The 461,373-nt window shown below is 70.7% G+C and carries 418 protein-coding genes, 4 tRNA genes and 3 rRNA genes (2 of these 425 only partly in view); 195 read left to right on the top strand and 230 right to left on the bottom strand.

Going from position 1 to position 461,373, the window contains the following annotated elements; genetic code table 11:
• The 8 genes from ACEN9V_RS17130 to ACEN9V_RS17095 form a co-directional block, all read left to right on the top strand.
• A protein-coding gene (locus tag ACEN9V_RS17130) for an ABC transporter substrate-binding protein (protein WP_402729399.1) crosses the window boundary here: on the top strand, positions 1-1,238 show its 3' portion. Its footprint begins 88 nt before the window's first position; the window shows 1,238 of its 1,326 coding nt (coding positions 89-1,326); its start codon lies beyond the left edge, outside the window; it ends in the stop codon at positions 1,236-1,238.
• 79 nt (positions 1,239-1,317) lie between these two features.
• A complete protein-coding gene (locus ACEN9V_RS17125; RefSeq protein ID WP_413603080.1) occupies positions 1,318-2,172 on the top strand; it encodes a carbohydrate ABC transporter permease in 855 nt (284 codons plus the stop codon).
• Positions 2,169-3,032 carry a carbohydrate ABC transporter permease gene (locus tag ACEN9V_RS17120; protein ID WP_413601321.1) on the top strand — a complete coding sequence of 288 codons (864 nt, stop codon included), beginning with the start codon at positions 2,169-2,171 and terminating at the stop codon, positions 3,030-3,032. The genes ACEN9V_RS17125 and ACEN9V_RS17120 overlap by 4 nt, the downstream gene beginning before the upstream one ends.
• A 111-nt stretch (positions 3,033-3,143) precedes the next feature.
• Complete coding sequence (locus tag ACEN9V_RS17115) at positions 3,144-5,453, top strand: family 78 glycoside hydrolase catalytic domain (RefSeq protein ID WP_413601320.1); 2,310 nt, start codon at positions 3,144-3,146, stop codon at positions 5,451-5,453.
• A 181-nt stretch (positions 5,454-5,634) separates the two neighbouring features.
• A complete protein-coding gene (gene rhaI, locus ACEN9V_RS17110) occupies positions 5,635-6,804 on the top strand; it encodes an L-rhamnose isomerase (RefSeq protein ID WP_402729396.1) in 1,170 nt (389 codons plus the stop codon).
• Positions 6,805-6,808: 4 nt separating this feature from the next.
• The gene (locus tag ACEN9V_RS17105) at positions 6,809-8,893 is read left to right on the top strand and encodes a bifunctional aldolase/short-chain dehydrogenase (protein ID WP_413601319.1); all 2,085 of its coding nucleotides are present in this window, start codon (positions 6,809-6,811) and stop codon (positions 8,891-8,893) included.
• A gap of 6 nt (positions 8,894-8,899) precedes the next feature.
• On the top strand, positions 8,900-10,396 hold the full coding sequence (locus tag ACEN9V_RS17100) for a rhamnulokinase (RefSeq protein WP_413601318.1): 1,497 nt from the start codon (positions 8,900-8,902) through the stop codon (positions 10,394-10,396).
• Positions 10,397-10,482: 86 nt separating this feature from the next.
• Positions 10,483-11,718 (top strand): alpha-hydroxy-acid oxidizing protein, encoded by a 1,236-nt coding sequence (locus ACEN9V_RS17095; protein WP_413603079.1) that lies wholly within the window; start codon positions 10,483-10,485, stop codon positions 11,716-11,718.
• Here ACEN9V_RS17095 and ACEN9V_RS17090 read toward each other — a convergent pair.
• Positions 11,715-12,293, bottom strand: coding sequence for a hypothetical protein (locus tag ACEN9V_RS17090; protein WP_413601317.1), 579 nt, complete (start codon positions 12,291-12,293; stop codon positions 11,715-11,717). The genes ACEN9V_RS17095 and ACEN9V_RS17090 overlap by 4 nt on opposite strands.
• A gap of 106 nt (positions 12,294-12,399) precedes the next feature.
• On the opposite strand from ACEN9V_RS17090, the gene ACEN9V_RS17085 reads away from it, so the two are divergent.
• The 3 genes from ACEN9V_RS17085 to ACEN9V_RS17075 are packed head-to-tail and all read left to right on the top strand — an operon-like array spanning position 12,400 to position 15,030.
• On the top strand, positions 12,400-13,335 hold the full coding sequence (locus ACEN9V_RS17085) for an ABC transporter ATP-binding protein (RefSeq protein WP_413601316.1): 936 nt from the start codon (positions 12,400-12,402) through the stop codon (positions 13,333-13,335).
• On the top strand, positions 13,332-14,546 hold the full coding sequence (locus tag ACEN9V_RS17080) for an ABC transporter permease (protein WP_413601315.1): 1,215 nt from the start codon (positions 13,332-13,334) through the stop codon (positions 14,544-14,546). The genes ACEN9V_RS17085 and ACEN9V_RS17080 overlap by 4 nt, the downstream gene beginning before the upstream one ends.
• Positions 14,547-14,598: 52 nt before the next feature.
• Positions 14,599-15,030 (top strand): hypothetical protein, encoded by a 432-nt coding sequence (locus ACEN9V_RS17075; protein ID WP_413601314.1) that lies wholly within the window; start codon positions 14,599-14,601, stop codon positions 15,028-15,030.
• Here the strand turns inward: ACEN9V_RS17075 and ACEN9V_RS17070 are convergent.
• Positions 15,017-16,228 carry an ROK family protein gene (locus ACEN9V_RS17070; protein WP_413603078.1) on the bottom strand — a complete coding sequence of 404 codons (1,212 nt, stop codon included), beginning with the start codon at positions 16,226-16,228 and terminating at the stop codon, positions 15,017-15,019. The two genes, ACEN9V_RS17075 and ACEN9V_RS17070, sit on opposite strands and share 14 nt — an antisense overlap.
• 137 nt (positions 16,229-16,365) lie before the next feature.
• On the opposite strand from ACEN9V_RS17070, the gene ACEN9V_RS17065 reads away from it, so the two are divergent.
• The 4 genes from ACEN9V_RS17065 to ACEN9V_RS17050 are packed head-to-tail and all read left to right on the top strand — an operon-like array spanning position 16,366 to position 21,273.
• Positions 16,366-17,661, top strand: coding sequence for an extracellular solute-binding protein (locus tag ACEN9V_RS17065; RefSeq protein ID WP_413601313.1), 1,296 nt, complete (start codon positions 16,366-16,368; stop codon positions 17,659-17,661).
• Positions 17,662-17,690: 29 nt separating this feature from the next.
• Positions 17,691-18,674 (top strand): carbohydrate ABC transporter permease, encoded by a 984-nt coding sequence (locus tag ACEN9V_RS17060; RefSeq protein WP_413601312.1) that lies wholly within the window; start codon positions 17,691-17,693, stop codon positions 18,672-18,674.
• Positions 18,675-18,718: 44 nt separating this feature from the next.
• A complete protein-coding gene (locus ACEN9V_RS17055; protein WP_402729711.1) occupies positions 18,719-19,579 on the top strand; it encodes a carbohydrate ABC transporter permease in 861 nt (286 codons plus the stop codon).
• A 35-nt stretch (positions 19,580-19,614) separates the two neighbouring features.
• Positions 19,615-21,273 (top strand): glycoside hydrolase family 13 protein, encoded by a 1,659-nt coding sequence (locus tag ACEN9V_RS17050; RefSeq protein ID WP_413601311.1) that lies wholly within the window; start codon positions 19,615-19,617, stop codon positions 21,271-21,273.
• A 144-nt stretch (positions 21,274-21,417) separates the two neighbouring features.
• Here ACEN9V_RS17050 and ACEN9V_RS17045 read toward each other — a convergent pair whose 3' ends face one another.
• Genes ACEN9V_RS17045 through pnuC form a run of 3 tightly spaced genes read right to left on the bottom strand, consistent with a single transcriptional unit; the run spans position 21,418 to position 23,512 of the window.
• A complete protein-coding gene (locus tag ACEN9V_RS17045; protein ID WP_413601310.1) occupies positions 21,418-22,065 on the bottom strand; it encodes a TetR/AcrR family transcriptional regulator in 648 nt (215 codons plus the stop codon).
• 58 nt (positions 22,066-22,123) lie between these two features.
• Positions 22,124-22,813, bottom strand: a complete 690-nt coding sequence (locus tag ACEN9V_RS17040) for a hypothetical protein (protein WP_413601309.1) — start codon at positions 22,811-22,813, stop codon at positions 22,124-22,126.
• A 33-nt stretch (positions 22,814-22,846) separates the two neighbouring features.
• The gene (gene pnuC / locus ACEN9V_RS17035) at positions 22,847-23,512 is read right to left on the bottom strand and encodes a nicotinamide riboside transporter PnuC (RefSeq protein WP_402729385.1); all 666 of its coding nucleotides are present in this window, start codon (positions 23,510-23,512) and stop codon (positions 22,847-22,849) included.
• A gap of 373 nt (positions 23,513-23,885) precedes the next feature.
• Here pnuC and ACEN9V_RS17030 point away from each other — a divergent pair, with 373 nt between their 5' ends.
• From ACEN9V_RS17030 to ACEN9V_RS17005, 6 genes are all read left to right on the top strand, one after another.
• Positions 23,886-24,440, top strand: coding sequence for an alternate-type signal peptide domain-containing protein (locus ACEN9V_RS17030; protein WP_281265346.1), 555 nt, complete (start codon positions 23,886-23,888; stop codon positions 24,438-24,440).
• Between the two features lie 68 nt (positions 24,441-24,508).
• The gene (locus ACEN9V_RS17025) at positions 24,509-25,108 is read left to right on the top strand and encodes a TasA family protein (protein WP_413601308.1); all 600 of its coding nucleotides are present in this window, start codon (positions 24,509-24,511) and stop codon (positions 25,106-25,108) included.
• Entirely contained in the window at positions 25,105-25,998 is an 894-nt protein-coding gene (locus ACEN9V_RS17020) for a hypothetical protein (protein ID WP_413601307.1), read from the top strand. Before ACEN9V_RS17025 ends, ACEN9V_RS17020 begins: the two co-directional genes overlap by 4 nt.
• Positions 25,986-26,576 carry a signal peptidase I gene (locus ACEN9V_RS17015; RefSeq protein WP_413601306.1) on the top strand — a complete coding sequence of 197 codons (591 nt, stop codon included), beginning with the start codon at positions 25,986-25,988 and terminating at the stop codon, positions 26,574-26,576. Before ACEN9V_RS17020 ends, ACEN9V_RS17015 begins: the two co-directional genes overlap by 13 nt.
• Before the next feature lie 11 nt (positions 26,577-26,587).
• On the top strand, positions 26,588-27,115 hold the full coding sequence (locus ACEN9V_RS17010) for a hypothetical protein (RefSeq protein WP_413601305.1): 528 nt from the start codon (positions 26,588-26,590) through the stop codon (positions 27,113-27,115).
• Positions 27,116-27,151: 36 nt separating this feature from the next.
• A complete protein-coding gene (locus tag ACEN9V_RS17005) occupies positions 27,152-28,468 on the top strand; it encodes a GNAT family N-acetyltransferase (protein WP_413601304.1) in 1,317 nt (438 codons plus the stop codon).
• Positions 28,469-28,601: 133 nt separating this feature from the next.
• Here the strand turns inward: ACEN9V_RS17005 and ACEN9V_RS17000 are convergent, their stop codons facing one another.
• From ACEN9V_RS17000 to ACEN9V_RS16975, 6 genes are all read right to left on the bottom strand, one after another.
• A complete protein-coding gene (locus ACEN9V_RS17000; RefSeq protein ID WP_413601303.1) occupies positions 28,602-30,134 on the bottom strand; it encodes a C40 family peptidase in 1,533 nt (510 codons plus the stop codon).
• A gap of 143 nt (positions 30,135-30,277) precedes the next feature.
• Positions 30,278-31,276: an ABC transporter permease gene (locus ACEN9V_RS16995; RefSeq protein WP_413601302.1), complete on the bottom strand. Its 999-nt coding sequence runs from the start codon at positions 31,274-31,276 to the stop codon at positions 30,278-30,280.
• On the bottom strand, positions 31,273-32,211 hold the full coding sequence (locus ACEN9V_RS16990) for an ABC transporter permease (protein WP_413601301.1): 939 nt from the start codon (positions 32,209-32,211) through the stop codon (positions 31,273-31,275). The genes ACEN9V_RS16995 and ACEN9V_RS16990 overlap by 4 nt, the downstream gene beginning before the upstream one ends.
• A complete protein-coding gene (locus ACEN9V_RS16985) occupies positions 32,208-33,869 on the bottom strand; it encodes a dipeptide ABC transporter ATP-binding protein (RefSeq protein WP_413601300.1) in 1,662 nt (553 codons plus the stop codon). Before ACEN9V_RS16985 ends, ACEN9V_RS16990 begins: the two co-directional genes overlap by 4 nt.
• Positions 33,866-35,533 carry an ABC transporter substrate-binding protein gene (locus ACEN9V_RS16980; RefSeq protein WP_413601299.1) on the bottom strand — a complete coding sequence of 556 codons (1,668 nt, stop codon included), beginning with the start codon at positions 35,531-35,533 and terminating at the stop codon, positions 33,866-33,868. The genes ACEN9V_RS16985 and ACEN9V_RS16980 overlap by 4 nt, the downstream gene beginning before the upstream one ends.
• Before the next feature lie 454 nt (positions 35,534-35,987).
• Positions 35,988-37,268: an MFS transporter gene (locus tag ACEN9V_RS16975; protein WP_413601298.1), complete on the bottom strand. Its 1,281-nt coding sequence runs from the start codon at positions 37,266-37,268 to the stop codon at positions 35,988-35,990.
• Positions 37,269-37,323: 55 nt separating this feature from the next.
• Here ACEN9V_RS16975 and ACEN9V_RS16970 point away from each other — a divergent pair, with 55 nt between their 5' ends.
• The gene (locus ACEN9V_RS16970; protein ID WP_413601297.1) at positions 37,324-38,280 is read left to right on the top strand and encodes a helix-turn-helix domain-containing protein; all 957 of its coding nucleotides are present in this window, start codon (positions 37,324-37,326) and stop codon (positions 38,278-38,280) included.
• Between the two features lie 21 nt (positions 38,281-38,301).
• On the opposite strand, the gene ACEN9V_RS16965 is transcribed toward ACEN9V_RS16970, so the two are convergent.
• The 8 genes from ACEN9V_RS16965 to ACEN9V_RS16930 all read right to left on the bottom strand — a co-directional run bounded on the left by ACEN9V_RS16965 (position 38,302) and on the right by ACEN9V_RS16930 (position 45,616).
• Entirely contained in the window at positions 38,302-38,778 is a 477-nt protein-coding gene (locus ACEN9V_RS16965) for a DUF2510 domain-containing protein (RefSeq protein WP_413601296.1), read from the bottom strand.
• A gap of 144 nt (positions 38,779-38,922) precedes the next feature.
• Positions 38,923-39,618, bottom strand: a complete 696-nt coding sequence (locus tag ACEN9V_RS16960) for an SDR family oxidoreductase (protein WP_413601295.1) — start codon at positions 39,616-39,618, stop codon at positions 38,923-38,925.
• On the bottom strand, positions 39,615-40,823 hold the full coding sequence (gene solA, locus ACEN9V_RS16955; RefSeq protein WP_413601294.1) for an N-methyl-L-tryptophan oxidase: 1,209 nt from the start codon (positions 40,821-40,823) through the stop codon (positions 39,615-39,617). Before solA (ACEN9V_RS16955) ends, ACEN9V_RS16960 begins: the two co-directional genes overlap by 4 nt.
• A 26-nt stretch (positions 40,824-40,849) precedes the next feature.
• Positions 40,850-42,034: an N-methyl-L-tryptophan oxidase gene (gene solA, locus ACEN9V_RS16950; RefSeq protein ID WP_413601293.1), complete on the bottom strand. Its 1,185-nt coding sequence runs from the start codon at positions 42,032-42,034 to the stop codon at positions 40,850-40,852.
• Positions 42,031-43,176 carry an N-methyl-L-tryptophan oxidase gene (gene solA / locus ACEN9V_RS16945; protein ID WP_413601292.1) on the bottom strand — a complete coding sequence of 382 codons (1,146 nt, stop codon included), beginning with the start codon at positions 43,174-43,176 and terminating at the stop codon, positions 42,031-42,033. The genes solA (ACEN9V_RS16950) and solA (ACEN9V_RS16945) overlap by 4 nt, the downstream gene beginning before the upstream one ends.
• Positions 43,176-43,979: an amino acid ABC transporter ATP-binding protein gene (locus ACEN9V_RS16940; protein ID WP_413601291.1), complete on the bottom strand. Its 804-nt coding sequence runs from the start codon at positions 43,977-43,979 to the stop codon at positions 43,176-43,178. The genes solA (ACEN9V_RS16945) and ACEN9V_RS16940 overlap by 1 nt, the downstream gene beginning before the upstream one ends.
• On the bottom strand, positions 43,976-44,776 hold the full coding sequence (locus tag ACEN9V_RS16935) for an amino acid ABC transporter permease (RefSeq protein WP_281265365.1): 801 nt from the start codon (positions 44,774-44,776) through the stop codon (positions 43,976-43,978). Before ACEN9V_RS16935 ends, ACEN9V_RS16940 begins: the two co-directional genes overlap by 4 nt.
• 9 nt (positions 44,777-44,785) lie before the next feature.
• Entirely contained in the window at positions 44,786-45,616 is an 831-nt protein-coding gene (locus ACEN9V_RS16930) for an ABC transporter substrate-binding protein (protein ID WP_413601290.1), read from the bottom strand.
• A 150-nt stretch (positions 45,617-45,766) separates the two neighbouring features.
• Between ACEN9V_RS16930 and ACEN9V_RS16925 the strand changes: the two genes are divergently transcribed.
• Entirely contained in the window at positions 45,767-46,699 is a 933-nt protein-coding gene (locus ACEN9V_RS16925; protein WP_413601289.1) for a LysR family transcriptional regulator, read from the top strand.
• 64 nt (positions 46,700-46,763) lie between these two features.
• On the opposite strand, the gene ACEN9V_RS16920 is transcribed toward ACEN9V_RS16925, so the two are convergent.
• The 5 genes from ACEN9V_RS16920 to ACEN9V_RS16900 form a co-directional block, all read right to left on the bottom strand.
• Positions 46,764-48,023 (bottom strand): D-arabinono-1,4-lactone oxidase, encoded by a 1,260-nt coding sequence (locus ACEN9V_RS16920; RefSeq protein ID WP_413601288.1) that lies wholly within the window; start codon positions 48,021-48,023, stop codon positions 46,764-46,766.
• 17 nt (positions 48,024-48,040) lie between these two features.
• Positions 48,041-49,558: an L-arabinose isomerase gene (gene araA / locus ACEN9V_RS16915; protein WP_413601287.1), complete on the bottom strand. Its 1,518-nt coding sequence runs from the start codon at positions 49,556-49,558 to the stop codon at positions 48,041-48,043.
• Positions 49,555-50,271: an L-ribulose-5-phosphate 4-epimerase gene (locus ACEN9V_RS16910; protein WP_281265370.1), complete on the bottom strand. Its 717-nt coding sequence runs from the start codon at positions 50,269-50,271 to the stop codon at positions 49,555-49,557. Before ACEN9V_RS16910 ends, araA begins: the two co-directional genes overlap by 4 nt.
• The gene (locus ACEN9V_RS16905) at positions 50,268-51,926 is read right to left on the bottom strand and encodes a xylulokinase (protein WP_413601286.1); all 1,659 of its coding nucleotides are present in this window, start codon (positions 51,924-51,926) and stop codon (positions 50,268-50,270) included. Before ACEN9V_RS16905 ends, ACEN9V_RS16910 begins: the two co-directional genes overlap by 4 nt.
• Before the next feature lie 477 nt (positions 51,927-52,403).
• Positions 52,404-53,393 carry a LacI family DNA-binding transcriptional regulator gene (locus ACEN9V_RS16900; RefSeq protein WP_413601285.1) on the bottom strand — a complete coding sequence of 330 codons (990 nt, stop codon included), beginning with the start codon at positions 53,391-53,393 and terminating at the stop codon, positions 52,404-52,406.
• 147 nt (positions 53,394-53,540) lie between these two features.
• Here ACEN9V_RS16900 and ACEN9V_RS16895 point away from each other — a divergent pair, with 147 nt between their 5' ends.
• From ACEN9V_RS16895 to ACEN9V_RS16880, 4 genes are all read left to right on the top strand, one after another.
• Positions 53,541-55,565 carry a glycoside hydrolase family 127 protein gene (locus ACEN9V_RS16895; RefSeq protein WP_413601284.1) on the top strand — a complete coding sequence of 675 codons (2,025 nt, stop codon included), beginning with the start codon at positions 53,541-53,543 and terminating at the stop codon, positions 55,563-55,565.
• 4 nt (positions 55,566-55,569) lie between these two features.
• Positions 55,570-56,877, top strand: coding sequence for an ABC transporter substrate-binding protein (locus tag ACEN9V_RS16890; RefSeq protein ID WP_413601283.1), 1,308 nt, complete (start codon positions 55,570-55,572; stop codon positions 56,875-56,877).
• A 62-nt stretch (positions 56,878-56,939) separates the two neighbouring features.
• A complete protein-coding gene (locus ACEN9V_RS16885; RefSeq protein ID WP_413601282.1) occupies positions 56,940-57,881 on the top strand; it encodes a carbohydrate ABC transporter permease in 942 nt (313 codons plus the stop codon).
• Positions 57,882-57,885: 4 nt separating this feature from the next.
• Positions 57,886-58,836: a carbohydrate ABC transporter permease gene (locus tag ACEN9V_RS16880; RefSeq protein ID WP_402729360.1), complete on the top strand. Its 951-nt coding sequence runs from the start codon at positions 57,886-57,888 to the stop codon at positions 58,834-58,836.
• A 32-nt stretch (positions 58,837-58,868) separates the two neighbouring features.
• Here ACEN9V_RS16880 and ACEN9V_RS16875 read toward each other — a convergent pair whose 3' ends face one another.
• The gene (locus tag ACEN9V_RS16875) at positions 58,869-59,912 is read right to left on the bottom strand and encodes a substrate-binding domain-containing protein (protein ID WP_413601281.1); all 1,044 of its coding nucleotides are present in this window, start codon (positions 59,910-59,912) and stop codon (positions 58,869-58,871) included.
• Between the two features lie 181 nt (positions 59,913-60,093).
• On the opposite strand from ACEN9V_RS16875, the gene chvE reads away from it, so the two are divergent.
• From chvE to mmsB, 3 genes are all read left to right on the top strand, one after another.
• Positions 60,094-61,224, top strand: a complete 1,131-nt coding sequence (chvE, locus tag ACEN9V_RS16870) for a multiple monosaccharide ABC transporter substrate-binding protein (RefSeq protein WP_413601280.1) — start codon at positions 60,094-60,096, stop codon at positions 61,222-61,224.
• A gap of 123 nt (positions 61,225-61,347) precedes the next feature.
• Positions 61,348-62,877 (top strand): multiple monosaccharide ABC transporter ATP-binding protein, encoded by a 1,530-nt coding sequence (mmsA, locus tag ACEN9V_RS16865; RefSeq protein WP_402729710.1) that lies wholly within the window; start codon positions 61,348-61,350, stop codon positions 62,875-62,877.
• Positions 62,864-64,045: a multiple monosaccharide ABC transporter permease gene (mmsB, locus tag ACEN9V_RS16860; RefSeq protein ID WP_402729358.1), complete on the top strand. Its 1,182-nt coding sequence runs from the start codon at positions 62,864-62,866 to the stop codon at positions 64,043-64,045. The genes mmsA and mmsB overlap by 14 nt, the downstream gene beginning before the upstream one ends.
• A gap of 124 nt (positions 64,046-64,169) precedes the next feature.
• On the opposite strand, the gene ACEN9V_RS16855 is transcribed toward mmsB, so the two are convergent.
• The gene (locus tag ACEN9V_RS16855; RefSeq protein ID WP_413601279.1) at positions 64,170-65,516 is read right to left on the bottom strand and encodes an alpha-amylase family glycosyl hydrolase; all 1,347 of its coding nucleotides are present in this window, start codon (positions 65,514-65,516) and stop codon (positions 64,170-64,172) included.
• Between the two features lie 67 nt (positions 65,517-65,583).
• Here ACEN9V_RS16855 and ACEN9V_RS16850 point away from each other — a divergent pair, with 67 nt between their 5' ends.
• Both ACEN9V_RS16850 and ACEN9V_RS16845 read left to right on the top strand, forming a co-directional pair.
• Positions 65,584-65,982 (top strand): DUF3253 domain-containing protein, encoded by a 399-nt coding sequence (locus tag ACEN9V_RS16850; RefSeq protein WP_413601278.1) that lies wholly within the window; start codon positions 65,584-65,586, stop codon positions 65,980-65,982.
• Between the two features lie 37 nt (positions 65,983-66,019).
• On the top strand, positions 66,020-67,117 hold the full coding sequence (locus ACEN9V_RS16845) for an SDR family oxidoreductase (RefSeq protein ID WP_413601277.1): 1,098 nt from the start codon (positions 66,020-66,022) through the stop codon (positions 67,115-67,117).
• 25 nt (positions 67,118-67,142) lie between these two features.
• Here ACEN9V_RS16845 and ACEN9V_RS16840 read toward each other — a convergent pair whose 3' ends face one another.
• On the bottom strand, positions 67,143-68,216 hold the full coding sequence (locus tag ACEN9V_RS16840) for a spore photoproduct lyase family protein (protein WP_413601276.1): 1,074 nt from the start codon (positions 68,214-68,216) through the stop codon (positions 67,143-67,145).
• Between the two features lie 44 nt (positions 68,217-68,260).
• Here ACEN9V_RS16840 and ACEN9V_RS16835 point away from each other — a divergent pair, with 44 nt between their 5' ends.
• A complete protein-coding gene (locus ACEN9V_RS16835) occupies positions 68,261-68,560 on the top strand; it encodes a biopolymer transporter Tol (protein ID WP_413601275.1) in 300 nt (99 codons plus the stop codon).
• A 106-nt stretch (positions 68,561-68,666) separates the two neighbouring features.
• Here the strand turns inward: ACEN9V_RS16835 and ACEN9V_RS16830 are convergent, their stop codons facing one another.
• The 4 genes from ACEN9V_RS16830 to ACEN9V_RS16815 form a co-directional block, all read right to left on the bottom strand.
• The gene (locus ACEN9V_RS16830; RefSeq protein ID WP_413601274.1) at positions 68,667-70,478 is read right to left on the bottom strand and encodes a glycoside hydrolase family 35 protein; all 1,812 of its coding nucleotides are present in this window, start codon (positions 70,476-70,478) and stop codon (positions 68,667-68,669) included.
• A 71-nt stretch (positions 70,479-70,549) separates the two neighbouring features.
• Positions 70,550-71,884 carry an ABC transporter substrate-binding protein gene (locus tag ACEN9V_RS16825; RefSeq protein WP_413601273.1) on the bottom strand — a complete coding sequence of 445 codons (1,335 nt, stop codon included), beginning with the start codon at positions 71,882-71,884 and terminating at the stop codon, positions 70,550-70,552.
• Positions 71,885-71,939: 55 nt separating this feature from the next.
• Entirely contained in the window at positions 71,940-72,917 is a 978-nt protein-coding gene (locus tag ACEN9V_RS16820; protein ID WP_413601272.1) for a carbohydrate ABC transporter permease, read from the bottom strand.
• Positions 72,914-73,849, bottom strand: a complete 936-nt coding sequence (locus tag ACEN9V_RS16815; protein WP_413601271.1) for a carbohydrate ABC transporter permease — start codon at positions 73,847-73,849, stop codon at positions 72,914-72,916. Before ACEN9V_RS16815 ends, ACEN9V_RS16820 begins: the two co-directional genes overlap by 4 nt.
• 183 nt (positions 73,850-74,032) lie before the next feature.
• On the opposite strand from ACEN9V_RS16815, the gene ACEN9V_RS16810 reads away from it, so the two are divergent.
• On the top strand, positions 74,033-75,019 hold the full coding sequence (locus ACEN9V_RS16810) for a LacI family DNA-binding transcriptional regulator (protein WP_413603077.1): 987 nt from the start codon (positions 74,033-74,035) through the stop codon (positions 75,017-75,019).
• Positions 75,020-75,034: 15 nt separating this feature from the next.
• Here ACEN9V_RS16810 and ACEN9V_RS16805 read toward each other — a convergent pair whose 3' ends face one another.
• Entirely contained in the window at positions 75,035-75,562 is a 528-nt protein-coding gene (locus tag ACEN9V_RS16805; RefSeq protein ID WP_413601270.1) for a hypothetical protein, read from the bottom strand.
• A 208-nt stretch (positions 75,563-75,770) separates the two neighbouring features.
• Entirely contained in the window at positions 75,771-77,273 is a 1,503-nt protein-coding gene (locus ACEN9V_RS16800; RefSeq protein WP_413601269.1) for an alpha-N-arabinofuranosidase, read from the bottom strand.
• A gap of 199 nt (positions 77,274-77,472) precedes the next feature.
• Between ACEN9V_RS16800 and ACEN9V_RS16795 the strand changes: the two genes are divergently transcribed.
• The 3 genes from ACEN9V_RS16795 to ACEN9V_RS16785 are packed head-to-tail and all read left to right on the top strand — an operon-like array spanning position 77,473 to position 80,758.
• On the top strand, positions 77,473-78,840 hold the full coding sequence (locus ACEN9V_RS16795) for an extracellular solute-binding protein (protein WP_413601268.1): 1,368 nt from the start codon (positions 77,473-77,475) through the stop codon (positions 78,838-78,840).
• 36 nt (positions 78,841-78,876) lie between these two features.
• Positions 78,877-79,842: a carbohydrate ABC transporter permease gene (locus tag ACEN9V_RS16790; RefSeq protein WP_281265394.1), complete on the top strand. Its 966-nt coding sequence runs from the start codon at positions 78,877-78,879 to the stop codon at positions 79,840-79,842.
• Position 79,843: 1 nt separating this feature from the next.
• Positions 79,844-80,758 (top strand): carbohydrate ABC transporter permease, encoded by a 915-nt coding sequence (locus ACEN9V_RS16785; RefSeq protein ID WP_281265395.1) that lies wholly within the window; start codon positions 79,844-79,846, stop codon positions 80,756-80,758.
• A 187-nt stretch (positions 80,759-80,945) separates the two neighbouring features.
• On the opposite strand, the gene ACEN9V_RS16780 is transcribed toward ACEN9V_RS16785, so the two are convergent.
• Together ACEN9V_RS16780 and ACEN9V_RS16775 are read right to left on the bottom strand one after the other, a co-directional pair.
• Entirely contained in the window at positions 80,946-81,695 is a 750-nt protein-coding gene (locus tag ACEN9V_RS16780; protein WP_413601267.1) for a hypothetical protein, read from the bottom strand.
• Between the two features lie 28 nt (positions 81,696-81,723).
• Positions 81,724-82,560: a siderophore-interacting protein gene (locus tag ACEN9V_RS16775; protein ID WP_413601266.1), complete on the bottom strand. Its 837-nt coding sequence runs from the start codon at positions 82,558-82,560 to the stop codon at positions 81,724-81,726.
• A gap of 28 nt (positions 82,561-82,588) precedes the next feature.
• Here ACEN9V_RS16775 and ACEN9V_RS16770 point away from each other — a divergent pair, with 28 nt between their 5' ends.
• Genes ACEN9V_RS16770 through ACEN9V_RS16755 form a run of 4 tightly spaced genes read left to right on the top strand, consistent with a single transcriptional unit; the run spans position 82,589 to position 86,677 of the window.
• Complete coding sequence (locus ACEN9V_RS16770) at positions 82,589-83,668, top strand: FecCD family ABC transporter permease (protein WP_413601265.1); 1,080 nt, start codon at positions 82,589-82,591, stop codon at positions 83,666-83,668.
• The gene (locus ACEN9V_RS16765; protein WP_413601264.1) at positions 83,665-84,786 is read left to right on the top strand and encodes a FecCD family ABC transporter permease; all 1,122 of its coding nucleotides are present in this window, start codon (positions 83,665-83,667) and stop codon (positions 84,784-84,786) included. Before ACEN9V_RS16770 ends, ACEN9V_RS16765 begins: the two co-directional genes overlap by 4 nt.
• Positions 84,783-85,661: an ABC transporter ATP-binding protein gene (locus tag ACEN9V_RS16760; RefSeq protein ID WP_413601263.1), complete on the top strand. Its 879-nt coding sequence runs from the start codon at positions 84,783-84,785 to the stop codon at positions 85,659-85,661. The genes ACEN9V_RS16765 and ACEN9V_RS16760 overlap by 4 nt, the downstream gene beginning before the upstream one ends.
• Positions 85,662-85,672: 11 nt before the next feature.
• Entirely contained in the window at positions 85,673-86,677 is a 1,005-nt protein-coding gene (locus ACEN9V_RS16755) for an ABC transporter substrate-binding protein (RefSeq protein ID WP_413601262.1), read from the top strand.
• Positions 86,678-86,756: 79 nt separating this feature from the next.
• On the opposite strand, the gene ACEN9V_RS16750 is transcribed toward ACEN9V_RS16755, so the two are convergent.
• On the bottom strand, positions 86,757-87,020 hold the full coding sequence (locus tag ACEN9V_RS16750; protein ID WP_413601261.1) for a hypothetical protein: 264 nt from the start codon (positions 87,018-87,020) through the stop codon (positions 86,757-86,759).
• A gap of 136 nt (positions 87,021-87,156) precedes the next feature.
• Between ACEN9V_RS16750 and ACEN9V_RS16745 the strand changes: the two genes are divergently transcribed.
• Positions 87,157-87,960: a DNA-formamidopyrimidine glycosylase family protein gene (locus tag ACEN9V_RS16745; protein WP_413601260.1), complete on the top strand. Its 804-nt coding sequence runs from the start codon at positions 87,157-87,159 to the stop codon at positions 87,958-87,960.
• A gap of 59 nt (positions 87,961-88,019) precedes the next feature.
• A complete protein-coding gene (locus ACEN9V_RS16740) occupies positions 88,020-89,000 on the top strand; it encodes an alpha/beta hydrolase (RefSeq protein ID WP_413601259.1) in 981 nt (326 codons plus the stop codon).
• A gap of 31 nt (positions 89,001-89,031) precedes the next feature.
• Here the strand turns inward: ACEN9V_RS16740 and bla are convergent, their stop codons facing one another.
• On the bottom strand, positions 89,032-89,931 hold the full coding sequence (gene bla, locus ACEN9V_RS16735) for a class A beta-lactamase (protein ID WP_413601258.1): 900 nt from the start codon (positions 89,929-89,931) through the stop codon (positions 89,032-89,034).
• An 87-nt stretch (positions 89,932-90,018) separates the two neighbouring features.
• Between bla and ACEN9V_RS16730 the strand changes: the two genes are divergently transcribed.
• Both ACEN9V_RS16730 and ACEN9V_RS16725 read left to right on the top strand, forming a co-directional pair.
• Positions 90,019-90,906: a LysR family transcriptional regulator gene (locus ACEN9V_RS16730; RefSeq protein WP_413601257.1), complete on the top strand. Its 888-nt coding sequence runs from the start codon at positions 90,019-90,021 to the stop codon at positions 90,904-90,906.
• On the top strand, positions 90,896-91,798 hold the full coding sequence (locus tag ACEN9V_RS16725) for a serine hydrolase (RefSeq protein WP_413601256.1): 903 nt from the start codon (positions 90,896-90,898) through the stop codon (positions 91,796-91,798). The genes ACEN9V_RS16730 and ACEN9V_RS16725 overlap by 11 nt, the downstream gene beginning before the upstream one ends.
• 29 nt (positions 91,799-91,827) lie before the next feature.
• Here ACEN9V_RS16725 and ACEN9V_RS16720 read toward each other — a convergent pair whose 3' ends face one another.
• Positions 91,828-92,202 (bottom strand): VOC family protein, encoded by a 375-nt coding sequence (locus ACEN9V_RS16720; protein ID WP_413603076.1) that lies wholly within the window; start codon positions 92,200-92,202, stop codon positions 91,828-91,830.
• Between the two features lie 75 nt (positions 92,203-92,277).
• Positions 92,278-92,997, bottom strand: coding sequence for a helix-turn-helix transcriptional regulator (locus ACEN9V_RS16715; RefSeq protein ID WP_413601255.1), 720 nt, complete (start codon positions 92,995-92,997; stop codon positions 92,278-92,280).
• 39 nt (positions 92,998-93,036) lie between these two features.
• On the opposite strand from ACEN9V_RS16715, the gene ACEN9V_RS16710 reads away from it, so the two are divergent.
• Entirely contained in the window at positions 93,037-93,618 is a 582-nt protein-coding gene (locus tag ACEN9V_RS16710) for a hypothetical protein (protein ID WP_413601254.1), read from the top strand.
• Positions 93,619-93,744: 126 nt separating this feature from the next.
• Here the strand turns inward: ACEN9V_RS16710 and ACEN9V_RS16705 are convergent, their stop codons facing one another.
• Positions 93,745-95,226 carry a mannitol dehydrogenase family protein gene (locus ACEN9V_RS16705; RefSeq protein WP_413601253.1) on the bottom strand — a complete coding sequence of 494 codons (1,482 nt, stop codon included), beginning with the start codon at positions 95,224-95,226 and terminating at the stop codon, positions 93,745-93,747.
• 146 nt (positions 95,227-95,372) lie between these two features.
• On the opposite strand from ACEN9V_RS16705, the gene ACEN9V_RS16700 reads away from it, so the two are divergent.
• The 5 genes from ACEN9V_RS16700 (at position 95,373) to ACEN9V_RS16680 (ending at position 100,973) form a co-directional block, all read left to right on the top strand.
• On the top strand, positions 95,373-96,011 hold the full coding sequence (locus ACEN9V_RS16700; RefSeq protein WP_281265412.1) for a TetR/AcrR family transcriptional regulator: 639 nt from the start codon (positions 95,373-95,375) through the stop codon (positions 96,009-96,011).
• 74 nt (positions 96,012-96,085) lie between these two features.
• Positions 96,086-98,722: an MMPL family transporter gene (locus ACEN9V_RS16695; RefSeq protein ID WP_413601252.1), complete on the top strand. Its 2,637-nt coding sequence runs from the start codon at positions 96,086-96,088 to the stop codon at positions 98,720-98,722.
• A 348-nt stretch (positions 98,723-99,070) separates the two neighbouring features.
• On the top strand, positions 99,071-99,514 hold the full coding sequence (locus ACEN9V_RS16690; RefSeq protein ID WP_413601251.1) for a MarR family winged helix-turn-helix transcriptional regulator: 444 nt from the start codon (positions 99,071-99,073) through the stop codon (positions 99,512-99,514).
• Positions 99,515-99,564: 50 nt separating this feature from the next.
• Positions 99,565-99,777, top strand: coding sequence for a hypothetical protein (locus ACEN9V_RS16685; protein ID WP_402730100.1), 213 nt, complete (start codon positions 99,565-99,567; stop codon positions 99,775-99,777).
• A 98-nt stretch (positions 99,778-99,875) separates the two neighbouring features.
• Complete coding sequence (locus tag ACEN9V_RS16680) at positions 99,876-100,973, top strand: alkene reductase (RefSeq protein WP_413601250.1); 1,098 nt, start codon at positions 99,876-99,878, stop codon at positions 100,971-100,973.
• Positions 100,974-101,033: 60 nt separating this feature from the next.
• Here the strand turns inward: ACEN9V_RS16680 and ACEN9V_RS16675 are convergent, their stop codons facing one another.
• Entirely contained in the window at positions 101,034-101,609 is a 576-nt protein-coding gene (locus tag ACEN9V_RS16675; RefSeq protein WP_413601249.1) for a nucleotidyltransferase family protein, read from the bottom strand.
• A gap of 213 nt (positions 101,610-101,822) precedes the next feature.
• On the opposite strand from ACEN9V_RS16675, the gene ACEN9V_RS16670 reads away from it, so the two are divergent.
• From ACEN9V_RS16670 to ACEN9V_RS16655, 4 genes are read left to right on the top strand one after another with little or no spacing between them, the layout of a single operon-like run.
• Entirely contained in the window at positions 101,823-102,638 is an 816-nt protein-coding gene (locus tag ACEN9V_RS16670; RefSeq protein WP_413601248.1) for an FAD binding domain-containing protein, read from the top strand.
• Positions 102,635-105,421 (top strand): molybdopterin-dependent oxidoreductase, encoded by a 2,787-nt coding sequence (locus tag ACEN9V_RS16665; protein ID WP_413601247.1) that lies wholly within the window; start codon positions 102,635-102,637, stop codon positions 105,419-105,421. Before ACEN9V_RS16670 ends, ACEN9V_RS16665 begins: the two co-directional genes overlap by 4 nt.
• Positions 105,421-106,431 carry an XdhC family protein gene (locus ACEN9V_RS16660; RefSeq protein ID WP_413601246.1) on the top strand — a complete coding sequence of 337 codons (1,011 nt, stop codon included), beginning with the start codon at positions 105,421-105,423 and terminating at the stop codon, positions 106,429-106,431. The genes ACEN9V_RS16665 and ACEN9V_RS16660 overlap by 1 nt, the downstream gene beginning before the upstream one ends.
• A gap of 23 nt (positions 106,432-106,454) precedes the next feature.
• Complete coding sequence (locus ACEN9V_RS16655; RefSeq protein ID WP_413601245.1) at positions 106,455-107,852, top strand: amidohydrolase family protein; 1,398 nt, start codon at positions 106,455-106,457, stop codon at positions 107,850-107,852.
• Positions 107,853-107,931: 79 nt separating this feature from the next.
• Here the strand turns inward: ACEN9V_RS16655 and ACEN9V_RS16650 are convergent.
• The 3 genes from ACEN9V_RS16650 to ACEN9V_RS16640 all read right to left on the bottom strand — a co-directional run bounded on the left by ACEN9V_RS16650 (position 107,932) and on the right by ACEN9V_RS16640 (position 110,314).
• Positions 107,932-108,004 (bottom strand) — tRNA-Arg (locus ACEN9V_RS16650).
• Positions 108,005-108,098: 94 nt separating this feature from the next.
• Positions 108,099-108,884 carry a dienelactone hydrolase family protein gene (locus ACEN9V_RS16645; RefSeq protein WP_413601244.1) on the bottom strand — a complete coding sequence of 262 codons (786 nt, stop codon included), beginning with the start codon at positions 108,882-108,884 and terminating at the stop codon, positions 108,099-108,101.
• An 11-nt stretch (positions 108,885-108,895) separates the two neighbouring features.
• Complete coding sequence (locus tag ACEN9V_RS16640; RefSeq protein WP_413601243.1) at positions 108,896-110,314, bottom strand: glucose-6-phosphate dehydrogenase; 1,419 nt, start codon at positions 110,312-110,314, stop codon at positions 108,896-108,898.
• 79 nt (positions 110,315-110,393) lie between these two features.
• Here ACEN9V_RS16640 and ACEN9V_RS16635 point away from each other — a divergent pair, with 79 nt between their 5' ends.
• From ACEN9V_RS16635 to ACEN9V_RS16625, 3 genes are all read left to right on the top strand, one after another.
• Positions 110,394-111,551 (top strand): Gfo/Idh/MocA family protein, encoded by a 1,158-nt coding sequence (locus ACEN9V_RS16635; RefSeq protein ID WP_413601242.1) that lies wholly within the window; start codon positions 110,394-110,396, stop codon positions 111,549-111,551.
• Positions 111,548-112,474 carry a sugar phosphate isomerase/epimerase family protein gene (locus ACEN9V_RS16630; protein WP_413601241.1) on the top strand — a complete coding sequence of 309 codons (927 nt, stop codon included), beginning with the start codon at positions 111,548-111,550 and terminating at the stop codon, positions 112,472-112,474. The genes ACEN9V_RS16635 and ACEN9V_RS16630 overlap by 4 nt, the downstream gene beginning before the upstream one ends.
• Positions 112,475-112,583: 109 nt before the next feature.
• Positions 112,584-114,920, top strand: a complete 2,337-nt coding sequence (locus ACEN9V_RS16625) for a bifunctional metallophosphatase/5'-nucleotidase (RefSeq protein WP_413601240.1) — start codon at positions 112,584-112,586, stop codon at positions 114,918-114,920.
• 249 nt (positions 114,921-115,169) lie between these two features.
• Here ACEN9V_RS16625 and ACEN9V_RS16620 read toward each other — a convergent pair whose 3' ends face one another.
• From ACEN9V_RS16620 to efeU, 3 genes are read right to left on the bottom strand one after another with little or no spacing between them, the layout of a single operon-like run.
• Positions 115,170-116,471 carry a Dyp-type peroxidase gene (locus ACEN9V_RS16620; protein ID WP_413601239.1) on the bottom strand — a complete coding sequence of 434 codons (1,302 nt, stop codon included), beginning with the start codon at positions 116,469-116,471 and terminating at the stop codon, positions 115,170-115,172.
• Positions 116,468-117,694, bottom strand: coding sequence for an iron uptake system protein EfeO (gene efeO / locus ACEN9V_RS16615; RefSeq protein WP_413601238.1), 1,227 nt, complete (start codon positions 117,692-117,694; stop codon positions 116,468-116,470). Before efeO ends, ACEN9V_RS16620 begins: the two co-directional genes overlap by 4 nt.
• The gene (efeU, locus tag ACEN9V_RS16610; RefSeq protein ID WP_413601237.1) at positions 117,681-119,282 is read right to left on the bottom strand and encodes an iron uptake transporter permease EfeU; all 1,602 of its coding nucleotides are present in this window, start codon (positions 119,280-119,282) and stop codon (positions 117,681-117,683) included. Before efeU ends, efeO begins: the two co-directional genes overlap by 14 nt.
• Positions 119,283-119,351: 69 nt before the next feature.
• Here efeU and ACEN9V_RS16605 point away from each other — a divergent pair, with 69 nt between their 5' ends.
• Entirely contained in the window at positions 119,352-120,119 is a 768-nt protein-coding gene (locus ACEN9V_RS16605; protein ID WP_281265492.1) for a trimeric intracellular cation channel family protein, read from the top strand.
• Positions 120,120-120,382: 263 nt separating this feature from the next.
• A complete protein-coding gene (locus ACEN9V_RS16600; RefSeq protein WP_402730083.1) occupies positions 120,383-121,000 on the top strand; it encodes a TetR/AcrR family transcriptional regulator in 618 nt (205 codons plus the stop codon).
• Between the two features lie 34 nt (positions 121,001-121,034).
• On the opposite strand, the gene ACEN9V_RS16595 is transcribed toward ACEN9V_RS16600, so the two are convergent.
• The 5 genes from ACEN9V_RS16595 to ACEN9V_RS16575 form a co-directional block, all read right to left on the bottom strand.
• Positions 121,035-123,380 carry a transglutaminaseTgpA domain-containing protein gene (locus tag ACEN9V_RS16595; RefSeq protein WP_413601236.1) on the bottom strand — a complete coding sequence of 782 codons (2,346 nt, stop codon included), beginning with the start codon at positions 123,378-123,380 and terminating at the stop codon, positions 121,035-121,037.
• On the bottom strand, positions 123,377-124,699 hold the full coding sequence (locus ACEN9V_RS16590; RefSeq protein WP_413601235.1) for a DUF58 domain-containing protein: 1,323 nt from the start codon (positions 124,697-124,699) through the stop codon (positions 123,377-123,379). The genes ACEN9V_RS16595 and ACEN9V_RS16590 overlap by 4 nt, the downstream gene beginning before the upstream one ends.
• Positions 124,699-125,691: an AAA family ATPase gene (locus tag ACEN9V_RS16585; RefSeq protein WP_413601234.1), complete on the bottom strand. Its 993-nt coding sequence runs from the start codon at positions 125,689-125,691 to the stop codon at positions 124,699-124,701. Before ACEN9V_RS16585 ends, ACEN9V_RS16590 begins: the two co-directional genes overlap by 1 nt.
• 157 nt (positions 125,692-125,848) lie before the next feature.
• Positions 125,849-126,856, bottom strand: a complete 1,008-nt coding sequence (locus ACEN9V_RS16580; protein WP_413601233.1) for a sugar phosphate isomerase/epimerase family protein — start codon at positions 126,854-126,856, stop codon at positions 125,849-125,851.
• Positions 126,853-128,058, bottom strand: a complete 1,206-nt coding sequence (locus ACEN9V_RS16575) for a Gfo/Idh/MocA family protein (RefSeq protein ID WP_413601232.1) — start codon at positions 128,056-128,058, stop codon at positions 126,853-126,855. Before ACEN9V_RS16575 ends, ACEN9V_RS16580 begins: the two co-directional genes overlap by 4 nt.
• A gap of 127 nt (positions 128,059-128,185) precedes the next feature.
• On the opposite strand from ACEN9V_RS16575, the gene ACEN9V_RS16570 reads away from it, so the two are divergent.
• Positions 128,186-129,187 (top strand): LacI family DNA-binding transcriptional regulator, encoded by a 1,002-nt coding sequence (locus tag ACEN9V_RS16570; RefSeq protein ID WP_413601231.1) that lies wholly within the window; start codon positions 128,186-128,188, stop codon positions 129,185-129,187.
• A 102-nt stretch (positions 129,188-129,289) separates the two neighbouring features.
• Here ACEN9V_RS16570 and ACEN9V_RS16565 read toward each other — a convergent pair whose 3' ends face one another.
• The gene (locus ACEN9V_RS16565; RefSeq protein WP_413601230.1) at positions 129,290-130,270 is read right to left on the bottom strand and encodes a glycosyl hydrolase family 18 protein; all 981 of its coding nucleotides are present in this window, start codon (positions 130,268-130,270) and stop codon (positions 129,290-129,292) included.
• 17 nt (positions 130,271-130,287) lie between these two features.
• Complete coding sequence (locus ACEN9V_RS16560) at positions 130,288-130,737, bottom strand: MarR family winged helix-turn-helix transcriptional regulator (protein ID WP_281265500.1); 450 nt, start codon at positions 130,735-130,737, stop codon at positions 130,288-130,290.
• A 133-nt stretch (positions 130,738-130,870) separates the two neighbouring features.
• On the opposite strand from ACEN9V_RS16560, the gene ACEN9V_RS16555 reads away from it, so the two are divergent.
• Positions 130,871-132,061, top strand: coding sequence for an MFS transporter (locus ACEN9V_RS16555; protein ID WP_413601229.1), 1,191 nt, complete (start codon positions 130,871-130,873; stop codon positions 132,059-132,061).
• A gap of 236 nt (positions 132,062-132,297) precedes the next feature.
• Complete coding sequence (locus ACEN9V_RS16550) at positions 132,298-132,513, top strand: hypothetical protein (protein ID WP_413601228.1); 216 nt, start codon at positions 132,298-132,300, stop codon at positions 132,511-132,513.
• Between the two features lie 54 nt (positions 132,514-132,567).
• Here the strand turns inward: ACEN9V_RS16550 and ACEN9V_RS16545 are convergent.
• From ACEN9V_RS16545 to ACEN9V_RS16525, 5 genes are all read right to left on the bottom strand, one after another.
• A tRNA-Ser gene (locus ACEN9V_RS16545) sits at positions 132,568-132,657 on the bottom strand.
• 443 nt (positions 132,658-133,100) lie between these two features.
• Positions 133,101-134,420, bottom strand: a complete 1,320-nt coding sequence (locus tag ACEN9V_RS16540) for an LCP family protein (protein ID WP_413601227.1) — start codon at positions 134,418-134,420, stop codon at positions 133,101-133,103.
• A gap of 187 nt (positions 134,421-134,607) precedes the next feature.
• Positions 134,608-135,867 carry an LCP family protein gene (locus ACEN9V_RS16535; protein WP_413601226.1) on the bottom strand — a complete coding sequence of 420 codons (1,260 nt, stop codon included), beginning with the start codon at positions 135,865-135,867 and terminating at the stop codon, positions 134,608-134,610.
• 207 nt (positions 135,868-136,074) lie between these two features.
• Positions 136,075-136,764, bottom strand: a complete 690-nt coding sequence (locus tag ACEN9V_RS16530; RefSeq protein WP_413601225.1) for a GntR family transcriptional regulator — start codon at positions 136,762-136,764, stop codon at positions 136,075-136,077.
• A gap of 212 nt (positions 136,765-136,976) precedes the next feature.
• Positions 136,977-138,440 carry an MFS transporter gene (locus ACEN9V_RS16525; RefSeq protein ID WP_413601224.1) on the bottom strand — a complete coding sequence of 488 codons (1,464 nt, stop codon included), beginning with the start codon at positions 138,438-138,440 and terminating at the stop codon, positions 136,977-136,979.
• Between the two features lie 226 nt (positions 138,441-138,666).
• Between ACEN9V_RS16525 and ACEN9V_RS16520 the strand changes: the two genes are divergently transcribed.
• A complete protein-coding gene (locus ACEN9V_RS16520; RefSeq protein ID WP_413601223.1) occupies positions 138,667-140,055 on the top strand; it encodes a sigma 54-interacting transcriptional regulator in 1,389 nt (462 codons plus the stop codon).
• 5 nt (positions 140,056-140,060) lie between these two features.
• Complete coding sequence (locus ACEN9V_RS16515; protein ID WP_413601222.1) at positions 140,061-142,094, top strand: vWA domain-containing protein; 2,034 nt, start codon at positions 140,061-140,063, stop codon at positions 142,092-142,094.
• A gap of 70 nt (positions 142,095-142,164) precedes the next feature.
• Here ACEN9V_RS16515 and ACEN9V_RS16510 read toward each other — a convergent pair whose 3' ends face one another.
• From ACEN9V_RS16510 to ACEN9V_RS16500, 3 genes are read right to left on the bottom strand one after another with little or no spacing between them, the layout of a single operon-like run.
• A complete protein-coding gene (locus ACEN9V_RS16510; protein WP_413601221.1) occupies positions 142,165-142,932 on the bottom strand; it encodes an SCO1664 family protein in 768 nt (255 codons plus the stop codon).
• Positions 142,929-143,456, bottom strand: a complete 528-nt coding sequence (locus tag ACEN9V_RS16505) for a DUF3090 domain-containing protein (RefSeq protein ID WP_281265509.1) — start codon at positions 143,454-143,456, stop codon at positions 142,929-142,931. Before ACEN9V_RS16505 ends, ACEN9V_RS16510 begins: the two co-directional genes overlap by 4 nt.
• A gap of 33 nt (positions 143,457-143,489) precedes the next feature.
• Positions 143,490-144,206, bottom strand: a complete 717-nt coding sequence (locus tag ACEN9V_RS16500; protein ID WP_402730064.1) for a histidine phosphatase family protein — start codon at positions 144,204-144,206, stop codon at positions 143,490-143,492.
• 23 nt (positions 144,207-144,229) lie between these two features.
• Between ACEN9V_RS16500 and ACEN9V_RS16495 the strand changes: the two genes are divergently transcribed.
• On the top strand, positions 144,230-144,661 hold the full coding sequence (locus ACEN9V_RS16495; RefSeq protein ID WP_402730063.1) for a bleomycin resistance protein: 432 nt from the start codon (positions 144,230-144,232) through the stop codon (positions 144,659-144,661).
• A 17-nt stretch (positions 144,662-144,678) separates the two neighbouring features.
• Positions 144,679-145,107, top strand: a complete 429-nt coding sequence (locus ACEN9V_RS16490; protein WP_413601220.1) for a BLUF domain-containing protein — start codon at positions 144,679-144,681, stop codon at positions 145,105-145,107.
• A gap of 4 nt (positions 145,108-145,111) precedes the next feature.
• On the opposite strand, the gene ACEN9V_RS16485 is transcribed toward ACEN9V_RS16490, so the two are convergent.
• The 5 genes from ACEN9V_RS16485 to ACEN9V_RS16465 all read right to left on the bottom strand — a co-directional run bounded on the left by ACEN9V_RS16485 (position 145,112) and on the right by ACEN9V_RS16465 (position 154,434).
• Entirely contained in the window at positions 145,112-145,732 is a 621-nt protein-coding gene (locus tag ACEN9V_RS16485) for a TetR/AcrR family transcriptional regulator (RefSeq protein WP_281265513.1), read from the bottom strand.
• A gap of 38 nt (positions 145,733-145,770) precedes the next feature.
• The gene (locus ACEN9V_RS16480; RefSeq protein WP_413601219.1) at positions 145,771-146,421 is read right to left on the bottom strand and encodes an SDR family oxidoreductase; all 651 of its coding nucleotides are present in this window, start codon (positions 146,419-146,421) and stop codon (positions 145,771-145,773) included.
• A gap of 61 nt (positions 146,422-146,482) precedes the next feature.
• Positions 146,483-146,567 (bottom strand) — tRNA-Ser (locus ACEN9V_RS16475).
• 137 nt (positions 146,568-146,704) lie between these two features.
• Positions 146,705-151,153: a hypothetical protein gene (locus tag ACEN9V_RS16470; RefSeq protein ID WP_413601218.1), complete on the bottom strand. Its 4,449-nt coding sequence runs from the start codon at positions 151,151-151,153 to the stop codon at positions 146,705-146,707.
• Between the two features lie 338 nt (positions 151,154-151,491).
• On the bottom strand, positions 151,492-154,434 hold the full coding sequence (locus tag ACEN9V_RS16465; RefSeq protein WP_413601217.1) for a hypothetical protein: 2,943 nt from the start codon (positions 154,432-154,434) through the stop codon (positions 151,492-151,494).
• Here ACEN9V_RS16465 and ACEN9V_RS16460 point away from each other — a divergent pair.
• On the top strand, positions 154,415-154,837 hold the full coding sequence (locus ACEN9V_RS16460) for a hypothetical protein (RefSeq protein ID WP_413601216.1): 423 nt from the start codon (positions 154,415-154,417) through the stop codon (positions 154,835-154,837). The genes ACEN9V_RS16465 and ACEN9V_RS16460 overlap by 20 nt on opposite strands.
• Before the next feature lie 936 nt (positions 154,838-155,773).
• On the opposite strand, the gene ACEN9V_RS16455 is transcribed toward ACEN9V_RS16460, so the two are convergent.
• The 5 genes from ACEN9V_RS16455 to serS all read right to left on the bottom strand — a co-directional run bounded on the left by ACEN9V_RS16455 (position 155,774) and on the right by serS (position 161,596).
• Positions 155,774-157,180 carry a phytoene desaturase family protein gene (locus ACEN9V_RS16455; RefSeq protein ID WP_413601215.1) on the bottom strand — a complete coding sequence of 469 codons (1,407 nt, stop codon included), beginning with the start codon at positions 157,178-157,180 and terminating at the stop codon, positions 155,774-155,776.
• Between the two features lie 2 nt (positions 157,181-157,182).
• Entirely contained in the window at positions 157,183-158,538 is a 1,356-nt protein-coding gene (locus tag ACEN9V_RS16450; protein WP_413601214.1) for an HTTM domain-containing protein, read from the bottom strand.
• A 2-nt stretch (positions 158,539-158,540) separates the two neighbouring features.
• Positions 158,541-159,299: a DUF5819 family protein gene (locus tag ACEN9V_RS16445; protein ID WP_413601213.1), complete on the bottom strand. Its 759-nt coding sequence runs from the start codon at positions 159,297-159,299 to the stop codon at positions 158,541-158,543.
• A 189-nt stretch (positions 159,300-159,488) separates the two neighbouring features.
• Positions 159,489-160,331, bottom strand: coding sequence for an HAD family hydrolase (locus ACEN9V_RS16440; RefSeq protein ID WP_413601212.1), 843 nt, complete (start codon positions 160,329-160,331; stop codon positions 159,489-159,491).
• Positions 160,328-161,596, bottom strand: coding sequence for a serine--tRNA ligase (gene serS, locus ACEN9V_RS16435; protein WP_413601211.1), 1,269 nt, complete (start codon positions 161,594-161,596; stop codon positions 160,328-160,330). The genes ACEN9V_RS16440 and serS overlap by 4 nt, the downstream gene beginning before the upstream one ends.
• A gap of 200 nt (positions 161,597-161,796) precedes the next feature.
• On the opposite strand from serS, the gene ACEN9V_RS16430 reads away from it, so the two are divergent.
• Positions 161,797-162,870 (top strand): diacylglycerol/lipid kinase family protein, encoded by a 1,074-nt coding sequence (locus ACEN9V_RS16430; RefSeq protein WP_413601210.1) that lies wholly within the window; start codon positions 161,797-161,799, stop codon positions 162,868-162,870.
• On the opposite strand, the gene pheA is transcribed toward ACEN9V_RS16430, so the two are convergent.
• The 4 genes from pheA to ACEN9V_RS16410 are packed head-to-tail and all read right to left on the bottom strand — an operon-like array spanning position 162,867 to position 166,123.
• A complete protein-coding gene (pheA, locus tag ACEN9V_RS16425) occupies positions 162,867-163,823 on the bottom strand; it encodes a prephenate dehydratase (RefSeq protein ID WP_281265526.1) in 957 nt (318 codons plus the stop codon). The two genes, ACEN9V_RS16430 and pheA, sit on opposite strands and share 4 nt — an antisense overlap.
• Before the next feature lie 42 nt (positions 163,824-163,865).
• Positions 163,866-164,411 (bottom strand): MarR family winged helix-turn-helix transcriptional regulator, encoded by a 546-nt coding sequence (locus tag ACEN9V_RS16420; protein WP_413601209.1) that lies wholly within the window; start codon positions 164,409-164,411, stop codon positions 163,866-163,868.
• Positions 164,412-164,420: 9 nt separating this feature from the next.
• Positions 164,421-164,873 (bottom strand): hypothetical protein, encoded by a 453-nt coding sequence (locus ACEN9V_RS16415; RefSeq protein ID WP_413601208.1) that lies wholly within the window; start codon positions 164,871-164,873, stop codon positions 164,421-164,423.
• Positions 164,870-166,123, bottom strand: coding sequence for a molybdopterin-dependent oxidoreductase (locus ACEN9V_RS16410; RefSeq protein WP_413601207.1), 1,254 nt, complete (start codon positions 166,121-166,123; stop codon positions 164,870-164,872). Before ACEN9V_RS16410 ends, ACEN9V_RS16415 begins: the two co-directional genes overlap by 4 nt.
• 57 nt (positions 166,124-166,180) lie before the next feature.
• On the opposite strand from ACEN9V_RS16410, the gene ACEN9V_RS16405 reads away from it, so the two are divergent.
• Genes ACEN9V_RS16405 through ACEN9V_RS16395 form a run of 3 tightly spaced genes read left to right on the top strand, consistent with a single transcriptional unit; the run spans position 166,181 to position 168,943 of the window.
• The gene (locus ACEN9V_RS16405) at positions 166,181-167,626 is read left to right on the top strand and encodes a glycosyltransferase 87 family protein (protein WP_413601206.1); all 1,446 of its coding nucleotides are present in this window, start codon (positions 166,181-166,183) and stop codon (positions 167,624-167,626) included.
• Complete coding sequence (moaA, locus tag ACEN9V_RS16400; protein WP_413601205.1) at positions 167,623-168,702, top strand: GTP 3',8-cyclase MoaA; 1,080 nt, start codon at positions 167,623-167,625, stop codon at positions 168,700-168,702. Before ACEN9V_RS16405 ends, moaA begins: the two co-directional genes overlap by 4 nt.
• A 1-nt stretch (position 168,703) precedes the next feature.
• Entirely contained in the window at positions 168,704-168,943 is a 240-nt protein-coding gene (locus tag ACEN9V_RS16395) for a MoaD/ThiS family protein (protein ID WP_413601204.1), read from the top strand.
• A 73-nt stretch (positions 168,944-169,016) separates the two neighbouring features.
• Here ACEN9V_RS16395 and ACEN9V_RS16390 read toward each other — a convergent pair whose 3' ends face one another.
• The 5 genes from ACEN9V_RS16390 to ACEN9V_RS16370 all read right to left on the bottom strand — a co-directional run bounded on the left by ACEN9V_RS16390 (position 169,017) and on the right by ACEN9V_RS16370 (position 173,167).
• Positions 169,017-170,066, bottom strand: a complete 1,050-nt coding sequence (locus ACEN9V_RS16390; RefSeq protein ID WP_413601203.1) for an ABC transporter ATP-binding protein — start codon at positions 170,064-170,066, stop codon at positions 169,017-169,019.
• A complete protein-coding gene (locus ACEN9V_RS16385) occupies positions 170,063-170,863 on the bottom strand; it encodes an ABC transporter permease (protein WP_413601202.1) in 801 nt (266 codons plus the stop codon). The genes ACEN9V_RS16390 and ACEN9V_RS16385 overlap by 4 nt, the downstream gene beginning before the upstream one ends.
• Positions 170,860-171,672, bottom strand: coding sequence for a molybdate ABC transporter substrate-binding protein (gene modA / locus ACEN9V_RS16380; protein WP_413601201.1), 813 nt, complete (start codon positions 171,670-171,672; stop codon positions 170,860-170,862). The genes ACEN9V_RS16385 and modA overlap by 4 nt, the downstream gene beginning before the upstream one ends.
• A 63-nt stretch (positions 171,673-171,735) precedes the next feature.
• Positions 171,736-172,773, bottom strand: coding sequence for a ThiF family adenylyltransferase (locus ACEN9V_RS16375; RefSeq protein ID WP_413601200.1), 1,038 nt, complete (start codon positions 172,771-172,773; stop codon positions 171,736-171,738).
• The gene (locus ACEN9V_RS16370) at positions 172,760-173,167 is read right to left on the bottom strand and encodes a TOBE domain-containing protein (protein WP_413601199.1); all 408 of its coding nucleotides are present in this window, start codon (positions 173,165-173,167) and stop codon (positions 172,760-172,762) included. Before ACEN9V_RS16370 ends, ACEN9V_RS16375 begins: the two co-directional genes overlap by 14 nt.
• Before the next feature lie 129 nt (positions 173,168-173,296).
• Between ACEN9V_RS16370 and ACEN9V_RS16365 the strand changes: the two genes are divergently transcribed.
• Together ACEN9V_RS16365 and ACEN9V_RS16360 are read left to right on the top strand one after the other, a co-directional pair.
• Positions 173,297-174,958 (top strand): glycosyltransferase family 39 protein, encoded by a 1,662-nt coding sequence (locus ACEN9V_RS16365; protein ID WP_413601198.1) that lies wholly within the window; start codon positions 173,297-173,299, stop codon positions 174,956-174,958.
• A gap of 40 nt (positions 174,959-174,998) precedes the next feature.
• On the top strand, positions 174,999-175,514 hold the full coding sequence (locus ACEN9V_RS16360; protein ID WP_413601197.1) for a GNAT family N-acetyltransferase: 516 nt from the start codon (positions 174,999-175,001) through the stop codon (positions 175,512-175,514).
• 41 nt (positions 175,515-175,555) lie between these two features.
• Here the strand turns inward: ACEN9V_RS16360 and ACEN9V_RS16355 are convergent, their stop codons facing one another.
• From ACEN9V_RS16355 to ACEN9V_RS16335, 5 genes are all read right to left on the bottom strand, one after another.
• Positions 175,556-176,488, bottom strand: a complete 933-nt coding sequence (locus tag ACEN9V_RS16355) for a 4-(cytidine 5'-diphospho)-2-C-methyl-D-erythritol kinase (protein WP_281265541.1) — start codon at positions 176,486-176,488, stop codon at positions 175,556-175,558.
• Between the two features lie 9 nt (positions 176,489-176,497).
• The gene (locus tag ACEN9V_RS16350; RefSeq protein WP_413601196.1) at positions 176,498-177,802 is read right to left on the bottom strand and encodes an O-acetylhomoserine aminocarboxypropyltransferase/cysteine synthase family protein; all 1,305 of its coding nucleotides are present in this window, start codon (positions 177,800-177,802) and stop codon (positions 176,498-176,500) included.
• A complete protein-coding gene (locus ACEN9V_RS16345; RefSeq protein ID WP_413601195.1) occupies positions 177,802-178,836 on the bottom strand; it encodes an LLM class flavin-dependent oxidoreductase in 1,035 nt (344 codons plus the stop codon). Before ACEN9V_RS16345 ends, ACEN9V_RS16350 begins: the two co-directional genes overlap by 1 nt.
• Positions 178,837-178,925: 89 nt before the next feature.
• Positions 178,926-179,918, bottom strand: coding sequence for an ATP-grasp domain-containing protein (locus ACEN9V_RS16340; RefSeq protein WP_413601194.1), 993 nt, complete (start codon positions 179,916-179,918; stop codon positions 178,926-178,928).
• A gap of 71 nt (positions 179,919-179,989) precedes the next feature.
• Complete coding sequence (locus ACEN9V_RS16335) at positions 179,990-180,832, bottom strand: helix-turn-helix transcriptional regulator (protein ID WP_413601193.1); 843 nt, start codon at positions 180,830-180,832, stop codon at positions 179,990-179,992.
• Between the two features lie 103 nt (positions 180,833-180,935).
• Between ACEN9V_RS16335 and ACEN9V_RS16330 the strand changes: the two genes are divergently transcribed.
• Both ACEN9V_RS16330 and ACEN9V_RS16325 read left to right on the top strand, forming a co-directional pair.
• Positions 180,936-181,679 (top strand): SDR family oxidoreductase, encoded by a 744-nt coding sequence (locus tag ACEN9V_RS16330; protein WP_413601192.1) that lies wholly within the window; start codon positions 180,936-180,938, stop codon positions 181,677-181,679.
• A gap of 433 nt (positions 181,680-182,112) precedes the next feature.
• Entirely contained in the window at positions 182,113-182,583 is a 471-nt protein-coding gene (locus ACEN9V_RS16325; RefSeq protein WP_413601191.1) for a YbaK/EbsC family protein, read from the top strand.
• 20 nt (positions 182,584-182,603) lie between these two features.
• Here ACEN9V_RS16325 and ACEN9V_RS16320 read toward each other — a convergent pair whose 3' ends face one another.
• The 9 genes from ACEN9V_RS16320 to rsmI all read right to left on the bottom strand — a co-directional run bounded on the left by ACEN9V_RS16320 (position 182,604) and on the right by rsmI (position 192,813).
• Positions 182,604-183,146 (bottom strand): hypothetical protein, encoded by a 543-nt coding sequence (locus ACEN9V_RS16320; RefSeq protein ID WP_413601190.1) that lies wholly within the window; start codon positions 183,144-183,146, stop codon positions 182,604-182,606.
• Positions 183,143-184,492, bottom strand: coding sequence for a hypothetical protein (locus tag ACEN9V_RS16315; RefSeq protein WP_413601189.1), 1,350 nt, complete (start codon positions 184,490-184,492; stop codon positions 183,143-183,145). The genes ACEN9V_RS16320 and ACEN9V_RS16315 overlap by 4 nt, the downstream gene beginning before the upstream one ends.
• Complete coding sequence (locus tag ACEN9V_RS16310; protein WP_413601188.1) at positions 184,489-185,514, bottom strand: hypothetical protein; 1,026 nt, start codon at positions 185,512-185,514, stop codon at positions 184,489-184,491. The genes ACEN9V_RS16315 and ACEN9V_RS16310 overlap by 4 nt, the downstream gene beginning before the upstream one ends.
• Positions 185,511-186,599, bottom strand: a complete 1,089-nt coding sequence (locus tag ACEN9V_RS16305; protein WP_413601187.1) for a nitroreductase family protein — start codon at positions 186,597-186,599, stop codon at positions 185,511-185,513. Before ACEN9V_RS16305 ends, ACEN9V_RS16310 begins: the two co-directional genes overlap by 4 nt.
• Positions 186,600-186,849: 250 nt before the next feature.
• Complete coding sequence (locus ACEN9V_RS16300; protein WP_413601186.1) at positions 186,850-188,202, bottom strand: MATE family efflux transporter; 1,353 nt, start codon at positions 188,200-188,202, stop codon at positions 186,850-186,852.
• A gap of 335 nt (positions 188,203-188,537) precedes the next feature.
• Positions 188,538-189,389: a 16S rRNA (adenine(1518)-N(6)/adenine(1519)-N(6))-dimethyltransferase RsmA gene (rsmA, locus tag ACEN9V_RS16295; protein WP_413601185.1), complete on the bottom strand. Its 852-nt coding sequence runs from the start codon at positions 189,387-189,389 to the stop codon at positions 188,538-188,540.
• A complete protein-coding gene (locus ACEN9V_RS16290; protein ID WP_413601184.1) occupies positions 189,386-190,297 on the bottom strand; it encodes a TatD family hydrolase in 912 nt (303 codons plus the stop codon). The genes rsmA and ACEN9V_RS16290 overlap by 4 nt, the downstream gene beginning before the upstream one ends.
• The gene (gene metG / locus ACEN9V_RS16285) at positions 190,294-191,871 is read right to left on the bottom strand and encodes a methionine--tRNA ligase (protein ID WP_413601183.1); all 1,578 of its coding nucleotides are present in this window, start codon (positions 191,869-191,871) and stop codon (positions 190,294-190,296) included. Before metG ends, ACEN9V_RS16290 begins: the two co-directional genes overlap by 4 nt.
• A 120-nt stretch (positions 191,872-191,991) precedes the next feature.
• Positions 191,992-192,813, bottom strand: coding sequence for a 16S rRNA (cytidine(1402)-2'-O)-methyltransferase (rsmI, locus tag ACEN9V_RS16280; RefSeq protein ID WP_413601182.1), 822 nt, complete (start codon positions 192,811-192,813; stop codon positions 191,992-191,994).
• Positions 192,814-192,867: 54 nt separating this feature from the next.
• Between rsmI and ACEN9V_RS16275 the strand changes: the two genes are divergently transcribed.
• Complete coding sequence (locus tag ACEN9V_RS16275) at positions 192,868-194,499, top strand: dolichyl-phosphate-mannose--protein mannosyltransferase (protein WP_413601181.1); 1,632 nt, start codon at positions 192,868-192,870, stop codon at positions 194,497-194,499.
• Positions 194,500-194,705: 206 nt separating this feature from the next.
• Here ACEN9V_RS16275 and ACEN9V_RS16270 read toward each other — a convergent pair whose 3' ends face one another.
• Positions 194,706-195,368, bottom strand: coding sequence for a TetR/AcrR family transcriptional regulator (locus ACEN9V_RS16270; RefSeq protein ID WP_413601180.1), 663 nt, complete (start codon positions 195,366-195,368; stop codon positions 194,706-194,708).
• A gap of 166 nt (positions 195,369-195,534) precedes the next feature.
• Between ACEN9V_RS16270 and ACEN9V_RS16265 the strand changes: the two genes are divergently transcribed.
• The 9 genes from ACEN9V_RS16265 (at position 195,535) to ACEN9V_RS16225 (ending at position 207,456) form a co-directional block, all read left to right on the top strand.
• Positions 195,535-197,073, top strand: coding sequence for an MFS transporter (locus ACEN9V_RS16265; protein WP_413601179.1), 1,539 nt, complete (start codon positions 195,535-195,537; stop codon positions 197,071-197,073).
• Positions 197,074-197,341: 268 nt separating this feature from the next.
• Positions 197,342-198,202, top strand: coding sequence for a sulfurtransferase (locus ACEN9V_RS16260; RefSeq protein ID WP_413601178.1), 861 nt, complete (start codon positions 197,342-197,344; stop codon positions 198,200-198,202).
• A gap of 83 nt (positions 198,203-198,285) precedes the next feature.
• Positions 198,286-199,350 (top strand): NAD-dependent epimerase/dehydratase family protein, encoded by a 1,065-nt coding sequence (locus tag ACEN9V_RS16255; RefSeq protein WP_413601177.1) that lies wholly within the window; start codon positions 198,286-198,288, stop codon positions 199,348-199,350.
• A 3-nt stretch (positions 199,351-199,353) separates the two neighbouring features.
• Positions 199,354-199,884, top strand: coding sequence for an AAA family ATPase (locus ACEN9V_RS16250; protein WP_413601176.1), 531 nt, complete (start codon positions 199,354-199,356; stop codon positions 199,882-199,884).
• Positions 199,885-199,963: 79 nt separating this feature from the next.
• Positions 199,964-201,820: a thioredoxin domain-containing protein gene (locus tag ACEN9V_RS16245; protein ID WP_413601175.1), complete on the top strand. Its 1,857-nt coding sequence runs from the start codon at positions 199,964-199,966 to the stop codon at positions 201,818-201,820.
• A 25-nt stretch (positions 201,821-201,845) separates the two neighbouring features.
• Positions 201,846-205,694 (top strand): ATP-dependent RNA helicase HrpA, encoded by a 3,849-nt coding sequence (gene hrpA, locus ACEN9V_RS16240; protein ID WP_413601174.1) that lies wholly within the window; start codon positions 201,846-201,848, stop codon positions 205,692-205,694.
• A 35-nt stretch (positions 205,695-205,729) separates the two neighbouring features.
• On the top strand, positions 205,730-206,482 hold the full coding sequence (locus ACEN9V_RS16235; protein ID WP_413601173.1) for a CPBP family intramembrane glutamic endopeptidase: 753 nt from the start codon (positions 205,730-205,732) through the stop codon (positions 206,480-206,482).
• Entirely contained in the window at positions 206,479-206,847 is a 369-nt protein-coding gene (locus ACEN9V_RS16230; protein ID WP_413601172.1) for a VOC family protein, read from the top strand. Before ACEN9V_RS16235 ends, ACEN9V_RS16230 begins: the two co-directional genes overlap by 4 nt.
• On the top strand, positions 206,848-207,456 hold the full coding sequence (locus ACEN9V_RS16225) for an HAD family hydrolase (protein WP_413601171.1): 609 nt from the start codon (positions 206,848-206,850) through the stop codon (positions 207,454-207,456).
• On the opposite strand, the gene ACEN9V_RS16220 is transcribed toward ACEN9V_RS16225, so the two are convergent.
• Together ACEN9V_RS16220 and ACEN9V_RS16215 are read right to left on the bottom strand one after the other, a co-directional pair.
• A complete protein-coding gene (locus tag ACEN9V_RS16220) occupies positions 207,422-207,931 on the bottom strand; it encodes an AAA family ATPase (protein ID WP_413601170.1) in 510 nt (169 codons plus the stop codon). The two genes, ACEN9V_RS16225 and ACEN9V_RS16220, sit on opposite strands and share 35 nt — an antisense overlap.
• 2 nt (positions 207,932-207,933) lie before the next feature.
• Positions 207,934-208,479, bottom strand: coding sequence for a YbaK/EbsC family protein (locus ACEN9V_RS16215; RefSeq protein ID WP_413601169.1), 546 nt, complete (start codon positions 208,477-208,479; stop codon positions 207,934-207,936).
• Between the two features lie 35 nt (positions 208,480-208,514).
• Between ACEN9V_RS16215 and ACEN9V_RS16210 the strand changes: the two genes are divergently transcribed.
• Positions 208,515-209,183 (top strand): CatA-like O-acetyltransferase, encoded by a 669-nt coding sequence (locus ACEN9V_RS16210; RefSeq protein ID WP_413601168.1) that lies wholly within the window; start codon positions 208,515-208,517, stop codon positions 209,181-209,183.
• Positions 209,184-209,362: 179 nt separating this feature from the next.
• Here ACEN9V_RS16210 and ACEN9V_RS16205 read toward each other — a convergent pair whose 3' ends face one another.
• The 3 genes from ACEN9V_RS16205 to ACEN9V_RS16195 form a co-directional block, all read right to left on the bottom strand.
• On the bottom strand, positions 209,363-210,988 hold the full coding sequence (locus ACEN9V_RS16205) for a hypothetical protein (protein ID WP_413601167.1): 1,626 nt from the start codon (positions 210,986-210,988) through the stop codon (positions 209,363-209,365).
• 5 nt (positions 210,989-210,993) lie between these two features.
• Positions 210,994-211,836, bottom strand: coding sequence for a carbohydrate ABC transporter permease (locus ACEN9V_RS16200; protein ID WP_402729961.1), 843 nt, complete (start codon positions 211,834-211,836; stop codon positions 210,994-210,996).
• Positions 211,837-211,916: 80 nt separating this feature from the next.
• Complete coding sequence (locus ACEN9V_RS16195; RefSeq protein WP_413601166.1) at positions 211,917-212,915, bottom strand: ABC transporter permease; 999 nt, start codon at positions 212,913-212,915, stop codon at positions 211,917-211,919.
• A gap of 135 nt (positions 212,916-213,050) precedes the next feature.
• Here ACEN9V_RS16195 and ACEN9V_RS16190 point away from each other — a divergent pair, with 135 nt between their 5' ends.
• From ACEN9V_RS16190 to ACEN9V_RS16180, 3 genes are read left to right on the top strand one after another with little or no spacing between them, the layout of a single operon-like run.
• A complete protein-coding gene (locus ACEN9V_RS16190) occupies positions 213,051-213,782 on the top strand; it encodes a class I SAM-dependent methyltransferase (RefSeq protein ID WP_413601165.1) in 732 nt (243 codons plus the stop codon).
• Positions 213,783-213,818: 36 nt separating this feature from the next.
• Positions 213,819-214,841 carry a LacI family DNA-binding transcriptional regulator gene (locus ACEN9V_RS16185; protein ID WP_413601164.1) on the top strand — a complete coding sequence of 341 codons (1,023 nt, stop codon included), beginning with the start codon at positions 213,819-213,821 and terminating at the stop codon, positions 214,839-214,841.
• Positions 214,838-215,224 (top strand): VOC family protein, encoded by a 387-nt coding sequence (locus ACEN9V_RS16180; RefSeq protein WP_413601163.1) that lies wholly within the window; start codon positions 214,838-214,840, stop codon positions 215,222-215,224. Before ACEN9V_RS16185 ends, ACEN9V_RS16180 begins: the two co-directional genes overlap by 4 nt.
• Positions 215,225-215,252: 28 nt before the next feature.
• Here the strand turns inward: ACEN9V_RS16180 and ACEN9V_RS16175 are convergent, their stop codons facing one another.
• The gene (locus tag ACEN9V_RS16175) at positions 215,253-215,984 is read right to left on the bottom strand and encodes an esterase/lipase family protein (RefSeq protein WP_413601162.1); all 732 of its coding nucleotides are present in this window, start codon (positions 215,982-215,984) and stop codon (positions 215,253-215,255) included.
• A gap of 87 nt (positions 215,985-216,071) precedes the next feature.
• Here ACEN9V_RS16175 and ACEN9V_RS16170 point away from each other — a divergent pair, with 87 nt between their 5' ends.
• From ACEN9V_RS16170 to ACEN9V_RS16160, 3 genes are all read left to right on the top strand, one after another.
• Positions 216,072-216,476 (top strand): hypothetical protein, encoded by a 405-nt coding sequence (locus tag ACEN9V_RS16170; RefSeq protein ID WP_413601161.1) that lies wholly within the window; start codon positions 216,072-216,074, stop codon positions 216,474-216,476.
• Positions 216,477-216,492: 16 nt separating this feature from the next.
• Positions 216,493-217,041: a dihydrofolate reductase family protein gene (locus ACEN9V_RS16165; RefSeq protein WP_413601160.1), complete on the top strand. Its 549-nt coding sequence runs from the start codon at positions 216,493-216,495 to the stop codon at positions 217,039-217,041.
• A 101-nt stretch (positions 217,042-217,142) separates the two neighbouring features.
• A complete protein-coding gene (locus tag ACEN9V_RS16160) occupies positions 217,143-218,474 on the top strand; it encodes an NAD(P)/FAD-dependent oxidoreductase (RefSeq protein ID WP_281265578.1) in 1,332 nt (443 codons plus the stop codon).
• 170 nt (positions 218,475-218,644) lie between these two features.
• On the opposite strand, the gene ACEN9V_RS16155 is transcribed toward ACEN9V_RS16160, so the two are convergent.
• Positions 218,645-219,550, bottom strand: a complete 906-nt coding sequence (locus ACEN9V_RS16155) for an SDR family oxidoreductase (RefSeq protein WP_413601159.1) — start codon at positions 219,548-219,550, stop codon at positions 218,645-218,647.
• Positions 219,551-219,640: 90 nt separating this feature from the next.
• Here ACEN9V_RS16155 and ACEN9V_RS16150 point away from each other — a divergent pair, with 90 nt between their 5' ends.
• The 3 genes from ACEN9V_RS16150 (at position 219,641) to ACEN9V_RS16140 (ending at position 222,697) form a co-directional block, all read left to right on the top strand.
• On the top strand, positions 219,641-220,216 hold the full coding sequence (locus ACEN9V_RS16150; protein WP_413601158.1) for a TetR/AcrR family transcriptional regulator: 576 nt from the start codon (positions 219,641-219,643) through the stop codon (positions 220,214-220,216).
• 67 nt (positions 220,217-220,283) lie between these two features.
• Positions 220,284-221,471 (top strand): acyltransferase family protein, encoded by a 1,188-nt coding sequence (locus ACEN9V_RS16145; RefSeq protein WP_413601157.1) that lies wholly within the window; start codon positions 220,284-220,286, stop codon positions 221,469-221,471.
• Positions 221,472-221,506: 35 nt separating this feature from the next.
• Complete coding sequence (locus tag ACEN9V_RS16140) at positions 221,507-222,697, top strand: FAD-dependent oxidoreductase (RefSeq protein ID WP_413601156.1); 1,191 nt, start codon at positions 221,507-221,509, stop codon at positions 222,695-222,697.
• A 5-nt stretch (positions 222,698-222,702) separates the two neighbouring features.
• On the opposite strand, the gene ACEN9V_RS16135 is transcribed toward ACEN9V_RS16140, so the two are convergent.
• The 3 genes from ACEN9V_RS16135 to ACEN9V_RS16125 are packed head-to-tail and all read right to left on the bottom strand — an operon-like array spanning position 222,703 to position 225,156.
• The gene (locus tag ACEN9V_RS16135; RefSeq protein ID WP_413601155.1) at positions 222,703-223,557 is read right to left on the bottom strand and encodes a UbiA family prenyltransferase; all 855 of its coding nucleotides are present in this window, start codon (positions 223,555-223,557) and stop codon (positions 222,703-222,705) included.
• Between the two features lie 9 nt (positions 223,558-223,566).
• Positions 223,567-224,238, bottom strand: coding sequence for an NUDIX hydrolase (locus ACEN9V_RS16130; RefSeq protein WP_413601154.1), 672 nt, complete (start codon positions 224,236-224,238; stop codon positions 223,567-223,569).
• Positions 224,239-224,247: 9 nt separating this feature from the next.
• A complete protein-coding gene (locus ACEN9V_RS16125; protein ID WP_413601153.1) occupies positions 224,248-225,156 on the bottom strand; it encodes a DMT family transporter in 909 nt (302 codons plus the stop codon).
• Positions 225,157-225,226: 70 nt separating this feature from the next.
• On the opposite strand from ACEN9V_RS16125, the gene ACEN9V_RS16120 reads away from it, so the two are divergent.
• The 8 genes from ACEN9V_RS16120 (at position 225,227) to ACEN9V_RS16085 (ending at position 240,616) form a co-directional block, all read left to right on the top strand.
• Positions 225,227-226,075, top strand: a complete 849-nt coding sequence (locus ACEN9V_RS16120; RefSeq protein WP_413601152.1) for a LysR family transcriptional regulator — start codon at positions 225,227-225,229, stop codon at positions 226,073-226,075.
• Between the two features lie 48 nt (positions 226,076-226,123).
• The gene (locus tag ACEN9V_RS16115; RefSeq protein ID WP_413601151.1) at positions 226,124-226,936 is read left to right on the top strand and encodes a fructosamine kinase family protein; all 813 of its coding nucleotides are present in this window, start codon (positions 226,124-226,126) and stop codon (positions 226,934-226,936) included.
• Between the two features lie 485 nt (positions 226,937-227,421).
• Positions 227,422-229,530, top strand: coding sequence for an ArnT family glycosyltransferase (locus tag ACEN9V_RS16110; protein WP_413601150.1), 2,109 nt, complete (start codon positions 227,422-227,424; stop codon positions 229,528-229,530).
• 10 nt (positions 229,531-229,540) lie between these two features.
• Positions 229,541-230,251 carry a response regulator transcription factor gene (locus ACEN9V_RS16105; protein ID WP_413601149.1) on the top strand — a complete coding sequence of 237 codons (711 nt, stop codon included), beginning with the start codon at positions 229,541-229,543 and terminating at the stop codon, positions 230,249-230,251.
• Positions 230,248-231,726, top strand: a complete 1,479-nt coding sequence (locus ACEN9V_RS16100) for a sensor histidine kinase (RefSeq protein ID WP_413601148.1) — start codon at positions 230,248-230,250, stop codon at positions 231,724-231,726. Before ACEN9V_RS16105 ends, ACEN9V_RS16100 begins: the two co-directional genes overlap by 4 nt.
• Positions 231,727-231,818: 92 nt before the next feature.
• Positions 231,819-233,102, top strand: coding sequence for a glycosyltransferase (locus ACEN9V_RS16095; RefSeq protein WP_413601147.1), 1,284 nt, complete (start codon positions 231,819-231,821; stop codon positions 233,100-233,102).
• A 171-nt stretch (positions 233,103-233,273) separates the two neighbouring features.
• Entirely contained in the window at positions 233,274-238,823 is a 5,550-nt protein-coding gene (locus ACEN9V_RS16090; RefSeq protein WP_413601146.1) for a glutamate synthase-related protein, read from the top strand.
• Entirely contained in the window at positions 238,820-240,616 is a 1,797-nt protein-coding gene (locus ACEN9V_RS16085; protein WP_413601145.1) for a sulfite reductase subunit alpha, read from the top strand. The genes ACEN9V_RS16090 and ACEN9V_RS16085 overlap by 4 nt, the downstream gene beginning before the upstream one ends.
• Before the next feature lie 266 nt (positions 240,617-240,882).
• Here ACEN9V_RS16085 and ACEN9V_RS16080 read toward each other — a convergent pair whose 3' ends face one another.
• The 5 genes from ACEN9V_RS16080 to mvk are packed head-to-tail and all read right to left on the bottom strand — an operon-like array spanning position 240,883 to position 246,181.
• Complete coding sequence (locus ACEN9V_RS16080; protein WP_413601144.1) at positions 240,883-242,037, bottom strand: hydroxymethylglutaryl-CoA synthase; 1,155 nt, start codon at positions 242,035-242,037, stop codon at positions 240,883-240,885.
• A complete protein-coding gene (locus ACEN9V_RS16075) occupies positions 242,034-243,104 on the bottom strand; it encodes a hydroxymethylglutaryl-CoA reductase (RefSeq protein WP_413601143.1) in 1,071 nt (356 codons plus the stop codon). Before ACEN9V_RS16075 ends, ACEN9V_RS16080 begins: the two co-directional genes overlap by 4 nt.
• A gap of 10 nt (positions 243,105-243,114) precedes the next feature.
• Positions 243,115-244,209: a phosphomevalonate kinase gene (locus tag ACEN9V_RS16070; RefSeq protein WP_413601142.1), complete on the bottom strand. Its 1,095-nt coding sequence runs from the start codon at positions 244,207-244,209 to the stop codon at positions 243,115-243,117.
• A complete protein-coding gene (gene mvaD / locus ACEN9V_RS16065; protein ID WP_281265599.1) occupies positions 244,206-245,207 on the bottom strand; it encodes a diphosphomevalonate decarboxylase in 1,002 nt (333 codons plus the stop codon). The genes ACEN9V_RS16070 and mvaD overlap by 4 nt, the downstream gene beginning before the upstream one ends.
• The gene (gene mvk / locus ACEN9V_RS16060) at positions 245,204-246,181 is read right to left on the bottom strand and encodes a mevalonate kinase (RefSeq protein WP_413601141.1); all 978 of its coding nucleotides are present in this window, start codon (positions 246,179-246,181) and stop codon (positions 245,204-245,206) included. The genes mvaD and mvk overlap by 4 nt, the downstream gene beginning before the upstream one ends.
• Before the next feature lie 67 nt (positions 246,182-246,248).
• On the opposite strand from mvk, the gene ACEN9V_RS16055 reads away from it, so the two are divergent.
• The 4 genes from ACEN9V_RS16055 (at position 246,249) to ACEN9V_RS16040 (ending at position 248,973) form a co-directional block, all read left to right on the top strand.
• Positions 246,249-247,001, top strand: a complete 753-nt coding sequence (locus tag ACEN9V_RS16055; RefSeq protein WP_413601140.1) for an alpha/beta fold hydrolase — start codon at positions 246,249-246,251, stop codon at positions 246,999-247,001.
• Between the two features lie 75 nt (positions 247,002-247,076).
• Positions 247,077-247,535, top strand: coding sequence for a MarR family winged helix-turn-helix transcriptional regulator (locus ACEN9V_RS16050; RefSeq protein WP_413601139.1), 459 nt, complete (start codon positions 247,077-247,079; stop codon positions 247,533-247,535).
• Between the two features lie 22 nt (positions 247,536-247,557).
• Positions 247,558-247,980: an organic hydroperoxide resistance protein gene (locus ACEN9V_RS16045; protein WP_071300008.1), complete on the top strand. Its 423-nt coding sequence runs from the start codon at positions 247,558-247,560 to the stop codon at positions 247,978-247,980.
• An 18-nt stretch (positions 247,981-247,998) separates the two neighbouring features.
• The gene (locus tag ACEN9V_RS16040) at positions 247,999-248,973 is read left to right on the top strand and encodes a zinc-binding dehydrogenase (protein ID WP_413603075.1); all 975 of its coding nucleotides are present in this window, start codon (positions 247,999-248,001) and stop codon (positions 248,971-248,973) included.
• 139 nt (positions 248,974-249,112) lie between these two features.
• Here ACEN9V_RS16040 and ACEN9V_RS16035 read toward each other — a convergent pair whose 3' ends face one another.
• From ACEN9V_RS16035 to ACEN9V_RS16020, 4 genes are all read right to left on the bottom strand, one after another.
• Complete coding sequence (locus ACEN9V_RS16035; protein WP_413601138.1) at positions 249,113-250,897, bottom strand: chloride channel protein; 1,785 nt, start codon at positions 250,895-250,897, stop codon at positions 249,113-249,115.
• A gap of 84 nt (positions 250,898-250,981) precedes the next feature.
• Complete coding sequence (locus tag ACEN9V_RS16030) at positions 250,982-251,446, bottom strand: MarR family winged helix-turn-helix transcriptional regulator (protein WP_413601137.1); 465 nt, start codon at positions 251,444-251,446, stop codon at positions 250,982-250,984.
• Between the two features lie 99 nt (positions 251,447-251,545).
• A complete protein-coding gene (locus ACEN9V_RS16025) occupies positions 251,546-253,000 on the bottom strand; it encodes a sugar porter family MFS transporter (protein ID WP_413601136.1) in 1,455 nt (484 codons plus the stop codon).
• Between the two features lie 121 nt (positions 253,001-253,121).
• A complete protein-coding gene (locus ACEN9V_RS16020; RefSeq protein WP_402729805.1) occupies positions 253,122-253,619 on the bottom strand; it encodes a hypothetical protein in 498 nt (165 codons plus the stop codon).
• Between the two features lie 106 nt (positions 253,620-253,725).
• Between ACEN9V_RS16020 and ACEN9V_RS16015 the strand changes: the two genes are divergently transcribed.
• Entirely contained in the window at positions 253,726-253,860 is a 135-nt protein-coding gene (locus ACEN9V_RS16015) for a hypothetical protein (RefSeq protein WP_402729806.1), read from the top strand.
• On the opposite strand, the gene ACEN9V_RS16010 is transcribed toward ACEN9V_RS16015, so the two are convergent.
• The 4 genes from ACEN9V_RS16010 to ACEN9V_RS15995 are packed head-to-tail and all read right to left on the bottom strand — an operon-like array spanning position 253,846 to position 259,549.
• Positions 253,846-254,751, bottom strand: coding sequence for an NmrA family NAD(P)-binding protein (locus ACEN9V_RS16010; RefSeq protein WP_413601135.1), 906 nt, complete (start codon positions 254,749-254,751; stop codon positions 253,846-253,848). The genes ACEN9V_RS16015 and ACEN9V_RS16010 overlap by 15 nt on opposite strands.
• Positions 254,752-254,808: 57 nt before the next feature.
• Positions 254,809-255,789 (bottom strand): NAD-dependent epimerase/dehydratase family protein, encoded by a 981-nt coding sequence (locus tag ACEN9V_RS16005; RefSeq protein WP_413601134.1) that lies wholly within the window; start codon positions 255,787-255,789, stop codon positions 254,809-254,811.
• Entirely contained in the window at positions 255,786-258,479 is a 2,694-nt protein-coding gene (locus ACEN9V_RS16000; protein WP_413601133.1) for an alpha/beta fold hydrolase, read from the bottom strand. Before ACEN9V_RS16000 ends, ACEN9V_RS16005 begins: the two co-directional genes overlap by 4 nt.
• A complete protein-coding gene (locus ACEN9V_RS15995) occupies positions 258,476-259,549 on the bottom strand; it encodes a 3-oxoacyl-ACP synthase III (protein WP_413603074.1) in 1,074 nt (357 codons plus the stop codon). Before ACEN9V_RS15995 ends, ACEN9V_RS16000 begins: the two co-directional genes overlap by 4 nt.
• Before the next feature lie 160 nt (positions 259,550-259,709).
• Between ACEN9V_RS15995 and ACEN9V_RS15990 the strand changes: the two genes are divergently transcribed.
• Positions 259,710-260,627 (top strand): LysM peptidoglycan-binding domain-containing protein, encoded by a 918-nt coding sequence (locus ACEN9V_RS15990; protein ID WP_413601132.1) that lies wholly within the window; start codon positions 259,710-259,712, stop codon positions 260,625-260,627.
• A 266-nt stretch (positions 260,628-260,893) separates the two neighbouring features.
• On the opposite strand, the gene pgi is transcribed toward ACEN9V_RS15990, so the two are convergent.
• Together pgi and ACEN9V_RS15980 are read right to left on the bottom strand one after the other, a co-directional pair.
• A complete protein-coding gene (gene pgi, locus ACEN9V_RS15985; RefSeq protein WP_413601131.1) occupies positions 260,894-262,612 on the bottom strand; it encodes a glucose-6-phosphate isomerase in 1,719 nt (572 codons plus the stop codon).
• Positions 262,613-262,771: 159 nt separating this feature from the next.
• Positions 262,772-263,764: a nitronate monooxygenase gene (locus tag ACEN9V_RS15980; protein WP_413601130.1), complete on the bottom strand. Its 993-nt coding sequence runs from the start codon at positions 263,762-263,764 to the stop codon at positions 262,772-262,774.
• Positions 263,765-263,867: 103 nt separating this feature from the next.
• Here ACEN9V_RS15980 and ACEN9V_RS15975 point away from each other — a divergent pair, with 103 nt between their 5' ends.
• Both ACEN9V_RS15975 and ACEN9V_RS15970 read left to right on the top strand, forming a co-directional pair.
• The gene (locus tag ACEN9V_RS15975) at positions 263,868-264,407 is read left to right on the top strand and encodes an RNA polymerase sigma factor (protein WP_413601129.1); all 540 of its coding nucleotides are present in this window, start codon (positions 263,868-263,870) and stop codon (positions 264,405-264,407) included.
• Entirely contained in the window at positions 264,397-265,224 is an 828-nt protein-coding gene (locus ACEN9V_RS15970) for a hypothetical protein (protein ID WP_413601128.1), read from the top strand. Before ACEN9V_RS15975 ends, ACEN9V_RS15970 begins: the two co-directional genes overlap by 11 nt.
• Positions 265,225-265,285: 61 nt before the next feature.
• Here ACEN9V_RS15970 and rimK read toward each other — a convergent pair whose 3' ends face one another.
• Positions 265,286-266,476, bottom strand: coding sequence for a 30S ribosomal protein S6--L-glutamate ligase (gene rimK / locus ACEN9V_RS15965; RefSeq protein WP_281265616.1), 1,191 nt, complete (start codon positions 266,474-266,476; stop codon positions 265,286-265,288).
• A gap of 95 nt (positions 266,477-266,571) precedes the next feature.
• Between rimK and ACEN9V_RS15960 the strand changes: the two genes are divergently transcribed.
• From ACEN9V_RS15960 to ACEN9V_RS15950, 3 genes are all read left to right on the top strand, one after another.
• Positions 266,572-267,054, top strand: a complete 483-nt coding sequence (locus tag ACEN9V_RS15960) for an ATP-dependent zinc protease (RefSeq protein ID WP_413601127.1) — start codon at positions 266,572-266,574, stop codon at positions 267,052-267,054.
• Between the two features lie 87 nt (positions 267,055-267,141).
• Positions 267,142-267,681 (top strand): RNA polymerase sigma factor, encoded by a 540-nt coding sequence (locus ACEN9V_RS15955; RefSeq protein WP_413601126.1) that lies wholly within the window; start codon positions 267,142-267,144, stop codon positions 267,679-267,681.
• On the top strand, positions 267,671-268,411 hold the full coding sequence (locus ACEN9V_RS15950) for a hypothetical protein (RefSeq protein WP_413601125.1): 741 nt from the start codon (positions 267,671-267,673) through the stop codon (positions 268,409-268,411). The genes ACEN9V_RS15955 and ACEN9V_RS15950 overlap by 11 nt, the downstream gene beginning before the upstream one ends.
• Before the next feature lie 225 nt (positions 268,412-268,636).
• Here the strand turns inward: ACEN9V_RS15950 and ACEN9V_RS15945 are convergent, their stop codons facing one another.
• The 10 genes from ACEN9V_RS15945 to ACEN9V_RS15900 form a co-directional block, all read right to left on the bottom strand.
• Complete coding sequence (locus ACEN9V_RS15945; protein WP_413601124.1) at positions 268,637-269,398, bottom strand: ABC transporter permease; 762 nt, start codon at positions 269,396-269,398, stop codon at positions 268,637-268,639.
• A complete protein-coding gene (locus tag ACEN9V_RS15940; RefSeq protein WP_413601123.1) occupies positions 269,395-270,180 on the bottom strand; it encodes an ABC transporter ATP-binding protein in 786 nt (261 codons plus the stop codon). Before ACEN9V_RS15940 ends, ACEN9V_RS15945 begins: the two co-directional genes overlap by 4 nt.
• On the bottom strand, positions 270,177-270,533 hold the full coding sequence (locus ACEN9V_RS15935; RefSeq protein ID WP_413601122.1) for a DUF1048 domain-containing protein: 357 nt from the start codon (positions 270,531-270,533) through the stop codon (positions 270,177-270,179). Before ACEN9V_RS15935 ends, ACEN9V_RS15940 begins: the two co-directional genes overlap by 4 nt.
• A 1-nt stretch (position 270,534) precedes the next feature.
• Positions 270,535-270,873, bottom strand: a complete 339-nt coding sequence (locus ACEN9V_RS15930; RefSeq protein WP_413601121.1) for a PadR family transcriptional regulator — start codon at positions 270,871-270,873, stop codon at positions 270,535-270,537.
• A gap of 261 nt (positions 270,874-271,134) precedes the next feature.
• On the bottom strand, positions 271,135-271,470 hold the full coding sequence (locus ACEN9V_RS15925; RefSeq protein ID WP_413601120.1) for a hypothetical protein: 336 nt from the start codon (positions 271,468-271,470) through the stop codon (positions 271,135-271,137).
• 93 nt (positions 271,471-271,563) lie between these two features.
• Positions 271,564-272,082, bottom strand: a complete 519-nt coding sequence (locus ACEN9V_RS15920; protein WP_413601119.1) for a HutD family protein — start codon at positions 272,080-272,082, stop codon at positions 271,564-271,566.
• On the bottom strand, positions 272,079-273,422 hold the full coding sequence (locus tag ACEN9V_RS15915) for an MFS transporter (RefSeq protein WP_413601118.1): 1,344 nt from the start codon (positions 273,420-273,422) through the stop codon (positions 272,079-272,081). Before ACEN9V_RS15915 ends, ACEN9V_RS15920 begins: the two co-directional genes overlap by 4 nt.
• Positions 273,419-274,954, bottom strand: a complete 1,536-nt coding sequence (locus ACEN9V_RS15910; RefSeq protein WP_413601117.1) for an HAL/PAL/TAL family ammonia-lyase — start codon at positions 274,952-274,954, stop codon at positions 273,419-273,421. The genes ACEN9V_RS15915 and ACEN9V_RS15910 overlap by 4 nt, the downstream gene beginning before the upstream one ends.
• Before the next feature lie 33 nt (positions 274,955-274,987).
• Positions 274,988-275,650, bottom strand: coding sequence for an IclR family transcriptional regulator (locus ACEN9V_RS15905; protein ID WP_281265632.1), 663 nt, complete (start codon positions 275,648-275,650; stop codon positions 274,988-274,990).
• 70 nt (positions 275,651-275,720) lie between these two features.
• A complete protein-coding gene (locus tag ACEN9V_RS15900; RefSeq protein ID WP_413601116.1) occupies positions 275,721-276,494 on the bottom strand; it encodes an IclR family transcriptional regulator in 774 nt (257 codons plus the stop codon).
• Between the two features lie 172 nt (positions 276,495-276,666).
• Between ACEN9V_RS15900 and hutU the strand changes: the two genes are divergently transcribed.
• Genes hutU through hutI form a run of 4 tightly spaced genes read left to right on the top strand, consistent with a single transcriptional unit; the run spans position 276,667 to position 282,189 of the window.
• On the top strand, positions 276,667-278,352 hold the full coding sequence (gene hutU, locus ACEN9V_RS15895; protein ID WP_402729822.1) for a urocanate hydratase: 1,686 nt from the start codon (positions 276,667-276,669) through the stop codon (positions 278,350-278,352).
• A gap of 2 nt (positions 278,353-278,354) precedes the next feature.
• Positions 278,355-279,569, top strand: coding sequence for an allantoate amidohydrolase (locus ACEN9V_RS15890; protein ID WP_413601115.1), 1,215 nt, complete (start codon positions 278,355-278,357; stop codon positions 279,567-279,569).
• Positions 279,566-280,975, top strand: a complete 1,410-nt coding sequence (locus ACEN9V_RS15885) for a formimidoylglutamate deiminase (RefSeq protein ID WP_413601114.1) — start codon at positions 279,566-279,568, stop codon at positions 280,973-280,975. The genes ACEN9V_RS15890 and ACEN9V_RS15885 overlap by 4 nt, the downstream gene beginning before the upstream one ends.
• Positions 280,972-282,189, top strand: coding sequence for an imidazolonepropionase (gene hutI, locus ACEN9V_RS15880; protein ID WP_413601113.1), 1,218 nt, complete (start codon positions 280,972-280,974; stop codon positions 282,187-282,189). The genes ACEN9V_RS15885 and hutI overlap by 4 nt, the downstream gene beginning before the upstream one ends.
• A gap of 5 nt (positions 282,190-282,194) precedes the next feature.
• Here the strand turns inward: hutI and ACEN9V_RS15875 are convergent, their stop codons facing one another.
• From ACEN9V_RS15875 to ACEN9V_RS15865, 3 genes are read right to left on the bottom strand one after another with little or no spacing between them, the layout of a single operon-like run.
• Complete coding sequence (locus ACEN9V_RS15875; RefSeq protein WP_413601112.1) at positions 282,195-283,346, bottom strand: Gfo/Idh/MocA family protein; 1,152 nt, start codon at positions 283,344-283,346, stop codon at positions 282,195-282,197.
• On the bottom strand, positions 283,343-284,158 hold the full coding sequence (locus tag ACEN9V_RS15870; protein ID WP_413601111.1) for a sugar phosphate isomerase/epimerase family protein: 816 nt from the start codon (positions 284,156-284,158) through the stop codon (positions 283,343-283,345). Before ACEN9V_RS15870 ends, ACEN9V_RS15875 begins: the two co-directional genes overlap by 4 nt.
• 30 nt (positions 284,159-284,188) lie before the next feature.
• Positions 284,189-285,556, bottom strand: a complete 1,368-nt coding sequence (locus ACEN9V_RS15865) for an MFS transporter (RefSeq protein ID WP_413601110.1) — start codon at positions 285,554-285,556, stop codon at positions 284,189-284,191.
• Between the two features lie 178 nt (positions 285,557-285,734).
• Between ACEN9V_RS15865 and ACEN9V_RS15860 the strand changes: the two genes are divergently transcribed.
• Positions 285,735-286,319 carry a TetR/AcrR family transcriptional regulator gene (locus tag ACEN9V_RS15860; protein ID WP_413601109.1) on the top strand — a complete coding sequence of 195 codons (585 nt, stop codon included), beginning with the start codon at positions 285,735-285,737 and terminating at the stop codon, positions 286,317-286,319.
• A gap of 123 nt (positions 286,320-286,442) precedes the next feature.
• Here the strand turns inward: ACEN9V_RS15860 and ACEN9V_RS15855 are convergent, their stop codons facing one another.
• Complete coding sequence (locus ACEN9V_RS15855; RefSeq protein ID WP_413601108.1) at positions 286,443-287,078, bottom strand: MBL fold metallo-hydrolase; 636 nt, start codon at positions 287,076-287,078, stop codon at positions 286,443-286,445.
• Positions 287,079-287,114: 36 nt separating this feature from the next.
• On the opposite strand from ACEN9V_RS15855, the gene ACEN9V_RS15850 reads away from it, so the two are divergent.
• Positions 287,115-287,564, top strand: coding sequence for a MarR family winged helix-turn-helix transcriptional regulator (locus tag ACEN9V_RS15850; RefSeq protein ID WP_281265644.1), 450 nt, complete (start codon positions 287,115-287,117; stop codon positions 287,562-287,564).
• 48 nt (positions 287,565-287,612) lie between these two features.
• Here the strand turns inward: ACEN9V_RS15850 and ACEN9V_RS15845 are convergent, their stop codons facing one another.
• The 3 genes from ACEN9V_RS15845 to ACEN9V_RS15835 are packed head-to-tail and all read right to left on the bottom strand — an operon-like array spanning position 287,613 to position 290,105.
• The gene (locus ACEN9V_RS15845) at positions 287,613-287,912 is read right to left on the bottom strand and encodes a hypothetical protein (RefSeq protein ID WP_413601107.1); all 300 of its coding nucleotides are present in this window, start codon (positions 287,910-287,912) and stop codon (positions 287,613-287,615) included.
• Between the two features lie 20 nt (positions 287,913-287,932).
• On the bottom strand, positions 287,933-288,391 hold the full coding sequence (locus ACEN9V_RS15840; RefSeq protein ID WP_281265646.1) for a MarR family winged helix-turn-helix transcriptional regulator: 459 nt from the start codon (positions 288,389-288,391) through the stop codon (positions 287,933-287,935).
• A gap of 1 nt (position 288,392) precedes the next feature.
• Positions 288,393-290,105, bottom strand: coding sequence for an MDR family MFS transporter (locus ACEN9V_RS15835; protein WP_413601106.1), 1,713 nt, complete (start codon positions 290,103-290,105; stop codon positions 288,393-288,395).
• Between the two features lie 150 nt (positions 290,106-290,255).
• Between ACEN9V_RS15835 and ACEN9V_RS15830 the strand changes: the two genes are divergently transcribed.
• Genes ACEN9V_RS15830 through ACEN9V_RS15820 form a run of 3 tightly spaced genes read left to right on the top strand, consistent with a single transcriptional unit; the run spans position 290,256 to position 292,524 of the window.
• Positions 290,256-291,023, top strand: coding sequence for a LamB/YcsF family protein (locus ACEN9V_RS15830; RefSeq protein ID WP_413601105.1), 768 nt, complete (start codon positions 290,256-290,258; stop codon positions 291,021-291,023).
• Positions 291,020-291,643 carry a 5-oxoprolinase subunit B family protein gene (locus tag ACEN9V_RS15825; RefSeq protein WP_413601104.1) on the top strand — a complete coding sequence of 208 codons (624 nt, stop codon included), beginning with the start codon at positions 291,020-291,022 and terminating at the stop codon, positions 291,641-291,643. The genes ACEN9V_RS15830 and ACEN9V_RS15825 overlap by 4 nt, the downstream gene beginning before the upstream one ends.
• On the top strand, positions 291,640-292,524 hold the full coding sequence (locus ACEN9V_RS15820) for a biotin-dependent carboxyltransferase family protein (protein WP_413601103.1): 885 nt from the start codon (positions 291,640-291,642) through the stop codon (positions 292,522-292,524). Before ACEN9V_RS15825 ends, ACEN9V_RS15820 begins: the two co-directional genes overlap by 4 nt.
• On the opposite strand, the gene ACEN9V_RS15815 is transcribed toward ACEN9V_RS15820, so the two are convergent.
• Both ACEN9V_RS15815 and ACEN9V_RS15810 read right to left on the bottom strand, forming a co-directional pair.
• Complete coding sequence (locus ACEN9V_RS15815) at positions 292,514-293,086, bottom strand: TetR family transcriptional regulator (protein ID WP_413601102.1); 573 nt, start codon at positions 293,084-293,086, stop codon at positions 292,514-292,516. The genes ACEN9V_RS15820 and ACEN9V_RS15815 overlap by 11 nt on opposite strands.
• A 23-nt stretch (positions 293,087-293,109) precedes the next feature.
• Complete coding sequence (locus ACEN9V_RS15810; RefSeq protein WP_413601101.1) at positions 293,110-294,342, bottom strand: LCP family protein; 1,233 nt, start codon at positions 294,340-294,342, stop codon at positions 293,110-293,112.
• Positions 294,343-294,606: 264 nt separating this feature from the next.
• Here ACEN9V_RS15810 and ACEN9V_RS15805 point away from each other — a divergent pair, with 264 nt between their 5' ends.
• The 5 genes from ACEN9V_RS15805 (at position 294,607) to ACEN9V_RS15785 (ending at position 299,100) form a co-directional block, all read left to right on the top strand.
• Complete coding sequence (locus ACEN9V_RS15805) at positions 294,607-295,296, top strand: hypothetical protein (protein WP_413601100.1); 690 nt, start codon at positions 294,607-294,609, stop codon at positions 295,294-295,296.
• 2 nt (positions 295,297-295,298) lie between these two features.
• Positions 295,299-296,456 carry an amidoligase family protein gene (locus ACEN9V_RS15800; protein ID WP_413601099.1) on the top strand — a complete coding sequence of 386 codons (1,158 nt, stop codon included), beginning with the start codon at positions 295,299-295,301 and terminating at the stop codon, positions 296,454-296,456.
• Between the two features lie 5 nt (positions 296,457-296,461).
• A complete protein-coding gene (locus tag ACEN9V_RS15795; RefSeq protein WP_413601098.1) occupies positions 296,462-297,730 on the top strand; it encodes a sensor histidine kinase in 1,269 nt (422 codons plus the stop codon).
• Positions 297,727-298,416 (top strand): response regulator transcription factor, encoded by a 690-nt coding sequence (locus ACEN9V_RS15790; RefSeq protein WP_413601097.1) that lies wholly within the window; start codon positions 297,727-297,729, stop codon positions 298,414-298,416. Before ACEN9V_RS15795 ends, ACEN9V_RS15790 begins: the two co-directional genes overlap by 4 nt.
• A gap of 66 nt (positions 298,417-298,482) precedes the next feature.
• The gene (locus tag ACEN9V_RS15785; RefSeq protein WP_413601096.1) at positions 298,483-299,100 is read left to right on the top strand and encodes an LppP/LprE family lipoprotein; all 618 of its coding nucleotides are present in this window, start codon (positions 298,483-298,485) and stop codon (positions 299,098-299,100) included.
• A gap of 29 nt (positions 299,101-299,129) precedes the next feature.
• Here the strand turns inward: ACEN9V_RS15785 and ACEN9V_RS15780 are convergent, their stop codons facing one another.
• Genes ACEN9V_RS15780 through ACEN9V_RS15770 form a run of 3 tightly spaced genes read right to left on the bottom strand, consistent with a single transcriptional unit; the run spans position 299,130 to position 301,943 of the window.
• A complete protein-coding gene (locus tag ACEN9V_RS15780) occupies positions 299,130-300,158 on the bottom strand; it encodes a DUF2891 family protein (protein WP_413601095.1) in 1,029 nt (342 codons plus the stop codon).
• Entirely contained in the window at positions 300,145-301,233 is a 1,089-nt protein-coding gene (locus tag ACEN9V_RS15775) for a DUF979 domain-containing protein (RefSeq protein WP_413601094.1), read from the bottom strand. Before ACEN9V_RS15775 ends, ACEN9V_RS15780 begins: the two co-directional genes overlap by 14 nt.
• The gene (locus ACEN9V_RS15770; RefSeq protein WP_281265660.1) at positions 301,230-301,943 is read right to left on the bottom strand and encodes a DUF969 domain-containing protein; all 714 of its coding nucleotides are present in this window, start codon (positions 301,941-301,943) and stop codon (positions 301,230-301,232) included. The genes ACEN9V_RS15775 and ACEN9V_RS15770 overlap by 4 nt, the downstream gene beginning before the upstream one ends.
• Positions 301,944-302,051: 108 nt before the next feature.
• Between ACEN9V_RS15770 and ACEN9V_RS15765 the strand changes: the two genes are divergently transcribed.
• Positions 302,052-302,720, top strand: a complete 669-nt coding sequence (locus tag ACEN9V_RS15765) for a GntR family transcriptional regulator (protein ID WP_413601093.1) — start codon at positions 302,052-302,054, stop codon at positions 302,718-302,720.
• Here ACEN9V_RS15765 and ACEN9V_RS15760 read toward each other — a convergent pair.
• Positions 302,692-303,426: an SDR family oxidoreductase gene (locus ACEN9V_RS15760; RefSeq protein WP_413601092.1), complete on the bottom strand. Its 735-nt coding sequence runs from the start codon at positions 303,424-303,426 to the stop codon at positions 302,692-302,694. The genes ACEN9V_RS15765 and ACEN9V_RS15760 overlap by 29 nt on opposite strands.
• A 62-nt stretch (positions 303,427-303,488) precedes the next feature.
• Between ACEN9V_RS15760 and ACEN9V_RS15755 the strand changes: the two genes are divergently transcribed.
• The 9 genes from ACEN9V_RS15755 to ACEN9V_RS15715 all read left to right on the top strand — a co-directional run bounded on the left by ACEN9V_RS15755 (position 303,489) and on the right by ACEN9V_RS15715 (position 316,471).
• Positions 303,489-304,067, top strand: coding sequence for a TetR/AcrR family transcriptional regulator (locus tag ACEN9V_RS15755; RefSeq protein ID WP_413601091.1), 579 nt, complete (start codon positions 303,489-303,491; stop codon positions 304,065-304,067).
• 139 nt (positions 304,068-304,206) lie between these two features.
• Positions 304,207-306,684, top strand: a complete 2,478-nt coding sequence (locus tag ACEN9V_RS15750; protein WP_413601090.1) for a polysaccharide lyase 8 family protein — start codon at positions 304,207-304,209, stop codon at positions 306,682-306,684.
• A 117-nt stretch (positions 306,685-306,801) separates the two neighbouring features.
• Complete coding sequence (locus ACEN9V_RS15745; protein ID WP_413601089.1) at positions 306,802-307,854, top strand: LacI family DNA-binding transcriptional regulator; 1,053 nt, start codon at positions 306,802-306,804, stop codon at positions 307,852-307,854.
• A gap of 107 nt (positions 307,855-307,961) precedes the next feature.
• On the top strand, positions 307,962-309,635 hold the full coding sequence (locus ACEN9V_RS15740) for an FAD-dependent oxidoreductase (RefSeq protein ID WP_413601088.1): 1,674 nt from the start codon (positions 307,962-307,964) through the stop codon (positions 309,633-309,635).
• A 41-nt stretch (positions 309,636-309,676) separates the two neighbouring features.
• On the top strand, positions 309,677-311,818 hold the full coding sequence (locus ACEN9V_RS15735) for a hydantoinase/oxoprolinase family protein (RefSeq protein ID WP_413601087.1): 2,142 nt from the start codon (positions 309,677-309,679) through the stop codon (positions 311,816-311,818).
• Positions 311,815-312,471, top strand: a complete 657-nt coding sequence (locus ACEN9V_RS15730) for a hypothetical protein (protein ID WP_413601086.1) — start codon at positions 311,815-311,817, stop codon at positions 312,469-312,471. Before ACEN9V_RS15735 ends, ACEN9V_RS15730 begins: the two co-directional genes overlap by 4 nt.
• A gap of 3 nt (positions 312,472-312,474) precedes the next feature.
• The gene (locus ACEN9V_RS15725; RefSeq protein WP_413601085.1) at positions 312,475-313,767 is read left to right on the top strand and encodes a hypothetical protein; all 1,293 of its coding nucleotides are present in this window, start codon (positions 312,475-312,477) and stop codon (positions 313,765-313,767) included.
• Positions 313,768-313,964: 197 nt separating this feature from the next.
• Positions 313,965-315,542, top strand: coding sequence for a phospholipase D family protein (locus tag ACEN9V_RS15720; protein WP_413601084.1), 1,578 nt, complete (start codon positions 313,965-313,967; stop codon positions 315,540-315,542).
• Between the two features lie 83 nt (positions 315,543-315,625).
• Positions 315,626-316,471 (top strand): DUF3761 domain-containing protein, encoded by an 846-nt coding sequence (locus ACEN9V_RS15715; RefSeq protein WP_413601083.1) that lies wholly within the window; start codon positions 315,626-315,628, stop codon positions 316,469-316,471.
• A 9-nt stretch (positions 316,472-316,480) separates the two neighbouring features.
• On the opposite strand, the gene ACEN9V_RS15710 is transcribed toward ACEN9V_RS15715, so the two are convergent.
• Positions 316,481-316,870 carry a hypothetical protein gene (locus tag ACEN9V_RS15710; RefSeq protein WP_413601082.1) on the bottom strand — a complete coding sequence of 130 codons (390 nt, stop codon included), beginning with the start codon at positions 316,868-316,870 and terminating at the stop codon, positions 316,481-316,483.
• A gap of 176 nt (positions 316,871-317,046) precedes the next feature.
• On the opposite strand from ACEN9V_RS15710, the gene ACEN9V_RS15705 reads away from it, so the two are divergent.
• Complete coding sequence (locus tag ACEN9V_RS15705) at positions 317,047-319,107, top strand: ArnT family glycosyltransferase (protein ID WP_413601081.1); 2,061 nt, start codon at positions 317,047-317,049, stop codon at positions 319,105-319,107.
• Positions 319,108-319,123: 16 nt separating this feature from the next.
• On the opposite strand, the gene ACEN9V_RS15700 is transcribed toward ACEN9V_RS15705, so the two are convergent.
• Positions 319,124-320,686, bottom strand: a complete 1,563-nt coding sequence (locus ACEN9V_RS15700; RefSeq protein WP_413601080.1) for an MFS transporter — start codon at positions 320,684-320,686, stop codon at positions 319,124-319,126.
• 87 nt (positions 320,687-320,773) lie between these two features.
• Positions 320,774-321,370, bottom strand: a complete 597-nt coding sequence (locus tag ACEN9V_RS15695; protein ID WP_413601079.1) for a TetR/AcrR family transcriptional regulator — start codon at positions 321,368-321,370, stop codon at positions 320,774-320,776.
• A gap of 132 nt (positions 321,371-321,502) precedes the next feature.
• On the opposite strand from ACEN9V_RS15695, the gene ACEN9V_RS15690 reads away from it, so the two are divergent.
• Together ACEN9V_RS15690 and ACEN9V_RS15685 are read left to right on the top strand one after the other, a co-directional pair.
• Complete coding sequence (locus ACEN9V_RS15690; RefSeq protein ID WP_413601078.1) at positions 321,503-322,480, top strand: SDR family NAD(P)-dependent oxidoreductase; 978 nt, start codon at positions 321,503-321,505, stop codon at positions 322,478-322,480.
• 28 nt (positions 322,481-322,508) lie between these two features.
• Complete coding sequence (locus tag ACEN9V_RS15685) at positions 322,509-322,922, top strand: hypothetical protein (protein ID WP_413601077.1); 414 nt, start codon at positions 322,509-322,511, stop codon at positions 322,920-322,922.
• On the opposite strand, the gene ACEN9V_RS15680 is transcribed toward ACEN9V_RS15685, so the two are convergent.
• Entirely contained in the window at positions 322,827-323,567 is a 741-nt protein-coding gene (locus tag ACEN9V_RS15680; protein WP_413601076.1) for an HAD family hydrolase, read from the bottom strand. The two genes, ACEN9V_RS15685 and ACEN9V_RS15680, sit on opposite strands and share 96 nt — an antisense overlap.
• A 185-nt stretch (positions 323,568-323,752) precedes the next feature.
• Between ACEN9V_RS15680 and ACEN9V_RS15675 the strand changes: the two genes are divergently transcribed.
• The 3 genes from ACEN9V_RS15675 to ACEN9V_RS15665 are packed head-to-tail and all read left to right on the top strand — an operon-like array spanning position 323,753 to position 326,978.
• Positions 323,753-325,216 (top strand): DUF6421 family protein, encoded by a 1,464-nt coding sequence (locus ACEN9V_RS15675; RefSeq protein ID WP_413601075.1) that lies wholly within the window; start codon positions 323,753-323,755, stop codon positions 325,214-325,216.
• Positions 325,213-325,914 carry an SDR family NAD(P)-dependent oxidoreductase gene (locus tag ACEN9V_RS15670; RefSeq protein WP_413601074.1) on the top strand — a complete coding sequence of 234 codons (702 nt, stop codon included), beginning with the start codon at positions 325,213-325,215 and terminating at the stop codon, positions 325,912-325,914. Before ACEN9V_RS15675 ends, ACEN9V_RS15670 begins: the two co-directional genes overlap by 4 nt.
• Entirely contained in the window at positions 325,911-326,978 is a 1,068-nt protein-coding gene (locus ACEN9V_RS15665) for a threonine aldolase family protein (protein ID WP_413601073.1), read from the top strand. Before ACEN9V_RS15670 ends, ACEN9V_RS15665 begins: the two co-directional genes overlap by 4 nt.
• A 12-nt stretch (positions 326,979-326,990) precedes the next feature.
• Here the strand turns inward: ACEN9V_RS15665 and ACEN9V_RS15660 are convergent, their stop codons facing one another.
• Positions 326,991-327,728 carry an SDR family oxidoreductase gene (locus ACEN9V_RS15660; protein ID WP_413601072.1) on the bottom strand — a complete coding sequence of 246 codons (738 nt, stop codon included), beginning with the start codon at positions 327,726-327,728 and terminating at the stop codon, positions 326,991-326,993.
• A gap of 64 nt (positions 327,729-327,792) precedes the next feature.
• Between ACEN9V_RS15660 and ACEN9V_RS15655 the strand changes: the two genes are divergently transcribed.
• From ACEN9V_RS15655 to ACEN9V_RS15645, 3 genes are all read left to right on the top strand, one after another.
• Positions 327,793-328,356 carry a TetR/AcrR family transcriptional regulator gene (locus ACEN9V_RS15655; RefSeq protein WP_413601071.1) on the top strand — a complete coding sequence of 188 codons (564 nt, stop codon included), beginning with the start codon at positions 327,793-327,795 and terminating at the stop codon, positions 328,354-328,356.
• Between the two features lie 8 nt (positions 328,357-328,364).
• Entirely contained in the window at positions 328,365-329,831 is a 1,467-nt protein-coding gene (locus tag ACEN9V_RS15650; RefSeq protein WP_413601070.1) for an SDR family NAD(P)-dependent oxidoreductase, read from the top strand.
• Positions 329,832-329,962: 131 nt separating this feature from the next.
• On the top strand, positions 329,963-332,053 hold the full coding sequence (locus tag ACEN9V_RS15645) for an ArnT family glycosyltransferase (protein WP_413601069.1): 2,091 nt from the start codon (positions 329,963-329,965) through the stop codon (positions 332,051-332,053).
• A 62-nt stretch (positions 332,054-332,115) separates the two neighbouring features.
• On the opposite strand, the gene ACEN9V_RS15640 is transcribed toward ACEN9V_RS15645, so the two are convergent.
• The gene (locus ACEN9V_RS15640) at positions 332,116-334,008 is read right to left on the bottom strand and encodes an ABC transporter ATP-binding protein (RefSeq protein ID WP_413601068.1); all 1,893 of its coding nucleotides are present in this window, start codon (positions 334,006-334,008) and stop codon (positions 332,116-332,118) included.
• A gap of 143 nt (positions 334,009-334,151) precedes the next feature.
• Between ACEN9V_RS15640 and ACEN9V_RS15635 the strand changes: the two genes are divergently transcribed.
• Both ACEN9V_RS15635 and ACEN9V_RS15630 read left to right on the top strand, forming a co-directional pair.
• Positions 334,152-334,541 carry a tautomerase family protein gene (locus tag ACEN9V_RS15635; protein ID WP_413601067.1) on the top strand — a complete coding sequence of 130 codons (390 nt, stop codon included), beginning with the start codon at positions 334,152-334,154 and terminating at the stop codon, positions 334,539-334,541.
• A 30-nt stretch (positions 334,542-334,571) separates the two neighbouring features.
• Positions 334,572-335,045 (top strand): hypothetical protein, encoded by a 474-nt coding sequence (locus tag ACEN9V_RS15630; RefSeq protein WP_413601066.1) that lies wholly within the window; start codon positions 334,572-334,574, stop codon positions 335,043-335,045.
• Positions 335,046-335,078: 33 nt separating this feature from the next.
• On the opposite strand, the gene ACEN9V_RS15625 is transcribed toward ACEN9V_RS15630, so the two are convergent.
• On the bottom strand, positions 335,079-335,723 hold the full coding sequence (locus ACEN9V_RS15625) for a hypothetical protein (RefSeq protein ID WP_413601065.1): 645 nt from the start codon (positions 335,721-335,723) through the stop codon (positions 335,079-335,081).
• Between the two features lie 31 nt (positions 335,724-335,754).
• A complete protein-coding gene (locus ACEN9V_RS15620) occupies positions 335,755-336,300 on the bottom strand; it encodes a TetR/AcrR family transcriptional regulator (RefSeq protein ID WP_413601064.1) in 546 nt (181 codons plus the stop codon).
• Between the two features lie 63 nt (positions 336,301-336,363).
• Between ACEN9V_RS15620 and ACEN9V_RS15615 the strand changes: the two genes are divergently transcribed.
• A complete protein-coding gene (locus ACEN9V_RS15615; RefSeq protein ID WP_413601063.1) occupies positions 336,364-337,329 on the top strand; it encodes an SDR family NAD(P)-dependent oxidoreductase in 966 nt (321 codons plus the stop codon).
• Positions 337,330-337,365: 36 nt separating this feature from the next.
• Here the strand turns inward: ACEN9V_RS15615 and ACEN9V_RS15610 are convergent, their stop codons facing one another.
• The 3 genes from ACEN9V_RS15610 to ACEN9V_RS15600 all read right to left on the bottom strand — a co-directional run bounded on the left by ACEN9V_RS15610 (position 337,366) and on the right by ACEN9V_RS15600 (position 339,933).
• Positions 337,366-338,355: an NAD-dependent epimerase/dehydratase family protein gene (locus ACEN9V_RS15610; RefSeq protein ID WP_413601062.1), complete on the bottom strand. Its 990-nt coding sequence runs from the start codon at positions 338,353-338,355 to the stop codon at positions 337,366-337,368.
• Positions 338,356-338,535: 180 nt separating this feature from the next.
• Entirely contained in the window at positions 338,536-338,964 is a 429-nt protein-coding gene (locus ACEN9V_RS15605; RefSeq protein WP_413601061.1) for a hypothetical protein, read from the bottom strand.
• Positions 338,965-338,991: 27 nt separating this feature from the next.
• Positions 338,992-339,933, bottom strand: coding sequence for a LysR family transcriptional regulator (locus ACEN9V_RS15600; protein ID WP_413601060.1), 942 nt, complete (start codon positions 339,931-339,933; stop codon positions 338,992-338,994).
• Positions 339,934-340,052: 119 nt separating this feature from the next.
• Here ACEN9V_RS15600 and ACEN9V_RS15595 point away from each other — a divergent pair, with 119 nt between their 5' ends.
• Both ACEN9V_RS15595 and ACEN9V_RS15590 read left to right on the top strand, forming a co-directional pair.
• On the top strand, positions 340,053-341,033 hold the full coding sequence (locus tag ACEN9V_RS15595; RefSeq protein ID WP_413601059.1) for a putative oxygenase MesX: 981 nt from the start codon (positions 340,053-340,055) through the stop codon (positions 341,031-341,033).
• Between the two features lie 21 nt (positions 341,034-341,054).
• Positions 341,055-342,104: a methionine synthase gene (locus ACEN9V_RS15590; protein WP_413601058.1), complete on the top strand. Its 1,050-nt coding sequence runs from the start codon at positions 341,055-341,057 to the stop codon at positions 342,102-342,104.
• 46 nt (positions 342,105-342,150) lie between these two features.
• Here the strand turns inward: ACEN9V_RS15590 and ACEN9V_RS15585 are convergent, their stop codons facing one another.
• On the bottom strand, positions 342,151-342,972 hold the full coding sequence (locus tag ACEN9V_RS15585; protein WP_413601057.1) for an N-acyl homoserine lactonase family protein: 822 nt from the start codon (positions 342,970-342,972) through the stop codon (positions 342,151-342,153).
• A gap of 76 nt (positions 342,973-343,048) precedes the next feature.
• On the opposite strand from ACEN9V_RS15585, the gene ACEN9V_RS15580 reads away from it, so the two are divergent.
• Together ACEN9V_RS15580 and ACEN9V_RS15575 are read left to right on the top strand one after the other, a co-directional pair.
• The gene (locus ACEN9V_RS15580) at positions 343,049-343,699 is read left to right on the top strand and encodes a cyclase family protein (protein WP_413601056.1); all 651 of its coding nucleotides are present in this window, start codon (positions 343,049-343,051) and stop codon (positions 343,697-343,699) included.
• Positions 343,696-344,391 (top strand): alpha/beta fold hydrolase, encoded by a 696-nt coding sequence (locus ACEN9V_RS15575; protein ID WP_413601055.1) that lies wholly within the window; start codon positions 343,696-343,698, stop codon positions 344,389-344,391. Before ACEN9V_RS15580 ends, ACEN9V_RS15575 begins: the two co-directional genes overlap by 4 nt.
• A 23-nt stretch (positions 344,392-344,414) precedes the next feature.
• Here the strand turns inward: ACEN9V_RS15575 and ACEN9V_RS15570 are convergent, their stop codons facing one another.
• The 10 genes from ACEN9V_RS15570 to ACEN9V_RS15525 form a co-directional block, all read right to left on the bottom strand.
• Positions 344,415-345,674, bottom strand: coding sequence for an amidohydrolase family protein (locus tag ACEN9V_RS15570; protein ID WP_413601054.1), 1,260 nt, complete (start codon positions 345,672-345,674; stop codon positions 344,415-344,417).
• A 22-nt stretch (positions 345,675-345,696) separates the two neighbouring features.
• Entirely contained in the window at positions 345,697-346,515 is an 819-nt protein-coding gene (locus ACEN9V_RS15565; protein WP_413601053.1) for an ABC transporter ATP-binding protein, read from the bottom strand.
• Entirely contained in the window at positions 346,512-348,239 is a 1,728-nt protein-coding gene (locus tag ACEN9V_RS15560; RefSeq protein WP_413601052.1) for a dipeptide/oligopeptide/nickel ABC transporter permease/ATP-binding protein, read from the bottom strand. The genes ACEN9V_RS15565 and ACEN9V_RS15560 overlap by 4 nt, the downstream gene beginning before the upstream one ends.
• A complete protein-coding gene (locus tag ACEN9V_RS15555; RefSeq protein WP_413601051.1) occupies positions 348,232-349,275 on the bottom strand; it encodes an ABC transporter permease in 1,044 nt (347 codons plus the stop codon). The genes ACEN9V_RS15560 and ACEN9V_RS15555 overlap by 8 nt, the downstream gene beginning before the upstream one ends.
• A gap of 68 nt (positions 349,276-349,343) precedes the next feature.
• Positions 349,344-350,924, bottom strand: coding sequence for an ABC transporter substrate-binding protein (locus ACEN9V_RS15550; RefSeq protein ID WP_413601050.1), 1,581 nt, complete (start codon positions 350,922-350,924; stop codon positions 349,344-349,346).
• A 111-nt stretch (positions 350,925-351,035) separates the two neighbouring features.
• On the bottom strand, positions 351,036-352,406 hold the full coding sequence (locus tag ACEN9V_RS15545; RefSeq protein ID WP_413601049.1) for an amidohydrolase: 1,371 nt from the start codon (positions 352,404-352,406) through the stop codon (positions 351,036-351,038).
• Positions 352,399-353,004, bottom strand: a complete 606-nt coding sequence (locus ACEN9V_RS15540) for a cysteine hydrolase family protein (RefSeq protein ID WP_413601048.1) — start codon at positions 353,002-353,004, stop codon at positions 352,399-352,401. Before ACEN9V_RS15540 ends, ACEN9V_RS15545 begins: the two co-directional genes overlap by 8 nt.
• A 110-nt stretch (positions 353,005-353,114) precedes the next feature.
• Positions 353,115-353,594 (bottom strand): hypothetical protein, encoded by a 480-nt coding sequence (locus ACEN9V_RS15535; RefSeq protein WP_413601047.1) that lies wholly within the window; start codon positions 353,592-353,594, stop codon positions 353,115-353,117.
• The gene (locus ACEN9V_RS15530) at positions 353,591-354,352 is read right to left on the bottom strand and encodes an amidohydrolase family protein (RefSeq protein ID WP_413601046.1); all 762 of its coding nucleotides are present in this window, start codon (positions 354,350-354,352) and stop codon (positions 353,591-353,593) included. Before ACEN9V_RS15530 ends, ACEN9V_RS15535 begins: the two co-directional genes overlap by 4 nt.
• A 103-nt stretch (positions 354,353-354,455) precedes the next feature.
• A complete protein-coding gene (locus tag ACEN9V_RS15525; protein WP_413601045.1) occupies positions 354,456-354,980 on the bottom strand; it encodes a hypothetical protein in 525 nt (174 codons plus the stop codon).
• A 141-nt stretch (positions 354,981-355,121) separates the two neighbouring features.
• Between ACEN9V_RS15525 and ACEN9V_RS15520 the strand changes: the two genes are divergently transcribed.
• Complete coding sequence (locus ACEN9V_RS15520; protein WP_413601044.1) at positions 355,122-355,853, top strand: GntR family transcriptional regulator; 732 nt, start codon at positions 355,122-355,124, stop codon at positions 355,851-355,853.
• A gap of 30 nt (positions 355,854-355,883) precedes the next feature.
• Here ACEN9V_RS15520 and ACEN9V_RS15515 read toward each other — a convergent pair whose 3' ends face one another.
• The 5 genes from ACEN9V_RS15515 to ACEN9V_RS15495 are packed head-to-tail and all read right to left on the bottom strand — an operon-like array spanning position 355,884 to position 363,244.
• Positions 355,884-357,320, bottom strand: coding sequence for an amidase (locus ACEN9V_RS15515; protein ID WP_413601043.1), 1,437 nt, complete (start codon positions 357,318-357,320; stop codon positions 355,884-355,886).
• Positions 357,320-359,317 (bottom strand): primary-amine oxidase, encoded by a 1,998-nt coding sequence (locus ACEN9V_RS15510; RefSeq protein WP_413601042.1) that lies wholly within the window; start codon positions 359,315-359,317, stop codon positions 357,320-357,322. Before ACEN9V_RS15510 ends, ACEN9V_RS15515 begins: the two co-directional genes overlap by 1 nt.
• Positions 359,318-359,373: 56 nt before the next feature.
• Entirely contained in the window at positions 359,374-360,915 is a 1,542-nt protein-coding gene (locus tag ACEN9V_RS15505; protein ID WP_413601041.1) for a gamma-glutamyltransferase, read from the bottom strand.
• On the bottom strand, positions 360,912-362,006 hold the full coding sequence (locus ACEN9V_RS15500) for an FAD-dependent oxidoreductase (RefSeq protein WP_413601040.1): 1,095 nt from the start codon (positions 362,004-362,006) through the stop codon (positions 360,912-360,914). Before ACEN9V_RS15500 ends, ACEN9V_RS15505 begins: the two co-directional genes overlap by 4 nt.
• Entirely contained in the window at positions 362,003-363,244 is a 1,242-nt protein-coding gene (locus tag ACEN9V_RS15495) for an aminotransferase class V-fold PLP-dependent enzyme (RefSeq protein WP_413601039.1), read from the bottom strand. Before ACEN9V_RS15495 ends, ACEN9V_RS15500 begins: the two co-directional genes overlap by 4 nt.
• 99 nt (positions 363,245-363,343) lie before the next feature.
• Between ACEN9V_RS15495 and ACEN9V_RS15490 the strand changes: the two genes are divergently transcribed.
• Entirely contained in the window at positions 363,344-363,850 is a 507-nt protein-coding gene (locus tag ACEN9V_RS15490; RefSeq protein WP_413601038.1) for a RidA family protein, read from the top strand.
• Positions 363,847-365,052, top strand: coding sequence for an MFS transporter (locus ACEN9V_RS15485; protein ID WP_413601037.1), 1,206 nt, complete (start codon positions 363,847-363,849; stop codon positions 365,050-365,052). The genes ACEN9V_RS15490 and ACEN9V_RS15485 overlap by 4 nt, the downstream gene beginning before the upstream one ends.
• Here ACEN9V_RS15485 and ACEN9V_RS15480 read toward each other — a convergent pair.
• Together ACEN9V_RS15480 and ACEN9V_RS15475 are read right to left on the bottom strand one after the other, a co-directional pair.
• A complete protein-coding gene (locus ACEN9V_RS15480) occupies positions 365,039-366,493 on the bottom strand; it encodes an aldehyde dehydrogenase family protein (RefSeq protein ID WP_413601036.1) in 1,455 nt (484 codons plus the stop codon). The two genes, ACEN9V_RS15485 and ACEN9V_RS15480, sit on opposite strands and share 14 nt — an antisense overlap.
• A 29-nt stretch (positions 366,494-366,522) precedes the next feature.
• On the bottom strand, positions 366,523-367,542 hold the full coding sequence (locus tag ACEN9V_RS15475) for a hypothetical protein (protein WP_413601035.1): 1,020 nt from the start codon (positions 367,540-367,542) through the stop codon (positions 366,523-366,525).
• A gap of 223 nt (positions 367,543-367,765) precedes the next feature.
• Between ACEN9V_RS15475 and ACEN9V_RS15470 the strand changes: the two genes are divergently transcribed.
• The 8 genes from ACEN9V_RS15470 to ACEN9V_RS15435 all read left to right on the top strand — a co-directional run bounded on the left by ACEN9V_RS15470 (position 367,766) and on the right by ACEN9V_RS15435 (position 377,879).
• Complete coding sequence (locus ACEN9V_RS15470; RefSeq protein ID WP_413601034.1) at positions 367,766-369,352, top strand: amino acid permease; 1,587 nt, start codon at positions 367,766-367,768, stop codon at positions 369,350-369,352.
• A 45-nt stretch (positions 369,353-369,397) separates the two neighbouring features.
• On the top strand, positions 369,398-370,237 hold the full coding sequence (locus ACEN9V_RS15465) for an urea amidolyase associated protein UAAP1 (protein WP_413601033.1): 840 nt from the start codon (positions 369,398-369,400) through the stop codon (positions 370,235-370,237).
• On the top strand, positions 370,237-370,929 hold the full coding sequence (locus ACEN9V_RS15460; protein ID WP_413601032.1) for an urea amidolyase associated protein UAAP2: 693 nt from the start codon (positions 370,237-370,239) through the stop codon (positions 370,927-370,929). Before ACEN9V_RS15465 ends, ACEN9V_RS15460 begins: the two co-directional genes overlap by 1 nt.
• Entirely contained in the window at positions 370,926-374,594 is a 3,669-nt protein-coding gene (gene uca / locus ACEN9V_RS15455) for an urea carboxylase (protein WP_413601031.1), read from the top strand. The genes ACEN9V_RS15460 and uca overlap by 4 nt, the downstream gene beginning before the upstream one ends.
• Positions 374,591-376,315 (top strand): allophanate hydrolase, encoded by a 1,725-nt coding sequence (atzF, locus tag ACEN9V_RS15450; RefSeq protein WP_413601030.1) that lies wholly within the window; start codon positions 374,591-374,593, stop codon positions 376,313-376,315. The genes uca and atzF overlap by 4 nt, the downstream gene beginning before the upstream one ends.
• Before the next feature lie 23 nt (positions 376,316-376,338).
• Positions 376,339-377,031 carry a helix-turn-helix domain-containing protein gene (locus tag ACEN9V_RS15445; protein ID WP_413601029.1) on the top strand — a complete coding sequence of 231 codons (693 nt, stop codon included), beginning with the start codon at positions 376,339-376,341 and terminating at the stop codon, positions 377,029-377,031.
• Between the two features lie 185 nt (positions 377,032-377,216).
• Positions 377,217-377,384, top strand: a complete 168-nt coding sequence (locus tag ACEN9V_RS15440; RefSeq protein ID WP_413601028.1) for a hypothetical protein — start codon at positions 377,217-377,219, stop codon at positions 377,382-377,384.
• A 69-nt stretch (positions 377,385-377,453) separates the two neighbouring features.
• Positions 377,454-377,879 carry a PRC-barrel domain-containing protein gene (locus ACEN9V_RS15435; protein ID WP_413601027.1) on the top strand — a complete coding sequence of 142 codons (426 nt, stop codon included), beginning with the start codon at positions 377,454-377,456 and terminating at the stop codon, positions 377,877-377,879.
• Positions 377,880-377,963: 84 nt separating this feature from the next.
• On the opposite strand, the gene ACEN9V_RS15430 is transcribed toward ACEN9V_RS15435, so the two are convergent.
• Positions 377,964-378,806, bottom strand: coding sequence for a serine hydrolase domain-containing protein (locus ACEN9V_RS15430; RefSeq protein ID WP_413601026.1), 843 nt, complete (start codon positions 378,804-378,806; stop codon positions 377,964-377,966).
• Between the two features lie 25 nt (positions 378,807-378,831).
• Here ACEN9V_RS15430 and ACEN9V_RS15425 point away from each other — a divergent pair, with 25 nt between their 5' ends.
• From ACEN9V_RS15425 to ACEN9V_RS15410, 4 genes are all read left to right on the top strand, one after another.
• Entirely contained in the window at positions 378,832-379,218 is a 387-nt protein-coding gene (locus tag ACEN9V_RS15425) for an SdpI family protein (RefSeq protein ID WP_413601025.1), read from the top strand.
• Between the two features lie 74 nt (positions 379,219-379,292).
• Positions 379,293-379,721 carry a hypothetical protein gene (locus ACEN9V_RS15420; protein WP_413601024.1) on the top strand — a complete coding sequence of 143 codons (429 nt, stop codon included), beginning with the start codon at positions 379,293-379,295 and terminating at the stop codon, positions 379,719-379,721.
• A gap of 90 nt (positions 379,722-379,811) precedes the next feature.
• A complete protein-coding gene (locus tag ACEN9V_RS15415; protein ID WP_413601023.1) occupies positions 379,812-380,240 on the top strand; it encodes a hypothetical protein in 429 nt (142 codons plus the stop codon).
• A complete protein-coding gene (locus ACEN9V_RS15410; protein ID WP_413601022.1) occupies positions 380,237-380,494 on the top strand; it encodes a hypothetical protein in 258 nt (85 codons plus the stop codon). The genes ACEN9V_RS15415 and ACEN9V_RS15410 overlap by 4 nt, the downstream gene beginning before the upstream one ends.
• 325 nt (positions 380,495-380,819) lie before the next feature.
• On the opposite strand, the gene ACEN9V_RS15405 is transcribed toward ACEN9V_RS15410, so the two are convergent.
• Positions 380,820-381,365 (bottom strand): hypothetical protein, encoded by a 546-nt coding sequence (locus tag ACEN9V_RS15405; RefSeq protein ID WP_413601021.1) that lies wholly within the window; start codon positions 381,363-381,365, stop codon positions 380,820-380,822.
• Between the two features lie 135 nt (positions 381,366-381,500).
• On the opposite strand from ACEN9V_RS15405, the gene ACEN9V_RS15400 reads away from it, so the two are divergent.
• The 3 genes from ACEN9V_RS15400 (at position 381,501) to ACEN9V_RS15390 (ending at position 383,223) form a co-directional block, all read left to right on the top strand.
• Positions 381,501-381,863: an ArsR/SmtB family transcription factor gene (locus tag ACEN9V_RS15400; protein ID WP_413603073.1), complete on the top strand. Its 363-nt coding sequence runs from the start codon at positions 381,501-381,503 to the stop codon at positions 381,861-381,863.
• Between the two features lie 185 nt (positions 381,864-382,048).
• The gene (locus ACEN9V_RS15395) at positions 382,049-382,915 is read left to right on the top strand and encodes a cation diffusion facilitator family transporter (protein ID WP_413603072.1); all 867 of its coding nucleotides are present in this window, start codon (positions 382,049-382,051) and stop codon (positions 382,913-382,915) included.
• 20 nt (positions 382,916-382,935) lie between these two features.
• Positions 382,936-383,223, top strand: a complete 288-nt coding sequence (locus ACEN9V_RS15390) for an antibiotic biosynthesis monooxygenase family protein (RefSeq protein WP_413601020.1) — start codon at positions 382,936-382,938, stop codon at positions 383,221-383,223.
• Positions 383,224-383,291: 68 nt separating this feature from the next.
• Here the strand turns inward: ACEN9V_RS15390 and ACEN9V_RS15385 are convergent, their stop codons facing one another.
• The 6 genes from ACEN9V_RS15385 to nrdH all read right to left on the bottom strand — a co-directional run bounded on the left by ACEN9V_RS15385 (position 383,292) and on the right by nrdH (position 388,601).
• On the bottom strand, positions 383,292-383,777 hold the full coding sequence (locus ACEN9V_RS15385; protein ID WP_413601019.1) for a GNAT family N-acetyltransferase: 486 nt from the start codon (positions 383,775-383,777) through the stop codon (positions 383,292-383,294).
• Positions 383,778-383,837: 60 nt separating this feature from the next.
• Positions 383,838-384,122, bottom strand: coding sequence for a hypothetical protein (locus ACEN9V_RS15380; protein WP_413601018.1), 285 nt, complete (start codon positions 384,120-384,122; stop codon positions 383,838-383,840).
• Between the two features lie 502 nt (positions 384,123-384,624).
• Positions 384,625-385,626: a class 1b ribonucleoside-diphosphate reductase subunit beta gene (gene nrdF / locus ACEN9V_RS15375; protein WP_413601017.1), complete on the bottom strand. Its 1,002-nt coding sequence runs from the start codon at positions 385,624-385,626 to the stop codon at positions 384,625-384,627.
• Positions 385,627-385,726: 100 nt separating this feature from the next.
• A complete protein-coding gene (gene nrdE / locus ACEN9V_RS15370) occupies positions 385,727-387,832 on the bottom strand; it encodes a class 1b ribonucleoside-diphosphate reductase subunit alpha (RefSeq protein ID WP_281265711.1) in 2,106 nt (701 codons plus the stop codon).
• A 17-nt stretch (positions 387,833-387,849) separates the two neighbouring features.
• Entirely contained in the window at positions 387,850-388,266 is a 417-nt protein-coding gene (gene nrdI, locus ACEN9V_RS15365) for a class Ib ribonucleoside-diphosphate reductase assembly flavoprotein NrdI (RefSeq protein ID WP_413601016.1), read from the bottom strand.
• 101 nt (positions 388,267-388,367) lie between these two features.
• Entirely contained in the window at positions 388,368-388,601 is a 234-nt protein-coding gene (nrdH, locus tag ACEN9V_RS15360) for a glutaredoxin-like protein NrdH (RefSeq protein WP_022904483.1), read from the bottom strand.
• 388 nt (positions 388,602-388,989) lie between these two features.
• On the opposite strand from nrdH, the gene ACEN9V_RS15355 reads away from it, so the two are divergent.
• Positions 388,990-390,195: an MFS transporter gene (locus ACEN9V_RS15355; RefSeq protein ID WP_281265713.1), complete on the top strand. Its 1,206-nt coding sequence runs from the start codon at positions 388,990-388,992 to the stop codon at positions 390,193-390,195.
• Positions 390,196-390,397: 202 nt separating this feature from the next.
• A complete protein-coding gene (locus ACEN9V_RS15350; RefSeq protein WP_413601015.1) occupies positions 390,398-391,216 on the top strand; it encodes an aldo/keto reductase in 819 nt (272 codons plus the stop codon).
• Here ACEN9V_RS15350 and ACEN9V_RS15345 read toward each other — a convergent pair.
• From ACEN9V_RS15345 to ACEN9V_RS15335, 3 genes are read right to left on the bottom strand one after another with little or no spacing between them, the layout of a single operon-like run.
• Positions 391,213-391,434 carry a hypothetical protein gene (locus tag ACEN9V_RS15345; protein WP_413601014.1) on the bottom strand — a complete coding sequence of 74 codons (222 nt, stop codon included), beginning with the start codon at positions 391,432-391,434 and terminating at the stop codon, positions 391,213-391,215. The genes ACEN9V_RS15350 and ACEN9V_RS15345 overlap by 4 nt on opposite strands.
• 46 nt (positions 391,435-391,480) lie before the next feature.
• A complete protein-coding gene (locus ACEN9V_RS15340; protein WP_413601013.1) occupies positions 391,481-391,702 on the bottom strand; it encodes a hypothetical protein in 222 nt (73 codons plus the stop codon).
• Positions 391,699-391,935: a hypothetical protein gene (locus tag ACEN9V_RS15335; RefSeq protein WP_413601012.1), complete on the bottom strand. Its 237-nt coding sequence runs from the start codon at positions 391,933-391,935 to the stop codon at positions 391,699-391,701. The genes ACEN9V_RS15340 and ACEN9V_RS15335 overlap by 4 nt, the downstream gene beginning before the upstream one ends.
• Before the next feature lie 88 nt (positions 391,936-392,023).
• Here ACEN9V_RS15335 and ACEN9V_RS15330 point away from each other — a divergent pair, with 88 nt between their 5' ends.
• Genes ACEN9V_RS15330 through ACEN9V_RS15320 form a run of 3 tightly spaced genes read left to right on the top strand, consistent with a single transcriptional unit; the run spans position 392,024 to position 393,202 of the window.
• Positions 392,024-392,545 carry a ribonuclease H family protein gene (locus tag ACEN9V_RS15330; RefSeq protein WP_281265718.1) on the top strand — a complete coding sequence of 174 codons (522 nt, stop codon included), beginning with the start codon at positions 392,024-392,026 and terminating at the stop codon, positions 392,543-392,545.
• Positions 392,546-392,594: 49 nt separating this feature from the next.
• Entirely contained in the window at positions 392,595-392,795 is a 201-nt protein-coding gene (locus ACEN9V_RS15325; protein ID WP_402729938.1) for a type II toxin-antitoxin system VapB family antitoxin, read from the top strand.
• The gene (locus ACEN9V_RS15320) at positions 392,795-393,202 is read left to right on the top strand and encodes a PIN domain-containing protein (protein ID WP_413601011.1); all 408 of its coding nucleotides are present in this window, start codon (positions 392,795-392,797) and stop codon (positions 393,200-393,202) included. Before ACEN9V_RS15325 ends, ACEN9V_RS15320 begins: the two co-directional genes overlap by 1 nt.
• Here ACEN9V_RS15320 and ACEN9V_RS15315 read toward each other — a convergent pair whose 3' ends face one another.
• Complete coding sequence (locus ACEN9V_RS15315) at positions 393,203-394,039, bottom strand: helix-turn-helix domain-containing protein (RefSeq protein WP_413601010.1); 837 nt, start codon at positions 394,037-394,039, stop codon at positions 393,203-393,205.
• 103 nt (positions 394,040-394,142) lie between these two features.
• Here ACEN9V_RS15315 and ACEN9V_RS15310 point away from each other — a divergent pair, with 103 nt between their 5' ends.
• Positions 394,143-395,210 carry an NAD-dependent epimerase/dehydratase family protein gene (locus tag ACEN9V_RS15310; protein WP_413601009.1) on the top strand — a complete coding sequence of 356 codons (1,068 nt, stop codon included), beginning with the start codon at positions 394,143-394,145 and terminating at the stop codon, positions 395,208-395,210.
• Here ACEN9V_RS15310 and ACEN9V_RS15305 read toward each other — a convergent pair.
• Entirely contained in the window at positions 395,204-395,455 is a 252-nt protein-coding gene (locus ACEN9V_RS15305) for a DUF6458 family protein (RefSeq protein WP_413601008.1), read from the bottom strand. The genes ACEN9V_RS15310 and ACEN9V_RS15305 overlap by 7 nt on opposite strands.
• A gap of 88 nt (positions 395,456-395,543) precedes the next feature.
• Positions 395,544-398,099 carry a DEAD/DEAH box helicase gene (locus tag ACEN9V_RS15300; protein WP_413601007.1) on the bottom strand — a complete coding sequence of 852 codons (2,556 nt, stop codon included), beginning with the start codon at positions 398,097-398,099 and terminating at the stop codon, positions 395,544-395,546.
• A gap of 76 nt (positions 398,100-398,175) precedes the next feature.
• On the opposite strand from ACEN9V_RS15300, the gene ACEN9V_RS15295 reads away from it, so the two are divergent.
• A complete protein-coding gene (locus ACEN9V_RS15295; protein WP_413601006.1) occupies positions 398,176-399,186 on the top strand; it encodes an LLM class flavin-dependent oxidoreductase in 1,011 nt (336 codons plus the stop codon).
• Between the two features lie 433 nt (positions 399,187-399,619).
• Here ACEN9V_RS15295 and ACEN9V_RS15290 read toward each other — a convergent pair whose 3' ends face one another.
• Positions 399,620-402,079, bottom strand: a complete 2,460-nt coding sequence (locus tag ACEN9V_RS15290; protein WP_413601005.1) for a beta-glucosidase — start codon at positions 402,077-402,079, stop codon at positions 399,620-399,622.
• Between the two features lie 56 nt (positions 402,080-402,135).
• On the bottom strand, positions 402,136-403,404 hold the full coding sequence (locus tag ACEN9V_RS15285) for an MFS transporter (RefSeq protein ID WP_413601004.1): 1,269 nt from the start codon (positions 403,402-403,404) through the stop codon (positions 402,136-402,138).
• 131 nt (positions 403,405-403,535) lie between these two features.
• Here ACEN9V_RS15285 and ACEN9V_RS15280 point away from each other — a divergent pair, with 131 nt between their 5' ends.
• Together ACEN9V_RS15280 and ACEN9V_RS15275 are read left to right on the top strand one after the other, a co-directional pair.
• Positions 403,536-404,126 (top strand): TetR/AcrR family transcriptional regulator, encoded by a 591-nt coding sequence (locus ACEN9V_RS15280; RefSeq protein ID WP_413601003.1) that lies wholly within the window; start codon positions 403,536-403,538, stop codon positions 404,124-404,126.
• A 100-nt stretch (positions 404,127-404,226) separates the two neighbouring features.
• Positions 404,227-405,090 carry an NAD-dependent epimerase/dehydratase family protein gene (locus tag ACEN9V_RS15275; protein ID WP_281265727.1) on the top strand — a complete coding sequence of 288 codons (864 nt, stop codon included), beginning with the start codon at positions 404,227-404,229 and terminating at the stop codon, positions 405,088-405,090.
• A gap of 39 nt (positions 405,091-405,129) precedes the next feature.
• Here the strand turns inward: ACEN9V_RS15275 and ACEN9V_RS15270 are convergent, their stop codons facing one another.
• Entirely contained in the window at positions 405,130-406,680 is a 1,551-nt protein-coding gene (locus ACEN9V_RS15270) for a methyltransferase (RefSeq protein ID WP_413601002.1), read from the bottom strand.
• Positions 406,677-407,042 (bottom strand): ArsR/SmtB family transcription factor, encoded by a 366-nt coding sequence (locus ACEN9V_RS15265; RefSeq protein WP_402729948.1) that lies wholly within the window; start codon positions 407,040-407,042, stop codon positions 406,677-406,679. Before ACEN9V_RS15265 ends, ACEN9V_RS15270 begins: the two co-directional genes overlap by 4 nt.
• Before the next feature lie 100 nt (positions 407,043-407,142).
• Between ACEN9V_RS15265 and ACEN9V_RS15260 the strand changes: the two genes are divergently transcribed.
• Positions 407,143-408,402 carry an MFS transporter gene (locus ACEN9V_RS15260; protein ID WP_413601001.1) on the top strand — a complete coding sequence of 420 codons (1,260 nt, stop codon included), beginning with the start codon at positions 407,143-407,145 and terminating at the stop codon, positions 408,400-408,402.
• 12 nt (positions 408,403-408,414) lie between these two features.
• Here the strand turns inward: ACEN9V_RS15260 and ACEN9V_RS15255 are convergent, their stop codons facing one another.
• Both ACEN9V_RS15255 and ACEN9V_RS15250 read right to left on the bottom strand, forming a co-directional pair.
• Positions 408,415-408,846, bottom strand: coding sequence for a TIGR02611 family protein (locus tag ACEN9V_RS15255; protein WP_413601000.1), 432 nt, complete (start codon positions 408,844-408,846; stop codon positions 408,415-408,417).
• Positions 408,847-408,925: 79 nt separating this feature from the next.
• Positions 408,926-409,258 carry a TraR/DksA family transcriptional regulator gene (locus tag ACEN9V_RS15250; protein ID WP_402729951.1) on the bottom strand — a complete coding sequence of 111 codons (333 nt, stop codon included), beginning with the start codon at positions 409,256-409,258 and terminating at the stop codon, positions 408,926-408,928.
• 50 nt (positions 409,259-409,308) lie between these two features.
• Here ACEN9V_RS15250 and ACEN9V_RS15245 point away from each other — a divergent pair, with 50 nt between their 5' ends.
• Together ACEN9V_RS15245 and ACEN9V_RS15240 are read left to right on the top strand one after the other, a co-directional pair.
• Positions 409,309-410,346: an LLM class flavin-dependent oxidoreductase gene (locus tag ACEN9V_RS15245; protein WP_413600999.1), complete on the top strand. Its 1,038-nt coding sequence runs from the start codon at positions 409,309-409,311 to the stop codon at positions 410,344-410,346.
• A 98-nt stretch (positions 410,347-410,444) separates the two neighbouring features.
• Positions 410,445-410,894, top strand: a complete 450-nt coding sequence (locus ACEN9V_RS15240; protein ID WP_413600998.1) for a DUF2510 domain-containing protein — start codon at positions 410,445-410,447, stop codon at positions 410,892-410,894.
• A 173-nt stretch (positions 410,895-411,067) separates the two neighbouring features.
• Here the strand turns inward: ACEN9V_RS15240 and ACEN9V_RS15235 are convergent, their stop codons facing one another.
• From ACEN9V_RS15235 to infC, 27 genes are all read right to left on the bottom strand, one after another.
• Positions 411,068-412,042 (bottom strand): site-specific tyrosine recombinase XerD, encoded by a 975-nt coding sequence (locus ACEN9V_RS15235; protein ID WP_413600997.1) that lies wholly within the window; start codon positions 412,040-412,042, stop codon positions 411,068-411,070.
• 9 nt (positions 412,043-412,051) lie between these two features.
• On the bottom strand, positions 412,052-412,621 hold the full coding sequence (locus ACEN9V_RS15230) for an NUDIX domain-containing protein (protein WP_413600996.1): 570 nt from the start codon (positions 412,619-412,621) through the stop codon (positions 412,052-412,054).
• A gap of 184 nt (positions 412,622-412,805) precedes the next feature.
• Positions 412,806-414,470 (bottom strand): CTP synthase, encoded by a 1,665-nt coding sequence (locus ACEN9V_RS15225; RefSeq protein ID WP_413600995.1) that lies wholly within the window; start codon positions 414,468-414,470, stop codon positions 412,806-412,808.
• A 172-nt stretch (positions 414,471-414,642) separates the two neighbouring features.
• Positions 414,643-416,334: a DNA repair protein RecN gene (gene recN, locus ACEN9V_RS15220; RefSeq protein ID WP_413600994.1), complete on the bottom strand. Its 1,692-nt coding sequence runs from the start codon at positions 416,332-416,334 to the stop codon at positions 414,643-414,645.
• On the bottom strand, positions 416,331-417,257 hold the full coding sequence (locus tag ACEN9V_RS15215) for an NAD kinase (protein WP_281265739.1): 927 nt from the start codon (positions 417,255-417,257) through the stop codon (positions 416,331-416,333). The genes recN and ACEN9V_RS15215 overlap by 4 nt, the downstream gene beginning before the upstream one ends.
• Entirely contained in the window at positions 417,254-418,090 is an 837-nt protein-coding gene (locus ACEN9V_RS15210; protein WP_413600993.1) for a TlyA family RNA methyltransferase, read from the bottom strand. Before ACEN9V_RS15210 ends, ACEN9V_RS15215 begins: the two co-directional genes overlap by 4 nt.
• A complete protein-coding gene (locus ACEN9V_RS15205; RefSeq protein WP_413600992.1) occupies positions 418,083-418,262 on the bottom strand; it encodes a hypothetical protein in 180 nt (59 codons plus the stop codon). The genes ACEN9V_RS15210 and ACEN9V_RS15205 overlap by 8 nt, the downstream gene beginning before the upstream one ends.
• Before the next feature lie 10 nt (positions 418,263-418,272).
• Positions 418,273-419,247 carry an HAD-IIA family hydrolase gene (locus tag ACEN9V_RS15200; RefSeq protein WP_413603071.1) on the bottom strand — a complete coding sequence of 325 codons (975 nt, stop codon included), beginning with the start codon at positions 419,245-419,247 and terminating at the stop codon, positions 418,273-418,275.
• Between the two features lie 31 nt (positions 419,248-419,278).
• Positions 419,279-421,384, bottom strand: a complete 2,106-nt coding sequence (locus ACEN9V_RS15195) for a primosomal protein (protein WP_413600991.1) — start codon at positions 421,382-421,384, stop codon at positions 419,279-419,281.
• Between the two features lie 64 nt (positions 421,385-421,448).
• Positions 421,449-421,565 (bottom strand): 5S ribosomal RNA (gene rrf, locus ACEN9V_RS15190).
• A gap of 134 nt (positions 421,566-421,699) precedes the next feature.
• Positions 421,700-424,828: ribosomal RNA gene (locus tag ACEN9V_RS15185) — 23S ribosomal RNA — on the bottom strand.
• A 425-nt stretch (positions 424,829-425,253) separates the two neighbouring features.
• A 16S ribosomal RNA gene (locus ACEN9V_RS15180) occupies positions 425,254-426,775 on the bottom strand.
• The 16S, 23S and 5S rRNA genes sit together here, the layout of an rRNA operon.
• Positions 426,776-427,348: 573 nt before the next feature.
• A complete protein-coding gene (tyrS, locus tag ACEN9V_RS15175; protein ID WP_413600990.1) occupies positions 427,349-428,665 on the bottom strand; it encodes a tyrosine--tRNA ligase in 1,317 nt (438 codons plus the stop codon).
• A 61-nt stretch (positions 428,666-428,726) separates the two neighbouring features.
• The gene (locus tag ACEN9V_RS15170; protein WP_402727042.1) at positions 428,727-429,389 is read right to left on the bottom strand and encodes a DNA-3-methyladenine glycosylase; all 663 of its coding nucleotides are present in this window, start codon (positions 429,387-429,389) and stop codon (positions 428,727-428,729) included.
• Complete coding sequence (gene argH, locus ACEN9V_RS15165) at positions 429,386-430,831, bottom strand: argininosuccinate lyase (RefSeq protein ID WP_413600989.1); 1,446 nt, start codon at positions 430,829-430,831, stop codon at positions 429,386-429,388. The genes ACEN9V_RS15170 and argH overlap by 4 nt, the downstream gene beginning before the upstream one ends.
• A gap of 27 nt (positions 430,832-430,858) precedes the next feature.
• Complete coding sequence (locus ACEN9V_RS15160; protein ID WP_413600988.1) at positions 430,859-432,046, bottom strand: argininosuccinate synthase; 1,188 nt, start codon at positions 432,044-432,046, stop codon at positions 430,859-430,861.
• 8 nt (positions 432,047-432,054) lie between these two features.
• On the bottom strand, positions 432,055-432,987 hold the full coding sequence (gene argF / locus ACEN9V_RS15155; protein ID WP_281265748.1) for an ornithine carbamoyltransferase: 933 nt from the start codon (positions 432,985-432,987) through the stop codon (positions 432,055-432,057).
• Entirely contained in the window at positions 432,984-434,210 is a 1,227-nt protein-coding gene (locus tag ACEN9V_RS15150; protein ID WP_413600987.1) for an acetylornithine transaminase, read from the bottom strand. Before ACEN9V_RS15150 ends, argF begins: the two co-directional genes overlap by 4 nt.
• Positions 434,207-435,229 (bottom strand): acetylglutamate kinase, encoded by a 1,023-nt coding sequence (gene argB / locus ACEN9V_RS15145; RefSeq protein WP_413600986.1) that lies wholly within the window; start codon positions 435,227-435,229, stop codon positions 434,207-434,209. Before argB ends, ACEN9V_RS15150 begins: the two co-directional genes overlap by 4 nt.
• Complete coding sequence (gene argJ, locus ACEN9V_RS15140; RefSeq protein ID WP_413603070.1) at positions 435,229-436,389, bottom strand: bifunctional glutamate N-acetyltransferase/amino-acid acetyltransferase ArgJ; 1,161 nt, start codon at positions 436,387-436,389, stop codon at positions 435,229-435,231. The genes argB and argJ overlap by 1 nt, the downstream gene beginning before the upstream one ends.
• Before the next feature lie 53 nt (positions 436,390-436,442).
• On the bottom strand, positions 436,443-437,540 hold the full coding sequence (locus ACEN9V_RS15135; RefSeq protein WP_413600985.1) for an N-acetyl-gamma-glutamyl-phosphate reductase: 1,098 nt from the start codon (positions 437,538-437,540) through the stop codon (positions 436,443-436,445).
• A gap of 76 nt (positions 437,541-437,616) precedes the next feature.
• The gene (pheT, locus tag ACEN9V_RS15130; RefSeq protein WP_413600984.1) at positions 437,617-440,109 is read right to left on the bottom strand and encodes a phenylalanine--tRNA ligase subunit beta; all 2,493 of its coding nucleotides are present in this window, start codon (positions 440,107-440,109) and stop codon (positions 437,617-437,619) included.
• Positions 440,109-441,149 (bottom strand): phenylalanine--tRNA ligase subunit alpha, encoded by a 1,041-nt coding sequence (pheS, locus tag ACEN9V_RS15125; RefSeq protein WP_413600983.1) that lies wholly within the window; start codon positions 441,147-441,149, stop codon positions 440,109-440,111. The genes pheT and pheS overlap by 1 nt, the downstream gene beginning before the upstream one ends.
• A gap of 88 nt (positions 441,150-441,237) precedes the next feature.
• Positions 441,238-442,086, bottom strand: a complete 849-nt coding sequence (locus tag ACEN9V_RS15120; RefSeq protein ID WP_413600982.1) for a TrmH family RNA methyltransferase — start codon at positions 442,084-442,086, stop codon at positions 441,238-441,240.
• A gap of 74 nt (positions 442,087-442,160) precedes the next feature.
• Entirely contained in the window at positions 442,161-442,547 is a 387-nt protein-coding gene (gene rplT, locus ACEN9V_RS15115) for a 50S ribosomal protein L20 (RefSeq protein WP_144759956.1), read from the bottom strand.
• Positions 442,548-442,574: 27 nt separating this feature from the next.
• Positions 442,575-442,769 carry a 50S ribosomal protein L35 gene (rpmI, locus tag ACEN9V_RS15110; protein WP_065961871.1) on the bottom strand — a complete coding sequence of 65 codons (195 nt, stop codon included), beginning with the start codon at positions 442,767-442,769 and terminating at the stop codon, positions 442,575-442,577.
• 76 nt (positions 442,770-442,845) lie between these two features.
• Positions 442,846-443,517: a translation initiation factor IF-3 gene (gene infC / locus ACEN9V_RS15105; protein ID WP_402727052.1), complete on the bottom strand. Its 672-nt coding sequence runs from the start codon at positions 443,515-443,517 to the stop codon at positions 442,846-442,848.
• Positions 443,518-443,815: 298 nt separating this feature from the next.
• Between infC and ACEN9V_RS15100 the strand changes: the two genes are divergently transcribed.
• Positions 443,816-444,175: a DUF1844 domain-containing protein gene (locus tag ACEN9V_RS15100; protein ID WP_281265756.1), complete on the top strand. Its 360-nt coding sequence runs from the start codon at positions 443,816-443,818 to the stop codon at positions 444,173-444,175.
• Positions 444,176-444,241: 66 nt separating this feature from the next.
• Here ACEN9V_RS15100 and ACEN9V_RS15095 read toward each other — a convergent pair whose 3' ends face one another.
• Positions 444,242-445,576 carry a maltokinase N-terminal cap-like domain-containing protein gene (locus ACEN9V_RS15095; RefSeq protein ID WP_413600981.1) on the bottom strand — a complete coding sequence of 445 codons (1,335 nt, stop codon included), beginning with the start codon at positions 445,574-445,576 and terminating at the stop codon, positions 444,242-444,244.
• A gap of 129 nt (positions 445,577-445,705) precedes the next feature.
• Here ACEN9V_RS15095 and ACEN9V_RS15090 point away from each other — a divergent pair, with 129 nt between their 5' ends.
• From ACEN9V_RS15090 to ACEN9V_RS15075, 4 genes are all read left to right on the top strand, one after another.
• Positions 445,706-447,208, top strand: a complete 1,503-nt coding sequence (locus ACEN9V_RS15090; protein WP_413600980.1) for a CHAD domain-containing protein — start codon at positions 445,706-445,708, stop codon at positions 447,206-447,208.
• 35 nt (positions 447,209-447,243) lie between these two features.
• Positions 447,244-447,699 (top strand): MaoC/PaaZ C-terminal domain-containing protein, encoded by a 456-nt coding sequence (locus ACEN9V_RS15085; RefSeq protein WP_413600979.1) that lies wholly within the window; start codon positions 447,244-447,246, stop codon positions 447,697-447,699.
• 73 nt (positions 447,700-447,772) lie between these two features.
• On the top strand, positions 447,773-449,632 hold the full coding sequence (locus ACEN9V_RS15080) for a glycoside hydrolase family 2 protein (protein ID WP_413600978.1): 1,860 nt from the start codon (positions 447,773-447,775) through the stop codon (positions 449,630-449,632).
• Positions 449,633-449,698: 66 nt separating this feature from the next.
• Positions 449,699-450,919, top strand: coding sequence for a hypothetical protein (locus ACEN9V_RS15075; RefSeq protein ID WP_413600977.1), 1,221 nt, complete (start codon positions 449,699-449,701; stop codon positions 450,917-450,919).
• Positions 450,920-451,097: 178 nt separating this feature from the next.
• On the opposite strand, the gene ACEN9V_RS15070 is transcribed toward ACEN9V_RS15075, so the two are convergent.
• Positions 451,098-452,126: an amidase domain-containing protein gene (locus ACEN9V_RS15070; protein WP_413600976.1), complete on the bottom strand. Its 1,029-nt coding sequence runs from the start codon at positions 452,124-452,126 to the stop codon at positions 451,098-451,100.
• 43 nt (positions 452,127-452,169) lie between these two features.
• Positions 452,170-452,580: a VOC family protein gene (locus ACEN9V_RS15065; protein WP_413600975.1), complete on the bottom strand. Its 411-nt coding sequence runs from the start codon at positions 452,578-452,580 to the stop codon at positions 452,170-452,172.
• Positions 452,581-452,698: 118 nt separating this feature from the next.
• On the opposite strand from ACEN9V_RS15065, the gene ACEN9V_RS15060 reads away from it, so the two are divergent.
• Both ACEN9V_RS15060 and ACEN9V_RS15055 read left to right on the top strand, forming a co-directional pair.
• Positions 452,699-453,082 (top strand): hypothetical protein, encoded by a 384-nt coding sequence (locus tag ACEN9V_RS15060; RefSeq protein ID WP_413600974.1) that lies wholly within the window; start codon positions 452,699-452,701, stop codon positions 453,080-453,082.
• Between the two features lie 147 nt (positions 453,083-453,229).
• Entirely contained in the window at positions 453,230-453,748 is a 519-nt protein-coding gene (locus ACEN9V_RS15055) for a hypothetical protein (RefSeq protein ID WP_413600973.1), read from the top strand.
• A gap of 73 nt (positions 453,749-453,821) precedes the next feature.
• On the opposite strand, the gene ACEN9V_RS15050 is transcribed toward ACEN9V_RS15055, so the two are convergent.
• From ACEN9V_RS15050 to galU, 4 genes are all read right to left on the bottom strand, one after another.
• Positions 453,822-453,897, bottom strand: a tRNA-Ala gene (locus ACEN9V_RS15050).
• A gap of 73 nt (positions 453,898-453,970) precedes the next feature.
• On the bottom strand, positions 453,971-455,062 hold the full coding sequence (locus tag ACEN9V_RS15045; protein ID WP_413600972.1) for a hypothetical protein: 1,092 nt from the start codon (positions 455,060-455,062) through the stop codon (positions 453,971-453,973).
• A 125-nt stretch (positions 455,063-455,187) separates the two neighbouring features.
• Positions 455,188-455,847 carry a GNAT family N-acetyltransferase gene (locus ACEN9V_RS15040; RefSeq protein WP_413600971.1) on the bottom strand — a complete coding sequence of 220 codons (660 nt, stop codon included), beginning with the start codon at positions 455,845-455,847 and terminating at the stop codon, positions 455,188-455,190.
• Positions 455,848-455,938: 91 nt separating this feature from the next.
• Entirely contained in the window at positions 455,939-456,829 is an 891-nt protein-coding gene (gene galU, locus ACEN9V_RS15035) for a UTP--glucose-1-phosphate uridylyltransferase GalU (RefSeq protein WP_281265768.1), read from the bottom strand.
• Between the two features lie 113 nt (positions 456,830-456,942).
• Between galU and ACEN9V_RS15030 the strand changes: the two genes are divergently transcribed.
• The 3 genes from ACEN9V_RS15030 to mscL all read left to right on the top strand — a co-directional run bounded on the left by ACEN9V_RS15030 (position 456,943) and on the right by mscL (position 458,389).
• On the top strand, positions 456,943-457,527 hold the full coding sequence (locus ACEN9V_RS15030) for a 5-formyltetrahydrofolate cyclo-ligase (RefSeq protein ID WP_413600970.1): 585 nt from the start codon (positions 456,943-456,945) through the stop codon (positions 457,525-457,527).
• A 1-nt stretch (position 457,528) separates the two neighbouring features.
• A complete protein-coding gene (locus ACEN9V_RS15025) occupies positions 457,529-457,822 on the top strand; it encodes an FmdB family zinc ribbon protein (protein WP_413600969.1) in 294 nt (97 codons plus the stop codon).
• Between the two features lie 72 nt (positions 457,823-457,894).
• Entirely contained in the window at positions 457,895-458,389 is a 495-nt protein-coding gene (mscL, locus tag ACEN9V_RS15020; RefSeq protein ID WP_413600968.1) for a large conductance mechanosensitive channel protein MscL, read from the top strand.
• Positions 458,390-458,489: 100 nt separating this feature from the next.
• Here mscL and ACEN9V_RS15015 read toward each other — a convergent pair whose 3' ends face one another.
• Positions 458,490-459,074, bottom strand: coding sequence for a CDP-alcohol phosphatidyltransferase family protein (locus tag ACEN9V_RS15015; protein WP_413600967.1), 585 nt, complete (start codon positions 459,072-459,074; stop codon positions 458,490-458,492).
• A 372-nt stretch (positions 459,075-459,446) separates the two neighbouring features.
• Positions 459,447-461,373, bottom strand: partial view of an AAA family ATPase gene (locus ACEN9V_RS15010; RefSeq protein WP_413603069.1) — the 3' portion only. Its footprint extends 1,754 nt past the window's final position; the window shows 1,927 of its 3,681 coding nt (coding positions 1,755-3,681); the start codon falls outside the window, past its right edge — the gene reads right to left on this strand; its stop codon occupies positions 459,447-459,449.

Genomic DNA, 461,373 nt, shown 5'->3' with positions numbered 1-461,373 from the left:
GCTCCGCCGACACGGGCAGCGGCGGCGGCAAGGTCCAGATCAGCTACCTGGTCGACAACTCCACGGCCACCGCCGTCACGACGAAGGCACTCGTCGCGGCGTTCGAGAAGGCCAACCCCGACATCACGGTGAAGGTCGACACGAAGCCGCAGGGCACCGACGGCGACAACCTGGTCAAGACGCGGTTGTCCACCGGTGAGATGGACGACGTCTTCAACTACAACTCCGGGTCGCTCATGCAGGCGCTCAACCCGGACAACACGCTCGTCGACCTGTCCGACCAGAGCTGGGCGAAGGACGTCGACAAGCAGTTCACGAAGGTCGTCAGCACCGACAAGGGCATGTACGGCGCGCCCTTCGGCACGAGCTTCGGCGGCGGCGTCATGTACAACAAGAAGGTCTACGCCGACCTCGGCCTGAAGGTCCCCACCACCTGGGACGAGTTCATCAGCAACAGCGAGAAGATCAAGGACGCCGGCAAGGTCGCGCCGATCATCCAGACGTACGGCGACACCTGGACCAGCCAGCTCTTCGTACTCGGCGACTTCGCCAACATCACGGCGCAGCAGGCCGACTGGGCGACGAAGTACACCGCACACAAGGAGTCCTACGCGAAGGACCCGGCATTCGCCGGCTTCGAGCACCTCGCCGAGGTCAAGGACAAGGGCCTCCTGAACGAGGACTTCGCGTCGGCGACGCAGGCGAACGGCCTGAAGATGCTCGCCGACGGCACCGGAGCGCAGTACCCGATGCTCACGAACGCGATCTCGACCCTGCAGCAGGACAGCCCGGACGCGGTGAACGACATCGGTGCCTTCGCCCTGCCGGCACAGAACGCGGACGACACGAACCTGACGATCTGGGAGCCGAACGGCCTCTACATCCCGAAGACGACCACGGGCGACAAGCTCGCGGCGGCGAAGAAGTTCATCGCGTTCGCCAACTCGTCCGACGGCTGCAAGGTGCAGAACGACACCGGGACACCCGGCGGCCCGTACGTCATCTCGACGTGCAAGCTCCCGGACTCCGTGCCGACGATGCTCGGCGACCTGCAGAAGTACATCGACGACGGCAAGGCGACGCCGGCGCTCGAGTTCCTCTCCCCCATCAAGGGCCCGAACCTCGAGAAGATCTGCGTGCAGGTCGGCTCCGGGATCTCCACCGCAGCGGTCGGCGCCAAGCAGTACGACCAGGACGTCGTGCAGCAGGCCCAGCAGCTCGGCCTGAAGGGCTGGTGAGTCGGTGACCGCGACGCTCACGACGGCGGTCGCCCCGCCGCAGACCACGAAGGCCGGGCCGGGTCCTGCCCGCAAGCGGATGCGTTCGTTCTACCCCGCGTGGTTCTTCATCCCCGCGATCGCGCTCTACGTCGTGTTCTTCGCGGTCCCCACCTTCGCCGGGTTCTACTTCTCGCTCACCCGCTGGACGCTGTTCGACCAGACCTTCATCGGTTTCGACAACTTCGTCCGGTTCTTCCAGGACCCGCAGCTCGTCTCGGGCTTCATCCACACGTTCGAGTACGGGTTCGTGACGAGCGCGGCGAAGGTGGTCCTCGGACTCGCCCTCGCCCTGCTCCTCACGTCCCCCGTGCTCGGGCGCGGGTACCTCCGGGCGGTCGTGTTCTTCCCGGTGCTCGTGTCGACGATCGGCATCGGCATCACGTTCAAGGCGTTGCTGGATCCCTTCCACGGGATCATCAACTCCGTGTTGGGAGGACTCGGCCTCCCGACACCGGGGTGGCTGACCGACCCGGCCCTCGCGCTCTGGAGCGTGGCGGCGGTGGACATCTGGAAGGGCGTCGGCATCGCGACGCTCATCTTCATCGCCGGCATCGTGGCGATCCCGCAGGAGTACTTCGAGGCCGCCCGCGTCGACGGCGCGAGCGCCTGGACGATCTTCCGGAACATCACGCTGCCGCTGTCCCGCCCCGCGATGGGCACGGTCATCATCCTGTCGCTCATCGGCGGCCTGCGGTCGTTCGACCTGATCTGGGCGATGACCGGCGGTGGACCGGGGTTCACCAGCGACGTCATCGCGAGTGTGATCTACAAGCAGTACCAGGCGGGCTTCTACGGCCTGTCGACGGCCGGCAACGTCGTGTTGTTCGTCGTCGTCACGGCGATCATGGTCCCGGTCTCCTGGCTCATCAACCGGAAGGAGCCGGAACTGTGACCGCCATCAGCACGACCCCGCGCCGCCGCCACCCGGGCACCATCCGCAAGTGGATCATCGGCATCGTCGCCATCGTGGTGTCGTTCGTGGTCTTCCTCGTGCCGTTCGTCTTCGTCCTGCTCCAGGCGGCGAAGTCACCGGCCGAGGCGAACCAGCTCGGCTTCACCCTGCCCACCCAGTGGCAGCTGTGGCAGAACCTGCAGGCGGTGTTCCAGACCGGCGAGTCCGGCATCGTCCGGGCGTTCGTCAACAGCGCCGTGCTGACGGTGGGCAGCGTGGTCATCATGGTCGTGTTCTCCGCCATGGTCGGCTACGTCCTGCAGCGTCGACCCGGCCGGTGGAACGGGGTCATCAACTTCTTCGTCCTCGCCGGCCTGATCGTCCCGCCGGCGATCGTCCCGACGATCTGGGTGCTGCAGGGCCTCAACCTGTTCAAGACCATGGGCGGGATGATCCTCATCGAGGCCACCTTCGGCCTGTCGTTCTGCATCCTGCTGTTCCGGGCGTTCGTCGCGACGATCCCCAAGGAGCTGGACGAAGCCGCCGTGCTCGACGGTGCCGGGCCGATCCGCCTGTTCTTCGGGGTCGTCCTGCCGCTGCTGAAGCCCGTCATCATCACCGTCGTGCTCGTCCAGTCGGTCGCCGTGTTCAACGACTTCGCGAACCCGCTGTACTTCCTCCCCGGGTCCGAGAACGCCACAGTGCAGCAGACGCTGTACGCGTTCCAGAGCCAGTCCGTCAGCCAGCTCAACCTGCTGTTCACGGACGTCCTGCTCATCACGATCCCCCCGCTCATCCTCTACATCTTCTTCAACCGTCAGATCGTCGCCGGCATGACCAGCGGCGCCGTCAAGGGCTGACGCCCGACCCGGACTGGAGGCCCGACCCGCCACCGGCAGGTCGGCCTCCGACCGGTAGTCCCACCGACCAACGACGCGGCCGTCGACGACGACGGCCGCCGGAAGGACACCATGACCACCTGGACCGCATCGTTCATCGCGAGCGACACCGACCTCGGCAGCGCGCCGATCCTGCGCCGGGAGTTCACCATCGACGACGGCCACGGTGCCGTCCGCCGGGCCACCCTCGACGTCAGCGCCCTCGGCGTGGTCGAGGCGTGGCTCGGAGGCTCTCGAGTCTCGGACCACCTGCTCGAACCGGGCTGGACGAGCTACGAGTGGCGCATCCGCGTCGCGTCGCACGACGTCCTGTCGCACCTGAGCTCGACCGCTCCCGGGGACGCCGCCGTGCTCGCCCTGGTCATCGGCAACGCCTGGGCGGCCGGACGCCTGGCGTGGGGCGGCGGCGGCGGCTGGTACACGGACGAACGTGCCGGGTTCGCCGAGCTCCGCATCGAGTTCGAGGACGGCCACGTCCAGACCGTCGCCACCGACACCGACTGGCAGGCGTTGTCCAGTGCGATCACCGCCGACCAGCTCTACGACGGCGAGGACATCGACGCCCGGCTCCGCGACGGGTCGTTCCTGCAGCCGGGGACGCCGACGATCCCGAGTACCGACGGACACCCCGGTCGGTCGGTCGGCGTCCACACCGTCGACCTCGGCGACCGCGAGCTCGTCACCGACACCGTCCCGCCGGTCCGGCCGCTCGCCGAGATCGCCCCGGTCGACGTCTGGACGAGCCCGTCGGGCGCGACGCTGGTCGACTTCGGCGTGAACCTGGTCGGCTGGCTCCGCGTCGTCGCCTCCGGCCCGGCCGGCACGGTCCTGACGATCCGGCACGCCGAGGTGCTCGAGCACGACGAGCTCGGCACCCGTCCACTCCGGACCGCGAAGGCGACGGACCACTTCACCCTGAGCGGCGACGGCGCGGACACGTTCGAGCCGCGCTTCACCTTCCACGGCTTCCGGTACGCGGCCGTCGAGGGGTGGCCCGGCACGCTCGACGAACTCAGGGCGGCGCTGACCGCGGTGCAGGTCGGCAGCGACCTGACCCGCACGGGCACGTTCGAGTCGAGCCACGAGCTGCTCAACACCTTCCACGACAACGTGGTCCGGGGCATGCAGGGCAACTTCCTCAGCGTCCCGACGGACTGCCCGCAGCGCGACGAGCGACTCGGGTGGACGGGCGACATCGCGGCGTTCGCCCCGACGGCCTCGTACCTGTTCGACACCAAGGCGTTCCTCGGCGACTGGCTCCGCGACGTGTGGCTCGAGCAGCAGCACGCCGACGGGGTCATCCCGTTCGTGGTGCCCGACGTGCTGAAGTACTCCCCCGCCGAGGACTTCGGGAAGCCCGACGCCACCGCGATCTGGTCGGACGCCGGGGTCTGGGTGCCGTGGACGCTCTACCAGGCCTACGGCGACAGCGCGGTGCTCGAGGAACAACTGCCGTCGATGGTCGCGCACCTCCGTCGGATCCGCGACCACCTGTCGCCCCAGGGCCTCTGGGACACGGTGTTCCAGTTCGGCGACTGGCTCGACCCGGATGCCCCGCCGGAGGACGCCGCGAAGGCGAAGGCCGACCCGGGCGTCGTCGCCACGGCGTGCGCCTACCGGTCGGCGACGCTCGTCGCCGAGGCGGCGCGCTTGACCGGCCATGCGGCGCAGGCGAGCGAAGCCGAGGAACTGGCCACGAGCCTCCAAACCGCGTTCCGGGAGCACTACGTGACGGACGGACGGATCCGCAGCGACTGCACCACCGTCTACGCGCTCGCCATCGTGTTCGGGATCCTGTCCGACGAGGACACCGCGAAGGCCGGCGACCGGCTCGCCGAGCTCGCTGCCGAGTCCGGCTACCGGATCTCGACGGGCTTCGCCGGCACGCCCTTCATCACGGACGCGCTGACGCAGACGGGCCACCTCGACGACGCGTACCGGCTGCTGCTGCAGACGGAGTGCCCGTCGTGGCTGTACCCGGTGACGATGGGGGCGACGACGGTCTGGGAGCGCTGGGACTCGATGCTGCCGGACGGCACCATCAACCCGGGCGAGATGACCTCGTTCAACCACTACGCGCTCGGTGCCGTGGCGGACTGGATGCACCGGGTCGTGGGTGGTCTCGCGCCGCTGACGCCCGGGTACGAGTCCGTGCTCATCGCACCGCAGCCCGGCGGAGGCCTGACGTGGGCGTCCACCTCGCTCGACACCGTGCACGGGCACGTCGCCGTGCGGTGGGAGCTCGTCGACGGGGAGCTGCTCGTCCGGGCGACCGTGCCGGACGGGGTCAGCGCGGTGGTGCGCCTGCCGGGCCTCCCGGAGCAGCGCGTCGCTGCCGGCACGCACGAGCTGCGCGCGCCGGCCGCGGTGCCCGCGGTGTAGCCGCGCCGCCGCACAACCGAAAGCAAAGCGCACCACGGGATCGCGTGGCACGAATTGCTTTCGGTTGTGCGGGAGCGATCCGCACCGGCTGTGCGGCAGTGAGCCGGGAACACCGGTTGCGCGACGCGTCGCCGCGGACTAGCCTATGAAACGATTCAATCGACCACGAGGAAGTGACACGATGACATCAGCAAGCTTCAGTTCGATCGGCGACCAGCTGGCACGGCAGGCGATCGAGCTCCCGTCCTGGGCGTTCGGCAACTCCGGCACCCGCTTCAAGGTGTTCAGCACCCCGGGAACGCCCCGAGACCCGTACGAGAAGATCGCCGACGCGGCCCAGGTCAACAAGTACACGGGGCTGGCCCCCACGGTGGCACTCCACATCCCGTGGGACCTCGTCGACGACTTCGCCGACCTCCGCCGCCACGCCGAGGAGCACGGCGTCCGCCTGGGCACCGTGAACTCGAACACGTTCCAGGACGACGACTACAAGTTCGGTGCGCTGACCCACGTCGACGAGACGATCCGGCAGAAGGCGATCGACCACCACCTGCGCTGCATCGACGTCATGGACGCCACCGGCAGTCGCGACCTGAAGATCTGGCTCGCCGAGGGCTCGAACTACCCGGGGCAGGAGGACATGCGCTCCCGCCAGGACCGCCTCCACGACAGCCTGACGACGATCTACGACCGCCTCGGGGACGACCAGCGCCTGGTCCTGGAGTACAAGTTCTTCGAGCCGTCGTTCTACCACACGGACGTCCCCGACTGGGGCACCAGCTACGTGCAGACGAGCGCCCTCGGCGACAAGGCCATGGTCTGCCTCGACACCGGCCACCACGCACCCGGCACGAACATCGAGTTCATCGTCATGCAGCTGCTGCGCCTCGGCAAACTGGGGAGCTTCGACTTCAACTCGCGCTTCTACGCCGACGACGACCTCATCGTGGGCGCAGCCGACCCGTTCCAGCTGTTCCGCATCCTGGTCGAGGTCATCCGCGGCGGCGGCTACGACAACCCCGACGTCGCGTTCATGCTCGACCAGTGCCACAACATCGAGGACAAGATCCCCGGGCAGATCCGCTCGGTGCTGAACGTGCAGGAGATGACGGCCCGCGCGCTGCTCCTCGACCGCGTGGCGCTGACGGCGGCGCAGGAAGCGCACGACGTCCTGGGCGCAAACGAGATCTTCATGGACGCGTACCAGACCGACGTCCGGAAGGACCTCGCCGCCTGGCGCGAATCGCGCGGCCTCCCGGCCGACCCGATGCGCGCGTACCTGGACTCCGGGTACCAGCGCTCGATCGCCGAGGACCGCGTCGGCGGCGTCCAGGCCGGCTGGGGCGCGTAGACAGATGACGATCAACGACCTGGAGGCCCGGGTGGACCCCGCAACGCAGACGACCGCTGGACAGGTGGTCGCCGACCTCATCGCACGTTCCAACGCGCTCGGCTCGGACCCGCGGATCACGAACTACGCCGGGGGCAACACCTCGACGAAGGGCGCCGCGACCGATCCCGTGACCGGCGAACCGGTGGAACTGCTCTGGGTGAAGGGATCCGGGGGCGACCTCGGCACCCTGACACCGGCCGGGCTCGCCGTGCTGCGAGTCGACCGGGTCCGGGCGTTGGCGCAGGTCTACCCGGGCGTCGACCGCGAGGACGAGATGGTCGCCGCGTTCGACTACTGCCTGCACGGCAAGGGCGGAGCAGCTCCGAGCATCGACACGGCCATGCACGCCCTCGTCGACGCCCCGCACGTGGACCACCTGCACCCGGACGCCGGCATCGCCATCGCGACGGCGGCCGACGGCCCGGCCCTGACGGAGCGGGTCTTCGGCGGGAAGGTCCTGTGGGTGCCGTGGCGCCGACCCGGGTTCCAGCTCGGCCTCGACATCGCCGCGATCAAGCGGGACCACCCCGAGGCGATCGGCACGATCCTCGGCGGGCACGGCATCACCGCGTGGGGGAACACCAGCGACGAGGCCGAGGCGAACTCCCGCTGGATCATCGACACCGCCGAGCAGTACATCGCTGCGAACGGCAAGCCCGACCCGTTCGGCCCCGTCCGCCCGGGCTTCGAGGCGCTCCCCACCGACGAGCGACGAGCCCGCGCCGCCGCCCTCGCCCCGACGATCCGTGGGATCGCCGGGCACGACAAGCCGGTCGTGGGGCACGTCACCGACAGCGACGTGGTGCTCGACTTCCTCGCGAGCGAGAAGGCGCCGGAACTCGCGGCGCTCGGCACCAGCTGCCCGGACCACTTCCTCCGCACCAAGGTGCAGCCGCTCGTCCTCGACCTGCCCGCGACGGCCACCGTCGAGGAGCAGATCGCACGCCTGCACGAGCTGCACGCGTCCTACCGCGAGGACTACCAGGCGTACTACGACCGGCACGCGACGCCCGATTCCCCCGCGATCCGCGGCGCCGACCCGCTCATCGTGCTCGTGCCCGGTGTCGGCATGTTCTCGTACGGCAAGGACGCCCAGACGGCCCGCGTCGCCGGCGAGTTCTACGTCAACGCGATCAACGTCATGCGCGGCGCCGAAGCACTCTCCACCTACGCCCCGATCGACGAGGCCGAGAAGTTCCGCATCGAGTACTGGGCCCTCGAAGAAGCCAAGCTCCAGCGGATGCCGGCACCGAAGAAGCTCGCGACCCGCATCGCCCTCGTCACCGGGGCCGCGTCCGGCATCGGCAAGGCGATCGCGAAGCGACTGGCATCGGAGGGCGCCGCGGTCGTCATCGCCGACCTCGACGAGACGAAGGCGCAGGAGGCCGCCGCCGAGATCGGGGACACCGACCGGGCGATCGGCGTCGCGGCGAACGTGACCTCCGCCGAGGACATCGCGCGCGCCGTCCAGGAGACCCTGCTGCACTTCGGCGGGCTCGACCTCGTCGTCAACAACGCGGGGCTGAGCCTGAGCAAGTCGCTGCTCGAGACCACCGAGCAGGACTGGGACCTGCAGCACGACGTCATGGCGAAGGGCTCGTTCCTGGTGTCGAAGGCCGCGGCGAAGGTCCTCATCGAGCAGGGCCTCGGCGGCGACATCGTGTACATCTCGAGCAAGAACTCGGTGTTCGCCGGCCCGAACAACATCGCCTACTCCGCCACGAAGGCCGACCAGGCCCACCAGGTGCGGCTGCTGGCGGCCGAACTCGGCGAACACGGCGTCCGGGTGAACGGCATCAACCCGGACGGCGTCGTCCGCGGCTCGGGCATCTTCGCGTCCGGCTGGGGTGCGAACCGCGCGAAGACGTACGGCATCGAGGAGCAGGACCTCGGGAAGTTCTACGCGCAGCGCACGATCCTGAAGCGCGAGGTCGTGCCGGAGAACGTCGCCAACGCCGTCTACGCCATCTGCACGGACGACTTCTCGCACACCACCGGACTGCACGTGCCGGTGGACGCGGGCGTCGCCGCGGCGTTCCTGAGGTAGCGGGACATGCGCAGCAGCGGCGGCCGGAGCGATGCCGGCGGCAGCGTGGCGGCGGTCGACCTCGGCGCCACAAGCGGCCGGGTGATCGTCGGGCACGTCGACACGGACGGCGTGCGGATGGAGCACGTCTCCCGGTTCCCGAACGGCCCGGTCGCGCTCCACGAGCACGACCGGGAGGCCCTGCACTGGGACGTCGTCGAGCTGTACCGGAACGTGACGGACGGACTCCGGGACGCGTTCGGGCGGCATCCCGACCTCGCCAGCATCGGGATCGACTCCTGGGCGGTCGACTACGGGCTCCTCCGCGACGGGCGCCTGCTCGGCCTGCCGTCCCACTACCGGGACGACCGGCACGAGCACGGCGTCGCCCAGGTGCACGCACGGCTCGACGCCGCCGAGCTGTACAGCAGGAACGGCCTGCAGCACCTGCCCTTCAACACACTGTTCCAGTGGGCGGCGGACCCGACGCTGCACCTCGCCGATCGCGCCCTCCTCGTCCCGGACCTGCTCGGGTACTGGCTCACCGGCGTCGAGGCGGCCGAGCGGACCAACGCCTCGACGACCGGGGCACTCAACGGGACCACCCGTGGGTGGGACCCGGCGTTGCGGGCTGCTGCGGGCCTCCCGTCCGGACTCCTGCCAACGCTCCGCGACCCGGGAGACCGACTCGGTCCCCTGCTGCCGGCCGTCGCCGACCTGGTCGGCGGCAGCGCACCGGTCACGCTGGTCGGGTCGCACGACACGGCCTCGGCCGTCGTCGCGGTCCCCGCGACGACCGGCGACTTCGCCTACATCTCGAGCGGCACGTGGTCGCTCGTCGGCGTCGAGCTCGAGGCCCCCGTCCTGTCGGACGCGGCCCGCGACGCGAACTGCACCAACGAGGGCGGTGTCGACGGCCGGGTCCGGTTCCTCAAGAACGTGTCAGGACTGTGGTTGCTCTCCGAGAGCGTCCGGACCTGGGAACGTGGTGGCGACCGGATCGACCTGGAGGCCCTGCTCGCCTCCGCAGCGGCCGTCACCGCCCCGGTTCCCCTCTTCGACGTCGCGGACGAGTCGTTCACGCCGCCTGGCGACATGCCCGCCCGCATCGCCTCCTGGTGCGCCGAGCACGGACGCTCGGCACCCGCGACGCGGGCGGAGTTCGTCCGGTCGATCCTGGAGTCGTTGGCCGCTGCCTACGCCGCGACGCTGGCGACGATCGCCACGATCACCGGCAAGGACATCCGACAGGTCCACATCGTCGGGGGCGGGTCCCAGAACCGGCTGCTGTGCCAGCTGACGGCCGATCGGACCGGACTACCGGTCCTGGCGGGTCCGGTCGAGGCGACCGCACTCGGCAACATCCTGGTGCAGGCCCGGGCTGCCGGGCTTGCCGGCCTCGACGGCGCGTCCCTCGAGGCACTGCGAACCGTGGTCGCGCGCACGGTCGAACCGGTTCGGTACACCCCGACGACGGAACGAACCACCACCCCATCCACCCCGAGACGTAGGATGTCTGTATGACCTCGACCGATGACCAGCGACGTGTCGACCCGGCGACGGGCGCACCGGCACCGACCGCGGGAGCCGCGTCGTCGGCGCGGACCAGGATGCGGCGGCAGCTGCCGACCGTGCACGACCTGGCGCCCCTGATGCAGTTCAAGAAACCCGACCTCAACGCGCGGCGGCGTCGGCTGGAGCAGGCGCTGACGATCTGGGACCTCCGGGACATCGCCGCCCGCCGGACCCCTCGTGCCGCGTTCGACTACACGGAGGGTGCCGCCGAGGCCGAGATCTCGCTGGCGCGGGCACGGCAGGCGTTCGAGGACATCGAGTTCACGCCGTCGATCCTCCGGGACGTCTCCAGCGTGTCGACGTCTCGCGAGGTGCTCGGCGCCCCGGTGTCGTACCCGTTCGGCATCGCACCGACGGGGTTCACCCGGATGATGCAGACCGAGGGCGAGCGCGCGGGGGCCAGGGCCGCCGGACGCGCCGGGATCCCGTTCTCGCTGTCCACGATGGGCACCACCGCGATCGAGGACGTCCGCGACGCCAACCCCCACGGGCGCAACTGGTTCCAGCTGTACATGTGGAAGGACCGCGAGAAGTCGATGGCGCTGGTGTCCCGCGCAGAGAAGGCCGGGTTCGACACGCTGCTCGTCACCGTGGACGTCCCCGTCGCGGGTGCGCGGCTCCGGGACAAGCGCAACGGGTTCTCGATCCCGCCGCAGCTGAGCGCTCGCACGGTGGTCAACGCGATCCCGCGGCCGTGGTGGTGGTTCGACTTCCTCACGACCGAGCCCCTGGCGTTCGCGTCCCTCGATCGCTGGTCCGGCACCGTCGGGGAGCTCCTCGACCACATGTTCGACCCGACCGTCACCTACGAGGACCTGGCGTGGATCCGCGACCAGTGGAAGGGCAAGGTCGTCGTCAAGGGCGTGCAGTCCCTGGCGGACGCGAAGCGCCTGGCGTCCATGGGCGTCGACGGGATCACGCTGTCGAACCACGGTGGACGCCAGCTCGACCGTGCCCCGATCCCGTTCCACCTGGTGCCCTCGGTGGTCAAGGAGGTCGGGAACGACACCGAGGTGCACCTCGACACGGGCATCATGTCCGGCGCGGACATCGTCGCGGCCGTCGCGCTCGGAGCGAAGTTCACGATGGTCGGTCGGGCGTACCTCTACGGACTGATGGCCGGGGGCGAGGCCGGGGTCGACCGGATGATCCAGATCCTGTCGGAGCAGATCGAGCGCACCATGCGGTTGCTCGGGGTCACGTCGCTCGACGAGCTCGAGCCAGGTCACGTCACGCAGCTCGCCCGCCTGGTGCCGGTCGCTCGCCCCTAGCTGGGGGCGTCCGGCAGCGTCCACGTCGCGCCGGGCGTCGGCGCCGGGCCGTCCGCCGCCCGCTGTGGCCGCTGCCGGAGGTCCTCGAGCATCGGCGTGAGCCGGCGCAGGCTCCGTTGGGTGTCGACGAGGCTCACGGCCAGGAACCCCACGAACAGGGCGACGAACACCCACCAGACCGGCCCGTCCGTCACAGCGAGCCAGACTCCGAGCGCGGTGGCGAGCACGAAGACCACTGGCCCGAACCACCGGTTGCGGCGGTACTGACGTCGGGCCCGCTCCAGCTCGGGTGTCCAGGTCGCCGGGTCGACGCCGGCGGGCACCACGCCGGTCTTGACGGCACGACGGATCCGGCTCACCTCGTCCGCTCCGCCGGCACGACGTCGCGTCCGCGCGATGCCGATCCCGAAGAAGGCGGTCATGAGGCCCGCGTACACGACGGACCCGATCACGAGCGCACCGACGTCTTGGCGCGCGGGCCGCGTGACGAACTGGATGCCGAACCACAGCACCGCGAGCAGGACGAACAGGACGGGCAGCAGCACTGGCAGCGACGACTTCCGGAAGCGTTCCATGGGTCTCCCTCGATCCAGTCCAAGATGCCCGCACCGGGCAGCGTGCTGCTGTGAGGTCGGGGCACATCGCCTCCCGGTAGGGTCGGCGGCACGAGAAGGGGGCTGCATGGCCGGGGCGAGCATCAGCGTGCAGGACTTCGTCATGCGCTTCGGGGACCGTACCGTCGTGGACGGGTTGTCGTTCGACGTCGCACCCGGGGAGACCTTCGGGCTCCTCGGCAGCAACGGTTCCGGCAAGACGACGACGATCAGGGCACTGCTCGGCATCACGTCGCCGTCCGCGGGCACCCTGACGATCGACGGACGGCAGTACCGGCCGGCGACCGGCGGCATCGGGTACCTGCCCGAGGAGCGTGGGCTGTACCGGAAGGAGTCCGTCATCGACGTGATGACGTACTTCGCGGCACTCCGTGGCATGGCACGCTCGGCGTCCACCGCGTGGTCGATGGAGTACCTGGCGCGGGTCGGGCTCGCGGACAAGGCGAAGCTCCGGATCGACAAGCTCTCCGGCGGCCAGCAGCAGAAGGTCCAGCTCGGGATCACGATCATGGACCGTCCGCGGCTGCTCATCCTCGACGAGCCGACCAAGGGCCTCGACCCGGTGAACCGCAGGCTCCTGCTCGACCTGGTCGACGAGCGGAAGGCCGACGGCGCCACCGTGATCCTGGTCACGCACCACATGGACGAGGTCGAACGGCTCTGCGACCGGATCCTGCTCCTGAAGGACGGCACCGCGGCCGCGTACGGCACGATCCCCGAGGTGCAGGACGCCTTCGGGGGCGCCGTCGCGAAGGTGTCGCTCGACGGAGCGGTGCCGACGTCGCCGCTCTACAAGCTCGCACGGCACGAGGGCCACGTCGCGTACCTGGTGCCGTCGACCTCGGCAGCCACGGACGGGTCGGACATCCTGTCGTCGCTCGTCGGAGCCGGCGTGCACGTCACGGGCTTCGAGATGCGGAGGATCCCGCTCGACGAGATCTTCGTGCAGGTGTACGGCCACGACGCCGGCGCGGACGAACGCGCTGCAGGGGGAACGCGATGAGCCGTCTGGGAACCGTCATCCGGTTCGAGTTCGTCCGCGCGGTGAAGAAGCCCGCGTTCTGGATCGGCACCCTCGCGCTGCCCTTCGTCATCGTGGTGGTGTCCCTGCTCGTCGGGGTCGGGCAGGCGGCGGGGACGAACTCGGTCGTGTCGAGCTCGTCCGCCGAGAAGACGCCGTTCCACTACGTCGACCGCTCCGGGCTCGTCTCCGAGTCCGTGGCGGCGCGCTGGGGTGGGACGCCGTCCACGGACGAGGCCGCCGACCGTGCCGACGTCGTCGCCGGACGCCTCGACGCGCTCGTCGTGTTCCCGGAGTCCCCGTCCGAGGACCCGATCGAGGTCACCGCCAAGGACAAGGGGCTCTTCGAGAACGGCGGGTACTCGTCGCTCGCCGAGCGGGTGCTCGAACAGAGCGTCGCCGCGAACGTGGACGACGCGGAGGCGGTGCACATCCTACGGTCGCCGCCTGCAGCGGACGTCACGGCCTACGCCGACGGGAAGGTCGCGCCGGGGTGGCTGTCGATCCTGCCGCCGATGGTCTACCTGGCGGCGTTCTTCGGGCTCGTGCTGCTGCTCGCCGCGCGCATGGTCACGGTGGTCGTCGAGGAGAAGGAGAACCGGATCTCCGAGATGATCCTGACGACGGTGACGGCCGGGGACCTCATCCGTGGCAAGGTCATCGCGATGCTGCTCGTCGGCCTCGTGCAGATCGGGGTGTTCCTGGTGCCGGGGCTGCTGTCGCTCGTCGTCGTCATCCCGCTGGTGGCCAGTCGTGTCGGGCACGTGGTCGTCGATCCGTGGCGGATGGTGGTCGGCGCACTCCTGCTCGTCGGCGGGGTCCTGCTCGCGTCGGCGCTGTTCGTCGCCGTCGGCGCCGCCGTCCCGACGATCAAGGACGCCTCGGCGCTGCAGTCCGCGGCGATCTTCTCGCTGATCATCCCGATCTACGCGGCGTTCTTCGTGATGACGAGCCCCTCGTCGCCCGTCGTCGCGGTCTTCACGTACTTCCCGACGTTCACCCCGATCACCGCGATGGTCCGGAACGCCGTCGGGTCGCTGTCGCCGCTCGAGTCGGTGGTCTGCATCGTCGAGGTGTTCGTCGTCGCGGGGCTGCTGCTGTGGTTCGCGCAGTACCTGTTCCGGCACTCGGTCGCGCAGTACGGGTCGAAGGTGACGGTCCGGCAGATCCTCTCCTGGCGGCGGGCCCGGTGATCTCACGGCACACGCGATTCCCACACCGTCCGCCGAGCGCTATCGTGCGGTCGTGATCGACACGGGCACCCGCGAACGGCAGGACGTCGGCGCGGGCACCCTGGTCGCACTCGCCGTCGCCCGGACGGTCACGGTGTTGTTCGCGGTGCTCGTGATCGGGTTCGGCATCCTGCGGTCGACTGTCGACGACATCGCGCTCTCCGAGTCCCCCGGACCGATCACCTCGCTCATGATCGTGGCGATCGCCCTGAGCTCGCGGGACACGCGGTGGGCGATCGGACACCCCGCTCGCGGCTGGGCGGCGCTCACGTGGATCGCCGTCATGGCCGTGACCCCACTCGTGTTCCACGGTGCGTTCGTCTTGTGGGCGAGCTCGCTGGCGGCGCTGAGCCTGCCGTTGCTCGCCGTCACCCTGCTCGCCCGCCGGGCTGGGGAACGGATCTTCCCGGGGTGGCCGACGTCCGCCGAGGTCAGGACGCGCTGACCGACCGCCCAGTCAGGGACAACGCCAGCGGGTTCGCCCGGACGAGGTCGAGCCCACGCTGCGCGGCGCCGATCAGGACGACGTCGGGCCCGAGCGCGGACGCGACGACCTCCGGCACCGGACGGAACGCGCCGCTGCCGAGGACGGCGTTCGCGCGCGCGATGACCGCGGCCGCCGGCTGCGCGATCGCCCCGGCGACGTACACGCGCTCGATGTCGAGCAGGCTCGCGAGCACGATGGTCGCCTTCGCCAGCCGTTCACCGAGCTGGTCGACGATCTGCAGGGCGACCTCGTCCCCGTCCCGAGCAGCCGCGAACACCGCCTGGGCGTCGAGCGCACTCCGCGCCGCGATCTCGGCGAGCACCGAACCCGGCGCGATCCGACCGGCAGCGAGCGCCTCGGTCGCGAGCGTCCGGCACGCAGCGCCGATGCCCTCCGGTGTCCCGACGCCCTCGACGAGGGCGAGGACGCGCATCTCGCCGGCACCACCGTGTGCGCCGCGCAGCAGGACCCCGTCGACGATGAGGCCGGTGCCGAAGCGCTCCCCGGACAGCAGTGCGGCGAACGAGTCACCAGCACCCCTGGCACGCTCCGCGATCGCGGCGAGGTTCGCGTCGTTCTCGACGACGATCGCCCCGTGACCGGCGAGGACGTCCTCGAAGCCGGGGTTCATGCGGTGCCAGAACCCGTCGTCCTCGTTCGGGGACCGCCCGTGCGCGTCGACCGGCGCCGCGACGCCGATCGTCGTGACGAGCACGTCCGAGGCGGCGTGCCCGGCGTCGGCGAGTGCGCGCGTGACGCACCGGAGGACCGCGGCGCGACGATCACGGGCGTCCCGGTCGGCGTCGTCGAAGTCGGGTCGGACGGGCTCCTCCGCGTGGGCGAGGACGGCTCCCCGCAGGTCAGCGACGACCGCCTCGACGCGTGACTGCCCGACGTCGGCCCCGACGACCACGCCGGCGGTCCTCCGCAGCTCGTAGCGCTTCGCCGGGCGACCCATCCGGTACTCCCCCGCCGCCCTGGCGTCGTCGAGCTCCGCGATCCACCCGAGCCGGACGAGCTCGTCGCACGCCGTCAGCACGGTCGACCGCGTGTGCCCGGTCCGTGCCATCACCGTGCTCGCGGTGAACGCCTGCTCGGCGAACGCCACGTCGAGCACCGTCTCGAGGCTCGAGCGTCGCAGCAGGTCGGGGAGCATGGTCACTGGCTGAAGATACCGCGTCACGAGTTCCTTGCTTTCCTAAATATTCTCGCTAGATTATGTGCACCGACCGCATCGGAGCAGTCGGGGGGACGGGACGGCAAGGGCGCCGAGACCCGTCGGACGGAGTTCACGTGCACGCACGAACCGCTTCACCGCTGAGCCGATCGGCGCTCAGTCGTCGGTCCTTCCTCCTCGGCACCGGCGCAGTCGGCGCGAGCCTGGCCCTCGCCGGGTGCGCTCCCGCCTCGTCGGGTTCCGGTCGGGAGACGATCACGTTCTACGTCTCGAAGCCCGAGGTCATCGGCTACTTCGACGACGTCATCGCGAAGTTCCACAAGAGCCAGTCGAAGATCCGGGTCATCCGTGACTCGACGTCGTCGCTGCCGGCCGACTTCGTGCGGAGCTCGCCGCCGGACCTCGGCTGCCTGAACTACAACTACGCGATGGTGTCGTTCGTCGAGCACGGCGCCTTGACCGACCTGTCCGACATGGACGAGGCCAAGGCCATCAACCCGGACCTCTGGACACTCATGGAACAGACGGCGTCCTACCCGGGCGAGCGGAACGCGCTGCCGTACTCGGTCACCGCCGCGTCGGTGATCTACAACAAGGAGATCTTCGCCCAGCAGGGCATCGAGATCCCGACCACCTGGTCCGAGCTGGAGGCGATCTGCGAGAAGCTCCTCGCCGCCGACGTCACGCCGTTCTACAACACCTACAAGGACACGTGGACGCTCGCCCAGGGGATGTTCGACTACTCGATCGGCGGCATGCTCGACGTCGGGAAGACCTTCTCGGCGCTCGAGAAGGAGGGCACGTCGCTCACGCCGTCGTCCCCCGTGTCGTTCTCGAAGGACTTCGCACCGCCGATGGACCGGATGGCGCAGCTCGCGAAGTGGTCGAACAAGAACGCCGCGAGCCGTGCGTACGGCGACGGCAACCTCGCGTTCGCGAAGGGCGAGTCGGCGATGTACCTGCAGGGTCCGTGGGCGCTCATCGAGATCGCGAAGACGAACCCGGACATGGACCTCGGCACGTTCCCGATGCCCGCGACCGACGACCCCGCCGACCTGAAGGTCCGGGTCAACGTCGACCTGGCGCTCTGGATCCCGAAGGCGTCGAAGAAGCAGGAGGCAGCGCGCGAGTTCCTCCGCTTCCTGATGTCCCCCGACGTCGCGGACAAGTACAACGCGGACAACAACGGGTTCGGCACCCGCAAGGACTCGCCCCCGGTCGCCAACCCGACGCTCAAGGGCATGCAGCAGTACTACGACGACGCGGCCTTCTACCTCGGCCCGTCGCAGCTCGTGCCGGCCGAGATCCCCGTGGCCAACTACGCGCAGTCCATCGCCCTCGGTGGCGACCCGGCTCCGCAGCTCCGCACACTCGATGCCGACTGGGCGCGCGTGGCGCGCCGGAAGGCCTGACCCGGTCTCGGACCGAGGAGACGATCACCATGGCAATCGCCACGACGTCCTCCGGCGGCAGCCGCCGGAACACCCCCACCGACAGCCCCGATCCCGACCGGGGCGGCTCCCCCACCGCGAGTGGTCGCGCACCACGAACCGCACGGTCCCGGGTGCACCGCATCCAGCCGGTCTTCCTCGCCTTCCTCCTGCCGACCCTGGTCGTGTTCACACTGGCGATCACCGTCCCAGCCGTGATGGGCATCGTCCTGAGCTTCACCGACTCGGTCGGGTTCGGGGAGTTCGGGTTCACCGGCCTGACGAACTACCTCGCGATCTTCTCCGACCCGGCGATCCTGCACGCCTACCTGTTCACGATGGGCTTCTCGCTGGTCACCGTGCTCGTCGTGAACGCGTTGGCGCTCCTGCTGGCGATCGCCCTGACGAGCCGCATCCGTGCCAAGGTCGCTCTCCGCGCGGTGTTCGTGCTGCCGATGGTCATCTCGGGCATCGTCATCGCGTACGTGTTCTCGTTCCTCTTCTCGAACAGCCTGCCCGAGCTCGCGACGACGCTCGGGATCGCGCCGCTCGAGACGAGCATCCTCGCGAACCCCGACCTCGCCTGGATCGCGATCGTGGTGGTCACGACGTGGCAGGCGATCCCCGGCACGCTGCTCATCTACATCGCGGGGGTCCTCGCGATCCCCGGCGAGGTGTACGAGGCCGCGGCCATCGACGGCGCGTCGTCGTGGCGGCAGCTCGTCTCGATCACGATGCCGCTCACCGCCGGCTACATCGTCATCAACCTGATCCTCGGCTTCAAGAACTTCCTCAACGCCTACGACGTGATCGTCGGTCTCACCGCCGGAGGCCCGGGGACCGCGACCACGAGTGTCGCGATGTCGATCTTCAACGGGTTCAACAGCGGCGACTACTCCTACCAGATGGCGAACGCGACGATCTTCTTCGTCATCACCGTCATCCTCGCGCTCGTCCAGCTGCGGCTCAGCCGCGGGAAGGCCCTCTTCTCATGACGCTCCCTGCACCGCTCCAGCCGTCCACCACCCGCACCGGCAGCATGCGGTCGATCGACGCGGACGCCGCCCGCGGCCGTCGCTCGAAGAGCGGCTGGAACTGGCCGCTGACGATCATCCTGGCGATCTGCTCACTGACGGTCTTCGTCCCGCTGTACGTCACGGTCGTGATGGCGTTCAAGACCACGAGCCAGGCGCTCGACGGCAACGCGTTCTCGCTGCCGGCGCCGTTCAGCATGGACGGGTTCGTCCGGGCCTGGGAGCTGACCGACTTCCCGCGGGCGTTCGGCGTCTCCGTGCTCGTCGCCGCGATCTCCGTCACCGGGACGATCCTCCTTGCGTCGTTCGCCGCCTACGCGATCTCGCACAACTGGCAGCACCGGCTGTTCCGCTGGTCGTTCTTCTACCTGCTGGCCGCGATGTTCCTGCCGTTCCCGGTCCTGGCGCTGTCGCAGGTCAAGCTCACCGGCATGGTCGGTCTCGACAACCCGATCGGCGTCGCGATCCTGCACATCATGTTCCAGCTGTCCTTCAGCGTGCTGCTCTTCACCGCGTTCCTCCGCTCGATCCCCGGTGAGCTCGAGGAGAGCGCCCGCATCGACGGCGCGAGCGTGGGCCAGGTGTTCTGGCGGCTGCTGTTCCCGCTCCTGGCACCGATGAGCGCGACCGTCGGGATCTTCGCGTTCCTGGCGTCCTGGAACGACTACATGATGCCGGCGCTCATCACGGCCGATCCGGCGCTGCAGACCCTCCCGGTGCTGCAGCAGATCTTCCAGAGCCAGTTCAGCAACAACTACAACGTCTCGTTCGCCTCGTACCTCATGGCGATGGCGCCGTCCATCATCGTGTACGTCCTCACCCAGCGATGGGTGATGTCCGGTGTGACGCAGGGCGCCATCAAGTGACCGACACGAGCACCACCGAAAGGACACCACCCCTCATGACCGATGTGCTGACCGCACAGGACCCGACGGCCACCGACGAGACCTGGTGGCGCCAGGCGAGCGTCTACCAGATCTACCCGCGGTCCTTCGCGGACGCGAACGGCGACGGGATCGGCGACCTCGCCGGCATCACCGAGCGCGTGCCCTACCTGGCGTCGCTCGGCGTCGAGGCCGTCTGGCTCAGCCCCTTCTACCCGTCGGCACTCGCCGACGGGGGCTACGACGTGGACGACTACCGCGACGTCGACCCGAAGCTCGGCACGCTCGAGGACTTCGATGCGATGGTGGCCGCCCTGCACGGCGCCGGGATCCGGGTGATCGTCGACATCGTCCCGAACCACACGAGCGACCGGCACGAGTGGTTCCGCGAGGCCCTCGCCGCGCCCGCCGGCAGCCCGGCCCGCGACCGCTACGTGTTCCGCGACGGCACCGGTCCCGCCGCGGAGAACCCACCGGCCGACTGGGTCTCGATCTTCGGCGGCCCGGCCTGGACCGCAACGGGCGACGGCCAGTGGTACCTGCACAGCTTCGCGAAGGAGCAGCCCGACCTGAACTGGGCGAACCGGGAGGTCCGGGACGACTTCCTGCACACCCTGCGCTTCTGGTCCGACCGCGGGGTCGACGGCTTCCGCATCGACGTGGCACACGGGCTCTCGAAGGACCTCGGCGAGGTCCTGCCGACCTGGGCCGAACTCTCCGCCATGCCGAAGGACGGCACGCACCCGCTCTGGGACCGTGACGACGTCCACGAGATCTACGCGGAGTGGCGGAAGGTCTTCGACGAGTACACCCCGGCCCGCACCGCGGTCGCCGAGGCGTGGGTCGCCGCCGACCGCCGTGCCCGCTACGCGAGCGCCGACGGGCTCGGGCAGGCGTTCAACTTCGACCTGCTCGAAGCCGACTTCGACGCGCCGTCGTTCCGGTCGATCATCGAGTTCAACCTCGGTCTCGCCGAGCAGTCCGGCTCATCGACCACGTGGGTGTTCTCGAACCACGACGTCGTCCGGCACGCCACCCGCTACGCACTGCCGCCGCGGAACGGTGCGACCGAGAAGCAGGGCGGCGCGTGGCTGCTCGCCGGCGGCTCGCCGGACGCACTCGACCAGGAGCTCGGGCTCCGGCGCGCGCAGGCGGCGACGCTGCTGGAGCTCGCGCTGCCGGGCTCGGCGTACATGTACCAGGGCGAGGAGCTCGGCCTGCAGGAGGTCGGCGACATCCCCGCCGCCGACCGTCAGGACCCGGCGTTCTTCCGGAACCCGGGCGTCGACGTCGGCCGTGACGGCTGCCGCGTCCCGATCCCGTGGACCAGGGACGGGTCGTCGTTCGGCTTCGGCTCAGGTGGCTCGCACCTGCCGCAGCCGGCGTGGTTCGGCGGGTTCTCGGTCGAGGCTGAGGACGACGACCCCGACTCCACGCTGAACCTCTACCGGAAGGCGCTCGGCCTCCGTGGCCAGCTGCAGTCCGAGGAGCGCCTCGAGTGGCTCGACACCGGTCGCGACGACGTGCTCGCGTTCCGCCGGCCGAACGGCTGGACCAACGTCACGGTGTTCGGAGACGAGCCGTACGAGCTCCCCGCGGGTGCGCTGCTGCTCGCCTCGGCGCCGGTGGCAGACGGCGCCCTGACGGGCGTGGGGACCGCCTGGTTGCGCGCCTAGCAGGATCCAGGCAACCGACCTCGCAGGCTCGGTCGGCGCTGGCGCCGCGCGCCGCTGGCGCGTCGCAACATGCGGGGCGCGCGCGGGAGGCACGGTGCGGGCAGGCACCGTGCCTCCCGTCCGTCACGGGGTGCGTCCAGGACGTCAGCCGGCAGGCAGGACGGGTGACGTCGGGACACCGTCGAGGTCCCACGCCGGGACGCGACGGTGCCGCCAGCCCGCGCGGAGCGCGCGGACCGCGTGGTCGTACTCGGCGAGCGCGTCGAGGCCCGGTCGCACGAGGAGCTGGATCTGGAGTCCCTGGTACAGGGCGAGCAGCTGCGTGGCCGCGTGCTCGGCGGAGACCACCGCGTCCTCCGTGCCCGCGTCGAAGTCGCGCTGGAACCCCGCCGTCAGCGCACCGACGTACTCGGCGTACCGCTTCCGGAACAGCTCCGCGAAGGTGGTGTCGGCGCCCGCGATGTTGATCACGCCGGCGAGGACCCGGACGAGACCCGGGTCGGCGACGTCCTCGGCGAGGGTCATCCGGACGTAGTCGATCGTCGTCGCCGGCTTCTGGCGTCTGGTCGATCCGCGGAGGTCGGTCCACGCGTCGTAGGTGACCAGCAGCAGGGCGTCCCACGTCGGGAACGCACGGACGACGGCGTCGAGCGGCACACCGGCGATGTCCGCGACGACCGCCGCGTCGACCTCGGTGAACGGGTGCAGGCGGTAGGCGCGGATGGCCGCCCGGATGAGGCGCTCCGCGATCGTCTGTTCGTCGACGATCGTGTCGTCAGTCAGGGTCTCCACCGGGACATCCCATCGCATCGACGAGGACCTGTCGCGTCCCAGACCGGGGGCCGTGCGCTCAGTCGCCCGGTAACCCGAGCTTCGACCCGCGAGGGTCGGCGCCTCGCGCCGCTGGTCCCGCCGGTGGCGTCCAGGGCGGGGTCGCCTCGACCCGCCGCCGGGTCAGCTCCGCCCGCCCGAGCCACACGACCGTCGCGACGACGCTCCCACCCTGCAGGAACAGGAACACCGGTGGCATGAGCAGGACGACGAGGCTCTCCGTGGACGCCAGCCCGCTGGCGAGCGCGCCGATCCACACCGCGAGCCACCCGAACGGGATCCAGCGCACCCGATCCGTGCTCGCGATCGCGGGCTCGACCATCCTCGACGCCTGGGCGAGGACCTCGTCGCGGTCCTCGGGGAGGAGTTCCGGCGGTCGGGCCGCGAACTGCTGCCCGATGCGCTCGTGCCGTCGCCATCCGCCGGGGAACGGCTGCCACCGCTGGGCCTGGAGCTTCCGGGCGTTCCGGAAGAACACCGCGGCGAAGCACCCGATCGCCGCCGCGAAGGCGACCGCCGTGACGATCGTCTGCGGAAGGGGCGTCCCGAGCCATCCGGTCAGCCCGTCCGACACGATCGACGCCGCACCGACGATGACGGCGACGGAACCACAGACGATCGTCCGACGTCGGGTGCGCCTCGGGTCGAGGAACTCGTGCCGCCTGGCACGGAACACCCGCAGGCCGGTCAGGAACGCGCCGTCGCTCATGCTCCCAGCATGCCGTCCGGTCCCCGGTGGCGCTCAGCCGACGGTGACGGGAGCCGCGGGTGGCTTCGTGCGCTGCCGCATCCAGACGAAGAAGCCGGTCAGGGTGAAGACGCCGTAGAAGACGTACATCAGCCCGGACGCGTAGTACCCGGCGGAGAACAGCAGCGGGACGCCGACCAGGTCCACGGCGACCCAGATGAGCCAGAACTCGACCCAGCCCTTCGCCATGCCGTAGGTCGCGAGCAGGGATCCGACGAAGATCCAGGCGTCGCTCCACACCGGCTCGTACGACCCCAGCGCGCGGAAGACCGGGGTGAGCACGAGCGTCCCGCCGACCATGCCGACGACGAGCAGTCCACGGGTCCGCCACGACGCCCACTTCGGGTCGATGACGGTCGTCGACTCGGCGGGGCGATGGGTCCAGCGGTACCAGCCGTAGACGCTGACGATGATGAACATCACCTGGCGTCCGGCCTGGCCGAGCAGGTTGACCGGGTTCGGGGTGTCGAAGAGCGCACCCATGAAGACCGTGAAGAGCAGGACGTTGCCGACGATGCCGACAGGCCACGCCCACACCTTGCGGCGCATGCCGCCGAGGGCGCTGAGCAGCCCGAAGACGTTGCCGATCACCTCGCGCCAGAGCACGGTCTGGTCGCCGATGACGATCTGCGCGTCGAACAGCCAGCGCACGATGCCCATGGGCCCTCCTCGTTTCCGGTGCGTGCAACCGTATTGGGGCCGTGCGCATTCCTGTGCTTGTCGTCTGTGATCGGGGTACAAACAGTGTCCGCTGTCTCGGGGACAAAAATGGCCCCCGGATTGGGTGCATTCAGACGCATGATTCCTCTTGTCCGCACTTTGGGGGACGGGTAGTTTCGATACCGGAACGAATCCTGCCCGCCCGGGTCGTCAGCAGTCGCTCACGACCCCGGAGCCCGGCGGTCCGCTCTCGGCACAGGTCAGCCGCGGCCCCCGACCCCCGGGGCCGATGACACCGTCCTGCCGGCGCGCCAACCCGAACCCGCGTGCCGGTGGCCTTCCGCGCCCCTGTGTGCGCAGAAACGGACTCCTCATGCACAAGATCGTCACCGGTGCCATCGCCGGCGCCGCCGGCGTCGCGCTCCTCCTCGGCGGAGCGGGCACCTTCGCCCTCTGGAACGCCAGCGCCTCCACCGCCGCCAGCGCTGTCAGCTCGGGCACGCTGACGCTCAGCGCGGCGAACGACGGCGTCTGGACCGACATCACCAACGGTCGCTCGACGACCATCAACCCGGCGAACGTCCTCATGGTGCCCGGCAACAAGTACCAGTTCACGCAGACGCTGAACATCGGCGCGACCGGTCAGGACCTCAAGGCCAACCTGACCTACGCGAGCCAGAGCATCACGGGCGACTCGGCCCTGGTCGCCGCGACCACGAAGACGCTCGCCGTGACCTCGACGAGCGCGTCGGTCGTGCAGTCGACCTCGAACGCGAACACCTTCGTGGTGTCGCCGTCGAGCACCACCTCCCCCGTCAAGGTCGTCTTCACGATCGAGCTGCCCTCCTCGGCGACGACCGGTCAGAACGGCACCGTGAACGTCGGTGCGCTCGCCTTCACGCTGACGCAGACCGCGATCGGCTCCTGATCTGCGGCGTGGTCGGCCCCTGATCCGCCGACCACGCCGCTCCCTCCACGACCAGCGGGGAGACGCGCATGACGAACGCACCGACGGGGCGCCACCGTGCCCCGCGCGCTCGCCTGCGCTTCCACGCCTGGGCATGGCTCGCCGCCCTCGTCCTGGCGGTCGCCGTGGTGACCACGCTGCTCGGCACCGGCGGCACCTACGCCCTCTGGAACGCCTCGGCGAGCACGAACGCATCGAGCGTCAAGTCCGGCACCGCCACCGTCACGGTCGGTGCGCTCAGCCCGATGAACACCTCGGTGCTCGCGCCTGGTCACAGCACGACCGGGACGTTCACCGTGAAGAACACCGGATCGGTGCCGCTCTCGATCCGCGTCGCGACGACCGCCACCAAGGTCTCGTACGCGAGCACGTCCGACGCCACGGTCCTCGGCGCGCAGACGCTCCGGCTGGCCTCGGTGAACACCGCAGCCGACTGCCGCGCCGGCCTGTCCGGCGCGAGCGGCCCGATCGCCACCTTCGACACCGGGAGCGGCTACTACACCCTGCCCGTCGGAGCGACCGGCATCGCGTGCGTCCAGGTCGGCCTCGGCTCCGACGCACCGCAGTCCGTCGCCGGAGCGGTGACGGACTTCACGCTCACCGTCACGGGAACGCAGGTGGCACCGTGAGCCGCCGGTTCCGCGTGGTGCTCGCCGCGCTGCTCGCCGTCGTGTTCGTCGTCGGTGGCTCGACCGCCGCCTGGGCACTCTGGACCACCAGCGGGACCACGTCGTCGAGCACGACGATCGGCAAGATGTCCGCGTCGATCAGCGGCACGAGCGACATGACCACGACGTTCTCGTCGACGGTGACCTCGGTGACCAAGCCGGTCACGCTCACGAACTCGGGATCGATCGCCGGGACGACCGCCACGACGGCGTCCGTCGTCGCCGGGAGCTCGACCGCGCTGGCGCAGGCGATCTCCGTCGTCGCGTGGCCGGTCGCGTCGACGACGGCGTGCACCGCATCCACGGCGGTGGGCACGGGATCGGTGAGCGGCACGTGGGCGTCCCTGCCGAGCATGACCTCGGACCTCGCTGCCGGCGCCGCAGCCGTGTGGTGCGTCCGGAGCACACCGACCTCGTCCGCTCCCGCATCGACCACGACGAACGTGAACATCGCGCTGACCGTCGTCGCGGGGACGTGGACGTCCACCTCGGTCCAGGGCGGCTTCTACATGAACACGTCCGCGGCGTCGACGGCCTCCCCCGCCCTCACCTGCACGGACCACAGCGGGAACTACGTCGACGTCCGGTGGCCGGCGTCGTCGCGTCCGACGGACACCTTCTACGCAGCCTTCGTGAAGGACACCCAGGTCGGACAGAAGGCGCAGGACTACTCGGGGTTCATCACGATCGCGCCGTCGGACGTCCCGTCGAGCGTCGCCACGAGCGGCACGCAGACCGTCGACGTCAGGGTGCTCGACAGCGCGGGGAAGCCGACGAGCACCGTCGCCGGGAGCGGCTCCGTGACGCTGTTCACCCAGAACGACGGGCCGGCGATCCGATGCGGCGCCTGAACACGATGCGGGAGCGCACCGGATGGCGAGCGGTCCTGCACGCCGTCGCGCTCGGCCTCAGCACCGGGATGCTCGTCATCGTGGCGGGACTCGCCGTCGTCCTCATCGTCATCCCGAAGGCGACGGACTCGACCCCGCTCACCGTCCTGACGCAGTCGATGGAACCGACGCTGCCGCCCGGGACGCTCCTCGTCGTGAAGCCCACTCCGCTCGAGGACATCCGGATCGGCGACGTCGTCACGTACCAGATCGTCTCCGGGCAGCCGGCCGTGATCAGCCACCGCGTGGTCGCCGTCGAGTCGTCCTCCGACGGTGCCCGCACGTTCGTGCTCAAGGGCGACAACAACGCCGAGCCGGACCCCTCGCCGGTGACCGCCGCCCAGGTCCGCGGTGTCGTCTGGTACAGCATCCCCGAGGTCGGGTACGTCAACCAGCTGGTCAACGGGTCCCGTGGCTGGCTGATCCCCGTCGTCGCTGGCATCCTGCTGGCCTACAGCGCGGCCATGATCACCATCGGGGTGACGTCATCGGTCCGCCGCCGACGTCGATCGCGCGGAGGTCGTGGGCGCCACGTCTAGGCTCGGGTGACGTGACGGACGGAGTGATGCGCGCACGCGAACTGCTCGACGAGGCCGCACGACGCCTCCGCGACGCGGACGTGCCGGACGAGGCGCTCGGCGAGTACGTCGAGCCGAAGGCGGTGCTCGGGATCCGCCGTGAACCCACGATGCGTCCGCTCGGACGGGTCTGGCGGGTGGGGGCGCTGCTCATTGGGTCGTCGCTCGAGACCGGTGGCCGGGTGTGGGCGACGGGCACGATCACCCGGGTCACCGAGCCCGGCCGGTCCCAGTTCCAGTCGGTGTCGGCCGAGGTCCGTCGGGCGTACCGGGCTGCGGCCGCGCGCGGGCGCTTCCACGCGGGCGACACCGTCAACCACGGCGCGGAGCCGATCCCGCTCGACGAGCACCTGATCGGTGCCGACGGCGCGTTGTTCGTGCAGGACGACGAGCCCCTCGTCCGCTGGTCGCCGGCAGCCGACACGGCCGTGCCCCTCGCCGAGTACCTCGCCGACCGGGTCGGGCTGCTCGTGGAACCGCCAGCAGGCGCGACGGACTGACCCCTGACGGTCACCGAGCACCGATAGGGTCGGCTCGTGCCGATCAACGACGAATTCGACGCCCGCTTCGACCTGCGGGAGTTCACCCCTGCCATCGACGACTCCGGTGCGCCCGACGAGCGCACCGCGGACTGGATGCGGTCCGTGGGCATGGGCTTCCACGAGGCGGACCCGTCGCCGGAGACCGCCGCGCGCATGGCGTCCCACTTCATCGCCGACGAGGAGACGTTCCTCGGCGTCTACGTCCGGGAGCCCTTCCCCGGGTCCGTGGACGAGACCTGGCCGGCCGGCACCTTCACCTGGTTCCGGAAGGCACTCTCGTGGGGCGACGGCAGCTCCGTCGACACGCAGGCGATCTCCGCCGTGACCGTGCGGCCCACCGAGCGCCGACGGGGCATCCTCCGCGCGATGATGACCCACGCCCTCCGCCGCGGGGTCGAGGAGGGCTACGCGATGGCGTCGCTCACCGCCTCTGAGGGGACGATCTACCGGCGCTTCGGCTTCGGCTGCGCAATCCGTGAGCGCGCCGTCAGCGTCCGACGCAACCGGGCGCTCCCCTTCCTCGTGCCGACCACGGGGACCGTGTCCGTCGTGCCGCTCTCGTGGCTCGCGGACGGTGTCGGTCAGGACGTCTTCGCGCGCTTCGACGCCCGGACGCCCGGCTCGATGGTGCGCAACACGGGGACCTGGCCGGTCGTCTTCGGCGAGCTGACCGGGGACGGCGAGAAGGCGAAGGACGTCAGGGCCGCCGTGCACCGGGCGGACGGTTCCGACGACGTCGACGGGTACGTCACCTGGCGCGTGAAGGAGTCCGGCAAGGACACCGCGGTCGAGATCGTCGACCTGGTGTACGCGACCGACGAGGCCTACCTGTCGCTCTGGGAGTTCCTGCTGTCGATCGACCTCAACGACGTCGTGAAGTACAACCGGTCGCGGCTCGACGACCCGATCGTCGCCGCACTCGGGGACAACCGGGCGTACGACGTCGACCACGAGGAAGACCACGTCTGGCTCCGTGTCCTCGACGTCGCCGCGTCCCTGACGTCCCGGCCGTACGCTGCCGACGGCTCGGTCACGCTCGCGGTCACCGATTCGCTCGGGTTCGCGGCGGGGACCTACCGGCTCGACGTGTCCGGTGGGGTCGGGACCGTGACGCGGCTCTCCGCCACCGCTGAGTCCGACGTCGACGTCGCGCTCGACGTGGCCGACCTCGGTGCGCTGCTCATCGGGTCGGTGAACCCGGTGACGCTCGCCGCCGCCGGGCTCCTGCGCGCGTCGGACCCGGCCGTGCCGGTGCTCCTCCGTGCGATGCTCCTGCCGCCGCGCACGCCCCACGGCATCACGTACTTCTGACGAGGGCGCGCCGCGGCGCGTTTCGCTCCCGCACAACCGAAAGCAGTCCGCACCACGCGAACACGCGGTGCGGACTGCTTTCGGTTGTGCGAGGACCTGTCGTGCGACAGGCCCCCGCGTCAGCCGAGCAACCTCACTGGGCGAGGATGGCCGGGCTCGTCCCCGCCTTCATGCCCACGGGGAACGCCGTCGCGGCGTTGTCGTTGGTGACCGTCCACAGGGCATCCGTGTTCGTCTCGACGGCCACGACGTACCCACTGCCGACCGCGGCGATCGACGGGCTGGTGCCCGCCTCCATGCCGATGTCGAACGCGGTCGCCGCCTTCCCGTTCGTGATCGTCCAGAGCTTCCCGGTGTTCGTCTGCACCGCGATGACGTAGCCACCACTGGAGATCGGCAGGATCGCCGGGCTCGTGCCCGTCTTCATGCCGACGCCGAACGACGTCGCCGCCTTGGTGTTCGTCACGCTCCACAGATCACCGGTGTTGGTCTGTGCAGCGATGACGTAGCCGCCGTTGCTGGTCGCCGTGATCGCCGGGCTGGTGCCCGCCATCATGCCGATGCCGAACGACGTCGCCGCGTTCGTGTTCGTCACGCTCCACAGGTCGCCCGTGGTGGTCTGCACCGCCACCACGTAGCCGCTCCCGACCGCGGCGATGGACGGGCTCGTCCCGGCCTTCATGCCGATGTCGAACGCGGTCGCCGCCTTGGTGTTCGTGATCGTCCAGAGCTTGCCCGTGTTCGTCTGGACCGCGACGACGTACCCGCCACCAGCGGTCGAGATGATCGACGGGCTCGTCCCGGCCTTCATCCCGACGGGGAACGAGGTCGCTGCGCCGTCCGAGGTGATCGTCCACAGACTGCCGCCCTGGGCCTGGAACGCACTGACGTACTTGCCACCGGGCAGCGCCGCGATCGCCGGGCTCGTGCCGGCTGCGACGCCGACGTCGTAGGCGGTCGCGGCCTTCTTCGCCGTGATGCTCCACAGCTTGCCCGTGTTGACCTGGGCCGCGGTCACGTAGGACGAGTTCGTCACCGTCCCGCCGCCTGACCCCACGCCGGTCAGCGAACCGGTCGGGCGCCCGACGACGTCGAGGAGCTCCTCACCGGGCTCCGACCAGAGCGTCTGTTCCTTCACGCCTTCACCGGGTGCGGCCGCCGCCACCATGTACCCGCCACCGAGGTAGATCCCGTCGTGGAGGAAGTTCCCGCTCGTCGAGCCGTTGCTCGTCCAGAACAGGATGTCTCCGGGCTGCGCGTTCGACCGCGACACCATGTGGCTCTTCAGCGCGTTGTACTCGTCACCGACGACGGGCCGCGACGCGCCGCCCGACAGGTCGATGCCGGCCTGCAGGTACGCCTTCCAGACGAGTCCCGAGCAGTCCCACGCGTCCGGCCCGTTGCCGCCGAGCGCGTAGTACGTGTTCGGGTTCTTCCCGCCGTTGCTCGTGCTCCACATGCTCTCGGCGTAGGCGATGGCGCTGTTCGCCTGTGCGGACGGGCCTCCGCCGGTGTTGAGCCCTGGCTGCCCGGCGAGCGCGGGAGCTGCGGTCCCGATCGTGGCGACCACGGCGATCGCGGCGACCGCGACCGTGATGAACGTGTTCCTGGTCCGGGTACGGACCGGCCGCGACGTGGTGTCGCGGCCCCCCTGTGTGATGTTCACGATCGAACTGTTCACCCGCCTCGAAACGTGCGACAAGTCCTCCGTTCGGCGGACTCCGACGACGATCGTGATGCTGGTGCGGCGCGGCCGTGCGAACGTGTACGGAGTCTCAGCGAGGACGACGCGAACGGCGCCGCCCGTGACTACGCCCGGCGCCGCACCCGCGGGTCCACGAACGCGTAGACCACGTCGACGATGACGTTCGCCGTCACGACGAGGAACGCCGAGAACAGCGTGAACCCGACGACCACCTGCAGGTCGAGCGTGTGCACCGCGTCGATGAGCAGCGCACCGAGCCCCTGCATCGAGAAGACCTTCTCGGTGATGACCGCACCGCCGAGCAGCGAGCCGAGGTCGAGACCGAACAGTGTCACCACGGGCAGGATCGCGGTCCGGAGTCCGTGCCGCACGACGACCTGACGTTCGCGGATGCCCTTCGCGCGGGCGGTCCGGACGAAGTCCTGCGACATCGACTCGAGCATCTCGCCTCGCGTGAGCCTGGCGTAGATCGCCGCGCTGATGAACGCGAGCACGCACCACGGCAGTACCAGGTGCGTGAACCACCCCACCGGATCGTCGGTGAACGCCACGTAGCCGCTCGTCGGCAGGACCCCGAGGACGAACCCGAACAACAGGATCGCCAGCAGGCCGACCAGGTACGACGGTGCGGACACCCCCGCAACGGCGATCCCCATGACCGTGCGGTCCAGGGCGGATCCGCGGCGGAGTGCCGAGACCGCTCCCCCGGCGACGCCCGCGACGAGCCACAGCACCGCGGCACCGACGGCGATCGACGCGGTGACGGGCAGGCGCGTCACGATGAGCGACGTCACGCTGTCGTGGAGCTGGAACGAGTACCCGAAGCAGGGTGCCGCACAGTGGATCACCGAGGCACCGGTGCCGAACGTGCGCCCGGTGAAGATGCCGCCGAGGTACGCCAGGAACTGTGCGATCCACGGCTTGTCGGTCCCGAGGAACGCCTGCACCTCGCGCAGACGGTCGGGCGTGCAGGGCTTGTCGCAGATCGCGCGTGCCGGGTTCGTCGGCAGCAGCATGAACAGCGCGTAGGTCACCGCGGCGACGACGAGCAGCACCACGACGGCGCCGAGCACCCGGACGAGGACGAAGCGGAAGGTGGTCATCGCGTGCCTCCCCGCGGGTCGAGGGCGTCACGGAGCGCGTCGCCGAGGACGTTGAACGCCAGGGTGATGAGGAACAGTGCGGCACCGGGGAACACGAGGTACATCGGGTCGGTCTGCACCCACCCGATCGCGTCACCGATGCTGCGCCCCCACGACGGCGTCGGCGGGGTGACCCCGACGGCGAGGAAGGACAGCGCTGCCTCCGCACCGATCATCGAGGGGATCGAGATCGTCGCGTAGACGGTGATCGTCGCGGCGAGGTTCGGCAGGAGCTGCGTCCGGATCACGTGCCAGCGGCCGGCTCCGAGCGCGGTGGACGCGACGACGTAGTTGCGGGTGCGGAGCGACATCGTCTGCCCGCGGATCACACGCGCGACGGACGGCCAGCCGAAGAACCCGATGACGAGCACGACGAGCACGGGTTTCGGGAACGAGGTCGGCACGATCGCGGTGAGGGCGATCATGAAGACCAGGGACGGGAACCCGAACATGACGTCGACCACGCGGGAGAGCACCCGGTCGTACCAGCCGCCGAAGAACCCGGTCGTGACACCGACCAGCACCCCGATGACCAGCGACATGGCCGTCGCTGCGAGCCCGATCCCGAGTGAGGTCCGCGCACCGTACGTCACGATCGCGAACAGGTCCCGCCCGGTCAACGGCTCGACGCCGAACCAATGCGTGCCGCTCACACCGCCCAGCGCCCCGCGGGGCGCACCGAACGAGTTGAGCGTGTTGATGTCGTACGAGTACGGGTCCTGCCCACTGATCGCGGCGATCACGGGAGCGAACACGGCAACGAGGAGGAACACCACGATGACGATCGCCGATGCGACGGCCCAGCGGTCCCGGCGGACGCGACGGACCACCGCACGGAACCCGGTCGAGCGGGCGCCGGACGCGGCGACTGGCCGGTCGACGACGTTCGCGGTCATGCGACACCTCCGGTCAGCGCACGCCACGCCTCGCGCCGGGCGGCCTGACGTGCGGGGTCGGCCACGGGCGCGGCGGCGAGCAGCATGCGGGTGTAGTCCTCCTGCGGGTCGTCCAGCACGGTCGACGTGTCGCCGCGTTCGACGATGCGGCCGTCGTGGAGCACGACGACCTCGTCCGCGAGCTGCCGCACCACCGCGAGGTCGTGGCTGACCAGCAGCATCCCGAAGCCGAACTCGTCCTGCAGCGACGAGAGCAGCTCGAGCACGGCGGCCTGCACGGTCACGTCGAGCGCCGAGGTCGGCTCGTCGGCGATCACGAGCGCCGGACGCAGCGCGAGTGCTCGGGCGACGGCGACACGCTGCCGCTGGCCCCCGGAGAGTTCGTGCGGGAAGCGCTCCGCCCACGACGGGTCGAGCTGCACCGCGACGAGGAGGTCATAGACGCGGCTCGTCCGGTCCGCCGCGGAGACGCCGTGCACGAGCAGTGGCTCGGCGATGCTCCACCCGATGGTCTGCCGCGGGTTGAGCGACGATGCCGGGTCCTGGAACACGATCCCGACACGGCTCCGGATCTCGCGCAGCCGGCGGCCACGTGCCGTGCGGAGGTCGCTGCCGTCCACCTCGACGGCGCCGGCGACGACGGGCACGAGCCCGGCGAGGGCTCGCCCGATGGTCGACTTGCCGGAACCGGACTCCCCGACGAGGCCCAGCGTCCCGCCCGCGCGCAGTTCGAGGTCGATCCCGGAGACCGTCGGCGCACCCCGGCGGTCGTACCGGACCGCGACGTCGCGCATCCGCGCGACCACCGGACGGGAGGCTCGGCTCGCCTCCGCCCCGTCGGCCCCGTCCGCAGGCGGCGGGGCGGAAGCGGGACGACCCTCCAGGCTGGGGACCGCTGCCAGCAGGGCGCGCGTGTACGCGGCCTGCGGCGCGCGGAACAGCGCGTCCACCGCGCCGTGCTCGACGGGCTCGCCGCGTCGCATCACGAGGACCTCGTCGGCGACGTCCGCGACGACGCCCATGTCGTGCGTGATCAGCAGCACGGCCAGCTCGCGCTCGCGGCAGAGCGTCCGGAGCAGGTCGAGGATGCCCGCCTGCACCGTGACGTCGAGCGCCGTCGTCGGTTCGTCCGCGATGAGTGCCACCGGGTCACCCGCGAGCGCCATCGCGATCATCGCGCGCTGCAGCTGCCCACCGGAGAGCTCGTGCGGGTACGCCCTCCGGATCCGCTCCGGGTCGGCGAGCCCGGCTGACCGGAGCAGCTCGTCGATGCGTCCCGAGACCGCGGCGCGGTCGAGCCCACGTGGGTGCGCCCTGACCGCTTCGGCGATCTGCGTGCCGATCGACAGGACCGGGGTGAAGGAGTTCATCGGCTCCTGGAACACCACGCCGATGCCGGCGCCGCGAACGGCGCGGAGCTCGTCGACGGATGCGCCGACGAGCTCAGCACCGCGGAAGCGGATGCTGCCGGACACCCGTGCCTGCGGCGGCAGGAGGCCGAGCACGCTCATGGCGCTGACGGACTTGCCCGAACCGGACTCGCCCACGAGGGCGAGCACACGACCGGGTGTCAGGTCGAAGGAGACGTCACGGACGACGGGCTCCGCGTCGCCGAACGCGACGTGGAGCCCCTCGACCTGCAGGATCGGATCGGTCACTTGCCGAGCGAGACCTTGAGGTAGTTCGGGTACGCCGGGAAGTCCGCGATCTGGAAGTTCTGCACGTTCGATCCGGCGAGGAACGACTGCTTCGCATAGGTCAGCGGGACGATCGGGGCGTCGGCCATGATCTTCCGGTCAGCCTCGGCCCAGAGCTTCTGCGCCGCCTTCTGGTCGATCGTGCCCGTCGCCTTCTCGATGAGGGCGTCGACCTCGGGGTTGCTGTACTTCGACACGTTGTAGCCGCCGTCGCCGATCTCCGACGATGCGTAGAGCGGCTGGATGTTGGCGTTGGCGCTCGGGAAGTCGGGCTGCCAGCTGAAGAGCGCGAGGTCGAAGTCGCTGCCGTCGGTCGTCGCCGTGTAGAACGAGTCGATGTCGAGCGGCTTGAGCGTCACGGTGATGCCTGCCCGCTTGAGGCCAGCCTGCAGCGCCTGCGCCTCGGCGAGGTTCGACGAGTCGTTCTGCGTCACGAGCGTGAGCTTCAGGTCCGTGACACCGGCGTCGGCGAGGAGCTTCTTCGCCTTGGCGACGTCACCCGTCGGACCCGGCTTGTACAGGTCGTAGTCCTGCCGCCCGGCGATACCAGGCGTGATGAGGGTCGACGCGTAGGTACCGGCGAGCGCGCCACCGGCCGCGATCCGGTACGACTTCTTGTCCACCGCGTACTGCAGCGCCTTGCGCACCTGGAGGTCCTTGAGGGAGTCCTTCTGCGTGTTGATCGCCATGTAGTTGATCGGGCCGGCCTTCGACGTCGCCAGACGGTCCTGTGCAGCAGGGTTCGACCGGACCTGGTTCAGCTCGGCCGCACCGAGGTAGGTCGCACCGAAGGAGTCCTTCGCGTCGCCGTTGTCGGCGATGAGTGTCTGGGTGACCGTCGACGGGTCCTGGCTCTCCTTGAACACGACCTTCGACGGACCCGCGGTGCGGACGTCGTCGGTCTTCGCGCTCCAGGACTTGTTCCGGACCAGCGTGATCTGCGAGCCCTGCTGGTTCGACTCGACCTGGTACGGGCCGGACGCGACCGGCTTGGCGTCGTACGCTCCGGTGTCGGTGCCGTCACCCTCGGGGACCGGGGCGAACGCGGGCATCGACACGAGCCACGGCCAGTCACCGTACGCCGCGTTCAGCTTGAACACGATCGTGGAGTCGTCGGGGGTCTCGATGCTGTCGAGGCTCTTGCCGTCGAACGGGCCCTTGTAGTCGGACCCGCCGACCAGCAGCGACTTGTGGTAGCTCAGACCTCCGGTGAGCGTCGGCGCGAAGGAACGCTCGATGCCCCACTTGATGTCCTTCGTGGTGATCGGCGTCCCGTCCTGGAACTCCAGCCCCTTCTTGAGGTGGTACGTCCAGGTCTTGCCGCCGTCGCTCGAGTCGCCGGTGTTCGTCGCGAGGTCCGGGACCACCTTGGCGGTCTTGCCGGGCTGGACGTCCCACGCCGTCAGGCGACGGAGCACCAGGCCGAGCGTGGTGATGTTGAGGTTCTGGCTCGTCGCGGGGTCGAGGTGCACCGCGGTCGCCGTCGTGAGGATGTTGAGCGTGCCGCCCTTGCTGGTGCCGGCCGACGCGTCGTCCGAGGCACCCCCGCCCGAGCAGCCGGTGAGGACCAGGGCTGCGGCTGCGGCCACGGCCGCGGTGATGGTCAGGCGCTTGGGGCGTCTCATGACGGTGGTGCTCCTCGTGGGGGTTGATGCTGCGGTGCTGCCGTGCTGCTGCGGCGGCGGCGTCCATCCTGGCACCGGGCAGGTGCACCGGCACACGAGCACGACGCGCGACGAAACAATCCAAGTCGTCTGTTACGGCCGGCCATTCCCGATCCGGCCCAGCCGAGCTGATACTCCAGTTTCGGTAGGCTGATCGATGGGCCCGTGACACCGCCGGATCGTGGGCTCAGGGCGAATGCGTGAAGCCCGGGACTGCAGCAACAGGCCCGGGCTTCGATTCGCTCTCCGAGTGGAACGCCAGGGGAAACGACACTTCCCCCGAGTTCTTCGCTCGGGTGCAAGTGTAGCCGACCCCGGTCGGCTCCACACCCCTGGCCCACTGCTCCTCGTGTCTGCCGGGGCCAGTGACACGGGTGGCCGCGCCGCAGCCAGCGGCGCGGCCGCTCCTCGTCGATCAGGCCGGTGCGCGGACGGCACGCCGGGCGATCGCGGCGGTCCCGAGTGCCGAGGCCAGGAACATCGCCGCGAGCACCGCCCACCCGACGGTACCGAGGTCGATGGCAGTCAGGGTCACCACGGCCGGAGCGACCATCGCACCCACCGCGTACCCGGTTCCGTACACACCCTGGTACGCGCCGACCCGATCCGCGGGCGCCATCTCGAAGCTCAGGCTCCACCCCGCCGCACTCGAGGTGATCTCCGCCAGCGAGTGCACGAGCGCCGCGACGACGAGCACCGCGCCGGCGATCGCCGCTGGCAGCCAGTCATCTCCGGTGACCCACCCGGCTGCCGCCCACAGTCCGCACGCCACCGCCATCAGCCATCCGGCGTGCACCATCGACCGACCGGCGCCCTCGATCGTGCCCGTCCCCCGGCTCATGCGGACCTGCAGGGCGATGACGACCGCGGTGTTCACGAGCAGCAGCGGCGAGACCAGCACGTCGGGCGCGACGGTGTGCCCGACGACCCAGAGCGGCACGGCGACCTCGAACAGCCCGAACTGGATGCCGAACACCCCGGTCAGCGCGGTCACGCCGAGGAACCGGACGTCACGGTACGGCGAGCGCCCGTCGCGGACCGGTTGCACGATCGACCCGGTCTCGGTCCGCTCGGCCGCCGGCACGTCGACCCGGGCTCGCGACAACCCGAGCAGCATGAAGGCCGACGCCACGAACAGCACACCCGCCGCGACCATCGTCACCCGGTACGCGGCACCGGTGCCGACCGCGAGCGGGATCGCCGCGAGGGCCGTCCCCGCAGCGATGCCGATGTTCGTGACGGTGCGCATGGTCGCCCGGACGCGGACGCGCTCGCCGCCGGGGAAGGCACGACCGATCGCGGCCGAGCGCACGGACGAGCCACCCTGCTGGGCCAGCGTGACGATCGAGGCCGTGACGACGAGGGACGCCAGGTCGTGCACGAGGACGTACCCGATGAGCGCGAGCCCCTGGACCAGGTGCAGCCAGACGAGCATCCGTCGCGCGCTCCACCGGTCCGCGAGGTGTCCGAACCCGAGCGAGCTGAGGACCCCGACCGCACCCGCGACGGTGAGCCCCAGGCCGACCGCGACCGCGGGGATCCCGACGATCGTGGTGAGGTAGAGCGAGGTCAGGGTGAAGAACGCCCCGCGGCCGACGGTGTCGACGAGGGTCACGGTGAGCAGGCGTCGGAGGGTCGCGTCCTGCCGGACGAGGGTGCGGATCGGGACCTCGGGGACTGCCGTGCTGGTGCTCACGGATCCTTTCTGGCCGATCCGGACAGCCGAACGAATCGATGTAGCGTGGGGCTTCATGATCCGGTACCAGCTCGAGGCGAGCGACGTGTCGACGATCCGATTCGGGATCTCCCCGCTGTCCGAGCTCGGACTCGGGTTGCGTGCGTTCCGGGCGCCCGAGCGTTACCCGCTGCAGCGGCCGTGGCTCGACGGCATCGCCGCCGTCCGACCGCTCCTCGACGACGAGGTCCTGCTCGGCCTCGTCGACGAGCGGCGGTGGGTGGCCGACTTCGTGAACCCGCGCCCGGAGTCGCCCCTGACGTCGTTCGACGACGAGCTCGTCGCGCTCGGTCGGCTCAGCCGGAAGCGCATGCACGACGACCTGGAGCGGGTGCACGGGACGGTCCCGACGGTGTTCACCGGCCGGCACGACGCCGTCGTCGCACGCCTCCAGCACGCCCTGTCCGACGCCTGGCGGCTCTGCTTCGCGCCGTACTGGCTCCGCATGCGCGCGGTGATGCAGTCCGACATCACGCACCGCGGACGCATCGCGGCGCACGAGGGTGTCGGCGCCGTCCTCCGCGGGCTCTCCGACTCGGTGCGCTTCGACGGCCGGAACCTCGACGTGCGGCTCTCGAGCCCGATCGCCCGCGACCGCCCGGTGCACGGCGAGGGCGTCACCCTGGTTCCATCGATCTTCGTCGTCCGGGCGTCCACCCCGATCGATGACGACCTGCCCCCGACGATCATGTACCCGGCCAGGGGTCAGGGTGCGATGTGGTCCACCACCTCGCACCCCGACCAGAGCGCCGTCCGCGATCTGCTCGGCTCGACGCGCGCCGGGCTCCTGCAGGCGCTCGGCGAACCGGCCTCGTCGACCGATCTCGCCATGCGGTTCGGTGTCTCGACCTCCGCCGTCAACCAGCACCTCCGCGTACTCGAGCGCAGCGGCCTGCTCAACCGGACGCGCTACGGTCGCGCCGTCCTGTACTACCGGAGCGACCTCGGTCAGGCACTCACCCGGGTGACGTAGCCCCGCCCGGCCGTGGCCGGCTCAGCCGAGCAGTTGCGCCGCCCGAGCCAGGAACGCTCCGGAGGCGGCGAGTCCGAGGATGATCGCTGCCAGCGAGACGCCGAAGCCCGTGATGCGCGATCCCGTGAGCTGTCCGGCGCGCGCGAGACCGATCGCGCCGAAGACGATGCCGAGGATGCCGGGGATCGCGAACACGTTGAAGAGGAACGCGATCAGCGCCAGGACGAGGCCGGCGTACCCGAAGGGGTTCGCCGCCCGCGTCGCCCGGTCCTTCGCGATCCGGGCCTTCCGACCCCGCAGCACGGGTTCGTCGTTCCAGGCGGCCTGCTGCCGGTACTCGGACGGTGCGGGTGGGCGTGGCGGGGCCTCGTAGACGGGCGCAGCGGCCGTCGCGAGCTGCGGCGCTGGGGCGAGCTGCCCCCACCTGGCGCCGTCCCACCACCTGGTCCGACTCGGGTCCTGCGGGTCCGGGTACCACCCGGCGATCGGCAGCGTCACTGTGCTCCCCTCGTTGCCTGCTCGGCAGCGTACGGCCGCAGCAGGTGGGCGCACAGACCCCAGTGCTGGTCACGCTGAGTGCGGCCACCGGACGGGAGGCACGGCTCGCCTCCCGTCCGCGCGTCGCCTCCCGCGGGCACCCACTCAGGCGCGCAGCGTCGGACGGATCGAGATGGTCTCGAACTGCGCCTCGTGCGGAGCGTCGACCGCGACCCGCACCCCGGCGGCGATCGTCGACGGCTGCACGTACGACTCGTCGGATCCCTCCCGCCCCGACTCGCGTCTGATCGTCCGCGCCATGTCGGTGTCGACGAACCCCGGGTGCACGGACACCACCCGCACGCCGTGCGACCGTTCCTCCTCCCTGAGGCAGTCGGCCATCGTGCGGAGCGCGAACTTCGTCCCCGAGTACACGGCACCGTCCGGGTAGGAGAACATCCCCGACCCGGAGTTGAGGAACACGACGGTGCCGTGCGCCGCGCGGAGCGCCGGGAGCAGCCGCGCGGTCAGGTCAGCGACGCCGAACACGTTGACCTCGAACGACCGGCGCCAGTCGTCGCGCGTGAAGGTGTCGAACCGTCGTTCGTCGGCGATGCCCGCCGAGTGCACGAGGACGTCGAGCCGGTCGACCCCGAGCGTGGTGACCGCGGCGGCCACCGAGTCCGCGTCGCCCACGTCGCAGACGAACGGGACGACGTCCGGCAGCTCGTCGACGAGTGCGGCGAGCGCTCCCGCCGACCGTGCGCCGACGATCACGGCGTGGGTGCGCGCCAGGTCGCGGGCGATCGCGAGGCCGATGCCCCGCGACGCACCCGTGACGAGCGCGACCGGACGCGTCACGCCCCGACCGCGGCGACGGAGCCGGCGTGGACGGTGCCGGCGTCGACCGGTGCCCCGTTCGCGAACCGGTCCGGGTCGAGGAAGTCGATCACTGTGTAGGGGGTCTCCCCCACGGTGATCTGGGCGAGGAGCTCCCCCACCCCGGCGGCGTGCTTGAAGCCGTGCCCGTGGTCGCCGCCCGCGATGACGAGACGCTGGTCCCCGTTCGGCCGTCCGACCAGGAACTGCCCGTCCGGCGAGTTCGTCACCATGCACGGGATGGCCTTGACCGGCACCGGGTCGAGCTCCGGGAACGCGTCGGCGACCCACGACGACAGCTGCTCGATGTCGCCGCGAGGGTGGATGTACCGGTCGACGGTGTCGGCGTCGGTGTCGGCGAAGTTCGCGCCGGAGTCCTCCATCCCGATCTTCACCAGGTAGTCCTCGTCCGAGCCGTGCCCCCACAGGTGTCGACCGTCGGGCAGCTCGTGGATGAAGGCCGGGAACGCGTCGAGCGAGAACGACACCGACGCGTCGTCCTTCGGCTTGAACCAGTACAGCGGGGTGCGACGTGGGCGGAGGGGCAGGCCGGGGACGAGCTTGCCGTTCCACGCCCCGGCGGCGACCACGGCCTGCGCCGCCTCGATCACGACGGTCGGGGTCGTGACCCGCACCCCGCCGTCGACGAGCTCGACCGCGGTGACGCGGGTGTCGGTGAACACCCGGGCACCGAGCGCGATCGCCGCTTCGCCCTGCGCACGGACGTTCTTCTCCGGGTAGCAGATGCCAGCACCGGGGTCGAGCACGCCGACGGTGTCCTCGGCGGTGCCGCCGTACTGCGGGAAGTCGTGGAGCAGTTCGTCGTGGTCGAGGTGCGTGACGTCGAGGCCGGCGCGTGCCGCGGCGGCCGTGACGCCGGACACCGGACGGGACGACGGCGACCCGGTCGACAGACAGCCGGTCTGGCGCACGTAGGTCTCGCCGGTGGTCTCGCCGAGGGCGGTCCAGAGCTCGAGGGACTTCTGCGCGATCGGGGTCAGGCCGGGGTGCTCCTGGCAGGCGATGCGGAACAGCCGGGTGGCGCCGTGCGAGGAGCCCATGTGGTGTCCGAGTCCGTACCGGTCGACGCCGACGACGTCCACGCCGCGTGCGGCGAGACGCCACAGTGCCGCTGATCCGAACGCGCCGAGTCCGACGACGACGACGTCGGTGGTGATGGTCTCCATGGGGTTCCTTTCGAGGGGGTGCTGGATCAGCGACTGACGCGGCGGCCGAACCGCAGGCGGTCGGCCGCGGTGACGTTGACGGAGAAGCGGGAGGGGTCGAGGAAGGCGGCGGGCAGGTCGGTGGCCCCCGCCGTGGCGAGGTCGGCGGCGACGATGCCCATCGCGGGGGCGAGCTTGAAGCCGTGCCCGGAGAACCCGCCGAGGACGGTGACGCGGTCGTCCCACCCGAGCGGTCCGACGAACGCGTCGTGGTCCGCGGTGTAGCCGTCCATGTACACGCCGGCGCGGACCACCTCGGGGACGACGCCGGGGACGAGGGCGCGGATCGCGTCCCGGACCTCGTCGAACAGTGCATCGGGAGGTGTGCGGTCGAGGAGGTCGGGGTCCGCGACCCGGTCCCACCCGTTGTTCAGGCCGATCTTCACGGTGGCACCGTCGATGGACGGCCAGCCGGAGATGTCGAAGCCGTCGGACTGGCGGACGAAGATCGGGAACACGTCCTCGGTGAACCGCTCGGGCGTCGCCGTCGGGAACCAGGTCATCACGATGCGGATGACCTCGTGCAGCGGCGTGATCCCCGGCAGGAGCTGGGACGTCCAGACGCCGGCCGAGACGACGAGACGCGGGAAGCGGAACACCCGTTCGTCGGTGTGCACCTCGACGGCGGCGTCGGTCATCCGGATCTCCGTCACGCGGGCCCGTCGGTGGACGACGCCGCCGAGTCGCTCGGCCTCGGACGCGGCGAGCGCGACGGCGAGCTCCGGACGCAGGTACCCCGACTCGTGGTCGAGGTACGCGACGTCCCCGGCACGGACCGCGTGCTGCGGGTACCGGCTCCGGAGGGCGTCCGTGTCGAGGAACTCGTGGTCGATGCCGTGCTCGGCGATCGAGCGGCCGACCGACTCCAGGAACGTGGAGCCGTCCGTCCCGATCATCAGCCCGCCGGTCATGTGCAGCAGTCGCACGCCGGTGTCGGCACCGAGTCGTTCCCACTCGGCGCGGGACCGGCGCAGGAGCGGCACGTAGTGACTGCCCTCGAGGTACGCGGTCCGGAACAGCCGGGACTCGCCACCGGCACCGGACCGGTCGTGTCCGGGGGCGAACTGCTCGAACCCGATCGCGGAGACGCCGCGCCTGGCCAGTTGCCACATCGTCTGCGCCCCCATGGTGCCGACGCCGACGACGCCGACCTCCGCATCGAAGCGGGTCATCGGAGCGTCGGGTTCCGTGCGAAGCGGCCTGCGCGGAACCGGCCGACCGGCAGCGCGGTCTCCCCGGTGAGCGCGAGGTCGGCGGCGGCGCGGCCGATCACCGGCGACATCTTGAAGCCGTGCCCGGAGAACCCGGCCAGCACGACGATGCGATCGTCACCGGCGGTGTCCACGATGAAGTCGTGGTCGGCGGTCCACGCGTCGACCTGCACGGCATGCCGGACCGCTGCGGGGACGGCGTCGGGCACGTAGCGACGGACGTACTCGTCGACGACGGGGACCAGCTCGTCCGGCATGCGTTGGTCGAGGTCGTCGGCGTTCCCGAGGTGGTCGAGCCCCGCCGCGAGCCCGACCTTGACGGTCGCCCCGTCGGTGGTCGGCCAGATGCAGAAGTCGACGCCGGCGTCACGGCACACGAACGGGAACCGCTCGGCCGCGAACCGGTCGGGGTGGCGGACCGGGTACCAGTGCACGGCGATCGACTGGACGTCGAGCCGCGGCAGCTCGATGCCGCGGATCCGGTTCGACCAGGCGCCGGCGGCCACCACCACACGGTCGAACGGGAGGCGCGCCCCGCCCTCCGTCACGACGGTCACCTCGGTGGGCCCAGGTTCCACGGCCACGACCGCGTCCCCGACGCTGACCGCGGCCCCGCGGTCGGTCGCGGCGCGCGCCGCGGCGGAGACGGAGACCTCCGCTCGGATCACGCCGGACCGCTCGTCGAGGACGGCGATCTCGTCGTCGTCCATGACGGTCTCGGGGAACCGGCCACGAGCCTCCAGGGCGGTCAGCACCTCGTGCGGCAGGACGTTCTCGGTGACGGAGGCGACCACGCCACGCATGAAGGCGGACCCGGGCCGGCCGATCATCAGGCCGCGCGTGAGGGAGAGCAGGTCGAGACCGGTCTCCGCTTCGAGCGCGCGCCACTCGAGGAGTGACTCGGCGAGGAGCGGGACGTACTCCGGCCCCTCCGCGTACGCGCTGCGGAAGAGCCGGGTCTCGCCGCCGGCCGCGCCGAAGGCGTGCCCTGGTGCCCAGCGGTCGAAGCCGACGGCGTCGACCCCGCGCCTGGCGAGCTGCCAGAGCGTCATCGCGCCCATGGTGCCCGTCCCGACGACGGCGACGCGGGGTCCGCCCGGCATCAGAGGACCTTCGACAGGAACCCGGCGAGCCGCTCGGACTCGGGGTGTTCGAACATCGTCGCGGCCTCGCCCTGTTCGACGATCCGCCCCTGGTCCATGAAGACGACGTGGTCGGCGGCCCGGCGCGCGAACCCCATCTCGTGCGTGACGACGAGCATCGTCATGCCGGCCTTCGCGAGGCCCGTCATCAGGTCGAGGACCTCCTTGACGAGCTCGGGGTCGAGGGCGCTCGTGGCCTCGTCGAAGAGCATCACCTCGGGTCGCATCGCCAGCGCCCTGGCGATCGCGACGCGCTGCTGCTGCCCGCCGGACAGGCTCGCCGGGCGGAAGTCCCGCTTGTGGGCGAGTCCCACGTCCGCCAGCGAGCGCACCGCCCGGTCCCTGGCTTCCTCGACGCCGAGTCCGCGCACCTTCCGGAGCGGCAGCACGATGTTGTCGAGGACGGTCTTGTGCGGGAACAGGTTGAAGTGCTGGAACACCATGCCCACACGGCTCCGGAGACGATCCGGGTCCCCCGTCGTCATGTCGTCGCCGTCGAGCAGGATCGTGCCGGCGGTGGGTTCCTCGAGCCGGTTGACACAGCGCAGCAGCGTCGACTTGCCGGAGCCCGACGGCCCGATGATGCAGACGGTGTGTCCTGGTCGGACGGCGAGGTCGACGCCGTGCAGCACCTCGTTGGCGCCGAACCGCTTCGTGATCCCCCGGAGTTCGAGTCCGGCGCCGCGGATGTCGCCGACGAGGTCGGTCACCCCGGTGTCGACGCCCGGCGTGGTGGTGCCGTCGGTGGGCGTGGTCATGGTCATCCGTCCTGTCCGATCGTGACGGCCCCTGCGGGGGCGGTTGCTGGTGCGGCCGTCGACTGGCCGGGGCCGCCGGCGTCACCGGCGTCGACCGCTGCGCGGCCGGTGCGGAGCCGGCGGTCGATGACGTTCACCAGGTGGGTGAGCGGCACCGTGATGAGCAGGTAGAAGATCCCGGCGGTGACGAGTGGCGAGAGGTTCGCGTACGTCACGGCGGCGTCCTGACCGACCCGGAAGAGTTCACGCTGCGAGGTCACCAGGCCGAGGAAGTACACCAGCGACGAGTCCTTGACGATCGCGATGAACTGGTTCACGAGCGCCGGCAGCACCCGCCTGATGCCCTGCGGGATGACGATCAGCCGCATGGCGGGGCCGTAGCCCATGCCGAGCGCCCTGGCCGCTTCGAGCTGCCCCTTGTCGATCGACTGGATGCCGGACCGGAAGATCTCCCCGATGTAGGCGCCGGCGATCAGGCCGAGGGCGAGGATGCCGAGCGGGTACGGGTTGCCCTTGGTGATCGGGTTGAACAGCGGCGCGAGCCCCTGCCCGAGTACCAGGATCGTGAGGATCGCCGGCAGGCCGCGGAACACGTCCGTGTAGATGCCCGACAGCACCCGGAGGGTCCGGCTGCGGGACACGGCGAGCGCCGCGAGACCCAGGCCGATGACGATGCCGACGACGGTCGCAGCGGCGGCCAGCAGCAGGGTGTTCCAGAGGCCGTACCCGAGGATGTCGGGCAGGACGACGAGCATGTCCGGGACGTTGAAGAACGACTGCAGGAGCGTCTGGAGCTGGTCCATGGTCGCGGCCTACTTGTCGGTCGGCTGGAACTGGTCCGGCACCGGAGCGTCCGGGTAGTACTTCTTCTCGATCTCCAGCCACTCGCCCGAGGCGATGATCTCCTTGATCGCCGTGTTGATGCCCTTCTTCAGCGCGGGCTTGTCCTTGTGCATGCTCATCGCCACGGGGTACTCGGGGAGCTCGATGTTGATCGGCATCTGGATGCTGTCGTCCTTGTCGACGAAGTCCTGCCCGATCGGGTAGTCCAGGAACACGGCGTCGATGCTGCCGGCCTGCATCGCGGCCTTCGCGGCGTTGTTGTCCGGGTACCGGACGATCTGGACGCCGGGGAAGTGGTCCTGGGCGTACTGGTCCTCGAGCGTTCCCTGCATCAGCCCGAGGCGCTTGCCCGTGAGCGATGACGCCTTCTTGGTGATCGTCGATCCCGAGGGCGTGATGATCGAGATGTACCCGATGAAGTAGGTGTTCGAGAAGTCGACCGACTTCTTGCGCTCGGGGGTGACCGACGTGCTCGCGGCGGCGACGTCGAGCGACCCCGCGGCGACGGCCGGCAGCAGCGTCGAGAACTCCTGCTGCACGAACACCGGCTTGAGGTCCAAGTGCTTCGCGATCGCGGTGGCCATGTCGACCTCGAAGCCCGTGAGCTTCCCGTTCTCGGTGTAGGCGTAGGGCTTGGCGTCGCTCAGCGTGCCGATCTTCAGCGTGCCGGCGGTCAGGGTGCCGTAGTCCTTCGACGAGGTGGACGTCGAGGCGGAGGAGGTCGTGGAGCAGGCCGTGAGCCCGACGGCGAGGGCCGCGATGACGGCGACCGCGGCGGCCTTGGAGTGGGTGCGTCGCATGGTGACTCCTGTGCTGGGGAGGGTGGGTGGTGCGGGCAAAATCACCGTAAGCGACGCAAGCGATCGAAAAACGTTCGGAAATAATTTAGTAACACGACCTTTACGGCGTCGTATCGCAAGTCCGTGGAAGTACCGTGCGACGATCAGGACATGGAACTGCGCGATCTCCGAGCGTTCACGGCGGTCGCCGAGGACCTCTCCTTCAAGGACGCCGCCGCCCGGCTCGGCATGAGCCAGTCAGCGCTCAGCCAATCCGTCTCGCGGTTCGAGCGGGAACTCGGGGTGTCGCTGTTCGAGCGCGGGCAGCGGCGCGCGCCGGAGCTCACCCCACAGGGACGCGTCCTCGCCGCCCAGGCGAAGGCACTCCTCGACCACGCCGAACAGGTCGAGGCCTCGGTCGTGGACGAACCGACGGCCACCGTGCCGCTCAAGGTCTCCTCGATCTCGTCGACGTTCGCCGGACTGGTCCCCCGCGTCGTGCCGCGACTCCGCGCAGCCCTGCCCGACGTCCGCGTCTCGCTGATGAGCGTGTTCGACACCCACGTGACCCGTGCGGTCCTCGAGCACCGCGTGGACTTCGCGTTCGGACGACTCTCCGAGGCACCGGAGGGTGTCGACTTCTCGTTCGTCGCGCACGAGCCGCTCGTCGCCGCCGTGCCCGCGACGCACCCGCTCGCCACCCGCGATCGCATCGACCTCGTGGAACTCCGGGACGACCCGTTCGTGCTGTTCCACCGCGACGAGGGGATCCCGGGCTACGATGCCATCGTCAGCGCCTGCGTGCGGGCAGGGTTCTCACCGCAGATCCGGACGTACTCGCTCGACGACGTCGCGATGCTCTCCTCGATCGCGTGCGGCCTCGGGGTGTCGCTCATGCCGTACGTGTCGACACTGCACGCGTTCGACGGGGTCAGCTACGTCCCGGTGACGGACGAGCACGCCACCACGCCACTCTCGGTGCTCCGTCGGCAGCACGACGGACTCGTCGCGGCCGACCGGCTCCTGGAACTGGTGCACGACGAGATGCGGACACTCGCGGCGCGCGAGATCGCGCGAGGCAACCGCCCGCCCCTGCTGCCGTAGTCCGCCCCGCTGCTGCCGTCGTCCGCCCCGCGCGGGACCGGACGGGAGGCCCGGCTCGGCTCCGTCAGGCCAGCACGCGCTCCAGGAACGGGTTGCGGAACCGGCCCGCCGGGTCGAGTTCGCGGGCGAGCGCGGCGAACCGCGCCAGGTGGGGGTACGCCTCGTGCAGGCGCTCCGGCGAGGCGGCCGAGACCTTCCCCCAGTGCGGGCGCGGGTCGAACGGGGCGAGGACGTCCTCGATCCGCTCGACCGCGGCGGCGACGGCGTCCACGTCCCGGCGGAACGTGAAGTGCACGCCGACCGACTGCCGCTCGGACGACGGTGCGAGCCACGCGGTGTCGGGTGCGATCGTCCTGACCTCGGCTGCGATGAGGATCGGCGCGAACAGGGCCGCGAGCGGACGCAGGGCCCGGAGCGCGGGGAGCGCCGACGCGGCGGGCAGCAGGTACTCCGCCTGGATCTCGGCCCCGGTGGACGGGGTGAACGACGACCGGAAGTGCGGCAGCCGCTCGGACCACGGGCCGGGGACGCCGCCCTGCTCGGTGACGCCGGCCGGGTCGTTCTCCCCGGGGTGGACGGGTCCGGTCGCGGTCCTGGCACCGAGTGCGACGAGGTCGATCGTCGGTGCCGGCTCGTCGACGCGGTGCTTCGTCCAGACCTGTCGCGCGCCACGATCGTCGAACGACGTGAACATCGACACCGAGTAGGCGTCCGACATCACCGCGTCGAACTGCGACTCGACGGCGTCCCACGGCAGGTCGAGGTGCACCGTCGTGGCCACCTGGAACGTGGGCTCGATCGCGAGCTCGACGGCGGTCACGATCCCGAGTGCCCCGAGCGCGACCCGGTGCGCGTCGAGCTCGGCGTCTGGCCCGTCCCCTGCCACGTGGACCACGTCGCCGGACGCACGGACCACGTCCAGCCCGACCACCGCCTGCGCCAGCGAGGGGTTCCGCACACCGGAGCCGTGCGTGCCGGTGGCGACGGCCCCTGCAGTGGAGATGTGCGGCAGGGACGCGAGGTTCGCGAGTGCCCAGCCACGAGCCTCCAGGCCGGATGCGACCTGCGCGTGCGTCATGCCGGCTGCGACCAGGACCACGCGCCGGGCGGTGTCGATCTCCAGCACCGGCGGCAGGCCGGCGAGCGTGAGCTGGACGGCGTCGGTGTCCGCGATCTCGTTGAAGGAGTGCGTCGAGCCGAGCGCCGTCAGGCGCGGCGTCGACGCGACGAGCGCACGGACCTCGGACACGGACGACGGTCGCGCCAACGACGCCGCACGGTAGGTCACGTTACCGGCCCAGTTGGTGCGCTCCGTCGCGATCACGTCGCCCATGGTAGCCATCAGAACCCGCGGTCGAGACGGTGCCAGGTCTGCTGCCCGCGCACCTCGTCGCGGAACCCGCGGGAGGTCGTGTGCTCGTCGATGACCAGGAACTCGGTGCCGAGGATCGTGGCGAGGTCCTCGACCACCTGCAGCCCCACGGCCGTCGTCATGACGGTGTGGTGGGCGGCGCCGGCGGTGAGCCAGGCCTCGGCGGCGACGGGGAACGAGGGACGGGGCTCCCAGACGGCGCGGCCGACGGGGAGCTTCGGCAGCGCCTCGGTCGGCGGGACCACGTCGACGACGTTCGCGGTGAGGCGGAACCCGTCGCGGGTGTCCGACAGCGCGACCACCACGGCCTCGCCGGAGTCGGCCGTGAAGACCAGACGCACCGGGTCGTCCTTGCCGCCGATGCCGAGCGGGTGGATCTCGAGCGTCGGACGCGACGACGTGAGCGTCGGCGAGACCTCGAGCATGTGCGCACCGAGGATCTTCTCCGCACCGGGGGTGAGGTCGTACGTGTAGTCCTCCATCAGGGAGGCGCCGCCCGGCAGCCCCGCACCCGCGACGTTCATCGCGCGGACCAGCACGGCCGTCTTCCAGTCCCCCTCGGCACCGAAGCCGTAGCCGTCGGCCATCAGGCGCTGCACCGCGAGACCGGGGAGCTGCTTGAGGGTGCCGAGGTCCTCGAAGTTCGTGGTGAACGCGGCGCTGTCGTTCTGCTCGAGCATCGTCCGCAGGCCGAGTTCGATCGCGGCGCCGTCCCGCAGCGCGGCACGGCGCGCGCCACCGTCGCGGAGCTCGTCGACCACGTCGTAGTGCTCGTCGTACACGGCGACGAGCGCGTCGACCTCCTGCTCGCTGACGGCCACCACGGCTGCGGCCAGCTCGTTCACCGCCCAGGTGTTGACCTGCACGCCGAGCTCGATCTCCGCCTCGGTCTTGTCGCCCTCGGTGACGGCGACGTAGCGCATGTTGTCGCCGAACCGGGTGAGCTTCAGGTCGCGGATGGCCGCTGCGCCGGCTGCCGCGCGGCTCCAGTTCGCGACTCGCTGCTGCACGCGCTCGTCGGACACGTGCCCGATCGCCGTCGCGTGCCGGACGCCCATCCGCGCCAGGGCGTAGCCGAACTCACGGTCGCCGTGCGCCGCCTGGTTGAGGTTCATGAAGTCGAAGTCGATGTCCGCCCACGGCAGCGCGACGTTCGCCTGGGTGTGCAGGTGGAGCAGGGGCTTCGTCAGCGCGTTGAGGCCGCCGATCCACATCTTCGCGGGGCTGAAGGTGTGCATCCATGCGGTGACGCCGATCACCCGGTCATCCGCGCTGGCCTCGATCAGGGCACGGCGGATGCCGTCGGCGTCCTTGAGGACCGGCTTCCACACGAGCGTCACCGGCACGTGCGGTGCCAGTTCGGCGTGCACGGCGCGGCTCTGCTCCTCGACCTGGCGGAGGGTCTCCTCGCCGTACAGGCCCTGCGAACCCGTGAGGAACCAGACCTCGTAGCCCGCCAGGGTCTCGGTGGGGTCGACGTGCGTCATCGCAGTGCTCCTTCTGGGTTCTGTCCGTAGACGTTCTGGTATCGGTCGAAGAGTCGATCGATGTCGTCCGGGGCGATCGGCACGACCTCGCCGCCCTGCTTCGCGATGTGCACCGTGCGGGCGACGTCCTCGCACATCACGGCTGCCTTGACGGCGTCCTTCGCGTCGCGGCCGATCGTGAACACGCCGTGGTTCTGCATGAGGACCGCACGGCTCCGGTGACCGCTGAGCGTGTCGACGATGCCGCGGCCGATGGAGTCGTCGCCGATGATCGCGAACGGGCCGACCGGGATCGGTCCGCCGAACTCGTCCGCCATCGCGGTGATGACGCAGGGGATGGGTTCTGCCCTCGCCGCCCATGCGGTCGCGTAGGTGGAGTGGGTGTGCACGACGCCGCCGACCTCCGGCATGTTCCGGTACACGAACGCGTGGGCCGCGGTGTCCGAGCTCGGCCCGTGCGCGTTGCCCCAGCCGTCCGCCGGCACGCCGTCGAGGGTGCAGACGACCTGGTTCTCGGGCGTCAGGTCGTCGCTCGACACCCCGCTCGGCTTGATCACGAAGAGGTCGGTGCCCGGCACGCGCTCGGAGACGTTGCCGCCGGTCCAGATCACGAGTCCGTAGCGGACCAACTCGCCGTGCAGGGAGGCGACGCGCGCACGCGTCGCGGCCACGGCCTCCTGAACGGCGCTGTCGTGGACGCTCGCTTCCGTCATCGGGTCACTTCCTCTGCCTGGAGGCTCGGCTCGGTTCCGGCCGTCGTCTCGAGTTCGTCTGTGGTCGCGTCGTCGTCGCGGGTGGTGGCTGCGACGGCCGCGGCCTGCAGGGGCAGCCCGGACCGGAAACGCCCGAGGTAGGCACGGAAGCCATCGACGTCCCGCTCGTCGGGGTCCGCCACGTGCACGGTGTCCCCCGCGAAGACCCGCTTCTGCAGGTACTCGGTCAGGTCGGCGTCCGAGGCGTGCTCCAGGTACGCCGCGAGGACCGCGATCCCCCACGCGCCGCCCTCGCCAGCGGTCTCCTCGAGCGCGACCGGCACGCGGAGTGCGGCGGCGAGCAGTCGCTGTGGGGCGCCAGGGGTCCGGAAGAGGCCGCCGTGCGCGGTCATCCGGTCGACGCGGACGTCCTCGCCCGCCAGTACGTCCATGCCGATCGCGAGGGTGGCGAACGCGCCCTGCACCTCGGCGCGGACGAGGTTGCCGAGCGTGAACGCACTGCCGGCACCACGGACCAGGAGCGGACGACCGTCCGCGACGTGCGTGACGGGTTCACCCGCCAGGTAGTTGTAGGACAACAGGCCGCCGGCGTCCGGGTCCGCCCCCTCGGCCTCGGCGAGCAGCGTCGCGTAGACGTGGTCGGTGTCGAGCGGACTGCCCGCGGCCTCGGCGAACCGGCCGAACACCCTGGCCCACGCGGCGATCTCGCTCGCGCCGTTGTTGCAGTGCACCATCGCGACGGCGTCGCCCGCGGGGGTCGTGACGACGTCGATCTCCTCGTGCGGGGTCGTCATCGCGTGCTCGAGGACGACCATCGAGAAGATGCTCGTGCCGACGCTGACGTTGCCGGTCCGGGGTGCGACGGCGTTCGTCGCGACCATGCCGGTGCCGGCGTCGCCCTCCGGCGGGCAGAGCGGGACGCCGGGCTCGAGCGTGCCGGTCGGGTCGAGCCACGCGGCGCCCTCGGGGGTGAGTCTGCCGGCGTCCTGCCCGGCGACGAGGACCTCGGGGAGGAGCGCCCTGACGTCCCGGCCGATGAGTCCGTCGGCGGTGCGGAGCATGGCGGCGTCGTAGTCCCTGGTCGCCGGGTCGATGGGGAACGCTCCGGACGCGTCACCGACGCCGAGCACGTTCCGTCCGGTCAGCCGGCGGTGGACGTACCCGGCGAGGGTGGTGATGCCGGCGACCTCGGCGACGTGGGGCTCCTCGTCGAGGACCGCCTGGTACAGGTGCGCGACCGACCAGCGGAGCGGGATGGTGAACGACAGGGCCTCGCTGAGCGCGGCGGCCGCCGGGCCGGTCGAGGTGTTGCGCCACGTGCGGAACGGCACGAGGAGCTCCCCGGACGCGTCGAACGCCAGGTAGCCGTGCATCATCGCGGACACCCCGAGGGCACGGAAGGTGGTGGGCCGGACGCCGAACCGTTCCTCGACGTCGGAGACCAGGGCGGCGTAGGCGGCGCGGAGTCCGGTCTCGACGTCGTCGAGGGAGTAGGTCCAGCGCCCGTCGACGAAGGCGTTCTCCCACTCGTGGTCGCCGCTGGCGATGGGGACGAGGTCCTCGTCGATCAGGCACGCCTTGATGCGGGTCGATCCGAGCTCGATCCCGATTGTCGTACGCCCGTCCTGGACCTGGTGTCTGCGGTCGTCGCTCATGGTTCCCTCCCGAGACCTCGTCGTCCGTTCGTGAGCGCTCACATCCTGGCACGTGAGCGCTCACTCTCGCAATCCCGTCGTGCCGTGCGCGCTCTCGCCGCCCTTCCCCGACGCCCCGGCACGCCCCGGCACGCCCCCTACCCCCCTGCCGCCCTTGCCCCCCCCTGCCGCCCTGGCCGCCCTTGCCGCCCTTGCCGCCCTTGCCGCCCCTACCCCCTGCCGCCCGACTGGTCACAACACCCCGCGCGTGGCACGCCGACTGGCGGAGATCTGTCGCTCGGCGGTGATCCATCCGACGTGTTGCGACCATCCGGCAGAACTGAGCGGGGTGTCGTGGCCGGTCGCCAACGAGACGGGAGGCCGGGGCCGGGCGCGTCAGGCGCATCAGGCGCGGCGGGCGCGTCAGGCGCGGGCGGGGCCGGGCGCGGGCGCGTCAGGCGCGGCGGGCGGGCGTCAGGCGGGGCGGGGGCGCGCGCGTCAGGCGCCGAGGGTGCTCTCGCGGAGGACGAGGGACGGGATCACGACGGCGGACTCCGGCGCGGCGCCGTCGATCAGGTCGAGCAGTGACCGCCCGGCGACCCGACCGAGCTCCTCGAGGCGCAGGTCCACCGTCGTCAGCGGCGGACGACTCGCGAGCGCCATCACGTCCCAGTCGTCGAACCCGGTGACGGCGACGTCGTCGGGCACGGACCGCCCGGCCTCGCGCAGCCGATCGCACACGCCCCGCGCGATCTGGTCACTGCCGCACACGATCGAGTCGACGTCGTCGTCCCCGCGGAGCAGGACGTCGGCAGCCTGGCGTCCCCAGCGCTCGGACCACTCGCCGTACATCGGCGGCACCACGAGCCGGGAGCCGAGCACTTCCGACGCCCCGGAGACACGACTCGACGCCGAGTGGTGTCGCGCCGGACCGGTGACGATCGCGACCCGCCGGCGGCCGATCGTCACGAGGTGGGACGCGACGAGTCCGGCACCGTGCGCGTCGTCGACCGTCACGGACACGTCAGCCGGGTCGGTCGACGGGGTGAACGCGTAGACGACGGGGATCGACACGTCGATCGGGGGCCGCGCATCGGCCGAGCGCCCGGTGACGATGATGCCGTCGACGCCCCGCGCGACGAGCGAGCGGAGGTAGTGCGATTCCCGGACGTGGTCGTCACGGGTGTCGCAGAGCAGCACGGCCATCTGCCCGGCGGAGAGGACGTCCTCGGCTCCGAGGAGCACCGGGATCGAGAACCGGCCGAACGAGTCCGTGGTGATCATCCCGACGGTGTAGGTCCGCCCGGAGGACAGCGCCCGCGCCCGGGCGTCCCCGACGAACCCGAGCTTGTCGGCGGCTTCCTTCACCCGTTCTCGGGTGGAGTCGCGGAGCTGCCCGGTCCCGTTGAGGGCCTTCGACGCGGTGCCGATCGACACCCCGGCGAGCGCCGCGACGTCGGTGATCCGCGCTGGACGTTCCAGAGTCACGGCAATCCCCTTTCCGGATCGGCAGCGAGATCACGATCATACGATCATCTCAGCAAGTCGGTCTTGCGCACCACCGGGACCTGTCGTAGCGTCACGCTCCAGAAACCGTTTTCCGCACGATGTCGACGATGACCACCAGGAGACGACATGACCACAACGCTCGCGACCGAGCACCGCGCACGCACCGCGACCCCGGTCCTCCCGACCGCCGACGCGCACCTCGCCTTCCGCCCGCTGCCGTCCGGCGACGCCCGGATCACCGGGGGCTTCTGGGCGCTCCGGCAGGAGCGGAACGGCGCCGACGCCATCCGCGACGGGTACCGCCAGCTCGAGGCAGCCGGGAACTTCCGGAACCTCCGCATCGCCGCGGGGACGGAGTCCGGCGACGTCGTCGGCCCGATCTTCATGGACTCGGACGTCTACAAGTGGCTCGAGGCGGTGGCGTGGGAGCTCGGTCGAGCCCCCGCCGAGGACCTCAGAGCCCTGCAGCAGGAGGTCACCGCGCTCGTCGCGGCGGCCCAGGCGGACGACGGCTACATCGACTCCGTCCAGCAGGTCCGCTTCGACGGCGCCCGCTACACGGACCTCAAGTGGAGCCACGAGATGTACTGCGCCGGGCACCTCATGCAGGCAGCGGTCGCACAGTCCCGCGCGACGGGCGACACCGCGCTGCTCGACGTCGCGACGAAGAACGCCGACCACCTCGTGCGGACGTTCGGCGACGGGGACGGTCAGGCACGCGACATCGACGGCCACCCCGTCGTCGAGATGGGGCTCGTCGAGCTGTACCGCGAGACCGGCACCCGCGCATACCTGGACCTGGCGCACTGGTTCGTCGACGCCCGCGGGCACGGCATCATCGAGCGAGCAGGCGGCGAGCCGACGTACTTCTCCGACCGGGTCCCGAGCCGGACGGCCACCACGGTGGAGGGGCACGCCGTCCGCGCCGTGTACCTGGCCGCCGGCGCCGTGGACGTCGCGATCGAGACCGGCGACGCCGAGCTCCTCGCCGCGAGCGAGCGCCAGTTCGCGGACATGATGGCGACGAAGGCGTTCATCACGGGCGGCCTCGGTGCCCGGTGGGACTGGGAGGCGTTCGGCGACCCGTACGAGCTCCCCACCGACCGCGGCTACGCCGAGACCTGCGCGGCGATCGGCGGGATCCAGTGGGCATGGCGGCTGCTCCTCGCGACCGGCAAGCCCGAGTACGCGGACGCCGTCGAGCGCCTGCTGTACAACGCGTTCCTGCCCGGTGTGAGCCTCGCGGGCACCGAGTACTTCTACGTCAACCCACTCCAGCACCGGGACCACGCGCACGCGGACGAGAACCGCTCCCCCGCGCACGGCCGCCGTGGCTGGTTCGACTGCGCGTGCTGCCCGCCGAACATCATGCGGACGTTCGCGAGCCTCGACGGGTACCTGGCGACGGCGACCGAGGGCGGCCTGCAGGTGCACCAGTACGCGACCGCCGACCTCGGCCCGGTCACGATCGAGACCGGGTACCCGCACGACGGAGCCGTCCGCGTCACCGTGACCGAGGACGGCCCGCTCGCCCTCGGTCTGCGGATCCCGGCGTGGTCCGACACGACGACGGTCGCCGTCGACGGCGAGACGCAGCACCCGGAGCCCGGGACCCTGCACACGATCGAGCGCGCGTGGCACGCCGGCGACACCGTCGAGATCGCCTTCGACACGAGCCCGCACCGCTTCGTCGCCGACGCGCGCATCGACGCGGCACGCGGACAGGTCGCCATCGAGCGGGGCCCGCTCGTCTACGCGGTCGAGCAGCCCGACCAGGACGGCTTCACCGTCGACGACCTGACGATCGGCGCCGACGCCGCGATCACCGAGGACGCGCGCGACGACCTCCTCGACGGGATCGTCACGCTGCGCATCCCGGCGCACGCGCCGGCGGAGCACGCGCAGGCAGCCTGGCCCTACCGCCGTCTCGGTACCGCGACCCGGTCGGGAGGCCCGGATGCGGCCCGCGCCGCGACCGGCGTCGACGACGCGACGGCCGGCGGCGGGGCCGACCCCGGCCTCCCGTCCGACGCATCCGACGCATCCGACACGTCCGTGACGGCCGTGACGGCCGTCGCCATCCCGTACTACGCCTGGGCCAACCGCGGCGCCGTCCCGATGCGGGTGTGGCTCCCGCTGAACGCCCGGTGACGTCGTGGACCGCAGAGGGTTCCTCGTCGGCGGCCTCGCCGGCGGGGCCGCACTCGCCCTGGCTGGATGCTCCGGCACCCTGCCGCAGGTCGACGCCCAGGTCGCCGGCTTCGGCCAGAAGGCGACGGGCACCGTCCACGTCTGGTGTCGCGCAGCGACCCAAGCCGGCCTGACCAGCGCGGTCGCCGGCTTCAACAAGAGCCACCCGGACCTGCAGGTCGAACTGACCCCGGTGCCGGACGGCCAGTACGTGACGAAGCTCGCGACCGCCATCCGCGGCGGCGAGCCGCCGGACGTCGTCGACCTCGACGACATCAACTCGCAGCTGTTCATCTTCCGCGAGGCGTTCGCCGACCTGACCGACGTCGTCAAGGGGCTCGACTACTACGACGAGCTCTCGACCGGGCACCTCCGTCTGCTGGAGTACCGCGACCGGCTCTACGGACTGCCGTACCTGGCGGACAACTCGCAGCTGTTCGTGAACACCGAGCTGTTCGACCGCGCCGGGCTCGACGTGGAGGAGTCCACGAAGGACCTCGCCACCCTGCTCGACGCGGCGAAGCGCCTCCGGAAGCTCGGCGACGACGTCTACGGGTGGACGATCTCCGGCAACGCCGCGGGGATCATCGGGTTCGTCACGCAGCCGCACGTCTGGGCAACCGGCGTCGACATGATGTCCGGCGAGGTCGGGAAGCAGCAGGCGAACATCACGGGCAACACCGCCCTCGAGCAGATGCTCGAGTTCTACCGGCAGCTCTGGAAGGACGGCGTGCTCAGCCGCGCGACGTACTCCGACGCGGGGACCACGTGGGGCGCTGACTTCCGGGCGGGCAAGGTCGGGATCATGCCGACCTCGTACGGTGCGGCCGTGCCAGCGGCGACGAAGGCGATGCGCGCGAAGATGCAGACGGTGCTCATCCCGAGCGCCGACGGCCGGCGGTCGTTCTTCGACGGCGGCGACAACATGTGCATCCCGAACGGCGCCGCGAACCCGTCGGGCGGCTGGGCGTTCATGCAGTACGCGAACTCGCTCGAGCAGCAGCAGCTGCTGCCGAACGGCGGGTACTTCCCCACCAGGGCGGACGCCGCGACGCCCGCGTACCGGAAGCAGTTCCCGCTGGCGTACGGTCCGCTCGACGCCATCGACAAGGGCTACGCACCGCAGACCCTCGCCTACAACCTGCTCGTCAACCAGCCGTCGTCGCCGTACTTCGCGATGTTCCGCGAGGCCGTGTTCGGCGCCGGCGTCTCGGCTGCGATGCGGACCGCGCAGTCCGACTACCAGCGCATCCTCGACCAGGTCCAGGCCTGACCGCCCCTTCTCCGTCCCGCTCCGCTCCGTCCTGCTCCGCTCTGCACAGTGAGGTGCATGCCATGTCGACCATCTCCGCTCGGCGTTCGTCCGTCGGACGCCGCCCGATCGGCCGGGGCCGTGCCCCGTCCCGGAACTCGCTCACCCACCCGCCACGCACGGGTGCGCTGCTCGTCACGCCGGCGATCGCGTTCGTCGCCGTGTTCGTGCTGGCGCCACTGCTCTTCGCGCTCTACATCTCGTTCACGAACTGGCCGCTGATCGGCCCGTACCGGTTCATCGGCCTGCAGAACTACGCGACGCTGTTCCAGGACCCGACGTTCGTGCACGCGATCGGCTACACGCTGCTGTACACGGCGATCGTCACCGTGCCGATCCTGGTGCTCGGGTACTTCCTCGCGGTGCTCGTCCGCGCACGGCGACGTGGCTCGACGGTGCTGCGGACGGTGTTCTTCCTGCCGTACGTGGTCGGGCTGACGACCCTGAGCTTCATGCTCGTGCTCGAGGCGCAGCCGACCTCCGGCGCCGTCAACATGGTCCTGCGCTGGCTGCACATCACCGACGGCACGACCGCCTGGCTGGTGAACGGCCCGCTCGCGACGGTGCTCATCTGCGTGCTCGTCGTCTGGGCGGTCTCCGGCCTGACGATGGTGCTCCTGATGTCGGCGATGCAGGGCGTCCCGGACGAGGTCTACGAGTCGGCGCAGCTCGAGGGCGCGTCGTGGTGGCAGACCGAACGGATGATCACGTTCCCGATGATCCGGCCGACGGTCGCGCTGAGCGTGATCATCTCGGTCATCGGGTCCCTGCTCGCGTTCAACCAGTTCTACATCCTGACGCAGGGCGGCCCCGGCACCGAGACCACGACCATCGTCAACGCCATCTACAACCGCGGGTTCGTGAACCTGCAGCTCGGCGCCGCGACCGCGGAGTCGATCGCACTGGTGGTCGTCATCGCGGCCGTCACGCTGTTCCAGTTCTGGGCACTCCGAGAGAAGGACTGACGCCATGAGCACCACGACCACCCGTGCGGCCGCTCCCGGTCCCGACCTGTCGACCCGCACGCTGACCACGACCCCCGGCGGACGCCGTCGACACCACCAGGGCAGCGTGCAGCACCCCCGCGACACCGCGGTGAAACGCACGCTCTACGCCATCGCGGGCATCGGCTCCGCACTGGTGTTCGGCGTCCCGCTCATCTGGTCGATCCTCCGGGCGTTCCAGTCCGAGGCCGTGATCACCTCGGCCCCAGACCCCGCCACGTTCTTCCGGCTGGGCTGGGAGAACTTCGCGGCCGTGTTCGGGTCGTCGTCCCACCTGCTGACCGGCCTGCTGAACTCGGTGATCGTGTCGGTGTGCACGGCCGTCCTGACCGCCGTGCTCGCGACGATGGCCGGCTACGGGTTCGCACGCTTCCGGTTCCGCGGGTCCGGCCTGGTGTTCGGCCTGGTGCTCCTGACGATGATGGTGCCGTTCCAGGCCATCCTGACGCCGCTGTACCTCGAGATGAACGCGATGGGGCTGACCAACTCGCTGCTCGGGCTGGTGCTGTTCTACACGACGGTGAACCTGCCGTTCGGGGTCTTCGTGATGCGCAACGCGTTCGAGTCGATCCCGCCGGACCTCGAGGACTCCGCGTTCGTCGACGGGGCGTCCCGCTTCCGGGTCGTCGTGTCGGTGCTCCGTCCGCTGCTCCTCCCCGGGGCGGCGACCGCGGCGCTGTACGCGTTCCTGGCGTCGTGGACGGAGTTCCTCGGTGCGCTGACGTTCCTCACCAAGGACTCGCTGTACACGCTGCCCGTCGCACTGCTCAACCTGCAGACGGGTGCCTACGGGCAGGTGTCGTACGGCAACCTCGTGGCGGGGTCGGTCGTGGCGATGATCCCGTGCATCGCGCTCTACGTCGGCCTGCAGCGGTTCTACGTCGCCGGTTTGTCGTCAGGAGCACTCAAGGGCTAGATCCCTGGCCGGGCCGGGCGGGGCCGCACGGCTCAGGCGCTCCTGCGCACCACCAGCGACGGCTGGAGCAGGATCTCGTCGAGCGGCTCGCCCTCCACCAGGGACCTGACGGTCGCCAGCACCTGCTCCCCCATCGCCCGGAAGTCCTGCCGCACGGTGGTCAGCGGCGGCGTGAAGTGTGCCGCCTCCGGGATGTCGTCGAAGCCCACGACGGCGATGTCGTCCGGCACCCGCAGCCCGTCGTCGGCGAACGCGTGCAGGACGCCGAGCGCCATCTGGTCGTTCCCGCAGAACACCGCGTCGACGGCCGTCGTGTCGAGGGACCGCGCGGCCGCGAACCCGCTCGCCGGGGTCCAGTCGCCGTCGAGGACGACCGGGTCGAGACCGGCCGACTCCATCAGGCGCACGTAGGTCGCGCGGCGCACCTGGGCTTCTTGCGAGACGGTCGGTCCGGTGATGTGCACGATCCGTCGGTGTCCCCGGTCGAACAGGTGCCGCATCGCCATCGAGGCACCGGCGACCTGGTCGATCGCGACCGCGGCGACGGCAGCGGTCATGGGGCCGACCGTCGGCGCGTCACGCTGGACGGCGTTCGAGACGACGACCGGCACCGGGACCGGGACGGCCAGCGACGCGAGGGCGTCGAGCACCCGGTTGTCGGCGGCGACGAGCACGATCGCGGCGACGTCCTGCGCCAGGAGCGTCGCGAGCGCCCCCGACAGGTCGGACGGCCGTGGGTCCTCCGGCAGGGTCGAGAGCAGCACGTGGTAGCCGGCGTGCCGGGCCGCGCGTTCGAAGCCGATCGCGGTGCTCGACGGTCCGTAGAGCGCGTCGCCCGCCGTCACCAGTCCGAGGGCCTTGCTGCGCCCGCCGGCGAGCGCGCGAGCCGCAGCACGCGGGCGGTACCCGAGCTCGGCGATGGCCGTGGTCACACGGGACCGGAAGCCGTCGCGGACGGTCGGATCGCCGTTGATCACCCGGGAGACGGTCTGGTGTGAGACCCCTGCGCGCTCGGCGACGTCGAAGATCGTCGGGGCCTTGCGCCCCTTGCCGCTCGCGGCCGTGGTGGTCGTCACCCGGACACCGTACCGCGCAGTGCGGCGATCACGACCACATCGCGAATCGGTCACGAAGAGTTGACAGGGCGGTACACAACGCCCAGTATGTGAGCGCTCACTCAGAGCAGACACCGGCAGTGCAGCCGTGTGGCACACCGAGCGCGTCGATGACGACGCGAGAGGAACAAGAGGTACTTCGATGATGAAGCGCAGGATCGTCGCGGGCGTCGCAGCCCTCGGCATCGCCATCGCCCTGGCCGGTTGCTCGGCCGGCGGACGCGCCTCCACCGACAACGGGGGCAGCAGCAGCGACAACAAGGGCGCCCTCGTCGGCGTCGCCATGCCGACCAAGGTCTCCGAGCGCTGGATCAAGGACGGGAACGCCGTCAAGGCCGACCTGGAGAAGGCCGGCTACAAGGTCGACCTGGAGTACGCGGACAACAAGATCCCGCAGCAGGTCCAGCAGGTCAGCAACATGATCACGAAGGGCGCGAAGGTCCTCATCGTCGCGTCCATCGACGGCGGGTCGCTCTCCGACCAGCTCGACGCCGCCGCGAAGGCCGGCATCAAGGTGATCTCGTACGACCGCCTGCTCACCGGCAACAAGAACGTCGACTACTACGTGTCGTTCGACAACGAGAAGGTCGGTGTCGACCAGGCGAACTCGCTGCTGACCGGCCTCGGTGTCCTCGACGCCGACGGCAAGAAGACCGGTGAGAAGGGCCCGTTCAACATCGAGGTCTTCGCCGGTTCACCCGACGACAACAACGCCACGTTCTTCTTCAACGGCGCGATGAAGACGCTCAAGCCGTACCTCGACGACGGCACGCTGAAGATCGGCTCCGGCCAGGACGGCTTCACGCAGGCCGCCACGCTGCAGTGGGACCCGGCGACCGCCAAGGCCCGCATGCAGAACCTCATCGCGAAGTCGTACTCGGGCGGCACCACGCTGAACGGCGTGCTCTCCCCGTACGACGGCATGTCGATCGGCATCATCTCGGCGCTCCAGGGCGCCGGCTACGGCACGTCCGACCGTCCGCTCCCGACCATCACCGGTCAGGACGCCGAGCAGGCGTCGGTGAAGTCGATCATCGCCGGTCAGCAGTACTCGACGATCTACAAGGACACCCGCCAGCTCGCCGAGAAGTCGGCGTCGATGGCCGAGGACCTGCTCTCCGGCAAGAAGCCGAAGGTCAACGACACGACGACGTACGACAACAAGGTGAAGGTCGTCCCGACCTTCCTCTTCCAGCCGACCGTGGTGACCAAGGAGAACTACCAGAAGGTCCTCGTGGACTCGGGGTACTACTCCGAAGCCGACCTCAAGTAGGTCGCGACCATCTGACGGACAGGAGGCTCGGTGCCAGACCGCGCCGAGCCTCCTGTCCGTCTCCACTCGCGCGCACCGCGCGCACTACGGAAGGCGGTCGACGTGACGGACACCATCCTCGAGATGCGTGACATCACCAAGACGTTCCCCGGCGTCAAGGCCCTGCAGGGGGTCTCGATCGAGGTCGAGCGCGGCCAGGTCCACGCGATCTGCGGCGAGAACGGCGCCGGCAAGTCCACGCTCATGAAGGTCCTGTCCGGGGTCTACCCCGCAGGCACGTTCGAGGGCGAGATCCTGCTCGACGGGTCCCCCGTGTCGTTCTCGAGCATCAACGACTCCGAGGCATCGGGCGTCGTGATCATCCACCAGGAACTCGCGCTCAGCCCGTTCCTGTCGATCGCGGAGAACATCTTCCTCGGCAACGAGCGGTCGTCAGGCGGTTTCATCGACTGGAACAAGACGAACCTCGAGGCCGCCGCGCTCCTGGAGCGCGTCGGGCTGAAGGACAACCCGGTCACGAAGATCGTCGACATCGGAGTCGGCAAGCAGCAGCTCGTCGAGATCGCGAAGGCGCTCTCGAAGCGCGTGAAGCTGCTCATCCTCGACGAGCCGACGGCGGCGCTCAACGACGACGACTCGGCGCACCTGCTCGACCTCATCCGGTCACTGCAGGCCGAGGGCATGACGGCGATCATCATCAGCCACAAGCTCAACGAGATCAAGGCGATCGCGGACAAGGTCACGATCATCCGTGACGGCCAGACGATCGAGACGCTCGACATGCACGGAGGCGAGGTCTCCGAGGACCGGATCATCCGCGGCATGGTCGGTCGCGACCTGTCGAACCGCTACCCGGAGCACGAGTCGCACGTCGGCGAGGAGCTCCTGCGGATCGAGGACTGGACCGTCCACCACCCGCTCGACGCGTCCCGCGAGATCATCCACCAGGCGAGCCTCAACGTCCGCGAGGGCGAGATCGTCGGCATCGCCGGACTCATGGGTGCCGGGCGGACCGAGCTCGCGATGAGCGTCTTCGGCCACTCGTACGGCACCGGGATCAGCGGCACCGTGTACAAGCGCGGCGAACCGATCAAGACCCACACGGTGTCGCAGGCGATCGACCACGGCATCGCCTACGCGACCGAGGACCGGAAGCGCTACGGCCTGAACCTGCTGGACGACATCAAGCGGAACATCTCCGGCTCCGCACTCGGCAAGCTCGCCGAGTGGGGCTTCGTGAACGGCTCGCAGGAGACCACGGTCGCCCGGCAGTTCCTGAAGAACCTGAACATCAAGGCGCCGAACGTCAACGTCGTCACGGGCAAGCTCTCCGGCGGGAACCAGCAGAAGGTCGTCCTGTCGAAGTGGATGTACGCCGACCCCGACGTGCTCATCCTCGACGAGCCGACCAGAGGCATCGACGTCGGCGCGAAGTACGAGATCTACACGATCATCAACGCGCTCGCGGACCAGGGCAAGGGGATCATCGTGATCTCCTCCGAGCTCCCGGAACTGCTCGGCATCTGCGACCGCATCTACACGCTCTCCGAGGGCACCATCACGGCCGACGTCCCCCGCGCGGAGGCGACGCCGGAGGTCCTCATGCAGTACATGACCCAGGAACGGGAGACCCCTGTCAATGAACGCGCTTAAGTCCGCCGCCGGCTACCTCACCGGGCAGCTCCGACAGATCGGCCTGTTCATCGCGCTGATCGTCATCGTCATCTTCTTCCAGGTGACGACGGGCGGGATCACCCTCGCCCCGATCAACGTCTCGAACCTGATCGTCCAGAACAGCTACATCCTGATCCTCGCGATCGGCATGGTGATGGTCATCATCGCCGGCCACATCGACCTGTCCGTCGGGTCCGTCGTCGCCTTCACCGGGGCGATGGCCGGCGTCATGATCACGCAGTGGCACGTGCCGTGGCCCGTCGCGGTCGTGCTCTGCCTGGTCATCGGCGCCCTCGTCGGCGCGTGGCAGGGATTCTGGATCGCGTACTTCGGGATCCCGGCGTTCATCGTCACGCTCGCCGGCATGCTCGCGTTCCGCGGTGCCGCGCAGATCGCCCTGCAGAACCAGCAGATCTCGCCGTTCCCCGAGGGCTTCCGCTCACTCGGCTCCGGCTTCCTGCCGGCGTTCGGCAGCTCCGGCTACGAACCGCTGACGATGATCCTCGGCATCGTCGCCGCCGCGGTCCTCGTCCTCACGGCGTTCCGCGGTCGGGCGACGCGTCGCAAGTACCAGCTCGAGGACGAGCCGTTCGCCTGGTTCCTGACGAAGCTCGTGTTCACGGTCGCGCTCGTCATGTACGTCGCGCTGCTCCTCGCGAGCTACAACGGCACCCCGATCGTGCTCGTCATCCTCGGTGTGCTCGTCGTCGTGTACTCGCTCGTGATGCGGAGCGCGGTGTTCGGCCGGCACATCTACGCGATCGGCGGCAACGCCCTCGCCGCGCAGCTGTCCGGTGTGAAGACGAAGCGCGTGACCTTCCTGCTGTTCGTCAACATGGGCGTGATCTCGGCGCTCGCGGGCGTGGTGTTCACGGGGCAGCTCAACCTGGCGTCGCCGAGCGCCGGCAACGGCTTCGAGCTCGACGCCATCGCCGCGGTGTTCATCGGTGGCGCGGCGGTCACGGGCGGTATCGGCACCGTGCCCGGCGCCATCGTCGGTGGTCTCATCATCGGGATCCTGAACAACGGCATGTCGATCCTCGGCGTCGGGACGGAGTTCCAGTCGCTCATCAAGGGCCTGGTGCTGCTCGCCGCCGTCGCGTTCGACGTGTTCAACAAGCGTCGAGCCGCGTCCGCGCGCAAGTAGCGGACCTCCCCCGCTTCCGCCTCCCGCGCTTCCGCCCCCCCGCTTCCGCGAAAGCGACAGATTCCCGCTGGACATCAGCGGGAATCTGTCGCTTTCGCGGTGTGGAGTGAGGGGCACGCGCGGGTCAGGCGCGGGTCAGGACGGCCCAGCCGGCGGACGGGAGGCGCACGGTCCCGTCCGCCACGGCACCACCGCCCGCCTCCACCTGCGTCGCGTCGGCCACGGGCAGCTCGACGGGGTCGTCCGACAGGTTCAGGGCGGTCACCACGACGGCGTCCGCCGTCGCCGTGCGGAGCACGAGAGCGGTGTTGGTCAGGTGCACGACGTCGGTGTGCGCCCGGTGCAGCCAGGGGTTCCGACGCCGGAGGGCGACGAGGGCCTCGTACGTGTGCGTCGTCGCGTCCGGTGCCGGCGGGGCGTCGGGGAACGCCGGGCGGACGGCATCGTCGCCGCCGACCCGTTCCTCCTTCACCCCGGTCCACCCGTACTCGTCGCCCGCCCAGACGATCGGCGTGCCCGCCACCGTGAACAGGACCGCAGCGGCGTGCCCGACGAACCGGTCCCCCACGGCGCTCGCGATGCGCGTGACGTCGTGGTTGCCGACGAAGGTGGTCGGGACGAAGGTCTCGAGGAGCGCGACGTGTCGTTCGAGTGCGTGCGCCAGCTCGTGGCAGTTCCGGTCGGCGATGCCGTGCCAGATGCCCTGCCAGAGCTCGTACTGCGTGGTTGAGTCCATCGTCGACGCGCGGACGATCGCCGCCGCGTCGCCGTGGATCACCTCACCGCTGAACCACGCCTCCGGGAAGCGCTCGCGCACGCGCGGCAGGACCCGCGCCCAGAACTCCGGCGGCACCGCGTACGCCGCGTCGAGCCGCCACCCGTCGACCCCGCGGCCGAGCCAGTGCGCCATCACCTCGACGACGAGGTCCTCGGTCTCGCGGCTGCCGTGGTCGAGTGCGACGAGGATGTCGTGCCCCTCGAAGAGCCCCACCGGCACCGGGTCGCCGGGGTTCCACCCGGTCCAGTCGATCCCGAACAGCGATGCCGACTCCGCGGCGGGACCGTCCGCCTCGATCGCCCGGAAGGCGGGGTGGTCCCGTCCCACGTGGTTGAACACCCCATCGAGCAGGACCCGGATCCCGCGCTCGTGCGCAGCGGACACCAGCCGGTCGAAGTCGTCGTCGTCGTCGTCGCCGAGTCTCGGGTCGATCCGGAAGTGGTCCACGGTGTCGTAGCCGTGCGTCGAGCTCTGGAACACCGGGCCGAGCAGCAGTCCGTTCAGCCCGAGACCGACCACGTGGTCGAGCCAGCCCGTGATCCGGTCGAGCCGGTGGTCCACGGGGCGGTCGGCCACGGGCGTCTCCGGGCGGACGTCCGCTCCCACGAAGCCGAGCGGGTAGACGTGCCACCACATGACGTGCGCGACCCAGTCCGGCTCGGGCGGGAGGGACGGGACGGTGTCGGTGCTCACCGCCACGATCGTGCCAGCCGGACCTGTGCTGTGTACGGAACCGGACACGGGGACGAGGATGGCTGGCATGGGACGAGCGATCAGGACCGCGGCGGACGCCGATCGGGTGGAGTCGGCACAGGCCGAGAAGACCTGCGCCGCATGCGGCCGCCGGATGCCCTCGTCAGCAGCACCCGAGGCGAAGTGGTGCTCGGCTGCCTGCCGGAAGCACGGCGTCGACGCCACCGACCGCGCACTCGAGCAACGCATCGACGAGCTGCTCGCCGCCCGGGCCCGGACGTCGAGCATCTGCCCGTCAGAAGTGGCCCGTTCCCTCGACCCGGACGACTGGCGCGACCTCATGGAGCCGGCACGTCGGGCGGCTCGTCGCATGGTGGCGAGGGGCGAGGTCGAGATCACCCAGGGCGGGAACGTCGTGGATCCGTCGACGGCGAAGGGGCCGATCCGGATCCGTCGTCCGCAGTGAGGGAACACCGGCAACCCGACAGCTGTTGACGACGACGATGACTTCCGTCGAGACCACACCGTCCGCCGACCACCGCCGCGCACTCGTCGTGGGGGCGAGCGGCATCACCGGCTCCGCCCTCGTCGCGCAGCTCACCCGCGAAGGGTGGGACGTCGCCGCGCTCTCGCGGCGTGCCGGCACGCGTGACGGGGTCCGCGGTGTCGCCGCCGACCTCCGTGACGCGGATGCCCTGCGCGCTGCGCTCGCCGACGAACGTCCGACGCACGTGTTCTTCACCGCGTGGCAACGGCAGGCGACCGAGGCGGAGAACATCGCGGTCAACGGTGGCATGGTCCGTGACCTGCTCGCCGCGCTCGACCACGCCCCGCTCGAACACGTCGCCCTGGTCACCGGGCTGAAGCACTACCTCGGCCCGTTCGAGGCCTACGCCGCTGGTGCGATGCCCGACACGCCCTTCCACGAGGAGGAGCCACGGCTCGACACCCCGAACTTCTACTACGCGCAAGAGGACGAACTCTTCGCAGCGGCCGAGCGGCAGGGCTTCACCTGGTCCGTGCACCGTTCGCACACCGTCATCGGCCACGCGGTCGGTAACGCCATGAACATGGGGCTCACGCTGGCGGTCCAGGCGACCATCGCGAAGGAGCTCGACCTCGACTTCGTGTTCCCCGGCAGCGAGGCGCAGTGGAACGGCCTCACCGACATGACCGACGCTGGTGTCCTCGCCGAGCAGATGGTCTGGGCGTCGACGGATCCCGCGGGCGCCGACGAGGCGTTCAACATCGTCAACGGCGACGTCTTCCGGTGGCGGTGGATGTGGCCGCGGCTCGCCGAACACCTCGGGGTGGACCCGGCGCGGGTCGTCGGCTACGAGGACGCGCCGCGACCGCTCGAACAGCAGATGGCGCCGTACGAGTCGTCGTGGGCGGGCATCGCCGAGCGGCACGGCCTCGTGGAACCAGACATCTCGCGACTCGCCTCGTGGTGGCACACCGACGCCGACCTCGGCCGCGCGATGGAGGTCGTCACCGACATGGGCAAGAGCCGCGAGGCCGGGTTCACCGCCTACCGCCGCACCGAGCGGGCGTTCGCGGACCTCTTCGCCCGCTACCGCGCCGAGCGACTGATCCCCTGACCAGCCCGCGGGACCCTGGCCCGCGTCAGAACGCGTACCGGATCCGGCACGACGGCAGGTGCTCGGCGACGAGTTCCCGGAAGCGCTCGACGAGCTGCGCCTTCGTGCCGGACCGGTAGCGGACGTTCACGGCACCGTTCTGCGACACCTTGGACTCCTGCAGGTCCGGGCGCCACAGGAGTTCCTCGCCCTTCGGGTGCCACCCGAGGTTGACCTCGTGGAGCTGCTCGTTGTGGGTCAGGAAGATCACCTCGGCCGCGAGCTGCGCCTTGGCCCGCGGGGACAGGACGTCGTCGACCTCGCGCAGGAGTGCCGCCCAGTCCTGCTCCCACGTCGGGGTGACGATGACCGGCGAGAAGTTGAGGTGGACCTCGTACCCGGCGTCGACGAAGTCGTCGACCGCGCGGATCCGTTCGGACACCGGCGACGTCCGGATGTCGACGAGCTTCGCGGTGTCGTGCGGCATGAGCGAGAACCGGATCCGGGTGCGCCCCATCGGGTCCCAGTCGAGCAGCTCGCGGTTCACGTACTTCGTCGCGAAGGACGCCTTCGCCGTCGGCGTCATCCGGAACAGGTCGCAGAGGTCCCGCACGTTGTCGCCGATCAGGGCGTCGACGGAACAGTCGCTGTTCTCACCGATGTCGTAGACCCACGCATCGGCGTCGCACTGGTTCGGCTCGGCCTTCGGCCCCTGCTTGTGGACGTGCCGGGCGACGTGCTTCGTGATCTGCTCGATGTTCGCGAAGACGGTGACCGGGTTGCTGTACCCCTTGCGCCGCGGTACGTAGCAGTACGAGCACGCCATCGCGCAGCCGTTCGCCGTGGACGGGGCGATGAAGTCCGCGGAGCGCCCGTTCGGACGGGTGACGAGCGACTTCTTCACGCCGAGCACGAGGGCCTCGGTCTTGATGCGCACCCAGCGCTGGACGTTGCGTTCGTCGCCGTGTACCTCGGGGATGTTCCAGTGCGAGGCCACCGGGACGATCTCGGCATCGGGCCAGCGGCCGACGACCTCGACGCCGCGGGGCAGTTCGAGGGCAGCGGGCTCGGCGTAGATCCGTCGGACGTCGAGCAGCGGGCGTGCACGGGGAGCGGTCATCGCACCCTGTCTACCGGAGACCCCCGACGGTGCAGACTCGGGGCATGAGCGAACCCGACGAGCACTTCTTCGTCGTCGACGGCCGACGCTGGCGCCGGACGGACCCGGCACTCCCGGAGGACGTCGCGGCGGCGCTCCGCTCGCACCTGGGTCGTGGGCGGAACGCCGTCAAGCAGGCGAAGCGGTCCGGAGACGACGACGCGCTCGCAGCCGCTCGGCACCGGAACGGCATCGCCAAGCACGGCCTCGGTGAACGCGGGCCGGAATGGTGGGAGCGCCAGGAGGCCGACCGGATCGCGGACGCCAAGCGGGCACTCGCCGAACTCGACGCCCTCGACCCCTGACGCGCGATCCGTCCCATCACACCCGCCCTGGAAAGCCGAAAGGCGCGTCGGGCGTCGGAAGAACCGACCTCCTACGCGCGATTCGACTCACCACGCGGGATTCGACTCAGGCCTCGGTGTGGCCGAGATCCGGCTCGACGCGCAGGCAGACCGAGCGCGACGCGGCCGCGTGCAACTCGAACACGACGACCTCGTTCCGCCCGGCACGCAGCACGGGTCCTGGTACGGCGAGCGTGTGCTGCGGGCCGCGGGACCAGTACCGGCCGAGGCAGAACCCGTTCACCCACGCCACGCCCTTCCGGAACCCGGGGAGCGACAGGTACCGGTCCCCCGCCTCGGCGAGGTCGAACGTCCCGAGCGCGAACACCGGCCCAGCGAGCAGGTCGCCGTCGGGCGCCCCCTCGTCCGTCGGCCGGATCGCGCGCAGCGCCTCGAGCGCGGCGTCCGGGAGCGGGTCGAGCGCGAGCGGTGACGCCGTCCAGCGTTCCAGGAGGGCACCGTCGATGCGCACACCCCCGATCAGGCCCTTCGGCTCACCGATGCGCGGCCCGTAGTCGACGCGGCCCTGGTCCTCGACGAGGAGCTCCAGCGTCCCGGAGCCCGGCGGGAGCGCGATGGCGCGGTCGTGGTGCTCGCGTTCCAGGACACCGACCGGACGACCGGCGATGCTGACGAGGACGCGGTCGCGCACCTCCTCCCCGACGGTGAGCACACCGCCGACTGGCAGGTCGACCTCGGTCCGGTACAGCACGAAGCCCGAGGCGGCACCGAGTGCGTCGAACGTGGGAGGGGTGTCGTGCGTGGTCCACGACGCGAGGTGCGGCAGCAGCGTCCCCATGGCGGTGGACCGATCGAGTCGGACGGCGACGTCCGTGGCGGGGGTGCGCCGAGCCTCCAGGCCGGACCCACCCGGCTGCATCCACTCCGGCAGCTCCGGGACGGGCGCGTAGCGCTCGATGACCGCGCGGAAGGCGTGGAACTTCGACGTCGGTCGCCCGGCCTCGTCGAGCGGCGCGTCGTAGTCGTAGGACGTCGCGATCGGCCGGTACACGCCCTTGTCGTTCGCGCCGTTCGTGAAGCCGAAGTTCGTGCCGCCGTGGAACATGTAGATGTTCACCGAGCCGCCGGCGGCGAGGAGCACGTCGAGGTCCTCGGCGCTCGCGGCGGCGGAGGTCGTGTGGTGGTGCTCACCCCAGCTGTCGAACCAGCCGTCCCAGAACTCGGAGCACATCAGCGGCCCGGTCGGCTGGGCCTGCCGGAGCCGTTCCAGGCGCGACGCCGAGCGGGATCCGAACGAGCCGGTCTTGTGCAGCGACGGCAGCGACCCGTCCTCGAGCATGGTGCCCATCGGCTGGTCGACGCTCGTGAACGGGACGGTGAGCCCGATGTCGCGGTGCATCTGCTCGAGCTTCGTCAGGTAGACGGGATCGGACCCGTAGGCGCCGTACTCGTTCTCGACCTGCACGAGCACGATCGGCCCGCCGTGGTCGATCTGGCGGGGCACGAGCACCGGAGCGAGGGCGTCGAGGTAGTCCTGCACCGCCGTGAGGAACTGCGGCTCGTCACGGCGGACGCCGACGGTGCCGTCGGTGAACAGCCAGTACGGCAGGCCGCCGTTGGTCCACTCGGCGCAGATGTACGGGCCCGGGCGGACGATGGCGTGCATGCCCTCGGCGGCGACGAGGTCGAGGAACCGGCCGAGGTCGAGGCCGCCGGTCAGGTCGAAGACGTCGGGTGACGGTGCGTGCGCGTTCCAGGCGACGTAGGTCTCGATGGTGTTGAGGCCCATCAGCCTGGCCTTGTGGATCCGGTCCGCCCACAGGTCGGGGTGCACGCGGAAGTAGTGGATCGCGCCGGAGAGGACCCGGTGCGGCTCGCCGTCGAGCAGGAAGTCGGTGTCGCCGATGGCGAAGCGCATGGTGTGACTCCTTCAGAGAGCGGGGCCGCGCGGACAGCCGTCCGCGCGGCCCCGGGTGGGGGTTGCTGGCGCTACTTGGTCGAGACCGTGAAGCCCTGCTGCTTGCCGTACTTCACGAGCGCATCCTGCCAGGCCTGCAGCCCGGACTCGAGGGACGTGCCCTTCTCGTACGACTGACCGACGGTGTCCGCGTAGACGCTGTTCGCGTACACCTGGTACGGCAGGTAGGTGAAGTCGTTGTCGGACGACTTCGACGCGTCGACGAGGACCTCGTTGATCTTCTGCCCGCCGAAGTAGGACGGCTCCTCGTTGAGGAACGACGACGACTCCAGGTCGGCGGTGGTCGACGGGAAGCCACCGGACTCCATGAAGACCTTCGTGGACTCCTTGGACGAGTTCAGCCACTTCAGGAACCCTGCTGCGAGGGCCGGGTTCTTCGACTGCTTCATGACGACCTCGGCGCTGCCACCGTTGTTCGCCGTGACGGCCTTCGAGCCGTCGTACGTCGGCATCGGAGCCACACGCCAGTCACCGGACGCGTCGGCGACGCTCGCCTCGAGGTTGCCCGGCATCCACGCGCCCGTGATGAGCGTGGCGATCTGCCCGTTGCCGAGCTGCTTGTACCAGTCGTCGGTCCAGCCGACCGTCTTCGACAGCAGGCCCTTCTCGACGAGCTCGTTCCAGGTGCTCGTCCACTTCTTCGTCCCGGCGTCGGCGAGGTCGATCGTGACCTTGTCGCCCTTCGTGGTGAACGGCGTGCCACCGGCCTGGGCGATCATGCTCGTGGTGAAGCCGGCGTCGCCGGAGTCCGCGGTGATGTAGGCGTTCGGGTCGGCGGCGTGCAGCTTCTCGGCCGCGGCGACGTACTCGTCCCAGGTCTTCGGCACGGCGATGCCGTGCTCGTCGAACACCTTCTTGTTGTAGAACAACGCCATGGGCCCGGAGTCCTGCGGGAGGCCGTAGACCTTGTCGCCGCTGGTGACCGAGCTCCACGTGCTGGCCGCGAACTTGCTCTTCAGGTCACCGAAGCCGTAGCCCGACAGGTCGAGGAGCGAGTCCGACAGCGAGAACTGCGGGATGGCGTAGTACTCGACCTGCGCGACGTCGGGGGCACCGGAGCCTGCCTTGATCGTGTTCTGCAGCTTCGTGTACTGGTCGGCACCGGTGCCGGCGTTCACGAGCTTGACCGTCACCTTGGGGTACTGCTTCTCGAAGGCGGCGACCTGGGCCTTCGCGGACGGGGTCCACGACCAGTAGGTCAGCGTCCCGCCCTTCGCGAGCGCCGAGTCGATGTCCGACGACGACCCGCCGGCGGAGGAACCGCCGGAGGCGCAGGCCGCCAGGGCGATGGCGGCGGTGACGCCGATGGCGAGGGCGCTCAGCCCGCGCCGGATGCGCTTGTGCATGCGGATGCCTTTCACTTCTTCGTGGTGGGGGTGGTGCTGCTGTGGTGGGTGCTGCTCAGGCCTTGACGGACCCGGCCGCCAGGCCGGACTGCCAGAAGCGCTGGAGGAAGAGGAACGCGACCACGATCGGGATGATCGTGAGGAGCGATCCGGTGACGACGAGGTTGTAGATCGGCTGCGCACCGGAGCCGGTGGCCTGCGCGTTCCACTGGTTCAGCCCGACGGTGAGCGGGTACCACTTCGGGTCGCTCAGCATGATGAGCGGCAGGAAGTAGTTGTTCCAGGTCGCCACGACCGCGAACAGCAGGACGGTGACGACACCTGGTGCGAGGAGTCGGAGCGCGATCGTGAAGAAGATCCGGAACTCCCCGGCGCCGTCCATGCGGGCGGCTTCGAGGAGCTCGGCCGGGATCGCGTCGACCGCGTAGGTCCAGATCAGGTACATGCCGAACGGGCTGATCAGCGACGGCAGGATGATCGCCCACGGGGTGTTCGTGAGCCCGACCTGCGAGAACAGCAGGAACGTCGGGACGGCCAGCGCGGTACCCGGCACTGCGATCGCGCCGAGGACGACGGCGAAGACCGCGCGACGGCCGGGGAACTGGAACTTCGCCATGCCGTAGCCCGCGACCGTCGCGAGGAGGGTCGCACCACCGGCCCCGACGACGACGTAGAGGAGCGTGTTGCCGAACCACTGCAGGAAGATGCCGTCGTTGTACGTCAGCGTGTCGACGATGTTCTGCCAGAGGTTGAAGTCGCCGCCGAACCAGAGTCCGAAGGTCGACAGCAGCGACGACTGCGTCTTCGTGCTGTTCACGAGCAGGTAGAACAGCGGCGCGAACGAGTAGACGACGAAGACGATCATGACCGCGGTCAGGAGCCCCGATCGCTTCGGCTTGCGTCCGTCGACGGGCTGCTTCGTCTTCCTGGAGGCTCGTCCAGCGCCGGCGCGTCCGTCGCGGAGCGTCGTGGTCGCCTCGGTCACCGTGGCCGGCTGGGTGGGACCGGCGGCGGGGTGCTGCAGGGTGCTCATCGGTTCTCCTGTCGGGTACCGCGGACCTGGACGACGTAGGCGATCACCGCGGTGATCACGCCCATCACGATCGCGACGGTGGCGGAGTAGTTGAACTGCTGGCCACTGAAGGACAGCGAGTAGGCGTACATGTTCGGCGTGAAGGACGAGCCGATGACGTTCGGGGCGAGGGTCTTCAGCAGGTTCGGCTCGTTGAAGAGCTGGAAGCTGCCGATGATCGAGAAGATCGTGGCGATGACCATCGGGCCGCGGAGCGCGGGCAGCTTGATCGAGAACACGGTTCGCAAGGGCCCGGCACCGTCGAGCTCGGCTGCCTCGTAGAGCTCGCCGGGGACGGTGCGGAGGGCCGCGTAGAAGATCAGCATGTTGTAGCCGAGGAACTCCCACGTGACGACGTTCCCGATCGACGTGAGGACCCAGGTCGGGCTGAACGGCTGCAGCAGGTCGATGCCGAGTGCGTGGTTCGCCGCTCCGGTCAGGCCGAACTGGTTGCCGTAGATGAAGCCCCAGATGAGTGCTGCGACGACCCCGGGCACCGCGTACGGCAGGAACACCGCGATGCGGAAGAAGGACCTGCCCCAGAGCCGGGCGCTGTCGAGGGCGAGCGCCGCGACGAGGGCGAGTCCGAGCATGATCGGCACCTGGATCACGAGGAAGATCCCGACGCGTCCGAAGCCGGTCCAGAACTGCGAGTCCTGGAAGAGCTGGACGTAGTTGGCGAACCAGACGAACTGGTTGCCGCCGACGAGCTGGTCGCGGAACAGGCTGAGCCAGAGCGCGTACCCGATCGGGACGATGAGCATGAGGACCAGGACGGCGACGAACGGGCCGACGAACAGCCAGCCCGTGTAGCGGCCGCGGGCCTTCGGTCGACGTCGCGGTGGCGATGCCGGCGCGGTCGCCGCTGCCGGGCGCGCTGCGAGCGTGCTCATGTGACTCCTTCGTCTGCTGCGTTCGGGTGCGTGATGTTGACGTCAACATCGACCGACGCGACGATAGCATGGCAACGTCAACATGCGCTAGCGTTCGGGTCTGACGGTCGCGATCCGCGTCGTCTGGACGAGGGGAACGGCGTGACCACGGACATCGACCCGAGCGTGCGTCGGGCGCCCTCGATGGCCGCGGTCGCCGATGCGGCCGGCGTCTCGATGCAGACCGTCTCCCGCGTCGCCCGCGGCTTCGACAACGTCAGCCCCGAGACCCGCGACCGGGTCCAGCGTGCGATGACCGATCTCGGCTACCGGCCGAACCGAGCCGCTCGGGCCCTGCGCTCCGGGCGCTTCCGGACGATCGGCGTGATCATGTTCACGCTCGCGTCCTTCGGCAACATGCGCACCCTCGAAGCGATCGCCGACGCCGCCGGTGCCGCCGACTTCACGATCACGCTGCTGCCGATGGCGTCGCGCACGGAAGAAGGCGTGCGCTCGGCGTTCTCCCGACTCCACGAGCAGGCGGTCGACGGGGTCGTGATCATCATCGAGTCGCACGTCATCGACACCGCGGAGGTCGCGCTGCCCGACGGTGTACCCGTCGTGGTCGTCGACTCCACCGGCACCACGAACCACCCCGCGATCGACACCGACCAGGCCGATGGTGCCCGCCTGGCGACGCAGCACCTCCTCGACCTCGGGCACGACACGGTCTGGCACGTCGCCGGCCCGGCCTCGTCGTACTCCGCCGCACGACGCCTCGCCGCGTGGCGGGGCACCCTCGAAGCAGCGGGGCGCACGGTCCCCCCGGTGTTCGAGGGCGACTGGGGCACGGCGTCCGGCTACCGCGCCGGGCTCGAGATCGCCCGTCGCCCGGAGATCACCGCCGTGTTCGCGGCGAACGACCAGACCGCGCTCGGCATCCTGCGCGCGTGCCACGAACAGGGTCGCGCGGTCCCGGAGTCGCTCAGCGTGGTCGGCTTCGACGACTCGCCGGAATCCGACTCGTTCTGGCCGCCACTCACCACGGTGCACCAGTCCTTCGACGAGGTCGGCCGGCTCGCGGTGAGCACCCTGCTCGCCCAGATCTCGGGCGACACCGCGGACGCGGGCACCGATCTCGTCCCCGTACGCCTGGTCGAGCGCGCGAGCACGGCGGCCCCGCCGAGCTGATCGACGGACGGCCGGTCACTCGAGCGTCGCGACGCCCCGCCGGAGCACGTCCCGCGCGGCACGCGCCCGCGGGATCACCCACACCGCGCTCCACGTCGCGAGCCCCGCCCACAGCGCGAGCAGGATCGCCGTCAGCACCGGCGGCTGCTGGTCACGCATCGACCACGTCATCGCTCCCCAGCACACCGCGAGCACGATCTTCCCCCAGCCCGCGACCTGCTTGTCGGCCTCGGCCTGGACGAGCGGGATCCACACCGCGGCGGGGACACCGGCGGGCACCTCGCCCTCTGCCACCCACCGCTGCACCGCGACGACGCGCTCGTACCCGCCTCCGAGCCGCCACGAGCGCACGGTCAGGAACGCCCCGATCGCTGCACCGGCGGCACCGACGGGGATCGCGACGGCGACGAGCACCCCCGTCGTCGCACCGGCCCACGGCGACACCAGGAGCATCACGAGCACGACGGCGAACGCCGCTCCGGCCACGCCGGAGCCGACCAGCCGCATCCGGCCGGCTTCATCGATCAGTCCGACGCCGCGCATGCAATGGACGGTACCCGCTCCGGACGGGAGGCTCGTGGCAGTCCGGCACCGAGCCTCCCGTCCGGCGGCGCGCGCGTTCCTGCCCATCACGCGCGACCTGGCCCATCACGCGCGACCGGGAAAGCGGAAACGCGCGTAGGGGGCCGGAAGAACCGACCTCCTACGCGCGTTTCGACTTCCTCCGCGCGGAAGCGCACGCCAGCGCGCGCTACCCGATCGAGAGCGCCGTCCAGCTCACCGGGGGGAGCTCGATCGTGACGGTGTCACCCTCGCGGCGAGCCGTCTCGTTCGTCCGGAGTCCGACCCGCGACGTGTTCGCCAGGTCGTTGACCGCGTGCAGGTCGTCGTCCCAGACGCCCTCAGCGTGGACGTCACCCGTGACGTCGAGCCCGGACAGGTCGATCGTGACCGTCGTGCTCTCCGAGGGGTGACGGTTGACGAGGAACACGGCGGCCTTGCCGTCCTCGATCGTGGCGGCGGAGTCCACGACCGGGACCTCGCCGTACGTGCCACCGTCGACCGTGTCACCGGACGCGATGACCTGCAGCGAGGTGCCGTGGGCGAGCCTCGACGTGAGCGAGAACGGGAAGAAGGTGGTCTGTCGCCATGCCTCGCCACCGGGCTCGGTCATGATCGGGCCGATCACGTTGACGAGCTGGGCGATCGACGCCGATGCGACACGGTCCGCGTGGCGCAGCAGCGAGATGAGCAGGCCACCGACCACGACGGCGTCGGCCACCGTGTAGACGTCCTCGAGCAGGCGCGGTGCGACCGGCCACTCGTCGAGGGTGAACTCCTTCTGCATCTCGTTCCACTTCGAGATGGACCAGACGTTCCACTCGTCGAACGAGATGTCGATGCGCTTGTCGGACTTCTTGTGCGCCTGCACGTGGTCGGCTGCGGTCGTGACCGTGTCGATGAAGCGGTCCATGTTCACGCCGGACGCCAGGAAGGTGGCGAGGTCGTCGCCCTCTTCGTAGTACGCGTGCGCGGAGATGTAGTCGACGTCGTCGTAGGCGTGCTCGAGGACGGTGCGCTCCCACTCCCCGAAAGTCGGCATCGACGCACCGGACGACCCGCAGATGACGAGCTCGAGGTCCGGCTGGATCTGGCGCATGCCCTTCGCCGTCATCGCTGCGAGCTTGCCGTAGTCGTCGGCGTTCTTGTGGCCGAGCTGCCATGGCCCGTCCATCTCGTTGCCGAGGCACCACATCGTCACGCCGAACGGTTCCTCGCGGCCGTTGCGCTTGCGCTCCTCGGAACGGGCGGTCCCGCCGGGGATGTTCGCGTACTCGAGCAGCTCGATGGCCGCCTCGGTGCCGCGGGTGCCGAGGTTGACGGCGAGCATCATCTCCGACCCGACGGAGTCGAGCCACTGCTGGAACTCGTGGAGACCGACCTCGTTCGTCTCGGTGGAGTGCCAGGCGAGGTCGAGACGACGGGGGCGCTCGTCGACCGGGCCGACACCGTCCTCCCACTTGTAGCCGGAGACGAAGTTGCCGCCGGGGTAGCGGATCGTGGTGACGCCGAGCTCCTTGACGAGCTCGATGACGTCCTTGCGGAAGCCGTGCTCGTCGGCGCTCTCGTGCGCGGGTTCGTGGATGCCGTCGTAGACGTGGCGTCCGAGGTGCTCGACGAAGCCACCGAAGAGCCGGCGGCGCACGGGCCCCACCGTGAACGCGGAGTCGAGGACGAGGTGTGTGCGGGGCATGGATCTCCTTCGATCTGCTGGGCATCAGGCGTGCAGTGGCGGCCCGACTCGAAAGTGAGCGCTCACCCATCCGTAACGCTACCGGTATCCACGGCAGTGCGAAAGGGCTGGCGCATCATCGAGTCGCGGGCTAATGTGAGCGCTCACGGAGCACCTGCCCTGGTGTTCTCAGCCCGGCCCATCCCGATGGAGTGATGCCATGCCGAACCGACCCGTCCCACCCGTCCCACAGTTGCGAGGCGGCGCCTTCACCCGGCGGAGCCTCCTCGCAGCCGGTGCCGCGGCGGCCACCGTGCTCCCCCTCGCCGCGTGCTCCAGCCCGATCGCCGCAGGCCTCGCCGGCAGCGCGCTCAACCCCGAGACCCTCGTGTTCTGGAACCTCTTCGGTGGCGGTGACGGCGCCCGCATGCAGGAGATGGAACGCGGGTACGCCAAGCAGCACGGCGGATCCAGCTCGCTCCAGGCGACGACGTTCGCGTGGGGCAACCCGTACTACTCGAAGGTCACGCTCGCCACCGTCGGGAACAAGCCGCCGGACGTCGCGATCTCCCACCTGACGCGTGCGAAGCCGCTCTGGGACGGCGACCTGCTCGACCCGATCACGTCCGACGACCTCGCCGGTGTCGGACTCGCTGCGAGCGACTTCAACCAGAAGGCATGGACGGCGCAGAAGACGGACGGCAAGAACATCTGCGTGCCGCTCGACACCCACCCCTTCGTGCTCTTCTACAACGTTGACGTCTGCCAGAAGGCCGGGCTGATCGACGATGACGGCAAGCTCAAGGACCTCACCGGGCTGGAGGCGTTCGAGAGCGCCCTCGCCGCGGTCGCGAAGGTGACGGGCGGCACCGCGCTCAACGTCGCGAACGTCAGCGAGATCGCGACCCCGTGGCGCTTCTTCTGGACGATGTACAACCAGATCGAGGGCGCGACGCCGTTCATCAGCGACGGCGGCGCGAAGCTGACCGTCAACGAGGACGCGTACACGAAGGTCACCGAGATGACCCAGAAGTGGGTGAAGAACGGCTGGCTGAACAAGGGCCTCGACTACGCCACCGCCCAGACCCTGATGTTCACCGGCAAGGCCGGCTTCTTCATGCAGGGCGAGTGGGAGATCAGCACGGCGCAGTCGATCAAGGGCCTGAAGTTCGGCATGGCGCCGATCCCGCAGCTCTTCGACAAGCCGGCCACCCAGGCCGACTCGCACACCTTCATCCTGCCGCGGAAGGACCGCACGCCGGAGCAGAAGAAGGCGGCGATGCTGTTCATCAAGCAGATGCTCGAGCAGAGCATGACGTGGGCGCAGGGCGGCCACGTCCCCGCGTACCTGCCGACCTACGACAGCTCCGCGTACAAGGAGCTCACGCCGCAGTCGAACTACGCATCCGCTGCCGAGACCGCCGTGTTCGACGACGCCGCCTGGTACGGCGGATCCGGTTCCACGTTCGAGAACACCGTCGGCGCACAGCTCGCACTCGTCCAGCAGGGCTCGAGCTCCCCCGCCGCCGCCATGAGCGCGATCAAGTCGCAACTGTCGACCTACCTCAACACCCCGAGCCCGCTGTGAGCGGCGACGTGAACACCCCGCGAAAGGCACGATGACGTGACTGCAGCACCAGTCCTCACCCGTCCCACGGGAGCGGCCACCGCTCCCCGTCGAGTCCGCACCTACCGCACCAGCCTCACCCGCGGCCAGGGCCGCAGCGGCTGGCTCTTCCTCGCCCCGTTCGGCCTGTTCTACCTGGCCTTCCTGCTCGGTCCGACGATCTGGATGATCGTCACGAGCTTCTTCAACACCTCGACCGTCCGCACGGGCCTCGGCAGCTTCGCCGGGTTCGCGAACTACGCGGAGATGCTCGGGCGCGCCGACTTCTGGTCCTCGCTCTGGCACACCCTGCAGTTCACGCTCTACACGACGCCGCCGCTCGTCATCCTGGCGTTCGTCTTCGCCGTGCTGACCAACCGGATGAACCGCGGCCAGTGGTTCTTCCGACTGGCGTTCTTCCTGCCCTTCATCCTGCCGTCGGCGACCATCTCGCTCATCTGGGTGTTCATCTTCACGCCGAGCACCGGCCTGTGGGCGAGCGTCCAGTCCCTGCTCGGGATGACCCCTGGTGCCGGTGTGCTGGCGAGCCCGAACACCGCCATGATCGGCGTCGCGATCGCCACGGTCTGGTGGACGCTCGGGTTCAACTTCGTGCTGTACCTGGCGGGGCTGCAGGAGATCCCCCGCGAGCTGTACGAGGCCGCCGCCGTCGACGGTGCGTCCAGCTGGCAGCAGATCAAGTCGATCACGCTGCCGCTCCTCGGCCGGACGACGACGCTCGTCATCCTGCTGCAGATCATCGCGAGCCTGAAGATCTTCGACCAGGTGTACCTGATGACGAACGGCGGGCCCGGCATCTCGACCCAGGTCTCGCTGCAGCTCATCACCGGCGTCGGCTTCACCGACAACCGGCTCGGCGCGGCATCGGCCGCGTCGGTGCTCCTGTTCATCGTGATCGTCGCGATCGCGGTCATCCGGCAGATCGTCGAACGCGCTGCCGCCAAGCGAGAGATCGGGGCCTGACATGACCGCCACCGAGAGCATCACCACCAGCCGGCCGAAGCTCCGTTCCGGCGTCTCGGCCGCCGCACCCGCGAACGCCGCGAAGATCGGTGTCAGCGGCAAGGGGTTCAACATCACGGCCGCGATCATCCTGACGGTGTTCGCGATCATCTGGCTGATCCCGAGCCTGTTCGCGCTGAAGACCTCGTTGTCGGACAACGGCGTCGCGGCACTCGGCGCGAACTCGATCCTGTCGAACTGGAACCCGACGCTGCACTCCTACGCGGCGCTCTTCCAAGCCGGCGACATCTGGAACTGGTACCTCGCGAGCGGCATCACGAGCGTCGTCACGGCGCTCCTCACGGTGCTGTTCGCGTCGATGGCTGCGTTCGCCCTGTCCCGGCTGGTGTTCCGCGGCCGGAACCTCGCGTTCCTGCTCATCATCCTCGGGATCATGATCCCCACCCAGGTGCTGATCATCCCGATCTTCCAGGAGCTCAACGCCGTCAACCTGCTGAACACCTACTGGTCGGTGATCTTCCCGCAGGTGCCTGCCGTGATCGCGGTGTTCATCTTCAAGCAGTTCTTCGACGGCATCCCGCGTGAACTCGAAGAGGCCGCCCGCATCGACGGCGCGAACATCTGGAAGGTCTACTGGTCGGTCATCCTGCCGCTGTCGCGACCGGTGATCGCGGCGGTGACGATCCTGACGTTCGTCGGGGTCTGGAACAACCTGCTCCTGCCGCTGTTCGTCCTGTCCAACCCGGACCTCATGACCGTCCCGGTCGGTCTGGCGACGGTCCAGGGCAGCTTCGGCCAGCGCTACGCCGACATCCAGGCCGGCGCCATCCTGGCGGCGTTGCCGCTGATCATCCTCTACCTGATCTTCCAGCGGCAGATCGTGGAGGGCGTGACGGGTTCCGGCCTCAAGGGCTGACGCGACCCAGGGCGGGCGGGAGGCTCGGTGCCAGCTGGCACCGGGCCTCCAGTCCGTCACCGGGCCTCCCGTCCGTCAGCCCCGCCAAAGCGACAGTTCTCCGCCGACGTTCGGCGGAGAACTGTCGCTTTGGCGAGAGGGAGCGGCGAGCGGCGTCGGGCGGCACCGGGCGGCGGCCGGCAGACCCTCAGGGGGTGGGGGTGACCGTCCAGGTCCCGTTGGTCTGGATGGCCATCACGCCGGGCAGGTCGACGTCGAAGGACTCGGTGAACGCCCCGGTGTTCCCGAACAGCTGCGGGTCGGCGGACGTCGTGAACACCCGGCCGGAGAACGAGTCGTCCGGTCCGCTCGGCCGGTAGTCCACCGTCACGTGCGAGACGTCGTCGGAGAAGAAGAGCACCGCGGGCCCGGTCCCCGACTGCGACCCGGACACGTACGGCAGGTCGTTCCAGCTGCGCAGGGTCACCGTCCACGGGCCGTCGGCCTCGACGATGATCGTCTGGTCCGGGGAGTCGCTCTGCAGGACGCCGGTCAGGAACGAGCCCCGCAGCGGCGCGGTCGCGCGTCCGAACGGCGACATCCGACCAGGGGCGGTGACGGTCGCGGTGCCCGTGCAGGACGAGCAGTCGAGCTCGACCACCACGGCGAAGTCACCGTCGGCGTGGAAGGCCACGTTCGACGACCCGGTCCCCGATGCGGTCGCGGACACGCCGCCGGAGACCGTCCCGGCGTCGACGGTGTCCGGGAGGGCCTGCGCGATCGCCGGCGTCGTCGCCGTCGGGGTGGAGGTCGGAGTGGGCGTCAGGGTCTTGGCCGGCGACGGCGTCCGCGTCGCCGGGGCCACGTCGGGCTGGCCTGATGCCTGCGCGCACCCGCTCACGAGCAGGACCGCTGCCACGAACACGCCGACCGCCGCTGTTCCCCGCACCGTCCCCATGCGCACAGCCTGGCACGATCCGGCCGGGTCAGGCCGGGACCGGCTCCTTCGCCTCGCGCTTCCAGAACCCGGAGAACGTGATGCGGGACTTCGGCAGCCCCGAGCGGTGCAGGTGGCGACGACCCTCGGTCGCGAGGGTGGACTCCCCCACGACGAACGCGTAGGCGTGCTCGTCGGTGGGCGTGTGACGCCGGAGTTCCTCGAGCGCCGCGGCTCCGGGGACCGCGTGGACGTCGTCGCGGACGAGCCACGTGACGGTGACCCCCGCCGGCGCGTCGAGCGGGCGGACGTCCGCCGCGACCGGGACCTCTTGGATGATCCGACCGACCGCGTCCCGCGGCAGCGACGCCGCGATGCCGACCACGCCGGGCAAGCCCGTCTCCTCGGCGACGACGAGGACCTCGCTCGCGTCGTCCGGGCAGTCGAAGATGCAGCCCTGGTCGAGCATCGCCAGTTCCTGACCGGGACGGGCAGAACACGCCCAGATCGCCGCACGGCCCTCGAGCGACCCGTCCCCGCTCGTGTGCACGACGAAGTCGATGTCCAGCTCGGCCTGGGTGACCGCGGTCGCCGGGCGGAAGGCGGCGACGGTGTAGTTCGCGCAGTGCGGGCGGGTCTCCTCGGGGATGGCGAGGAAGGTCGGCCACCACTTCGTGCCGTCGAGCTCCGGCAGGCGGAACGCGTCCTGGTGGGGGTGCTGCATGAACAGGCGGAACCAGTGGTCGAACCCGAGGTACCCGAACTCGTGCAGGTCGTCACCGGTGACCGTGACGCGGTGCATCGACGGCGTCACGCGCTCGGTCCGGACGACCCGGGCACGGAAGAGCCGGGGGTTCACGGGCAGGAGCCGCGGGTTCTTCGCCATGAGGCAAGGCTAACCTAAGATGGTCCGCGTGCCAGCCCCCACCCCCGCTCTCGCCGCCCCGGTCCGCGGCCCGCGCGACCCCGGCGTCGGTGCCGCCGGCGTCCACCGGACGACGACCAGGCGGCGGACCGCGATCGTCCTCGGCATGGTCGTCGCGCTCGCGCTCGTCGTCGTCGCCAGCATGCTGCTCGGCAGCAACCGGATCGGTGTCGACCGTGTCCTCGCCGGGCTGCTGCACACGGGGTCGAGCACCGACGACGCCATCGTCTGGGGGTCGAGGATCCCGCGCACCGCGATCGGCGCCGCGGTCGGTGCGGCGCTCGGGATCGCCGGACTGCTGATGCAGGGGCACACCAGGAACCCGCTCGCCGACCCCGGCCTGTTCGGAGTCTCCGCCGGCGCCGGTCTCGCCGTCGTGATCGGTGTCTACGTCTTCGGGATCACGAACACCGGCGTCACCGTGTGGTTCGCGCTCGCAGGCGCCGTCGTGGCGAGCGTCGTCGTGTTCTCGGTGACGATCGCGGGTAGCGGGACCGCCAGTCCCGTGCCGCTCGCCCTGGCCGGCGCCGCGGTCTCGGCGCTGCTCGGCGCACTGACCTCGTTCCTGGTCCTCACCGACCGCGACTCCCTCGACGCCTACCGACTGTGGGTCGTCGGCTCGCTCTCCGGCCGCCAGATCGACGTGCTCCAGGCCGTGTGGCCGTTCCTCGTCGCCGGGCTGGTGCTCGCCGTCCTGAACGTCCGGTCGCTCGACGCGCTCGGGCTCGGAGCGGACCTCGCGAAGGGGCTCGGCGAGAACGTGCTCGTCGCCCGGCTCGTCGGACTCGGCGGGATCACGCTGCTCGCCGCAGGGGCCACCGCCGCCGCCGGGCCGATCGGGTTCGTCGGCCTCACGGTGCCGCACGTCGCCCGGGCGCTCGTCGGCACCGGGCACCGCTGGGCGCTCCCCGCATCCGCCCTGCTCGGGGCGGCGCTCGTGCTGCTCGCCGACGTCATCGGCCGGCTCGTCGGGGGCTTCGCCGAGGTCGAGGTGGGGATCGTCCTCGCCGTCATCGGCGGTCCGGTCTTCGTCGCGGTCGCCCGCCGCCGATCGCTGGTGTCGCTGTGAGCGCCGTCAACACCTCGCGCGCCGTCGACACCACTCGAGCGGCCGACACCGCCGACACGGTGCGCGCCACGCGCCAGGGCATCAGCATCGGGCCCGTCGGGCTCGCCTGGCGCCCCCGGGTGTTCTGGCTGACGATCGCCGCCGTCGCCGCCGCGCTGCTGCTCGTGATCCTCGGCGTCGCGATCGGCTCGACGTGGATCGCACCGGGCACGGTCGTCCGGTCGCTGCTCGGCCTGGGCACCGGTCCTGATGCCTTCATCGTCCAGACGCTCCGGCTTCCCCGGGTCCTCACCGGCGCGCTCGTCGGGCTGACCCTCGCGGTCGCCGGTGCGCTGACCCAGACGTTCACGCGCAACCCGCTCGGCACGCCGGACATCATCGGCGTGACCTCCGGGGCGAGCGTCGGCGCCGTGGCCGCGGTCGTCATCGGCGGTGGCACCTACGCCGTCGGTGCCGTGGTCCTCGGCAGCGGCATCCCCGTCGCCGCCACGATCGGCGCGCTCATCGCAGCGGCCGTCGTGTACGGGCTCGGGTGGCGCGGCGGCGTGCAGAGCTACCGGCTCGTCCTGGTCGGCATCGGGGTGAGCGCCACACTCGACGCGGTCATGAGCTACCTGCTCGTCCGAGCGCAGATCACCCAGGCGGCCGCGGCGTCGCAGTGGCTCGTGGGGAGCCTGTCGAGCACCTCGTGGGCGAGCGTCTGGCCGCTGCTGATCGTCGCCGCGGTGGCGGTCCCGATCGCGCTGGCCACGAGCGCCTCCCTCGGCATCGGGCAGCTCGGGGACGAGGTCGCCGTCGGCGTCGGACTCGCGATCCAGCGACACCGCCTGCTCGTGATCGCGCTCGCGGTCGTCCTCACCGCCGCCGCCGTTGCCGCCGCGGGGCCGGTCGGCTTCGTCGCGTTCGTCGTGCCGCAGATCGCCCTGCGCCTCGCCGGCACGAACCGTCCGCCGCTGCTGCTCTCCGCGGCGCTCGGCGCGGTGCTCGTCCTCGCCGCCGACCTGCTCGCCCGCTCGGCGTTCCCCTGGCAGGTGCCGGTCGGCATCGTCACGACCGTGATCGGCGCTCCGTACCTGATCTGGCTCCTCATCCGTCACCGCAAGGAGATGTCCCGATGACGACACTGCACGACACCACGACGACTGCACCGCACGACAGCGCCGTCGCGACACCGCCCGTCCTGGAGGCGCGCGGCCTGTCCGTCGGCTACGACCGCCGCGCCGTCCTCAGCGACCTCGACCTGCGCATCGAGCGCGGCACCGTGACGACGTTCCTCGGCGCGAACGGCTGCGGCAAGTCGACGCTCCTGAAGGCGTTCGGGCGGGTCCTCAAGCCGATCGCGGGCGAGGTCCACCTCGACGGCGTCCCGATCCGCAAGGAGCCGAACCGCGCCGTCGCCCGGAAGCTCGCGATCCTGCCGCAGTCCCCCGCCGCCCCGGCCGGCACGAGCGTGCTCGACCTCGTGATGCGCGGCCGGAACCCGCACCAGTCCTGGGCACGCCCGTGGACCGCAGAGGACGCCGGTGTCGCCGAGGAGGCGATCGCCGCGACCGGCCTGACCGAGGTGGCGCACCGCGACGTCGCGAGCCTGTCCGGCGGGCAGCGGCAGCGGGCCTGGATCGCGCTCGTGCTCGCCCAGCGCGCCGACACCCTGCTGCTCGACGAACCGACGACGTACCTCGACCTCGCGCACCAGCTCGACGTCCTGCGCCTGGTCCGGCGGATCAACCGCGACCAGGGATCGACGGTCGTGATGGTCCTGCACGACCTGTCGCTCGCAGCCAGGTACTCGGACCGGCTGGTCGTCCTGCACGACGGCGGCGTGGTCGCGGACGGCTCCCCGGTCGACGTGCTCACCCCCGAGGTCCTGCAGTCGGCGTTCGGGCTGCACGCGCGGGTCGTCCCCGATCCGGTGACCGGCGCGCCCATGGTCGTGCCCGAGGCGGACGAGCACGACGTCACGGGACTCGCGGCCAACGCGAACTTAGGTTAGCCTCTCCTAACGTGAAGCTCCGTACCGTTCTCCTCACCGCAGTGGCCGCGTCGGCCCTGCTCCTCGCCGGCTGCTCGTCCACGGGCGCCTCCGACTCCGCGGGCTCCGGCTCCAGCTCCGCGGCCGACGGGGGTGCGTGGTCGTACAAGGACGCCACCGGCACCACCGTGAAGGTCGACCACACGCCGAAGCGCGTCGTCGTGCTGAACGACATCGCGATCTCGTTCGTCGAGTACGGCCTGCACCCGGTCGGCACCTTCGGCCAGATCCCGATGACGCAGGACAAGCGGTTCGACGGGCTCGACACCGACGGCATCACGCAGCTCGGCACGGCGTACGGCGACATCGACCTCGAGAAGCTCGCCGCGCTCAAGCCCGACCTCGTCGTCACGTCGGTCTACCCGAAGGACGAGCAGGGCACGCTCGACTCCTCGGAGCCCGGCTACGGCTTCAAGGACACGGCACAGCAGAAGCAGATCCAGGCCATCGCGCCGGTCGCGCAGGTGAAGTGGGGCGGCAAGGGCCTCGACGTCATCAAGGACATCACGGGCCTCGCCGAGTCCCTCGGGGCCGAGCAGTCGAAGGTCGACGCCGCCGAGAAGCGGTTCGACACCGCGAAGACGAAGCTCGAGACCGCGGCGAAGGAGAGCGACCTCACGGTCGTGTCGATGTACGCCGACGGCGACGGCGCGTACGTCACCCGCCCGGCCGACGAGCCGACGCTGCAGATGTACACGGACTTCGGCGTCGACCTGGTGAACCCGAAGCCGAAGGGCTTCTACTGGGGGATCTACAGCTGGGAGAACGCGGGCCAGATCACCGGCGACGTGATCCTGCTCTCGCAGCAGGGCTACCAGGTCGCGGACCTCGAGAAGCAGCCGACGTTCGCGGACAACAAGGCGCTCGTGGCCGGTCAGGTGCACAGCTGGACCTTCCCGGCGCTCGACTACGCCTCGCAGGCCGACTACATGACGGACCTGGCCGGGTGGCTGTCGGACAGCAAGAAGCTGTCCTAGAACGCGAGCGCGCGCGGACGGGAGGCACGGTGCCAGCTGGCACCGTGCCTCCCGTCCGTCTCGGCGCGATCGCGAGCCGTCAGTCCAGCGGGAGCAGCGGGGCCCAGAACGCATCGGGGCCGTCGGCGACGACGGCGTCCGCCTCGAAGCGGAACCCGTAGTCGCGGACGAACTCGGCCGCACCGGCGATCTCGTCCTGGGCGTCATCGCGGTCCGGCTCGAACAGGTACACGCCGTGCCCCATCGTCACCCCGCTGTCGCTGATGACGGAGAGGTCCCAGCGACCCGGCTCTGCTCGTTCGATGCGGACGACGGCGGCCTGCGCCTCGGTGAAGTCAGCCATGCCCGTGAGCGTACGTGGTGCGGCTGCGCTGTGCCCCGATCGCTGTGTCCCGCTGCGGAAGGCGGCCGCACCGACCTCGTCGGTGCGGCCGCCTTCGACCGTCGACGGCGTCGGGGGTCCCGGGTAGCGTGCTGCCATGCCCGAGGGTGACTCCGTGTTCCGCCTCGCGGTCCGGTTGCGGCAGGTCGACGGGGCCGTCGTCCACCAGGGCGAGATCCGCGGCGGCCGCGCGGCCGGGCTGCGCCTCGACGGGCGACGGGTCGTGGGGCACGCCACGCACGGCAAGCACCTCCTGACGCGGTTCGACGACGGCTCGACCCTGCACACGCACATGCGCATGCAGGGTTCGTGGACGATCACCGGCGCCGGTCGACGACTCCCGGCCAGCGCCGCACGGGGTGCCCGGGTCCGGATGGGCCTCGACGACGGGCGCACGGTCTGGGGGCTCGACCTGCCGGTGGTCGAGCACCTCCGCACCGCGGACGAACCCCTCGTCCTCGGGCACCTCGGCCCCGACCTCCTGCACGACGGGTTCGACGTGCACGCGGCCGCAGACCGGTTGCGCGCCTCGACGGCGCCGACGATCCGGGAAGCACTCCTCGACCAGCGGGTCGTCGCGGGGCTCGGCAACCTCTGGGTGAACGAGCTGTGCTTCCTCCGCGGGCTGCATCCAGCCACCCCCGTCTCCGCGGCCGACGGCGAGCCGCTCCTCGCCCTCGCGCGGCGGATGCTGTGGCACTCCGCGACCACGCCCGACGCCTACCAGACGACGACGGGCCGCCGCGGGAAGGGGCAACGGCACTGGGTCGTCGGTCGTGCCGGGCGGCCGTGTCTCCGGTGCGGGACCGCCGTGCAGGCCGCTGACCACGTCGACGTCGCCGGTTCTCCACCGCGGCGGGCCTGGTGGTGTCCGCGCTGCCAGCCGCTTCCCGCCCGCTGACCCGCCCGTCGACCGACCGACACCGTGCGCTCCGTGCCGGGGACCGGTAGGAACGAGGGATGACGCAGGGCGGGTGGACCGAGGACGTCCTCGGCGCGCCGTACGAACGGCTCGAGCTCCCGCTCGGCGAGGACCTCGAGGGACCGGTCGTCGCGACCCTCGTCCGTCGGCGACGATCACCCGCCGACCTGCTCCACGCCCGCGGGCCGCTGCACGGGGTCGACGTGCTCTACGTCCACGGCTGGTCGGACTACTTCTTCCAGACCGAACTCGCCGAACGCATCGAGCGGCTCGGCGCCCGGTTCCACGCACTGGACCTGCGGAAGTACGGCAGGAGTCTGCGTCCGCACCAGACACCGGGCCACATCGGGGACCTCGCCACGTACGACGAGGACATCGGCGCCGCCCTCGACGCGATCGCGTCGGAGCACCGCGGCGAGCGCCGACTGGTGCCGATGGGCCACTCGACGGGCGGACTCACGCTGTCGCTGTGGGCGGCACGGCACGCGGAGCTCGTGTCCGGGTTGATCCTCAACAGCCCGTGGCTCGAGTTCCAGGCCGACTCCGCCGTGCGGGCGTTCATCGCACCGCTGGTCAAGCTCGGCGCCCGGCGGAACCCACTCGCGCCGCTCCCCGCCGTCGACCCCGGGTTCTACACGCGGACCGTCTCCGCGTCCGGCGAGGGGAACTGGACGTACGACCAGCGGTGGCGGCCGGAGCGGGGGTTCGCGCTGCACCCGGGATGGCTCGACGCCGTCTTCGAGGGGCAGGCCACCGTCGAGCGCGGCCTCGGCCTCGAGGTCCCCGCCCTCGTGATGCTCAGCGACAAGAGCATGCTGCAGCCACGGTGGGACGACGGCATGGCGCACGCGGACGTCGCGCTGAACGTCGACGTCGTGGCACGGCGGGCGCTCTCGCTCGGCGAGGAGGTGACCGTGCGGCGGCTCCGGGGAGCGTTGCACGACGTCGTGCTGTCCACGGAGCCGGTGCGCGAGCGCGCCTACGACACGATCGGGCGGTGGGCCGCGACGCTCGGGTGAGCGTCGGCACACCGCCCGCGCCGGTCGCTCGTCACCGCAGAGCGGCGACCGCCTGCTTCGTCGCCGCGGCGACCAGGGGGTCGTCGGCCTTCGCGTCCGACCGGTCCGTTGCCGTCATCACCACGACGACGATCGGTGCACGGCCGGTCGGGTAGACCACCGCGATGTCGTTCCGGACGCCGTACTCCCCCGTGCCGGTCTTGTCGGCGACCGGCCACGCGGGATCGACCCCCGCGCGGACCGTGCCCGCCCCGGTGGTGTTGTCGAGCATCGTGTCGCGGAGGAGGGTCCGATCGGTGGTGTCGAGCGTCTTCCCGAGCAGGACCCGCCGCAGGTCGGACGCGAACTGCGCCGGGGTCGTGGTGTCGCGGTCGTCGCCTGGGGTCGCCTCGTTCAGGTCCGGCTCGACGCGGTCGACGTTCGTGGTGCGGTCGCCGATGCCGCGGAGGTACCGCTCGACGGCGTCCGGGCCGCCGACGCGTTCGACGAGCAGGTTCGCCGCGGTGTTGTCGCTGAACCGCATCGCGGCGTCGATCAGCTCGCGGACGGTCATGCCGGTGTCCACGAACCGGCTGGTGATCGGCGCGTACTCGAGCAGGTCGCTGCGGTCGTAGTGCACGAGCGTGTCGAGGTCGGCGTCCGAGTCGTGGGCGAGCACCGCCGCGACGATGAACGTCTTGTTGGTCGACGCGAACGGGAAGCGTTCGTCCGACCGGTACGACACCCGTTGCCCGGACGCCGTGTCGATCGCGGTGACGCCGAGTCGGGCGTCGTGCTGGTGCTCGAGCGCCGCGAACGCGCGGTCGGAGGAGTGTGTGGAGACCGACGCGGACGCGGAGGTGGCGGGCGCCGGTGACGCACTGCACCCGGTGAGCGCGATGGCCGCCGCGAGGACGATCGCTCCGACGGCGGTGCTGTTCCTGGTTCGCATGTCCCCAGCATCGTGCCCCGATCCCATGCTGTCGAAGACCGAAAGGCGCCGATCCATGCCACATCGGCATGGATCAGGGTGCACGGCATGGATCTCGTCGCCGCCTGCCGCGTGCTCGTCGAGGTGGAGGAACGCGGTGGCGTCACCCGCGCGGCCGCGGCGCTCGACATCGCGCAGTCGGTCGCGAGCCGCCGCATCGACGCCCTCGAACGACACCTCGGCGGACCCCTGCTCGAACGGAGCTCCAGGAGCGCGGTGCTGACCCCGTTCGGCAAGGACCTCGTGCCGTCCGCCCGCCGGCTCGTCCGACTCGCGGACGAACTCGAGCTCGACGCCGACCGCGCCCGGCTCCGACCGGTGTCGATCGCCGTGCCGGAGACCTGCACGACCAGGGACCTCGCGGTCGCCGAAGCCACGGCGCGCGGAGCCGGCGTGCGGCTCGACCTGCGTCGGGAACCGCCGGCACGCCGGGCCGAGCTCGCGGCTGCGCGGACGGTGCGGGTGTCGATCGTCGCCGTCCCGGCCGCCGGCGCACGGTGGCGGGTCCCGCTCGGCGCAGCCGGCCGACGCCACAACGACCGCCCGCTCCGGCTGGAGGGGCTGCGCCCCCGTCGCACGATCCGTCAGCACGACGACGACCACGGCAGTCGCCTCCGCATCGGACCGGAGGACGACGTGCCCCACGTCCGCGACGTCCTCGGCCGGGCGGCGGAAGCCGCTGGACTCCTGCCGTCCCAGCTGCCGACGGACGCGACGACGACGTCCTCGCTCGCGGCGGTCCTCGCCGACGGGGACCTGCTGCTGTGCTCGGAGGCGGAGTCCGTGGCGTACGGGTTGCACTGGCGACCGTTCGTCGGCACGGAGCTCGCACGCGGGTACGCCGTCCTCGCGGAGAGCGAGCACGACGCCGACGCGGTGCAGCGGGCGGTCGCCGACGAGCTGGCCGTCGCGCTGGGGGTGCCCGATGTCGGATGAACGGTTCCTCGCCGGGGTCCGTGACGAGCTCCGGGCGGCGGGTCTCCGCGCGGCGATCCTCGTCCGAGACCTCGACACCGGTCGCGAGATCGCGCTCGACGCGGACGTGCCCCTCCCCGCCGCCTCGCTGACGAAGCTGCCGATCGCCCTCGCCGTGCTGGACCGCGTCGAAGACGGCAGGCTCGACGGCGCGCAGGCGGTGACCGTGCCCGCCGGGAACCCGACCGAGGGGACCCCGGGCACCGGACGGTTCCGGCACGCGGCCGTGATCGCCGTCGACGACCTCGTGTCCCTCGCGCTGACGATCAGCGACAACGGCGCGGCGGACGCCCTGCTCGAGCTCGTCCCGCCCGCCGACGTGACGGCGGACGTCGCCGCGCTGCACCTCACCGGCATCGCCGTCCGCCATCCGTTCCGCGACCTGTCCGACACCCCGCTCGAACGGTTCGCGCCCGACGAAGCACACCTCGCCCACACGCTCGCGATCCGCGGGTCGACACCGGCGCACGGGCACCCCGTCCGGCAGCTCGACGTCGCGCGGACCAACACCGGTACGGCACGTGCGTGGGTCGACCTGCTCGCCGCGATCTGGAACGAACGGGGCGTCCGACCCGCCGTCGCGCACCGGCTCCGCGAGCACCTGCACGGCAACGTCATCCGGCACCGACTCGCCCCCGACTTCGCGTCGGACGCCTCGACCTGGGCGTCCAAGACGGGGACGCTCCTGAACCTCCGGCACGAGATCGGCGTGGTCGAGCACCCCGACGGCTCCCGGTTCGCCGTCGCGGCGCTGAGTGCGTCCGAGGTGGCCGCGGGCACCCAGCCGGCTGCCGAAGCAGCCCTGGGCGCGGCAGCCCGCGAGCTGCACGACCGGCTCCACGACCCGCGGTGAGGGCCGACGCCGCTCAGGCTGTCAGAGGCTCAGGCGGCCGGGCGGCAGAACAGGTTCACGAGGTTGCCGTCGGGGTCCCGGAACAGCGTCGACCGGTTGCCCCACGGCATCGTCGTCGGCGGCAGCACCACGTCGTCGAGGTCTGCCCGCAGCGCGTCGAACGCGGCGTCGACGTCGTCCACCAGGAACTCGACGACCACGCTGCCGTTCGACTGCGCGATCGGCGCGTCGCTCGCCAGCATCGCGACGGTCGCCGGGGACGCCAACGCGAGGACCAGGCCGCCGGTGACGATCTCCGCGAACACCGGAGCCGGGCGGTTCGCGGTCGTCCCCGTGACGCGCTCGTAGAACGCGGTCATGCGGTCGAGGTCGTCGGTGATGATGCGGATGGATGCGAACTGCATGGTGGCCTCTCCGTCGGCCGCGGTGACCGACGTCCCGAGCATGCTCCACCGTTGCGACACCGTCATGTCGGTGTTTCAGGAACCGGTGCTTGAGGAACCCGGACGACCGAGTACCGGCCGGAGCACCCCGTGCGGGATGTCGAGCTCCTCGACCGCGATCGTCCGGGCCGGCGAGCGCTCCCCGGTCTCCTCGACGTGCAGCACCCGATCGCCGCGGAACACCCGGACGCCCTCGCGCAGGCGGCACCACGCGACGAGGTACCAGTCCTCGCCCTTGCCGATGTACCCGAGGGGCTCGACGAGCCGTTCGGACGCGGCCCCGTGTGCGTCCCGGTAGGTCATCCGGAGCACCCGCCCGTCGGTGAGCGCGCGCGCGAGCCCCGTCGGCGGTGCAGCACGGTCGCCCGATTCCAACAGGTGCACCCTGCTCGCGAGCCGCGCCGTCCGTGCCGCGTCGTCCTCCGTCAGGACCGCCGTCACCTTGCGTGCAGCAGACGCCGCGGCGTCCCGGAACGGACTCCCCGCGAGCGCGCCGAGCCCGATCGACACGGCGAGTGCCTCGTCCACCGTGAGTCCGAGCGGCGGGAGCGTCGCGCGAGCGTCGATCGTGTAACCGCCGGTCCGCCCGGCGTCCGCCCAGATCGGGACGCCCGACTCCTGCAGTGCGCGGAGGTCCCGCTCGACCGTCCGCGTGCTGACGCCGAACCGCTCCGCCAGCCGTGTCGCACTCCGACGGGCCGGCGCAGCGGCACGGAGCTCCTCGACCAACGCGTACAGGCGGTCCGTCCGGTTCACACCAGGACCATACGGCAGTGCGGCGGCTAGCCTCGCGGCATGGGTCTCTCCGTCAGCGCCGACGACCGGATCCGCGCCCTCACGACCGCGCTGGCCCACGCGGCCCCGGGGAGCGTCGTGACACTCCGTGGATCGCGGGCAGCGGGCACCGAGGACGAGTTCAGTGACATCGACCTCCGGTGGGGCGTCGGCACGATCGGCGACCAGGCGCTCGAGTCCCTCCCGTCGGCGCTCGGCACGATCGGCACGGTGGAGTCACTGCGCCTCGATCCGGACGAGGAACGAGGCCGGCGACTCGTCTTCGTCCGGTTCACCGACTGGTCGCTCTTCGAGCGCGTCGACCTCGAGGTGGGCGGCGTGTTCGGCGACACGGCCCCGTCGTGGGCCCGTCCGTGGTCGCCGGCCGAGAGCGCACTCATGAACGCGGTTGCCGCGGTCAAGGCGGTCGGCCGTGGACGCGGCGACGTCGACGGGCTCCTGGCACGAGGAGCGGCGCGACTCGGCGCCGCTCCCCCGACCGGATCGTTGGTGGAGCGGGTCGACGCAGTCGTCGATGCTGCGGTCCGCGCCGACCCGGCGCAGCGGACCCTGGCGGCCAGGGTCCGCGCACTCGTCACGTGATCCGTGCCGGACGGGAGGCTAGTGACGACGCCGCCACGAGCCTCCCGTCCGCCGTGGCGCCCCGTCACGGACGTCGCGCCCCGCGGTGACGGGGCGCGACGTCTGCGCAGGGGCGCGACCCGCGCGCTACGCGCGCGACAAGCGCTCCACCGTGGCGTGCGCGCCGTCGGCGATGAGTCCGTCGAGGGCGTCGCGGTAGGCCGCGACGAATCGCTCGTCGTCGACGAGGTCGCCGAAGACCTGCCGGTTCGCGATGAAGGCGAGCCGGTCGTCCCGCTGCGTGATGGCGATCCGGTTGAGGGACTCGGCGAGGCGGTCCACGATCTGGATCGGCTCGCCGGACTCGTCGGTTCCCTCGTCGTACCTCGCCCACGACGCGACGATGCCGGCGGACAGCGTGACCGGACCGCCGGACGCGAGGTTGTCGCGGACGACGGGCAGCAGCCACTTCGGGATGCGGTCGCTCGACTCGGCGCAGAGGCGCGCGAGGGTGTCCCGCACCTCGGGGTTCTGGAAGCGTTCGATCAGCGTCGACTTGTAGTCCTCGAGGTCGATGCCGGGCACGGGGTGCAGCGTCGGGGTCGCTTCCTCGTCCATGTAGCGGCGCAGGAACGTCGCGATGGCGGGGTCCTGCGTCGCCTCGTGCGCGTAGCGGTACCCGGAGAGGTACCCGAAGTAGCAGAGGCCCTGGTGCGACGCGTTGAGGAGCCGGAGCTTCATGAGTTCGTACGGCTCGACGTCCTCGACGATCTGCACGTCGGCGTCCTCGTACGGCGGTCGACCAGCCGGGTGGTCGTCCTCGAGCACCCACTGGAAGAACGGCTCGGCGACGACGGGCCAGGCGTCCTCGATCCCCAGGTCGTCCCGCACCATCGCCCGGTCGTCGTCGGTCGTCACGGGCGTGATCCGGTCGACCATCGAGTTCGGGAACGACACGTGCTCGTCCATCCAGTCCGCGAAGGCCGGGTCCTGCAGGCGGGCGTAGGCGGTGAACATGTCCCGGGCGACGTGCCCGTTGCCCTGGATGTTGTCGCACGACATGACGGTGAACGGCTGCTCGCCACGATCGCGCCTGCGGCGGAGCGCCTCGACGACGAGGCCGAAGACGGTGTGCGGCGGCTGGTCCCCGCGGAGGTCGGCGACGACGCCCGGTTCGTCGGCGACGAACTCCCCCGTGACGTGGTCGAAGTTGTAGCCGCCCTCGGTGATGGTGAGGCTGACGATCTTCGTCTCCGAGTTCGCCATCTTCTCGACGACGGCGTCCGGGTCGTCCACGGCGAGCATGTAGTCGACGATGCTGCCGATCACGCGGGTCTCGAGCGAGCCGTCCGGGTGCTTGAGGACCAGCGTGTACAGGCCGCCCTGGTCGGCCATCGCGGTGGCCATCCTGCGGTCCTGCTCGAGGACCCCGACGCCGCAGATGCCGTACTCGCGGGCCTCCCCCAGCTGCAGCAGCCGGTCGATCACCATCGCCTGGTGCGCGCGGTGGAAGCCCCCGACGCCGAAGTGGACGATGCCGGCGGTGATCCCGGCACGGTCGTAGGTGGGGACGGTGATCCCGCTCGCCGCGATCTCGTCGAGGGTCTCCGGGGACAGGCGGACGGACATCGGTACTCCTTCGTACGGCGGTCGGGGCAACCGCCAGTCAACCACGAGCACACGTGTGCAGAACACATGTTCCGCACGGGGTACGTGTCTGAAGATCCGCTCCACAATGGTGCACTCAGTGCATCGATGCACTTAGTGTCTTCGATGTGACCCTCTCGATCGACCGTCGTGCCGCCCTCAAGGCGAAGCACCGCGCGGCGATCCTCCAGGCCGCTCGCGACCTCGTCGAGGAACGTGGCGATCGCGACTTCAGCGTCGACGACCTCGCCACCCGTGCGGACATCGCCCGCCGCACGGTCTTCAACCACTTCGGGTCCCTCGACGAGGTCCTGTTGGCGGTCTGCGAGCAGGAACTCTCGGTGATCATCGACCGGTTCCTGAGCGACGTCGCGAACACCCCGGTCGGCGACGGCAGCCGGGCGTCGATGTTCGACGAGCTCGAGTCAGCCGCACGCGGGGCGGACATCGCACCGGCGATCGCGAGCATGTACCGGATCCTCGGCGATCCCGAGAAGGAGAACCAGAAGGCCGCCGTGCTCATCCAGACGGCGTTCACCAGGGTCACCGAGCGCCTCCGGATCGAGGTCGCCCGCCGCTACCCCGGCGCAGACGAGCTCGACGCGTGGCTGCTCGTCGAGTCCCTGATGAGCGGGATCGTCGTGATCGCCGAACACTGGCTGCGAACGACCGGGCCGCGCCTCGACCAAGAAGCGCTCGACGACTGGGACGCCCTGCTCGGCAGGCTCGTGCACAGCGTCCGCAGCGGGTACATGCCCGCGCACTGAGACTGCACCTCCAGGGGTCCGCCGGCGTGCCCCGCCCAACCAGCACCACCACAACGAAAGGAACGGGGCACCGCATGGCCGGTCTGCTCTACCGCCTCGGACGATTCTCCGCTCGGCGGCATTGGCTCGTGATCGTCTCCTGGATCGTGATCATGGGGATCGCGGGCGGCACGTACGCACTGTTCGCCGGGTCCATCTCGTCGTCGATCACCATCCCCGGCACCAAGACGTCCCAGGTGCAGGACGAACTCGCGGACAAGTTCCCGAGCGCGAACGGCGGCAACGGCACGCTGGTCTTCGAGACGAAGAGCGGCGACGCGTTCACCGACGCGCAGAAGACCGACATCGCGGACTTCATGAAGGACCTCGAGGACCTGAAGGGCGTCAAGGGCGCGACCAGCGGCTTCGACACCCAGCAGCAGCTCGACGACCAGCGCCAGAAGCTCGTCGACGGGCAGCAGCAGATCGACGACGGCCGCACGAAGATCACCGACGGGCAGCAGCAGCTCGACGCGCAGAAGCAGCAGCTCGAGGACGGCAAGGCGAAGATCGCCGCCGCCCAGGCGCAGCTCGACACGCAGAAGCAGCAGGCAGCGGCGGCCGGTGGCGCCGCGGCAGCCGCCGCCGAGGCCCAGCTCGCGCAGGCACAGGCGCAGATCGACGCCCAGCAGCAGCAGATCACCGCCGGTGAGCAGCAGATCGCCGACGCACAGAAGACGATCGACACGAACACGCAGAAGCTCGACGACAGCGAACAGGAGCTGCAGCAGGGCACGAAGCTCCTCGACCTGTCGAAGGACATCCGCTTCGTCTCGAAGGACGGCAGCGCCGCGATCGGCACCGTCCAGTTCACGAAGTCCACGTACGAGGTCCCGCAGACCACGAAGACGGCCATCTCCGACAAGGCCGACTCCGCCGGCATCAGCGGCGTGAACGTCTACGTGTCGAACGACATCGCCCAGGGCGTGCCGTCCATCCTCGGCCCGGGTGAGATCGCCGGTGTCATCATCGCCGCGCTCGTGCTGTTCTTCATGCTCCGCACGGTCATCGGCGCCGCGGTCCCGCTCGTCAGCGCGCTGCTCGGCGTCGGCGTGGCATCGCTCGCCGCACTGTCCTTCTCGAGCCTCGTCGAGTTCATCTCGGTGACGCCGGTGCTGGGGGTGATGCTGGGCCTGGCGGTCGGCATCGACTACTCGCTGTTCATCCTGAACCGACACCGGACCCAGCTGAAGCAGGGCATGCAGGTGCACGAGTCCATCGGGCTCGCCAACGGCACGTCCGGGAACGCCGTGGTGTTCGCGGGCGCGACCGTCATCGTCGCCCTGCTCGCGCTCAACATCACCGGCATCCCGTTCCTCGGCCTGATGGGCACGGTCGGCGCGGTTGCGGTCTTCTTCGCGATCTGCATCGCGACGTCGTTCACACCGGCACTGCTCTCGCTCATCGGCATGCGGATCCTCCGGAAGAAGGAACGCGCACGCATCGGCAACACGGGCTCGACGCGGGTGCCGAACAAGCCGATGTCGACCTGGCGCGCGATCATCACCCTGGTGGCGGGGGTCGCCGTGCTCGGGACCATCGCCCTGCCTGCGGCGCAGATGCGCCTCGGCCTGCCGAGCGGCTCGTCCGAGGCCGTCGACTCCAGCCAGTACAAGGCCTACAAGACCCTCGACAAGGAGTTCGGCGCCGGTCAGAACGGACCGCTCCTCGTCGTCGCGACCCTGCCGAAGGCCATCGACGAGGACGACGTCACGGCGACCGAGGTCACCATCGGCGAGGCCATCGCGAAGAACGACGACGTCGACGCCGTCCTGCCGATCGGCGCGTCGAAGGACCGCTCGATCATCGCCTTCCAGGTGAAGCCGAACGGCGGCCCGGACAGCGTCTCCACGGAGGACCTCGTCAAGGACCTCCGCGCGCAGAACGTGACCGTCGACGACGGCAAGGCATCCCTCGGCGTCGCGGGCAACGCATCGGCCAACATCGACGTGTCCGAGAAGCTCGCGAACGTCCTGCCGCTCTACCTCGTGGTGGTCGTCGGCCTGTCGCTCATCATCCTGATCATCGTGTTCCGGTCATTCCTGGTCCCGATCACGGCGACGGCGGGCTTCATCCTGTCGGTCCTGGCGTCCTTCGGTGGTCTGACCGCGATCTACCAGTTCGGCTGGCTCGGCAGCGTGTTCGGGGTGCACGACCCCGCACCGATCCTGAGCTTCCTGCCCATCATCGAGATCGGCATCCTGTTCGGGCTCGCGATGGACTACCAGCTGTTCCTGGTGTCCGGCATGCGGGAGGCGTACGCCCACGGCGCATCGGCGAAGGTCGCCGTCCAGCGTGGTCTGCACGCCGGTCGCGCGGTGGTCACGGCGGCGGCGATCATCATGATCTCGGTGTTCGCCGGGTTCATCTTCTCGGACTCCTCCACGATCAAGCCCATCGGCTTCGGCCTGGCGTTCGGTGTGCTGGTCGACGCGTTCGTCGTCCGCATGCTGCTCATCCCGGCGGCGATGCACCTGCTCGGTCAGAGTGCGTGGTGGTTCCCGAAGTGGCTCGACCGCATCGTGCCGGACGTCGACGTGGAGGGCGCGAAGCTCGAGCGCTCCCACCCGGTCGCCGGGCACGAGGACACCCACACCGGTTCGCACGCGCTCCTCGCGGAGCCCGACGCGAACGCGCACGAGTCCGGTCACCCGCCGGCGCACCGCGCGTAGCGACGCACCAGCCTGGAGGCCCGGTGCCGGTCCGTCGGACCGGCACCGGGCCTCCTGTCCGTGCGCCCACCCCGCGCTGCCCGCCGCGCCCGCCCGCGCTGCCGACTCGGAACGACACCGTCGCTGTCGTACGACAGCGGTCCTGTCGCCCCTTGCACGCGCAACTGTTGCGCCCGCGTGCGAACGACACGGTCGCTGTCGTACGACAGCGGTCCTGTCGCCCCTTGCACGCGCAACCACCCGCGCAACCACCCGAGCGAGCGCCCGTCGACCACCCGAGCGAGCACCGAACCACCCGCGCGAGCACCCGACGCGCGATCGTTCGTACGCGAACGGTACGCTGGGCGCATGGCGCAGACCGAGATCGACCCCCTCGCCCTCGACCGACAACTCTGCTTCGCGCTCGCGGCCACGAGCCGCAGCGTCATCGGGCTGTACCGCGACCTGCTCGAACCGATGGGCCTCACGCACCCGCAGTACCTAGTGATGCTCGCCCTGTGGGAGCACGACCCCCGATCGGTGCGCGAGATCGCCGACGAACTCCGCCTCGAGTCCGCGACGCTCAGCCCGCTGCTCAAGCGGCTCGAGGCCTCCGGGTACGTCAAGCGCACCAGGAGCAGCAGCGACGAACGACAGCTCGAGGTCTCCCTGACGACCGCCGGACGAGCACTCCGCGAGCGCGCCCGCTCGGTGCCGATCGCCGTCGCGGACCGGCTCGGGTGGCCGCTCGACCGACTCGAACGACTCAAGGACGAGCTGACGGAACTCCTCGAACTCGTCGACACCGTGTGATCCGCATTCGTTCGTGCCATAATGATGAGTGCACGAATGAAAGGACCATCGTGGGACGCTTCGGCAGCTGGTACGAACGCTGGAACAGCACGCTCATCCGCAAGATGGGTCCGTCGCAGATCGGTGCAGGGCACCCGGAAGGCGTCGACGACCGCAGCATCGACCGCCCGTGCCCGATGTGCGGCGCGGCGCTCTCGCGACACCAGGTGATCCGGCCGGAGGGGCAGGTCCGGTCCTCCACGCTGGTCTGCCCACGCGACTGAGCCCACCAAGACCGGGCCAGACGGGACTGCGTCGCCCGGGAACTGGGAATCGACCCCATGCCGGAATTGCACCGAGCAACAGGACGTTCCACCTCGTCGTGAAGCTCTTCGAACCCGCCACCTTCGGCGCACTCCCCCTGTCGAACCGCATCGTCATGGCCCCGCTGACCCGCACGCGCGCCGGCGAGCACGGCGTCCCGAACGACCTGCTCGTCGAGCACTACGCGCAGCGTGCGAGCCTCGGTCTCATCGTCACCGAGGGCACCTGGCCCGTCCAGGAAGGCCGCTCGTACCCCGGCCAGCCCGGCATCGAGACCGACGAGCAGATCGCCGGGTGGCGTCGCGTGGCCGACGCCGTGCACGCGGCCGGCGGCACCATCGTCATGCAGCTCATGCACGGCGGCCGGGTCTCGCACCCGTCGATCGCCGGCACACCCCGCATCGTCGGGCCGTCCGCCGTCGCAGCACCGGGACAGACCCACCTGGCCGACGGCTCGAAGGCCGACATGCCGGTCCCGCACGAGCTGACCACCGCCGAGGTGCAGGACGCCGTGCAGGGCTTCGTGCAGGCGGCCCGCAACGCGATCGCCGCCGGGCTCGACGGTGTCGAGGTGCACGGAGCGAACGGGTACCTCGTGCACGAGTTCATGTCGAGCACGTCGAACACCCGCACCGACCAGTACGGCGGCTCCCCGGAGAACCGTGCCCGCTTCGCGATCGAGGTCACCACCGCGATCGCCGAGGCGATCGGCGCGGACCGCACCGGCATCCGCCTGTCGCCGGAGCACGGCATCCAGGGCGTCATCGAGAACGACCCGGCGGACGTGCTGGCGACCTACACCGCCCTCGCCGAGGGTCTCGCACCGCTCGGCCTGGCGTTCGTCGACGTCCTGCACGCCGAGCCGACCGGCGAGCTCGTGCAGCACATCCGTCGCACGGTGGGCGCCCCGTTCATCGTGAACTCGGGCTTCAGCGCGCTGACCACCCGCGACGAGGCGATCGCCCTGGTCGACGGCGACCACGCGGACGCCGTCGCAGCCGGACGCGCCGCGATCGCGAACCCGGACCTCGCGCACCGCTGGGAGCACGACGCCGAGCTCAACGATCCCCGCCCCGAGCTGTTCTACGGCCAGGGCGCCGAGGGCTACACCGACTACCCGACGCTCGCCGAGTCGCGCGCGACGGCCACCGCGTAGCAACCGGGCAGCAGGACCGACGGGAGGCCCGTGGCGGGATCGCCACGGGCCTCCCGTCCGTCACGGCGCCGGTCGGTCCTGGTCAGCGCCGTCCCACAGGTCGGCGCACTCGACGCGATCTGCGCCGTTCCGGCGCAGGTACGCGCCGGCACCCCGGTCCCCGTCGAGTTCGGCGCGGACAGCGGGCCAGTGCGCGCGACCGAGGAGGACGGGGTGCCCCGGACGGCCGTCGTGGACGGCCTGGCGGAGCGTGTCCACGCGGGGTCTCGGCCCCAGTACCCGGCGGACCGCATCGGCCGGGAGCCCGGGCAGGTCGACCAGGGCGACCAGGGCGGCATCGACCGCCTGGTCCTCGTCGAGCGCGGTGAGGCCGGCGTCGAGGGAGGCACCGAGCCCGTCCTGCCACCGCTCTGCGACGGTCACGCTGACCGCTGTCCGTGCGGGGACGAGCGCGCGGGCCTCGTCGGCGGCGGCACCGAGGACGACCACGACGCCGTCACAGCCGCCGTCGAGCAGTGCCCCGACGGCCAGTTCCAGCCACGGCCGGCCGGTGTCGTCACGGACGAGCGCCTTCGGCCGGCCCATGCGCGTGCCGCCGCCGGCGGCGAGGACGAGTCCGACGGTCCGGGTCTGCATGCCCCGAGCATGCCAGCCATCACGAGGCGAGCCCGTCGTCACGAGACGTTCCGCGCCGGAAACGGGGCCGAAACACTCGTTTCCTAGTGTGGCGCCCACGACACCACCGATCGAGGAGATCAGCGATGGCCTGGAACCGGGGCATGATCGCGCACGGCCGACAGCCGATCAGCGCAGACGCCCTGTTCCTCCACGCCCAGATCGGACCCGACCATGGACCTCGTCACCGTCCGCACCGTGCGGACGCCGTCGCACCGCGACGAACTCGCACTCGACCCAGGTGAGCGACCGCTCGCCGGCGGCACCTGGCTCTTCTCCGAGGAGCAACCGGGGCTGACCGGCCTCGTCGACCTCACGACGCTCGGCTGGCCCGACGTGGAGCGGTCCCCCGGAACGCTCACGATCGCGGCGACGTGCACGATCGCGTCGCTCCTGCGGCTCGCACCGGACGACGACTGGCGCGCCTGGCCGCTCGTCGAGCAGTGCGCGAACGCCCTCCTCGCCTCGTTCAAGGTCTGGAACGCCGCGACGGTCGGGGGGAACGTCGCCGTCGGGCTCCCCGCCGGGGCGATGACCGCGCTGCTCTGCACCCTCGACGCGGTCGCCGTGGTCTGGACGCCGTCCGGTGGCTCGCGGCGGCTGCCGGTCGCGGAGCTGGTGCGAGGGGTCAGGACGCTGGACCTCGGACCCGGCGAGGTGATCCGGGCGTTCGAGGTACCGACCGCTGCGCTCCGTGCAACGACCGGGTACCGCCGGGTCGCCCTCAGCCCGCACGGCAGGTCCGGGGCGCTCGTGACCGCCCGGTGGGACGCGAGCGGGTTCGTGCTCGTCGTCACCGCCGCCACGCCCCGTCCGCTCGTGTTCCGTTCCACGACGGTCCCGTCCGCGGCCGAGCTCGACGCCGCGATGGCCGCGCACGACGACTGGTACGACGACCCGCACGGCTCCCCCGACTGGCGTCGAGCGGTCAGCACCCGGTTCGCACACGAGCTCCGGGACGACGCGGCGAGCGCGGGAGGTGCGTCGTGAGGTTCGAGGTCGACGGTACCCGGCTCGACGTCACGCCCGAACCGGGGCAGGTGCTGCGGACGCTCCTCCGCGAGCACGGGGTCACCTCGGTGAAGAAGGGCTGCGACTCCGGCGACTGCGGCGCATGCTCGGTGCTCGTCGACGGGACCCCGGTGCACTCGTGCATCACCCCTGCGCATCGCCTCGAGGGGCGGACCGTCACCACGGCCGCCGGACTCGGCACCCCGGAGCAGCCGCACCCGGTGCAGCGCGCGTTCGCCGACGCCGCGGCGTTCCAGTGCGGGTTCTGCACCGCGGGCTACGTCGTGACCGCGTCGACGCTCGACGCCGACGACCTCGACGATCGCCACCGGAAGCTCAAGGGGAACCTCTGCCGGTGCACCGGGTACCGCGCGATCTCCGACGCCCTGGACGGCGTCCGCAACACGGTGTGCGCCGGCGCCGGAGCAGCGGTCGGGCAGTCCGTCGCCGCCCCTGCCGCGATGCGCATCGTCACCGGGAACGAGGAGTACACGCTCGACGTCAGGAAGACCGAGGCGCTGCTCCACCTCGCCGTCCTCGGCAGCCCGTACCCGCACGCCCGCATCGTGTCGATCGACACCACCGAGGCCGAGGCGCTCGCCGGCGTGCACGCGGTGCTCACCCACCACGACGACCCCGGCGTGCTGTTCTCCACCGGCCGGCACGAGTCCCGCCTCGACGACCCCGACGACACGCTGGTGTTCGACAGGGTGCTGCGCTTCCGTGGCCAGCGCGTCGCCGCCGTCGTCGCGGACAGCGTCCGGATCGCCGAGCAGGCGTGCGCGCTCGTCCGCGTCGAGTACGAGGTCCTGCCGAGCGTGCACGACCCCGACGCCGCGCGCGCTCCTGGTGCGCCGCTCCTGCACGCCGACAAGACGACGGTCGAGCACCGCATCGCAGAACCCGCTCGCAACGTCGTCGCCGCGCTGCACGGCGAGACCGGGGACGTCGAGCGCGCGCTCGCGGGCTCCGCCGCGACCGTCGACGGCACGTGGACGACGGGTCGCGTCTCGCACGCCGCGCTCGAGACGCACGCGACGCGCGGTTCCGTCGACGCGGACGGGAGGCTCGTGCTGCGGACCGCCACGCAGGTCCCGTTCCTGGTCCGGGACGAAGTGGCGCGGGTCTTCGGTCTGGACCCGGACCGTGTCCGCGTGGTCGCGAAGCGCGTCGGGGGCGGATTCGGCGGCAAGCAGGAGATGCTCACCGAGGACCTCGTCACCCTCGCGGTGCTCCGCACCGGTCGCAGCGTGCAGTACGAGTTCAGCCGGCGTGACGAGTTCACGATCGCCCCGACCCGGCACCCGATGCGCGTCCGGGTCCGGCTCGGTGCGACAGCGGACGGCACGCTGACGGCGATGCACGTCGACCAGACGATGGACACGGGCGCGTACGGCAACCACGGCGTCGGCGTGATGTTCCACTCCGTGAGCGAGTCCGTCGCGGTCTACCGCTGCCCGGTGAAGCGCGTCGACGCCGAGTCGGTGTACACGAACAACCTGCCGTCTGGGGCGTTCCGCGGCTACGGGCTCGGGCAGGTCGTGTTCGCGATCGAGTCGGCGATGGACGACCTGGCGCACGAGCTCGGCATCGACCCGATCGCGCTCCGCCGGCGCAACGTGATCGTGCCGGGCGACCCGCTCGTCGTGACCGACCCGCACGAGGAATCCGACCTGCGGTGGGAGGGCAGCTACGGGCTCGACCAGTGCCTGGACCTCGTCGAGGACGCGCTCGCCGCCGGCCCCGTGACCGAGGCACCCGCGATGGACGGGCCACCGCTTGACGACTCCCCGGACTGGGCGACCGGCACGGGCATCGCGCTCGCCGCCATCGCGACGATGCCGCCACGGGGTCACCACGCCCACACCTCCGTCGAACTCACCGCGGGTGGTCGCTACCGGATCGGCGTCGGGACGGCCGAGTTCGGCAACGGGACGACGACCGTGCACACGCAGCTCGTCGCCACCGCGCTCGGGACCACCCCGGACCGGGTCGACGTGCACCAGTCCGACACCGACGCAGCGCGCTACGACACCGGGGCGTTCGGGTCGGCTGGTGTCGTGGTCGCCGGTCGAGCCCTGTACGCGGCCGCGCAGGCGCTCCGGGAGGAGATGACCGCGCGGGCGCTCGAGCTCGTCGCCGCGCGGACGCCCAGGACCGCCAGCGGGGTGCTCGGTCCTGCGGTGGTGATCGAGCCCGACGGGGTCCGGGTCGGCGACGAACGTGTCACGGTCGACGAGCTGCTGGCGCACGGTCCGCTCGTCGCGCACGGCACGCACGACGGGACCCCGCGGTCGCTGGCCTTCACGGTGCACGGCGCCCGGGTCGCGGTGCACCGGCCCACCGGCGAGGTACGGGTGCTGCAGAGCGTGCAGGCCGTCGACGCGGGCACCGTGCTGAACCCCGAGCAGCTCCGCGGCCAGGTCGAGGGCGGTTCGGCGCAGGCGATCGGGTCCACGCTCTACGAAGAAGTGGTCCTCGACGACACCGGCCGGGTGACGACCGACAGCTTCCGCGCGTACCGCGTCCCGAAGATCTCCGACGTGCCGCGGACGGAGGTGCGCTTCGCCGCGACCCACGACCCGCTCGGACCACTCGGGGCGAAGTCGATGAGCGAGGCGCCGTACAACCCCGTGGCGCCGGCGATCGCGAACGCCGTGCGGGACGCCATCGGCGTCCGCCCGTACCGGCTGCCCATGACCCGCGACCGGATCTGGGCGCTCGCCACGGGCGCCGGACGGCCCACCGACGGAGGTGCGTGATGTTCGAACTCGCACCGCGCCTCCTGGCCGTGCTCGACGGCGGCGACCCCGTCGTCGTCGCGACCGCCGTCGACGTCACGGGCAGTGCGCCCAGCGGGGCGGGCACCTCGATGGCGCTGCTCCCCGACGGACAGGTCGTCGGGACGATCTCCGACGGGTGCATCGAGGGGTCGCTGTTCCTGACCGCCGAGGAGGTCATGTCGACCGGGGAGCCGGTGCTCGAACGGTTCGGGTTCGAGGACCCCGCCGACGCGGTCTGGGCCCCGGGGCTGCGGTGCGGCGGACGGGTCGAGGTGCTCGTGCACCGCATCGATCCGTCGGACCGGGTCGTCGTCCGAGCACTCCGCGCGGCTGCTGCCGGGGACCCCGTGTCCATGGGACTGTCGCTCGAGCCCGACACGCTCGCTGCCGCCGACCGCTGCGACGGACGCGTCTTCACCGAGCACGCCGACGTGCGCGCACGGTGCATCGTCGTCGGCGCCGTCGAGTTCGCGGTCGCCGTCACCAACACCGCGGCGATGCTCGGCCACGCCGTCACCGTGGTCGACCCGCGTCCGGTGTTCCTGACCGACGAACGGTTCCCCGCCGCACGGGAGCGCATCGTCGGCTGGCCGCCGCGGGTGCTGGCGGACCTGCCGATCGACGAGCGGACCGCCGTGGTGCTGCTCTCGCACGACGACCGGTTCGACGCCGCCGTGATCGACCTCGCACTCCGACGCGGAGCCGGGTACGTCGGCGCGATGGGCTCCCGCGCGACGCACGCCCGCCGGCTCACCGTGCTCCATGAACTCGGGACCCCGGACCTCGACCGACTGCGCTCCCCCATCGGACTCGACATCGGCGCCACGACCCCTGCCGAGATGGCGATCTCGATCATGGCCGAGGTGATCGCGATGCGCACCGGTGCATCCGGTCGGCCACTCGTCGACGGCGCGGGGCCGATCCACGCCCCGGCGTTCCGGGGGCCTGCCCGCGCGGCTGTTGGTGACCGTGCGGAAACACCCTCGTGACACGCGCTCAATACCGTCGGAGCATGTCCCAGATCCTGATCCGCGGCGGATGGGTCCTCACCGCCGCCCCCGACCACAGCGACACCCCGGCCGCGATCCGCGACGGTGCGGTCCTGCTCGACGGCGACCGCATCGCCGCGGTCGGGACCTTCGCAGAACTGTCCGCCGCGCACCCCTCTGCGACGGTCCGCGGCGGCTCGAACGACATCGTGACGCCCGGCTTCGTGAACACGCACGGGCACTTCAGCGAGGGGCTCATCACCGGCATCGGCTCGCAGTACACGCTCTGGGAGTGGCTGCAGGAGCTCATCTCGCACGTCAACCCCGTGATGACCCGCGACAAGGCGTACGCCGGCACGATGCTCCAGGGCATCCAGATGCTCCGCAGCGGCGTCACCACCGCGAACGACATGTTCTGCTCGGACCCGATTCCCGGCGAACCGGCCACCCTCGGTGTCGTCCGGGCGCTCGAGGAGCTCGGGCTCCGCGGCGTCGTCTCGTTCGGGTCGGGCGACGTCGACCGCGGCTTCGGACCCGGCCCGATCCTGGAGGAGTTCGACGCGCTCCGCGAGACCGCCGACGCCAGTCGCTACAGCACCTTCCGGGTCGGCATGTCCTCCATCGGGCGGTACACCGACGCGGCGTGGGAGTCGCACATCGAGTACGCCGTCGCGGGCGGCCACGGCATCCACGTCCACGTCCACGAGGTCCGCGAGGAGGTCACCGCCGCCCGCCAGCGCACCGGCCGCACGGTCGTCGGGCACGCCGAGGCCACCGGGATGTTCCAGGTGCCCGTGATCGCCGCACACAGCGTGTGGATGGACCGCGACGACCGCGAGCGCTACGCCGCGAACGGGGTCGGCGTCGCGCACAACCCCGTCGCGAACGGCATCCTCGCCAGCGGCATCGCACCCGTCGCGGAACTCCGCGCGCTCGGCGTGCCCGTCGGCATCGGGGTCGACGGCCCGGCCTCGAACGACTCGCAGGACTTCCTGCAGGCGATGAAGACCGCTGCACTCCTCGCCCGCATCCGTGACCTGCAGGCCACCGCGATGAGTGCGCGCGAGGCGTTCGAGATGGCCACCATCGGCGGTGCCGCTGCGCTCCGCATGGAGGACTCGATCGGGTCGCTCGAACCGGGGAAGCGTGCGGACGTCGTCGTGTTCGACGGGGAGAGCCCGACGCTCGCGAACGTCCACGACCCCTACCAGGCCGTGGTCTTCGTGGCGGGCAGTCGGGAGATCGAGGACGTGTGGGTGGACGGGTCGCTGAGCCTCGAGCACGGCGAGGTGACCCGCGTCGACGTGCACGAGGCCGTCGCACGGGCCCGCCCGCTCGCTCGGCAGCTCGTCGCCGAAGCCGGACTCGAGCGGCTGTCGGTGCTGAACGGCGGGGCGTTGGACGACACCGAGCGGCCGTAGTCGCCGGTAACGCAGCAGGCCCCGGCGGGATCCGCCGGGGCCTGCTGCTGTTCGGTGTCGTACCCGTTACCGGGCACTGTGCGCTCGAAGGGACTCGAACCCCCAACCTTCTGATCCGTAGTCAGATGCTCTATCCATTGAGCTACGAGCGCGTGGCTGCCGAAGCGGCCGTGGAAGACTCTACAACAGGTGCAGGCCGGAGCGCCAATCGAGCAGACCACGGGCCGGTGTTCGGCGTGTCGCCGGTCAGAGGCCGGCGAGCTCCTCGCCGAACACCTCGGCGAGGAAGACCTCGAGGGCCTGCCACGACCGTCGATCGGCCAGCGCTTGGTACTGCGCCCCGTGGTCGGGAGCGTCCGTCCCTGGCACCGCGAACGCGTGCATCGCACCCGCGTACGTGACGACCTGCCAGTCGACCCCTGGTGCCGCACGCATCTCGTCCTGCCACGCAGAGACCTTGGCGTCAGGGACCACCGGGTCGGCCGCACCGGTCAGCACCAGGAGCGGGGCGCGGATCGCTCCGGCGTCCGACGGCTCGTGCGTCAGCAGGTTGCCGTGGAAGGACACGGCGCCGGCCAGGTCGGCGCCGGTGCGGGCGAGCTCGAGTGCGGCGGACCCGCCGAAGCAGTAGCCCATCACGACGATGCGGGAGTGGTCGACGTCGGGGTCCTCGCGGAGCCGGTCGAGTCCGGCCTGCACCCGGGCCCGCATGAGCGGCAGGTCCTGGTAGTACGACGACGCCACCTGCCCGGCGGTGTCGTCACCCGGTCGGACGTCCGCGCCGTAGACGTCGGCACCGAACGCGACGTAGCCGAGGCGCGCGAGCATCGTGACGCGTGCCTCGACGTGCTCGTTGACGCCGTGCCAGTCGTGGACGACGAGGACCGCGGGGCGCGGGCCGGACACCGCGGTGTCCTTCGCCAGGACCCCGGCGAGCGCCGTGCCCTCGTGTTCGTAGTGGACGGGTTCGACGGTGATGTCGGATCCGGCTGGTTCGGGAACGGTCTGCAGGACGTCGTCGATCGCGGTCACGTCTCCGGACGCTACCCCTGGATGTTGTCCCAGCCCTCGGGTCCCTCGGAGCCTGCGGGGTAGTCGTCGAGCGGGACCTTGCCGGCCTTCCACGCGGTGAGGAACGGCTCGACGACCTTCCAGCCCTGCACGGCGCTGTCGCCGCGGACGGACAGGGTGGCATCGCCTTCGAGGACACCGGCGAGGACCTCCCCGTAGGCGCTCAGGCGTCCGGGGTTGAAGCTGACCTCGAGTGCGGTGTGGTCGATCGTGTAGGGGTCGCCCGGTCCGTTGACGTTGAGCTCGAGCTGCATCTGGTCGGGGGCGATCCAGATGCGGAGCCGGTCGGGGCGCTGCACGCCGGTGAGCCCGTCGGGCACGTGCGGGGAGTCCTTGAACGTGATGACGATCTCCCGGCGCTGCGCTCCGAGCGCCTTGCCCGAGCGGAGCGTGAACGGGACGCCCGCCCAGCGCCAGTTCGCGATCTCGAGGGTGATCTGCGCGAGGGTCTCGGTGCCGATCTGCGGGTCCACCCCGTCCTCGTCGACGTAGGAGGGCAGGGACCGGTCCCCGATCGTCCCCGCCGTGTACCGCCCGCGCTTCCCGGCGGTGAGCGGGTCACCGCCCCACGGCCGGACGGCACGGAGCACGAGTTCCTTCTGCGTGCGCAGGTCGTCGGCGTCGATGGACGCCGGTGCTTCCATCGCCACCACGGCCATCACCTGGAGCAGGTGGCTCTGGATCATGTCGACCAGCGCGCCTGCCTTGTCGTAGTACCGAGCGCGTCCCTCGAGCCCGAGGGTCTCGTCGTAGACGATGTCGACCCGGTCGACGTGCACGCTCGACAGCAGCGGTTCGATGATGCGGTTCGCGAACCGCAGGCCGAGGAGGTTGAGGACCGTGGACCTGCCGAGGAAGTGGTCGACACGGTGGATGCGTTCCTCGGGCAGGAACGAGTGCAGGACGTCGTTGAGGTGCTCGGCGCTGGCGGCGTCGGTACCGAACGGCTTCTCGAGCGCGAGCCGGGTCCCCTCCGGCAGGTCGAGTCCCTTGAGCACCTCGCAGCTCTTCTCGGTGACGGCGGGCGGCAGCGCGAAGTACACAGCCGGGTCGTGCTGGCATGCCGCGAGCAGTGCCTTCAGGTCGTCGGCGTCCGTGACATCGGCCTTGCGGTAGCTCGACGCGTCGACGACGGCCTGCAGCCGCTCGGGGAGCTTCGCCGTGCCCTCGGCGCCCTCGTCCTCGTCCTTCGATGCCTGCGCGTTCTCGAACGACTCGTGCACGAGCTGCTTCCAGTCGGCGTCCGAGATGTCCTCAACGCCGGCACCGACCAGCTGGATGTCCCAGTCCGTCTTGACCTCGAGCAGGGTCGCGAGACCCGGCAGCAGCAGTCGTTTGGACAGGTCGCCGCTCGCTCCGAGGATGAGCAGTGTGGTCTGGAGGCTCGCCATGCCTCAGAACGTACCCACCGGTTCCGGCGCATGGTCGGCTCGCTCCAATACGGTGGAGGGAACGGCGCGGAGGAGCACCATGACGAACGAGGACACCGGACGACGACTGCGAGTGGTCGTCGTCGGCACCGGGATGATCGCGGCGGTGCACGTCCGTGCCGCCAGGGCGGCCGGAGCGGACGTGCTCGGGGTCCTGGGCAGGAACGCGGAGCGCTCCGCGCAGGTGGCCGCGCAGCTGGACCTGCCGAAGGGGTACGGCTCCCTCGACGAGGTGATCGCGGACCGGCCGGACGTCGTCCACGTGTGCACCCCGAACGACCAGCACCACCCCCAGGCGCTCGCGGTGATCCGGGCCGGCATCAACGTGGTGTGCGAGAAGCCGCTCGCGGTGTCGAGTGAGCAGGCGGCGGAACTCGAACGCGCGGCAGCTGAGGCCGGCGTCGTGGCGACGATCCCGTTCGTCTACCGCTTCCACCCGATGGTGCGCGAGATCAGGGCGAAGATCGCCGACGGGGACCTCGGCCGCGTGCTCGCCGTCCACGGCCACTACCTGCAGGACTGGATGCTCGACGAGGACTCCTCGTCGTGGCGGGTCGACGCGGGCGCCGGTGGACTGTCGCGGGCGTTCGCGGACATCGGCTCGCACTGGTGCGACCTGGTCGAGTTCGTCACCGGCGAGCGCTTCGGGTCGGTGAACGCCGTGACCGACATCGTCTACCCGACCCGACCGGCCGCGTCGGGTCGGTCCTTCTCGGGTTCCCCGGACCCGGATCCCCTCGCCGACGCGTCGACGCGCGCCGAGGTCACCACCGAGGACACCGCCGTCGCGACGTTCCGGATCGGCTCCGGTCGCATCGGCAACGTGGTGATCTCGCAGGTCGCAGCTGGACGCAAGAACCGGCTGTGGTTCGAGGTCGACGGGACCCGCGGCAGCGCGGCGTTCGACCAGGAGCAGCCGGAGTCGGCGTGGTTCGGCAACGAGACCGGGGCGCAGATCCTGGTCAGGGACCCGGCCCAGGGGTCGCCGGACCAGCGACGCCTGGCGATCGTCCCGTCCGGGCACCCGCAGGGCTACCTCGACGCCTTCTCGGCCTTCGTCGCGGACACGTACACCGCGGTCCGGACCGGCGACGCCCCCGACGGCCTGCCGACCTTCGCCGACGGGGCACGGTCCGCCCGCATCATCGACGCGGTCGTCGCCAGCGCCGGTGACGACGCGTGGAAGGAGATCGCATGAAGCTCGGGATGCTCACCGCGTGCCTGCCCGGTTGGTCGCTCGACCGCATCGCGGAGTTCGCCGCGGAGCAGGGCTACGAGCGGCTGGAGGTCGGCGTCTGGCCGGGCACGGGCGGCCGGGACTTCGAGGCGGCGCACCTGCCGGTCGCGACCTTCACGGAGTCCGACGCAGCGCAGACCCGGGAGCTGCTCGACCGCACCGGGCTGGAGATCAGCGCGTTCGCCTACTACGAGAACAACCTCCACCACGACCCGGTCCGTCGCGCCGAGATCCGCGCGCACCTGTTCCACGCCGTCGACGCCGCGGCGATGCTCGAGGTGCCGTACGTCGGCACGTTCATCGGTCGGGACAACACGCTGTCCGTCCGCGAGAACATGCGACTCGGCGACCGGGTGCTGCCCGAACTCGTCGACTACGCCGGCGAACGCGGGGTGCGCCTGATCATCGAGAACTGCGTCATGGAGGGCTGGCACCCCGACGGCTCCCCTGGGAACATCGCGTACTCCCCCGAGCTCTGGGGGTGGGTCACGGGGCTCGGCTTCGGCCTGAACTGGGACCCGTCGCACCTGACCTGGATCGGCATCGACCCGGTCGAGACGATCCTGCCGTTCGCCGAGCACATCGTGCACGCGCAGGCGAAGGACGTCGAGCTCTTCCCCGCGAAGCGGAACGAGTACGGCTTCTTCGGCAAGGTCGACAAGGGGGACGACCCATGGGACATGGGCTGGTGGCGCTTCCGGGTCCCGGGCCGTGGTGTCGTGGACTGGCCGCACGTCGTGGACCGGCTCTACGAGGCGGGGTTCGACGGCACGCTGAGCGTCGAGCACGAGGACCCGCTGTGGGGCGGCACCGACGACCGGGTGCTGGAGGGCCTCAGGATCGCACACCGCACGCTCCGCCCCCTGATCGCCGAAGAACACTGACCGCCGAGGAGCACTGACCACACCACAGGTGTTGCCTGTGTGAACTTCATGTGACGAGTTGCGCCGAGGGCTGGCGCGCCCGCTGTACGTCCTCATAGGTTCATCGCCGATGAACACTTCCCACCTTCCCGGAACCCCGAGCACTCGGCGGAGGCGGGGCGTCGTCACCGGCGCTGCCCTCGCGACCGCCGGTGTCCTCGTCGCCCTCTCCGTCCCGTCCGCAGCGGTCGCCGCTGACGAGGTCGCGTCGTCGATCGACATCTACGACGTCAACGACTTCCACGGTCGCATCGAATCCGGCAGCGGCATCGCCGGTGCCGCGGTCCTCGCCGGAGCCGTCGAGCAGCTGCGCACCGCGAACCCGGCGTCGGCCTTCGTCAGCGCCGGCGACAACGTCGGAGCCTCGACCTTCACCTCGTTCGTGCAGGACGACCAGCCCACCATCGACGCCCTCAACGCGATCGGCCTGAGCGTCAGCGCGATCGGCAACCACGAGCTGGACAAGGGGCAGTACGACCTGCGCGACCGGATCATCGGCCCTGATGACGCCCGGAACGCGAAGTACGACCACGTCTCGGCGAACCTGGTGAAGAAGTCGGACGGCACGCCCGCGTTCGACCCGTACGAGATCGAGGAGATCGGCGGCGTCCGCGTCGGGTTCATCGGGGCGACCACGGAGCTGATCCCCGAGCTCGTCTCCCCCGCCGGCATCGAGGGTCTCGAGATGGCCGACATCGTTGACTCGGTGAACAAGTACGCCGACCAGCTCACCGATGGCGACGAGTCGAACGACGAGGCCGATGCCCTCGTCCTGCTCGTGCACGAGGGCGCGGCCGACGCGACCCTCGCGAGCGCGACGGGTGACAACGACTTCGGCCACATCGCGAAGGACGTCACCGCGAAGGTGTCCGTGATCTTCTCCGGCCACACGCACCAGCTCTACAACCACGCGATCGTCCCGACCGACGGCACCACCGCGCGTCCGGTGATCCAGACGGGCTCCTACGGCGGGTACCTCGGGCACGCGAAGCTCACGATCGACCCCGCGACCAAGAAGGTGACGGCCGCCACCGCGGAGAACATCTCCCTGACGACGGGCGCCTACCCCGCGGACCCGGAGATCACGAAGCTCGTCAGCGACGCGAAGGCCGTCGCCGACGTCAAGGGCAAGGTGGTCCTCGGCACGATCGACCAGGACATGCTCCGCGCCAAGCAGACCGACGGCTCGGAGAACCGCGGTGGCGAATCCACGCTCGGCAACTTCATCGCGGAGGTCCAGCGCAAGCAGACCGAGCGCAACGGCTCCCAGATCGCCTTCATGAACCCGGGCGGCCTCCGCACCGACATGACGTACAAGGCCTCGGGGAACGGCGAGCAGGACGGTGAGGTCACCTACCAGGAGGCCGCCGGCGTCCAGCCGTTCGCGAACACCCTGGTCGTCCTCGACCTGACCGGCGACCAGATCCGTCGCGCGCTCGAACAGCAGTGGCAGCCCACCGGGTCCAGCCGTCCGTTCCTGAAGCTCGGCACGTCGAAGGGCTTCTCGTACACCTACGACCCGACGGCAGCGGTCGGTTCGAAGATCACCGAGATGCAGCTCGACGGCACACCGATCGACGCCGGCACGACGTACAAGGTGACGGTGAACTCGTTCCTCGCATCGGGTGGCGACAACTTCGGCGCGTTCAACGAGGCATCGGCGAAGGCGGACAGCGGCACCGTCGACCTGCAGGCCCAGGTGGACTACTTCACGGCCACCCCCGACGTCGTCGTGAACGACGACCAGGGTGCCGTGGGCGTCACGGTCACCCCGACCCCCGACGGCGGCTTCCAGGCCGGCGACGAGGTCACGGTCGGTCTGACCTCCCTGACGTTCAGCAACGCGGCGGACCAGGGCGGCACCGTCTCGGTCAGCGCCGGTGGGCAGGAGCTCGCGAGCGCCGACATCGACACGACGATCATCGACACCACGGACGAACAGGGTCGCGCGACACTGACCTTCCCGGTCCCCGGCGCCGCGGCAGCCACACCGGCGGCGGCACGAGCTCCTGGTGCCGTCACGCTCGCGGCAGCGGTCACCCCCGCCGCCACGACCGAGGAGCCACTCGTCGTGACGCTGCCGAACGGCCAGCAGATCACCCTCGCTGCGGCGGTCCCGGTCCCGGTCGCCACCGACCCGACCGACCCGACGGACCCGGGCACCCCCGGAGCCGGCGGCGGCACGGGTGACGGCGTCGGCACCGGCGCGGGTGGGACGGGTACCGGCACCGACGTGGTCGGCAACCCGACCGCATCGGGCAGCGGAACAGGAGCCCTCGCCTACACGGGCGCCGAGCTGGCGGCCCCGGCCGTCATCGCGGGCCTGCTGCTCCTGGCGGGCCTCACGGCGATGGTGATCGCCCGCCGGAAGCGCGCACAGGCGCAGGCGAGCGTGCAGGTGGACTGACACCGAGCCTCCAGTGCGCCGGACGGGTCGTCTCATCCAGGTGAGACGGCCCGTTTCCCGTGTCCGTGATCAGCAGATCACTGTGCATCCGCAGAACGGCGCGGTACTCTCTGCCTTGTCGCACAGCGACGCGCCGCGCTGGGTCGCCTCTCATCCCGGACGGTGGTTCCGCCCGGCGAGACCCCGTGGCGCGGGTGTCCTCCGTCTCCAGGGAAACGACGGAGGACACCCACTCACCACACGGTGTCGCTAGCGGAACAGCTGCTCGCCGATGTACGAGCCCTTCTTCGGGGCCGGCGGGATGGCGAACACGGCGGAACCGATGTGGGCGATGTACTCGTTGAGCCGGTCGACCGCGCCGAGTCGGCGCTGGATCCGGGTGAAGTGCTCCGGGTCGTTCACGTAGGCCGCGAACAGCAGGCCGGCGTCGAGCTGGCCGTACTGGTTCAGTCCGTCCGTGTAGTTGTACGGGCGTCGGAGGATCTTCACGCCGTCGTTGTTCTCGTGCGCCGCGAGCGCCACGTGCGATCTCTCGTCGATCTTGCGGTCGCCCGATGCCGTGCGTGCGTGGAAGTCCGGCGTCGTGTGCTCCGTGCCGCCGGACAGCGGTGCGCCCTCGATCTTGGTGCGGCCGAACACCCGCTGCTGATCGCTGACGACGTCCGCGTCCCAGATCTCGATGTTCATCTGGATCTTCCGGACGACCTGGTAGGTGCCACCGGCCATCCACCCGTCGGCCTCGCCGTCTGGGTCGACCCAGACGAACCGGTCGTACTCCTCGTCGGTGGTGACGTTCCTGGTGCCGTCCTTGAACCCCATCAGGTTCCGCGGCGTGGTCTGCGACGGCCCAGCGGACGCCCGACCGAACCCGAGGACGGTCCAGCGCACCGTCGCGGTGCCGCGGGCCATCCTGGCCAGGTCGCGGATCGCGTGGTACGCGACCTGGGGATCGTCGGCGCACGCCTGCAGCGACAGGTCCCCGCCGCTCAGGCCCTCCTGCAGCCGGTCGCTCGGCAGGGTCGGGATCTGCCGGAGCGCGTCCGGGCGTCGTGACGCGAGCCCGAAGCGCTCGTCGAAGATCCCCGGCCCGAGCCCGACGGTGACCGTCAGGGACGCCGGGCCGAGGTCGAGCGCCTCACCCGTGTCCGCACCGACGCCGTCGCCGTGGGCGGGTTCGACGGAGCCGACGGTCTTGCCCGCCTGCAGCTGCGCGATCGACGCGGACCACCGGGCGAGCAGCACCTGCAGGTCCGTCGCGACCGACGACGACATGTCGAACGTCATGAAGACGCAGTAGCGCTGGGGTGTGGTGCGGATCCCGCCCTGCGGCTGCCGGGCGGCTGTCGCGTAGAAGGGGTGGCTCAGGGACAGGTCGATGGACTCGTCGCCGTTGGTCGCGGCGGCGAACGGGTTGACGCCGGTGGCGATGGTCGCGCCGGCGATCCCGGCAGCCGCGCCGACGCCGGCTCCGGCAGCGGCCAGTCCGGCACCGGCGGCCACGCCGGCGCCGAACAGCCCGCGGCGGGAGAGCGGGGCAGGACCGTCCGTCACGCCGTGGCGACCTTCTCGGCCAGCCGCGACAGCGGGTCCTGCAGTGCCTGGACGCGCTGCGAGATCTCGTTGGCGTGCGCGGACTTGGCGGCGTCGTCCCAGCTGTCGAACCCGCCGAGGTCGTCGGCGTTGCGGAAGCCGTCCATCATGCTGTTCGTCTTGTCGAACTGCGTGGCGATCTGCTTCGTCAGCGTCGGGTCGAGCTTGGTCAGGCCCGGCTTCAGGTACGCGAAGGCCTGACGGGCACCCTCGACGTTCGCAGCGAGGTCGACGAGGTCGATGTGGCTGTACGCCTCTTCCTCGCCGGTGATCTTGTTCGACTGGACCTCCTCGAGCAGCCCGGCCGCACCGTTCGCCAGGTCCTCGGGCTTGTAGTCGAGCGTCGGGACGAGCTTCGCGAGCAGCGTCACATTGGTGGTCAGGTCGGCCGCGTACTGCTTCGTCCCGTCGCTGATGGCACCCGTCTCGAAGAGGTCGCGCTCGACCGCGTGGAAGCCGCTCCAGCCGACGGCGTCGTCGAGGTTCGACGCCCGCATGTCGATCAGGTAGTCCAGGTTGCCGGCGTTGTCGGTCGCCTTGAAGCCCTTCTTCACGAAACCGTCGACGTCGCTCTCGACGTGCTCGTAGTACGGGCGGGCGTTGGCGTAGTCCTTCTTCGCGGCCTCGAGGTTCCCAGCGTCGATGTCCGTCTGCAGCTGCTTGACGGCGGTGACCATGTCGCTCACCTGGGCGTCGACGTACTTCGAGTACCCCGTCGCGCCGGACTTCAGGAGCGTCGCGGCGCTGCTGTTCGCGGTGGAGGCGACCTTGCCGGTGACCGTGAAGTCGGTGAGTTCCTTGTCCGCTCCCGGGCAGTACACCTGGTACTTCCCGCCGCCGAGTGTCGCGGTGAACCGCACGGCGTCGAGCCCTGGTGCGAGGTTCTCCTTCTCGCCGAAGATCCGCTGGTCCTGCAGGAGCTCGACCTCGGTGATGGCGGTCGACGACTCGTTCTTCACGGTGAACGTCACGGGCCCGGCCGGGACCTTCGTGGTCGACACGGCGCACTTGTCCGAGCCGTCGTTCGTCAGCGTGATGGAGACGCGGGAGACCTTCCCGGAGTCCGTGGAGTCGTCCGTCGCGGACGACGACGTGGCCGCGCACCCGGTGAGGGCGAGCGCGGTGACGACACCGAGCGCGCCGAGGGTGGTGAGGGGTCGGACGGTGTGCTTACCGAACGGCATAGTCGGGACTCCTTGCAGGGTCCCCGGCGGGCGGGCCGCGCGCGGGGACGGTTTCGGGGGTGTGGTCGGCGAGCGCCGTCTGACGACGGCGGTCACGGAGTGCGAGGGCGAACTGTGCGGCAGCCGCGATGCCGAGGGCGATCGGCAGCCATGCCTTCCAGAGCGCCAGCTCAGCGGACCGCGTCTCGGCGGCCGCCACGGTCGTGGCGGTCCGCTGGACGCGGGAGTCGGGGACCGCGAACACGCTGCGGTCGATCGTGGTGGTGCGAGCGGACGGGAGGCCCCCACCGCTCAGGGTGAGCACGGAACGTTCCGAGCTGGTCGCGTCCAGGACGCCGCCTGCGACGGTCCAGAGCGTGGTCGTCTCGGAGACGGCCCACTCCGCCCGGAACGGGCCGGGGTTCGTCGACGGCGAGATGCCGACGGGCACGCGGCCGAAGATCCCGACGAGGTCGTCCAGCGTGAGGGTCGTCGGTTCGTCGTCGCTGGTCGGGGTCCCACCGCCCGTGGTGGTCGACCGCCAGCGGTCGGCGGTCAGCCCCGCTCGGATGACCGTGCGGTGGGTCGACGCCGGGAAGTCCACGCGGGTCTGGCTGCCGTTGCCCGTGGTCCGCAGCACCGCCGACGCACCGTGCACCTCTGCGGACACCGAGGTCTGGTCGCCGGTCGTCGCGACGGTCGACGGGACGTGCACGCCGCCGGACGGCACGGCGATCGCGAGTGCGATCGCAGCGACGGCCAGGGTGCTGGCGATGCCGGTGCGGACCACGGGGATCCGTGCCGCCGCCGGCCGCCAGGCACGTGGCCAGAGCGAGATCGCGAGGACCGGGACCACGTAGAGGACCCACCCGAGGACCTCGATCACGCGGGGGTCCGGCGGGATCCCGAGGACGCCGGTGACGAGGGCGCCCTGCACGGAGCCGTTCGGCGCGAGCCAGCTCAGGTCGACGGTGCGCTGCTGCCCGATGACGATCCACCCGGCCTCGTGCGCGCGTCGGAGCACCGTGAGGACGAGCCCGCCGGCGACGAACACCAGGAAGACGCCGGTGCCGGTGAAGAACTTCGACAGGTTCAGCCGGACGCCGCCGGTGTAGATGCCGTAGCCGACGAGGACAGCGGCCGCGATGCCGATCACGGCGCCGAGTGCGGCGAGCCCGGTGTCCGACGACGCCTGGAAGGTCGCGAGGAGGAACACCGCCGTCTCGAAGCCCTCCTTGAGGACGGCGAGGAAGGCCATGCCGGCGAGCGCCCACGCGGTCCCGCGGCCCATCGCCTGTGTCGCGCTCGCCTCGAGCTCCGTCGTCAGGGTCCGCGCGTGGGTGCGCATCCAGACGATCATCCCGGTGACGAAGACGACCGCGACGATGCCGATGACCGCTTCCATGCCCTCCTGCTGGGCCTGCGGGAGCGCCTGCTCGACGATCTGCAGGCCGAAGCCGACGGCCACGCTGAGCAGCACGGCGACCCCGACCCCGAGCCACATCGGCGCGAGCGGGACACGGTTGCGGCGCAGGAAGGCAGCGATGATGCCGACGATGAGCGTGGCTTCGAGGCCTTCACGGAGACCGATGACGAGGGTGGCGAGCATGGCGAAGGCAAGGTTAGCCTTACCTCACCCCTCCCGGCTACCTGTTCGGCGTGGGGTTTGATGGTTCTCATGAACCTGCTCTCCGCCGACGGCCTCGCCGCCGTGACGAACGTGCTCGACCTCGCCGGGGTCTTCGCGTCCGCGCTCCTCGGCGGAGCGGTCGCCCGGACGATGGGGCTCGACCTGTTCGGGTTCCTGGTCGTCGGGTTCGTCTCGGGGCTCGGTGGCGGCATGCTGCGCGACGTGCTGCTGCAGAACGGGCCACCGGTCGCGCTCACCGACCCGCTGTACGTGCCGATCGCGGTCGCCGGTGCGCTCGTCGCCTTCTTCGTGTCGTTCTCCGAGCGTGGGTGGGACCGACTGTTCACGTTCCTCGACGCCGCCGTGATCGGGTTCTGGGCGGTGGTCGGCGTGCAACGGACCTTCGACGCCGGACTCGAGTGGCCGGCGGCGATCATCATGGGCACGATCACCGCGGTCGGCGGCGGCGTCGGCCGGGACCTGCTGCTCCGGCGCGTGCCCGCGGTGTTCGGCGGGAACGCCCTCTACGCCTCCGTGGCGGTCGCCGCCTCGGCGGTGATGGTCGTCGCCTCGGCACTCGGCTCCCCGACCATCGGGATCGTCGCCGCCGTGGTGCTCTCCCTCGTGCTCCGGTGGGGCGCCGTGCGGTGGGGCTGGGGGCTGCCGAACGGTCGCGACTGGCAGCCGCAGTCGACGCTGGCGTCCCTGCTGCGTCGGGGCAAGGGGATCCGTCCGGATGCGATCCGTCTGCTCCGTCGGCCAGGACGGCGCCGGGGCCCTGGGAGTGTGCACACCGAGGACGACGACGCGGACTGAGCGGTTCCGCGTCCGGCCCCTCGGGCGTAGCATCGATCCCGCCGGGTATCGGACCCGGCACACACACCCCGGTCGGACGGCCGGGCACGTGCAGCGCACGGATGGGGACCGACGCGACCCGAACGCGCCGGAACCACCCGTGGTCGCGCGTGATCGGATGCACGGCGCGCCAGGTCCCCCGGCCCACGCGCGATCAGCAGAATGGACGGGTACGACCTCCACGTCTGCCCGGTGCCACCGGGCTCCGTCTGAACCAGGAACAGATGAGCGACGCTGCTTCTCCCGACGACCGCCAGACCTCGGCCAGGACCCCGAGAGCCGAGGTGCGCGAGCGCCTGCTCACCGCCGGTGCCGAGGTCTTCGCCGAACAGGGCGTGCACGAAGCGCGACTCGACGACGTCGCCGCCCGCGCCGGGTTCAGCAAGGGTGCGGTCTACTCGAACTTCTCCTCGAAGGAGGACCTCGTCGCGCAGGTGATGCAGCGCGCGACGAACCTGGTGCTCGGCTCGCTCGACGAACTCGTGCGCGAGGACATCGCCGCCGCCGACATCGGTGACATCGTCCGGGCAGCGTTCGGCCGCCACGACCAGAGCGCGCAGTTCGCCCTGCTGTCCGAGTTCCGCGGCTTCGCGATCCGCCGCCCGGAGCTCATGCCCGAGTTCGTCCGGCAGCGCCGGGTGCTCCAGGACGGCGTGCACCGACTCGTGCTGCTGTGGTTCGGCGCGCACCCGGAGATCGACCCGGGGATGCCGCTCGACGTCTTCTCGACCGCGCTCATCGGCGCGAACGTCGGCATCGTGTTCGACTCCCCCGCGCTCGACGGCGTGAACCCCGGCGAGGTCGTCGCCACCCTCGTCGAGGCCGTCATCCGCCCGCGCTGACCCGAGTCTCGCGCCGCCGCTCCCGAGTCTCGCGCTACGCGGGACGCCGGCGGCGCGGGCCGTCGTGCGACCAGGCGGACGACGGCGTCAGGCTGGGCGGCAGCAGGCGCGACCGGAGCCGCTGCGGGAGCCGGACGGACGCGTCCAGGGCGACCCGTGCCTCCCGGACGATCGCGACGAGCGCCGCCCCGTCGACCGAACCCGCCGGCGCGTAGCGCTCCTGGTCGACCGCGTCGACCGCCGATTCCAGGAACGGCAGCACCGACGTCGGCACCGACGACCGGAGTCGCCCGAGCACGGCGCGCGCGGTCCGGGCGACCGCTGCGGCGTCACCGGGCGGTGCGAGGCCTGGTGCGTACCCGTGGTCGGCGACGTCGTCGAGGAGCTCGCGCCAGGCCGAGACCGCCGGCGACCGGCCGTCGGCCACCGCGGCGAGCCGGGATCGACGGCGGACCGACCGCACGGTCGCCGGTGCGACCAGCACCGCCAACGCGATCAGGATGCCGACCGCGAGCCCCCACGGCCCGTTGCCCGAGCCGCCGGTCGACCCCGCGGCCCCGGGGGCGGCCGAGGCACTCGGCGTCGGGCTCGCGGACGTGGACGGCTCGTTCGACGCGTTCGGTTCCGGCAGCGGCGTGGCGGGGTCGGCCGCGCTCGGCGTCGTCGTCGGCTCCGTGGACGACGTCGCCGCCGAGTCGGAGTCCGGGGTCGGTTCGAAGGCGACCCAGCCGGCGCCCTTGATGTACAGCTCCGGCCACGAGTGCAGCTGCCGGTTCGAGACCGTGTACTCGCCGTCCTCCTGCGTCCCGCCCGCCCGGTACCCGACCGCGATCCGCGACGGGATGCCGAGCGTGCGGGCCATCACGGCCATCGCGGAGGAGAAGTGCACGCAGTACCCCTCCCGCACCTGCAGGAACTTCGCGACGACGTCCATGCTGTCGCCGTCGTAGCCCTGCTCGACGGGGGCGGTCTCGGAGTAGGTGAAGAGGTCGCTGCGGAACCACTCCTCGAGGGTCCTGGCCTTCTCGTAGTCCGTCTCGGCGCTGCCGGCGACACGGGCGGCCGTGGTCGAGATGCTCTTGGGCAGGTCCTTCGGCAGGGCGAGGTCGGTGCGCAGCTGCGCAGTGGACGGCGTCGGGTAACCACGCCCGTCGAACCGGTCGAGCCGTCCGGCGGCGTCGATGGCGTCGAGGTAGGCGTTCGCGAAGGTCGAGGCGCCGTAGACCTCGTACGTCGCCCCGCGCCGGGTCGCCGGGCCCGTGGAGCGCACGGTGTTCGAGTCGCCCATCCACCGCCACTGGTCGAGCTCGAGGTTCGTGGACTGCGACTGGATCGAGACCGCCCCGGACGGCACGGGGAGGTAGTTGCTCGACAGGCCGGTGATGCGGACGGTGACGTCGCCGCGGCTCGCCAACCGCGGGTTGATCCCGACGGCCCACTGCTGCTGGTCGGCGGTCTGGGCGTCGCTGACGTCGGTGACCGTCGGGACCCAGTCCCCCGTCCCGAACTCGTCGAGGTCGGCGAGCTTGAGGTACTCCGGCTGCCCGTCGGACGAGCGGTACCGGAACACCTCGAGCTCGCTCGGCCGACGGAGGTCCTGCCCGAGGTTGAGCAGCGTGCCCGGTCGACCCGGTTGGATCGGCGCCTGGATCGCCCCGGTGACACCGGACAGCCAGCTGGCGTTGAGCGGGATGATCGTCGGCAGCCCCACCGCGACCACGAGCGCGACGGCGCCGATCAGCGTCGCCGGGAACGCCCGCTGCACCGGACGGACCGAGAGCCACAGCAGCGCGAGGAACGCCAGTCCGGTGACGACGACGAGCCCCGTGCTCGCGGGTGTCCCGGTGACGACGCCCGGCACGATGAGGATCACGAGTGCCGGAGCCGCGGCGAGCGCCGCTGCGGGTGCGACCGTCGCGAGGAACAGCGACGCCGCCGCGACCCAGGCGATCGCGACCGTGACGACGAGCCGGATCGGGTCGGTCTGCGGGAGCGGTGCCGGGTTGAGCCGGATCGCCGCGATCGTCTGCCCGAGGGCTCCGTTCCCGTCGATCCACCCGAGCGGTTGGATGTCGTTGACGAGTGCTGCGACGCACGAACACGCGATGAGCGTCGCGACCAGGGCGACGAAGCGGACGCCGGGCGACCGACGGCGGACGGCCAGCACGACGCCGACGAGGACCACGACGATGGCGAGGGCGGACGTCCACCAGGCGATGCCCTGCACGAGCGGGCGGAAGGCCAGCGCGGCGAGCAGGACGGGGACGGGCGCGAGGGCGATCACCCACGGCGACGGTGCGGCGCGGTCGTCCTCGCGGTCGAGGATCTCGCGGACGTCGGCCCGGCCCCTGCTGGCGGGGCGGGTGTCCTGCGCGGTCACCGCAGTGCTCCTGCGCCGGCGACCGGCACGACGAGCGTCCGCCACCCGCCGCGGTCGAGGATCCCGCGCACGACCGGGTCGGGCGGCACGATCGTGGCCAGGATCCCGCGACTGGAACCGCTCGTCGACGACACGAGCTCGGCGGCCTGCTCGGCGGTGCAGTGTCCGGTGACGACGGCGGTCATGCCGTGCACGTCGCGACCACGGACGTCGGGCAGCACGTCCGTCACCCGGCGGGCGTCGCCGCGGACACGGACGTCCGCCAACCCGACGAGCACGTCGGTCAGCCCGCCGGCGTCTCCGGTGTGCCGGGTGTCACCGCCGAGGTCGTCGGTGACGAGCACCACGCGCGAGGTCCGTGCGGCGAGGGCCCGCGCGACGCTCGCAGCGACGACGACCGCGTGCTCGAACGCGGCGTCGCCACCGAGGTCGGCGAGCTCCGCCAGGTCGTCCCGCCCGAGCTGCTGGTACGACTCGCGGCGGACGTCCAGGGCGATCACCGCTTCCGGCGGCTGCGCCTGGGTGGTCTGGCGGACGTGGAGTTCGCCACGACGGGCACTCTGCGCCCAGTGCACGCGGCGGATCGGGTCGCCTGGACGGTACGGGCGGAGTTCACTGTCGTCCGCTGAACCGCCCTGCCCGACACGTCCTTCGTCGGCGGACACCGCGCCCGCGAGCGCGCCCGTGTCCATCGCGGAGAGGGCCGTCGAGGCCGGGACCACCACCACTTCCTCGGGGGCGACCACCGGACGGTCGATGCGCAGCAGGCCGAACGGGTCCTCGACACGGATGGTCACCGGCCCGACGACCGTCCGGCCTCGGTGCATCGCGAGCGCCTCGACGTCGAACACCGCTGGTGGCACCGACGGACCGATCTCGACGAGGGCCTCGGCGTCGGACACGCTCGCGAAGGCGTCCTCGAGCTGTTCGCGCACGAGCAGGGTGGAGCGCGGCCCGATCGGCATCGTCGTCCCGCGCAGGGTGATCCGCTCGCGGTACACCTCGCCGACCTGCACCATCGCGCGTGGGGCCGCTCGGGATCCCCGCAGCGGCGCCGCGACGACGAAGGCCATCGCGATCCCCAGCACGACGAGCACCAGGAGCAGGAGTCCGGCGGACACGGCGACGCTCGTGGTCGCGACGAGTCCGCCGCCGATCAGGCCGATCCCGACCGCGATGACCGACCAGCCGCGGGCGGTCGGCCGGGGGAACGGGGTCCGACGGGCCATCGCCGCCGCACGCTTCGCCCACCGGTCCAGGACCGACCGCGCCGCCCCTGCACGGCGGAGCAGCGTCGAGGTGCCGGGCGGCTGGGACATCAGGACCGGACTGGCGCCGCGGTGAACGGCACCGCGGTCTCCGAGACGACGCGCACGACGATCTCGCGCGCGGTGTCCTCGGCCGTGCCACCGAGCCCGCGGGCGACCGGGACGAGCCGGTGTGCGAGGACGATCGGCGCGAGCTCCGCGACGTCGTCCGGGGTGACGAACGAGCGGCCCTGCAGTGCGGCGTGGGCGCGTGCGGCCTGCGCGAGGTGCAGGGTGGCGCGCGGGCTGGCGCCGAGCACCAGGTCGGGGTGGGTCCTGGTGGCACGGACGATGGCGATGACGTAGGCCTCGACGTCGGGAGCGACGTGCACCTGGCGCACCGACGCGACCATCGCGCGGAGGGTGCCGACGTCGACGATCGGACGGAGCGACGTCAGCGGGTCGCGGCCGCCGCGGTTGGTGAGCATCCGACGTTCGGCTTCGACGCTGGGGTACCCCATCGCGATGCGCGCCATGAACCGGTCGCGCTGCGCCTCTGGCAGCGGGTACGTCCCCTCCATGTCCACGGGGTTCTGCGTCGCGACGATCATGAACGGCGACTCCAGCACGCGGGTGACGCCGTCGACCGTGACCTGGGACTCGGCCATCGCCTCGAGCAGCGCGGACTGGGTCTTCGGGCTGGTCCGGTTGATCTCGTCACCGATGACGACGTTCGCGAACACGGGGCCGGGCGAGAACCGGAACGTGCCGGAGGACTGGTCGAAGATGTTCACGCCGGTGACGTCCGACGGCAGCATGTCCGAGGTGAACTGGATGCGGTTCACCGACCCGCCCACCGATGCGCCGAGCGCCTTCGCGAGCACGGTCTTGCCGACCCCTGGGACGTCCTCCACCAGCAGGTGTCCCTCTGCGAGCATGACCGTCAGCGCCGTGCGGATCGCGTCGGTCTTGCCGTCGACCACCGTGGCGACGGCGGACATGATCGCCGCACCCGCGTCACGGACCTGGTCGACGGGGATGGCGAGGTCGGGGGCGTCCGGCACGCAGGTCTCCTCAGGGGTGGGGACAGTGGTCCGCGCATGCTACATCGGCCCGGTGACAGCGACCGGAGGATGTGTCACCGACCGCGTCCGGGGTGGAGGCTCGACCAGCGTCCGCCGGTCGGCGGACGCTGGTCGAGCCTCCAGTCCGGTGCCCCGCTCAGCCGACGCGCGCCGCCAGCGCTTCGTCCGCAGCGCGCAGCACGCGCGCCGCCACGGCGACGCCTGCTTCGCGCCCGAGCTCGGTGTCCTCGTGCTCGATGTTCACCCACATCTCGGGGTCCACCTCGTGGAGTGCCTCGAGGAACGCGGACCAGTACGCCTCGTCGTGGCCCTTGCCGAGCGCGACGAAGTCCCAGGCGGAGGGCTTCGGCCACTCGTTCGCCCACTCGTCGCCTCCGAGGTTCGTGCGGGGCTCGTCCGGGGACAGTCGGCGGAACGAGTTGTCGAGGACGCCGTTGATCGCCGCGTGCGGGTTGATCCTGACGTCCTTCGCCGCGGCGTGGAAGACGAGCGGACCGAGGTCCCGGACGACCGCGACCGGGTCCATCTGCTGCCAGAACAGGTGCGACGCATCGAGCTCGACGCCGACGTTCGTCAACCCGCCACGCTCGACGAGCTCGCGGATCGTCGCCGGGTTGAAGACGACGTTCTGCGGGTGCAACTCGAGCGCGACCTTGACGCCGTGCTCGCGGGCGAGTGCGTCGATCTCCTGCCAGAACGGGACGGCGACGCTCCACTGGTACTCGAGGACGTCGAGTGCGGCGGAGTTCCAGGCGTTCACGATCCAGTTCGGGCGGACGCCACCGGGCTCCCCGGCCGGCAGGCCCGACATCGTGACGACGCGGTCCTGGCCGAGGCGGGCGGCGAGCCGGATGCTGCGCCGGACGTCCTCGGCGTGGGCGTCCCCGATCGTGCGGTCGGGGTGCAGCGGGTTCCCGTTGCAGTTGAGGCCGGCGATGGACACCCCGGTGCCGTCGAACCGGGCGAGGAAGGCGTCCCGTGCCTGGTCGTCGTCCAGGATGGCGTCGATGTCCGGCACGTGCACCGGGGGCAGGAACCCGCCGGTGTTCAGTTCGATGCCGGTGAGACCGTTCTCCGCGACGGCGCGCAGGGCGTCCGCGAGGGAGCGGTCGTGGAAGATCGCGTTGTACAGACCGAGCTTCATGCGTGCTGCTCCTGCTTCGTCGTCACTGCGTCCCCGTCCGCCTGCGCGGACCGGACCACCGCCTCGAGGACCTCCATGTTGTGCACGCCGTCCTCGAACGTGGCGTTGCGCGGGAGCGGATCGGCGACGCCGGCGACCTCGTCGAGGAACGCGCGCGCCTGGTACTCGAACATCTGGTTCTGGCCCCAGCCGACGCCGGGTGCGTCCATCGCCATACCGCCGGCCACGTAGGGGTGATCCGGCCCGAGGACGACCTGGCGGTACCCTCCGAGGCGGGATCCGTCGGACTGCAGGGCGAGCCCGATCTCCGACGGCCGCTCCTGGTCCCAGCGCGCGGCGCCGCCCTCGCAGAAGACCTCGATCACCAGGCCGTTCGGATGGGCCGTCGCGACGCGGGACACCTCGAGCGAGCCGACCGCGGCACCGTCGCCGAAGCGAGCGCTGAAGGTGGCGTAGTCGTCGTTCTCGACGGCCTGCGTCTCGCCGGTCAGTTCGGCTGCCGCACCCCGGAGTGCGTGTCCGGCGGCGACGGGTCGTTCGGTGATCGTCGTGGTGAAGAGCCCGCCGGTGACGCTCCGGACGTCTCCGGCGAGGAACTCCGCGATGTACGTCAGGTGCGAGCCGACGTCGGCGAGCGCGCCCGATCCGGGAGCGCCGGCGTAACGCCACGAGAACGGGACGTCCGGCGAGGATCCGTAGTCGGTCCAGTAGCGGCCGGAGAGGTGCAGGACCTTCCCGAGGGTGCCGTCCTCGATCAGCTCGCGGATCGCCGCGATGCCCGGTGCGCGTCGGTAAGTGAAGCCGACGCGGGCGATCGTGCCCTGTGCCTCGGCGGCGCGGGCGGCGTCGGCCATCGCGCGGGCGTCCTCGAGCGAGTCGGCCAACGGCTTCTCGCACAGCACGTGCTTCCCGGCGGCGAGGAGCCCCTCGACGATCTCGCGGTGCAGGCGGTTCGCGACGACGACGCTCACCACGTCGATGTCGTCGGCGGCCGCGATCGCCCGCCAGTCGGTGTCGTGCCGCTCGAACCCGAAGCGCTGCGCGGCCTCGGCGGCGAGGGGCTCGTCCACGTCCCCGATCGAGACGAGCCGCACGGGCGGCAGGGTCGGGGCGAACAGTGACGGGGCGTTCCGCCACGCGGCCATGTGGGCCTTGCCCGCCATGCCCGCGCCGATGACGGCGACGCCGATGCTCTCGCGCATGTGCTCTCCTTCGAGCTGGTTCTTCCGGTCCTGGTCCGTCGGGGACCGGTCCGTTCGGTTCTGGAACGTTCCAGAAGGGGTCGGTAGACTGTAGCCCTACCTCCCCATGTCCTGTCAAGGAGCGACCGTGTCGAACCGCCGTCCGCCGACGATCATCGACGTCGCAGCACTCGCGGGCGTCTCGAAGTCGCTGGTCTCGATGGTGATGCGCGACGACCCCGGCGTCTCCGACAGCCGTCGCGCGGCCGTCCTCGCCGCCGCCGCGTCGCTCGGGTACCGGCCGAACCGTGCCGCCGCGATCCTCGCCGGCACCAGGACCCGCACGATCGGCGTCGTCGTCGACGACTTCCGCAACCCCTGGTACGTGCCGATGCTCGACGGCATCCGGTCGACGCTCGCACCACACGGGTTGCGTCTGACGCTCGCCGATGCCGTGGCGAACGCGCACCTCGACAGCTCCCCGTTCGACGACCTCGTGTCGCTCCGGGTCGACGGCGTCATCCTCGGCGCCGAGAGCTCGGTCGACCTCCTCGTCCCCGACGACACCCCCGTGGTCGTCGCCGGCGAGCGCGCGTCCGCACCCCCCGGGCTCGACGTGGTGGCGTCGGACGAAGCCGCAGGCGCACGCATCGCCGTCGACCACCTCGTCGAGCTCGGGCACCGGCACATCGCGCACCTGACCGGCGCCGGCGGTTCGGCAGCAGCGCGACGCGTGTCGACCGTCGCCCGGATGACGTCGTCCGGCGTCGAGCCCCTGGTCCTCGGGGAGGGGCCGACGTCCGAGCAGACCGGGTTCGACGCCGCGCGGGCAGCACTGGCCGTGCACCCGTCCCTGACCGCGCTGTTCGCGGCGAACGACGTGATGGCGATGGGAGCGATCGCCGCTGCGCGACAGGCCGGGCTGCGCGTGCCTGAGGACCTGTCGGTCATCGGCCACGACGAGACCCCGCTCGCGGCGTCGCCCCTGCTGCAGCTCACGACGGTCGACCCGCACAACGACGAGGTCGGACGGCTCGCGGCCGCCCGGCTGATCACCCTCATCGGGGACTCGTCGCGCCCGGCACCGACTCGTGACCTCGTGACGCCCACCCTGGTCGTCCGCAGCACCACCGCTCCCCCGCGGGCGTAGCGCCCCGCGATCGAGTGCGCAGAAACGGGGCCCACTACCCGCCGGACGTCCCCGCTTCCGCGCACTCGATCCCACCGACGCCCACCGGCATCGGCCACCCCGTCAGCGCGGCAAGGACATCGAGTTCAGGGACCACATCGCGACACCGTGCAGCCCGAGCTCCCGCGCGAGCGCCGTCCGCACGCGGTACGACCGGGCGTCCGACCAGTGCAGCTCCCGTCCGTCGTCGAGCTCCGCCGACCACTCCCCGTCGCGGTCCGACCAGACTGCAGCGTCCCCCGCGAGACGCCGTGCAGCTGCCGGCCCCAGCGGCGCGTCACCCGCACCGGGACCCCACGCGTACCCGTACGACGCGATCCCGAGGTCGATCCGGTCCGCGCGGAGCCCTTGCGCCTCGGCAGCGTGCACCACCCGGGTCGCCCAGGGCAGCGCCCCCACCGCGCCGGGCCCGCTCCACGGACCGTGCTGGTCGTACGTCATGAGCACGAACCGGTCCACGTGCTCCGAGAGTCCGCGCAGGTCGTACCCGGTCGCCCGGAACCCGGCCGCCGACGTCGATGCCATCACCGCCATGGAGACCCGCGCGTCGTCGCCGAGCTGATCGCGCACGGCGTCCCGGACCGCGGCGGCGAACGCGACGAGCCCCGCTCGGTCCCGGGCCCGCAGCGACTCGAGGTCGATCTGCACGCCCCGCATCCCGGCGTCGTCGGCGGCGCGGGCGACCTGGCGGGCGACACGACCGCGGTTCTCCGCGGAGGACAGCAGCGCCGTGCCGGCCTGCGGCGAGAAGTCACCGATCGTCGACGAGTAGTTGCTCACGAGGAGCTCGGCCGAACCACCCGCGGCCGACGCCAGTCCGGCCAGTCCGGCGGGAGCCTCGTTCAGGCGCGAGCCGTCGTCCGCGACCGTGACACCGTCGACCCCGATCGTCGTCGCGAGCGGGACGGCGTCGGTGACACGGTCCACCGCGGTCCCGCCGGGTTCGACGTACGCCTCGACCTCGAGCCCCGAACCGGACGCGCATCCGGCGAGCACCAGCCCCGACACGAGGACGGCCACCACGACACCCGCACGACGAACCACCCGGTCACGGTAGCGGGTCAGACGCGCTCGTACTCCAGGCGCTCGACCGCGGTCGCGAGCTCGTCCAGTTCCGGCACGCCGTGCGCCTCGGCCAGCGCTGCCTCGAGCGCGGCGGCGTGGATCGGTGCCGCACGATCGAAGAGCGCGGAGCCGGCATGCGTCAGCTCCGTGTAGAGCCCTCGACGGTCGTCCGCACAGAGCACCCGGGTCAGCAGGGCACGTTCCTCGAGCCGGTTCACGAGCCGCGTCGTCGCACTCGGGCTGAGCGCCGCGGCACGCGCGAGCTGCTGCATCCGCATGTGGAAGCCGTCCTGTCGCCGGAGCGCATCGAGCACCGTGAACTCCACGACGGACAGGTCGACCTCGCGCAGTGCCTGCTCCAGGTGCGACTCGATCAGGCTGTGCAGCGCGCCGAGGGTGCGCCAACCGTGTGCGCGGACCGCGATCGCCGTGTCGTCGATGCTCATGAGGACCTCCCAAGTCGTTGCACACGCAGATAGTTGCTTGCGCACACACCTAGCGTGTGCAACTATTTATCCCGCGCTTGCAACTACCAGCGTACGCGGCATGCCCGCGGCGGACAACAGGAGAGGACCACGCATGCCTGCTGGACTCATCGCACTCGCGCTCGGCGGCTTCGGCATCGGACTGACCGAGTTCGTCATCACCGGACTGCTGCCGGAGGTCGCGGCGGACTTCGGCGTCACCGAGACCACGGCCGGCTGGCTCGTCACGGGCTACGCGCTCGCGGTCATCGTCGGCGCGCTCGGCCTGACCGCCGCCACCACCAGGCTCCCCCGGAAGCCCGTGCTCATCGGACTCCTCGTGCTGTTCGTCATCGGCAACACCCTGTCGGCGCTCGCTCCGACGTACGGCGTGATGATGACCGGCCGTGTCGTCGCCGCGCTCTGCCACGGCGCGTTCTTCGGCATCGGCTCCGTCGTCGCGTCGAACATGGTCGCGCGCGAGAAGCGGGCCTCCGCCGTCGCACTCATGTTCACCGGGCTCACCGCGTCGAACGTGCTCGGCGTCCCCTTCGGCACGTTCCTCGGTCAGGCGATGGGCTGGCGCGCCACCTTCTGGGCGATCGCCGCGATCGGCGTCGTCGCCCTCGTCGGAGTCGCCCTGCTCGTGCCCGCCACGAAGCAGGACGCGGCGCCGTCACTCGGCCGGGAACTCGGGGCGTTCCGCTCCGGCCAGGTGTGGCTGTCGCTCGGCGTCACCGTGCTCGGGTACGGCGGCATGTTCGGCGCCTTCACCTACATCGCGTACACGCTCACCGCCGTCTCGGGCTTCGCGTCGGCCGCGGTCCCGTGGCTGCTCGTCGTCTTCGGTCTGGGCCTGTTCGTCGGCAACTGGGCCGGCGGCCGCCTCGCCGCGAAGTCGATCGACCGGACGCTCCTCGTCGTGCTCGCGAGCCTGACGGTCGTCCTCGCGCTCTTCGCCGCCGTCGCCACGAACCCCGTGCTCACCGTCGTTGCCCTCGTGCTCATGGGTGCGTTCGGCTTCGCCACCGTGCCGGCACTGCAGACCCGCGTGATGCACTACGCGGACCACGCCCCGACCCTGGCGAGCGGCGCGAACATCGCCGCGTTCAACCTCGGCAACGCGTTCGGCGCCTGGATCGGCGGACTGACGATCGCCGCCGGCCTCGGCTACACCTCGCCCATCTGGGCTGGCGCCGCCATCACCCTGGCCGGGCTCGCGCTCGTGGCCGTGGCCGCCGGCGCAGCGCGCCGCGGCGGCGCCGCACGCCCCGTGCGGACCGGGAGCATCCGCACCGTCGGCTGAACCGCGACCAGGTGACGGACTGGAGGCTCGGTGCACGCCCGCACCGAGCCTCCAGTCCGTCTGCCGGTCACGGGACCAACGCCCAGCCGACGCGACTACCGTCACCGGCAGGTGACCCAGCCCCCGGCCGCCGGATCGATCCACAGCCGACCGGAAGCCGTCATGCATCCACCGCTCACCAGAACCGCCCTCCTCGACAGCGCATCCGCGACGACGCGCGGGGACGGGCCGTGTCGATGACTGCGCGAGAAGGCATGCTCTGGACCGAGACGCACGCGGGCCACTGGGAGGGGTGCTCCGGGTCGACGCTCATGGGTGTCATCTCCTGGCACGACGGCTACGCGGTCCGGTCCTCCGGCGGCGAGGTCCACGGGCAGCACAGCACACTCGACAGCGCGAAGGCGCAGCTCGAGGGCTGGATGCGATGGCTCGACTCCACCGACGCGGCCTGAACCCACCCGGACAGCGAAGAAGCCCCGCCGATCGGCGGGGCTTCTGTCCGTGTGCGGAGACGGAGGGATTTGAACCCTCGGTCCCCTCAAAGGGGACTCCACCTTAGCAGGGTGGTGCACTCGGCCGGACTATGCGACGTCTCCATGCGCCCTTGCGGACGCACGCACCACCATACAGGAGGACCGGGGCGGTCTCGACCCGGTGTTTCCCGGCGGGCGCGTCGGGGTGTCCGCCCATGGTCCCCCGAAGTGGGGACACTCGGGGGTTGTCTCCGTGTACCCCGGTCACTAGTCTCATCGGGACGCGGCGATCACGTTCCGGGGCTCGCCCCCGTTGTCGCGACACAGCACCCAGCGTCGCTCCCTGGCCTGGGCCCGGCTCGCCCGATGATCGGCGTCCGCCGAGGAGCGACTCCGCGGGGGCGTGACCACGGTCACGTCCCCGCTTTTTCGTGCGCCCTGGTCCAGCGAAAGCGACAGTCCCGCGGGCCAGCGCGGCCACGCCCCCGCGAGAGCGACAGATTCGCGCGGGCGTTGGGCGGACGGCTGTCGCTTTCGCGGAGCGGGCCGGCCCGCTGACCGCCCGACTACGACCCGAAGGCCTTCGAGCAGGTCTGCTGATCGGCGGACTGGCCCTGCAACCCGTCGATCGTGTCGGACGTCGCGGGAGCGGACGGGGTCGCGGGCGAAGCGGAATCCGAACCGGCGCCGGTCGCGGGCGTCGTGGGATCGGCAGTGGGAGCCGACGGGTCCGCCGCAGGGGTCGAGGGGGTCGCGGCGGCGCTCGGGTCCGCCTCGGACCCGATGCCCGTGCTGCCGGCACCGAGCGAGAACGACTGATCGGCCTTGATCTTCTCGAACAGCTGGTCGGCGAGGTACTTCGTCGGCTGCACCTTCCCCGCGTAGACGCCCGTGCCACCGGTCGTCCCCGGGTACTGCACGAAGTTCACCTGGTCGAGGGGCAGGTCCTGCAGCGCCCGCCCCATCTGCACCATCGTCCCGGCGTCGTTGAGACTCTGCGAGAGCTGCATGTTGGACGCCGCCGCCCGCGCGAGCTTGTACAGCGTCGCGGGCGAGGTCAGGGTCTGGTTCGACTTCACCGTCCGCAGGAGCGACGACAGGAACACCTGCTGCGAGCTGATGCGACCGAGGTCGGAGCCGTCGCCGACACCGTGCCGCGTGCGGAGGAACTCGAGCGCCTGGGAGCCCTGCAGGGTGGTGGTCCCGGCCGGCAGGTCGAGCCCGGTGTAGCGGTCGTGGATCGGCGACGCCACACACACCGGCACGCCGCCGATGGCGTTGGACATCTCGATGACGCCGTTGAAGGACACCGCTGCGGAGTACTGCACGTCGAGCCCGGTCAGGCCCTGCACCGTCTGCACGACGCAGTTCAGGCCCCCTTCACCCCACGCGCTGTTGATCGGCTGCGCGGCCATCGCCGGCGTCGAACCGGAGCCGTCTGGCTTCTCGCACGCCGGGATCGGCGTGATGAGGTCACGCGGGATGCTCACCGCCGTCGCGTTCGTGTGGTCCGCGGAGACGTGCAGCAGGATGTTGACGTCGTTGAGGGTCGCGTCCCGCTCGCCGTACTGGGTTCCCTGCTCCGGGTCGTTGTCGGTGCCGACCACCAGCATGTTGAAGCCACCCTTGTAGGCGCTGAGCGCGTCGCCGCCGCTCTTCGCCTCGGCAACGGGCTGCCCCTGGATCTGCACGCCCTCGCCGAAGTCGTCGGTGACCTGCTTCGCCGCGATGGCCGCGACCGACGCGGAACTGATGAGGGCGACCGCGACCACCCCGGAGAGGACCTTGGCGACCGTGCCGAACGGGGAACGGCGACGCAGACGTCCGTGACGGGCGATCCCGCTGGCTCGGTTGAGTCGGTGGGATCGATCACGAACGTCGTTCACGGGCACTCCTGTCGTCGGCGGACACGATGGCGGCGCCGTCCTGATCGACGCCACGGTGGCCCCGCACGGCGCCGGACCGAGTCTGGTCGGGGGCGCGGGGACGGCAACCGGTCAAGGCTGCCACAGGACCGCCTGACGTTTCAGTGTGCAACCAGCGCGAATCCTCGGTGAAGCCCGTCTTCGTGGGTCAGCCGCCGGCCGCGACCGCGCAGGTCTTCTGCTTCGCCGTCTGCCCGGTGACACCCGGCATGTCCTGGGGCGCCGACGATTCCTTCGCCGACGACTGGTCGACGGCGGGAGCAGCAGCACTCGCGGATGCGTCGCGGTCCGTCGCACCGCGCCCCGTGGAACCGGCGTCCAGCCGGAACGGCCGGTCAGCGCGGACGGCTCGCATCAGGCGGTCGGCCGTGGCCTGCTCGGGGACGACCTTGCCGGGGAACGACGGGTCATCGACGCTGCCGGGGTACTGCACGAAGGTGATCCGGTCGAGCCCGATCCCCTCGAATGCTCCGGCCATGTCGACCATCGTCGAGGGCTTCGCGAGCGAGGTGGACAGGGTGATGTTCTTCGACGCGGTCTTCGCGAGGCCGTAGAGCTTCGACGGGTCCCCGAGCGTGCCCTCGCTCTTCACCTTGCGCATCAGGGACGACAGGAACTGCTGCAGGCTCGAGATCCGTGCGAGGTCGCTCCCGTCACCGACGCCGTGCCGGTCGCGCAGGAACGCGAGTGCCGTCTTGCCCGACACCGTGTGTTCCCCCGCCGAGAGCCGCAGCCCCGTGTAGGGATCGTCGACCGCGTCCGTCACGCACACCGGGACCCCGCCGACGGCGTCAGACATCCGGATCACGCCGGCGAAGCTCACCTGGGCCGCGTACGGGATCTCCATGCCGGTGACCTGCTCGACCGTCTGCACGACGCACTGCATCCCGCCTCGGCCGTACGCCTGGTTGATCGGGGTGTCCTCGACGGCCGGTGATCCGCCGCACGCGGGCTGGTCGACGACGAGGTCACGGGGGAAGCTCACGGCGACCGCCTGGGTGTGGTCGGCCGAGACGTGGAGCAGGACGTTCGAGTCGTTGAGCGTCGCACCGCGTTCGCCGTACGCCGTCCCCTGCGCCGGGTCGTTGTCGGCGCCGATCGCCAGCACGTTGAAGGCCCCGTCGGTCGACCCACCGTCACCGCCGACGTCGACCGCGCGCTGCAGGAACCCGTGGCCGACGTCGTACGCGGCGTACGCCGAGAGCGAGGTCGCGCTCACCAGTGCGACGGCGACAGCGATGCCGACACCGGAGAGCAGCCGTGCGACACCGAGGTCACGTGGACGGCGCCCGTGTCGGGCACCGCTCACGCGGTACCCGGGGCCGGACAGCACCCTGGGGCGCCGACGCGCGTCGAGCACGTCGTCGAACCGCACGCGAGCGGCGTCGGGACCATCGGGATCGGTCACGGGCGGACTCCCTCCGAGCAGCCTCGGGTCCAGGCCGCTCGCCGGGGGACGATACCCGAGCCGGGTCACCCCGCCGCGGAGGCGGATCGGCTCGGCGTGCCTCGTTCGGGGGTCACGGCGTGCCGCACCCCCGGAGTCCGACCACACCGAGCACGACCACGCCGACACCGAGCACGACCGCACCGAGCCCGACAGCAGCGAGACCGATCATGCGGGAACCGCTGCGCGGAACCGATCGGGCAGCGTGATGAGACACCCCCCGAGCTCGCAGACGAGACGAGTGCACTCCTCGAGGTCTTCCCGCCCCGCAGCGACCCGGGCGGCATCGACGAGCCCCTGCCGATGTCGTCGGTCCACCACGGCGTCGATGCCGTTCGCCAGGGCGACGTCGTCCGTGTAGAACATGTCGAGCACCGGGCGCTGCGCCGCCACCCAGTCCGCACTGACCGACGACCCGGCACGGCGGAGCAACCACGCGGCGAGCTCGACGAACGATCCCGCCTCGGTCATGCAGTCGCGGATCCAGAACGGGTCGAACCGCTCGGTCGTGGCATCGGCCACCGACGGCGGCTCGGCGAGCATCGTGCACGTGACGCGGATCCGTTCCTTCATCTGGTCGAGCGACCACTGCGCGATGACGACACCCACGTACCGCTGGACGGACACCAGCCGCAGCGCTTCGAGCGGGACGAGCGCTTCGCGCACCGGCGTCCGGGAGACGTGCATGTCGTCGGCCAGGTTGTCGAGCCGCAGACGCTGCCCACGCCGGTACTCACCACGCAGGATCCGGTCCATCAGCCGCAGGAACACGGCATCGCGGAGCAGGCTGCGCGGGACGCCGAGCGGATCGAGTGAACCGCTCTGCACACGCGCAACCGGATGTTCGTCGTACCCCATGCGACGACCTTCACGCACGGACGACACCACCAGCGATCAGCGGCCCCGATCGGTGGAGCGACCCACCGACCACCAGGCTGTGGAGGGCACGGCTCCCGATCACCTCGTCTTGCATCACAGCACTCCCATGTCTCCGAGACCCCGGGCTGGGGTCGCTGGGATGACGATGGCAGGGGTGCGGATCAGGCGCTAAACATTCCGGATTCCGTGTATCACTTGCGGGACTTCTCCTCTTCCTCCGCTGCGATCACCGACAGCGGCTGGGTCACGTCCTCGAGCCCCTTCCGCGCGGCGTCCACGCCGAAGATGAGCGCGACCACACCTCCTGCGATCATCACCCCGGCGCCGAGCAGGTACCCCCAGAACAACGGCTCACGCGACGACCCGTCCCCGATGAACGCGCCGTAGATCGCCGGCGCGATCGCACCGAAGATCTGCGCGAGCGCGAAGAAGTACGAGATCGCCTGCGACCGCAGTTCGAGCGGGAAGATCTCGCTCACGGTAAGGTACGCACTCGACGCCCCGGCCGAGGCGAAGAAGAACGAGATGCACCAGAAGATCACCTGCACGGTCGCCGAGATCGCGTCGGCGCGGAAGAGGAACGCCGACACCGCGAGCACGAGTCCGGAGACCAAGTAGGTGCTGAAGATCATCTGCCGACGGCCCCACGTGTCGAACAGCCGCCCGAGGATCAGCGGCCCGAGCAGGTTGCCGATCGCGAAGGGGAAGAAGTAGACCGCCGTCTGCGACGTCTTCAGGCCGAAGAAGTTCGTGAGCACCAGCGCGTAGGTGAAGAAGATCGCGTTGTAGAGGAACGCCTGCGTGATCATCATCGTCGCGCCGACCAGCGTCCGCGTCGGGTACTGCCGGAAGAGGACCTTCACGATCGTCGTGAACCGGACGCGGTCCATCGGCGTGACCGACATCGCCTTGGACCGGTCGACGTCCGGCAGCTTCTGCCCCGTGCTGCGCTCGACCGACTCCTCGATCCGCGTCAGCGTGGCGTCCGCCTCCTCTTCTCGCCCGTGGGTCATCAACCACCGCGGACTCTCCGGGATGTGTCGCCGCAGGAAGATGATCGCGATGCCGAGCACCGGGCCGAGGAAGAACCCGATGCGCCAGCCGACGTTCTCGGCGAAGAGCGACGGGTCGAGCAGGTAGATGTTCGCGAAGGCACCGAGGGCCGCACCGCCCCAGTAGGTGCCGTTGATGGCGATGTCGACGTGGCCGCGGTACTTCGACGGGATGAGCTCGTCGATCGCGGAGTTGATCGCGGCGTACTCGCCGCCGATCCCGAGTCCCGCCACGAACCGGAAGGCCGCGAGGAACCAGAAGTCCTGCGCGAAGCCGGCGATACCGGAGCCGATGAGGTAGATCGCGAGCGTCAGGATGAAGAGCTTCCGCCGGCCGAGTCGGTCGGACATCCGCCCGAACACCAGCGCTCCGACCACCTGGCCGACCAGGTAGATCGTGCCGAGCGAGGTCACCTGCTGCGTGGAGAGGTTCAGGTCCGCTTGGAACCCGGCGTTCGAGACGATCTGGATCTCGAGGCCGTCGAGGACCCAGGAGACCCCGAGGCCCACCACGACACTCCAGTGGAACCGTGTCCACGGGAGTCTGTCCATCCTGGCCGGTACCAGGCTCGTGATCGTTCCGGAGGGGTTCGCGCTGCTCACGAAGGGGAACCGTACGCCGAGAACGCGGCGGTTGTTCGGCCCCGGAACGAACGGCGATCCGGGCGCGGAGCCGGATCCCCCTATTCGAATCCGGCTCCGACGCCGGAAGGACAATCATTGCAATCGCTATGAATACTCACAAGCGGACCGCCGGACGGGAGGCTCGTGGCCAGCTGGCACCGAGCCTCCAGTCCGATGCCCCCGGAGCAGGCGTACCCTCGACGAGGTGACCCGACGCGACATCCGAACGGTCGGCGAGCTCCGCACCTCTGGTCACGTCCAGAAGACGGTCCGCGCCGAGATCCGCGACAACCTGCTGAGCGCCCTCCGTGAGGGCACCGATCCGTGGCCCGGCCTCCACGGCTTCGAGACCACCGTCATCCCGCAGCTCGAACGAGCCCTCATCGCCGGCCACGACGTCGTCCTGCTCGGCGAACGCGGCCAGGGCAAGACCCGACTGCTGCGCACCCTGCAGGGCCTGCTCGACGAGTGGACCCCGGTGATCGCCGGCTCCGAGCTCGGCGAGCACCCCTTCGAACCGATCACCGCCGCCAGCAGACGGCGCGCAGAAGACCTCGGCGACGCGATGCCCATCGACTGGTGGCACCGCGACGGCCGCTACGTCGAGAAGCTCGCGACGCCCGACACCTCCGTGGCCGACCTGATCGGCGACGTCGACCCGATGAAGGTCGCCGAGGGCCGCAGCCTCGGTGACCCCGAGACCATCCACTTCGGCTTGATCCCCCGGGCGCACCGCGGCATCGTCGCGATCAACGAGCTGCCCGACCTCGCCGAGCGCATCCAGGTCGCGATGCTCAACGTGATGGAGGAGCGCGACGTCCAGATCCGCGGCTACGTGCTGCGGCTCCCGCTCGACGTCCTCGTCGTCGCGAGCGCGAACCCCGAGGACTACACGAACCGCGGCCGCATCATCACGCCGCTGAAGGACCGCTTCGGCGCCGAGATCCGTACGCACTACCCGATCGAGCTCGACGACGAGATCGCCGTCATCCGGCAGGAGGCGCACCTCACCGCCGACGTGCCGGACGCACTGGTCGAGATCCTCGCCCGCTTCACTCGGGCACTGCGCGAGTCCAGCGCCGTCGACCAGCGCAGCGGTGTCAGCGCACGGTTCTCGATCGCCGGAGCCGAGACCGTCTCCGCCGCGGCCGTCCACCGCGCCGCGCGACAGGGTGAGACCGATGCCGTCGCCCGGCCGATCGACCTGGAGACCGCGGTCGACGTCCTCGGCGGCAAGATCGAGTTCGAGTCCGGGGAAGAGGACCGTGCCGACGAGGTCCTCGAGCACCTCCTCCGGACCGCCACCGCCGAGACCGTCCGGTCCCGGCTCCGCGGCCTCGACCTCGGTCAGCTCGTGGAGGCGCTCGACGGCGGCACGATGGTGACCACCGGCGAGCAGGTCTCCGCGCGGGCCTTCCTCGAGGGGCTGCCGTCCCTCGGCGAGTCCGACCTGTACGACCAGATCTGCGAGCGACTCGGTGCCACGAACGACGGCGAGCGCGCCGGCGCGATCGAGCTCGCGCTCGAGGGGCTCTTCCTCGCGCGGAAGATCAGCAAGGAGTCGGGCGGGGGCGAAGCAGCGTATGGGATGTGAACAGCATGGCTAGTCGGCAGAACCGCCGGCTGACCCGTGACACCCGGTACGGCCGGTATGAGGGCGGCCCCGACCCGCTCGCCCCGCCGGCGGACCTCTCCGAGGCACTCGACGCCATCGGCCAGGACGTCATGGCGGGGTACTCCCCCGAGCGTGCGATGCGGGAGTTCCTGCGTCGCGGCGGGCGGGACCAGCGCGGCCTCGACGACCTCGCTCGCCGGGTCGCCGAGAAGCGCCGCGAACTCACCGCGAAGAACAACCTCGACGGCACGCTGCAGCAGGTCAAGCAGCTGCTCGACGAAGCCCTGCTCGCCGAGCGCGGGCAGCTGGCGCGCGACACCGAGATGGACGACGGCGACCGCGCCCTCGCCGAGATGCAGCTCGACAGCCTGCCGCCCTCGCCGGCGGCCGCGGTGTCCGAGCTCGGCAGCTACGACTGGAAGAGCCCCACGGCACGCCAGAAGTACGAGGAGATCAAGGACCTGCTCGGCCGCGAGATGCTCGACCAGCGCTTCGCGGGCATGAAGCAGGCGCTCGAGAACGCCAGCGACGAGGACCGCGCCGACGTCCAGGCGATGATGCAGGACCTCAACCAGCTGCTCGAGGACCACCGCGCCGGCACCGACTCGCAGGAGCAGTTCGACGCGTTCATGGCGAAGCACGGCGAGTACTTCCCGTCGAACCCGCAGAACGTCGACGAGCTGCTCGACGACCTCGCCGCTCGCTCCGCCGCAGCCCAGCGGATGCGGAACTCGATGACGCAGGAGCAGCGCGACGAGCTCGACGCCCTCGCGCAGCAGGCGTTCGGTTCCCCCGACCTGATGGGCGCATTGTCCCAACTCGACGGGAACCTGCGTGCGCTCCGCCCCGGCGAGGACTGGGGCGGCTCCGAGCGGATGGAGGGCGAGCAGGGACTCGGGCTCGGCGACGGCACCGGCGTGTTCCAGGACATCGCCGACCTGGACTCCCTCGCCGAGCAACTCGCGCAGTCGAGCCCCGGGTCCGACCTCGACGACCTCGACCTGGAGTCGCTGGCACGCCAGCTCGGCTCCGAGGCCGCCGTCGACGCGCGCACGCTCCAGCAGCTCGAGAAGGCCCTGCGGAACTCCGGCACCATGCGCCGCGGCGCGGACGGCCAGTACAAACTCACCCCGAAGGCCATGCGCCAGCTCGGCAAGAGCCTGCTCAAGGACGTCGCGCAGAAGATGTCCGGCCGGCAGGGCGCACGGGACCTGCGGCGGTCGGGAGCCGCTGGCGAACCGTCCGGAGCGAGCCGGCAGTGGGCGTTCGGGGACACCGAGCCGTGGGACATCCCGCGGACGATCACGAACGCCGTCACCCGCACGGCCGCGACGGGACGCACCGGGGCCGGCGTCCGCCTCACCATCGACGACGTCGAGGTGCAGGAGACCGAGGCCCGCACCCAGGCCTGCGTGGCGCTCCTCGTCGACACGTCGTTCTCGATGGCGATGGAGGACCGCTGGGTCCCGATGAAGCGCACCGCCCTCGCCCTGCACACCCTGATCTCCACACGGTTCCGCGGGGACGACCTGCAGCTGATCGCCTTCGGTCGCGAGGCCGAGGTGATGGACGTCGAACAGCTCGTCGGCCTCGACGCGATGTGGGACAAGGGCACGAACCTGCACCACGCCCTCCTGCTGGCGAACCGGCACTTCCGGAAGCACCCGACCGCGCAGCCCGTGCTGCTCATCGTCACCGACGGCGAGCCCACGTCGCACCTGGAGCCGAACGGGCAGGTGTACTTCAGCTACCCGCCCGACCCGATGACGATCGCGCTGAGCGTCCGCGAGCTCGACAACGCGCACCGGCTCGGCGCGCAGACGACGTTCTTCCGGCTCGGCGACGACCCGGGCCTCGCCCGGTTCATCGACGGGATGGCCCGCCGGGTCGACGGCACGGTCACGGCGCCGGAGAACGACGACCTGGGCGTCGCGGTGGTCGGCTCGTACCTCGGCTCGCGGCGCGGCAGCACGCTCTTCCGCGACGACGACTGGGGTGGGTTCGGCCGGTTCGGCTGACGGAACCATCCACCGGACGGGAGGCTCAGTGGCAGCTGGCACCGAGCCTCCCGTCCGTCTCGTGGTGCGTCTAGAACAAGGGCCAGGGAACCGCCGGACCGTACCCGGCTGGCGGGGGGAAGCGGCCGACCGCCGCCAGGGCGGCGCAGCGCGCCTCGAGGTTGTCGATCTCGTCGACCGTCAGGTGCTCCTCGAGCTGCGCGCCCAGGTCGCCGTGCAGCGCCGACACCACGCGGTCGATCCCCGCGAGCTCGTCGTCCGTGAGCGGCTCGTCGATCCAGCCCCACAGCACCGTCCGGAGCTTGTGCTCGACGTGGAAGGTCAGGCCGTGGTCGACGCCGTGCCGGTGCCCGTCCGGCATCGCGAGCACGTGGCCACCCTTGCGGTCCGCGTTGTTCACCACGACGTCGAAGACGGCCATCCGACGGAGCGCCGCGGAGTCCTCGTGCACGAGCGTGACCGGGTTGTCGTGCTCGTCGATCGCCTCGAGCACGGTCAGCATCGGCTGGTCGGGCTGCTCGGCCTCCTCCGTGGGGATGACGTCCACCGCGTCCTGCTCCGGGTCGATCTCCTGCCAGCGTTGGATCATCCCGCGGCCGAGCGGACCCTCACCGAGCCACGTCGGCGGGACGACGCGCCAGCCGAACGCCTCGGACACCAGGAACGCCGAGTACTCGCGGCCGGCGAGGGTGCCGTCGGGGAAGTCCCACAGCGGCTTCTCGCCCGCGATCGGCTTGTACACGACCTGCTCGCCGTCGAGGTCTGCCAGGAAGGTGGCGTTCGATGCCTCGCGGATGCGTGCAGTGAGCTGCAAGCCGCTCGGTTCGGCTTCGCTCATGCGGCGCCGGGCGGCCGTCCGGCGGCCACGACCTCGCGCGTGCGCTCCACGAACGCGCGCGCGGTGCCGACGGGGATCTTCACCTGGAGCAGCTCGCTCGGCTCCGGCATCTCCACGACCGCCTCGATCTCACCGTCCTCGTCGGACTCCTCGGACAGGATCTCCAGCTCGTCCTCGATCGGGTACGCCTCGATGACCACCTGGGCCGTCGCCGGGTCGAACCCCAGGCTGAGGGCACCCGCACGGAACTCGGGCTCCACCGGCTGGTCGAGCGGGTCGACGTCGTACAGCTCACGCGGGACCGACGGCGGGACGCTGAAGCGGTTCTCCTCCACCGTGGCGACCTCGTCGAGGAGCTCGTCGAGCTTCTCCGCGAGGACCGCGGACTGCTCCTTCTCGAGCGCGACGCTCACCACCCGGCGGCCGTCGCGCGCCTGCAGGTAGAAGGTCCGCTCACCGGGGCGCCCGATGGTGCCGACGACGAGACGATCCGGCCAGTCGAAGCCGTGGACGATGGGGGGCATACCCGCATTGTAGGAGCGACCGGCTGCGTCCGTTCAGGGTCTGTCAGTACCCGTCTGGTCTGTTGCGTTGCCCGCGCCGCCGCCGACTGCGGCGTCGCCGGTCGGCGCCTGCGCTTTCGCGAGCCACGACAGGTCGCCCGACTCGGTGTTCGTCGCCGCGACCTCCGGTCGGTGCTCGCCGTACCGCACCACCGACACCGACGCTGGGCCGACCGTGATCCGCTGGAACAGGTCGAGGTGCATGCCCAACGCATCCGCCAGGATCGACTTGATGATGTCGCCGTGGCTCACCGCGACCCAGACCGCGTTCGGGCCGTGCGCCGCCTCGATCTCCCCGTCGAGCCGGCGGATCGCGGACACCGCCCGGGACTGCATGGTCTGCATCGACTCGCCGCCGGGGAACACCACGGCGCTCGGGTTCGCCTGCACCGTACGCCAGAGTGGCTCCTTCGCGAGGTCGGCGAGCTTCCGGTTCTGCCACTCGCCGTAGTCGCACTCGGTGATGCCGCGTTCGATGCGCTGCTCGGGGTCGCCGTCCTGGAACGCCGTGATCGCCCGCGCCGTCTGCCGGCAGCGCTCCAGCGGGCTGGACACCACCGCTGCGAGGGGGACGGCGGCGATGCGCTCGGCGGTCGTCGCCGCCTGGCGCTTGCCGACGCTGTCGAGTGCGATGCCGGCGGTGCGGCCGGCGAGGAGGCCAGTCGCGTTCGCGGTGGTGCGTCCGTGCCGGACGAGGAGGACGGTCGCCATGGGCTCGATCCTAGGCTGGACCCGTGTCCGTCCCCGACCTCGCACCCGCACTGGTTCCCGAACTGCTCGTCTCCGACCTCGATGCGAGCCTTGCGTTCTGGGTCGGCAGCTGCGGCTTCACCGTGTCGTACGACCGGCCGGACGAACGCTTCGCGTACATCGTGCTCGGTTCGGCGCACCTGATGCTCGAGCAGGCCGGGGTGGGGCGGAACTGGGTGACCGGGCCACTGGAACAGCCCTTCGGCCGCGGGATCAACTTCCAGATCACGGTCCCTGACAGCGACGTGATCGCCTCGGAGTTGCGGGCGGCGGGCTTCGCCCTCTTCATGGAGCCGGAGATCAAGTGGTACCGGGTCGACGGGGCCGAGGAAGCCGGCGTCCGGCAGTTCCTGGTCACCGATCCGGACGGGTACCTCATCCGGTTTCAGTCGTCCGTCGGGCGACGCCCCGTCTGACCCGGGATGATGGTCGGGTGCTCGTCTCGATCGTCTACATGAGTCGCGCCGTCGAGGAGTTCGACGACGCGGCGATGACTGCGCTGCTCCGGGAGGCTCGACTCCACAACGAGGCGCTCGGCGTCTCCGGGCTGCTCGTCGCGAAGGGTGGCCGCTTCATGCAGTTGCTCGAAGGCCCGGCGTGGAGCGTCGACGACCGGTTCTCGGTCATCGCGAAGGACCCGCGGCACCACGAGGTGACCTCGCTGCTCCGGGAGGACATCGAGAGTCGTCGGTTCGACGGGTGGTCGATGGCCTACCGCGGACTCGACGACGACGACCTGGCTGCGGAAGCGGGGTTCAGCCCGTTCCTGAGCGGGACGACGGACTTCCCGCGGTCGTTCGACCGGACGAGCGCGGCGTGGCTCCTGAAGTGGTTCCGAGATCGCGAGCTGCACGACGTCTGAGCGGTCAGGCGAACGACTCGTCGACGAGGGCCAGCAGCCGCTCCCGGTGCGCCCGCTCCACTGACGCGAGGACGAGCACCTGCCACATCGTCGCCACCGCAGGGAGCAGGTCCTGCCGACCGGAGCGGACGTTCGCGACGAGCTGCACGCCGGTGAAGTACGGCACCACGGTCGCGCCGAGCTGTTCCGGCGAGAGCTCCTGCCCGACCTCACCGCTCGCGACCCCGAGGCGGAAGACGTCGACGACGCCGGCGATCCACTGCTCGTAGAAGCTCGAGGTCGCACCGGCCAGCACGCCGTGTTCCAAGGACAGCCGGATCCCCGCGCGGACGACCAGATCGTGCATGAGCAGGTCGGCGATGGCTCGGGAGGCCCGGATGAGTGAGCCGACCGGCGACGCATCGGTGAAGTCCATCGCCGCGAAGGTCCGGGCGTTCTGCTCGTCGATGACCGCGTGCGCGATCGACAGCTTCGTCGGGAAGTGGTGGTGGAGCGCACCCTGGCCGACGCCGCCCGCTCGGGCGATCCCCGCGATGCTGGCAGTCGCGTACCCGTGTCGGTCGAACTCGCCGGCGGCGGCCTCGACGATCAGCGCACGTCGCCCCTGGCCTGCCGCGTCTCCCACCGGTCCACCGTACCGACCGGCGGGAGCGCTCCCGGCCGTCAGGCCTGGTCGGCGTGCAGGAACTCGGCGATGGCGGTCGCGCCGCTGTTGAAGCGGTAGGTGCTGCCGGCCGTCCCACCGTTGTCGAGGACGTCCGCGACGACCTGCGCGACGTCGCCACGTGACACCTTCGACGACTCGCCGTCCCAGTCGATGCGACCGGTCGGCTCGTCGTCGGTGAGCGTGCTCGGCGCGACGATCGTCCACTCGAGTCCGGAGTCACGGACCACCGCGTCGGCGATCATCTTGGACTGCGCGTACGCGAAGAAGTCGTTGTCCTGCGGCACCCCGTGGTCGAGCACGGAACCTGCCCACGAGACCATCACGTAGCGTTCGACACCCGCGCGCTTGGCAGCCTGCACGGACAGCACTGCCGCATCGCGGTCGATCGCCCAGGTCCGGTCGACCGATCCCCCGCCGGCACCGGCGGACCACACCACGGCGTCCTGCCCGCGGACCAGGTCCTCGAAGCCCGACAGCGTCAGCTCCTGGATGTCGGCCACCTTCGGGTCGCCGCCGTGGGAACGGATCTCGTCGGCCTGGTCGGGGTTCCGGATGACGGACGTGACGTGGTGGCCGCGCTCGCTGAGGATGCGCGTCGCGAGGAGTGCGACCTTGCCGTGGCCGCCGAAGATGATGATGTCGCTCATTGCAACGACGCTACGCGGACCGCCTCAGCGCCGGGTGACCGCGACACGGACGTGGATCGAGCGGAGGGTGTGGGATTCGAACCCACGAGACATCGCTGCCCACCTGTTTTCAAGACAGGCTCCATCGGCCACTCGGACAACCCTCCACGACGCGGCCACGTGGCGAGACGTGACCGCGTCCCGAGGAGTCTAGCCGAGCCTCCAGGCCGGGACCTGGAACACGACGACCCCCGATCGGAGCGATCGGGGGTCGTCGTGTCGACGTCAGGCCGGGCCTGTCAGGTCAGGCCTGCGGACGGTCGTCCTGGCGCCGGCGCGCGCGCTGCGCGGCGAGGAGCAGGACGAGGCCGAGCAGCAGCACGACGATCGCTGCCGGGACACCGATCATGACGATGTTCGTGCCGGTGAACGCGAGCTCCTGCGGAGCCGCCTCGACGGTGAACTTCTTCGTGATCTCCTTCGAGAACACCCACACCGTCTTCTGCGGGGCCGCCGAACGAGCACCGGGGGTGGTGTCCGCCTCGTCGGCGACCGTGTACTGGCCCTTCGCCTTCGCGGTGAAGGTCAGCGAACCGGCCGCGACGTCGGCCTCGGTGATGGTGTAGCTGGTGTCGCACGACTCGACCTGACCGGGCTGGAGTGCTTCGCTCTCGCAGGAGTTCGACGATCCGACCTGCTGCTCGACCTCGGCGCGGTCGAGGGTCCGGTTGCCGGTGTTCGCGAACCGGAACGACCCCGTCACGACGTCACCCGGACGGAGCGCGTCCGTGGTCGCGGACGTCGTGTACTCGCCGCTGATGTCGATGCTGGCGGAGGACTCCAGCGACACGTCACGGTGATCACCCGAGGACACCGAGTCACCCGTGGGCGTCGTGCCCGCGGTGGTCAGGTCGAACCCGACCGTCCCGCGGTCGATGTCCTGCTGGGTCAGGGCGTACGGCGCCAGCTCGGTGACGACGTCGGTTCCCGGGGCCAGCGTGCCCTCGCCGACCTGCTCGGGGTCGCCGTCCGACACTACGGACTCCAGGCCCTCGACCGTCACGTTGCCCGCGTTCGAGACGGTCGCGGAGAGCACGACCTCGTCGCCGACGCGCGGAGCCGAACCGTGCTCGGTCTCGGCGAGGTGCGCCGAGAGCACGGACTGCAGCTGCGGTTCCTGCAGCAGCATCACGTCAGCGGACTCGTCCGCCGAGGTCGTCTGCCCCTTCGGTCCGGTCGCGGCAGCGGCGAGCGAGAAGCGCACCGTGCCGGCGTCGATGTCCGCCTGGGACAGCGTGTAGCCCGCGATAGCGAGCTTCGCCGTCGCGTCCGGAGCGATCGTCTCCGGCGCCTGGACCGTCAGGTCCTCGTGGCCGGGCAGGGAGACCTGCACGTCGGCGAGGGTGACGGTGCCGGTGTTGGCCAGCGTACCCGTGAGCGTGACGGTGTCGCCCGCGTTCGGGGCGCCCTTCGCGTCGAGCTCGGCGCCAAAGCGCGCGCTCATCGTCGCCTGCTGCTCGAACTCGAGCTCGGACTTCGCGTCGTCCTGGACCTGCTGGTCCTTCGGACCCACCGCCGCGACCTGCATCGGAACGCTCAGCGTGCCCGCGTCGATGTCGGCCTGGGTCAGCGTGTAGTCCGACACCGACACGGCGGTGGACGCACCGGGAGCGAGACGCTCCTCGGCGACGGACACCCGCAGCTCGTCGAACCCGGGGACGGTGGCGGTCACACCGTGCAGGGTGACGTTGCCGCTGTTCCGGATCGAGCCGGTGGAGGACACGGTGTCGCCGGCCTTGGGGGCCTTCTTGCCGTCCAGCTCGCTGCTGAACTTCGTCGATACGGCCGGAGCCTGCGCGATCGTCGCCTGCGTCGCCTTGGCAGACGCCGTCACCTCGACACCCTTGGGCGCCGTGCTCGTTGCAGTCGCGTCGAACGTGATCGAACCACGGTCCACGTCGGCCTGCGTCACCTTGTAGGAGCCCTCGACCGCGCACTCGACGGACTTGCCGGGCGCGATGTTCGCGGGGCAGGTGACGGTCATGCCACGCTCACCGTCGATGACGATCGTCGTGTCGCGGATCGTGACGTTGCCCGTGTTGGAAGCGATCACACCGAGCGAGACCTTGTCGCCGACGCCCGGGTCCGACGTGGTCTTCACGACCGGCGCCAGGGCGAGCCCCGCACCGGCAGCCTGCTCGAGATCCAGGCTCGCGCCGGCCTCGCTGTTCGCGATCTGCCCCTTCGGGCCGTGCGACTCGCCGCGCATGGTGAACGCGACGGAACCCTCGTCGATGTCGTCCTGCGTCAGCGGGTAGGCGGCGATCGTCACCGGCACAACCGCTCCCGGTGCGAGCGCACCGGACGGCACCTCGACGGCGATGTCGTCGCGGCCGAGCATCGACGCCGCGATGTCGGACAGGGTCACGGTACCGCTGTTCGACAGCGTGCCCGTGAGGGAGACGGTGTCACCGGCCTTCGGCGTGCGGTCGACGTCGAGGGACGCTCCGAACCGCGACGTGAGGGCACTGCGCTGCTCGATCTCGAGATCGGCCCGTGCGTCGTCCTCGACCTGCTGGTCCTTCGGACCGATCGCGGCGACGTCCATCGGGACGCGCAGTGCGCCCGCGTCGACGTCCGCCTGGGTCAGGGTGTAGTCCGACACCGACACAGCAGTCGACGCGCCAGGGGCGAGCTCGTCGTCGGCGACGGCGACGGTGAGGCCGTCGAAGCCCGGGACGGCAGCGGTCACACCGTGCAGCGTCACGTTGCCGCTGTTCCGGACGGACCCGGTGAAGGAGACCTTGTCCCCGGCCTTCGGGGCCTTGCCGGCGATCGCGCCGGAGAAGGTCGCGGACACCTCGGGGGTCTGTGCAACGGTCGCCTGCGTGGTCGTGGCCTTCGCCTCGACCTCGACACCCTTCGGAGCGGTGCTCGTCGCGGTGGCCGCGAACTCGACCGATCCGTGGTCCACGTCCGCCTGCGTCACGGTGTAGGAACCCTCGATGTCACAGTCGATCGACTTCCCCGGTGCGATGGTCGCAGGGCACGTGACGGTCATCCCGCGATCACCGTCGATAACGATGCTCGTGTCGCGGAGCGTGACGTTCCCGGTGTTCGAGGCGCGGACACTCAACGTGACCGTGTCGCCGGCGCCTGGGTCGCCGGTGGTCTTCACGACCGGTGCGAGGGCGAGCCCCGCGCCGGCGTTCTGCTCGCTGGTACTCACCGTGGCGGTGCCAGCGCCCGCAACGGGGGCGTCCAGCCGGGACAGCGCCGAGATCGTCACCGAGTCGTCGATGCTGCCCGCATCGACGTCATCCTGCGTGACGTCACGAGCGGGCGTGGTGCACGACACCGTCGCACCCACCGCGATGTCGGTCGCAGCGCAGGAGTCGGCCGACTCGCCGATCGCGAGGTCGTGGACCGCGACGTTGCCGTCGTTCTTCACGTCGTACCGGAACGCGATCTTCTCGCCGAGGTCCGCCACCGCGTCGCCGTTCCCACCGGTGATGACCGGGGTGCCGGTCACGGTGAGTGCGTTGCGCTCCGGAGCGAAGTCGACCGAGTCCGTCCCGGCGAGGTCGAGCCCCTTGTGGGCCGTCACCAGGTCGGTGGCGACCGAGTACGTCCCGGGCGTCGTGGTCGTGACGTCCACGGAGATCGTGCAGTCCGCGGCGGCCTCGGCGAGGTCGCCGTCCACGCTCACGGACGTCGCGCCCGCGGCTGCGGTCACGTCGGGGTTCGCACAGGTCGTCGACGTGTTCGGCGTCTGCGCGACGGAGAGCCCGTCGGGCAGGTCAGCGGCGAAGGACCAGCCGCGCTTCTGCCCGTGCTCGGTCGTGTTGATCACGCGGTAGGTCAGGCGAGCGGTGTCGCCGACGATCGGCGTCCCGGAGAGCGACTGCGTCATGGTCGGCGTCGAGTCGACGATGGACACGCGGTCCACCGCGCCGTCGTTCCCGGCGCCGGACGCCTGCTGGTTGCGCATGATCCAGCGCACGGTGTCGCCGTCGAAGAGCAGTCCGCCCTTCGAGACGAACTCACCACCCTTGACCGTCGTCCCGGACACCACGTACTCCTGGGAACCGCGGTCGGTGCAGGGGTCGATCGGGGTGTCCGCGATCTTGTGCTCTTGGTCGCCGTCGACGAGTGAGAAGTCGAGGAGCGGGTGGTTTGAGTAGCAGTTCATCGCCGCGCCACTCACGCCGAACGACACGAAACGCCCGGTCTGCGGCAGTTCGAACGGCTTCACCGACTCGAGCTGGATCTTGTTCGCACCGGGATCCCCACCCTGCGTGTAGGCGCTGACGATGTGGTTCGTGGACGGGTCCGTGCCGGTGATCTGCCCGAGGGCGTTCGCGATCTTCTTCAACCCCGCGTTGCCCCCGCTGTCGCAAGCGGCGAGCGAGGTGCTCGATTGGCTCGTGACGATGCCGTTGCATCGTGCACCGTTGATCCACACCGGGTCACCCGTGTAGGTCTCGCCGGCGGCACCGACGTACTCGTTGACCAACTTGGCGTCAGTCCAGCCGCCGTTCTCGAAGTCCTCGACGAGGAGCAGCTCAGGGTCGCGTGCCGTGACGTCGGCCGACGCTGCGGAGGCGGGTCGAGCCTCCCGTCCGGAATCGGCAGTCGGCTGCGGCGCAGCCGACACCGCGACCGTGCCGAGCAGCGCGGTCGTCAGGCCGAGCGCGCCGCCCGCGAAGAGGATTCCCTTGCGCCGCGCGCCAGGGGGTGCCTTGTGTTTCATGTCGTCACTTTCGGAGTGTGATGCAGAGGTGGGAAGGGTGGATCGGCAGATCGGGAAGGTGCCGACCAGCCGTCAGCCAGTGGGTACCGCATCCGTCAGCTCGCACGCGAGCGGTTGCTCGGGAGCATCGAGGTGCAATCAAAGAATATCGTCGATATTTATATATTTCAAGTATCGCATGTGCGAGCCGGGAGGCTGGGGGTGCGCTGGTGGGGACCGCTGCGGTGATCAGTGGTCCCCACCAGGGCATGGCAGTGGGGAGCCCGCAGTGCGCGGACTCCCCACCTGGGGTCAGGCCCCAGTGGGGAGCCCGCAGTGCGCGGACTCCCCACCTGGGGTCAGGCCTTGTCGGTGGCCTTGCGGCGCTTGGCGATGAAGAGCACCGCGCCGCCGAGCAGGACCAGCAGACCCGCGAGCGGTGCGACGACCGGGAGGACGTCCGAGCCCGTGAAGGCGAGCTCGCCCTTCTGCCCGTCCGCGTTGCCAGCAGCCGCGCCCGACGCGTTCGAGGACGAATCCGCCGTCGCCGCCGAGGACGCAGCCGCACTCGCGTTGCCGTTCTTCGCAGCAGACGCCTGCGCACGGGTCGAGGACGAGTTGTCCGCGTTCGCCGCAGCCTTCGCCGCGACACTCGCCGACGCGTTCTTGTCCGCAGCCACGTTCTGGGTCGCGTTCGCCGAGGCGGTCGTGACCATGTTGCCCGCGGTCTTCGCAGCAGCCTTCGCCGTCACGTCGGTCGCAGCCGACGCCTGCGAGGTGGCGTCGTTGTTCGCAGCCGCCACCGCAGCAGCCTTCGCAGCCGGGTTGTTGTTCCCGTCCGCGTCGACCGACGCACCCGCCGACGCCGAAGCGTTCGTGTTCGGGTTCGGGTTCGCGTTCGCGCTGGAGTTCGGCGAACCGTTCGCCCCCGGGTTCGACGACGCCGACGAGTTCGGCGTGCCGTTCACGTTGACGTTCGCACCAGCGTCCTGGGACGCGTCCTTGGACGCGTCCGCGATGGCAGCGGACTTCGACGACGCCTGCGTCTTGGACGACGCCTCAACCGACGCCCCACCATTGGTGTTCGAGGAGTTGTCCGCCTCAGCAGCAGCCTTCGCCGCGACCTTCGACGACGCATTCGCCTTCGACTTGGCGTCCTTGGACGCATCCGCCGACGCCGTCGTCTTCTGGTTCCCAGCGACCTGCGCAGCAGCCTTCGCCGAGATGTCCGCAGCAGCCGACGCCGCCGACGTGCCGTCGTTGTTCGCAGCCGCCTCCGACGCCGCCTTCGCAGCCGGGTTGTTATCCCCATCAGCATCAGCCGACGCCGACACCGACGCACCCGCGTTCACGTTCGCACCCGGATCACCGTTCACGTTCGCAGCAGCGTCCTGGGACGCGTCCTTGGACGCATCCGCGATCGCAGCGGACTTCGACGACGCCTGCGTCTTGGACGACGCCTCAACCGACGCCCCACCATTGGTGTTGGAGGAGTTGTCCGCCTCAGCAGCAGCCTTCGCCGCGACCTTCGACGACGCATTCGCCTTCGACTTGGCGTCCTTGGACGCATCCGCCGACGCCGTCGTCTTCTGGTTCCCAGCGATCTGCGCAGCAGCCTTCGCCGAGATGTCCGCAGCAGCCGACGCCGCCGACGTGCCGTCATTGTTCGCAGCCGCCTCCGACGCCGCCTTCGCAGCCGGGTTGTTATCCCCATCAGCATCAGCCGACGCCGACACCGACGCACCCGCGTTCACGTTCGCACCCGACGGACCATCAACCGAGCCCTCCGGGTTACCGTCGACATCACCGGTCGGCACGCCCTGCGGGTCGCCAACGGGGTCACCGGTCGGGGAGCCCTGCGGGTCGCCGACCGGGTCACCGGTCGGGGTGCCCTGCGGGTCACCAACGGGGTCACCAGTCGGCGTGCCCTGCGGGTCACCAACGGGGTCGCCAGTCGGCGTGCCCTGCGGGTCACCAACGGGGTCACCAGACGGCGTGCCCTGCGGGTCACCAACGGGGTCACCAGTCGGCGTGCCCTGCGGGTCACCAACCGGGTCACCAACGGGGTCACCAGTCGGCGTGCCCTGCGGGTCACCAACGGGGTCGCCAACGGGGTCACCAGTCGGCGTGCCCTGCGGGTCACCAACCGGGTCACCGGTCGGGGTGCCCTGCGGGTCACCAACCGGGTCACCCACCGGGTCACCAGTCGGCGTGCCCTGCGGGTCACCAACCGGGTCACCAACGGGGTCACCAGTCGGCGTGCCCTGCGGGTCACCAACGGGGTCGCCAACGGGGTCACCAGTCGGCGTGCCCTGCGGGTCACCAACCGGGTCACCGGTCGGCGTGCCCTGCGGGTCACCAACCGGGTCACCCACCGGGTCACCAGTCGGCGTGCCCTGCGGGTCACCAACCGGGTCACCCACCGGGTCACCAGTCGGCGTGCCCTGCGGGTCACCAACCGGGTCACCAGTCGGCGTGCCCTGCGGGTCACCAACGGGGTCACCAGTCGGCGTGCCCTGCGGGTCGCCAACGGGGTCACCGGTCGGCGTGCCCTGCGGGTCACCAACCGGGTCACCCACCGGGTCACCAGTCGGCGTGCCCTGCGGGTCACCAACGGGGTCGCCAGTCGGCGTGCCCTGCGGGTCACCAACGGGGTCACCAGTCGGCGTGCCCTGCGGGTCGCCAACGGGGTCACCGGTCGGCGTGCCCTGCGGGTCACCAACCGGGTCACCCACCGGGTCACCAGTCGGCGTGCCCTGCGGGTCACCAACCGGGTCGCCAACGGGGTCACCAGTCGGCGTGCCCTGCGGGTCACCGACGGGGTCACCAGTCGGGGTGCCCTGCGGGTCACCAACCGGGTCACCCACCGGGTCGCCAGTCGGCGTGCCCTGCGGGTCACCAACCGGGTCACCCACCGGGTCACCAGTCGGCGTGCCCTGCGGGTCACCAACCGGGTCACCAGTCGGGGTGCCCTCGTTGGTACCCTCCGGCGTCCCCTGGTCGGAGCCCTCCGGGGTGCCGTCCTGAGTGCCCTCCGGTGTGCCCTCGTTCGTGCCCTCCGGGGTGCCCTCGTTCGTGCCTTCCGGCGTGCCGTCTTCGCTACCGTCGACATCACCAGCAGCCTCGGAAGAAGCATCCGAGGATGACGATGCGATCGACGCGCCCTGCGACGCAGCCGCCGGGTTCGCCGTCCCCACGATCGACCCAGCACCGTTCGCCTTCGTCGAGTTGTCCGCCTTCGCCGCCGCCTGCGCCGCAGCCTTCGACGAGCTCCCCGGATCCGTGTCCGCGTTCTGCGTCACGTTCGACGACGCCGTCGTCAACTGGTTACCCGCGATCTGCGCAGCAGCCCTCGCCGAGATGTCCGCAGCAGCCGACGCCGCCGACGTCCCATCATCGTTCGCAGCCGCCTGCGCAGCAGCAACCGCAGCCGGGTTGTTGTTCCCATCAGCATCCGCCGACGCCGACGCCGAAGCAGCGGCGTTCCGGTTCCCGTTCGCCTCCGCCGAAGCGTTCGTCGACGACGTCCCGATCGCAGCACCCTTCGACGCCGAGTTCGGCGACGCATTCGCCGCAACCGACCCAGCACCATTCGTGTTCGAGCTGTTGTCTCCGAGCCCAGCGCCCTTCGCGGCCACCGAACCCGCAGCAGCAGGATCCGACGACACGTTCTGTGCCGCATCCGCCGCCGCAGTCGTCACCTGATTACCCGCAATCCGCGCCGCCGAGTTGGCACTCACGTCCGAAGCAGCATCCGCAACCGACGTCGCGTCGTTGTTCGCCGCCGCCTGCGCCGCAGCAACCGCCGCCGGATTGTTGTTCCCATCAGCACGCGCCGAAGCCGCAGCCGACGCGGATGCGTTGCCATTGCTCGGCGGCGGCGTCTCGGGCGGAGTTGCGCCCGAGCCGGGTCGCCAACCGGCCCACATGTAGCCCGGCTTGTTCCACCCCGCATTGTCATACAGATATGACTGATACTTGGAACCGCTGACGTTGATGTACATGACGCCGTTCACGCGGAATCCCTGCGTTGTGCTCGTGAAGCTCTGCGAGTTGTCCTGGGACTGCTTTCCCGTACAGGCCGACCAGGACGCATTAGGGACGTTCACCGTGCCAATTAGGGAGTTACCGATCGTCGCGCAATTTCCTGTCGAGTCGACAATGGGACCCGTTTCACCCAGGCCTGGGTATGTGAACTCCGGCAGGTCGGCAGACCAGGCAGCGGCCAGGGTGGAGAACGACTTGACACCGAGCCCGTTCATGTACTTCGCACTACCGTCGAAACGCAGGTATTGAGACGAGCTATCCGACTTGAAGACGAGTGGTCCGGTGATCGTGTTGACGGTCGCCCGCGATGCCCCGGGAACGGCGCGGTCGTCGGCCTGCGCCGAAGAGTAGACGCCGAATGCGGCACCGGATGCCGCGAGCGCACCGATCGTCGACGCTGCGACGATCTTGCGTGTGGCAGAGCGCTTGTGCTTGCTCATGTGATTGGTTTCTTTCTGTAGTGGAGTGCCGTTTCTGACAGCTCCTGGTTGATCCCTGCACACGCTCATCACGTGCAGGGGTCCCCGGCCGGCGCACATGGGGGATGCTCCGGTCGAGCCCGGCCCGGGCGATGGCACCCGGGCCGGAAGTCGTTCATGCGGCGTTGAGTGCCCGGTTCGCCGCGTTGACACCGCTCATGCCGTGCACCCCAGGCCCCGGCGGAGTGGCAGCGGAGCAGAGGTACACGCCGTCGACTCCGGTCTTGTAAGGGTTCGGCCCGAACGTCGGCCGGGCAATGAGCTGCCGGAAGGTGTTCGCCCCGGTGTTGATGTCACCCCCGACGAAGTTCGAGTTCGCCGCCGCCAACCCCATCGCACTGGTCACGCGGGTGGACACGATGCGCTCCCGGAACCCGGGCGCGAACCGCTCGATCTGGCTGATGATCCGGTTCTCGGCGGCGACGGTCGACCCGTACGGCACGTGGGCGTACGCCCAGACGGGGTTGCGTCCGCCCGCGGACCGCGTCGGATCGGCCTTCCACTGCTGGCCGACCAGGGTGAACGGCGCCCGCGAGGACTTGCCACCGACCACCTGCGCCTCCGCAGCAGCGACCTCGTCCGCGGTGCCGCCGAGGTGCACGACGCCGGCTTCTTGGCACTCGGCGGCGGTCCACGGGATGTCGCCGTCGATCGCGAAGTCCACCTTGTAGGCGGCGGGACCGTGCGCGTACTCGGTGAACGCCCGGCGGGAGCGCTCGGGGATCCGGTGGTGCAGGATCTCGACGGCGGCGCTCGGTGCCACGTCGAGGAGCACGACCTCGGCGTCCCCGAGCTCGCGGATGTCGGTGACGGTGCGGCCGGTCTCGACGTGCCCGCCGAGCGACTCGAGCTCCGCGACCAGGGCGTCGGCGAGCACCTGCGCACCGCCCCGGACGACCGGCCAGCCGACCGCGTGCCCGGCGGATGCGAGCATCACACCGATGGCGGAGGAGAACGTCGTGTCGAGCCGTCCGAACGCGTGCGCGGCGATGCCGGCGAACAGCGCTCGGTGCCGCTCCTCACGGAAGGAGCCGGCGAGCCGAAGCGCAGGCTGCGCGGCCAGTGCCCCGAACCGCGCCATCAGCGCCGCGTGCCGCGGCATGCGCGCCAGGGGCTGCAGGGCATCGGCGGTCAGGTCGTCGAACCGCTCGGCGAAGGGCTCGAAGAGGTTGCGCCAGGTGGACCCGTCGACGCCCATGCCCTCGGCCGTTGTAGCGATGTCGCGGTACAGCAGGCCGGCGCTGCCGTCGTCGAGCGGGTGGGCGAGCGCGGCAGGCGCCTCGTCCCAGTGCACGCCGTGCCGCTCGAGCTCGAGGGAACGGAGGAACGGCGAGGCAGCGGCGAGCGGCATGAACGACGCTCCCAGGTCGTGGACCAGGCCGGGGGCGGTCAGCTCCGCGGAACCGACCGCTCCCCCGACCCGCCAGTGCGACTCGAGCACGGTGACGCTCGCGCCGGCCTGCGCCAGCCGGATCGCGCCGGCGAGCCCGTTGGGCCCGCTGCCGACGACGACGGCCCGCACGCTCAGACCACCACGGAGTCGTCGCGTCGGTCGGTCGCGTCCGCTTCCGCGTCCGGTCCTTCCGGACTGGAGGCACGGCTCGCGCTCTCGGCGGGGCGTCGCGTCCACAGGGTGGCCGGCTCGGGAGTCGTGGTGACCACGTCGACGTCCGTCGCGGTCGCGACGGGGGCGACCCCGGCCTCCAGGTCGTCAGTGGCGACCACCGGCGAGACGGGAGCCGCGCCGGACCACGCGTCGTCCACCGGGGTGGCTGCGACGGCGTCCGCCGTCGTCCGCCGCTCCGCCAGGGTGACCCCGGGCGAGCGTCGCGCCGCGTTGGCCCAGGCCCGCTTGAGGCCGCGGCCCATCGCGCGCCAGGTGTGGTCGCGGACGAAGATCGCGTCGACGGCGATCATCGCCATGGAGAAGAACGGCAGGCCCATCAGGACGCCGATGCCGACGTGGAACGACATGATGCCGATCAGGACGATGATGCGGGTGATGCGGTTCAGCAGCATCGGCAGGAACATCATCTGCAGGATGATCGTGCCCCACGAGAACGCAGCGACCATGGGGCCCCAGGTGGTGATGATCTTGGCGATCTCCGGCCAGGTGGAGAACCGGTCGACCATGAGCGGGCCGTAGACCGCGGTGCCTGCACCCCACGTGCCGCCCTGCGCCTTGTAGAGCGCGCCGGACATGTAGACGAAGCCGACGTGCATGGTGGTGACGACGATCGCCAGGTTGTGGAACATCGCGGTGTACGGGCGGACCATGCGGCTGCGGCGGTCGAATCGGCGCAGGGCGTCGTGCGACTTCGCGTGGCGGCGAGCATCGAGCGAGAGCCGGGCCGAGGTGTCCGCGAAGAGCATGTAGATCATGACCATGCGCAGGAGGTTGTCGCTCTGGTCACTGAGCAGGTCGTTCATCTCGATGAACGACACGTAGAAGACCAGGTACACCGGCAGGACGAACTTCGTGCGCCACCCGATCGCCACCAGGAAGGCGATGACGAACAGGCCGATGTAGCTCAGCGTGAAGCCGACGTTGTCCGGGCCGACGAAGTTGAACCACTTGAACAGCCAGATCTTCTCGAAGTCGCTGCCCGGGTAGAGGTGCTGCCCGGTCCACGCGGAGCCGGCGCCGTACGCGTAGAGGCGGGTCGACCAGTTGGCGGCGAGGATGCCCATCCCCATCACGCCGATCAGGATGCGGAAGACGGCGAGGCCGTACAGGGCTCGCTTCTTGCCGAGCAGCCAGTGCTCGGCGAAGGAGGCACCGCGGCCGGCGAGCGTCAGGGCTCCGGCGCGACCCCCGCACACGAGGTCCTTGAGCATGCGGCCGAGGCGAGTGGCCCCGGCGGTGATGGTGTTGCCCATGGTCACTTCTCCTCTGCGAGCTTCTTGAAGGTGTCGGCGAAGTCCTTGTGGGACTGGCCGGGCATGATGAAGGTGCCGCGCCAGCCCGTCGGGGACCACTGCTCGGGTTCTGGCTTCGCGTCGGGATTGTTGCGCTGGTCGAAGGGCACCGCGTTCTGGCGGGAGATGGCGAAGCGGATCGTCGTGACGTCCTCGCCCCACATCGTCTTGGCGACCTGGGTGGCGTACGCGCTCGTGTAGGCGTGCTGGGTGATGAACGAGCCGGCGTTCGCCCTGGCCGTCGCGTCGTCGCCCGACGCCTTGTAGAGCGCGGCCTCGAAGCGGGACTTCCAGTCGGCACCGGTGTAGTAGTTCGCCTGGACGACTTCCTGCTGCTTCTCGGTGAGCTTGCTGTAGGCGTCGCGGTACTTGCTGGCCTGCTCGTTCGCGAGGCCGGCGGCACGCGGCGGGAGGAGGTTGTGGCGGGAGAGCTTGAGCTCGTCCTCGGCGGCGTCGATCCACTCGCTGTTCTGCTGCTTGCCGTCGACGTTCTCGACCGCGCGGACGTAGAAGTGGTAGTTGCCGTTGATGGGGTCAGGGGCGAAGACGGACCAGCTCTGCCCGAAGAACGGGATCTGCCAGCTGGTCAGGAAGTTGCCGGGGACGAGCGAGCGCATGGCCGCCGAGTACGGGGCGATCCAGAGCAGCTGGGCGAAGATGTGCCACGCCGCGATGAGCGACACGAGCACGAGGACGACGCGAACGACGGGGCGGCGGCGCATGAGATGGGATGTGGGCGACGGGGACGACATGGGACCTCTCTGATCGATTCGGGGTTCGAGAGGTGGCACCGTGACACGGCCCGAAGACTCTCGTAATGGAATATATCAATACGAGAGTGAACATGCAACATTCACATATCATCCGAGATGCGGCGTTGTTCGTGGTCGCTCAGGCGACGGGTGGGGATGTCAGCGGGGCAGTGTGTCCAGGGCCGCGGCGAGCCCGTCGTCCGTCACGCCGCCGGTGATCTCGCTCGCAGCGTCGACCACGTCCTCCGGGGCCTGCCCCATGGCGACGCCGCGGCCGGAGGTGGAGGCCCACCGCAGCATGTCGATGTCGTTGCGTCCGTCCCCCGCGGCGAAGACCCGTGAGCGCGGGATGTCGAACCACTCACGCACGCGCTCCATCGCCGTCGCCTTCGTCACTCCTTCCGGCGCGATGTCGAGCCACGCCGTCCACCCGACGTTGTACGACACCTTGTGCAGCCCCATCCGGTCGACGATCGCCAGGAACTCCTCGAGCCCGTGCTCCGGCGAGATGACCACGACACGGGTGGCCTGCACGCCGAGCAGCTGCTCGAAGTCGACGTGGGACCCGTGCTTCGTCATGGCGTCGTCGGGGAACTCACCGGAGAGCAGGTAGCGCCCGTCGGGGGACTCCACCCCGTACGCCGCGTTCGACAGCGCACCGCGGATCGTCTGCAGCACGTCGGTCGGGTCGAAGGTCTCGACGTGCACCCGCACGTAGCCGTTGATCGCGTGCGGGGCGTCCGAGCGACGAAGGGTCACCGCGCCGTTCGCGCAGACCAGGTACTCGGGCTCGATGCCGAGCGTCTGCAGCACGGAAACGGTCATGCCCTCGCTGCGCCCGGTGGAGAGCATGACCTCGTGCCCGGCAGCGGCGGCGGACTGGATCGCGTCCACGGTGGCCTGGGTGACGACACCGTCCTCGCGCATCACGGTGCCGTCGATGTCGAGGGCGACGAGCCAGCGCTTCACGCGGGTCGCGGCCGTGCCGTGGGCGTCGTTCATCGGGGTTCGATCACCTCGACACCGCCGAGATACGGACGGAGGACCTCCGGGACCACGACCGAGCCGTCGGCCTGCTGGTGCGTCTCGAGGATCGCGACGAGCCAGCGGGTGGTCGCGAGGGTGCCGTTGAGCGTGGCGACCGGCGCGGTCTTGCCCGAGTCGGTGCGGTAGCGGATGTCGAGGCGACGGGCCTGGAACGTGGTGCAGTTCGACGTCGAGGTGAGCTCGCGGAACGTGCCCTGCGTCGGGACCCACGCTTCGAGGTCGTACTTCCGCGCGGCCGACGTGCCGAGGTCACCGGCTGCGGTCTCGATCACGCGGTAGTGCAGCCCGAGGTCCTGCAGCATCGACTCCTGGTACGCCATCAACTTCGCGTGCTCGGCGTCCGCCTGGTCCGGGTGGACGTAGGAGAACATCTCGAGCTTGTTGAACTGGTGGACCCGGAGGATGCCGCGGTTGTCCTTGCCCGCCGAGCCGGCCTCGCGGCGGTAGCAGGTCGACCACCCGGCGTAGCGGAGGGCCGGGTCCTCGGCGTCGAACGCGAGGATCTCGTCCGCGTGGTACCCGGCGAGGGCGACCTCGCTGGTGCCGGTCAGGTACAGGTCGTCGGCCTCGAGCCGGTACACCTCGGCCGCGTGCTCGCCGAGGAACCCGGTGCCGGCCATGGTCTCGGGACGCACGAGCGTCGGCGTGATGAGGGGGGTGAAGCCGTGCTGGATCGCCCGGTCGAGCCCGAGTGACATCAGCGCGATCTCGAGCCGGGCGCCGAGGCCCTTGAGGAAGTAGAAGCGCGAGCCGGACACCTTCACGCCGCGGGGGATGTCGATGATGTCGAGGAGCTCACCGAGGTCGGCGTGGTCCTTCGGCTCGAAGTCGAACTCCGGCTTGGTGCCGACGGTCTTGATCGTGACGAAGTCGTCCTCGCCACCGGCGGGCACGCCGGGCAGCACGACGTTCGGGATCGACCGGACGACGCGGTTGAAGGTCTCCTCGGCGGCCGTGACTGCGGCCTGTGCTTCCTTCACGCCGGCGGCGAGCGCCTGGGCCTGCTGCACGAGCGCGGCCTTCTCGTCCTTCGGCGCCTTCGCCACTGTCTTGCCGAAGGCGTTCTGCTCGGCACGCAGGGCCTCGAACGACGAGATCGCGCTCCGCCTGGCGGCGTCCGCGGCGACCGCCTCGTCGACGACGTCGACGGAGGCGCCGCGCGCAGCCTGTGAGGCCTTGATGACATCGGGATCGTCGCGCAGCAGCTGGGGGTCAATCACCGGTTCATCCTAGCCAGACACGATTGCGACTCCAGTGTGCGCAGCCGGGGGTCAATGCAGCGTCGATTCCGGCGTTCATCCTAGCCAGACCGGGATGGACGGGAGGATCGTGGCGGACACGGCCACGAGCCTCCCGTCCGGTTGTGGTCGCGACCAGAGCGCGTGGCGCGACACGCAGGCCCCGCCGGTACCGTTGAGCCATGTCATCGCCCTCGGAGACCGCGCCCGCGCAGTCGGACGCCCTCGCCACCGAGCACCGCACTGCGGCCGTGGTCTACAACCCGGTCAAGGTGCACCTCCCCACACTGCAGCGGACGGTGGCCAAGTACGAGCAGGAAGCCGGCTGGAACGCGACGCTGTGGTTCGAGACCACGGAGGAGGACCCGGGCGGAGGGATGGCCCGTGCAGCCCTCGACGCCGGCGCCGACGTGATCGCCGCTGCCGGCGGGGACGGGACCGTGCGTGCGGTGGGCGAGGTCGTGCACGGCTCGGATGCTTCCCTCGCGCTGCTGCCGAGCGGCACGGGCAACCTGCTCGCCCGCAACATGAAGCTGCCCCTCGACGACCTGGACGCCAGCACCCACGCGATCTTCCACGGGACCGACCGGCCGATCGACTTCGGGATCCTCGGACTCGAGCGTCCGGACGGCAACCGCGAGCAGTACGGCTTCCTGGTTATGGCGGGGCTCGGGCTCGATGCCCGGATGCTCGCGAACACCCGCCCCGGGCTCAAGAAGCGCGTCGGGTGGCTCGCCTACGTCGACTCGCTGTTCCGCTCCGTGCGCGACATCGACGGGTTCGACTTCCGGTACCGGCTCGACGAGTCCACGACGAAGTCCGTCCGAGGGCACTCGGTGATCGTCGGCAACTGCGGGATGCTCCAGGCGAACGCGATGCTCCTGCCGGAGGCGGAGATCGACGACGGGGTCTTCGACATCGTGGTCATGCGTCCCCGGGGGTTCTTCGGCTGGGTGCGGATCGGTGCGCGGATCTTCTGGGAGAACGCGATCCTCCGGTGGTTCCGCCGGTCGACGCTCGGCAACACGTTCGTCGGGCGTCGGATCATCACCCGCGCCAAGCAGGAACGGCCGCTGCGCTACCTGCGCGGAGAGGAGTTCGTGCTGCGGCTCGAGAAGCCGGACGAGTTCGAGATCGACGGCGACCCCGTCGGCGAGATCTCGGCGTTCCGGGCGCGGATCGACCCGGGGTCGCTCCGTGTCCGCGTGCCGGAGCCCGCGGAGCCGACCGGCCGCGCCGCGCGCAAGCGCTCCTAGCGCGGGTCGGGCTCGCCGGAGACGATCGCGCGGAGCCAGTCCCGTGCCTCGACGAACGCCTCGTCGGAGTAGCGCAGTGGCACCTCGGACTCCAGCCGATCCGCACGCGGGTAGGACCCGAGGAACGTCACACGCGGGCTGAACCGACGCAGGCCGAGCAGGGCATCGGCGACTCGCTCGTCCTCGACGTGCCCGTCGAGGTCGATGACGAACCGGTAGCGGCCGAGCTCGTCCCCGATCGGCCGCGAGGACAGCAGCCCCATGTTGATGCCCCTCGTGGCGAACTGCTCGAGCATGTCGACGAGCGCACCGGGGTGGTCTGCGGGCAGTTCGACGATGACGCTCGTCTTGTCCGATCCGGTGCGCTCCGGGATGCTCAGCGTCTTCGAGACGAGCACGAAGCGGGTGACGGCGCTGGCGTTGTCGCCGATCGAGCTCGCGAGCACGGCGAGGTCGTGGTGGTCGGTGATCCCCGGCGGGGCGACGGCCGCGTCGGCCGTGGGGTGCTCGTCGAGCAGGGCGACGGCGGCGGCGACGTTCGACGAGGCCGGGATGTGGCCGTGCCCGGGGACGTTGGTCTCGAGCCAGCGATGGGTCTGGGCGTACGCGACGGGGTGCGCGTTCACGGTGCGGACGTCGGCGAGCGCGGTGCCGTGCCGGGCGACGAGCACGAAGTCGACGGGGACGAGGTACTCCCCCACGATCCGCACGCCGGGGATCCGGGCGAGGGCGTCCTGCGTGGCGCTGACGCCGCCGTCGACGCTGTTCTCGATCGCGATGACGGCACCGACGGAGCGGCCGGACATCACGTCGTCGAGCGCTTCTCCGACGTTGTTGACGCTCCGCCATGGCTTGCCGGCAGCCGCGTCGACGAGCTTGAGCGCCGCCTCGGTGAAGGTGCCGGCGGGTCCGAGGTAGCTGTACGTGTCGGACGCTGCGTCGGGCTGGCTCATGTCGCCGAGCCTATTGCACCCGTCCGCGCCGCCACGGCCGCGTCAGTCGGCCGCAGTACCGGTCAGCCGCGCCTCGCAGATGGCCGCGTCATCGTCGTCCCGGGGGTAGGTCAGCGCCGCGAAGCGCCCCTCGGGGTCGAGCGTGGTGAGCAGCGACCTCGCGATGCCGTCGAGCTGGGCGACCTGCTCGTCGGTCAGCGCGTCGATCACGAAGCGACGGGCGGTGCGGACGTGGTCGGGCGCTGCCTCCACGATCGTCGCGTACCCGGCGTCCGTGAGCCGCACGTCGGTCGCGCGGCGGTCGTCGGCGGACGGGCAGCGCGCCACCAGCCCGCGCTTCTCGAGCCGGGACACCACGTGCGACAGCCGCGGGAGCGACGCGTTCGTCGCCGATGCGAGGGCGGACATCCGCAAGGTGCGTCCCTCGGTCTCGGACAGCATGGCGATGACCATGTAGTCGAAGTGGGTCAGGTCGGCGTCCCGCTGGAGCTGCTGGTCGAGCGCTGCCGGCAGGAGTTCCATCACCGCGACGAGCTTCATCCAGGCACGCAGCTGCTCGCGCGTCAGCCAGGGGGTCTCGTCGGTCATGCTCCCATCCTACGAAATGGTTGTCGTTTCAACCACCCTGGAGTTCCGTCGCGCTGTCAGCCACCCCACGACCAGCACGGCGACGACCACGAGGAGCAGCGCACCCTCGACGACGAGCAACCGCGTGGTGTAGTCGAACGGCACCACCGTGGGGTTCTTCGCACCGTGGTGCTTCGCGGCGATCTCCGGCAGGACGACCAGCGCCAGCACGCTCCCGAGCACGACGGCCGCCTGCACCACGACGAGGACCCACAGACGGAGCGCACGGCCGGCCCGGCGGAGTCCGAGACCGACGAGGACCACGAACGGCGACAGGATCGCGTCGTGCAGGATCACCGCGCCGAGGAGCCAGGTCGCGAGGCCCCCGATGCGGTTCGGACGGACGGTGGTGACCATGACGTACGCGCCGAACGCGATCACGAGGACCCCGACGACGACGAGCACGATCCGCGCGGCCCTCACGAGAGCACCTCGATCTTCGCGATCCACTTCGTCTGCAGCACGCCGGGCCGCCCGGGCGCGATGATCCGCGCGGGGAACCCGTGGTCGAGGTCGAGCGTCGCACCGTTCAGCTCGAGCGCCACGAGGGTCGTCGGGTCGGACGCGTACTCCGGCCCCATGTCCATGATCCGGTAGCCGCCGTGGCGCTCCAGGCTGGTCACCCGCACGTGCGAGGACGGGTCGGCCTGCACCGCTCGGAGCAGGTCACGCATCCGGACTCCCTTCCAGGTCGCCATCTGACTCCATCCCTCGACGCACGAGATCGGCAACGCCGCCTCGGTGGTCCCGAGCGCGACGAGCTCGGCGCGGGAGAACATCCTCGTCACCGCGGGACCGGCCACCGTGAGCGACCAGTCCGCTGCGGTCGCGGTCGCCAGGACACCAGCTGCCCGCGCGGTCCGGTTCACCGGGAGCCCGTTGGGACCGATGTGCCGCTTGCGGGGCGCGAAGACGTTGAACGGCTCGGCGAGCTTCGAGGACTGGCCGGCGGTGAGCACCACGACGCCGGCGGTCGCGGCCGCGATGCCCGTGAAGAAGCCGCGACGTGCGATCCGCTCACGTCGACCGGCGGTCGGTTCCGGACGGGAGGCTCGGTTCGGCTCCGCCCCGTCGGCCCACCGCATCACGCGGCCGGTGATCCCCCGCGGGTACGCCGCGGTGGCGTCGTACGCCGGCAGCTCGCTGCCGACGTTGTCGTCGTGCACGAAGCGGCCGTCCGCGTCGTAGGAGTCCCGCTTCCGCCAGTAGCGGCTGATCACCCGGAGCTTCGCGCCGATGTGGATCACGAGCGACCCGATGATGACGTACGCCAGCGCGTAGTGCACCTGCCGGAACGGGAACGGCCACGGGTACCACTGGAACGTGTTCACGAGCCCGGTCGCGACCTGGACGATCGACGCCGCGACGAACACCGCGATCGACGCGCGCTCGAGGAAGTGCAGGACGTTCCGCACCGGCGGGTCCTGGGCCAACGCGGGCATCACGGTGTTGAGCTTCGCGACGAGCAGGGGGATGATCGCGATCCCCGCCGTGATGTGGAGCCCCTGCGTGAACTGGTAGAGCTGCACGGGCCTGGTCGGGAAGCGCATCCCGGGCAGCGGGTCCTGCAGCAGGTGGCTGTAGACGCCGGTCCCGAAGCAGATCAGGAACGCGATGCCGAGCAGCCGTCCGATGACGACCGCCGATCGGGCGTTCCGGTTCGGGGAGGCCATCGCGGACCGGGCATCGTGGAGGCCCTGCCGGACGAACGTCGGTAGCCTCGACGGACCATGCGTCTGCGTCCCGGCACCCTGCTCCCGACCGTGCTCGCCGTCCTCGGTGTGCTGGCCCTGGCGGGCGTCATCGCCTTCGGGGTCACGCATCTGGGGTTCCTCCGGTCCGGTCATCGACAACCATTCGTTGCGTGGACCCTGATCGCTTGGGCGGTGTTCGTCGTCGCGGTCGTCGGGCTCCGGTTCGTCCCGGCTCGTCTGGTCACCATCATCGTCCTCGGCGGCGCCGTGGTCGTGGGGCTCGCCGCCATGATCGGTCAGCCGAACACCAGCACCGACTCTGCTCGCTACGCCTGGGACGGCATCGTCCAGCACGCCGGGGTCTCGCCGTACGCGCACACGCCGCAGTCGACCGCGCTGTCCGGCCTCCGTCCGGAGTGGTTGTTCCCGGACAAGGTGAACGGCACGTGCGAGCCGCTCCAGCCGCGGTACCGCGGGCTCGGGGACGGGGCAGCCGGCCACTGCACGGCGATCAACCGCCCCGACGTGCCGACGATCTACCCGCCGATGGCCGAGCTGTGGTTCGCGCTCGTGCGCTTCGCCGTGCCGGCCACCGTGCAGTACTGGCCGTTCCAGCTCGCCGGGCTGCTCGTCTCGCTCGGCGTCACCGTCGGACTCCTCGTCGTCCTGCGCCGCGTCGGCCGTCCGGCCTGGTGGGCGGCGCTCTGGGCGTGGTGCCCGCTCGTGGCGTCCGAGGCCGTCACGAACTCCCACGTCGACGTCGTCGGCGCGGCCCTCGCGACCGCCGGCGCCGTGCTGGTCGCGTTCGGCCGGCCGATCTGGGGCGGGGTCATGCTCGGCGCCGCGACGTGCACGAAGCTCATCCCGGCGATCGTCTACCCGGCGCTGCTCGGCCGGTGGCGGAACTGGTGGGCGGTGCCCGTCGGCATCGCCGTGTTCGGGTTGCTCTACGTCCCCTACGTCGCGTCGACCGGAGCGAAGGTGCTCGGGTACCTGCCCGGCTACCTGACCGAGGAAGGGTACGAGGACGGCTCCCGCTTCGCCCTCGTGTCGCTCGTCGCGAAGGGCGACCTCGGCACGGTGATCGTCGCGCTCGTCGTCCTCGTCGCGGCGGTGCTCGCGTGGCGGCTCTCGGACCCGAGCCGACCATGGTCAGGCGAGGTCCTGATGATCGGCGTGACCTTCCTCGCGGTGACGCCGCGCTACCCCTGGTACGCGCTGCTCCTGGTCCCGTTCGTGGTGCTCTCGGGCCGGTGGGAGTGGATGTCCATCGCGCTCGCGATCGCCCTGCGTGGTGTGTGGCCGTCGGTGGACGCGTACCGCTGGTGGCTCGGCGCAGCGATCCTGGTCATCGTGGTGGTGACGCTCATCCGGACGGACCGGTCGGACTGGATCCGCTGGCGCGACCGGCTCATCCCGGGGCGCGACCGGCGCCTGCTCCCGGTGCGCGACCGACGACCCGCCGTATCATCGCTGTCATGACGGCTCGCATGCTCCCGTCGACGGGACTGCTCCGTCGCGTCCGGCAGCCGTCCGCGCAGCTCCCCGACCGGCCGGACGACCACGGCCTGCTCGACCGGTTCGGCCGACGGGCGGTCGACCTCCGTGTGTCCCTCACCGAGCGGTGCAACCTCCGGTGCACGTACTGCATGCCGGAGCAGGGGCTCCCGGTCATCCCGAACGAATCGCTGATGACCGCCGCGGAGATCGAACGGCTCGTCCGTCTGGGCGCAGCGCACCTCGGTATCCGCAAGGTCCGCTTCACGGGCGGCGAACCGCTGCTCCGCCGTGACCTGGCGGACGTGATCGCCCGGACCGCTGCGCTCGGGGTGGAGGTCTCGCTGACGACCAACGCGATCGGGCTCGCCGCACGCGCCGCCGATCTGCGGGCCGCCGGCCTCGACCGGATCAACGTCTCGCTGGACACCGTCGACCCCGACGTGTTCGCGGAGGTCACCCGTCGGCCGTTCCTCGACCGTGTCCTCGACGGGATCGCCGCCGCGGACGACGCCGGACTCGGCGTGAAGATCAACGCCGTCCTGCTCCGCGGGGTGAACGACCACCTCGCACCCGACCTGCTCGCCTGGTGCCTGGACCGCGGCCACGAGCTCCGCTTCATCGAGCAGATGCCGCTCGACCCCGGACACGCCTGGGACGGCGACGACATGGTCACCGCTGCCGAGACCCGTGCGCTGCTCGGCGACCGCTTCGTGCTGACGCCGCACGACGCCCCGCGGGACGGTGCCCCCGCCGAACGGTTCCGCGTCGCCGCACGGTCCACGGGCGACGAACTCGGCACCGTCGGCGTCATCGCGAGCGTCACCGAGTCGTTCTGCGCCGACTGCACCCGCACCCGCCTGACCGCCGAGGGCCACGTCCGCAGCTGCCTGTTCTCCGACGACGAGTCAGACCTCCTCGGCCCGATGCGCGCTGGCGCGTCGGACGCCGACGTGCTCGACCTGTGGCGGCGTGCGATGTGGGCGAAGCCGCGGGACCACGGGGACGACGCCGACGGCATGGTGCACCCGTCCCGTGGCATGAGCGCGATCGGCGGCTGAGGTGACGACGATCCGGTTCTTCGCCGCGGCGCGCGCTGCCGTCGGCCTCGACGAGACCACGACGGACGCCCACACGCTCGACGACGCCCTGCGCGCCGTGCAGGCCGACGACCCCGAGCGCTGGACGGCCCTGCAGGAGCGGTGCTCGTACCTGGTCGACGGCGTGAGCACGCGCGACCGGTCGACCCCGTTCATGGGTGTCGCACTGGTCGACGTGATGCCACCCTTCGCCGGCGGCTGACCCGCACGGTCCGACCCATGACGTTCGCAATGGTCGGTCGAATGGCGCGTGGTGGGTCGGAACTTCCGACCGCCTACGCGCGATTCGACTTGCTACGCGCGGAACGGGGTTCGTACACGTCCACTTCGCCGACCGGCACCGCGGTCCGGACGTCGTCGCCGACCGCGAGCCCGAGCCTGCTGGCGGCCGCCACGGTCACGTCCGCGACCAGCTCCTGCGCACGGATACGCACGAGTCCGTCCCGCGGTTCCAGCGCGGTGACGGTCCGCAGCAGCCCGGTGCCGTCCCGGCCGACGACCGCGGACGTCGGGTGGTAGGCCGCCAGACACCGGCGGCCTGGAGGCTCGACCCGCGTCCGTCCCGTCAGCTCGCCGCCGCCGTCGAGCGCGATCCCACCAGCGGTGGCGGTCCCGGCGAGCAGCACCAGTCCGGAGAACGCGGCGCCGAAGTCGCTCGTCGGACGCCCGAGGACCTCGGCGGTCGTGCCGGACTCGACGACCCGACCGTGGTCGACGACGAGCACCCGGGTCGCGAGCGTGACGACCTCGATGGGGTCGTGCGTGACGAGCAGGCTCGGGCGCCCGGCGATCGCGGTCGCGAGGGCCGCACGCACGCTGCCCCGTGCCCCGACGTCGAGCGCGGAGGTGGGCTCGTCGAGCAGGAGCACGGCGGGGTCTGCGGCGAGCGCGCGGGCGATCGCGACGCGCTGCGCCTGCCCGCCGGACAGGGTCGCGGGATCGCGGTCGGCCAACCCGACCGCGTCGACGAGAGCCAGGGCCCTGTCGGCGGCGACCCGTGCCTCCCGTCCGCGCCGACCGGTGGACCGCGGACCGTAGCCGACGTTGCCCGCCACCGACAGGTTCGGGAACAGGTCGGAGCGCTGCGCGACCAGACCGACCCGGCGTCGGTGCGGTGGCACGGGTCGACGGCCACCGTCGACCGTGCTGCCGTCGATGTCGATCGATCCGGCGTCGAGTGCGAGCAGGCCGGCGACGGCCTCGACGATCGACGACTTGCCGGCGCCGTTCGGCCCGATGACAGCGACGCACTCGTCCGGCCCCACCTCGACGACCACGTCGACGTCGCGGTCGTTCAGGACCACGTGCGCGCGGAGCCCGCTCACGACCAGGCCGCCCGGGCTCCGGTGCGGATCGAGGTCAGCCCGATCACGACGACGGCGACCACGACGAGCACGAGTGCCAGCGCGACGGCCGTGTCCGGGTCGACCTCCCGCTGCAGGTAGATCTCCAGCGGCAGGGTGCGGGTGACGCCCTCCAGGCTGCCGGCGAAGGTCAGCGTCGCACCGAACTCACCGAGGGCCCTGGCGAAGCAGAGCACCAGGCCGGACGCGATGCCGGGCAGGGCACGCGGGATCGTCACGGTGAACAGCACCCGCGTCGGACCGGCACCGAGCGTGGACGCGATGCGCTCGAGCCGGTCGCCGCCGATCCGGAGCGAGGCCTCGATCGCCGACACGAGGAACGGCATCGCGACGAAGGTCTGTGCCATCACGACCGCCGCCGTGGTGAACGCGATGCGGACGCCGTGGTCGGCGAGGAAGCCACCGACGGGCCCGATCCGGCCGAACGCCGCCAGGAGGGCGAGTCCGCCGACGACGGGGGGCAGGACGAGGGGCAGGAGCACGACGGCGCGCGCGACACCGACCCAGCGGGAGCGGACGCGGGAGAAGACGACGGCGAGCGGGAGCCCGAGGACGAACGCGATGCCGGTCGCGGCCGCGGCCGTGCCGAGGCTCAACCCCAGTGCGGTGAGGGACGACGGTGCGGTGACGAGCGCGACGAAGGACGTCCAGTCCACCCGGCCGACCATCGCGAGCACCGGGACGACGACGAACAGTCCCCCGAGGACGGCCGGGACCGGCAACCACCACGGTGCCGCCGTGCCCGACCTGCTCGTCACGGTGCGCCGAAGCCCGCCGTCGTGAGCACCTTCTCGCCCTCGGCCGAGCGGACGTACGCGCTGAACGACTTCGCGAGCGCGGCGTTCGACGAGCCCCGCACGACGCCGATCGGGTACGTGTTCACGGCGCGCTTCGACGCGTCGAAGGACACTCCGTCCACCTTGTCACCCGCGCCCTCGACGTCCGTGACGTAGACGAGCCCGGCGTCGGCCTGTCCCGACTCGACCTTGCCGAGCACGTCCGTGACGGACTGTTCCTCGCTGACCGGGTGCAGGGTGACCCCGGCAGCCCGCTCGACCTGCTCGGTCGCCGCGCCGCACGGCACCGGCGCCGCGCACGTGACGACCTGCAGACCGGAGGCGGTGAGGTCGTCGAGGCTCGTGATCTTCTTCGGGTTCCCCGGGGCGACGGCGATCTCCAGCACGTTGGTGGCGAACGCCGGGGTGCTGCCGCTGATCAGGTCGGCCTTGGTGAGCTTTTTCATGTTCGCCTCGTCGGCGCTCGCGAACACGTCGGCCGGCGCACCGTTCTGGATCTGCGTGACGAGGTCGCTCGAGCCGGCGAACGAGAACTTCACCGTCGTCCCGGGGTGCGCCTCCTCGTAGTCCGATCCCAGCTCGGTGAACGTCTTCTGCAGCGAAGCGGCAGCGAACACCGTGATCGTGCCGGTCGGGACGGCGCTCGCACTGCTGCTGTCCTTCGCGGTGCCGGTGGCTGCGTCGGTGCCGGCGCTGCCCGTGCTGCACCCGGCCAGGGCGACGGCGACGACAGCGGCCGTGACGGCGGCGGCGATGGTCTTGGTGCGCATTCGGTCTCCCGCCTCAGTGACCGCATCCGCGGATCGACTGAGCCAGTGTATCCGCAGATGCGTTCACACCGTGGGGAGGCCCTCGCGGACCCACGCCTGCATGCCACCGTCGAGGATCGTCGTCGGCCGATCGGCGGTCGCCGCCCAGGCGACCGCTCGTGGGCCCCGAGCGCACACGACGACCACCGGGCCGCCGTCGTCCTGCAGGTCCTCCGGCGGGACCGCCCCGGTGATGACGCCACCGGCGCGCTCGGCAGGGGTCCGGACGTCGACGACCACCACGGGATCGGCGCCGTCCGCGATGCGTGCGGCGAGGGCCGACGGCGAGATGCGGTTCCCGGATGCGGCCTCGGGGGCGTCCGGTCGTCGCGACCCAGGGCCTCGCCGGAGCGGGCTCTCGGTCCACCGCCACCGACGGGCGTCGACGCTCAGCACCCGACCGAGCAGCGGTTCCCCGAGCCCGGCGACGAGCGCGGTCACCTGCGCGGCCATCACCGAGCCCACCGCACCGCAGAGCGCCGGCAGGACCCCGTCGAGTGCGCACGAGCCCTCGTCCGGTCGCACCTCCGGATGCAGGTCGTGGAAGTCCACCACGCGGTCGTCGAACACGGAGACCTGGCCGTCGTAGCCGAGCACCGTCCCCCACACGAACGGGACGCCGTGCCGTGCGCACGCGTCCGAGACCGCACGCGTGACGACGACCGAGTCCGCGGCGTCGACCACGACGTCGTGCCCGGCGACGAGGTCCGCGTGGAAGGACCCGACGACCGCGTCGACCCGGCACTCGGGGTCGACCGCGCGGACACGAGCAGCTGCGACCTCGGCCTTCGGCACCCCGATGTCCGCGGTGCCGAAGAGCGTCTGCCTGGCGAGGTTCGACGCGTCAACGACGTCGGGATCGACGATCGTCAGCCGGGCGATGCCGCTCCCCGCCAGGTACGCCACGACCGGGGCACCGAGTCCACCGGCACCGACGACGAGCACACGGGCGGACGCCAGCCGTTCGAGGACGGGATCACCGCCGGCGTCGAGCGCTGCAGTACGGGACCCGAGGCGACGGCGGCCGGGGGTCAGGTGCTCGTGCTGGTCAGTCGTCGGCATCCGGTGTCTCCACGGTGACCATCGTCGCCTTCACCGATGCGACGGCGACCGACCCGATCTCGAGCCCCAGGTCGCGGACGGCCTCTGCGCTCATCAGCGAGACGACCCGGTGCGGACCGCACTGTAGCTCGACCTGGGCCATGACGGTGTCGACGACGAGGTCCGTCACGATGCCGACGAAGCGGTTGCGCGCCGAGCTCCGCACCGGTGCAGCTGGATCGGGCAGCGCCGCCCCGTGGGCCTTGGCGTGCGTGGCGAGCTCGCGCCCGTCGACCACCGCGCGACCGGCGTCGTCGGCGAGTCGTGAGAAGGTCCCGTTGTCGACGAGCCGCCGGACCGTGTCGTCGCTCACACCGAGGTACCGGGCGGCGTCCTTGATGCGCAAGCGACTCATGCCCAGACCCTAACCCGTCCCCACGACCCGTCGGTTCCTGTGAGGGCTCCGAATCCGAATGTGACATTCACAGCCAGGCACGCCGATTCCCCAGGGGCCCGCCCAGGGGCCGTCGCTACCGTCGAGCGCGTGAGTTCCCCCCGCACCGGCAGCATCCGGGTGCCCCGTCCGATCGACGCACCCGTGGTCCGTTCGCGGCTGCGCGGCGCCGCCGGAGCGCTCGGCCTGTCGGTCGTCCGGACGCCGGAGCTGTCCGTCGGTGCCATCGGTGCGCTCGTCTCGGCGGCCTTCGCCTGGGTGCCGTCGCTCTGGTACGACGAAGCCGCGACCGTCACCAGTGCCCAGCGCTCCTGGCCGCAGCTCTGGGCCGAACTGCACTCCGTGGACGCCGTGCACGGGCTCTACTACGCGCTCATGCACGTGTGGTTCTGGCTCGTCGGGTACACGCCGTTCACCCTCCGCTTCCCGAGCGCCCTCGCCATCGGTGTCGCCGCCGGACTCGTCGTCGCCCTCGGCCGCCGGCTCGGTGGCAGACGACTCGGGATCGTCGCGGGCCTGGTGTTCATCGCACTCCCCCGCGTGCAGTGGGCCGGCAGCGAAGGCCGACCCTACGCGACCGTCACCGCGCTCTCGGTCTGTCTGACACTCGTCGGGCTCACGGCGGTGCGACGGACCCGGGCGAACGGACGGCACCCCGTCCAGTGGTGGATCGCGTACGGCGCGCTCGCCGTCGTCGCCGTGACGCTCAACGTCTACCTCGCGCTCGCGGTCGTCGCGCACGCGGTCGTCCTGCTCTGGACCCTCGTGGCCCGCAGGTCCGCCGTCCGTCGATCTGCGCTCTCGGACCGCGGTGGCACGGTGGCCGCACCGCTGGTCACACGGCGCGCACTCGTCCGCTGGGTGATCGCCGGGGTGACCGCAGCCGTCGTGGTGTCGCCCGTCGTGATCGAGGTCGCGTCGCAGTCGAAGCAGGTCTCCTGGATCGCCGGCATCACCTCGCGGACCGACGCCCAGGTCTTCGCCACCGCGTGGTTCGGTGGCGACGACGTCTACGCGACGGTCGCCTGGGCGCTGATGGCCGTCGGCGTCGTCACCGCGCTGGTGCGGGCACGCCGGACCGCTCCTGCCGTCCGTGACCTGTTCCGCGCACAGACCGTGCGGGTCGCACTCCCCCTGGCGCTCGTCCCGACCATCGTGCTCGTGGGCGCGACCGCGCTCGGTGAGCACCTGTACTCCCCGAAGTACGCGAGCCTGAGCCTGCCGTTCGTCGCCGTGCTGATCGCCCTGGCGCTGACCGCGATCCGCCCGCGGGTGTGGCTCGCAGGGGCGGTCGCAGCACTCCTCGTCCTGTCGATCCCGACCGCGTACGACGTCAAGACACCGACGTCCAAGCAGGACTCGACGTGGGCGAAGGCCGCGTCGATCATCGCCGCGACCCGGGACGCTCGACCCGACGCGGACGAGGGCGTGGTCTTCGGGAGCGTCTACGGCCACCCGGGGACCACGGCCGACATCATCCGGGTGTCGTACCCGTGGGCGTTCACCGGCATGACCGACCTCGGCGTCCGGAAGAACGGCGCGGAGTCCGGCGTCCTCTGGAACCAGAACGGGGACCTCGCCACGACGATCCCGGCGCGGCTCGACGACATCGACACCGTGTGGTTCGTCGGCGGTACGTCACGGAACACCGAGCCGGAGGCCGCTTCCGTCCTCGCCGAGCACGGGTTCGCCGCCCGCGAGCACTGGAAGACGGGCAACGTGATCATGACCGAGTACGTCCGCGCCTCCTGACACGAGCCCCGCCGGTTGCCCGGTGTGGGATGCTGCCGGGATGCGCCACGACGTCCGACCGATCGAACTGGCCGACGCCGACCGGCTCGCCGAGCTCCTCGTCGAGAACCGCGCGTACCTCGCCCCGTGGGACCCGGTGCGCCCTGACACGTTCTTCACCGCCGACGGGCAGCGCGCCGAGATCCTCGCGTGCGTCCGACGCCGCGAGCGGGGGCAGATGCTGCCGCTGGTGATCACCACCGACGGCGTGGTCGTGGGGCGCCTGAACATCAACTCGATCGTCCTCGGCGCGTTCATGTCGGGGACGCTCGGGTACTGGGTCGCCGAGGCGTCCGCCGGACACGGGGCCGCCACCGCCGCCGTGGGGCTCGCGGTCCGCCGTGCCTTCGACCAGCTCGGGCTGCACCGGGTCGAGGCGGGGACGCTGCCGCACAACGCACGGTCGCAGCGGGTCCTCGAGAAGAACGGCTTCGAGCGGTACGGCTACGCGCCGCGGTACCTCAGGATCGCCGGCGAGTGGCAGGACCACGTCCTGTTCCAGCGTCTGTCCGACTGACGGCCCGCCCGTCGGTCCCGGTCCTGGTCCTGGGCCTTGGCTCAGTGCACGACGCGTGCGCCGTGCACCGGGCCGGTGGCGCGGACCGCGATCATGCCGATGGCGCTCAGGGCGACCTGGACCTCGAGCGCGGTGTCGGTGTCCGCGACGAGGAACGCCACCGTCGGTCCGCTGCCGGAGACGATCCCGGCGAGCGCTCCCGACTTCTCCCCGAGCTCCAGGGTCTTCGCGAGCGCGGGCTGCAATCGCATCGCCGGTGCCTGCAGGTCGTTGTGCAGGCAGTCCGCGAGCAGGTCGGGGTCCCCCGCGCGCAGCGCCTGCAGCACGTTCGCCTCGACCACGGGGTTCGACGGGGCCGGCGCGATGTCGGCGCGGTAGCGCTCGCGGTGCTCGTCGAGCGCACGGTACACGGCCGGCGTGGAGAGCCCGTCGTCGCTCAGCCCGAGGACCCAGTGGAACTCGCCCTTCGCCAGCGCCGGGCTGAGCTCGTCCCCGCGGCCGGTCCCCACGGCGGTCCCGCCGACGAATGCGAACGGCACGTCGGCCCCCAGCTCGGCGGCGAGGCGCAGGAGTTCGTCACGCCCGAGCGCGGTGCCCCAGAGCGTGTCGACGGCGAGGAGCGTCGCGGCAGCGTCCGCCGACCCGCCGCCCATCCCGCCCGCGACCGGGACCTGCTTGTCGATCGTCAGCCGGACGCCGCCCTGGTACCCCGCCGACTCGGCCACGAGCCGGGCAGCACGGATCGCGAGGTTCGTGTCGTCCACGGGCACCGCCGACGTGTCGATGGGTCCGGTGAACCGCACCGAGAAGTCATCGGCGGGCTCGGCGACGACGTCCTCGAACAGCGACACCGCCTGGTAGGCCGTCGCGACGTCGTGGTAGCCGTCGTCCTGCAGGGCGCCGACGGACAGGAAGACGTTGATCTTGCCGGGAGCGCGCGTCCGCACGCGGGTCGGTGCGGCCAGCGAGGTCATACGACCAACCTATCCCGCGCGCGCTGCGCTGAAACCCCGCTCCAGGTCGGCCAGGATGTCGTCCGGGTGCTCCAGGCCGATCGACAGCCGGATCAGCCCGTCGCCGACCCCCGCTGCCGCCCGCTGCTCGGTCGTCATCTGCACGTGGGTCGTCGACGCGGGGTGCACGACGAGCGACCGGACGTCGCCGATGTTCGACACGTGGTCGAACAGCTCGAGGGCACCGACGAAGCGCCGACCAGCCTCGACTCCACCGGCGAGGTCGAACGCCATCACCGCCGACGGCCCTGCCGGGACGTAGCGCTGCTGCAGGTGGTGCCACGGCGAGTCGGGCAGCCCGGCGTAGTGCACGCGGTCCACCTGGTCGTGTGCGTCCAGCCACGTCGCCACCGTCGCCGCGTTCGACACGTGCCGGTCCATCCGGAGCGACAGGGTCTGGATGCCCTGCAGCACGAGGAACGCGTTGAACGGGGCGATCGCGGGACCGAGGTCGGCGGCGACCTTCGTCCTGGTCCGCATGATGAACGCACGGTTCCCGAACCGCTCGGCGAAGTTGGTGCCCGCGAAGCCGGAGTCGAGCGTCGTCAGCTGCGGGTACTTCTCGGCGTGCGCCGCCCAGTCGAACGTGCCGCCGTCGACCAGCAGCCCGGCGATCGCACTGCCGTGTCCGGCGAGGTACTTCGTCGCCGAGTGGACGACGATGTCCGCGCCGTGCTCGAACGGCCGGACGAGGTAGGGCGTGGCGATCGTGTTGTCGACGATGAGCGGGACACCGGCGTCGTGCGCGACACCGGCCACGCCCGCGAAGTCGAGGACGTCGCCGCGCGGGTTCGGGATCGACTCGCCGAAGAACGCGCGGGTCTCCGGACGGACGGCCGCCGCCCACTCGTCGAGGTCGGTCGGGTCCTGCACGAAGGTGAACTCGATGCCGAGGTCACGGAGCGTCGAGGCGAACAGCGTGTACGTGGCGCCGTACAGCGACGCACTCGAGACCACGTGCGCGCCAGCCCTGGCGACCCCGAGGATCGCGAGGGTGGTCGCCGCCTGACCCGAGGCGGTCGCCAGGGCACCGACACCGCCCTCGAGATCCGCGATCCGTCGTTCGAGCGCTGCCGCGGACGGGTTGTTGACGCGCGAGTAGGTGTGGCCGGGGACGTCGAGCATGAAACGCCCCGCCGCCTCCTCCGACGACGGGTACACGAACGCGGCGCTCTGCGCGATCGGCGGCACGTTCCCGCCGAACCCGGGATCGGCCTTGAAGCCGGCGCGGATCTGCCGGGTCTCGAACGCCCAGTCCTCTTCCGTCGTCCCCATCAGGCAGGAACCGACGCGCGGACCAGTGGGATGACCTGCTCGCCGAAGCGCTCCATCTCCTCGAGCTGCGGCGAGAACTGCAGCAGCAGCGTGTCGACGCCGGCCTCCTCGTACTCGCGGATGCGTGCCGCCACCTGCGCAGGGGTCCCGACGAACTGCGGCCGCAGGCCACGGTTCGACACCGAGTAGTCCTCGAGCGACGGCACGTGCTCGAGCTGCGACTTCGAGATGAAGTCCTGGTACGACTCGTAGGCCCCGCCGTGCTGCACGTCGGTGATCCGCGCGAGCTCGGCCTGCGCCTCCTCCTCGGTCTCGCGGACGATCGCGTACGCAGCCATGCCGAACGCCTCGAAGGGCGGCAGCCCGGCGTCCTCGCGACGACGACGCATCTCCGCGATCTTCGTCCGGAGCTCCTCGACGGTGCCACCGTGCGTCACGTAGGCGTCGGCGTAGTGCGTGATGCTCGCCTTGCCCGCCTCGCTCTCGCCGCCCGCGTAGATGCGCGGGGTGATGCGCGGCTTCGGTTCCAGGTGGGCGTTCTCGATGTCGTAGTACTCCCCGTGGAACGAGTACGGGGTCTCACGCCACAGGCCCTTCATGATCTCGACGAACTCCGCCGTGCGCTTGTAGCGGTCGTCGTGCTCCGAGAAGATGCCGCCGTACTGGCGCGCCTCCTCTGCCCACCAGGCGCTCACCACGTTGAACGTGAAGCGCCCGCCGGAGATGTCGTCGATCGTCGCCGCCTGCTTCGCCGTGACGGCCGGCAGGTGGTACCCGGGCCGCATCGCCGCCATGATCTCCAGGCGCTCGGTCGTCGCCGCGATGGCCGCGGCGAGCGCCCATGCCTCGAGTGAGGGTGCCGCGACGCCCTTGATGTCGTTGAGGTTCAGCTCCGGCACCAGGGTCAGGTCGAAGCCGATGCGCTCGGCGCGCTGCGCCAACCGCTTCACGTAGTCGAAGGTGACCGGCATCTGCTCGTCGTCGACGTTGCGCAGCCAGCCGCCGAAGAGCGGGGTCCAGTATCCGAATCGCACGGTGGTGGGTTCCTCAGGTGGTGAGCGGAGACGGACGGGAGGCTCGGTGCCGGTGGCGAGCCGAGCCTCCCGTCCGGTGGGTGGTCAGGTCAGGCGCGCGCCGGTGCGGTCGCGTACTCCGCGTCCAGCAGGCCGCCGAGGTAGCGGGCGATGGAGCGCGGGCCGGAGGCCGGCGCGGTCTCCTCGACGGCGGGGTTGTAGTTCGTGTTCGTGTTGATGTCGTAGACGACCGTGCGGCCGTCCGTCGTCTCCATGAACTCGACGCCCGCGATCTGGATTCGCTGGTCGGCGAGGAACGTCCGGAGCTGCTGGACGAGCGGGTGCTGCGCTGTGACCTCGGTGCGGACGGAGAACGCGCTCTGCTGACCGGTACCGGGGACCTCGCAGACCGCGCCGGCGATGACCTGGGGCACCTCGCACGCGTCCGCCGGGCAGAGCTCGAAGCTGCCGGCGCTCGTGTCGACCCGGACGGCGTAGACGAACTCGCCGCCGACGAACTCCACGCGGGTGATGAAGGGCTCGCGGGCCGTCAGGTACTCCTGCAGCAGGGTGATGCCGTCGACGGGCTCCTCGAACTCGGGGCTGTCGACGTAGGCGTCGAACTCCGCGAGCGAGTCGAAGCGACGGACGCCGAGGCCCTTGCCGCCCTGGTTGTGCTTCGTGATGAAGGGGACGTCCTGGCCGTCCGTGAAGGTGCGGGCGGCGTCCTTCAGCGGTGCCGTGCCGAACACCGCGGTCGTGCGGGGCACGTCGAACCCGGCCTGCTGGAGCAGCCCGTGCTGTGCGACCTTGGACACCTCGAGCTCGAGCACGTGACTGCCGCCGACCACCTGCCGCCCGGCGCGCTCCAGGTGCCCGAGGAGTGCGCGGGTGTACTCCTTCGCGTGCTCGTGGCCGCGGGTGTGGGAGCTGGCCGACATCCGGGACCAGTACACGCCCGGTTCCGGCTCGGAGGCCAGGTCGACCTGCCCCTCGGTGAGGAGGATCTCCTGGACCGGCACGCCCTCGGCCTCGAAGGCAGCGGCGAGCGGCGGGAACCACTCAGGGTTCTCGTGGATGACGTACACGCGCGGAGTGCTCACGAACCCACCCTAGGCACGGCCCCGGAGGGGGTGCCAGGTGTGTGACGCGGTGTTGCTCGCCGCAGGGACGGCTAGCGGCTGAACACCTGCTGGCCGACCACACCGAGGAGTTCGAGCTTCTGGGCGTCCTCGCTGCCGGCTGGTGCCGTGAAGAGCAGCAGCGCCTGGGTCTGGCTCGTGGTGTGCAGCACCTGGCAGTCGACGGTGATCCGACCGAGTTCGGGGTGCACGAAGGTCTTGTGGTCCTCCCACCGGGTCCCGACCTCGTGCAGCGACCAGAGCGCTCGGAATGCCTCGCTGTTCGCTTCGAGGTCCGCGACGAGCTCCGTGGCGCGGCGGTCGCCCGTACCTGCGGCGCCGACGGCCGAACGGAGCGCCGCGACCTGGGCCCGCGCGAGGCGGTCGTGCTGCTCGGGGGCGTACTTCGCCGGTTCGCTCTCGGTCATGAACCAGCGCCACGGCTGGTAGCGCTCGTTGCCGGCGAGCCCGAGCCCGCTGCCGAGGAGCGCCACCGCGAGACGGTTCTCGACCAGGGTCTCGCCGAGGTCGCTGACCACGATCGCCGGGGTGTCATCCAGCCGGTCGAGCACGCGGAGGATCGCCGGGTCGACGTGGTCGGCGCGGTGCACCCGCGCGGGAGCGTTGTGCCCGGCGAGACGGAACAGGTGGTCGCGCTCGTCGAGGCTGCAACGCAGGGCCCTGGCGATCGCCTGCACCATCTGCTCGGAGGGCTGCGGGCCGCGCTGCTGTTCGAGGCGCGTGTAGTAGTCGGTGGACATCCCGGCGAGTGCGGCGACCTCTTCGCGGCGGAGCCCCGGCGTTCGGCGCCTGGCACCGGCGCCGAGGCCGACGTCCTCCGGGCGCAGGAGTTCGCGGCGACGGCGGAGGAAGTCGGCGAGCGCTGGGCGGTCCATGGTGCCCAGTCTGCTGCCCGCCGGGCGACGGTTGCCAGGGATCGGCGGTCCCCCGATGACCGGACTCTGGTCGAGGTTCGCTGGCGGCCCGATCGTGGACGGCATGGACATCACGAACGCCACCGTCTTCATCCCCGGCGCGACCTCGGGCATCGGCCTCGGTCTCGCCCTCCGCCTGCAGGAAGCCGGCAGCACCGTCGTCATCGGCGGACGTCGCCGTGCCCTCCTCGACGCGCTCGCCGCCGAGCACGGCTTCGGCACCGTCGAGCTCGACGTCACCGACCCGGCGTCGATCAACGCCGCGGCGGCCACCGTGACCGCCTCGTACCCGTCGCTCGACACGATCATCACCATGTCGGGCATCATGCGCGCCGAGGACCTCCGCTCGGCAGCGCACCAGGACGACGCGGTCGCGACGATCGAGACGAACCTGCTCGGCACCATCCGGCTGATCGACGCGTTCCTGCCGCACCTGCTCGCGCAGCCGGCGTCGACGATCATCACGGTGTCGTCCGGCCTCGCGTTCACCCCGCTCGCTGCGACCCCGACCTACAGCGCGACGAAGGCCGCGGTGCACTCGTACACACTGTCGCTCCGACAGCAGCTCATCGACTCCCCGGTGTCGGTGCTCGAACTCGCGCCGCCGGCCGTCGCGACCGACCTGATGGGCGAAGGGGTGGACTTCGGCGGGATGCCGCTCGACGCGTTCCTGACCGAGGTCGTCTCGCTGCTCGAGTCCGGCGCGGCACCGGAGATCCTCGTCGAGAACGTGTTGCCGCTCCGGTGGTCCGAGCGTGACGGGACCCAGCAGCAGCTCATCGAGGTGCTGGCGTCCAGCCGGCACTGACCGACCCGCGCCGGCCGGCGGTCGCTCACCGGCTGGCAGGGGCCGGTGGGGACCCGGCAGGATGGTCGTCTGGGCTACGACGAGGTCTTCCCCACGCCGGCCGCCTTCCGGGCCCTCGGGCGTCACGGTGACGCTCGACGAGGTCCTGTCCGTCCGGATGACCCAGTTCTGGTACCGCAGACGGATCGACCCACGATCGATCACGGCAGCGCAGGCGGTGCAGCTCCGGGCGTCCGCCGGAGGCGGGTGGGGGTGTCAGACTCGTCCCCGGACGCGGCACCATGGTCATGCTGACCAACGGACCAGGGGTGCAGGTGTCCGTCCGCGGGATGCGCGATCTCTCATTCCCGTGCAGCGACCCCGACCGGCTCCTCGCGGCGCTGGCGGATCAGGACGCGAGGACCACCGGTACCGACGAGCGAACGGAGCACCGATGAACGCACGCATGCAGGAGATCCAGCGGATCGTCGCCGAGGCGGGTGTCGAGACGACGGCACGGGAACTCCCCGACTCGACCCACACCGCCGCGCAGGCCGCGGCGGCGCTCGGGACCGTACCGGGAGCCATCGCCTCCAGCCTGCTGTTCCTGGCCGACGGCGATCCGCTCCTGGTGATGACGTCGGGTTCCCATCGCGTGGACACGGAACTGGTCGCCGACGCGCTGGGCGTCGCAGTGCTCTCCATGGCGACCGCGAAGCAGGTGCGTTCGATCACCGGGCAGCCGATCGGCGGGGTCTCACCCGTCGGTCACCCCGCACCGATCAGGACCGTCGTCGATGTGGCACTCGCCGAGCACGACCCGGTGTGGTCCGCAGCCGGCACGGCGAACTCGGTGATGCCGCTCTCCTTCCAGCAACTCGTCGCGCTGACGGGCGGGGAGGTCGTCCGCGTCGCCACGGACTGAGTCCACGGCGCGCCAGGCCGTCAGCGGTACCGAGCCGCCCACGCCGCGGACGTCCTGGGGTCCGAGCGCGACAACGCCTCGTCCTCGGGCAGCAGGAAGCGGAGCACCCAGAAGGGTGTCGCGGGCGCGACTCCCACGCGCCCGTCCACCGCACCCGGTGCACCCCGCCGGAAGACGAGTGCTCCGGTCATGCCGGCGTCGGCGAGGGTCCCGATGAACTCCTGCCGGAGTCGGTACAGCACATCGATCGTCTCCGATGCGTCGACCGACGGGAACGCCAGGATGAGGGCGTACTCCCGCGGGTCCGTCTCGGTCAGACGACTCGATGCGATCGCCTCGGCGAAGGCGCGGCGCGCTGCTTCCTCGTCCGCGTCGAGGCACTCGTCAAACCGGATCGCGTCGTTCCGGAGTGCCGGTCGGATGAACCGACAGAAGACTCCGATGTGCCCCTCGTCGTCGCGTCGGCGACCGATGACGTCCCGGATGAACCCGAGGATCTCGCGCGCGGGATCGCCGAGGTCGTCACGGAGGACGACGGGGCCGTCGGTCGGTCGCGCGGTCACGGTGTCAACTCCGGGATCCGTGTGGACGGCCGGTCGGCCCGGACGAGGTCCGCGGCGACGTCCATGGGTACGAAGCCGACCGTCAGCGCGGCAGCCCAGGCGTCGAAGCCGCGCTCGACCGTCTCGGCGACCGCTGCTGCACCGCGGAGGTACACCAGCGGGACCCGTCGGGCGAGCCCGGGACCGATCGCGTCGAGCGTCGGCCCGTGCTCGCTCCTGATGCGATCCAGTGCGGCGTCGGCTGCTGCGGCACCCGACGACCGGCGCAGCAGTCCCACGACGCCGTGGAGGGCACGCCGCACCCGTTCACGCGAGGCCTCGACGGCCGCGGCACGGTCGGCGGGGGCGTGCCCGCGCTCCGCGATCACCGCCCAGCCCTCGCGAGCGGCCGCGTCACGGAAGAGCATGCCGTACCGGTGGAGCGGGCCGCCACGGGCGAGAGAGAAGTGGGTGAGGTGTCCCGGCGCCCCCTCGTGGCGGAGCCGGTGTGCGCGCATCGCCGGATCGCGGTGCGACGACCGTGCCATGAACACGCAGCCACCGCCGTCGTACGGGAGCGCGAGGGCAGGGGACCCGATCGCGCGCTCGACGTGCGCGTCGATCGCACGGACCTCCACGGGTCCGTGGGCCCGTGCGAGGCCATCCAGCTCGGGCAGCGCGTCGTCTGCGTCGTCCTCGAGGACCGCGAACGCACGTTCGAGCTCACGACGGCACCAGCCGAGCACCCTCGTGTCCCGGTCCCGGTCGTCGGGCGCATCCGCGGGCGTCGGGCCGGCGCGACCGGTGCGCCCCGTGCGCCCGGTTCCACCCGCGGAGTCGTCGCGCGGGGCCGGGCCGCTCCCGCGCGGGGCAGCGATCGTGGCGAGCCGTCCGATGTCGTCGGCGATCGCGGGGCGTGCGCGTGCGCAGTCCTCGACGAGCCGTCGGAGGGCATCCACCTCGGCCGCAGGACCACCCACGTGCACACCAGCCGCACGCGCCTCGAGCAGCGCGACCTCGTCGGACACCGCCGACCGGTCCAGCACACCGGGCAGCACAGCCCGGATCAGCACCGACCGGGCGTCGCGGATCCAGGAGCCACCGGATGCCACCCGTTCCCTGGCCGCCAGCACCGACTGGCGGGCGAGCGCCCGCACCGCAGCGGCCGGGTCGTCCCCGGTGCACGGGGTGATCGATGCTGCTGCGGCGTCGAGCGCCTCGACGAGCGCGGAGTCGTCCAGGAACGAACCGGAACGGTCCGCCCACGGGGCGACGCCCCAGAACCGCGCCTCGGCCGCCGTCGCGGCGTCGACCAGGCGACCTGCCTCGAGGTAGGCGAGGTGGTCGGCAGCCGGAAGCGTGATCACGACACAGTCACGTTGTACAGGCACTGGTGCGAGCCGTCGGTCGGCAGGCCGAGCCCTTCGAGCATCGGCACGTCGAGCACGGCTGGCGAGATCTGCATCTCCTTCGAGCGCGCGGTGGCCTGCCAGATCACCTCGGACGCGACCCTGGCCGCGTCCATCCAGAGCAGGCTCATCGCCCGCTCGTGCCGGTAGCGCCACTGCTGCCGCCCGAAGTCCGCGACCACGGTGAACGTGAAGGCGCCGCGCAGCGGTCCGCTCTGTCCGATCATCGACCGCGCCATCGCTGCCCGGCGATCGCCGCCTGCGACGAGCGCCAACCCGAGGTCCGGCAGCGTGACGCGGTAGGTGCCGTCCGGGACGTCGTCGACCGCGTAGCAGGTCACGTAGAAGTCGAACGCGGTCGCGAAGCTCGTCAGGGGCTTCGCCCGACGCTCGGATTCCGGTCGTGCCCGCTCGGCGGCGACCCGTGCCAGGGCTCCCCCGAGGATGCCCCGGAGCTCGGCTGCCGAAACCCGTCGCGCGGGCGGGTTGGGCACGGAGTGGCGGCGGCGGAGCATCGCGCCGACCGAGACGTCCGGCTCGGCGTCGGCTGCGGGCAGGGTGTGGGTGACCGTGTCGACGGGCTCGAGCGGCATCGGAGCCACCTCGGCGTACTGCTCGATCTCGGCCGCCTGGGCTTCACGGAAGTCCGACTGTCGGTCCACGAACCGGACGCGCCTGCTCGCGAGGAACGACGGTGCACTCCAGCGCCACCCGCGCTCGTTCCACCGTCGCCACGTCGCCCGCGTGTCGTCCGGCACGGATTCCTCCGCCGCAGTGACGGCGTCGCTGAGTTCGGCGACCTGACCGAGCACCGCCGCGACGGCGGCGTCTCGGCCGATCCGCCACGCGCGACCGGAGAGGTCACCACGCACGACGACGCCGTCCGCGGAGCTCGGGTCGATCACGACGGACTCGGCGAAGTGCGATGCCGCGGCCGGGACGGGTGTCACGGGGGTGGGCGTCGTGCTGGAGATCGTCATCGTGCTGCTCCCTGCATACCGACCGCGTACACCACGGCCTCCTGGAGCGGGTTCGTCATCCCGGCTGCCCGCTCGACCTGGTCGTGTTCGATGCCGTGGTGCCCGAAGACCTCGAGGCCCGCGGCCCGGCCGAGGAGTTCGACGGTGGACGCGAGGTGCGCGGCGTCCATGAAGATGGTCCGCAGGGTCCGCGGTTCGCGGTACCGGTACATGTTGCGTGCGGGGACGACGCTCAGGAGGAACACCGCGCCGGGCTCGGCGAGCCGGAGCTTCGCACCGGGGAACCAGTCGTCGACGTCTGCTGGGAGGTCCGTGCCGACCAGTTCGAGGCGGTCCTCGCCGATGACGTGATGGTACAAGCCCGGCTGCATGCCGTCGACGTCGACGACCCAGACGTACCCCTCGATCGGATGCCGTCCACCGCCGGACGGGCTGGTCCGCCTGAGGGTCCCGGCAGCGAGCGGATGACGGTTCTCACGGACGCCGAGCACGCCGAACGCCGCTGCGGCGATCCGTTCGACGGCGTTCCGGTCCAGGACCGACGGCGTCACGTGGCCGCGCAGCGCATCGGTCAGTGGCGCGGTGAAGGTCGCCAACGCGTCCTCGACCGTCGGCACCGGACCAGACGGCCCACCGCGCCCCGGCTCGTAGCGCCGCGTGTCCGGCTCCTCCTCGTAGTAGCGCGACATGAGCCCGACGTCCGACGACCGACCGTCGACCTGGTAGTCCTCGTAGGGGTAGTCGAACGTCGCGAGATGGTGTTCCCACGCCGCCGACCACCCGTGCGCCGTCCAGCGCGCCGCCTCAGCCGAACGCTCGTCGGTCGGCACGATCCATCCGCGCTCCCGGTACACGGCACTCGCCCCCGTCGCCTGCTCCGGTTCGAGCCCGAACGACTCGTTCAGGTAGGACGCCGCTCCCGCGACCGTCGTGGGCTGCGCGTAGGCCATGAGCGTCGCCGCGGCGACCGCGTCGACCCGCGCTGAGGTCTTCGACCGGAGTTCGTGCACCCGCCACCGGTCACCGTCCGGGGTGAGCCGCACCCCGTCCGCCACGATCAGCTCGTCTTCTTGTGTCGCGTCCATCCCGCCCCGCTCTTCGTCTCGTGTTGCCCCAGGACGGCCGGGTGGCCACCACGATCGTCGTGGCGGCCACCGGCCTGTTGCTGTCAGTCGATCGTCGGCTGGTTCCACTGCATGAGGGCAGCGGGCGATTCCTCGATCTCCTCGATACCGAATTCGATCGCAGCGTTCTTGTTGTCGCTCATCTTCATTCCCTTCGATCTGACGGAACATCTTTCCGACATCAGATGATCACCACATTAGAATGCCGAAGTCAAGACACCGGATTGTCGATACGACGCAACAGCAATTCATTCAGGACGGCGCGCACGAGCCAGTACCCGAGGAATCCCAAGAACGCCGCGGACGGCCCCCAGACAATGGCACACAAAGCGGCGAGGGGAATCTCGACCACCCACACCGAGACGACGTTCGACACTAGATCCCGCCCGGTGGCGCCACGGTACCTGAGCACCGACGCCGAGCCGACCGACCGTGCCATCGGGACGGCACTGACGGCCACGATGACGATCGCCCACCAGTACGTGTGGAGTGCGGGACCGTCCAGGCCGACCACCATGCCGACGGGTGCGCCGACCACGAGCAGCGCCGCACCGGTCAGGACACCGGCCACGCCGAAGTAGCGGAGGACGAATCGCTCGCCGGGGACGTCCGGCGAGCCCCGTGCGCCGTGGTTCCGTCCGAGCAGCACCGTCGCCGCCGCACCGAAGCCGCCGAGCATGACGAACGCGAACAGGGACAGCTGGTACGCCAACCGGCCTCCGGCGAGGTCGGCTCCACCGAAGCGACTGACGATGCCGAAGAAGACAGCGGTGCCGGCGTAGTCGAGCACCGCGGACGTCATCGCCGGCCAGCTGATCGACAGGAGCCCCGACCACCCGACTGCTTCCGCCGACCCCGTCACCGCAGGCGGGTGTTCGCGCACTTGGCGACGGACCGCCACCCACGAGGCCGTCACGGAGAGGACGTACCCGACGACCGTGGCCACAGCGGCTCCGACCGGCCCGAACCCGGGCCAGGCACCGATGCCGAAGACGAAGGGGATGTCGAGCACGAGGTTCGCGCTCACCGCGAGGAGCCCGAACCGCAGCACGAGGTCCGAACGGCGGGCCGCCGCGAGGTACGCGGTCGCCACGGTCCCGACGGACTGCAGCAGGACGGTCACCGCGGTCACCCGGATGAAGGTCGCTGCCGTCGCGATCACCGCGAGGTCCGAGCCGACGACGGCGACCGCGAGCGGGTGCGCGAAGACGAGGAGCAGCGCTGCGGTGACCGCGCCCAGGACGGTCTGGAGCGACAGCGCGGCGGAGACGACCCGCACCCCGGCCGCCGCGTCCTGCGCCCCGAGCGCTCGGGGAAGGAGCACCCGCGCGCCGACCGACGCCGCCATGACGATGTTCGACGCGATCTCGAAGACGATCACACCACCGGCGACCCCGGCCATGGCGGTCACTCCGAGCCGGCCGACCACGGCGACGTCGAACAGTCCGACGAGCGCGGCCACGAGCGAGCCGATCATCATCGGGAACCCGAGCACGCGCATGGAGCGCGCATCAATGCGCTCGCCGGTCGCCACCGCCATCGTCATCTCCCCCGAGAGATCCATCCACCTACGGAACAGGAATTGCGGGGGCGGCGATGGCCACCCCCGCAACGTGTCATTCCTGCACCAGGGTCTGCGGTGCCTGGTTCCACTGCATCAATGCAGCCGGAGCGGCTTCGATCTCTTCGATGCCGAATGCCTCGTTCTTGTTCTCCTGCATGGTCCCCCCTTTCCATCAGTCAATCCCCGCGCGCCCACCACGCGAGGCTTTCACGCTATCGACGCCGAGCGAATGCGCGCAAGCATTTCGACCTCGATACTCGACAGAATCGATCAGCTGTCCCCCGAGATGTCGGCACTTGGACGGACCCCCGGCCGCACCGCTGCCGAACCGTCGGTCAGCCGGCCGCGGCGAGCACCGTCCGGCCGAGGCGCACGAACTCGTCGACGCCGAGCTCCTCGCCGCGAGCGGTCGGTGCGATCCCCGCCGCTTCGAGCACCTCGGACGCGTGCGCACTGCCGCCGAGGATCCCGGACAGGGCCTGGCGGAGCATCTTGCGGCGCTGCTGGAACGCCGCGTCGACGATCGCGAACACCCGGGAACGCAGGAGTTCGTCCCCCGGTGGGTCCTTCCGCACGAACCCGACGAGCACACTGTCCACGTTGGGGACCGGCCAGAAGACCTGTCGCGAGACCTGACCGGCGATCCGCCAGTCGCCGTACCAGGCGGCCTTGACGCTCGGCGACCCGTAGACCTTGCTGCCCGGGTCGGCAGCGAGACGGTACCCGACCTCGGCCTGCACCATGACGAGCGACCGCTCGATCGACGGGAAGGTCGCGAGCAGGTGGAGGAGCACCGGCACGGACACGTTGTACGGCAGGTTCGCGACGAGGTGGGACGGCGCGTCGGGCAGGTCGTCGGCGGACACCCTGAGGGCGTCCTGGTGCACGACCGTCAGCCGCGCATCCGGCTGCATCGCTGCGACCGTCGTCGGGAGCTGCGCCGCGAGCCGTGCGTCGATCTCGACGGCGGTCACGGGCGCGCCGGTCTCGGTCAGCCCGAGGGTCAGGGAGCCGAGGCCCGGTCCGACCTCGAGCACGCGGGACTCCGCCGTCACGCCGCCCGCCGTGACGATGCGCCGCACGGTGTTCGCGTCGTGCACGAAGTTCTGGCCGAGCTTCTTGGTGGGGGTGACGTCGAGTTGCGCGGCGAGGTCGCGGATCTCAGCGGGGCCGAGCAGCGCGCTCACTCGGACACCGTCACGGGTTCGGCGTCCCACGCGCCGTAGACGAGCTCGGTGTTCGAGGCGATCTGTGCCGCGAGCATCGACGGGTCCGTCCCGAGGGTCTCGGCCATCGACCGGAGCGTCAGCGGGATGAGGTACGGCGCGTTCGGACGACCACGGAACGGCGTCGGCGTGAGGTACGGCGCATCCGTCTCGATCATGATGAGGTGCCGTGGCGCCACGTGCAGGGCGTCCCGGAGCGACTGGGCGTTCTTGAACGTGACCGTGCCCGCGAACGACATGTACCAGCCGCGCTCGGCGCAGAGCCGTGCGAGGTCCGGGCCGCCGGAGAAACAGTGGAAGACGGTCTTCTCCGGCGCGCCGACACGGTCGAGGACCTCGACGACGGCGTCGTGCGCGTCCCGGTCGTGGATCGTCAGTGCGAGGCCGTGTTCCTTCGCGATCCGGATGTGCTCCTCGAAGGAGCGCACCTGGGCGTCGCGGCCGTCATCACCCGTGCGGAAGAAGTCGAGCCCGGTCTCGCCGATGGCCCGGACACGGGGCAGGGCCGCGAGTGCCGCGATCCCCGCGAGGTGCTCGTCGAGCAGACCCTGCTCGTCGAGCACCGGCGCTTCGTTCGGGTGCAGCGCAACGGCTGCGAGGACCCGCGGCTCCCTGGCCGCGATCTCCGCCGACCACCGCGAGGTCGCGAGGTCGGTGCCGACCTGCACGACACCACGGACTCCGACGCTCGACGCCCGGTCGAGGTGCTCCCGGTAGTCCAGGGCGTCGTCACCACCGTCGGCGATCTCCATGTGCGTGTGGTTGTCGTAGACCGGCACCACGAGCGCCTCCGGTAACGGCGGGTAGGTCAGGTCACGCTTGGACCCGCCGGCGTCGCCGGACCGCGACCGGAGATGCGCGTCGGTCACGCTGCGCCCTGCTCCGGCTGCTCGACGCGCGGGAACAGCCCGTTCTCGAGCGGGCTCACCGTCGTGGCGGCCTGCCACTCCCAGGCGCGGTCGACCCGCTGGTCGGCGATGGACCCGCCGGCGCCGATCGACGCCCACAGCGTCTCGGTGGCCTTCGGCATGACCGGGGAGAACAGCACGCTGACCGTGCCGAGCCCGCGCAGGGCCGTGGTCAGCACGGTGCCGAGGCGTTCGCGCTGCGCGTCGTCCTTCGCCAGTACCCACGGCTGCTGCTCGGTGATGTAGCCGTTCAGTGCTTCGACGAGTTCGTACGCTGCGGCGATCGCCAGGTGCGGCTGCAGCGCGAGCATCGCCTCGTCAGCACGCCCGGTCACGCGCTCGGCGAGCTCGTCGATCGCGGTGTCGGAGTCGGTGAGCGCTCCGCGTGCGGGGACCGCGCCGTCGAAGTACCGGAGGAGCATCGCGATGATCCGCGACGCGAGGTTGCCGTAGCCGTTCGCGAGCTCCGCGTGGTACCGGTTCGAGATGTCTTCCCAGCTGAAGCTGCCGTCGCTGCCGAACACGAAGGCCCGCAGGAAGTAGTACCGGAACGCGTCCGACCCGAAGCGCTCGGTGATCTCGACCGGCACGATGCCGGTTCCCTTCGACTTGGACATCTTCTCGCCGCCCACGAGCAGCCACCCGTGCCCGAACACGCGCTCGGGGACGGGGACGTCGGCCGCCATGAGCATCGCCGGCCAGATCACCGCGTGGAACCGGGCGATGTCCTTGCCGATGACGTGCACGCTCGGCCAGAGGCGCCGGAATGCCTCGTCGTCGTCGCTGCCGTAGCCGAGCGCGGTGATGTAGTTGAGGAGCGCGTCGAACCAGACGTAGAGGACCTGTTCGTCGTCCCAGGGGAGCTTGATGCCCCAGTCGAAAGTCGACCGCGAGATCGAGAGGTCGCGCAGGCCCTGCGACACGAAGCGGATGACCTCGTTGCGGACGCTCTCCGGCTGGATGAACTGCGGGTTCGACTCGTACAGGTCGAGCAGGCGCTGCTGGAAGTCGGACATCCGGAAGAAGTAGTTGCGCTCGGACAGGACCTCGACCGGGATCGAGTGGATCGCGCAGACCTGCTGGCCCTCGTAGGGGCCGGTCCCCGCCACGAGGTCGCTCGGCTGCTTGTACTCTTCGCAGCCGACGCAGTAGAAGCCCTCGAAGTCGCCGGAGTAGATGTACCCGTCGTCGTAGAGCTTCTGGAGGAACGCGGTGACCCCGCGCTCGTGGCGCTCGTCCGTCGTCCGGATGAAGTCGTCGTTCGCCACGTCGAGCGTGTTGAGGAGGGGCAGCCACGCCGTCTCGACGAGACGGTCCGCCCACTCGCGCGGGGTCATGTCGTTCGCGACCGCACTCCTGAGGATCTTCTGGCCGTGCTCGTCGGTGCCCGTCAGCAGCCAGGTGTCGTCGCCGCGCTGCCGGTGCCACCGCGCGAGGAAGTCCGCGGCCACCTCGGTGTACGCGTGCCCGATGTGCGGGACGTCGTTGACGTAGAAGATCGGCGTGGTGATGCTGAACGAGGAGCCGTCGGACATGCGGACCATCCTACGGGCGCGACGCAACCGCATGACGCGGCCGGCAACGGGCTGTGGAAAACCCGGACCGGATCGCCCGTGGCGGGGCCGACCCGAGCCTCCCGTCCGGTGGTCCGCCGTCTACCGGGCCGCGAGGGCGCCTTCGTAGAGCGCGCGCCTGGACAGCCCCGTCGCGTCCGCGACGGCTGCGGACGCTTCCTTCATGCGGGTACCGGCGGCCACGCGTTCGAGCACGAGACGGACGCCCTCGTCGAGCGAGACCTCGTCCACCGATCCGGACGCCCCCGCGACGACGATGCAGATCTCGCCCTTCACACCGTCGGCGGCCCACGCGGCGAGCTCGACGAGTGATCCCCGACGGACCTCCTCGTAGAGCTTCGTGAGCTCTCGGCAGACCACTGCTCGGCGCGGACCCCCGAACCCGGCCGCCATGTCGGTCAGCGTGTCCGCCAGCCGGTGCGGCGACTCGAAGAACACCATCGTCCGCTGCTCGCCGGCGAGCGCCTCGAACGAGCGTCGACGCTCCCCCGGCTTCCGCGTCGGGAACCCCTCGAACGTGAACCGGTCCGTCGGCAACCCGGACACGGCGAGCGCCATCAGCACCGCTGACGGCCCCGGGAGCGCCGTCACGGTGACCCCGGCGGCCGCTGCGGCCTCGACGAGCGGGAAGCCGGGGTCGCTGATCGCGGGCATGCCGGCGTCGGTCAGCACGACGACGTCCTCGTCTCGGGCGAGCTCGACGACCTCCGCGGCCTTCGCCCGTTCGTTGTGCTCGTGCAGGGCGATGAGCCGCGGGCGGTTCTCGATCCCGAGCGCTCGCATCAGGTGGATCGCGGTGCGGGTGTCCTCCGCAGCCACGACCGTCGCGTTGGAGAGTGTCTCGACGAGTCGGCGCGACGCGTCGCCGAGGTTGCCGATGGGAGTTGCTGCGAGGACGATCACACGCCCCATTGTGGACGCAGCGGATCACTGCGCCGCATCCGTAGGATGCTGCGGGTGACCACGGACCTGGCCGACGCACTCCCCTCTGCGCCCGAAGTGCCCCGTGGGTCGCGCCTCGACGACTGGTGGGTGCGCGTCATGTCGGTCGGTTGGCGGGTCGCCACCTGGCGCTGGGCGGGGCCGATCGCGGTCACCGTGCTCGCGGCACTGTTGCGGCTCGTCGACCTGGGACGACCGCACTCACTGGTGTTCGACGAGACCTACTACGTCAAGGACGGATGGTCGATCGTCCACCTCGGGTACGAGGGCACCTGGCCGGCGAACCCCACGGACGACTCACTCCCGACGACCGACGAACGGTTCGCGGACGGCCAGACGAACCTGTTCACCAGTGCCGCGGAGTTCATCGCGCACCCGCCGCTCGGCAAGTACCTCATCGGCCTCGGGATGCTGCTGTTCGGGCCGGACAACTCGTTCGGCTGGCGGTTCGCGGTCGCGGTGCTCGGTATCGCGACGGTGTTCCTCGTCGCCGTGATCGCCCGGTCGCTGTTCCGCTCGACCCTCATGGGCACGCTCGCCGGCGGGTTCCTGGCGGTCGACGGCCAGGCGATCGTGATGTCCCGCGTCACGCTGCTCGACGGGATCGTCACGTTCTTCGTCGTGCTCGGGTTCGGCGCGCTGCTGCTCGACCGCCGCTGGACCGCTCGCCGGCTCGAGGCGTGGGTCGCACGCCGGGTCGCTGCCGGACGGGACACCCTCTGGGGCCCGGTGTTGTGGTGGCGGCCGTGGCTGCTCGCGATGGGACTGGCGCTCGGGCTCGCGACCAGCACGAAGTGGTCCGGGATGTACTTCCTGGCGTTCTTCGCCGTGTACTCGGTGCTGACCGACATGATGCTGCGGAAGCGCGCCGGCATCGAGTTCTGGTCGTCGAGCGCGTTCCTGCAGCAGGCACCGGTGACGTTCCTGCTCACGGTGCCGATCGCCGCCGCCACCTACCTGGCGTCCTGGACCGGGTGGTTCGTGTCGAAGGACGGATGGGACCGGAACTGGATCGCCTCCGGCGGGCAGCGCTGGAGCGGGATCCTGTCGTGGGTGCCGGACAGCGTGCAGAACTGGTGGCACTACCAGTCCGAGATCTACGGCTTCAACATCGGCCTGCACACGCCGCACTCGTACCAGGCGAACCCGCTGCTCTGGATGCTCATGCAGCGCCCGACGTCGATGTACTACGTCGGCACGAACGCCGGGCAGGACGGCTGTACTGCGGTGCGGTGCGGTGCTGCGATCACGGGCGTCGCGAACCCGTTCATCTGGTACGCATCGGTCGTCGCGGTCGTGGCGCTGCTCGTGCTGTTCTTCCTGCGTCGCCGGTGGGAGTACGGCTTCGTGGTGATGGGCGTCGCAGCCGGGTACCTGCCGTGGCTGCTGTACGTGAACCGGACGGTCTTCCAGTTCTACACGATCGCGTTCGAGCCCTTCATGGTGATGGCGTTGGCTGCGGCGATCGGGCTCGTGCTGGGCTCCCGCGACGATCCACGGCCCCGTCGGACGAAGGCGATCGTGTGGGTCGGTGTGTACCTCGTCGTGGTGCTGCTCGCGAGTGCGTACTGGTACCCGATGTGGACCGCCATGCAGGTGCCGTGGGACTTCGTGCGGTCGCACTACTGGCTGCCGAGCTGGTTGTAGCGCTGCGCGCTGCGTGCGCGTCCCGCTGCGTGCGGTGCGGCGGCGCGGGTGTCGCGCATCGCCGACCGGTCACGACTCGCCGCGCAGTGCGGGTCGACGGGTCACGATCTGTCGGCTCGGAGGGGCTCAGCCGACGCGTTGCGACCGCTCGGCGGAACTGAGCGGGGTGTCGTGACCCGCCACGGGCCTGTCCCCTGCGCGGTGGGTCAGGACTGGGCGTGCAGCGCGCGCTCGATCGACTCGCGGTCGAGCGGCTCACCGAGCATCCGGTGGTCGTCGACGTGCGGCGGCAGCACGCCCTCGATCAGGACCTCGGCGTAGCGGCGCCACGCGTTCGGGTCGTGCGCGCGGGTGGCGTCCGCGACCGCACCCACCATGGTCGTGAGCATCGGGAGGTCGCGGTAGTCGAACCCGACCCGCACCACGCCGGCGTCGTGCGCGCGACGGATGATCTCGGACACCTGGCTCTCGAGGCGGTCGCGCTCGTGCACGATCGAAGGGCGTCCTTTGCCTGCCCGGACGATGGCGTCGGCAAGTGCGCGGTCCCTGGCGCGGAACTCGAACACGCCCATCAGGTACAGCCGGAGCGACTCGCGCGGGTCGATCTCCTCGGCAGCACGTTCGGCGGCGGCGTTCATCGCGTCGAACTTGGTCGCGAGCAGCGCTTCGATCAGCGAGTCCTTGTCGGCGAACCGGCGGTAGACCGTCCCGACGCCGACCCCGGCTTCGTGCGCGATGTCGTTCAGGGTGACCGAGAGCCCGCGCTCCGCGAAGCACTTGCGCGCGGTCTGCAGGATCAGCTCGCGGTTGCGGGCGGCGTCGGCGCGGAGGGGCCGCTCGAGCTCCGCGTGCTGGTCGATCGTGGTCACGCTCGCAAACGTAGTTGAACTTTCTGGGAATAAGCGGATGCAACGCGTCCGTTTGGGCTTACACTGGTGCGAACCGGATGCATCGTATCCGCTTTCTTCTCCCCGACCTGAAGTGCCCGACGGCGCGCGCTTCGACACCGTTCCATCCTTCTCAAGGAGGCCTGCCGTGACGGCAGAACAGACTGCGCCCGCGCCCACCGGCTCGGCACCCACGACCGCGGGCTCCGCACCCCGCAAGGACCACCGCTGGATCGCCCTCGCGGTGATCGCCCTCGCTCAGCTCATGGTGGTGCTCGACGCCACCATCGTGAACATCGCGCTGCCCTCGGCGCAGCAGGACCTCGGATTCGGCACCGACCAGCGCCAGTGGATCGTCACGGCGTACTCGCTGGCGTTCGGCTCTCTGCTGCTGCTCGGTGGTCGCCTCGGTGATCTCTTCGGCCGCAAGAACACCTTCATCATCGGGCTCGTCGGCTTCGCCGTCGCCTCGGTGCTCGGCGGCCTGGCGGACTCGTTCGGCCTGCTCGTCGCGGCCCGCGCGCTGCAGGGTGCGTTCGGTGCGCTGCTCGCCCCGTCCGCGCTGGGCATGCTCACCACGACCTTCCGCGACCCGAAGGAGCGCGGTCGTGCGTTCGGCATCTTCGGGTCGATCGCCGGCTCGGGTGCTGCGATCGGCCTCCTCCTCGGCGGCGTGCTCACCGAGTACGCGTCGTGGCGCTGGTGCCTCTACGTCAACGTCGTCTTCGCCGTCCTCGGCGTGATCGGCGCGCTGGTCTTCATGGCGAAGCCGCCGAAGGTCGAGCGTCCGCGCATCGACGTCGCCGGCGTCCTCACGATCACGCTCGGCCTGGTCGGGGTCGTCTACGGCTTCTCCAACGCCGAGACCAACGGCTGGGACGACCCGCTGACGATCGTCATGCTCGCGGTCGGTGTCGTGCTCATCGCGGCTTTCATCTTCATCGAGACCCGCGTGGCGCACCCGTTGCTCCCCCTGCGCGTCGTGCTCGACCGTGACCGCGGTGGCTCGTTCATCGCCATCGGCCTCGTCGCGATCGGCATGTTCGGGATCTTCCTGTTCCTGACCTACTACCTCGAGCAGACCCTCGGGTTCTCCGCGCTGCAGACCGGCCTGGCGTTCCTGCCGATGCCGCTGTCGATCATGATCTCCGCCACGCAGATCGGTGGCCGACTCCTGCCCCGCATCGGCCCGAAGGTCCTGATCTTCGCCGGCGCGCTCGTCGCCGCAGCCGGTCTGCTCCTGCTGCTGCGCACCGACCTCGACAGCTCCTACGCGGGCACGGTCCTGCCGGCACTCATCGTCATCGGTCTCGGCATGGGCACGATCTTCTCGTCCGCGATGAACACCGCGACGACCGGGGTCGCCCGTGCGGATGCCGGTGTCGCGTCGGCGACGGTGAACACCATGCAGCAGATCGGCGGGTCGATCGGTACCGCGCTCCTGTCGACGATCTTCGCGGACGTCGTCAAGAACAGCCTCTCGGGGCTGTCCGCGGCGCCGACGAAGCTCCAGCAGGCGCAGGCCACGCTCGACGGCTACCACGTCGCCTTCGCGATCTCGGCCGGCGTGCTGGTCATCGTCGCGATCGCCAGTGGGCTGCTCATCAACCGGCAGTCCGTGCGACTGGCCAAGCTCGAGCACCTCAGCGCCAACGCGACGGGCAGCATCCCGGCCGCCGCGCACTGACGCGAAGACGACACACGCGGAAGGCCCGCTCGACTCCGGTCGGGCGGGCCTTCCGCGTTCCGGGCGTCGTGCAGGAGCGGGGCGGGCGGGGGCGGGCGCGGGGTGGTCGACTCCGAACGACGAAGTCGCTGTCGTACGACGTCGACTTTGTCGTTCGGAGCCCATCGAAGCGACGTTCCTTCGGCGACACACCACCCGCATCGGCCCCGATTGCGCACTGTTGCGATTTTCCTGTCAGACGTCAGGGGTCGGCATTATCGTGTGCGCCATGGCCCCCGTCCTGACCTCGCCACTCGTGTCCACGCAGTGGCTCGCCGACCACCTCGGTGCCGATGAGCTCGTCGTCCTCGACGCCTCCGTGCACACGTCCGGTGTCGGCCTCGGGACGACCTGGCACGCCGCCGGCGACTCGTACGAACAGCACGGACACGTGCCCGGTGCCCGCTACGCCGACCTCCTCCACGACTTCTCGGCGCCCGACTCCGACCTCCCGTTCACGCGCCCCGGTGCCGAGCGGTTCGAGCAGGCGGCCCGGGCACTCGGCATCACGAACACGTCGACCGTCGTGGTCTACGACGACAGTGTCGGCGAATGGTCAGCACGACTCTGGTGGATCTTCCGGTCGTTCGGGTTCGACGACGTCGCCGTGCTCGACGGCGGGTTCGTGAAGTGGCGGGACGAAGGACGCCCGGTCCGGGTCGGCGCGCTGACCACCCGCGCGGACGACAGCGACACGCAGCACGCATTCCTCGCGGGCGAGGAACGGCCGCTCTGGGCCGACCGCGACCGGGTCGAACGCGCAGTGGACGGCACGCAGCCGGCCGCGCTGGTCCTGGCCGCGGACGAGACCGTCCTCGGTGACGGGCACGCTCCGGTCGTCCCCGGCACCACCCCGATCGCACTGCGGCGCATCGTCGACCAGGACTCGAACACGCTGCGGCGGCCGGCTGCGCTGGCGGACGCGTTCGCCCCGGTGTTCGACGCGGACGAGATCGTGACCTACTGCGGTGTCGGCAGCGCCGCGTGCGTCGACGCCCTCGCGCTCACCGTGCTCGGACACGACCGGGTGCAGGTGTACGACGGCTCCCTCGCCGACTGGTGGCGCCGCGAACCCGAACTCGCGTCCTGACACCCGAACTCGCGTCCTGACACCCGAACTCGCGTCCTGAGACCCGACCACACACGCACCCGTGCGGCACTAGCGTTGCCGTCATGAGCTCCAGACGTGCAGTCATCCTCGGCGGAACGGGCGGGATCGGCTCCGCCATCGCGCGCGAGCTCCTCGACACCTCCGGCCGCGGCGGTGACGACTGGCAGGTCGACGTCGTCGCACGCCGAGGAGGTGAGATCGCGGACACGCTCACGAGGGACGGCGCGACGTTCGTCCCCGGCGACCGCCGCGACGCGACCGCGCTCCGCGACCTCCTGCGCCCCGGTGCGGACCTGCTCGTGGACACCGTCGGCGCCACCCGTGACGACGCAACACAGCTCCTGCCGTTCCTGGGCGACGTCGGCTCGACCGTGTTCGTCTCGTCGAAGGCGGTCTACGTCGACGAGCAGGGACGGCACGCCAACTCGCTCGACAAGCCCGTGTTCGGCGGTCCGGTCACCGAGCTCCAGCCGACGGTGACCGCGGCGGATGCCGACCCGACGAGTCGCGACGGGTACGGCGCGGCGAAGGTCGCAGCCGAACAGCTGCTGCTCGACCACGGCGCTCCCGTCACGGTGCTCCGCCCGTCGAAGGTCTACGGGGTCGGTGTCGGCCGTCCGCGCGAGTGGTTCGTCGTGCGCCGGGTCCTCGACGGCCGCGAGCGTGTCCTCCTCGCCGACGGCGGCCGCGGTGTCGACCACACCACGGCGGCCAGTGGCATCGGTTCGCTGGTCCGGCTCGTCGCCGACGCCCCCGACCGCCGGATCCTCAACGTCGCCGATGCGACGGCCCCGTCGGCGCTCGAGATCGTCCGGACGATCGCCGGCCACCTCGACCACCGGTTCGACGAGGTCCTGCTCGACGCCGACGCGCCGGCGTTCGTCGGGGTGACCCCGTGGTCGTCCCCGTCGCCGTTCGTCCTCGACACCACCGCGGCCAGGTCGCTCGGATGGGAGCCGCCCCGCTTCGCCGCGGCTGTCCTCCCGGAACTCGACTGGCTCGTCGAGACGGCGCACCGCACCCCTGCGGACGGTGACGTCCCCTGGGCGTCCGACCCGTTCTGGGACCGGATGTTCGACTACGGCCCGGAGGACGCCGCACTCGTCCTCCTCTCGATCGGCGGCTGATCGGTGCCGCGTTCCGAGGTGCTCTTCATCGGAGGCCGGTCCGGTGTCGGCAAGTCGACAGCGGCCGAGGCACTGCACGACCTGCTCACGGACGCGGACGTCCGGCACGCGGTGATCGAGGGCGACGTGCTCGACCTCGCCCACCCCGCTCCGCACGTCGAGCACCCGGAGGCGCGGCTCACGGAACGCAACCTCGCGGCGATGTGGGCGAACTACCGCGCGCTCGGGCACCACCGTCTCGTGTACACGAACACCGTGTCCGTCCTCGAAGCAGACCGCCTGGCCGCCGCGATGGGCGACGACCCGGTCGTGGTCGCCGTGCTGCTCCGGGCCGGGGACGAGACGACGGCGTCCCGGTTGCAGCGGCGGGCGGGCGGCGAGCTCCCGGTGGCGCAGCTCGCGCACTCGACACGGACCGCCGGGAGGCTCGACTCGGCTTCCGCAGATCGGGTCACCCGGATCGACACGGACGCCATGGCCCCGGCCGACGTGGCACGTCGGCTCGCGTCCTTGACCGGGTGGCTTCCCGCCTGAGCCCTGTGGAGACGGACGATCGATGCACAGATCGTTCCGCCGCCCGTCCCGTTCAGCGCCGACCGTGCACGCTGGACACATGAACGACAACCGGCTCGGCACCGCCGTCAGCCCCTACCTCCGACTGCACGCCGACAACCCGGTGGACTGGCGGGAGTGGGGTCCGGCGGCATTCGCGGAAGCGCGCGAGCGCGACGTCCCGGTCCTGGTGTCGATCGGTTACGCGACCTGCCACTGGTGCCACGTCATGGCCCGTGAGAGCTTCGCCGATCCGGAGATCGCCGAGCTGTTGCGGCGGGACTTCGTCGCCGTGAAGGTCGACCGTGAAGAACGGCCGGACGTCGACGCGAGCACCATGGCGGCCGCCGCGGCGTTCACCGAACAACTCGGATGGCCGTTGACCGCCTTCATGACCCCCGACGCCCACGTCTTCTTCGCGGGCACGTACTCCCCGCCGACCCCCGTCGGGGGTCACCCGTCGTTCCGGCAGGTGCTCGCCGCGGTCGTCGATGCCTGGCACGACCGTCGTGCTGAGGTGGACGCCAACGCGACCGCACTCGCCGGGGCCATCCGCCAGGGCGCCGTGGACGCGGCGACTCCGGAAGGTGCCGACGGCGCCGGAGCCGACCAGGGCCTCCCGTCCGTCGACGCGGTCCACGGCGTCGTCGACACCCTGCTGCAAGCAGAGGACACCGTCTACGGTGGTTTCGGCGGCGCACCGAAGTTCCCCTCAGCACCACTCCTGGAGTTCCTCGCCGATGCCGGAGCCGACGGCGTCGCAGCTGCACATCCCCTGCTGGAACGCTCGCTCCGGGTGATCGCGTCCTCCGAGCTGACCGATGCCGACGGCGGGGTGTTCCGGTACGCGACCCAGCGAGACTGGGGCGTGCCGCACTACGAGCGCATGCTCTACGACAACGCGGGGCTGCTGGCGATCGCACCTCGGGACCAGGCACGGGGCATCGCGGACTTCCTGCGCGACACCCTCCGCCGGCCGGACGGCGCGTTCGTCGCGGCACAGGACAGCGAGTCCACGATCGACGGGCGCCGCGTCGAAGGCGAGTGGTACCGCCGCCCGCTCGCGGACCGGGTCGCGCTCGCTCCACCACCCCTGGACGACCAGGTGCTGACCGGGTGGAACGGGCTCGCGATCCGCGGTCTCGCGATCGCCGGCGCGCGGCACGGGGACGACGAGATGATCGCCCTCGCGCGATCCGCCGCCGACGCCCTGATCGCCGGGCACCTGCGGGACGGACACGTCGCGGTGCGTTCCAGCACCCCGCGGGGTTCCTCGTCCGCACCGCCCACGATCGAGGACATCGGGCTCTTCGCCGAAGGCCTCCTGGAACTGGCGGTGGTCACCGGCGAGGTCGCCTACGCGGAGACGGCGAGGACCCTCGTCGACGACGGGCTCTCGGGGACGCTGGCCGTCGACCCGGTGCTGGCCGCTTCCGGCACCGCGACCGGGGAGCAGCCGCAGACGGCGATGCGATCGGGCACCGTGGCGCTGGCGAACGCGGCGCTGACCCTCGCGGCCCTGACTGGCGTCGAGGACTACCGGACCGCTGCTGCGTCCCTCATCGCGGACCGCGCGCGCACCGGTGTCGGTCGACCGCTCGGGCACGCGGACGCGCTCGGCGTCGCGCTGGCGCTGCAGCGGCCCTCGCGGGAAGTCGTCGTCGTGACGTCGACGGAGTCGCCGGGGGCGGTCGGGTCAGCCGTCGCGATGCGGCGTGCCGCGGTGACCGAGCGGCGTCCGGGCACGGTGACGGTCCTCGTGACACCGGAACAGGCGCGCGCGTGGGCCACAGCGAACTTCGCACTCCTCGAGTCACGCGACGCGCTCGACCCCGCCGCGTACGTCTGCCACGACCGTGTGTGTGCCCTGCCCGCCCGCGACGCGGACGAACTCGCCGCCCAGCTCACGTCTGCGTGAGCGCGGGCGGTATCCTGGAATGCTCATGTCTCCCACGCCGCCCGTCATCACCTACCCGCCCGAGCTGCCGGTCTCGCAGCGGCGGGACGACATCGCCGCCGCCATCCGCGACAACCAGGTCGTGATCGTCGCCGGAGCGACGGGGTCCGGCAAGACGACGCAGCTGCCGAAGATCTGCCTCGAGCTCGGGCGCGAGAACATCGGGCACACCCAACCCCGACGCATCGCCGCGCGCACCATCGCGGAGCGCGTGTCCGAAGAACTCGGTGGCGAGCTCGGCGACCTGGTCGGGTACCAGGTCCGCTTCACCGACAAGGTCAGCGCGAACACCCGGGTCAAGCTCATGACCGACGGGATCCTGCTGAACGAGATCCATTTCGACCGCGACCTGAAGCGCTACGACACGATCATCATCGACGAAGCACACGAGCGCTCCCTGACGATCGACTTCCTCCTCGGGTACCTCAAGCGACTGCTCCCCCGCCGGCCCGACCTCAAGCTCATCATCACGAGCGCGACGATCGACCCGGAGTCCTTCTCGAAGCACTTCGGCGACGCCCCGATCATCGAGGTGTCCGGCCGCACCTACCCGGTCGAGATCCGCTACCGCGCACTCGTCGCGGAAGACCCGGACGACGACGGGGACGACGACACCGATTCGCGCACCGCCGACGCCGGCAACGGAGCCGACGACCGCGACGCACTCACCGGCATCACCGACGCGCTCGACGAACTCGCGCGCGAAGACCCGGGCGACGTCCTCGTGTTCCTGTCCGGCGAGAACGAGATCCGCGACGCCCAGGACGCGATCGAGGGCAAGCACTACCCGGGCACCGAGGTCCTCCCGCTCTACGGCCGGTTGTCAGCGGCCGACCAGCACCGGGTGTTCCAGCGCAGCGCGACCCCGGGTGTCCGACGGCGAGTGGTGCTCGCGACGAACGTCGCCGAGACCTCGCTGACCGTGCCCGGCATCAAGTACGTCATCGACACCGGGACCGCCCGCATCTCGCGGTACTCGCCCCGCGCGAAGGTCCAGCGGCTCCCGATCGAGGCGATCTCGCAGGCCAGCGCGAACCAGCGGTCCGGCCGCGCTGGACGCACGAGCGCTGGTATCGCCATCCGGCTGTACTCCGAGGACGACTTCGAGCGGCGTCCCGAGTTCACCGACCCCGAGATCCTCCGCACGAACCTCGCCGCCGTCATCCTGCAGATGATCTCGCTCGGGTTCGGCGACATCGAGTCCTTCCCGTTCCTGCAGCCGCCGGACTCCCGAGGCGTGAAGGACGGCCTGGACCTGCTCCGCGAACTCCGCGCCGTCGACAAGGACGGCGCGATCACGAAGTCGGGCCGGCAACTGACCCGTCTGCCGATCGACCCGCGGCTCGGACGGATGGTGCTCGAGGCCGGTCGGCAGGGCGTCGGGCGAGAGGTCATCGCGGTCGTCTCCGCGCTGAGCATCCAGGACCCCCGGGAGCGCCCCCTCGAGAAGCGCGCGCACGCCGATCAGCTGCACGCGCGCTTCGCCGACCCGACGAGTGACTTCCTGACCCTGCTCGGCCTGTGGAACTACATCGAGGACAAGCAGGACGAGCTGTCGTCGAGTGCGTTCCGACGGCTGTGCAAGGCCGAGTTCCTGAACTACCTCCGCATCCGTGAGTGGCAGGACCTGTACCGCCAGCTGTCGCGGGCGGCGAAGCAGGTCGGGATCCACGTCGGCAAGGAGCGCAAGGACGATCCCGACGCCGTGCACCGATCGCTGCTGGCAGGACTCCTCAGCCAGATCGGCCTGCGCGACCGCGAGAAGCGCGACTACCTCGGATCGCGGAACACCCGGTTCGTGCTCTTCCCTGGCAGCGTCCTGGCGAAGAAGCAGCCGGACGCGGTGATGGCCGCCGAACTCGTCGAGACGAGCCGCCTGTTCGCCCGCACCGCCGCCCGGATCGACCCGGCGTGGACGGAGCAGCTCGCCGGCGACCTCCTCAAGCGCACCTACGGCGAGCCGCACTGGGAGAAGAAGCAGGGCGCCGTCGTCGCCTACGAGCGCGTCACGCTGTTCGGTGTCCCGATCGTGCAGCGCCGCCGCGTGCAGTACGCCCGGATCGACCCCGTGCACTCGCGGGAGCTCTTCATCCGGCACGCCCTGGTCGAGGGCGAGTGGGAATCGCAACAGGCGTTCGACCGTGCGAACCGGAAGCTCCGCAAGGAACTCGAACAGCTCGAGGAACGCACCCGCCGACGCGACATCCTGCTCGACGACGAGACCGTCTACGAGTTCTACGACGCCAGGATCCCCGCAGAGGTCGCCACGACGCGCGACTTCGAGGGCTGGTGGCGACGGATCCGCCGGGACGAGCCCGAGCTGCTGACGATGCGGAGGGAAGACCTCCTCGACGAAGACGCCGCCGAAGCAGCACAGGACGAGCAGGAGTACCCGACGCAGTGGCGGTCAGGCGACCAGCGCCTCGCGGTCAAGTACCGGTTCGAGCCCGGTGCCGCGGACGACGGCGTCAGCGTCCAGGTCCCGCTGGCGCTGCTCCCCCGTATGCGCGAGGAGGGCTTCGACTGGCAGGTCCGCGGTCTCCGCAAGGAACTCGTGACCGCGCTCATCAAGGCCCTGCCGAAGCAGATCCGGAAGAACGTCGTCCCCGCGGCCGACTGGGCGGAGAAGATCGTCGAGGAACTCCCCGACGACGCACCCACGACCCCGACGGAGAGCTTCCGCGCGACCCTCGCGAAGACGATCCAGCGCATGACCTACGTGCAGGTCTCCGAGCGCGACTTCGACATGTCCCGCGTCCCCGCACATCTGTTGCCGACCTACGCGGTCGTCGACGAACGCGGCCGTCGCGTCGAGGCCGGCAAGGACCTCTCCGCGCTGCAGACGAAGCTGAAGGACAGGACGCAACAGAGCGTCGCCGCCGCGACGCAGCGTCAGGGTCGCCCAGGAGGCTCGGCGCGGGTCGCCGAGGCGTCCTCCGGCCGTCAGGTGGAGCGTTCGGGGCTCGTGGCCTGGCCCGACACGGACCTGCCGGAGATCCTGGACACGAAGCAGGCGGGCGGCGTGATCCGCGCGTACCCGGCGCTCGTCGAAGAGGGCTCCGGTCCGAAGGCGACCGTCGGCGTGCAGCTGCTCGCGAACCAGTCCGACCGCGCCGTGCAGATGCCGGCTGGCGTTCGACGGCTCGTGATGCTCGCGGTGCCGTCACCGGTGTCGTACATCCAGTCGCACCTCACCTCGCAGGAGAAGCTCGCGCTCGCCGCCAGCCCGTACCCGTCGACGAACGCGCTCTTCGACGACGTGCTCGCGGCCGTGGTGGATGCCGGCATCCGGCGAGCGCACCCGGACGGGCTGCTCTTCACGAAGGCCGAGTTCGAGGCCGTCCGGAACGCCGTGTCCGCATCCGTCGTCGACACGATGTTCACCGCCGTGTCCGAGGTCGCTGCGGTGCTCGCCGCACAGCGATCTGCGGAGCGAGCCCTCAAGCAGGCCACGAACATGTCCCTGCTGCCGGCGCTGAACGACATGCGGCAGCAGCTCGAGCGCCTCGTGTTCCCCGGGTTCGTGTCCGTGGCCGGGCTCGACCGCCTCCGTCGGATCCGCGTGTACCTGCAGGGCGTGGAGGCCCGCGTGACGAAGCTCCTGCAGACCCCGGGCAGGGACGCCACCTGGATGCGTGAGGTCTCGGCTGCGACCGGCCGGTACGAGGACGCCGGGGGGACGTTCCCGCCGGCCGTCGGAGCGCACCCGGAACTCGTGCACGCCAGGTGGATGCTCGAGGAGTTCCGCCTCAGCCTCTTCGCGCAGGAGCTCGGGACCGCCGAGACGGTCTCGCTGCAGCGCATCACGAAGGCACTGTCCGCCGCCTCTGCCTGACCGATAGGTTCTCCCCCAAGGGCGAAGGGGATCCCATGGTGGAACGCACGGATCGGTACGGCAGGGCGATCGAGCGAGCGGACGGGCGGGACTTCCCGTTCTGGGACGGCGATCCGCTCGCGCTGCGCGCGTGGCAGTGGGTGGTGATCGTCCTCGCGTGTGTCGTCGCGATCAACGTCCTGAGCTGGTACCCGGCGCACGACAACGTGCAGTCCCTCGTGCCCCGCTTCCTGTTCACCGCGATCCCCCTCACCGTGTTCATCGCCTTCACCCGAGGTCGCTGGTCGCGGATCTTCCAGCGGACGACCGGTCGGGACTTCCTGACGATGGTCCTGTTCGCGATCGCGAACATCATCGTCACGGTCATCGTGGGAGTCATCGTGAAGACGGTGTTCGGCGCGACGGCGAACACCGCGGCGAACGGCATCCACGGGGCCGCCGAGCTGATCTCGTTCTCCGTCGGAACCGCGATCCAGCTCTTCGGCGAGGAACTGTTCACGATCCTGCCGTTCCTCGCGGTCATGGCGCTCTGCCATCGCATCGGCCTGACACGCAAGCAGGCGATCCTCGTCGCGTGGCTCGCGACCGCGATCTGGTTCGGTGCCGCACACCTGCCGACCTACGGGTGGAACGTCGCCCAGGCGCTCCTCGTGATCGGTGTCGCTCGCCTCGTGCTGACGCTGGCGTACATCCGGACGAAGAACATCGCGGTGAGCACCGGCGCACACATCCTGAACGACTGGGTGCTCTTCACGACCACGATCATCGGGACGTCGGTGCACTCGTGATCGGCTCACTCGACGTCATCGTCCTCGACTGCCCGGACACCCGGGCGCTCGCGCGGTTCTGGGCCGAGGTCCTCGGCGGCGAGATCGTGCAGTTCGACGACGACTGGGCCGAGGTGGTCCTGCCGATCGAGGGCAGCCGGCCGCTCCTCGCCTTCCAGCACGTCGACGACTACCGCGCGCCGGAGTGGCCGGGCCAGGTCGTCCCGCAGCAGCTCCACCTCGACGTGAAGGTCGAGGACATGGATGCCGGCGAAGCAGCGGTCCTGGCGATCGGCGCAACCGCCACGGGCGAAGGGTCCGACGGGTTCCGCGTGTACCTCGACCCCGCCGGGCACCCCTTCTGCCTGATCGTCCCGAACGACTGAGTGCGCGACGTGATCCGGACGGTGCTGTTCGACCTCGACGGGGTGATCCGTCACTTCGACCCGGACCACGTCGCCACGATCGAGCGCCGCCACGGACTCGACGCCGGGTCGATCGAGGCGTTCGCGTTCTCGCCGCCACTCATCGACGACGTGACGACCGGACGGATCCGCCGCGCCGACTGGATCGCCGCGATCGGCGACCACATCGACGACGCAGCCGCGGCCGATGCGTGGGGACGGCAGCCGTTCCGCGCCGACCCTGACGTGCTGGACCTCCTCGACGAGCTCCGCAACGCTGGCCACGGCGTCGCGGTCCTGACGAACGGGACGGACACCGTGCCGGACGAGGTCGCGTCGTTCGGGCTGCTCGACCACGTCGACGCGGTGTTCAACTCCGCCGACATCGGGTTCGTGAAGCCGGACGTCCGGGCCTTCCGGCACGTGCTCGACGCCGTCGGCCTCGACGGATCCGAGGTCTTCTTCACCGACGACTCGGAGCGCAAGCTCACGGGTGCCGCCGAGCTCGGCATGGTGACGCACCACTTCACCGGGGTCGACGGTCTCCGGACGGCGCTCAGCGCGCAGGGGGTCCTGTCACCCAGGCGATGACCTCGGCGAGCACCGGGTCGTACCCGTCGGTCGTGTCGACCTCGAGCACCGGCACCCCGAGGTCCAGCGGTTCAGCCACCAGCGGCAGGTTGCCGGCCACGCGGGCGTTCATCGCGTCGTCGTGACCGCGTGCGACGAACCGCTCGTAGGCCAAGTCCGACCGGCAGTGCACGTTCCGCACGGCCCCGACCGGCGCCAGGACCTCACGCACGTCCGCCTCGGACTGGTCGCGGTAGAGCGTCGCATCGGCGATGACGCTGCACCCGGCCGCCGCGTACCCGGCCGTCGCCGTCCAGAACAGCCGGATCCCGTGTGGGACGACCTCGTCGCGCGACATCACCCCGCCGGCCATCATTCCCGCGTAGAGCTCGTCCCGGTGCACGCGCGGCCACCCGAGTTCTGCGGCGAGCGCTCGGGCGAGCGTGCTCTTGCCGCTGCCCGGTGCTCCGCTCAGCAGTGCGATGGTCGCCGCCACGATCAGGCCTCGACGGGGTTCGCGAGCCCCTCGACCACCTCGACGTGCGGCAGCGCGGCGAGCACGGCGCCGGGGAGGAACAACTTCGCACCGCGGACCCCGGCACCGACGACCGCTTCCGGGACCTCCGACACCCGTGAGTCCACGTACACGGGCCACTCCGCGGGCAGCCCGATCGGTGTGATCCCGCCGTACTCCATCCCGGTGCGCGCAACCGCCTCGTCCATCGGCGCGAAGCTCGCCTTCCGAGCGCCGAGCAGCTGCTTGACGGTGCGGTTGACGTCGAGCCGGGTCGACGCGAGCACGATGCACGCGGCGAAGGTGACGTCGCTCCCGCGCTTGCCGGTCACGACGATGCAGTTCGCTCCGCCGGCCAGCGGGAACCCGTACGCCTCGGAGAACGCCGCGGTGTCGGCCAGCTCCGGATCGATCGCGGCGGCTTCGATCCCGCTCGCGAGGTCCGCCGGGAGCGCTGCGATCGCCTGCGCCACGGGCACGGCGAGCAGGTCGACGGCTTGGAGGACGGGGAGACGCTGCAGGATCGGCACACCGCCAGCCTAGGGATCTGGGCCAGAGTGGTGCCATGGACGCGATGACCCCGGCACCGACGCCGATCGACCTCGACACCTGGCCGCGACGGGAGCACTTCGAGCACTACCGCGACACCGTGCCGTGCACCTACGCGATGACCGTCGACGTGGACGTCACCGACTTCGTGCGAGCACTCGGCGACACCGGTCGGAAGACCTACCCGGCGCAGATCTGGGCGCTCGCGACCGCGGTGAACCGGCACCGGGAGTTCCGGATGACGCTGCAGCCAGACCGCTCCCCTGCGATCTGGGACGTCGTGCACCCGGTCTTCACGGTGTTCAACCCCGAGCGTGAGACGTTCAGTGCGGTGTGGGTGCCGTACGACGACGACTTCGGGACGTTCCACGACGCCGCGGTCGATGCACTGGCGACGTACCGGACGGCGACGACGATGTTCCCGCAGCAGCCCCGCCCGGCGAACCTCTTCGACGTCTCGAGCCTGCCGTGGCGGTCGTTCTCCGGCTTCACGATCCAGGTCCGGGACGGCTGGGACCACCTGCTGCCGATCTTCACGATCGGCAGGTACCACGAGCGTGACGGCCGCACCCTGATGCCGCTCGCGGTGCAGGTCCACCACGCGGCCGCCGACGGCTTCCACACGACCCGCCTGATCGCCGACGTCGAGCGTCTGCTCGCCGAACCGTCCTGGCTCGCGGACTGACGTTCGTTCCGGGCGATGACGGATCCGGTTCCCGGAACGCGGGTTCCGGGAACCGGATCCGTCACGGCTGAAAACGAAAACCGGCGTGCAGACGCGACGGTCGTCGGGGCGCGACCAGGAGCGGACGGGAGGCTCGGTGCCAGCTGGCACCGAGCCTCCCGTCCGTCACCGGGTCCGGATCAGGACCCGGCGCGGGCCTGCAGAGCTTCCTCGTACTCCGCGCGCATCGCGTCGCCGCCGCGGCGGCGCCAGTCGCGGACGACGCCCTTCCAGGACGAGACCGACGCGCGGCCGAGCAGGATGTCGTTGATCGCGTTGGTGGCGTACGTGCCGACCGCCGGCCCCTTCGTGGAGTTCGTCGGCGAGTAGAGCCCGTAGGTCGGGTTCGGCAGCCCGTCGTCGAGCCACGACGCCAGGGACTCGTAGACGGTGTCCGTCATGCCGGGGCGGCCCGAGTAGAAGAGCGGCAGCGGGCACTCGGTGAAGTACTGCAGCGGGAACTCGCCGAGCGCCGTCTCGCTGTTGCCCGTCTTCGTGAGCGTCGGCGACCCGTCCTGCATCTCGTAGTCCCGTCCCTCGATGCCGAACTTGCGGTACATCCAGGCCTCGGTCCCGAACGGTGACGCGCACCAGTTGAGGACCTCGAGCAGGGTGCGGACGCGGTCGTCCGGCGCTGCGGCGAGCGCCGTGATCGCGTTGTTCGGATCGCCGAGCCACGGCTTGGCCTTCGCGCCGGACGGCCCGACGAACGGCGCCGTCGTCAGGTCGAAGCCGCTGCCGGGGGTCGCCTGCTGGACGATGCCGGGGATGGCGCTGTACGTGTCCGACAGCATCAGCGCGGAGCCCTGCACGAGCCAGACCTTGCCGTTGTAGGCCGTGATGCTGTCCGGGTGCACGAGGTCCTCGGCGATGAGCCGGCGCGACACGTCGAGGAGGTCCTGGTACGCATCGAGCTCGTACATGTGGGTGAGCGTGCCGCCGCTGTGCTCCCACTGGTTCGGCAGGTCGAGCATCGGCGCGAGGATGCTCGTCGGCACCGAGGCGAGAGCCCAGCGGTTCGCGTGCGGGTCCGACACCTCACGGCAGAGCTGGACGAACTCGTCGAGACTGCTGAACGACGGATCGACGCCGAGTCCCTCGAACAGGTCCTGCCGCCGGTAGAGCACCTGCGACGTGAGCGGACCGCGGGGCACCGGCACGGCGTAGATGCCGCCGGAGAACACGGTCCCGCGCCAGGACGCCGTCGGGAGGTTCGCCAGGTACGGGAAGTCCCGCACACCGCTGCCGGAGAGGTGTTCGGTGAGGTTCTGGGCCTTCGCCTCGAGGAACTGCGGCAGGTACGGGAACGACCCGAACACCGTGAACACGTCGCCGAGCGTGTCGCCGGCGACCTGTGTGGCGAACTTGTTGCCGAAGTCCGCGTTCGGGGTGATCGTCAGGTCGAGGTCGATCCCCATCCGCTCGTCGAGGCCCTGCCAGTACGGGTTGCTGCCCTTGGTCGGCGGGACGGGCGAGTTCGTCGGGACGCTGCCGTGCACGGTCGACCCGTCGCCCGGTTTGCGGGCGGTCGGGACGAGCCGCTCCGGGATCCGTCGGAACGCGCTCGGCATGAGCGCGCTCGTCTTCGGCAGGACGGGTTCCGGTCCGCCCGTCCACGGGACGTAGTCCGGCAGTGCGACCGCCTTGTTGATCGCCTTGACGTCGGTGGAGCGGGTCACGGTGGAGCAGCTGGCCAGGAGGCCCGTGGCCGCGATCCCGAGGCCGCCTGCGAACAGTGCGCGGCGGGTGATTCCGTTGTTCGTCACGCTGGTCAGCCCTTCACCGCGCCGGTCAGGACACCCTTGGCGAAGTGCCGCTGCAGGAACGGGTAGACGATGAGGATGGGGACGATCGACACGACGAGGATCGCCATCTGGATGGACGCCTGCGGGGGCAGGGCGTCGGAGCTCGTGCCGAGGTCGGCGCCGCCGAGCTGTGCGTTGTTGATCACGTAGGTGCGGAGGACGAGCTGCAGGGGCCACTTCGCGGTGTCGTTGATGTAGAGCAGCGCGTTGAAGAAGGCGTTCCAGTAGCCGACCGCGTAGAACAGCCCGATCACCGCGAGGACGGCCTTCGACAGCGGGAGCACGATGCGCAAGAAGACCCCGAAGTCCCCGGCGCCGTCGATCCTGGCGCTCTCGATGAGCTCCTTCGGGATGTTCATGAAGAACGACCGCATCACGATGACGTTGAACGCGCTGAGGGCCGTCGGCAGGATGAGTGCCCAGTACGAGTCGAGCAGGCCGAACTGCTTCACGACGAGGTAGTTCGGGATGAGCCCGGGTGCGAACAGCAGGCTGACGAGCACCAGGCTCAGGATGAACCCGGATCCGTAGGAACCCGGTCGGCTGAGCGCGTACGCGAGCATCGCACTCACGAACAGGCTGATCACCGTCCCGACCACGGTGATCCCGACGCTGACGAGCAGCGCCCGGGTGACGACGCCGCCGGCGAAGATGCTCTCGTACGCGCCGAAGTCGAGCCCCTTCGGCCACATCACGAACCCGCCGGCGTCGTTCACCTGGCTGGTCGGGGCGACGGACGTCGACACGATGCCGAGGAACGGCAGCAGCACGACGAGGCAGATGACGAACAGCACGAAGCCGGTCAGCATGCGGCCGGGCAGCGGCGGGGCGTCGAGTCGCTTCCGCTTGGTGTTCCGCGGGCCGGGGACGGTGACGCTGCGCGTGGCGCTCATCGGGACTCCTTCTGGTAGACGCCCGACTCACCGAAGACGTGGGCGAGCTTGTTGGCGCCGAGCACGAGCAGCACGCCGACGACGCCCTTGACGAGTCCGACGGCAGCGGCGACGCCCCACTGCCCGCCGAGCACGCCGTTGTTGTAGACGTAGGTGTCGAGGACCTCGCTCGCGGACCGTCCCACGGCGGCCTGCTGGAGGAGGATCTGCTCGAACCCGACGGTGAGCGAGTCACCGAGCCGCAGGATGAGCAGCAGGATGATGATCCCCCGCATGCCGGGCAGTGTGACGTGCCAGAGCTGCCGCATGCGGCTCGCGCCGTCCATCTTCGCGGCCTCGTACAGGCTCGAGTCGATCTGCGAGAGCACCGCGAGGAACAGGATCGTGGCCCAGCCGGTGTCCTTCCAGATCACCTGGCTGGTCAGCAGGGCGATGAACCCGTGCGGGTTGCCGAGGAAGTCGATCGCGTCGCCGCCGGCTGCTCGGATGGCGTTGTTCACGAGGCCGGACCCGCCGAGGATCTGCTGGAACACGGCGACGACTATCACCCAGGACAGGAAGTGCGGCAGGTAGAGGACCGACTGCACGATCTTCTTGATGCGCTCCGACAGCAACGAGTTCAGCATCAGCGCCAGGACGATCGGCGCCGGGAACACGAAGACGACCTGCACGAGGGTGATGACGAGCGTGTTCCGCAGCGCGCCGAGGAACTCCGGGTCGCCGTTGACGATCACCGCGAAGTTCTCGAACCCGACCCATGGGCTGCGTCCGAGCGGGACGAACGGCAGGTACTCCTGGAACGCGATGAGGTTGCCGAGCAGGGGCAGGTAGTGGAAGCCGAGCAGCAGCGCGACGCCCGGGAGCCCCATCAGGAGCAGCACCTTGTCCCGCTTGATGCGCTCCCACGTGTTCCGTCGCCGCAGGACGGGTGCCCGGGGCGGCGCCGTCCGTCTGGTCCCTGCCGCGGGTTGCACGCGGTCGTCGAGCTTCGTCACTCCTGGCCTCCTCCGTTGGATTCCTGAGGTGACCCTGTCGGTCGCGGCAACGTTGCGGCAACTGGTTGCCAAACGTTTCCATCGTTGTAACGGTCCAGTGATCGCTCACTCGCGCGCGAGTGGCAGGCTGGCGGCATGACCTTCGAGCAGCACGCGCACTCGTTCGGAGCCGCCGCCGACGCCTACGAGCGTGGTCGGCCCGGGTACCCGGCGTCGGTCGCCGCGTGGCTCGCACCGGATCGGGTCGCGCGGGCAGTCGACGTGGGAGCCGGCACCGGGAAGTTCACCGCGACGCTGCTGCCCCGCGCGGCCTCGGTCACCGCGGTGGAACCCGACGCGGCGATGCGGGAACGCCTGTCGGCCGTGGTCCCAGGCGTCGAGGTGCTCGAGGGCACGGGTGAGGCGATCCCGCTCCCGGACGGCGGCACCGACCTCGTGACGTTCGCGCAGTCGTGGCACTGGGTGGACCCCGTCGCCGGCGCGGCCGAGGTCGCCCGCGTGCTGCGCCCCGGCGGAGCCCTCGGGCTGATCTGGAACGTGCGGGACGAGTCGGAACCCTGGTCGGAGCGGCTCGGGGACATCATCAGGCGCCCGGAGTTCCGCGTGACGGAGTACGACCGGCCGATCGTCGGCGCGCCGTTCCACGACGGCGAGTACCGGGCGTTCACCTGGGTGCACGAGCAGTCCCGGTCGGACTTCCTCGACATGGTGGCCTCGCGGAGCTACGTGATCGTGCTCCCCGCGGCCGAGCGTGACGGCCTGCTCCGGGACGTGGCCGGCCTGCTCGACACCGACCCGGCGACAGCCGGACGGGCCACGATCGCGGTCCCGTACGTCACCCACGTGCACCGGTACGTCCGTCCCTGAACCGGGATCGCCGTCGCCTGGCGCTACGGTTGCACCATGCGTGCGACCGTGCGGGACGTCGCGGCCCTCGCCGGGGTCTCGCCGAAGACCGTCTCCAACGTCATCAACGGCGGTGTCGTCGTCCGCCCGGAGACCCGAGAGCGGGTGGAGCAGGCCCTCGCGCAGCTCGACTACGTGCCGAACCTCTCCGCCAGGGGCCTGCGCAACGGACGCTCGGGCGCGATCGCGTTGACGCTGCCCGAGATGAGCAGCGCGTACTCCGCCGAGCTCGCTCGGTGGTTCGTCGAACTCGCACGCGACCGCGACTGGGTCGTGCAGCTCGACCAGACCGCGAACGACCCCGAGCGGGAGCGCGAACTCGTGTCCCGCGCCAGGGCGCACCTCGTCGACGGCCTGATCCTGAACCCCGTGACGCTGAGCGCCAGTGTCCTCGCGTCGACCGCCGGGCTCCCGCCGACCGTCGTCATCGGCGAGGTCGAGCCGGAACACGTCGACCAGGTGCACGTGGACAGCGTCGCGGCCGCGACCGAGGTCACGCAGTACCTGCTCGACCGCGGGCACCGGCGGATCGCCGCGGTCGGCGCCCCAGAGCCCACGGCCGACCACACCAGGATCACCGCGACGAGCGAACTGCGCGTGAGCGGGTACGAAGCGGCCCTGACGGCCGCCGGGGTCACGCCGGACCCGTCGCTGCGGGTCCCGCTGTCGTCGTGGTCGACCTCCGACGCTGCCACCGCGTTCGCCGTGTGGCTCGACGAGCACCCGCTGCCCGACGCGGTCTTCGCGTTCACGGACTCGATCGCGTTCGGCGTGCTGCACGTCCTGGCCGCGCGGGGCATCCGCGTGCCGGACCAGGTCAGCGTGATCGGGTTCGACGACATCGACGGCGCCGCCTACGCGATCCCGGCACTGACGACGGTGTCCTTCGACCGCAGGGCCTTCGCCGACGCCGCGCTCGACCTGCTCACCGCACGCATCGCCGACCGCGACGCCCCACCGGCCACGGTGGTGATCCCGCACCGCATCGTCGAGCGCCAGAGCGTACGCTCCGCGCCATGACCTCCGCCGACGCGTCGATGCCGACCCTCGCCGCAACCGTCCTGCAGTCCCCCGAGCCGCTCGTGCTCGCCCGGTTCTACGGGGCGCTGACGGGCTGGACCGTGTACGAGGACGACCCCACCTGGGCACGCATCCGCCCCGAGGACGGCCCTGGGCTGTCCGTGCAGTTCGAGCCCGAGTGGGTCCCGCCGACCTGGCCGGGCACGAAGGACGCTCCCGGGATGCAGCTGCACCTCGACTTCCAGGTGGAGGACCTGCCCGCGGCGGTCGAACGTGCCGAGACACTCGGTGCGACCCAGGCGGAGTACCAGCCGCAGGCCGACGTCCGCGTGATGCTCGACCCGGACGGTCACCCGTTCTGCCTGTTCCTGCCGGGCGCCTGACGCACGCCCGACCGGACGCGCAGCGGGGTCAGTCCGCGACGGCGTCGAGGACCACGTCGCGGGTGCTCGGGTCGCCGAGGATCCGGAAGTGCCCACCGACGGGCACTCGGACGTTGCGGGCTCCCGTCAGTTCGCTGCCACCCGGGATGAGCGTGTCGAACACCCCGTAGACCGACGTGATCCGGGAGTTCGTCTCGAGCTGCTGCGCCAGACCAGCGAGGACGGGGTCCGTCGCCCGGAACACCCGGAGGTGCGGCACCGGCGCGAGGTCCGCCAGCACCGACCCCGCGAACGGCGTCGACACCGCGACCATGCGGTCGATGCGTCCGTCGCCGTCGAGCTCGGTCATCGCGTACTTGCCGATCAGGCCGCCCTTGCTGTGGGCGACGATCACGACGTCCCTGAGGTCGTGCTCGACGAGGTACGCCATCACGTCCGCTGCCGAGACCGGCACCGGCCGCACGTTGTGCCGCAGCACCGCGACGACGTGCACGGGGTGTCCCCGGTCGTGCAGGGCGTCCATGAGCGGGCGCATGAAGTGCCACGTCTCGTACACACCGGGGATCACGACGACGGCGCTCTGGTCGCCGTCACGGTAGTCGTCCGCCGTGGTCGGCCCGAGGCTGCTGATCTGCCACCTGGCGGCGTAGATCCAGTCGAGGACGGCCCACCACGCGCGCTGCGCCAGCCCAGGGCCGGGAGGCACGGGTCGGTCCGTCAGCGGCGGCTCGCCTCCGCGGGCACTCACCTCGTCCGTCACCCGACCGACAGTACGCACCGCTCGATTCGCAGGCGCACGGCAGCGTGATCATCGGACACTGATAGCCGACGGGCGTGGAATGCCGACATGGACGAGCAGCACGAGAACGCACCGGCCGAACGGGCCGCAGACTGGAGCGCGGCACCGGCGCCGACCTCGACGGTCGACCCCCAGCAGCCGTACCGCGCGGAACCGAACGGCTGGTACGGGCAGGGACCGGGTCCCGTCGGCCCGACCGCCTGGTACGGCGCTGCTGCACCGGGTGGGCAGCGCTCCGACAAGCCGCGCCCGCCGTGGTTCTGGCCGGTGCTCGCGATCGTGATCGGTGTGGCGGCACTCCTGGTCGGCGGCGGTGCTGGTTTCGCGATCGGCCACGCGATCGGCGAGCACCAGTCGCGGTCGTCGACCACGCAGGTCCCCGGGCAGGGCTCGAACGGGTTCCCCGGAGGGACCGATGGCGGGACGAACCAGTTCCCCGGGCAGGGAAGCTGAGGACTACGCTCCGACCATGCGGAAGGTCACGGCAGGGCTGTTCACGTCGGTCGACGGCGTCGTGCAGGACCCGTACGAGTTCCAGTACGACAGCTTCGACGACGAGCTCGGCGCCGGGATGGGGTCGTTCATGGCCCGCACCGACACGGTCCTGCTCGGTCGCAACAGCTACGCTGAGTGGTCAGAGTGGTGGCCGGCCCACCCGGAGGACCCCTTCGGGCAGTGGATCAACCCGATCGAGAAGTACGTCGCGTCGACCACGCTCGGCGACGACCTGGCGTGGCAGAACTCGACGCGCATCCAGGGCGACGTGCACGAGTTCGTGCGGGACCTCAAGCAGCGTGACGGCGACCACATCGCGGTGTGCGGCAGCGTCACGCTCGTCAGGAGCCTGTTGTTCGCGGAGCTCCTCGACGAGCTGCAGCTCATGGTGCACCCGGCGATCGCCGGACGCGGGCGGAAGCTCTTCGAGCCGACCGACCCGGCCACGCGCCTGCGTCTGGTCGACAGCACCGTCACGAGCAAGGGCAACGTGGTGAGCACCTACGCGCCGCTGGCGGTCTGACGGCGGCGATCCGAGCCTCTCCCCACCGACACGGCCGGCACGCCGCTGGCGCGTCGCGCCGGAACCGGCGGCGTGGGCCCAGACCGGCGGTACCGTTGACGGTGACCAGCACGCCATCCGAACCGGAGCCCACCATGCCGCAGGACACCCGCCCGCACGTCGTCATCGTCGGCGGTGGATTCGCCGGCGTCGCCGCCATGCGCGAGCTCGCGGACGCACCGGTCCGGGTGACGCTCGTCGACCGACACGTCTACAACATGTTCCAGCCGCTCATGTACCAGGTGGCGACTGGCGGGCTCAACGCCGGGGACGTGACGTACTTCCTGCGAAGCCTCCGCGCGAAGCAGGACAACGCCGAGTTCCGGCACGGGCTCCTCACCGGCATCGACCCGGTGGGCAAGGTCGCCGAGATGTCCGACGGCGAGCACCTGCACTACGACCAGCTCATCCTCGCCAACGGCGTGAACACCAGCTACTTCGGGACCCCGGGTGCGTACGAGTACGCATACTCGATGTACTCACGCTCGCAGGCGCTCCGCATCCGCGACGAGCTCTTCACCCGGCTCGAGGAAGCCGCGGCGAACCAGGGGCCCGACGAGATCAAGATCGTCATCGTCGGTGGCGGCGCCACCGGCGTCGAGATGGCCGGTGCCCTCGCCGAGCTCCGCGACCAGGCACTCGAGGGCGCCTACCCGGAGATCCTCCCGGGCAACATCACGATCACCCTCGTGCACCGGAGCGGTGAGCTGCTGAAGCCGTTCGCGCCGCGGCTCCGTCGGTACGCGGCGAAGGTGCTGCGGAAGCGCGGGGTCATCCTCCGCCTGAACACCGGCGTGGCCGAGGTCCTGCCCGACGGGGTGAAGACCGCCGAGGGCGAGTTCATCCCCGCGTCGCAGGTCATCTGGGCCACCGGGGTCGCCGCCCACAAGGAAGTGTCCAACTGGAACATGCCGCAGACGCACGGCGGTCGGATCAAGGTGGACGACGACCTCAGCGTGCAGGGCGTCGACGGGATCTGGGCGGCGGGTGACATCGCCGCGCAGGACGACGCCCTCGCGCAGCTCGCCCAGCCGGCGCTGCAGGGCGGGAAGCACATCGCGCGGCAGATCGTCCGCTCGCTCGAGGGCAAGCCGACCGAGCACTTCAAGTACTTCGACAAGGGCACCATGGCGACGATCGGCACGAACGCCGCCGTCGCCCAGCTCCGCGGCGGGATCACGATGGTCGGGCCGGTGGCCTGGGCCGCGTGGGTCGTCGTGCACATCGCGTCGCTGCTCGGGAACGGGAACCGTCTCTCGACGCTGTCGCACTTCTTCGTCCGGTACCTGTGGTTCATGCGGAAGCGGGCGATCCCCATCGTCGGCGACGTCCGCCCGGTGCGCCCGAACGGCGACCGCGAGCCCGAGCCCTGGCAGATGCAGAAGGCCGAGTAGCGCGGGGCGGAAGTCGGCGGGGTCCGACTCGGAACGACGAAGTCGCTGTCGTACGACAGCGACTTCGTCGTTCCTACCGGCGTGCGGATGCCCGCGCGTGCAAGGAGCGACAGGATCGCTGTCGTACGACGACGAGGCTGTCGTTCCGGGTCGGCAGACGGACCCGCCCGCTACGAGACCCGCACGTCGAAGTACGCGCCCGCGGCGATGTCCTCGGCGAGGGTCGGGCCCGTCGGGGTCCAGCCGAAGCGCTCCTGCGTCTCGGTCGACGTCGCGGACATCTCGAGCCCGAAGAACCGCCCGATGAACCCGAAGTGCGACTCCGCGTCCGCCGGGTCGATCGAGGTCACCGGCAGCCCGAGTCCCTCGCCGATGGCCTCGGCGATCGAGCGCGTGGAGACGACGGGCTCCGCGACGACGTGCAGTCGGGTGCCGGCCGGGGCGCTCTCGAGCCCGAGGCGCACGAGTCGAGCCGCGTCGGAGCGGTGCACGGCCGACCAGTTGTTGGTCCCGTCGCCGATGTAGCCAGAGACGCCCTGCTGCTCGGCGGCTGCGACGATCGCCGTGATGAACCCGTGGTCGCCGATGCCGTGCACGGTGGGCGCGAAGCGCGCTGCGACGGTGCGGACCCCCTGGTCGACGAAGTCGAAGCCGCGGTTCTCGCTCCCACCGCGCATCGAGTCCGGGCCGACGAACGGGTTCGGGTCTGCCTCGGTCGCCGGACGGTCGGAGGCGAGCCCCGCGATGCCCGACGCCACGATGAACGGCCGGTCGCTGCCGGCGAGCGCCGTACCGATGGTCTCGACGACGGCGCGCTCGGCCGCGTTCGTCGCGACCGGGTTCGCCCAGTCGTGCTTGTTGGCGAGGTGGACGACGCCGTCTGACTCGGAGGCGCCGCGGCGGATGGCGTCGAGGTCGTCGAGGTCGCCGCGGAGTGCGGTGGCGCCCGCCGCCTCGACGCGGGCGACGGAGGCGTCGGACCGGGCGAGGCCGACGACCTGGTGGCCGGCGGCGACGAGCTCGTCGACAGTGGCGGAGCCGATCCAACCGGAGGCTCCGGTGACGAATACGCGCATGGTGTGTCCTTCCAGAACAGTGATGTCATTGACTGACATCAGAAACCGTACACCTCGATGTCATGCGCTGTCATCAGTAGACTCGCCCCCATGGCTCGATGGCAACCCGGAACGCGTGAACGGCTGCAGGCGACGGCACTGCGGCTGTTCCAGGAGCAGGGGTACGACCGGACGACGGTCGCGGAGATCGCCGCGGCCGCCGACGTCACCGAGCGCACGTTCTTCCGGCACTTCGCGGACAAGCGCGAGGTGATCTTCGCCGGGCAGGACGACTTCCTCGCGATGTTCATCGACCCGATCGCCGACGCCCCCGCCGATGCGCCGCCGTTCGCCCTGATCGCCCGGTCCCTCGACTCGGCCGGGCACTTCTTCCCCGAGGAGCGCCGTCCGTTCTCGCGGATCCGGCAGACGATCATCGACTCCGAACCGTCACTGGGCGAACGCGAGCTCGCCAAGCTGGCAACGCTCAAGGTCCGGCTCGGCGAGGTCCTGCGCGACCGCGGGATCGGCGAACCGGCGGCGACGCTCGCTGCGGAGACCGGGGTGACGGTGTTCCACCTGTCGTTCCAGCAGTGGATCGCCGAGGAGGAGGTCCGTCCGTTCGCCGACATCGCCCGGGAACGACTCGACGCCCTGACGAGCATGGTGACCGCCACCGCGCTCTGAGGTCGTTCTTGGCCGAGCGGGGCATCCTGGCACGGGTCAGCGAACCCGATCCTGTCGAGGAGGCGATGTGTCGACCACCACGCTCGAGCGGACGCCCGTGGCCGCGCCCGCCCGGACCCGAGCGGACACCCACGGCCCCCTGGCACACCGTGCCACCGCACTCGACGGCCTCCGCACGGTCGCGATCCTGGCCGTGATGCTCTACCACCTGCACGTCCCCGGCTTCGAGGGCGGCTTCATCGGCGTCACCGTCTTCTTCGTGCTCTCCGGCTTCCTCATCACGACGCTGCTCCTCGGCGAGCACCGGCGCACCGGGCGCGTCCGGCTCGGCGCGTTCTGGCTGAAGCGGATGCTGCGGCTCTACCCGGCCCTCCTGGTGCTCGTCGCCGCGGGCCTCGCACTCTGGTCGTGGGTCGGCGACTACAAGGGCGCGTCGTTCTCCGCCGGTGAGGCCGCCGTGATCGCCCTGACGTACACGGGCAACCTCTTCCGGGCGTTCTGGAACACGACGCAGGGCGTCTTCGCGCACACCTGGAGCCTGTCGATGGAGGAGCAGTTCTACCTGGTGTGGCCGATGGTGCTGGTCGCGCTGTTCGCACTCCGTGCACGCCGTCGCCTGCTGCTGACCGGGCTCGGCGTCGCGATCGCCGGTGGCGCGACGGCATCGTGGCTGAGCTACCGGACGCCGAGCGGCGGCTCGACGCCGGACGTGTACTTCTCCCCCGTGCTCGGACTGGTGCCGCTGGCGACCGGGTGCCTCTTGGCGATCCTGCTCGACGACGAGCGGATCCGTGCGTGGGCCGGCGGTCTCGCCGGACACATCGGCACCTGGGTCGGGATCGCCCTGCTCGTCGGCGTGCAGTACTGGATCGATGACGACTGGACGCAGCACGCGTGGACGTTCGGCCTGCTCCTGCCGGGGACGGGCGTCGTGTCCGCCGTGCTCATCGGCGGCCTCGTGTCGGTCAGGAGCCCCCTGTCGACCGCGCTGTCGTGGACCCCGGTGGCCTGGTTCGGTCGGCGCGTCTCGTACTCCGCGTACCTCTGGCACCCGCTCGTGATCGCCCTGCTCGGGACCGTCGCGGCGAGCGCCTTCGGAGCCTTCGACTGGATGTGGCTGATGGCCGGGGCGATCCTGGTCGCCGTCGGTGCGGCCTACGCCGTCGAGGTGCCGGTCGAGCGGCTCCGCCGCCGCTTCCGGGAGGCTCGGCGCCTGTTGGCAGCGGAGCGTGCCGCTGCGCAGACGGGCGGCTGAACCCCCGGACACGCACCGCTCCGTAGGCTCGGCCCGTGACCGCCCCGCGAACCGGAGTCCTGGTGGCCGGCGGTGGGCCCGTCGGACTGTTCCTCGGCGCACTCCTGGCGCACGCGGGCGTCGACGTGCAGGTGTGGGAGGCGCGGTCCTCGGCACCGGCGGGCTCACGGGCGATCGGCATCCACCCGCCGTCGCTCGACGCACTCGGCACGATCGGCGCCGCGCGGCCGGTGCTCGACGAGGCCTGCCTGGTCCGGACCGGCGTCGCCAGGAGTCGCGGGCGGACCCTCGGCACCCTGTCGTTCGCACTCGCCTCGGCCACGCACCCGTACGTCGCCACCCTCGACCAGCACCGCACCGAGGCGATCCTCCGCGCGAGGCTCGCCGCCGTGGCTCCCGACGCGCTCCGCACCGGCACCCGGCTGACGGCACTGACACGGCACGCAGACCACGTCGACGTGATCGGCACCGGGGAGGACGGGCCGATCGGGCTCCGTGCCGCGTTCGTCGTCGGGGCGGACGGCGCCAGGAGCACGGTCCGCAGGCTCCTCGGGATCGGGACGACCGGTCGCGAGTACCCCGAGCAGTACGTCATGGGCGACTTCGCCGATCCGGAACCGGACACGGCGAGGAGCTCCGCCCTGGTCGACGTCGGACCGCACGGCGTCGTCGAGTCCTTCCCGCTGCCCGGGGCGCGTCGCCGGTACGTCGTGCTCACCGGTCGCGGCGCGAGCACCACCGAGCGGGTCAGCACCGAGGAGATCAGCACCGACGCGGTCAGCGCCGCGACGCTCGTCCGTGCCGTCCGGGAGCGGACGGACGCCGCCGTGGACGCCGACACCTGTTCGATGCTCGGCGGCTTCCGGGTGCGGCGCACCGAGGCGGACCGGATCGGCGTGGGACGTGCGCTCCTGATCGGGGACGCCGCGCACGAGATCAGCCCCATCGGCGGCCAGGGCATGAACCTCGGGTGGCTCGACGCCGCCGCACTCGCTCCCCTGCTGACGGAGGCGGTCCGCACCGGCGCGGCCGGACCCTGGCCGGAGTACGCCGCCCGCCGCCAGGCGGTCGCTCGGCGTGCCGCACGCCAGGCCGAGGCGAACATGGCGCTCGGACGACCGGCGACGGGGCCGAGGTCGCTGGCACGCGAGGTCCTGCTGCGGACGGCCCTCGGCCTCCCGTCAGCGCACCTGCTCGCCCGCGTCTACGCGATGCGGTGGTGCTGACCGCGTCAGGCGACCAGTCGCGCGCCCGCGAACCCGAGCTCCACGACGAGCACCAGTGACGAGACGATCACCAGCCGGAAGAGCGTCCGGGTCGGTGGGCCGGTGAGGACGAGCCGGATCCCGACCACGGCGAGGACGACCACGACCACCGTGCCGACGATCGCGAGCACGACCCCGACACCGCGCACGGGATCGTCCCCGCCGAGCTGCCCGACGAGCACCAGCCCGGCGGCCACGACCAGCGACGCGAAGGCGAGCACCCCGGCGGCGTGCAGCCCGAGCCGGTGCGGGAAGCCCCTGACCCCCGTCGCCGCGTCGTCCACCAGGTCGGGCAACACGTTCGTGCAGTGGATCGCGACGCCGAACACCGCCCCGGTGGCGATCGCCCATGGTGCCGGGAGCTGCGCGGCGGGACCGGCCGCGACCGCGACGACGGGGAGCAGCCCGAACGCGACGACGAACGGCGCGACCGACCAGACCGACCGCTTCAGGCCGGCGTCGTAGGCCCACCCGGCTCCGACGAGCACGAGGTGCGCGACCGCTGCGACGGGACCGAGGAACAGCGAGAGCACCACGGCGACCCCGGCGGTGACGAACGCCACGGTCCGGACGGTCGACACGGCCACCAGACCCTGCGCGACGGGTTTGTCCGACCGCCCGACACTGCGGTCCCGGTCGGCGTCGATCCAGTCGTTGGCCAGGCCGATCGACAACTGCCCGGCGACCACGGCCGCGGCGACGAGGACGACGAGCCACGCCGGGTGGCCCACGGCGCTCGCGATGACCGCCGCGAGCACCGTGACGGTCAGCGTCGGGCCGGGGTGCGACGAGGCCAGGAGCAACCGCGCCGTGGAGGTCATGCGGTCAGCCTAGGTGGGCGGGAGTGCGACGACCCGTTGCCCGTCCCACGGTTCCGTCCACCCGAGCCGGTCGAACAGCGCGTCGAGCAGCATCGCGGTGAACCCCCACACCACGTGCGTCCCCGAATCGGTGTCGACGCTGAAGGCGGGCCCACGCCACTCGCGTCCGTCGCGGCGGATCACCGTGACACCGCGGTGTGCCGGGTCGAGCAGGTCCGCGACCGGGACCCGGAACACCGCTGCCGACTCCGCGACGTCGACGACCCGGACCGGAGACGGGTCCCGCCACCACCCGATGACCGGGGTGACCAGGTGCCGCGAGAAGTCCAGCGGCTGTGCGGCCAGGGTACCGAGGACCTCGACGCCGGACGGGTCGAGCCCTGTCTCCTCCTGGGCCTCCCGGAGGGCGGCAGCCACGGCGTCACGGTCACCGGGGTCGACGCGTCCACCGGGGAACGCCACCTGCCCTGGATGCGCACGGAGCGTGGTGGCCCTGGCGAGCAGCAGCACGTCGAGGTCGCGAGACACGGCGGCGTCCCGCGCGGTGCTGGTGCTCGGCACCCGGTCGAGCACGCCGAAGAGGATGAGCACCGCTGCACGTCGGAACGAGGAGCTGCCGTCCGCGGGCGCCGCGGCGACGTCCTGCCGGGCGACCCCTGCGAGTTCGGTCCGCGCGCTCACCCCTGCAGCCTATGCGTGCTGCGGTGTCCGGACCGGCCGTCGCCACCGCACGACCCCGGACGCCAGGGCGATGCCGAGCAGGATGACGACGCCACCGACGGGCTCGTTCCACCGGATCCGCTCCCCCAGCACGAGGACGCCGAGCACCACCCCGACCACGGGCGTCAGGTACGTGACCGTGGACGCCCTGGCGGCGCCCCACGCCTGCACGAGCCCGGTGTTCCACATGTAGGCCAGCCCCGTCCCGACGCACCCCAGTGCGACCATCGCGGCCACGATCCTCCAGTCCAGCTGCACCGGCGAGAGCGCCGTGAACGGAGCGACCAGCAGCATCAGCCCCGCACCCAGCGTGAGCTGCACGGTCGTGAGGGTGATCGCGTCGTGGCCGCTGCCGGCGACGAACCGGCGCATGTAGGCCAGCCCGAAGCCGTAGCAGGCGGTCATCCCGAGCAGGGCGAGCTGCGCGGGCACCGTCGCGAGCACCGCCGGGTCGCCGATGAGGTCCCACGGCCCGACCAGGACGAGCACGCCGACGATCCCGAGCAGCACCCCGACGAGCTGCTTGCCACGGAGTCGCTCGGACGGCAGCAGCAACGGCATCGCGAGCAGCACCATGATCGGCGTCGTCGCGTTGTAGATGCTCGCGAGCCCGCTCGGCACCGTCTGCTCCGCCCACGCCACCAGGGACGACGGGATCGCGTTGAGGAACACCGCGACGACGAGCAGGTGCCCCCAGAGCCGTGGCGACCGCGGCCAGCGACGACGGGTGGCGAGGAGGATCACGACGAGCGTCACGGCACCGAGGAGCACCCGTCCGAGCGCGACCTGCTGCGGGGAGAGCCCCTCGAGCCCGATCTTCATGAAGAGGAAGCTCGATCCCCAGGTGAGTGCGACGAGCACGAACAGGATGCCGTTCATGCCGCTAGTGTCGAGCCAGCCGCCGACATGAAGCAAACGCATCGGGTTCATGCAGGCATGAAGGAAGCACATGAACATCACCCTCGCCCAGCTCCGCGCGCTCGTCGCCACGGTCGACCGCGGATCGTTCACCCTCGCCGCCGCGACGCTCGGGATCGGCCAGTCCGCCGTCTCGCACGCCGTCGCCGGTCTGGAGCGCGAGGTCGGCGGTCAGGTCCTCCGGCGCGGCGGCGCGGCCGCCCCCACACCGCTCGGGGAACGACTGATCGGTCACGCCCGCAGCGTGCTCGCCTCCGTCGACGCACTGGAGGCAGTGGTCCGGCCCGGCACGGCGCGCGGCACCGTGCGCCTCGCGGCCGTCCCCACCGTCTGCCAGGGCCTGCTGCCGCGGCTCCGCGACCTGTGGGCGGTGACCCTGCCGGACGTCGACGTCCAGGTCTACGAGGGCGACGACGACGAGATGCCGGAGTGGCTCGAGGCGGGCACCGTCGACGCCGCCGTGCTCGTCGACCCGGCGCCCGTGCCCGACGGCGCGGTCGTGGGCGCGCGCGACGAGATGGCCGCCGTGATCCGACGCGAGCACCCCCTCGCCGACGCAGCGGCCCTGACGCTCGACGACCTGCACGAGGACGGCCTGGTCGCCGGCGGCGGCGGGTGCGAGCACCAGATCCAGCGGATGCACGAGATCGCCGGGCAGCCGTTCCGCTACGCCCACCGGGTGCGGGAGATGAGCACGATGTTCGGCATGATCCAGCGCGGCGAGGGCGTGTCCGTCGTCCCGACGCTCGGGAGGGTGATGCTGCCGGACGACCTCGTGATGGTGCCGACGACGCCGAGGCTCGAGCGGACGCTGGTGCTGAGCGGTCCGTCGTCCCGGCCGTGGCACCCGCTGGCGAGGGCCCTCGTCGACGCGGTCTGAACGACGCGGTCTGAGCCGTCCTCCGGTCGACGCTGGAAGGATGGATCGATGGCCGAGACGCACGTGAAGACCTTCACCGATCCGAACGAGGCAGCAGCGGAAGCCGCGGGGCTCGAGTGGCTCGCCGCGGCAGAGGAGTCCGGCGGGACCCGCATCGCCCGGGTCCTCGACCGGCCGAGCCCGACGGCGCTCGACCTGGAGCTGATCTCCGACGGCTCCCCGACGAAGGCGCAGGCGGAACGCTTCGGCCGCTCGCTCGCGCACACGCACGCGTCCGGTGCACCGCACTGGGGAGCGCCGTCGCCGGGGTTCCCGTCCGGTGGACCGCTGCGGATGGGTCGGTCCGGCACGCCGTTCGTCGCCGCCGCCGATGCCCCGGCCACGTGGGGCGAGTTCTTCGCGGAGTACCGCATCCGCGACTTCGTCCGGCGGATCGTCGACCGGGGCGGATTCGACGCGGGCGAGGCTGCGCTGCTCGAGCGGGTCGCGCAACGCGTCCAGGACGGGCAGTTCTCATCGCCCCAGCCGGCGCTCGTCGGTGCGCGGCCCGCGCGGCTGCACGGCGACCTCTGGGCGGGGAACGTGCTCTGGCCGACGGACGACTCCGAGCCGACGGGGGCCGTGCTCATCGACGCCAACCCGCACGGCGGGCACGCGGAGACGGACCTCGCGCTCCTCGGGCTGTTCGGGCTGCCGCGGCTCGAGACGGTGCTGGCGGGGTACGACGCCGAGTCGCAGCTGGCCCCTGGGTGGCAGGAGCGCGTCGAGCTCCACCAGCTCGCCCCACTGCTCCTGCACGTGTTCCTGTTCGGCGGGTCGTACAAGTCCGCCACACTTCGGGCCGCGTCCCGGTACGCCTGACGGGTGCCCGCCGGCCGGATGCCTGCCTGCCGGACCGCCGCCGGTCGAGTGCGCAGAAATGGCGGCCCGGCGACCAACGCACCCACCACGTCCGCGCACTCGACGCCGGACACCGGGCGCCCGACGGGCGGGACGGGCGCGCTCACTGCACCCGAGCCTCCCGGCTGTCCCCGGCGCCCCTCGGACCGAACCCGCAGCGCCGCCCGCATGCACGCCGGTCGAGTGCGCAGAAGCGGCGGCCCGGCGTCCCTCGCGCCGACCACTTCCGCGCACTCGATCCCGGCACCGCCCCCCTGAACCGGGCGCCGCCGCCGGGCCGCGGCCGGTCGAGTGCGCAGAGCTGGCGACCGGGCGCCCAGTGCGACCGCACCTTCCGTGCACTCGTTGCGCCGGCCGCCCGACGCTCGGGACGGGCCTCAGCACACTTACCCGGCGCACAGGTCACGCATGGGGGTGTTCGGGGAACGCCCCGGATGCTCATGGACATGACCACGTACCCGATCCCCGTGACCGATCGACGCGACCGTGCGCACTCGGGTGCGCAGACACGTCGGAGAGCCGTCGCCCGCCTCTTCCTCGGCGAGCGCGAGGACGCCCGCTGGCTCCGGCCGGCCTTCTGGGCGCTCCTCGTCGTGACCGCCGTCGTGTACCTCTGGAACCTCAGCGAATCCGGGTACGCGAACTCGTTCTACGCCGCAGCCGTGCAGGCCGGCACGAAGTCGTGGGAGGCGTTCTTCTTCGGCTCCCTCGACTCGTCGAACTTCATCACCGTGGACAAACCGCCGGCGTCGCTCTGGGTGATGGTCCTGTCCGCGAGGCTCTTCGGCTTCTCGTCCTTCAGCCTCCTGCTCCCCCAGGCCCTGATGGCCGTCGGGTCCGTCGCGCTGGTGTGGGGCACGGTCCGCCGGACCCTGACCCGCCTGGGGTCGACGACCGCGAACGTCGGCGCGCTGCTCGCCGGGTTCGTCGTCGCGGCCACACCGGCCGCGGCGCTGATGTTCCGCTTCGACAACCCGGACGCACTCCTCGTGCTGCTCATGACCGCCGGCGCGTACTGCACCGTCCGAGCGCTCCCGACGGGCAGCTGGCGGTGGATCGCGCTCGCCGGTGTCGCCCTCGGCTTCGCGTTCCTGACGAAGATGCTGCAGGGGCTCCTCGTCCTGCCGGCGTTCGGGCTCGTGTACCTGATCGCCGCACGGACCACGTGGCCGAGGCGCATCGTCGGCCTCCTCATCGCGGCCGGGTCCCTGGTCGTCGCCGCCGGCTGGTGGGTCGTCGCGGTGTGGTTGTGGCCCGCCGACTCCCGCCCCTACATCGGCGGCTCCACGAACAACACCGTCCTGGACCTGGTCTTCGGCTACAACGGGCTCGGCCGCATCTTCGGCGGCTCGGGCAACGGCGGTGGTGGCGGCGGGATGACCGGCGGTACCGCAGGCTCGTCGTTCGGTGGGTCGACCGGCCTGGACCGGTTGTTCTCGTCGGAGATGGGCCTCGAGATCTCCTGGCTGCTCCCCGCCGCGCTCATCGCCCTCGTGCTCGGCCTGGTCGTGGTCGGACGCCGGACGATCGGCGACCCCGTCCGTGCCGGTCTCGTGCTCTGGGGCGGATGGCTCATCGTCACCGGGCTCGTGTTCTCGTACATGTCCGGCACGATCCACCCGTACTACACGGTCGCGCTCACCCCGGCGATCGCGGGCCTCGTCGGCACCGGCGGCGCGCTGCTCTGGAACGCCAGGAACCGGATGACCGGACGCCTGGGCCTCGCGGGCATGATCGGCATCACGGCGTTCTGGGGCTGGTGCCTGCTGAACGAGAACCCGACGTGGCTGCCGTGGCTCCGCTGGGTGGTGCTCGCCGGCGGGCTGCTGTCGGCCGTCGCGATCGTCGTCGGCAGCGTCCCGTCGCTCCGCAAGCTGGTCGCCGTCGGCGTCCTCGCCGGGACGCTCTTCGGGCTCACCGGCACCACCGCCTACGCGCTGGCCACCACCACGGTGGCGCACTCCGGCTCGATCCCGAGCGTCGGTCCGTCGGGATCGTCCGGTGGCGGGATGGGCGGCGGGGGCATGCCGGGAGGCACGGGCGGACCAGGCGGGACGCCCCCCGGCGGCACGTCCGGCGAGATGCCGGAACCGCCGAGCGGTTCCTCCGGCGAGATGCCGGGCGGGACCCAGGAGGGTTCCGGAGACGGGACGGGCGATGCGGGATCGGGGACGAGCCTCCCGACCGGTGACGCGACCGGCGGCGGAGGCGAGGGCGCGTCGACGTCGTCGGCACTGCAGAAGCTGCTCGAAGCGACGGACACGAAGTGGGCCGCCGCCGTGAACGGGTCGCAGTCCGCCGCGCAGCTGGAGCTCGACACCGACACCGCGGTGATGGCGATCGGCGGCTGGTCCAGCGACCCGACACCGACGCTCGCCGAGTTCAAGGCGTCCGTCGCCGACGGGAAGATCGCGTACTACATCGCGTCCGGGAACGGCGGTGGCATGGGCGGCGGATCGTCCACGGCCAGCGCCATCCAGGAGTGGGTCGCGGCGAACTACGAGTCCACCACCGTCGGCGGACAGACCGTCTACGACCTGACGAGCGGGAAGTAGGCTCGGCCCGATGGCCGACCGACTGCTGCAGCGCACCGACGGGAGCCCCGTCCGTGCCCTCGTCGTGGACGACGAGCACGCGCTCGCCGATGCCGTCCGCCGCGCGGTGGAGGCGGGCGGCTGGTCCGTGCACGCCGTGCACCGCGGCCGCGACGTGCTCTTCGCCGCGCGGGACTTCCAGCCGGACGTGATCGTGCTCGACGTGATGCTGCCGGACATCGACGGGTTCCAGGTGCTCGACAGGCTCCGGGACGCCCGCGACGACGTCCGGGTGCTGTTCCTCACCGCCAAGGACTCGTCCGAGGACCGGCTCGCCGGGCTCACCCGGGGCGGCGACGACTACCTCACGAAGCCGTTCGGGGTGGCGGAGCTCCTCGTCCGAGCGCGGATCCTGGCACGGACCTCGGCGCGGGTGGCATCCGCTCCGTCCGGCATCGTCGTGGGCGACATGGTGCTCGACGAGGACGCCAGGACCGTGACCCGGTCCGGCTCCCCGATCGAGTTGACCCCGACCGAGTTCGAACTGCTGCGGTACCTCGCGCGGAACGCGAACCGGGTGCTGTCGCGGGAGCACATCCTGACGAACGTGTGGGGCATGGACTTCGGGTCGTCGTCGAACCTCGTGGACATGTACGTGTCGTACCTGCGGAAGAAGCTCGACGTCGGGCGCTCGCCGCTCGTGCAGACCGTACGCGGCGCCGGGTACGTGTTGCGGCCGTGAGCGCTCGCGCTCGGCGGGTGCCGTCGCTGCGGTGGCGGCTCGTGGGTGCCGTGGCGTTGCTGCTCGTGGCGACGAACCTCGTCGTCGGGGTCGTGACCGTCGTCGCCTACCGCGGGTACCTCGTGGGGCGGCTCGACGCGGAGCTGTCCACGGCGGCGAACCGGACGCTCGGGCCCGGTGGGTCCCCGTCGCCGCCTCCCGGTGCGGACTCCGGTGACCGCCCGGACCCGGGGAACGCGTTCATCGGCGCTCCCGGACAGGCCGCAGGGACGGTCGTGGCGATCTACCGCGACGGCTCCTCCGTGCTCGCCGGGTACACCGACAGCAGCGGCCAGCAGCACGGACTGACGTCGGCGCAGGAGTCCACGCTGTCGTCCGTCGACGCCGACGGCGCCCAGGTGACCGTGTCGCTCGGGTCACTCGGCACCTACCGCGCGCAGGCGATCGGGTCGTCCGGCGACGTCTACGTCACAGCGCTGCCCCTCGACGACCTGCGTGCGTCCGTGGTCCGGCTCGTCATCGTGATCGGCAGCGTCACACTCGTCGGGCTCCTCGTCGCCGTGTGGGCCGGCGCGATGCTCGTCCGCCGCTCCCTGCGTCCGCTCGAACGCGTGGCCGAGGTCGCATCGAGCGTCACCGGGCTCGACCTGGAGCGGGGCGACACCGACATCCCCGTGCGGGTCGCCGACGTGGACCTGGCGCAGAACCGCGAGGTCGGCGCCGTTGGTTCGGCGCTCAACCGTCTCCTCGGGCACGTGGCCCGCGCGCTCACCGTGCGACGCGATGCCGAAGCCGGCATGCGCACCTTCATCGCCGACGCGTCGCACGAGCTCCGCACCCCGATCGCGACCGTGCGGGCGTACGCCGAACTGTCCTCCTCGTCGTCGGACGTGGACGCGCTCCACCAGAACGTCGACCGGATCGGACGCGAAGCCGTCCGCATGGGGTCGCTGGTCGACGAGCTGCTGCTGCTCGCCCGGCTCGACGCGGCGTCCTCCGGGACGGTCGTCCGTGCCGCCGACCCCGTCGACCTCACGTCGCTGGTCGTCGAGGCGACGATGGACGCCCGCGCGACCGCTCCGTCACACCGGTGGACACTGCAGGTCGACGACGAGCCGATCGTCGTGTCCGGGGACGAGGGTCAACTGCGCCGGGTGGTGACGAACCTGCTGGCGAACGCGCGGACGCACACACCAGCGGGGACCGCCGTCGTGGTGTCGTTGCAGCGCGTGGCCGGGACGGAGCCCGGCGAGGTGCGGTTCGTCGTGGCGAACGACGGGCCGCCGATCCCGGCCGAGGTGCTGCCGACGCTGTTCGACCGGTTCACCCGTGGTGAGGCCTCTCGCTCCCGGGAGCACGGGACGAGCGGCCTCGGGCTGGCCATCGTGCGCGGGGTCGTGGACGCGCACGGCGGCACGGTGCGGGTGGTGTCGGAGCCGGGGCGGACGGCGTTCACGGTCTCGCTGCGGCCCTGAGGCGCCTCGCCCCCTCGGACCGACACGGGTTCTTACCGTCGGCACAGGGCCGTGCTCCGGTTCCCGTAGGGGCACTGCCGAGCATCAGCGGTATGACGGAGACGAACCCCACCCTCGACATCGACATCGTCGTCCCCTGCTACAACGAGCAGGACACGCTCGCGGCCCACGTCCGGCGCCTGCACACGTTCTGCCGGACGTCGCTGTCCCACACGTGGCGGATCACGATCGCGGACAACGCCTCGACCGACGACACCGCCCGCATCGCCGACGACCTCGCCGCGATGCTCGACGGGGTCCACGCGGTGCACCTGCCCGAGAAGGGCCGCGGTCGGGCACTCAAGGCCGTGTGGGGCGCGTCCGACGCCCGGGTGCTCGTGTACGTCGACGAGGACCTCTCCACCGACCTCGCAGCGCTCGAGCCGCTCGTGGCACCGCTGCTCTCCGGCCACTCGGACCTGGCGATCGGCACCCGGCTGGCCGGTTCGTCGCGGGTGGTGCGGGGCGGCAAGCGCGAGTTCATCTCGCGCTCCTACAACCTGCTGCTCCGGACCACGATGGGCGTCTCGTTCTCCGACGCCCAGTGCGGCTTCAAGGCGATCACCCGGCAGGCGGCGGAGCACGTCCTGCCCCTCTGCGAGGACGACGCGTGGTTCTTCGACACGGAGCTGCTCGTGATCGCCGAACACGCGGGCCTGCGCGTGCACGAGGTCCCGGTCGACTGGGTCGACGACGTGAACTCGTCCGTGGACATCGCGTCGACCGCGACCGAGGACCTGAAGGGCATGTGGCGGGTGTCGCGCGGCCTGGCGACCGGGCGGATCCCCGTCGCGCCGGTCTACGAGGCGATCGGCCGCCAGCCGTTCACGACGCCGCACGTGGGCATCGTGGGACAGGTGCTCCGGTTCGGTGCGATCGGTGTCGTGTCGACGATCGCCTTCGCGGTGCTGTACGCGCTGTTCCGCCCGGCGATCGGCGCACAGACCGCCGACTTCCTCGCGCTCCTCGTCACCGCGATCGGGAACACCGCGCTGAACCGACGGTTCACGTTCGGCGTGCGCGGTCGGTCCGGCGCCGGACGCCACCACGTGCAGGGGCTCGTCGTGTTCGGCATCGCGTGGGCGATCACGTCGGGGTCCCTCGTCGTGCTGCACGCGACGGCGCCCGGGTCGTCGCACGGCGCGGAGATCGCGGTGCTGACGGGGGCGAACCTGCTCGCGACCCTGGTCCGCTTCGTGCTCTTCAAGGCGTGGGTGTTCCGCACGCGTCGTCGTCCGGAGGTCATCCGCGCCGGCACCACCCCCGCCGCCGAGGCCACGACCGAGGCGCTGCCCGTGACGGACGCCACGACGCGCACCGCCCCGACGACGCGCTGAGCACAACCGGAGCAGCGGTGTTGCGCTGTCGGTATACCAACGCTTAGCATCGCCTCACCGCACCACGACACCACAGGGCCCGACCGACACCACCGGTCCGCCCGCGGCGAGCGCTCCACCGTTGCAGCCTCCGTCCGTCCGCTGCCGGCACTCGCTCCTCAGGACCCGCACGTGAACCCCTCCCCCTTCGGTCTGTACGACCCTGCCCGCGAGAACTCCGATTGCGGCGTTGGCTTCATCACCCGTCTCGACGGCACCCCGAGCCACGACGTCATCGTGAAGGGCGACGAAGCGCTCTGTGCGATCCCGCATCGCGGCGGCAAGTCCTCCGAGGGGGTCGGCGACGGTGCCGGCGTCAGCATCGACCTGTCCGTGGAGTTCTTCAGCGCGCTCACCGGCGAGGAGCTCCGCGCAGGCCACTTCGGCGTCGCGAACTGCTTCGTGCCGAGCCAGCCCGACGAGCGCGACCGCGCGGTCCGCACGGTCACGGAGCAGATCGAGCAGCAGGGCTTCGAGCTCCTCCTCGTCCGCGACGTCCCGGTGGACCACTCCGTCGCCCGTCCTGAGGCCGAGCAGTACCAGCTGCCCGTCGTGCAGTGGGTCTTCCGTGCTCCGGAGGACTGGTCCCGCGACGTCGTCGACGCCGCCGCCAACCGCGCCCTGCTCGCGATCGAGGCGATCTCCTACGGCGAGGCGGCCGAGCAGCACCTCGAGCACGCCGCCCTGTCGCCGCTGTCCCTGAGCGCGCGCACGCAGGTGCTCAAGGGCCGCCTGAACTCCGGCGAGGTCATCGGGTACTTCACCGACCTCAGTGACCCCCGGCACTCCGTCCGGACGCTGTACTTCCACACCCGCTTCTCGACGAACACCGAGCCGCACCCGACGATGGCGCAGCCGTTCCGCCTGATGGCACACAACGGCGAGCTCAACACCGACCGGAAGAACCGCCTCTCCGACGAGGCGCTCGCCCGAGCACGCACGCGCAGCATCGTCCGTCCACCAGGACAGTCCGACTCGAGCCGCCTCGACCAGACCCTGCAGAGCCGCGTGTTCGACGACGGCCTGGAGATCGTCGAGGCCGTCGTGTCGCTCATGCCGCCGGCGTGGGAGAACGACCGCACGCTGACGGACGACGTCCGGGCGATGCTCGAGTACTTCTCGCTGTACGAGGAGAAGAACGACGGGCCCGCCGCCGTGATCTTCAGCGACGGCGACGTCGTCGGTGCCCGACTCGACCGCCTGGGACTCCGCCCGCTGCGCACGGTCGAGACGGCCGAGTACCTGATGGTGTCGTCCGAGGCCGGTCAGGTCACGTTCCCGGACGACGAGGTCGTGCACCGTGGCCGCATCGAGGCCGGCGGCATGCTCGTCGTCGACCACCGCACCGGCACGCAGATGCGCACCGGCGAGGTCCTCGAGATGCTCGCCGCCCGCCGCGACTACGGCACGCTGCTCGACGACGCCCGGGTGAACCTGGACGACCTGCCCGCGCCGGACTACGACCGCACCACGAACACCCTCGGCTACGACGGCGACCTGTCGCTGCAGGGCCGCTACGTGGCGTACTCGCTGAACCAGGAGAGCTTCCGGTTCATGCTCGACCCGATGCTGCAGAACGGCTCGGAGCGGATCTCGGCGATGGGCTACGGCAACGCCATCAACGCCCTCAGCGACACCGAGGGCGGCATGGCGAAGTACTTCTCGCAGCGCTTCGCCCAGGTGACGAACCCGCCGCTGGACTCCATCCGCGAGGCCGACGGCATGAGCATGCGCGTCGCCCTCGGAGCCAAGCCGGACGGCACGGGCGCGCAGACCCGGCAGCTCGTCGTGCAGTCCCCGATCCTCGGGCACCTCGACATGGTGCGGCTCCGCGACCAGGACATCGTGCCGCTCGAGCGCTTCGACATGCTCTACGTCCCCGTCCTCGGTGACGAGCAGGCCAACGCCGACGCGGTGCGCACCGCGACCGAGCGGCTCGCCGACGCGGTCATGGCGTTCGCCGAGCAGCGGGGCGGGATCGCGGTGCTGACCGACCGCAGCGTCTCGAGCACCTCCGCCGCGCTCCCCGTGATCCTCGCCGTCGCGGCGGTGAACCAGCGCCTCATCGAGACGGGCCTGCGCCTGCGCGTCTCGGTCGTCGCGGAGAGCGGTCAGCTCCCCTCGTCCCACCACGTGGCGACGGTGCTGGGCTTCGGCGCGGCAGCGGTGTACAGCCTGTCCGCGCGGCTCCGTGCCGAGGAGAAGTACCCGGCAGCCCCGGCACCGGCCGGCGAGCTCACCGCCACCGACCAGGCGCTGAAGCAGTTCAGGAAGGCAGCCGAGAAGGCCCTCGCGAAGACGATGGGCCGTGTCGGGCTCTGCACCGCGGAGAGCTACATCGGTGGCGAGTTCTTCGAACCGAACTACCTCGACACCCGCGACGACCTGTTCGCCCGGGTCTTCCCGCACATGGACGCCCCGGTCGGTGGTGTCGGGTTCGCCCGCATCGCCCAGGCGGCGACGGACTGGCACGAGCGCGCGCGGAGCGTGCAGGGCGACGCCCAGGTCCCGCTCCTCGGGCTCTTCAAGGAACGTTCCGACGGTGCCGGGCACTCGTTCGGCGTCGCGAGCGTGCGCGGCTTCGGCGGCATGACCGAGGAGCGTCCGTCCTTCGAGCGCTCCGGCGACTCGGAAGCGCTCCGGCTCCTGACGCTCGGGCAGCTCGACGACGCGTTCGGCATCTCCGACGCCGCGTACCGGAACACCGGCTACGACCGGCTGAGCGACGCCGAGATCGACGCCTTCCGCACGACTCCTGGCTACCGGACGTTCCTGCAGACCACGCACGAGGAGCGCTCGCGCCGCCCGAGCGCGCTCCGCGACGTGCTCGCGCTCCCCGCCGACGTGACCGGCATCGACACGGCAGAGGACTTCGCCCGCGAACTCGGCCGCTTCTCGCTGACCGGCAACAGCAGCGTCACGGTGCGCGGGCTGCTCGGCTCACGGGTCGGCGACGCCGTGCCGGGAGGCCCGGATCGGTTCCGTCTGCGGCTCACGTCCGCCGGACCGTCGGGTGCAGATCGCCACACGGCTCTCGCAGCGGGCCTCGCCCTGCTCTTCCCCGGCCAGGTCGACGTCGACGACGTCGACGACACCCAGGTGACGCTCCGCGCCACCGGGTTCGCGGTCGACCTCCTCGGACTCCTGGAGAGCGCGCCGGAGAGCGTCGAGCTCGACGACGTCCAGCCGGCGCACGAGATCACCAGGACGCTGGCGTCGGGTGCGATGAGCCACGGGGCGCTCGTCGCCACCGCGCACGAGGCGGTCGCGCACGGCACGAACATGGTCGGCGGCATGTCGAACAGCGGTGAGGGCGGCGAGCACCACTCCCGCTACGGCACCATCCGTGGCTCCCGCATCAAGCAGTTCGCCTCCGGTCGCTTCGGCATCTGGGCGGGCTACCTCGCCGACCCCATGCTCGAGGAGCTCGAGATCAAGATCGGCCAGGGTGCCAAGCCCGGCGAAGGCGGCCAGCTGCCGGCGCCGAAGGTCACGGTCGACATCGCCGCTGCCCGTGGTGGCACCCCCGGCGTCGAGCTCATCTCGCCGCCGCCGCACCACGACACGTACTCGATCGAGGACCTCGCGCAGCTCATCCACGACTGCAAGGCCGCCCGTGTCCGGGTGATCGTGAAGCTGGTGTCCTCCGAGGGCATCGGCACCATCGCCGTGGGTGTCGCGAAGGCCGGCGCCGACGTCATCAACGTCGCCGGGAACACCGGCGGCACGGGGGCTGCTGCCGTCACGAGCCTGAAGTACGCGGGCCGCTCCGCGGAGATCGGCGTGGCCGAGGTCCACCAGGCCCTCGTCGCGAACGGCCTCCGGCAGAAGGTCACGCTCCGCTGCTCCGGCGCGCACCAGACCGGCAGCGACGTCGTCACGAGCGCGCTCCTCGGCGGCGACAGCTTCGAGTTCGGCACCACCGCGCTGATGATGCTCGGCTGCGTGATGGCGAAGAACTGCAACGTGAAGTGCCCTGCCGGTCTCACCACGAACGCCGAGGCGTTCGAGGGGGACCCCCGCGCGCTCGCGCAGTACCTGCTGAACATCGCGCACGACGTCCGGCAGATCCTCGCCCGCCTCGGCCTGCGCTCCCTGCGCGAGGCCCGCGGTCGTACGGATCTGCTGCAGCTCCTCGACCACCCGGCGAGCGTGGGACGGCTGGACGTGCGGAACCTGCTCGCGCAGGTGCCCGAGAAGGTCGTCACCGACCCCGAGTACCTGGAGAAGGACTTCCGCACCGACGACGCGCTCATCGAACGGGTCCGCACGGCGCTCCTGACCCACCACGAGCACTCCGTCACCATCGACGGCGTGCTCCTCGGCAACGCCGACAAGTCGGTCGGCGGCCAGTTCGGCATCGACGTCGAGCGGATCCTCAACCACGAGCTCCGCGACGCGTCGTTCGAGGACGTCCCCGCCGTCACCACGGACGACCGCGGTCGCCGTCGCCTGGTCGACGGTGCCGTGACGATCCGCACGAGCGGCGCCGCCGGGCAGTCCTACGGCGTCTTCAACAACGACGGCGTCCTGCTGGAGCACACCGGCACGGCGAACGACGGTGTCGGCAAGAGCCAGAGCGGCGGCCGCATCGTCGTGCGCGCGCCGGGCGGCGGCAGCGCCGAACGCGGTGGGAACGTCCTCATCGGCAACTTCGCGCTGTTCGGCGCCACCGGTGGGCGCACGTTCGTCGAGGGCGAGGCCGGCGACCGGTTCGCCGTCCGGAACTCCGGCGCGACCGCGGTGGTCGAGGGCCTCGGCGACTTCGGCTGCGAGTACATGACGGGCGGCGCGGTGTTCAACCTCGGCGGCTTCGGCAAGGGGCTCGGGAACGGCATGTCCGGCGGCTTCCTCTACCAGTACGACCCGTCCGGGCAGGTCACCGAGCGCGCCAGCACCGACTCGCTCCTGGTCTTCCCCGTCACCGACACCGAGCGCGGCGCGTTCCACGAGGACGCGGCACGACTGCTCCTCGCGTGGCACCTCGAGGCGACCGGCTCCGAGCTCGCGAGCCGGCTGCTGGCCGACTGGGACACGACCCGCACGCACGTGTTCGTCGGCATGCCCCGTGCGCTCCTGCTCACGCAGGACGCCGAGGCGATCCTGGCGGCCGCGACGAGGAACGAACTGCTCGACGAGCTCGCCACGTCGACCGCGACGGACAAGCTCCGCGCGTTCAAGGTCGACTACCGCGACCGCCGCACCGTGCTCGACGGCCGTGCCCCGGCGCTCGGGGACCAGGGCGACGACATGTTCTCGCTGCTGTCGTCGTACACGGTGCTCGGCGCCGCGCAGGACATCGCGCTCGAACGGGTCCCCGGCGCGACGGACCCGAACGACCCCCGCGTCGCCGAGGCCGTCAAGAACCTCGTCCTGACCGAGGACTTCTTCGTGAAGCAGCGCGTCGTGAAGTACCTGCGCGGCACGCTCGAGAAGTTCGCGGACGACGAGCTCGCCACCCTCATCGCGATCAAGCGACTCGACGACTACAAGCGTGCGCTCACGCAGCGGAACAACCGCAGCATGGACGCACCGGGAACGACCGGCTGGATCATGCACCAGAACGCCAAGAACGACGGACGCGTCCGCGCGGCACGCTTCGACGAGCTGCTCGCCACCGCGGCGCTCGAGGACATCGCCCGCCGCGCTCCCGAGGCCCCTGCCGAGGCGGTGACCGCGTGACCCTGCTGCCCCCGACCGGCTCGCTGATCCCGGTCGACGCCCCGTTCTCCGCTGCCCAGGAGTCCTGGCTCGCCGGGTTCATCGCGGGGATCGCCGCCGCAGGCAAGAAGTCCCAGGCGCCGGCGCCGACCACGACGGTCGACGTGCTGTTCGGCACCCAGACCGGCAACGCCGAGTTCCTGGCGGACCAGCTCGTCGCCGGTGCGCGTGCCCGCGGACTCGGTGGGCGGACCACGGCGCTCGACGACGTCTCCCCCGAGCAGCTCGCCGGGATGTCGCACGTGCTCGTCGTCACCTCGACGTACGGCGAGGGCGAGATGCCCGACAACGCCGGCCTGTTCTGGGACGCGATCCAGTCCGACGCCACCCCGCGGCTGGAGGGACTGCAGTTCGCGGTCCTCGGGCTCGGCGACAGCGGGTACGACGAGTTCTGCCAGGCCGGCAAGCTCCTCGACACCCGGTTCGAGCAGCTCGGTGCCACCAGGATCCACGACCGCGTCGACTGCGACGTGGACTTCGAGGACCCCGCGGCCCTCTGGACCGCCGGCGTCCTCGACCGCATCCAGGCCCAGACCGGCGCGGACGGGGCACCGGGCGCGACCGCAGCCACCTGGGCCGGCGCGACCAGCGACGCGACCGCAGCCGGCGGGGCGGGCGCGAGCCGAGCCTCCAGGCCGGGTTCTCAGTGGAACAAGCGCAACCCGTACCGTGCTCGCCTGGTGGAGAACCGGCTGCTCTCCGACCCGCGCAGCGCGAAGGAGATCCGCCACTACGAGTTCGACCTCGGCGACAGCGGCATCACGTACGCCGCAGGAGACGCACTCGCGGTCGTGCCGCGCAACGACGACGCCCTCGTGTCGGAGCTGCTGGACCACCTCGGCGCCACCGGCGACGAGCGGTTCGACGGTCGGGCCGTCGTCGACGTGCTCCGCGACGACCGGGAGATCCGGACGCCGTCGAAGGACCTCGTCGCGGACCTCGTGCAGCGTGCCCCGGCCAGCGAGCTCGCGGCGGTCGTCGCGCACGGCGACAAGCGCGAGCTGGACCGCTGGCTCTGGGGCCGTGACGTGCTCGACCTGCTCCGTGACGCCGGCCCTGCTGCACCCGGGTTGGACGAGCTCCTGCCGTTCCTCCGGCCGCTGCAGGCCCGCCAGTACTCGATCTCGTCGAGCCCGCTCGCGCACCCGGGCCGGATCCACCTGACGATCGCCTCCGTCCGGTACGGCGACGTGAACCGACGGCACTCCGGCGTCGCGTCCACGCACCTGGCCGACCGGGTTGCGGTCGGCGACGAGGTCGGCGTGTACCTGCAGCCGAACGCCGCGTTCAGCGTCCCCGCCGATGACGCCGCACCGCTCATCATGGTCGGCCCCGGGACCGGCATCGCGCCGTTCCGCGGGTTCCTCCACGAGCGGGCCGCCCGCAGCGCCACCGGGCGCAACTGGCTGTTCTTCGGCGACCAGCACCGCGACACCGACTTCGTGTACCGGGACGAGCTCTCGGCACTGCAGGAGCAGGGCGTCCTCACCCGCATGGACCTGGCGTTCTCGCGTGACCAGGCAGAGAAGGTCTACGTGCAGACCCGGATGCGCGAGCAGTCCAGGGAGCTCTACGCGTGGCTCGAGGACGGTGCGACGTTCACCGTGTGCGGCGACGCGTCACGGATGGCGAAGGACGTCGAGACGGCCCTGCTGCAGGTCATCGCGACCGAACGCGGCAAGGGCGACGACGACGCCGCCGAGTACCTCGCCGACCTGCGTCGCGCGAAGCGGTACGTCCGCGACGTGTACTGAGCGGGGCCGCCGTCCCGGCCTTCGGAACCCGAATCCTCGGGCGGGACGGCGACCCCGACCGCCCGGCGCCTGCGGGGAGCCCCCTGATCCGGGTCTCCCCCGTCGTCGCGGCGCCCTGAGCCGACGACGACGGGAACATCGAGCGGTCATTGCACCGTACTGGGATTCACCTGTGGGTGGTAGCCGTTGACTGCCGAGACGCCGGCGAGTCCCCGAGACGGAGCCGGTTCCGGCGGCGTCTCGGCGGGAGCGCGGCGTCTCTGCGGTCAGCTGCGCGCCTCGTAGTGCCGTGCGCCGCCGAGCACACCGGCGAACCGGAACGGGGCGGTGGTCACGCGCGGACGCTCGACGTCGTCGCTCGTCGCGGCTCCCGTCGCGTGCAGGGCCCGGTACTCCGCGACCGTCAGCGGGACGCGGGCGTCCAGCGCCGCGCGCACGGAGCCGTCACGACGGTGCTGCCGGTACTCGGGGCGGACGATGCCCGTCAGCATCTCGCCGACACTGCCGGAGCCGTAGCTGAACATGCCGATCCGCTTGCCGGCGAGGTCGTCGTCGAGGTCGAGGAGGGCGGCGAGCGCGATCCAGAGCGAGGCCGTGTACGTGTTGCCGACCTGCCTGTTGTACGTGAAGCCCGTCACCAGCTCGGACTCGTCGAACTCCGCGCCGACGTGCTGCGTGAGCTTCCGGTGTGCCTTGAGCGCCATCTTCGTGAACGGCTGGTGGTGCACGAACCGGTCGATGTCGTCGAACGCCGGGCCGCCGCGTGCCGCCAGGTCGTCCCAGGCGCCGATGAAGGCGTCCACGTAGGCACTGACCGACAGACGGCCGTCGACCAGGGCGGTCGAGCGGTCGTTCGGACGCCAGAAGTCGTCGACGTCGGCGGTGAACACCCCGGACAGCGGCTCGATCTCGATCAGGTCGGGGTCGGCGGCGACGAGGATCGCGACCGCGCCTGCGCCCTGCGTGGGCTCGGCGGCGGTGTCGACGTCGTAGCGGGCGACGTCCGCGGCGATCACGAGCACACGCTCGCGGGGGTCCCGCGCGACGATGCCGAGTGCGAGCTGCAGCGCGGCGGTCCCGCCGTAGCAGGCCTGCTTCAGCTCGACCACGCGGGCGTTCGTCGGGAGCCCGAGCAGTCCGTGCACGAACACGCCCGCGGCCTTCGACTGGTCGATGCCGGACTCCGTGGCGAAGAGCACCGTGCGGATGCCCTCCGAACCGTGCCGGTCGACGACCTGCTTCGCGGCGGCCGCCCCCATCGTGACGATGTCCTCGTCCGGAGCGGGCACGCTGAAGGCGTCCTGGCCGATGCCGACGTGGTACTTCGCCGGGTCCACGCCGAGCTGCACGGCCAGGTCGTCGAGTTCGAGCACGTGGTGCCCGGTCGCGACCGCGATGTCGTGGATGCCGATGCCGGTCATGCCGTCTCTTCTCTCCGAGCAGTACCCCGCTCCATGGCGACGTGGGCCGCCATGAGCTCACCGGGGTTGGTCTGTGCGGCGAGCAGGGAGAGCTCGCCGCAGAGGACGGTCGCGGCGCAGAGGCCGGCGAGCCGTCGGGCGTTCGCGCCGGGTTCGCGGTCCTCGCGGCAGCCGAGGCGCACCAGGGCGTCCTCGACCACGGGCAGGTCGTTGCCCTTGCCGTTGCCGACCGTCCCGACGATGAGGTGCGGCAGCGAGCACGAGAAGTACAGGTCGTCGCCGCGGGCCTCGGCGAACGTGATGCCCTGGGAGCCCTCGACGATGTTCGCGGCGTCCTGTCCCGTCGCCAGGTAGAACCCGAGGAGCATGTTCGCGTAGTGGGCGTTGGCGGAGCGCAGGGCACCCGCGATCGTGGAGCCGACCAGGTTCTTCGCCGTGTTCAGCTCGACGATCCGCTCGGTCGAGGACTTCAGGAACCGCTCGACGACCATGCCTGGCAGGACGATCTCGGCGATCGTGTTCCGCCCGCGGCCACGGATGCCGTTCACCGCCGTCGCCTTCTTGTCGGAGCAGAAGTTGCCGGAGATCGACACGTAGGACAGCTCGGGGTGCCAGCCGAGGATCGTCGGCAGCAGCGTGTCGGCGGCCTGCGTGACCATGTTGTGGCCGGAGGCGTCACCCGTGGTGAACGCGAAGCGCAGGAAGAGCAGGTCCCCGACGATCTCCGGGTGCACCTCGATGAGCTTCGCGAAGCGGCTCTGCCCGGCGACGACCGCCTCGAGTTCCGGCTGCCGCGCGAGGATCTGTCCGGCCGCGATATGTGCGGCGGCGGCGCTCGTGGCACGCACGACGACGGAGCGGGTCATGCGCTCGTCGACGACGGTCGAGACGATGCCGCCCTCGACCATGCGCGAGATCCGGGCCCCGCGGCCGACGGACGGCCACAGCGGCGACTCGTACGTCGCGAGGGGTACCTCGTGCTCGCCCTCGACGGCGTTGCCGCTCACCCGGAGCGGACCGACCCAGCGTGTGGGGATCGGGGTCTGCGTGATGGTCTTGTCGCTCATTCGACGGTGCTCATTCGATCGGGCCTTCCGGGGGTTGCACGGCGACGGTGAGGTGCCGGATGTCGTGCGCCTCCCACTCGCGGAGGATCCCGGCGGTGTCGCGCTCCGCGGTGTCGCTCGTCGTGGGGACGAGGGCGATGCCGCAGTCGCCGCCGCCGGCTCCTGACGGCTTCGCCGCCCCGCCGGCACGCTCGACGACGTCGCACAGGGTGGTCAGGCGCTCGGTCTCGATGCTGGACCCGACGGAGTCGCCGAGGCGCTGCATCAGGCCGCGGGCGCGCCGCAGGGCGTCCAGTGTGCGCGCGGCGTCGCCGGTCTGGAGGCCCGTGGTCAGGTCGTCCACGCAGGCCCGGCTGTCGTCGAGGAACGCCTGGTACCCGCCGTTCCGGTGTCGCCGCACCACGCCCACGAGCTTCGTGGTGGACGCCGGCGAACCGGTCCAGCCGACGAGCAGGCGCAGGTTCTCGGGAGCAGGCAGGCGCTGGACGTCGAAGCCGTCCCAGGCTTCCGCGTCGTGCAGGATCTCCGACACGGTGCGCACGTCGAGCTGCGATGCCAGACGTTCGCGGTCGGGGGCGCTGTAGCGGAGCCACCCGCCGAACGTGCTGGCGGCCAGGTCCCCGCCGGACGCGCGGGGGTTCACCCGGATGGTCGCGAGCATGGCGACCTGGAAGCGCTGGCGCTGCGAGAGCCCCAGGCCGTAGAAGCGGTCGAGTGCGCCGATGGTGGCGACGGTCACGGCTGCGGACGAGCCGAGCCCGAACTTCCGGCCGCTGGCGTCGTCGAGCTGACTGGAGATGCGGAGGTCGTGGAAACGCGGTTCGATGCCGAGCTCCCCGCGGAGCTTCTCGACGAGGTCGATCGTCGCCATCACGTAGTCGTACGGGTGGTGTTCCCGGTCCAGCGCGATGCCGTCCTCGGCGCGGGTCCACGTCAGCGGCAGGTGCCCGTACTCCTCCGAGTGCACGCTGCCGGCACCGTGCCCCTCGGCGACACGGGCCGTGATGGCGCGGTCGAGCGCGATGATGACGGAGGGCTGCCCCGGCTCGACGACGGCGTACTCCCCCGCGACGAACAGCTTGCCGTGGGCACGGAACTCGATCACTCGGCGGACTCCTTCTGGTCGGGGTGGCTCCCCGTTCCTTCGGAGCGGACGACGTGAGCGGCTGGTCCGGTGCCGGACTCGATGACGTCCCCGAAGCCCGCGAGCGCACCGGCGACGGCACCGCGGTCCTCCGGCTTCGTGAGCACGACGACGTTCGGCCCGGCGTCGGCCGTGGCGTACGCCTCGGTGCCGGCGGCGCGGAGCTCGGCGACGGCGTCGAACACGGCGACGCTGCGGGCGTTCAGGTAGCGGATCGGGGGGAACGAGCCCTCGATCGTCGCGTGCATCCGGAGCGCGTTGCTCTCGGTGAGCTCGCCGACCCGCGTGAAGTCCCCGGCGGCGCAGGCGTCGAGCATGTCACCGACGGTCTCCGTCGTCGACGTGACCCATGCCGGGTAGAACGGCGACGTCGCGATCGTCCGGCGCATCGCCTCACGCGAACCGATCTCCTTCGGCCCGGCGTCGATCGTCACGACGACCATCGCCATCGGCGGCGCCGGGATCGTCTCCGCGTACGACCCCTGGTCGTCGCCGGCGTGCCAGACCGACACGCCTCCGGGGATCGAGCGCGTCGCCGATCCCGATCCACGGCGCGCGAGGCGGGACAGGTCACGCTCGGACAGGTCGAGGCCGTACGCGGCGGCGGCTGCGGTCGCGAGCGCGGCGAAGCCGGACGCGCTCGACGCCAGGCCGGCACCGGTCGGGACCTCGTTCGTCGACTCGACGAGCGCGCGCGCATCGCTGCCCGCCAGCTGCCGGACGATCTCGAGGAAGCGCTGGACACGCGTCAACGCTCCGTCGTCGGCGACGTGACCGTTCAGGACGAACGCATCACGAGCCTCCTTCCCGTCCACCAGCGTGACCGTGGTGGTCGTCGGGAAGACGTCGAGGCCCATCGAGACGCTGCCCGTCGCGGGCAGCGCGAGGTCGGCGTCCGCCTTGCCCCAGTACTTCACGAGTGCGATGTTGGGGTGCGCGACGGCGGTGGCAGTGCTCAAGCGCGGTCTCCGATCCGAGTGGTCCAGGTGGCGGCGGCGCCGCTGCCGCGGAGCGCGACCGCGATGCGGTCCGCGTGCTCGCCGTCCGCGGCGAGTGCGAGGACGCAACCGCCCCGCCCACCGCCGGTGAGCTTCGCGCCGAGGGCGTCCGCGCTGCGCGCGGCGCCGACGAGCCGGTCGAGGTCATCACTCGACACGTCGAGGGTGGTGAGCAGTTCGTGCGCGGCGTCCATCGTGGCACCGAGGGCCTGTGCGTCGCCATCCCCGAGTGTCCCCCGGGCCCGTCGCGACAGCTCGCCGATCTGCTCGATGACCGCGTCCACCGCTCCGGGGTCGCGGTCGTGCCGCTCGCGGACCGACGTCACGGCCTCGCGCGTGTGGCCGGGCACACCCGTGTCGGCGATCACGAAGACGAATTCACCGGTCACCTCGACCGGTTCGATGCGGCCGCCCTCGAACCACACCGGGACGTCCGCGACGACACCTCGCGCGTCGAGCCCGGACGGTCGGCCGTGGGCGACGCGCTCGCACTCCTGGATGAGTTCGTGGTGCGTCTCCTGGTCGAGGACGACGCCGAGGGCATCGGCGACCGCTGCGGTCACGGCGGCGGCGACCGCTGCGCTCGACCCCATGCCCCGCGCCGTCGGGACGTCGCTGTCCACCCGGACGTGGAACTGCTGCCCGGTCTCGCCGAGGTGGCGCAGCGTGGCGGTCACGGCCGTCACGGTCGGCATGACGGCGGCCGGAGCGAGGTCCAGGGGGCCGGTGTGCACCGCGGACTCGAGGTGGTGTCCGGTGCCGCCCGGGATCGGCGTCACGGTCGCCGTGACCAGCACGTCGTTCGCCGGCAGCACGAGCGCGGGTGCGCCGTAGACCACGGCGTGCTCGCCGATCAGGATCGTCTTGCCGTGGGACGACGACGATCCGACTCGAGGCGTCGTTGTTCGTGCTGTGGCTGGGTGGTTGCTGGTCATCGTTGGTGTGGCCAGCCTAATCGTCGTTCGTGTCATTCCGCTCAAGCGACGGCCGTACGCTGATCCGGTGGACGACTTCGAGACCGGCACGCACGACATCGACGGTGTCCCCGTGTGGTTCCGCACGCGAGCCGGTTCGGGGCCGTCCGCACCGAAGCTCGTCTTCCTGCACGGCGGCGTCTCGGACGGTCGGGTGTTCGACCCGATCCTCGCTCGCCTCGACCCGTCGTTCGCGGTCTGGACGTACGACCGACGTGGGCACGGACGGACGCCGGACACCGACGAGCCGCTCGGCTTCGCCTCGATGGTGTCCGAAGCGGCGGCCCTTGTCGACGACCGCATCGGAGGCCCCGTCCACGTGGTCGGGCACAGCGACGGCGCGAACACGGCACTGCTGCTCGCGATCGCCCGACCGGACCTGGTCGCGTCGGTCTCGGCGTTCTCCGGCAACCTCGATCCGTCCGGGTACCAGCCGGGTTCGGTCACGGCCGAGGAGCTCGACGAGGCGATCGGGGACGACTGGGCGGCGATCGCCCCGCAGGACCGCTCGTACTTCCCGGTCATCGCCGCCAAGACCGTCGAGCTGTGGTCGACCGAGCCCCGCATGACCGCCGAGGACGTCGCACGGATCACGGCCCCGGTGCTCGTCGCCGCCGGGGAGGACGACGTCGTCCGGCCGGAGCACACACGGGCGATCCACGAGGCGATCAAGGGCTCCCGGCTCGTGATCGTGCCCGGCACCGGCCACATGCTCGTCGAGGACCAGGCCGCGACGTGCGCCACGCTGATCGAGGAGACGGTCGTCCGCGCCCGAGCGTGACCGCGACGGAGCGCCGCACTGCGCCGTCACATCGGAAAGGTTGTGCACAACTCGGTTGCGTGCAATGCTTGGGGCATGCCGGTGACCGACGAGATGGTGTGCTTCTCGCTCTACGCGGCGACCCGGGCGACGACCCAGGCGTACCGCACGATGCTCGAGCCGTGGGGCCTGACGTACCCGCAGTACCTCGTCCTCGTGACCCTCTGGGTGGAGGGCGACCAGACCGTCTCGACCCTCGGCGACCACCTACAGCTCGACTCCGGCACACTGTCGCCGCTGCTCCGTCGCATGGAGCAGTCCGACCTGGTCCGCCGCGAACGCCGCAGCAGCGACGAGCGCGTCGTGACCGTGACCACCGGCGAACGCGGCCGGTCGATCCGCGCCGAGCTCGCCGACGTCCCCGGGCGCATCGCCGCCGGCATGGGACTCACCGACGCCGACGCCGCCACCGACCTCATCCGCACCCTGCAGCGCCTCACCGAGACGATGCACGCGGTCGCCAGCCCCGCGGCGACCGCTCCCGCGGACCACTGACCTCACGAAGGAAAGGAACCACATGGACGTCCTCTACACCGCAGAGGCCCTCGCCACCGGCGAAGGCCGCAACGGCCACGTGACCACCAGCGACGGCACGGTCGACTTCGACCTCGCCATCCCGAAGGAGATGGGCGGCTCCGGCAACGGCGCGAACCCCGAGCAGCTGTTCGCCGCCGGCTACAGCGCGTGCTTCCACTCCGCACTGCAGGGTGTCGCCCGCGCGCAGAAGGTGAAGATCACCGACTCGTCCGTCGGCGGTCGCGTGCAGATCGGCCCGAACGGCCAGGGCGGCTACCAGCTCGCCGTCACGCTCGAGGTCGTCATCCCCGGCATGGACCACGACCAGGCCCAGGCCCTCGCCGACGCCGCACACCAGGTCTGCCCGTACTCGAACGCGACGCGCGGCAACATCGACGTCACGATCACCGTCTCGGAGGACTAGTCCATGACCGACACCACCATGCGCGCCGTCGTCCACGACACCTTCGCCGAACCCGCCGAGGTCCTCCACGTCGAGGAGCGTCCGGTCCCCACGCCCGGCGCCGGCGAGGTCCTCGTCCGCACGGTCCTCTCCCCGATCCACAACCACGACCTCTGGACCGTCCGCGGCACCTACGGCTTCAAGCCGGAGCTGCCCGCCGCATCCGGCACCGAAGCCCTCGGCGTCGTGGAGGCCCTCGGCGACGGCGTGACGAACCTGCAGGTCGGCCAGCGCGTCGCCGGCGGCGCGTTCGGCGTCTGGGCGGAGTACTATACCGCCAAGGCCTCCGGGCTCGTCCCGGTGCCCGACGCGATGACGGACGAAGCCGCGGCACAGCTCGTCTCGATGCCGTTCAGCGCGATCAGCCTGCTGCACTCCCTCGACCTGCACGAGGGTGACTGGCTCATCCAGAACGCCGCGAACGGTGCCGTCGGCCGCATGGTCGCGCAGCTCGGCAAGGCGCGCGGGATCAACGTCATCGGTCTGGTGCGTCGCGCCGCCGGTGTCGAGGAGCTCCGTGCACAGGGCATCGAGCGCATCGTCGCCACGGACGCGGAGGACTGGAAGGACCAGGTCACCGCGATCACCGGTGGCGCTCCGATCGTCGCGGGCGTCGAGTCGGTCGGTGGCAAGGCCGCCGGTGACATCGCGTCCGTGCTCGGCGAGGACGCCACGCTCGTCGTCTTCGGCGCGATGGCGTCGCCGACGCTCGAGATCCCGTCGGGCAAGGTCATCTTCGGCCAGCTCACCGTCAAGGGCTTCTGGGGCAGCGTGGTCTCACGCACGATGCCCGCCGAGACGAAGCAGCAGCTCTTCGGCGAGCTCATCACGCGGGTGCTCGACGGCTCGCTGACGCTCCCCGTCGCGGAGACCTTCGCGTTCGAGGACGTCCAGGACGCGGTCCGCGCGTCGGACACCGCCGGCCGGGTCGGCAAGGTCCTGTTGCGCCCGTAACGCGGCCACAGGACGGACGGGCGCGCCCCGCTTGGCGGCAACGCGAAGCGTTGCGCGGGGCGCGCCGACCGAGCCTGCGAGGGAGGGGTGCCAGCTGGCACCGTGCCTCCCGTCCGTCGTCTGGTCGGGATCCGTCTTCCTACGCGCGATCCATCCGACTGTCGGGCACCAGCGCGCGCAACGCGTCCGACGCTCCGAGCCAGCCGACCGGCCGCCCGGATCCGTCGACCACCGGCAGCCCCACCGTCTCGGTGGCGTCGACGACATCGGTGACGACGGCCTCGAGCGCGGAGTCCGCGGGGACCGCGCGGACGTCGGCGACCACGTCGACGACCGAGCGCGAGGCGAAGCCGACGTCCCCCAGCACGGCGTCCCCGACGGACCTCGCGGAGACCACCCCGGCGAACTGCCCGTCGACACCGACGACCACGACCGGGTTGCCGCCGGAACCCTCCAGCACCTCGAGCGCCTGCGCGGCGGTCGCCTCGGTCGTCAGCACGTCGCCGAGCGGCCGCGCCGACGACCCGGCCGTCGTCCCCGAACGCCGAGGAGGCTCCACCGCCGAGTCCGTCAGGTCCACCCCGCGTCGACTGAGCTTGAGCGTGTAGATCGTGTCGCGCGAGAGCGCCCGCGACACGGCGGTGGCGATCACGATCGCGACGAACACGGGCAGGATCAGCGCGTAGTCACCGGTCAGCTCGAACAGCATGATGCCGGCGGTGATCGGCGCACGGGTCGACCCGGCGAAGACCGAAGCCATGCCGACCACGGCGAAGGCCGCCACCTGCCCGCGCATGGACGGATCGACCATCGCGACCACTTCGCCGAAGGCGGCTCCCGTCATCGCGCCGACGAAGAGCGACGGCGCGAACACGCCTCCCGACCCGCCGATGCCGAGGGTCAGTGACGTCGCCAACACCTTCCCGATCACGAGCACCGCCAGGAACCCGATCGCGTACTCGCCGCCGACGCCCCGCTCGAGCACCGGGTAGCCGACGCCGTACATCTGCGGCAGGACGAGGAGCAGGAGCCCGAGCAGCAGGCCGCCAGCGACCGGCCGGAGCCACTCCGGCCCCTTCGTGGCCCGCCAGAGCACGCCGCAGAGGTCCTCGACGAGGTACAGCACCCGCGCGAAGCCGATGCCGATCGCGCCCGCGAGGAGCCCGAGCAGCGCGAAGAGCAGGTATTCGGGCGGGGTGATGGACCCGATCGCGGGCAGGTGCAGGAACGCGGTGTCGCCGAACGCCGCACGGCCGATGAGCGCTGCCGTGACGCTCGCGATGGCGACGGCGCCGAACGAGGTCGGCGTGAAGTCGCGGAGCAGGAGCTCGAGCGCGAAGAAGACCCCGGCGACGGGGGCGTTGAACGTCGCCGAGATCCCGCCGGCCGCCCCGCACGCCACGAGCGTCCGCAGCCGGACCTCTGGCATCCGCATCCAGCGGCCGATCGTGGAACCGAGTGCCGAGCCGATCTGGATGATCGGCCCCTCACGACCCACCGAGCCGCCGGCCCCGATGCAGATCGCGCTCGCGACGGCCTTCACGACCGCGACGCTCCCGCGGATCCTGCCACCGTTCCTGGCGACGGCGAACATCACCTCGGGGACGCCGTGGCCGCGCGCCTCACGGGCGAAGCGCTGGATCAGCGGCCCGTAGAGCAGACCGCCGACGGCCGGCGCGAGGACGACGAAGCCGGCCCCGAGCCACGGCACCCACTGGTTCGCGGGGTTCCCGTGCGTGGCGGAGTAGTCGGCGTGGCCGCTGAAGACCCACGTGGCGTGCTCGATGAGCCATCGGAAGACGACGGCAGCCACGCCGGCCCCTGCTCCGACGACGAGGGCGGGAATCGCGAGCCGGACGGCGGCACCGCCGAAGCGCGTTCCGGCGCGGTGGAGGTGTGGGCGGGTGACGGCGTGTGTGGACACGGTCCTCCAGGGTCAGTTGCATGGACACAACGATTGTACTCATGCAATGAACCTGGACCGGCTCGGCGGTTCCGGGACGCCTCGTCAGCCGCCGAACGCCGAGATCTCCTCTGGCAGTGGCTCCCCCATCGCCCGTCGGAGCGCACCCATGCCAGCGACGACCGCGTCACGGTCGCCCTCGGGGATCCGCGCCAGGATCGCCGCGAGCTCCTGACGACGCCGCTCGCTCACCTCGCCGACCAGCTCCCGGCCCCGGTCGGTCGCGACGACGAGGACCTCTCGTCGGTTCTCCTCGCTCGAGCGACGTTCGACCCAGCCGCCCGCGACCAGCCGGTCGACGTTCCTGGTCAACGTCGACGGACCGACCGCCAATCGTTCGGCGAGGTCACCGGCGCGGGTCGGACCGAGTGTCGACACGAGGACGATCAATCGGAACTGCGGGACGGTGACGTCCTCGAGCGCCGGCGCCAGGGACCGGGCCACCACGCCGAGCAGCCCCCGTGACGCGGCCAGAAGCTCGTCGGTACCCCTGGGCGCGGTGTCAGCCATGACCCCATCTTCGCAGGCCGCCTGCAGTGGAGGTCGCTTGCGCCACGAACGCGCGGAGCCGACCACGCCCGGTGGCGTGGTCGGCTCCGGTGGCACGGGTCAGCGGCGGGCCTTCTTGTCCGGGACCGTGAAGATGTTGCCGGTCGTGACGCCTTCCTCGACCTCCTCGAGGGTGCGGCCACGGCTCTCCGGCACGAACTTCCAGATGAAGAACAGCGCCAGCACACCGACGATGGCGAATCCGAAGAACGTCCCGGTGATGCCGGTCGCAGCGACGATCGACGGGAAGTACAGCCCGAGGAACGCGTTCGCGATCCAGAGGCAGAACACAGCGATGCCCATGCCGAGCGCCCGGATCTGCGTCGGGAAGATCTCGGACAGGATCACCCACGTGGCGATGTTGAGGAAGGTCTGCATCGAGCCGACGAAGGCGACGACGAGGAACAGGATCACCCAGGGGCGGGCCGGGTTGCCGGCGGGGAGGGTGATCGACGCGATGCCGATGAGGAAGTGGCACACGGTCGTCAGCGAGTACCCGAGGATGAGCGTCGTCCGGCGGTTGATCCGCTCCATGTTCGCGATCGCGATCACGCCACCGATCACCGCGATGACCCCGGGCGCGATGTTGGCGATGAGCGCCGCCGACTGCTGGAAGCCGGACTCGATGAGCACGGTCTGGCCGTAGTACATGATCGAGTTGATGCCGGTGAGCTGCTGCGCGACACCGATGCCGGCGCCGATGAGCACGATGCGGATCAGCCACTTGTTGCCGAGCAGGGTGCGCCAGCCGCTGACGCGCTGGATCTTCGCTTCGAGGTCGTTCGTCCGCTTGATGTCGTCGAGCTCGGCGACCGCGCGCTCCTTCGAGCGGATCTGTCCGAGCACAGCGAGCGCCTCGTCGTTCCGGCCCTTCGACGCCAACCACCGCGGCGACTCCGGGACGCGGAGCATGCCGATGAACAACGCGATCGCGGGGAGCGCACACACGGCGAGCATGACGCGCCAGACGCCGTTCCCTTCACCCCAGAGGGTGCCGATGATCGCGTTCACGACGAAGGCCGCGAGCTGACCGATCACGATCATGAGCTCGTTCCGACCGGACAGGGACCCACGGATCTCGTACGGGGCGAGTTCTGCGAGGAACACCGGCACCACCGTCGAGGCACCACCGACCGCCAGCCCGAGGAGCACACGGCCGACCACCATCACGCCGAAGGCCGGGGCGAAGACACACGTCAGCGTGCCGACGAAGAAGGTCACCGCGAGCAGGATGATCGTCTTGCGGCGTCCCCATCCGTCGGCGATCCGACCGCCGAGCATCGCGCCGATCGCAGCGCCGAACAGCAGGGAGCTGGTGACGACACCCTCGGTGAGGTTCGTCAGGCCGAGCTCCTGCTTCATCGGGAGCAGGGCACCGTTGATCACGCCTGTGTCGTACCCGAAGAGCAGGCCGCCGAAGGTGGCGACGAGTGCCAGCACACCGAGACGCTTGCGGTACGGGCCGGTGCCGAGCGGCGGAAGCGTGCTCGTGGCTGTCGGTTTGATGTCGACCATCGGGGACTCCTTCGTCAGTGATCGTGCGCCCTTGCTGGGGTCGATCGTAGCCGAGTACTTTGTCCTGTCAACCACACATTCTCATGTCAGGTCGATTGGATCGGTCCATCGAAAGCCCTGGTCACGATCGGTCCCCTCGGCCCTGCTCCCCGAGCACGTCGCCGAGCGACGACATGTCCGCGCCGTGGTCGGTGTACCTGCGGACCGTGCGACGTGCCGCGGCACGGGCCGCCCCCGAGAGCGCCTGGTTGCGACGTGCGGCATCGGCGACGCGACCCGCGTGACCAGCCGTCGACAGCAGGACGTTGGCCAGGGCACGACCGGCACCGGGATCCGGGACACCGGCGATCGACCAGGCGGAACGCACCTGCTCGTCCGGGGTGACCCCGCGGCGGGTGCCCATCCGGTGCCAGTCGGACAGCGCCCCCTCGGTCCGGTCGGCCGCGCGGTCCGACTCCGCCGCGCGAGCCCGTTCGCGGTCTCGATCGGTCGCGCGGTCGTGCTGCGCGCCCGCCACACCCGCGGCACGCGCCCGGGCGTCGGTGTCGTCACCGCCGGCCGCTGCGATGCGTGCGGCGTGCGCGGCCGCGGCTGCTGCGAGGATCTCCGACCTGTCCATGCGACGACGGTACCCCGCGCCGGTGACACCACGGAACGGGGCGCTTGCATTCCAGCGGCCAGGTGCTGTTGTATTGCCGGACACGCCGTCGTGGAAGAAGGGGACCATGAACTCGCACCACCGCATCGACCCGGCCGACCTGCACCTGCCACCGACAGCGCCGATCGACATCACCGACCTCGTCGTGCTCGGGGTGGGGGTCACGAACGACGAGGAGCGGAGCAGGTCACTCCGGCGCTGAGCCGACGTGCTCGGCGAGGACGTCCCGCACGCTCGTCCACGCGTCACCGAACGGGGCGTTGTCGACGTGGCGCAGCGCACCCTCCCCGCTGAACATCGTCACGAAGTACTGCATCCCCTGCCACGCGGGGAACGGCTCGCCCGTGTCCCGCGACACCCGGCGCCCGACCCTCGCCATCGCGGAGAGCGTCCCAGCGGTCCCGGCCCACTGCAGCCGGAACACGGTGCCCGTGAGCCGCGACATCGTGTCCGCGATCTCACGTGCGGTCACCCGGTCCCCGGCGACCTCGACGACCCGTGGGGCCGACGGGTCGAGCGCGACCTCCGCCGTCACCCGTGCGGTGTCGTCCTTCGTGGTGAAGTCGAGCACCTGGTCCGCGGACGACCAGAACAGCACCCGCTGCCGGTCGAACAGGATCATCGGCGCCTGTCCGGTGAGCATGTCCGTGAACGCGCCGTTGAGCACCGACGTGCCCCGGATCCGCGCGGCGTCGAGGTCCGCGGCGAACTCCCGCCGGAGCTCGAAGTTCCGGTTCGTGCCCGGCGTGGTCCGTCGGTAGTCGGCCGAGTAGTCCGACGGGACGAAGCGCTCGACCCCGGCGTCGACTGCGGCGGCGAGCAGTGCCCGCTGCGCGTCGACGATCACGGAGCGGGTGCCGCTGACGGCGGAGACGACGACCTCGACGCCGGTCAGTGCCGCTCGGAGTGCCGTGCCGTCGGTGTACGCCGCCGTGACGACCTCGACGCGGTCGTCCCCGCCGAAGCGCTCGGCGGCGGTCGTGCTGCCGGGTCGGGTGAGGACGCGGACGCTGGTGTCACGGGCGAGGAGCTCGCGGACGATGCGCCCGCCGAGGTCTCCGGTCGCCCCGGCGACGAGGACGGTGGTGGTCATGCTCCCGACAGTACGGACGCGGTGCCCACGCGGGCTCAGGCGGGGGACGACGGGCGCTCAGCCCGCCAGGCGCCGCAGCCCCTCGTCGATCGACACCGCGGGCTCCCACTGCAGGTCGCGCCGGGTGCGTCGCTGGTCGAACCAGTGCGACGTCGACAGCTGTTCGGCCAGGAACCGCGTCATCGGCGGCTCGTCCACCCCCGGCCGGACCCGCCAGACCACTTCGACGAGGGACCCGGCCGCACGGGCCACACGCGCTGGGACGTGCCACCTCGGCGTCGGCACACCTGATGCCCGGCAGATCCCGTCGAGCAGGTCAGCGACGGGCCGTGGTTCGCCGTTGGTGACCACGTACGCGTTCCCGTGGACGTCCTCGTCGGCAGCGTGGGTCAGCGCCGCGACCATCGCCGACGCCGCGTTGTCGACGTAGCAGGAGTCGATGAGTGCAGCGCCAGAGTCGAGCAACGGCAGCCGGCCGCGACGGGCCCGGTCGACGATGCGGCCGACGAGCTGCGTGTCGCCGGGTCCCCACACCAGGTGCGGGCGGACGGCGACGACGGCGAACCCGGGTGCGTCCGCGGCGAGCGCCAGGAGTTCGGCGGCCGCCTTGGTCCTGGCGTAGTCCCCCCGCGCGCCGTCCGGCGAGGCAGGGGACGCGCCGGCACCGGCGATCGAGGACCCGGTGTGGGCCACCGACGGCGACGACACGAACACGAACCGGGAGACACCTGCCGCCCGTGCGGCGTCGATGAGCGTCTGCGTGCCCTCGACGTTCACCCGGGTGAAGTCGGCGGGGTCGCCGGCGAGCGAGACCTTGGCGGCGAGGTGCACGACCGCGTCGACGCCCTCGACGGCACGGGCGACCGCAGCCGGGTCCGTCATCGTCCCGAGCACGTCGGAGACCGCTGCCCCGCCGTCGACACCGGCCACACCGGACGGACGGCGCTGGAACGTGCGCACCTCGTGCCCGGCGTCCCGCACGGCGGCGGCGACCGCTCGGCCGAGGAACCCGCTCGCGCCGGTGACCAGGACCGTCACGGGCGCACCATCCGTCCGCCACCGAGGACCGATGCCGCCCAGCGCGCGAGTCGTGTGCGGTCGACCTTCGAGTTGTGCCGGATGTCCGTCGGCAGCACGGGCACGACGAGCACCGCGGCGATCGGCACCCCCGCAGCGGCACGGATCGACGCGGCCAGCGCGGACGGGGCCAGCCCGGGACGTCGCACCGGCGGGACCGCCTCCACGACGGCGACGACCTGCTGGGTCCCCGCAGGGCCGAGACCGGCGACACCCGCACGCCCCACGCCGGTCACCCCCTCGATGCGCTGCTCGGGACCGACCGGTGTGAGCACCTCGGCCGGCGTCGTGATCACGTGCTGGAGCCGTCCCTCGACCCAGAGCTGCCCGGAGGCGTCCAGGTGGCCGACGTCACCGGTGCGATGCCCGCGGGGATCGGTGATGCCCAGCCGCGCGGCACGGTTCGTCCGCCAGAGCCGGTCGTAGTGGTCGCGGACGTGCGGGGCGACGACGACGATCTCCCCCGTGAAGTCCGGCTCGTCCGTGAGCTCGCCCGTCGGCGCTCCGGACGGCGACAGGGGTGCGATGCGGACGGAGACGCCGGCGGCCGGTCGTCCGACGCACACCCCACCCGCGCCCGAGGACGTCGCAGCGGCCCCACGGATGCCGTCGAGGTCCACGTCCGTCATGAGCAGCCCCTCGGTCATGCCGTAGGGGGTGTGCGCACTCGCGTTCGGCATCAGCTCGGTCGCGGCCGTCAGCAGCGCGGCCGAGACGGGAGCACCAGCCGACAGGAACAGGCGGACGCGGCCGAGCGCGGCACGGTCGGCATCGGTCAACGCGGGCGCCGTCGCCACGACGTTCGCGATGGCCGCCGGCGACAGGAACACCACGGTCGCGTCGGCCGCGGTGACGGAGTCCGCCACCGCCTTCGCCGTGAGGGTCCTGGGCGCGGTGACGTCCATGTCGGGCGCGACGGACCGCGCACCGAGCGCCGGGCCGAGCAGCGCGAACGGCGCGAACCCGGCGACGAGGCCGGTCCCGATCCCGACGTCGTACTGCGCCGACAGGACGTCCCGGACAGCGCCGAGCTGTCCGTGCGTGTACACGACGCCCTTCGCCGGACCGGTCGACCCCGAGGTGAACAGCACGGCCGCCGGTGCGTCGGACGGCGGTGCGTCCGGCAGCGCCGTGCCCGCCGCGAGACGACGGGCACCGCGACGCGCGACCGACGCCAGCGTGTGCTCGACACGCAGCGCAGCACGTGCCAGAGCCGGAAGCGCCACGGTCGCGATCCGCCGTCCTGGCCAGCCGAGCGCACGCGCCGCGGCGAGGCCGGGCAGCGCACCGATGATCCAGTCCGGCCGTGCGCCCTTCACGGCACGGGTGAGGCCACGGAGCCCGAGTCCGGCATCGGCGACGACGACCGTCGCGCCGACGCGCACACAGGCGTAGAGCGCCGCAGTGAGGTCGGCTCCGGGGGTGACGAGCAACGAGACGCGGTCACCAGGGCGGACGCCGACGTCGAGGAGGCCCGCGGCGACCTCGTCGACCCGGCGGGCGAGGAGCCGCCAGCTGATCGTCCGGGTCCCGCCGGGTGCCGCCATCTCGACGAGCGCCGGCTCGTCCGAGTCGCGCAGCTCGTCGAGTGCGGCCCAGAGCGGGCGGCTCGCGGCCGCCTCGGAAGCGTCGGTCTGGAGGGACGGCTCGGCCGCGGCGGGCACTCGACCGTCCGGCAGGCGGTCACCCAGCCAGTCGAAGACCGTCCCGGCGACGTCCGCGTCCTCCGGCAGCAGGTGCCCTGCACCTTCGAACCGGTGCACGTCCGCGTGCGGGAGTCGCTCCGCGAGGTCGTCGAGGTAGCGCTCCAGGAACACGGGGTCGCGAGGCCCCCACATGAGCAGTGCGGGGACGTCGAGCGCAGCGACGCCCGAGGAGATCCGGTCGAGCTCCCTCGCGCTCGGGTGCCCGGCGTCGACGGGGATGTCCGCCACGAAGCCGCCGATGCCACCGCGACGCGCAGCACCCCGGTACGGCGCACGGAAGGCGTCGGCGACGGGGCGCTCGAGCTTCGGGTGCGCGATCGCGAGGGTCGTCTCGAGGAACGCCGGCGTCACCACGGTCGCGCGACCGAGCAGGCCCGGACGGAGCGCCAGACGCAGCGGAGCGGGGATCGGGGCGTCGTCCGGCTGGTGCACGGCGGTGTTGCACGTCGTCACGCCGACCACGAGGTCGGGGTGGTCGACCGCCCAGCCGAGCGACACCACACCGCCCCAGTCGTGCCCGAGGGTCACCACGGGTCCGGTGAGGCCGAGTTCGTCGGTCAGGGCGCCGAGGTCGACGACGCGCTGGGGCAGCCCCCGCTCGAGCCCGGTGCGCTCCGAGAAGCCCATGTCGAGCTGGTCGACGGCGATCACGCGCCACGCGGGACCGCCGGCCGCGGCGACCTCGAGCGAGGTGCGGAGCACCGACCGCCACAGGTACGACCACGTCGGGTTGCCGTGCACGCACAGCAGTGTGCCGACCGGTTCCACGCCGAGCGCGGCCAGGGACCCAGCCGTGTCGAGGAGGTGCCAGGTCCGCCGGACCGGATCCGAGCCTCCAGGCCCAGCGGTGACCAGACGGGACCACGCGGGGTCGAGTCCTGGCAGGGAGGGCGGCTGCGTGGCCGGAGCGGTGCTCGCGGCCACGCGGGGCAGCCCGGATGTCACCAGCGGAGTTCCATCATCGCCGTGTTGATGCCGGAGCCGACACCGCCGAGGAAGACGCGGTCACCGGGGCGGATCCGCCCGTTCGCGGCCTCGTCGGCCAGGGTGATCGGGATCGACGCCGGGCCGACGTTGCCGAAGCGCTCGTAGGTGGTGGGGACCTTGTCGCGCGGGACGCCGATCGCCTCGACGAAGGCGTTGGTGTGCACGTCGGAGACCTGGTGCAGGACGTAGCGGTCCATGTCGGCCCAGTCGAAGTGCGAGCGCGCCTCGTTCCAGGCGGCCACGACGAGCTCCATGCCGCCCTTGAGCAGCATCTTCGCGTCGGTGAACATGCCGTCGACGCTGCCGACGCAGAGGTCGTACCACTGGGTCGCCGCGCGGGTGACGCCACCGACGATCCGGTGTCCGCCCGGGTGCATGTCCGCCGGGCCGAGCACGGCTGCGGCGGCACCGGAGCCGAGCGTCAGGCTGGCGAACTCGCTCATGAAGTCCTTGCGGTTCCGACCACCCTGGTTCAGGCGGGCGATCGTGTTGAGCTGCACCTGGTCGGCGTCCTCACCGTCCACGACGAGCGCGTACTTGATCTGGCCGGAGTCGATCATGCCGGCGGCCACGCTCATCGCGTTGACGAAGCCCAGGCAGGCGTTCGCGATGTCGAAGTTGATCGCCGACGACGGCAGCCCGAGTCCGTGGTGCAGGCGCACGGCGACGCTCGGCTCGAGGTGCGGCCGGGTCACCGAGGTGTTGATGAGGAGTCCGACGTCCTCCGGGCGGATGCCGGCCTCGGCCATCGCACGACGTCCGGCGTCGATCGCGGCGTCCTGGAAGGTCTGGCCGTCGCCCCAGTTGCGGCGCTCCTTGACCCCGGCGACCCGCTCGAGCAGACCCATCGGCAGGCGGAGGCGCCGGAGCACCCCGCGGAGACGCTCCTCGATGTCCGCCGAGGTGGTCACACGCTCAGCAACAGTGGTCGCGACGGACAGCAGAGCGACGTTGTCGTGCTTGGCCGTGGCATTGCCGGGCCGCTCCGGTTCACTGCTCGTCGCCTGGTCCACCGGCCGTTCCGTCATGATCGTCACCGATACATACTTCCGCATCTGGGCTGGATGCGCGATCCGGATGCGCTGAGCGGTGGGGGACGCCGTCCACGTGGGTCGTTCGACACAGGCTCTGGAGACGGACCTGTGCCGCGACGATCCGTCGGATACGATCCCTCGGCGAGGGGGAACCGTGCACGCCAGGAAGAACGCGATCGCCGTGATCGGTGTGGTCGTCGTCGTCGCCGCGAGCCTCGGCGGGTGCTCACTGCTGCGGGGTGGCGGTGGGGATCTGCCTGCCCCCACCCGATCGATCTCCGCGTCACCGACGCCGACCCCGTCGACGTCGGCCGATGCGGGCGGCTCGGCCGCGGACCTGCTGCGCGAGTCGTCGTCGCCACGCCCGCCGACGCCGGAACCGTCGCAGGCGTCAGCACCCGCGCCGACGATCTCGACCATCCAGGCGGGCACGGTCGTCACCGAGGGCGACGTCGCCTCACCGAAGGGCAGCGTCCACTTCCACTACCGGGTGGTCGCGGGTGCCGATGGCCACTTCGTCGTGCAGTACTCCGGGTTCACGTCCACGCTCCCGGTCCCGGTGAGTGCGACGTTCCTCGAGGACCCTCCCGCCGTCGGCGACGGGCTGACCTACCACGGCATCGGCGACGACCAGCTCGGCGGTGCCACGACCACGCCGTCGGCCGCTGTCTCGGTGCCGATCGACGAGGCCGGCTCCGACCCGTCGTGGCTCGGCGCCCTCGTGACGTACTCGTCGGCGACGGCTGACCCATCGCTGCCGGTCGAGATCGGCCCGGACAAGGTGCTCGCGGTGACGAAGGTCGCGTGGTCGGTGCCCGCCAGGACGACGAACGTGCACCCGGCGGACGGCGGCGCGACGGCGAACGCGAGCGGGACGGTCTCCGCGACGACGGCGTCCGGCGCACCGGCGTCCTACGTGATCGCGCCGGGCGACCTGATCGGGGACGTCGCCGCCCGGTTCGGGATCACCGTCGAGGCGCTCATCTGGCTCAACGACGGCATGCAGGTGTACGGCCAGCAGCAGTACCTCTACGAGGGCACGACCCTCAACCTCGACCCGCTCCGACGCTGACGCTGACGCCCGCCGCCCGGCGACTGGCGACTGGTCGCGACACCCCGCTCACGATCGTCGAGCGGTCGCATCCCGTCGGTCACGCGCCCCGCCATCGACGGAATGCGACCACTCGACGTTCGGCACACGGGGTGTCGTGACCGTTCGCGGCGCGTCGGACCCCGGACACGACGACACCCCGGACACGACGACACGACGACACGACGACACCCCGGACACGACGACACCCCGCCGCCCGAGGGCGACGGGGTGTCTCCGCCTGCGAGCTACTTGCGCAGCTCGAGGTACTTCGCGATGAGGGCCTTCGTCGAGGAGTCCTGCGACGCCAGCGCGTCTGCGTCACCGTCGACCGCGGGAGCGATCTGCAGCGCGAGCTGCTTGCCGAGCTCGACGCCCCACTGGTCGAACGAGTCGATGCCCCAGATGGTGCCCTCGGTGAAGACGATGTGCTCGTACAGCGCGATGAGCTGCCCGACGACACTCGGGGTGAGCGCCGGCGCGAGGATCGACGTCGACGGCTTGTTGCCCGTGAACGTGCGCGCCGCGACGATCGCTTCGTCGGTGGTGCCCTCCGCCCGGACCTCGTCGGCGGTCTTGCCGAACGCCAGCGCCTTGGTCTGCGCGAAGAAGTTCGCGAGGAACAGGTTGTGGACGTCCTGCCCCGGCTCCACGGCCTTGCCGTCGCCGGTCTCGTCCTTGAGCGGACGGGCCGGGTTCGCCACCGCGATGAAGTCCGCGGGGATCAGGCGGGTGCCCTGGTGGATGAGCTGGTAGAACGCGTGCTGGCCGTTCGTGCCGGGCTCGCCCCAGAAGACCTCGCCGGTGTCGGTCGTGACGGGCGAGCCGTCCCAGCGGACGCGCTTGCCGTTCGACTCCATGGTGAGCTGCTGCAGGTACGCGGCGAAGCGGTGCAGGTACTGCGTGTAGGGCAGGACCGCGTGGCTCTGGGCACCGAGGAAGTTCGAGTACCAGACGTTGAGCAGGCCCATCAGGACCGGCACGTTCTGCGCGAGCGGGGTGGTGCGCATGTGCTCGTCGATGGTGTGGAAGCCGGCGAGGAAGTCCTGCCAGTTCTCCTTGCCGATCGCGATGATCACGCTCGTGCCGATGGCCGAGTCGACCGAGTAGCGGCCGCCCACCCAGTCCCAGAAACCGAACGCGTTCTCGGGGTCGATGCCGAACGCTGCGACCTTGTCGAGCGCGGTCGACACGGCGACGAAGTGCTTGGCGACGGCGTCGTTCTTCGCGTCGTCGGCGGCATCGGTCAGTCCGAGCTTCTCCCAGAGCCACTGGCGCGCCAGGCGGGCGTTCGTCAGGGTCTCGAGCGTGCCGAAGGTCTTCGACGCGACGATGAAGAGCGTGGTCTCGGGGTCGAGGTCAGCGGTCTTCTCGTAGATGTCGGCTGGGTCGATGTTCGAGACGAAGCGTGCCTCGATGCCGGCCTGCACGTAGGGCTTGAGCGCCTCGTAGACCATGACGGGGCCGAGGTCCGACCCGCCGATGCCGATGTTCACGACGGTCTCGATGCGCTTGCCCGTGACGCCCTTCCAGGCGCCGGAGCGGACCTGCTCCGCGAAGGCGTAGACCTTGTCGAGCGTGGCGTGCACGTCGGCGTCGACGTCCTGGCCGTCCACGACGAACGGCGCGGCGGGGGTGAGGTCGCCGCCCTTCGGTCGACGGAGCGCGGTGTGCAGCACGGCACGGTCCTCGGTCGGGTTGACGTGCTCGCCGGAGATCATCGCCTGGTAGCGCTCGGCGACCCCGGTGGCCTCGGCGACCTGGAGGAGCGCCGCGAGGATCTCCTCGGTCACCAGACCCTTGGACAGGTCGACGGTGAGGTCGCCCGCCTGGAACGTGTACTGCTCGGCCCGACCCGGGTCGCTGTCGAACCACCCTCGCAGGTCCGGCGAGAAGCCGTCGGCGATGCCGGCGAGCGTCTTCCAGCCTTCGGTCGTCGTGGGGTCGACGGGTGCGGATTCGGTCACGGATTCCTCCTGAGCGCATGAAGTGGAACGGTCCGCAGACCTCCGCAACGCTGCGACGCGGGCCGCATCCGAGCGTAGTGCGCTCCGGGACGGCGCGTGCACCGCGCGGTCAGGCCTGTGGAGAACGACGGGAGGCCCGGGTCGGGTGTCCGGCGCGGCTCACGTGAGCAGGGCCTCCAGGATGTCCGCGACCGGCCGGTCGGCCGCCGCCCGCCAGGACCGACCCGCCCACAGGTGCAGCGCATGCGGATCGCCCGCGGCGGCGGCCGCCGTCCGGATCGGCTTCGTGAGGTGGTGCAGTGCCGGGTACCCGAGCGGCGCGTCCTCGTGCTCGCGGACGAAACGGTTCACGAGTGCCCGTGCCGGACGTCCGGTGAACGCCCTGGTCAGCGCGGTCCGGTCGAAGACCGGGTCGGCGAGGGCCTCGCGGTGCGTCCGGTTCGTGCCTGCCTCGTCGGCGCGGAGCACGAGGGTGCCGACCATCGCGGCACCTGCCCCGGCGAGTCGGACGGCCTCGACGTCGGCCGCTCCCCCGATGCCCCCCGCAGCGATGACGGGCAGGTCGACCGCTCGACGGACGGCCCTGACGAGCTCCGGCAGCGGTTCCCACAGCGGCTCGGCGGCCGGGTCGAGCACGGCGGAGTGTCCACCGGCTGCCTCGCCCTGCACGACCAGGACGTCGACACCCCGTTCCGCAGCGGCGAGTGCATCGGCCCGGTTCGTCACGGACTGCATCGTGATGGTCTCGCGCTTCCGGAACTCCCACACCAGGTCGGCGTCCGGCAGCCCGAACGTGAACGACACGACCGGCACCGGATCGTCGAGGAGCAGCGCCACCTTGTCCGCCCAGGCGTCGTCGTCCTCGCGCTTGTCCGGCAGGCCCTCGACCCCGAGGGCATCGCGGTACCGGTCGTACGCCGCGTCGGTGATCGGCACCGGGTTCGGCGCGAAGAGGTTCACCCCGAAGCGCTCGGTGGCGTCCCGGACCTCGGCGATCTGCGCGGCGAGGTCGTCGACGGTGCGGTACCCGGCGGCGAGCTGCGCGAAGTGACCGGCACGAGCGGCCGCGACCACCAGCGCCGGGGTCGTCGGCCCGCCCGCCATCGGGGCGACGTGCACGGGGGTGCGGAGCGGGGCAGGGAGGTCGGTCACCCCTCGATCCTGCACCAGCGGTGACACGCACGACACGCCGGAGTCGTGCGGCCGCTGTCAGGTTCGCGGATTGCTCGACACTTCTGGGGTGAGAGGGGGCACCGTGGACCAACCCACCGACGCCGACGCCGCACTCGCGCGGCGCATGGCACTCGGCGACACCGCCGCACTGGCCGACGCGTTCGACCGCTTCGCGCCGACACTGACCCGCTACGCATGGGCCCTGGCGGGAAGCAAACAGGACGTCGAAGAACTCGTCCAGGACACGATGCTCACGCTCTGGCAGAAAGCCGCATCGATCGACCTGCCCACCGGCACACTCCTGCCCTGGCTGCTCGTCGTCTGCCGCAACCACGCCAAGAACCAGGCCCGCCGCATCGCGAAGAACGCCGGCGACGAACTCCCGCCGGAACTCGCAGCACCCGCCGACGCCGACGACGCCCGCGAACGCCTCCGCTGGGTCCGCGACGAGATCGCCGCGCTCCCCGAGATCGACCGGAAGATCTGCGAACTCTGCCTCCTCCAGGGGCACACCTACTCCGAAGCCGCCACGATGCTCGGCCTGAGCGTCGGCGCGGTCACCCAACGCGTCTCACGCTCACGCGCACGACTCAGGAAGGCGGTGACGCACGATGAACACTGAACCTCCCCAGGGAGACGACCTCCAGCAGATGCTCGTCACGATGAAGCACAACGTGCTCGCCCGCGCCGAACTCGACCGACCAGCACCCGGACGCCGCGGACACCGCGCCGGCATCGTGATCGGCATCATCGCCGTCCTCGGCATCGGCGTCGGCAGTGGCGCCGTCGCACTCGGCATGGTCCCCCAACCCTTCACCGCAGCACCAGCACCCAGCCCGACCGTCACCGAACCACCGACGACCCCGACGAAGTCCTCCGCACCCGTCGTCAACGAACCCACCACCACACCCACACCGACACCGACCCGCAAGCCCTTCGCGCTCGACGATCCATCCACCTGGACGATCAGCGGCAACGAGTTCGGCCCCGTCGCGATCGGAGGCGAGACGGGCGCCGAGACCGACGACCTCGGGGTCGCCTACCAGCACGACCGCGCCAACGACGTCTGCGGCCCGGAGTTCGGGAGCTCCTGGGCGCGAGACGGCCAGCCGACGCTCATCGTCTGGTCCGCGAACGGACGGGTCATCGGGGTGAACGCATGGGTGCCGCCCGGAGTCGGAGAACGAGGCGTCGTCGGCCCGACCACGTCATCGGGCCTCGGCATCGGCTCGACGCTCGACGAGCTGCGCGAGGCGTACCCGGACCTGGTCGACGATCCCGTCTACACCAAGGACGTCGAACCTCTTCCCGCCCCCGATGCGTACACGGCGTGGAAGACCAAGACGGACACGGGCTGGATCACGTTCGCCCTCGGTGAGGACGGAGTCCACGTGGACAACGTCGTCATCGGAGAGATGTCCGGCATCTCCTGCGACTGAGTTCGCCGGAGCGTGCCGGGCGGGAAGCGTTCATGGGGGGCGCTTCCCGCCCGGCTCGGGGTCACTGCTCGGGCAGGGGCTCCTTCGGGAGCTTCCGGAGCTTGGCGCGACGCTTCCGGCGCTCGGGGATCATCGACCGCATCTCCTCGAGCTTGCCGAAGCAGAGCAACCGGTCGCCCGGCTCGAGTGCGACGCCGCTGCGCGGGTTCGGGATGACGTTCGACCCACGGTGCAGGGTGAGGACCGTGATGTCGCGGTCCCAGAGCCCGGAGTCCTTGATGGTCTTGCCCACCAGGTCGGCATTGGTGTGCACGAGGAGTTCGGCAACGCCGTAGCCGGTCGACACCGACAGCCGCTGCCGGACGTCGATCTCGGGGAAGGCGACCTGGTTGGCGATGAAGTCGATGATCGCGCCGGCGATGTCCAGCCCGGTCGCCCGCTCGATGCCCTCGAGCCCCGGAGACGAGTTGACCTCCATCACGAGGGGCCCGTCGTTGCCCTCGAGCATGTCGACGCCGGCGACGCGGAGTCCCATGATCTGCGCCGAGCGGACCGCCGCCTCTTCGTACTCCGGGGTCAGCGTGACCTGCTCGACGGTGCCCCCACGGTGCACGTTCGACCGGAACTCGTCGCCGCTCGCACTCCGGCGCATCGCGGCCACGACCCGGTCGCCGACGACGAGCGCGCGGATGTCCTTGCCGCGGCTCTCCGAGATGAAGCTCTGGATGAGGACGTTCTGCTTCGTGGAGTGCAGCGTCTCGACGATCGACTCGGCGACCTTCGCCTCCGGCGCCAGGATGACGCCGATGCCCTGCGTGCCCTCGAGGAGCTTGATCACGACGGGCGCTCCACCGACGCGCTCGATCGCACCGCGGACATCGGCCCGACCGGCGACGAACGTGGTGGCCGGCATACCGATGTCGTGGCGGGACAGGATCTGGTTCGCGCGGAGCTTGTCGCGGGAGTTCGTGATGCCGTTCGCGGTGTTCGGCGTGTACACGTCCATCTGCTCGAACTGCCGGACGACCGCGGTGCCGTAGTAGGTGATCGAGTTCCCGATGCGGGGCAGGATCGCGTCGTAGTCCGAGAGCAGCTTGCCGCGGTACTGCAGGTCCGGGGCGTCCCCGGTCAGGTCGATCGCGAAGCGCAGGGTGTTGAGGACCTTCACCTCGTGCCCTCGGTCGAGCGCTGCCGCCCGGAGCCGCTGCGTCGAGTACGCCTGCGGGGCGCGCGAGAGGATGGCGAGTTTCATCGAGGAGGCTCCGCGGGTTCTGGGGTGGCGACGGCGACGCTCCATGCTGTCAGACGGAGCACACGCTCCGCGCGCCGTCCTGCCAGGATGGGGACATGGCCGACGACCCGAAGCCCGCCCGTCGCGGGCCGATCGTCTCCGGGTGGCGTGAGTGGGCGGCACTGCCGGACCTCGACATCCCGTGGATCAAGGTCAAGCTCGACACCGGCGCACGGACCTCGGCACTGCACGCGTTCGACCTCGAAGAGCTCCCGGGCGATCGGGTCCGCTTCTCGGTGCACCCGTGGCAGGACTCCGACGCCGACCCGCAGACCGTCGAGTGCGACGTCCACGACCGCCGCGTGATCCGCAGTTCCTCCGGGCACACGCAGGAGCGCATCGTCGTGCGCATGGCGATCGAGCTCGCGGGTCGCTCCGTGGACGCCGAGGTCACGTTGAGCAACCGCGACCAGATGGGCTTCCGGATGCTCGTCGGCAGGGAGGCGCTACGACAGGGGTTCGTCGTCGATCCCGCTCGGTCGTTCCTCGCGGGTCGGGCTCCCAAGGAGATCCGCCGACGCAACCGCGGACGGATCTGACGCGTTTCCGACCCGGATGGTCACGGATCGGTCACGACGCGTCAGGTTCGCGGATTGCTCGACACTTCTGGGGTGAGAGGGGGCACCGTGGACCAACCCACCGACGCCGACGCCGCACTCGCGCGGCGCATGGCACTCGGCGACACCGCCGCACTGGCCGACGCGTTCGACCGCTTCGCGCCGACACTGACCCGATACGCATGGGCCCTGGCGGGAAGCAAACAGGACGTCGAAGAACTCGTCCAGGACACGATGCTCACGCTCTGGCAGAAAGCCGCATCGATCGACCTGCCCACCGGCACACTCCTGCCCTGGCTGCTCGTCGTCTGCCGCAACCACGCCAAGAACCAGGCCCGCCGCATCGCGAAGAACGCCGGCGACGAACTCCCGCCGGAACTCGCAGCACCCGCCAGCGAAGACGACGCCCGCGAACGCCTCCGCTGGGTCCGCGACGAGATCACCGCGCTCCCCGAGATCGACCGGAAGATCTGCGAACTCTGCCTCCTCCAGGGGCACACCTACTCCGAAGCCGCCACGATGCTCGGCCTGAGCGTCGGCGCGGTCACCCAACGCGTCTCACGCTCACGCGCACGACTCAGGAAGGCGGTGACGCACGATGAACACTGAACCTCCCCAGGGAGACGACCTCCAGCAGATGCTCGTCACGATGAAGCACAACGTGCTCGCCCGCGCCGAACTCGACCGACCAGCACCCGGACGCCGCGGACACCGCGCCGGCATCGTGATCGGCATCATCGCCGTCCTCGGCATCGGCGTCGGCAGTGGCGCCGTCGCACTCGGCATGGTCCCCCAACCCTTCACCGCAGCACCAGCACCCAGCCCGACCGTCACCGAACCGACCCAGACCCCGACGAAGTCCTCCGCACCCGTCGTCAACGAACCCACCACCACACCCACACCGGCGCAGGCCGACGGCGTGATCCCGTCGGACTGCCGCGCGCTCGTCCCGGCGGACGACTACGACCGGTTCTTCGGGACGATCCCGCTCCAGGATCCGGCCGGCAGCGAGTGGGGGGACGACACGGGATTCCCCGCGCCGGACCTGTGGTGCATCTGGAAGGACCCCAGGGCCGACGTCACCGGTCTGGACATCAAGGTCGGCAAGTCGACCCCCGAGAACGTCCACGCCGACACCGCCCTGCTCGAGCAGGACGGCTGGGTCTGCTCCACGCGTGACGGCGGCAGGTTCTGCCAGCGGACGCAGCAGGCGGTCCCCTATCCCGTCGACACCACGACGACCTTCTTCATCAAGGGCACCACCTGGGTCGAGATCAACCAGACGAACGTGGCGACGAACGGCCTCCTGCAGGCCGTGCGGGAACAGGTCTGGGGATGACCCGCCCCGCGCGCACTGACCGGTCGTGGGGGGCGGTCAGTGCACGCGGAAGCGTTCGACCATCGGACACGCGGATCGGACGCGGCGCGATCGGGTGCTGCGTACGACACCGCCCGCCTCGTCGACCGGCAGCGCGCGCCGACCGCGCCGCCCTCCGCTGGGGCTGACGGACCGGAGGCTCGGTGCCAGCTGGCACCGAGCCTCCGGTCCGGTGGGTGCCGGCGCTCAGCCGACCTTGCGTCGGTACTGCAGGGTCGCGACGACCGTCGCGACCACGAGGATCCCGACGAGCCAGGCGAGCGCCACCCAGATGTCGGATCCGACCGACTGCTCCGCGAAGAGGGCGCGGATCGTGTCGACGATCGACGTCACGGGCTGGTGCTCGGCGAACCATCGGACCGGCCCCGGCATGGTGTCCGTCGGGACGAACGCCGAGCTGATGAACGGCAGGAAGACCAGCGGGTAGCTGAAGGCGCTCGCGCCGTCGACCGTCTTGGCGGACAGGCCGGCGATCACCGCGACCCAGGTCAGCGCCAGCGTGAAGAGCAACAGGATCCCGGCGACCGCGAGCCACGCTCCGACACCCGCACCGGTGCGGAAGCCCATGGCGAACGCGACGCCGACGACCACGACGAGCGAGACCGTGTTCGCGACCATCGACGTCAGGACGTGCCCCCACAGCGCACTCGACCGGGCGATCGGCATCGACTGGAACCGCACGACGATGCCCTTCTGCATGTCGAGGAACAGGCGGTAGGACGTGTACGCGATGCCCGATGCCACCGTGATCAGGAGGATCCCCGGCAGCAGGTAGTCGACGTAGGACCCCGTGCCGGCGTCGATCGCGCCGCCGAACACGTACGTGAACAACAGCAGGAACGCGATCGGCATCACCGCGGTCGTGATGATCGTGTCCGGGCTCCTGAGCACGTGCCGCAGCGACCGGCCGGTCAGTGCTGTGGTGTCGGCGATGACGTGGGTGCTCATGCTGCGCTCCTGGTGTTCGTCCCGGTCGTGATCGCCAGGAAGACCTCTTCGAGGGTGGGCTGCTTCTCGACGTACTCCACACGCGCCGGCGGCAGCAGTCGCCGCAGGTCCGCGAGGGTGCCGTCGGCGATGATCCGGCCCTCGTGCAGGACCGCGATGTGGTCGGCGAGCTGTTCGGCCTCGTCGAGGTACTGCGTCGTGAGGAGCACCGTCGTGCCGCCGGCGGCGAGCTCACGGACCGCCGCCCAGACCTCGATGCGGGCCTGGGGGTCGAGGCCGGTGGTCGGCTCGTCGAGGAACACGACCGCGGGTTCCCCGATCAGGCTCATCGCGATGTCGAGTCGACGCCGCATCCCGCCGGAGTACGTGCCCGCACGCCGTGGTCCGGCATCGACGAGGTCGAACCGGGCGAGCAGGCGGTCCGCGACCTCGCCGGGATCGGCGAGGTGCCGGAGCCGCGCCATCAGGACGAGGTTCTCGCGGCCGGACAGGACGTCGTCCACCGCGGTGAACTGCCCCGTGAGGCTGATCGCCTGGCGGACGTCCGACGCACGGGTCACGACGTCGTGCCCCTGCACGCTCGCGGTGCCGCCGTCCGGCTTGGCCAACGTGGCGAGGATCCGCACCACCGTCGTCTTGCCTGCGCCGTTCGACCCGAGCAGGGCGGTGATGCTGCCCCGCTGCACCTCGAGGTCGACGCCACGGAGGACGTGGAGGCTGCCGAAGGACTTCTCGAGGCCCCGGACGGCGATCGCCGCGACGGCGGAGTCCCGGGCGGTCACGACTCCGCCGCCTGTTCCTCGGTCGCCTGGGCGATGGCGTCCTGCAGCCGCTGCTGCTCCTTGCTGAGCCACGAACCGAGGCCGTAGTTGCGCTTGAACTCCTCGGCGAACTCGATCGGGTCGTCCCCGACGACGCTCGCGACGGGGGTACGATCCGCGGCCGCGCGCTCGAAGAGGTCCGCGAGGTCGTCGAGCATCCGCATGAGGCGCTCGGCGTCGCTCGGGCCGGTGTACATGAGGTAGCGCTCGATGCCCTCGACCGCGGTGCCGTAGCCGGCCGGGAGTGCCTTGACGCGGGCCTTGTACTCGCGCCACTCGCGCTTGTCGCCGATGAGCTTGGTGATGATGGACATGTCAGTTCCCCTGCGTGGTCTGTGTGCGGAGCTGTTCGAGTCGTTCTGCGAGGAAGCTCCAGGTCCTCCAGAACTCGGTGAGACGGTCCCGTCCCTGGTCGGTGATGGAGTACACCTTCCGCGGCGGGCCCTTCTCCGACGGCACCTTCTCGACGTCGACCAGGCCGCGCTGTTCGACGCGGACGAGGAGCGCGTAGACGGTGCCCTCGGCGATGTCGCTGAAGCCCTGGTCCCGCAACCACGCGGTGATGTCGGCTCCGTGCGACGGTGTGGATGCGACGACGGCGAGGACGATGCCCTCGAGGACGCCCTTGAGCATCTCGGTGTCCGGCTTGCCCATGACCCCTCCTGCTACTCAGTGATGATGACTACCGGTAGAAAGTAACACTGACTACCAGTACATAGCAACACCGAGTACTGAGGAATTCGCGACCGGCCCTGGCTGCCGTCCCAGGTCGCACCCCCGTGCGGACATCGCGCCCCGTCGCATGCGGGCGCGATGTCCGCAGCGGGGCGCAATCCCGGTCAGCGACGCGGCGTGCATGGACGGGAGGCCCGGTGCCAGCTGGCACCGGGCCTCCTGTCCGTCAGGAGGTCGCGATCAGCGCGCGGTGCGGCGGAAGAGGGACCGCACGACCGCGCGGAGGCCACCGGACGGCTTCGCCGGACGGGCGACGCGCTGCGGTGCCTGGAAGGCGACGTCGTGCAGGTTGTTGCGCTTGGAGCCGTCCCAGTTGGCGAAGAGGTACGAGCCGCCGATCATCGACAGACTGCGGACCCGTGCCCGGTGCCACTCGCCCGCGCGGACGACGTACCCGGAGTGCCCGGAGTGGATGTTGCGGATCACCGTGTCCACGTCGATGACGCTCGTCGTGGTGACGACGGCGGTGATGCCCGTTCGGTCGCGGGCGACGTACTCGATGATGTGTTCGGTCACAGAAGGGGCTTCGGGTCGGCGTGCAGGGATGGGAACCGCCGTTGCTTCCTGTGCCCAGGATACGTCCACGCACCGACAATCGGTAGCGCGTGCTCAGGACGTGCGGGCCACCGCGACCCGGCCGGAGCCCGTCAGCGTTCCCGGACCGATGCACGTGTCCCCGAACGCGAGCGGTCGCCCGTCGCACCGGACGTCGCCGTCGAGCAGGACCACGGCGAGCACGTCGGCGCCCGGCACGGACGACCCGGCGACGCGCTCGACGCGCAGGTCGGGTCGGCCCACCCCGCGGCGGACCATGAGGTTGAGATCGTGGGAGGACTTGGACACCCCGACTGCGGCGACCGCCGACTCCCCCGCGAAGGCGATGCCGTCGTACTGCCCGAGCACCGCGCGCACCCCGTCCACGTCGAGCTCGAGCCCGTGCACGCCGAGCGCCAGGAGCACGCGGTCCACGCCTGGGAGCGGGGAGAACGGCGCCGACGAGCCCACCGTCGCGATGCTGAGCCGCACGTCGAAGTCCCCCGCCGACGGCGTTCGCCAGAGCTCCACGGTCTCCCCGAGCCCGTTCGCCCACCGGGTGGGCGGCGTCTCGTCGAACCGGACGAGCCTCACGCGACCCCCTCGTCGTCGAGCGACACGTGCGCGGTCTCCGGCGCGAGGAAGATTGACACGACCATGCCGACGACGAGCACGGCGGCGAGGGCGAGCAGCGTCGCGCTGATCCCCCACCCGGCGAGCGTGATGGGCAACAGGAACGTGCCGATCGCCGATCCGATGCGGCTCACCCCGTTGAGGAGGCCGACGCCGGCGGCGCGGACGTTCGTCGGGAAGAGCTCCGGCGGGTACACCTGGTCGAGGTTCGAGCTGCCCGACATCACGAACGTGAAGATCAGGAACGGCGGCAGCACCACCCAGACGGGTGCGTGACTGCCGAGTGCGACGGCGGCGAGCGCGACGGCCATGATGCCGAACGTCCAGATGACGAGCGGACGGCGGCCGATCTTGGCGACCGCCCAGAGTCCCGCGATCCCACCGAGCAGCAGGAACACGTTGAGCAGCAGGCCCGACGAGAACCCGTCGGCGTCCATCCCGAGGCTCAGCAGGATGACGGGCAGGAACGTGTAGATCGCGAAGTACGGGATCACCTGCGCGTTGTAGAACACCGTGCCGAAGACGGTCCGCCGCAGGTTCCGACCGGTGAAGAGGTCCCGGTAGCGACCGGGACGTGCGGTCGAGTGCGTCGCCGCCACCGTGTCGACGTCGAGCTGTCCCGGCAGGTACTCCGCGACGATCGCGCGGGCTTCCTCGATGCGGCCCTTCGTGATCAACCACCGCGGCGACTCCGGCGTGCCGAGCCGCAGGATCAGCACGACGATGGCCGGGATCGCGCCGCTCGCGAGCAGGAAGCGCCAGCCGAGGTCGGACGGGATCGTGCTGATCCAGGTACCGATGAAGTACGCCGCGGTGTACCCGACCGTCCACGCGACCGTGAGCGAGGCGAGGAGGCCGCCGCGGAAGCGAGCCGGCACGAACTCGGCGACGAGGGTCGGCCCGAGCGCGTAGTCCGCGCCGACGCCGAAGCCGATGAGCAGGCGGAGCACGAACAGCGACACGGGTTCGTGCACGAAGAACTGCGCTGCCGACGCGACGACGATGAGCACGAAGTCGAGCATGTAGATGAGCCGACGGCCGAACAGGTCGCCGAGCCACCCGCACGTGATGCTGCCGACGAAGATGCCGATGAGCACCGAGCTCGCGATGAGGCCCGACCACAGGGCGTCGACGTGCATGCCGGAACCGATGAGGGTCAGTGCGATCCCGATGCTGCCGAGGGCGTAGCCGTCCGAGAAGTTCGCACCGAAGGTGAGCGCGGTGATGCGGAGGTGGAAGCGGCTGAGCTTCTCGGGACGGTCCTGGTGCACCGCGGGGGTGCCGGTCGAGGACGATGTCATGGTGCTCCGATGGTCGGTGTTCCCGTGATCTCGAGGAGCTCGTCCGAGCAGACCAGGGTGTAGAGGGTCTCGATGTCCTCGCCGAACGCACGGTCGTGTTCGGCGAAGGGGACGTCACGGCGGACGCGGGTCCGGACTGCGGCGAGCGCCGGGGAGCTCGCGTCGATCGAGTCGAGCAGGTCGGTGGCCTGTGCGGCGGTGAGCAACTCGATCGCGAGCACGTACCGGAGCCGCTCCACGGTACGGGTCGCCTGCTGGGTGGCGAGGTACGCGTTGCTGATCGGGTCCTCCTGTCCGGCCGAGGTGGGGATCGAGTCGATCGTCGCCGGGGACGCCTCGCCACGGATCTCCATCACGAGGGCGGCGGCGGTGTACTGCGGGATCATCAGGCCGTTGTCGAGCCCAGGGGTCCTGGCCAGGAACGGTGGCAGTTCGCTGACGGTGCTGTTCACCATGCGGTCGACCCGGCGTTCGCTGTGGTGGGCGAGGACCGCCGCCGCGGCCTTGAGCGAGTCCATCGCGAGGCCGATCGACGTCGCGTCGAAGTTCCCGCCCATCACCGCATCACCGTCACCACTGCCGTCGCCGAACAGCACCGGGTTGTCGCCGAGGGATCCGAGGGCCTCGTCGACGATCGTCGCGGCGTCGCCGAAGGCCCGTGCGACGGACCCGTGCAGCTGGGGCATCGCGCGGATCAGGTAGGGATCCTGCACGCGGTGGTCCCGGTGCCGCTCGGCGAGGGCACTGCCGTCGAGCAGCCGCGCGATGGTGCTGGCCGACCGCTGCTGCTCGGGGGCGCGGCGGAGCGCGTGCAGGCGCGGGTCGAGGGCCCTGGTCGTGCCGCGGAGCGCCTCGTACGACAGCGCGCCGATCACGTCAGCGTGCCGCAGTGCGCTCGTGGCGTCGTGCACGGCCAGGGCGGCGATGCCGGTGACGCTCATGATGCCGTTGAGGAGCGTCAGCCCCTCCTTGGCCTCGAGCCGGATGGGCGACAGCCCCGCGGCGTGCAGCGCGTCCGCCCCCGGGAGCACCACGCCGGCGACCCGGGCGCGCCCGCGACCGATCAGGACGAGGGCGATGTGCGCCTCGAGCGCGAGGTAGCCGAGGGAACCGGAACCGGGCACGACCGGCGTGACGCCGCGGTTCAGCAGCTCGCGGACGAGTTCGAGGGTCTGCAGGCGTGTGCCGGAGTACCCGCGACCGAGGTGTCCGAGCATCGTGACGAGGATCGCCCTGACCTGTTCGTCGGGGATCGGTGCGCCGACGGACACGGCGTGGGACACGATGATGTTCTCCTGGAGCCGCCCGGTGTCCTCGGGGGAGATCGTCTCGGTGTAGTTGTCGCCGAACCCGGTCGTGACGCCGTAGACCACGCGCCGGTCGGCGACGAACTTCGTCACGAGTGCCGCCGCGGCGTGGACCCGGGCTTCGTACGCGGCCGAGAACGAGACCGCGGCGCCGTGCCTGGCGACGGCGACGACCTGCTCGATCGACAGTTGCGCGTCGTCGAGGTGCACGTCGGTGGGCTGCATCGGACGTCGTTCCTTCCTGCTGGACGGAGGGGGTCAGCGGGCGGGTTCGTACACCGACGCCGCTTCGCGGACGAGCCAGCCGCCGATCCGGGCGACGTCGTCGGTGGTGGTCAGTCGGTAGCTCGGGACCAGGCAGGACATCGCGGCGACGACGCGGCTGCCGGCGGAGATCGGCACGGAGACCGCGGTGACGTCCTTCTCGGCGCCCTCGACGACCACGACGTACCCGTCGGGCCCGACGTCACCGAGCAGGACCCTGCCGACCGCGGTGTCCTCCACGGGGATGGCGCGTCCGACCCAGCCGACGTGGCGGATGGACTGCGTGCCCTCCGCGATCGCGAGGTGCACCGCGGTGTTCCCCGTCCCGAAGACGCTGAGGTAGCAGGACTCGGTCGTGCCGTCCGCGACGCGTCGCATGGCATCGCGGGCCTGGACGACCAGGGCCGTGTTCGAGAGTGCTGCGGCGCCGAGCTGCACCAGGTGGGGGCCTGCGGTGAACAGCCCGTCCTCGTCGCGGCGGACGAACTCGTGCGACTCGAGCGAACGGAGCAGTCGGAGCGCCGTGCTCGCGGACAGGTCGGCGCGCCGTGCGACCTCGGTGAGGGTGAGTCCGTCGGCGTCGCACACCAGCCCGAGCAGCCGGAGCGCTCGGTCGATCGTCCGCATGCCGGGCCCGCCGGTGGGTTCCTGCTCCATGCTGTCACCCTATGCAAACGCGCTGCCACTGGGTAGCAGTTGTCGTTTCGAGCGGATTAAATCGGATCGCTCACTTCTGCGGCGGAGCGTCGGCGCCGCCGATCCGCCGCGACAGCTCCCCCGCGACGCGCGTGACCTCCTGCACCAGACCATCCGGGGCCGCGCCGTCGTCATCGGACCGGTACGTGCACGCCACGCTCGCCACCGGCCACCCGCTCCCGTCGAGCACCGCGACGCCGACGGAGGCGAGTCCCTGCGTGACGGCGCCGACCTCGGTGGCGACCCCTGCCTCCCGGATCACGGCCAGCTCGGCCCGGAGCGCGCGACCGTCGGACGGCCCGGTGCCGGTCCGCGACACGAACGCCGAGTCGGACGGGTACAGCGCACGCAGCTGCGCCGGCGGCAGCGCGGCGAGCATCGCCTTGCCGCTCGCGGTGAGGTGTGCCGGCAGCCGGACCCCGACCTCGGTGACGAGCGTCGGCCGGTGCCGCGCGCGCTCCTCGACGACGTACACGACCTCGGCGCCGTGCATGACCGCGAGGTGCGCACTCTCCCCGGTCCGGTCCACCAGGGTCGCGAGCAGCGGTGCGCCGAGCAACGACAGCGGCTGCTGGCGCGTGAACCCGGACCCGAGCTCGAACGACGCGATCCCGAGCGCGTACCGCCGGCTCTCGGGGAGGTGGATCACGAACCCGTGGTCGACCAGCGTGGACAGGAGTTGGTAGACGGTGGAGCGCGGGAGTCCGAGCCGCGTCGCGATGGCGGCCGCCGCCATCGGACCACGCTGGGACCCCAGCGCGGTCAGGATGCGCAGCGTCGAGTCCGCCGCAGGGGCCTTGGGCACGGTCCTCCTGTCGCCGCCGTGTTTCGTGTCCGGTATCCCGGACACTACCTGCCGTGGAGCACCCTGCGGACCGCGGCGTTCGTGTCGGATGGACGTGGCAGCCCGACCACCACACGCCACGGCCGCGGCCCCCAGCCACGACGCGACGACGCACGGCCCGAGAAGGAGCACCATGACCCGCACCGGACAGTCCACCCCGAGCACGGTCGGCGCACGCCCCGTCCGAGCGGCGCGCGGCACGGAGATCAGCGCGAAGAGCTGGCAGACCGAGGCGCCGCTGCGGATGCTGATGAACAACCTCGACCCGGAGGTCGCCGAGCGCCCGGACGACCTCGTCGTCTACGGCGGCACCGGCCGCGCCGCCCGCAGCTGGGAGGCGTTCGACGCGATCGTGCACGCACTCCGCGACCTGGAGTCGGACGAGACGCTCCTGGTGCAGTCCGGCAAGCCCGTCGGGATCTTCCGCACGCACGAGTGGGCGCCGCGGGTGCTCATCGCGAACTCGAACCTCGTCGGCGACTGGGCGACGTGGCCCGAGTTCCGCAAGCTCGAGGCGGAGGGCCTGACGATGTACGGGCAGATGACCGCCGGGTCGTGGATCTACATCGGCACGCAGGGCATCCTGCAGGGCACCTACGAGACCTTCGCCGCCGTCGCCGACAAGCGGTTCGGGGGTACCCTCGCCGGCACGATCACGCTCACCGGCGGCTGCGGCGGCATGGGCGGCGCCCAGCCGCTCGCGGTGACGCTCAACGGCGGTGTCGCCCTGGTCGTCGACGTGGACGCGAGCCGTCTGCAGCGCCGCGTCGAGCACCGGTACCTCGACGAGATGACGGACGACATCGACGACGCGATCGAGCGGGTCACCCGCGCGAAGGCGGAGCGACGGGCGCTCTCGGTCGGGCTCGTCGGCAACGCGGCCACGGTGTTCCCCGAGCTCCTCCGGCGCGGCGTCGCGATCGACGTCGTCACCGACCAGACCAGCGCGCACGACCCGCTGAGCTACCTGCCGGAGGGCTACGACGTCCAGACGTGGCACGACCGCGCCGAGCAGGAGCGCGACACGTTCATCGACGACTCGCGTCGGTCCATGGCGAAGCAGGTCGAGGCGATGGTCGGGTTCATGGACGCGGGCGCCGAGGTGTTCGACTACGGCAACTCCATCCGCCGCGAGGCCGAGCTCGCCGGCTACGACCGGGCGTTCGCGTTCCCCGGCTTCGTGCCCGCGTACATCCGCCCGCTCTTCGCCGAGGGCAAGGGCCCGTTCCGCTGGGCCGCCCTGTCCGGCGACCCCGCCGACATCGCGGCGACGGACCGGGCGATCCTCGAGCTCTTCCCCGAGGACGAGAAGCTCCGCCGCTGGATCACCTCGGCGTCCGAGAAGGTGCAGTTCGAGGGGCTCCCGGCGCGCATCTGCTGGCTCGGGTACCAGGAGCGCCACCTCGCCGGCCTGCGGTTCAACGAGCTCGTCGCGGACGGCACGATCTCCGCGCCGATCGTGATCGGCCGCGACCACCTGGACTCCGGGTCGGTCGCGTCCCCGTACCGCGAGACCGAGTCCATGCAGGACGGCTCGGACGCGATCGCCGACTGGCCGCTCCTGAACGCCCTGCTCAACACCGCGTCCGGCGCGACCTGGGTGTCCATCCACCACGGCGGCGGCGTCGGTATCGGCCGTTCCATCCACGCCGGCCAGGTGATCGTCGCCGACGGCACGGACCTCGCCGCCGAGAAGATCGCCCGCGTGCTCGTGAACGACCCGGGCACCGGTGTCATGCGCCACGTGGACGCCGGCTACGAGCGTGCCGAGGAGGTCGCCCGCGAACGTGGCCTCCGCGTCCCCATGTGGGAGGTCTGAGCATGACCGACTCGGGCGCGACGGTCCTCCCGGGGCTGGCCGAGATCGCCGAGGTCGGGCGGGACACCGTCCGCGGCGGGTACTCCAGGCACCTGCTGGACGACGCCGAGCGCGACCTCCGCGACTGGTTCGTCGAGCGTGCGGAGCGCCTCGGTCTCGACGTCGAGCGCGACCGGAACGGCAACACCTGGGCATGGTGGGGCGCACCGGGGCCCGATGCGTTCGTCACGGGCTCCCATCTCGACTCGGTCCCCGGCGGCGGCGCCTTCGACGGCCCGCTCGGCGTCGTCTCGGCGCTCGACGCCGTCGCACGGCTGCAGCAGGAGGGGCACCGCCCGTCGCGACCGACGGCGATCGCCGTCTTCGCCGAGGAGGAGGGCTCGCGCTTCGGCGTCGCCTGCCTCGGGTCGCGCCTGCTGAGCGGTGCCATCAGCCCGGAACGAGCGCTCGCGTTGACCGACGCGGACGGCACCAGCCTGGAGGCAGTGCTCACCTCCGCCGGCATCGACCCGTCCGCCGTCGGTCCGGATCCGGATCGCCTGGCCGGCATCGGCACGTTCGTCGAACTGCACGTCGAGCAGGGGCGCGGACTCGTCGACCTCGGGTCGCCCGTCGCGCTCGCGTCGAGCATCCTCGGGCACGGCCGCTGGCGCTTCCGGTTCTCCGGGCAGGGCAACCACGCCGGCGCGACACGCATGACCGACCGGCGCGACCCGGTCGTCGCGGCCGCTGCAGCCATCGCCGCCGTGCCCGGGATCGCTCGGTCGGCAGCGGACGCCCGGGCGACGGTCGGACGGCTCCGAGCGGTCCCGGGCGGGACGAACGTGATCGCGTCGACCGCGGAGTTCTGGCTCGACGCCCGGGCCGGCGAGGACGCCGTGACCCGCACCGTCGTCGGGGCGATCGTCGCCGCGGCCGAGGACGCCGCCGCCGCGAACGGCTGCGCGCTCGAGGTGACCGAGGAGTCCTGGTCGAGCCGGGTCGACTTCCCGGAGGGACCGCGGGCGGCGATCGACCGCGTGCTCGAGGGCGACGTGCCCGTGCTGCCGACGGGCGCGGGGCACGACGCCGGGGTCCTCTCCACGCACGTCCCGTCCGCGATGCTCTTCGTCCGGAACCCCACCGGCGTCTCGCACGCGCCGGAGGAGTGGTCGGACGCCGACGACTGCGCCGCCGGGGTCGAGGCGCTCACGACCGTGATGCGGGCGTCGACGTGACCGGCGGCGCCGCCGGTGCGGCCGCGGGGCACTGCGCGATCGCGGTGCACTGCGCGACCGCGGTCGTCGACGGCGTCGCACGGTCCGACGTCCGCCTCGACCTCGACGGAGCCGGTCGGATCACCGCCGTGACGGTCGGCGTCTCGCCGCGCGCCGGGGACCTGCGGCTCGGCACCGTCCTCGCCGGATCGGGCAACGCCCACTCGCACGCGTTCCACCGGGTGCTCCGTGGGCGGACCCACGCGGACGGCGGCGACTTCTGGCAGTGGCGCACCGCGATGTACCGAGCCGCCGCAGCCCTCGACCCGGACACGTACCGCCAGCTCGCGGTCGGCGTCTTCGCGGAGATGCTCGCCGCCGGCTGGACCGCCGTCGGGGAGTTCCACTACGTGCACCACCGCCCGGACGGGTCCCGGTACGACGACCCGAACGCCGTCGGCCTCGCCATCGCCGACGCCGCGCGCGAGGTCGGCATCCGCCTGACCCTGCTCGACACCTGCTACCTCACCGGAGCGCCGGGGCAGCCCCCCGCGGCGGAGCAACGCCGGTTCGGCGACGGGTCAGCAGCGGCATGGCTCGAGCGCTGGCACGCCCTCCGAGCCGCGCTCGGCGACGACCCGCTCGTGACGGTCGGCGCCGCGGTGCACTCCGTCCGTGCGGTCGCGCCCTCCGACGTCGCGGTGATCGCGAGCGGGCTCCCCGACGACGTCCCGCTCCACGTGCACCTGTCCGAGCAGCCCGCCGAGAACGAGCAGAGCCTCGCCGCGTACGGCGTCCGGCCGACGCGGGTGCTCGCCGACGCCGGGGCGCTCGGTCCTCGGCTGAGCGTCGTGCACGCCACGCACCTGACCGACGACGAGATCGTCCAGCTGGGGAACGCCGGGGTCTCCGCGGTGATCTGCCCCACGACCGAGGCGGACCTCGGCGACGGCATCGGTCCGGCCAGGCGACTCGCCGACGCCGGTGCGACCATCGCGCTCGGGTCCGACCAGAACGCCGTCGTCGACCCGTTCCTCGAGGTCCGCGGACTCGAGGCGGGCGAACGCCTCCACGCCCGACAACGCGGGGTCTTCTCCCCGCGGGAGCTCGATGCCGCACGGTCCACCGCCGGCTACCGAGCCCTGGGCGTCACCGGGGGCATCGGCGTCGGCGCCGTGTGCGACCTCGTCGAGATCGACTCCGCGACCGTCCGCACCGCCGGCGCCCGGCCGGAGCAGCTCCTCCTCACGGCGACGGCGTCCGACGTGCTCCGGGTGGTCGTCGGTGGCCGGGTCGTCGCCGACCGCGGCGTGCTCGTCGACGGCCGCTCCCCCGCCGCGCTGCTCCACGATGCGATCGACGTGATCGACGTGATCGGCGCTGCCGAACCGACCGACTCCGCCCCGACGAACGGACCGCGCGCATGACGAGCGAACTCATCACGGACATCGGCGAACTCCGCACGATGGACCCCGCGGACGCCGACGGCTCCGACGCGGCCGCCGCGTCCGTCGTCCGTCACGACCAGGCCGTCGTCGTCGAGGGCGGCCGCGTCGCGTGGGTCGGCCCGGCCGCCGACGCGCCCGCCGCCGACCACCGCACGAGCGTCGGTGGCCGCGCCTGCCTGCCCGGCTGGGTCGACTCGCACACGCACCTCGTCTTCGCCGGTGACCGCGCGACCGAGTTCGTGGACCGGATGGCCGGGCGCCCCTACGAAGCGGGCGGGATCATGACCACGGTCGCGGCGACCCGGGACGCGACCGACGAGGAGCTCAGCCGGAGCGCCGCGGCCCTCGTCGACGAGGCCGTCGCACAGGGCACGACGACGATCGAGGCGAAGACGGGCTACGGCCTGGACGTCGACACCGAACTCCGGCTCGCCAGGATCGCCGCGCAGGTCGCGGACGTCGTGACCTTCCTCGGCGCGCACGTGGTGCCGACGGGAGTCGATCGACGGACGTACCTCGACCTCGTCACCGGCCCGATGCTCGACGCCGTCCGCCCCCACGTCGGGTTCATCGACGTCTTCTGCGAATCGGGGGCGTTCTCCCCCGACGAGTCGCGCGCCGTGCTCCTCGCCGGCCGCGCAGCGGGGCTCGGGCTCCGGGTGCACGGCAACCAGCTCGGCGAGACCGGCGGCGTCGCACTGGCCGTCGAGCTCGGCGCAGCGAGCGTCGACCACTGCAACCACCTGTCGGCCGCCGACGTCGACGCGCTCGCGGGGTCCGACACGATCGCCACGCTGCTGCCGGCGTGCGACCTGTCGACCAGGGCGCCGTTCGCGCCGGCCCGAACACTGGTCGACGCCGGAGCCCGGATCGCGCTCGCGTCGAACTGCAACCCGGGCACGTCCTTCACGTCGTCGATGCAGTTCCAGGTCGCCACCGCGGTGCTCCAGCAGCGGCTCACGCTCGAGGAGGCGCTCGGCGCGGCGACCCTCGGCGGTGCGGCCGCGCTCGGCCTCGACACCGGCACGGACGCCGTCGGCAGCATCCACGTCGGCGGGCCGGCCGACCTCCAGGTGATCGACGCGCCGACGGCCGCGCACATCCCGTACCGGATCGGCACGCCGCTGACGGCCGCCGTCTGGCAGCGCGGCCGACGGACCACCGGGGTCACCGCCGTGGGCGGGCCCCGGTAGTCGGGTCAGACCGCGACGGTCGCCAGCGTCGCCGCGAACGGGTCGAAGTCCTCGGGGAGCGAGGCGATCGGCTCCACCGTCGACTCGACCTCGACGAAGGACCGCGCGGCGATCGACTCCTCCACAGCCACCATCGTGTCGAGCACGTGGTACCCGACCTCGCCGGTGGCGATGTGCGAGCCACCACCGCGGATCGCCCGCGCCATGTCGAGGACGCCGAGACCTCGACCGACCGTCGGCTCCTCGTCGAGGAGCGTCTCGAAGGACTGCTCGAACGGGAACGTCGCGTCCTTCGTCAGCGGCCGCGCGATGCGGATCGGGTGCCCACCGCCGAACGTGTTCGGATCCGGCAGCACGATCGTGCCCTCTGTGCCGTTCACCTCGAACACGCCGTGCCGGAACAGCGGGGTGTCGAAGGACAGCAGCGACTGCGCCTGACCGCCCTGCTCGAAGGCCGTCAGCACGGACACGTGCGTCGGGACCTCGACCGGGAAGGACTGCCCGGCGTTCGGCCCGACCACCAGGTCTCTGGTCTCCCGGGACTTCGAACCGGTCGCGACGACGGACGCCACCGGGCCGAGCAGGTGCACGAGCGCCGTGAAGTAGTACGGACCGATGTCGAACAGCGGGCCTGCACCCTTGGCGTAGAGGAACGACGCGTTCGGGTGGAACACGTCGGGTCCCTGCCACTGCATGCTCGTCACGGCGGTCAGCGGGGTGCCGATCGCGCCGGACTCGATCGCGCGCTTGGCGGTCTGCCACCCGGGGCCGAGCACGGTGTCCGGCGCGATGCCGAGCTGCAGCCCGAGTTCGTCCGCCAGGGCGACGAGCCCCGCGGCTGACGCCCGGTCGACCCCGATCGGCTTCTCGCTCCAGACGTGCTTGCCCGCGCGGAGCGCCGCGGTCGAGACCTCGACGTGGGTGGCGGGGAGCGTCAGGTTGATGACGATCTCGACGTCGGGGTCGGCGAGGACCTCGTCACCGGTGCCCCACGCGGGGACGCCCCACTTCGCTGCCGACGCCGCGGCGCGCTCGGTGTCGATGTCGCCGATCCGGACGACCTCGACATCCGGGAACGTCGTGAGGTTCGTCAGGTACTGCTCGCTGATCATGCCGGCACCGATGAACCCGATGCCGACCCTGCCCGTGCGCGTCATGCCGACACCGCTTCCTTGTCCAGCGTCGCGGCGAGCCACCGGTAGGACTGCTCGACGGCGTCGAAGACGTCCAGCTCCGAGTGGTCGAACTCGATCACGGCGTACTCGAGGGCTGGTGCCGCGGCGAGGACCTCGGCGATCGGCACGTCGCCCTGTCCGGCCGGGGTCTGGTCCTGCGGGATCTCGGCGGTGGAGATGCCGGAACGCATCGGGCCGTCCTTGACGTGCACGGCGACGATGCGGTCACCGAGCTCCTGGACGAAGGCCACGACGTCGACGCCGGCCGCCGACGCCCAGTACAGGTCGAGCTCGAGCACGACGCGGGGGTCGAGGAGTTCGGCGAGCACCTGCAGTGCGGGCTTGCCGTCGATCTGCGGCCGGAGCTCGTGGTCGTGGTTGTGGTAGCCGACGCGCAGGCCGTGCTCGGCCGCCTCGTCCGCTGCGGCGTTGAGACGCGCTGCGACGCGCTCGACGCCCTCGCGGGTGGTCCACTCGTCGGGTCCGACGAACGGGTCGATGACGATCTCGAGGCCGAGCTCCTTCGCCGCGGCGAACGTGTCGGCGTGCGACGGTGCGGTCATCGTCGTGCCGTCCGGCAGGGGGATCTCCTGCTGGACGAGGAACGCGTGGCCGGTCGTGGCGGTGACGCCGTGGGCGTCGAACGCCGACTTGAGCTCCGTGGAACGGCCGACGAAGGCGAATGCCTCGACGGTGTCGAAGCCGATCGCGGCGAGCCGTGCGACCCCTGCGTCGAGGTCCGGCTCCAGCGCGGCGTTCACCGTGTAGAGCTGCAGCGAGATGGCGGGTGCCATGGGGAGTCCTTTCGTTGGTGCCAGGACCGGCTAGCGGACCGACTTGATCGGGAGGATGACGAGCGCACCGAGGAGCACGGCGACACCGGCGCCCCAGAGCATGAGCGTGTAGTTCTGTCCGCCGCCGATGCCGAGGAGGAACAGGCCGACCGCCGGGGCGAGCGACTGCGGCAGCGCGTTGGCGATGTTGATGACGCCGAGGTCCTTGCCGGGGCGCTCCGGGTCCGGCAGCACGTCGACGACCAGTGCGGTGTCGATGGCGGCGTAGATGCCGTAGGCGAAGCCCATCACGATCTCGGCGAAGTAGAACCCGCCGACGCTGTCGACGTGCGCGAGGATCACGAGACCGACCGCGGTGAGCGCGGTGGAACTCCACACGAACACCTTGCGGCGGCGGACGCGGTCGGACACCCAGCCGGAGACCGATGCGCTGACGAGCAGTGCCACCGTGTAGAGGAGCACACCGAACGCGACGACCCCGACCGCCTCGGCCTGCGGGAGCCCGACGCGGTCCTCCATGTACAGCAGCCGGTAGGTCGTGAACATGAACGTGCCGAAGGTGATCAGGAAGCGGCCCCACCAGGCGAGCCCGAAGTCGGGGTGCTTGATCGGGTTGGTCCAGAACGACGAGATCAGGTTGATCCAGCTGAACGGTTTGATCGTGCTCGTCGGCAGGTCGTCACGGGCGACGAACGAGTAGACGAGGATCAGGGCGATCGCCAGGATGCCCGGTGCGATGAAGAGCAGCGGGAGGTTGCCCACCAGGTAGACGGCGAGGTACAGGCCGGCGAGGATCGCGAGGTTCTGCGCGAGGGCGATGACACTCGACGCCTTGCCGCGTTGGAACTCGGGCACGTTGTCGGCGAAGCTCGCGGTCAGCGCAGCCAGCACGGCGTTCGCGGACACCTGCGCCAGGACCCAGGCCACCGTCAGCTGGGGCACGTTCGGCGCGAAGGCGATCCAGGCGAGCGCGACGACGAAGACCAGGATGCCGCCGACCATCCACGGGCGCCGACGACCCCATCGGGTGCGGGTGCGGTCCGAGAACGCGCCGACGAGCGGGTTCGCGAAGAGTGCACCGAGGGCACCGAACGGCAGCACGGAGCCGACGATCGTCTCGGGGCTCGCGGGGTTCAGCTCGGTCGCCTTGATGGTCATCCCGACGAACACCGGGGTGAGCAGTGCGGCGAAGAGCCCGAACTGCGCGAGGCTGAGCGCCCACATGTACTTCCGCCCGACACGCACGGTGCTGACGGACTGTGTGAGGCCCTCGACCGAGAACGCACGGGACGCCGCTGCCGGATCCGTGCTCGTCGCGCCTGCGGCGGCCGTGACCGGCGGGGTTGCGGTCCCGGCGAGACCGGACTGCGGTTCTTCCTTCGACGTCGGTGTCGACATGACTCCTCCTCGAGCCATCAGGGGCAGATGCCCTCCTGGATTCCTAGCCTCGCTAGGTTTTGAGGGACAGTAGCACCGAAAACATCCGCGCGGAAGTATTGCGTCACGATTCCATAGCAGTTGCTCCGAGCAACAGGTGTCACCGAGACGGCGCGGCCGTCCGCGGTAGCCTTCGACGGTGAGCTCCAGCGACGGATCCGGCACGCGAGGCCCCTACGCCAAGGGCGTGCAGCGTCGGAAGGAGATCCTCGACCGGACGCTCGACGTCGTGGCGTCGAAGGGCATCGACGGCACCTCGTTGCGGGCGATCGGCGAGGCGATCGGCGTCTCCCACGCGGCACTGCGGCACTACTTCGACTCGCGTGAGGCACTGCTCCTCGAGGTCCTGCGGGAGCGCGACGCCGAGTCGACCCGTCGGCTCGACGGTGTCGACGGCGTCCTGAACCGGATGGCCGGCGCGGCGGACCACAACGTCAGCGTGCCCGGGCTCGTGACGATGTACACGACGCTCCTCGCGACGTCGGTGGAACCGGGCAACGAGACCTCCCGCGCCTTCTTCGCGGAGCGGTTCGAGATCGCCCGCGCGGACCTCGCCGGGCAGCTGCGCGACGAGCTGCAGGCGTCCGGTCGACACTCCGATGCCGATCTCGACCAGGTCGCGTCGCTCATCATCGCCGCGTTCGACGGCCTCCAGGTCCAGTGGCTGCTGGACCGCAGCGTCGACATCGCCGGGACACTGCGGCTGCTGGAGCGCGTGCTCTGACGAACCCCCGCCGCCGCCGTCTCGGTCCTGCTCTCCTCGCGACGCTCGTCGGCGTCGTCAGGACAGACGGACAGGAGGCTCGGTGCCAGCTGGCACCGAGCCTCCTGTCCGCGCGCACCCGCGTCAGACCGTGATGGTCTCGCCGTCCGGGACGGTGACCAGCTCGACACCCGTCAGCTGTCCCGTGAACTGCGCGAAGGAGCCCTTGCCGGCGTCGCTGAGCATGAGGTCGTGGATCTGCACGGCACGGGCGGGGTGCACGGCGCGCACGAAGTCGACCAGCTCGCCGAGCTTCGCCCACGGACCGGAGGTCGGGACGAGGAGTGTCTGGACCGATTCCTCGGGCACGAAGTACGCGTCGCCCGGGTGGTACACGTTGCCGTCGACGACGTAGCCGACGTTGCGCATGAGCGGGATGTCCGCGTGGATGACCGCGTGGTCACCACCGACGACCTGCACGGCGAAGCCGGCGGCCTCGAACGCGTCGCCTGCGGTGACCGTCGTCACGCGGCCGTCCCGGTCGCCGAGCTCGGCAGCGACGTTCGCCGGAGCCCAGACGCGGAGGTCGGGCTGGGCGTCGAGCGCCGCACCCAGGACCGCGGCGTCGAAGTGGTCGGGGTGGTCGTGGGTGACGAGCACCGCGGTGGTGTGCGCGACGAGTTCCGCGGAGTTCGGCGTGTAGGCGCCCGGATCGATCACGAGGGTGTGCTCGCCCTTGGTGAGCACGACGGTGGCGTGGGTGTACTTCGTGAGTTCCATGTCGGCAATTGTACAGGCTGCCTGTACAGTTTTCCCATGGGCATCGATGAGCAGACGTTCACGCTCGACGACGCGAACGAACTCCGACGGGCGATCGGCGAGAGCGTGCGCGCGATCCGCCGGACGGAGACCACGCCGGAGGGGCAGATCGAGGTGCTCGGGTTCCTCGCCCGGGACGGCGCGTACAGCATCGCGGCGCTCGCACGGCTGCGACGGGTGCGCCACCAGACGATGCGGGTGACGGTGGCGGACCTCGAGGAGCAGGGACTCGTGGCGCGGACCCCGGACCCGGCCGATGCCAGGGGCGTGCTCGTCGCGCTGACCGACACGGGGCGGGAGGTGATCGCGTCCTCGCGCATCCGCCGGTCGACGCGGATCCTCGCGGCCGCCGAACGTGCGCTCACACCGTCCGAGCGAGCGGTCCTCGCGCAGGCCGCCGCCGCGCTCGACAAACTGACGGCGGCACTGCACGCCGACGGGCAGTGACCGGGGCGCTGCGGCGGTGGCCCGGCACCGCGACTGGTCGACGACTCCTCAGACGCTGCGGAGACGGCCGGGCCCGACCGGGAGCAGCCCGCCGCGGTACTCGAGGACGCCGACGGACGCGGTGACGGTCATCGACGCAGCACCGAACCGCCACGCCCGGTTGAACAGGTAGACACCGAGGACCGTCGTGCCCTCGTCGGGGACCGCCCACGTGCCCGTCCCCCACTGCGCCGGGTGTCCGACGCCGTCGATCGTCACGGTCGGCCGGGCGAACCACGCGACCGCGGGCTTCACGATCCGGAGCTCGACGCGACGCCTGGTCGTCCCCGAGGGCAGTACTGCATCCACCGCCGAAGACTACGGGACGATCAGAGCTGCCGGAGCAACCGTGCGAGCTCGTCGAGGTCGTGCTCGGACCACCGCGAGAGCGCGCCCCGGAACTCGTCCCGAGCCGTGCTCCGCGTGCGTTCCATCCGCTCGATCGCGTCCGCGGTGGCCGCGACGATGATCGCCCGCCGATCCGTCGGATCGGTCGACCGGGACACGAGCCCGAGCTCTTCGAGCTGGTGGAGCTGCCGGCTGAGCACGCTCTTGTCGAACCCGAGGGCCTCGGCGAGGTCGCGCGCACCCGTCGGACCACCGACGACGAGCTCGACCAGTGTCCGGTACCCGGACGGCTGCAGGGCCGGATCGATGTCGTCTGAGCGCTGTCGCATCTGCTGGCGGTAGGCGTTGTACAGCGCGGCGAACTGCCGTTCGAGCGTGTCGATGCGGGTCGCGATCCCGTCGGGGACCCCGGGCCCGGCCGATTCCGTTGGCTTGGTCACCTCACGAGTGTCGACCATGCGCCCTGCCACCGCCCTGCGAACCGCTGGTCTCGATCACCGGGTTCGAACCCGTGACGGTCCCGACACCGGCGAAGTCCTCGGCGGATCCCGCGAGCGGCCCCTGGTCGGTGGAGCGCTCGGCGACGGTCTTCGTGGTGAGCGGCTTGTTCGGCATGAAGACGATCGCCAGGACGAGGAGGATCGCGATCGGCGCGGCGATGAGGAAGATGTTCGCGACCGCCTGGCCGTAGGCGGACTCGATGATCTCGCGGACGCCGTGCGGCAGCTGGCTGACGGCCGGGATGCTGCCGGAGGCGAGCTCCTTCGCGACGGCCGCGCCCTTCTCGCCGAGTGCCGCGATCGCCTTGCTGAGCTCCGCCTGCTCGTCACCGATCAGGTCCGAGACCCGGGTGCCGAGGACGGTCCCGAGGACGGAGACGCCGAGCGCACCACCGAGGGACCGGAAGAACGCGACACCGGCGGACGCCGCACCGATGTTCTTCGGCTCGGTGGTGTTCTGCACGACGAGGACGAGGTTCTGCATGACCGACCCGACACCGGCGCCCATGACGAACATGTAGACCGCGACGACGACGTACGGGGTGTCGTACTGGATCGTGCCCATCAGTGCGAGACCGACCACGAGTGCGATCGACCCGATCGTCATGATCGGCTTCCACTTGCCCGTCTTCGTGACGAGCATGCCGCCGACGGTCGAGGCGATGAGCAGACCGCCGATCATCGGGATGGTCAACAGGCCGGACTGCGTCGGGGTCGCCCCGCGGGCCAGCTGCATGTACTGCGCCAGGTAGACCGTCGCGCCGAACATGGCGATGCCGACGGCGATCGAGCCGATCACGGCCATCGTGAAGGTGCGGTTCCGGAAGAGGGTCATCGGGATGACCGGCTCCTTGGCGCGGAGCTCGACGAACACCGTGGCGACGAGCAGGACGACCGCGCCGATCACCATGACGAAGGACGTGGGCGACACCCAGTCGAAGTTCTTGCCGGCGAGCGTGACCCAGATCAGCAGCAGCGAGACGCCGCCCGCGATGAACGCGATGCCGAGGTAGTCGATCGAGACCTTGCGCTTCGGCAGGGCACGCAGCTTCAGGGTGAGCTGGAGCAGGATGATCGCGGCGATCGCGAACGGGACGCCGACGAAGAAGTTCCAGCGCCATCCGAGGCTGTCCGTCAGCAGGCCGCCGAACAGCGGGCCGCCGACGGTGCCGACCGCCATGACGGCGCCGAAGTACCCGCCGTAGCGCCCGCGCTCACGGGGACTGATGATGTCCGCCAGGATGATCTGGCTGAGGGCGGTGAGTCCACCGGCCCCGAGGCCCTGCACCACGCGGAAGGTGATGAGCGTGCCGGGGTTCTCCGAGAAGCCGGCCAGCGCCGAGCCGAGCACGAAGATCACCAGCGACAGCTGGATGAGGAACTTGCGGTTGAAGAGGTCGGCGAGCTTGCCCCAGACCGGGGTGGACACGGTCGTCGCGAGCAGCGTCGAGGTCACGACCCACGTGTAGGCGCTCTCCCCACCGCCGAGGTCACCGATGATGCGCGGGAGCGACGTGCTGACGACCGTCGACGCGAGGATCGCGACGAACATGCCGAGCAGCAGACCGGACAGGGCTTCGAGCACCTGGCGGTGGGACATCGCGGGGGCTGCAGACTCCTGGTCGTGCACGGCTGCTGGTGGGGTGTGTGACATCGGGCTCCCTCGGTGGAACGGGATGCCACGCTGCATCCGAAAAGTTGACAGACGTCAATCATCACACATCGTTGACCGATGTCAACGAGTGCGGCCGACGTGGTTGGCCGCTAGATTGTTGAACAACTTCGGCGACGACAGGGGATACGCGTGACGACGATCGACCTGAACAGCGACCTCGGCGAGGGCTACGGCGCCTGGACGATGGGCGACGATGCCGCGATGCTCGACGTCGTCTCGAGCGCGAACGTCGCCTGCGGCTTCCACGCCGGCGACCCGACGATCATGCTCGCCACTGCCCACGCCGCGGCATCGCGCGGGGTCGCGGTCGGGGCGCACGTGGCCTACCGCGACCTCGTGGGCTTCGGTCGTCGTCCGGTCCAGGTCACGCCGGACGAACTGCACGCCGACGTCGTCCACCAGCTCGGCGCGATGGCGGCCACCGCGCGGGTCGCCGGCACGACCGTGACCTACGTGAAGCCGCACGGCGCGCTGTACAACACCGCGTGCGCAGATCCGGTGCAGGCCGACGCGGTGACCAGGGCGGTCGCCGACGTCGACCCGTCCCTGGCCGTGCTCGCGCTGCCGGGATCCGAACTCCTCCGTGCCGCCGAACGCCACGGCCTGCGCACGGTCACCGAGTCCTTCGCGGACCGCGCGTACGAACCGGACGGGTCGCTGGTGTCGAGGAGCACGGCGGGCGCGGTGCTGCACGACCCGGACGTCGTGGCGGCCCGCGTGCTCCGGATGGTCACCGAGGGCGTCGCCACCGCCGTCGACGGCTCGGACATCCCGGTGCGCGCCGACTCGGTCTGCGTCCACGGTGACTCACCGGACGCCGTCGCGATGGCCCGCGCGATCCGTGCGCTGCTCACCGAGCAGGGCATCACGATCGCGCCGTTCACCCCGGCGCCGTGACGCCCGACGTCCGACCAGCGGGTGGCACCGCCCTGCTCGTCACGTTCGGGTCCCTGGCCGAGGTCGTGGCGTTCCGCGCGGGGATCACCGCCGCGGTACTGCCCGGCGTGACCGAGGTCGTGTCCGGCGCCCGCACGCTCCTCGTCCGGTTCGACCCGGCCAGGACGGACGCCGGACGGCTCCGCGCCGACCTCGCGCGCGTCGAGCCCGCGGACGCGGAGCGGGCCGGCGACACCGACCCGCTCGTCATCCCCGTCACCTACGACGGCGACGATCTCGACGCGGTCGGCGTCATCACGGGCATGACGCGCGACGAGCTCGTCGCGTGGCACACGGATCAGGTCTGGACGAGCGCGTTCTGCGGCTTCGCCCCGGGTTTCAGCTACCTCACCGGCACGTCGCCCGCGTTGGACATCCCCCGTCGCGACACCGCGCGCACCGCCGTCCCGAGCGGGGCCGTCGCCCTCGCGGGCGAGTTCAGCGCGGTCTACCCGCGGGTCTCGCCCGGGGGCTGGCAGCTCATCGGCCGCACCGACGTCCCGATGTGGTCGGTCGAACGGGACCCACCGGCGCTCGCCCCCGCTGGCACCCGGATCCGCTTCGTGCGGGCCGACTCGTGAGCACGCTCACCGTCCTGCGCGTCGGCTTCGGCGTCACGACCCAGGACCTCGGCCGTCCCGGTCTCAGCGACATGGGCCTCGGCGCTGCCGGCGCCGCCGATCGCGGGTCTGCTGCGCTGGCCAACCGCGTGGTCGGCAACCGTCCGGACGCGGCCGTCCTGGAGGCCCTGCTCGGCTCCGTCACGCTCCGCGCCGATTCGCACGTGGTCGCCGCCGTCACCGGCGCGGCTCCCCCTGTCCACGTCACGCGGGCGGACGGCTCGGTCCGCGGCGCGGCCGCGTACGAGATCGTCACGCTCGACCCCGGCGACACGCTCGACATCGGCGTGCCGGACACCGGGCTGCGCACGTACGTCGCGGTCCGTGGCGGGTTCGCGGTCGCACCGGTCCTCGGGAGCCGGTCGTGGGACTCGCTCGCGCAGCTCGGTCGGGCGCCCCTGGTCGCCGGCGACGTGCTCGACATCGGGAACGCCGCGGACGCGTGGCCCGTCGTCGACGCCGTCGCCCCGCCGCTCGGGCCGTGGCCGTGGGAGTCCGTCGTGCTCGACGTCGTGCCGGGTCCGCGCGACGACTGGTTCACGCCCGGGTGGCGGACGACGCTGACCGGCCAGGACCACCACGTCACGCAGGACAGCGACCGTGTGGGGGTCCGGACGACCGCCGCCGAACCGTTGGTCCGGGCGGTCACGCACGAGCTCCCGAGCGAAGGCGTCGAGACCGGCTCGCTGCAGGTCCCACCGGCGGGCTTCCCCGTGCTGTTCCTCGCCGACCACCCGGTGACCGGCGGCTACCCGGTCGTCGCGGTCCTCACGCCGGGGTCCGTCGACCGTGCGGCACAGCTCCGACCGGGCGACACGGTCCGCTTCCGCGTCAGCGAATGAGCGCGGCGACGGCGTCGACGACGATCTGCCGACGCCGTGCCGGGGTGACCGCTCGGACGAGTGGCTCGAACCCTGCCGGTGTCGTGCTCCACATCGCCGCAGTGGTGAGGACGAGCGCGAGGAGGACGGCCGGCCGGTAGCTCCGCGGGACGACGCCGGCGCGCTGCGCGTGCTCGATCGCCGACACGACGGCCTCGTTGGCGACGACGACGTCCCCGACGGGACTGGCGTCCTGGCGTTCCAGGCGGTACCAGGTCGCCAGCCGCAGTGCCCAGGGGCGACGGGCGTAGCTGTCGTGCAGTCGCCCGGCGTACTCCGGGAGGTCGTCGGTGTCGAGCGGCACGTCCTCGAGCGTCTCCGCGACGGATTGCGCGACGACCGCGTCGAACAGCCCCTCCTTGCTCCCGAAGTAGTGGAAGATCTGCGCCTTGTTGCTCGACGACGCCGCCGAGATGCGCTCGATCCGGGACGCCGCGAGCCCGACGGCCGCGAACTCGTCGCGCCCGGCGAGCAGGAGTCGTGCCCGGACGGCGTCGGCGGGCGGGGGCGTGAAGGCGGCCATGGCCACCACGCTACCGACTCGCGTCAGCGCTTCGCCGCACAGGTGACGGTGGCCGCACTCTGCCCGGAGACGTCGGCCGGGAGCGGCGACGACGTGGGCGGAGCCGATCCCCCTGGTGCGGATCCCCCTTGTGCCGATCCCCCTGGTGCTGTTGCTCCCCCCGGTGCGGCCGACCCGTCTGGTGCTCCTGACGGCGGGGCCGACGGGTCGCGGACTGCGGAGCGACCGAGGCTCTCCGCTCCGAGCACCACCGGCTGGTCCTGCTGCAGCACGGCGTTCAGGGTGCTCGCCGGACCCTTGGCGACCAGGACCCGCGCGGGGTCCGTCGGGTCGTCGACGACCGGGTACTGGACGAAGGACATGTTCGACAGCCCGACGGAGTTCACGGCGAGGGCCAGCCGTGCGAGCGTCGTCGGGTCGGCCAGCGTGTCGGAGAGCGTCATGTGCTTCGACGCCGTCGTGGCGAGCCGCAGGACCTTGCCGGGGTCGGTCAGCGTGTGGGCCGACACGGTCTGCCGTGCCAGCGCCGCCATGAAGGTCTGCTGGTTGCTGATCCGGGCGAGGTCGCTGGAGTCACCGACCCCGTAGCGCGACCGGAGGAACGCGGCCGCCTCGGCACCGTTCAACTCCTGGTCGCCCGCCTGCAGATCGAGGGCCGGGGTGACGTCGGTGTCGTGGATCGGGGTCGCGAGACACACCTCGACCCCACCGACGGCGTCCGCCATCGCCACGACGCCGTCGAAGGTGATCATGCCGGCGTAGCCGATCTGGAGCCCGGTGAGCTGGTCGATCGTCTCCGCGACACAGGCGAGCCCGTGCTGCTCACCCCCTCGACCGAGCGCGGTGTTGAGCATCGCGGCCGGGACCGCGGGCGTGACCGTGCCCTGGTCGTTCTCGCACGCGGGAATCGGGACCACGAGGTCGCGCGGGAAGCTGACGACCGCCATGTTGGTGTGGTCCGCGGAGATGTGCACGAGCAGGTTCGAGTCGTTGTGCCCGACACCCGAACTCGCACGGCGGTTCGCGGCGTCGTCGAACCCGGCTCCCTGCCCGTCTCGGGTGTCGGTCGCGACGAGCAGCATGTTCACCTCGCCGGTCGCGGCCGTCAGCTGCGGTGCACGGGTCTGGTGGCTGCCCGGCATGGCCAGCGAGACCGTCGGCTTCGCGTCACGCACCACCTGCCACGACGCGATCGCGGCGACGGAACCGACGCTCACCAACCCGATCGCGGCGACCGCGGCGACGGCCTTGACCATCGGTCCGAGCGTGCCGTGCCGGCGCTGCCGACCGTGTCGCGCAGCGGGTACCCCGCCGCGCGTCACCGGATCGTCCTCGTTGCGAACCCCTCATCGTGCATGTCGTCAGTCTCGATCAGTGCCGGCGGACGCGGGATCATCCTTTGGTCGACGATCCGGGACCGATGGTCTGATTCGCTCCGTCCGCGTTGCCGGCCCGCGACGGCGCTCGTAGTGTCGACGTGTCGCTGGCGGACGAGCCGTCGAGCGGACGAGGAGCGTTGCATGTCGAACCGCGAGACCGGCCCCCGGAACACCACCGGAGTGGCGTTCCGCCGCTCTGCCGCCACCGTGGCGGTCGCCTGCGCCGTGGCCGGATCGCTCGTCGGCCTCGGTTCCGTGGGCGCGCTCGCCGCTCCGGAACGTACCTCAGCGCACGCTTCGAGTCCGACCGCGCAGCCGACACCCGTGCCGAAGGTGCAGTACGGCGACGCGGACATCGCCCGGTTCCAGGCGTCGCCGTACGCCGAGGACGCTGTCGCGCTGGCAGCGGCGTGGAACACTGACGTCACGACGGCGAAGGGCCGCGCGGGCGCCGATCTGCGAGCCGGGACCGCGCTGCCGTTCGCCGCCGGGGAGGCCGCCAGCTACCCGTTCACGCAGGAGCAGCAGCGCAACGCCTTCTTCCTCGGGTACGGGGATTTCCAGCAGGCACTCGGGCTCGCCGTCGCCTGGGGCGTGCCCGACGTCGACACCGTGAAGACGAAACTCGGAGCGGAGGTGATCGCCCACCGGCCGATGCCAGCGCCCCCGACGACCTACACCGATGCCGAGTACGCGCGGGCGTTCACCGCGAGCGGGTACGACGACGGCGACGGCGCCCGTTTGGCGGCCCTCTGGCAGAGTCCTTCGACCTACAGCGCCGAGGTCACGGCGGGGAAGGCGCTTCTCGCCGGCGCCACGCTGCCGCTCTGATCGTGCCGACCACGGAGCCCCTCACCGCGCGGGTCGGTTTCGAGGTCGAGCTGCTCGCCCCCGCCGGCAGCAGTCGCCGCGCGTTGGCCGAGCGGATCGCCCTCGAGCACGGCGGCAGCGTCCACCGGGTGCTCCACGTCGACTCGGAGCCGTCGCTCGTGCCGGGAATGGGCCAGTTCTGGCACCTGACCCCCGGGTACCGGATCGACGACGCCGCGGGCAACGAGCTGGCCACCCTGGTCGACGACATCACCATCGTCGAGGACATCCGACGCGACCAGCTCGCCGCGCGGTGCGGGGGCCCCGAACACCGAGGGTGTCGGCTCTGCCGACCGGACCCGGACCCCGACGCCTTCCGGATCCTGTCCGACGACCTCCGACTCCTCCGGCTCGCCGGGGACACCACCGGCGAGCAGACCTCGTTCCGGCACGCGTTGGACGGCATCGCGAACGTGTTCGGCGTCGAGGTCGAGACGATCGGCGCCGTTCGACGGGTCCGCGACCACACCGGGGCGAGCATCGCCATGGCGGCCGCCCTCGCACCGGGGCGCGAACGACCGTGCGAGATCGTGACGCCGCCGATCCGTTCCGGGCACACCGAGGCGCTCGAAGCGCTGCTCGGACCGGCGCGGGCGCTCGGCTTCCGGGTGCCGGTCGAAGCAGCCGTGCACCTGCACCTCGATGCCGGTCCGTTCCGGAACTCCCCGGCGTTCGCGAACGTCGTCCGGTTGTTCACCGCGTACCGCAGCGGGCTGCACGCCGTCCTCGGGACGAACCCGCACTGTGTCCGGACCGGCGCGCTCCCCGAAGCCCTCACGACGGTGGTCGACACCGAGTCGCGGTCCGGCGCGGAGTGGCCGCGTCTGCAGGAAGCGGTCCGGGAGCTCGGCCTCACGAAGTACCTCGACGTGAACCTCACCGCGGTCCTGACCGACACCCCGCCCCGTGACACCATCGAGATCCGGATCCTGCCCGGCATGCTGGACGGCGAGGACATCACGGGGCGGGCGGCGATCGTGCAGGCCCTCCTGGAACGGTGCCTGGATCCGACCCCGCTCCCGCAGCCACCGCGTGGGGTGCCGTCCGAGGAGGCGCTGCTCGTCCTCCTCACCGACGCTCGGGCCCGACAGCGGCAACGCATCCGTCCGGCGTTAGCGTGAGACCCGTGCGACGGCGACGCGAACCGATGGTCCTGCTCAGGGGACCCTCGCGGCGACGGCTCATCGTCATCGTGGCGGGCGCCGCCGCGTACTTCGTCGGACTCGCCGTGGCGCTGCACCTGGCCTGGTACCCACAGGGGCTCCCCGGGTACGTGTTCTTCGGGGTCGCCGCCGCCGTCGCCGCGGCGACCTGTGTGCGATGGCCGTTGGAGACCTTGACGAACCTCACGGCCTTCACGGCGTACGTCTGTCTCGCTCCGCTGCCTGAGGAGATGTACGGGTTGTACGTCCGGCCGCCGGAAGCGCTGATCCCCCTCGCCCTCGTCACCTTCCTGATCATCTCGAACGGCGGTCCGGTGATCGCCCCCGCTGCCACGTTCGGCACGCTCGCGGTCCTGACGATCGTGCCGTGGAAGGACGTCGTGCAACTGGCCACCGAACACCGGCCGTGGTCCGAGGCCGCCCTCATCGACTCCGGGACGGACCGGTCGGTGCTGCTCGGCGAACTGATCGGTTGCGCGCTCGTCGTGCTCGTCGCCGTGATGCTCCGGCGGCAACGGCGGGTCACCGCGCAACTCGCCGAACAGAACCGCGAGCTGACACGCCTGCAGGCCGCCACGATCGCGCACGCCGCCGAACGCGAACGCACCCGCGTCGCCCGCGAGGTGCACGACGAGGTGGCGCACCACGTCGCCGCACTCGTCATCCACGCCCAGTCCTCCCTGCGGATCGCCGACCGCGACCCCGGACAGCTCGTCGACGCCATGCGCGTCGTCGCCGAGGGCGGCCAGGACGTCCTCGCGCGCATCCGCTCGGTCGTTCGCGTCCTCCGCGTGCCCCCGGAGACGGCGCCGGCGCTCGGCAGCCTCGCCGACGAGCTCCTCGCCCTCTCCGAACGGATCCGCGCCATCGGGTACGACGTGGACAGCAGCGTGACGGTCCGTGGAGAGGTCCCCGAGCGGGAACGCGCCGCCATCCTCGGCATCGTCCAGGAGAGTCTGACGAACGTCATGCTGCACTCGTCCGCGCGGACGATCGGCATCACGGTGCAGGAGCAGCAGTGGTCCTGGACCATCGACGTGATCGACCCGGGCCCGAAGCAGGAGCGGTTCCCGAGCGTGCCCCGGGGCGGCTCGGGGATCCCCTCGATGCGGGAACGGGCCGGAACGTTCGGCGGCAGCGTGGTCGCGGGGCCGAACCGGGACGGCTCGGGGTGGTCGGTGTCGGCCACGATCCCGATGATCACCCCCTCGAAGAAGGAGACGACCAGATGACGCTGCGGGTACTCGTCGTCGACGACCAGGCGATCGCACGAGCAGGCCTCGCGACGATGCTGGACGCCGAGGACGACATCGTCGTCGTCGGCCAGGCGCACGACGGCGAGAGCGCGGTGCGGACGGCGCTCGCGACCGAACCCGACGTCATCGTGATGGACATCCGGATGCCCGGCCTCGACGGCATCGGCGCGACGCGGCGGATCCTCGCCGCACAGGCCTGCGCGATCGTCCTCATCACGACCTTCGACGACGACCAGTACCTCTTCGACGGCATCGCAGCCGGTGCTTCCGGCTTCCTGTTGAAGGACTCCGGGCCGGACCTCATCGGCGCCGCCGTCCGCGCCGCCGCCCGCGGGGACTCCCTCATCGACCCGGCGATGACGCGTGCGCTGATCGACCAGTCGATCGCCCCCGCTCCGGCTCGGCGGGCCGACGCGGTCCAGCAAGCCGCTCTGGCGTCGCTCAGTGACCGCGAACGTGACGTCCTCAGCGCCGTCGCCCGCGGCCTGAGCAACGGGGAGATCGCCAGCGAGATGTTCCTCAGCACCGCGACCGTGAAGAGCCACATCTCGAGCGTCTTCGCCAAGACGGGCACGAAGACCCGCGTGCAGGCGGTGGTGTTCGCGTTCGCGACGGGCTTCACGGATCCGAGCACCGGCGAGCCGGTTCCACCATCGGGCTGACCGCGAACCGCGGGGATTCCGACGAAGGGAGGAACGCGAGGCCGCCGGGACGCGCACGGTGCACACATGCGCACCATCCGGATCGGTCTCAGTCTCCTCGCCGCCACCGCAACCCTGGCGGCACTCTCCGCCTGCTCGGGCACCGGCACCCCGACAGCGTCCCCGACGGCCACGTCGACCGCCGAGGCCACGACCACGACCGCCACGCAGCACGCGACTCCCCCGACGTCCCCGTCGCCGTCGGCAACGGGAACGGCACAGGGGTCGTGCGGCACCGAGTCCGCTGCGACGGCCGTGCAGCAGGCGGTCGCGACCCTGCCCCGCCCGGTCCCGAACCTGCCGGACGCGACGTGGGACGCATCGCACGCGGACACCTCCGGGTACGACCCGTGCGCCGCGCTCGCGTGGTCCGTCGTCTCGGTGGCCGACGGGACGCCGAGCTCCCCGAACGCCATCCTGCTGTTCCACGACGGCACGTACCTCGGCACCGCCACCAAGGTGCAGTACCCGTTCGAGCCGACGGTCACCCGGAAGTCCGAGACCTCGATCGCGGTCACCTACCGGTATGCGAAGCAGACGGACGCGAACGCGAACCCGTCGGGCACCGCGGACGCCACGTTCACGTGGGACGACGCGGCCGGCAAGGTCGAGATGGCGGGTGCGGTTCCTCCGGCGTCGTCCTGACCCCGTCGGGACGCACGCCGCCCGGGTCGTCAGCGGGCCGCGTGCTCCCGCGCTTCCATGGCGTCCCAGGCGAAGCTCGCGAGCCAGTGGGTGGAGTAGTACTCCTCACCGACGCTTGCGGCCAACCCCGACGCGAGGAGCCGATCCGCCGCGTCGTCGAGCACCGCAGCGAGCGGCTCGCCGTCACCCAGCGTGTCTGCGATGCGACGGGCCGATCCGGCACGCGACAGGTCGAGCCCGAACAGGTGCACCTGCTGCGGGTCGTTCTCGTCGCGGACGGTCGTCGGGGTGAGGATCGCGTCGCCCGGCTGCACCTCGGACAGGAACGCACGGGCCCACGGCGCGAACTCCGCCGCCGGCAGCACCGCACGCATGAGGTCCGCCTCGGCCAGTCCCGCGGACAGGAAGTCGTGCCCGCTGCGCTCCCAGGCGAACGGCCACCCGGCGTCGTCGCCGAACCACTCCCGCGCAGCGCGCTCGCACGTCGCCGCGAGTTCGTCGCGCCCGAGGGACCGTGCCGCCTCGAGCACGAGCAGCAGCCCGAACGCGGAGTTCGCGTGGACGCCGTGGCGCACCGGGTGGGCGGCACCGTCGACCCAGTTCGTGACGAGCTCCTCGACGACGTCGACCACTGGGACGAACCCTGGCGCGAGGGACCGGATCGCCGGGACGTCTGACGCGGCGACCTCGGCGGCGAGCCGCATCAGCCAGGCCCACCCGTACGGGCGCTCGTAGTGTGGCGTCCCGCGGAGGTACGCCGCTTCCGTCGCGAGGTGATCCGCGCCGAGGTGGGCATGCAGGACGGAGGCGAGCCGTGCCTCCAGTCCGGCCGGCAGGCCGAACGCGACCAGGCGCGCGGCGAGCCAGTGCATGTGCACGGACGAGTGCCAGTCGTACGACGTGGCGAAGGCGGGGTGCAACTCGACGGGCAGTGCCCGGTCGTCCGGACCGGACGTCGTGTGGTGCGCCGCGTAGGGGTACTCGCGGGTGGTGTTCTCCACGGCGACGGCCGCGAAGCGGTCGGCCCAGGCGGCGCGGGCCAGATCAGAATGCGACAAGGTACATGACTCCCATGTTGACGACGAGCAGGATGGCGGCGGTCGGGATCTGCGCCTTGATCGGCCCGTACTTGTCCCGCATCTCGAGCAGGGCAGCGGGGACGAGGTTGAAGTTCGCGGCCATCGGGGTGACGAGGGTGCCGCAGAAGCCGGCGAGCATGCCGATCGCGAAGATCGCGGCCGGGTTGCCGTCGAAGCCCTGGACGAGCACCGGCCAGCCGATCGCGGCGGTCATGATCGGGAAGGCGGCGAACGCGTTGCCCATGATGATCGTGAACAGCGCCATGCCGAGGCAGTAGACCACCACCGCGGCGATCAGCGAGCCGCCGGGCAGGATCGTCTTGATGATCGTCCCGACGGCGTCGCCGACCCCGGCCTGGGTGAAGACGATGCCGAGCGTGGAGAGCATCTGCGGCAGGAGCGCTGCCCAGCCGATGGCCTGCAGCAGGCGGCCGCCCTCGCGCAACGGCGTCGCGACCTTCGGCGGTCGCAGGATGAACACCGCGACGACGACCGCGAGCACCGACCCGATGCCGAGTCCGGTCAGGGTCGCGCTGCCCTCGGCGAGGAGCGGCTTGCCACCGATCGACACGAGGGGGCCGAGCGTCGCGACGAGCACCGCCACGACCGGCACGACCAGCGCCGGCACGAAGAGCCGGTTGCCGTACCGCGCGGCGAGGGTCGCGCGTTCCGCGGGGCTGGTGGTGGCGAGCACGCCCGTCGCGCTGCTCGGGCGAACGGTCACGCCGGTGGGTTCCGCGGGCCCCGTCTCCGCCCCCGCACCCGCTCCGGGAACGGTCGCGACCCGGGTGCGGCTCGGCCGGCCACCTCGCGCCGTGGTGCCGGTGAAGCCGAGCCCGGCGAGCGCGACCATCACGAGGACCGCGATCCCCAGCACCCACGCCGGCGCCGTCTTCGCCGTGACGAGGGTGCCGTAGAAGAAGGACAGGCCGAGGATGCCCCAGAAGCCGGCGTTGCCGAGGCGCTTGGCATGCGTGGTGTCCGTCACGATCAGGACCGCGACGGCGATGAAGAAGGCCCCGATGAGCCAGTAGAGCCATTCGCTGGTGATCACGCGGTCGCTCCGATGCTCGCCGAGGTGTCCGAGTTCCGCATGTCCGCGGCCATCCGGTCGAGCTTCCGGTCGAACAGCAGCAGCCGTGTGCCGTGCACCAGGAGCGCGGCGATGCCCGTCGGGATCGCCCACAGCGCCAGGTCGATCGGCTCGAGCGACAGCCCGTACGTCGCGTCGACGAAGGTCGTGATGAGCAGGATGGAACCGACCGCGACGAAGACGTCCTCGCCGAAGAACACCCCGACGGTGTCCGAGGACGCCGAGTAGCCCTTGATCTTCTCGCGCATCCGCTCGTCGATCCGGCCGTACTTCTTCGTCGCCGCGCCTTCTGCCATCGGGTGCACGAGCGGACGGACGGTCTGTGCCGGACCGCCGATGCTCGTCAGGCCGACGGCCGCGGTGATCTGCCGGACCGCCAGGTAGCCCGCCAGGATCCGGCCGGTCGTGAGCTTGTCGAGCTTCGCGATGAGGCGCTTGGCCTGGTCCTGCAGGCCGTAGCGCTCGATCAGGCCGATCACCGGTAGGACCAACGCGAAAGTGGTGACGGACCGGCTGGAGGCGAACCCGTTGCCGAACGCGTCGAGGATGCCGACGGGACCGATCCCGCCGATGGCCGCGGTGACGATGCCCGCGACGGTCACGACGAGCAGCGCGTTGACACGCAACGCGAACCCGACGATGACGACGGCGACGCCGATGAGGACGAACATGCGGGACAGTCTGGACGGAATTGTTCAACAATCGCAAGACCCTGTCGAGATCTGTAACACCACGGTCACACGCCTGCCCTGTGGAGGGATCGTGCCAGGATCGTCGGCATGACCCGAACCGTCGGCAGCGCCGAGTCCGTCGCCGACCGGCTCCGTTCCGCCATCGCCGCCGGGGAGTTCTCCCCCGGCGCGCAGCTGTCCGAGGAACGGCTGAGCGAGCAGCTCGGGGTCTCGCGGAACACCCTGCGCGAGGCGTTCCGGCTCCTCGCGAGGGATCGTCTCGTGGAGCACGTGTTCAACCGCGGGGTGTTCGTCCGCCGACTCTCCGCGGACGACGTCGCCGACCTCTACGCCGCCCGACGGGTGCTCGAGGACGCGGCGGTCCGCGCGATCCTGCCGGACTCCCCCGCGCTGGCATCGGCCGCTGACGCCGTCGGCGCCGCGCACGCAGCAGCATCAGCCGGAGACTGGCGCGCCGTCGGCACCGCGGACATCGCGTTCCACTCGGCGCTCGTCCGGGCCGTGCCGAGCACCCGGGTCCACGCACTGATGGACTCGTTGCTCGCGGAGATGCGGCTCGCGTTCCTGACGACCGACGACCCCGCGTCGTTCCACGCCGGGTTCGTGGAACGGAACGCCGCGATCGTCGCGGCGCTGCGCGCCGGGGACACCTCGGCTGCGTCAGCGCTGCTGACCGACTACCTCGACGACGCGGAGCGGACGCTCCGGACGGCCGCGGGTACGGACGTCACCGTGCGGACGGGAGCCACTCGCTGAACCGGGGGCCGACCACCTCGACGTGACGCTCCGGCACCAGGGCGCCCGCACGGAACGCCCGACCGGTCCGTCCGGGGATCCGGAGTGGTACCGGCACGAGCCCGGGAAGGCGCATGGCCCGCGTCATCTCCCACAGCGTCGTGGTCTCGGGACCCGCGACCTCCACGACCGGGGCCGTCCGCGCGCCGACCACGACGTCCGCGATCACCCCGGCGACCGCGTCGAGGGAGACGGGAGCGATCGTCATGCCCGGGACGAGCACGAACGGCCCGAACCGCATCCGCTCGGTGTTCTGCCGCGCGAACTCGAACCACTGCGTCGACCGGACCACGGTGAGCAGGGGGCTGACCGCGGCTGCCGCCTGCTCCTGCGCCGTCTTGCCCGCGAAGTACCCGTACCCCTGCACCTCCGGTCGCGTGCAGTTGACGATCGAGAGCAGCACGTGCCGCGCGCCGCGTCGGGCGGTCGCGGCACCGATGGCTCGCGTCGACCGGGTGAAGAAGTCCGTCGCACGCCTCCGGCTCGTCATGAACAGCCCGGTGGCCTCGACGACCACCTCCGCATCCCCCAGGGCAGCGTCGACGTCGTCGCGCACGACGTCGAACCCCGTCGACCGGGACAGCTGCGTCACCGTGCACCCCCGGGCCGCCACCGCATCGGCGATCGCCTTCCCGGAGACGCCTCCTCCGACCACTACCGCACGCATGACGCCGTCCGTTCTCTACACATGTAGAGAACACTACGATGGTAGAGACGGGGAGGGAAGTGATGGGACGACGCGAGGACCTCGCCGACGCCGGGGTGCGGCTGACGGCACGAGGGGGAACCAGGGCACTCACCCACCGGGCGGTGGACGCAGAAGCCGGCGTGCCGTCGGGATCGACGTCCTACTACGCGTCGACACGACGCGAACTCACCGCGCTCGTGGTCGCCCGGATCACGTCGCAACTCGCCGAGGACGTCGTCGCCCTGCAGATCCCCGAGCAGGTCGACGAGGACGCGGTGGTCTCGATCGCGGTGGGGTTCCTCGAGCACCTCACTGCCCGTCATGTCGCACAGTCCGTCCGGCTGGCGTTGCTCCTCGAACTCCGGGACGACGAGGAACTCCGCGCACCCCTCACCGGGGCCGACCCGGTCCGGGCGGCGCTCATCGACACGGCGCGAACCCTGCTGGAGCGGATCGACGTCGTCGCACCGGAGCGGTGCGCCATCGATCTCGTCGGGCTCGTCGACGCACTCCTGCTGTACCGCACGGCCGCCGTGGCCCCCGTGGACGAGGGGTCGATCCTCCGGGCGTACGTCGCCGGGCTCCCGCGACGTGCGGCACGAGGACACCGGACGCACTGATCGCCGCGCCGACGACGCGGTCATCTTGATGAGCAGGAGTAATAGGTATGAGCACCTTGACCGGAGCACATCGAGGCGTCGATCATCGGGTCCGTGACGGGCAACGCCGCCCGCCACGGAACGATCCCCGGAGGACGCAATGCCTGCACGATCCACCTCGTTCGGTCTCTCCCGCCGGTCCCTGATCGTCGGTGCCTCTGCCGTGGCCGCACTCGCGACCGCCGACACCGTCGTGGGCCCCTGGCGCGCATCGGCCACAGCTCCCACCGACTTCGCGCGGTACCGGTCGCAGTGGCTGGGCACGCTGATCGCGGACTACGACACATCCGACCCCGTCCTCGTCGCCTACGTGCAGGACACCGCCACGGCAGCGAACGAGTTCTGGCACGGCGCGACGCCGCTCGACACCTCGGCGAACCGCACGACGCTCTGGGCCGATCTGGCGAGCCCCACCACCTCGTCGACCGTGACGAGCACCGCCAACCGACTGCGGCAGCTCGCACTGGCGCTGCGCTCCCCCGGCTCGAGCCTGTCCGGCAACACCGCCCTGCGCGCCGACCTCGTCTCGGCGCTCGACTGGTTCCTCGCACACAAGTACGACGCGACGTCGTACTACGACAACTGGTGGGACTGGCAGATCGGGACCCCACTGGCGCTGAACGACTTCGTCGTGCTCATGTACGACGACCTGTCCGCCGCGCAGATCAGCACGGCGATGGCCGCGATCGAGCACTACGAACCCGACCCGAAGGTCACCGGCGGCGCGACCTCGACGGGCGCGAACCGCAACTGGGCGTGCGCGGTGACGATGCTGCGCGGCGCGATCAGCGGCGACCAGGCGGTCATCGACGGTGCACGACAGGACCTCGAGACGATCTTCCCGTACGCGACGTCGGGCGACGGGATGTACACGGACGGCGGCTTCGTCCAGCACGTGACGTACGCGTACACCGCGGGGTACGGCCTGTCCCTGCTGCAGGTCCTCAGTTCGATGATGGTCGCGTCGCTCGGCACCCCGTGGACGTTCTCGACCGCACAGGTCGCCGAGGTGTTCGACTGGACGCAGGACAACTTCGCCCCGTGGGTCTACGGCGGCGGCTTCATGGACATGAACCACGGTCGCGGGATCTCCCGGTTCTACGAGACCGACCGCCGGCAGGGCAGGCTCGTTCTCGGCGTCCTGCTCCAGCTCGCCGCCGTGTTCCCCACGACGGGAGCACAGCAGCTCCGGTCCCAGGTCAAGGGGTGGCTCACGGCCTACGACTCGTACACGTTCGCCGGGAGCACGCCGGGGGAACGCCAGCCGGGGTTCTTCACGTACGACCCCGTCCCCATCCAGCAGGTCCTGCTCACGTCGGTGGTCCTCGGGCGCGCGCTGATGGCCGACACGGCTGTGCCCGTCGGTGACGAGTCGACCAGGACCGTCGTCGCGACCTCGATGGCGCGAGCCGTGCACCGCCGACCTGGGTTCGCGATGGGGTTCGCGATGGAGACCACCGCGATCAAGCCGTACGAGTGCGCGAACGGCGAGAACCGGATGGGCTGGTACCAGGGCGAGGGCGCGGTCTACCTGTACCTGCCGAACCAGCTCGGGCACTGGGCGAACGAGTGGTGGCCCACCGCGGACAAGACCCGCATCCCCGGGACGACGGTCGTCCAGAAGACCCCGACCGTCGGCGTCGGCGTCCGCTCCACCGTCGCGAACACCTGGGCCGGCGGCGCGGTGCTCGACGGCGACGCGGCGATCGGCATGGGCCTGTCGTTCACGACACAGCCGCTCCGTGCGCGGAAGTCGTGGTTCTGCATCGGTGACGCGGTCGTCTGCCTCGGCGCGGGGATCACGAGCAGCGACGGCAACGTCGTCCAGACGATCGTCGAACAGCGCAACGTCGGACCGTCCGGGCGCACCGCGCCGATCATCGACGGCGCGACCTTCGACACCGTCCGGAGCGCCCCGACCGCGTTCACACCGAAGTGGGCGTACATCCCGAGCACCTGCGGGTACCTCTTCCCGCAGGACGGCACCACGGTGCAGGTCGTGCGTGAGGACCGCACCGGCAAGTGGACGGACATGGACGACCGTGGCACGTACGAGGACGGCACGACGTACTCGCGGCGGTTCATCGGGTTCTGGATCGACCACGGCACCGACCCGACGGACGCCCAGTACGCGTACATCCAGCTCCCCGGCGCGACCCAGGCGCAGGTCGCCGGGGCCGCAGCCACGATGGCCGACGTGACCATCGCCGCGAACACCGACGACGTGCAGGCCGTCACCAGGAAGACCGGCGCGGCCACGAGCACCGACCACGTCACGATGGCGAACTTCTGGAAGGCCACCACGCCACCGAAGGCCGCCGGCATCCAGGTCGACCAGCGGGCGTCCGTGGTGCTCAGCCGACAGGGCGACCAGCTGTCCGTCGCCGTCAGCGACCCGACCCAGCGCGTCACCGGCGAGGTCGTCGTCACACTCGACAGCGCCGTGCTCGAGCGCGACCCGGCGGATCCGGGCGACACCGAGGTCCGCGTGGTCTCGACGAGCCCGCGGCTGCAGATCGCGGTCCCGGTCGGCGGCGCAGCAGGGAGGTCGTTCGTGGCCCGGTTCCGGACCTCCTGAACCGGCGGGGAGATCATTTTCAAGATATTTCGCTGCTCATACGTATGAACGAGTGATATCGCGTACGGTCATCCGTATTACCTCATCGACGAGGTCGACAGCCCCGGAGCAGACCCCATGCCAGCACCCCACGCACGCGTCACACAGCGCATGATCGCCGACATCGCCGGCGTGAGTCAGTCCACCGTGTCGCTCGTGCTGAACGGCAAGGCGGACGAGACCCGTCGGATCCCGGCGGCGACCCGGGACCGCGTGCTCGACGTCATCCGCGAGACCACCTACGTCGCGAACCCGGTCGCACGGAGCCTCGTCGGCGCGACGAACGACCTCATCGGCGTCTTCACGTACGAGCCGGCGTTCCCGAACCGCTCGTCGGACTTCTACACGCCGTTGCTCACCGGCATCGAGAGCGCCGCCGAACACGTCAGGGCCGACCTGCTCGTGTTCACGAGCACCCCCGTCGTGAACGGCAGGCGGCGGCTGTTCCACGAGTCGAACCGCCTGCGGCTCGCGGACGGCTGCATCCTGCTCGGCCGCGAGATGGACGCCGACGAGCTCGAACGGCTGCTGGACACGGACTACCCGTTCGTGGCCATCGGCCGTCGCGTCGCCGCCGGTGGCCGGGTGCCCTACATCGGTGTCGACTACGCGGCCGCGACGCAGACGCTCGTCCGGCGTGCGCTCGACCTCGGGCACGCCCGGTTCGGCCTGCTGCGCCTGCCACTCGGCGCCGAGTCATCCCGTGACCGGCGTGCCGGCATCGTCGACGCACTCACCGGAGCCGGGCTCGACACGGCGGACGCCCTGGTGGAGACCACGGTGACCGACCACCGGACGGTGGCCGACGCGTGGGAGGCGATCAGGGCCTCCCGTCCGACCGTCGTCCTCGTCGAGGACCCGGATGACGGCGAGGAGCTGCTCGAACTGCTCGCCGACGACGTCCCTGCCAGAGTGTCGGTCGTCGTGCTCGGTGAGCACACCCGTCACCGCGACCGCGGGACGGACGTCACGCGGCTCAGCGCGCCGCGGACCGAACTCGGCGCCCGCGCCGTCGCCGCGCTCACCGAGCGCATCGCCGCTGTCCAACGCGGCGATGCCCCGGATCCGGTGCAGGAGCTCCTCGCCTGCACACTCGTCGCCGGCACCACACTCGGCCCGCCGCCGCGCTGAGCCGAACGCGCCCGACCGCACGCCACCGCGGCCGCCCGCGCGCACCCGACCCCGTCCGACCCCGCTCACTTCCCGAACCGCCTCGATCCGTCAGGAGTCGCTCCACCATGCCCGGAACCACCCCAACACCGGCCCCGACCGTCGGCGCCACCACGGACGCCGTCACGACCGACGTCGTCGTCATCGGCGGCGGCCTCGGCGGCGTCGCTGCCGCGCTCGCCGTCTGCCGAGCGGGTCGACGCGCCGTCCTCACCGAGGAGACGGACTGGCTCGGCGGTCAGCTGACCAGCCAGGCCGTGCCGCCGGACGAGCACCCGTGGGTCGAGCAGTTCGGCGTCACCCGGAGCTACCGCGCCCTGCGCGACGGCATCCGCGACCACTACCGCCGGGCGTACCCGCTCCGCGCCGAGGCAGCCGCGCTCGCCGACCTGAACCCCGGTGCAGGCCGCGTGAGCAAGCTCTGCCACGAGCCGCGCGTCGCACTCGCGGTGATCGAGGAGATGCTCCAGCCGTACCGCACCGCCGGACTCCTGACGGTCCTGCTCGACCACCGCCCCGTCGCCGCGACGGCCGAGGGGGACCGCGTCACGAGCGTCACCGTCGAACGGACGGACGGCCGCCGGACGGAGCTCCGTGGCGCGTTCGTCCTCGACGCGACCGAGACCGGCGACGTCCTGCCGCTCGCCGGCGTCGAGCATGTCGTCGGCGCCGAGTCGCGCGACGAGCACGGCGAGCCGCACGCACCGGAGGCCGCCGACCCCGCGAACCAGCAGGGCATCACGTTCTGCTTCGCCGTGTCGCACCACGAGGGCGAGGACCACACCATCGAGCGCCCCGAGATGTACGACTTCTGGCGCTCGTACCAGCCGGACTTCTGGCCGGCGCCGCTCATCGGGTTCCTCGCACCGGACCCGCGCACGCTCGAGGCACACCCGCGCACCTTCGAGCCGAACCCCGACACCGACCCCCTCGCCGTCAGCGCCGACCAGAGCGCGGACGCCGGCGACAAGGAGCTGTGGGGCTTCCGGCGGATCGTCGCGCGGAAGCTGTTCGCGGACGGGGCGTTCGAGTCCGACATCTGCCTCGTCAACTGGCCGCTCAACGACTACTGGCTGAAGCCCGTGATCGGGACCTCCGGGGACGCCGGAGCCGACGCGGAGACCACCAGGCAGGCGCTGTACGAAGCACGACAGCTCTCGCTCTCCGTCCTGTACTGGTTGCAGACCGAGGCACCCCGGCCCGATGGCGGAGCAGGCTTCCCCGGTCTCCGACTGCGCGGCGACGTCACCGGCAGCGAGGACGGTCTCGCCAAGGCCGCCTACATCCGCGAGTCCCGCCGGATCCGTGCGGTGACCACGATCGTCGAGCAGGACGTCTCCGCCGAGGTCGTCGGCGTGACCGGCCGGACGCGCTACCGCGACTCGGTCGGCGTCGGCAGCTACCGGCTCGACCTGCACCCGTCCACCGGTGGCGACAACTACGTCGACATCGCGAGCGTCCCGTTCGAGATCCCGCTCGGAGCGCTCGTCCCGCAGCGTGTGACGAACCTGCTGCCTGCCGGCAAGGACATCGGCACCACCCACATCACCAACGGCTGCTACCGGCTGCACCCCGTCGAGTGGAACGTCGGCGAGGTCGCCGGCGCACTCGCGGCCCACTGCATCGCGACCGACTCCACCCCCCAGGCCGTCCAGGCCGACGACGACCGCTTCGCCGCCTTCGCCGCCGGTCTCGACCGCGACGGCGTCGAGCGGCGCTGGCCAGCGGTCCAGGGCTACTGAGGCTCCCTGACGCACCTCCTCACCCGAAAGGTCACAACGACGTGAAACCCAACGCACTGCGCATCGGCATCGACGTCGGTGGCACGTTCACCGACGCGGTCGCCATCGACGCCGCCACCCTGCAGCTCATCGGGCAGGCCAAGGTCCCGACCAGCCACGACCACCCCGACGGCGTCGCACACGGCATCGTCGAGGCGCTCCACCAGCTGCTCGAACGGATCGGCCGTTCCGCCGAGGACGTCGTGTTCCTGGCGCACGGCACCACCCAGGCGACGAACGCCCTGCTCGAGGGCGACGTCGACCCGGTCGGCCTCATCGGCGTCGGGACCGGTCCGGCCGGCTTCTTCGCGAAGCGGCTCCGACGGCTCGCGAAGATCGAGATCGCGGACGGCAAGAAGCTCCCCGTCGCGTACGAGCACGTCCCGCGCGCCGACGACGACCGGCACGTCGACGGTGTCCTCGACCGCTTCGAGCAGGCCGGGATCCGTTCGATCGTCGTCACCGAGCCGTTCTCCGTCGACGATCCCATCGGCGAGGAACACATCACCGAACGAGCGCGCGCCCGCGGGTTCCTCGTCACCGCGACGCACGACATCAGCTCGCTCTACGGCCTGAGCAAGCGGACGCGGACGGCGGTGCTCAACGCGGTCATCCTGCCTCGGATGTTCGCGACCGCCGACCTGGTGCAGTCGAGCATCGACGCGGCGGGGATCACCGCCCCGCTGATGGTGATGCGGTGCGACGGCGGCGTGATGTCGCTCGACGAGATGCGGCGGCGGCCGCTGCTCACGGTGCTGTCCGGCCCGGCCGCCGGCGTCGCCGGGGCACTCATGCAGGAGAAGCTCTCCGACGGCGTCTTCCTGGAGACCGGCGGGACCTCGACCGACATCTCGGTCATCCGCCGCGGCAAGGTCGCGGTGCAGTACACCGAGTTCGGCGGCAGCTCCACCTACCTGTCGGCGCTCGACGTCCGCACCGTCGGCGTCGGTGGCGGGTCCATGGTCCGGATCCGGACAGGAGGCTCGGCGCAGGTCACGCACGTCGGCCCACGCAGCGCGCACATCGCGGGACTCCCCTACGCGTGCTTCGCGACGCTCGCCGACCTCGACGGCGCTACGCTGTCCACGGTCGCGCCGGTCGCCGGCGACCCGGCCGACCACGCCGTGGTCGACGCGGCCGGTGGCCGCTTCGCGATCACGATGACGTGCGCCGCGAACGCCCTCGGTCTGGTGCCGGACACCGACTACGCGCACGCCGACCAGGCGGTCGCTCGCGCCGCCCTTGCACCGCTCGCGAGCGCACTCGGCACCGACGTCGACGGTGCCGCACGTGCCGTCCTCGATGCCGGTGTCGCACCGGTCCGTGCCGTCGTCGAGCGCATGGTCGAGGACTACCGGATCCCCGAGGAGACGGTGCAGCTCGTCGGCGGTGGCGGTGGGGCTGCCTCGGTCACGCCGCACACCGGGGAACGAGCGGGCAAGCCGTGGCGGATCGCCGACCACAGCGAGGTGATCAGCCCGATCGGCGTCGCGCTCGCCCTCATCCGCGAGCAGGTCGAGCGGGTGATCCCCGGTGCGACCGACGAGCAGATCCTCGCGGTCCGTCGCGAGGCCGAGCAGGCCGTCATCAAGCAGGGAGCCGCCCCGGCCGAGGTCTCCGTCGACGTCACGGTCGACCCGCAGTCGAACACCGTCCGTGCCGTCGCGACGGGCGCCACCGAGCTCCGCACGCAGGACCGCACGGCACGGCTCACCGAGGACGACCTCCGCGCGGTCGCCGCTGGGAGCCTGGGCGTCGATGCACGAGCGCTGACCGTCCTCGCGGCGACCGACAGCCACGTCGTGTTCGGGTCGCCGGAGGAGCGCCGGTTCCTCCGGAAGCCGAAGCACCCGGTGCGCGTGCTCGACCGCGACGGCGTCATCCGCTTCGCGTCGGGTGACGCGCTGGTGGACCAGACCACGGCGGGTGCCGGTGCCGAGGCGATCCCCCGGCTCATCACCGAGCACACCTCCTACGGTGACGGTGGATCCCGTGCGCCGGCGCTCCAGCTGCTCGTCGGGCCGCGGATCGCCGACCTGTCCGGGGTGCTCGACGAGTCGCAGCTCGTGTCGCTCGCGCGCACCGAGGTCGAGGGGCGCGACCGGGCGGAGTCGCTCGTGGCCGTGCTCGAGGTCCGGTCGTGACCGTCGTGGCCGAGGCGGCGGCGATGCGCGCGCTCGAAGACCTGGACGACGCCGAGCTCGGCGCGCAGCTGCTCCGTGGCGTGCCGACGAACGAGCTCCGCAGCGACGAGGAACTGCTGCGGCACGCTGCCAGGGCGACGGCGTTCGGCGCGGAGCTGGCCGGTTCGACGGCTGGTTCGACGCCGCCCGGTCCGACGGCCGGTTCGACGGCCGGCTCGACGCCGGCGATCGTCGAGCACGACGGCGGACTCGACGCCGCGCTGCTCGCGCAGTACGACTCCAGGCACCACCGGATCGACCTGTTCACCGACACGATCGCGTTCTGCGAGCGGCTCGTCGACGAGCTCGGGTGGCGACACCTGTTCCCGGTCGGCTCGGTGCGTGCAGCGGCCGTCGAGCACGAGCGCGCGCACCACCTCGTCACGGCCGACCGCTCCCGTGGCCTCCGTGCGGCGCTCGACCACCAGGTCTTCCGCCTCGGACGCTTCCACCGGCTCGCCTACATCGCCGGCACCGACGAGGTGGCCGCACACGCGTTCGCCGCCAGGAGCCTCGGACTCACCCGGTCCCCGCTCCTCCTCACCCGAGCGGCGACGGCCGCGATCCGGAAGCGCAACGATGCGCGCTCCGCTTCGAACCCGAAGGAGAACTGACCAATGGGCATCGCAATCATCGTCATCATGGCGATCGGGGTCGCCCTGATCCTCACCGGCAAACTCCCCACGGCGTTCGCCCTCGTGCTGCTCGCGGTGGCGATCGCGCTCGCGGGTGGCGCCTCGTTCGTCGGCGCCGAGAACAGCGTGCTGACCACCGTGGTCCAGAACGGGGCGATCACGCTCGCGTCCACGATGGTGGCCATCCTGCTGGGCTCGTGGCTCGGCTCGCTGATGCGGGACACCGCGATCGCCTCGACCCTGGTCCGCAAGACCGTCGAGTTCGGCGGTGACCGTCCCGTCGTGATCGCGCTCGGTGTGCTGGTCATCTCGGCACTGTGCGGCGCGGTGACCGGCTCGGCTCCCGCTGCCCTGCTCGCCGGCGTGATCGGCATCCCCGCCATGATCGCCGTGGGTGTCCCGAAGGTCACCGCTGCCGGCACCATCCTGATGGGCATCGGTGCCGGGGTGCCGTTCGAGCTGCCGGTCTGGCAGTTCTTCTCGACCGCGCTGCACCTCCCCATCCCGCAGGTGCGCTCGTTCATGATCCTGCTGTTCCCGTTCGCCGCCGCAGCCGCCGTCGCCTACGTCATCGTCGAGACCCGGCGACGCGGCACCGTGCACGCCTGGTCCCTCGCGGCCCCGGCCGACGGAACCCGCGTCGTCACGAGCCGGCGTCGACGACTCGGTGATGCGCCGTGGTTCGCGCTGCTGACCCCGCTCGTGCCGATCGTCCTGGCGCTCGTGCTGCAGGTGCCGATCATCCCGTCGCTCCTCGCGGGCGTGCTGTTCGCCGTCGTCACGACGACCCGACCGGCGCTCTGGGGCACCACGATGCTGCGGTCGCTCTACGACGGGTTCAAGGTCGCCGCTCCGCCGATCACGCTGTTCATCGCGATCGGCATGCTCCTCGCCGCCGTGGGCCTGCCGGGGTCGGTCGCCGCCCTGCGTCCGATCGTCGAGGCCGTCGCGCCGACGAACATCTGGCTGTACGTGATCGTGTTCTCGGTGCTCGTCCCGCTGTGCCTGTACCGCGGCCCGCTCAACATCTTCGGCCTCGGTGCCGGGATCGCCGGCGCGATGACCGCCATCGGCTTCTACTCGCCGATGGCCGTCCTCGGGCTGATGACCTCGTACAACCAGGTGTTCGGTGTCGCGGACCCGACGAGCACCCAGACGGTGTGGGCGTCGCAGTACGCGGGCGTCTCACCGCAGGCAGTGATGCTCCGTGTGCTGCCGTACGCGTGGGTCGTCGCCATCGCCGGCATCATCCTGTCGGCGGTCAAGTACCTCTGACGGCGGCCCGCGGGCGGCCGGCGGCGGCGGCCCCGGCCCCGGCTGGCCCCGGCCTCGGCTGGCCCCGGCCCCGGCCTCGGCTGGCCGTCCGCGCGAGGAGATCGAGTGCGCAGAAATGGGGACGTGCGACGCGAGCACTCCCCCACGTCTGCGCACTCGATGTACCGACGACGTGCCGCCGCCCGTAGTGTTCGGGTGTGCCCACCGACCCACGTCACTGGTTCCTCGCTCGCGACGAACGCGGCAACCTGGCCACCGACGTGCACGCTGGACGGGACGACGCCGCACCGTGGTCCGAGGGCAACGCGGTGCGCCCGCTCGTCCACGGCGCCCCGTACTTCGAGCGCATCCACGCGGAACTGTGCGCGCTGGAGCCGGGTGACCGGGTGTGGTTCACGGACTGGCGCGGCGACGCGGACGAACGGCTCCTGCCGGACGGCCCGACCATCGGCGACCTGCTCGCCGAACGCGCACGGGACGGCGTCGAGGTCCGCGGCCTGATCTGGCGGTCCCACGGCGAGCGCGTCTCGGCATCGATCAGCGCGCGCTCGAACGAGCTGCTCGGCCGGAAGATCAACGACGCGGGCGGCGAGGTCCTCCTCGACCAGCGTGTCCGCGTCTTCGGGTCGCACCACCAGAAGTTCTTCGTGATCCAGCACCGGGACGACCCCTCGCGGGACGTGGCGTTCGTCGGCGGGATCGACCTCTGCCACAGCCGCCGCGACGACGCCGCACACCAGGGCGACCCGCAGCCCGTGTCGATCGACGGCCGGTACGGCGAGCGCCCGGCGTGGCACGACGCCTCGATGGAGCTCCGCGGGCCGGTCGTCGCCGACGTGCTCGCGGTGTTCGCGGAGCGGTGGGACGACCCGCACCCGCTCGACCGCAGCCTGCCGTACCGGATGCTGCTGCAGCGCCTCACGCACATGCCCCGTCGGCCGGAGCCGCTGCCCGAGCGCACGCCCCCGCCACCCCGTGCCGGTGACCACGCCGTACAGCTGCTGCGCACCTACGGGGTGAAGCGCCCGCCCTTCCCCTTCGCACCGGAGGGTGAGCGCAGCATCGCCCGCGCCTACGCGAAGGCGTTCTCGAAGGCGGAGTCCCTGCTGTACATCGAGGACCAGTACCTCTGGTCCCGCGAGGTCGCGTCGGGGATCGCCGAGGCCCTCGAGCGAAACCGGGACCTCCGGGTGATCATCCTCGTGCCGCGGTACCCGAACTCCGACGGCCCGCTCGGTGGCCCGCCCAGCCGGCTCGGGCAGATCGAGGCGCTGCGCTCCCTCCGCCGGAGCGCACCGGACCGGGTCGGCGTGTTCGACCTCGAGCACGAGGACGGCCGACCGATCTACATCCACGCGAAGATCTGCGTCGTCGACGACCAGTGGTTCACGATCGGTTCGGACAACTTCAACCGCCGGTCGTGGACGTCCGACAGCGAACTCACCTGTGCCGTCGTGGACGCCTCGACTGGCGACGGCTCCCTCGCCCGGGACCTCCGGCTGCAGCTCTGGGCCGAACACCTCGCGACGACACCGGACGACCCGCGCCTCGTCGGCTCCGGTGCCGAACTCCTGGCGCTGTGGCGAGCCCGAGCCCGCGCGCTCGACCACTGGCAGGAGGACGGCCGTCCCGGCGAACGACCTCCTGGCCGGATCCGCCGGCACGAGCCCGAGCCGGTGTCGGCGCTGCAACGCCTGTGGGCGCGGCCGGCCGCGCGGCTCGCGGTCGACCCGGACGGGCGTCCGCGTCGGCTCCGCGGCTCGACTCGCTTCTGACAGCCGCTCCACTCGAAGTGGGGGCTGTGCCTCGAGCGCGGGCTTCACCAGACTTGTGCGGTTCTCAAGTTCCAAGGAGTCGCATGCCCCGCCCCCAGTCCGAACGCCCACAGTCCCGCAAGGGCCATCGCCTGCCCGTTTCGACCTGGGTGGGCATCATCGGAACCGCGCTCGTGGCGCTCATCGGACTCGCCTCCGGCGGCTTCTGGACGATGGTGCTCATGGCGTCGATCGTGGTCCTGCTCACCGCGGTCTACGGCGCGCTCTTCCGCCGGACGACGTGGCTCCGCCTCCCCCGGAAGCGCGCCGCCGCCGGGATCGGTGCAGCGGTCGCGTTCGCAGTCCTGATCGGCTCGACGTCGGCGTACGGTGCAACGCACCCCGAGGTGACGACGCAGACCCGACCGGTCTCGTTCGCATCAGCACCCGCAGCGGCACATGCGTCCGCGACACCGCACCGGACTGCGACGCCGACGCCGACGCCCACGCCGGTCCTCACCACGAAGACCGTCACCGAGACACTGCCGATCCCGTTCACGACGAGCACGGTCGAGAGCGCGACCCTTGCGAGCGGAACGTCGTCGGTCACGACAGCCGGCGTGGACGGCGTCGAGACCAAGACGTGGACGGTGTCCTTCACCGACGGCGTCGAGACGGGGCGGACGCTCGCGAGCGACGTCACCACGACGCAGCCGGTCACGCAGGTCACGACCGTCGGGACCTACGTCGCACCGCCGCCCCCGCCTGCGGCTCCGACCTGCACGAACGGCACGTACGTCAACACCGCGGGCAACACGGTCTGCCGACCGGAGGTGTCGACGACCGCCCCGAGCGGCGCGACCGCGAAATGCGGCGACGGCACGTACAGCTTCAGCCAGTCCCGACGAGGAACCTGCTCGTCACACGGGGGCGTCGCGGCCTGGCTCTGACCTCGGGGATCAGAACCAGCGGAGGGCGAACTGCTCGACGACGTTCCGGACGACGCCGACGACCCCGGTCGCCGGTTCGCCGGAGTCGCGGCCGACGGCCCGGCGCATGGCGTCCTGCGCAGCCTCGTACTCGGCGCGCTCCTCGCCGGAGAGGTCGTCGGGTGCCGAGGTCCTGATCGTCGCGATCCGCTCCAGCCGACGGAACCCGTACCGGAACCCGATCGGTCGCGGCGCTGCCTGCACGAGCTGGAGCAGCTGCTCGTGGGAGTACCGGTCACCGGTCTCTCCGGCGGCAGCGATGAAGTCCGTCAGCCCGCGGAGTCCCGCGTCGGACCCGCCGAAGCGGACCTGCAGGAGCCTCGCTCGGCTGCAGAGGTCGTACACCAGTGCCTCGTCCACCACGGTCCCCTCCCGACTCGTCGATCAGAGCCTCCCACAGCCGAACGGGCGACACCAGGAGCGCGACCAGCCGTACACGTCGCGCCGACGTTCCTGGACCCGCTCCTGAGCGAACCGGAGGCCCGCGCCCCCGCGCTCCACGGCTTCCTCATCGACGGCAGCGGGACATTCCCGACATGACCACGAACGACCGTGTCGAGCGCCGCCCCGCTCGCTGGCTCCACCAGTCCCGCGGACAGCAGGCCGCCCTCGCCGGGATCGTGCTGCTCGGAGCGGTGCTGACCAGTTGGAACCTCGCCCGTGGCGGCGACTCCGAGTTCTACGCCGCGGCGGCCCGCTCGATGTCCGAGTCCCTGCCGGCGTTCCTGTCCGGGTCGTTCGATCCCGGCGCGACCGTGACGCTCGACAAGCTCGCCGGCTTCGCGGCACCCCAGGCGATCAGCGTCCACCTGTTCGGCATGTCCACCGCCTCGCTCGCGCTGCCGCAGGTCATCGAGGGTGCCGTCACGACCGTCGCGGTCGCCGTGGTGGCGCTGCGGTGGCTCGGTGCCCGAGCCGGGCTCGTCGCCGCGGCCCTCGCCGCCGGAACGCCGATCTTCGTGTCGATGTTCGGGCACCCGATGGAGGACGGGCTCCTCACCATGGCCCTCGCCGTCGCGCTCGTCTGGTGGCAGCGGGCCGCGCTCACCGGTGCGTGGTGGCCGCTGCTCGTCGCCGGCGCCTTCGTCGGGGTCGGGTTCCAGGCGAAGATGCTGCAGGCCTGGCTGATCCTGCCGGCGCTCGTCGTCGGCACGGTCGTCGCAGCGAGCAGCGATGGTGGGGGCCGGTGGCGCCGGGCCGTCGCGCACTCGGCGGTGCTCGTCGGCGCGACGCTGGTGGCGAGCCTCGGCTGGTCCGTGGTCGTCTCCCTGCTCCCCTCATCCGACCACCCCTACATCGACGGGTCCACCGACGACAGCGTCTTCGCGATGGTCCTCGGCTACAACGGCGTCGACCGGTTCCTGCCCGGCCTGTGGCCGGGAGCGGTCGGCGCGATCGGCGCAGCCGTCGGACACGCCGGCACACACGTCGCCGACCTCTTCCACACGGCCGGCGGAGCGGGTCGCGGCGGCCACTCCGTCCTCCAGCTCTTCTCGCCGCGTTACGCGTCGCAGGTCGGGTGGACCTGGCCCGCTGCGCTCACCGGCATCGGGATCGGCGCGGTCCGTTGGTGGCCGGGCCGGTCCGGCCGGGAGGCTCGCCCCGCCTCCGCCGTCTTCCTCACCCTGGTCGTCTGGCTGGCGACGGCGGTCGCGGTCCTGTCCGTCCTGCGGCTCCCGCACACCGCGTACGTCGCCGGCATCGGCGTCCAGCTCGCGGCCCTCGGCGCGCTCGGGTGGTGGGGCGCAGCCGCACTGGTTGACGCTCCCGATCGCCGGCTCCGACTCGTCCCGACGGGACTGCTCGTCGTGCAGGGCGGGTGGTGGATCTGGCTCGCACGGTCCTCCGCCGAACCGGCGGTGCTCTCGACGATCGCGGTCGGTGTGACCGTCGCGGCCCTGGTCGCGCTGCTCGTGCGCCGTCGATCGACGTTCGGGGTCGATCCGGGTCGAGGGCGCCGGACGGCTGCAGGACTGCTGGTCGCTGCAGTGGTGCTCGGTCCCGCGTGCTTCTCCCTGCAGGCGCTCGACGCGGCACGAGACGGCAGCGGCGGCGACGCCTCGGTGGGGATCGCCACCGGCGCCTTCGCCGGCGCCGGGCACCTCCCCACCCGTGCGTTCGCGTTCGGCAGGTCACCGTCGCGCGACAGGACCGGCGACACCTCGACGGCCTTCCGGATCTCGGCGCCCGACGTCATCGGCGGCCACACCCGTCTCGACGCCTCGGAAGCCGCGCTCGTCGCGGACGCCGAACGGCACGGTGGCGGGAAGGACGGTGCCCCGCTGTTCCTGACGGACTCGTGGCGGATCGCCGCCGACGTCATCGGGGACACCGGCGACGAAGTGCTGACCGACGGCGGGTTCTCCGGCCGGGTCCCGGTGTTCACGACGGCGCAGATCGAGTCGATGATCCACTCGGGGAAGGAGCGGCTCTTCGTCGTCGCGAACGGGCCGGCGTCCACCGACCCGGTGCGTCAGGCGACCGCGGCACTCGGATGTCGGGTCGTCCACCGCTGGGGGTCGACGTTCGCCTCGTCGTCCGGGTCACCGTGGCTGTCGCAGGCGGACGCGTCGTTCGCGTTGGAACAGTGCTCCTGAGCCACGGCCGTCCGGCTCAGACCGTCGCCTCCGTGCCCCGCACCCTCCCGATCACGACGTCGACGATGCCGGCGAGGAGCGCCGCGCCGACGAACCCGAGCGCCACGCCGAGTCCGAGCGGCAGCCCGTTCGCGTAGTCACCGCGCGAGCTCGCGAGCGCCGAGTAGAACACGCTGCCGACCGCCGCGATGCCGATCGCCGACCCCACCCGGGCGCCGACCTGGATGAGCCCGCCGGCGGAGCCGCCCTGCTCGACCGGGACCTCGGACAGCGTCAGGGTCTGGTTCGGGGAGATCGTGAGCCCGGAGCCGATGCCCGCGATCAGCAGCGGCAGGACCAGCCACCAGCCGAGATCCGACCGGTAGTGGTTCGCGACGACCCAGATCACCGCACCGAGGCCGATGAGCACGAGGATCGTCCCGATCACGATGAGCTGACGGCCGAACCGGTGCACGATCCGCCCGCCGATCGTCGACGCGATGCCGGAGCCGATCGCGAACGGCACCGATGACAGTCCCGCCAGCAGCGCCGAGTAGTGCAGTCCCGACTGCAGTGCGAGCGTGAGGACGAAGAACAGCGGGGTGAACCCGGCGAAGTAGAGCGTCGCGAGCCCCACACCGAGCGAGAACGACCGGCGCCGGAAGAGCGCGAGGTCGACCACCGGTTCCTTCGTCCGGCCGTAGTGCCGCTCCCAGAGGACGAACAGCACGGCGAGCACGACGGCGACCACCACGAGCCACCACTTCGTGTTGCCCTTCCACTCCTGCGACTGCACGAACGGCAGCAGCAGGGCGACCACCGCGGCACCGAGCAGTGCGATGCCGACCGGGTCGAAGTCGTGCTTCTTCCCACGCTCGTGCGCACTGGCCGCTGGGAGGTACCGCATCGCCAGCAGGATCGTGACGAGCCCGAACGGCAGGTTCACGAAGAAGACGAACCGCCAGCCGTTCTCGGTGCCGAACGCGGTGATGAGCAGGCCACCGACGAGCGGGCCGATCGCGGTGGCGATGCCCACGGTCGCACCGAACAGCCCGAACGCGGTGCCGCGCTCCTTGCCGCGGAACAGCTGCTGGATGAGGGCGGTGACCTGCGGCGTGAGGAGGCCGCCCGCGAGACCCTGCACCAGGCGGGCGATCACCAGGACGATGCCGTTCGGGGCGAAGCCGCAGAGGGCGCTCGCGAGCGTGAACAGCCCGACGCCGATGACGAACATGCGACGGCGTCCGGTCGCATCCCCGAGACGCCCACCGGGGACGAGCAGCAGACCGAACGACAGCGCGTACCCGGACAGGATCCACTGGACGGCCTCTGGGGTCGCTCCCGGGAGACCGGTCGAGATGGACTGCAGCGCGACGTTGACGATCGACACGTCGAGCAGGACGATGCCGCCGCCGAGGAGGCAGATGACGAGCGCCTTCCAGCGGTTCGGGTCCGGCTGGTCGCCGGAGTCCGCCGGCGTGGCACGCGGATCGGGCGACCCGCTCGACGGCGCATCGGAGGTGGCTACGTGGTGCGCGCCGTGTTGTTCGACGCTGGGAGCCGCATCGGGCTCGACGGGTTTGCGGTGTTCGGCTGCCATGACGACCCCACGGTAGGCCCGTCCGCCCCACCCGTCGTCAGCCGAACGGGATGACGCGTACCCCGATCGCCACGCGATGCAGTTGCGCTACGGGGCCTCGGGCTGCGGCTGCCGCAACCCCGTCACCAGGAGCGTCACGCTCGTCCGGACGTCGTAGTCCGGGTCCCGCGGGCTCCACGCGACGAGATCGCCCACGGCACGGAGCAGCTGGTACGGCGCGATCGACGCGACCACCTCCCCCGAGTCCCGAGCGGCGTCGAGCAGCCGGCCGAGCACCGGTACGAGCTCGTCGATGAACAGGGAGTGCAGCGCGGTGAACCCGTCGGTGTCGCCCTCCCACACCCGCGCCAGCCCGTGCTTCGTCCCGAGGAAGTCGACGAACTGGTGCACCCAGCGGAGGACCGCCACGAACGGCGTCGGCTCGGACGCGAGCAGCGCCGTCCCGGCTTCGGCGCAGGCGACGATCTGGTGCCGGTAGACCGCGACGACCAGGTCGGAACGGGTCGGGAAGTGCCGGTAGAGCGTCCCCACGCCGACGCCGGCCGCCGCAGCGACCTCGCGCACGGGAGCGCCGACGCCGGATGCAGCGAACACCCCGCCAGCGGCGTCCAGGATCGCCCGCTCGTTCCGCTCGACATCGCGCCGACGCCGAGGCGCGTCATCCCCGGTCGGCGTCGTGCTCACCACTCGATCATCGCATGCGCGCGCCGGAGAACGGAACATCGCTCCGTTTCCGCTTGCAATCCGGATCAGCGTTCCGTATTGTTCCGGAACGTCGCTCCGTTTCAGCGACCACAGCCTCCGGGAAGGACCGTCATGATCACCGACCAGCACCCCATCGGCACCGGCTTCACAGCCGCGACCACCGCGGACGAGGTCCTCGCGGGCATCGACCTCGCCGGCCGCAACGTCGTCGTCACGGGCGGCCACGGCCGACTCGGTCACGAGACCAGCCGCGCACTCGCCGCGGCGGGAGCGTCCGTGACCGTCGCCGCACGGGACACCGATCGCGCTTCCGCAGCGGTCGCCGACATCCCCGGCGTCCGAGTGGAACAGCTCGACCTCACCGACCCGGCGTCGATCGACGCCTTCGCCGCACGGTGGTCGGCCTCCGGCCGCCCGCTCCACGCGCTGGTGAACAATGCTTCGACACTCTTCACCCCGGACCGCCAGCTCGACGCGCGCGGGAACGAGCGCTCGTTCTCGACCGCGCACCTGGGGCACTTCCAGCTCACGCGGGCACTCCTCCCCGCCCTCCTGGAGGCTCGTGGTGCGCGGGTCCTCACCGTCACGTCCGGCGCGGCTCGGAACGGGCAGATCCGCTGGGACGACCCGGCGTTCGCCAGCGGGTACGACGCAGGCGCCGCCTACGGGCAGGCGAAGCGGGCGAACGTGCTCTTCACGGTGGAACTCGACCGCCGGTACGCCGACCAGGGCATCAGGGCCCTCGCCGCGCACCCCGGCGTGATCATCGGACCGGGCCCGCACGACCCGAGCCGCATCGCGTCCTACCGCCAGCAGGGGCTCGTCGACGAGCACGGCGCGACGATCGTCGACCCGTCGAACGGCAAGAAGACGATCGAGCAGGGCGCGGCGACGCTCGTGCTCGGCGCCGCGAGCCCGTTGCTCGACGGCATCGGCGGGGTCTACCTGAAGGACGGCGACGTCGCCGTGATCGACGACGAGGTCCGACCACTCACCGCCGACAGCATCCCAGCGGACGCCAACTCGGCGATGCTCGACCCCGACGACGCCCGGCGGTTGTGGACGCTCACGGAGCAGCTCCTCGCCTGACTGGCTCGTGGGGCCCTATCGTGGGCGGATGGGGGAACGACTGAGCGCGTTTGACGACCCCGGCGATGACCTGGCGCTCCGTCCCGCACGAGCACAGCGGAAGCCGGGCGCGGTCGACCTCACCGTGACGATCGTTGCCCTCGCGGTGAGCTACCTCGCCGCGCCGGCCGCGTGGTTCGCCGTGGTCATCAGCCAGATGGCCTTCGACGCCTGCGCGATGCCGTCCCCGGGGTGTGACTACCGCGCCGGCAGCGCCGTGCTCGTCTGGCACCCGACCGTGACCGTGGTCGTCGTCGTGCTCGGGACCTGCTGGGCCGTCGTCCGCCGGGTCCGCGGGCGAGCGACGTCACTCGTCGGGCTGGGCACACTCGCCGGCGTGGTCGTCACGTTCCTCGCGGCCGAGGTCGTGACGCACACCGCGAGTGCGGGCCACCTCTTCTAGGACGACGTCGCGCAGACCCGCGGCGGGGTCGACCAGCACCGCCCACATCCCGGCAGCACGCGCGCCGACGATGTCGTGCGCGCGGTTGTCCCCGACGAAGAGGCAGTCGGCAGGGGCCACCCCCAACTCGCCGGCCAGCGTCAGGAACGCCCGCTCGTCCGGCTTCTGGAACCCGATGCGCTCCGAGGTGCAGACGACGTCGAACGCGCCGTCCAAGCCGGTGCGTGCCAGCTTGTCGCGCTGCTGCTCCTCCGTCCCGTTGGTCAGGACGCCGAGCCGGAACCCGCGGGACCGCAGTCGGTGCAGCAGCGGCAGTGCATCGGGGAACGCCCGCCAGGAGGCCCGGTACGCGCGCACGTAGTCCTCGAACAGCGCGTCCAGCCCGACGTCATCATCCGGAACGTCGATGCCGAGCGGTTGCAGCACGCTCCGGAGACGCTTCCGACGCTGCTCCTGGAAGCTGATCTCCCCCGAACGCCACCGCTCGAACTGCTCGTCCTCGGCAGCGAACCACGCGTCGAGTACCGCCTCGGTGACGTCCAGCCCGAGCCCTCCGAGGAATGCAGACGCGCCGGCACGTGCCGAACCGCGGTGGTCGAAGAGCGTCCCGTCCAGGTCGAACCCGACCGCTCGCAGCGTCCCCACCCCCACAGAGTAGGACCCCGATGGCAGAACGTTGCGCGGGAGCCTCGATACCGCGCGCGACGCCGCAGAATGCGCACGAATCCGCCGGAGATGGGCAACTTTCCGTCCGCCGCTTTTCCCTAGGCTCAGAAAAAGCACGTTCCACGCCGCACCGCAGCGGCCGACCCGATGACGGGAGGTTCGACATGTCGCAATTCGTCCAGAGGTTCACGCAGGACGCCATCGTCGGTGAGCCCGAGGTCGTCGAGGACCGCCCGGACGTGCGCGAGGTCGCAGCACTTCCCGCGTGGCACCGCCTCAAGGACGCCGTCGTGTCGTTCCGATCCCTGCAGACGCAGGACGGCTCGATACCCGACCCGTCGGATCACCGGACCGCGTCCGGGTACCTGGCCACGATCCTCCCGGCCGTCGCCGAACTGGCACCGCACTTTCCGCACGATGCGGCGTACCTCGCTGCATTGCAGCGCGACTTCTCGCGGTGGGAACAGGAGGGATTCGGCGTCCCGGACTTCCTGGACTCCCTGACCGCGTTCCAGCCGCAACAGCACCGCGTGGACGGACTCGGCCACCTCGTCGTGTTCCCGATGGTCACGCAGAACGGCAGTTCCTCGCGGCTCGTCGAAGCCGTCCTGGTCGAGGTCATCTGGCCCGAGTTCATCGCGGAGCTGGAAGCCGGCGACTACGAGAACGCACTGTTCGTCGCACTCCGCTTCGTCGATTTCACCCCCGGCTACGACACGAACTCCGCGGTGCTGTTCCCGGAGACCGTCGCGATGCGGGAGATCCCGGCGTTCACGTGGGGCGCGATCTTCCAGGACCGCGAAGCCGCCCGCTACCGGCGGGTCGTCCGCGCCGCGGCGGACATCACCAAACTCGAGTTGCCCGCCGAAGCAGCCGCGATGCTCGACGACCAGGAACTCACGGAGCGCGTCTTCGTGATGTGGGACATCATCCACGACCGTTCCCACATGCGCGGCGATCTGCCGTTCGACCCGTTCATGATCAAGCAGCGGATGCCGTTCTTCCTCTACTCGCTCGAAGAACTCCGGTGCGATCTGACCGCATTCCGTGAATCGGTGCGGCTGGATCGAGAACTGTCCGCGCGCCCAGAACTCAGCAGCGCAGAACTCGCAATCCGCGACCATGCGCGGCTCGTGCAGTACGCCGTCGTCTTCGACCGCATCTTCCGGTTCGCGATCACCGGCAGCCGCGTCCGGAACTACGACGGGCTCGGCGGCCAACTGCTCTTCGCGTGGATGCACCAGCACGACGTCCTGCACTGGACGGACACGCAGCTCACGATCGACTGGGACGAGGTGCCGGACGTCATCATCGCGCTCAGCGACCAGATCAACGAGCTGTACTGGCGCTCCATCGATCGGCCGAAGTCGGCGCACTGGCTCGCCGCATACGAGATGCTGACCCGGACGCTCACGCCGCACCCGGCCTCCCGGTGGGCGCAGGGACTGCCCGCCGAGACGCTCGCCGGACCGCCGAAGGGCTACACCGACGCGGTGCTCGACGACGAGTTCCCGCTGTCGATGTTCTACGAGGCGCTCAACAAGAAGATGGCCGCGGTCATCGCGTCGACGGCCGGCATCACCGGCGCTTCGTCCGTCGCACCCGCCGACGTCGCGGACGCCGCGTGAGCGCTGGGCCCCTGGCCGGCCGCGTGGTGCTGATCGCGGGAGCGACCAGCGCCAGCGGCGCGGCCGTCGCGCGCGCACTCACCTCCGCCGGCGCGGCCGTCGTCGCCGTCGGCACGAGATCCGACGCACTGGAGGCACTGCGCACGTCCGTCCCGGGCGTCACCACCCACACGTGCGACCTCTCGGACCACGGTGCGGTCGTCTCGTTGGCCGCCGCGATCCACGATTCCGTCGGCCCGATCGACGGCCTGGTCCACCTCGTCGGCGGCTGGCGCGGTGGCGGTGGCCTCGCCGGCCAGTCCGACGAGGACTGGGACTTCTTCGACCGGGGCTTCCGGACCCTGCGGAACACGACCAGGGTGTTCGACGACGACCTCGTCGTGTCCGCGGCGGGACGGCTCGCGATCGTGTCGTCCACCGCGGTCGACTCCCCCACCGCCGGCGGCGCGAACTACGCCGCCGCCAAGGCCGCGGCCGACGCCTGGGTCCGTGCCGTGGCCCAGGGCTTCCGGAAGCGCGCGCCGCAGGCCGCAGCCGCGATCTTCGTCGTCCGTGCGCTCGACGGACTCGAGGAACGACTCGGCGACGAGGTCGTCCGGCTCTGGTCTGCCGCGCCCGCCGACGTGAACGGCGCTCGTCTCCCCATCTCCCCGTCGGCCCAGCCCCCTGCCGCCCCGCTCCCTAGGATGAACCAGTGACCCTCCAACTCCACGACCTGGACCTGCGGGGCTTCGCCTCCGACAATTACGCCGGCGTCCACCCCGAGATCCTCGACGCGATCGCCGCGGCCAACCAGGGCCACCAGATCGCCTACGGTGAAGACGTCTACACGGCGCGGCTCAACGACGTGATCCGGCAGCACTTCGGGGCGCAGGCAGAGGCGTTCCCGGTGTTCAACGGCACCGGTGCGAACGTCGTCGGACTGCAGTCGATGCTGCCGCGGTGGGGCGCCGTCGTGTGCACCTCGACCGCCCACATCCACACCGACGAGGCAGGGGCGCCGGAACGGGTCGGCGGCATGAAGCTCCTCACCGTCGACGCCCCGGACGGCAAGCTCACGCCCGAGCTGATCGACCGCGAGGCATGGGGCTGGGGCGACGAGCACCGTGCCCAGCCGCTCGTCGTGTCGATCACCCAGACCACCGAGCTCGGCACCGCGTACACCGTCGAGGAGATCCGGGCGATCGCGGACCACGTCCACCCGCTCGGCATGACGCTGCACATGGACGGCGCCCGCATCTCCAACGCCGCCGCGACCCTCGGGCTCCCCCTCCGCGACTTCACCACCGACGCCGGCGTCGACGTGCTGAGCTTCGGCGGCACCAAGAACGGGATGCTCTACGGCGAGGCGATCGTCGTGCTGAACCCCGCCGCGTCCGAGGGGCTGCAGTACCTCCGCAAGATGAACATGCAGCTCTCGTCGAAGATGCGGTTCGTGTCGGCGCAGCTCATCGCGCTCCTCACCGACGACCTGTACCTCCGCTCGGCCTCGCATGCGAACGCCATGGCGCAGCGGCTCCGTGGCGCACTCGAGGCCGGGATCGCCGACGGCAGCATCCAGGGCGTCGGGTTCAGCCAGGAGACGCAGGCGAACGGGGTGTTCGCGACGCTGCCGGCAGGCGTGGCCGATCGGCTGCGCGAACACTTCCGGTTCTACGACTGGGACGCCAGCCGGAACGAGGTGCGGTGGATGTGCTCGTTCGACACCTCGGAGCAGGACATCGACGCGTTCGTGGCGGCCCTCACGCGGGAGCTCGGCTGACTGCGTCGCCGATCAGTCCTGCGCCGTGGGTCGGATGATCACCTCGCCGACGTCGACACCCGCCGGCTGGGCGATCGCGTAGGCGACGGCAGCCGCCACCGCATCGGCGGGCATGGCGATCGCGGCCATCCGGGCCTCGAGCGCGGCGCGCTGCTCGGGGTCGTCCGTCTTCGTGACGCCCTCGGTGGCGGTGAAGCCGGGCGAGACGACCGTGACCCGGAGGTCGGGGCCGGCCTCTTGTCGCAGCGCTTCACTGAGGACCCGCACCGCGGTCTTGGTCGCCGCGTACACACCCTGCGCCGGCACGATGCGGTGCGCCGACGTCGAGGCCGTGTGCACGAAGTGCCCGAACCCCTGCTCGCGGAACACCGGCAGCGCTGCGGCGATCCCGTTGAGGACCCCGACCAGGTTGACGTCGACCATCTGCTGCCAGCCGTCGACGTCGAGGGCGTCGAACGGGGAGACCGCCATGCTGCCGGCGTTCTGGTGGAGCACGTCGAGGCGACCGAATCGGGACCGGGCCGACGCGACCAACGCGTGCAGCGCCTCCCGGCTGCGGACGTCGGTCTCGACCGCGACGGCTTCGCCGCCGACCGCGGTGATCCGTTCGACGACGGACGCGAGCCGGTCGACCCGGCGGGCGCCGAGCACGACCTTCGCGCCTGAGGCGGCGAGGCGGAGCGCTGTCGCCTCGCCGATGCCGCTCGATGCTCCGGTGACGGCGACGACCTTGCCCTGGATCCCCTCCATGGTCTTCCCTTCGCTAGAGTGAAGCGGACGCTTGTCCGCTTCATCGAGGGAGGCTACCGGACACATGTCCGCTTCGCAATCGGTCCGCCGCGCCGACGCTGAACGCAACCGCGCGCGACTCGTCGACGTCGCCCGGGAAGCACTGCGCGTCGAACCAGCGACGACCATGCAATCGGTGGCACGACTCGCCGGCGTCGGTCAGGGAACCATCTACCGCCATTTCCCCAGCCGGGAGGCCCTGCTCGCCGAGGTCTACCGCGGGGACTTCCAGGGACTGGTCGCGTCCGCACGCGACGCGGCAGGATCGCCCGACCAGCGGACGGCACTCCGGTCCTGGCTCGACGAGCTCGCCGCCTTCGGGTACCAGAAGCACGCCCTGGCCGACGTCCTGGACGCGGCCACCCGGCAGCAGTTGCACGACGAGCAGTACGACGAGATCGTCGACGCGATCGCCACACTGCTCGACGCCGGAGTGCGCGCCGACGTCCTCCGCCCGGACGTGTCACCACCCGACCTGCTCGCTCTCGTCGCGTTCCTCTGGCAGCTCGGGCCGTCGGCCGCCGACCGGGCACCGCACCTGCTCGACCTCGTCGTGGACGGACTGCGCGCCGGCCGCAACGCAACGTAGAATCCCGTGTGATCTCCGAGCATCCCGAGCCCAGCGGCATCCTCCCCGAGGACCTCCACGCCACCCTCCGGGTCCTCGAGCAGCTGCCCTCGATCGACGAGCGCCACCCCGACTTCGTGCGGGTTCGTCAGGCCACGGCGAAGATGTTCAAGGCCGTGAAGCGGGCGCACCGGCTCGAGAAGCGCGCGGTCATCGCGGAGGCCGACCGCCTGGTGATCGCCGCGACCGCGACCGGTGCCGCCGACCGCATCGACGACGAGACCCGCGGCGTCCCGATCAGCGCCTCGACCAGTGCCTCGACCGCCGGCACCCTCTTGAAGTCCCGCCCGTGCTACATGTGCAAGCAGCACTACACGGTGGTCGACGCGTTCTACCACCAGCTCTGCCCCTCGTGCGCCGCGATGAGCCACGCCAAGCGCGACGCCCGCACCGACCTGACGGGCAAGCGGGCACTGCTCACGGGCGGACGCGCGAAGATCGGCATGTACATCGCGCTCCGACTCCTCCGCGACGGGGCACACACCACCATCACGACACGATTCCCCCGCGATGCGGTGCGCCGGTTCTCGAGCCTCCCCGACTCCGCCGAGTGGATCTCGCGCCTCAAGGTCGTCGGCATCGACCTGCGCGACCCGGCCCAGGTGATCGGCCTCGCCGAGGACGTCGCCGCCGCTGGGCCCCTCGACATCCTGATCAACAACGCCACGCAGACCGTGCGCCGGTCGACCGGCGCGTACCAGCCCCTCGTCGACGCCGAACTCGCCCCGCTCCCCGACGGGCCGCTGCCCGAGCTCGTGACGTTCGGGCACACGAACGACCAGCACCCGCAGGCACTCGCCCGCTCGGTCACGGCGCACCCGATCCTCGCGGCCGCTGCTGCCCGCGCCGATGAACTCACCGAGCAGGCCATGACCCCCGGCTCGAGCTCGCTCGAACGGCTCGCGATGGGGACCGCGATCGACGCCGGTGGTCTCGTCCCGGACCTGCACGACGTGAACTCGTGGACGCAGCACGTCGACGAGGTCGACCCGCTGGAGATGCTCGAGGTGCAGCTGGCCAACACCACCGCGCCGTTCATCCTGATCTCGAAGCTCCGCCCGTCCATGGCGGCGAGCGAGTCGAAGCGCACCTACGTGGTGAACGTCAGCGCCATGGAAGGCGTGTTCGGCCGCGCCTACAAGGGGCCAGGGCACCCGCACACGAACATGGCGAAGGCCGCGGTCAACATGCTGACGCGCACGAGTGCCCAGGAGATGTTCGAGACCGACGGCATCCTGATGACGAGCGTCGACACCGGGTGGATCACCGACGAGCGGCCGCACCCCACGAAGGTCCGTCTGGCGGAAGAGGGCTTCCATGCTCCGCTCGACCTGGTCGACGGGGCTGCCCGTGTCTACGACCCGATCGTCCGCGGCGAGGCGGGCGACGACGTGTTCGGTGTCTTCCTGAAGGACTACGAGCCCAGCTCGTGGTGAGGCGCTGGCACACGGCGCGCACGGCCGCCTGCCCTCGGTCGTGACGTCGACGCCGCTCGACTGCACACGACTTACCAAGACCACAGCCGTGGCTCATGGGCGGCCGATGACGGTCGCTGACGATCGTCGTCATGACCACCCACGCACCCGACGTCACCGCGCCGCACCCACCGTCGGCGAGGGCCGCAGCCAGCGCTGCCCGCCCCACGGTCAGCCATCGACTGCGACGACTGGTCCGCGGCCGGGGTGATGCCGCTCGGTGGGAGCGTCCGGCGTTGCTCGGCCTGCTGCTGGCGACGGGTGTGCTCTACGTCGTGAACCTCGACGTGAACGGCTGGGCGAACGCCTTCTACTCCGCGGCGGTGCAGGCCGGAAGCCAGAGCTGGGAGGCGTTCTTCTACGGATCGTCCGACGCCGCGAACGCCATCACTGTGGACAAGCCGCCCGCCTTCCTCTGGGTGATCGGGATCTCGGTCCGACTCTTCGGGCTGAACTCGTGGGCGATCCTGCTGCCCCAGGCGCTGATGGGGGTCGCGTCGGTGGCCGTCCTGTACCGGATCGTGCGTCGTCGGTTCTCAGCCGGTGCGGCACTCGTCGCCGGCACGGTGCTCGCCACCACCCCGGTCGCGACACTGATGTTCCGCTACGACAACCCGGACGCGCTGCTCGTCCTGCTCACGATCGGAGCGATCGCCCTCACCCTGCGCGGCATCGAGTCCGGGCGGATGCGCTGGGTCGTGTGGGCCGGCGTGCTCGTCGGACTCGGCTTCCTGACGAAGCAGCTGCAGGCGTTCCTCGTGCTGCCACCCCTGGTCGGCGTGTACCTCGTCGCGTCGCCCCGTCCGCTGCTCCGCCGGTTCGGCCACTTGGCGGCCGCTGCCGCCGCGCTCGTCGTGTCCGCCGGATGGTGGGTCGCGATCGTCGAGCTCGTCCCGGCTTCGGCCCGCCCGTACATCGGCGGGTCACAGACGAACAGCTTCCTCGAGCTGACCTTCGGCTACAACGGCCTCGGTCGGGTCACCGGCGACGAGACCGGCAGCGTCGTCCCCGGAGGGACCACCGGCGCGGGCTCCTGGGGCTCGACCGGCCTGACGCGGCTGTTCGGTTCGGAGTTCGGCACCCAGGTCACGTGGCTCCTGCCGACCGCGCTGCTGTTGCTCGTCGTGTCGCTCGTCGCCGTCGGCGCCCGGCGCCGCAGCGACCCACGCCAGGCGACCGTGCTGGTGCTCGGTGGTTCGCTGCTCGTCACCGGAGCGGTCTTCAGCTTCATGGGCGGGATCTTCCACCCGTACTACACCGTCGCTCTCGCCCCCTACATCGCCGGCCTGGTGGGCATCGGTGCAGGACTCGTGTGGCAGCGCCGGGCGGTGCTCGCGTGGCGGATCGCGACGTCGGTGATCGTGGCCGTCTCCGGGGCCTGGTCCTTCGCGCTGCTGACCCAGGCGTCGCCGTGGCAGCCGTGGATCCGCTGGGTGGTGTTGGCCGCGACGGCGGGCGGGGCGGTGCTGGTCCTGGTGCCCCCGCGAGGCCGGCGTGTGGCGTCGGCCACGATCGCGGTGGTGCTCGTCGCGGCACTGCTCGGGCCGACGGCGTTCTCGGTGCAGACCACCACGGTGGGACACACCGGCGCACTTCCCTCCGCCGGCCCGAGCGTGACGTCGGCGGGTCCAGGCGGCGGCATCGGTGGGCCCGGCGGTGTCGGCGGCGGGCAACCCGGGCAGCAGCAGGCACCCGGTGGTCAGGCACCCGGTGGTCAGGCACCGGGTGGTCAGGCACCCGGTGGTCAGGCACCCGGTGGTCAGGCTCCCGGCCAGCTCCAGGGTGATGGCACCGCTGCGGGTGCCGGTGGTGGCACGAACCTGCTCGGTGGTTCGACGGAGGTGTCCGAGAAGGTCGTGGCGGCGCTCTCCGCCGACGCCGACGACTACACCTGGGCGGCCGCGACCGTCGGCTCGAACAGCGCCGCCACCTACCAGCTCGCGACGGGCGACCCGGTGATGGCGATCGGCGGGTACAACGGCACCGATCCTTCGCCGACGCTGTCGGAGTTCACGACCTTGGTCGCCGAAGGGAGAGTGCACTGGTTCATCGGCAGCTCCACGAACACCAGCGGCAGCAGCGGGAGCGATGCCGCCGCGAAGATCGCGGCGTGGGTCGCCGCGAACTTCGACGCGCAGACCGTCGGTGGCGTCACGATGTACGACCTGACCAGCGGTGCTTGACCCGGCAACGGCCGGACAGGAGGCACGGTGGCAGCCCGCACCGCGCCTCCTGTCCGGGGTCGTCAGCGCAGGTTCTCCTCGACAGCCAGGTTCTTCTGCACCGCGAACTGCGTGCGGTGCAGTTCCTCGTACCGGCCGCCGGCAGCCAACAGTTCCTCGTGCGTGCCGCGCTCCACGATCGACCCGTCCTCGACCACGAGGATCAGGTCAGCGCTGCGGATGGTCGACAGGCGGTGTGCGATGACCATCGCGGTCCGCCCCTCCAGCGCCTCGCTCAGTGCTGCCTGCACGGCAGCCTCGGAGGTCGAGTCGAGCGCTGCAGTTGCCTCGTCGAGGATGACGACACGCGGCTGCGCGAGCAGCAGTCTCGCGATGGTCATCCGCTGGCGTTCGCCACCGGACAGCCGGTAGCCGCGCTCCCCCACCATCGTGTCCAGCTGGTCGGGCAGGGACCGGATGAGCGGCTCGAGCCGGGCACGGCGGACGGCGTCCCAGACCTCGTCGTCGGATGCCTCCGGGCGGGCGAGGCGCAGGTTGGAGCGGATGGTCTCGTGGAACAGGTGGCCGTCCTGCGTCACCATGCCGAGCGAGTGCCGCATCGACACGAAGGTGACGTCGCGGACGTCCTTCCCGGCCAGCCGCACCGCCCCGCTGTCGACGTCGTACAGCCGCGACAGAAGCTGCGCGATCGTGGACTTGCCGGCGCCGGAGGTCCCGACGAGCGCGACGGTCTGCCCTGGCTCGATGCGGAAGGACACACCGTGCAGGACCTCTTCGCCACCGCGGGTGTCCAGCGTCGACACCTCTTCGAGTGAGGCGAGCGACACCTTGTCCGCCGACGGGTACGCGAAGCGGACGTCGTCGAACTCCACCGACACCGGGCCGTCCGGGACGGTGCCCGCGTCGGGCTTCTCCTGGATGAGCGGTTCGAGGTCCAGCACTTCGAAGACCCGCTCGAAGCTGACCACAGCGCTCATGATCTCGACCCGCGCGTTCGCCAGGCTGGTCAGCGGGGCGTAGAGGCGGGTGAGCAGCAGGGCGAGCGTCACCACGTCACCGGTGTTCAGCTGCCCACCGAGTGCAAGGGAACCGCCGACCCCGTAGACGAGCGCGAGCGCGAGCGCGGAGACGAGCGTGAGCGCGGTGACGAAGACGAACTGCAGCAGGGCGCTCCGGACGCCGATGTCGCGGACGCGAGCGGCGCGCACCCGGAACTCCTCCGCCTCTTCGTCGGGACGACCGAACAGCTTGACGAGGGTGGCGCCTGGCGCCGAGAACCGCTCGGTCATCTGCGTGCTCATCGCTGCGTTGTGATCAGCGGCCTCGCGCCGGAGCGCAGCGAGCCGACTGCCCACCCGGCGTGCTGGGATGAGGAAGATCGGGAGCATGACCACCGCGAGCACGGTCACGAGCCACGACGTGCTGAGCATGACGGCGAGGGTGAGAATCAGCGCCACGATGTTCGTGACCACGCCGGACAGCGTGCCGCTGAAGGCCTGCTGCGCGCCGATCACGTCGTTGTTGAGACGGCTGACGAGCGCGCCCGTCCGCGTCCGGGTGAAGAAGGCGATCGGCATCTTCTGCACGTGGTTGAAGACGGCGGTGCGGAGGTCGAGGATCACACCCTCGCCGATCCGTGCCGAGTACCAGCGGGTCACGAGCGACGCGGCGGCGTCGGCGACCGCGACCAGGGCGATGACGACGGCGAGCCAGACGATCGTGCCGACTGCCCCCTTGGCAGCGATGACGTCGACGACCTGGCCTGCGAGCACCGGCGTCGCGACTGCCAGGAACGCCCCGACGACGGACAGCAGGATGAAGACCACCAACTTGGCCCGGTACGGCACGGCGAACGTCATGATCCGTCGGACGGACTCACGGGAGATGCCGTGCTTGCCGTCCCTGGCGGTCGAGATCTTGTACAGCGAGCTCCAGGCCGCGCCTTCCATGCTCATGGCTGTTCCTTCCGTGGGCTCCGGACCGAGGGGAGTTGGCTCGGCGCCCGAGTGGCAAGGATACGGGCGGCCAGCGACAATCCTGCGACCGGGCCCCGCAACGGACGGGGCCCCGCGTTTCGTGCGCTCGATAGCATTCCGTCGTGGCACAAGTCGTCGTCTTCGCCCTCCGCGCGTCCCTCGACGCACACCGTGCCGCTCTCTCGGACGCGATCCACGGCGCGATCATGCAGGCGCTCGACTACCCGCCAGAGAAGCGGTTCCAGCGGTTCATCGGCCTTGACCCCGCCGACTTCGTCCATCCGGAAGACCGGGGTCCTCACTACACGATCATCGAGATCTCGATGTTCGAGGGCAGGAGCGAGGCAGCGAAGCGAACCCTCATCAGCGAGCTCTTCGCTCGAATCGAATCCGCTGTCGGCATCTCGCCGCACAGTGTCGAGATAACGATCACCGAGACGCCCAAGGTGAACTGGGGCATCCGGGGCCGGAACGCCGCAGACCTCGCGCTCGACTACACCGTCGAGGTCTGAGCCTGAATCGCGCGGTCCTACGCTGTCGACATGGTGGGATCTCGGAACGGGGCAATGACGAGCTGGCTACGCCGAGCGCCGCTTCCGGCTGTGGTCGTCGTCGCCGGCGCAGTCCTCGCGGTCGGGATGTTCAGCCTCGGGAAGGTCAGGTACAGCTACGTCAGCTGGGGATCGGTGGCTTTCGCATCAGTGGCCGCGATCCCGTTGGGTGTCGCGGTCGCTGCCACCGTTGCGTGGGTCGGGGTCGTCGTGAGGAACCGCGCGGAGCATGAACTCGCGGCGCATCCGGTGCGCCGCGCATCGGTCGTCGTGGGAGCGCTGGCCTTCGTCGCTGCCGTCATCGGCGGTCTGCTGCTGACTGTCGGTGGGTGGCAACTCGTTCTTCCGGCGGCGGCCGTCTGCGGTTGCCTGGCCGCGGGATGCGCAGGGGTCGTCCTGCGACGACCGAGAGCAGTCACTCGAGACGACGAGTCGGATCGCCACGAGGCAGCGCGCGCCCGGTAGCCGATCGGTGAGCGAGACGGCGGCGCGGCCCCCTCAGTATTCGAGCGCTGGCCACTCCGACAGACGGGAGAAGCGAGGACGCAGCGGTGCGGGCTCATCATCATCCATCACTCGGACCTCCGTGAGCACCGTGACCTCGCTCGTGCCGTACCAGCGGTGCGCGATGCCGTCCCCTTCGTCGATGACCACCGTCACGCGGTCCGCCGGATCGCGCTCGTGCTCGCAGGTCACAAGCAGCCAGTGCCCGCGGATCCGTTGCACCAGGACCGGCACGACGCTCGCGGGCGAACCCCACATCGGCAGGAGCTCCGGGGTGAGCAGCCGAACCGGAGGAGCTACCGTGCCGCTGCGGGCGAAGCCGACTTCCACCGGCCCGTCGATCGAGTGCAGGACACCATCCGCATACTGATCGCGGTGACGATCGCCTTGCCGGTCGCACGTCCAGCTCTCGTCGCGCTCGTCGACGACGAGCTGGAACTGCCGCGCCTGCGCCGAGCCGCCCCGCATCATGGTCACCCCGCGAGCGAGTCGTCGAGCAGGGCGCCGAAGCGCGGCGACCTCCGCCATGAGGTCCGGGCTGTCGGTTGCAGCCAGAACGGTGTCGAAACGCACGACCTCGATCTTGCGCCAACGGGCGCTGACGCCGCGAGAACAGGGTCTCGACAGCCGGTCGTTCACCGGACGTCTGAAGCCGATCGGCAAGAGGCCATCAGGTGAGGAGTTCGACCGCTACGCGAAGGCGTTCGAGGTACTCCTCGCGTGTGACGACCTGATGGATCAGCCCGACCGAGACGCTGTTCAGGGTCTGCGCGACCGACGCACCGTTCGTCATCTCGCGGCAGACAGCGGCCTCCACGAAATTGGCAAACCGGCTTGGCGCTGCCCGGGCAACGTCGTCGAGCAAGAACGGATTGTCCGCGATGACTGTCGGCACGTCACGCACCATCGGACCGACATACCTCCCCGCCCAGCGATCGAAGGCGGCCACGAGCCGATCCTGGAACGGCATCGTGTCGTCCGCGAGGGTCGCTTCGACGGCGGCGAGATCTGACGACAGTACGTGCGACACGGCCTCGCGGAACAAGGCTTCTTTCGACTCGAACAGGAAGTACAGGCCCGGTCGCGAGATCCGTGCGGCCCTCGCGATCGCTTCCATCGACGCGCCTCGGTAGCCCACGCGAGCGAATGTCTCGAGCGCGGACTCCAGCACCGAACGTCGGCGGCTGTCTTCGATGTGAGGAGTGGAAGCAGGCACGCCACAAGGCTACTCGCGTCTATACTCACTTTACAGATCATGTCTACTGCGTATAGTGACGGCATGACCTCCCCGTTGATCACCACCCGGTTCGCCGCGAGCAGCACCGCGGCCGACGTCGTCAAGGGGCTCGACCTCCACGGGGTCCGAGCTGTCGTCACCGGGGCATCCTCCGGACTCGGGGTCGAGACTGCCCGTGCGCTCACGGCCGCCGGTGCCTCCGTGACGCTCGCAGTGCGAAACCCCGCCGCCGGCGCGAACGTCGCGGCCATGATCGAGGCATCGACGATGCGCCGTCCGGTCGTCACCCGGCTCGACCTGGCCGACGTCGGCTCCATCACGGCTTTCGTCAACGCATGGGACAAGCCGCTGCACCTGTTGGTGAACAACGCCGGGCTCGTCACGGCCGGCCTCGAGCGCACCATGGCCGGCCGCGAGCTCCAGTTCGCCACGAACCACCTCGGACACCACGCACTCGCGTCCGGTTTGCACCGGGCCCTCGCAGCAGGCGCCATGGGCCGTGGCGAAGCCCGCGTCGTGGCACTCAGCTCGACCGCGCACATGCGCGCGGGGATCGACTTCGACGACCTCGACTTCGACGACCGCCCCTACAACCCCCAGACTGCATACGCGCAGTCAAAGACCGCGAACTCCCTCTTCGCAGTCGAAGCCACGCGAAAGTGGGCAGATGACGGCATCACTGCCAACGCCGTCAATCCCGGCGGGATCGTCACCGGACTGCAACGCAACTTCTCCGAGCAGCAGAGAGCGTCCCTCAACGCAGCCGAAGCAGCAGGCGTGTTCACCTACAAGACCATCGAACAGGGCGCCGCGACGACGATGGTCGCCGCGGTCTCGGATGAGTTCGCCCACACGGGCGGCCACTACCTCGACGACTGCCGAGAGGCATACACCGTGCCCGACGACGCAGCGATGGCGGACCATCCGCACGGCGTGAAGGCGTGGGCACTCGACCCCGCACTCGCGCAGCGGCTCTGGACCGTCTCGAACGAGCTCCTCAGCAGCTGAAGCGACCCAGCCAGCAGCGTCCCCACGGAGAATCGGTCACCAAGACGGCGGCTCAGGGGAGCGTTCGCTTCCACCCTGGTGCAGGACCGCCCGCTCCTCGGACTCGGTGAGACCTGACCGACGAGGCCGGGAGACGCCACGGGACCGTTCGTCATCGAGCACATCGGCGAGGGTCTCGTCCAGTGGCCGAGCGACTCCGCCCGCCTCCTGGAACGCGCGAGCCGACCGCTGGGCGAACGCCGCGTCCGAGTGCGGGAGCCACAGTGGCAGCGAACGAGGACCCGCCCAGTAGCGGACGTCCTGGGCGAGCAGTGCGTCGTCGTCGACTTCCACGAGGTCATCGTCGAAGCCCGCGATGTCGGCCGCGCTGCGGAAGAAGTCGCGCATCGGGTGCGCCTCCCCGACGGCGTTGACGACACCCGTGTGGCCTGCTCGTCCCGCCTGACCGATCCAGGCGGCGAGGTCGTCGACGTCGATCACCTGAACGAACCGACCGGAGGCCGTCGGCACCAGGGCCGGACCGCTCCTGCTGAACCGCGCTGGCCAGTACCCGAACCGGTCGCTGGGATCGCCTGGGCCGACGATGAGCCCGGGCCGTCCGATCAGGAGACGGGAACCGAGACGGGCCGCACTGCTTCGTTCCGCTGCGACCTTCGCATCCGCGTACTCCGTCAGGTCAGTCGGTTCCACGAGCAGTGCTGACTCGTCAGCATCCGGCTCATCGTTTCGGGCGTACACGGACACGGAGGACACCAGGGTCCAGTGGGCCGCGCGATGCGCGAGTGCGTCGAGGGCGGGCTCGACGAGATCGACCTCGCACGAGAGCTCGATGACCTCGTCCCAGTCGCCGCCCAACGCCTCGTAGGCGCCTGGTCCTCGACGATCCACGCGGATCAGTTCGGCTCCGTCGGGCACACCGCCCGACTCACCGCGAGCAAGGCAGGTGACGACGGCTCCTGCACCGAGGAGATCGCGGACGATCGCGCGACCGAGCCACCCTGTTCCGCCCAGCACCAGCGCACGCATACGCGGAGTCAATCGTGCTGGGCGTCGCTCCGTCCGCCAGTCCGCGATGAGCGAAACTCGGCTGTCTCGTTCGCGATCGACCGAAGGACAGCGAGCTGAGCCTTGCTGTCGCTGTCGGGCTCGCCGTGATCGGCCTCATCTGGACGCTCCTGTCCCTCTTCGGCCATCCCGAGTGAACGGTCAGTCGTCGGCGCGAAGTAGTCGACGGCGTCGTCGTCGTCGGACGGCGAGGACCATCGCGAGCAGCGCACCACCGCTGACGGCGAGCAGGACCCCGCCGACCACGGCACCGGCGGCCGCGTTCCCCCGTTGGTCGTCACTGAAGGACAGCCCGGCAGCCCCGAGGAGCAGCCCGATTCCCACGAACAGGGCGACGGAGCATCCGGCCGCGACCCAGTGCCCGCGAGTCGCCCGAGCGGCCGTCTGCCCGCGGCCCCTCCACGCGGCGCCGACGCTCGATCCGTAGCCGGCGAGCACGGCCATGGCGACGGGGAACACCTCGCTGAGGGCGATGAGTGCTGCCGCGCTCGCGAGGAAACCCGCGACCCACGGGACCCACCACCGTGCCCCGGCTCCGCGTTCCGTGCCGTCGTCCGGATCCGACCCCATGGACAGAACCTACATCGCAGCGACTCCTCAGCCGAGCGGCTCCACCCCGTAGCCGGTGACCACCGCCCGCAACTCGTCCAGGTAGGTCTGCGCCTGCACCGTGAGGGGGACCGACGCGTGCGCGATCCAGCCGATCTCGATGCGTTCGTCGACGTCGAGCGGGATGGCGACGATCTCGGGGTCGAGGTCGTCACTGATGAGCCCGGTCGAGATCGTGTACCCGCCGAGGCCGATCATCAGGTTGAAGATCGTCGCCCGGTCGGACACCCGGATCTCCCGCTTGCTCGACATCGTCGACAGGATCTCCTCCGCCAGGTAGAAGGAGTTGTTCGCACCCTGGTCGAACGTCAGCCGAGGGAGGTCGGCGAGATCGTCGAGGGTCGCACGCGCCTGGGACGCTATCGGGTTCCGCCGGGACACGAAGATGTGCGGCTCCGCGACGAACAGCGGCGTGAACACCACCCCGGCGTCGCGCAGCAGCTTCCCGAGGACCTGCCGGTTGAAGTCGTTGCGGTAGAGGATCCCCACCTCGCTCCGCAGCGTGCGGACGTCCTCGATGATGTCCCACGTGCGCGTCTCCCGGAGCGAGAACTCGTACTCGTCCGCGGCGGCACCCTCCACCATCCGAACGAACGCCTCCACGGCGAACGAGTAGTGCTGCGCGGAGACCCCGAGCAGCCGACGTGACGGCTGCCCGCCGACGTAGCGCTGCTCGAGCAGGGAGACCTGCTCGACCACCTGGCGGGCGTACCCGAGGAACTCGACGCCGTCGACGGTGAGGACGACACCACGCGCCGAACGCACGAAGAGCGCCCGGCCGATCCGAGCCTCCAGGTCCTTCATGGCGGCCGACAGGGTCGGCTGCGCGACGTACAGCAGATCAGCCGCCGCGCTGATCGAGCCCTCCGTCGCGACCTCGATGAAGTAGCGGAGCTGCTGCAGGGTGATGTCACTGGATACCCGAGCCATAGGCGGAGGCTATACCAGCGCATAGCGTTTGGGGATTACCCGATGGCCGTCGAATCGCGACATCATCGAGGTACCCCTTCCCCAGTGCCTCCGGGCGCTCGACGTACGGACTGCCGACCATGGCGAACGACCTCACCTTCAGCATCACCAGGACCCGCTTCGACGAGGACTACTCCCCCGCCGACAGCTCGCGCCTGACCACGAACTTCGCCAACCTCGCACGCGGGGAGCAGCGTCAGCAGAACCTCCGCCGCGCGATCGCCATGATCGATCGCCGCTGCAACGACCTCGCTGTGGGCGACCCCTCGAGCGACCGGTACCGGGTCGAGCTCGACATCGTCTCGGTCACCGCGCACTTCGTCGACGGGGGTTCGGACGAGCAGTTCCCCCTGCTCGAGATGCTCGACGTCACGATCGTGGACCAGCACACCGGCGAGCGCCACCAGGGGATCCTCGGCAACAACTTCTCCTCGTACCTCCGCGACTACGACTTCTCCGTGCTGCTGCCCACCCTCGACAAGAGCGCCGGCATCCCCGAGCACTTCGGGTACCTGCACGGCCAGCTCTTCCAGCGCTTCCTGGAGTCTCCTGCGTTCCAGGACCACTTCGACGCCGAGCCCGTCGTCTGCATCAGCGTCTCGACGAGCCAGACCTACCAGCAGTCGGGCACCGTGCACCCGGTCCTCGGTGCCGAGTACCTGCACGAGCACTCGTCGCTCACCGACGACTACTTCGGCCGCATGGGGATGCAGGTGCGCTACTTCATGCCCGCCGGCGGGAAGGCTCCGCTCGCGTTCTACACGCGTGGTGACCTGTTGGGCGATTACACGGACCTGCAGCTCATCGGCACGATCAGCACCATGGAGACGTTCCAGAAGATCTACCGGCCGGAGATCTACAACGCGAACACGCCCGCGCCGACCACCTACCGTCCGACCCTCGAGCACACGGACTTCTCCTCGACCGGCGTCGCCTACGACCGCGAGGAACGCAGCCGCCTCGGCGTCATGCAGGGCCGCTACACCGAGGAGCACCTCGTGGAGCCGCACCGAGCACTCCTCGAGCGGTGGGCAACGAACCCCGCCGCCCTGACCCACTGAACCGTGAGGAACCCAACGAGCATGAGCACCCTTCTGCCCACCTCGATCGTCGGCAGCCTGCCGAAGCCGTCCTGGCTCGCCGAGCCCGAGAAGCTCTGGTCCCCCTGGCAGCTCGAAGGGGCGGCACTGACGGAGGGCAAGCAGGACGCACTCCGGGCCGCCGTCCACGAGCAGGAGCGCGCCGGCATCGACATCGTCAGCGACGGCGAGCAGACCCGCCAGCACTTCGTCACGACGTTCATCGAGCACCTCGACGGCGTCGACCTCGACCGCAAGGAGACCGTCCGGATCCGCGACCGGTACGACGCTGCCGTCCCGACCGTCGTCGGTGCCGTCAGCCGCCGGAAGCCGGTCTTCGTCGAGGACGCGAAGTTCCTGCGCGCCCAGACCGACCGCCCGATCAAGTGGGCGCTCCCCGGCCCGATGACCATGATCGACACGCTCTCCGACCAGCACTACAAGAGCCGCGAGAAGCTGGCGTGGGAGTTCGCCACGATCCTCAACCAGGAGGCCCGAGAGCTCGAAGCGGCCGGCGTCGACATCATCCAGTTCGACGAGCCCGCGTTCACCGTCTTCCACGACGAGGTGCAGGACTGGGGTGTCGCCGCGCTCGAGCGCGCAGCCGAGGGCCTCCGTGCCGAGACCGCCGTGCACATCTGTTACGGGTACGGCATCGAGGCGAACAACAAGTGGAAGGAGACGCTCGGCGCGGAGTGGCGCCAGTACGAGCAGTCCTTCCCGCTGCTGCAGCAGTCCTCGATCGACATCGTGTCGCTCGAGTGCATCCACTCCCACGTCCCGCTCGACCTCGTCGAGCTCATCCGCGGGAAGAAGGTCATGCTCGGCGCGATCGACGTCGCGACCGAGACCGTCGAGACGCCGGAGGAGGTCGCGGAGGTACTCCGTCGCGCACTCGACTTCGTCGACGCCGACAAGCTCATCCCGAGCTCCAACTGCGGGATGGCGCCGCTCGCGCGAGGGGCAGCGCTGGACAAGCTGGGCGCGCTCTCTGCTGGAGCGGACATCGTCCGGGCCGAGCTCGCGACCGTCGCCGCACCTGTGGCGCACTGACCACTGCGAACTGCACGACGGCTCGCCTCCGAACGGAGGCGAGCCGTCAATCGTCCAGAGGTCGCATCCACGGCCCCCACGCGGGGTCGTGTCCCGGCCACACCTCGACGCCCGGCAGTCCGGCCAGGTCGGCCAGCCGGTCGACGGACCGCTGGGCGTCGGGCTCGTCGCCCCTGATCCCGACCCATCCACACGGCGTCCGCTCGGTGAGGTTCCGTTCGAGGTCGGCGGCGTCGCACGCGAGCACCACCGCGCGGCCCGGCATGTCGACCCGCACCGACTGATGACCGGGCGTGTGCCCACGGGTGTCGAGCACGCCGAGCCCGGGCGCGAGGTCGGTGTCCCCGTCGACCAGCAGCACCTCGACGTCGGCGCCGAGGACGTCGTCGACCACGACGGTCTCCCGGCGTCCGATCCCGCTCCGGAGCCACTCCCACTCGCGACGCTGCAGCACGACGGGCGTGCCTGGCGGCACGAGGCGGAGGCCACCGGTGTGGTCGAGGTGCACGTGGGAGAGCACGCACGCCGCCAGCGCCCGCCACGCCAGGCCCGCGATGGCGATCCCCTCCGCCAGGGCATCACCCGGCGGCACGACGGCCGTGTAGTTCGCATGGTCGTAGTGGGCCGCCCGCTGATCCGGGTCCCGGACGCGGTCGAGGTCGAAGCCGCCGTCGACGAGCACCCAACCCTCGTCGAACACGACCGCGGCGGCGGTCACCGGTTCGAGGAGGAACCGGGCCGGGTCTCCGCCGCGGAGCGAGACCGACTCCGGGATGGGCTCCCATCCGAGTACGAGCGGAACGAGCCGACGCGGTCGCCCCGCGAGCGCGAGCTCGTCCACACCCAGGTCGCGGACCGTTCGGACCATGCTTGCTCCTCGACTCTGATTGGATACAATTTTTACAGAACCGAATCCATTGTGCCGCAGTTCCCGGAGGGACCTCATGACCGACGCGATCGACATCAACATCCCGATCCACACCGAGATGCTGCACTGGGGTCGCCGTCCGACCTACGAGATGGTGGAGCAGATCGCCGACGGATTCTCGTCGGACGTCTCGCGGTGGCTGATCGGTGCCCACACCGGCACCCACGTCGACGCCCCGTCGCACTTCGTCCCCGGGGCGACGACGGTCGACGAGATCGCGTTGGACAGCGTCGTCGGACCGGTCCGGGTCCTGGACCTCCGCCACGTCGCCGAGGAGATCACGGGCGAGGACCTGGCCGACGCCGGAGCGGTCGGTGCCGAACGTGTGCTCTTCCGCACCCGGAACTCGACCGACGCTCTGACGCGGAACGTGCGCTCCGACACGTGGGTCGGCCTCGGGCCGAGCGGCGCCGCGTGGCTCGTCGAGCACGGGGTGCGGTTCGCCGGCATCGACTACATGACGATGGAGGCCCCGGCCCGCACCGAGGCCTGGCCGACACACGTCGCGCTCTGCGGGGCGGGCATCGTGATCCTCGAGAACGCGGACCTGTCCGATGTCGAGCCGGGCGACTACCTCATGGTCTGCCAGCCGGTGCCGTTCGCCGGACGGGAGGCCGCGCCGGCCCCGACCGTCCTGCTCCCCCTCGTCGCGGCGGTCGGCGCGTGAGCACCTCGAGGGTGCACGTCGTCCTGGTCCACGGTGCCGGTGGGTCACCGTCGGCGTGGTCCTCCGTCACGCCGCTCCTGCGTGCTCGCGGCATCGCCTACACGCTCGCCGACAACGCCCTGACGTCACTGCGGGACGACGAGGCATCGGTGCGCGCACTCGTCGACGCGGTCGACGGTCCGGTCCTGCTCGTCGGGCACTCGTACGGCGGCGCCGTGATCACGAACGCCGGTACGCACGAGCGCGTGGTCGGTCTGGTCTACGTCGCGGCGTTCGCACCGGACGCCGGCGAGTCCGTCTCCGCGATCGTCGAACGCAGCGAACCCGCCCTCGTCTCGCGGTACACGGACCGCGGCCCGGACGGCGAGTGGGTCACCCGCGACGACGAGGAGTCCCGGGCGGCGCTCGCGTGGGACGTCCCCGACGACGTCCTGCGCGCAGCACGCTACGAGCGTCGCGTGACCGCGGACGCCGCGTTCCAGCAGCCGACGGGCGAGCCCGCGTGGGCGACGCGGCCGAGCTGGTACCTGGTCGCGTCGAGTGACCGCCACTTGCTGCCGGCGATCCAGCGCGAGTTCGTCGCGCGCATGGGCGCGGACGCCGAGGAGGTCGACACCAGCCACGCGGTCGCCCACGCGGCGCCCGAGCGGGTCGTCGCAGTCATCGAACGCGCGATCGCCGCGGTCGCCTGAGCAAGGTCCGGCGGTGGCCACGGTCAGGAGGCCGTGGTCACCAGACCGTCGAGGTCCTTGACCGCGCGTCCGGACTGCAGGACCGCGCGGACGCTGGCAGCGTCGGCGAGCGCGCGGACGTCGATGAGCGGGTCGACGCGGGAGACGACCAGGTCGCCCACCTTGCCGGGCTCGACGGAGCCGAGCCGGTCCTCCAGTCCGAGGAGCCGCGCCCCCTGGAGCGTGCCGGCCGTGACGGCGGCGAGCGGCGTCAGACCGACCTGCACCAGCCGTGCGAGCTCCGCCAGGTTGCGGCCGTGCGGATGGACGCCGGCGTCGGTGCCGAGTGCGACGGGGACCCCGGCGGCGACGGCGCGGCGGACGCTGTCGAGCCCGCGCTCGTGCAGAGCGGCGCGCTGGCGCAGGCGCGCCTCGGAGGCGGTGGCCGGGTCGAGCTCGCGGAGCAGCGTGCTGAGGGTGGGGACCAGCGCGGTCCCGCGCTCGACCATGAGCGCGATGGTCTCGTCGCTGAGGTCGTACCCGTGCTCGATGCTCGACGCGCCACCGAGCACGGCGGCTCGTGCGGCGGCGTCGGTCAGGGCGTGCGCGGTGACGGGCCGCCCGCCGCGTTCCCCCACGAGGCGGACGACCAGGCGGACCTGTTCCTCGGTGATCCCGACGTCGTCCGGGTCGCCGCCGGACGTCGAGACCTTGATCGCGTCGGCGCCCGTGCGGAGCAGGGTGCGAACGGTGCGGACGACGTCCTCGTCGGTGTCGACGACGCCGGGTTCGGGCATCCCGGACCGCACCGCCCATGCCGGCAGCGAGCCGTTCGGCCGGACGGGGTCGGCGTGCCCGCCGGTGGGCGAGAGCATCGCGATGGCGAGGTGGAGTCGCGGGCCGAGCACCGTGCCGCGGGCGACGGCGTTCCGGTACCCGGGGGTGAGGCCGTCGAGGTCCCGTGCGGTGGTGACGCCGGCGTGCAGCGTGGAACGCAGCATCACGGCGACCTCGAGCACGTCCTCCTCGGGGAACCGCGCACGCTGCTCTTCCGGGGCGGTCGGCACCATGCTGAGGTGCACGTGCGCGTCGATGAAGCCGGGGAGCAGCCAGGTGCCGGTGAGGTCCGCGACCGGGACGCCCGGGACCGGAGCGCGTCGCGGACCGGCGTAGGTGATGACGCCGTCCCGAAGCTCGACCTCGGTGTCGGCGCGCGGCGGCGCACCGGTGCCGTCGACGAGGGTCGCGCCGACCAGTCGGAGCGCACCGAGGGAGTGCGGGGTCGTCGGGAGTCGTGCCGCCACTGTCGCGACCTTCCGTGATCGGTCAGCCGGTCAGGCTGAAGCGGGCGGAGCCGGGGTCGGCGTCGAGCAGCCGGCGCGTGTACCAGTGCTGCGGGTCGGCGTAGATCTGCTCCACGGGCCCGGACTCGACGACCTCGCCCTGGTACAGCACCACGACCTCGTCACTCACGCGCTGCACGACGGCGAGGTTGTGCGAGATGAACACCATCGTCAACCCGAGGGACTCCTTGATGTCGGCGAGCAGGTCGAGGATCTGCGCCTGCACCGAGACGTCGAGTGCTGAGGTGATCTCGTCGGCGATCACGAGGTGCGGATCGATGATCAGCCCGCGGGCGATCGCGATGCGCTGCCGTTGGCCGCCGGAGAACTCGTGGGGGTAGCGGTGCATCATGTCCGGCGAGAGCCCGACGCGCTCGAGCCAGCCGCCGATGCGCTCCTCGTGGGTCGCCACGCGCGGACGGATCGGGTCGATCGCCTCGGCCAGGGTCTGCGCCACGGTGCGCCGCGGGGAGAGCGACGAGTAGGGGTCCTGCGGGACCATCTGGATGCGGCGCCTGGCGGCGTGCAGGGCGGATCGGTGCGCCGAGCCGAGGTCGACGCCGTCGACCGTCACACTCCCGGCGGCGGGCTTCACCGTGCCCACGAGGACCTTGGCGAGCGTGGACTTGCCGGAGCCGGACTCGCCGACGATGCCGACGGTGCGGCCGCGGTCGAGGCGCAGGTCGACGCCGTGCAGGACGGTCGTCGACCCGAACGCGACGTCGAGGCCGCGGACGTCGATCATCGGGTCGGCATCGGTCGCGGCCGGTCGGCGGGTCGTCGTGGTGGTGGTGTCGGTCACGCGTGCGCCTCCGTCTGCTCCGAGGGGACCGTCACGACCGGCGTGGCCGCGAGCAGCTGCTTCGTGTAGGGGTGGTCGACCGTCTCCGGCGACAGGCCGGCGACGTCGTCGATGCGCTCGACGATGCTGCCGTTCCGCATCACGAGGACCCGGTCGCACAGCGCGCGGACGACCCCGAGGTCGTGCGAGATGAAGAGCACGGCGGTCCCGGACTCCTCGTTCATGCGCTTCAGCACGGTGAGGACCTCGCGCTGGACGGTCACGTCGAGCGCGGTGGTCGGCTCGTCGGCGATGAGCAGGTCCGGCTTCGTGCTCATCGCCGAGGCGATCATCGCGCGCTGCTTCATCCCGCCGGAGAGCTGGTGGGGGTACTGCCGGAGTCGCCCGTCGGGGTCGGTGAGCTTGACGGCTCGGAACCCCTGGGACAGCAGGCGCATGGCATCGCGCCGGCTGTGGCGCAACCGCATCCGCAGCACGTCGGAGAGCTGGATGCCGAGCACCATCGCCGGGTTCAGGGCGGTGCCCGGGTCCTGGTAGACCAGGCCGATCCGCGAGGCGAGCACGCGGTCGGGCACGCGGCCGAGCAGGTCGACCCCGCCCAGTTCGAGCCGGCGGGCCGACGCCTCGAGCCCCTCGCTGAGGAGCTTGGCGACGACGGACGCGGTGAGCGACTTGCCGGAACCGGACTCGCCGACGATCCCGAGCACCTCGCCGCGTCGGATCGTGAACGACACGTCGTCCACGAGCGGACGACCGCTCGCGCCGTGCAGCACGGTGATGCCGTCGGCGACGAGCACGGCGTCGTCCTCCACAGCGAGTGTGGACGCCTCAGGAGCACGCGTGGTCCGGGCACGCGTCGTGTTCGAACGCGGGTTCGCCGCTGCGGCGAGGCCGTCCCCGACGAGCAGGGCGGCGAGTGACGCAAAGGTCAGGGCGACCGCCGGGCCGACGATGACGACCGGGTTCACCGCGATGCGATCGAGACCGTCGTTGAGCAGGGTGCCCCAGTCGAACGCGGGGGTCTGTGCACCGAGGCCGATGAAGGACAGCCCGGAGATCTCGACGAGCGATCCGGAGAACGCGCCGGCGATCAGGATCAGGGTGGGCTCAGCCATGTTCGGGAGCACGTGTCGGACCGCCACCCGGTGCGCGGGCACGCCCATCAGACGAGCGGTCGTGACGTACTCGCTGACGGAGATCTTCGCCGCGAGGTTCGCCGTGAGCCGGGCGAACCCGGCGATGTTGGCGACGGCGATCGCGACTACCACCTGCACCATCCCCTGACCGAGGATCGCGGCGACGATGATGGCGACCAGCATCGTCGGGTAGCTGACGGCGAACTCGATCGCGCGGAGCCCGAACTCGCGGAGCCGCGTCGGCGCGAGCCAGACGCCGATGCCGAGCGCGATGCCGACGATCGCGGAGAGCGCCGTGGCTGCGAGCGCCATGACGACCGTCGCGCGAGTGGCCACGAGGGTGCGGGCGAGCATGTCGCGACCGAGGGTGTCGGTGCCGAGGGGGTGCTCCGCGGTCGAGCCGAGGCCGGCCGTGCCGCCGATGCCCCTCGCCTGGGACCCGAACACGAAGGGTGCGACGACCGCGATGAGCAGGATCAGTCCGAACATGACGAGACCGACGACGAGACCGGCGTTCCAGTTGAACGCCCTGGGTCGTGCCGGCTGGTCGACGGTCGCGGCACGGACGGTGGTGATGGTGTCAGCCACGCTTCCCTCCGAGGGTGCGCGGGTCGATGAGACCCAGGATGATGTCGATCACGAGCGTGATCACGAGGGAGATCAGACCGATCACGAAGACCGCGGCACGGATCACCGGGTAGTCCTTGTCGACGGCGATCGCCTGGACGATCACGCCGCCGAGGCCGGGCCAGGCGAACACCGCCTCGGTGATGAGTGCGGAGCCGAGCAGCGCGGTCAGGATGATGCCGGAGAGCGTCAGCGCGGTGGTGAGCAGGTTCGGCAGCATGTGCTTCGCGTAGATCGACAGTGCGGGCAGTCGCCAGCCGCGCGCGGTCCGCATGTAGTCCTGCTCGAGGATGACCGCGGTCTCGCGCCGCACGATGCGCGCGACGGAACAGGTGCCGCCGATGGTCAGCGAGGCGATCGGCAGGACGGCGGCCGCGCCGAAGTCGTAGGCCGGTGAGTACGCCGGCGGCAGGACGTGGAGCAGGACCGCGAACACGACCACGAACCCGGTGGCGAGGACGTAGACCGGGATCGAGGAGATGAGCCCCGTCACGGCCGTGAACGACACGTCGAGCCAGCGGTGGCGGTCACCGCGGGTCAGCACCCCGACCGTCATCCCGAGCGCCAGTCCGAGCACCAGGAGGAGCAGGACGGCCGAGATCGTGATGGTGAGCGTGTAGGGCACCGCCGTCATCACGACGTCCATCGCCGGGATCCGGTACTTGTACGAGTCGCCGAAGTCGCCATGCACCACACCGGCGACGTAGTGCCAGAGCTGGACCGGGATCGGCTGGTCGAGGCCGAGCTGGTGCCGGACGAGCTCGACCTGCGCGAGCGTCGCGGTGTCACCGGCGATGGCCGTGGCCGGATCGCCGGGGATGAGCTGCACGATCAGGAAGGTCACGAGGACGAGCAGCGCGAGGTTGACGATGAGGCCGACGGCGCGACGGAGCAGGAACCGCCGCCAGGCGCTCCCGAGGCCGGCCGCTCGGGGAGCTGCTGCGACGGGGTCGCCCGGACCGGGCACGGGGGGATGGTCGACGGTGGTGGTGCTCATCGTGGGTCCTCCAGGTGCTCCGGTCCGGGCTGTGATGGGTGGTGCTGGTGGCTCGTGCAGTCAGTGGGTCAGCCGACGATCCGCATCGCCGACGGGTCCCAGTAGCCCGAGAAGACGTGCGTCGCGAAGCCCTTCCGGGCGACGTAGCGGTGCGTGTCCGTGATGAGCGGGGTCATGTCGACGCGCTCGAGGATCGACTTCTGCGCGGTCTCGAAGTCGGTGCACTGCTGGTCGGCATCGGTGGTCGCCATGGCTGCCTGGTACGCCTTCACGCCATCGGGGTTGTCGCTCGACGAGACGTTCGTGCCACCGTCGGGGTAGGTCGCGCCGAGGTACCGGGCGATCGACAGGTTGATCAGGCCGACCTGCGCGTCCTCGGCTGCGATCGCGACGTCCCACGTCTTGGGTTCGGTCCGCATCTGCTTCGTCCAGTCGGCCGGGTCGGGGGCGGACACCGTCACGGTCGCACCGGCGTTCCGCAGCGACTCCGCGAGGAAGTCGGCAGCCGGGTCCCAGTTCGACATCATGAGGAGACGGATGGTCTTGCCCTTCAGCTCCTTGGCGGCGGCCTTCGGGTCGTACGACTGCACGAGGGACGAGCCGTCCACGGCGCAGCGGTAGCTCGCGGCGTTCACGGTCGTCTGCTTGACTCCGAGACCGTCGAGGCCGGCGTCGTTGAAGCCCTTGGTGTCGATCGCCTGGGCGACGGCCGCGCGCAGTGGCTGGTTGTCCGCGAACACCGATCCGGAGCCCTCGGCCTCGTTGAAGACGAGGTTGTAGGCGGAGCTGGCGAACTTGACCGTCGAGTAGTCGCCCTTCTCGAACCGTTCGGCGTTCGAGTCGTAGAAGCGCGCGACGTCGACACCGCCGGACTGCAGCAGGTTGGCGCTCGTGTTCGAGTCGGCCTGGACCGTCATGTTGATCGTCTTGGCGGGCTTGCCCGAGACGTCCTTCCATGCCGGCCACGCGTCGTAGTCGCTGCGGAGCGAGTACTGCACGCTCTTGCCCGCCGACGACTTCGCGAGCGTGTACGGGCCCGACCAGGCGCCCTTCACGGTGCCGGCGGCGAGCCCCTTCGGGTCGGCGAGGCCGGCCGGGCAGATGATGCCGGTGCCGGGGCGCGTCATGCCGCCGAGCAGCTGCGAGTACGGCGCGCTCAGCGAGATCGAGAGGGTGCCTGCTGAATCGTCGGGCGTGAAGGTCGGTTCGCCCGAGCCGAACGCCTGGTTCTTCCACGTCTGGGCGCCGGAGTCGTCGAGACCCACGAGGTACTCGAAGGACTTCGCGACGACGGACGGCGTGATCGCCGTGCCGTCGGAGCAGGTCGCGCCCTTGCGGATGGTGAACTCGTACTTCGACGCCGACTCGGCGTCCCACTTGGTCGCGAGACCGCCGATGTACCCACCGTCGTCCCCTTCGCCCTGGCGGAGCAGGGTGTCGAAGCCGAGCCGCGCGACGGTGACGTCCGAGCTGGCAGAGGCCTTCGCCGGGTCGAAGGTCGCCGGTGCGTACCAGAGCTCGGCGTTGATCGTGTCGGTGGTCGACGAGCCGCCGCCGGTGCCGGCGTTGCCGGACGCGGTGCACGCGCTCAGGGAGAGGCCGACGGCGGTCGCCACTGCGACGCCGACGAGGATGCGCTTCCTCACCATGGTGCTGTCCTCCAATGGGATTCGGGGTGATGCCAGGGGGTCAGTCCCAGGGGTCGGGTCCAACTTGGATCCAATCTAGGACAATACGCATCCAACTATGTTTCGTGTGGATTACATCTGCGCGCGATGAACGGTCTCGCCACCGACCTCCGTCCGGAGGACACGGGCCTCGGCGAAGGCCTCGGGCGAGCACGAGGCCGGATCGACGTCGAGCAGCACCCAGTCGGCGAGCGCACCTGGCCGAAGGGTCCCTCGCCGGTCCTCGGCGAAGGCGGCATGAGCGGATCCACGGGTGTACGCCGCGACCGCCTCCAGGACCGAGATCGCCTGCTCTGGTCCGACCGGCTCGTCGGAGCCCCGCATGCGTCGAGCCGACGCCATCGGGACGACGGCCCGTGGGTCGAACGGGAAGTACGGCGCGTCGGACCCCATCGCCACGACCGCACCCGCGTCGAGCCAGGACCGCACCGGGTTCACCGTGTCCACCCGGACGCCGAGCCGTCGGCGCAGCCCCGCCGCGTTCTTCCACGCGATGGAGGGCTGCAGCGACGCGACCACACCGAGACGGGCGGCGCGAGCCGTGCTCTCCGGACTCGGCTCGAGGTAGGCGTGGATGAGCTGGCACCGGAGGGGTCCGACCGGGCGACCGGTGCGCTGCTCGGCCCTCTCGAGCCCGTCGAGCACCTCGGCGACCGCGCGACTGCCGACCGCGTGCACGCCGAGTCCCCATCCGGACGCGACGCATCCCTCGGCGAGCGATGCGAAGTCGTCGGCCGAGATGCGTTGGACGCCGTGGTCGTCGCCGGACCAGGGCGTCTCCAGCAACGCCTGCCCCTTCATGCCCTCACCGTCGTAGTAGACCTTGATCGGTCCGAGCCGCAGCCGATCGTCACCGTCGCCGGTCACGCCGTCGATGGTGGCGAGCAGCGCGAGGGCCGCGTCGACGTCGGGGACGGCAGGGCTACCCAGCTCCGGGTAGGGCATCGCGACCACCCGCATCGTCAGGAGTCCACGGCGGTGCGCCTCGCGGTACCCCTCGAGCTCCGGGAGCGTGACGGCCGGGTCCACGACGCCGGTGAAGCCCATCGCGTGCAGGAGCGGCTGGACCCTGACGATCGCTGCGAGCCGGTCGTCGATGGTCGGGGGCGTCTCGCCGAGCCAGTCGGGGGCATCGGGATCAGCGTCCCCGTCGGCGAGCATGGCGGCGGAGAAGGCCTCCGCGTCCGCGCCGGCATCGATGAGCTGGATGGCCTTCAGGCCGGCGCGCTGTGCATGGGAGTGGGCGTCCGTGAAGCCCGGGAGGACGGTCCCGTCGACATGGTCCTCGACCACGTCGACCGGTGCGGCGGAACGTACCTCGGCGACGGAGCCGACCGCCGCGATCCGGCCGGCCACGACGAGCATCGCCTCGGCCGTGGGACGTTCGGGGTCCATCGTCCGGACGGTCCCCACCACGATCCGGGCCGCCGCGGTGTCAGACACCGACGGGCTCCCGTTCGTCGAGCCAGGTGTGCACGTCGGCCGCGGTCACGAGGGCGTCGCGCTGCAGGTACCGGATCGCCTCGAGGGTGGCATCGTGCGCCCGCTCGCTCGACCCCGCGACGCAGTCGGTCAGGACCCGGACCGCGTAGTCGTGCTGGTGGGCGTCGGCCGCGGTGTAGTGGATGCACACGTCGGTGAGGCCGCCGACCAGCAGGAGCGTGCCGGCACGGTAGGCCTTCAGGACGATCTCGAGTTCGGTGCCGAAGAACGCCGAGTACCGGCGCTTGCGGATCACGAACTCCTCGGGGCGGGGATCCAGCCAGGAGGCGAGGTCGGTCTGCTCGTCCCCCTCGATGCAGTGCGGACCCTCGGCGCCGTCGAGCTCGCGGCCGATGTCCACGAGGTCCGGCTTGTGCACCTCCTGGATGAACACGACCGGGACGCCGACGGTGCGGCAGTGTTCGATGAGTTCGCGCACGCGTGGGGCGCGCTCGGCGCGGCCGCTCATGACGGGGATGCCTGGTGTCGGCATCGTCGAGGCGGCGCCTCCCTGGATGTCCACGACGACGAGGACGGGGTTGCCGGAGACGGCGAGCATGGGTGGTTCCTTCCGTGACGGGTGGCGCTCGGGTGGGGACCGGTGCTCGCCGTCGTCGTCATCCTCCGATGCGCTCGGACACCGCACGGGTCAGGGGCGTTTCAGGAGTGTTAAACCTCGGGTGTCGCCAAGCGGGCCGAACGGCGACGGCGGAACGGCAGCAGGTCGGCGACGGCGACCGGCCCGAAGCCGTCCTCGACCGCCACCCACACGCGGGCATCGGGCGCATGGTCGGCGAGGAGTTCCGCGCACACGCCGCACGGCTCGATCAGGTGCAGGCTCCCAGCGGGTCGCCGGAGCACACCGACGACCGACACGACGGGCTGGCCGACGATGATCGCCGCGCTGAGGGCTGCAGACTCGGCGCAGACCGACGCACGGCCGGCGGACGCCTCGACGTGCAGGCCGGTCACGACGCTCCCGTCGGCCAACCGGAGCGCCGCCGCGACCTCGTGCACACCGACGCGGTACCGGTCGGACAGCACGGTCGTCGCGGCCTCGAGGAGCTCGCGGTCGCCGTCGTCCATCCCGGTCGGCGGCCCGTGCAGCACCGGCCGGTCCGACACGGACGACGCGGAGCCGTCGGTCACGACCAGCCCATGATGCGCGCCATGTTCCCACCCTCGACGAGGGCCCGGTCGGCCTCGTCCGGGATGGCCTTGGCGATCTTCATGCGCTCGAGGTCGAAGTCACTGCCCGGCCACTCCGAGCCGAGCAGGATCTTCTCCGCGCCGAGCCTGGCGTAGGCCCGCTTCACGTCGGACATCAGGGTGGCCGAGGTCTCGAGGTACACGTGCGGGTTCCGCTCCGCGACGATGATCGCCTCCGGCACGTTCCACACCGCCCCCATGTGGGCGATGATCGTCGGCACGGTCGGGTGCCCCTTGGCGATCTCCTCGATGGCGAACGGTGCACAGAACGCGTCGTCGAGGGCGTTGATCAGCACGGGGAGGCCGAGCTCGGCGCAGACCTCGAAGAGCGGGTCGAGCAGGCCGTGGTCGGCGACGTGGTAGCCGTGCAGGCTCGGGTGCAGCTTCAGGCCGACCAGCCCGCCCTCCGCGAAGCGGCGGATCTCGTCCGTGGCGTTCTCCCACTGCGGCATGACCTGACCGAAGCCGAACAGGCGGTCGGGGTGCGCGGCCACGAGGTCCATCAGGAAGTCGTTCTCGATGCCCTGGGCGAGCGAGCAGACCATGGCCCGGTCGACGCCGGCCGCGTCCATGCGGTCGATGATGCGCGCCGCGTCGAAGGGTGTGTACGCCGGGGGCTCCTCGCCGGGTCGCACACCGCTGAGGTAGTCGCTGCGACCGCGGCGGTCCTGCGTGGTGTTGTAGGCGTCGATGATCATCGTGGGCGTCTCCTCGTCGGCGGCGGTGGGCCGTGATCGCCCACATGACATCCGATACTGCCAGAATTGGATCCAATTTGCGAGCGATCGGTCGAGAGACCGCTCAGTGCACCACGACCATCGCCCCCATCGCGAGGAGGCTCGCGAGCGACGCCGCGCGGCGAGCAGCCTCGACGCGCGGCAGCCGACGGCCGAGCAGTCCGTGCGCGACGATCCCGGCGTGCACCACGACGGCGACCGCCAGCGGCAGCAGCACGACGGCACCGTGGGCGACGGCGCCGTGGACGTGCGTCGCGCCGGACGCAGCCACCCCGTGCGACGCCGTGCCGTCGAGCAGGACGAACCCCGCTCCGAGCAGCATGCCGAGCGCGTGCAGGTGGTCCGCGTCCGGCCTGGACGCACGGCGCAGGCGGTCGACGAGCGCGGTGCCGAGGGCGCATCCTCCGAGCGCGAGCGCCCAGAAGGGAGCAGGCACCACGCCGAGCGCCGGCACGTGGACGTCGACCATCGCCACGAGCATGGCGACCTCGGCCACGAGGGTGAACGGTCCCACCCGGCGCACCCCGACGACACCGAGCACGAGCGCGACCACGGCCGCCGCGATGGTGATGGCGAGGAGGGCGAGCATGATTGGATCCAATCATGGGCGAGTCGGATACGGCAATGGGGTACACCACCTGGCAGGATTGGACCCGCAGCGGCGCAGACCGCGAGCGGCGCCCGCCGCCAGCGGCGCCCGCCGCGACGACGCACCGAGGGAGACCACGACGTGACAACAACCGACGGCAACGCACTCGTCGACGACCTCGCTGCTCGCATCCGCGCCAAGATCATGTCCGGCGAGATCCCGATCGGCGCGCCGCTCCGACAGGCTGATCTCGCCGCCCAGTTCGGCATCAGCCGGACTCCAGTGCGCGAGGCGCTCCGGCAGCTGCAGACCGGCGGGCTCATCGAGGTCGTCCCGAATCGTGGTGCCGTCGTCCGCGTCCCCGTGCCGTGGGAGGTCCGCGAGGCCTACGAGGTCCGCGCCGAGCTCGAGTCGCTCGCGGCCCGTCGCGCCGTCGACCGGCTCGACGACGCCACCATCGGCCAGCTCCGCTCGGTGAACCAGGCGATGTACGAGCGATCGCTCGCCGCCGCCGAAGGCGCGACCGAAGGCGCGACCGAGGTCGCGGCCGCGGGCGAGCAGCCGAAGCAGCGCGAAGGCGTCGACAACGACCAGTTCCACGGGCTGATCTACGGCGCGTCGGGGAACACCCGGCTGACGCGCATGCTCGTCGAGATCAACGACGCGTTCCCTCGCAACGTCTCCGGACTCGTGCTCCGTGAGAACTCCCGCCACCGCGAGGAGAACTTCCGGGAGCACGAGGAGATCGTCGAGGCCTTCGTCGCCGGGGACCACGACCGTGCCGCCGGCCTGATGCGCGAGCACGTCCTGCGCGCGGGAGAGCACCTGGCGCACTGGTACGAGCGCCGCTCCTCCACGGTCTTCACGGGCTGACGCAGCCTCCGGGCTGACGCAGCCTCCGGGCTACCGGAAGGTCGGCACCCGCCGGATCCAGCCGGTCGCCTCCTCGATGGCGCGCGTGACCGCGAGCAGCTGCTCCTCGCGCCCGTACCGGCCGACCACCTGCACGCCCACGGGCAGCCCCTCGGCCGTGAAGCCCGCCGACGTGACCACCACCGGGTGCGCCGCGAGCGTCAGCCGGTTGGCGAGCATCTGCCAGGTGAAGTACCGCTCGAACCGGTGCCCGTCGACCTCGTCGACCCACTCGACGTCGGCGGGCGGTGCAGCGACCGGCGTGGCCGGCAGCACCAGGACGTCGTGCCGGTCGAGGACCGCCGCAGTGTCCCGGTACATGCGTGTCCGTCGCTCGTACGCGTCCGCGAGCTGGGTCGCCGTCATCGCCCGACCCTGTTCGACGTTCCGGACGTAGTCGGGCCGGAATCCATGCGCACCGGCGTCGACCGCGTGCCGACCGCCGAGGAAGAACTCGAACGTCTCGATGGTCTCCCACGCTTCGTCCGCGCCCGTGAAGTCGGGCTCGTCCGCCTCGACGACGGCACCGAGCCCGGCGAGCTGTTCGGCGAACGCGCGGTGCACGGCCCGCACGGCGGGATCGATGGGCAAGCCGCCGGCATCGTCGCTCCACGCGATCCGCAGGCCGTCGACCTGGACGGGCCCAACGGGGTGCACGGGCATCGCGGACATCGGCCAGACGGTCTTCTCGACAGCGAGTGCCTGGAGGAAGCGCGCCGCGTCGGCGGAGTCGCGCGCCATCGGCCCGGTCACACCGTGCGGCGTCCACGCGTTGCCGGTCCGGCCGCTCGGCACCCGGCCGGGGCTCGGACGGACGCCGACGACGTTGCAGAACGCGGCCGGGTAGCGCAGGCTCCCGCCACTGTCCGAGCCGTCGGCGATCGGCAGCATGCGCGCGGCGAGCGCAGCGCCGGCGCCGCCGCTCGACCCGCCCGCGTGCCGCGACGGATCCCACGGGTTGACCGTCGTGCCGAAGACGGGGTTGAACGTCAGGACGCCCTGCCCCATCTCCGGTGTGTTCGTCTTGCCGATGATGATCGCACCGGCGTCACGGAGCAGGGTCGCGAGCACGCTGTCGTGCTGTGCGGGACGCGCGCCCGCGAACGCGGCCGACCCGTTCGTGGTCGGGAACCCGGCGACGTCCATCAGGTCCTTCACCGCCGTGGGCAGGCCGTGCAGCGGCGGGAGCGGCTCGCCGGCGGCGCGTGCTTCGGCGGTGCGGCGATCTGCTGCCTCGGCCGCGGCGAGCGAGACCGAGTCCGGCTGCTGGGAGACGACGGCCTGGAGGCGCGGGTTGCGTTCCTCGATCCGATCCAGATGGGCGCGCATCACCTCCACCGCCGACACCTCCCTGGCCGCGACGGCGTCGGCCAGGCGGACGGCGGACCAGTCGGCGAGGTGGTCCGGGGCGTCGTCGCGGTGCGTCATCAGCGGCCGCCCTCGTGGTCGTGCTGCTGCTCGGCGGGGACGTGCCCGTCGTGCGCGGCGTGGGTGTCGTGGTCGTGGCCGTCGTGGTCGCGGCCTGCGCCCGGGGCGCAGTGGTCGGTCGCGGACGGCGGGACGTCGAGCGAGGGGTTCCGGTCGAAGAAGCCGTCCGGTTCGAGCCGGAACCCGATCCGGTCGACCGGCATGATCGGCCACTGCTCCGGGCGCGGGAAGTGGTGCACACCGAGGACCGGCCAGAGCACCAGACGCTCGTCCTCCAACGAGCGGTCCGCCCGCTGCCAGACGTGCACGCCGTCGTCCCCGAGTTCGCCCTGGTTGGGGTACTCACCGGCGATGAAGCGTTCCTCGGCGTCGAACGCGCTCGCCCACAGGTGCTTGGCGACGAACGGCGCCTTCCGCTCGACGATGCTGCCCGGCCGGACGTGCAGCTGCGCGGTGTCCTTGATCGCCAGGCGGTACGCGGTCGCCTCGCCGAAGCGGTTCTGCGCCGACTCGCTCTCGATCCGCCAGTGCAGGGCGCGTGCGGGGTCTGTGGTGCGGGCGGCGGAGGACTCGGACGCGATCGGCGTCTCGACGGCGATGCAGGCGTTGCCGTAGGGGTTCAGTGCCTCGTCCGGCTCCGGCTCGGCGTGCACCTCGACGAGCCGGTTCAGCGGGCCGTCCACGGCGGTGTCCAGCCGAACGGCGAAGTAGTGCTGGTGGGTCGGGGCCTGCACGTTCGGGGCGACCATCCGGCCGGACCGCGGCTGCTCCCCGTCGGCGATCCCGGACACGGACATGATGCCGGTGAGCTTGACCTCGAGCTCGATCGAGCCGTCCTGGTACAGCGACCAGTAGAAGCCGTAGTCGTAGTTCGCCACGGTCGCGAAGCTCGAGATGACGAGCCGCCGACTGCGGCGGACCTCGGCGCTGCCGGTCCGGGTGTTGACGTGCTTCCAGAGGATCGAGTCGTCCTCCTCGTGCAGGCAGATCCCGTTCACGATGGTCTGCGGTTCACCGTGGCCGTCCAGGAAGTCCACGTCGAAGTAGCGGATCTCGCCGAGGCAGTCGCACCCGAGCTCGAGGCTCGCGGTGAGGGGACCTGCGCCGTACTCGCCCCAGTCGAAGAAGTTCTTGCGGTACGCCGTCGGGTCGCTGTCGAGGTACGGCACGTACATCTCGTTCACGGCGGCGCGACGCAGCACGGAGCGCTCGGCCTCGCCGTCGCGGTAGGTCAGGTCGTGCAGGACGAGACCCTCGCGGTGCGAGAACCCGACGCGGAAGGTCCAGTTCTGCCAGCGGACCTCGTGGCCCTCGATGGCGAAGCCGGGGCCGCCCGGCTGCACGATGTCGAGCGCGGAGACCTCACGGTCGGGGCCCCACGTGCCCGATGTGTAGACGCCGGTCTCACTCGCCATCGGGACGACACCGTGGTCCTCGATGCGGACGACCTCGAGCGTGTCCAGGTCGAGGATCGGCACGAGCCCGGCGACCGGCCGGGCGTAGCCGTTGTCCTCGGGGAACTCGCGGTACCAGACGGTGCCCCAGCTGAGCCGGCGGTCGGCGAGGTCCTCTGGGACGAAGCCCGTGATCGACTCCGGGTCGACCCAGACGAGCGAGGTGTCCGTGATGCCACGCTTCGCGAGCGCCTCGACGATGAGCGGGGAGTTCCGGGCGGCCTGCGCGATGAGCCGCGCCTCGTCGCTCGAGACGCCGGGGCGACGGTGGTCGACGTCCGTCCACAGCTCCACGATGGCGGGCGAGTCCGGGCCGGCGGTCCACCCCCTCACCTCCCACGCGGCGTGCGCGTCCGGGTCCATCACGACGAGCCGGACCGGACGCGCACCGCCGGCCACCGAGCCGCGCGCCTTCTCCTCGTCGAGGGCGATCCCCCAGAACCGCGGACGGGCGCCGATCCGGCCGGAGTCGCGGACGGCCCGGACGAAGGAGGCGATCTCGGCGGAGGTCAGCGGGTCGAGGACGTGGACGGTGCTGCTCATGGCGTTCCTTCTGACGGGTGAGGCGTGGGGCGTGGGAGGTCGGGAGCGGGTGACGGTCAGGGGGCGTCGAGGACGACGGCGCGACCATCGGCGCGGGGGTCACTCGCGGCGTCGAGCCGACCGTCGGCGTGCAGGCGCACGGTCTGGACGTGCCCGGCTTCGTCGACGGGGCCGTCGGTCCGGGCCACGGGCAGCCCGAGCAGGCTCGCCGCGGCCACGGCGTCGTCGGACCCCGGTTCGGCGACGAGCGTCATCGCCTCGTGCCCGAGGTCGCGGGCACCGACGACGAACCGCGGTCGACCGAGCACCTCGGCGGGGTCGGCGTCCGGGCCGATGAGGTCACGGGCGACCTGCGCCAGGATCCACGGCTGGGCGCTCCCGCCCTGGCAACCGAGACCGAGCACGAGGTCGTCGGTCTCGGCGATGACGGGCAGCAGCGTGTGCGGCGGCCGGAGTCCCGGGCCGATGTGACCAGGGTGCGCGGGGTCCGTGCTGAACGCCGACCCGCGGTTGTGCAGCACGATCCCCGTGCCCGGGTCCAGGATGCCGGAGCCGAAGAGCTGGTAGACGCTCTGGATCAGCGTGACGACCGTGCCGTCGTCGTCCGCGGCGGTGACGGCCACGGTGTCGCCGAGCGCCCGTCCGGCACGGGGCAGCGCTCCCACACGACCGGGACCGCGGGGGGCGAGCATCGCGCCGACGTCGACGGCACCCCCGCGCGGGTCGCCGAGCTCGGCCTGCCGGACGAGAGCGGCGCGGTGCACCGCGTCGACGAGCTCCGCGGTGCGGTCCGGGGCGTCGGCCGCGAGTGCCTCGGGCAGGATGCCGAGCAGCACGACGCCCTGCGTCGGCGGCGGGGCGACCCACCACCGCACCCCGCCCACCGTGGACTCCTGCGGGGCGACGGTCTCGGCACGGTGCGCGGTGAAGTCGTCCGCGGTGTGGGCACCGCCGAGTTCCCCGAGGCGCGCGGCGATCGATGCGGGGATCCGGCCGGAGTACATCGCGCCGGGGTCCTCGGCGAGCTCGGTCAGGGTCGCGGCGAGCGCGGGTTGCACGAGCGGGTCGCCCTCGCCCAGCAGTCCGCCGTCGCCGTCGCCGAACACCCCCACCATCCCGGGGTCGGCGTGCAGCTCTGCGCTCCGGACGTCGATGGCCCTGGCCAGCCCGGCGGACACGGGGACGCCGTCCGACGCGAGTCGCGCGGCGTGGGTCAACGGCGCGGCGAGCCCGAGCCGGCCGCCGAGCGCGTCGATGGCACGCCAACCGGCCACCACACCGGGCACCGTCACGGTCTGCGCACCCTGCCGCGGCATGCGCTCCTCGCGCGCCAGCGCCGCGACGTCGATCCCGGCGGGTGCCGCGCCCGCCGAGACGACGGCGGTGACGGGCTGCCCCGGACGCCGGACGAGTGCGACGAGGTCGCCGCCGATGCTGCACTGGTGCGGGTAGACGACGGTCAGTGCCGCCGCTGCCGCGAGGGCTGCGTCGACGGCGTCACCGCCGGCTGCGACGGCCTCGGCAGCAGCGTCGAGCGCGGCGGGGTGCGGCGCGGCGACGGCGATCCGTCGAGCGGACGTGGTGGCGGGGTCGGTCATGCTGTGGTCACCATCCGGGCCGGGCTGAGGAACTCGAGGTCGGGGCGTGCGACGCCCTGGACGAGGTCGGCGAGCGCCTCGCCGACGGCCGGGCCGAACTTGAAGCCGTGCCCCGAGCACGCGGCCGCGACGAGCACCTCGGGGTGGTCAGGGAGCGCACCGACGACGAAGCGCTTGTCCGGCGTCATCGTGTACAGGCAGGCGACGGCGTCGCCGCCGTCGGTCGTGATCCCGGGGACGAAGCGCTGGAACAAGTCGGCGAGGTGTGCGATCTCGTCACGGGTCGGCGGGGCGACCGGGACCTCCGGGTCCCAGACGGGGCCGGCGTCGATGCCGATCTTCGCGCCGGATCCGGCGGCCTCGGGCAGGCCGAAGACGAGGCCCTCCGGCAGGTCGACGGAGAAGCAGCCGAGGGCAGGTGGCTGCGCGAGCACCTGTCCGGTCGGCACGGTGAGGGTCAGGATGCGCCAGACCTCGAAGAACCCGGCGGCGGCGGGGATCAGCCGTGACGCCCAGGCACCGCCCGCGAGCACGAGACGGCGGGCGCGGAGCTCCCCCGCGTCGGTCCGGACCGTCACGACGCCGTCGTCGACACGCCAGTCCTGCACGGTCGCACCGTGGCGGAGCTCGGCGCCGGCCGCCGACGCGGCCGACTGCGCGAAGGCGAGGGCCCGTGCGGCTTCGAGCACGCCGGCGTCCGGGTCGTGGACGGCGCCGTACGCCTCGGGCAGGCGCAGCGAGGGCGCCAGCGTCGACCAGTCGGCACGGTCGACCGGGAGGCTCGACCCACCCTGCAGCGTCGGCTCGCCCCGGTGGGCGTACAGTCCGCCCGTCGTGTGCAGGAAGGGTGCGCCGGCTGCGGCCGCCCAGCGGTCCCAGCCGCGGTACGCGCGGTCCACGAGGTCGTTCCACACCGGGCTCGGGTAGGCGCGGCGGACCATGCGGGTGGCGCCGTGCGAGGAGCCGCGCGCGTGCCCGGGAGCGAAGCGGTCGACGGCCACGACGTCGAGGCCGCGGCGCGCGAGCTCGTACGTGGTGGCGGACCCGTGGATGCCGAGTCCGAGGACGACGACGTCGCGCACCGGGGTCACGAACGGGCCTCCGCGGCGACCTCGGCCACGCCGTCGAGCAACACCCTGACGTCCTCGTCGTCGTTGTAGACGTGCGGGGAGACCCGCACGACGCTCGGCAGCCCGCGCGTGCCGAGGTCCCACTGGGCGTGGCTCGCCGGGACCGCGATCGAGTCGATGCGCCGCGTCCGGAGCCTGGTGGACACCTCCTTGCCCACGAGGCCGTCCACCGTGAAGGTGACGATCGCGGACGGGGACGCAGGCGGGTCCGCGACGGTGACGCCGTCGATCTCGGCGAGCGCCGCCCGGATCCGGGAGCCGAGCGCGACGAGATGCGTCTCGGTGGCCGCGGGGCCCCTGTCGAGCGCTTCCCGGAGCGCCACACCCAGCCCGAGCCGCGACGCGACGGAGCACTCCCAGGTCTCGAGCTGTCGCGCGGTGCCGTCCATCGTCCACTCATCTTCGCCGGTCCAGACCGCGCCGCGGACATCGGGGGCCCACGCGCCGAGCCCCTCGAGCGTTCCGCGGCGCAGGTAGGCCAGTCCGGTCCCCCGCGGCCCGCGCAGGAACTTGCGGCCGGTGGTGACGAGGGCGTCGCAGTCGACGGCCGTGACGTCGATGTCGATCTGCCCGACGGACTGCGTGGCGTCGACGACCGTCCAGGCACCGTGACGGCGGGCGATGGCGGACACCTCGGCGATGGGCTCGACGAGACCGGAGGACGTGGGCACGTGCACGGCACTCACCACGACCCGGCCGGACGCCCCGGCGACGGCGCGTTCGAGCAGCTCGAGGTCCATCGCACCGCTGGCGTCGTTCGGGACGACCACGAGTCGGACGTCGTCGTGCCGTTGCATGGCGAGCAGCCGGAGCGCTTGGCTCACGTAGCTCGACCGTGGTGCGATCACGGTGTCGCCCGCCCCGAGCCGGAGCGCGTCGAAGACGCCGCGGAGTCCGCTCGTCGCACTGTCGAACAGCGCGATCTCGTCCGCTCGCGCTCCGAGCAACGCCGCGGCCGACGTGTACACCGCGGCGACGTCGTCGGCGGCCTCGTTCGCCGCTTCGTAGCCGCCCACCCGCTGTTCGTGACGCATGTGGGCGACCACTGCCTCCAGGACGCCGTCGCTGACCAGGCCGGCACCTGCCGCGTTGAAGTAGTGGCGACCCGCGGTGCCGGCGGTGCGTGACCGCTCGGCGGCCACGTCGATCACCCTCGTTGCCGGGTCGGCGCGTGTGCCGTCCTGCAGACCGATCGTCATGTGGCGGGTCCTCCCTCGTGGCGTCACCCCCGGACGCTGAATGTATCCCATCATAAACAGGTTGTATCCATTACTACCACCGCCGGATACTGTGGCGGTATGGAGCACTCTGCCGAAGCGCGCGCACAGGAACTCGGTCTCGCCATCCCGGACTACGCGAACCCGCCGTACGGCGGGCGGTACGGCAGTTCGCTCCGCGCGTTCCACCGGACCGGCGACCTGCTGGAGCTCAGCGGCATGACGCCCGAGTCGCGGGACGGCACGATGCTGCACCCCGGTGCCGTCGGCGTCGACATCACCCTCGAACAAGCGCAGGAGGCCGCGCGGTACACGGCGGTGAACGCCCTCGGGATGATCCGGTACGCACTCGGATCGCTCGACGAGGTCGCCGCGCTCTCCCGTGGCCTGTGCTTCGTGCTCTGCCCGCCCGGATTCGAACAGCTCAACCAGGTGTCGAACGCGGCGAGCGACCTGCTCTTCGACGTCTTCGGTCCGGACGTCGGCCGGATGGGCCGCGCGTCCATCGGCGCCACCGCCCTGTCCCGGAGCGCGTGCTTCGAGCTGTGGCTGAGCCTGGAGTGCCGTCCGGGCAGCACCACCGCGTGAGGTCGCTCGCCGAGGCCGGGACCCGCGGCACCGCGTTCTGGCTGCTCGTCCTGGCCTCGACGGCCGGGTACGTCGTGAACGGCGCGAGCACCCCGGTGGTGCCGCGGATCGCCGCCGACCAGCTCGGGACGGACCCAGCGGTCGGTGGCCTGCTCGTCTCGCTGGCCGGCTTCGTCGCGATCGGCGCGATGCCGGTGGCCGGGGTCCTGAGCGACCGGGTCGGCCCGCGGCGCGTACTGGTCGTCGCCGGGCTGCTCGCCGCCGCCGGCCTCGCCGTCGCCCTCGTGGCGCTCAGCGTCCCCGGGCTCGCCGTCAGCCGCGTCGTGTTCGGTGCCGGCAACGCCGCCACAACGACCGCCCTCACCGCCTGGGTCGTCGCAGAGATCCCGGTGGCCCAGCGTGGGCGTGCCCTCGGGCTGTTCGGCCTCGCGGTGTGGGTCGGACTGGCCCTCGGCCCCGTGCTCGGCGAGAACCTCTACCAGACGGCCGGGCACCGTACGGTCTGGATCGTCGCCGTCGGCATCCAGTTGGCGGGGCTCGTCGTGGCGCTCGTCGCACGCGGCGGCTCCGTACCCGCACGCCGGACGTCACCGCGCCCGGTCGGCGCCGGTCTCGCCGTCGCGCTCCGCGCAGTGGTGCGCCCGGGACCAGCCGGGTTGGCCGCGTGGGCCGCCGAGGGGTTCATGATCGCGTTCCTCATCCAGCACCTCGTCGGACAGGGCGTCGGCGCGCAGGGACTGACCGGCGCCGCGAACGTCTTCACGGTCTTCGCCGCGAGCGTCGTCGGCGTGCGTCTGCTCCTCGGCGGCCTGCCCGACCGAGTGGGGCCCGTCCGGACCGCCCGCGTCGCGATGATCGTCCTCGCCACCGGCCTCGTCGTGCTCGCCGTCGCACACGACTTCCCGACCGCCGCAGTGGGTGCCGTGCTCGTCGGCGCCGGGTACTCGCCGCTGTTCCCGACGCTGACCGTCCTCGCCACGACGACGCTCGACGAGCACTCCAGGGCCACGGGCGTCGGCGTCTTCTCCGCGGTCACGAGCGCGGGCTACGCCGTCGGGTCACTGCTCGGCGGCGTGCTCGTCTCGGCGATCGGGTCCGGATGGGCGCTCGTCGCACTCGCGGCGCTGCAGCTCGCGGCGGTGCCGGCACTGGGGCGGCACGACGGCGACCGCCGAGCCGCCCGCGATCTCAGAGGGCGATGACGACGCTCTTCGACTCGCAGAACGCCCGGAGCGCCTCCTCGCCGAGGTCCCGGCCGAGACCGGACTCGCCGACGCCACCGAACGACAGCGCCGGGTCGAACAGGTTGTAGGTGTTCACCCACACCGTCCCCGCGTGCAGTCGCTGTCCCATCCGGTGCGCCCGCGCGAGGTCCTTCGTCCAGACACCGGCCGCGAGGCCGTAGGTCTGGTCGTTCGCGATGGCGATCGCCTCGTCCTCGTCGTCGAACGGGATGACCCCGACGACTGGTCCGAAGATCTCCTCGCGCGCGATGGTCATCGTGTTCGAGACACCGGTGAAGAGCGTGGGCTCGACGTAGTACCCGGGGCGCTCCGGGACGCCGCCGCCGACCGCGACCGTGGCACCCTCGGCCTTCCCCTGCTCGATGTACCCGAGGACCTGCTGCCGCTGCTCCTCGGACACGAGCGGTCCGACGGTGATCCCCCCGTCGAGACCGTCGCCGACCGGTACCTTCCGGACCGCGGCGACGAGGCGCTCGGTGACCTCGTCGAGGACCGAACGCTGGACGAGCAGGCGACTACCGGCGGTGCACATCTGACCCGAGTGGCCGAACGACGCACGCATCGCGGTGACCACGACCGCATCGAGGTCGGCGTCCTCGAAGACGATGTTCGGGCTCTTGCCACCGAGCTCGAGCGTCAGGCGCTTGAAGTCGGCACTCGCGGCGGTCATCACCTTCCGACCGACCTCGGTGCTGCCGGTGAACGACACCTTGTCGACCCCGGGGTGCGCGGTGAGCGCAGCGCCGACCCGGCCGTCACCCGTCAGCACGTTGACGACGCCGGCGGGGACACCGGCCTCCTCGCAGATTGCCGCGATGCGGAGCATCGTGAGCGGCGTCTGCTCGGCGGGCTTCACGACGACCGTGCAGCCGGCGGCGAGCGCCGGCGCGAGCTTGAACGCGCCGGTCATGATCGGGAAGTTCCAGGGCAGGATGAGCGCCGCGACGCCGACCGGTTCGAGCGTGGTGTAGACGTGGTGCTGGCCGCCGTCGACCGGCACCACGGTGCCGGTCAGGCGGGACGGGGCACCGGCGTAGTAGCGGAAGACCCGAGCCGAGGTCGCGGTGTCGGCACGGGAGCGCTCGATCGGCTTGCCGTTGTCGCGCGTCTCGAGCACCGCGAGCTCCTCGAGTCGCTCCTCGATGAGGTCGGCGACGCGGCCCAGGATCCGGCTGCGGTCGTGCGGGCTCATCCCACTCCACCTGCGGTCCTCGTGCGCTCGGCGAGCGGCGGCGACGGCCGCGTCGATCTCGGCGGGACCGGCCTGCGGCACACGGGTGAGCAGGACCTCGGTCGCCGGGTCGAGCACGTCGAGGAGTTCGGCACCGTCGGGGGCGGTCCAGGTGCCGTCGACCAGGAACGGCTCGAGCGGGGCGAGGGGTGCGAGCGTGTCTCTCAAGGCGGATCCTCCGTGTGGGCGGTGCGGGGTCATGGGCGGTCGAGCAGGCGAGCGGGCTCGTCGACCGTGATGCGGGTGAGGACGTCGTCGGGGACGCCGAGGGCGCGGAGCCCCGGCACGACGCGGGCGGTCAGGTGGTCGAGGCCGTGCCCACCGTGGCGGCGGAGTTGTCCCTTGGTCCACGTCGCGTGACCGAACACCCATCGGGTGTCCGGCGCGCTCTCGCGCAGGGCGAGGAAGGCGTCGAGGCGCTGCGGGTCGCTCGCGTTCCGGATCCGGCCGATGTGCGAGCCCTCGTTGCCGAAGCAGAGTTCGAGGACGGCTCCGGCCTGCCCGAGGTCGCGCAGGTAGGGCAGGTCGAGGAACTCGTCGACGGTGGAGAACACCACGCGCGTCGGGTCGACGCCCTCGGCGACGACGTGCTCCAGTACCTCGAGGCCGTTCCGAGCGTCGGCGGCGAGCCGGACCACCACGGACGCGCCGGTGGTCACCGCCGCCCGGGCCGCTGCCGTCAGGCTCGTCCGCTCCTCGACTCCGTCGGGCGTGCCGAACGCGGTGGTCGTGCCCATCAGTCCGAGGATGCCCGCGCGGTAGGCCGCACCGGGCACCGCGTCGGTCAGTGCCCGTTCGAAGAGTCGTTGTCGACCGTCCGTGTCCAGCTCGAGGTACCAGCTGGGCAGCAGCCGCGGCAGGTAGGCCCCGTAGCCGGCGACGATGCCAACGCCGGCGGACCTGGCGAGCTCGGGAAGCCTGGGGTGGTCCGGACCGAAGCCGAGCGAACTCAGGTCGACCGCGAGCCCGAGGCCAGCGGCTCCGGCGATGCGGAGCTCGTCGGCGAGCAGGTCGAGGTCGTCGAGCCGGAGGTTGTCGGCGAGCGCGAGCTGGCTCCAGCGCAGGGCCGAGGCGAGGTCGGCGGTCACGGCCAGGCTCGGCTCGAGGGCCTCGACACCAGGGCGCTGGAGGGCGCTCGCGTCGGTGAGGAGGTGCTCGTGCATCGACACGGTGCCGATCCCGGACGCGGCGACGGAGCCGAGGACGGTCTGGATCACGGAGACCTTTCGTCGCGGTGGACTTGACGGATCCAATCTACATCGGTTTGGATCCTTCTTGTCCGACGGTGTCACGGATCAGTGATGCCGACCCCGAACGTTTACACGCGGACACCTCCCGACACGAGCACGAAACAGGCGGGCAACGACGGCGACACAGCCCCGCACGACACTGGTCGCACTACCTGTCACCCGACAGGTACTCCGCGAAAGGTCTGCAGCCATGCGCTCTCCCGAAGCACCGCTCCACGCACCCCGCGCCACATCCGAGGTCGACGCCCAGGGGCTCGCCCGTCTCGGCTACGAGCAGGAACTCCACCGCGGGGTCGGGTCCTTCTCGTCGTTCGCTGCCGGCTTCTCCTTCGTCTCCATCCTCACCACCGTGTTCCAGCTCTTCGGTCTCGGCTTCGGACTCGGCGGCGCGGCGTTCTTCTGGGCGTGGCCGCTGGTCTTCGGAGGCCAGCTCCTCGTGGCGCTGAACTTCGCGCAGCTCGCCGCACGCTGGCCGATCTCCGGTGCGATCTTCCAGTGGTCGAGCCGGCTCGCCGGACCCCGGTTCGGCTGGTTCACCGGCTGGACGATGATCATCGGGCAGATCCTCACCGTCGCGGTCGCGGCGATCGCCGTCCAGGCGGTCCTGCCGACGATCTGGGCCGGCTTCCAGCTCGTCGGCGGGCCCGGTGCAGATCCCTCCGTCGCCTCACCGACGGGCGCCGCGAACGCGGTGGTCCTCGGACTGGTGATGCTCGCCGTGACGACGGTGGTCAACATCGTGAGCGTCCGCTTCATGGCCCGCGTGACCAGCTTCGGTGTCCTCGTCGAGATCGTCGGCGTCGTCGTCCTGATCGCCGCTCTGTTCCTGCTGCCACACCGTTCGGCCGCGGTGGTGTTCTCGACCGCGGGGTCGACGAGCACCGAGCCGTACGTCTGGGCGTTCCTGGCGTCGTCCCTGATGGCCGCCTACGTGATGGTCGGCTTCGACTCCGCAGGCGAGCTCGCCGAGGAGACGCACAACCCGCGGCGGACCACCCCGAAGACGATCGTCCGCGCGCTCACCGTCTCCGGCCTCGGCGGCGGGCTGCTCATCATCGGCGCCCTCGTCGCCGCCCCGAGTCTGACCGACGGCAGGCTCGCGACCGAGGGCCTCGCGTGGGTGATCACGTCCGCGCTCGGCGAGGTCCCCGGGCGCCTGCTGCTCTGCACCGTCGCGGTCGCCGTGTTCGCCTGCACGCTCGCGGTGCAGACCGCCGGGGCGCGGATGGTCTACTCGATGGCCCGCGAGAAGGCACTGCCCTTCCACCGCACCCTCGCCCGCGTCTCACCCCGCACCGGCACCCCGATCGCCGCCTCGGTCGTCGTGGGGGTCGGCGCCGGCCTGGCCCTCGCCGTGAACATCGGTCAGTCGGCCATCTTCACGGCGCTCTCCAGCCTGTGCATCGCGATGCTCTACCTGGCGTACCTCGGCGTCACCGGCCCTCTGCTCGTCGAGCGCGTCCGCCGTCGCCGGACGGGGCTGACGACGGGCGTCGACGAGGACGGCAGGCCGCTCTTCACCCTCGGCCGCTGGGGGATCCCGCTCAACGCCCTCGCCGTCGCGTTCCAGATCGGCATGGCCGTCAACCTCATCTGGCCCCGCCCGGAGATCTACGACCTGACCGGCCACTCCTGGTGGCTGCAGTACAGCGCGCTGCTGTTCATCGGCGCCGTGCTGCTCGTCGGCTGGGCGTGGTCGTCGTGGCGGCACCGCGCGCACGGTCCGATCACCCTCGCCGAGGTCCCACACACCGCCCCCACTCCCGTCGAGGCATGACCCCGTCGTCCTCCTCGACCGCCAGGACCACCGGAAGGAACCACCGTGCGTGACCTGCACCAGACCGACAGCGTGACCGCCTCGCGCTCGGACGCCCGCGCCCAGGGCGGCGCCACGTCCGACTGGATGCCGTACCTCCCCGCGTCGTCGTCCCCGTTCGCCCCAGAGGGTGTTGATCCGGCCGACCTGGTCTGGGCCGAGACGGTCGCCCCGGGCGGGTACACCCACAAGGTGCTCGCCCGGGGGTCCCGGATCCGGTTCGACGACCCGACCGGTGCGGCCTGCGCCCACCTGCTGGTGTTCAACGCCCTCGAACCGTGGGAGCGGTTGAACGTCGCCGACACCCAGAAGATCCCGTGGCAGGCGTACCTCGGCCAGGGGTCGCCCCTGCTCAGCGGCGACGGCCGGGTACTCGCGACCGTGGTCGAGGACACGTCCGGCCACCACGACGCCTTCTGCGGCACGTCCACCGACGCGTGGAACGAGCGCAAGTACGGCGGCGCTGCACCAGAGGGACCGACGCCGAGCGGACGGTCGCTCTTCGCGAAGGCCGCGGCGAAGCACGGACTGTCGAAGCGGGACCTGCCGCCGAGCATCTCGTTCTTCCAAGGCGTGCGCATCGACCAGGACGGCGCGATGGAGTTCACCGGATCGTCCGGCCCCGGTCACCACGTCACGCTGGTCGCCGAGCTGCCGCTGCTCGTCCTCGTCGCGAACGTCGCCCACCCGATCGACCCCAGCCCCGAGTACGCGGTCGGTCCCCTGCGTGTGCACGCCTGGCGCGGCGCCCCGACCACGGCCGACGACGACCGCTTCAGCGCGTCGCCGGAACTCACCCGCGCCTACCTGAACTCGATCGACCACGCGGAAGCACGAGGCTGCTGATGACCGACACGCTCACGTCCACGGTCCCCGTCGGGGCCGTCCACGCACCCGACGTCCCGCTCGACTGGGGCGAGTCGCTCGTACCAGGGGTCGTGGTCCGCGACGACCGGGTCGCCCCGCTCGCGCCGTGGTCCGCCGTGGTGCGGGCGGGCGAGGTGCTCACCATCGTCGACGTCGGCGGCAACCAGAGCGCCGACTGCCTGGTCTACGACGCGCACGACCCCGACGAGCGCTACAGCGTGCCCGACACGCTGGCGGCCCAGGGCAACGCCTACGTCCGGACCGGCACCGTGCTCATGTCGAACGAGGGCCGTCCGCTGATGACCGTCGTCGCGAACGAGATCGACCGCCAGGACACCATCGGCGGCGCGTGCTCGAAGGAGTCGAACACGCTCCGGTACGGACACCACACGCAGTACCAGCACGGCTGCCGCGAGAACTTCCTCGCCGAGGCCGGTCGGCACGGGCTCGGCGTGCGGGACATCGTGTCGAACCTCAACTGGTTCATGAACGTGCCCGTCGAGGCCGACGGCGCACTCGGCATCGTCGACGGCATGAGCGCCCCGGGCAAGCGGGTCGCCGTCCGCGCCGAGCGCGACGTCCTCGTGATCGTCTCGAACTGCCCGCAGATGAACAACCCGTGCAACGACTTCTCCTGCACCCCGCTCCGCATGATCGTGGTCCAGCCGTGACCGCCGCACTCGACCCCACCGGGAGCGACACCGTGGAACGTGATCCGAACACCGTGCTCGTCGCCAACCGTGGTGAGATCGCCCGTCGCGTGATCCGCTCCGCCAAGGCGCTCGGCATGCGCACCGTCGCCGTCTTCTCGGACGCCGACCGTGCAGCACCGCACGTGCGCGAGGCCGACGTCGCCGTCCGCCTCGGTCCGGCGCCCGCACGCGACTCGTACCTGGACATCGACGCCGTGGTGCGCGCCGCGATGGACACCGGCGCCGGTCTCGTGCACCCCGGTTACGGCTTCCTGTCCGAGAACACCGCGTTCGCCCGCGCGTGCGAGGACGCCGGCATCCGGTTCGTCGGCCCGACGGCCGACCAGATCGTGCAGTTCGGCGCGAAGCACACCGCCCGCGAGCTCGCCGCAGCGGCCGGGGTGCCGATGCTCGCGGGGACCGGTCTCCTGGCGGACGTCGACGAAGCGGTCGCCCAGGCCGAGCGCATCGGCCTGCCCGTCATGCTCAAGGCCACAGGGGGCGGCGGCGGCATCGGCATGCAGGCATGCGCGACGCTCGACGAGGTCCGACAGGCGTACGCGAGCGTCGAGCGCACCGCCTCCGCCGCGTTCGGGTCCGCCGGCATCTTCCTCGAGCGGCTCGTCCGACCGGCGCGCCACGTCGAGGTGCAGCTCTTCGGCGACGGCGAGGGTCGCGTCGCCGTGATCGGCGACCGTGACTGCTCGCTCCAGCGCCGCAACCAGAAGGTGATCGAGGAGGCCCCGGCCCCGGCACTCCCGCGACACGTCCGGGAGGCTCTGCACACGTCCGCCCGTCGGCTCGCCGAGAGTGTCGGGTACCGCAGCGCCGGCACCGTCGAGTTCGTCTACGACCCGGTCCGCGAAGAAGCGTCCTTCCTGGAGGTGAACACCCGGCTGCAGGTCGAGCACCCGGTGACCGAGGAGGTCTTCGGCGTCGACCTCGTCGAGCTCATGCTCCGCCTGGCCCGCGACGGCGCCACCGGCATCGAGCCCGATGTCTTCACGCGCAGCTGGACCCCGACCGGGCACGCCGTCGAGGCCCGGGTCTACGCCGAGGACCCGGCGAAGGGATCACTCCCCTCGAGCGGCCTCGTCACCCAGGCGGTGTTCCCTGATCGCGCCGGCGTCCGCGTCGACGGCTGGGTCGAGACGGGCTCCGAGGTGTCCGCGTTCTACGACCCGATGCTCGCCAAGGTCATCGCCACCGGGGAGACCAGGGACGACGCCCTCGACCTCCTCCGCGACGCCCTCGCCGACACCCGCGTCGACGGCATCGTCACGAACGCCGGGCTCCTGCGCTCCCTGACCGACGACCTCGAGCTGCGGACCGCCACGCACTCCACCTCGACGCTCGACGCGACCGACGATCCGGATCCGCGCATCGACGTCGTGGTGGCCGGCACCATGACGACGATCCAGGACCTCCCGGGTCGGGTCGGGTACTGGCAGGTCGGTGTCCCGCCGAGCGGACCCTTCGACGCCGCGTCGTTCGCGGAGGCGAACCGTGCCGTGGGCAACCCGGACGGCGCTCCAGCCCTGGAGATCACGGCGACCGGCCCGACCCTGCGCTTCTCGACCGCCGGTGTGGTCGCCCTCACCGGCGCTCCGGTGCCAGCCGCCCTCGACGGCGAGCCGCTGTCGCTGTGGGAACCGGTCGAGGTCGGCGCAGGGCAGACCCTCACGGTCGGCACCGCCCCGGGGCCCGGGCTCCGCAGCTACCTGGCGGTCCGCGGCGGCTTCGACGTCCCGACGTACCTCGGCTCGGCCGCGACGTTCACGCTCGGCGGCTTCGGCGGCCACGCCGGTCGGGCGCTGCTCGCCGGCGACGTCCTGCGACCGGGGTCACCGGACTCGGACGCGCAGCACCCCGCCTTCCCCGCCGGCACGAGGCTGGGGCTGGTCAGTGGCCCGACCCCCGCCGAACGGCGCACCGCACTCACCGACACGTGGGAGATCGCCGTCACCGAGGGGCCGCACGCGGCGCCGGACTTCTTCACCCGCGCCGACCTCGACGTCTTCTACGCCACCGACTACGCCGTGCACCACAACTCCGCCCGCACCGGGATCCGGCTCATCGGGCCCCGGCCTGGCTGGGCGCGGACCGACGGCGGGGAGGCGGGCCTGCACCCCTCGAACATCCACGACACCCCGTACGCGGTCGGCGCGATCGACTTCACGGGCGACACCCCGATCATCCTCGGGCCGGACGGGCCCTCGCTCGGCGGGTTCGTCTGTCCGGCGGTGGTCGCCAGCGGCGACCTGTGGAAGCTCGGCCAGCTCCGACCGGGCGACACGGTCCGGTTCGTCCCCGTCCGCGAAGCCGACGCCGCCGCGCTCGAGGCGAACCGAGCCTCCAGGTCGGTGCCGCGCACCGGAGGTGACGGCGACGACGGGGTGATCGCGCGCCTGGACGCGACACCCGCCCGACCGGGCGTCGCGTACCGGCGTGACGGCGACGACAACGTGCTCGTCGAGTACGGCGACATGACCCTCGACATCGCGCTGCGGATGCGTGTCCACGCCCTCATGACGAAGCTGCAGGAGGAGGCGCCGGAGGGGATCCTCGACGTCACCCCCGGCATCCGCTCGCTGCAGGTGCACACCGACGCCTCGGTGCTGAAGGCGAGCACGATGGCCGGACTCCTCCGCGAGCTCGAGGACGAGATCCCGCCGACCGACCAGCTCGTCGTGCCGTCGCGCACCGTCAAGCTGCCGCTGTCCTGGGACGACCCGGCCACCCGGCTCGCGATCGAGCGGTACATGGCCGGTGTCCGGGACGACGCCCCGTGGACGCCGTGGAACATCGAGTTCATCCGTCGGGTCAACGGGCTCGACAGCGTGGACGACGTGTTCCGCACCGTGTTCGATGCGAGCTACCTCGTGCTCGGCCTGGGCGACGTGTACCTCGGCGCACCGGTCGCCACACCACTCGACCCGCGGCACCGCCTCGTCACGACGAAGTACAACCCGGCTCGTACCTGGACGGCCGAGAACTCGGTCGGCATCGGCGGTGCCTACCTCTGCATCTACGGCATGGAAGGGCCGGGCGGCTACCAGTTCGTCGGCCGCACCGTGCAGATCTGGAACCGGTTCCGCCGCGGCGGCCTGTTCCAGGAGGACCCGTGGGCGCTGCGGTTCTTCGACCGCATCGAGTGGTACCCGGTCGGCGCCGAGGAGCTGCTCGAACTGCGCGCCGAGACCGACGCCGGCCGTGGGTCCTTCGAGACCGTCGACGGCGAGTTCTCGATCGCGTCGTACAACCGGTTCCTCAGCGACAACGCTGCCTCGATCGCGGACTTCCGGGCGCAGCAGACCCGGGCGTTCGACGAGGAGAAGGACCGGTGGCGGGCCTCGGGCGAGTTCGACGTCCGCGACGAACCGGCCGTGGTCGTGCCCGACGAGGTGGTCCTGCCCGCCGGCGCGACCGCGGTGACCGCGCCGTTCACCTCGACCGTGTGGCAGGTGGACGTCCGACCGGGCGACCGGGTGGACGAAGGACAGCGGCTGCTGGCCGTGGAGGCGATGAAGATGGAATCGATGGTGCACGCACCCGTGGAAGGACACGTGTTGGAGATCTACATCAAGCCGGGCGACCAGGTCGCACCAGGACAGGTCCTGGCAGCGATCGGGAGTGCCGCGTGACCGGGGTCGTCGGCGAACCCGGCACGGCCGCGGAGCGCGTCCACGCCGCCTTCGACCGGATCGACGCCGTGGACCGACCCGAGGTCTGGATCACGCTGCGCGACCGGGCCGCCGTCCTGGCGGAGGCCGAGTCCGTCGACCGGTCGCTGCCCCTCGCCGGGATGCTCTTCGCGGTGAAGGACAACATCGACGTCGCCGGACTGCCCACCACCGCGGCCGCCCGGTCGTACGCGTACACGCCGACGGCCGACGCGACCGCGGTCGCCCGGCTCCGTGCCGCGGGCGCGGTCGTCGTCGGCAAGACGAACCTCGACCAGTTCGCCACCGGCCTGGTCGGCACCCGCTCCCCCTTCGGCGCCGTCCGGAACGCCTGGGACCCGACCCGGATCTCCGGAGGTTCCTCGAGCGGCAGCGCGACGGCCGTCGCCCTCGGTGTCGTCGACTTCGCACTCGGCACCGACACCGCGGGCTCCGGACGCGTCCCCGCCGCGCTCAACCACCTGGTCGGTGTGAAGCCCACCAAGGGCCTCGTCCCGAACACCGGCGTCGTCCCCGCCTGCCGGTCGCAGGACTGCGTCACCGTCTTCGCGCGGTCCCTCGACCTCGCCCGGACGGCCACCGAGCTGATGGCCGGGCCGGACGGCGTCGACCCGCTCGCCCGGACGGACGCCGCCCTGACCGACGGCTCCCTCGTCGTCCTTCCCGCCGTGCCGCGCATCGCCGTCCCGCTGCCGTCGCAGCTCGACGGGCTCGCGCCAGGCTGGAGCGAGGCGTTCGAGCGGGCGGTCGACCGGTTCCGCGCCCTCGGCCACGAGATCGTCGAGGTCGACATCGCACCGCTGCTCGACGCCGCGACGCTCCTCTACGACGGCGCGTTCGTCGCCGAGCGGTACGCGGCGGTCGGCGCCCACATCGAGGCGCACCGGGACGAGATCGGCGACGACCTCGACCCGACGGTCGCCGGGATCGTCCTCGGCGGAGCGGCCCCCACCGCCGCGGAGCTCTTCGCCGACCAGGAGCGGCTCGACGCGTTCGGCGCTGCCGGTCGCGCGGCCCTCGACGGCACCACCGCGCTCCTCACCCCCACCACGACGTGGCACCCGACCCTGGACGAGGTCGCTGCCGACCCGATCGGCGCGAACAGCCGGATGGGGCGGTACACGAACTTCGCGAACCTGCTCGACATGGCGTCGCTCGCGGTGCCGGCCGGCTTCGTCGACGGGCTGCCGTTCGGCGTCATGCTGACCGGACCCGCGTTCAGCGACCGCCGCCTCGCCGCGCTGGCCGCGGACTTCGCCGCGCCGACGATCGACCTGCTCGTCGTCGGCGCACACCTGCGGGACCAGCCGCTGAACGGGCAGCTCGTCGCCGCGGGCGGCACGTTCGTCCGGGAGGCACGCACCGCCTCCGACTACCGGCTGTACGCCCTCGACACGGTGCCGCCCAAGCCTGGGCTGGTCCGGTCGGGTCCGGTCCCGCCGGCGGCGCCGGCCTCCGATCCCGGCTCGATCGCCGGTGAGGTGTGGCGACTCCCTGCCGCCGGCTTCGGGACCTTCGTCGCGGCGCTCCCGGCGCCGATGGCGATCGGTTCGGTGACGCTCGACGACGGGACCACGGTCACCGGGTTCACCGTCGAGGCGCACGCCGTCGAGGGCGCCGAGGACATCACGCGCCACGGCGGCTGGCGCGCCTACCGGCACGCTGCTCGGGAGCACGTTTGACGCTCGGATGTGAGGATGGTGGCATGTCCTCCGACGACCGGCCCGCCCGTATCGGCAGACCCCGTGTCGTCCCGGACACGGCGTCCGGATTGAGCCCTCGCGACCAGATCCTCGACGCCGCCGCGGCCCTGTTCGTCGAGAACGGCTTCAGCGCCACCTCGACCCGGGCGATCGCCGAGCGTGTCGGGATCCGACAGGCATCGCTCTACCACCACTTCGCCGGCAAGGACGAGGTGCTCGTCGAGCTGCTCGCGACCTCGGTGCGCCCGAGCCTCGACGTGGTGCGCGGCCTCGAAGAGCGTGTCCACGGCTCCGTCTCCGCCGCGGGCGCCCTCGCCGCACTCGCGCTCATCGACATCGACACGCTCTCCCGCACGCCCCACAACATCGGGACGCTCTACCTGCTGCCGGAGGTGCAGGGCGACCGGTACGAGGGCTTCCGTGCCGACCGTCAGGAGCTCAGGGACGCGTACGGACGGCTCGGTGCCCTGGCCGCGACGGACGACGTCCGTGGAGCGGTACCGCCCGAGCTCCTGGGCGGCATCCTCATCCAGCTCGCGGAGACCGTCATCCAGTTGCGCCGCACTGCGGAGGTCGACGAGCAGGCGCGGGAGGCGATCACCGGCGCGTGCCTCCGAGCGTGCGGGCTCGGCGCCGACGCCGTCGGCGACGCGCGACGGGAGGCCGATGCGCTGCTCGCTGCCGCTTCGGTCTGAGCGCACGAGCAACTTCCCGCTGTCGCACCAGTCGTCGATCGCGTCGCGTTGGTACGGGGCTCGCCTCCCGACGAGCCCAAACCGCCGTCCGGGCGGGTGCGGCTAGAGTTCGAACGATCCGCTCCGAAGCCAACTCGGACGCCAGGTCGGTCATCGTCTGCGTCCGCGCGACACAGGGAGACCAGATGAACGCCAACACCCGGACCGCGCTGTGGTTCGCAACACCCGTCGTGCTCATCGCCATCGCGGTGGCGATACTCCTGTTCGACCTGCCCGGCCTCGCGTGGCTGTCGGTCCTGGTCGTGCTCGGCATCGCGGCCGCGGTCTTCGCCGTCGCGGCACGACCACGATGACCCCGTCAGCCCCGTGACGCACATCGCAGTCTGACCGGCCCGCGCGGGCACAGGGCGTTGACTACGCCCATGATCACCAAGAGCACGATCCACGAGATCGAGAACGCGACCGTCCGGGACCGCGACGGAGCGTCGGTCGGCAAGGTCGCGCAGGTGTTCCCTTCCGACTCGGACGGCAGCGCTGCGTTCGTGAGCGTCGCGACCGGGATCTTCGGGGGTCACACCACGCTCGTCCCGGTCGAGGACGCCACGTTCGACGGCACGGACCTGCACGTCGGGTACGCGAAGAGCGCGGTCAAGGGCGCGCCCTCCCCCGGAGCCGGGAACACCCTGTCCCTCGCCGAGGAAAACGCCGTGCGCAAACACTTCGGGCTGTCCCCCGCAGTCAAGGCGACCGGCGACATGGGCGATCCGCACGAGAACCTCGACCAGGCCGGTACCGGTCCGGCGGGCGCGGACGACACCGAGGGCGCGGGGACGACGCCGCCGGCGTGACGAAGCTCCCCACCTCGGCCGGGCTCCAGATCCGACCTGGAGGCTCGACTCGACTCCGCCAGGTGGGCCGCGTTGGTCTCCTGGTCACCCCTCAGGCGTCCGCCGCACCTCCTGCTCCACGAGCGTCGCGGCGATCCGATCAGCCGCGCCCGGAGCCTTCGCGAGCGCGTGGACCACGGCGGTGACACCACCCGCACTGGCGATCACTGCCCCCGCGGCTCGAACCTCACCGTTGATCCAGACGGCTCCTCCCGAGCGCTGCCAACTCACGGTGCGACAGCTCGGGGCACCTGGCTCGAGCGCCCAGTCGGCGTAGCGGCAGAGGTCGTCGAACGTCGACCACACCCCACCTGCCGCCGCGAACGACCCCGCACCGAGCATCCACGGCCGGATCGCGCGGCCGAGGAGTCTCGGCATGACGCGATCCGACGGATCGGGCTCGAGCGCGGCCGACGTGATGCCGGCCGGCTGCAGGACGTGTTCCCGCACTGCGGCGTACCAGTCCCCGTGCACCTCGTCGAGGACGGCACCCAGGAGCGCGTACCCGAGGTTCGGGTACACGTACTGCCCTCGAGGCGAGACCGGGAGCGCGGCTGCCAGGTCCAGCGGAACACCCACGGCCGAGCGGTACGGGTCGCGGAAGAGACTGTCCCGGATCGTTGCCGGCACCCGTGGAAGCCCGGAGGTGTGGTGGACGAGGTCGGCGATGGTCATCGCGGCATCGGGCACAGCGGGGAGGTAGTCCGCGACCGGTCGCTCGACCTCGAGGGTGATCGAAGCTGTCGTCCCGACGAGCCCTTTCGTGATGCTGCCCCACTCGAGCAACGATGCGTCAGCGTAGGGCCCGTTGGGCTCTCGGACGGTCCGCCACCCATCGGCTGCACGAAGACTTGCACGCCACAGTCCACCAGGTACATTGCCGTTCACATTCCGGGACGCTAGCGTCGGTGCCGTGTCTGGAGCAATGGTGATCACGCTGATGGCCGAGATCGGCGCAGCAGTACTCGTCGCCTGGGTGACGTGGCGAGCCGCAGTCGGATCGCTGGGTCGGAACGGGTTCGCGGGGGTCCGGACCAGGATCACGATGTCCAGCGACCGGGCCTGGCGGACAGGGCACCGCGCCGCGCTGCGTCCGACGCTCATCTCTGGGTTGATCACCGTCGCCTGGTGCGTGCTGAGCATCCTCATCGCCCCGCTTCGTACGCCGTCGTCGGTGATCGTCGCCTCGGTCCTGCTCGTGGGCGGAGCCCTCCTGTCCATCCCAGCGGCACACAGGGCCGTGCGCCGAGCATCGGGCGACGCGGTCGACACGCCTCAGCCCCCACGCCGCGATGTGTGATCGCTGAACGCCGGAAGCGAGGCGTCCAGGAAGATGAACGGGACCACGCGGACGCGTCGGTCAGAGAGGGCACCGTGACGGACACCACCAGCAACGCCGGACTGCAGGCGATGATCGCCCGCGCCGGGCAGATCACCGCCGAAGAGGCAGAGGCGCTCGACGTCACTTGGAAGGCCGACGAGGGGATCTTGCTGCCGGAACCGAGCGCATCGCTCGCGATCCAGGGAGGGGCGGACGGACGGATGGTCACGAACGCCGACCTCGTCGCCACATGGCAGCACGCGCTCGAAGCCGCTGGCGCTGCGGGACGCGTCGAGGAGATCGAGGCTGCGCAAGAGGCCGGACGCGCGGTGCGGCACTCGGACGCGCACCTGCGCGACCGCGCTGGCGCCGAGGAAGCCGTGCGGTCCGCGGTGCTCGCGACCGGGGTGCGTGATCTCGTCTCCGACGATGAGTTCGCCACGCTCACGGCGGCCTGGCGGAAGGTGCTCGGCGAGGTTTGACCCGCCGCAATCGCTCTCAACGCTGAAGTTTCAGCGTTGACACTTCACACATTGGTAGGAAGTATTGGCCTTCCAGCATCCGAGCTGGCGTTGGAAGGAGACCACGATGAAGTCGTTCACCTCGATCACACCGACCAAGGCGGCGATCGTCGCGCCGACCTCGAACAGGGGCTCGAGCTGATCAGCGAGATTCCTGATCCCGTTCTCTTGGCGGGCGATGCCGCCTCCCACAGCTGGGTGGCCGCGAATCATCTCGAACTCCTCAGAGGCACGCGAGCCGACATCGTCGGCTGCGCTGGCGCGATCGCGTGGTTGATCGCCTCCACTGCCATCCCCGCAGCGAAGATCCTGAAGATCAAGAAGCTCATCGATGGCCTCGGAGGCGTCGCAAAGGCTGTGCAGCTGTTCTGGGGTGCCTCGTTCAAGTGGGAGAAGATCCAGGCCCTCGGTGGGGCAGCGGCAGCTCTCGGGGCGGAGCTCCTCGGGATCGCGGCCGTCAAGCAGAAGTGCTTCTCGTGAAACGGCGAACGTCAGCGCTGATCACGCTCGGCGGCCTCGCAGCGGCGATCCTCGCGTACTCGCTCTTCGGACCGATGTACGCAGGGATCCTGGCACTCGCGACGCTCTGCTTCACGGCCTTCGGTTCGCCCATCCTCGGAAGCACCACCACCCTGGCGACGGGACCGATTGACCCCGAAGCCGTCCGACGGTACCGGGAATCTCACCCCGGCACCACCATCAGCGAGGCTGCGGCAGTCGTGGCGCGAAAGTAGTCCGCTCTCCATCCGGTGGCCAGAGGGCCAGCAACTGCTGGCCCTCGCCTCCTTTCCCGTTGGAGGCACACTCGACATCGCGGAGCTCGACCGACTTGCGAGGAGCGTTCGAGACGCGAGCGACACGGTCGATGAACCACCGCACTCGGATTCGTCGACGCAGACAAGCTCAGCCCGGGCTCCACCTGCAGATTGGCCCCGCCTGCGCGGGGTGCGACGCTGGACAAGCTCGGCGCATCCGAAAACCCTACGGAGCGCGCAGCTTAAGCCGCTGCGGGCGACTCGGGCTTCGTCTCAGCCGAGGATCGTTGAACGGAGAGCGCAGCTACCGGTCATGCTTCGGCCGTGGGGCTGTCGATGCAAGGTAGGTGGCAGCGAGCTGGGCGACCTCCTCGCGGTAGCGGCGTTCGACTGCGCGGTGCTGGGAGCTGCCCGTGATTCCCTGCGTCGCGTACAAATCGTCGAGCACGTCGTCGACTTCGACGAGGGCCTGCGCCGCTTCGGGACCATCGTGTCCGATGCTGTTGTGAGCCCAGGAGGAGAACTCGCGTAGGCCGAGCTCGCCGTCCAGGAAGCGCCGGCACGCGACCCGCAGGGCGAGAAGCGGGATCTCCTCACCATCTCGGTCAAGCGGTGGGACGCCGGCTTCGGTGAGGACCCTTGAACTGAGGTCGACGACATCCGCAGAAGTCGCGCTTGCATAGAGGGAGGCGAGGGCGAGCAGCGACGGGCTGTTCTGTCCTTCCGCGACGAAATCCGCCGCTAGCGCGATGACGTCGCTGCTACTGCAGAGGCCTAGTACGAGGGCCGCACCCACTTCGCGCAGGTCAGCCGTCGCAAGACGAAACAGCTCTCTCGCCTCGTCGTCCACCCGATCTCCTCACGACAGGAGTCACGCTAACGCTTCACAGCTGAGCTGACCTGCTCAAGAGTAACCAGCACGCCTCTTATGAGGATCGGCTATCGAGACCCTACGGTCGGTCCAATGCTTGTGTACTATCTGCGTGTGCACGTAGACAAGCAGCCCTGCGGATTGAGTCCGGAATCCGAGTACGTCGAGCTCGCGGTGGAGGTATTCGCGATGCTTGCGGATGCCACCCGTGTGAAGATCATCCTCGCGCTGCGTAGCGCTGAGGAGCTGTCCGTGAACCGGCTGGCCGAGGTCGTTGACAAGAGCGCTGCGGGCGTCTCGCAGCACCTGGCCAAGCTCCGTCTCGCACGGATGGTGTCGACTCGCCGGGAGGGGACCACCGTCTACTACCGGCTGACTGACGAGCACGCGTCCGAACTAGTGATCGATGCCGTGAAGCAGGCCGAGCACGTCGTCGGCGCGGCACCGCACCACCGCGGGGAGCGGGAGGGCGCATGACCGGCCACGAGCACGCGCCGGTCCCCGCTGACCACGACCATCCCCACGGTCACGGTCACGGTCACGGTCACGACCACGACCACGGCGAGCACGAGCATTCGCATCCACACGGCGGTGTGAAGGGCTTCTTGTACGACCTGTTCGTACCGCACACGCACGACTCGGCGGACTCGATCGACGACGCGATGGAGGCCAGCACCGCCGGTGTCCGCGCGTTGAAGATCAGCCTGTTCATTCTCCTGGCCACGACGGTGTTGCAGGCGGTGATCGTCGCGTTCACCGGGTCGATCGCGCTACTCGCGGATACGATCCACAACTTCGCAGACGCCTTGACCGCGGTGCCGCTGTGGATCGCGTTCGTCCTCGGCCGCAGGGTTGCGAACCGCCGGTACACCTACGGGTACGGCCGTGCCGAGGACCTCGCGGGCATGTTCATCGTGTTCGTCGTCGCCCTCTCCGCCGTTGTCGCCGGGTGGCAGGCCATCGACCGGTTCATCAACCCGCGGCCGATCGAGAATCCGTGGCTGCTGGTGCTGGCGGGCCTGATCGGTTTCGCCGGCAACGAGGCGGTGGCGATCTACCGGATCCGCGTTGGCCAGAAGATTGGCTCGGCCGCGCTCGTGGCGGACGGTGTGCACGCCCGCCTCGACGGGTTCACGTCGCTGTCGGTCGTCCTGGGCGCGATCGGCGTGCTCCTGGGCTTCCCGATCGCGGACCCGATCATCGGCCTGCTCATCTCGGTCTCGATCATGGTCCTGCTCTGGGGGACGGTGAAGTCCATCGGCGCGCGCCTCATGGACGCCATCGACCCCGCCCTCCTGGGCAAGGCCGAGCACGCCCTCGAACACACCGCCGGCGTCGAGACGGTCCGGGACCTCCGCCTCCGTTGGGTCGGCCACCGCCTCACCGGGTCCGCCACGGTCGAGGTCACCGCAGCGTCCTTGCATGACGCCGAGCACATCGCCGAGCACGCCGCCGCGCACGTGCACGAGGCGATGGGCAACGTCGATGAGTTCACCGTCACCCCCGCCGGACACGCACACCAGCACTGACCACCATCGAGAGGAACACCATGTCCGTCGTGAAGATCAACGCCATCACCGTCCCGGAGGGCAAGGGCGCCGACCTCGAAGCGCGCTTCGTCGGCCGGAACCATGACGTCGAGCGGCAGCCCGGCTTCGAGAGCTTCCAGCTCCTCCGCCCCACCGCAGGCGGCGCCCGCTACTTCGTCGTCTCCACCTGGGCCGACGAGGACTCCTACCAGGCGTGGCGTGGCGGCCAGGCCGGCGCGCACCACGGCGGCAGCAACCCCGTTGCCACCGGTGCGGAACTCCTCGAGTTCGAGACCGTCACCCTCTAACCCTCAAGCGATCGCACCCGCGGAGCACATGTCTTCGCGGGTGCTGCTGAGTCTCGATAGCCGATCGGCTATAGGACACCCGCAGAAACGGTCTTGCTGTACCAACGGTCGGAGTACGGCTCGTCATTGAAGGGCGCGACCCGCTCGTAGCCGTTCCGTTCGTACATTGCGCACGCCTCCGCGAGGGCCCCGCGGGTGTCGAGCCGGACCGTACCCATTGATCGCTGTTGGCAGACCTGCTCGGCCGCGCTCAGCAGCTGCGAGCCGATTCCTTGCCCTCGATGCGACGGCACCGTGAAGACCTTGGTGAGTTCGGCCACGCTGCCGAGGAAGCGAATACCGGCGCAGCCGACGGGTTGCCCGCTTTCGACGGCGACGAGCAGCACGCCGGTGGGCCCTTGCAGATCGCCGTAGGGCTCGTCTTCGAGTGCCTGGCTCAGCTCGTCGTCTGTCGCCGTCCGCTGGTACCACCGTGCCGCGACGTCGGCCATGTACTCCCGAACGATGTCAGCTGCTAGGGCGGCGGTCGGAGCGACGGTCTCGATCGTGATCACGACATGACGCTATCCACCCCGATCATCGTCCGGTCGTCGATCGGCCATCGGGCATCGCGCTCACTCCTCGTCGGCGCGCTCCGCTCGAAGGGCTCGCCTCCCCGCGATCCGCTGTAGAAGTTTCCGTAAGAAGACGAGCTCGATCGCCACCATCACCGCCAGGCCGAACAGGGCGAAAGCGATGTGCGCTGGGCTCAAGCCGCCGCTGAGCACGATCACCGGCAAGCCGACGAGCAACGCGGCCCCGGCGATGACGTTCCACCATGATGCGAGGAGCCCCGCGGGAGCGTGGTTCGTGAGTTCTGGGCGGTCAGTTGGATCGGTGCGATCCCACCAGGACGTCATGCGCGTAGGCTACCCGGGCATCCATGACCGGTCAGAAGCCCGACCGCCGGTAGAAGATCAGGCGGATGCCCCTTCGGGAGCCCTCCGCTCCTGCCCGATGGCCGGTCCTCCAATGAAACCCCGTCCGCGCGGACGGCCCCAGACTCCTACGTCCCTACTCCGGCGCGAGGCCGTCGCACATAGGTGGTCCGCAAACTATCTCAGTTCACGCACGCCATACGAATCCCTCGCGGCGCACGAACGCTGAGCCAACCCCTAGTCAACGTGGCCCGTCCGTACTGCCAAACAAGGTGTCCACGCCGATGTCTCCGCATGAGCAGGGTGCGAGAGCGAGTCGGCGCCCAAGGTCGGATGACGCGCACAACCTTGGGTACCGAGATCAGCCGGACGAGCAATTCCGGTTGACGAAGCCCAGCCAAGGCTGCGATCTGAGACACACACGGACACGGAAAGCGCCCCACCGGCCGAAGCCAGCGGGGCGTTCTCGTAGGTCAGACCAGACTCAGAAGTCCCAGTCCTCGTCCTCAGTGCTCTCCGCCTTGCCGATCACGTACGACGACCCCGACCCCGAGAAGAAGTCGTGGTTCTCGTCCGCGTTGGGCGACAGCGCCGACAGGATCGCCGGGTTCACGTCCGTGGCCTCCTTCGGGAACATCGGCTCGTACCCGAGGTTCATCAGGGCCTTGTTCGCGTTGTAGTGCAGGAACTTCTTGACGTCCTCGGTCAGCCCGACCTGGTCGTAGAGGTCCTGCGTGTACTGCACCTCGTTCTCGTAGAGCTCGAACAGCAGGTTGAACGTGTAGTCCTTGATCTCCTGCTTGCGCTCCTCGGAGAGGCCCTCGAGACCCTTCTGGAACTTGTACCCGATGTAGTACCCGTGGACGGCTTCGTCACGGATGATCAGGCGGATGAGGTCTGCGGTGTTCGTGAGCTTCGCGCGCGAGGACCAGTAGATCGGCAGGTAGAAGCCCGAGTAGAACAGGAACGACTCGAGCAGCGTCGAGGCGACCTTGCGCTTCAGGGGGTCGTCACCGGTGTAGTAGTCGAGGACGATCTGCGCCTTCTTCTGCAGGTTCGGGTTCTCGACCGACCAGCGGAACGCGTCGTCGATCTCGGGCGTCGACGCCAGGGTCGAGAAGATCGACGAGTAGCTCTTCGCGTGCACCGACTCCATGAACGCGATGTTCGTGTAGACCGCTTCTTCGTGCGGGGTGATCGCGTCGGGGATCAGGCTGATCGCGCCGACGGTGCCCTGGATCGTGTCGAGGAGCGTCAGGCCGGTGAACACCCGCATGGTGAGCTGCTGCTCTTCCGGCGTGAGCGTGTTCCACGACTGCACGTCGTTCGACAGCGGCACCTTCTCGGGCAGCCAGAAGTTGTTGACGAGGCGGTTCCAGACCTCGACGTCCTTGTCGTCCTGGATTCGGTTCCAGTTGATCGCGCTGACCGCGCGGATCAGGGGAACGGCCTTGCCGGTTGCGTGGACCGGATCGGTGACTGTCATTGCGTGCTTCCCGGGATGTGGTGTGGAACAACGGAGCGGACTGGAGGCTCGTGGCGGGCTCGCCACGAGCCTTCAGTCCGGAAGATGATCGCGTCAGCGATCAGAGCATGCAGGAAACGCAGCCCTCGACCTCGGTGCCCTCGAGCGCGAGCTGGCGGAGACGGATGTAGTAGATCGTCTTGATGCCCTTGCGCCATGCGTAGATCTGCGCCTTGTTGATGTCACGCGTGGTGGCGGTGTCCTTGAAGAACAGCGTCAGGGACAGGCCCTGGTCCACGTGCTGCGTCGCCGCGGCGTACGTGTCGATGATCTTCTCGGCACCGATCTCGTACGCGTCCTGGTAGTAGTCCAGGTTGTCGTTCGTCATGAACGGCGCCGGGTAGTAGACGCGACCGAGCTTGCCTTCCTTGCGGATCTCGATCTTCGACGCGATCGGGTGGATCGACGACGTGGAGTGGTTGATGTACGAGATCGAACCGGTCGGCGGCACGGCCTGCAGGTTCTGGTTGTAGATGCCGTGCTCCTGGATGGACGCCTTCAGCGCCTTCCAGTCGTCCTGCGTGGGGATCGCGATGCCGGCGTCAGCGAACAGCGACTCGACGCGCGAGGTCGCTGGTGCCCAGACGGCGTCGGTGTACTTGTCGAAGAACTCACCCGACGCGTACTTCGAGTCGCGGAAGCCGTCGAAGGTCTCCCCCGTCTCGATGGCGATGTTGTTCGAGGCGCGCAGGGCGTGGAACAGCACCGTGTAGAAGTAGATGTTCGTGAAGTCGATGCCCTCTTCGGAGCCGTAGTAGACGCGCTCACGAGCGAGGTACCCGTGCAGGTTCATCTGGCCGAGGCCGATGGCGTGCGACTTGTCGTTGCCGTCCTCGACGCTGCGCACCGAGTTGATGTGCGACATCTGCGAGACCGAGGTCAGGCCGCGGATGGCGGTCTCGATGGTCTTGCCGAAGTCCGGCGAGTCCATCGTCAGCGCGATGTTCAGCGAGCCGAGGTTGCAGGAGATGTCCTTGCCGATCTCCTTGTAGGACAGGTCCTCGTTGAAGGTCGTCGGGGTGTTGACCTGCAGGATCTCGGAGCACAGGTTGGACATGTTGATCCGGCCCTTGATCGGGTTGGCCTTGTTCACCGTGTCCTCGAACACGATGTACGGGTAGCCCGACTCGAACTGGATCTCCGCGATGGTCTGGAAGAAGTCGCGCGCCTTGATCTTCGTCTTCTTGATGCGCGAGTCGTCGACCATCTCGCGGTACTTCTCGGAGATCGGGACGTCGCCGAAGGGCACGCCGTAGACCTTCTCGACGTCGTACGGCGAGAAGAGGTACATGTCCTCGTTGTTCTTCGCGAGCTCGAACGTGATGTCCGGCACGACGACGCCGAGGGACAGCGTCTTGATGCGGATCTTCTCGTCGGCGTTCTCGCGCTTGGTGTCGAGGAACCGCATGATGTCCGGGTGGTGCGCCGACAGGTACACGGCACCGGCACCCTGGCGGGCACCGAGCTGGTTGGCGTACGAGAAGGAGTCTTCCAGCAGCTTCATCACGGGGATGATGCCCGAGGACTGGTTCTCGATCTGCTTGATCGGGGCGCCGGCCTCGCGGATGTTGGAGAGCAGCAGGGCCACACCGCCGCCGCGCTTCGAGAGCTGCAGCGAGGAGTTGATGCCGCGCGAGATCGACTCCATGTTGTCCTCGATGCGGAGGAGGAAGCAGGAGACGAGCTCGCCGCGCTGGGCCTTCGCGGTGTTGAGGAACGTGGGGGTCGCTGGCTGGAAGCGGCCGGCGATGATCTCCTCGACGAGGTCGATCGCGAGCTGCTCGTTGCCCTGTGCGAGGCCGAGGGCGGTCATCACGACGCGGTCCTCGAAGCGCTCCAGGTAGCGCTTGCCGTCGAAGGTCTTCAGCGTGTACGAGGTGTAGTACTTGAACGCACCGAGGAAGGTCTGGAACCGGAACTTCTTCGAGTAGGCCAGGTCGTTCAGCTTCTGGATGAAGTCCAGCGAGTACTGGTCGATCGTCGCCTGCTCGTAGTACTCGTTCTCGACCAGGTAGTCCAGCCGCTCCTTCAGGTTGTGGAAGAAGACGGTGTTCTGGTTGACGTGCTGCAGGAAGAACTGCTTGGCGGCTTCCCGGTCCTTGTCGAACTGGATGTTGCCGTCCGCGTCGTAGAGGTTGAGCATCGCGTTGAGGGAGTGGTAGTCCATCCCCGTCGTCGGCGACGTCAGATCGACGTCTGCAACTGCTGCGTCCAAAATGCATCCAATCCTGAGTTGACCGCCTGCACGTCGTCAGGCGTTCCGAAGAGTTCGAATCGATAGAGCACGGGGACGTGGCACTTCTGTGCGATGACGTCCCCTGCGAGGCCGTACGCCTCGCCGAAGTTCGTGTTGCCGCCGACGATGACTCCCCGGATCAGTGACCGGTTGTGTTCGTCGTTGAGGAACTTGATGACCTGCTTGGGGACCGCCCCGTCGCCGTTGCCTCCCCCGTAGGTGGGCAGCACGAGGACGTACGGTTCGTCCGCGTGGAGGAACGGTTCGCTCGGGTAGAGCGGGATCCGGTCAGCATCGCGACCGAGCTTCTCGATGAAGCGTGCGGTGTACCCGGACACGCTCGAGAAGTAGACGAGTCGGCTCATGGTTCGCTCCTTACGACAAGGTGCGTGGCTGACGGACCGGAGGGTGTCTGCGGGTGGTGATCCGAGCCTCCTGAGCGGGCTCGGACCGACCACCCGGCGGACTACGCCAGTTCGGCGCTGAGGGTCGCGATCTTGTCGGGACGGAAGCCCGACCAGTGGTCGTCGTCCGTGACGACGACGGGGGCCTGCAGGTAGCCGAGGCTCTTGACGTGCTCGAGCGCTGCTTCGTCCGTCGAGACGTCGTGCACTTCGTACTGGATGCCCTTGTTGTCGAGGGCCCGGTACGTCGCGGTGCACTGGACGCAGGACGGCTTGGTGTAGACGGTGACGGCCATGATCTCCCCTGGTTCTTGCTGGTTGTTTCGTGCTGTGGAGGTGGTGCTGATGCCTGTGCGCAGACGTGTCCGGGAAGGGGCCGCTGCGATGGACTCCACACTACATCTAGTGGCCGACCACGGCACCGACCACAAGAGGAAGTGTTACAGCCGTGTAGTTCTCCACAACGCCCTCCACAGTCTGTGGATTCCCGCGAGCCCCGTGATTCCGCCAGTTTGCGGCCGACCACCGACATTTCCCCACACCCGTGGAAAGCCTCGATCCACATGTGTGGAATGAGCGCATCGGCGTGTCGCCGTCGTGCCGGATCGGGGTCGCGGCCGACGCCTCCCCCGGACGGGTGACACCCGACCCACGGACCTCCCGTCCGGTCCGTACACTCGACCCGTGAGCGCGTACGGCAACCTGCTGAAGACCCCCGGTGTCGGCCGAGTGATCGCTGCGCAGCTCACGGCGAGGTTCCCGTTCGGGATGCTCTCGCTCGCCTACCTGCTGCACGTCGAGCACGTGTTCCACTCGTACGGATCCGCTGGTCTCGTGCTCGCGACGACGAGCGTCGGGCAGGCCATCGCCGGCCCGCTCACCAGCCGGTGGATGGGCAGCTGGGGCATGCGCCCCGTCCTGATCCTCACGAGCCTCGTCGCGCTCGCCAGCATGGGCGTCATCGCGTTCGTGCTGATGCCGCTGTGGGCCTACGTCGTGATCGGGTTCATCGGCGGCCTGGCCGTCCCACCCGTGCAGCCGGCCGTCCGCACCATCTACCCGAAGATGGTCACGTCGACGCAGCTGACACCCCTGTTCTCCCTCGACGCGAGTGCGCAGGAACTCATCTGGGTCGCCGGCCCGGTCATCACCACGTTCGTCGCGACGCAGATCGGCACGGTCGAGGCGATCGTCCTCGCGATGGTGTTCCTCGTCGTCGGCGGCGTGTGGTTCATCGCCTCCCCCGAGCTCGGCCGCGTCCGCATCCCCCGCTCGAAGCGCGCGTTCGGCGTGGTGCTCAAGCGCCCGTCCGTCGTGGTCGCCACCCTGACCGGCATGCTCCTCATCGGTGCGTGCGCCGCGGTCGAGGCCGGGGTCACCAGCGCGTTCGGCGAGGGCAGCCCGAACGCCGGCATCGTCCTGGCGATCTTCGCGATCGGCTCCCTGGTCGGCGGTCTGGCGTTCGGCCACCGTCCGATCTCGCCGAACACGCTGTGGACCCGCATGCTCATCGTCTTCATCGGCCTGGGGCTCGCCACGTTCGGCACCGGGTTCTGGTGGCTGTCGTTCGCGCTCCTCATCGCGGGTGGTGGGATCGCGCCCGCACTCGCGGTGATGTTCGGCTCGGTGTCGGCGACGGTGAAGTTCTCCGACACGGCAGAGGCCTACGGCTGGATGGGGACGGGGCAGCTCATCGGCGCTGCGCTCGGTTCCGCGGTGGCCGGGTTCCTCATCGACCTGCACGGTGCGACGGGCGGCATGCTCGTCGGGGCTGCTGCGGCGTTCGTGGGTGTGCTGCTGCCGTTGTTCGCGAAGCGGTGGCTCCCCGACCTGCGTGGTCGTGACGCGAGCCCCATCCCCGACACCGAGCCGGTGAACATCCCGACCTAGGGCGATGGGCCGTTTCGCGCGTAGGAAGCGGAATCGCGCGTAGTCGGTCGGAACTTCCGACCTCCTACGCACGATTCGACCTCCTATTGCGGGCGTCGTGGGTCGGAACGAGCGTCCTCCACAGCGATGCGCGCGGGTCCGGTTCTCCACGGAACAGACTGGAGGCTCGGCTCGGCCCCGCCTCGACCGGCAGGATGGACGCATGGTCACCTCCATCCCCCTCCGCGACGGTCGTTCCGTCCCCGCCATCGGGTTCGGCGTGTACAAGGTCGACGACCCCGAAGCCGAGACCGCGGTCGGAACCGCACTCGACAGCGGATACCGCCACGTCGACACCGCCGAGATGTACGGCAACGAGACGGGCGTCGGGAAGGCGATCCGGGCCTCCCGGCTGGACCGTGACGACGTCTTCGTGACCACCAAGGTGTGGAACAGCAACCAGGGTCGCGACGCGACCCTACGGGCGTTCGACGCCAGCCTCGACCGGCTCGGGCTCGACGCGGTGGACCTGTACCTGATCCACTGGCCGGCCGCGGCGAACGACCGCTACGTCGAGACCTGGCAGACACTGGTCGAGCTGCGAGAGTCCGGGCGGGCGCGCAGCGTCGGGGTCTCGAACTTCCAGGTGCCCCACCTGGAGCGGATCATCGCGGAGACGGGTGAGGTCCCGGCAGTGAACCAGGTCGAGCGACACCCGTGGCTGCCGCAGCGGGAGCTCATCGCCTTCCACGAGCAGCACGGCATCGTGACGGAAGCGTGGTCGCCGCTCGGTCGTGGGCGACTCATGGACGAACCGGTGCTCGCGCGGATCGCGGCGACGCACGGGGTGAGCGTGGCGCAGGTGCTCGTGCGGTGGAACGTGCAGCAGTCCGTCGTGGTGCTGCCGAAGTCGGTCACGCCGTCACGCATCGCGTCGAACATCGACGTGGACGGCTTCGCACTGACGGACGACGAACTCACGGCGATCGCCGGGCTGGAGTCGGGCGATCGCACGGGGTCGCACCCCGATTCGGTGTCCTAGCCGCGGCGGTCGTCCTCGGACTGCCACGGCAGGTGCAGGTCCTCTGGAGCCGGCTCGACGTCGCCGGCGTCGTCCGCACCGCCGGTGCCCGGGGCCGCGGTGACCTTCGAGGGGTCGATGCCGTCCGCGCGCAGGTCGTCGTCGTCGCGCTGCAGGTGCTGCGACGCCTCGGTTTCCTGCTCGCTCGACGGGCTGTACGCGGTGTCGTCGTTGCTCATGTCCGTGACGGTAGCCTGCGGTACCTGGCGGCCTGCTCGGCAGGGATCAGCGCTCGGGCAGCACGCCGGAGAACGCCAGGACGGCGATGATCGTCCCGAGGACGGCGAGGAAGATCCCGATGACCCGCACGAACCGCGGCGTGATCGGTCGGCCGTTCATGAACTCGTCGCCGCCGATGGACTGCGCCCAACGGTTGAACACCGCGATCGTGATGCCCCACAGTGCGACCACCACGGCTCCGATGCCGAACCAGGTCACCGGGGTCATCGACCGCGCCTCCTGGCGAGCTGCTGCCGCAGGTTCCGGATGAACACGACCTCCAGGGTGACCGCGATCGCCGTGAGGAACACCGCGAACGCGATGTGTGCGAGGTCGTGACCTTGCGTCACGGTGATCACGGGGAGCGCCACCACCAGACCGGCGCACACGACGACGTTGAACCATGCTCCGATGACTCCTCCGGGAGTCCGACCAGTGCGTTCCATCCATGGGATCGGCATGCAGAGCACCGTACTCAGCGATGCTGGCCGTGTCGCAGCGCTCCGTTACGGTTGACCTCGAACTCGCCCCACCACAGGAGGTACCCCCGTGACGATCGTCGCTGCCGCTGACGGCTCAGCCCTCGGCAACCCCGGCCCAGCCGGCTGGGCCTGGTACGTCGATGACGATCGGTGGGCCGCCGGAGGCTGGCCGAAGGCCACGAACAACATCGGTGAGCTCACCGCCGTGCTCCAGCTGCTCCGCGCCACGAAGGGCACCGACGAACCGCTGCACATCCTCTGCGACAGTCAGTACGCGATCAAGGCCTGCACCGAGTGGCTCGCCGGGTGGAAGCGGAAGGGCTGGCGGAAGGCCGACGGCAAGCCCGTGATGAACGTGGAGATCATCAAGGAGCTCGACGAGGAACTCCAGGGCCGCAAGGTCACGTTCGAGTGGGTGCGCGGCCACGTCGGTCACGAGATGAACGAGGCCGCCGACGTCCGTGCTCGTGGCGCAGCGACCGCCTACCAGAACCGCACCGAGGTCCCGCACGGGCCGGGGTGGCCCGGCGTCGAGGTCACCGAGCCGGCTCCACTGCCCGAGGCGACCCCGCCGGCGACCCTGTTCTGATCACGGCCCCGTCTATATACTCGCTTATACAAACGGCGAGGAGCTCATCATGGCAGTCACCACGATCGATCTGGACCAACCCCTGCTCGACGACGCCAAGCAGCTGACAGGCGCTCGCTCCAACCGAGAAGTCGTCCAACGTGCACTCGAGACGCTCATCGCGGTCCGTCGTCAGCCTGCAGCAGTCGAGCGCATCATCGCCCGGGACTTCGCGGAAGACCCCACCGCGGCGGACGAACTCCACCCCTGATGGCGACCTACATCGTCGACAACTCCGTCTGGTGGAAAGCAGGGCGCTCGCCGGTCATCGCTGAGCGACTCCGCGCGATCGCGACGCAGGACCTGATCATGACCTGCCCGCCGCAGGTCTTGGAGTACTGCCACTCGGCGCGATCGAGCGCGGATCACGGTGACCACTGCGCCGACATGGAAGCCTTCCTCGAAGCGTCGATCCACCCCGACGTCGACGATGTGACCGCCATCCAGAGCGCACTGTGGAGCAACGGCTTCGTGCGGGGCGCTGGCCCGGTCGACGTGCACATCGCGGCGTACGCGGTCCGCAACGGGGCGACTGTCCTGAGCGCTGATCGTGACTACGAGCACATCGCAGCGAGCGTGGACGAGTTCCGGCACGAGTACCTCGCCGAGCAGGCCTGATCAGGACCCGACGACCGCCTTGACGGAAGCAGCGAGGAGCGCCAGCTTGTCGGCGTCGGGGCTGCCCGCGTCGGCGTGGTAGATCGCCACAGTGAGGTTCTGCGCCTCGGCGGGCACGAGCTTCTCCCGGTGCAGGCTGATCTCGCCGACGATCGGGTGGTCGAACCGCATCAGCGCACCGCGGCGCCCGCCGATGTCGTGTCGTCCCCACAGCCGCTGGAACCGTGGACTCGCGATGGACAGCTGCCCGACGAGCTCGACGCACCGGGGGTCGTCGATGGAGGTGCCGACGGACTGCCGGAACGACGCGACGAGCCCCTCGGTCGCGGCCTCCCAGTCCACGAACAGCGCCCGCTCCTCCGCGTCGAGGAACACGTCGCGGAGCCGGTTCGCCCCGACGACCAGGCGCGGTGACAGCGCTGCGGCGAGAGGGTTCGCGGCGAGCACGTCGAGATAGCGACCCTCGATGAACGCGGGCGTGCCGAGGCCGTCGACGAACGCCCGGAGGCTCCCGGGGACAGTCTCCCGAGCGGGACGGCGCCGGCGTGCGACGTGCGGCTGCGCCACGACGAGCCCCATCAGGTACGCGGTGGTCTCCTCGTCGAGCTGCAGCACCCGCGCGATCGCCTCGAGCACCTGCACGGACGGGTTCCGGTAGCGCCCCTGCTCGAGCCGCAGGTAGTACTCGCTGCTGATCCCCGACAGCATCGCGACCTCCTCGCGACGGAGCCCGGCGACCCGGCGAACTCCGACGACCGGGATGCCGGCCTGCTCCGGGGTCACGAGCTCGCGCCTGGCGCGCAGGAACTCGCCGAGGGGGTTGGTCGCGTCGGTCATGGCTCCCACGCTAGGCCGGATGCCGTCGTCACTGCCTGGTCGCCCCGCTACCAGGAGCGGAGCGGTCTGGAACACCCGACGGTGCCGCGCGAGGGTGGGACCCATGTCCACGACTCCCAGCAGCAGCACACGCGTCCTCGTCACCGGCGGATCCGGCTTCATCGCCGGCCACTGCATCCTGCAGCTCCTCGACGCCGGGTACGAGGTCCGCACGACGATCCGCTCACTCGACAAGGAAGCTGCGGTTCGCGCGCTCCTGACCGACGCCGGCATGACGGCGGGCGACCGACTCGAGTTCCTCGCAGCCGACCTCACCGCCGACGACGGTTGGGCCACCGCGACCAGCGACGTCGACACCGTCCTGCACGTGGCGTCCCCGGTGATGCCCGGGCATGTGGAGGACGAGGACGCGGTCATCCGCCCCGCTGTCGAGGGAACGACCCGCGTGCTCAGCGCCGCGCGGACCGCCGGGGTCCGCCGCGTGGTGCTGACGTCGGCGTTCCACGCGGTCAGCTGGGGGCACCCGCACACCGACCACGTGTTCACCGAGTCCGACTGGACCGTGCTCGACGGCCCCGGAGTCGACGCCTACGGCAGGAGCAAGACCCTGGCCGAGCGCGCCGCCTGGGACCTCGTCGAGGGAACCGACCTGGAACTCGTCACGATGCTGCCCGTCGCGGTGATGGGTCCGGCGATGGGTGGCACCGTCTCCGGGGCGAACCACATCCTGCAGTCGATGCTGAACGGTTCGATGCCGGCGACGCCGCGCCTGTTCATCCCGATCGTCGACGTGCGTGACGTCGCCGCCGCACACGTCAGCGCCATCGACGTCCAGGACGCCGCCGGCAAGCGGTTCCTGCTGTCGAACGGACCGGCACTCGAGCTGCACGAGATCGCGACCACGCTCCGCGAACACCTCGGCGACGACGCGGCGAGGGTCCCGACGGAGGTCCTCCCCGACGACGCCGTGCGCGCGCTGGCGGAGACCCAGCCGCAGTTCCGCGCGATGGTCCCCGATCTCGGGTACGCCAAGCGGACGTCGAACGAGCGGGCACGCACGGTGCTGGGCTGGACGCCGCGGGACGCGCACGAGGCCATCGCGGACGCAGGACGCAGCCTCGCGCAGCGCACCGGAGCCGCGACCGCCGCGACGCAAGCCACCGGTCAGTAGGTCCCGTCGCGCCGGTCCTGACGCGTGACCTGCTCGCCGGACGCCGGGTCGACCCCGGAGCGCGTGGTGGTCGTCGTCCGACGCCCTCCGAACGCCACCGCGAGGCTGATGATCAGCAGGACGACCCCGGCCGCCATCAGGATGTAGCCGATGAGCCGGAGGTCCACCCCGGCCAGCTGGATGTTCAGCGCGAAGGCGACGATCGCGCCGATCACGATCAGGGCGATGCTGGATCCGATGCGCATGGCGCGTTCCTCTCGATGGTGGTCCACGAGACGCTACCCGGAAGCGACACCGCCCGGCCGCTGCTGCGCACCGGGGATCATCAGAGCCTCAGTCGACGTCGACCTCGGCCCACCCGTCGAACCGCCCGATCTCGGTGACCCGCACGACGGCCTCGCCCGCCTCGTCGGACGCGTCGAGGTCGATCGTCGCCGAGAACCCGAAGTCCTTGTCACCGGAGGGGTCGGCGAAGATCTGTCGAGCGCGCCACGTCCGGCCCTGTTCGGACAGCACCAGGTACTGCATCGACCGCGCGTCAGCGTCCGTCCCGACGTCGTCGTGCGCCTCGTAGTACTCCTCGAGCACGGCGTCCCACGCGTCGGCGTCGAACCCGGCGGCGCCGTCGAGCGCCCCGAGCCCCTCGACGTCGTCCCGCGCGGCGAGGAGTACCCGCTGGAACAGGGCGTTGCGCACCAGGACCCGGAAGGCCCGCACGTTGCCGGTGAGCCGGGCGGGCTGCGGCGGGGCGATCTCCTCGTGCTCCGCCGCCGCGAGCGACAGATCCCCGTTGACCAGCGCTTCCCATTCGTCGACGAGCGATGAGTCCACCTGTCGGACGAGCTCGCCGAGCCACTCGATCAGGTCGTCGAGCTCGTCGGTCCGCTGCTCGTCGGAGATCGTCTGCCGCATCGTCCGGTAGGCGTCGGAGAGGTACCGCAGCACGAGCCCCTCGGAGCGGGTGAGCTGGTAGAACCGCACGAAGTCCCCGAAGGTCATCGCCCGTTCGTACATGTCGCGGACGACGGCCTTCGGCGACAGCGTGAAGTCGAGCACCCACGGTTGCTCGGCCGCGTAGGCCTCGTACGCCGCTTCCAGCAGCTCGGACAGCGGACGCGGCCAGGTGACCTCCTCGAGGAGCTCCATGCGTTCCTCGTACTCGATGCCCTCCTGCTTCATCCGCGCGACCGCCTCGCCGCGCTCCTTGAACTGCTGCTGCGACAGGATCGCGCGCGGGTCGTCGAGGGTGGCCTCGACGATGGACACCATGTCGAGGGCGTACGTGGGCGACTCCGGGTCGAGCAACTCGAAGGCGGCCAGCGCGAACGGCGACAGGGGCTGGTTGAGGGCGAAGTTCGCCTGCAGGTCCACCGTCAGCCGGTAGGTGTCCTCGACCTTCTCGATCACGCCGGCGTTGATCAACGTCCTGGCGATCGTCAGCGCACGCCTGGCCATCGCGAGCTGCCTGGCACGGGGCTCGTGGTTGTCGAACACCAGCGACCGGACCTCGTCGAAGGCCGAGCCACCGCGGGCGACGACGGACAGCACCATGGCGTGGGTGATCCGCATCCTGGACACCATCGGCTCGGGCTCGGCCTGGATGAGCCGCTCGAAGGACGCCTGCCCCCACGAGACGAACCCGTCCGGGGCCTTCTTCTTCTTGACCTTGTTCTTCTTCTTCGGGTCGTCCCCGGCCTTGGCGACCGCGCGGGCGTTCTCGATGTCGTGCTCGGGCGCCTCCGCGACGACGTCGCCCTCGGTGTCGTACCCGGCCCGTCCGGCCCGTCCGGCGATCTGGTGGAACTCCCGCGCGGACAGCTGCCGCATCTTCGTGCCGTCGAACTTCGTGAGCCCGGTCAGCAGCACCGTGCGGATCGGGACGTTGATGCCGACGCCGAGGGTGTCGGTGCCGCAGATCACCGGCAGGAGCCCGCGCTGGGCGAGCTGCTCCACGAGCCGACGGTACTTCGGCAGCATGCCCGCGTGGTGCACCCCGATCCCGGCGCGGATCAGCCGGGAGAGCGTCTGCCCGAACCCGGCGCTGAAGCGGAACCCGGCGATCGCCTCCGCGATGGCGTCCCGCCGCGCACGATCGGCAACGCGCACCGACATCAGCGCCTGCGCCCGCTCGAGCGCCGCCGCCTGCGCGAAGTGCACGATGTAGACCGGCGCCTTGCCCTCCTCGAGCAGGCGTTCGACGGTCTCCTGCACCGGCGTCACCACGTACTCGTAGGACAGCGGGACCGGACGGGACACCCCGGTGACGCGAGCGGTCGGCCGCCCGGTGCGCCGCGAGAGGTCGTCCGCGATGGTCGTCACGTCGCCGAGGGTCGCCGACATCAGCAGGAACTGCGCCCGCTCGAGCACCAGGAGCGGCACCTGCCAGGCCCAGCCGCGGTCGGCGTCGCCGTAGAAGTGGAACTCGTCCATCACCACGACGTCGACGTCGGCGTTCGGCCCCTGTCGCAGGGCGAGGTTCGCGAGGATCTCGGCCGTGCAGCACACGATCGGGGCGTCGGCGTTGACGCTGGAGTCACCGGTGACCATGCCGACGTTCTGGGCGCCGAACAGGTCCACGAGCTGGAAGAACTTCTCGGACACCAGGGCCTTGATCGGTGCCGTGTAGTAGCTCCGCTTGCCCTCGGCGAGCGCCGCGAAGTGTGCGCCGGCGGCCACGAGGGACTTCCCGGTGCCGGTCGGGGTGCTGAGGATCACGTTCGCGCCGGACACGAGTTCGATGACGGCCTCGTCCTGCGCCGGGTACAGCGGGCGGCCGCCGCTGGCGGCCCAGTCCGCGAAGGCCTCGTAGACGGCATCGGGGTCGACGGCGCCGCCGACGGCCGCAGGGATCGCGGCGACGAGCGGAGCGTGGACGGTGACGTCGGTCATGCCCCCATCCTCCCAGCATGGTGGCGTGGCGACGGTCCGGGAGGCTCGGCTCGATACGCGCGCATAGACTCACGTCGTGCGCGAACTCGGCTTCCTCTCCTTCGTCCCGAACCACGGTGGTCCGGCCGGTGCTGCCGCCGCCCTCGAGGACGGCCTGCGGCTCTTCGAGACCGCCGAACGCCTGGGGTACGGCACGGGGTGGGTGCGCGGACGGCACTTCGAGCCGTTCCTGACGAGCCCGATGACCTTCTTCGCCGCGGCCGCGCAGCGGACCAGCACGATCGGCTTCGGCACGGCGGTGCTCGGGATGCGCTACGAGGACCCGGTGCGTCTCGCCGAGGACGCCAGCACCGTCGACCTGCTCAGCGGCGGCCGCGTGCAGCTCGGGATCAGCACGGGGATCGCCGGGTACGGCCCGATCCTCGACCCGGTGTTCGGCGCGACCGAGCGGAGCTTCCGCGACGAGGCAGAAGCCCGCGCGGCTCGGCTGCTCCAGGTCCTCGACGGGGAGCCCCTCGGCACCTCGGGCAAGGGGTACGAGAGCATCCCTGCCGACACGGACCTGACGCTGCAGCCGCTCAGCCCGGAACTGCGGAGCCGTGTGTGGTGGGGCGGCGGCAGCATGGGCACCGCGGTCCGGACGGCCGAGAAGGGGCTCCTGCTGCACTGCTCGACCCTGAACACCGAGGACACCGGCGAGCCCTTCGCCGTCGCGCAGGCCGCGCAGATCACGGCGTACCGGGAGCGCTTCGCCGAGCTGCACCCCGATCGCACGCAGAAGGTCGCCGTCGGCCGCATCGTCGTCCCGCTCCTCGACGACCACGACCGTGCCGTGCACGAGGAGTTCCTCACCGGCTACGCGTCGGGGATGGACGACGAGGGACGGCCGCTGTCCGGCAACCCGCCGTTCCGGTTCAGCAAGGTGCTGTCCGGCGAGCCGGCGGCGATCGTCGAGGCCCTGCGCGCCGACCCCGCCGTGGCCGCGACCGACGAACTCGTGATCACCCTGCCGGCGAACGGCGACGCCGCGTCGCACGAGCGGATCCTGACGGTCATCGCCGAACAGATCGCCCCGCACCTGGGCTGAACCCACGAGCCGACGGACGACGGAATGGATCTGAGGCATCCGGCGGAGCCCAGCACGAGTTGGTGAGTCTCGGGGCTCCCGCCGGATGACCATCTCGTCCCTGATCCGTACGGGATGGTGCACTCATCGTTCCACCATCCGCGTTGTTTGTCACAACTCGGACGCCCTGACTCAGCGAATCGTGATGATTCGTCACGACATATTCCGCATACGGAAAAACCTCCGCGTGGAGGAAGAGATGCGCCCCCGCAGAAGCGGGGGCGCACCATGACGCACCGGGACCGCCGGGGCTCCATCGGCCGGATCAGGAGGCCGCGTCGCTCACGCGGCGATCCCATGTCGGTGCGCGCGTCGACGGTAACCAGCCGCCTGACGCTTCTCCCATGCTACTGAACACACCTGACCGATGCGCGGAAACCGGATGCGACCGGGCTCACTCCAGTTCGAGGGCCACCGTTCCTGCCGCATCTGCGACCGACGCGCCGACGTGCAGGGTGAAGGTGCCCGGTTCGTACGCCCACGCGCCGTCCCAGTGCGCGAACGCCCTCGCCGGCACCTCGATCGAGACCTCGGTCGACTCCCCCGCTCCCAGGCGCACCGGGGCGAACCCCACGAGCCAGCGGACCGGACGGTCGATCGCGGACGTCTCCCGCGAGGCGTAGACCTGCACGACGTGCTTGCCTGCGCGCGATCCGGTGTTCGTGACGGTCGCCGTGACGATGGCCGTGTCACCCGCGCGGACGACGGGCGATCCCGCGATGCCGTCGATCGTCCAGGTCGTGTACCCCAGGCCGTGGCCGAACGGGTACGCGGGCTGTACCCCGGCGCGGAGCCAGGCCCGGTACCCGATGTGCACGCCCTCGTCGTACCGGACGACACCGTCGACCGGTGTGACGTCGAGCACGGGGACGTCCGACATGGCGACCGGCCACGTCGTGGGGAGGCGCCCGCCCGGCTCCGACGCGCCGGTGAGCACGTCGGCGACCGCGTTGCCGTACTCCTGCCCGCCGAACCACGAGAGGAGGACCGCGGCGACGTCGTTCCGCCACGGCATCTCGACCGGGGAGCCGGCGTTGACGAGCACGATCGTGTTCGGGTTCACGGCGGCGACGGCCGCGACGAGCTCGTCCTGGTGCCCGGGGAGCGCCAGGGACGAGCGGTCGTAGCCCTCGGACTCGACCTTGGAGTTCGTCCCGACCACGACCACGGCGACGTCGGCGCCACGAGCGGCATCGACGGCGGAGGCGATGAGCACCGACGGGTCCTCGTCGGAGGGCTCGGTGCCGAACTGGTACGCGAGCACCCCGCCCAGCGTCTCGTCCTGGATGACGTCGTACTCGATGCGGATCGCGACCTGCTGGCCGGACGTCACCGAGACGGGCACGGAGCGCGCCGGCGGGTTGAGGAACGCCGCGCCGAGCTGGTCGCCCTCGAACGGCACGTCCTCGTCCAGGACGAGCGACCCGTCGATCCACATCCGCGATCGACCAGCAGCGCCGATGCCGATCCGGACGGTGCCGGTCGTCGGGGCCGTGTAGGTCGTGGTGATGTCGAGCCGGTCGGCCTCACGCGTGGGGGCGTCGCCGCCGAACCAGAAGAGGGCCGTCGCGCGGCGGTCCTCAACGTACAGCTCGGATCCGTCGCGCACGAAGGCCACGCGCGCGCCTGGCTGCCCGGTGGCCGGGTTCGTGATGGTGGACAGCGGGAACTCCGCGATGCCCTCCTGCACGACGGCGCCGATCGCGTAGTCGACGGTCGCGGACGGGAACGCCGCGCGGATGCCGTCGAGCGGCGAGACGACCTGCGAGGGCACGACGGTGGCCGAGCCGCCCCCCTGCGTGCGGGCCTGGTCGGCGTTGGGGCCGATGACGGCGATCCGGGCGAGCGCGGGCGCGTCGAGCGGCAGGATCCCGGTGTTCCGGACGAGGACGGTCCCCTCGGCCTCGGCCTCACGGACGAACGCGATGCCGTCCTCGACGTGCACGGGCTCCGCCGCGACGGCATCGAACCCGGACAGCGCTCCGACGCGGGCGGCGAGGGTCAGGATCCGATGGACCTTGCGGTCGATCGCCTCGATCGGGACCTCGCCGGACTCGACGGCGGCCAGCAGCGGCCCCTCGCTCCACCACTGGTTCGGTCCGGGCATCGCGACGTCCTGCGACGCCTTCGCCGAGTCGACCGAGCGGACGCCGGTCCAGTCGGACACGACGATGCCGTCGAAGCCCCACTCGGAGTTCAGCGGCGTCTCGAGCAGCTCGTTCTCGGATGCGGTGACGCCGTTGATCGAGTTGTACGACGACATGATCGCCCAGGCGTGCGCCTCGGTGACGGCCTTCTCGAACGCGAGCAGGTAGAGCTCGCGGAGCGCTCGGTCGGACACCTCGGTCGACGCGGTGAAGCGGTCGGTCTCGTAGTCGTTCGCGATGTAGTGCTTCGGGGTCGCGGCGACGCCGTTCTCCTGCACGCCTTCGACGTACGACGCCGCGAGGTCGCCGGTGAGCACCGGGTCCTCGCTGAACGCCTCGAAGTGCCGACCACCGAGGGGCGAGCGGTGCAGGTTGATGGTCGGGCCGAGGACGACGTCGACGCCCTTGCGGCGGGCCTCGACGGCAGCGGCGGCGCCGTAGCGCTTCGCGATCGCACGGTCCCACGACGCACTCAGGGCGGTCGCGGACGGCAGGTTGAGCGACGGGTCGCGCTCGTCCCAGACCTCGCCACGGACCCCGGAGGGGCCGTCCGACATCAGGATGCGCCGCAACCCGATCTTCTCGATCGGCCAGGTCGTCCAGAAGTCTCGTCCGGTGAGCAGCTGCACCTTCTCTTCGGTGGTCAGCTGGTCGACGAGCGCGCCGATGCGCTCGTCCAGCGGGGCCGCACCGGAGGCTGTGCTCACGTCGTTCACGGTGGTCACGATGGTCGTTCCTTTCGTTCAGAGCCAGGAGGAGTGGGTCAGCGGACGCCGCGGATGCGCGAGACCGAGGCGATCCCGAGCAGTCCGACGACCGCGCCGGTGATGAAGAAGCCGCTGTAGCCGCCGGTGAGGGCGATCACGCCTGGGGCCGCCGCCGGCACGATCGACTGGGGCAGGGCCTGCGCGATGTTCACGACGCCGAGGTCCTTCGCATTGTCCTCGTCGGACGGCAGCACGTCCGTGATCAGCGCGAGGTCGACGGCGTAGAAGACACCCATGCCGGCACCCATCACGAACTCGCCGACCAGCACCGTGCCGAGCGACGGCGCGGTCGCGATGAGCACGAGGCCGACGACGCCGACGATCCCGGCGACCGCCACGAAGAGCTTGCGGCGCCCGAGCCTGTCGGACAACCACCCGGCGATGAGCGAGGTGAGGACGATGCCGACGACGTTCCAGAGCGTGCCCTGGAAGACGGCGTTCGCCACGTGGGCGGGCTCGACCCCGATGTCGTCGCGGAGGAAGTAGGTGAGGTAACTCACGGCGGTGTACTGCGCGGCGACCATCATGAACCGGGTGAGCCAGGCCCAGCCGAGGTCGGGGTGCTTCACGGGGTTGAAGACGAACGACCCGAAGAGCTGCCCGATACCGAGGCGCGTCGACGGCCGCTCGGTGAGCACGCGGTCGCGGAAGAGCAGCGCGTAGAGGACGACCACGGCCGACCCGATGGCCCCGGGGACGAGCATCTGCGTCGCCGACGTCGAGAAGAGCTGCACGAGGAACGTGCCGCCGACCAGCGCGAGGTTCTGCGCGAGCCCGAGCAGCGCCGCGACCCGTCCGCGCTGGGACCGCGTGACGTGGTCCGGCATGACGGCGGTCAGCGCCGCGATCGTGGCGTTGTACGCGATCTGCGTGACGCCCCAGGCGAGCACCAGGACCACGGTGGAAGAGGTCGTCGCGACGACCACGAGGCCGGCGAACCCGACCACGGTGCCACCGATGATCCACGGACGACGCATGCCGAGCCTCCCGGCCGTGCGGTCGCTGAAGCGACCGGCCAGGGGGTTGGCGACCATCGCCGCGAACGCGCCGACGCCGAGTGCCACGCCGAGCACGCCCGCCTGGTCGTCCGGTGCGATCTCCGCGACCTTCAGGGCCATCGCCACCAGCACGGGTGGGAGGAGGGCGATGTACAGGCCGAGCATCGCGATCGGCATGCCGAGGGTGTACATCAGCGAGCTGCCTCGACCGCGCGTGGGTGCGACTGCGGTCGGGGTGTCGGAAACGGTCAGGGCATCGTTCGCCACTGCAACCTCCATCGGGTGCGCCGCCGGCGTCGGCGACTCGCACGCCTTCGTCGGCGGCTCGTGCCACCGTACCACCAAAACCTATTGACGCTAGGTTTTCTGCGATCGCCCAGGAGCGGTACAGTCTCGCCATGACACGACGGGGTTCGTACGCGAAGGGCATCGCGAAGCGCGAGGAGATCCTCACCGTCGCCCTGGACCTCGTCGCCCAACAGGGGTTCCGGCGCACGAGCATCAAGGACATCGCCGACGCGGTCGGGCTGACGCAGGCCGGACTGCTGCACTACTTCGACTCGAAGGACGAGCTCTGGGTCGAGATCCTCCGGCGCCGCGACGAGATCGACAACGCAGCAGACTGGCACGCGAACGACCCCGGTGAGCTCCTCGCCGCGATCGTCCGGCACAACGCCGAGGTCCCGGGGCTCGTCCAGATGTTCGTGAACCTCTCCGCCGCGGCCGCGACCGACCCGGACCACCCCGCGCACGAGTACTTCCGGCAGCGCTACGAGAACTCCCGGCGCACGATGGCCGCGGACTTCCGGACGATGCAGCAGGACGGCCGGCTCCGCGCCGACGTCGACGCGGAGGAGCTGACGAGCGTGCTGCTCGCGGTGTCCGACGGCATGCAGATCCAGTGGCTGTTCGACCCCGCGCGCGACATGGCCGCACACGTCGAGCTCGTCGTGCGCCTGGCGGTGGCCCAGGCGGTCCCCTCCGTCTGACCCGCGCTCCGCGGACAGGTACCGCTGGTGCCTGGTTGCGGCGGTCCCGGCAGTGCAGGATGGACACCGACAGCACGACTCGACGATGAGCGGAGGCGCGATGACGCGCGTAGTGGTGACCGGCGGCAGCGGCAAGCTCGGACGAGCGGTGGTGCGTGACCTCGACGAACACGGGTACGACGTGGTCCTCCTCGACCGCGTCCCGTCTCCTGACAAGCCCGAGCGCGTGCAGTTCGTGCGGATCGACCTCACCGACTACGGGCAGGTGGTGAATGCCCTGCTCGGCATCGACGACCGGTACGACCACGTCGACGCCGTCGTGCACCTCGCGGCGGTGCCGGCTCCCGGGCAGGTCCCCGACGTCGCGCTCATCACGAACAACGTGACCGCGTCCATCAACGTCTTCCACGCCGCACGCGCCGCGAAGATCACGAACGTGGTGTGGGCGTCGAGCGAGACCCTGCTCGGCATCCCGATGGGCGAGCACCACCCGCCCTACCTGCCCGTGGACGAGGAGTTCCCGGTGCGTCCGCAGTCCTCGTACTCGCTCGGCAAGGCCGTGGAAGAGGAGATGGCGCGGCACTTCACGCGTTGGGACCCGACGTTGAAGATGATCGGCCTGCGGTTCTCGAACGTCATGGACGAGACCGACTACCCGTCGTACCCGTGGGACGCCACCCCCGAGGCGAAGACGTTCAACCTGTGGTCCTACATCGACTCCCGCGACGGTGCCCAGGCCGTGCGCAAGGCGCTCGAGGCGGACCTGACCGGCTTCGAGGCGTTCGTCATCGCGAGCCCCGACACCGTGATGGACACTCCGACCATCGAGCTCGTCGAACGGTACGTGCCGGACATCGAGCGTCGTGCGGACATCGACGGCGTCAGCTCGCTGCTGTCGTCGGAGAAGGCCCGCGAGCTCCTCGGCTACGACCCGCAGCACAGCTGGCGCGACCACCGGTCCTGAGCAGCACCGGCACGGCGGGCTGCATCACATCGGGCCGCGTCAGGCCGGGGTGAGCAGCCCGTCGAGCACCAGGTCACGGGCGGTCGGCAGCAGGTCGGCGGCGAGCACCTGCTCGTCGACGCCCGTGATCTGCGCGAGCGCACCGATGATCGCCGCGACGGAGAGTTCGCCGTCGCACGCGCCCACGAACGCGGCGAGCGCCGTGTCCGCGTCGACCCGCCGGCCGAACCCGCCGCCCTGCACGAGCGTCATGACCGTGGGGTCGTCGTTGCCCGGCCAGTAGTACCGCTCCTCGGTGACGTCGCCGGCGACCGTCAGGTGCGCGGCCGCGAGTGCAACGTCGTCGTGCGCTGCCAGCCAAGCGGCCGCGTCGAGGACGCGGGCCACCGTGGCGCCGAGCCCCGCTGGGTTGGAGCCGAGCGTCTCGGGGACGCGCTCGAAGCGCCGGAGCTGCACCGAGCCTCCCGTCTGTGCCCTGCGGACCACGACGTAGCCGAAGCCGACGCCGACGACCTTGCGCTCCCGGAAGTCGTCGAGCCACGCGCCGACCAGCTGGTCGAACGCGGCCGTGCCCGGCTTGGTCCCGCCGTCGCGGATCCAGGTCTCGGCGTAGGCGTTCGGGTCCTGCCGCTCGCGCTCGACCACCCATGCGTCGAGGTCGGTCCCCTCGAACCAGGCGCGGACGCGGTCGAGCCCGTCGACGCCCCAGTGGTACTCCCAGTTGCCGAGGAGCTGCGCGGTCCCGCCGGGTTCGAGGTGCTCGGCCAGGCCACGGAGGACCGTCTCGACGAGGGCGTCGCCGACCATCCCGCCGTCGCGGTACTCGTAGGACGGGACGCCTTCGGTGCGTGGGGTGATCACGAATGGCGGATTCGACACGATGCGGTCGAAGCGCTCCCCGACGACGGGCTCGAACAGCGACCCGGAGCGGAAGTCGATGCCGTCGATGCCGTTCAGCTGCGCGTTGAACCGCGCGATGTCCAGGGCGCGGCGGGAGATGTCGGTGGCGACGACCTCGTCGGCGAAGCGCCTGGCGTGCATGGCCTGGATGCCGCAGCCGGTCCCGAGGTCGAGCACCCGGTGGACGGGCACGGGCACCTGCAGACCGCTCAGCGTCGTGGTGGCACCACCGATGCCGAGCACGTGTTCCTCGTCGAGCGCGCTGCCGAGGGCGAGTTCCCCGAGGTCGGAGACGATCCACCAGCTGCCGGCACCGGCGTCGTCGACGAACGCGTACGGACGGAGGTCCACCGTCGGGTGCGCGCGGTCGTCGTCGACACGGAGCAAGCCGGCGGCCACGACCGCGTCGAGCCCGGCCGTCGGGAACGCCTGCTCGGCGTCGGTGCGGGGCACGGTGAGCCCGAGGACGAAGAGCGTCGCGAGCGTCGTCAGCGGCGACGTCGGACGGGCGTCGAGCGCACGGACGGCGGCAACGCGATTCCCACGGTGTAGCGCGGCCGCCGCGTCGACCCCCCAGAGCGCGTCGACGCCCTCGACGGAGAACCCGGCGGCGTCGAGGTCCGCGGCGACCGCCGTGGTGACGGCCGGGTCGGCGACGACGGTGGGCAGCGTGTGGGTGCCAGCGGTCACGCGGGGACCTCGTCGCGCATCAGGGCAGCGGGCACCTGCCAGTCGAGGACCAGGTCGAGGAGTCCGGGGAACCGCTGCTGCACGTCCTCGACGCGCGCGCGGCTGCTGCGGGTGAGTCCTTCCTGGTGTTGCTCGAGCAGGCCGGCCTCGCGCAGGACGCGGAAGTGGTGCGTCAGCGTGGACTTCGGCCGGTCGATGCCGACCCAGCCGCAGCTGCGGATCCCGCCGGCGGCGTCGACGAGGTACCGGTGCAGGATCGCCAGGCGGATCGGGTCCGACAGGGCGTCCATCACGACGGGGAGGTCCATCTCGGCCACCGTCGGCTGCGGGAGCCGTTCGGGGGCAACGGTGCGCTCGGGCATGGACGGGACGCTACCACCGTTCACCTCCCAGTACGACTTGCGTCGTACAGCGGAGTACGGTACGACTTTCCTCGTACTGTTCGTCATCGAAGGGGCACCCATGCAGTCAGCTCGCTCGGTCGCCGGGTTCTGGATCCTCGCGGCCATGCTGCTCGTCTCGGTCGCGTCGTCCGCCGTGCCGTCGCCGATCTACCCCGTGTACGCGGCGGAGTGGCACCTGACGCCGCTCATGCTCACCGGGGTGTTCGCGATCTACGTCGCGGGGCTCCTCACCAGCCTGCTCGTCGCCGGACGACTGTCCGACCACGTCGGGCGGAAGCCGGTGCTCGTCGTCGGTGGGCTCGGCGTCGCACTCTCGCTCGGGCTGTTCTCGATCGCGGACGGCCTCGGCGCGCTGATCGTCGACCGCATCGTGCAGGGCGTCTCCGTCGGGCTGCTCATCGGTGCCCTCGGTGCGGCGCTGATCGACAACTCGCTCGAGGCACACCCGTCCCTCGCCGGCGTCCTGAACGGTGTGATCCCGCCGATCGCCCTCGCCACCGGAGCCCTGTCGAGCGGTGCCCTCGTCGAGTGGGGTCCGGCGCCGGAACAGCTCGTGTACGTGCTCTTCGGGGTGCTGCTCGTCCTCATGGTGATCGCGCTCGTGGTCGTCCCCGAGCGGGTCACCCGCCGTCCGGGAGCCCTCCGTTCCCTCCGGCCGACGATCTCCGTGCCCCGGTCCTCGCGCCGGCTGTTCCGCGGCGTCGCCGGCTCGCTCATCGCCAGCTGGGCGCTCGGCGGGATGTTCCTGTCGCTCGTACCGTCGGCGCTCGGGGCGGTGTTCGGGATCACGAACCACTTCGCGGCCGGAGCACTCATCGCCGTCGTCACCGGCGTCGGAGCGCTCACCGGGTTGGCGATCCAGCGGCTCGACGCCCGCATCGGCGTGCTCATCGGACTCGTCGCGCTGATCCTCGGGCCGGTCGTCACTGTCGCGTTCGTCGTCGCACACTCCCTGCCGGGGCTCGTCGTCGGCAGTGCGATCGCCGGGGTCGGCTTCGGCGCCGGCTTCCAGGCGCCGCTCCGGATGCTGCTCGCCACCGCTGCGCCCACGCACCGCGCGGGGCTGCTCTCCACCATCTACGTCGTGAGCTACCTGGCCTTCGGTGTCCCCGCGGTCATCGGCGGCCTGCTCGAGCCGACGGTCGGACTCGTGCCGGTCATCGCCGGGTACGGCGCGTTCATCGTGCTCGCCGCGGCGGTCGCCCTCGTGCTGCAGCTCGTCTCGCGCGACGCCGCCGAGGTCGAGGAGCAGGCATCCGAGCGCATCGCGACGGGCTCGGTCCGCGTCCAGGCGTGCCCGGCCCCCGCCGCGGACTGAGCCGCCCGGAGCTCAGTGCCCGGGACGCGCAGGGCGCCGGCCGATGCTCCGGTGTGCGTCGTCGTGCGCCGCGTCGACGTCGGCCTTCCCGCGGTCGGCGACGTTCCTGAGCCACTGCGGCCCGTGCGCCTTCGCCCAGTCCCAGAACCGGTGCAGCTGCGCCTTCAGCCACGTGATGATCTTGTGGAAGAAGTGGAACTCGCTCGCCAGGATCGTCAGGCCGATGAACACCACGAGCCACCCGGGCCCGGGCAACGGCACGAGGATCAGCCCGATGATGACGACCAGCCCGCCGACGATGCCGACGACGACCTTGTAGAAGAGGTGCAGGTGCGGGCGGGCGTGGATCCACTCCCGGGCCTGGTGGAACCAGCGGAAGCGGTGCCGCAGCGCGGACTCACCGGAGTCCGCTTCCGCGGGTCGGTGGTTCGGGTCGCCGTCCATGCCGAAACGGTAGGGCGCGCGGCTGGGAATCCGCGGCGCGCGCGGTGCACGGATGCCCGGCAGTCGGACTGGAGGCTCGTCACGCGTGCGCGACGCAGGTCGCGGCCCACGGGACTGCCGCCAGTCGTGCCTCCGGGATCGGTTCGCCGCCGACGACGCACGTCCCGTAGGTCCCCTTGTCCAGCCGCGCGAGCGCTGCGTCGACCTGTTCGATGCGGCGCCGTGCGTCGTCGCGGACCGCGCCGAGCGACCCTCGCTCCCAGGCCAGCGTCGCTCCCTCGGGGTCGTGCTCGTCGTCCGTGTTCGCACCGTCGCGAGCGTCGCTGACGTCGCGCATGCTCCGCTCGACGTCGGCGATGAGCTTCGTCGCCCGCGCTCGCTCCGCGCTCAGTGCCGCACGTGGATCGTCCATGCCCCCCGAACCTAGTCCGACGGAATGCGCGACCTCTCGAATGCGTTCGCATGGACATGACCAAGATCGGGTTCCTGTCGTTCGGACACTGGCGTGACGTCCCCGGATCGAAGGTGCGCAGCGGCCGCGAGGCCCTCGTGCAGGCGATCGACCTCGCGGTGGCGGCCGAGGAAGCGGGCGTCGACGGCGCGTACTTCCGCGTGCACCACTTCGCCCCGCAGCAGGCCGCACCGTTCCCGCTGCTCTCCGCCATCGCCGCGAAGACGAGCCGCATCGAGATCGGCACCGGCGTGATCGACATGCGCTACGAGAACCCGCTCTACATGGCGGAGGAGGCGGCAGCGACCGACCTGATCTCCGGCGGGCGACTGCAGCTCGGCGTCTCGCGGGGATCACCCGAGACCGCTCAGGCCGGTTACCAACAGTTCGGGTACGTGCCCGACGCCTCGGACCCGAACGGCGCCGACCTCGCCCGTGCGCACACGAGCGTGTTCCGCCGCGCGATCGCCGGCGAGCCGATGGCGAACGCGAACCCGCAGATGACGGGTGCCGCGGGCTCGTTGCCGGTCTTCCCGCTGTCCGACACGCTCCCCGACCGCATCTGGTGGGGTGCCGGAACCCGCGCCACCGCCGAGTGGACCGCCGAGCAGGGCATGAACCTGATGTCGTCGACGCTCTTGACCGAGGACACCGGCGTGCCCTTCGACGAGCTGCAGGCCGAGCAGATCGAGCGCTTCCGGCGGGTCTGGGCCGAGTCGGGCTGGGACCGTGAGCCCCGGGTCTCCGTGTCGCGCAGCATCATCCCGATCATCGACGACGAGTCGCGGCACTACTTCGGCGTCCGCGCGCAGGTCGAGGGAGCCGACCAGGTCGGGTACCTCGACGGTGGGCTCGCCCGCTTCGGGCGGTCGTACATCGGGTCTCCGGAGTCGCTCGTCGAGGAGCTCGCGGCGGACCAGGCGGTCCGCGCTGCCGACACCGTGCTCGTCACCGTGCCGAACCAGCTCGGCGTGGACTTCAACGCCCGGCTCCTCGCGGCGGTGAAGGACGTCTTCGCCGAGGTGGACGCCGCGCCGGCACGGGCGTAGACGTCCCCCTTCCTGCCGACACCCGGGTTGGGACTGGGGAGGGTGCTCGGCGGCACGTAGCGTCGGAGCGCACCATCCCCCGTTCTCAGGAGCACCTCGTGACGCTGCCGGCCGCTGGCTGGTTCCCGGACCCCCGGGATGCCGGTCGTCTCCGTTGGTGGGACGGCCACGCCTGGGGTGAGGCGACGCGCGCGGTTCCGACCCGCCACGTCGAGCCGGTGCTGCCGATCGTGGTGGCGCCGACGGGCCCGGCCTTCTCGGTACGGACCGGCACCGTCGAACACCGTGCGTGGGCGTACGGCGCGAGCACGTCCCGGAAGCTCTGCGCGTTCGCGATCTCCGCGGTGCTGCTCGCCGTCGCGTCCCTGCTGCTGAACCCCTACGGCGTCTTCAGCGTGCTCGCTGTGGTCGCGGGCGTGATCGGGATCGTCCGCCCCGCTGCGACGGGCCGGTGGCGGGTCCTCGCTCGGAGCCTGGCCGCGTCAGCGCTGGTCCTCGCCGTCGCGACGGGCATCATCGCCGCCGACGTCCACTTCCCGTTGGCCTGATCCGCACCGTTCCGCTCCTGCGCTCCCGGCTCGCTCGCGCCCGTCGCCCTGGCGATCGAGTGCGCAGAAGACGGGGGACGACTTCCCCGCAGAACCCCTTTTCTGCGCACTCGATCGGCCGACGGGACGGGCGGCGCGTGCGATCGGCCGACGGGACGCGCCGCCGCACCCCGTCAGCGCCGGGCCCGCGGGTGCGCCGTCTGGTACACGTCGCGGAGCATGTCCGCCGTGACCATCGTGTAGATCTGCGTCGTCGCGACACTCGCGTGTCCGAGGAGCTCCTGCACCACCCGGACGTCCGCCCCACCCTCGAGCAGGTGCGTCGCGAACGAGTGCCGGAACGTGTGCGGCGACACGTGGGCGGACAGGTCCGCCCGGTCGGCCGCAGCCTGGATTACGAGCCACGCGCTCTGCCGTGACAGCCGTGCCCCGCGGGCCCCGAGGAAGAGCGCCGGCGTCGATGGCCCCCGCGCGGCGAAGACCGGTCGTGCACGGACCAGGTACGCATCGATCGCGGCCCGTGCGTAGCTGCCGAGCGGCACGATCCGCTGCTTGTTCCCCTTGCCGGTGACCTTCACGACCGAGACCCCGGTCCCGTCCGGGTCGTCCGTCACGTCGTCGACCGAGAGCCCGACGGCCTCGGAGATGCGCGCCCCGGTGGCGTACAGGAGTTCCAGGAGCGCCCGGTCGCGCAGCTGTACGGGATCGTCACCGTCGACGGCCTGCAGCAGCCGGTCCATGTCGTCGACCGAGATCGCCTTCGGGAGCCGCATCGGGGCCTTCGGTGGGCGGACGGACGCGCCGGGGTCGAGTGGCAGCCATCCCTCCCCAGCGGCGAACGTCGCGAAGGACCGCACAGAACTGAGCATGCGGGCGACGGACCGTGGCGCCAGCGGCGATGCTGCTCGCGTGGCCAGATGCGAAACGAACCCCGCGAGATCCGCTCGCGTCAGTCGAGCGACGTCGTCGACGACCGACGCGCCCCCGGCCCGATCGGCTCCCTCGGAGTCGACCACCGGCTGGGTGCCGACCCACGTGGCGAACGTCTCGAGGTCCCGCCGGTACGCCGACAGCGTGTGCTGCGACAGACCCCGCTCGATCGCGACGTGCCGCAGGTACGTCTCGGTGGCGGCAGCGAGCGAGACCATCCCCGAAGGCTACCGGCGCGACGCCGCGTCCACGGCGAGCGCCGCCACGATGAGCGCCGAGTTCCGCAGTCGCCCCTCCAGGATCCCCGCGACGATCTCCGACCGCGGCACCCAGCGCTTCACGATGTCCGCTTCCTCGTCGGAGCGGTCGAACGCCGACGCCGTCGCTCGGACACCGCGTGCCCGGTAGATCTGGATGAACTCGTTGCTGCCGCCAGCAGAGGTGTTGTACCGCACCAGGGGCTCCCAGTCGTCGGCCTCGACGTCGGCTTCCTCGGCGAGCTCCCGCTGCGCGGCGACGAGCTCGTCCTCACCGGAGATGTCGAGCAGCCCGGCCGGCAGCTCCCAGTCGCGCAGGTGCACGGGGTGACGGTACTGCTGGATGACGAGCACGCGGCCCTCGTCGTCCTCGGCGTAGACCGCGACGGCCCCGGTGTGGTCGATGTACTCACGCACCATGCTGCCGTCGCCGTACGCCACGGTGTCACGCCGGACGTCCCAGACGGCGCCGTCGTACACGAGGGTCGAGTCGGTCACGTCGAAGGATGCTGGCTCGTCGGAGATGGGTGCGTCGGTCACCCGTCCATCCAACCAGCGTCCGCCATGACCGCCGGACGAAACCGGCTTCCGTGCTCGACGCCCGGCCACAGACGGGAGGCACGGTGCCAGCTGGCACTCCTCCCTCGCAGGCTCGGTCGGCGCGCCCCGCGTGCCGCTGGCGCGTCACTGCTGAGCGGGACGCGCCCGTCCGATCGTGGGTGCGTTACGACGCGACCTGCTCGCTCTCCGGGTCGAAGAGCCGGGTCGACTCGTTGCGCGCGATCGCCGCCTCGACGAGCCCCGCGAACAGCGGGTGCGCGTCGTTCGGACGCGACCGCAGCTCCGGGTGCGCCTGCGTGCCGATGTAGAACGGGTGCTGCGCACGGTCGAGCTCGACGTACTCGACCAGGCTGCCGTCGGGCGAGGTGCCCGAGAACACCAGCCCGGCGTCCGCGATCTGCTGACGGTACTTGTTGTTCACCTCGTAGCGGTGACGGTGCCGCTCGGACGCTTCCGGCGCGCCGTACAGCGACTCCGCGAGCGACCCGGACGTGAACGTCGCCGGGTAGAGGCCCAGCCGCATCGTGCCGCCCATGTCGCCGCCGGCGATGATGTCCACCTGCTCCGCCATCGTGGCGATGACCGGGGTCGGGGTCTCCGGGTCGAACTCGGAGCTCGACGCGTCGTGCAGTCCGGCCTCGTGGCGGGCGTACTCGATGACCATGCACTGCAGGCCGAGGCACAGGCCGAGCGTGGGGATGTGGTTCTCGCGCGCGAACTTCAGCGCACCGAGCTTGCCCTCGATGCCGCGCACGCCGAACCCGCCGGGGACGCAGATGCCGTCGACGTCGCCGAGCTGCTTCGCCGCACCCTCTGGCGTGGTGCAGTCGTCCGAGACGACCCACTTCAACGTGACCTTCGCGTTGTGCGCGAAGCCACCGGCACGGAGCGCCTCGGTGACGGACAGGTACGCGTCCGGCAGGTCGATGTACTTGCCGACCAGGGCGATGGTGACGTCCTTCTTCGGCTCGTGCACGGCGCGGAGCACCGGGTTCCACGAGGTCCAGTCGACCTCGTTCGCCTCGAGGTGCAGTGCGTCGACGATGACCCGGTCGAGCCCCTGCGCGTTGAGGAGCGTCGGGAGGTCGTAGATCGACGGGACGTCGACCGCGTTCACCACGGCGTCCTCGTCGACGTCGCACATCAGCGCGATCTTGCGCTTGTTCGAGTCCGAGACGGGCCGGTCGCTGCGGAGCACGAGTGCGTCCGGCTGGATGCCGATCGAGCGGAGCGCGGCGACGGAGTGCTGCGTCGGCTTGGTCTTCTGCTCACCCGATGCGTTCATGAACGGCACGAGCGAGACGTGCACGAAGAACACGTTGTTGCGGCCGAGCTCGTGCCGCACCTGACGCGCCGACTCGATGAAGGGCTGGGACTCGATGTCGCCGACCGTTCCGCCGACCTCGGTGATGATGACGTCGGGCTGCGGGTCGTTCGACGCCTGCTCGCGCATCCGTCGCTTGATCTCGTCGGTGATGTGCGGGATCACCTGCACGGTGTCGCCGAGGTACTCGCCGCGACGCTCCTTGGCGATGACCGTCGAGTAGACCTGCCCGGTCGTGACGTTGGCCGACTGCGACAGGTTGATGTCGAGGAAGCGCTCGTAGTGCCCGATGTCGAGGTCCGTCTCGGCGCCGTCGTCGGTCACGAAGACCTCGCCGTGCTGGAACGGGTTCATCGTGCCCGGGTCCACGTTGAGGTACGGGTCGAGCTTCTGCATGACGACCTTGAGGCCACGTGCCGTGAGCAGGTTGCCGAGGCTGGCCGCCGTCAGGCCCTTGCCGAGAGACGAGACGACCCCGCCGGTCACGAAGATCTGCTTCGTCACCTTCGGGGTCGGGGAGCTTGCCTGGGTACCGCTGCTGAAAGTGTCCGCCACGGGGTTCCATCGTACGTCAGAACTGCCGGGAGGCGCGACCCGCGTTCGCCTGGCGCGTGTCGCCCGGACGCGTGGCCGGGTCCACGGCCCGGCTCGCGCCCGCCACTGCGGCGTGCGTCCGTCAGTCGGACTGGGCGGCGACGTCGAGCAGCTCGCGCGCGTGCTCCATGCCGCTCGCGCTGTCGCCGAGCCCGGAGAGCAGACGGGCCATCTCCTGCAGCCGTTCGTCGCCCTCGAGCCGGCGCACGCTCGACGACGTCACCGCGCCGCTGGCGTCCTTCACGACGTTGAGGTGGTTCGTCGCGAAGGCCGCGACCTGGGCCAGGTGCGTGACGACGATGACCTGCGTGCGCTCGGCGAGCTTCGCCAGGCGCCGACCGATCTCGATCGCCGCGGCGCCACCGACCCCGGCGTCGACCTCGTCGAACACGAACGTGGGGACCGTCGTCGACCCGGCCATGACGACCTCGATCGCGAGCATGACGCGGGAGAGCTCGCCGCCCGACGCCCCCTTGCCGATCGGCCGCGGGTCCGTCCCCGAGTGCGGCTGCAGCAGGATCGCGACCTGATCGCGCCCGTGCCGCCGGTACTCGCCGGCGTCGGTGACCTCGACCACGAGCGTCGCGCCGGCCATCGCGAGGGTCTTCAGCTCCGTCGTCACGCGCTTCGCGAGGTCTGCTGCCGCCTTCGTGCGTGCCTGGGTCAGGGTCGTCGCCGCCTGTTCGAGCGCCTGCTCGTCCTGCGCGACCGCTTCCTGCAGGGCGACGATCCGGTCGTCGTCGCCGTCGAGCTCGAGGAGCCGATCGCTCGCGCGCTGGCCGAACGCGATGACGTCGTCGATCGTCTCGCCGTACTTGCGCGTGAGCCCGGCGAGGAGTGCTCGGCGCTCGTTGATGAGCTCGAGGTCGTGCCCCGCGTCGGGTTCGAGCGAACCGAGGTAGCTCGACAGGCTGGCGGATGCCTCGCTCGCCTGGATGCCCAGCTCCGTGAGCTGTTCGAGCACCGGCTGCAGCGTGCTGTCCGCGCCGGCCACCCGCTCGACCGCACGGCGAGCGGCCTCGACCAGGCCGATGACGTCGGTGCCGTCGAGGGACTCGGACGAGATGGCTTCGTGTGCGAGGCCCGCGGACAGGCGCAGTTCCTCGAGGTTCCCGAGGCGGTCCGAACGCTCCTGGAGCTCGGCGTCCTCGCCGGGCTGCGGATCCGCCGCCTCGATCTCGTCGGAGGCCTCGCGCAGACGAGCGGCTTCGGCCAACCGGTCGTCCTGGTCGCGCGTGAGCGTCTCGAGGTCGGCGGCGTGCTGCTGCCACGTGTCGTACACGGCGACGTACCTGCCGAGGGCCTTCTCGACCGCTGTGCCACCGAAGCCGTCCAGGGCGGCGCGCTGCGCGGTCGACGAGGTCAGGCGGATCTGGTCGGACTGCCCGTGCACCGTGACGAGTTGGTCCGCGAGTTCACCGAGCACCGCGACCGGTGCCCCGCGTCCACCGACCGTGGCGCGGCTGCGCCCCTCGGCCGAGACCGTGCGGGTCAGGATGAGCTCGCCGTCCTCGACCGCTCCCCCGGCGTCCTCGACGCGCTCCGCGACGGTGGCGTGGTCCGGGATGTCCCAGCGGCCCTCGACGACGGCGCTCGACGCACCCCGACGGACCGAACCCGCGTCCGCCCGCGCGCCAAGCAGCAGCCCGAGCGCCGTGACGATCATCGTCTTGCCGGCACCGGTCTCACCCGTGACGACGGTGAACCCGGGGCCGAGCTCGAGGGTCGCGTCACCGATGACCCCGAGGTCGTTGATGGAGATCTCCTGGATCACAGGCGGTCCTCGTCGTCGTGCTGCGGCCCGCGCCACCCGGCGACGGGCAACTGGAACTTCGCCACCAGGCGGTCCGTGAACGGGGCGTCCTTGAGCCGTGCGACCCGGACCGGTTCCGGCGACCGGCTGACCTCGATGCGCGCTCCAGGGGGGAGGTCGTGGGTACGTCGGCCGTCGCACCAGAGCACGCCGACGCCGCTCGTCCGCCGGAGCACCTCGACGGCGAGCACGCAGTCGGGTCCGACGACGATCGGCTTCGAGAAGAGCGCATGGGCGCTCAGCGGCACCATGATGAGCGCGTCGACGTCCGGCCAGACGATCGGACCGCCGCCGGAGAAGGAGTACGCCGTCGAACCGGTCGGCGTGGAGATGACGACGCCGTCGCACCCGAACGAGGACAGCGGACGCCCGTCCACCTCGGTGACGACCTCGAGCATGCGCTCGCGGGAGGCCTTCTCGATGGTGGCCTCGTTCAGGGCCCACGACGAGTAGACGACCTCGTGCCCGACGACGACGTCGACCTGCAGGGCCACCCGTTCCTCGACGTGGTACTCACCGGACAGGGCACGCTCGACCGTCTCGGAGAGGCCGTCGCGCTCACTCTCGGCGAGGAACCCGACGTGGCCGAGGTTCACACCGACGAGGGGCGTGCCGGTCCCGCGCACCAGCTCGGCCGCGCGGAGGATCGTGCCGTCGCCGCCGAGGACGATGACGATCTCGAGGTCCTGGGCCTGCACGTCGACGCCGAGGATGTCGACCTGGCCGACGGACGCTTCCGCACGGCGGATGTCGGCGTACTCGTCGAAGGGCATCACGGGGACGAGACCGGCCGCGTGCAGGAGGTCGCAGACCTCGACCGCGGCGTCGATCGAGTCGCGGCGACCCGTGTGCGACACGAGCAGGATGTGCCGTTCGTCGCTCATGGGGTTCCTTCCGCCAGTTCCGTCGCCCGGTCGATCCATTCTGTCGGATTCGACCCTGCGCCCCGCTGGAGACGCGCGAGGTACTCGTGGTTGCCGTGGGTGCCGATGATCGGGGGCGCTGCGAGCCCCGAGGTCCCGAGACCGAGGTCCCACGCCGCCCACAGGACGTTCATCAGTGCGTCGTTCCGGAGGTCGGCGTCGTGCACGATGCCTTCACGGACACCGCCACGGCCGACCTCGAACTGTGGCTTCACCAGCAGGACGAACTCGTCGGCGGGCACCGATGCGACGAGTGCCGGGAGCACGATCCGGAGGCTGATGAACGACAGGTCCCCGACCACGAGGCTGGTCTGCGACGCTGAGGCGTCGAGCGCCAGGTAGTCGTCAGCGGTGAGGTTCCGCGCGTTCAGCCCTTCGACCACGGCGACGCGGTCATCCATCGCGACGACGGGGTCGAGCTGCCCGTGCCCGACGTCGAGCGCCACCACCCGGCGGGCACCGCGGGCGAGGAGCACCTGCGTGAACCCACCCGTGCTCGCACCCACGTCGAGCGCCACACGACCGCTCGGGTCGACGCCGAACGTGTCGAGCGCTCCGACGAGCTTCAGTGCAGCGCGGGAGACCCACTCGTCCCCGGCGTCCACCACGATCGCCGCGTCCGGGAGCACCGGGGTCGACGGCTTGACGACCGCAGTGCCGTCCACGCTGACACGGCCGCCCTGGATGAGCTTGGCGGCGGCGGTCCGGGACTTGGCGAGCCCACGAGCGGCCACGGTCGCGTCCAGGCGCGCGGGAACGGACACGGTCTGGGTCGACACGTCGGGGTCAGGCACTCGCGGTGCCACCGCTCTCGAGCCGCGTGCGCAGCTCGTCGTGCAGGCCGGAGAAGGCATCGGCGCGATGCGGCAGCGGGAGGTGCTCAGCCGCACGTGCACGGCGCGCGACGTCGGTCAGGGACGGCTGCTCCTGCTCGTCGTGCTGTGGTTCCCCGGAGTCGTTCGACACGACGTCCACGCTACTCGCCGCCGTAGAGCTGGGGGTCGACGTCGAGCCCGTAGATCGCCAACCCGGAGTCCCAGATCGCGGTCGCCCCAGCGCGCAGCAGGTCCATGGGGTCCGCTCCTGCCCGCTCCACCCGGACCACGTGCTGGCGCATCCGGACGGTGGCGTCACCGACGCTCACGAACCGGGTGCCGTCCTCGGCTTCGTGCCGGTGGGTCACCGGGTAGGGCTCCGAGAGCCCACGGAGGTCCTGCAGGACGAACGTCGGACGCGAGCGCTGATCAGCCGCGAGCACCTGCTTCGCCTGGTCGATGCCGGTGAGCACGAGCACGCTCGGGATGCCCGCGTCGTTCGCACCCTTGATGTCGGTGTCGAGTCGATCCCCGATGAACAGTGGACGCTCGCCACCGAACCGCGCGAGGGCTGCGTCGAAGATCGGACGCTCCGGCTTGCCGGCGACGACCGGCATCCGTCCCACGGCCTGGTGGACCGCTGCCACGAGCGTGCCGTTGCCGGGAGCGATGCCGCGTTCGACCGGGATCGACCAGTCCATGTTCGTCGCGACCCATGGGATCTCCGGGTCCGCGAGCGCGAACGAGGCCTCTGCCAGCTGCTGCCACCCGAGGTCGGGCGAGAAGCCCTGGATGACGGCCGCCGGGGAGTCCTCGGCGCTCGACGTCACGGTGAACCCGGCATGCTCGACGATGCTCGTCAGTCCGATGCCGCCGATCACGAGGACCGTGGAGCCCGCGGGGACGAGCGTCGACAGGAGCCGGACACCGGCCTGTGAGCTCGTGACGACGTCGTCGGGCGTGACTTCGAGCCCGTAGCGCTCGAGGTGCTCGGCGACGTCGGACGGCCGACGGGAGGCGTTGTTCGTGATGTACCCGACCCGAGCCGTGAGCGACGCCCGCGTCAGCGACTCGACCGCGTGCGGGATCGCGTTCCGCCCGCGGTAGACGACGCCGTCGAGGTCGGTGAGGACCAGGTCGACGCCGTCCGTCGGTGGACGCGGGGTGTCAGTCGGCTGCGGAGCCGTCGACGTCGCGGGGGTTGTCGTCGTCGATCTCCCCGAGGTCGTCGTCGGGCTCGTCCGCTGCGGGCTCGTCGAGCGGCTCGAGCTGGTCGGGCTCTCCGGGTTCGTCGTCGACGGGTTCGTCGTCGACGGGTTCGTCGAGTCGCTCGGGCTCGTCTCCGAGTTCTTCGACTTCGAACGCTTCCTCGACCACATCAACTGTCTCCCAAGAGTCTTCATCGGCGGCTTCCGCGAGGGCCTCCGCCGCGCGGTCGACACGGGCCCACCACTCGTCGGCCTCGTCCTGGCGGCCGAGCTCCTCGAGCGTGGCCGCGTAAGCACTGTAGAGCGCGGGCGACCAGCTGTACGCCGTCGACGGGTCGAGCTGTGGAATCTCCAGCTCGCCGAGGGCAGCTGTGGGATTCCCGAGGTCGATCCGCGCGCCGGACATGGCGATCGCGAGCTCGACCTGGACGCCCGGCTCGAGCGACGCGCGGTCCGTCGAACGGCCCAGCTCCAGCGCACGCTCTGGACGGCCGAGGCCGCGCTCGCAGTCGACCATCATCGGCAGCTGGTCGTTACGCCCGGAGATCCGACGGTACGTCCGCAGCTCGCGCAACGCCGTGCCGAAGTCACCGAGTCGGTAGGCCGTGATCGCAGCGGTCTCACGGACCACCGCAACGCGACCGGCACGGCGCGCAGCACTCAGCGCGTGCTGGTTCGCGAGCTCGGGATCCTCGTCCACGAGCAGCGCCGCCGTAACGAGGTGCCGCGCAACCCAGTCGGCGTTGTCCTTGCTGAGGGTCTTCAGCTCCGCGCGGGCCTGCGGGTGGAGATCACGCGCCTGCACGTCCTCGGGGATCTCCGGGTCCTCGTGACGCGGACGGATCGACTTCGTGCCGTACGGGTCGCGGTCCTCGAAGTCGTCGCGCGCTGCCTCGCCGAAACGGGCGCCCGGACCACGGGTGCCGTCGCCGAAGCGCCGACGCTCGTCGCCCCCACGGGCGCCGAACTGTCCGCGCTCGGGACGATCCCCGTCGCGACGAGGACGATCCGAGTTGAACGGACGGTCTCCGTCGCGACGCGGACGATCGCTGCCGCCGCGGAACGGCCGATCGCCGTCACGGCGGGGACGGTCGGAGTTGAACGGACGATCGCCGTCACGACGCGGACGATCCGAGTTGTAGGGACGATCCTCGTCACGGCGGGGACGATCCGAGTTGTAGGGACGATCCCCGTCACGGCGGGGACGATCGCTGCCGCCACGGAACGGACGGTCACCGTCACGGCGGGGACGGTCGGAGTTGAACGGACGATCTCCATCACGACGCGGACGGTCGGAGTTGTACGGACGATCGCCGTCACGACGAGGACGATCCGAGTTGTACGGACGATCCCCGTCACGACGAGGACGATCCGAGTTGTAGGGACGATCCCCGTCACGGCGCGGACGATCGCTGCCGCCACGGAACGGACGGTCACCGTCACGGCGGGGACGGTCGGAGTTGAACGGACGATCCCCATCGCGACGAGGACGGTCGGAGTTGAACGGACGATCGCCGTCACGACGCGGACGGTCGGAGTTGAACGGACGATCCCCACGGGGCCCACCGGTCCGCGGCGGTCGCTCCGAGGAGTCGCGGTCACCCCGCCACGCCGGACGATCGGAACGCTGACCACCCTCGCGGAAGCCACGGCCGCTCGTGCTGTCGCGCGGTCCCCGATCACCGCGGAAGGGGCGGTCACCATCGCGCTGCGGGCGCTCACGCCGGTCGCCTTCACGGCGCTCGAACTCACGGGGCCCGGACGACCATCCGCCGCGGCTGCCACCACCGTCACGGCGAGGAGTGCCGTCGCGACGCGGGAATCGGTCGCCGTCTCGGGGCGGGCGTCCGCCACGCTCGTCGTCGCGGTCGTTCCGCCGTTCGTCGTCGTTCGCCACCGTTGTGCTCCTCGTTGCGTGCCGGAGCTCTCGCGCCGGCTGTCGTCCGCTGTGTCGTTGTGTTGGTGCGCCGTCCGTGGCGTCGAGCGCCCCCAGTCCATCACGAACCGGGCCCTGCGTCGAGCCGTCGTGTGCACGGCAAAAACAGAAATGGCCACCGGCCTCCACGAGAACGAGGGTCTCCCCTGCGAGTTCTCGATGGAGGGCCGATGGCCACATCTTCTTACGTTGAGTCCGGCGGCGTCCTACTCTCCCACAAGGTCCCCCTTGCAGTACCATCGGCGCTGAGAGGCTTAGCTTCCGGGTTCGGAATGTGACCGGGCGTTTCCCTCTCGCTATGACCACCGGAACACTGTCGACCATGATCTGGTCTCAACATGTTCCTTCAAGCCGTTGCTGAAGTATTCAATTGATTCCCGATCGTCTGTCGGGAACCACAAAGTGGACGCGAGCCCGTGACCCGAAGGCCACGGAAATAATTGTGTTGTCAAGTCTTCGGCTTATTAGTACCGGTCAGCTCCACGGGTCGTTAGTCCCCGCTTCCACATCCGGCCTATCAACCCAGTAGTCTGCTGGGAGCCTCTCACACTCAAGGTGCATGGAAATCTCATCTCGAAGACGGCTTCCCGCTTAGATGCTTTCAGCGGTTATCCGGTCCGAACGTAGCTAATCAGCGGTGCCCTTGGCAGAACAACTGACACACCAGAGGTTCGTCCATCCCGGTCCTCTCGTACTAGGGATAGATCTTCTCAAATTTCCAACGCGCGCAGCGGATAGGGACCGAACTGTCTCACGACGTTCTAAACCCAGCTCGCGTACCGCTTTAATGGGCGAACAGCCCAACCCTTGGGACCTACTCCAGCCCCAGGATGCGACGAGCCGACATCGAGGTGCCAAACCATGCCGTCGATATGGACTCTTGGGCAAGATCAGCCTGTTATCCCCGAGGTACCTTTTATCCGTTGAGCGACAGCGCTTCCACAAGCCACTGCCGGATCACTAGTCCCGACTTTCGTCCCTGCTCGACCTGTCAGTCTCACAGTCAAGCTCCCTTGTGCACTTACACTCGCCACCTGATTGCCAACCAGGTTGAGGGAACCTTTGGGCGCCTCCGTTACTCTTTGGGAGGCAACCGCCCCAGTTAAACTACCCATCAGGCACTGTCCATGAACCCGATCAGGGTCCTACGTTAGACATCCAAAGTGACCAGAGTGGTATTTCAACAATGACTCCACGAACACTAGCGTGCCCGCTTCACAGTCTCCCACCTATCCTACACAAGCCACTCCGAACACCAATACCAAACTGTAGTAAAGGTCACGGGGTCTTTCCGTCCTGCTGCGCGTAACGAGCATCTTTACTCGTAGTGCAATTTCGCCGAGTTCGCGGTTGAGACAGCTGGGAAGTCGTTACGCCATTCGTGCAGGTCGGAACTTACCCGACAAGGAATTTCGCTACCTTAGGATGGTTATAGTTACCACCGCCGTTTACTGGGGCTTAAATTCAGAGCTTCTGGCCGAAACCTAACCCCTCCTCTTAACCTTCCAGCACCGGGCAGGCGTCAGTCCGTATACATCGTCTTGCGACTTCGCACGGACCTGTGTTTTTAGTAAACAGTCGCTTCCCACTGGTCTCTGCGGCCTTCAACGCTCACGGAGTACATCCGGTCACGTGTCCGGCCCCCCTTCTCCCGAAGTTACGGGGGCATTTTGCCGAGTTCCTTAACCACGATTCTCTCGATCTCCTTGGTATTCTCTACCTGACCACCTGAGTCGGTTTCGGGTACGGGCGGCTGCAACCTCGCGTCGATGCTTTTCTCGGCAGCATAGGATCACTGATTTCCCCTAACGGGTACGCGTCGGATCTCAGGCATACAGACGACGGATTTGCCTATCGTCAGCCCTACATCCTTACACCAGGTTCACCTTACGGATACCATCGCCTGGCTCAGCTACCTTCCTGCGTCACACCTGTTCATACGCTAACCGCACCAGCATGGGGTCGAGCGTTAGACCGCACCGCTTCACCCCGAAGGGATCCACTGAATACGGGTTAGGACTCTTAGCACCACTGGATTAGCTTGGGCGGTTGTTCGCCGGTACGGGAATATCAACCCGTTGTCCATCGACTACGCCTGTCGGCCTCGCCTTAGGTCCCGACTTACCCAGGGCGGATTAACCTGGCCCTGGAACCCTTAGTCTTTCGGAGGACGGGTTTCTCACCCGTCTTTCGCTACTCATGCCTGCATTCTCACTCGTGTGGCGTCCACGGCTGGATTACTCCGCCGCTTCACTCGCCACACGACGCTCTCCTACCACTCCGCACGACTGAACCACGAAGGCTTGTCTAACATGCGAAATCTACAACTTCGGCGGTGTGCTTGAGCCCCGTTACATTGTCGGCGCGGAATCACTTGACCAGTGAGCTATTACGCACTCTTTCAAGGGTGGCTGCTTCTAAGCCAACCTCCTGGTTGTCTATGCAACTCCACATCCTTTCCCACTTAGCACACGCTTAGGGGCCTTAGTTGGTAGTCTGGGTTGTTTCCCTCTCGACGATGAAGCTTATCCCCCACCGTCTCACTGCTGCGCTCTCACTCACCGGCATTCGGAGTTTGGCTGACGTCAGTAACCTGTTGAGGCCCATCGGCCATCCAGTAGCTCTACCTCCGGCGAGAAACACGCAACGCTGCACCTAAATGCATTTCGGAGAGAACCAGCTATCACGAAGTTTGATTGGCCTTTCACCCCTATCCACAGCTCATCCCCTCCATTTTCAACTGAAGTGGGTTCGGTCCTCCACGACGTCTTACCGTCGCTTCAACCTGGCCATGGATAGATCACTTCGCTTCGGGTCTAGGACATGCGACTGAATCGCCCTATTCAGACTCGCTTTCGCTACGGCTGCCCCACACGGGTTAACCTCGCCACATATCACTAACTCGCAGGCTCATTCTTCAAAAGGCACGCCGTCACCCCTACAAGGAGGCTCCGACGGTTTGTAAGCAAACGGTTTCAGGTACTATTTCACTCCCCTCCCGGGGTACTTTTCACCTTTCCCTCACGGTACTTGTCCGCTATCGGTCATCTGGGAGTATTTAGGCTTATCAGGTGGTCCTGACAGATTCACACGGGATTTCTCGGGCCCCGTGCTACTTGGGATACACATCCGGCCATAACACCATTTCGTCTACGGGGCTGGCACCCACTACGGCCCGGCTTTCAAACCGGTTCGACTATGATGCGCTGTAACCGCCCCAGTCCGGCAGAACTGAGCGACGTGTCCCACAACCCCGACCATGCAACGCCCGCCGGCTATCACACATGATCGGTTTAGCCTCATCCGCTTTCGCTCGCCACTACTCACGGAATCACATGTTGTTTTCTCTTCCTGTGGGTACTGAGATGTTTCACTTCCCCACGTTCCCTCTACCCGCCCTATATATTCAGGCGGGAGTCACCAGGTCGACAAGTCGCCTGGCGGGGTTTCCCCATTCGGAAATCCTCGGCTCACAGCTCGATTATCAGCTCCCCGAGGCTTATCGCAGATTTCTACGTCCTTCTTCGGCTCCAGATGCCAAGGCATCCACCGTTTGCTCTTAGAAACTTGACCACAAAGATTAAAATTGCGATCGACTCGACAACACGACCACCCCGAAAGGCAGTCATCGTTGCGAGCGATCTAAGATGCTCGCGTCCACTGTGTAGTTCTCAACATACGATCGGCACCACACTCCCCCAGCCATAACAGCTAGCTTCATGTGGCCCATCGAAGAACCATGCGGATCACTCCGCCGGCCCAACCCCCACCACCACTCACGTGGACGGCAGGAAGCCTGGTCCCTCAGGACCCAACAACGTGCACCAGCCGGCCCGCTCACCCCCGACCCCTTCCAACCAGACCCGAAGACCTGGCGTACTAAGACCGGAAGCCGCGCTCCCGACTGCACTGTCAATGTTCCACCCATGAGCTACCGGCGAGAACGTTCGTCTCGATCCGGTGCCTGGACATCGCAAGCGATGCCAGATGCTCCTTAGAAAGGAGGTGATCCAGCCGCACCTTCCGGTACGGCTACCTTGTTACGACTTAGTCCTAATCACCGATCCCACCTTCGACGGCTCCTTCCACAAGGGTTAGGCCACCGGCTTCGGGTGTTACCGACTTTCATGACTTGACGGGCGGTGTGTACAAGGCCCGGGAACGTATTCACCGCAGCGTTGCTGATCTGCGATTACTAGCGACTCCGACTTCATGAGGTCGAGTTGCAGACCTCAATCCGAACTGAGACCGGCTTTTTGGGATTCGCTCCACCTTACGGTATCGCAGCCCTTTGTACCGGCCATTGTAGCATGCGTGAAGCCCAAGACATAAGGGGCATGATGATTTGACGTCATCCCCACCTTCCTCCGAGTTGACCCCGGCAGTCTCCTATGAGTCCCCGGCATAACCCGCTGGCAACATAGAACGAGGGTTGCGCTCGTTGCGGGACTTAACCCAACATCTCACGACACGAGCTGACGACAACCATGCACCACCTGTACACCGACCACAAGGGGGCGACCATCTCTGGCCGTTTCCGGTGTATGTCAAGCCTTGGTAAGGTTCTTCGCGTTGCATCGAATTAATCCGCATGCTCCGCCGCTTGTGCGGGCCCCCGTCAATTCCTTTGAGTTTTAGCCTTGCGGCCGTACTCCCCAGGCGGGGCGCTTAATGCGTTAGCTACGACACAGAAACCGTGGAAAGGTCCCTACATCTAGCGCCCAACGTTTACGGCATGGACTACCAGGGTATCTAATCCTGTTCGCTCCCCATGCTTTCGCTCCTCAGCGTCAGTTACGGCCCAGAGATCTGCCTTCGCCATCGGTGTTCCTCCTGATATCTGCGCATTCCACCGCTACACCAGGAATTCCAATCTCCCCTACCGCACTCTAGTCTGCCCGTACCCACTGCAAGCCCGAGGTTGAGCCTCGGGATTTCACAGCAGACGCGACAAACCGCCTACGAGCTCTTTACGCCCAATAATTCCGGACAACGCTTGCACCCTACGTATTACCGCGGCTGCTGGCACGTAGTTAGCCGGTGCTTTTTCTGCAGGTACCGTCACTCTCGCTTCTTCCCTACTAAAAGAGGTTTACAACCCGAAGGCCGTCATCCCTCACGCGGCGTTGCTGCATCAGGCTTTCGCCCATTGTGCAATATTCCCCACTGCTGCCTCCCGTAGGAGTCTGGGCCGTGTCTCAGTCCCAGTGTGGCCGGTCACCCTCTCAGGCCGGCTACCCGTCGTCGCCTTGGTGAGCCATTACCTCACCAACAAGCTGATAGGCCGCGAGTCCATCCCCAACCAAAAAATCTTTCCACCACCAGACCATGCGGCCAGTGATCATATCCAGTATTAGACGTCGTTTCCAACGCTTATCCCAGAGTCAGGGGCAGGTTACTCACGTGTTACTCACCCGTTCGCCACTAATCCACCCAGCAAGCTGGGCATCATCGTTCGACTTGCATGTGTTAAGCACGCCGCCAGCGTTCGTCCTGAGCCAGGATCAAACTCTCCGTAAAAAAATTACAGACCCAACACCCGAAAGCGTCAGGCCGAGTTGATCTTGACTGTTGACTGTCTACTGACAATCTTCAATCCAAAAGGAATTGTCTCCGACTCGACCAGCAAAACCGGCCGAGCACGGGGTCAATAAATTGGCATTGACAATGTGCACGCTGTTGAGTTCTCAAGGACCAGACGCACTCCCCGCTCGACCCCGAAAGAGGTTCCGCCAGAGAGGCATTCGTTCTTGGTTTGACCACCGGTGTCGTCGGACCCGAGGTCCAGTGGGCTCATCCCCGAGGGGAGAGAACCGGTGGAGTAGTCATCCTAGGCGTCGAAGCCGTCCAGCGCAAGGCCGGATCTGAACTCCAGTGGAGGATGGTCCCGCTTGAGGGCCGACGTGCTCTGGGCTTTCGCTCCAGCCGCTCCGCCGCACCTTTGGGGTGACGAGTAAGAACTATACGCAGCGCTGGACGGGTGCGCCAAGACGGGCCACATCCCGGGCGTGTCGCATCGTGCAACACGGTACCCGTGACGCACGGAAGCCCGGTCCCACACTTGTGGAACCGGGCTTCTCGCGTCCGGGTGGATCAGCCGACGAGGGTCACGCCGGCGAGGGTCTTCTTGCCACGGCGGAGCACGAGCACTCCCCCGGGCAGGGCGAGGTCGGACAGCGGGGCCGTCGGGTCCTCGGCTCGGGCGTTGTTCACGTAGACGCCGCCTTGGTCGATGGCACGTCGGGCTTCCCCGAGGGACTTCACCAGCTCGGTCTCGACGAGCGCCTTCGCCAGGTCGGCATCCGGCGCGAGCGAGATCGACCCGGGGAGCTCCGCGATCGCGGACCGGAGCGTGGGTTCGTCGAGCGCCTCCAGGTCACCGTTGCCGAACAACGCCGCCGAGGCATCGATCGCCGCCTGGGTCGCCGGGACACCGTGCACGATGGACGTCACCTCGAACGCGAGGGTCCGCTGGGCCTCGCGCCGGAACGGTTCATCCGCCACCACCTGCTCGAGCCGTTCGATCTCGGCCCTCGACAGGAAGGTGAACTTCTGCAAGCGGTCGACGACGTCGGCATCGGTGGTGTTGAGCCAGAACTGGTACAGCGCGTACGGCGACGTCATGCCGGCGTCGAGCCAGATGGCGTTGCCCTCGCTCTTGCCGAACTTCGTGCCGTCGGAGTTCGTGATGAGGGGCGTCCCCATCGCGTGCACCGTGGCACCTTCGGCTCGACGGATGAGCTCCGTCCCCGAGGTCAGGTTGCCCCACTGGTCGGAGCCACCCGTCTGCAGCGTGCACCCGTACTGCCGGAACAGCTCGCGGTAGTCCATCCCCTGCAGGATCTGGTAGCTGAACTCCGTGTAGCTGATCCCGGCGTCCGAGTTCAGCCGGGCGGCGACCGCGTCCTTCTTGAGCATCGAGTTGACGCGGAAGTACTTGCCGACGTCGCGGAGGAAGTCGATCGCGGACATCGGCGACGTCCAGTCGAGGTTGTTCACGAGCCGCACGCCGTTGTCGCCGTCCGGGCTGAGGAACCGCGACACCTGCTCCTGCAGGCGGGCCACCCACTCGGACACGGTCTCCCGGGTGTTCAGGGTGCGCTCTGCCGTGGGACGAGGGTCGCCGATCAGGCCCGTCGAACCGCCGACGAGTGCGAGGGGCTTGTGCCCCGCGAGCTGCAGCCGCCGCATCGTCAGGAGCTGGAGCAGGTTGCCGCAGTGCAGTGACGGAGCCGTCGGGTCGAAGCCGCAGTAATAGGTGATCGGCTCGCCGTCGAGGGCCTCTTTGAGTGCGGTCTCGTCGGTCGAGACGTGCACCAGACCACGCCAGCGCAGCTCGTCCCACACCGAGGCGAAGGTGGGGTCGTTCTGCTGGCGTGTCAGGACATCGGGAGCGGTATCACTGGACACCCAGCCATCGTAGCGGCGGCCGGTGACGCACTCGGCACACTGGAGGCCCGGTGCTGGTCCGTCAGTCGAGGGCGCGCTGGTGCCGTCGGTACGTCGAGACCGTGGGCTCACCGGGCAGCCAGAAACGCCAGGGGAAGCCGGCACCGCCGGCGATGCCGGCGACCCCGGTGCGCGGCCCGCGACCGATCAGCGGGTCGGCAGCCAGCCCCGCGAGGACCGCAGCCGGTCCGTCGGAGGCGAGCCGATCCTCCAGACCGGGTGCCAGGGCGAGCACGTACGGGCCGCGACCGTCCGTGACGGAGGAGCCGTCGTCCGTGCCGAGGACCGCACCGAGCGCGCTGCCGAGGTTGCCGGGTCCACGCGCCAGCTGCACGTCCGACACTGACGGGCCCCGCCGCTCGCGGGCGACGTCGATGCCCTCGACGACCTCGGCACCACGGAGGAGCGATCCGGACGACGTCCCGGCCGGTCCGCTGACGACGTTGACGCACGTGTGGATGCCGTACGAGCGGTACGCGTAGAGGGTGCCGGGCGGGCCGAACAGTTGCCTGTTCCGCTCGGTCATCCCACGGTGCCCGTGTGAACCGGGGTCGGTCGGGCCGAAGTACGCCTCGACCTCGGTGATGCGGATCGTCACGCCTCGACCTGTGAGCGTCGCACCGAGCAGGGCCGGCGCGGAGACCGGTGCCGGCTCCGCCAGGAGCGCGAGGAGGCCCGCCGTCATCGGGTGAAAGGCGCCCCGCTCGCCAGGTCGTGGACACGCTGCGTCAGACCCGTGAGCTGCTCGGCGACGCGATCCGGGGCCGTCCCGCCGACGCCCGAGCGGGACGACGTGCTGCCCTCGATGGTGAGGACCGCGCGGACGCCGGGGGTGAGGTGCTCGGAGACGGCGAGGTACTCGTCGTCGGACGGGTCGTCGAGCTCGATGCCGCGCTCCTCGCAGTACCGGACCAGGGAGCCCGAGATCTCGTGCGCGTCGCGGAACGGGACGCCCTGGCGGACGAGCCACTCGGCGACGTCGGTCGCGAGCGAGAAGCCCTGCGGTGCCAGGTCGGCCATGCGCTCGGTGTCGAAGGTCAGCGTCGCGATCATGCCGGTGAAGGCCGGCAGCAGGACCTCGAGCGTGGCGACCGAGTCGAAGACGGGTTCCTTGTCCTCTTGCAGGTCGCGGTTGTACGCGAGCGGGAGGCCCTTGAGCGTCGTCAGGAGGCCGGTCAGGTTGCCGACGAGTCGACCGGACTTGCCGCGTGCCAGCTCGGCGATGTCCGGGTTCTTCTTCTGCGGCATGATGCTCGACCCGGTGGAGAACGCGTCGTGCAACCGCACGAAGCCGAACTCCTTCGTGTTCCAGAGGATGACCTCTTCGGCGAGCCGCGACACGTCGATACCGATCTGCGCCAGGACGAACGCGAACTCCGCGACGGTGTCGCGGGCCGCGGTGGCGTCGATCGAGTTCTCCGCCGGGCGGTCGAACCCGAGCTCGCGGGCGATCGCCGCGGGGTCGAGTCCGAGGGAGCTGCCGGCGAGGGCGCCGGCGCCGTACGGGCTGACGCTCGCGCGGGTGGACCAGTCGCGGAGTCGCTCGAGGTCGCGCACCAGCGGCCAGGCGTGTGCGAGGAGGTGGTGCGCGAGGAGCACGGGCTGGGCGTGCTGCAGGTGCGTGCGGCCGGGCATGATCGCCGCCGGGTGTTCGCTCGCCTGCTGGCTGATCGCGTCGACCAGGTCGATCACCAGGCGGCCGATACGGCGCCCGTGGTCGAGCATGTGCATCCGGCCGAGGGTGGCGATCTGGTCGTTCCGGCTGCGGCCGGCGCGGAGCTTGCCCCCGAGCTCGGGGCCGAGGTCGGCGATGAGCAGGCGTTCCAGCGCGCCGTGGACGTCCTCGTCGCTGTCGGCGGGCTGCAGCTGGCCCGTGGCGTGGGCCTGCTCCAGGCGGTCGAGGCCGGCGGTCATCTGCTCGAGCTCGTCGGCGGTCAGGTACCCGGCCGTGTGCAGGGCGCGAGCATGGGCCCGGGAACCGGCGATGTCGTACGGCGCGAGCTGCCAGTCGAAGTGGGTGGACTTCGACAGGGCGGCGAGTTCGGCGCTCGGGCCGTCCGCGAAGCGGGCGCCCCACAGTGCGCCGGTGTTCGTGGCGTCGGTCTTGGCGTTCGTCTGGTCCGTCATGTCGTCCTGCGTTCGTCCTTCGGTGGTTCAGTTGGCGCGGTCGCGGCGGGCCGCGATGCGGCTCGGGAGTGACCAGATGTCGATGAAGCCCTTCGCCTGCTCCTGGTCGAAGGTGTCGCCCGTGGCGTTCGTCGCGAGCTCGAAGTCGTAGAGACTCTGCTCGGAGCGGCGCCCCGTGACCGTCGCACGGCCACCGTGGAGCTGCAGTCGGACGTCCCCGGACACGTGCTGCTGGGAGTGGTCGATGAACGCGTCGAGACCACGTTTGAGGCCTCCGAACCAGAGCCCGTCGTAGACCAGCTCGGCCCAGTCGGCCTCGACCCTGCGCTTGTAGCGGGCGACGTCGCGCTCGAGGGTGAGGCTCTCGAGTTCCTCGTGCGCGGCGATGAGTGCGATCGCCGCAGGGGCCTCGTACACCTCGCGCGACTTGATGCCCACGAGGCGGTCCTCGAGGACGTCGATGCGACCGACGCCGTGCCGGCCGGCCAGGGCGTTCAGTTCCTGGACGATGCGCAGCACGCTGAAGCGCTGACCGTCGATGGCGACCGGGACGCCCCGCTCGAACGTGATCGTGACCTCGTCCGGGGTGCGCGGGAGGGTCGGGTCCTGCGTGGAGGCGTAGAGGTCCTCGGTCGGGGCGGTCCACGGGTCCTCGAGGGAAGCGGCCTCCACCGCGCGTCCCCACACGTTCTGGTCGACCGAGTCGCCCCGGTGCCGGATCGGGAGACCGTGCGCTTCGGCGTAGGCGATCGCCTCGTCCTTGGTCAGCGCGAGGTCACGGACCGGGGCGATCGACGTCAGCTCGGGAGCGATCGCGGCCACTGCTGCCTCGAAGCGGACCTGGTCGTTGCCCTTCCCGGAGCACCCGTGCGCGACGGTGTCCGCGCCGAGCTGCTTCGCCGTGGCCGCGAGGTGCTTCGCGATGAGCGGGCGGCTCAGGGCGGAGACCAGTGGGTACCGCTTCTGGTAGAGCGCGTTCGCCTTGATCGCGGGCACGACGTACTCGTCGGCGAATTCGTCCTTCGCGTCGATGACGACCGCCTCCACCGCGCCGCAGTCCAGGGCGCGCTGGCGGACCGTCTGCAGGTCGTCGCCGCCCTGACCGACGTCGACCGTCAGCGCCACGACGTCCTTGCCGGTGGCCTCGCGCAGCCAGCCGATGCCGACGGACGTGTCGAGTCCGCCGGAGTAGGCCAGGACGACGCGGTCTGCCACGGGTGCTCCTAGGCGCCCGTGTTCGCGGCGAGGAGCCAGGCGAGGAGGGCCTTCTGGGCGTGCAGGCGGTTCTCCGCCTCGTCCCAGATGATGCTGCGCGGACCGTCGATCACGTCGGCGGTGACCTCGTACCCACGGTCGGCCGGCAGGCAGTGCATGAACACGGCGTCGTCCGCGGCGTGCGCCATCATCGCGTCGTCGACGCGGTACCCGTTGAAGGTGTCGAGCCGCTGCTGCTTCTCGTCCTCCTTGCCCATCGACACCCAGGTGTCCGTCACGACGACGTCCGCACCGGCCACGGCGGCGACCGGGTCCGTCACCACGAGCACCGATCCACCGGTCTCGGCAGCCCGGCGTTCGGCGTCCGACACGACGTCGACGGCCGGCGAGAACGCAGCAGGGGAACCGACACGGACGTGCATGCCCGCGGTGGCTCCGGCGAGCAGGTACGACTGCGCCATGTTGCTCGCGCCGTCGCCGACGAAGGCGACCGTCTGTCCGGCGAGTGCACCGCGGTGTTCACGGATCGTCAGGAGGTCGGCGAGCAGCTGGCACGGGTGGAAGTCGTCGGACAGGGCGTTGACGACGGGGACCGTGGTGCCTTCCGCCATCTCCTCGAGTCCGGCCTGCCCGTACGTGCGCCAGACGATGGCCGACACCATGCGCTCGAGCACACGGGCCGTGTCGGACGGGGTCTCCTTGCCGCCGAGCTGGCTGTTCGCCGTCGAGATGATGAGCGGGCTGCCGCCCAGGTCGCTGATCCCGACGTGGAAGGACACCCGGGTGCGCGTCGACGACTTGTCGAAGATCACGGCGACGCTCTGCGGGCCCGCGAGCGGCTTCGCGCCCCAGCGGTCGCGCTTCATCCCGACCGCGAGGTCGAGGATGGCGGACTGCTCGGCCTGCGAGAGGTCGTCGTCGCGGAGGAAGTGGCGGGTCATGCGGAGGTCTCCTGGTCGGCGCCCTCGACGGCCGCCATGCTCTGGGCGAGGATCGACAGGAACTCGTCGATCTCCGCGTCGGACACGATGAGCGGCGGCGCGATGCGCAGGCTCGCCTCGTTGGGGGCGTTCACGATGAGACCCCGCTCGAGGGCGGCAGCCGAGATGGCCGCCGCGACGGGGCGGTGCAGCCCGACCCCGATGAGCAGGCCGCGCCCGCGGATCTCCTCGACCAGCGGCGAGGCGATCGCGGCGATGCCCGCACGGATCCGCTCCCCCTTGACCAGGGCGGCGTCGACGAGGCCGGCGTCCTCGATCTCGCCGAGGACCGCGTTCGCGACACGGGTCCCGAGCGGGTTGCCGCCGAACGTCGAGCCGTGCTGCCCGGCGGAGAAGAGCTCAGAGGCGCGACCGAAGGTCACGAGCGCCCCGATCGGGAACCCGCCAGCGATGCCCTTCGCGATCGTGATGGCATCGGGGACGACCCCGAGGTGCTGGAACGCGAACCACGACCCCGTCCGGCCGACACCGGTCTGGATCTCGTCGAGGATGAGCAGCGCGCCGTGCTCCTCGGTCAAGCGACGAGCGGCGGCGAGGAACCCGTCGGGCAGGTCGACGACGCCGGCCTCGCCCTTGATCGGCTCGAGGATGAGCGCCGCGACGGTGTCGTCGATCGCGTGCTCGAGCGCCTCGATCGTGGTGTCGACGTGGTCGACCCCCGGGATCATCGGCAGGAAGTCCTCTTGCAGTGCGGGCTTGCCGGTGAGTGCGAGCGCGCCCATCGTGCGGCCGTGGAAGCCCTGCTTGAGCGCGAGGATCCGGGTCTTCCGACCATCAGCACCCTTGTTCAGCCGGGCGAGCTTGAACGCGGCCTCGTTCGCCTCGGCACCGGAGTTGCCGAAGTACACGCGGCCCGCGTCGCCTGCGCCGGTGATGCGCTTCAGCCGCTCGGCGAGTTCGAGCTGCGGGGGCGTCGCGAAGTAGTTCGACACGTGCACGAGCTTGGCGGCCTGGTCGGCGATCGCCTCGACGAGGACGGGGTGCGCGTGCCCGAGGGAGTTCACCGCGATGCCGGCGAGGAAGTCGAGGTACTCCTTGCCGTCGACGTCCCACACGCGGCAGCCCTGCCCGCGCTCGAGCATGACCTTCGGCGGGGTCAGGGATCGCATCAGCGACGCCCCGAACCGGTCGTTCCAGGTCTCGGTCTGCGTCTCGGTGTTCACCGTGCGGGTCCCTTCGTGTTCGTGCCGTGCGTGGTGTCGTGCGTGACCGCCGGGCCGCGTCGGCCGATCTCGGCGTGGGTGTTCTGGTTCTCGGTGCGCCGGCTCGGGTCCGGGATCACCTCGGTGCCCGCGCCACGGAGCGTGAAGACCTCGAGGAGGATCGAGTGCGGGATCCGGCCGTCGATGATCGTCGCGCCGCCGACCCCGCCGACCACGGCGTCCAGGCACGCGGTCATCTTCGGGATCATTCCCGACTCGAGCGTCGGGAGCAGTTCGCGGAGTTCCTCGACCGCGATGAGGTCGATGATCGAGTCCCGGTCCGGCCAGTTGCGGTACAGACCAGGGACGTCGGTCAGCATCATGAGCTTCGACGCCCCGAGTGCGATCGCGAGCGCCGCGGCGGCCGCGTCGGCGTTCACGTTGAGCGCCTGGTCGGGGTGGGCGTCGTCGATCGCGATGCTCGACACGACGGGGATCTGGTTCGCACGGATCGCGGCGAGCACCCCGGACGGGTCGACGTGCGTGATGTCGCCGACGTGGCCGAGGTCGAAGTGCTCGCCGTCCACGACGACGCCCTTCTTCTCGCCCGTGAACAGCGATCCGCCGTCGCCGAACACGCCGACGCCGATGCCGTCGCCGTGTTCGTTCATCAGGTCGACGATCTCGCGGTTGACCTCGCCGGCGAGGACGTCACGGACGACGGTGATCGCCTCGGTCGTCGTCACGCGGTAGCCGCCTCGGAACTCGGACTGGATGCCCTGTTCCTTCAGCGCTGCGGAGATCTGCGGGCCGCCGCCGTGGACGACGACGGGGTGCAGCCCGGCGTACCGGAGGTAGACCATGTCCTCGGCGAACGCGCGCTTGAGGTCGGCGTTCACCATCGCGTTGCCGCCGAACTTGACGACGACGATCTTGCCCGAGAACCGCTTGAGCCACGGCAGGGACTCGATGAGGGTCGCGGCCTTGACGGTCGCGAGCTCGTGCTCTTCTTCCTTCGAGAGGTTGCTGTCGTCGGCCATCAGCTGGAGTACGCGCTGTTCTCGTGGACGTAGTCGTGCGTCAGGTCGTTCGTCAGGATGGTCGCCGCGAACGGCCCCACCCCGAGGTCGATGAGCACGTCGGTGTCACGCGGGGTGAGGTCGACCTCGTCGCTCGGGCGGTCGGGAGCGCCGGCGTGGCAGACCCGGACGCCGTTCATCGAGACGTCGACCGCGTACGGGTCGAACTCGGCGTCGGTGGTGCCGATGGCCGCGAGTACCCGGCCCCAGTTGGGGTCGTTGCCGAACACCGCGGCCTTGAAGAGGTTGTTCCGGGCGACGCTCCGGCCGACCGTGACGGCGTCGTCCTCGCTGGCGGCACCGACCACGTGGATCGCGATGTCGTGGCTCGCGCCCTCGGCGTCCTGCTGGAGCTGGCGGGCCAGGTCGGCACAGACGACGGTCAGGGCCTCCTGGAAGTCGCCCACCTCGGGTGTCACACCGGACGCGCCGGAGGACATCAGCACGACGGTGTCGTTCGTCGACATGCAGCCGTCGGAGTCGACGCGGTCGAACGTGACGCGGGTGGCTGCCCGGAGGGCCCGGTCGAGTTCGTCGGAGGTGAGGAGCGCGTCGGTCGTGATCACGACGAGCATCGTCGCGAGCCCCGGCGCGAGCATGCCTGCGCCCTTGGCCATGCCACCGACGGTCCAGCCGTCCTCGGAGACCGACGCCTGCTTGGCCCGGGTGTCCGTCGTCATGATCGCGGCGGCGGCGTCGGGGCCGCCGGTCTCCGACAGGGCGTCCGTGGTGAGTGCGACGCCGTGCAGGACGTGGTCGCGGAACGTCTGGTCGCCGCGGCCGATCAGCCCGGTCGAGCAGACGACGACGTCGCCGGCTCCGATGCCGAGTGACTCGCCGACCGCTTCTGCGGTCATGTGGGTGGTCTGGAACCCGAACGGTCCGGTGAAGCAGTTCGCGCCGCCGGAGTTGAGGAAGACCGCCTTCGCGATGCCGTCGCCGACGACCTGGCGCGACCAGATCACCGGATGGGCCTGTGCGCGGTTGCTGGTGAACACCGCGGCGACGGCCGATTCCGGACCGTCGTTCACGACGAGTGCCACGTCCGGCGTTCCGCTCGCCTTGAGTCCGGCGGTCGCGCCGGCGGCGCGGAAGCCGGCAGCAGCGGTCACGCCCTGCAGGTCCGACCCGGCTCGGAGGCTCGGTTCGGCCTGGCCCTGCTTGCTTGCGTCCGTCACGGTGCGACTCCGTCCACGCTGAGGCCGAGTGTCTCCGGCAGGCCGAGGGCGATGTTCGCCGACTGCACCGCGGCGCCGCCGGTCCCCTTGGCGAGGTTGTCGAGGGCGCTGACCGCGACGACACGGCCGACGGCTTCGTCGACGGCGATGCCGACGAGCGCGGTGTTCGCACCGATGGTGTCCGCGACCCGCGGGAACTCGCCATCCGGCAGCAGGTGCACGAACGGCTCGTCTGCGTACGCCTGCTCCCAGGCGAGGCGGACGTCACGTGCGGTGACGCCGGGCGCGAGCTTGGCGGTCGTCGTCGCGAGGATGCCACGGGACATCGGCACGAGGACCGGCGTGAACGAGATGGTCACGTCCGAGGCCCCTGCCGCGCGCAGGTTCTGCTGGATCTCCGGGATGTGCCGGTGCTTCCCGCCGACGGCGTACGCGCTGGCAGAGCCCATGATCTCCGACGCGAGGTAGGTCGTCGCGAGCTTCTTGCCTGCCCCCGACGGCCCGACGCTGAGCACGGCGACGATGTCGTCCGCCTGGACGAGACCGGCCTGGACGCCCGGCTGGATGCCGAGCGTGACCGCGGTGACGTTGCATCCGGGAACGGCGATCCGCTTGGTGTTCGCGAGCTCGACCCGCTGCCGACCCTGCGCGACGATGTCGTCGACGTCGCGCCACTCCTCCGCCGACCCCGGCTTCGGCGCTGCGTGCAGGAGTTCCGGCAGCCCGTAGGTCCACGCGCCGAAGTAGTCGCCGCCGTAGAACGCCTCCCAGGCCGCCGGGTCCGTCAGCCGGTGATCGGCGCCGCAGTCGACGACGAGCGTGTCCGCGTCGAGCTCCGCCGTGATCGCGCCGGACTGTCCGTGCGGCAGCGCCAGGAACACCACGTCGTGGCCGCGGAGGTTCTCCGCCGTCGTCTCGACCAGCGTCAGGTGCGACAGCGAACGGAGGTGCGGCTGCGTCGCGATGAGCGGCTGTCCGGCGTTCGAGAACGCCGTCACCGTCCTGACGTCGAACTCGGGATGTGCGGAGAGGATGCGCAGCAGCTCACCGCCCGCGTAGCCGCTGGCTCCCGCCACGGCGACGGATACGGACATGGGATTCCACCTTAGGTCGGACTGTTCGTCGAGAGATCGGAGGCGGCGGCCCCGGGCGGTGCTGGTCCCAGTGGGATCAGTCGCGCAGGGTCGCCCCGAATCGCTCGCCGGCACGTCGGACGGCGCCGTCACGGGCCTCAGAGGCCTCGGCAGCGGTCAGGGTGCGGTCCGTGGCACGGAAGCGCAGCGCGAACGTCAGGGACTTCTGTCCCTCGTCCACGCCGGAGCCCCGGTAGTCATCCACGAGGCGAGCATACTCCAACAGCTCTCCGGCACCAGTCCGGACGACGTCGAGCACATCGCCCGCCGGAACGTCGATGCCGACCACCAACGAGAGGTCCTGCGTCGCCGCCGGGTAGGTCACGATCGGTGCGACGGCGGGGATCTCGGGCACGGCTCCGACGAGTGCGTCGAGGTCGAGCTCGACGACCGCGACGACCCGGGGCAGGTCGGCAGCGGCGGTCAGCTCGGGCAGGAGCTCTCCCGCGACACCGACGACGACGTCACCGACGAGCAGCGACGCCGCACGGCCGGGGTGCAGCGACGGGTGCGTGGTCTGCGCGACCGTGAGCTCGGTGCCTGCTGCCCACGCCGCGGTGCGTGCGACGTCGAGGGCGTCCGCGATGCCGAACGGCTCCGGCTGCACGCCGGGCTGCTTGACGACGCGGTTCCCGGTGAGGAGCGCTGACACGTGGAACGGCTGCGCCGGCAGTGCGGCGTCGAGCGCACGGAGTGCCTCCGCGCCGGGGTGCGCGGCTCCGGCCGGGACCGCGGGGGTGCCGAGCTCGGCACCGTCGACCGGCAGGAACACGCGTGAGGTCTCGTACACGGCGACGTCGACGAGCCCGCGGGACACGTTGCGACGCGCGGCGTCGACGAGCGCGGGGAGACCGCTCCGGCGGAGGAGGCTCTGCTCGCTGTCGAGGGCGTTCGCGAGCGCGACGCTCGGTCCGCCGTCCGGGTCGATCCCCGGGTAGGCGGCGGTCGTCGCTGCCGACACGAACGGAGCCGTGACGACCTCGACGAGGCCGTCGGCAGCGAGCGCTGCGGCGACGCGACGGAGTGCCTTCTGGTGTGTCGTGAGGCCGCGTCCGGGCGGAGCGACGGGCAGGACGCTCGGGATGCGGTCGTAGCCGACGATGCGGGCGACCTCTTCCACCAGCGTGGTGTCGTCGGTGAGGTCCGGGCGCCAGGTGGGTGCCGTGACGACGAGTTGCTCGCCGTCGGCCTCCACCGAGGCGCCGATCGCACGCAGCGTGTCGATGACCTCGGCGTCCGTGTAGGGGACGCCGATGAGTTCCTCGGCGCGCGACAGCCGCATCGTGACGGCCGGGCGGGACACGTCGTCGACGAGCGTCGATCCGAGGGCGTCCGCCGTGCCGCCGGCGAGCTCGACGAGGAGCTCGACGGCACGGTTGGCAGCGGCTTCGGCGACGAGCGGGTCGACACCGCGCTCGAACCGCCGGGACGCCTCGCTCGGGAGCTTGTGCCGACGGGCGGTGCGTGCGATCGAGACCTGGTCGAAGCCGGCGGCCTCGATCAGGACGTCGGTGGTCGACGCCGTGATCTCGGTGCGGGCACCACCCATCACCCCGGCGAGGCCGACGGGGCCCTGGTCGTCGGTGATGACGAGGTCTTCCGGGTCGAGCTTCCTGGTGACGTCGTCGAGCGTGGTCAGGGTCTCCCCCGCGGCCGCACGACGGACGCCGAGCCCGCCGACGACCGTCGACAGGTCGTACCCGTGCAGCGGCTGGCCGAGCTCGAACATGACGTAGTTCGTGATGTCGACGGGCAGCGAGATCGAGCGCACACCGGCGAGGGCCAGTCGAGACACCATCCAGGCCGGTGTCGGTCGGGTGGCGTCGACGCCGCGGACCACCCGGGTAACGAACGTGCTCGCACCGACGCGGCCGCGGATCGGGGCGTCGTCGGCGATCGACACCGTGAAGCCCTCGCCGCTGCGGGGAGCGACGCGGTCGACGGGGTCGTGGAACGAGGCACCGGTGGCGTGCGCGTACTCCCGTGCGACACCGCGCATGCTCAGGGCGTACCCACGGTCCGGCGTCACGTTGATCTCGACGGCGGCGTCGTCCAGGCCGAGGAGCGCGATCGCGTCCTGTCCGACCTGCGGCTCCATCCCGAGGTCCGCGAAGCGCAGGATGCCGTCGTGCTCGTCGCCGAGTCCGAGCTCGCGCGCCGAGGCGATCATGCCGTCGGACACGTGGCCGTAGGTCTTGCGCGCGGCGATCGGGAACGGTCCGGGGAGCACGGCACCGGGGAGCGTGACGACGACGAGGTCGCCCACGTCGAAGTTGTGCGCGCCGCAGACGATGCCGCGGGGCTCGGACTCGCCGACGTCCACCTGGCACCAGTTGATGGTCTTGCCGTTCTTCTGCGGCTCCGGGACGCGCTCGAGCACCCGACCGACCACGACGGGCCCGGTCAGGTCGAACGTGTGGACCGCTTCTTCTTCGAAACCGACCGACACGAGCGCCGCGTGGACGTGCTCGAGGGTGACGTCCTCGGGGAGGTCGACCGACTCACCGAGCCAACGGAGTGGGACGCGCATCAGACCACCGTTCCGAACTGCTGCGAGAAGCGGAGGTCGCCCTCGAGGAAGTCACGCATGTCGTTCAGACCGTTGCGGAACTGCAGGGTCCGCTCGATGCCCATGCCGAACGCGAAGCCCTGGTACTCGTCGGGGTCGATGCCGGCGGAACGCAGGACGTTCGGGTTGACCATGCCGCAGCCGCCCCACTCGACCCACCGTGCGCCGCCCTTGGCGTTCGGCTGCCAGACGTCCATCTCGGCGGACGGCTCGGTGAACGGGAAGTAGTTCGGACGGAGACGGATCTGTGCCTCCGCGCCGAAGACCTGGCGCGCGAAGTGCTCCAGCGTGCCGCGCAGGTGCGCCATCGTCAGACCCTTGTCGATCGCGATGCCCTCGACCTGGGTGAACACCGGCAGGTGCGTCGCGTCGAGCTCGTCCGCGCGGTACACGCGCCCGGGAGCGATGACGTAGAGCGGCAGTTCGCGCGACAGCAGCGACCGCACCTGCACCGGCGAGGTGTGGGTGCGCATCACGAGGTGCCGGTCCACTGGTTCGACGAAGATCGTGTCGGCCATGGCGCGCGCGGGGTGGTCCTCGTCGAAGTTCAGCGCGTCGAAGTTGAACCACTCGTGCTCGAGCTCCGGGCCTTCTGCCACTTCCCACCCCATGCCGACGAAGATGTCAGCGACGGCTTCGTTCAGGAGCGAGAGCGGGTGGCGGGAGCCAGGCGTGCGGGTGGACGGCAGCGCGGTAACGTCGACGCGTTCGGCCTCGAGCCTGGCACGCTCCTCGGCTTCGGCGAGCACGGACTCCTGCTCGGCGACGGCGCCGTTCACGCGGCCCCGCGCCTGCCCGACGAGCTTGCCGGCCTGGGCCTTCTGCTCCGGCGGCACACTGCGCATCGAGGCGTTCATGCGCGCGAGCACGGACTGTTCGCCCGTGTGCTCGGCCCTGGCCTGCTTCAGTTCGGCGACCGTCGTCGCGGCGCGGACTGCGGCGAGGGCCGCGTCGACCGCGTCGGCGACCGCCGATTCGCTGATCTCGAGAGGTTCTGACACAGCAACCGATCCTACCGGCCTGTGGGATACCGCCGTTCTGTCCTGCACCGGCCGTGCACAGAGCGGCCCCCGGACCGGCTGTGGAGGACTAGGCGGTCCGGAGCGCGAACGCCGACTCGTACAGGCAGACCGACGCCGCGGTGGCGAGGTTCATCGACTCGGCCGCGCCGTAGATCGGGACCTTCACGGCCCGGTCGACCAGTGCCAGGTCCTCGGCGGTGAGGCCGCGGGCCTCGTTCCCGAAGACCCACGCGGTCGGCCCGTCGAGCAGCCCCTCCGCGCGGACCTGCGGGAGGTCGTCGCCCGAGACGTCGGCGGCCAGGATCGTGTACCCGAGCGCGCGAGCACGGGACACGGCGTCGACGAGCGACACGCCGACCGACACCGGCACGTGGAAGAGCGACCCCGTGGTGGACCGCACGACCTTGGGGTTGTAGGGGTCCACGCTCCGCCCGGTCAGGACGACCGCGTCGGCGCCGGCGGAGTCGGCGGCGCGGATGATCGTGCCGGCGTTGCCCGGGTCCCGGACCTCTTCGAGGATCGCGACCAGTCCCGGCAACGGACGGTTCGTGGCGGGGTCGACCCGAGCCTCCAGACCGGCCGCACCGGGGTCGGGGAAGACCTGCCGGACCGACGTCGGGAACTGCTGGCAGACCGCGACGACGCCCTGCGGGGTGACCGTGTCGGCCATCGCCGCGAGCACCTGCTCGGTGACGAACCAGGTGTCCACCGGCGCGTCGTGCAGGTCGTACCGCTCTGCTGCGGTCGGCGTGACGTAGAGCTCGCGGAGGAGCTCCGGCGCGTACTCGATCGCCTCGCGGACGGCCTGCGGCCCCTCGAGCAGGAACAGGCCCGTCTCGGCACGCTGGTCCTTCTTGGACAGGGCGGCGACGGCCTTGACGCGGCCGGCACGGGGGTTCTCGAGGAGATCAGTCACGCCACAAGTGTCGCAGCATGCACGAAGCCCCCGGTCCGCGGACGGAACGGGGGCTTCGGTGAGGGCAGTGACGACTACGCTGCGGCCTTCGGGGCCGAGGTGTCGGCCGGCAGGGCCTTCTTGGCCGTCTCGACGAGCGCGGCGAAGGTGTCGGCGTTGTTCACGGCGAGGTCGGCGAGGATGCGACGGTCGACCTCGACGCCGGCCAGGTTGAGACCCTGGATGAGGCGGTTGTAGGTCAGGCCGTTGGCGCGGGACGCAGCGTTGATGCGCTGGATCCAGAGGCGACGGAACTCGCCCTTCTTCGCGTGACGGTCGCGGTACGCGTAGACGAGGGAGTGGGTGACCTGCTCCTTGGCCTTGCGGTACAGACGCGAACGCTGGCCGCGGTAGCCCTCGGCGCGCTCGAGGACGACGCGACGCTTCTTGGCGGCGTTGACCGCTCTCTTTACTCGTGCCATTGCACTATTCCTTTACGATCCGGGGGCTCAGTGGCCGAGGAGCTTCTTGACGTTCTTCGCGTCGGCCTTCGAGAGGACCTGGTCCTCGTTGAGGCGAGCCTTGCGCTTGGCAGACTTGACCTCGAGGTTGTGACGCATACCGGCCTGCTGCTTCATGATCTTGCCGCTGCCGGTGACCTTGAAGCGCTTCTTCGACCCGGAGTGGGTCTTCTGCTTGGGCATGGTGGTGCCTTTCCGTGGGATGGATGGGGGGCCGCGCCATTGCGGGTGGGTCTGGAGGGCCCGCGTGGGCCCTGACCTATTCGGCCGGGGTCTCGGCGGGTGCCGTTTCCTTCGACTCGGCAGGTGCCGCGTCGTCCGGCTTCGCCTTCGAGGCGTGCTCCGACGCACGACGCTCGGCCTTCTCGGCCGCGCGCTTGGCGTTCTGCTCGCCCTTGACGTCGGACTTGTTCTTGAGCGGAGCGATGATCATCGTCATGTTCCGGCCGTCCTGCGTCGGACGCGATTCGACGACGCCGAACTCGGCGATCTCCTCGGCGAACTTCTGCAGGAGTCGGACACCCTGTTCCGGACGCGACTGCTCGCGACCACGGAAGAGGATCATCGCCTTCACCTTGTCGCCACCGAGGAGGAAGCCCTCGGCGCGCTTGCGCTTCGTCTCGTAGTCGTGCACGTCGATCTTCAGGCGGAAACGGACCTCTTTCAGGTCCGTGTTCACCTGGTTGCGACGGGCTTCCTTGGCCTTCTGAGCGGCCTCGTACTTGAACTTGCCGTAGTCCATGATCTTGGCCACGGGCGGCTTCGAGTTCGGCGCGACCTCGACCAGATCCAGCTCGGCTTCCTGCGCGAGGCGCAGTGCGACGGCGATGGGGACAACGCCGACCTGCTCGCCCTGGGGTCCGACAAGACGGACCTCGGGGACGCGGATTCGGTCGTTGGTACGGGGATCGGGAATGCGGAGCTCCTTCAATCAGTGATGGCCGTCCGGGGCGTTTGCCTGGACGACGGCACGAGAGGAGATCTGACGCACGGATCGGGACCCGTTCGGCAGCCGCCCGACTCCTGCACCACTGGACGCTGCCAGTCGTGCCGGACTGCCGAACGCTGGCGCTCGGCGGAGCGGTGGTGACCCGGTAGCCTGGTGGTTCGTGGCCGCGGGTGGGAGTGACTCCTCTTCGTGATGTTGTCCGCCGGTCCGGTCTGGTTCTCGCGAATCGTTCCGGGCACACGGACAGCATCTGCCGCGAAGAGTCTAACAGAGGAGCACCGTGACCGACACCCCGCCCAACATCCCCGTCGACGACGCCGACGACGCCGCCCGGGACATCTCGGAGGTACCGGCCGTCGAACTGATCAACACGGTGGCCGTGCACCTGCTGAGCGCCGCCGCCGTGAAGGTCGGACTGGCGGACGACCCGCAGGAGCAGACCGACCTCGACGAGGCGCGCAAGCTCATCACCGCCCTGGCCGGCCTGGTCACCGCGGCCGCCACCGAGATCGGCGACCACCACGCCCGCCCGCTGCGCGACGGGCTCCGCTCGGTGCAGCTCGCCTTCCGCGAGGCATCGGCCATCCCGGACGCGCCGGGCGCCGGTCCCGGCGAGAAGTACACGGGTCCCGTCAACTGACGACGTGACGGACGGGAGGCCCGTGGCGGCGTCGCCACGAGCCTCCCGTCCGTCGTGTGGTCCTGGTCAGTGCGCGGAGCGCGCGGCCAGGCGCGTCACGGCCGCCACCGGGATGCCGACCCAGGTCGGGCGGTTCCGCGCCTCGTAGACCACCTCGTAGACGGCCTTGTCGATCTCGAAGGCGTCGAGGACCTCGCGGTGTGCGCGGAGGTCGACGCCGATGCCCCGTTCGTAGCCGTCGAGGAACGCTGCGCGGGCCTCGTGCGCCCACGCCCCGGCGTCGACCGGGTCGTCGTCGTGCGCGAGGGCTCCGGCGACGTAGTCGAACGAGCGCAGCATGCCGGCGACGTCACGGAGTGGCACGTCCGGCAGCGAACGCTCGTGGAGCGGTCGGAGCGGCTCGCCCTCGAAGTCGAGGAACACCCATCCACGCGGCTCCGGCGCGGACAGCACCTGCCCGAGGTGCAGGTCCCCGTGGATCCGCTGGAGCGGCGGCCACGCGACGTCGGCGGCCCTCGCGTAGACCGCTCGGACGGCGTCGGCGTGTTCGGCGATCTCCGGCACCTCGGCGGCGGCGGCCTCGAGCCGGGCGTGCATGGTGTCGACCGCGGTCCGGATGCGGTCAGGGGTCGCGGGCTCGGTCGGCATCACGCCGGCGAGGGTCACGTGCACGTCGGCGAGCGCCGCGCCGAGCCGGTCAGCTCCTGCCGCGAAGGATTCGCCTCGGCGGGCGTCGTCGAGCGCCACCCGCCAGGCGTCGTCGAGGCCGGGGAGGAACTCCTGTGCGAAGGCCAGGTGGCCACTCGCCACACCGTCGGCGCGTCCGACGTCCGGCCACTCGCCGTGGAGGGCGCCGAAGACCTTCGGGACGCGTGACGAGCCCGCGGCCGAGAGTGCCTGCTGGGTCGTGACGTCGGGGTTGTCGCCGTGGTGCAGCACCCGGAAGACCTTCACGATGACGGTGCCGTTGTGCTCGGTCTCGCAGATGATCGAGGTGTTCGACTGCTCGCCGCGGAGGACCCGGGCGCTGCGGACGGGGCCGACCGGGGTGAGGGACTCGGCGCCGGCGTCGATCTGCGCGAGGAGCCAGCGGGCGTAGGCGGGGTCGTGGGGGCCGTCGTAGGTCGTGGTCGCGTCGGGGGCTGCGCCTGGCACGTCGGCGTCTCCGGCGCCTTCCGTGTCGATGCGCGCGTGCTCCAGACCGGCCACCCCGTGCGCGTGCTCCGTCGTGGGCACCTGGTACAGCACGGCCCCGGTCCGGGCGTCGTCGATCACGAACCGGGTCGTGATCTGCGCCCCGTCGGTGGTGTCGTCGGTCCGGGCGATCGTCCGGAGGTTCGGCGTCCCGCCCTTCGCGGCGTACCAACGTTGGCGGGCCATCCACTGTGCGACGTCGCTCATGCGTCAGGAGGCTACGCGAGCGCTCGGGGCGCCGTCCCAGGTCCTCCACAACGCGCGACTCCGACAGGGGTGTCCACATGATGCGGATGCCGGCGCACCGATGCCGGTCCGCGGACGACACTGGCGTGCATGGAGACCTCGCCACCCGCCCCTGACCCCGACACTGCCCCCGCCACCGCCGACGTCCTCGCCGACCCGCGGCACACCTGGCGCATCCCGGACGACCGACGACTGCCGGCGATCGACCCGTACTCGGACGCGGTGCACCGGACTCCCCCGGTCACCGTACGCGAGACCCTCTGGGACACCGACGACCGGGTGCTCGCGTTCGAGGGCGTCGAGCTCCTGCGCGCCGAGGACGGATCGCCCACGTGGAGCATCGACCGCGGCGACGGTCCGACTCCCGTCCCGGACGACCTCGACCGTGCGACCGCGCCGTCGGACGATGGTCCGGTGGTGCCGCGCGACGTGGTGGAGGTGTTCCTCCGCGGTCGCACCGTCCGACCCGTCCGGGTCCGGGACACCACGACGACCCTGGTGGTGGTCCGCGGCAAGGACGGGAAGGTCCGCGTCGAGGTCGCCGACGTCCGCATCGACGAAGGCGACTCGGACACCACGCTGGTGACGAGCGGCCGGTGGTGGGCGCTCACCGACGACGGGCATCCCGGCTCGATCGCACGCGCGGTCGAGCGAGCACTGACGGACGCGGCGGACGATCCCGGACGGTCCGACGGCGGGCCGGTGCCGCGCCTGGCACCGGCCCGCCGTCCGGCGACCGCACGGGCGCACCTGCCGCGTCCCGGGACCGCAGCGGCCTTCGTCCGGGAGACCCTCGTCGCGTTGCGGGCCGATCTCGTCGCCGTCGACCCCCTGGTGCGTGCCGACGAGCGCGACGCGGTGCACGCGTTCCGCAAGGTCCTGCGCCGGACCCGCAGTGTGCTCGCGGCGTTCCGCGGCGCCCTCGACCGCGACGCCACCGAACCGCTCCGTGCCGCACTCGCGCAGATCGGTCGAACGGCGGGGACGGCTCGCGACGCCGAGGTCCTGCGTGACCGGTTGCTCCGATCCGCGGCACGGACCCCGGCGGGCTACGTCGACGCCCGGACGCTCGATCGACTCGGTTCGCGGTTCGAGGACACCCGGGCGACGTCCGGAGCGGAACTCCGGCAGACCCTCCGGACGGCGGCGTGGTTCGACGCCCTCGACGCCGTCGACCGGTTGGTGGACTCCGCGCCGACGGGTGGGCACGCCCGCGATGACGCATCGGCCTTCGTGACCGCGCGGATCGAACGGGAACGCGCACGGCTGGCGAAGACCCTCGACCGGAGCACGGGCGACCTCGTGTCCCTGCACGAGATCCGGAAGGCCGCGCGTCGGTTGCGGTACGCCCTGCAGGCCGCCGGCGGGCTCGCGGACGTCGGGAAGCGGCGGCTCGGACGACTTCGGCGGATCCAGGACACCCTGGGCGACGCACTCGACGCCGCGCACGCCGCGGATGCGTACCGACAGGCCGCCGTCGATGCCGCGGCCGACGGCGAGGACACGTTCGGGTACGGGGCGCTGGCGACGTCCGAGCGCGCGGTGGTCGAGCAGCGGATCGCCGAGGGGCGTCGGCTCCTCGCGGGACTCTGATCGGCCGCGGGCACGGGCTCTGCGAAGATGAGCGGGTGCCGCACTACCTCGAGGACCTCGCCGCCGGACAGACCTTCACCACGCCTGGTCGCACGATCACCGAGACGGACGTCATGTCGTTCGCCTCGTGGACGAACGACAACAACCAGGTGCACACCGACGTCGAGTTCGCCGCTCGGACGCGGTACGGCCAGCGTGTGGTGCACGGCATGCTCGGCGCGTCGCTCTGCCTCGGCCTGATCGCCCGCACCGGTGTCTTCGAGGGCTCGGCCGTCGCGCTGCTCGGCATCGACCAGTGGCGGTTCACGGCCCCGGTGTTCATCGGGGACACCGTCACCTGCGAGGTCGAGATCCTCGCCACCCGGCTCACCAGCTCCGGCAAGACGGGGATCGTCGATCGCACGGTCACCCTGCGGAACCAGCACGGCGAGGTCGTGCAGCAGGGTCGGATGGACGTCATGGTGCTGACGCGGGACGCAGCGATCGGCTGAGCCGTCCCCGAATGGTCCCGGCAATCGGTGCGCGGCGGTTTACAACGATGTAGGACTGGTCCACCATGGACGCATGAGCACGCTCGACGGCACCGTCGCCGCACCCAACAGCACTCCAGCGCCCGTCCTCCCGCTCGCCACACGGCAGGACGGTACGTACCCCCGCCCGCAGATGCTCCGCGAACAGTGGGCCGACCTCGACGGGACGTGGTCGTTCCGGAACGACGGCGACGACACCGCGTGGCGTGCCGGTTTCCCGGACGCCAGGGACATCGTCGTCCCGTTCCCGCCGGAGTCCGTCGCGTCCGGCATCGACGAGCCGGGCTTCCACCCGGTGGTCTGGTACTCCCGAACGATCACCCGGTCCGACCTCGAGTCCGCCGGGTACGGCACGAGCAGCCCGCGTCTCCTGCTGCACTTCGGTGCCGTCGACTACCGCGCCTCGGTCTGGATCGACGGCGCGTTCATCGGGTCCCACGAGGGCGGCCACACGCCGTTCGGCTTCGACGTGACGGAGGTCCTCACCGGGAACGCCGACGCCACGCACACCCTGGTCGTCCGTGCCGAGGACGACCCGCACGACCTCACCCAGCCCCGCGGCAAGCAGGACTGGCACGAGGACCCGCACGCCATCTGGTACCGCCGGACCACCGGGATCTGGCAGACCGTCTGGCTCGAAGCCGTGCCGACCGCGTCGATCGAGTCCCTGCGCTGGACCAACGTCGACCACGAGACCGTCCGTCTGACCGTCCGCATCGCCGGCGTCCGGACCGGAGGCGACCGTGTCCGCGTCGAGGCGTGGTGGGACGAGCGGGACGAGCACCTCGCGACGATCGAGGCGACGCTCGCTGACACCGCAGACGAGTTCGACGTGGTCGTACCGATCGCGCGACAGTCGAACGGGCAGGCCGAGGACGAGCTGCACTGGACGCCGGAGACACCCCGGCTGGTCGACGCCAGGGTGACGCTGCTCGATCGCGCCGGCACCACGGTGGACACGGTGGCGAGCTACTTCGGCCTGCGGACGGTCGGTGTCGACGGCGGCGTGTTCGTGCTCAACGGCCGGAGCTACGACGTCCGCAGCGTCCTGAACCAGGGCTACTGGCCGGACTCGCACATCGCCGCCCCGTCGCGGGCGGCCCTCCGGCGCGAGGTCGAGCTGATCAAGGAACTCGGCTTCAACGCCGCGCGCAACCACCAGAAGATCGAGGACCCGCGGTTCCTGTTCTGGGCTGACCGCCTCGGTCTGCTCGTGTGGGGCGAGGCACCCGGCGCGTACGCGTTCTCGCCGCGCGCCGTGCAGCGACTGATGCGGGAGTGGATGGACGCCGTCGAACGCGATGCGTCGCACCCGTCGATCGTGACCTGGGTGCCGGCCAACGAGAGCTGGGGCGTCCAGCACATCACCACCGACCCGGCGCAGCAGGCCTACGCCAGGTCGCTCGCCGACGTCACACGGGCACTCGACCCGACACGTCCGGTCATCTCGAACGACGGCTGGGAGCACACCAACTCCGACATCATCACCATCCACGACTACGACGGGAACGGCGAGAGCCTCGCGCGTCGGTACGCGGACGACACCGCACGCACGGAGCTGTTCCACGGGATGGGTCCTGCGGACCGCCGGGTGCTCGTCGGCGGCGCCGAGGACCACGGTCAGCCGGTGATGCTGACCGAGTTCGGCGGCGTGAACTACCAGCCGGGTGCGCAGCGCGAGGACGGGTGGGGCTACACCTCGGCCTCGGACGGTGACGACTGGATCGTCCGCATCACCGCGCTGTACGACGCGATCCGCGCGAGCTCGTTCCTCGCCGGCTCCTGCTACACACAGCTGACCGACACGATGCAGGAGACGAACGGGCTCCTGAACGCCGACCGCACCCCGAAGGTGCCGATCGAGCAGATCCGGCGAGCGGTGACGGGGCGCTAGCCGAGTTCTCCACAGTCACCGGTCTGCGGTCCCGGCCGCGGTGTCGGGTCTGGGAGGATCGCCTCCGTGACCAACGTGGCGGAAGCGAGCCGGGCCTCCCGGCCGGTGCTGCGCTCCCTGCTGTCCGGGCCGCGCAGCGCGTGGACCGCGCCGCTCGTGATCTGGGCGGGGTCTCGGATCCTGAGCACGCTGCTGCTCGCGACGATGTACGTCGTCGCGACGGCGAGCGGGTGGGACTTCGCCTCGTACCGCAAGGACCCGTCGTTCTTCACGTTCTCCGGATCGTGGGACGCGTCGTTCTACCGGACCATCGCGGAGCACGGGTACCCGTCGACGCTGCCGACGGACGGCGACGGGCACGTACTCCCCAATCCGTGGGCGTTCCTGCCGGTGTTCCCCGCACTGGTGCGTGTCGTCATGTCCGTGACCGGTGGGTCGTTCTGGGTCGTGGGCATGCTCGTCGCGACGGTCGCCGGCGCCGGGGCGTGCGTGCTGCTCCACCGTCTCGTCCTCGCCGTCGGGGGCGCGCACCGGGCGCGGTGGGCGACGGCACTGTTCGCGTTCGCACCCACCGGGTTCCTGTTGCAGGTGGCGTACGCCGAGACCACGTTCCTGGTGCTGCTCTTCGGCGGGCTGCTCGCCCTCGTGCACCGGCGCTACTGGCTGGTCGCGGTGCTCGGGACGGTCGCCGCGTTCACGAAGCCCGGCGTCCTGGCCCTCGCCGTCGCGCTCGCCGTGCACCTCGTCGTCCGCTGGGTGGGGTTCGTCCGTCGGCGTGAACCGTTCCCGTGGCGGGACCGGATCGCGATCGTCGTCGCGGGGCTCGTCGTCGCGGTCGCGGGACTGGCGTGGCCGGTGATCGCGAGCGCGGTCACCGGTCGGCCGAGCGCGTACCTCGACACCGAGTTGTCGTGGTGGGTCGGGTTCGTGGGACGCCAGCACTTCGCGCCGCTGACCCCGTGGTTCGTGATGGCGGGGCGGTGGCTCGGGCCGATCGGCATCGTGCTCGTCGTGCTCGTCCTCGTGGGAATGGTCTGGTTCTTCCGGCGACGCGACGTGCGCGCGCTCGGGCCGGAGGTGCTCGGGTTCACGGCCTCGTACGCGCTCTACCTCGTCGCGGTGTTCCTCCCCCAGCAGAGCCTGCCGCGGTTGCTCATGCCGATGGCGCCGCTGCTCGGGTCGGACGTGTTCGTCCGGACGCGGCGGCGGGCGCTGACGTGGCTGGTCGTCGGCGTGTGCCTGCAGCCGGTCGCGATCGTGCTGCTCTGGTTCCTCGGGTACCCGTAGGGCCGGCGGCGGGCCGTGGTGCGGATCGTATTCGCACAACCGAAAGCACGCGGCACCACGGCATCTCGTGGCGCGCAATGACTTCGGTTGTGCAGACCGCCCATCCGCGGGCCACGGGGCCGCGGGCCACCGGACCGACCGGGCACCGGACCGACCGCCCGGCCCGCCCGCGGGGGCGTCAGGCGTCGAACGTGTGGAACCAGGCCGTGCCACCGGGGTGCTGCACCGTGATCATCTCGTCGAGGTCGCGGTACGGGCCGTCCTGGTTGTGGCTCGCCGACTTGATGCGGATCGTGCCGTCCGGCTCCGTGAAGACCTCGGACACGATCGTCGTGTGGTCCGGGGAGTCGTTGTGGTTCCAGTCGAAGAACACGATGTCCCCGACCTTGACCTTGTCGCGCTCGTCGAGGGTCCGGCGCGTGAGCCCGAACGTCGCCGCGTTCGTCGACATCCACGGGTCCATCGCCGGGCAGTACGTCCACGTCGCGGAGTGCGCAGCGCCTCCGGAGCGGCTGTACCAGTCGTCGCGCTGCTCCCAGCCACGGGCGATCAGCGTCTGACTGACGTAGTTCGCGCAGTCGCCACCGATCGGGTTCATCGTGCCGTACTCGGCGAGGTTGTAGTCCTTCCAGTACCGCATCGCGTACTCGAGCTGCCGGTCCACCGCGGTCAGCGCGGCGTAGGCGAGCGACGTGGTGGCGAGCGCCTTCGAGACATCCGGCGCCGGCGACGCGGTCGGCGTGGGCGTCGCGGTCGACGAGTCCTGCGTGGCCCCGGACTGGCCGTCGTTCGCGGCACTGCCGTTGCCGTCGGAGCTCTGGTTCGCCGACGCGACGGGCGTCAGCTCCGAGTCGAACAGCGCGACGTCCGCGGATCCGGCCGTGTACATCGCCTGGTGCGGCGCCGTGAAGGTCACCTTCGTCGCGGTGGCCCGCACGTCGCGGGCGACGATGCCGCCCACGGTGACACCGCGGACCGCAGCGAGACCGGTGCCGGTCACGGTCACCGTCACACCACCGGCGAGGGGGACCTGCGCAGGCTCGAGAGCGGTCGCGGCGGGGGTGGCGGCCGGAGCGCCGGACGCCGACGGGGACGACGAGGGCCGTGACCCGCCGTCGGACGACTTCGAGCACGCGGCGACGGCGAACCCGACTCCGGCGACACCGGCGAGGGACAGGAGCGAGCGGCGCGTGAACGAGGAAGCCATGACGGGACCAGGCTACGTGATCCCGTCCGGGAACCGGCGGAGTTCAGCGACCGGTGATGTTCACCAGCCAGCTCACCCCGAACCGGTCGGTGAGCATCCCGAACTCGTCACCCCACGGCGCCTTCGTCAAGGGTTCGATCACGGTGCCGCCCTCGGAGAGCCCGGTGAAGAAACGGCGCATGTCCTCGGCGTCGTCGCCGGACAGGGACACCGAGATGCTGCTGCCCGCCGTGTACTCCATGCTGTTCGGGGTGTCGGCGCCCATGATCAGGTACCCGTTCGGCGTCTCGAGCTGGCCGTGCATGATCTTGTCCGCCTCGGCCGGGTCCTCGGAGGCGTGCATCTCCCCGAACGTGCTGAGCGTCAGCTCACCGCCGAACACCGAGTGGTAGAACTCCATCGCGGCCCTGGCGGTGTCGCGGAAGCCGAGGTACGGGTTCAGTCGCGAGGTCACGATGGACTCCTTCGTCCGCCCGCGGCGGGCGTCGCGGCGCGCACGGTCATCGTGGCACCGGCCACAAGGCCCCGCAACGATGGTTCCGCCCCGGCACCATCCACGCCAGACTGATGCCATGCCCGAGAGCCACGACTTCTTCGCGTCCACCTCCCCCGACCAGGTCCGCGCCACGGTGCGCGAGGCGTTGGCGTCCGAGGGCTACACCGTCGAGGACGGTGAGCAGGGGTCGCTCCGCGCCAGCCGCGGCAAGCTCGGGCTGACGCTGCTGATCGGCGGACTCGCGAACGACCGCACGTTCCACACGACGCTCGCGGTGCAGATCATGGTGACGCAGGACGGGCAGACCGTCGCGCGCCTGCTGCGCGGCTCGGGCAAGTCGGCACTCAAGGGCGGCGCGATCGGTGTCTCGCGCGGCAACCGGGCGTTCGAGCAGGCGGCGAACGCGATCCACGGACGGCTCGCCGCCACGGGCGCGCTGACGGCCAGCATCCCGAGCTGAGTCACGTCCCCGACGTGACCGGGTGACGGACGGGAGGCTCGTGGCGGTGTCGCCACGGGCCTCCCGTCCGTCACGATCCAGTATCGAGCCGATCTCGATTCCGCAACCACGTGCCGCCGCCCGCCGGCGATCCGTCAGGATCGGCACATGGGGAACCTCCGATCCGTCCGCCCGTCCGTCCTCGGTGCAGCGCTGCTGGCGAGCGCAGCGCTCGCCCTCGCCGGGTGCTCGTCCGCCGACACCGCCGCTGCCGACCGGACGCCGTCGCCCACGTCCACGCCCGCGACGCCGACCGCCGCCGCCGACCCGGACCCCGTCGTCATGGACGAGGACCAGAGCGCCCCGGCCGTCTGCGGCCAGCTGAGCGCACTCTCGACGGTGACGCTCAACGCACGGGTCGGGCTCCAGCAGGGCGACCTGACCCAAGCCGAGCTCGAGGCCCTGCTCGCAGCCGCACGGTTCGGCTACGAGCACCTCTCGAGCACGGACAGGCGCCTGTCGAACGCCATCGCGTACACGCAGCGCTACCTCAGGGACCACCCGGCCCCGGCGTCCGGACCCGCACTCGACGACTCCCCGGAGTGGGACCTCGCGATGCGCTCGCTCAACACCGCGTGCCAGGAGTCCGGGTCCTCGGTCGTGTCGACCGCACAGTACGGCGGCTGACCCGCCGAAACGACAGCAGGCCCGGACCGTGTGGTCCGGGCCTGCTGTCGTGCGGTGTCTTGCTGTCGTGCCTTGGTGGAGCTAAGGGGATTCGAACCCCTGACCTTCTCATTGCGAACGAGACGCGCTACCAACTGCGCCATAGCCCCAAGTGCTCAACCACACTAGCACCCGCCAGGCCCGCACCGAAATCGACCGGAGCCGGCCGGGCGTGCCGCGATCTCAGACCGCGCGGCGGCGACGCATGATCGCGTCGAGGTCGGCCTGCTGGTAGGCGTCGTCACCGATGACCCCCATACCGGCCCACTTGCTGGGCTGTTCCGGCGCGGCCTGCGGGGCCGGCGCTGACCCCTCCGGCTCCGGCGCCGTCGACGCGGCCCGCAGCCCGAGCCGCTCGGCGAGCCGACCCTGGTCGTGCGCCGACAACGAGGCGACCGCTTCCTCGACGTCCGGGCGCATCCGCGACACCGTCGCGAGCGACGGATCGGCGTCCCCGGCCCGGATCGCCGCGGCCTCGGCGTCCGCTTCGGCCTTGGCTTCGGCGACGCGCTCCTTGAGCCGCGCGGCGAGCTCCGCCGACGACTCCGGGGACGCCACGGGAGCGGCCGGCCGCTCCACGTAGAGCGGCTTGGGCACACGGCCGGGCGTCCAGGTCCGCTCCGTCGCCGGGGCCTCGGTCGGCTGTTGGCTCGTGAGCGGTGGCGCAGGGTCGGTCCAGGCCGTCGTCGGACGGGAGGCACGGGTCGCGCTGGCAGGAGCCGCTGCGGCCCGCGCCTTCCGCGCCTGGGCCACCTGGTGCAGCTGGGCGAGGACGGCTGCGGACCCGCCCGCGGCGACGATGCCGGCGACGGCGACGAGCCAGGCGCCGGGAGCGGCGACGAGCACCACGAGCGCGACGACGAGGCCGAGCACGCCGAGGCCGGTCGCGCCGAGCCGCGAACGACGCATGCGCATCGCGGTCAGCGCGGGGACCGCCGAGGCCCGCTCGAGCGCCGGAGCCTGCTCCGCGAGTCGTCGGGTGATCTCACGCTGCCGTGCGGCTTCGTGCGCGCGGACGATCGCCGAACGCTTCGCCTCCTCGGACTTCGCGACCTTCTGCGCCTCGGCGAGGGACTTCGCGTTCATCTCGATGCGGACCTCATCTGGGAGCTCGGCCGTCTGCGCGAGGATCCGGAGGGTCTGCTGCAGCCGGATCGCGTTCCGCTCGGTGGCGAGGTACTGGCGACGGGCTGCCCACGAGGGCATGAGGTAGACGAGCCACAGCACCGCGGCGACCAGCAGGACGATGCCGCCGCCCCATGACCCGATTCCCATGGGGAGAGGCTAGGGGCGTGGATACTTCGCACTCGTGATTGCGTGGCGTGTGTTGCGCGTGTCGTGGGAGATTCGGGGTCCCGGGCCGGTTCAGGCGCGCGGGCCGGTTCGCGGCGCTGGTCGGTTCAGGCGCGCGGGCTGGTGATGATCGGCATGGCGGCCTCGTCGCGCGCGGCGAGGGGCACGCTGCCGACCCCCGGTGGCACCTGTCCGCGGACCCAGCGCTCGAGGATGCCCTCGCGCACCTCTTCCGCGACGAGCGCGAAGCAGAAGTGGTCGCGCCAGTCCCCGTTGATGTGGATGTACCGCCGGCGGAGTCCCTCGTACCGGAACCCGAGCTTCTCGACGACCCGGAGCGACGGCGCGTTCTCGGGCCGGATGCAGATCTCGATGCGGTGGATGCCGACGGTGCGGAAGCAGTGGTCGGCGGCGAGTGCCACGGCGATCGGTGTGACGTTGTGGCCGGCGGCGTTCTCGACGACCCAGTAGCCGATGGAGGCGCTGGCGAGTGATCCGTACGTCACGCCGGAGACGTTGAGCTGGCCGACGAAGCGACCGTCGAGCTCCATCGCGAACGGCAGTCCGAGTCCAGCGCGGGCGTTGGCCTGGAGCGCGCGGATCGAGCCGCGGACGTCGGTGGACACGTGGCCGGACGGGTTCGTCGCCTCCCAGGTGCGGAGCCAGGAGCGGTTCGTCGCGAGCGCTGCGTCGAGGTCGCGGGTGTCACGGAGCCGGAGGGGGCGGATGGTGACCCGCCCGTGGGACAGGGTCGGGATCGTCGTCATCGCTCAGGTTCCTCCGGTGCCCCGGAGAGGCTCCGGAGCGGGGTGTCCCGCACGGGTCCGGCGGTACCGGACCCGTGCGGGATGGGTCGACTCATTCGCCCGCGTTGAACTCCTTCAGCCACGACTTGAGGTCGGGGCCGAGGTCATCACGGTCCGAGGCGAGCTGCACGATCGCCTTGATGTAGTCGAGTTTGTCACCGGTGTCGTACCGGCGTCCACGGAACACGACGCCGTACACGCCGCCGGTCCACTCCTCCGCGCTCGCCATCTTCATGAGCGCGTCCGTCAGCTGGATCTCGCCGCCCTTGCCCGGCTCCTGCTTCTCGAGGACGTCGAAGACCTCGGGGCGGATGACGTAGCGGCCGATGATGGCCAGGTTGGAGGGCGCCTCGCCCTGCGCCGGCTTCTCGACGAGGCCGGTGATCTTCACGACGTCGTCGGTGTCGGTCTCCTCGACGGTGGCGATGCCGTAGAGGTGGGTCTGCGACTCGGGGACCTCGAGGAGGGCCACGACGGTCGCGTTCTTCTCGCCCTGGACCTCGATCATGCGCTGGAGCAGCGGGTCGCGGGCGTCGATGATGTCGTCACCGAGGAGCACGGCGAACGGCTCGCGGCCGACGTGCATCTTGGCGCGGAGCACCGCGTGGCCGAGGCCGAGCGGGTCGCCCTGTCGGACGTAGTGCATGTCGGCGAGGTCCGTGGACTGGTTCACCTTCTGCAGCTTCTCGTGGTCACCCTTCTTCTTGAGGGTCTCCTCGAGCTCCGACACGTGGTCGAAGTGGTTCTCGAGTGCGTTCTTGTTGCGCCCGGTGATCATCAGCACGTCGGTGAGTCCTGCGCCGACGGCCTCTTCCACCACGTACTGGATGGCTGGCTTGTCGACGACGGGGAGCATCTCCTTCGGCATCGCCTTGGTCGCGGGGAGGAAGCGGGTGCCCAGCCCTGCCGCTGGGATCACCGCCTTGGAAATCTGGAAGCCCATGCCAATGACCGTATCGGATGCCCCCATTACGGGGACGTAAACGAAGAGAGGACACGGGATGAGGACACGATCAGTCGGAAAGCCGCATCGACGCGCTCGTTAGACTCCCTCGCATGATCCCCGATCTCGGCAACGAGAAGCGTGCGCTGCGGGCCGAGCTCCGCCAGCGCCGACGCACCAGGACCACGACCGAACGCGACGAGGACACGGCGGCGCTCACCGAGACCCTGCAACGGTTCGCCGAGGAGCGTCAGGTCGAGTCGATCGCCCTCTACCTCTCGGCCTCGGACGAGCCGAACGTCCGACCGTTCCTGAACTGGGCGTTCGAGCGCGACATCCGCGTACTGCTGCCCATCACCCGCGAGGACGGGTTGCTCGACTGGGCGGTCGGCGACGGGTCGAGCGAGACCGAGGGGATCTCCGGCATGCCCGAGGTCGTCGGCGAGGTGCTGTCCCCGCTCGCGATCAACGACGTCGACGCGATCCTCACCCCGGCCGCCGCGGTCGGACACGACGGCGTCCGGATGGGCTGGGGTCGCGGGTACTACGACAAGACCCTCGGGTCCATGGCGAAGCGTCCGCCCGTCTATGCTGTGATCTTCGACGCGGAGTACCTCGACGAGGTCCCGCGCGAACCCCACGACGAACCCGTGGACGGCATCATCACGCCGTCGCGCATCATCACGTTCCGGAGCTGACGTGCCCACCTACTCGTACCGCTGCACCGAGTGCGACACCGCGTTCGACATCAAGCAGTCGTTCTCCGACGCCACGCTCACCGAGTGCCCCACGTGCGGCGGTGTCCTGCGGAAGGTGTTCTCGCCGGTCGGCGTGACGTTCAACGGCGGCGGCTTCTACCGGACCGACTCCCGCCCGGCACCGAAGTCCGAGGGCTCGTCCAGCAGCACGCCCGCGAAGTCCGAGTCCGCGAAGCCCGCGCCGGCCGCTGCACCCGCTGCATCCGCTGCACCCTCGAAGCCCGCCGCGTCCTGACGCCCGTCGCGCCTCCTCGCTAGGTTTGACTGGTCGCCGCCCGGCGGCCGTCCTCGACCCGGAAGGAGACCCGTGAAGGGCTTCAAGGAGTTCCTGCTCCGCGGAAACGTGATCGACCTGGCCGTCGCTGTGGTCATCGGTGCCGCGTTCACCGCGATCGTGACCTCGATCGTCACGAACGTGATCAACCCGCTCATCGGCGCCGTGTTCAACGCGTCGATGCTCGACAAGACGCTGATCGTGCACATCCCGACCGTCTCCGGAGGGGACGCCTCCCTGAAGTTCGGCGCGGTCATCGGCGCGGCGATCAACTTCATCATCATCGCCGCTGTGGTCTACTTCGCGCTGATCCTGCCGGTGAACCACCTGATCAAGCGGACGTTCGCCAAGCTCAAGAAGGACGAGGAGCAGACGCCGCAGGACGTCCCGCCGACCGACGTCGAGGTCCTCGTCGAGATCCGCGACCTCCTGCGCTCCCAGCAGGGCCGCTCGCTCGACGGTGGCGCGCACGTCGCACCGAACGACGCCCCCGAGGGCCCGGGGCTGCCGAGCACGACGAAGCTCTAGCGAGCCGTTCCCGATCGCACCCGCTCACGAACATCGCGCCCCGTCACGACGGGGCGCGATGTTCGTACGGGGGCGCGACGTGGGGGTGGACGTTCTGGCGCTACGCGGCGGAAACGCGGCGGCGCTTCTGCACCATCGCGGCGAAGTACTGCGCACCCGCGAGGACGTGCCCCGCGGTGCCGAGCCACACGAACACGAGCGCCGTGATCCGGATCCAGGAGTGCTCCGACGCCCAGGACGTCTCCGAGAACAGCAGCACGGGCAGCCCGACGAAGAGCAGGGCGGAGCGGATCTTCCCGGTCCACGACACCTTGAGGTCGGGGTCCCCCTTGAACCACACGCTCGACAGCACCGCGAGCAGTGCATCGACCACGACGATGATCACGACGACGATCCACGGCAGCAGCCCGACGAGCACCAGGGAGAGCACGACGGCGATGATCGCGAGCCGGTCGGCCACGGGGTCGAGCGCGGTGCCGAGCTTGGAGCCCTGGTCGAACTTCCGCGCGATGAAGCCGTCCGCCCAGTCCGAGACGCCGAGGACGACGAGCGAGACCAGCGCCCAGCCGGGGTGCCCCTGCACGACCAGGATCACGAACACCGGGATGAGCAGGAACCGGACCAGCGTGATGAGGTTCGGCCAGGTCTGCCAGTCGGGGCGCTCGCGCACTGCGGGGTCGGTCATCAGCTGCTCTCGTCGGGGGCCGGGGCCTCCAGCGTACCTACCCCCAGTGGGGAGGGCGGTCGCCGAGCAGCCGGGCGTCGTTCTCGCCGCGGTCGTGCCGGGGCGGCTCCGGGGCCGGGGACGGGTCGGAGCCCGGCACCGGCTGGGTGGTGACGCGCCTGCTGCGCCGCACCGAGCCTCCCCCCACCGGCACGGCCGGCCCGCCGCTGGCGCGTCGGTCCGGAACCGGCGGCGTGGGCCCAGCCCGCTCCGGGGCCGGGTTCGGACCGACGGGAGGCTCGGGTGCGGTCGCGTCGTCGGCTCGCGACCACGTGCCCACCAGGTGGTCCGTGCCGGGCGTGACCGGACCGGCGGGCCGGGAGGCCCTCCGACTCATCGGCGTGCGGGGACCGGGGGGATGCTGATCTCCTGCGTTGCCCCACGGTCGACACCGAGGACGGCCGCGACCGTGTTCGCGACCCGGTCCGGGTCGGAGAACAGCTGGAAGGCGTGCACGCGCACGTAGTGCCAGCCGAGTCGACGGAGGACCTCGGGACGGAGCCGCAGCGACTCGCGGAGCGAACCCTGCTGGAGCGTCGCGTCCGTTTCGATCGTGACGCAGACGCCGCCGTGCGCGGCCACCAGGCCGAGCTTGCCGCGGTGCCCGAGCGCGACGGGGATGCCGCGCATCTCGAGCCGGCGCGCCAGGTCGACGAGCAGCGGGTCGGAGTCGTCGGGGACGTACTCGGCGGTGGTGCGGGCGCGGACCTCGGCGAGGATCTCGGCCAGTGCGACGGTGCCGTGGCCCATGCGCTCCGCCTCGATGTCGGACGGCTGGAAGCACGTGACGATGACCATCGAGCGACGCGCACGGGTCATCGCGACCGCGAGCAGCCGCTCGCCACCCGGCTTGCCGAGCGGACCGAAGTCGCGCAGGACCCGGCCGTGCGGGGTGCGACCGTAGCCGATCGAGAACACGACGCGGTCGCGGCTCTGCGCCACCGACTGCTCGAGCGTCGCGACGATGAACGGCTCCGCGCGGTCGCCGATGACGAACTCGGTGAGGTCCTTGTGCCCCTGCGCCGCGGTGAGCACCGCCTGCTCGACACGCACGGCGTGCTTCGCCGATGCCGTGATCACCATGAGCGACTCGGTGGGACGCGTCCTGGCGTGGTCGATGACGAGCCGGACCACGCGGTCCACCTCGGCGTCGACACTCTCCACCGCACCGGACTCGGGGTCGGGAACGGCCTTGCCGTCGCTCACGTAGTCGAGTGCGATCGAGCCGTGACCGAGGAAGGAGCCGGCCCACGGCAGCGACTCGATCCGGCCGCCGTAGAAGCGACGGTTCACGAGCTCCGCGAGGTCCTCGCCGCCGGCTCGGTACGACGTCGTCAAGGACAGGGTCGGCAGCAGGGTCGAGAGCTTCGCGAGTGCGGAGTCGGCGTGCAGGGCGTCGAGGGTCTCCTCGTCGACCTGCAGTGCGCGGTGCGTCGGGTCGACGGCGATCCGGAACGGGGACGGCGTCTGCGTCACCGGGTCGCCGAACACGACGGTCTGGCGGGCACGGCGGACGGCGTCGACGGTCTCCGCGATGGTGACGGCACCGGCGTCGACGAGGATCACCGTGTCGAACGGCATCGTGTCGGCGATCTGCGGGACCTCGTACGGGGACGCCAGCCACACCGGTGCGATCGAGCGGGACAGGTGCGGCGCGGAGTCCTGCAGGAGTCGCGAGGTGATCGCGCCCGCCTTGAGCTGGGACTTCAGCGCCGCCGCCTCTTCCGGCCAGTCGACGAGGCCGACCTTCCAGTTCTCGGCGAGCTGCCACGCGAGCCCCTGCGAGACACCGGCGGCGTGCGCGTCGTCGACGAGGCGGAAGTCGGCCTCGACCCGGTCGAGCATGTCGGTGTTCGCGCCGAGCAGTGCCCGGTCGGACTCGAGCATCGTCTCGAGCGCCGACTGCCACCAGGCGAGTTCGAGCTCAGCGGGCACCTGGGTGTCCGGGACGTGTCGGTTCGCGAGGTCGGTGATGAGCGGCTCGAGCTGCAGGTCACGGAGCGTCTGCATGAGCTCGGTGCGCTCCTGCAGGTTGTGCAGGACGTCGGAGTCCGCCGCGAGCGTGCCGACGTACGGCACGAGGTCCTCGACGGGCATGTTCGCGAGCTGCTCGTCGCGGCTGGTGCGACCGAGCGGCTCGTCGAGGCGCGCGAGGTCCTCGACCACGTTGGAGAACAGCACCTGCACGTCCGCGATGCCGGTGGGGACCTCGGGGTTCACGCCGGCGGCGACGTAGCGCTGCCAGAGCACACGCTGCTGC

The organism is Curtobacterium sp. Curtsp57 (assembly GCF_047324335.1).
GTDB lineage: Bacteria > Actinomycetota > Actinomycetes > Actinomycetales > Microbacteriaceae > Curtobacterium.
The sequence above is the reverse complement of the archived record's forward strand: the minus strand, read 5'-3'. Positions and strand labels throughout refer to the sequence as shown.

Excerpts from the sequence above, each read along its gene's own strand:
- ACEN9V_RS16440 (WP_413601212.1), bottom strand. The coding sequence starts at position 160,331 with ATGAACGACGCCCACGGCACGGCCGCGACCCGCGTGAAGCGCTGGCTC.
- ACEN9V_RS15070 (WP_413600976.1), bottom strand. The coding sequence starts at position 452,126 with ATGGCTTCCTCGTTCACGCGCCGCTCGCTCCTGTCCCTCGCCGGTGTC.
- ACEN9V_RS15630 (WP_413601066.1), top strand. The coding sequence starts at position 334,572 with ATGGTGGGATCTCGGAACGGGGCAATGACGAGCTGGCTACGCCGAGCG.
- ACEN9V_RS16635 (WP_413601242.1), top strand. The coding sequence starts at position 110,394 with ATGACGAACGAGGACACCGGACGACGACTGCGAGTGGTCGTCGTCGGC.
- rhaI (WP_402729396.1), top strand. The coding sequence starts at position 5,635 with ATGACATCAGCAAGCTTCAGTTCGATCGGCGACCAGCTGGCACGGCAG.
- ACEN9V_RS16075 (WP_413601143.1), bottom strand. The coding sequence starts at position 243,104 with ATGAGCGACAAGACCATCACGCAGACCCCGATCCCCACACGCTGGGTC.
- solA (WP_413601294.1), bottom strand. The coding sequence starts at position 40,823 with ATGGAGACCATCACCACCGACGTCGTCGTCGTCGGACTCGGCGCGTTC.
- ACEN9V_RS16775 (WP_413601266.1), bottom strand. The coding sequence starts at position 82,560 with ATGGCGAAGAACCCGCGGCTCCTGCCCGTGAACCCCCGGCTCTTCCGT.
- ACEN9V_RS16600 (WP_402730083.1), top strand. The coding sequence starts at position 120,383 with ATGAGCGACGCTGCTTCTCCCGACGACCGCCAGACCTCGGCCAGGACC.
- nrdF (WP_413601017.1), bottom strand. The coding sequence starts at position 385,626 with ATGACAGTCACCGATCCGGTCCACGCAACCGGCAAGGCCGTTCCCCTG.
- ACEN9V_RS15930 (WP_413601121.1), bottom strand. The coding sequence starts at position 270,873 with ATGGGCAAGCCGGACACCGAGATGCTCAAGGGCGTCCTCGAGGGCATC.
- nrdI (WP_413601016.1), bottom strand. The coding sequence starts at position 388,266 with ATGAGCCGACTCGTCTACTTCTCGAGCGTGTCCGGGTACACCGCACGC.
- ACEN9V_RS16605 (WP_281265492.1), top strand. The coding sequence starts at position 119,352 with ATGAACCTGCTCTCCGCCGACGGCCTCGCCGCCGTGACGAACGTGCTC.
- ACEN9V_RS16845 (WP_413601277.1), top strand. The coding sequence starts at position 66,020 with ATGACTTCCGTCGAGACCACACCGTCCGCCGACCACCGCCGCGCACTC.
- ACEN9V_RS15910 (WP_413601117.1), bottom strand. The coding sequence starts at position 274,954 with ATGCAGCCCACCGACGTGCACCTCGACGACGCGCAACTGTCGATCGAG.
- ACEN9V_RS16325 (WP_413601191.1), top strand. The coding sequence starts at position 182,113 with ATGAACGCACGCATGCAGGAGATCCAGCGGATCGTCGCCGAGGCGGGT.
- ACEN9V_RS15815 (WP_413601102.1), bottom strand. The coding sequence starts at position 293,086 with ATGGCCGCCTTCACGCCCCCGCCCGCCGACGCCGTCCGGGCACGACTC.
- hutI (WP_413601113.1), top strand. The coding sequence starts at position 280,972 with ATGACGAGCGAACTCATCACGGACATCGGCGAACTCCGCACGATGGAC.
- ACEN9V_RS15460 (WP_413601032.1), top strand. The coding sequence starts at position 370,237 with ATGACCGACACGCTCACGTCCACGGTCCCCGTCGGGGCCGTCCACGCA.
- ACEN9V_RS15890 (WP_413601115.1), top strand. The coding sequence starts at position 278,355 with ATGACCGACTCGGGCGCGACGGTCCTCCCGGGGCTGGCCGAGATCGCC.
- ACEN9V_RS16940 (WP_413601291.1), bottom strand. The coding sequence starts at position 43,979 with ATGACCATGACCACGCCCACCGACGGCACCACCACGCCGGGCGTCGAC.
- mmsB (WP_402729358.1), top strand. The coding sequence starts at position 62,864 with ATGAACGCGCTTAAGTCCGCCGCCGGCTACCTCACCGGGCAGCTCCGA.
- ACEN9V_RS16025 (WP_413601136.1), bottom strand. The coding sequence starts at position 253,000 with ATGGTCGACATCAAACCGACAGCCACGAGCACGCTTCCGCCGCTCGGC.
- ACEN9V_RS16515 (WP_413601222.1), top strand. The coding sequence starts at position 140,061 with ATGGCTAGTCGGCAGAACCGCCGGCTGACCCGTGACACCCGGTACGGC.
- ACEN9V_RS17085 (WP_413601316.1), top strand. The coding sequence starts at position 12,400 with ATGGCCGGGGCGAGCATCAGCGTGCAGGACTTCGTCATGCGCTTCGGG.
- ACEN9V_RS16550 (WP_413601228.1), top strand. The coding sequence starts at position 132,298 with ATGACTGCGCGAGAAGGCATGCTCTGGACCGAGACGCACGCGGGCCAC.
- ACEN9V_RS15280 (WP_413601003.1), top strand. The coding sequence starts at position 403,536 with ATGACACGACGGGGTTCGTACGCGAAGGGCATCGCGAAGCGCGAGGAG.
- ACEN9V_RS16355 (WP_281265541.1), bottom strand. The coding sequence starts at position 176,488 with ATGACCTCGCTGGCCGCACCGACCCGCGTGCGGACGCGCGCTCCCGGC.
- ACEN9V_RS15705 (WP_413601081.1), top strand. The coding sequence starts at position 317,047 with ATGACCACGAACGACCGTGTCGAGCGCCGCCCCGCTCGCTGGCTCCAC.
- ACEN9V_RS15340 (WP_413601013.1), bottom strand. The coding sequence starts at position 391,702 with ATGACCCCGGTGACCTGGTTCGGCATCGGAGCCGTGGTGGTCGCACTG.
- bla (WP_413601258.1), bottom strand. The coding sequence starts at position 89,931 with ATGCGAACCAGGAACAGCACCGCCGTCGGAGCGATCGTCCTCGCGGCG.
- ACEN9V_RS16180 (WP_413601163.1), top strand. The coding sequence starts at position 214,838 with ATGACCTCCGCCGACGCGTCGATGCCGACCCTCGCCGCAACCGTCCTG.
- ACEN9V_RS15490 (WP_413601038.1), top strand. The coding sequence starts at position 363,344 with ATGGAGCACTCTGCCGAAGCGCGCGCACAGGAACTCGGTCTCGCCATC.
- ACEN9V_RS16675 (WP_413601249.1), bottom strand. The coding sequence starts at position 101,609 with ATGCAGACCCGGACCGTCGGACTCGTCCTCGCCGCCGGCGGCGGCACG.
- solA (WP_413601293.1), bottom strand. The coding sequence starts at position 42,034 with ATGACCCGCTTCGATGCGGAGGTCGGCGTCGTCGGCGTCGGCACCATG.
- ACEN9V_RS15645 (WP_413601069.1), top strand. The coding sequence starts at position 329,963 with ATGACCACCCACGCACCCGACGTCACCGCGCCGCACCCACCGTCGGCG.
- ACEN9V_RS17090 (WP_413601317.1), bottom strand. The coding sequence starts at position 12,293 with ATGGAACGCTTCCGGAAGTCGTCGCTGCCAGTGCTGCTGCCCGTCCTG.
- ACEN9V_RS15080 (WP_413600978.1), top strand. The coding sequence starts at position 447,773 with ATGAGCACGCTCGACGGCACCGTCGCCGCACCCAACAGCACTCCAGCG.
- ACEN9V_RS15555 (WP_413601051.1), bottom strand. The coding sequence starts at position 349,275 with ATGAGCACCACCACCGTCGACCATCCCCCCGTGCCCGGTCCGGGCGAC.
- ACEN9V_RS16125 (WP_413601153.1), bottom strand. The coding sequence starts at position 225,156 with ATGAACGGCATCCTGTTCGTGCTCGTCGCACTCACCTGGGGATCGAGC.
- ACEN9V_RS15790 (WP_413601097.1), top strand. The coding sequence starts at position 297,727 with ATGACGCTGCGGGTACTCGTCGTCGACGACCAGGCGATCGCACGAGCA.
- ACEN9V_RS16795 (WP_413601268.1), top strand. The coding sequence starts at position 77,473 with ATGCCGAACCGACCCGTCCCACCCGTCCCACAGTTGCGAGGCGGCGCC.
- ACEN9V_RS16990 (WP_413601301.1), bottom strand. The coding sequence starts at position 32,211 with ATGACCGCGAACGTCGTCGACCGGCCAGTCGCCGCGTCCGGCGCCCGC.
- ACEN9V_RS16815 (WP_413601271.1), bottom strand. The coding sequence starts at position 73,849 with ATGAGCACGCTCGCAGCGCGCCCGGCAGCGGCGACCGCGCCGGCATCG.
- ACEN9V_RS16420 (WP_413601209.1), bottom strand. The coding sequence starts at position 164,411 with ATGACCGACGAGACCCCCTGGCTGACGCGCGAGCAGCTGCGTGCCTGG.
- ACEN9V_RS15265 (WP_402729948.1), bottom strand. The coding sequence starts at position 407,042 with ATGCCCGAGCGCACCGTTGCCCCCGAACGGCTCCCGCAGCCGACGGTG.
- ACEN9V_RS16110 (WP_413601150.1), top strand. The coding sequence starts at position 227,422 with ATGACCACGTACCCGATCCCCGTGACCGATCGACGCGACCGTGCGCAC.
- ACEN9V_RS16430 (WP_413601210.1), top strand. The coding sequence starts at position 161,797 with ATGTCATCGCCCTCGGAGACCGCGCCCGCGCAGTCGGACGCCCTCGCC.
- ACEN9V_RS16840 (WP_413601276.1), bottom strand. The coding sequence starts at position 68,216 with ATGACCGCTCCCCGTGCACGCCCGCTGCTCGACGTCCGACGGATCTAC.
- ACEN9V_RS15045 (WP_413600972.1), bottom strand. The coding sequence starts at position 455,062 with ATGGGAATCGGGTCATGGGGCGGCGGCATCGTCCTGCTGGTCGCCGCG.
- ACEN9V_RS16895 (WP_413601284.1), top strand. The coding sequence starts at position 53,541 with ATGACCACAACGCTCGCGACCGAGCACCGCGCACGCACCGCGACCCCG.
- ACEN9V_RS16095 (WP_413601147.1), top strand. The coding sequence starts at position 231,819 with ATGACGGAGACGAACCCCACCCTCGACATCGACATCGTCGTCCCCTGC.
- ACEN9V_RS15835 (WP_413601106.1), bottom strand. The coding sequence starts at position 290,105 with ATGTCACACACCCCACCAGCAGCCGTGCACGACCAGGAGTCTGCAGCC.
- ACEN9V_RS16760 (WP_413601263.1), top strand. The coding sequence starts at position 84,783 with ATGACGACACTGCACGACACCACGACGACTGCACCGCACGACAGCGCC.
- ACEN9V_RS15470 (WP_413601034.1), top strand. The coding sequence starts at position 367,766 with ATGCGCTCTCCCGAAGCACCGCTCCACGCACCCCGCGCCACATCCGAG.
- ACEN9V_RS15590 (WP_413601058.1), top strand. The coding sequence starts at position 341,055 with ATGAGCACCCTTCTGCCCACCTCGATCGTCGGCAGCCTGCCGAAGCCG.
- ACEN9V_RS15510 (WP_413601042.1), bottom strand. The coding sequence starts at position 359,317 with ATGAGCAGCACCGTCCACGTCCTCGACCCGCTGACCTCCGCCGAGATC.
- ACEN9V_RS16660 (WP_413601246.1), top strand. The coding sequence starts at position 105,421 with ATGTTCGAACTCGCACCGCGCCTCCTGGCCGTGCTCGACGGCGGCGAC.
- ACEN9V_RS16740 (WP_413601259.1), top strand. The coding sequence starts at position 88,020 with ATGACGCAGGGCGGGTGGACCGAGGACGTCCTCGGCGCGCCGTACGAA.
- ACEN9V_RS15995 (WP_413603074.1), bottom strand. The coding sequence starts at position 259,549 with ATGACGGAACGGCCGGTGGACCAGGCGACGAGCAGTGAACCGGAGCGG.
- ACEN9V_RS16670 (WP_413601248.1), top strand. The coding sequence starts at position 101,823 with ATGGACCTCGTCACCGTCCGCACCGTGCGGACGCCGTCGCACCGCGAC.
- moaA (WP_413601205.1), top strand. The coding sequence starts at position 167,623 with ATGACGGCTCGCATGCTCCCGTCGACGGGACTGCTCCGTCGCGTCCGG.
- ACEN9V_RS16750 (WP_413601261.1), bottom strand. The coding sequence starts at position 87,020 with ATGGCTGACTTCACCGAGGCGCAGGCCGCCGTCGTCCGCATCGAACGA.
- ACEN9V_RS16810 (WP_413603077.1), top strand. The coding sequence starts at position 74,033 with ATGGCCGCGGTCGCCGATGCGGCCGGCGTCTCGATGCAGACCGTCTCC.
- ACEN9V_RS15585 (WP_413601057.1), bottom strand. The coding sequence starts at position 342,972 with ATGGTCCGAACGGTCCGCGACCTGGGTGTGGACGAGCTCGCGCTCGCG.
- ACEN9V_RS16210 (WP_413601168.1), top strand. The coding sequence starts at position 208,515 with ATGGACGCGATGACCCCGGCACCGACGCCGATCGACCTCGACACCTGG.
- ACEN9V_RS16880 (WP_402729360.1), top strand. The coding sequence starts at position 57,886 with ATGAGCACCACGACCACCCGTGCGGCCGCTCCCGGTCCCGACCTGTCG.
- ACEN9V_RS15970 (WP_413601128.1), top strand. The coding sequence starts at position 264,397 with ATGAACACTGAACCTCCCCAGGGAGACGACCTCCAGCAGATGCTCGTC.
- ACEN9V_RS16350 (WP_413601196.1), bottom strand. The coding sequence starts at position 177,802 with ATGGGGACGACGGAAGAGGACTGGGCGTTCGAGACCCGGCAGATCCGC.
- ACEN9V_RS15715 (WP_413601083.1), top strand. The coding sequence starts at position 315,626 with ATGCCCCGCCCCCAGTCCGAACGCCCACAGTCCCGCAAGGGCCATCGC.
- ACEN9V_RS16825 (WP_413601273.1), bottom strand. The coding sequence starts at position 71,884 with ATGCACAAGCGCATCCGGCGCGGGCTGAGCGCCCTCGCCATCGGCGTC.
- ACEN9V_RS16375 (WP_413601200.1), bottom strand. The coding sequence starts at position 172,773 with ATGCCGACGACTGACCAGCACGAGCACCTGACCCCCGGCCGCCGTCGC.
- ACEN9V_RS15690 (WP_413601078.1), top strand. The coding sequence starts at position 321,503 with ATGATCACCGACCAGCACCCCATCGGCACCGGCTTCACAGCCGCGACC.
- ACEN9V_RS15215 (WP_281265739.1), bottom strand. The coding sequence starts at position 417,257 with ATGAGCGACGAACGGCACATCCTGCTCGTGTCGCACACGGGTCGCCGC.
- ACEN9V_RS15685 (WP_413601077.1), top strand. The coding sequence starts at position 322,509 with ATGGGGGAACGACTGAGCGCGTTTGACGACCCCGGCGATGACCTGGCG.
- ACEN9V_RS17025 (WP_413601308.1), top strand. The coding sequence starts at position 24,509 with ATGACGAACGCACCGACGGGGCGCCACCGTGCCCCGCGCGCTCGCCTG.
- ACEN9V_RS16135 (WP_413601155.1), bottom strand. The coding sequence starts at position 223,557 with ATGACCTCCACGGCGCGGTTGCTCCTGGCCTCGTCGCACCCCGGCCCG.
- ACEN9V_RS15090 (WP_413600980.1), top strand. The coding sequence starts at position 445,706 with ATGGAGACCTCGCCACCCGCCCCTGACCCCGACACTGCCCCCGCCACC.
- ACEN9V_RS15445 (WP_413601029.1), top strand. The coding sequence starts at position 376,339 with ATGTCCTCCGACGACCGGCCCGCCCGTATCGGCAGACCCCGTGTCGTC.
- ACEN9V_RS17105 (WP_413601319.1), top strand. The coding sequence starts at position 6,809 with ATGACGATCAACGACCTGGAGGCCCGGGTGGACCCCGCAACGCAGACG.
- ACEN9V_RS17055 (WP_402729711.1), top strand. The coding sequence starts at position 18,719 with ATGCGGTCGATCGACGCGGACGCCGCCCGCGGCCGTCGCTCGAAGAGC.
- ACEN9V_RS17030 (WP_281265346.1), top strand. The coding sequence starts at position 23,886 with ATGCACAAGATCGTCACCGGTGCCATCGCCGGCGCCGCCGGCGTCGCG.
- nrdH (WP_022904483.1), bottom strand. The coding sequence starts at position 388,601 with ATGGCCGTCACCGTCTACACCAAGCCGTCCTGCGTCCAGTGCACCGCG.
- ACEN9V_RS16695 (WP_413601252.1), top strand. The coding sequence starts at position 96,086 with ATGGCCGGTCTGCTCTACCGCCTCGGACGATTCTCCGCTCGGCGGCAT.
- rimK (WP_281265616.1), bottom strand. The coding sequence starts at position 266,476 with ATGAAACTCGCCATCCTCTCGCGCGCCCCGCAGGCGTACTCGACGCAG.
- solA (WP_413601292.1), bottom strand. The coding sequence starts at position 43,176 with ATGCCGGGCGGACCCCGCGTCGCCGTCGTCGGGACGGGCACCATGGGC.
- ACEN9V_RS17015 (WP_413601306.1), top strand. The coding sequence starts at position 25,986 with ATGCGGCGCCTGAACACGATGCGGGAGCGCACCGGATGGCGAGCGGTC.
- ACEN9V_RS15870 (WP_413601111.1), bottom strand. The coding sequence starts at position 284,158 with ATGGCACCCGCCATCTCGCTGCAGCTCTACACGGTGAACGCCGCGCTG.
- nrdE (WP_281265711.1), bottom strand. The coding sequence starts at position 387,832 with ATGGACTACCACTCCCTCAACGCGATGCTCAACCTCTACGACGCGGAC.
- ACEN9V_RS15250 (WP_402729951.1), bottom strand. The coding sequence starts at position 409,258 with ATGGACGATCCACGTGCGGCACTGAGCGCGGAGCGAGCGCGGGCGACG.
- ACEN9V_RS17070 (WP_413603078.1), bottom strand. The coding sequence starts at position 16,228 with ATGCTCCCCGACCTGCTGCGACGCTCGAGCCTCGAGACGGTGCTCGAC.
- ACEN9V_RS17080 (WP_413601315.1), top strand. The coding sequence starts at position 13,332 with ATGAGCCGTCTGGGAACCGTCATCCGGTTCGAGTTCGTCCGCGCGGTG.
- ACEN9V_RS15935 (WP_413601122.1), bottom strand. The coding sequence starts at position 270,533 with ATGTCCATCATCACCAAGCTCATCGGCGACAAGCGCGAGTGGCGCGAG.
- ACEN9V_RS15850 (WP_281265644.1), top strand. The coding sequence starts at position 287,115 with ATGGGCATCGATGAGCAGACGTTCACGCTCGACGACGCGAACGAACTC.
- ACEN9V_RS15030 (WP_413600970.1), top strand. The coding sequence starts at position 456,943 with ATGATCCCCGATCTCGGCAACGAGAAGCGTGCGCTGCGGGCCGAGCTC.
- ACEN9V_RS17100 (WP_413601318.1), top strand. The coding sequence starts at position 8,900 with ATGCGCAGCAGCGGCGGCCGGAGCGATGCCGGCGGCAGCGTGGCGGCG.
- ACEN9V_RS15770 (WP_281265660.1), bottom strand. The coding sequence starts at position 301,943 with ATGTTCGTCCTCATCGGCGTCGCCGTCGTCATCGTCGGGTTCGCGTTG.
- ACEN9V_RS15335 (WP_413601012.1), bottom strand. The coding sequence starts at position 391,935 with ATGCCGATCCCATGGATGGAACGCACTGGTCGGACTCCCGGAGGAGTC.
- mmsA (WP_402729710.1), top strand. The coding sequence starts at position 61,348 with ATGCGTGACATCACCAAGACGTTCCCCGGCGTCAAGGCCCTGCAGGGG.
- ACEN9V_RS16360 (WP_413601197.1), top strand. The coding sequence starts at position 174,999 with ATGCGCCACGACGTCCGACCGATCGAACTGGCCGACGCCGACCGGCTC.
- ACEN9V_RS15540 (WP_413601048.1), bottom strand. The coding sequence starts at position 353,004 with ATGCTCGCCGTCTCCGGCAACCCCGTCCTCGTCGTCGTGGACATCCAG.
- ACEN9V_RS16410 (WP_413601207.1), bottom strand. The coding sequence starts at position 166,123 with ATGGCCTCCCCGAACCGGAACGCCCGATCGGCGGTCGTCATCGGACGG.
- ACEN9V_RS15315 (WP_413601010.1), bottom strand. The coding sequence starts at position 394,039 with ATGACCGACGCGACCAACCCCCTCGGCGAGTTCCTGCGCGCCAGGCGC.
- ACEN9V_RS16560 (WP_281265500.1), bottom strand. The coding sequence starts at position 130,737 with ATGAGCATCGACGACACGGCGATCGCGGTCCGCGCACACGGTTGGCGC.
- ACEN9V_RS16725 (WP_413601256.1), top strand. The coding sequence starts at position 90,896 with ATGTCGGATGAACGGTTCCTCGCCGGGGTCCGTGACGAGCTCCGGGCG.
- ACEN9V_RS16120 (WP_413601152.1), top strand. The coding sequence starts at position 225,227 with ATGAACATCACCCTCGCCCAGCTCCGCGCGCTCGTCGCCACGGTCGAC.
- ACEN9V_RS16030 (WP_413601137.1), bottom strand. The coding sequence starts at position 251,446 with ATGGCTGACACCGCGCCCAGGGGTACCGACGAGCTTCTGGCCGCGTCA.
- ACEN9V_RS16850 (WP_413601278.1), top strand. The coding sequence starts at position 65,584 with ATGGGACGAGCGATCAGGACCGCGGCGGACGCCGATCGGGTGGAGTCG.
- ACEN9V_RS15805 (WP_413601100.1), top strand. The coding sequence starts at position 294,607 with ATGTCGAACCGCGAGACCGGCCCCCGGAACACCACCGGAGTGGCGTTC.
- ACEN9V_RS16190 (WP_413601165.1), top strand. The coding sequence starts at position 213,051 with ATGACCTTCGAGCAGCACGCGCACTCGTTCGGAGCCGCCGCCGACGCC.
- pnuC (WP_402729385.1), bottom strand. The coding sequence starts at position 23,512 with ATGGGCATCGTGCGCTGGCTGTTCGACGCGCAGATCGTCATCGGCGAC.
- ACEN9V_RS16170 (WP_413601161.1), top strand. The coding sequence starts at position 216,072 with ATGGACGAGCAGCACGAGAACGCACCGGCCGAACGGGCCGCAGACTGG.
- ACEN9V_RS15390 (WP_413601020.1), top strand. The coding sequence starts at position 382,936 with ATGTCCGTCGTGAAGATCAACGCCATCACCGTCCCGGAGGGCAAGGGC.
- ACEN9V_RS16720 (WP_413603076.1), bottom strand. The coding sequence starts at position 92,202 with ATGCAGTTCGCATCCATCCGCATCATCACCGACGACCTCGACCGCATG.
- ACEN9V_RS17060 (WP_413601312.1), top strand. The coding sequence starts at position 17,691 with ATGGCAATCGCCACGACGTCCTCCGGCGGCAGCCGCCGGAACACCCCC.
- ACEN9V_RS15300 (WP_413601007.1), bottom strand. The coding sequence starts at position 398,099 with ATGACCGACGTCACCGTCCACGCTCCGCTCGTCGCCGCGATCCCTGCG.
- metG (WP_413601183.1), bottom strand. The coding sequence starts at position 191,871 with ATGTCCGACGGCTCCTCGTTCAGCATCACCACGCCGATCTTCTACGTC.
- ACEN9V_RS16705 (WP_413601253.1), bottom strand. The coding sequence starts at position 95,226 with ATGTCCGTCCGCCTGTCCCCGGAGACCCTCGACGAGATCGCGGCGAGC.
- ACEN9V_RS16500 (WP_402730064.1), bottom strand. The coding sequence starts at position 144,206 with ATGGCGACCGTCCTCCTCGTCCGGCACGGACGCACCACCGCGAACGCG.
- ACEN9V_RS15550 (WP_413601050.1), bottom strand. The coding sequence starts at position 350,924 with ATGGTGAGGAAGCGCATCCTCGTCGGCGTCGCAGTGGCGACCGCCGTC.
- ACEN9V_RS15675 (WP_413601075.1), top strand. The coding sequence starts at position 323,753 with ATGTCGCAATTCGTCCAGAGGTTCACGCAGGACGCCATCGTCGGTGAG.
- ACEN9V_RS15320 (WP_413601011.1), top strand. The coding sequence starts at position 392,795 with ATGGCGACCTACATCGTCGACAACTCCGTCTGGTGGAAAGCAGGGCGC.
- ACEN9V_RS15325 (WP_402729938.1), top strand. The coding sequence starts at position 392,595 with ATGGCAGTCACCACGATCGATCTGGACCAACCCCTGCTCGACGACGCC.
- ACEN9V_RS16555 (WP_413601229.1), top strand. The coding sequence starts at position 130,871 with ATGCCTGCTGGACTCATCGCACTCGCGCTCGGCGGCTTCGGCATCGGA.
- ACEN9V_RS16970 (WP_413601297.1), top strand. The coding sequence starts at position 37,324 with ATGATCCGGTACCAGCTCGAGGCGAGCGACGTGTCGACGATCCGATTC.
- ACEN9V_RS16980 (WP_413601299.1), bottom strand. The coding sequence starts at position 35,533 with ATGAGACGCCCCAAGCGCCTGACCATCACCGCGGCCGTGGCCGCAGCC.
- pheA (WP_281265526.1), bottom strand. The coding sequence starts at position 163,823 with ATGAGCCAGCCCGACGCAGCGTCCGACACGTACAGCTACCTCGGACCC.
- ACEN9V_RS16580 (WP_413601233.1), bottom strand. The coding sequence starts at position 126,856 with ATGAAGCTCGGTCTGTACAACGCGATCTTCCACGACCGCTCCCTCGCG.
- ACEN9V_RS16050 (WP_413601139.1), top strand. The coding sequence starts at position 247,077 with ATGCCGGTGACCGACGAGATGGTGTGCTTCTCGCTCTACGCGGCGACC.
- ACEN9V_RS15525 (WP_413601045.1), bottom strand. The coding sequence starts at position 354,980 with ATGCTCGCCCTCCTCGCCATCACCATCGCGGCGGCCGTGGTCGCGCTC.
- ACEN9V_RS15740 (WP_413601088.1), top strand. The coding sequence starts at position 307,962 with ATGCCCGGAACCACCCCAACACCGGCCCCGACCGTCGGCGCCACCACG.
- efeU (WP_413601237.1), bottom strand. The coding sequence starts at position 119,282 with ATGCTCGCCACCCTCGTCATCGGTCTCCGTGAAGGCCTCGAAGCCACG.
- ACEN9V_RS15655 (WP_413601071.1), top strand. The coding sequence starts at position 327,793 with ATGTCCGCTTCGCAATCGGTCCGCCGCGCCGACGCTGAACGCAACCGC.
- argF (WP_281265748.1), bottom strand. The coding sequence starts at position 432,987 with ATGACCCGCCACTTCCTCCGCGACGACGACCTCTCGCAGGCCGAGCAG.
- ACEN9V_RS16165 (WP_413601160.1), top strand. The coding sequence starts at position 216,493 with ATGCGGAAGGTCACGGCAGGGCTGTTCACGTCGGTCGACGGCGTCGTG.
- ACEN9V_RS16905 (WP_413601286.1), bottom strand. The coding sequence starts at position 51,926 with ATGAGCGACGACCGCAGACACCAGGTCCAGGACGGGCGTACGACAATC.
- ACEN9V_RS15945 (WP_413601124.1), bottom strand. The coding sequence starts at position 269,398 with ATGAGCACCCACGTCATCGCCGACACCACAGCACTGACCGGCCGGTCG.
- ACEN9V_RS15380 (WP_413601018.1), bottom strand. The coding sequence starts at position 384,122 with ATGACGTCCTGGTGGGATCGCACCGATCCAACTGACCGCCCAGAACTC.
- ACEN9V_RS16505 (WP_281265509.1), bottom strand. The coding sequence starts at position 143,456 with ATGCCCCCCATCGTCCACGGCTTCGACTGGCCGGATCGTCTCGTCGTC.
- ACEN9V_RS15015 (WP_413600967.1), bottom strand. The coding sequence starts at position 459,074 with ATGACCGACCCCGCAGTGCGCGAGCGCCCCGACTGGCAGACCTGGCCG.
- ACEN9V_RS15765 (WP_413601093.1), top strand. The coding sequence starts at position 302,052 with ATGACCCGAACCGTCGGCAGCGCCGAGTCCGTCGCCGACCGGCTCCGT.
- ACEN9V_RS16045 (WP_071300008.1), top strand. The coding sequence starts at position 247,558 with ATGGACGTCCTCTACACCGCAGAGGCCCTCGCCACCGGCGAAGGCCGC.
- ACEN9V_RS17040 (WP_413601309.1), bottom strand. The coding sequence starts at position 22,813 with ATGAGCGACGGCGCGTTCCTGACCGGCCTGCGGGTGTTCCGTGCCAGG.
- ACEN9V_RS15745 (WP_413601089.1), top strand. The coding sequence starts at position 306,802 with ATGCCAGCACCCCACGCACGCGTCACACAGCGCATGATCGCCGACATC.
- ACEN9V_RS16830 (WP_413601274.1), bottom strand. The coding sequence starts at position 70,478 with ATGCGCTTCGCCATCGGCGACACCGACTTCCTGCTCGACGGCGAGCCG.
- ACEN9V_RS16445 (WP_413601213.1), bottom strand. The coding sequence starts at position 159,299 with ATGCGCCGCCGCCCCGTCGTTCGCGTCGTCCTCGTGCTCGTGTCGCTC.
- ACEN9V_RS15095 (WP_413600981.1), bottom strand. The coding sequence starts at position 445,576 with ATGAGCGACGTCGCACAGTGGATGGCCCGCCAACGTTGGTACGCCGCG.
- ACEN9V_RS15275 (WP_281265727.1), top strand. The coding sequence starts at position 404,227 with ATGACGCGCGTAGTGGTGACCGGCGGCAGCGGCAAGCTCGGACGAGCG.
- ACEN9V_RS16335 (WP_413601193.1), bottom strand. The coding sequence starts at position 180,832 with ATGGACCGCCCAGCGCTCGCCGACTTCCTCCGCCGTCGCCGCGAACTC.
- modA (WP_413601201.1), bottom strand. The coding sequence starts at position 171,672 with ATGCGCACCAAGACCATCGCCGCCGCCGTCACGGCCGCTGTCGTCGCC.
- ACEN9V_RS15305 (WP_413601008.1), bottom strand. The coding sequence starts at position 395,455 with ATGCGCATCGGATCCAGCATCGCCCTGATCGTGATCGGCGCGATCGTC.
- ACEN9V_RS15855 (WP_413601108.1), bottom strand. The coding sequence starts at position 287,078 with ATGGAACTCACGAAGTACACCCACGCCACCGTCGTGCTCACCAAGGGC.
- ACEN9V_RS16305 (WP_413601187.1), bottom strand. The coding sequence starts at position 186,599 with ATGGACGCGACACAAGAAGACGAGCTGATCGTGGCGGACGGGGTGCGG.
- ACEN9V_RS16480 (WP_413601219.1), bottom strand. The coding sequence starts at position 146,421 with ATGAGCGACATCATCATCTTCGGCGGCCACGGCAAGGTCGCACTCCTC.
- ACEN9V_RS16655 (WP_413601245.1), top strand. The coding sequence starts at position 106,455 with ATGTCCCAGATCCTGATCCGCGGCGGATGGGTCCTCACCGCCGCCCCC.
- mvk (WP_413601141.1), bottom strand. The coding sequence starts at position 246,181 with ATGACCAGCAACCACCCAGCCACAGCACGAACAACGACGCCTCGAGTC.
- ACEN9V_RS16575 (WP_413601232.1), bottom strand. The coding sequence starts at position 128,058 with ATGCGCGAGAGCATCGGCGTCGCCGTCATCGGCGCGGGCATGGCGGGC.
- chvE (WP_413601280.1), top strand. The coding sequence starts at position 60,094 with ATGATGAAGCGCAGGATCGTCGCGGGCGTCGCAGCCCTCGGCATCGCC.
- ACEN9V_RS16805 (WP_413601270.1), bottom strand. The coding sequence starts at position 75,562 with ATGCGCGGCGTCGGACTGATCGATGAAGCCGGCCGGATGCGGCTGGTC.
- ACEN9V_RS16745 (WP_413601260.1), top strand. The coding sequence starts at position 87,157 with ATGCCCGAGGGTGACTCCGTGTTCCGCCTCGCGGTCCGGTTGCGGCAG.
- ACEN9V_RS15610 (WP_413601062.1), bottom strand. The coding sequence starts at position 338,355 with ATGCGTGCGCTGGTGCTGGGCGGAACAGGGTGGCTCGGTCGCGCGATC.
- ACEN9V_RS15260 (WP_413601001.1), top strand. The coding sequence starts at position 407,143 with ATGCAGTCAGCTCGCTCGGTCGCCGGGTTCTGGATCCTCGCGGCCATG.
- ACEN9V_RS16800 (WP_413601269.1), bottom strand. The coding sequence starts at position 77,273 with ATGCCCCGCACACACCTCGTCCTCGACTCCGCGTTCACGGTGGGGCCC.
- ACEN9V_RS15865 (WP_413601110.1), bottom strand. The coding sequence starts at position 285,556 with ATGTCGACACCGACGTCGAAGGAAGAACCGCAGTCCGGTCTCGCCGGG.
- ACEN9V_RS16370 (WP_413601199.1), bottom strand. The coding sequence starts at position 173,167 with ATGAGTCGCTTGCGCATCAAGGACGCCGCCCGGTACCTCGGTGTGAGC.
- ACEN9V_RS15055 (WP_413600973.1), top strand. The coding sequence starts at position 453,230 with ATGGGGAACCTCCGATCCGTCCGCCCGTCCGTCCTCGGTGCAGCGCTG.
- ACEN9V_RS16330 (WP_413601192.1), top strand. The coding sequence starts at position 180,936 with ATGGACATCACGAACGCCACCGTCTTCATCCCCGGCGCGACCTCGGGC.
- ACEN9V_RS15350 (WP_413601015.1), top strand. The coding sequence starts at position 390,398 with ATGGTCACCTCCATCCCCCTCCGCGACGGTCGTTCCGTCCCCGCCATC.
- ACEN9V_RS16010 (WP_413601135.1), bottom strand. The coding sequence starts at position 254,751 with ATGACCACCACCGTCCTCGTCGCCGGGGCGACCGGAGACCTCGGCGGG.
- efeO (WP_413601238.1), bottom strand. The coding sequence starts at position 117,694 with ATGCCGTTCGGTAAGCACACCGTCCGACCCCTCACCACCCTCGGCGCG.
- ACEN9V_RS16625 (WP_413601240.1), top strand. The coding sequence starts at position 112,584 with ATGAACACTTCCCACCTTCCCGGAACCCCGAGCACTCGGCGGAGGCGG.
- ACEN9V_RS15950 (WP_413601125.1), top strand. The coding sequence starts at position 267,671 with ATGAACACTGAACCTCCCCAGGGAGACGACCTCCAGCAGATGCTCGTC.
- ACEN9V_RS15760 (WP_413601092.1), bottom strand. The coding sequence starts at position 303,426 with ATGCGTGCGGTAGTGGTCGGAGGAGGCGTCTCCGGGAAGGCGATCGCC.
- ACEN9V_RS16710 (WP_413601254.1), top strand. The coding sequence starts at position 93,037 with ATGGGTCTCTCCGTCAGCGCCGACGACCGGATCCGCGCCCTCACGACC.
- ACEN9V_RS15495 (WP_413601039.1), bottom strand. The coding sequence starts at position 363,244 with ATGACGATCGGTCTGCAGGACGGCACACGCGCCGACCCGGCAACGAGG.
- ACEN9V_RS15750 (WP_413601090.1), top strand. The coding sequence starts at position 304,207 with ATGCCTGCACGATCCACCTCGTTCGGTCTCTCCCGCCGGTCCCTGATC.
- ACEN9V_RS16630 (WP_413601241.1), top strand. The coding sequence starts at position 111,548 with ATGAAGCTCGGGATGCTCACCGCGTGCCTGCCCGGTTGGTCGCTCGAC.
- ACEN9V_RS15255 (WP_413601000.1), bottom strand. The coding sequence starts at position 408,846 with ATGGACGGCGACCCGAACCACCGACCCGCGGAAGCGGACTCCGGTGAG.
- ACEN9V_RS15235 (WP_413600997.1), bottom strand. The coding sequence starts at position 412,042 with ATGGTCTCGCTCGCTGCCGCCACCGAGACGTACCTGCGGCACGTCGCG.
- ACEN9V_RS16450 (WP_413601214.1), bottom strand. The coding sequence starts at position 158,538 with ATGGGCAACACCATCACCGCCGGGGCCACTCGCCTCGGCCGCATGCTC.
- ACEN9V_RS15640 (WP_413601068.1), bottom strand. The coding sequence starts at position 334,008 with ATGAGCATGGAAGGCGCGGCCTGGAGCTCGCTGTACAAGATCTCGACC.
- ACEN9V_RS15505 (WP_413601041.1), bottom strand. The coding sequence starts at position 360,915 with ATGACCGACCCCGCCACCACGTCCGCTCGACGGATCGCCGTCGCCGCG.
- hrpA (WP_413601174.1), top strand. The coding sequence starts at position 201,846 with ATGTCTCCCACGCCGCCCGTCATCACCTACCCGCCCGAGCTGCCGGTC.
- ACEN9V_RS16470 (WP_413601218.1), bottom strand. The coding sequence starts at position 151,153 with ATGAAACACAAGGCACCCCCTGGCGCGCGGCGCAAGGGAATCCTCTTC.
- ACEN9V_RS16015 (WP_402729806.1), top strand. The coding sequence starts at position 253,726 with ATGAACTCGCACCACCGCATCGACCCGGCCGACCTGCACCTGCCACCG.
- ACEN9V_RS16910 (WP_281265370.1), bottom strand. The coding sequence starts at position 50,271 with ATGACGGAAGCGAGCGTCCACGACAGCGCCGTTCAGGAGGCCGTGGCC.
- ACEN9V_RS15615 (WP_413601063.1), top strand. The coding sequence starts at position 336,364 with ATGACCTCCCCGTTGATCACCACCCGGTTCGCCGCGAGCAGCACCGCG.
- ACEN9V_RS15135 (WP_413600985.1), bottom strand. The coding sequence starts at position 437,540 with ATGTCCGTATCCGTCGCCGTGGCGGGAGCCAGCGGCTACGCGGGCGGT.
- ACEN9V_RS16820 (WP_413601272.1), bottom strand. The coding sequence starts at position 72,917 with ATGAGCACCCTGCAGCACCCCGCCGCCGGTCCCACCCAGCCGGCCACG.
- ACEN9V_RS17115 (WP_413601320.1), top strand. The coding sequence starts at position 3,144 with ATGACCACCTGGACCGCATCGTTCATCGCGAGCGACACCGACCTCGGC.
- ACEN9V_RS16995 (WP_413601302.1), bottom strand. The coding sequence starts at position 31,276 with ATGACCACCTTCCGCTTCGTCCTCGTCCGGGTGCTCGGCGCCGTCGTG.
- ACEN9V_RS16020 (WP_402729805.1), bottom strand. The coding sequence starts at position 253,619 with ATGGACAGGTCGGAGATCCTCGCAGCAGCCGCGGCCGCGCACGCCGCA.
- ACEN9V_RS15435 (WP_413601027.1), top strand. The coding sequence starts at position 377,454 with ATGATCACCAAGAGCACGATCCACGAGATCGAGAACGCGACCGTCCGG.
- ACEN9V_RS16785 (WP_281265395.1), top strand. The coding sequence starts at position 79,844 with ATGACCGCCACCGAGAGCATCACCACCAGCCGGCCGAAGCTCCGTTCC.
- ACEN9V_RS16310 (WP_413601188.1), bottom strand. The coding sequence starts at position 185,514 with ATGACGATCTCCAGCACGACGCCCACCCCCGTGACACCCGTCCCGGCC.
- ACEN9V_RS15530 (WP_413601046.1), bottom strand. The coding sequence starts at position 354,352 with ATGATCATCGACGCCTACAACACCACGCAGGACCGCCGCGGTCGCAGC.
- ACEN9V_RS15915 (WP_413601118.1), bottom strand. The coding sequence starts at position 273,422 with ATGACATCGTCCTCGACCGGCACCCCCGCGGTGCACCAGGACCGTCCC.
- ACEN9V_RS17095 (WP_413603079.1), top strand. The coding sequence starts at position 10,483 with ATGCGGCGGCAGCTGCCGACCGTGCACGACCTGGCGCCCCTGATGCAG.
- argB (WP_413600986.1), bottom strand. The coding sequence starts at position 435,229 with ATGGCCGACGACAGCAACCTCTCGAAGGAAGAAGAGCACGAGCTCGCG.
- ACEN9V_RS16590 (WP_413601235.1), bottom strand. The coding sequence starts at position 124,699 with ATGTCCCAGCCGCCCGGCACCTCGACGCTGCTCCGCCGTGCAGGGGCG.
- hutU (WP_402729822.1), top strand. The coding sequence starts at position 276,667 with ATGACCCGCACCGGACAGTCCACCCCGAGCACGGTCGGCGCACGCCCC.
- ACEN9V_RS15700 (WP_413601080.1), bottom strand. The coding sequence starts at position 320,686 with ATGGCAGCCGAACACCGCAAACCCGTCGAGCCCGATGCGGCTCCCAGC.
- ACEN9V_RS15345 (WP_413601014.1), bottom strand. The coding sequence starts at position 391,434 with ATGAGCAACGACGACACCGCGTACAGCCCGTCGAGCGAGCAGGAAACC.
- ACEN9V_RS16200 (WP_402729961.1), bottom strand. The coding sequence starts at position 211,836 with ATGCTGACCGGCTTCGTGCTGTTCGTCATCTGCCTCGTCGTGCTGCTG.
- ACEN9V_RS15600 (WP_413601060.1), bottom strand. The coding sequence starts at position 339,933 with ATGGCTCGGGTATCCAGTGACATCACCCTGCAGCAGCTCCGCTACTTC.
- ACEN9V_RS16530 (WP_413601225.1), bottom strand. The coding sequence starts at position 136,764 with ATGGGGTACGACGAACATCCGGTTGCGCGTGTGCAGAGCGGTTCACTC.
- ACEN9V_RS15310 (WP_413601009.1), top strand. The coding sequence starts at position 394,143 with ATGTCCACGACTCCCAGCAGCAGCACACGCGTCCTCGTCACCGGCGGA.
- ACEN9V_RS16780 (WP_413601267.1), bottom strand. The coding sequence starts at position 81,695 with ATGGGGACGGTGCGGGGAACAGCGGCGGTCGGCGTGTTCGTGGCAGCG.
- rplT (WP_144759956.1), bottom strand. The coding sequence starts at position 442,547 with ATGGCACGAGTAAAGAGAGCGGTCAACGCCGCCAAGAAGCGTCGCGTC.
- ACEN9V_RS16185 (WP_413601164.1), top strand. The coding sequence starts at position 213,819 with ATGCGTGCGACCGTGCGGGACGTCGCGGCCCTCGCCGGGGTCTCGCCG.
- ACEN9V_RS15875 (WP_413601112.1), bottom strand. The coding sequence starts at position 283,346 with ATGACGCGCACGGGCAGGGTCGGCATCGGGTTCATCGGTGCCGGCATG.
- ACEN9V_RS16155 (WP_413601159.1), bottom strand. The coding sequence starts at position 219,550 with ATGCGCGTATTCGTCACCGGAGCCTCCGGTTGGATCGGCTCCGCCACT.
- ACEN9V_RS16835 (WP_413601275.1), top strand. The coding sequence starts at position 68,261 with ATGAGCGAACCCGACGAGCACTTCTTCGTCGTCGACGGCCGACGCTGG.
- rpmI (WP_065961871.1), bottom strand. The coding sequence starts at position 442,769 with ATGCCCAAGCAGAAGACCCACTCCGGGTCGAAGAAGCGCTTCAAGGTC.
- ACEN9V_RS15245 (WP_413600999.1), top strand. The coding sequence starts at position 409,309 with ATGGACATGACCAAGATCGGGTTCCTGTCGTTCGGACACTGGCGTGAC.
- araA (WP_413601287.1), bottom strand. The coding sequence starts at position 49,558 with ATGACGCACGTCGACCCCACCGAGACCCTGGCGGGCTACGAGGTCTGG.
- ACEN9V_RS15040 (WP_413600971.1), bottom strand. The coding sequence starts at position 455,847 with ATGACGACGATCCCGACCCTGTCCCACGGGCGGGTCACCATCCGCCCC.
- ACEN9V_RS16300 (WP_413601186.1), bottom strand. The coding sequence starts at position 188,202 with ATGGATCTCTCGGGGGAGATGACGATGGCGGTGGCGACCGGCGAGCGC.
- ACEN9V_RS15960 (WP_413601127.1), top strand. The coding sequence starts at position 266,572 with ATGGCCGACGACCCGAAGCCCGCCCGTCGCGGGCCGATCGTCTCCGGG.
- pheT (WP_413600984.1), bottom strand. The coding sequence starts at position 440,109 with ATGCGCGTCCCACTCCGTTGGCTCGGTGAGTCGGTCGACCTCCCCGAG.
- ACEN9V_RS15605 (WP_413601061.1), bottom strand. The coding sequence starts at position 338,964 with ATGGGGTCGGATCCGGACGACGGCACGGAACGCGGAGCCGGGGCACGG.
- ACEN9V_RS16690 (WP_413601251.1), top strand. The coding sequence starts at position 99,071 with ATGGCGCAGACCGAGATCGACCCCCTCGCCCTCGACCGACAACTCTGC.
- ACEN9V_RS16255 (WP_413601177.1), top strand. The coding sequence starts at position 198,286 with ATGAGCTCCAGACGTGCAGTCATCCTCGGCGGAACGGGCGGGATCGGC.
- ACEN9V_RS15660 (WP_413601072.1), bottom strand. The coding sequence starts at position 327,728 with ATGGAGGGGATCCAGGGCAAGGTCGTCGCCGTCACCGGAGCATCGAGC.
- ACEN9V_RS16730 (WP_413601257.1), top strand. The coding sequence starts at position 90,019 with ATGGATCTCGTCGCCGCCTGCCGCGTGCTCGTCGAGGTGGAGGAACGC.
- ACEN9V_RS15595 (WP_413601059.1), top strand. The coding sequence starts at position 340,053 with ATGGCGAACGACCTCACCTTCAGCATCACCAGGACCCGCTTCGACGAG.
- galU (WP_281265768.1), bottom strand. The coding sequence starts at position 456,829 with ATGGGCTTCCAGATTTCCAAGGCGGTGATCCCAGCGGCAGGGCTGGGC.
- ACEN9V_RS15395 (WP_413603072.1), top strand. The coding sequence starts at position 382,049 with ATGGAGGCCAGCACCGCCGGTGTCCGCGCGTTGAAGATCAGCCTGTTC.
- ACEN9V_RS16040 (WP_413603075.1), top strand. The coding sequence starts at position 247,999 with ATGCGCGCCGTCGTCCACGACACCTTCGCCGAACCCGCCGAGGTCCTC.
- ACEN9V_RS15725 (WP_413601085.1), top strand. The coding sequence starts at position 312,475 with ATGGGCATCGCAATCATCGTCATCATGGCGATCGGGGTCGCCCTGATC.
- ACEN9V_RS16245 (WP_413601175.1), top strand. The coding sequence starts at position 199,964 with ATGAACGACAACCGGCTCGGCACCGCCGTCAGCCCCTACCTCCGACTG.
- ACEN9V_RS16105 (WP_413601149.1), top strand. The coding sequence starts at position 229,541 with ATGGCCGACCGACTGCTGCAGCGCACCGACGGGAGCCCCGTCCGTGCC.
- ACEN9V_RS16935 (WP_281265365.1), bottom strand. The coding sequence starts at position 44,776 with ATGGACCAGCTCCAGACGCTCCTGCAGTCGTTCTTCAACGTCCCGGAC.
- ACEN9V_RS16510 (WP_413601221.1), bottom strand. The coding sequence starts at position 142,932 with ATGAGCGAAGCCGAACCGAGCGGCTTGCAGCTCACTGCACGCATCCGC.
- ACEN9V_RS15785 (WP_413601096.1), top strand. The coding sequence starts at position 298,483 with ATGCGCACCATCCGGATCGGTCTCAGTCTCCTCGCCGCCACCGCAACC.
- ACEN9V_RS15580 (WP_413601056.1), top strand. The coding sequence starts at position 343,049 with ATGACCGACGCGATCGACATCAACATCCCGATCCACACCGAGATGCTG.
- ACEN9V_RS16115 (WP_413601151.1), top strand. The coding sequence starts at position 226,124 with ATGGCCGAGACGCACGTGAAGACCTTCACCGATCCGAACGAGGCAGCA.
- ACEN9V_RS17125 (WP_413603080.1), top strand. The coding sequence starts at position 1,318 with ATGCGTTCGTTCTACCCCGCGTGGTTCTTCATCCCCGCGATCGCGCTC.
- ACEN9V_RS16640 (WP_413601243.1), bottom strand. The coding sequence starts at position 110,314 with ATGGCGAGCCTCCAGACCACACTGCTCATCCTCGGAGCGAGCGGCGAC.
- ACEN9V_RS15755 (WP_413601091.1), top strand. The coding sequence starts at position 303,489 with ATGGGACGACGCGAGGACCTCGCCGACGCCGGGGTGCGGCTGACGGCA.
- ACEN9V_RS16080 (WP_413601144.1), bottom strand. The coding sequence starts at position 242,037 with ATGACCGGCATCGGCATCCACGACATCGCGGTCGCGACCGGGCACCAC.
- ACEN9V_RS16235 (WP_413601173.1), top strand. The coding sequence starts at position 205,730 with ATGGTGGAACGCACGGATCGGTACGGCAGGGCGATCGAGCGAGCGGAC.
- ACEN9V_RS15440 (WP_413601028.1), top strand. The coding sequence starts at position 377,217 with ATGAACGCCAACACCCGGACCGCGCTGTGGTTCGCAACACCCGTCGTG.
- ACEN9V_RS16930 (WP_413601290.1), bottom strand. The coding sequence starts at position 45,616 with ATGCGACGCACCCACTCCAAGGCCGCCGCGGTCGCCGTCATCGCGGCC.
- ACEN9V_RS16925 (WP_413601289.1), top strand. The coding sequence starts at position 45,767 with ATGGAACTGCGCGATCTCCGAGCGTTCACGGCGGTCGCCGAGGACCTC.
- ACEN9V_RS16405 (WP_413601206.1), top strand. The coding sequence starts at position 166,181 with ATGCGTCTGCGTCCCGGCACCCTGCTCCCGACCGTGCTCGCCGTCCTC.
- ACEN9V_RS15905 (WP_281265632.1), bottom strand. The coding sequence starts at position 275,650 with ATGGAGCAGGAACCCACCGGCGGGCCCGGCATGCGGACGATCGACCGA.
- ACEN9V_RS16150 (WP_413601158.1), top strand. The coding sequence starts at position 219,641 with ATGGCTCGATGGCAACCCGGAACGCGTGAACGGCTGCAGGCGACGGCA.
- argH (WP_413600989.1), bottom strand. The coding sequence starts at position 430,831 with ATGACGGACCAGACGAACGCCAAGACCGACGCCACGAACACCGGCGCA.
- ACEN9V_RS16885 (WP_413601282.1), top strand. The coding sequence starts at position 56,940 with ATGTCGACCATCTCCGCTCGGCGTTCGTCCGTCGGACGCCGCCCGATC.
- ACEN9V_RS15170 (WP_402727042.1), bottom strand. The coding sequence starts at position 429,389 with ATGACGGCGGGCCTCCTCGCGCTCCTGGCGGAGCCGGCACCGGTCTCC.
- ACEN9V_RS16260 (WP_413601178.1), top strand. The coding sequence starts at position 197,342 with ATGGCCCCCGTCCTGACCTCGCCACTCGTGTCCACGCAGTGGCTCGCC.
- ACEN9V_RS15515 (WP_413601043.1), bottom strand. The coding sequence starts at position 357,320 with ATGACGCACCGCGACGACGCCCCGGACCACCTCGCCGACTGGTCCGCC.
- ACEN9V_RS15060 (WP_413600974.1), top strand. The coding sequence starts at position 452,699 with ATGCCCGAGAGCCACGACTTCTTCGCGTCCACCTCCCCCGACCAGGTC.
- ACEN9V_RS17050 (WP_413601311.1), top strand. The coding sequence starts at position 19,615 with ATGACCGATGTGCTGACCGCACAGGACCCGACGGCCACCGACGAGACC.
- ACEN9V_RS15810 (WP_413601101.1), bottom strand. The coding sequence starts at position 294,342 with ATGGTCAAGGCCGTCGCCGCGGTCGCCGCGATCGGGTTGGTGAGCGTC.